General features: G+C 26.9%; 433 protein-coding genes, 1 tRNA gene, 9 pseudogenes, 1 CRISPR repeat array, 5 riboswitches and 3 other annotated features (2 of these 452 running past the window's edge). Of the genes and pseudogenes, 174 read left to right on the top strand and 269 right to left on the bottom strand.

Features of this window, described 5'->3' with window-relative positions:
* The 9 genes and pseudogenes from BN6774_RS11065 to BN6774_RS11030 form a co-directional block, all read left to right on the top strand.
* Positions 1-1852: the 3' portion of a KUP/HAK/KT family potassium transporter gene (locus BN6774_RS11065; RefSeq protein ID WP_066893580.1), read on the top strand. 86 nt of this gene lie to the left of the window's left edge; the window shows 1852 of its 1938 coding nt (coding positions 87-1938); its start codon lies off the left edge, out of view; its stop codon occupies positions 1850-1852.
* A 179-nt stretch (positions 1853-2031) separates the two neighbouring features.
* Positions 2032-3495, top strand: a complete 1464-nt coding sequence (locus BN6774_RS11060; protein WP_066893579.1) for a protein adenylyltransferase SelO — start codon at positions 2032-2034, stop codon at positions 3493-3495.
* A gap of 105 nt (positions 3496-3600) precedes the next feature.
* On the top strand, positions 3601-4605 hold the full coding sequence (locus tag BN6774_RS11055; protein ID WP_066893576.1) for a LacI family DNA-binding transcriptional regulator: 1005 nt from the start codon (positions 3601-3603) through the stop codon (positions 4603-4605).
* Positions 4606-4882: 277 nt separating this feature from the next.
* On the top strand, positions 4883-6313 hold the full coding sequence (locus tag BN6774_RS11050) for a PTS transporter subunit EIIC (RefSeq protein ID WP_066893574.1): 1431 nt from the start codon (positions 4883-4885) through the stop codon (positions 6311-6313).
* A gap of 14 nt (positions 6314-6327) precedes the next feature.
* Positions 6328-7809: a glycoside hydrolase family 32 protein gene (locus BN6774_RS11045; RefSeq protein WP_066893572.1), complete on the top strand. Its 1482-nt coding sequence runs from the start codon at positions 6328-6330 to the stop codon at positions 7807-7809.
* 17 nt (positions 7810-7826) lie between these two features.
* A complete protein-coding gene (locus BN6774_RS11040) occupies positions 7827-8750 on the top strand; it encodes a carbohydrate kinase family protein (protein WP_066893570.1) in 924 nt (307 codons plus the stop codon).
* 215 nt (positions 8751-8965) lie between these two features.
* Positions 8966-10663: an HD domain-containing phosphohydrolase gene (locus BN6774_RS11035; protein ID WP_066893569.1), complete on the top strand. Its 1698-nt coding sequence runs from the start codon at positions 8966-8968 to the stop codon at positions 10661-10663.
* Positions 10664-10793: 130 nt separating this feature from the next.
* Positions 10794-10994: pseudogene (locus BN6774_RS18175) on the top strand (EFR1 family ferrodoxin); the annotation flags it as partial.
* A 76-nt stretch (positions 10995-11070) separates the two neighbouring features.
* Positions 11071-11637, top strand: coding sequence for a FlxA-like family protein (locus BN6774_RS11030; RefSeq protein ID WP_066893566.1), 567 nt, complete (start codon positions 11071-11073; stop codon positions 11635-11637).
* Between the two features lie 86 nt (positions 11638-11723).
* Here the strand turns inward: BN6774_RS11030 and BN6774_RS11025 are convergent, their stop codons facing one another.
* Complete coding sequence (locus BN6774_RS11025) at positions 11724-12275, bottom strand: DUF6143 family protein (protein WP_066893564.1); 552 nt, start codon at positions 12273-12275, stop codon at positions 11724-11726.
* Between the two features lie 257 nt (positions 12276-12532).
* Here BN6774_RS11025 and BN6774_RS11020 point away from each other — a divergent pair, with 257 nt between their 5' ends.
* The 3 genes from BN6774_RS11020 (at position 12533) to BN6774_RS11010 (ending at position 14945) form a co-directional block, all read left to right on the top strand.
* A complete protein-coding gene (locus BN6774_RS11020) occupies positions 12533-13018 on the top strand; it encodes a GyrI-like domain-containing protein (RefSeq protein WP_066893562.1) in 486 nt (161 codons plus the stop codon).
* Positions 13019-13152: 134 nt separating this feature from the next.
* Positions 13153-13252: riboswitch (purine riboswitch) on the top strand.
* 67 nt (positions 13253-13319) lie between these two features.
* Positions 13320-14312: an adenosine deaminase gene (gene add / locus BN6774_RS11015; protein ID WP_066893560.1), complete on the top strand. Its 993-nt coding sequence runs from the start codon at positions 13320-13322 to the stop codon at positions 14310-14312.
* A gap of 75 nt (positions 14313-14387) precedes the next feature.
* Entirely contained in the window at positions 14388-14945 is a 558-nt protein-coding gene (locus tag BN6774_RS11010) for a DUF6512 family protein (protein WP_066893558.1), read from the top strand.
* 71 nt (positions 14946-15016) lie between these two features.
* On the opposite strand, the gene BN6774_RS11005 is transcribed toward BN6774_RS11010, so the two are convergent.
* Entirely contained in the window at positions 15017-15892 is an 876-nt protein-coding gene (locus BN6774_RS11005; protein WP_066893556.1) for an alpha/beta hydrolase fold domain-containing protein, read from the bottom strand.
* Positions 15889-17514 (bottom strand): PucR family transcriptional regulator, encoded by a 1626-nt coding sequence (locus BN6774_RS11000; protein WP_066893555.1) that lies wholly within the window; start codon positions 17512-17514, stop codon positions 15889-15891. Before BN6774_RS11000 ends, BN6774_RS11005 begins: the two co-directional genes overlap by 4 nt.
* A 166-nt stretch (positions 17515-17680) precedes the next feature.
* On the opposite strand from BN6774_RS11000, the gene fdrA reads away from it, so the two are divergent.
* The 24 genes and pseudogenes from fdrA (at position 17681) to BN6774_RS10880 (ending at position 42989) form a co-directional block, all read left to right on the top strand.
* Positions 17681-20677 carry a bifunctional FdrA/YlbE family protein gene (gene fdrA / locus BN6774_RS10995; protein ID WP_066893554.1) on the top strand — a complete coding sequence of 999 codons (2997 nt, stop codon included), beginning with the start codon at positions 17681-17683 and terminating at the stop codon, positions 20675-20677.
* Between the two features lie 5 nt (positions 20678-20682).
* Positions 20683-21531, top strand: a complete 849-nt coding sequence (locus BN6774_RS10990; protein ID WP_066893553.1) for an oxamate carbamoyltransferase subunit AllH family protein — start codon at positions 20683-20685, stop codon at positions 21529-21531.
* Between the two features lie 36 nt (positions 21532-21567).
* The gene (arcC, locus tag BN6774_RS10985; protein ID WP_066893552.1) at positions 21568-22509 is read left to right on the top strand and encodes a carbamate kinase; all 942 of its coding nucleotides are present in this window, start codon (positions 21568-21570) and stop codon (positions 22507-22509) included.
* 34 nt (positions 22510-22543) lie between these two features.
* Positions 22544-23764: a dicarboxylate/amino acid:cation symporter gene (locus BN6774_RS10980; RefSeq protein ID WP_066893551.1), complete on the top strand. Its 1221-nt coding sequence runs from the start codon at positions 22544-22546 to the stop codon at positions 23762-23764.
* 203 nt (positions 23765-23967) lie between these two features.
* Complete coding sequence (uvsE, locus tag BN6774_RS10975; RefSeq protein WP_066893550.1) at positions 23968-24945, top strand: UV DNA damage repair endonuclease UvsE; 978 nt, start codon at positions 23968-23970, stop codon at positions 24943-24945.
* Between the two features lie 196 nt (positions 24946-25141).
* On the top strand, positions 25142-26779 hold the full coding sequence (locus BN6774_RS10970) for a SulP family inorganic anion transporter (RefSeq protein WP_066893548.1): 1638 nt from the start codon (positions 25142-25144) through the stop codon (positions 26777-26779).
* 446 nt (positions 26780-27225) lie between these two features.
* Entirely contained in the window at positions 27226-28962 is a 1737-nt protein-coding gene (locus tag BN6774_RS10965) for an ABC transporter ATP-binding protein (protein WP_066893546.1), read from the top strand.
* A gap of 1 nt (position 28963) precedes the next feature.
* A complete protein-coding gene (locus BN6774_RS10960; protein WP_066893536.1) occupies positions 28964-30751 on the top strand; it encodes an ABC transporter ATP-binding protein in 1788 nt (595 codons plus the stop codon).
* A gap of 8 nt (positions 30752-30759) precedes the next feature.
* Positions 30760-30861, top strand: a pseudogene (locus BN6774_RS18865) (arsenate reductase ArsC); the annotation flags it as partial.
* A 327-nt stretch (positions 30862-31188) separates the two neighbouring features.
* Complete coding sequence (locus BN6774_RS10955) at positions 31189-31422, top strand: hypothetical protein (protein WP_066893535.1); 234 nt, start codon at positions 31189-31191, stop codon at positions 31420-31422.
* A 136-nt stretch (positions 31423-31558) separates the two neighbouring features.
* A complete protein-coding gene (locus BN6774_RS10950) occupies positions 31559-31744 on the top strand; it encodes a hypothetical protein (RefSeq protein ID WP_066893534.1) in 186 nt (61 codons plus the stop codon).
* Between the two features lie 638 nt (positions 31745-32382).
* On the top strand, positions 32383-33306 hold the full coding sequence (locus BN6774_RS10940) for a DMT family transporter (protein ID WP_066893532.1): 924 nt from the start codon (positions 32383-32385) through the stop codon (positions 33304-33306).
* A 93-nt stretch (positions 33307-33399) separates the two neighbouring features.
* On the top strand, positions 33400-34551 hold the full coding sequence (locus BN6774_RS10935) for a sensor histidine kinase (RefSeq protein WP_066893531.1): 1152 nt from the start codon (positions 33400-33402) through the stop codon (positions 34549-34551).
* A complete protein-coding gene (locus BN6774_RS10930; RefSeq protein ID WP_066893530.1) occupies positions 34552-35193 on the top strand; it encodes a response regulator transcription factor in 642 nt (213 codons plus the stop codon).
* Between the two features lie 85 nt (positions 35194-35278).
* Positions 35279-36214: an ABC transporter ATP-binding protein gene (locus BN6774_RS10925; RefSeq protein WP_066893529.1), complete on the top strand. Its 936-nt coding sequence runs from the start codon at positions 35279-35281 to the stop codon at positions 36212-36214.
* A gap of 11 nt (positions 36215-36225) precedes the next feature.
* The gene (locus BN6774_RS10920) at positions 36226-37320 is read left to right on the top strand and encodes an ABC transporter permease (protein WP_066893526.1); all 1095 of its coding nucleotides are present in this window, start codon (positions 36226-36228) and stop codon (positions 37318-37320) included.
* A complete protein-coding gene (locus BN6774_RS10915) occupies positions 37311-38381 on the top strand; it encodes an ABC transporter permease (RefSeq protein WP_066893525.1) in 1071 nt (356 codons plus the stop codon). The genes BN6774_RS10920 and BN6774_RS10915 overlap by 10 nt, the downstream gene beginning before the upstream one ends.
* Positions 38382-38521: 140 nt before the next feature.
* Positions 38522-38716 (top strand): DUF4177 domain-containing protein, encoded by a 195-nt coding sequence (locus tag BN6774_RS10910; RefSeq protein ID WP_066893524.1) that lies wholly within the window; start codon positions 38522-38524, stop codon positions 38714-38716.
* Positions 38716-39027 carry a hypothetical protein gene (locus BN6774_RS10905; protein WP_066893523.1) on the top strand — a complete coding sequence of 104 codons (312 nt, stop codon included), beginning with the start codon at positions 38716-38718 and terminating at the stop codon, positions 39025-39027. The genes BN6774_RS10910 and BN6774_RS10905 overlap by 1 nt, the downstream gene beginning before the upstream one ends.
* Before the next feature lie 101 nt (positions 39028-39128).
* Positions 39129-39323: a hypothetical protein gene (locus BN6774_RS10900; protein WP_066893510.1), complete on the top strand. Its 195-nt coding sequence runs from the start codon at positions 39129-39131 to the stop codon at positions 39321-39323.
* 170 nt (positions 39324-39493) lie between these two features.
* Complete coding sequence (locus BN6774_RS10895) at positions 39494-40066, top strand: class I SAM-dependent methyltransferase (protein WP_066893509.1); 573 nt, start codon at positions 39494-39496, stop codon at positions 40064-40066.
* Positions 40067-40086: 20 nt separating this feature from the next.
* Complete coding sequence (locus BN6774_RS10890; RefSeq protein WP_066893508.1) at positions 40087-40959, top strand: class I SAM-dependent methyltransferase; 873 nt, start codon at positions 40087-40089, stop codon at positions 40957-40959.
* The gene (locus tag BN6774_RS10885; RefSeq protein WP_066893507.1) at positions 40949-42172 is read left to right on the top strand and encodes a radical SAM/SPASM domain-containing protein; all 1224 of its coding nucleotides are present in this window, start codon (positions 40949-40951) and stop codon (positions 42170-42172) included. Before BN6774_RS10890 ends, BN6774_RS10885 begins: the two co-directional genes overlap by 11 nt.
* 298 nt (positions 42173-42470) lie before the next feature.
* Positions 42471-42989, top strand: coding sequence for a CarD family transcriptional regulator (locus tag BN6774_RS10880; protein WP_235829609.1), 519 nt, complete (start codon positions 42471-42473; stop codon positions 42987-42989).
* Between the two features lie 41 nt (positions 42990-43030).
* Here the strand turns inward: BN6774_RS10880 and asrC are convergent, their stop codons facing one another.
* The 4 genes from asrC to BN6774_RS10860 all read right to left on the bottom strand — a co-directional run bounded on the left by asrC (position 43031) and on the right by BN6774_RS10860 (position 46814).
* Positions 43031-44080: a sulfite reductase subunit C gene (asrC, locus tag BN6774_RS10875; protein ID WP_066893506.1), complete on the bottom strand. Its 1050-nt coding sequence runs from the start codon at positions 44078-44080 to the stop codon at positions 43031-43033.
* Positions 44081-44092: 12 nt separating this feature from the next.
* Positions 44093-44887, bottom strand: a complete 795-nt coding sequence (gene asrB / locus BN6774_RS10870) for an anaerobic sulfite reductase subunit AsrB (RefSeq protein WP_066893505.1) — start codon at positions 44885-44887, stop codon at positions 44093-44095.
* Between the two features lies 1 nt (position 44888).
* On the bottom strand, positions 44889-45920 hold the full coding sequence (gene asrA / locus BN6774_RS10865; RefSeq protein ID WP_066893503.1) for an anaerobic sulfite reductase subunit AsrA: 1032 nt from the start codon (positions 45918-45920) through the stop codon (positions 44889-44891).
* A gap of 189 nt (positions 45921-46109) precedes the next feature.
* Positions 46110-46814 (bottom strand): FadR/GntR family transcriptional regulator, encoded by a 705-nt coding sequence (locus BN6774_RS10860; RefSeq protein ID WP_066893498.1) that lies wholly within the window; start codon positions 46812-46814, stop codon positions 46110-46112.
* A 265-nt stretch (positions 46815-47079) separates the two neighbouring features.
* On the opposite strand from BN6774_RS10860, the gene hypB reads away from it, so the two are divergent.
* The 8 genes from hypB to BN6774_RS10820 all read left to right on the top strand — a co-directional run bounded on the left by hypB (position 47080) and on the right by BN6774_RS10820 (position 54874).
* Positions 47080-47751, top strand: a complete 672-nt coding sequence (gene hypB / locus BN6774_RS10855; RefSeq protein WP_066893497.1) for a hydrogenase nickel incorporation protein HypB — start codon at positions 47080-47082, stop codon at positions 47749-47751.
* Between the two features lie 24 nt (positions 47752-47775).
* Complete coding sequence (locus BN6774_RS10850; protein ID WP_066893496.1) at positions 47776-50454, top strand: FAD-dependent oxidoreductase; 2679 nt, start codon at positions 47776-47778, stop codon at positions 50452-50454.
* Between the two features lie 39 nt (positions 50455-50493).
* A complete protein-coding gene (locus BN6774_RS10845; RefSeq protein ID WP_066893495.1) occupies positions 50494-50835 on the top strand; it encodes a hydrogenase maturation nickel metallochaperone HypA/HybF in 342 nt (113 codons plus the stop codon).
* A 30-nt stretch (positions 50836-50865) separates the two neighbouring features.
* The gene (locus tag BN6774_RS10840) at positions 50866-51846 is read left to right on the top strand and encodes a DUF5692 family protein (RefSeq protein ID WP_066893494.1); all 981 of its coding nucleotides are present in this window, start codon (positions 50866-50868) and stop codon (positions 51844-51846) included.
* Between the two features lie 83 nt (positions 51847-51929).
* Positions 51930-52931, top strand: a complete 1002-nt coding sequence (locus BN6774_RS10835; protein WP_066893493.1) for an energy-coupling factor ABC transporter permease — start codon at positions 51930-51932, stop codon at positions 52929-52931.
* Positions 52928-53728, top strand: coding sequence for a cobalt ECF transporter T component CbiQ (cbiQ, locus tag BN6774_RS10830; protein WP_066893492.1), 801 nt, complete (start codon positions 52928-52930; stop codon positions 53726-53728). The genes BN6774_RS10835 and cbiQ overlap by 4 nt, the downstream gene beginning before the upstream one ends.
* An 8-nt stretch (positions 53729-53736) precedes the next feature.
* Positions 53737-54471 carry an energy-coupling factor ABC transporter ATP-binding protein gene (locus tag BN6774_RS10825; protein ID WP_066893491.1) on the top strand — a complete coding sequence of 245 codons (735 nt, stop codon included), beginning with the start codon at positions 53737-53739 and terminating at the stop codon, positions 54469-54471.
* A gap of 76 nt (positions 54472-54547) precedes the next feature.
* Complete coding sequence (locus tag BN6774_RS10820) at positions 54548-54874, top strand: DUF1904 family protein (protein ID WP_066893490.1); 327 nt, start codon at positions 54548-54550, stop codon at positions 54872-54874.
* A gap of 61 nt (positions 54875-54935) precedes the next feature.
* Here BN6774_RS10820 and BN6774_RS10815 read toward each other — a convergent pair whose 3' ends face one another.
* Together BN6774_RS10815 and BN6774_RS10810 are read right to left on the bottom strand one after the other, a co-directional pair.
* On the bottom strand, positions 54936-55514 hold the full coding sequence (locus tag BN6774_RS10815) for a 4Fe-4S binding protein (RefSeq protein ID WP_066893489.1): 579 nt from the start codon (positions 55512-55514) through the stop codon (positions 54936-54938).
* Entirely contained in the window at positions 55514-55726 is a 213-nt protein-coding gene (locus BN6774_RS10810; RefSeq protein WP_066893487.1) for a DUF362 domain-containing protein, read from the bottom strand. Before BN6774_RS10810 ends, BN6774_RS10815 begins: the two co-directional genes overlap by 1 nt.
* Before the next feature lie 138 nt (positions 55727-55864).
* Here BN6774_RS10810 and BN6774_RS10805 point away from each other — a divergent pair, with 138 nt between their 5' ends.
* From BN6774_RS10805 to pglZ, 13 genes and pseudogenes are all read left to right on the top strand, one after another.
* On the top strand, positions 55865-57013 hold the full coding sequence (locus BN6774_RS10805) for a DEAD/DEAH box helicase (RefSeq protein WP_328586427.1): 1149 nt from the start codon (positions 55865-55867) through the stop codon (positions 57011-57013).
* A gap of 200 nt (positions 57014-57213) precedes the next feature.
* Positions 57214-57783: a hypothetical protein gene (locus BN6774_RS10800; RefSeq protein ID WP_235829608.1), complete on the top strand. Its 570-nt coding sequence runs from the start codon at positions 57214-57216 to the stop codon at positions 57781-57783.
* A gap of 744 nt (positions 57784-58527) precedes the next feature.
* Positions 58528-58835: pseudogene (locus tag BN6774_RS10795) on the top strand (phosphoribosyl-ATP pyrophosphohydrolase).
* Between the two features lie 271 nt (positions 58836-59106).
* Positions 59107-59703 carry a DUF1819 family protein gene (locus BN6774_RS10790; RefSeq protein WP_066893483.1) on the top strand — a complete coding sequence of 199 codons (597 nt, stop codon included), beginning with the start codon at positions 59107-59109 and terminating at the stop codon, positions 59701-59703.
* Between the two features lie 16 nt (positions 59704-59719).
* Entirely contained in the window at positions 59720-60298 is a 579-nt protein-coding gene (locus tag BN6774_RS10785; protein ID WP_066893481.1) for a DUF1788 domain-containing protein, read from the top strand.
* 18 nt (positions 60299-60316) lie between these two features.
* Positions 60317-63964 (top strand): BREX system P-loop protein BrxC, encoded by a 3648-nt coding sequence (brxC, locus tag BN6774_RS10780; RefSeq protein ID WP_066893479.1) that lies wholly within the window; start codon positions 60317-60319, stop codon positions 63962-63964.
* Positions 63965-64058: 94 nt separating this feature from the next.
* A complete protein-coding gene (pglX, locus tag BN6774_RS10775; protein WP_066893476.1) occupies positions 64059-67712 on the top strand; it encodes a BREX-1 system adenine-specific DNA-methyltransferase PglX in 3654 nt (1217 codons plus the stop codon).
* A gap of 38 nt (positions 67713-67750) precedes the next feature.
* Positions 67751-68536 (top strand): SHOCT domain-containing protein, encoded by a 786-nt coding sequence (locus BN6774_RS10770; RefSeq protein ID WP_159426831.1) that lies wholly within the window; start codon positions 67751-67753, stop codon positions 68534-68536.
* 147 nt (positions 68537-68683) lie between these two features.
* Positions 68684-70744 carry a DUF262 domain-containing protein gene (locus BN6774_RS10765; RefSeq protein ID WP_066893472.1) on the top strand — a complete coding sequence of 687 codons (2061 nt, stop codon included), beginning with the start codon at positions 68684-68686 and terminating at the stop codon, positions 70742-70744.
* A gap of 86 nt (positions 70745-70830) precedes the next feature.
* Positions 70831-72909: a RecQ family ATP-dependent DNA helicase gene (locus tag BN6774_RS10760; protein WP_207644574.1), complete on the top strand. Its 2079-nt coding sequence runs from the start codon at positions 70831-70833 to the stop codon at positions 72907-72909.
* A 2-nt stretch (positions 72910-72911) separates the two neighbouring features.
* The gene (locus BN6774_RS10755) at positions 72912-73907 is read left to right on the top strand and encodes a DNA-processing protein DprA (RefSeq protein WP_066893470.1); all 996 of its coding nucleotides are present in this window, start codon (positions 72912-72914) and stop codon (positions 73905-73907) included.
* Positions 73908-74048: 141 nt separating this feature from the next.
* Positions 74049-75173, top strand: coding sequence for a Fic family protein (locus BN6774_RS10750; protein ID WP_066893465.1), 1125 nt, complete (start codon positions 74049-74051; stop codon positions 75171-75173).
* A gap of 16 nt (positions 75174-75189) precedes the next feature.
* Entirely contained in the window at positions 75190-77736 is a 2547-nt protein-coding gene (pglZ, locus tag BN6774_RS10745) for a BREX-1 system phosphatase PglZ type A (protein WP_066893463.1), read from the top strand.
* Positions 77737-77762: 26 nt separating this feature from the next.
* On the opposite strand, the gene BN6774_RS10740 is transcribed toward pglZ, so the two are convergent.
* Complete coding sequence (locus tag BN6774_RS10740) at positions 77763-78503, bottom strand: competence protein CoiA family protein (protein ID WP_066893458.1); 741 nt, start codon at positions 78501-78503, stop codon at positions 77763-77765.
* A gap of 76 nt (positions 78504-78579) precedes the next feature.
* On the opposite strand from BN6774_RS10740, the gene brxL reads away from it, so the two are divergent.
* The 10 genes from brxL (at position 78580) to BN6774_RS10695 (ending at position 95735) form a co-directional block, all read left to right on the top strand.
* The gene (gene brxL / locus BN6774_RS10735; protein ID WP_066893456.1) at positions 78580-80610 is read left to right on the top strand and encodes a protease Lon-related BREX system protein BrxL; all 2031 of its coding nucleotides are present in this window, start codon (positions 78580-78582) and stop codon (positions 80608-80610) included.
* A 29-nt stretch (positions 80611-80639) separates the two neighbouring features.
* Positions 80640-80837, top strand: a complete 198-nt coding sequence (locus tag BN6774_RS10730) for a hypothetical protein (RefSeq protein ID WP_066893454.1) — start codon at positions 80640-80642, stop codon at positions 80835-80837.
* Between the two features lie 210 nt (positions 80838-81047).
* Positions 81048-84242, top strand: coding sequence for a type II CRISPR RNA-guided endonuclease Cas9 (gene cas9, locus BN6774_RS10725; RefSeq protein WP_066893447.1), 3195 nt, complete (start codon positions 81048-81050; stop codon positions 84240-84242).
* The gene (cas1, locus tag BN6774_RS10720; protein WP_066893445.1) at positions 84243-85142 is read left to right on the top strand and encodes a type II CRISPR-associated endonuclease Cas1; all 900 of its coding nucleotides are present in this window, start codon (positions 84243-84245) and stop codon (positions 85140-85142) included. It abuts the gene before it with no gap.
* Entirely contained in the window at positions 85135-85458 is a 324-nt protein-coding gene (gene cas2 / locus BN6774_RS10715; protein ID WP_235829607.1) for a CRISPR-associated endonuclease Cas2, read from the top strand. Before cas1 ends, cas2 begins: the two co-directional genes overlap by 8 nt.
* A gap of 51 nt (positions 85459-85509) precedes the next feature.
* Positions 85510-91344: a CRISPR direct-repeat array (repeat unit 36 nt; unit sequence ATTATAGCATATCGAGAATTTACTAGGAACTATAAC).
* Positions 91345-91503: 159 nt separating this feature from the next.
* Entirely contained in the window at positions 91504-92067 is a 564-nt protein-coding gene (locus tag BN6774_RS10710; protein ID WP_066893438.1) for a hypothetical protein, read from the top strand.
* Positions 92068-92287: 220 nt separating this feature from the next.
* Positions 92288-94495, top strand: coding sequence for a DEAD/DEAH box helicase family protein (locus BN6774_RS10705; RefSeq protein WP_066893437.1), 2208 nt, complete (start codon positions 92288-92290; stop codon positions 94493-94495).
* A complete protein-coding gene (locus BN6774_RS18860) occupies positions 94488-94706 on the top strand; it encodes a hypothetical protein (protein ID WP_235829606.1) in 219 nt (72 codons plus the stop codon). Before BN6774_RS10705 ends, BN6774_RS18860 begins: the two co-directional genes overlap by 8 nt.
* Positions 94707-94745: 39 nt before the next feature.
* Complete coding sequence (locus tag BN6774_RS18855; protein ID WP_235829605.1) at positions 94746-95021, top strand: hypothetical protein; 276 nt, start codon at positions 94746-94748, stop codon at positions 95019-95021.
* A gap of 147 nt (positions 95022-95168) precedes the next feature.
* Complete coding sequence (locus tag BN6774_RS10695; protein WP_066893436.1) at positions 95169-95735, top strand: GNAT family N-acetyltransferase; 567 nt, start codon at positions 95169-95171, stop codon at positions 95733-95735.
* A gap of 121 nt (positions 95736-95856) precedes the next feature.
* Here the strand turns inward: BN6774_RS10695 and BN6774_RS18850 are convergent, their stop codons facing one another.
* Together BN6774_RS18850 and BN6774_RS10685 are read right to left on the bottom strand one after the other, a co-directional pair.
* Positions 95857-96672, bottom strand: coding sequence for a DUF5661 family protein (locus BN6774_RS18850; RefSeq protein ID WP_066893431.1), 816 nt, complete (start codon positions 96670-96672; stop codon positions 95857-95859).
* 294 nt (positions 96673-96966) lie between these two features.
* Positions 96967-97743: a DeoR/GlpR family DNA-binding transcription regulator gene (locus BN6774_RS10685; RefSeq protein WP_066893429.1), complete on the bottom strand. Its 777-nt coding sequence runs from the start codon at positions 97741-97743 to the stop codon at positions 96967-96969.
* Between the two features lie 459 nt (positions 97744-98202).
* On the opposite strand from BN6774_RS10685, the gene BN6774_RS10680 reads away from it, so the two are divergent.
* From BN6774_RS10680 to BN6774_RS10635, 10 genes are all read left to right on the top strand, one after another.
* Positions 98203-99198 carry a sugar ABC transporter substrate-binding protein gene (locus BN6774_RS10680; RefSeq protein ID WP_066893425.1) on the top strand — a complete coding sequence of 332 codons (996 nt, stop codon included), beginning with the start codon at positions 98203-98205 and terminating at the stop codon, positions 99196-99198.
* A 142-nt stretch (positions 99199-99340) separates the two neighbouring features.
* The gene (locus BN6774_RS10675; RefSeq protein WP_066893423.1) at positions 99341-100837 is read left to right on the top strand and encodes a sugar ABC transporter ATP-binding protein; all 1497 of its coding nucleotides are present in this window, start codon (positions 99341-99343) and stop codon (positions 100835-100837) included.
* Between the two features lies 1 nt (position 100838).
* A complete protein-coding gene (locus BN6774_RS10670; RefSeq protein ID WP_066893421.1) occupies positions 100839-101834 on the top strand; it encodes an ABC transporter permease in 996 nt (331 codons plus the stop codon).
* 31 nt (positions 101835-101865) lie between these two features.
* A complete protein-coding gene (locus tag BN6774_RS10665; protein WP_066893419.1) occupies positions 101866-102633 on the top strand; it encodes a 5-deoxy-glucuronate isomerase in 768 nt (255 codons plus the stop codon).
* A 20-nt stretch (positions 102634-102653) separates the two neighbouring features.
* A complete protein-coding gene (gene iolD / locus BN6774_RS10660; RefSeq protein ID WP_066893417.1) occupies positions 102654-104579 on the top strand; it encodes a 3D-(3,5/4)-trihydroxycyclohexane-1,2-dione acylhydrolase (decyclizing) in 1926 nt (641 codons plus the stop codon).
* A gap of 12 nt (positions 104580-104591) precedes the next feature.
* Complete coding sequence (gene iolE / locus BN6774_RS10655) at positions 104592-105485, top strand: myo-inosose-2 dehydratase (RefSeq protein WP_066893415.1); 894 nt, start codon at positions 104592-104594, stop codon at positions 105483-105485.
* A 30-nt stretch (positions 105486-105515) separates the two neighbouring features.
* Positions 105516-107021 (top strand): CoA-acylating methylmalonate-semialdehyde dehydrogenase, encoded by a 1506-nt coding sequence (locus BN6774_RS10650; RefSeq protein WP_066893413.1) that lies wholly within the window; start codon positions 105516-105518, stop codon positions 107019-107021.
* Positions 107022-107046: 25 nt separating this feature from the next.
* Entirely contained in the window at positions 107047-108114 is a 1068-nt protein-coding gene (locus BN6774_RS10645) for a transaldolase family protein (RefSeq protein WP_066893411.1), read from the top strand.
* A gap of 17 nt (positions 108115-108131) precedes the next feature.
* Entirely contained in the window at positions 108132-109145 is a 1014-nt protein-coding gene (iolG, locus tag BN6774_RS10640; protein ID WP_066893409.1) for an inositol 2-dehydrogenase, read from the top strand.
* Between the two features lie 471 nt (positions 109146-109616).
* On the top strand, positions 109617-110210 hold the full coding sequence (locus tag BN6774_RS10635) for a hypothetical protein (protein ID WP_235829604.1): 594 nt from the start codon (positions 109617-109619) through the stop codon (positions 110208-110210).
* 230 nt (positions 110211-110440) lie between these two features.
* On the opposite strand, the gene BN6774_RS10630 is transcribed toward BN6774_RS10635, so the two are convergent.
* Complete coding sequence (locus BN6774_RS10630) at positions 110441-111382, bottom strand: EcsC family protein (RefSeq protein WP_066893407.1); 942 nt, start codon at positions 111380-111382, stop codon at positions 110441-110443.
* 386 nt (positions 111383-111768) lie between these two features.
* Here BN6774_RS10630 and BN6774_RS19100 point away from each other — a divergent pair.
* From BN6774_RS19100 to BN6774_RS10510, 25 genes and pseudogenes are all read left to right on the top strand, one after another.
* Positions 111769-112919: pseudogene (locus BN6774_RS19100) on the top strand (hypothetical protein).
* A 274-nt stretch (positions 112920-113193) separates the two neighbouring features.
* Positions 113194-113709 (top strand): ferritin, encoded by a 516-nt coding sequence (locus BN6774_RS10620; RefSeq protein WP_066893402.1) that lies wholly within the window; start codon positions 113194-113196, stop codon positions 113707-113709.
* Positions 113710-113821: 112 nt separating this feature from the next.
* Positions 113822-114544 (top strand): DUF434 domain-containing protein, encoded by a 723-nt coding sequence (locus tag BN6774_RS10615; RefSeq protein WP_066893400.1) that lies wholly within the window; start codon positions 113822-113824, stop codon positions 114542-114544.
* A gap of 216 nt (positions 114545-114760) precedes the next feature.
* Positions 114761-115858, top strand: coding sequence for a S41 family peptidase (locus BN6774_RS10610; RefSeq protein ID WP_066893398.1), 1098 nt, complete (start codon positions 114761-114763; stop codon positions 115856-115858).
* 490 nt (positions 115859-116348) lie between these two features.
* Entirely contained in the window at positions 116349-117545 is a 1197-nt protein-coding gene (nhaA, locus tag BN6774_RS10605; RefSeq protein WP_066893396.1) for a Na+/H+ antiporter NhaA, read from the top strand.
* A 76-nt stretch (positions 117546-117621) separates the two neighbouring features.
* Positions 117622-118806, top strand: coding sequence for a serine hydrolase domain-containing protein (locus BN6774_RS10600; protein ID WP_066893393.1), 1185 nt, complete (start codon positions 117622-117624; stop codon positions 118804-118806).
* Between the two features lie 210 nt (positions 118807-119016).
* Positions 119017-119331 (top strand): hypothetical protein, encoded by a 315-nt coding sequence (locus tag BN6774_RS10595; protein WP_066893390.1) that lies wholly within the window; start codon positions 119017-119019, stop codon positions 119329-119331.
* Between the two features lie 183 nt (positions 119332-119514).
* A complete protein-coding gene (locus BN6774_RS10590) occupies positions 119515-120450 on the top strand; it encodes an NTP transferase domain-containing protein (protein ID WP_066893388.1) in 936 nt (311 codons plus the stop codon).
* A gap of 88 nt (positions 120451-120538) precedes the next feature.
* Complete coding sequence (locus BN6774_RS10585) at positions 120539-121783, top strand: ABC transporter substrate-binding protein (RefSeq protein ID WP_084766989.1); 1245 nt, start codon at positions 120539-120541, stop codon at positions 121781-121783.
* A 64-nt stretch (positions 121784-121847) separates the two neighbouring features.
* Positions 121848-122726, top strand: coding sequence for a carbohydrate ABC transporter permease (locus BN6774_RS10580; protein WP_235829603.1), 879 nt, complete (start codon positions 121848-121850; stop codon positions 122724-122726).
* Positions 122727-122730: 4 nt separating this feature from the next.
* Positions 122731-123570 (top strand): carbohydrate ABC transporter permease, encoded by an 840-nt coding sequence (locus BN6774_RS10575; RefSeq protein ID WP_066893386.1) that lies wholly within the window; start codon positions 122731-122733, stop codon positions 123568-123570.
* Between the two features lie 49 nt (positions 123571-123619).
* Positions 123620-125350 carry a DUF4091 domain-containing protein gene (locus BN6774_RS10570; RefSeq protein WP_066893385.1) on the top strand — a complete coding sequence of 577 codons (1731 nt, stop codon included), beginning with the start codon at positions 123620-123622 and terminating at the stop codon, positions 125348-125350.
* A 300-nt stretch (positions 125351-125650) separates the two neighbouring features.
* Positions 125651-132568 (top strand): NPCBM/NEW2 domain-containing protein, encoded by a 6918-nt coding sequence (locus tag BN6774_RS10565; protein ID WP_066893384.1) that lies wholly within the window; start codon positions 125651-125653, stop codon positions 132566-132568.
* 283 nt (positions 132569-132851) lie between these two features.
* Entirely contained in the window at positions 132852-133361 is a 510-nt protein-coding gene (locus BN6774_RS10560; protein ID WP_066893383.1) for a ferritin, read from the top strand.
* 89 nt (positions 133362-133450) lie between these two features.
* Complete coding sequence (locus BN6774_RS10555) at positions 133451-133756, top strand: hypothetical protein (RefSeq protein WP_066893382.1); 306 nt, start codon at positions 133451-133453, stop codon at positions 133754-133756.
* A 242-nt stretch (positions 133757-133998) separates the two neighbouring features.
* Positions 133999-134781: an AzlC family ABC transporter permease gene (locus BN6774_RS10550; RefSeq protein WP_235829602.1), complete on the top strand. Its 783-nt coding sequence runs from the start codon at positions 133999-134001 to the stop codon at positions 134779-134781.
* Complete coding sequence (locus tag BN6774_RS10545) at positions 134771-135076, top strand: AzlD domain-containing protein (protein WP_066893381.1); 306 nt, start codon at positions 134771-134773, stop codon at positions 135074-135076. The genes BN6774_RS10550 and BN6774_RS10545 overlap by 11 nt, the downstream gene beginning before the upstream one ends.
* A gap of 250 nt (positions 135077-135326) precedes the next feature.
* Positions 135327-136289, top strand: a complete 963-nt coding sequence (locus BN6774_RS10540; protein ID WP_066893380.1) for a metallophosphoesterase family protein — start codon at positions 135327-135329, stop codon at positions 136287-136289.
* Between the two features lie 169 nt (positions 136290-136458).
* The gene (gene uraA / locus BN6774_RS10535) at positions 136459-137754 is read left to right on the top strand and encodes a uracil permease (RefSeq protein ID WP_066893379.1); all 1296 of its coding nucleotides are present in this window, start codon (positions 136459-136461) and stop codon (positions 137752-137754) included.
* 230 nt (positions 137755-137984) lie between these two features.
* Complete coding sequence (locus tag BN6774_RS10530; RefSeq protein WP_066893378.1) at positions 137985-138986, top strand: ABC transporter ATP-binding protein; 1002 nt, start codon at positions 137985-137987, stop codon at positions 138984-138986.
* Between the two features lie 3 nt (positions 138987-138989).
* Positions 138990-139808 (top strand): ABC transporter permease, encoded by an 819-nt coding sequence (locus BN6774_RS10525; protein WP_066893377.1) that lies wholly within the window; start codon positions 138990-138992, stop codon positions 139806-139808.
* 4 nt (positions 139809-139812) lie between these two features.
* Complete coding sequence (locus tag BN6774_RS10520) at positions 139813-140604, top strand: ABC transporter permease (protein WP_066893375.1); 792 nt, start codon at positions 139813-139815, stop codon at positions 140602-140604.
* A 46-nt stretch (positions 140605-140650) separates the two neighbouring features.
* Positions 140651-140815: a hypothetical protein gene (locus BN6774_RS18635; RefSeq protein ID WP_167349599.1), complete on the top strand. Its 165-nt coding sequence runs from the start codon at positions 140651-140653 to the stop codon at positions 140813-140815.
* Between the two features lie 147 nt (positions 140816-140962).
* Positions 140963-141847: a DMT family transporter gene (locus BN6774_RS10515; RefSeq protein WP_066893373.1), complete on the top strand. Its 885-nt coding sequence runs from the start codon at positions 140963-140965 to the stop codon at positions 141845-141847.
* Positions 141848-141961: 114 nt separating this feature from the next.
* Positions 141962-142336: a hypothetical protein gene (locus BN6774_RS10510; protein ID WP_066893371.1), complete on the top strand. Its 375-nt coding sequence runs from the start codon at positions 141962-141964 to the stop codon at positions 142334-142336.
* Between the two features lie 66 nt (positions 142337-142402).
* Here the strand turns inward: BN6774_RS10510 and spoVAE are convergent, their stop codons facing one another.
* The 5 genes from spoVAE to BN6774_RS10485 are packed head-to-tail and all read right to left on the bottom strand — an operon-like array spanning position 142403 to position 145345.
* Positions 142403-142756: a stage V sporulation protein AE gene (spoVAE, locus tag BN6774_RS10505; protein ID WP_066893369.1), complete on the bottom strand. Its 354-nt coding sequence runs from the start codon at positions 142754-142756 to the stop codon at positions 142403-142405.
* A gap of 16 nt (positions 142757-142772) precedes the next feature.
* Positions 142773-143774, bottom strand: coding sequence for a stage V sporulation protein AD (gene spoVAD, locus BN6774_RS10500; RefSeq protein WP_066893367.1), 1002 nt, complete (start codon positions 143772-143774; stop codon positions 142773-142775).
* On the bottom strand, positions 143775-144254 hold the full coding sequence (gene spoVAC / locus BN6774_RS10495) for a stage V sporulation protein AC (RefSeq protein ID WP_066893365.1): 480 nt from the start codon (positions 144252-144254) through the stop codon (positions 143775-143777).
* Positions 144255-144265: 11 nt separating this feature from the next.
* Positions 144266-145126: a DUF421 domain-containing protein gene (locus BN6774_RS10490; RefSeq protein WP_066893363.1), complete on the bottom strand. Its 861-nt coding sequence runs from the start codon at positions 145124-145126 to the stop codon at positions 144266-144268.
* A gap of 12 nt (positions 145127-145138) precedes the next feature.
* On the bottom strand, positions 145139-145345 hold the full coding sequence (locus tag BN6774_RS10485; protein ID WP_066893361.1) for a DUF1657 domain-containing protein: 207 nt from the start codon (positions 145343-145345) through the stop codon (positions 145139-145141).
* A gap of 194 nt (positions 145346-145539) precedes the next feature.
* Here BN6774_RS10485 and BN6774_RS10480 point away from each other — a divergent pair, with 194 nt between their 5' ends.
* The 5 genes from BN6774_RS10480 to BN6774_RS10460 all read left to right on the top strand — a co-directional run bounded on the left by BN6774_RS10480 (position 145540) and on the right by BN6774_RS10460 (position 149483).
* A complete protein-coding gene (locus tag BN6774_RS10480; protein ID WP_066893359.1) occupies positions 145540-145743 on the top strand; it encodes a DUF1657 domain-containing protein in 204 nt (67 codons plus the stop codon).
* 129 nt (positions 145744-145872) lie between these two features.
* Entirely contained in the window at positions 145873-147378 is a 1506-nt protein-coding gene (locus BN6774_RS10475; RefSeq protein WP_066893357.1) for a carboxypeptidase M32, read from the top strand.
* Between the two features lie 118 nt (positions 147379-147496).
* A complete protein-coding gene (locus BN6774_RS10470) occupies positions 147497-147844 on the top strand; it encodes a hypothetical protein (RefSeq protein ID WP_066893355.1) in 348 nt (115 codons plus the stop codon).
* A gap of 18 nt (positions 147845-147862) precedes the next feature.
* A complete protein-coding gene (locus BN6774_RS10465) occupies positions 147863-148642 on the top strand; it encodes a nitroreductase family protein (protein WP_066893353.1) in 780 nt (259 codons plus the stop codon).
* A gap of 133 nt (positions 148643-148775) precedes the next feature.
* A complete protein-coding gene (locus tag BN6774_RS10460; protein WP_066893351.1) occupies positions 148776-149483 on the top strand; it encodes a hypothetical protein in 708 nt (235 codons plus the stop codon).
* A gap of 77 nt (positions 149484-149560) precedes the next feature.
* On the opposite strand, the gene BN6774_RS10455 is transcribed toward BN6774_RS10460, so the two are convergent.
* Positions 149561-151381: an LTA synthase family protein gene (locus BN6774_RS10455; protein WP_066893349.1), complete on the bottom strand. Its 1821-nt coding sequence runs from the start codon at positions 151379-151381 to the stop codon at positions 149561-149563.
* Between the two features lie 170 nt (positions 151382-151551).
* A riboswitch (SAM riboswitch) is annotated at positions 151552-151652 on the top strand.
* An 89-nt stretch (positions 151653-151741) separates the two neighbouring features.
* Between BN6774_RS10455 and BN6774_RS10450 the strand changes: the two genes are divergently transcribed.
* The 4 genes from BN6774_RS10450 (at position 151742) to BN6774_RS10430 (ending at position 158985) form a co-directional block, all read left to right on the top strand.
* On the top strand, positions 151742-152893 hold the full coding sequence (locus BN6774_RS10450; RefSeq protein WP_066893347.1) for a trans-sulfuration enzyme family protein: 1152 nt from the start codon (positions 151742-151744) through the stop codon (positions 152891-152893).
* Positions 152894-154054: 1161 nt separating this feature from the next.
* Positions 154055-154155: riboswitch (SAM riboswitch) on the top strand.
* 89 nt (positions 154156-154244) lie between these two features.
* Positions 154245-155396 carry a trans-sulfuration enzyme family protein gene (locus BN6774_RS10440; RefSeq protein ID WP_066893347.1) on the top strand — a complete coding sequence of 384 codons (1152 nt, stop codon included), beginning with the start codon at positions 154245-154247 and terminating at the stop codon, positions 155394-155396.
* Between the two features lies 1 nt (position 155397).
* Complete coding sequence (locus BN6774_RS10435; RefSeq protein WP_066893345.1) at positions 155398-156537, top strand: PLP-dependent transferase; 1140 nt, start codon at positions 155398-155400, stop codon at positions 156535-156537.
* Positions 156538-156648: 111 nt separating this feature from the next.
* Positions 156649-158985 (top strand): glycoside hydrolase family 31 protein, encoded by a 2337-nt coding sequence (locus BN6774_RS10430; RefSeq protein ID WP_066893343.1) that lies wholly within the window; start codon positions 156649-156651, stop codon positions 158983-158985.
* Positions 158986-159052: 67 nt separating this feature from the next.
* On the opposite strand, the gene BN6774_RS10425 is transcribed toward BN6774_RS10430, so the two are convergent.
* On the bottom strand, positions 159053-159709 hold the full coding sequence (locus tag BN6774_RS10425) for an NAD(P)H-dependent oxidoreductase (RefSeq protein ID WP_066893341.1): 657 nt from the start codon (positions 159707-159709) through the stop codon (positions 159053-159055).
* 173 nt (positions 159710-159882) lie between these two features.
* Between BN6774_RS10425 and BN6774_RS10420 the strand changes: the two genes are divergently transcribed.
* The 8 genes and pseudogenes from BN6774_RS10420 (at position 159883) to BN6774_RS10380 (ending at position 167796) form a co-directional block, all read left to right on the top strand.
* Positions 159883-160317 (top strand): MarR family winged helix-turn-helix transcriptional regulator, encoded by a 435-nt coding sequence (locus tag BN6774_RS10420; protein ID WP_066893339.1) that lies wholly within the window; start codon positions 159883-159885, stop codon positions 160315-160317.
* 151 nt (positions 160318-160468) lie between these two features.
* On the top strand, positions 160469-161197 hold the full coding sequence (locus BN6774_RS10415; protein WP_066893337.1) for a pseudouridine synthase: 729 nt from the start codon (positions 160469-160471) through the stop codon (positions 161195-161197).
* A gap of 8 nt (positions 161198-161205) precedes the next feature.
* Complete coding sequence (locus BN6774_RS10410; protein ID WP_066893335.1) at positions 161206-161748, top strand: tRNA 5-(aminomethyl)-2-thiouridylate-methyltransferase MnmM; 543 nt, start codon at positions 161206-161208, stop codon at positions 161746-161748.
* A gap of 135 nt (positions 161749-161883) precedes the next feature.
* Entirely contained in the window at positions 161884-162780 is an 897-nt protein-coding gene (locus tag BN6774_RS10405; RefSeq protein WP_066893333.1) for a MurR/RpiR family transcriptional regulator, read from the top strand.
* Positions 162781-162881: 101 nt separating this feature from the next.
* The gene (locus BN6774_RS10400; RefSeq protein ID WP_066893331.1) at positions 162882-164105 is read left to right on the top strand and encodes a BaiN/RdsA family NAD(P)/FAD-dependent oxidoreductase; all 1224 of its coding nucleotides are present in this window, start codon (positions 162882-162884) and stop codon (positions 164103-164105) included.
* Positions 164106-164149: 44 nt separating this feature from the next.
* On the top strand, positions 164150-164836 hold the full coding sequence (gene cmk, locus BN6774_RS10395) for a (d)CMP kinase (RefSeq protein ID WP_207644596.1): 687 nt from the start codon (positions 164150-164152) through the stop codon (positions 164834-164836).
* Positions 164837-164854: 18 nt separating this feature from the next.
* Positions 164855-166762: pseudogene (locus BN6774_RS18160) on the top strand (bifunctional 4-hydroxy-3-methylbut-2-enyl diphosphate reductase/30S ribosomal protein S1).
* A 122-nt stretch (positions 166763-166884) separates the two neighbouring features.
* Entirely contained in the window at positions 166885-167796 is a 912-nt protein-coding gene (locus tag BN6774_RS10380) for a GNAT family N-acetyltransferase (protein ID WP_066893323.1), read from the top strand.
* Positions 167797-167825: 29 nt separating this feature from the next.
* On the opposite strand, the gene BN6774_RS10375 is transcribed toward BN6774_RS10380, so the two are convergent.
* Entirely contained in the window at positions 167826-168191 is a 366-nt protein-coding gene (locus BN6774_RS10375; protein WP_066893321.1) for a hypothetical protein, read from the bottom strand.
* 167 nt (positions 168192-168358) lie between these two features.
* On the opposite strand from BN6774_RS10375, the gene miaB reads away from it, so the two are divergent.
* From miaB to pyrE, 9 genes are all read left to right on the top strand, one after another.
* Positions 168359-169693: a tRNA (N6-isopentenyl adenosine(37)-C2)-methylthiotransferase MiaB gene (miaB, locus tag BN6774_RS10370; protein WP_066893319.1), complete on the top strand. Its 1335-nt coding sequence runs from the start codon at positions 168359-168361 to the stop codon at positions 169691-169693.
* Between the two features lie 99 nt (positions 169694-169792).
* Positions 169793-170043, top strand: a binding site (T-box leader).
* A gap of 48 nt (positions 170044-170091) precedes the next feature.
* Positions 170092-170574, top strand: a complete 483-nt coding sequence (locus BN6774_RS10365) for an Lrp/AsnC family transcriptional regulator (protein WP_066893317.1) — start codon at positions 170092-170094, stop codon at positions 170572-170574.
* The gene (locus BN6774_RS10360) at positions 170571-171743 is read left to right on the top strand and encodes an aminotransferase class I/II-fold pyridoxal phosphate-dependent enzyme (protein ID WP_066893315.1); all 1173 of its coding nucleotides are present in this window, start codon (positions 170571-170573) and stop codon (positions 171741-171743) included. Before BN6774_RS10365 ends, BN6774_RS10360 begins: the two co-directional genes overlap by 4 nt.
* A gap of 192 nt (positions 171744-171935) precedes the next feature.
* A complete protein-coding gene (gene glnA, locus BN6774_RS10355) occupies positions 171936-173267 on the top strand; it encodes a type I glutamate--ammonia ligase (protein WP_066893313.1) in 1332 nt (443 codons plus the stop codon).
* 19 nt (positions 173268-173286) lie between these two features.
* The gene (locus BN6774_RS10350) at positions 173287-173850 is read left to right on the top strand and encodes an ANTAR domain-containing response regulator (RefSeq protein WP_066893312.1); all 564 of its coding nucleotides are present in this window, start codon (positions 173287-173289) and stop codon (positions 173848-173850) included.
* A 90-nt stretch (positions 173851-173940) separates the two neighbouring features.
* Positions 173941-178479, top strand: a complete 4539-nt coding sequence (gene gltB / locus BN6774_RS10345; RefSeq protein ID WP_066893310.1) for a glutamate synthase large subunit — start codon at positions 173941-173943, stop codon at positions 178477-178479.
* Complete coding sequence (locus BN6774_RS10340) at positions 178455-179927, top strand: glutamate synthase subunit beta (protein WP_066893308.1); 1473 nt, start codon at positions 178455-178457, stop codon at positions 179925-179927. Before gltB ends, BN6774_RS10340 begins: the two co-directional genes overlap by 25 nt.
* Before the next feature lie 111 nt (positions 179928-180038).
* On the top strand, positions 180039-180467 hold the full coding sequence (locus BN6774_RS10335; protein WP_066893305.1) for a hypothetical protein: 429 nt from the start codon (positions 180039-180041) through the stop codon (positions 180465-180467).
* A gap of 160 nt (positions 180468-180627) precedes the next feature.
* A complete protein-coding gene (pyrE, locus tag BN6774_RS10330; protein WP_066893303.1) occupies positions 180628-181311 on the top strand; it encodes an orotate phosphoribosyltransferase in 684 nt (227 codons plus the stop codon).
* A gap of 27 nt (positions 181312-181338) precedes the next feature.
* Here the strand turns inward: pyrE and BN6774_RS10325 are convergent, their stop codons facing one another.
* Positions 181339-182319: an alpha/beta hydrolase gene (locus BN6774_RS10325; RefSeq protein ID WP_066893301.1), complete on the bottom strand. Its 981-nt coding sequence runs from the start codon at positions 182317-182319 to the stop codon at positions 181339-181341.
* A gap of 154 nt (positions 182320-182473) precedes the next feature.
* On the opposite strand from BN6774_RS10325, the gene BN6774_RS10320 reads away from it, so the two are divergent.
* The 10 genes from BN6774_RS10320 to BN6774_RS10275 all read left to right on the top strand — a co-directional run bounded on the left by BN6774_RS10320 (position 182474) and on the right by BN6774_RS10275 (position 194462).
* Positions 182474-184462, top strand: a complete 1989-nt coding sequence (locus tag BN6774_RS10320) for a hypothetical protein (protein WP_066893300.1) — start codon at positions 182474-182476, stop codon at positions 184460-184462.
* Positions 184463-184723: 261 nt separating this feature from the next.
* Positions 184724-185224 (top strand): QueT transporter family protein, encoded by a 501-nt coding sequence (locus BN6774_RS10315; RefSeq protein WP_066893298.1) that lies wholly within the window; start codon positions 184724-184726, stop codon positions 185222-185224.
* A 95-nt stretch (positions 185225-185319) separates the two neighbouring features.
* A complete protein-coding gene (locus BN6774_RS10310) occupies positions 185320-187236 on the top strand; it encodes an ABC-F family ATP-binding cassette domain-containing protein (RefSeq protein WP_066893296.1) in 1917 nt (638 codons plus the stop codon).
* Between the two features lie 83 nt (positions 187237-187319).
* On the top strand, positions 187320-187793 hold the full coding sequence (locus BN6774_RS10305) for a DUF4358 domain-containing protein (protein ID WP_066893294.1): 474 nt from the start codon (positions 187320-187322) through the stop codon (positions 187791-187793).
* Between the two features lie 60 nt (positions 187794-187853).
* Positions 187854-189224 (top strand): MBOAT family O-acyltransferase, encoded by a 1371-nt coding sequence (locus BN6774_RS10300; protein WP_066893292.1) that lies wholly within the window; start codon positions 187854-187856, stop codon positions 189222-189224.
* A gap of 17 nt (positions 189225-189241) precedes the next feature.
* Positions 189242-190360 carry a DHHW family protein gene (locus BN6774_RS10295; RefSeq protein ID WP_084766980.1) on the top strand — a complete coding sequence of 373 codons (1119 nt, stop codon included), beginning with the start codon at positions 189242-189244 and terminating at the stop codon, positions 190358-190360.
* 75 nt (positions 190361-190435) lie between these two features.
* On the top strand, positions 190436-191044 hold the full coding sequence (locus tag BN6774_RS10290) for an acetate uptake transporter (RefSeq protein ID WP_066893290.1): 609 nt from the start codon (positions 190436-190438) through the stop codon (positions 191042-191044).
* Between the two features lie 84 nt (positions 191045-191128).
* Positions 191129-191308, top strand: coding sequence for a hypothetical protein (locus BN6774_RS10285; RefSeq protein ID WP_066893288.1), 180 nt, complete (start codon positions 191129-191131; stop codon positions 191306-191308).
* Positions 191309-191469: 161 nt separating this feature from the next.
* A complete protein-coding gene (locus tag BN6774_RS10280) occupies positions 191470-192888 on the top strand; it encodes a DUF2828 family protein (protein WP_066893286.1) in 1419 nt (472 codons plus the stop codon).
* A 578-nt stretch (positions 192889-193466) separates the two neighbouring features.
* Entirely contained in the window at positions 193467-194462 is a 996-nt protein-coding gene (locus BN6774_RS10275) for a tyrosine recombinase XerC (protein WP_066896603.1), read from the top strand.
* A gap of 50 nt (positions 194463-194512) precedes the next feature.
* Here BN6774_RS10275 and BN6774_RS10270 read toward each other — a convergent pair whose 3' ends face one another.
* Positions 194513-194887 carry a hypothetical protein gene (locus tag BN6774_RS10270; protein WP_207644595.1) on the bottom strand — a complete coding sequence of 125 codons (375 nt, stop codon included), beginning with the start codon at positions 194885-194887 and terminating at the stop codon, positions 194513-194515.
* 163 nt (positions 194888-195050) lie between these two features.
* Between BN6774_RS10270 and lexA the strand changes: the two genes are divergently transcribed.
* Positions 195051-195653: a transcriptional repressor LexA gene (lexA, locus tag BN6774_RS10265; protein ID WP_066893282.1), complete on the top strand. Its 603-nt coding sequence runs from the start codon at positions 195051-195053 to the stop codon at positions 195651-195653.
* Between the two features lie 64 nt (positions 195654-195717).
* Entirely contained in the window at positions 195718-196293 is a 576-nt protein-coding gene (locus tag BN6774_RS10260) for a metalloprotease family protein (RefSeq protein ID WP_066893280.1), read from the top strand.
* Between the two features lie 51 nt (positions 196294-196344).
* On the opposite strand, the gene BN6774_RS10255 is transcribed toward BN6774_RS10260, so the two are convergent.
* The 17 genes from BN6774_RS10255 to BN6774_RS10175 all read right to left on the bottom strand — a co-directional run bounded on the left by BN6774_RS10255 (position 196345) and on the right by BN6774_RS10175 (position 223450).
* A complete protein-coding gene (locus BN6774_RS10255) occupies positions 196345-197628 on the bottom strand; it encodes a methionine gamma-lyase family protein (protein WP_066893278.1) in 1284 nt (427 codons plus the stop codon).
* A 139-nt stretch (positions 197629-197767) separates the two neighbouring features.
* On the bottom strand, positions 197768-197998 hold the full coding sequence (hfq, locus tag BN6774_RS10250) for an RNA chaperone Hfq (protein ID WP_066893276.1): 231 nt from the start codon (positions 197996-197998) through the stop codon (positions 197768-197770).
* A gap of 30 nt (positions 197999-198028) precedes the next feature.
* Positions 198029-198955, bottom strand: coding sequence for a tRNA (adenosine(37)-N6)-dimethylallyltransferase MiaA (miaA, locus tag BN6774_RS10245; protein ID WP_066893274.1), 927 nt, complete (start codon positions 198953-198955; stop codon positions 198029-198031).
* A 9-nt stretch (positions 198956-198964) separates the two neighbouring features.
* A complete protein-coding gene (gene mutL / locus BN6774_RS10240; protein WP_066893272.1) occupies positions 198965-200848 on the bottom strand; it encodes a DNA mismatch repair endonuclease MutL in 1884 nt (627 codons plus the stop codon).
* Between the two features lie 16 nt (positions 200849-200864).
* The gene (mutS, locus tag BN6774_RS10235; protein ID WP_066893270.1) at positions 200865-203492 is read right to left on the bottom strand and encodes a DNA mismatch repair protein MutS; all 2628 of its coding nucleotides are present in this window, start codon (positions 203490-203492) and stop codon (positions 200865-200867) included.
* Positions 203493-203716: 224 nt separating this feature from the next.
* A complete protein-coding gene (fliB, locus tag BN6774_RS10230) occupies positions 203717-204874 on the bottom strand; it encodes a flagellin lysine-N-methylase (protein ID WP_066893268.1) in 1158 nt (385 codons plus the stop codon).
* A gap of 134 nt (positions 204875-205008) precedes the next feature.
* Complete coding sequence (locus BN6774_RS10225; RefSeq protein WP_066893266.1) at positions 205009-208257, bottom strand: DEAD/DEAH box helicase; 3249 nt, start codon at positions 208255-208257, stop codon at positions 205009-205011.
* Between the two features lie 75 nt (positions 208258-208332).
* Entirely contained in the window at positions 208333-209115 is a 783-nt protein-coding gene (locus tag BN6774_RS10220) for a class I SAM-dependent methyltransferase (RefSeq protein WP_066893264.1), read from the bottom strand.
* A 105-nt stretch (positions 209116-209220) separates the two neighbouring features.
* Positions 209221-212445 carry an FtsX-like permease family protein gene (locus tag BN6774_RS10215; RefSeq protein WP_066893262.1) on the bottom strand — a complete coding sequence of 1075 codons (3225 nt, stop codon included), beginning with the start codon at positions 212443-212445 and terminating at the stop codon, positions 209221-209223.
* A 1-nt stretch (position 212446) separates the two neighbouring features.
* Positions 212447-213151, bottom strand: coding sequence for an ABC transporter ATP-binding protein (locus BN6774_RS10210; protein WP_066893260.1), 705 nt, complete (start codon positions 213149-213151; stop codon positions 212447-212449).
* 23 nt (positions 213152-213174) lie between these two features.
* Complete coding sequence (locus BN6774_RS10205) at positions 213175-214104, bottom strand: diacylglycerol/lipid kinase family protein (RefSeq protein WP_066893258.1); 930 nt, start codon at positions 214102-214104, stop codon at positions 213175-213177.
* Positions 214105-214331: 227 nt separating this feature from the next.
* Positions 214332-215354, bottom strand: a complete 1023-nt coding sequence (locus BN6774_RS10200; RefSeq protein WP_268873139.1) for a LacI family DNA-binding transcriptional regulator — start codon at positions 215352-215354, stop codon at positions 214332-214334.
* A gap of 151 nt (positions 215355-215505) precedes the next feature.
* Positions 215506-217023 (bottom strand): UDP-glucose--hexose-1-phosphate uridylyltransferase, encoded by a 1518-nt coding sequence (galT, locus tag BN6774_RS10195; RefSeq protein ID WP_066893254.1) that lies wholly within the window; start codon positions 217021-217023, stop codon positions 215506-215508.
* Between the two features lie 8 nt (positions 217024-217031).
* Positions 217032-218018: a UDP-glucose 4-epimerase GalE gene (galE, locus tag BN6774_RS10190; RefSeq protein WP_066893251.1), complete on the bottom strand. Its 987-nt coding sequence runs from the start codon at positions 218016-218018 to the stop codon at positions 217032-217034.
* Between the two features lie 11 nt (positions 218019-218029).
* Complete coding sequence (locus tag BN6774_RS10185; RefSeq protein WP_084766979.1) at positions 218030-219193, bottom strand: galactokinase; 1164 nt, start codon at positions 219191-219193, stop codon at positions 218030-218032.
* Between the two features lie 172 nt (positions 219194-219365).
* Positions 219366-221225, bottom strand: coding sequence for an ABC transporter ATP-binding protein (locus BN6774_RS10180; protein ID WP_066893249.1), 1860 nt, complete (start codon positions 221223-221225; stop codon positions 219366-219368).
* Positions 221222-223450: an ABC transporter ATP-binding protein gene (locus BN6774_RS10175; RefSeq protein WP_066893247.1), complete on the bottom strand. Its 2229-nt coding sequence runs from the start codon at positions 223448-223450 to the stop codon at positions 221222-221224. Before BN6774_RS10175 ends, BN6774_RS10180 begins: the two co-directional genes overlap by 4 nt.
* Positions 223451-223607: 157 nt before the next feature.
* On the opposite strand from BN6774_RS10175, the gene BN6774_RS10170 reads away from it, so the two are divergent.
* Positions 223608-224051 (top strand): MarR family winged helix-turn-helix transcriptional regulator, encoded by a 444-nt coding sequence (locus tag BN6774_RS10170; protein ID WP_066893245.1) that lies wholly within the window; start codon positions 223608-223610, stop codon positions 224049-224051.
* A gap of 90 nt (positions 224052-224141) precedes the next feature.
* Here the strand turns inward: BN6774_RS10170 and BN6774_RS10165 are convergent, their stop codons facing one another.
* Positions 224142-224345, bottom strand: a complete 204-nt coding sequence (locus BN6774_RS10165; RefSeq protein WP_066893243.1) for a heavy-metal-associated domain-containing protein — start codon at positions 224343-224345, stop codon at positions 224142-224144.
* An 18-nt stretch (positions 224346-224363) separates the two neighbouring features.
* Complete coding sequence (locus tag BN6774_RS10160; protein WP_066893241.1) at positions 224364-224630, bottom strand: metal-sensing transcriptional repressor; 267 nt, start codon at positions 224628-224630, stop codon at positions 224364-224366.
* A 323-nt stretch (positions 224631-224953) separates the two neighbouring features.
* Between BN6774_RS10160 and BN6774_RS10155 the strand changes: the two genes are divergently transcribed.
* Positions 224954-226240: an NCS2 family permease gene (locus tag BN6774_RS10155; RefSeq protein WP_066893239.1), complete on the top strand. Its 1287-nt coding sequence runs from the start codon at positions 224954-224956 to the stop codon at positions 226238-226240.
* A 58-nt stretch (positions 226241-226298) separates the two neighbouring features.
* On the opposite strand, the gene BN6774_RS10150 is transcribed toward BN6774_RS10155, so the two are convergent.
* From BN6774_RS10150 to BN6774_RS10125, 6 genes are all read right to left on the bottom strand, one after another.
* Positions 226299-226919 (bottom strand): NUDIX hydrolase, encoded by a 621-nt coding sequence (locus BN6774_RS10150; protein WP_066893237.1) that lies wholly within the window; start codon positions 226917-226919, stop codon positions 226299-226301.
* Positions 226920-226982: 63 nt separating this feature from the next.
* The gene (locus BN6774_RS10145) at positions 226983-227210 is read right to left on the bottom strand and encodes a TIGR04540 family protein (protein WP_066893235.1); all 228 of its coding nucleotides are present in this window, start codon (positions 227208-227210) and stop codon (positions 226983-226985) included.
* Positions 227211-227308: 98 nt separating this feature from the next.
* Positions 227309-227998: a M48 family metallopeptidase gene (locus tag BN6774_RS10140; RefSeq protein WP_066896600.1), complete on the bottom strand. Its 690-nt coding sequence runs from the start codon at positions 227996-227998 to the stop codon at positions 227309-227311.
* 4 nt (positions 227999-228002) lie between these two features.
* Positions 228003-229154, bottom strand: a complete 1152-nt coding sequence (locus BN6774_RS10135) for an MFS transporter (RefSeq protein WP_066893233.1) — start codon at positions 229152-229154, stop codon at positions 228003-228005.
* An 87-nt stretch (positions 229155-229241) separates the two neighbouring features.
* Positions 229242-229622, bottom strand: a complete 381-nt coding sequence (locus BN6774_RS10130; RefSeq protein WP_066893231.1) for a desulfoferrodoxin — start codon at positions 229620-229622, stop codon at positions 229242-229244.
* 72 nt (positions 229623-229694) lie between these two features.
* A complete protein-coding gene (locus tag BN6774_RS10125) occupies positions 229695-230102 on the bottom strand; it encodes a reverse transcriptase-like protein (RefSeq protein WP_066893229.1) in 408 nt (135 codons plus the stop codon).
* Positions 230103-230257: 155 nt separating this feature from the next.
* On the opposite strand from BN6774_RS10125, the gene BN6774_RS10120 reads away from it, so the two are divergent.
* Together BN6774_RS10120 and BN6774_RS10115 are read left to right on the top strand one after the other, a co-directional pair.
* The gene (locus BN6774_RS10120) at positions 230258-231118 is read left to right on the top strand and encodes a S66 peptidase family protein (RefSeq protein WP_066893227.1); all 861 of its coding nucleotides are present in this window, start codon (positions 230258-230260) and stop codon (positions 231116-231118) included.
* 95 nt (positions 231119-231213) lie between these two features.
* Positions 231214-231651: a GatB/YqeY domain-containing protein gene (locus BN6774_RS10115; RefSeq protein ID WP_066893225.1), complete on the top strand. Its 438-nt coding sequence runs from the start codon at positions 231214-231216 to the stop codon at positions 231649-231651.
* Positions 231652-231683: 32 nt separating this feature from the next.
* On the opposite strand, the gene BN6774_RS10110 is transcribed toward BN6774_RS10115, so the two are convergent.
* The 4 genes from BN6774_RS10110 to BN6774_RS10095 all read right to left on the bottom strand — a co-directional run bounded on the left by BN6774_RS10110 (position 231684) and on the right by BN6774_RS10095 (position 234712).
* On the bottom strand, positions 231684-232076 hold the full coding sequence (locus tag BN6774_RS10110) for a PTS sugar transporter subunit IIA domain-containing protein (protein WP_066893223.1): 393 nt from the start codon (positions 232074-232076) through the stop codon (positions 231684-231686).
* 69 nt (positions 232077-232145) lie between these two features.
* The gene (locus BN6774_RS10105) at positions 232146-233021 is read right to left on the bottom strand and encodes a DMT family transporter (protein ID WP_066893220.1); all 876 of its coding nucleotides are present in this window, start codon (positions 233019-233021) and stop codon (positions 232146-232148) included.
* 82 nt (positions 233022-233103) lie between these two features.
* Complete coding sequence (locus tag BN6774_RS10100; protein WP_066893218.1) at positions 233104-233295, bottom strand: DUF1450 domain-containing protein; 192 nt, start codon at positions 233293-233295, stop codon at positions 233104-233106.
* A gap of 217 nt (positions 233296-233512) precedes the next feature.
* On the bottom strand, positions 233513-234712 hold the full coding sequence (locus BN6774_RS10095) for an acetate kinase (protein WP_066893216.1): 1200 nt from the start codon (positions 234710-234712) through the stop codon (positions 233513-233515).
* A gap of 277 nt (positions 234713-234989) precedes the next feature.
* Between BN6774_RS10095 and BN6774_RS10090 the strand changes: the two genes are divergently transcribed.
* A complete protein-coding gene (locus tag BN6774_RS10090; protein ID WP_066893214.1) occupies positions 234990-235706 on the top strand; it encodes an HAD family hydrolase in 717 nt (238 codons plus the stop codon).
* A gap of 38 nt (positions 235707-235744) precedes the next feature.
* On the opposite strand, the gene metH is transcribed toward BN6774_RS10090, so the two are convergent.
* From metH to ybaK, 4 genes are all read right to left on the bottom strand, one after another.
* Positions 235745-239395 carry a methionine synthase gene (metH, locus tag BN6774_RS10085; RefSeq protein WP_268873138.1) on the bottom strand — a complete coding sequence of 1217 codons (3651 nt, stop codon included), beginning with the start codon at positions 239393-239395 and terminating at the stop codon, positions 235745-235747.
* Between the two features lie 72 nt (positions 239396-239467).
* A riboswitch (SAM riboswitch) is annotated at positions 239468-239565 on the bottom strand.
* A gap of 54 nt (positions 239566-239619) precedes the next feature.
* Positions 239620-241011, bottom strand: a complete 1392-nt coding sequence (hydA, locus tag BN6774_RS10080) for a dihydropyrimidinase (protein WP_066893212.1) — start codon at positions 241009-241011, stop codon at positions 239620-239622.
* A gap of 132 nt (positions 241012-241143) precedes the next feature.
* Positions 241144-242091 carry a DUF7916 family protein gene (locus BN6774_RS10075; RefSeq protein ID WP_066893210.1) on the bottom strand — a complete coding sequence of 316 codons (948 nt, stop codon included), beginning with the start codon at positions 242089-242091 and terminating at the stop codon, positions 241144-241146.
* Positions 242092-242236: 145 nt separating this feature from the next.
* Positions 242237-242704, bottom strand: a complete 468-nt coding sequence (gene ybaK / locus BN6774_RS10070) for a Cys-tRNA(Pro) deacylase (protein ID WP_066893208.1) — start codon at positions 242702-242704, stop codon at positions 242237-242239.
* A 180-nt stretch (positions 242705-242884) separates the two neighbouring features.
* Here ybaK and BN6774_RS10065 point away from each other — a divergent pair, with 180 nt between their 5' ends.
* The gene (locus BN6774_RS10065; RefSeq protein ID WP_066893206.1) at positions 242885-244036 is read left to right on the top strand and encodes a double-cubane-cluster-containing anaerobic reductase; all 1152 of its coding nucleotides are present in this window, start codon (positions 242885-242887) and stop codon (positions 244034-244036) included.
* Positions 244037-244816 (top strand): acyl-CoA dehydratase activase, encoded by a 780-nt coding sequence (locus BN6774_RS10060; protein ID WP_066893202.1) that lies wholly within the window; start codon positions 244037-244039, stop codon positions 244814-244816.
* A 24-nt stretch (positions 244817-244840) separates the two neighbouring features.
* Here BN6774_RS10060 and BN6774_RS10055 read toward each other — a convergent pair whose 3' ends face one another.
* The 3 genes from BN6774_RS10055 to BN6774_RS18630 form a co-directional block, all read right to left on the bottom strand.
* Positions 244841-246220, bottom strand: a complete 1380-nt coding sequence (locus BN6774_RS10055; RefSeq protein WP_066893200.1) for a sensor histidine kinase — start codon at positions 246218-246220, stop codon at positions 244841-244843.
* A 145-nt stretch (positions 246221-246365) separates the two neighbouring features.
* Positions 246366-247229 carry an SDR family oxidoreductase gene (locus tag BN6774_RS10050; protein WP_066893198.1) on the bottom strand — a complete coding sequence of 288 codons (864 nt, stop codon included), beginning with the start codon at positions 247227-247229 and terminating at the stop codon, positions 246366-246368.
* Positions 247222-247383: a hypothetical protein gene (locus tag BN6774_RS18630; RefSeq protein WP_167349598.1), complete on the bottom strand. Its 162-nt coding sequence runs from the start codon at positions 247381-247383 to the stop codon at positions 247222-247224. Before BN6774_RS18630 ends, BN6774_RS10050 begins: the two co-directional genes overlap by 8 nt.
* Before the next feature lie 139 nt (positions 247384-247522).
* Here BN6774_RS18630 and ilvA point away from each other — a divergent pair, with 139 nt between their 5' ends.
* Positions 247523-248722, top strand: coding sequence for a threonine ammonia-lyase (ilvA, locus tag BN6774_RS10045; RefSeq protein WP_066893196.1), 1200 nt, complete (start codon positions 247523-247525; stop codon positions 248720-248722).
* A gap of 39 nt (positions 248723-248761) precedes the next feature.
* Here the strand turns inward: ilvA and BN6774_RS18520 are convergent, their stop codons facing one another.
* From BN6774_RS18520 to BN6774_RS10010, 8 genes are all read right to left on the bottom strand, one after another.
* The gene (locus BN6774_RS18520) at positions 248762-248917 is read right to left on the bottom strand and encodes a hypothetical protein (RefSeq protein WP_159426830.1); all 156 of its coding nucleotides are present in this window, start codon (positions 248915-248917) and stop codon (positions 248762-248764) included.
* A 61-nt stretch (positions 248918-248978) separates the two neighbouring features.
* The gene (locus BN6774_RS10040) at positions 248979-249488 is read right to left on the bottom strand and encodes a hypothetical protein (RefSeq protein WP_066893194.1); all 510 of its coding nucleotides are present in this window, start codon (positions 249486-249488) and stop codon (positions 248979-248981) included.
* A 74-nt stretch (positions 249489-249562) separates the two neighbouring features.
* Positions 249563-250291 (bottom strand): HAD-IB family hydrolase, encoded by a 729-nt coding sequence (locus BN6774_RS10035; RefSeq protein ID WP_066893192.1) that lies wholly within the window; start codon positions 250289-250291, stop codon positions 249563-249565.
* A 47-nt stretch (positions 250292-250338) separates the two neighbouring features.
* A complete protein-coding gene (locus BN6774_RS10030) occupies positions 250339-252003 on the bottom strand; it encodes a ribonuclease J (protein WP_066893190.1) in 1665 nt (554 codons plus the stop codon).
* A 105-nt stretch (positions 252004-252108) separates the two neighbouring features.
* Positions 252109-253617: a DUF1846 domain-containing protein gene (locus BN6774_RS10025; RefSeq protein ID WP_066893188.1), complete on the bottom strand. Its 1509-nt coding sequence runs from the start codon at positions 253615-253617 to the stop codon at positions 252109-252111.
* A 100-nt stretch (positions 253618-253717) separates the two neighbouring features.
* Complete coding sequence (locus tag BN6774_RS10020) at positions 253718-254653, bottom strand: hypothetical protein (protein WP_066893186.1); 936 nt, start codon at positions 254651-254653, stop codon at positions 253718-253720.
* Between the two features lie 68 nt (positions 254654-254721).
* Complete coding sequence (locus BN6774_RS10015; protein ID WP_066893185.1) at positions 254722-255057, bottom strand: hypothetical protein; 336 nt, start codon at positions 255055-255057, stop codon at positions 254722-254724.
* A gap of 89 nt (positions 255058-255146) precedes the next feature.
* Entirely contained in the window at positions 255147-255332 is a 186-nt protein-coding gene (locus BN6774_RS10010) for a hypothetical protein (protein ID WP_066893183.1), read from the bottom strand.
* A gap of 170 nt (positions 255333-255502) precedes the next feature.
* Between BN6774_RS10010 and BN6774_RS10005 the strand changes: the two genes are divergently transcribed.
* Positions 255503-255892, top strand: coding sequence for a PadR family transcriptional regulator (locus tag BN6774_RS10005; RefSeq protein ID WP_066893181.1), 390 nt, complete (start codon positions 255503-255505; stop codon positions 255890-255892).
* Between the two features lie 75 nt (positions 255893-255967).
* Complete coding sequence (locus tag BN6774_RS10000; RefSeq protein WP_066893179.1) at positions 255968-256444, top strand: hypothetical protein; 477 nt, start codon at positions 255968-255970, stop codon at positions 256442-256444.
* A 99-nt stretch (positions 256445-256543) separates the two neighbouring features.
* Here BN6774_RS10000 and BN6774_RS09995 read toward each other — a convergent pair whose 3' ends face one another.
* The 7 genes and pseudogenes from BN6774_RS09995 to BN6774_RS09965 all read right to left on the bottom strand — a co-directional run.
* Positions 256544-256741 carry a hypothetical protein gene (locus BN6774_RS09995; RefSeq protein WP_066893177.1) on the bottom strand — a complete coding sequence of 66 codons (198 nt, stop codon included), beginning with the start codon at positions 256739-256741 and terminating at the stop codon, positions 256544-256546.
* 64 nt (positions 256742-256805) lie between these two features.
* Positions 256806-257318: a hypothetical protein gene (locus BN6774_RS09990; RefSeq protein WP_066893175.1), complete on the bottom strand. Its 513-nt coding sequence runs from the start codon at positions 257316-257318 to the stop codon at positions 256806-256808.
* Positions 257319-257329: 11 nt separating this feature from the next.
* The gene (locus tag BN6774_RS09985) at positions 257330-257512 is read right to left on the bottom strand and encodes a hypothetical protein (RefSeq protein ID WP_066893173.1); all 183 of its coding nucleotides are present in this window, start codon (positions 257510-257512) and stop codon (positions 257330-257332) included.
* A gap of 17 nt (positions 257513-257529) precedes the next feature.
* A complete protein-coding gene (locus BN6774_RS09980; RefSeq protein ID WP_066893171.1) occupies positions 257530-258099 on the bottom strand; it encodes a hypothetical protein in 570 nt (189 codons plus the stop codon).
* Between the two features lie 138 nt (positions 258100-258237).
* Positions 258238-259515: an FAD-dependent oxidoreductase gene (locus tag BN6774_RS09975; RefSeq protein WP_066896595.1), complete on the bottom strand. Its 1278-nt coding sequence runs from the start codon at positions 259513-259515 to the stop codon at positions 258238-258240.
* Complete coding sequence (locus BN6774_RS09970) at positions 259515-260507, bottom strand: sulfide/dihydroorotate dehydrogenase-like FAD/NAD-binding protein (RefSeq protein WP_066893169.1); 993 nt, start codon at positions 260505-260507, stop codon at positions 259515-259517. Before BN6774_RS09970 ends, BN6774_RS09975 begins: the two co-directional genes overlap by 1 nt.
* Before the next feature lie 340 nt (positions 260508-260847).
* Positions 260848-261654, bottom strand: a pseudogene (locus BN6774_RS09965) (D-alanyl-D-alanine carboxypeptidase family protein); the annotation flags it as partial.
* Positions 261655-261896: 242 nt separating this feature from the next.
* Between BN6774_RS09965 and BN6774_RS09960 the strand changes: the two are divergent.
* The gene (locus BN6774_RS09960) at positions 261897-262457 is read left to right on the top strand and encodes a DUF2953 domain-containing protein (RefSeq protein WP_066893165.1); all 561 of its coding nucleotides are present in this window, start codon (positions 261897-261899) and stop codon (positions 262455-262457) included.
* A gap of 11 nt (positions 262458-262468) precedes the next feature.
* Complete coding sequence (gene ytfJ / locus BN6774_RS09955) at positions 262469-262939, top strand: GerW family sporulation protein (RefSeq protein WP_066893162.1); 471 nt, start codon at positions 262469-262471, stop codon at positions 262937-262939.
* Positions 262940-262976: 37 nt separating this feature from the next.
* On the opposite strand, the gene scpB is transcribed toward ytfJ, so the two are convergent.
* From scpB to dapF, 45 genes and pseudogenes are all read right to left on the bottom strand, one after another.
* The gene (gene scpB, locus BN6774_RS09950) at positions 262977-263585 is read right to left on the bottom strand and encodes an SMC-Scp complex subunit ScpB (RefSeq protein WP_066893160.1); all 609 of its coding nucleotides are present in this window, start codon (positions 263583-263585) and stop codon (positions 262977-262979) included.
* Positions 263578-264324: a segregation/condensation protein A gene (locus BN6774_RS09945; RefSeq protein ID WP_066893158.1), complete on the bottom strand. Its 747-nt coding sequence runs from the start codon at positions 264322-264324 to the stop codon at positions 263578-263580. The genes scpB and BN6774_RS09945 overlap by 8 nt, the downstream gene beginning before the upstream one ends.
* A 195-nt stretch (positions 264325-264519) precedes the next feature.
* Positions 264520-265737 carry a D-alanyl-D-alanine carboxypeptidase family protein gene (locus BN6774_RS09940; RefSeq protein WP_066893156.1) on the bottom strand — a complete coding sequence of 406 codons (1218 nt, stop codon included), beginning with the start codon at positions 265735-265737 and terminating at the stop codon, positions 264520-264522.
* Positions 265738-265825: 88 nt separating this feature from the next.
* Positions 265826-267130, bottom strand: a complete 1305-nt coding sequence (locus BN6774_RS09935) for a pyrimidine-nucleoside phosphorylase (protein WP_066893154.1) — start codon at positions 267128-267130, stop codon at positions 265826-265828.
* 17 nt (positions 267131-267147) lie between these two features.
* Positions 267148-268317: a phosphopentomutase gene (locus tag BN6774_RS09930; RefSeq protein WP_066893152.1), complete on the bottom strand. Its 1170-nt coding sequence runs from the start codon at positions 268315-268317 to the stop codon at positions 267148-267150.
* Between the two features lie 54 nt (positions 268318-268371).
* Complete coding sequence (locus BN6774_RS09925; protein WP_066893150.1) at positions 268372-269250, bottom strand: tyrosine-type recombinase/integrase; 879 nt, start codon at positions 269248-269250, stop codon at positions 268372-268374.
* A gap of 71 nt (positions 269251-269321) precedes the next feature.
* A complete protein-coding gene (spoIIM, locus tag BN6774_RS09920; RefSeq protein ID WP_066893148.1) occupies positions 269322-269957 on the bottom strand; it encodes a stage II sporulation protein M in 636 nt (211 codons plus the stop codon).
* A gap of 172 nt (positions 269958-270129) precedes the next feature.
* A complete protein-coding gene (locus BN6774_RS09915; RefSeq protein ID WP_066893146.1) occupies positions 270130-270648 on the bottom strand; it encodes an NUDIX domain-containing protein in 519 nt (172 codons plus the stop codon).
* A gap of 223 nt (positions 270649-270871) precedes the next feature.
* Positions 270872-271585 (bottom strand): annotated as a pseudogene (locus BN6774_RS09910) (tyrosine-type recombinase/integrase); the annotation flags it as partial.
* Positions 271586-271656: 71 nt separating this feature from the next.
* Positions 271657-272292 (bottom strand): stage II sporulation protein M, encoded by a 636-nt coding sequence (gene spoIIM / locus BN6774_RS09905; RefSeq protein WP_066893148.1) that lies wholly within the window; start codon positions 272290-272292, stop codon positions 271657-271659.
* Positions 272293-272464: 172 nt separating this feature from the next.
* Positions 272465-272983: an NUDIX domain-containing protein gene (locus BN6774_RS09900; RefSeq protein ID WP_066893146.1), complete on the bottom strand. Its 519-nt coding sequence runs from the start codon at positions 272981-272983 to the stop codon at positions 272465-272467.
* Between the two features lie 169 nt (positions 272984-273152).
* Positions 273153-273962 (bottom strand): annotated as a pseudogene (gene spo0A / locus BN6774_RS09895) (sporulation transcription factor Spo0A).
* Between the two features lie 243 nt (positions 273963-274205).
* Positions 274206-275390: a SpoIVB peptidase gene (gene spoIVB, locus BN6774_RS09890; protein ID WP_066893144.1), complete on the bottom strand. Its 1185-nt coding sequence runs from the start codon at positions 275388-275390 to the stop codon at positions 274206-274208.
* Positions 275391-275571: 181 nt separating this feature from the next.
* A complete protein-coding gene (gene recN, locus BN6774_RS09885; protein WP_066893142.1) occupies positions 275572-277266 on the bottom strand; it encodes a DNA repair protein RecN in 1695 nt (564 codons plus the stop codon).
* 17 nt (positions 277267-277283) lie between these two features.
* The gene (locus tag BN6774_RS09880) at positions 277284-277733 is read right to left on the bottom strand and encodes an arginine repressor (RefSeq protein ID WP_066893140.1); all 450 of its coding nucleotides are present in this window, start codon (positions 277731-277733) and stop codon (positions 277284-277286) included.
* 1 nt (position 277734) lies between these two features.
* Positions 277735-278586: an NAD(+)/NADH kinase gene (locus BN6774_RS09875; RefSeq protein WP_106404271.1), complete on the bottom strand. Its 852-nt coding sequence runs from the start codon at positions 278584-278586 to the stop codon at positions 277735-277737.
* A gap of 92 nt (positions 278587-278678) precedes the next feature.
* Positions 278679-279488, bottom strand: coding sequence for a TlyA family RNA methyltransferase (locus BN6774_RS09870; RefSeq protein ID WP_066893138.1), 810 nt, complete (start codon positions 279486-279488; stop codon positions 278679-278681).
* An 11-nt stretch (positions 279489-279499) separates the two neighbouring features.
* Positions 279500-281359, bottom strand: a complete 1860-nt coding sequence (gene dxs / locus BN6774_RS09865; RefSeq protein ID WP_066893136.1) for a 1-deoxy-D-xylulose-5-phosphate synthase — start codon at positions 281357-281359, stop codon at positions 279500-279502.
* Between the two features lie 19 nt (positions 281360-281378).
* The gene (locus tag BN6774_RS09860) at positions 281379-282254 is read right to left on the bottom strand and encodes a polyprenyl synthetase family protein (protein ID WP_066893134.1); all 876 of its coding nucleotides are present in this window, start codon (positions 282252-282254) and stop codon (positions 281379-281381) included.
* Positions 282247-282459, bottom strand: a complete 213-nt coding sequence (gene xseB, locus BN6774_RS09855) for an exodeoxyribonuclease VII small subunit (RefSeq protein WP_066893132.1) — start codon at positions 282457-282459, stop codon at positions 282247-282249. The genes BN6774_RS09860 and xseB overlap by 8 nt, the downstream gene beginning before the upstream one ends.
* A gap of 32 nt (positions 282460-282491) precedes the next feature.
* Positions 282492-283685 carry an exodeoxyribonuclease VII large subunit gene (xseA, locus tag BN6774_RS09850; RefSeq protein ID WP_066893130.1) on the bottom strand — a complete coding sequence of 398 codons (1194 nt, stop codon included), beginning with the start codon at positions 283683-283685 and terminating at the stop codon, positions 282492-282494.
* Positions 283660-284523, bottom strand: coding sequence for a tetrahydrofolate dehydrogenase/cyclohydrolase catalytic domain-containing protein (locus BN6774_RS09845; protein ID WP_066893128.1), 864 nt, complete (start codon positions 284521-284523; stop codon positions 283660-283662). Before BN6774_RS09845 ends, xseA begins: the two co-directional genes overlap by 26 nt.
* A 22-nt stretch (positions 284524-284545) precedes the next feature.
* On the bottom strand, positions 284546-284950 hold the full coding sequence (nusB, locus tag BN6774_RS09840) for a transcription antitermination factor NusB (protein WP_066893126.1): 405 nt from the start codon (positions 284948-284950) through the stop codon (positions 284546-284548).
* A gap of 123 nt (positions 284951-285073) precedes the next feature.
* Entirely contained in the window at positions 285074-285460 is a 387-nt protein-coding gene (locus tag BN6774_RS09835) for an Asp23/Gls24 family envelope stress response protein (protein WP_066893124.1), read from the bottom strand.
* Between the two features lie 80 nt (positions 285461-285540).
* Positions 285541-286062 carry a SpoIIIAH-like family protein gene (locus BN6774_RS09830; RefSeq protein WP_066893122.1) on the bottom strand — a complete coding sequence of 174 codons (522 nt, stop codon included), beginning with the start codon at positions 286060-286062 and terminating at the stop codon, positions 285541-285543.
* 39 nt (positions 286063-286101) lie between these two features.
* Positions 286102-286707, bottom strand: a complete 606-nt coding sequence (gene spoIIIAG / locus BN6774_RS09825) for a stage III sporulation protein AG (protein ID WP_066893120.1) — start codon at positions 286705-286707, stop codon at positions 286102-286104.
* 13 nt (positions 286708-286720) lie between these two features.
* Complete coding sequence (spoIIIAF, locus tag BN6774_RS09820; protein WP_066893118.1) at positions 286721-287302, bottom strand: stage III sporulation protein AF; 582 nt, start codon at positions 287300-287302, stop codon at positions 286721-286723.
* Positions 287303-287306: 4 nt separating this feature from the next.
* On the bottom strand, positions 287307-288527 hold the full coding sequence (gene spoIIIAE / locus BN6774_RS09815; protein ID WP_066893116.1) for a stage III sporulation protein AE: 1221 nt from the start codon (positions 288525-288527) through the stop codon (positions 287307-287309).
* Between the two features lie 8 nt (positions 288528-288535).
* Complete coding sequence (gene spoIIIAD, locus BN6774_RS09810) at positions 288536-288919, bottom strand: stage III sporulation protein AD (protein ID WP_066893114.1); 384 nt, start codon at positions 288917-288919, stop codon at positions 288536-288538.
* 9 nt (positions 288920-288928) lie between these two features.
* Positions 288929-289126 carry a stage III sporulation protein AC gene (spoIIIAC, locus tag BN6774_RS09805; protein ID WP_066893112.1) on the bottom strand — a complete coding sequence of 66 codons (198 nt, stop codon included), beginning with the start codon at positions 289124-289126 and terminating at the stop codon, positions 288929-288931.
* A 14-nt stretch (positions 289127-289140) separates the two neighbouring features.
* Positions 289141-289659: a stage III sporulation protein SpoIIIAB gene (gene spoIIIAB / locus BN6774_RS09800; protein WP_066893110.1), complete on the bottom strand. Its 519-nt coding sequence runs from the start codon at positions 289657-289659 to the stop codon at positions 289141-289143.
* Positions 289647-290567 carry a stage III sporulation protein AA gene (gene spoIIIAA, locus BN6774_RS09795; RefSeq protein ID WP_066896589.1) on the bottom strand — a complete coding sequence of 307 codons (921 nt, stop codon included), beginning with the start codon at positions 290565-290567 and terminating at the stop codon, positions 289647-289649. Before spoIIIAA ends, spoIIIAB begins: the two co-directional genes overlap by 13 nt.
* A gap of 173 nt (positions 290568-290740) precedes the next feature.
* Positions 290741-291103 (bottom strand): CD1247 N-terminal domain-containing protein, encoded by a 363-nt coding sequence (locus BN6774_RS09790; protein ID WP_066893108.1) that lies wholly within the window; start codon positions 291101-291103, stop codon positions 290741-290743.
* Positions 291104-291219: 116 nt separating this feature from the next.
* Positions 291220-291777: an elongation factor P gene (gene efp / locus BN6774_RS09785; RefSeq protein ID WP_066893106.1), complete on the bottom strand. Its 558-nt coding sequence runs from the start codon at positions 291775-291777 to the stop codon at positions 291220-291222.
* A 158-nt stretch (positions 291778-291935) separates the two neighbouring features.
* The gene (locus BN6774_RS09780; protein ID WP_066893104.1) at positions 291936-292307 is read right to left on the bottom strand and encodes a hypothetical protein; all 372 of its coding nucleotides are present in this window, start codon (positions 292305-292307) and stop codon (positions 291936-291938) included.
* Positions 292304-292711, bottom strand: a complete 408-nt coding sequence (locus BN6774_RS09775; RefSeq protein WP_066893102.1) for a hypothetical protein — start codon at positions 292709-292711, stop codon at positions 292304-292306. Before BN6774_RS09775 ends, BN6774_RS09780 begins: the two co-directional genes overlap by 4 nt.
* Positions 292695-293321: a hypothetical protein gene (locus BN6774_RS09770; RefSeq protein WP_066893100.1), complete on the bottom strand. Its 627-nt coding sequence runs from the start codon at positions 293319-293321 to the stop codon at positions 292695-292697. The genes BN6774_RS09775 and BN6774_RS09770 overlap by 17 nt, the downstream gene beginning before the upstream one ends.
* Positions 293314-293691 (bottom strand): hypothetical protein, encoded by a 378-nt coding sequence (locus BN6774_RS09765; protein WP_066893099.1) that lies wholly within the window; start codon positions 293689-293691, stop codon positions 293314-293316. Before BN6774_RS09765 ends, BN6774_RS09770 begins: the two co-directional genes overlap by 8 nt.
* Positions 293691-294122: a prepilin-type cleavage/methylation domain-containing protein gene (locus BN6774_RS09760; protein WP_235829601.1), complete on the bottom strand. Its 432-nt coding sequence runs from the start codon at positions 294120-294122 to the stop codon at positions 293691-293693. The genes BN6774_RS09765 and BN6774_RS09760 overlap by 1 nt, the downstream gene beginning before the upstream one ends.
* Positions 294123-294165: 43 nt before the next feature.
* Positions 294166-294597, bottom strand: coding sequence for a prepilin-type cleavage/methylation domain-containing protein (locus BN6774_RS09755; RefSeq protein WP_066893095.1), 432 nt, complete (start codon positions 294595-294597; stop codon positions 294166-294168).
* The gene (locus tag BN6774_RS09750) at positions 294594-295085 is read right to left on the bottom strand and encodes a prepilin-type N-terminal cleavage/methylation domain-containing protein (RefSeq protein ID WP_066893093.1); all 492 of its coding nucleotides are present in this window, start codon (positions 295083-295085) and stop codon (positions 294594-294596) included. The genes BN6774_RS09755 and BN6774_RS09750 overlap by 4 nt, the downstream gene beginning before the upstream one ends.
* On the bottom strand, positions 295085-296134 hold the full coding sequence (locus BN6774_RS09745) for a type II secretion system F family protein (RefSeq protein ID WP_066893091.1): 1050 nt from the start codon (positions 296132-296134) through the stop codon (positions 295085-295087). Before BN6774_RS09745 ends, BN6774_RS09750 begins: the two co-directional genes overlap by 1 nt.
* Positions 296109-297491 carry a GspE/PulE family protein gene (locus BN6774_RS09740; RefSeq protein WP_066893088.1) on the bottom strand — a complete coding sequence of 461 codons (1383 nt, stop codon included), beginning with the start codon at positions 297489-297491 and terminating at the stop codon, positions 296109-296111. Before BN6774_RS09740 ends, BN6774_RS09745 begins: the two co-directional genes overlap by 26 nt.
* 123 nt (positions 297492-297614) lie before the next feature.
* A complete protein-coding gene (locus tag BN6774_RS09735; RefSeq protein ID WP_066893086.1) occupies positions 297615-298613 on the bottom strand; it encodes a hypothetical protein in 999 nt (332 codons plus the stop codon).
* A gap of 10 nt (positions 298614-298623) precedes the next feature.
* Entirely contained in the window at positions 298624-299445 is an 822-nt protein-coding gene (gene dapF, locus BN6774_RS09730) for a diaminopimelate epimerase (RefSeq protein WP_066893084.1), read from the bottom strand.
* A gap of 94 nt (positions 299446-299539) precedes the next feature.
* Here dapF and BN6774_RS09725 point away from each other — a divergent pair, with 94 nt between their 5' ends.
* Positions 299540-301288, top strand: a complete 1749-nt coding sequence (locus tag BN6774_RS09725) for an Rqc2 family fibronectin-binding protein (protein ID WP_066893082.1) — start codon at positions 299540-299542, stop codon at positions 301286-301288.
* Positions 301289-301339: 51 nt separating this feature from the next.
* Here the strand turns inward: BN6774_RS09725 and BN6774_RS09720 are convergent, their stop codons facing one another.
* The 21 genes from BN6774_RS09720 to ychF form a co-directional block, all read right to left on the bottom strand.
* Positions 301340-302497 carry a THUMP domain-containing class I SAM-dependent RNA methyltransferase gene (locus BN6774_RS09720; RefSeq protein WP_066893080.1) on the bottom strand — a complete coding sequence of 386 codons (1158 nt, stop codon included), beginning with the start codon at positions 302495-302497 and terminating at the stop codon, positions 301340-301342.
* Positions 302498-302508: 11 nt separating this feature from the next.
* Positions 302509-303048, bottom strand: coding sequence for a bifunctional pyr operon transcriptional regulator/uracil phosphoribosyltransferase PyrR (pyrR, locus tag BN6774_RS09715; RefSeq protein WP_066893078.1), 540 nt, complete (start codon positions 303046-303048; stop codon positions 302509-302511).
* 11 nt (positions 303049-303059) lie between these two features.
* On the bottom strand, positions 303060-303974 hold the full coding sequence (locus BN6774_RS09710; RefSeq protein ID WP_066893076.1) for an RluA family pseudouridine synthase: 915 nt from the start codon (positions 303972-303974) through the stop codon (positions 303060-303062).
* 105 nt (positions 303975-304079) lie between these two features.
* Positions 304080-304679: a DivIVA domain-containing protein gene (locus tag BN6774_RS09705; protein ID WP_066893074.1), complete on the bottom strand. Its 600-nt coding sequence runs from the start codon at positions 304677-304679 to the stop codon at positions 304080-304082.
* A gap of 17 nt (positions 304680-304696) precedes the next feature.
* Complete coding sequence (locus BN6774_RS09700) at positions 304697-305467, bottom strand: YlmH/Sll1252 family protein (RefSeq protein ID WP_066893072.1); 771 nt, start codon at positions 305465-305467, stop codon at positions 304697-304699.
* A complete protein-coding gene (locus BN6774_RS19095; RefSeq protein ID WP_407922097.1) occupies positions 305467-305694 on the bottom strand; it encodes a YggT family protein in 228 nt (75 codons plus the stop codon). The genes BN6774_RS09700 and BN6774_RS19095 overlap by 1 nt, the downstream gene beginning before the upstream one ends.
* 33 nt (positions 305695-305727) lie before the next feature.
* On the bottom strand, positions 305728-306177 hold the full coding sequence (locus tag BN6774_RS09695; protein ID WP_066893070.1) for a cell division protein SepF: 450 nt from the start codon (positions 306175-306177) through the stop codon (positions 305728-305730).
* On the bottom strand, positions 306170-306844 hold the full coding sequence (locus BN6774_RS09690) for a YggS family pyridoxal phosphate-dependent enzyme (protein WP_066893068.1): 675 nt from the start codon (positions 306842-306844) through the stop codon (positions 306170-306172). The genes BN6774_RS09695 and BN6774_RS09690 overlap by 8 nt, the downstream gene beginning before the upstream one ends.
* Positions 306845-306938: 94 nt before the next feature.
* A complete protein-coding gene (locus BN6774_RS09685) occupies positions 306939-307676 on the bottom strand; it encodes a DUF881 domain-containing protein (RefSeq protein WP_066893066.1) in 738 nt (245 codons plus the stop codon).
* Complete coding sequence (locus BN6774_RS09680; protein ID WP_066893064.1) at positions 307677-308027, bottom strand: small basic family protein; 351 nt, start codon at positions 308025-308027, stop codon at positions 307677-307679.
* Between the two features lie 14 nt (positions 308028-308041).
* Positions 308042-308755 (bottom strand): DUF881 domain-containing protein, encoded by a 714-nt coding sequence (locus BN6774_RS09675; protein WP_066893062.1) that lies wholly within the window; start codon positions 308753-308755, stop codon positions 308042-308044.
* A gap of 17 nt (positions 308756-308772) precedes the next feature.
* Entirely contained in the window at positions 308773-309522 is a 750-nt protein-coding gene (locus tag BN6774_RS09670) for a cell division protein FtsQ/DivIB (RefSeq protein ID WP_066893060.1), read from the bottom strand.
* Between the two features lie 177 nt (positions 309523-309699).
* Positions 309700-310818, bottom strand: coding sequence for a stage V sporulation protein E (spoVE, locus tag BN6774_RS09665; protein ID WP_066893058.1), 1119 nt, complete (start codon positions 310816-310818; stop codon positions 309700-309702).
* 21 nt (positions 310819-310839) lie between these two features.
* Entirely contained in the window at positions 310840-311814 is a 975-nt protein-coding gene (gene mraY, locus BN6774_RS09660) for a phospho-N-acetylmuramoyl-pentapeptide-transferase (protein WP_066893056.1), read from the bottom strand.
* Between the two features lie 34 nt (positions 311815-311848).
* A complete protein-coding gene (locus BN6774_RS09655) occupies positions 311849-313210 on the bottom strand; it encodes a UDP-N-acetylmuramoyl-tripeptide--D-alanyl-D-alanine ligase (RefSeq protein ID WP_066893054.1) in 1362 nt (453 codons plus the stop codon).
* 11 nt (positions 313211-313221) lie between these two features.
* Positions 313222-314676, bottom strand: a complete 1455-nt coding sequence (locus BN6774_RS09650; protein WP_066893052.1) for a UDP-N-acetylmuramoyl-L-alanyl-D-glutamate--2,6-diaminopimelate ligase — start codon at positions 314674-314676, stop codon at positions 313222-313224.
* Positions 314677-314775: 99 nt separating this feature from the next.
* Complete coding sequence (locus tag BN6774_RS09645; protein WP_066893050.1) at positions 314776-316971, bottom strand: stage V sporulation protein D; 2196 nt, start codon at positions 316969-316971, stop codon at positions 314776-314778.
* An 84-nt stretch (positions 316972-317055) separates the two neighbouring features.
* Positions 317056-317493: a cell division protein FtsL gene (locus BN6774_RS09640; RefSeq protein WP_066893047.1), complete on the bottom strand. Its 438-nt coding sequence runs from the start codon at positions 317491-317493 to the stop codon at positions 317056-317058.
* A 38-nt stretch (positions 317494-317531) separates the two neighbouring features.
* Positions 317532-318464 (bottom strand): 16S rRNA (cytosine(1402)-N(4))-methyltransferase RsmH, encoded by a 933-nt coding sequence (gene rsmH / locus BN6774_RS09635; protein WP_066893045.1) that lies wholly within the window; start codon positions 318462-318464, stop codon positions 317532-317534.
* A gap of 11 nt (positions 318465-318475) precedes the next feature.
* On the bottom strand, positions 318476-318904 hold the full coding sequence (mraZ, locus tag BN6774_RS09630; RefSeq protein WP_066893044.1) for a division/cell wall cluster transcriptional repressor MraZ: 429 nt from the start codon (positions 318902-318904) through the stop codon (positions 318476-318478).
* 211 nt (positions 318905-319115) lie between these two features.
* Positions 319116-320213 carry a redox-regulated ATPase YchF gene (ychF, locus tag BN6774_RS09625; RefSeq protein ID WP_066893042.1) on the bottom strand — a complete coding sequence of 366 codons (1098 nt, stop codon included), beginning with the start codon at positions 320211-320213 and terminating at the stop codon, positions 319116-319118.
* 178 nt (positions 320214-320391) lie between these two features.
* On the opposite strand from ychF, the gene pdaA reads away from it, so the two are divergent.
* Positions 320392-321162 carry a delta-lactam-biosynthetic de-N-acetylase gene (pdaA, locus tag BN6774_RS09620; protein ID WP_167349613.1) on the top strand — a complete coding sequence of 257 codons (771 nt, stop codon included), beginning with the start codon at positions 320392-320394 and terminating at the stop codon, positions 321160-321162.
* Between the two features lie 12 nt (positions 321163-321174).
* On the opposite strand, the gene BN6774_RS09615 is transcribed toward pdaA, so the two are convergent.
* From BN6774_RS09615 to BN6774_RS09580, 8 genes are all read right to left on the bottom strand, one after another.
* Positions 321175-321831, bottom strand: coding sequence for a cyclodeaminase/cyclohydrolase family protein (locus BN6774_RS09615; RefSeq protein WP_066893038.1), 657 nt, complete (start codon positions 321829-321831; stop codon positions 321175-321177).
* 2 nt (positions 321832-321833) lie between these two features.
* Positions 321834-322982 (bottom strand): glycosyltransferase, encoded by a 1149-nt coding sequence (locus BN6774_RS09610; RefSeq protein WP_066893036.1) that lies wholly within the window; start codon positions 322980-322982, stop codon positions 321834-321836.
* Positions 322983-322984: 2 nt separating this feature from the next.
* Positions 322985-324265: a glycosyltransferase gene (locus BN6774_RS09605; RefSeq protein ID WP_066893033.1), complete on the bottom strand. Its 1281-nt coding sequence runs from the start codon at positions 324263-324265 to the stop codon at positions 322985-322987.
* A complete protein-coding gene (gene murJ / locus BN6774_RS09600) occupies positions 324266-325801 on the bottom strand; it encodes a murein biosynthesis integral membrane protein MurJ (protein ID WP_066893032.1) in 1536 nt (511 codons plus the stop codon).
* Positions 325798-326526 (bottom strand): WecB/TagA/CpsF family glycosyltransferase, encoded by a 729-nt coding sequence (locus BN6774_RS09595; protein ID WP_066893030.1) that lies wholly within the window; start codon positions 326524-326526, stop codon positions 325798-325800. The genes murJ and BN6774_RS09595 overlap by 4 nt, the downstream gene beginning before the upstream one ends.
* A gap of 111 nt (positions 326527-326637) precedes the next feature.
* A complete protein-coding gene (locus tag BN6774_RS09590; RefSeq protein WP_066893028.1) occupies positions 326638-327726 on the bottom strand; it encodes a tetratricopeptide repeat protein in 1089 nt (362 codons plus the stop codon).
* Positions 327727-327866: 140 nt separating this feature from the next.
* Positions 327867-329594: a phospho-sugar mutase gene (locus tag BN6774_RS09585; protein WP_066893026.1), complete on the bottom strand. Its 1728-nt coding sequence runs from the start codon at positions 329592-329594 to the stop codon at positions 327867-327869.
* A gap of 113 nt (positions 329595-329707) precedes the next feature.
* Positions 329708-330307 (bottom strand): 50S ribosomal protein L25, encoded by a 600-nt coding sequence (locus tag BN6774_RS09580; RefSeq protein ID WP_066893024.1) that lies wholly within the window; start codon positions 330305-330307, stop codon positions 329708-329710.
* Positions 330308-330500: 193 nt separating this feature from the next.
* On the opposite strand from BN6774_RS09580, the gene BN6774_RS09575 reads away from it, so the two are divergent.
* Positions 330501-331964 (top strand): aminotransferase class I/II-fold pyridoxal phosphate-dependent enzyme, encoded by a 1464-nt coding sequence (locus BN6774_RS09575; RefSeq protein ID WP_106404269.1) that lies wholly within the window; start codon positions 330501-330503, stop codon positions 331962-331964.
* Between the two features lie 28 nt (positions 331965-331992).
* Here the strand turns inward: BN6774_RS09575 and BN6774_RS09570 are convergent, their stop codons facing one another.
* The 16 genes from BN6774_RS09570 to ytxC all read right to left on the bottom strand — a co-directional run bounded on the left by BN6774_RS09570 (position 331993) and on the right by ytxC (position 350138).
* Positions 331993-333111, bottom strand: coding sequence for a M15 family metallopeptidase (locus BN6774_RS09570; protein ID WP_066893022.1), 1119 nt, complete (start codon positions 333109-333111; stop codon positions 331993-331995).
* A gap of 52 nt (positions 333112-333163) precedes the next feature.
* Entirely contained in the window at positions 333164-334189 is a 1026-nt protein-coding gene (locus tag BN6774_RS09565) for a hypothetical protein (RefSeq protein WP_066893019.1), read from the bottom strand.
* A gap of 1 nt (position 334190) precedes the next feature.
* On the bottom strand, positions 334191-334640 hold the full coding sequence (locus tag BN6774_RS09560; RefSeq protein ID WP_066893017.1) for a 2-thiouracil desulfurase family protein: 450 nt from the start codon (positions 334638-334640) through the stop codon (positions 334191-334193).
* An 84-nt stretch (positions 334641-334724) separates the two neighbouring features.
* Positions 334725-337082, bottom strand: a complete 2358-nt coding sequence (locus tag BN6774_RS09555; RefSeq protein WP_066893015.1) for an endonuclease MutS2 — start codon at positions 337080-337082, stop codon at positions 334725-334727.
* A 20-nt stretch (positions 337083-337102) separates the two neighbouring features.
* Complete coding sequence (locus BN6774_RS09550; protein ID WP_066893013.1) at positions 337103-337462, bottom strand: hypothetical protein; 360 nt, start codon at positions 337460-337462, stop codon at positions 337103-337105.
* A gap of 9 nt (positions 337463-337471) precedes the next feature.
* Entirely contained in the window at positions 337472-339823 is a 2352-nt protein-coding gene (locus BN6774_RS09545) for a U32 family peptidase (protein WP_066893011.1), read from the bottom strand.
* A 146-nt stretch (positions 339824-339969) separates the two neighbouring features.
* Positions 339970-340623: a cell division protein ZapA gene (locus BN6774_RS09540; protein WP_066893009.1), complete on the bottom strand. Its 654-nt coding sequence runs from the start codon at positions 340621-340623 to the stop codon at positions 339970-339972.
* A 168-nt stretch (positions 340624-340791) separates the two neighbouring features.
* Positions 340792-341601: a DUF368 domain-containing protein gene (locus BN6774_RS09535; protein WP_066893007.1), complete on the bottom strand. Its 810-nt coding sequence runs from the start codon at positions 341599-341601 to the stop codon at positions 340792-340794.
* Between the two features lie 70 nt (positions 341602-341671).
* Positions 341672-344047, bottom strand: a complete 2376-nt coding sequence (pheT, locus tag BN6774_RS09530) for a phenylalanine--tRNA ligase subunit beta (RefSeq protein ID WP_066893005.1) — start codon at positions 344045-344047, stop codon at positions 341672-341674.
* Between the two features lie 18 nt (positions 344048-344065).
* Positions 344066-345085 carry a phenylalanine--tRNA ligase subunit alpha gene (pheS, locus tag BN6774_RS09525; protein ID WP_066893003.1) on the bottom strand — a complete coding sequence of 340 codons (1020 nt, stop codon included), beginning with the start codon at positions 345083-345085 and terminating at the stop codon, positions 344066-344068.
* Between the two features lie 135 nt (positions 345086-345220).
* Positions 345221-345442: a binding site (T-box leader), on the bottom strand.
* Positions 345443-345510: 68 nt separating this feature from the next.
* Positions 345511-346293 carry a TrmH family RNA methyltransferase gene (locus BN6774_RS09520; RefSeq protein ID WP_066893001.1) on the bottom strand — a complete coding sequence of 261 codons (783 nt, stop codon included), beginning with the start codon at positions 346291-346293 and terminating at the stop codon, positions 345511-345513.
* A gap of 13 nt (positions 346294-346306) precedes the next feature.
* Positions 346307-346975 (bottom strand): potassium channel family protein, encoded by a 669-nt coding sequence (locus BN6774_RS09515; RefSeq protein WP_066892999.1) that lies wholly within the window; start codon positions 346973-346975, stop codon positions 346307-346309.
* A 13-nt stretch (positions 346976-346988) separates the two neighbouring features.
* Complete coding sequence (locus BN6774_RS09510) at positions 346989-348329, bottom strand: TrkH family potassium uptake protein (protein ID WP_066892997.1); 1341 nt, start codon at positions 348327-348329, stop codon at positions 346989-346991.
* 107 nt (positions 348330-348436) lie between these two features.
* The gene (gene rplT / locus BN6774_RS09505) at positions 348437-348796 is read right to left on the bottom strand and encodes a 50S ribosomal protein L20 (RefSeq protein ID WP_066892995.1); all 360 of its coding nucleotides are present in this window, start codon (positions 348794-348796) and stop codon (positions 348437-348439) included.
* 20 nt (positions 348797-348816) lie between these two features.
* The gene (rpmI, locus tag BN6774_RS09500; protein WP_016206790.1) at positions 348817-349014 is read right to left on the bottom strand and encodes a 50S ribosomal protein L35; all 198 of its coding nucleotides are present in this window, start codon (positions 349012-349014) and stop codon (positions 348817-348819) included.
* A gap of 233 nt (positions 349015-349247) precedes the next feature.
* A complete protein-coding gene (gene ytxC, locus BN6774_RS09495) occupies positions 349248-350138 on the bottom strand; it encodes a putative sporulation protein YtxC (protein ID WP_066892993.1) in 891 nt (296 codons plus the stop codon).
* Between the two features lie 130 nt (positions 350139-350268).
* Between ytxC and BN6774_RS09490 the strand changes: the two genes are divergently transcribed.
* Complete coding sequence (locus BN6774_RS09490) at positions 350269-350970, top strand: DUF6873 family GME fold protein (protein ID WP_066892991.1); 702 nt, start codon at positions 350269-350271, stop codon at positions 350968-350970.
* A 131-nt stretch (positions 350971-351101) separates the two neighbouring features.
* On the opposite strand, the gene BN6774_RS09485 is transcribed toward BN6774_RS09490, so the two are convergent.
* Positions 351102-351770, bottom strand: coding sequence for an HD domain-containing protein (locus BN6774_RS09485; protein ID WP_066892989.1), 669 nt, complete (start codon positions 351768-351770; stop codon positions 351102-351104).
* 96 nt (positions 351771-351866) lie between these two features.
* On the opposite strand from BN6774_RS09485, the gene BN6774_RS09480 reads away from it, so the two are divergent.
* Positions 351867-351941, top strand: a tRNA-Cys gene (locus BN6774_RS09480).
* Between the two features lie 112 nt (positions 351942-352053).
* Here BN6774_RS09480 and hslO read toward each other — a convergent pair.
* The 3 genes from hslO to BN6774_RS09465 all read right to left on the bottom strand — a co-directional run bounded on the left by hslO (position 352054) and on the right by BN6774_RS09465 (position 354072).
* Positions 352054-352938 (bottom strand): Hsp33 family molecular chaperone HslO, encoded by an 885-nt coding sequence (hslO, locus tag BN6774_RS09475; protein WP_066892987.1) that lies wholly within the window; start codon positions 352936-352938, stop codon positions 352054-352056.
* A gap of 16 nt (positions 352939-352954) precedes the next feature.
* Positions 352955-353695: a class I SAM-dependent DNA methyltransferase gene (locus BN6774_RS09470; RefSeq protein ID WP_066892985.1), complete on the bottom strand. Its 741-nt coding sequence runs from the start codon at positions 353693-353695 to the stop codon at positions 352955-352957.
* Between the two features lie 125 nt (positions 353696-353820).
* On the bottom strand, positions 353821-354072 hold the full coding sequence (locus BN6774_RS09465; RefSeq protein WP_066892983.1) for an alpha/beta-type small acid-soluble spore protein: 252 nt from the start codon (positions 354070-354072) through the stop codon (positions 353821-353823).
* 194 nt (positions 354073-354266) lie between these two features.
* On the opposite strand from BN6774_RS09465, the gene BN6774_RS09460 reads away from it, so the two are divergent.
* The 4 genes from BN6774_RS09460 to BN6774_RS18625 all read left to right on the top strand — a co-directional run bounded on the left by BN6774_RS09460 (position 354267) and on the right by BN6774_RS18625 (position 357264).
* The gene (locus BN6774_RS09460) at positions 354267-355259 is read left to right on the top strand and encodes an aspartate-semialdehyde dehydrogenase (protein ID WP_066892981.1); all 993 of its coding nucleotides are present in this window, start codon (positions 354267-354269) and stop codon (positions 355257-355259) included.
* Entirely contained in the window at positions 355259-356140 is an 882-nt protein-coding gene (dapA, locus tag BN6774_RS09455) for a 4-hydroxy-tetrahydrodipicolinate synthase (RefSeq protein WP_066892980.1), read from the top strand. The genes BN6774_RS09460 and dapA overlap by 1 nt, the downstream gene beginning before the upstream one ends.
* A gap of 10 nt (positions 356141-356150) precedes the next feature.
* Positions 356151-356906 (top strand): 4-hydroxy-tetrahydrodipicolinate reductase, encoded by a 756-nt coding sequence (gene dapB, locus BN6774_RS09450; RefSeq protein WP_066892978.1) that lies wholly within the window; start codon positions 356151-356153, stop codon positions 356904-356906.
* A 193-nt stretch (positions 356907-357099) separates the two neighbouring features.
* Positions 357100-357264: a hypothetical protein gene (locus BN6774_RS18625; protein WP_167349597.1), complete on the top strand. Its 165-nt coding sequence runs from the start codon at positions 357100-357102 to the stop codon at positions 357262-357264.
* Positions 357265-357326: 62 nt separating this feature from the next.
* Here the strand turns inward: BN6774_RS18625 and BN6774_RS09445 are convergent, their stop codons facing one another.
* The 7 genes from BN6774_RS09445 to BN6774_RS09415 all read right to left on the bottom strand — a co-directional run bounded on the left by BN6774_RS09445 (position 357327) and on the right by BN6774_RS09415 (position 365067).
* The gene (locus tag BN6774_RS09445; protein WP_066892976.1) at positions 357327-358967 is read right to left on the bottom strand and encodes a peptide ABC transporter substrate-binding protein; all 1641 of its coding nucleotides are present in this window, start codon (positions 358965-358967) and stop codon (positions 357327-357329) included.
* 72 nt (positions 358968-359039) lie between these two features.
* A complete protein-coding gene (locus BN6774_RS09440; RefSeq protein WP_066892974.1) occupies positions 359040-360023 on the bottom strand; it encodes an ABC transporter ATP-binding protein in 984 nt (327 codons plus the stop codon).
* Positions 360023-361030, bottom strand: a complete 1008-nt coding sequence (locus tag BN6774_RS09435) for an ABC transporter ATP-binding protein (RefSeq protein WP_066892972.1) — start codon at positions 361028-361030, stop codon at positions 360023-360025. Before BN6774_RS09435 ends, BN6774_RS09440 begins: the two co-directional genes overlap by 1 nt.
* A gap of 11 nt (positions 361031-361041) precedes the next feature.
* Entirely contained in the window at positions 361042-362001 is a 960-nt protein-coding gene (locus BN6774_RS09430; protein ID WP_084766965.1) for an ABC transporter permease, read from the bottom strand.
* 13 nt (positions 362002-362014) lie between these two features.
* Positions 362015-362935 carry an ABC transporter permease gene (locus tag BN6774_RS09425; protein ID WP_066892970.1) on the bottom strand — a complete coding sequence of 307 codons (921 nt, stop codon included), beginning with the start codon at positions 362933-362935 and terminating at the stop codon, positions 362015-362017.
* Positions 362936-363369: 434 nt separating this feature from the next.
* Positions 363370-364506, bottom strand: coding sequence for a pyridoxal phosphate-dependent aminotransferase (locus BN6774_RS09420; RefSeq protein ID WP_066892969.1), 1137 nt, complete (start codon positions 364504-364506; stop codon positions 363370-363372).
* A gap of 21 nt (positions 364507-364527) precedes the next feature.
* Positions 364528-365067 (bottom strand): cob(I)yrinic acid a,c-diamide adenosyltransferase, encoded by a 540-nt coding sequence (locus BN6774_RS09415; protein ID WP_066896580.1) that lies wholly within the window; start codon positions 365065-365067, stop codon positions 364528-364530.
* A 150-nt stretch (positions 365068-365217) separates the two neighbouring features.
* Between BN6774_RS09415 and dapD the strand changes: the two genes are divergently transcribed.
* Positions 365218-365931, top strand: coding sequence for a 2,3,4,5-tetrahydropyridine-2,6-dicarboxylate N-acetyltransferase (dapD, locus tag BN6774_RS09410; protein WP_066892967.1), 714 nt, complete (start codon positions 365218-365220; stop codon positions 365929-365931).
* A 36-nt stretch (positions 365932-365967) separates the two neighbouring features.
* On the opposite strand, the gene BN6774_RS09405 is transcribed toward dapD, so the two are convergent.
* The 35 genes and pseudogenes from BN6774_RS09405 to BN6774_RS09255 all read right to left on the bottom strand — a co-directional run bounded on the left by BN6774_RS09405 (position 365968) and on the right by BN6774_RS09255 (position 395250).
* Positions 365968-366633, bottom strand: coding sequence for a single-stranded DNA-binding protein (locus BN6774_RS09405; protein WP_066892965.1), 666 nt, complete (start codon positions 366631-366633; stop codon positions 365968-365970).
* 110 nt (positions 366634-366743) lie between these two features.
* Positions 366744-366983 (bottom strand): annotated as a pseudogene (locus BN6774_RS09400) (deacetylase); the annotation flags it as partial.
* Positions 366984-367015: 32 nt separating this feature from the next.
* Positions 367016-368527: a recombinase family protein gene (locus tag BN6774_RS09395; RefSeq protein WP_066892961.1), complete on the bottom strand. Its 1512-nt coding sequence runs from the start codon at positions 368525-368527 to the stop codon at positions 367016-367018.
* A gap of 255 nt (positions 368528-368782) precedes the next feature.
* Complete coding sequence (locus BN6774_RS09390) at positions 368783-368971, bottom strand: hypothetical protein (protein WP_066892959.1); 189 nt, start codon at positions 368969-368971, stop codon at positions 368783-368785.
* Complete coding sequence (locus tag BN6774_RS09385; RefSeq protein ID WP_066892957.1) at positions 368972-371497, bottom strand: phage tail spike protein; 2526 nt, start codon at positions 371495-371497, stop codon at positions 368972-368974.
* A complete protein-coding gene (locus BN6774_RS09380; RefSeq protein ID WP_066892955.1) occupies positions 371490-372272 on the bottom strand; it encodes a hypothetical protein in 783 nt (260 codons plus the stop codon). The genes BN6774_RS09385 and BN6774_RS09380 overlap by 8 nt, the downstream gene beginning before the upstream one ends.
* A 51-nt stretch (positions 372273-372323) precedes the next feature.
* Positions 372324-373106, bottom strand: coding sequence for a phage tail domain-containing protein (locus BN6774_RS09375; RefSeq protein ID WP_084766961.1), 783 nt, complete (start codon positions 373104-373106; stop codon positions 372324-372326).
* Between the two features lie 11 nt (positions 373107-373117).
* On the bottom strand, positions 373118-374818 hold the full coding sequence (locus BN6774_RS09370; protein WP_066892953.1) for a phage tail tape measure protein: 1701 nt from the start codon (positions 374816-374818) through the stop codon (positions 373118-373120).
* A 33-nt stretch (positions 374819-374851) separates the two neighbouring features.
* Positions 374852-375097, bottom strand: a complete 246-nt coding sequence (locus BN6774_RS09365) for a hypothetical protein (RefSeq protein WP_066892951.1) — start codon at positions 375095-375097, stop codon at positions 374852-374854.
* Positions 375098-375174: 77 nt separating this feature from the next.
* A complete protein-coding gene (locus tag BN6774_RS09360; protein ID WP_066892949.1) occupies positions 375175-375672 on the bottom strand; it encodes a hypothetical protein in 498 nt (165 codons plus the stop codon).
* Between the two features lie 131 nt (positions 375673-375803).
* Positions 375804-376364 carry a hypothetical protein gene (locus BN6774_RS09355; protein ID WP_066892947.1) on the bottom strand — a complete coding sequence of 187 codons (561 nt, stop codon included), beginning with the start codon at positions 376362-376364 and terminating at the stop codon, positions 375804-375806.
* 19 nt (positions 376365-376383) lie between these two features.
* A complete protein-coding gene (locus BN6774_RS09350; RefSeq protein ID WP_066892945.1) occupies positions 376384-376587 on the bottom strand; it encodes a hypothetical protein in 204 nt (67 codons plus the stop codon).
* A gap of 173 nt (positions 376588-376760) precedes the next feature.
* Positions 376761-377078 (bottom strand): HK97 gp10 family phage protein, encoded by a 318-nt coding sequence (locus tag BN6774_RS09345; protein ID WP_066892944.1) that lies wholly within the window; start codon positions 377076-377078, stop codon positions 376761-376763.
* Positions 377062-377388, bottom strand: a complete 327-nt coding sequence (locus tag BN6774_RS09340; RefSeq protein WP_066892942.1) for a hypothetical protein — start codon at positions 377386-377388, stop codon at positions 377062-377064. The genes BN6774_RS09345 and BN6774_RS09340 overlap by 17 nt, the downstream gene beginning before the upstream one ends.
* 1 nt (position 377389) lies before the next feature.
* Positions 377390-377665: a hypothetical protein gene (locus BN6774_RS09335; RefSeq protein ID WP_066892940.1), complete on the bottom strand. Its 276-nt coding sequence runs from the start codon at positions 377663-377665 to the stop codon at positions 377390-377392.
* Positions 377666-377723: 58 nt separating this feature from the next.
* Positions 377724-378536 (bottom strand): phage major capsid protein, encoded by an 813-nt coding sequence (locus tag BN6774_RS09330; protein ID WP_066892937.1) that lies wholly within the window; start codon positions 378534-378536, stop codon positions 377724-377726.
* A gap of 114 nt (positions 378537-378650) precedes the next feature.
* Positions 378651-379283, bottom strand: a complete 633-nt coding sequence (locus tag BN6774_RS09325) for a DUF4355 domain-containing protein (RefSeq protein WP_066892935.1) — start codon at positions 379281-379283, stop codon at positions 378651-378653.
* 69 nt (positions 379284-379352) lie between these two features.
* Positions 379353-380246, bottom strand: coding sequence for a minor capsid protein (locus tag BN6774_RS09320; protein ID WP_066896575.1), 894 nt, complete (start codon positions 380244-380246; stop codon positions 379353-379355).
* Positions 380209-381534 carry a phage portal protein gene (locus BN6774_RS09315; RefSeq protein WP_066892933.1) on the bottom strand — a complete coding sequence of 442 codons (1326 nt, stop codon included), beginning with the start codon at positions 381532-381534 and terminating at the stop codon, positions 380209-380211. The genes BN6774_RS09320 and BN6774_RS09315 overlap by 38 nt, the downstream gene beginning before the upstream one ends.
* A gap of 15 nt (positions 381535-381549) precedes the next feature.
* Positions 381550-383280, bottom strand: a complete 1731-nt coding sequence (locus BN6774_RS09310; protein ID WP_066892931.1) for a phage terminase large subunit family protein — start codon at positions 383278-383280, stop codon at positions 381550-381552.
* Positions 383281-383323: 43 nt separating this feature from the next.
* A complete protein-coding gene (locus BN6774_RS09305; protein ID WP_066892929.1) occupies positions 383324-383980 on the bottom strand; it encodes a recombinase family protein in 657 nt (218 codons plus the stop codon).
* Positions 383981-384239: 259 nt separating this feature from the next.
* Positions 384240-384671, bottom strand: a complete 432-nt coding sequence (locus BN6774_RS09300; RefSeq protein ID WP_084766958.1) for a helix-turn-helix domain-containing protein — start codon at positions 384669-384671, stop codon at positions 384240-384242.
* Between the two features lie 58 nt (positions 384672-384729).
* Positions 384730-384861: a hypothetical protein gene (locus BN6774_RS18980; RefSeq protein WP_268873137.1), complete on the bottom strand. Its 132-nt coding sequence runs from the start codon at positions 384859-384861 to the stop codon at positions 384730-384732.
* 65 nt (positions 384862-384926) lie between these two features.
* Complete coding sequence (locus BN6774_RS09295) at positions 384927-385193, bottom strand: hypothetical protein (RefSeq protein ID WP_066892925.1); 267 nt, start codon at positions 385191-385193, stop codon at positions 384927-384929.
* 60 nt (positions 385194-385253) lie between these two features.
* Entirely contained in the window at positions 385254-385694 is a 441-nt protein-coding gene (locus BN6774_RS09290) for a hypothetical protein (RefSeq protein WP_066892923.1), read from the bottom strand.
* Positions 385681-386574 carry a GIY-YIG nuclease family protein gene (locus BN6774_RS09285; protein ID WP_066892921.1) on the bottom strand — a complete coding sequence of 298 codons (894 nt, stop codon included), beginning with the start codon at positions 386572-386574 and terminating at the stop codon, positions 385681-385683. The genes BN6774_RS09290 and BN6774_RS09285 overlap by 14 nt, the downstream gene beginning before the upstream one ends.
* 15 nt (positions 386575-386589) lie before the next feature.
* Entirely contained in the window at positions 386590-386724 is a 135-nt protein-coding gene (locus tag BN6774_RS18975) for a hypothetical protein (protein WP_268873136.1), read from the bottom strand.
* Between the two features lie 429 nt (positions 386725-387153).
* A complete protein-coding gene (locus BN6774_RS09280) occupies positions 387154-387588 on the bottom strand; it encodes a hypothetical protein (RefSeq protein ID WP_159426829.1) in 435 nt (144 codons plus the stop codon).
* A gap of 82 nt (positions 387589-387670) precedes the next feature.
* Positions 387671-388168 (bottom strand): hypothetical protein, encoded by a 498-nt coding sequence (locus tag BN6774_RS09275; protein ID WP_066892917.1) that lies wholly within the window; start codon positions 388166-388168, stop codon positions 387671-387673.
* Positions 388169-388441: 273 nt separating this feature from the next.
* Positions 388442-390343 (bottom strand): hypothetical protein, encoded by a 1902-nt coding sequence (locus BN6774_RS09270; protein ID WP_159426828.1) that lies wholly within the window; start codon positions 390341-390343, stop codon positions 388442-388444.
* A 29-nt stretch (positions 390344-390372) separates the two neighbouring features.
* Positions 390373-390543, bottom strand: coding sequence for a hypothetical protein (locus BN6774_RS18515; protein ID WP_159426827.1), 171 nt, complete (start codon positions 390541-390543; stop codon positions 390373-390375).
* A 226-nt stretch (positions 390544-390769) separates the two neighbouring features.
* A complete protein-coding gene (locus BN6774_RS09265; protein ID WP_066892913.1) occupies positions 390770-393970 on the bottom strand; it encodes a hypothetical protein in 3201 nt (1066 codons plus the stop codon).
* Between the two features lie 545 nt (positions 393971-394515).
* Entirely contained in the window at positions 394516-394671 is a 156-nt protein-coding gene (locus tag BN6774_RS18510; RefSeq protein ID WP_159426826.1) for a hypothetical protein, read from the bottom strand.
* A gap of 14 nt (positions 394672-394685) precedes the next feature.
* Entirely contained in the window at positions 394686-395009 is a 324-nt protein-coding gene (locus BN6774_RS09260) for a hypothetical protein (protein ID WP_066892910.1), read from the bottom strand.
* Between the two features lie 16 nt (positions 395010-395025).
* Entirely contained in the window at positions 395026-395250 is a 225-nt protein-coding gene (locus BN6774_RS09255) for a hypothetical protein (protein WP_066892908.1), read from the bottom strand.
* Positions 395251-395416: 166 nt separating this feature from the next.
* On the opposite strand from BN6774_RS09255, the gene BN6774_RS09250 reads away from it, so the two are divergent.
* Positions 395417-395626: a helix-turn-helix domain-containing protein gene (locus tag BN6774_RS09250; RefSeq protein ID WP_066892906.1), complete on the top strand. Its 210-nt coding sequence runs from the start codon at positions 395417-395419 to the stop codon at positions 395624-395626.
* Positions 395627-395663: 37 nt separating this feature from the next.
* Here BN6774_RS09250 and BN6774_RS09245 read toward each other — a convergent pair whose 3' ends face one another.
* The 10 genes from BN6774_RS09245 to BN6774_RS09205 form a co-directional block, all read right to left on the bottom strand.
* Positions 395664-397100 carry a hypothetical protein gene (locus BN6774_RS09245; protein ID WP_066892904.1) on the bottom strand — a complete coding sequence of 479 codons (1437 nt, stop codon included), beginning with the start codon at positions 397098-397100 and terminating at the stop codon, positions 395664-395666.
* Positions 397101-397253: 153 nt separating this feature from the next.
* Complete coding sequence (locus tag BN6774_RS09240; RefSeq protein WP_066892902.1) at positions 397254-397658, bottom strand: hypothetical protein; 405 nt, start codon at positions 397656-397658, stop codon at positions 397254-397256.
* Between the two features lie 77 nt (positions 397659-397735).
* Positions 397736-400009 (bottom strand): type IV secretory system conjugative DNA transfer family protein, encoded by a 2274-nt coding sequence (locus BN6774_RS09235; protein WP_066892900.1) that lies wholly within the window; start codon positions 400007-400009, stop codon positions 397736-397738.
* Entirely contained in the window at positions 400006-400200 is a 195-nt protein-coding gene (locus BN6774_RS09230) for a hypothetical protein (RefSeq protein WP_066892898.1), read from the bottom strand. Before BN6774_RS09230 ends, BN6774_RS09235 begins: the two co-directional genes overlap by 4 nt.
* Before the next feature lie 10 nt (positions 400201-400210).
* Positions 400211-400681: a hypothetical protein gene (locus BN6774_RS09225; protein WP_066892896.1), complete on the bottom strand. Its 471-nt coding sequence runs from the start codon at positions 400679-400681 to the stop codon at positions 400211-400213.
* Positions 400682-400956: 275 nt separating this feature from the next.
* Positions 400957-401136, bottom strand: a complete 180-nt coding sequence (locus BN6774_RS09220) for a hypothetical protein (RefSeq protein WP_066892894.1) — start codon at positions 401134-401136, stop codon at positions 400957-400959.
* Positions 401133-401999 (bottom strand): ParM/StbA family protein, encoded by an 867-nt coding sequence (locus BN6774_RS09215; RefSeq protein WP_066892892.1) that lies wholly within the window; start codon positions 401997-401999, stop codon positions 401133-401135. Before BN6774_RS09215 ends, BN6774_RS09220 begins: the two co-directional genes overlap by 4 nt.
* Positions 402000-402104: 105 nt before the next feature.
* Positions 402105-402263 (bottom strand): hypothetical protein, encoded by a 159-nt coding sequence (locus BN6774_RS18505; RefSeq protein ID WP_159426825.1) that lies wholly within the window; start codon positions 402261-402263, stop codon positions 402105-402107.
* Positions 402264-402816: 553 nt separating this feature from the next.
* Positions 402817-403257, bottom strand: coding sequence for a helix-turn-helix domain-containing protein (locus tag BN6774_RS09210; RefSeq protein WP_066892890.1), 441 nt, complete (start codon positions 403255-403257; stop codon positions 402817-402819).
* A 46-nt stretch (positions 403258-403303) separates the two neighbouring features.
* Positions 403304-403855, bottom strand: coding sequence for a polysaccharide deacetylase family protein (locus BN6774_RS09205; RefSeq protein ID WP_066892888.1), 552 nt, complete (start codon positions 403853-403855; stop codon positions 403304-403306).
* A gap of 131 nt (positions 403856-403986) precedes the next feature.
* Here BN6774_RS09205 and BN6774_RS09200 point away from each other — a divergent pair, with 131 nt between their 5' ends.
* Positions 403987-404520, top strand: a complete 534-nt coding sequence (locus BN6774_RS09200) for a DUF4364 family protein (protein ID WP_066892886.1) — start codon at positions 403987-403989, stop codon at positions 404518-404520.
* Here the strand turns inward: BN6774_RS09200 and BN6774_RS09195 are convergent.
* Positions 404517-405410 carry a YncE family protein gene (locus BN6774_RS09195; RefSeq protein WP_066892884.1) on the bottom strand — a complete coding sequence of 298 codons (894 nt, stop codon included), beginning with the start codon at positions 405408-405410 and terminating at the stop codon, positions 404517-404519. The genes BN6774_RS09200 and BN6774_RS09195 overlap by 4 nt on opposite strands.
* A gap of 172 nt (positions 405411-405582) precedes the next feature.
* Here BN6774_RS09195 and BN6774_RS09190 point away from each other — a divergent pair, with 172 nt between their 5' ends.
* Positions 405583-405831, top strand: coding sequence for a TIGR03905 family TSCPD domain-containing protein (locus tag BN6774_RS09190; protein ID WP_066892882.1), 249 nt, complete (start codon positions 405583-405585; stop codon positions 405829-405831).
* Positions 405832-405877: 46 nt separating this feature from the next.
* On the opposite strand, the gene BN6774_RS09185 is transcribed toward BN6774_RS09190, so the two are convergent.
* Together BN6774_RS09185 and BN6774_RS09180 are read right to left on the bottom strand one after the other, a co-directional pair.
* Positions 405878-406516, bottom strand: coding sequence for a peptidoglycan recognition protein family protein (locus BN6774_RS09185; protein ID WP_235829600.1), 639 nt, complete (start codon positions 406514-406516; stop codon positions 405878-405880).
* 93 nt (positions 406517-406609) lie between these two features.
* The gene (locus BN6774_RS09180; protein ID WP_066892879.1) at positions 406610-406984 is read right to left on the bottom strand and encodes a hypothetical protein; all 375 of its coding nucleotides are present in this window, start codon (positions 406982-406984) and stop codon (positions 406610-406612) included.
* 402 nt (positions 406985-407386) lie between these two features.
* Between BN6774_RS09180 and BN6774_RS09175 the strand changes: the two genes are divergently transcribed.
* Positions 407387-408010, top strand: coding sequence for a biliverdin-producing heme oxygenase (locus BN6774_RS09175; RefSeq protein WP_066892874.1), 624 nt, complete (start codon positions 407387-407389; stop codon positions 408008-408010).
* Positions 408011-408068: 58 nt separating this feature from the next.
* On the opposite strand, the gene BN6774_RS09170 is transcribed toward BN6774_RS09175, so the two are convergent.
* From BN6774_RS09170 to BN6774_RS09070, 21 genes are all read right to left on the bottom strand, one after another.
* Positions 408069-408500 (bottom strand): RrF2 family transcriptional regulator, encoded by a 432-nt coding sequence (locus tag BN6774_RS09170; protein WP_066892872.1) that lies wholly within the window; start codon positions 408498-408500, stop codon positions 408069-408071.
* A gap of 75 nt (positions 408501-408575) precedes the next feature.
* Complete coding sequence (gene cysK / locus BN6774_RS09165) at positions 408576-409502, bottom strand: cysteine synthase A (RefSeq protein ID WP_066892870.1); 927 nt, start codon at positions 409500-409502, stop codon at positions 408576-408578.
* Between the two features lie 136 nt (positions 409503-409638).
* The gene (locus BN6774_RS09160) at positions 409639-410589 is read right to left on the bottom strand and encodes a TDT family transporter (protein ID WP_066892868.1); all 951 of its coding nucleotides are present in this window, start codon (positions 410587-410589) and stop codon (positions 409639-409641) included.
* Between the two features lie 224 nt (positions 410590-410813).
* The gene (locus BN6774_RS09155) at positions 410814-411764 is read right to left on the bottom strand and encodes a TDT family transporter (RefSeq protein ID WP_066892866.1); all 951 of its coding nucleotides are present in this window, start codon (positions 411762-411764) and stop codon (positions 410814-410816) included.
* A gap of 16 nt (positions 411765-411780) precedes the next feature.
* Positions 411781-413004: an NAD(P)/FAD-dependent oxidoreductase gene (locus BN6774_RS09150; RefSeq protein WP_066892864.1), complete on the bottom strand. Its 1224-nt coding sequence runs from the start codon at positions 413002-413004 to the stop codon at positions 411781-411783.
* Positions 413004-413417 (bottom strand): 4Fe-4S dicluster domain-containing protein, encoded by a 414-nt coding sequence (locus tag BN6774_RS09145; protein WP_066892862.1) that lies wholly within the window; start codon positions 413415-413417, stop codon positions 413004-413006. Before BN6774_RS09145 ends, BN6774_RS09150 begins: the two co-directional genes overlap by 1 nt.
* Positions 413404-415509, bottom strand: a complete 2106-nt coding sequence (locus BN6774_RS09140) for a molybdopterin oxidoreductase family protein (RefSeq protein ID WP_066892860.1) — start codon at positions 415507-415509, stop codon at positions 413404-413406. The genes BN6774_RS09145 and BN6774_RS09140 overlap by 14 nt, the downstream gene beginning before the upstream one ends.
* Before the next feature lie 132 nt (positions 415510-415641).
* Entirely contained in the window at positions 415642-416097 is a 456-nt protein-coding gene (locus tag BN6774_RS09135) for an MOSC domain-containing protein (RefSeq protein ID WP_066892858.1), read from the bottom strand.
* A gap of 4 nt (positions 416098-416101) precedes the next feature.
* Positions 416102-417073 carry a GTP 3',8-cyclase MoaA gene (gene moaA / locus BN6774_RS09130; RefSeq protein ID WP_066892856.1) on the bottom strand — a complete coding sequence of 324 codons (972 nt, stop codon included), beginning with the start codon at positions 417071-417073 and terminating at the stop codon, positions 416102-416104.
* Positions 417074-417078: 5 nt separating this feature from the next.
* Positions 417079-417570, bottom strand: a complete 492-nt coding sequence (moaC, locus tag BN6774_RS09125; RefSeq protein ID WP_066892854.1) for a cyclic pyranopterin monophosphate synthase MoaC — start codon at positions 417568-417570, stop codon at positions 417079-417081.
* A gap of 8 nt (positions 417571-417578) precedes the next feature.
* Positions 417579-418595: a molybdopterin-binding protein gene (locus BN6774_RS09120; RefSeq protein WP_066892852.1), complete on the bottom strand. Its 1017-nt coding sequence runs from the start codon at positions 418593-418595 to the stop codon at positions 417579-417581.
* Positions 418596-418619: 24 nt separating this feature from the next.
* Positions 418620-419111: a MogA/MoaB family molybdenum cofactor biosynthesis protein gene (locus BN6774_RS09115; protein WP_066892850.1), complete on the bottom strand. Its 492-nt coding sequence runs from the start codon at positions 419109-419111 to the stop codon at positions 418620-418622.
* A complete protein-coding gene (locus tag BN6774_RS09110; RefSeq protein ID WP_066892848.1) occupies positions 419111-419686 on the bottom strand; it encodes a molybdenum cofactor guanylyltransferase in 576 nt (191 codons plus the stop codon). Before BN6774_RS09110 ends, BN6774_RS09115 begins: the two co-directional genes overlap by 1 nt.
* Positions 419687-419695: 9 nt before the next feature.
* On the bottom strand, positions 419696-420898 hold the full coding sequence (locus BN6774_RS09105; RefSeq protein ID WP_066892847.1) for a molybdopterin molybdotransferase MoeA: 1203 nt from the start codon (positions 420896-420898) through the stop codon (positions 419696-419698).
* A 122-nt stretch (positions 420899-421020) separates the two neighbouring features.
* Positions 421021-421155: riboswitch (molybdenum cofactor riboswitch) on the bottom strand.
* 5 nt (positions 421156-421160) lie between these two features.
* A complete protein-coding gene (gene mobB, locus BN6774_RS09100; protein ID WP_066892845.1) occupies positions 421161-421658 on the bottom strand; it encodes a molybdopterin-guanine dinucleotide biosynthesis protein B in 498 nt (165 codons plus the stop codon).
* A 120-nt stretch (positions 421659-421778) separates the two neighbouring features.
* The gene (locus tag BN6774_RS09095; RefSeq protein WP_066892844.1) at positions 421779-423005 is read right to left on the bottom strand and encodes an NAD(P)/FAD-dependent oxidoreductase; all 1227 of its coding nucleotides are present in this window, start codon (positions 423003-423005) and stop codon (positions 421779-421781) included.
* On the bottom strand, positions 423005-423412 hold the full coding sequence (locus tag BN6774_RS09090; RefSeq protein WP_066892840.1) for a 4Fe-4S dicluster domain-containing protein: 408 nt from the start codon (positions 423410-423412) through the stop codon (positions 423005-423007). Before BN6774_RS09090 ends, BN6774_RS09095 begins: the two co-directional genes overlap by 1 nt.
* Positions 423413-423424: 12 nt before the next feature.
* Positions 423425-425509 carry a molybdopterin oxidoreductase family protein gene (locus BN6774_RS09085; RefSeq protein WP_066892838.1) on the bottom strand — a complete coding sequence of 695 codons (2085 nt, stop codon included), beginning with the start codon at positions 425507-425509 and terminating at the stop codon, positions 423425-423427.
* Positions 425510-425691: 182 nt separating this feature from the next.
* The gene (locus tag BN6774_RS09080; RefSeq protein WP_066892836.1) at positions 425692-426294 is read right to left on the bottom strand and encodes an ATP-binding cassette domain-containing protein; all 603 of its coding nucleotides are present in this window, start codon (positions 426292-426294) and stop codon (positions 425692-425694) included.
* Positions 426287-427054: an ABC transporter permease gene (locus tag BN6774_RS09075; RefSeq protein ID WP_066892834.1), complete on the bottom strand. Its 768-nt coding sequence runs from the start codon at positions 427052-427054 to the stop codon at positions 426287-426289. The genes BN6774_RS09080 and BN6774_RS09075 overlap by 8 nt, the downstream gene beginning before the upstream one ends.
* Positions 427029-428009 carry an MqnA/MqnD/SBP family protein gene (locus BN6774_RS09070; RefSeq protein WP_066892832.1) on the bottom strand — a complete coding sequence of 327 codons (981 nt, stop codon included), beginning with the start codon at positions 428007-428009 and terminating at the stop codon, positions 427029-427031. The genes BN6774_RS09075 and BN6774_RS09070 overlap by 26 nt, the downstream gene beginning before the upstream one ends.
* 172 nt (positions 428010-428181) lie before the next feature.
* Here BN6774_RS09070 and BN6774_RS09065 point away from each other — a divergent pair, with 172 nt between their 5' ends.
* Positions 428182-429168 (top strand): DUF4003 family protein, encoded by a 987-nt coding sequence (locus tag BN6774_RS09065; RefSeq protein ID WP_066892830.1) that lies wholly within the window; start codon positions 428182-428184, stop codon positions 429166-429168.
* A 17-nt stretch (positions 429169-429185) separates the two neighbouring features.
* Here the strand turns inward: BN6774_RS09065 and BN6774_RS09060 are convergent, their stop codons facing one another.
* The 5 genes from BN6774_RS09060 to BN6774_RS09040 all read right to left on the bottom strand — a co-directional run bounded on the left by BN6774_RS09060 (position 429186) and on the right by BN6774_RS09040 (position 434071).
* Positions 429186-430127, bottom strand: a complete 942-nt coding sequence (locus BN6774_RS09060; protein WP_066892828.1) for a ribonuclease Z — start codon at positions 430125-430127, stop codon at positions 429186-429188.
* 121 nt (positions 430128-430248) lie between these two features.
* Complete coding sequence (deoD, locus tag BN6774_RS09055) at positions 430249-430959, bottom strand: purine-nucleoside phosphorylase (protein WP_066892826.1); 711 nt, start codon at positions 430957-430959, stop codon at positions 430249-430251.
* 117 nt (positions 430960-431076) lie between these two features.
* A complete protein-coding gene (locus tag BN6774_RS09050) occupies positions 431077-432384 on the bottom strand; it encodes a bifunctional folylpolyglutamate synthase/dihydrofolate synthase (protein ID WP_066892824.1) in 1308 nt (435 codons plus the stop codon).
* Positions 432385-432389: 5 nt separating this feature from the next.
* On the bottom strand, positions 432390-433175 hold the full coding sequence (locus tag BN6774_RS09045) for an ATP-grasp domain-containing protein (RefSeq protein ID WP_066892822.1): 786 nt from the start codon (positions 433173-433175) through the stop codon (positions 432390-432392).
* Positions 433172-434071 (bottom strand): ATP-grasp domain-containing protein, encoded by a 900-nt coding sequence (locus BN6774_RS09040; RefSeq protein WP_235829599.1) that lies wholly within the window; start codon positions 434069-434071, stop codon positions 433172-433174. The genes BN6774_RS09045 and BN6774_RS09040 overlap by 4 nt, the downstream gene beginning before the upstream one ends.
* A 106-nt stretch (positions 434072-434177) precedes the next feature.
* Here BN6774_RS09040 and BN6774_RS09035 point away from each other — a divergent pair, with 106 nt between their 5' ends.
* A complete protein-coding gene (locus tag BN6774_RS09035; protein WP_066892820.1) occupies positions 434178-434609 on the top strand; it encodes a hypothetical protein in 432 nt (143 codons plus the stop codon).
* 283 nt (positions 434610-434892) lie between these two features.
* Here the strand turns inward: BN6774_RS09035 and BN6774_RS09030 are convergent, their stop codons facing one another.
* The 3 genes from BN6774_RS09030 to BN6774_RS09025 form a co-directional block, all read right to left on the bottom strand.
* Positions 434893-437535 carry a valine--tRNA ligase gene (locus BN6774_RS09030; RefSeq protein ID WP_066892818.1) on the bottom strand — a complete coding sequence of 881 codons (2643 nt, stop codon included), beginning with the start codon at positions 437533-437535 and terminating at the stop codon, positions 434893-434895.
* 116 nt (positions 437536-437651) lie between these two features.
* Positions 437652-437874 (bottom strand) — a binding site (T-box leader).
* Positions 437875-437994: 120 nt separating this feature from the next.
* Complete coding sequence (locus BN6774_RS18970) at positions 437995-438120, bottom strand: CPC_1213 family protein (RefSeq protein ID WP_268873135.1); 126 nt, start codon at positions 438118-438120, stop codon at positions 437995-437997.
* Positions 438121-438178: 58 nt separating this feature from the next.
* Positions 438179-439123 carry a carbohydrate kinase family protein gene (locus BN6774_RS09025; protein WP_066892815.1) on the bottom strand — a complete coding sequence of 315 codons (945 nt, stop codon included), beginning with the start codon at positions 439121-439123 and terminating at the stop codon, positions 438179-438181.
* A 223-nt stretch (positions 439124-439346) separates the two neighbouring features.
* Here BN6774_RS09025 and BN6774_RS09020 point away from each other — a divergent pair, with 223 nt between their 5' ends.
* On the top strand, positions 439347-439712 hold the full coding sequence (locus tag BN6774_RS09020; protein WP_066892813.1) for a tetratricopeptide repeat protein: 366 nt from the start codon (positions 439347-439349) through the stop codon (positions 439710-439712).
* 176 nt (positions 439713-439888) lie between these two features.
* Here the strand turns inward: BN6774_RS09020 and BN6774_RS09015 are convergent, their stop codons facing one another.
* The 3 genes from BN6774_RS09015 to BN6774_RS09005 are packed head-to-tail and all read right to left on the bottom strand — an operon-like array spanning position 439889 to position 442873.
* Positions 439889-440959, bottom strand: coding sequence for a transglutaminase-like domain-containing protein (locus BN6774_RS09015; protein WP_084766956.1), 1071 nt, complete (start codon positions 440957-440959; stop codon positions 439889-439891).
* Positions 440960-440982: 23 nt separating this feature from the next.
* Positions 440983-441618 carry a recombination regulator RecX gene (recX, locus tag BN6774_RS09010; protein WP_066892811.1) on the bottom strand — a complete coding sequence of 212 codons (636 nt, stop codon included), beginning with the start codon at positions 441616-441618 and terminating at the stop codon, positions 440983-440985.
* 13 nt (positions 441619-441631) lie between these two features.
* Positions 441632-442873 carry a M16 family metallopeptidase gene (locus BN6774_RS09005; protein ID WP_066892809.1) on the bottom strand — a complete coding sequence of 414 codons (1242 nt, stop codon included), beginning with the start codon at positions 442871-442873 and terminating at the stop codon, positions 441632-441634.
* A gap of 284 nt (positions 442874-443157) precedes the next feature.
* Between BN6774_RS09005 and BN6774_RS09000 the strand changes: the two genes are divergently transcribed.
* Both BN6774_RS09000 and BN6774_RS08995 read left to right on the top strand, forming a co-directional pair.
* Positions 443158-443832 carry a response regulator transcription factor gene (locus BN6774_RS09000; protein ID WP_066892807.1) on the top strand — a complete coding sequence of 225 codons (675 nt, stop codon included), beginning with the start codon at positions 443158-443160 and terminating at the stop codon, positions 443830-443832.
* Positions 443833-443956: 124 nt separating this feature from the next.
* Positions 443957-445336 carry a sensor histidine kinase gene (locus tag BN6774_RS08995; protein ID WP_235829651.1) on the top strand — a complete coding sequence of 460 codons (1380 nt, stop codon included), beginning with the start codon at positions 443957-443959 and terminating at the stop codon, positions 445334-445336.
* Positions 445337-445402: 66 nt separating this feature from the next.
* Here BN6774_RS08995 and BN6774_RS08990 read toward each other — a convergent pair whose 3' ends face one another.
* The 4 genes from BN6774_RS08990 to BN6774_RS08975 all read right to left on the bottom strand — a co-directional run bounded on the left by BN6774_RS08990 (position 445403) and on the right by BN6774_RS08975 (position 450076).
* Positions 445403-446689 (bottom strand): VanW family protein, encoded by a 1287-nt coding sequence (locus BN6774_RS08990; RefSeq protein ID WP_066892802.1) that lies wholly within the window; start codon positions 446687-446689, stop codon positions 445403-445405.
* Between the two features lie 100 nt (positions 446690-446789).
* Entirely contained in the window at positions 446790-447113 is a 324-nt protein-coding gene (locus BN6774_RS08985) for a hypothetical protein (RefSeq protein ID WP_066892800.1), read from the bottom strand.
* Complete coding sequence (locus BN6774_RS08980) at positions 447106-447723, bottom strand: hypothetical protein (protein WP_066892798.1); 618 nt, start codon at positions 447721-447723, stop codon at positions 447106-447108. The genes BN6774_RS08985 and BN6774_RS08980 overlap by 8 nt, the downstream gene beginning before the upstream one ends.
* Before the next feature lie 157 nt (positions 447724-447880).
* Entirely contained in the window at positions 447881-450076 is a 2196-nt protein-coding gene (locus tag BN6774_RS08975; protein WP_066892796.1) for a DNA topoisomerase III, read from the bottom strand.
* 201 nt (positions 450077-450277) lie between these two features.
* Here BN6774_RS08975 and BN6774_RS08970 point away from each other — a divergent pair, with 201 nt between their 5' ends.
* Positions 450278-450694: a hypothetical protein gene (locus tag BN6774_RS08970; RefSeq protein ID WP_066892794.1), complete on the top strand. Its 417-nt coding sequence runs from the start codon at positions 450278-450280 to the stop codon at positions 450692-450694.
* A 44-nt stretch (positions 450695-450738) separates the two neighbouring features.
* On the opposite strand, the gene ymfI is transcribed toward BN6774_RS08970, so the two are convergent.
* The 3 genes from ymfI to BN6774_RS08955 form a co-directional block, all read right to left on the bottom strand.
* On the bottom strand, positions 450739-451482 hold the full coding sequence (ymfI, locus tag BN6774_RS08965) for an elongation factor P 5-aminopentanone reductase (RefSeq protein WP_066892792.1): 744 nt from the start codon (positions 451480-451482) through the stop codon (positions 450739-450741).
* Positions 451483-451640: 158 nt separating this feature from the next.
* On the bottom strand, positions 451641-452573 hold the full coding sequence (locus BN6774_RS08960) for a dipeptidase (RefSeq protein ID WP_066892790.1): 933 nt from the start codon (positions 452571-452573) through the stop codon (positions 451641-451643).
* A 1-nt stretch (position 452574) separates the two neighbouring features.
* Complete coding sequence (locus BN6774_RS08955) at positions 452575-453531, bottom strand: metallophosphoesterase (RefSeq protein WP_066892788.1); 957 nt, start codon at positions 453529-453531, stop codon at positions 452575-452577.
* Between the two features lie 155 nt (positions 453532-453686).
* On the opposite strand from BN6774_RS08955, the gene BN6774_RS08950 reads away from it, so the two are divergent.
* Entirely contained in the window at positions 453687-454802 is a 1116-nt protein-coding gene (locus BN6774_RS08950; protein ID WP_066896566.1) for an amidase domain-containing protein, read from the top strand.
* Positions 454803-454978: 176 nt separating this feature from the next.
* On the opposite strand, the gene BN6774_RS08945 is transcribed toward BN6774_RS08950, so the two are convergent.
* The 3 genes from BN6774_RS08945 to modA are packed head-to-tail and all read right to left on the bottom strand — an operon-like array spanning position 454979 to position 457530.
* Complete coding sequence (locus BN6774_RS08945) at positions 454979-456037, bottom strand: sulfate/molybdate ABC transporter ATP-binding protein (RefSeq protein WP_066892786.1); 1059 nt, start codon at positions 456035-456037, stop codon at positions 454979-454981.
* Positions 456038-456048: 11 nt separating this feature from the next.
* Positions 456049-456720, bottom strand: coding sequence for a molybdate ABC transporter permease subunit (gene modB / locus BN6774_RS08940; RefSeq protein WP_066892784.1), 672 nt, complete (start codon positions 456718-456720; stop codon positions 456049-456051).
* A 9-nt stretch (positions 456721-456729) separates the two neighbouring features.
* Positions 456730-457530 (bottom strand): molybdate ABC transporter substrate-binding protein, encoded by an 801-nt coding sequence (gene modA / locus BN6774_RS08935; RefSeq protein ID WP_066892782.1) that lies wholly within the window; start codon positions 457528-457530, stop codon positions 456730-456732.
* 204 nt (positions 457531-457734) lie between these two features.
* Here modA and BN6774_RS08930 point away from each other — a divergent pair, with 204 nt between their 5' ends.
* On the top strand, positions 457735-458256 hold the full coding sequence (locus BN6774_RS08930) for an excisionase family DNA-binding protein (RefSeq protein WP_066892780.1): 522 nt from the start codon (positions 457735-457737) through the stop codon (positions 458254-458256).
* A gap of 46 nt (positions 458257-458302) precedes the next feature.
* Here BN6774_RS08930 and BN6774_RS08925 read toward each other — a convergent pair whose 3' ends face one another.
* The 4 genes from BN6774_RS08925 to BN6774_RS08910 form a co-directional block, all read right to left on the bottom strand.
* A complete protein-coding gene (locus BN6774_RS08925; protein ID WP_066892778.1) occupies positions 458303-459043 on the bottom strand; it encodes an N-acetylmuramoyl-L-alanine amidase in 741 nt (246 codons plus the stop codon).
* A gap of 55 nt (positions 459044-459098) precedes the next feature.
* Positions 459099-460058, bottom strand: a complete 960-nt coding sequence (locus BN6774_RS08920) for an RsmB/NOP family class I SAM-dependent RNA methyltransferase (RefSeq protein ID WP_066892776.1) — start codon at positions 460056-460058, stop codon at positions 459099-459101.
* Positions 460059-460151: 93 nt separating this feature from the next.
* Positions 460152-460907 (bottom strand): exodeoxyribonuclease III, encoded by a 756-nt coding sequence (locus tag BN6774_RS08915; RefSeq protein WP_066892774.1) that lies wholly within the window; start codon positions 460905-460907, stop codon positions 460152-460154.
* A gap of 68 nt (positions 460908-460975) precedes the next feature.
* Positions 460976-461373, bottom strand: the 3' portion of a protein-coding gene (locus BN6774_RS08910; RefSeq protein ID WP_066892772.1) for a methyl-accepting chemotaxis protein. It continues 1069 nt past the right edge of the window; the window shows 398 of its 1467 coding nt (coding positions 1070-1467); the start codon falls outside the window, past its right edge; it ends in the stop codon at positions 460976-460978.

Raw genomic sequence — 461373 nt, 5'->3', positions numbered from 1 at the left:
GAAATCAATGCTAGGAGTAAATAATGGTTATGTGTCTAAAGAATTAATATTAGGAGGGGTATCTTTAGTTTTTTGGACATTAACTCTACAAACAACTATAAAATATGTAATGATAACATTAGAAGCAGATAATAAGGGGGAAGGAGGAATATTTTCTCTATATACCTTAGTAAGAAAAAATGCTAAGTGGCTAATTATTCCTGCTGTCGTAGGAGGTGCATCTTTACTTGCAGACGGAATGATAACACCTCCAGTAACTGTAACATCTGCTATTGAAGGATTGACTTTAGTTTTTCCTATAGAAACAAAAGGAATAATTATAATTGTAATTAGTATATTAACAGTATTATTTTTACTTCAAAGGTTTGGAACAGATGTAATCGGAAAAATGTTTGGACCAATGATGGTAATATGGTTTTTAATGCTATTTGTACTTGGATTTACTCAAGTACTACAATATCCTGGAATAATAAAAGCCTTAAATCCTTATTATGGTATCCATTTGTTATTTACAAGTCCTAGAAGCGTGTATATATTAGGAGCTGTATTTTTATGTACGACTGGTGCTGAAGCTTTATATTCAGACTTAGGACATTGCGGAAAAAGAAATATACACTATACTTGGATATTTGTTAAAATATGTTTAGTAGTTAATTATTTAGGACAAGGAGCCTGGTTGTTATTAAGAGAAGGAAAAATAATTGAAGCAAATCCATTTTTCTTGATTATGCCAAATTGGTTCGTAGTTACAGGAACAATAGTTGCAACTATAGCAGCAATTATTGCTAGCCAAGCTTTAATTACAGGTTCATTTACTCTTGTATCTGAAGCAATAAAGTTGAATATGTTCCCAAAACTTCAAGTTAGATATCCAAATGATGATAAAGGAAAGATTTATATACCAGCAGTTAACTACTTACTATATATTGGTTGTGTATTGTTAGTTCTAAAATTTAAAAAATCTGAGAACATGGAAGCTGCATATGGTTTAGCAATAACAATAACTATGTTAATGACAACTATACTATTAAATCAATATTTAAGACATAATAAAAAGAAAAAGCTTATGTCAATAATTGTGCTTATAACATTTATAATTATTGAAGGAAGCTTTCTATATGCTAACTTGTTTAAATTTATACATGGTGGCTATGTAACTATTATAATTTCTGGAGCTCTTATTTTCTTAATGTATATATGGATATATGGTACAAAAATAAGAAAAAGATTTAGTGAATATGCTAGTATATTGGATTTTACAAATCATTTAAAATCATTAAAAGAAGATGAGGAACTTCCTTTATATGCAACTAACCTTGTATATTTAACTGAATCACAAAATTATAAGGAAATAGAAAGCAAGATTATTTACTCAATTTTTAATAAGCAACCGAAAAGAGCAAAATTCTATTGGTTTATAAATGTTAAGGTAACTGATGAACCTTATACAACAGAGTATAGTGTAAAAACAATAGTACCTAATGAAGCTTTTAGTGTTCAATTTAAACTTGGTTTTAGAGTTGATCAAAAAATAAATGTATTTTTGCATCAAATAATACAAGAGCTAGTAAGAAGTGGTGAAATAAAATATACGCCTAAAGACTATATGATTGGACATAACGGAAAATGTGTAGTTGGAGATTTTAAATTTGTATTATTAGAAGAAACACTTTCAAATGAAAGTGAACTATCTAGGTGGGACAACTTTATAACTAGCACTAAACTTTTAATTAAAAAAGTAACAGTATCTCCTGCAAAATGGTTCGGAATAGATACAAGTGTTGTTAAGATAGAGAAAGTCCCAATAATTATAGGTAATAAAGAAACAATAGTATTAACAAGGATAGATTAAATAGAACAATAGGACTACGAATATTATTTTGTAGTCCTATTGTTTTATTTATTTATAAAAATGTTATAATATAATTAATAATATTTATTATATAAAAATTAATGTTGATTATGGATTAGTATAATAAAGAATTTAAAGCTAAAAATATATAATAAAGCTTTGAAATGAAAGGAAAAGAAATGAAAGAAAAAGAAATAAAATTTAATTTTGATAATAGCTATTTAAATCTTTCAGACTCATTTTATAAAATTCAATATCCTAGTAAAGTGAAAGAGCCTAAATTAGTTATATTTAATAATAATTTATCAGAGGAAATAGGATTAAGTTCAAATGCATTAATAAGTGATTATGGAGCTAATATATTATCAGGAAATTTAATTTATGAAGAATCTACACCAATTTCTCAGGCTTATGCTGGGCATCAGTTTGGACATTTTACAATGCTTGGAGACGGTAGAGCTATATTATTAGGAGAACATATAACTCCTAATGGAAATCGAATAGATATTCAATTAAAGGGAGCAGGTAGGACTGCATATTCAAGAGGTGGAGACGGTAGAGCTGCCCTTGGGCCAATGATTAGAGAATATATTATAAGTGAAGCTATGAATGGACTTAGAATCCCAACTACTCGTAGTTTAGCTGTAGTCACTACTGGAGAATCAATAGTTAGAGAAAGGGTAGAGCAAGGAGCAATATTAACAAGAGTAGCATCTAGTCATATAAGAGTAGGAACATTTCAATATGCAGTAAGATTTACAAATTATGAGAATTTAAAAGCTTTAGCTGATTACACTATAAAAAGACATTATAGTGAAGGTGAAAAAAAAGAAAATCCGTATTTATATTTATTAGAAGAAGTGATAAAAAGACAAGCACATTTAGTATCTAAGTGGCTACAAGTAGGATTTATTCATGGAGTAATGAATACTGATAATGTTACTATAAGTGGAGAAACAATAGATTATGGACCATGTGCCTTTATGGATACTTATAATCCAGAAACTGTTTTTAGTTCTATAGATTATCAAGGTAGATATGCTTATGGAAATCAATCATATATTATGGCTTGGAACTTAGCGAGATTTGCAGAAACCTTAATTCCTTTACTTAGTGATAATGAAGAAGAAGCAATAGAATTAGCACAAAACTCAATTTCAAAATTTAATGATATATATAAAGAAAGTTATATTATGGGAATGAGAAAAAAGCTAGGACTATTTAATGAAGAAAAAGAGGATGATAATTTAATATACGATCTTTTAAATCTAATGCATAAATACGAAGCTGATTATACAAATACTTTCAGAAGTTTAACTCTAAATATAAAAGATAATATAATAATGTTTGAAACTACAGAATTTAATGAATGGAAATCTAGATGGCAAGAAAGACTTAAAAGGCAAAGAGAATCTGAAAAAGAAGCTATAGATCTTATGAAAAGTGTAAACCCTTCAGTTATACCAAGGAATCATCGTGTAGAAGAGGCAATAGAAGCAGCCGTGAAAAAGGATGATTATACTTTAATTAATAAGCTTTTAGACGTGTTATCTACTCCCTATGATTATACTAAAGATAAAGAAGAATATACAAAATTACCTAAGCCTTCAAAGATTCCTTATAGAACTTTTTGTGGAACATAAAATGTAAAAATATTTTAGTAGCAAAAGTATTTTACTAGTTAATTTCCTTTTAAAATGATAGAATAATTTTATACTTATATAAAAAGAAAAATTTGGAGTGTTTAAATGGAAAATAAGAATATTACTATTAAGGATATTGCCGAGATGGCTGGAGTAGCTAAAAGTACAGTATCAAGATATTTAAATGGTGGTAGAATTAGTGAAAGTACTAGTGAAAAAATCAAAGTGATAATAGAAAAATATAATTATGAGCCTAATGCTTTTGCTCAAAGTTTAAAAGCAAAGAAAACTAAATTTGTAGGTATTATAGCTCCTTGTCTAGATTCAGCAGTTACTTCTAAAACTATAATGGCTATGGATGAAGAACTTAGAAATAGGGGATATAATTCTTTAATTTTAAATACTAGTCTTAATAGGGATATTGAAGTTGATAATATTGAAAATCTATCAAGACTTAAGGTTGATGGTATAATACTTATTGCAACTGAAATTACTCAAAGGCATAAAGAGGCTATTAAAAAACTGAATGTTCCTATAATTATAGTAGGACAAAAGTATGATTCAGCAATTTCAATAATTAATGATGATTATAATGCAGGATACACTGTAGGAAAGTATATATTAAACAAGGGCCACAAAAATGTTTTATACCTAGGCGTAGAAGAAGATGATGAGGCAGTAGGTATATTTAGAAAAAAAGGTGTGTTGGAAGCATTAAAAGATAATTTAGATGTTAAAGTTTCTACAAATATAACTGATTTTACTTCTAAAAAAGCTGAAGAAACAATAGATAATTTAATCGGTGACATAGAAGCAACAGCAATAATATGTGCAACAGATAAAATAGCTTTAGGAGCATTAAAATCTATTAACAAACATAATAAAAGAGTACCTGAAGATATTTCTTTAGTAGGTTTTGGTGGATATGATATATTAAGATATATTAATCCGAGTTTAACAACTATTAAATTCGATAATATAGAGGCAGGAAGACTATCAGCAGATACAATTATTAATCTTATAGAAGAGAAAGAGGTTGAGAAACTTAAAATTATTGGATTTGAATTAATAGAAGGAACTAGTGTTAGGAGCATAAATAAATTAATATAGATAATTAAAATGTTTTTATTATTTAAGAGAATTTATGAATTATTAATTTTAGAGTTAATAATTATAAATTCTCTTAATTTTTTACTATTAAGAAAATAAATAGACTTTAACAAATAAGTTTATTGAAAAAGCTTCAAAAAGTTACAAATTAGATAAGAAAATTGAAAAAATTTCAAATGAAAAAGTTTTCTAAAAAAGTTGCATTAAGAAATAGAATATGATAATATCAAAATATAAATAATAGAACCGGTTCCACAAAATTAAAGGAGGAATAAAAATGTCTAGTAAATTTGAAAATTATAAAAGAATTTCAGAAGAATTATTAATTAATGTTGGAGGAGAAGATAATATCCAAGGAGTTGCTCATTGTGCAACTAGATTAAGAATAGTTTTTGATGATAAAAGTAAAATTAATCTAAAAGCTATTGAAGATTTAGATCTAGCAAAAGGAGTTTTTATTGTAGGAGATCAGCTACAAATTATATTTGGTGCTGGTACTGTAAATGATATTTATGATGTGTTTGCTAAATTATCAGGAAAAGAAAATATGTCCTTAGGAGATATTAAAGCAAAGTCAGCACAAAAACAAAACCTATTCCAAAAATCAATTAAATCTTTATCAGATGTGTTCGTTGATATTATACCAGGATTGTTAGCAGCAGCCTTATTAATGGGAATTACAGGATTACTAAGTCAACAAGGTATATTTGGGGATAAATCTATAATAGAAATGTATCCATCTTTAGCAGGTATTAATAGATTTATGCAAATAACTTCTACAGGAATATTTACAGTATTACCTTTATTAGTAGTATATTCTGCAACTAAAAGATATGGTGGGAACCCTGTTTTAGGTCTTGTAATCGGAGCTATAATGTTGCATCCAGATTTAGCAAATGCTTATGGAGTTGGTAACGGATCTGTAGATCCAGAGGTTATAAATATTTTTGGACTAAAAGTTCAACTTGTTGCTTTTCAAGGTGGAATAATAATAGCTTTAATGATGGGATTTATAACTGCTAAACTAGATAATTTCTTTAATAAAAAAATTCCTGATTTAATAAAATTATTTTTATCTCCTTTAGCAACAGTTACAGTAGCATCATTTTTATTATTTACTATTATTGGACCAGTTGGACGTGAACTAGCTAATATTATAACTAATTCATTATTATGGATAACAACTAACTTAGGTATATTTGGATATATGTTCTTTGCAGGAATTCAACAAATAGTTGTTATAACTGGATTACATCATGTAATAGGTGCAGTAGAAGCACAATTAATTGCAGATACAGGAAGAAATTTCATTATGCCATTAATGTCAGTAGCTTTAATTGGTCAAGGTGGCGCTGTATTAGGATATTTAATTATTAATTGGAAGAGTATGAAGGAAAGACAAATATGCATATCTTCTTTTGGATCAATTTTATTTGGTATATCTGAGCCAGCTATTTTTGGTGTAACTTTAAAAAATAAATATCCTTTAATAGCAGGATGTATTGCAGGGGCTATAGGTGGAGCTTATGTCTATTTAACTAAAGTAACAGCAATAGGATTTGGAGCTACAGCTATTCCAGGATTAGCAATAGTTGCAGCAGAAAATTCTGGTCACTTACATTACATTCTAGCTAGTTTAATAACTCTTGTATCTGGAATAGTATTAACAATTGTGTTTTCAAAGATAAGAAAAAAATCAACAGTTTAATAAAGGTGGTAGAGATGTCAAAATATAAAGAAGCAAAATATAGAACAATATATGAAGCAAGAGATGGGGAACTGCAAGAATTAGAGAATAAAGCTAAGAATGATTTTTGGAAACCCAATTATCATATACATCCAGAGTATGGATTATTAAATGATCCAAATGGACTAGCCTATTATAAGGGAAAATACAGATTGTTTCACCAGTGGTATCCATTTGGAACAATTCATGGTATGAAGCATTGGGCTCAACTTGAATCAACTGATTTAGTAAATTGGGAAAGAGTTGGTGTTGGAATTACTCCAACTGAAACTTATGAATCTCATGGAGCTTATTCAGGAACTTCAATTGAGATAGATGAAAAGCTATATCTTTACTATACTGGTAATATAAAGTTAGATAAAGTCAATAGAAGTGCAAATCAATGTTTAGCTATAATGAATAAAAATGGAGAAATTGAAAAATATAAAAACAACCCTATTATTTTAGGAACTCCAGATGGATATACTGGTCATGTTAGAGATCCTAAAGTGTTTAAAAAGGATAATGAATTTTATATGATTTTAGGAGCTCAAAGAATTGATGAAACAGGAGCCTTTATAATGTATAAATCTAAAGATGCATTAGAGTGGGAGTTTCTAGGTGAACTAGCTATTAAAGGTTTTATAGAAAAAAGCGGATATATGTGGGAATGTCCTGATTATATAAATATAGATGGAAGAGATATATTGATTTTTTCGCCTCAAGGTATAGATATAGAAGAAGAAAAATATAATAACTTATTTAATGTAGTTTATATGATAGGAGAATTGGATTTAGCTAATTTAGAATTTAAGGTAGAAAGCTATGATGAATTTGATGCTGGATTTGATTTTTATGCACCTCAAAGTTTTAAAGATAAAGAAGGTAGATCTTTATTATTTGCTTGGGCTGGAATGGGAGAGTTTAAATATCCAACAGATAAGAACTTGTGGGCTAATTGTTTAACATTCCCAAGGGAATTAACTATTAAAGATAATAGATTATATCAATTACCAGCTAAAGAATTAAGTCTCTTAAGAAAAGATGAAGAAATTATCAATGAAAAGGTTAATGGAATAAAGAAATTTGAAAATAATAATAATTCATATGAATTAGAATTAGATATTAAGACATTAAATTCAAAGAATTTTGGATTAAACTTATTAGTATCAGATAAAGAAAAACTTACTTTAAGTTTTGATAAAAAAAATAAAAAAGTAGTTTTAGATAGAAGTAATTTAATTCATAAGATTGCAGAAGAATTTGGACAACAAAGAAAAGTAAAATTAGATATTTCAGATGAAATAAATATTAAAATATTAGTAGATAATAGTATAGTAGAGATTTTTATAAACAATGGAGAAAAAGTATTTACATCAAGGGTTTTTCCATTAAATAATTCTAAAAATATTGAGATCTTTTCAGAGGATGATATAGAATATAGTTATAGAAAATATAATTTGAAAAAGAGTATATAGATTTGGAGGACATAATCTTGAAGAAGGTATTATGTATTGGAGAATTATTAATTGACTTAGTTTCAACAGATGGTGAAACTTATATAAGAAAACCAGGAGGAGCACCAGCAAATGTTGCTGTAGCAATTAGCAAACTTGGGGGAAAGTCATTCTTCTTAGGACAAGTTGGAAATGATAATTTTGGAAAATATTTAAAAAGTGTATTGATAGATAATAATGTAAATACAACTTATATGAAGGAAGAAGGACAAACTACCCTAGCTTTAGTTACATTAGATAAAAATGGTGAAAGAAGTTTTGATTTTTATAGAGGTAGTGATGAAAATTATAATTTAGAAGTAAATGAGTTAGATATAAATGATGAATGCATAATTCATTTTGGGTCTGCAATAGCCTTTTTAGATAAAAATAATACAGAAAATTACTATAAACTTTTAAAGAAAGGCAGGGAAAAAGAAGCTTTAATTTCTTTTGATCCTAATTATAGAGAAACTCTTATAACTAATGATTTAATTGAATCATACAAAGAAAATTGTTGGAATTTTATTAAAGAAGCTGATTTTATAAAATTAAGTGATGAAGAAGCTATGCTTTTAACAGGCAAAGATTCTTTAGAAGAGGCAGTTTTATTATTAAAATCATTAAACTTAAATTGTGTTGCCATAACTTTAGGAAAAGAAGGAACAATGGTAATTCAAAATTCTAATTCAACCATTGTAGAATCTATTAAAATAAAGCAAAAAGATTCAACTGGGGCAGGAGATGCATTTGTTGGTGGAGTTCTTTATAAATTATCAATTTATAGCGAAAATATAGATTATATTGATGTAGTAGGTTTTGCAAATGTTGTTGGAGCAATAACTTGTGAAGAATATGGAGCAATACCATCAATACCTACAATTGAAAAAGTTAATATGAGAATTAAATCAAGTAAAAATTAAAATAAAGTTATACCTTTAAAATAAAAGATTGAGCTAATTATATAGAAGCTCAATCTTTTTTTTATATAAATAATAAATTCTAATATGTTTTAATAATTAAAGGTGTTAGATATGAGCTAAAATAAGTATATTTAGACGAGGATTACTAAAACTAAAATAAGTTAACATAGAAATTATTACACCATTTAGCCATTTAAGAATAGAGAGGTGATACTATGATTAAATTAATAAATCAATTTATTAATTTAATTCCATTCCCTATTTGGATAAGTGAAAATAAAAAAATTATTAATATTAACATTTGTTTTAGTAGTATGTTAAATATAAACTTATCCAATATAGATTTTATAGATGAATATATTATTTTGAAAAGTGAGGATTTAGAATTATTTATTCAAAAGAAAAATAATTATTCCTTTATGTATGACGGTAAAACATATACTCATAAGATTATTAAAGAAACTATTAATAATAAAGAAATAGAATTAGGAATTCTTTTAAATGAAGCCTCTTTAAACAATTTAGAATTGAATAAGACTATAAGTATCTTACAAACGATTATTGATAATGTACCAGAAATTATATTTTATAAAGATAAGAACTGTAGATATATGGGAGCGAATAAACATTGTATAGAGTTTTATAAAGCCTTAGGTGTAACTGAGTTTATTGGTAAGAAAGACATTGACCTTAACCTAAATAGAGATTTCATCGAAACTTGTTCAAAACATGACACAATTGTATTAAATACAAAGAAGCAACTTTTCATAGAAGAAAAGTTAAAAAGTAGTGATAATAAAGAGTATATTTTTGAGACTATAAAAACACCTATTATAAATCATGATGATATATTAGGAATAGTTGGAGTTGCTCGAAATATTACTACAAGAAAAGAAGAAGAAAAGTTAAGATATTTAAGCTATACCGATATTTTAACAGGATTATATAATAGAACATTTTTTGATGAAAAAGTAGATTGTTTAATAAGAAACAAAAGGTTTCCTATTGGAATAATAATGGGTGATATTAATGGATTAAAAATTGTTAATGATACATTTGGGCATATTTTAGGGGATAAATTAATAAAAAAAATATCACAAATAATAAAAACTTCATGCAATAATAATGAGCTAATATTTAGATGGGGAGGAGATGAATTTATAATTTTAATTCCTAACGTATATGATAGGAATTGTGAAAAGTTAATAGAAGATATAAATTTAGGATTAAATAATAATAGTAGTGAAAAAATACCTTTAAGTATGGCAATGGGATATTCATTAATTAATGATGAAAAAAGTGTTGATAAAGCATTAATGGAAGCGGAAGAAAAGCTATATAGACAAAAAATTTTAAATGGTAAAAGTATGAGAAGTTCAATTTTATCAACTTTACAAGAAAGTTTAAATTTTAAAAACGTAGAAACTGCTAAGCATACTGAACGATTAGTAAATTATTGTGTAAAAATGGCAAAAGTTTTAAATTTGAAGCATGATACTGTAAATGAATTGATTTTGTTAGCTAAGCTACATGATATTGGCAAAATTGCAATACCAGAAAAAATCCTTTTAAAAGATTCAAGCTTAACACAGGATGAATATGAAATAATGAAAACACATGCAGAAAAAGGATATAGATTAGCAATGACTTTACCTGAAATTAGTCATGTTGCTAGAGGGATATTAACACATCATGAAAGATGGGATGGAAAAGGATATCCTCTAGGGTTAAAGGGAGAAGAAATTCCATTTATTGCAAGGATTGTATCTGTAGCAGATTCTTATGATGAAATGACAAGTAATAGAATATATAATAAAATAAAAACAAAGGAAGAAGCAATAGATGAGTTGAAAAGGTGTGCTGGACATCAATTTGATCCTAAAATAGTAGAAATATTTTGCAGTATAATATAATTATTTCAATATAAGAAAGTTATTGTGGGGATATTATGATTTATTTTATTTTAACCTGTGGACTTGATACAGGAAATGCAGTTTATTATATTAATAATCTTTGAAGAAAAAAAGGATTTAAACTAAAGGATTTTATTCTACTGAAAAATGTATTAGTTGTGGGAAATGCGTTAAACTATGTCCATTAAATAATATTGAGTTGGTTGAAAATAAACCTAAATGGGGAGAAAAGTGTACTCATTGTATGGAATGTATTTCTAGTTGTCCTACAAAGGCAATTGAATATAAAAATAAAACAAAGGGTAGAAATAGATATTTTTTAGAAAGTTAATTTTAAAATCAATTTATTATTTAAGATTAATTTAAGCTTCAAGTTATATAATAAAAAAGAATTTGGAGGTTAAATTATGAGTACAATAAGTGTAAATAATAATTATAGTAGTAACTCTACATATACTACAAGTAAAAATAACAACTCTAAGTTAAGTAGCTTGATAAAGGAAAGAGAATCTTTACAAGAAGAAATTCAAAGTTTGCAGAAAGAATTAACTTCAAAGGATGGCAATGAAAGTGAAACTTTGCAAGCTCAAATTGAATCATTGCAATCCGAGATAACAAATATTGATAGCCAAATAGCTAAAGTACAAGCGGAAAAAAATAATGATAGTTTAAATAATAATAGTTCTTCAGAAAGTGACAATAAGTTTAAGTATCCATCAGTAAAATTAGATAATTCTAGAGATTTAAATAACGCTTTAAGTAAGCTAGATGAAAATATTAAAATATTAGAAAATGAAATTACAATAAATAAGGCTAGAGGAATTAATACTGAAAATAAGGATAAGGTTTTATCTAATATAAAAAATAATATAAAAAATATTAATTCTAAGCTTGAAAAAGTTGGTGGAGATGAAAGTAAAGTAATAAGTGAAGATATTGAGCTAGTAGGAAATTTTGTAGATAGCGAAGCTTAAAAGGTAAATAATATATACAGAAAAATAAACACCAAAGTAAAAACTAAGTTACTTTGGTGTTTTATATTTGATTATTAAAAAGTTATTTAATCTTTACACATATCATTATTATAATGAAAATCTTCTTCCCACCAACCAAAAGCAATTATAATTCCATCGAAGGAAGTTGATAAAAATCCGCCAATATAAACAGCAATAGCTTCACCAGGAGCTAATATAATTTGTCCACCATCTATAACTAATGTAGAGTAAGGCGAGACAATTCTGCTAAATATAGAAACTCCATTAATGGGAGGCATATTGGCATTACCTAAATATTTAATTTTACCTTCAGGAATTGGCTTTGGAAAAATTGTTGTATTGGTACAACTAACTAATTTACTTGTAAGTCCATCATTAAAATTTGATCTTAAATAAAATTCAGAGGATAAACTTGAGGAAGAAATATTAGTTATGGTTATAGCATTTAAATATATTTTTTTGTTGGAGTTGATAGGGTTTTTTAGTACAACTATTGATTTGCTAGTTTCACTTGTTATAATCGGAGTTTGAGCAATAAAGTAGTTTCCTTTTTCTGATTGATATAAAGGATATTCTAATGAAACCTCTATCGGTAGTTTACTATTATAATAAGACATCTAAATCACCTACATTTATAAGATAAGAATAGTCCCTTAATCTATAATATTACATAATTAAAGAATATGTTACAAAAAGATTAATATGGTAATAGAATGTATATTAATGTAAAATATAAATATATAATATATATTTGAAACCGATAAAATATGGCATAAAATATCGAGTATATTTATCAAGTGTTAGAACTAATATAGTTCAATTGAAATCTTGTCCTAAACTTTCATTTCAAATAAATATAAAAGGAGAAAGTCATATGAATTATAAAATTGAAGAGTTTCCAGCCTTTAAAGTTATGGGAGTATCTCAAAAAATAAAAACATCAGATGCTTTTAATACAATCCCTTCTATATGGGATAAAGCATGGAAAAATGGAACTATGGAAAAATTTTTAAATAACTTTCCTAATTATAGACCATCAGGCTTTTTAGGAATTGCGCAAGGTGGACAATGGGGTGAATCAGAGTTTATGGAGTATATTATAGGTGTAACCAATTATATTGATAGCTTAGAATATAAAGAATTTCCACTAATTGATGGAATGGAGGAGTTTAGTTATCCATCGGCAAAGTGGGTAATAATAAATGCAAATGGCGAATTACCTGAAGCAATACAAAAAGTATATAAAGAATTTTATTCTGAATGGCTTCCAAATTCAAAATATAAGTTAGCAAATCTTCCTGTTATAGAATGCTATATGGAAAATAAAGAGCAAGAGGTTTGGATTGCTATAACTAATTGAGTATAAATAGAATTACAAAATAAATTAATAGAGAGTATTTTAAAATTATAAGAGAGTTTGTAGTATATAATAAATTAAATTTTAAAAAAATCTTGACTAAATTAATAAATATGCTAAAATAATTATTAATTTAAAGTAAAGTATATTAAATGCTTCGTATAACCCTAATAATACGGTTTAGGGGTTTCTACCAAGAACCATTAATTCTTGATTACGAGGAAATCATTTATTGTGATTTCTTCGTGATTAAGAATTTTTTTTATACAGATTTATAGAAATAAATTTAGATTGGAGTGATTAAATGGATATTAATAATTTACCTAAAATTGAACTTCATTGTCATTTAGATGGTAGCTTAAGAGTTGAAACAGTTATAGAACTTGCTCAAAAGGATAATATAGAGTTAGATAGCTATGATTATAAGGAAGTTAAAAAAATGTTATCTATAGATGAAAACTGTAGTTCATTAGATGAATATTTAGAAAAGTTCGATTTACCTAATAAAGTTTTGCAAAGTAAAGAAAATTTAAGAAGAGCAGCCTATGAATTACTTGAAGATGCTGCAAAAGAAAATATTAAATATATTGAAGTTAGATTTGCACCAATATTTCATGTAAAAGAAGGTTTAAGACTAAATGAGGTAATTCAAAGCGTAATTGACGGAATAAGAGATGCAGAAAAAAAATATGAAATTAAAGGAAATGTTATTATATCGTGTATACGAGGATTAGATCTAAAACATGTATTTGATTCTATAGAAGCAGGAGCACAATTTATTGGACAAGGTGTCGTAGCAATAGATTTAGCTGCCACAGAAAAGGAAGATTTTGCTTATGAGTACATTGAAGCAATGAAACTAGCTAAAGAAAAAGGATTTAGAGTTACAATACATGCGGGAGAAACTGGGTTTGGCAAGAATGTAAGAGATGCAATAAATTTATTAGGTGCAGAAAGAATTGGACATGGCGTTTTTATATATAATGATAAGGAAGCTTATGAACTAGTTAAAGAAAAAGGAATTACATTAGAAATGTGTCCAAAGAGTAATATTGATACTAAAGCAGTAAATATATATGATAATCATCCTATATATAAATACCATAAAGATAATATAAAGGTTAATATTAGTACGGATAACAGAATGGTTTCTAACATTAATTTAAATGAAGAAACTAGTAACGTAATTAAAACTTTTAATGTTACATTAGATGAATATAAGAAAATTTATATAAATAGTGTAAATGCAGCTTTTTGTAGTGAAGAAACAAAAAAAGAATTGCTAAGATTTATTTAATATTTCAGAAAGAAATGTATTTATTTTGCACTTTAACATAAAATAGGATATAAATTATTTTATGGGAGAAGAAATATGAAGTGTAAAAGATTGTTAAAGTATGAGGTTATAGGTGTTTTCCTGATTTTTATTTTAGGTTGTTTGTGGCATTTTATCTACGATATGTCTGGAGAAAATTATATTTTAGGGTTATTTGCGCCTGTAAATGAAAGTATGTGGGAGCATTGGAAAATAGGAATGTATCCTATATTAATATATTCAGCTTTTGAATATATTTTTGTGAAAGAGGAAGCAAAGAATTTTTTGTTTAGTAAATTCATTTCAATTATAGTCTTTGAGATTGTTTGTTTTTCCTTAACTGGACTTTGGCATGCATTTTTTAAAGATGCAACCTCTACAGCTAATTTAATTGTTGATATAGGTGGCTATTTTGTGGGAGTTCTAGCTGGACAAATAATTTCTTATATTATCGCTTGTAACAGTAAAGAAAATAAAAAATTAATATATATAGCTTTGGCAGGAATAATACTTCATATTATTATATTTATCATATTCACTATTAAACCACCTATGAATGATTATTTTAAAGATAATAATACAGGGGAATATGGGATATATAAAATAAAGGATTAGTTTATAAAAATTATATTAAATAAATATAAATAGTGGGTTGTTAATATCAACCCACTATTTACAATGAAAAATTATTTTATTATTTCTGTATGAAGCCAGTTTATTATTTTATTATATGTATCTATACCAGAATTATTATTTGTATCCCTGTCAAAGTCATGAACTTCATCGTAAATAGTAATAAGCTTTGAATTAGGAATAGTTTTACTAAGCTTTTTAGATATTCTATAAGGAACATCAGGATCAAAAGTAGCTGCGGCTAAAAATGTTGGAGGAAATTTTATTAAATTATTATCATTAATTGAATATTTACTTAAATCTTCTAAAGAGTCTTCATTTAATAAGACCTTTGTCCAATTTCCATCTTGTCTAACTTTTATATACAGTGAAAATCTTTCACTCATTGGTCCATATGTAATTGGATGGCTTGAAATAATATTACTAAAGTTTTCATCAGAAACTTTAGGCAGTTTTAAATAATATTTATTTGGAGTATTAAACTCAACTTCGTCAAGTCTTGAATACCCATATAAGCTTATTAAAGCAAGAGGCATTTTTTTATCATTATTAATTAGCATATTACACATCATGAGTGATAAATAAGCGCCAGCTGAACGTCCAAATAGTATAAAATCATTGCTAGATAAGTTAAAGAGTGTATTGTAGTTGTCTAAAAAATATTGTACTTCATCTATAGATGAGTTTAAAATTGTATCTATATTTGATTCTGGAGCTAAAGGATAATCTAGAAGCAATAAATCATAACCTGCATCTAAAAATTGATTAACATATATTTTAGGTAAGTCATCTCTTACTCCATATAATAAGCCACCACCATGAAAATATAGTATTGTTACATTTTTTCTATCTTTTTTAGATTTATATAAAGTCATATTAAGAGTAATGTTATCTTTGCTATTAAAAATTATATTAGTTTCTTCTATCATTTGTTATCCTCCTGATACTTAAGTTTAAATAATCTTGAAGCAACTTGGATTTGTAATATTTCTTCTTGATCCGTCAAGTCAGTTTTTAATATTTCTTTTATTTTATCAATTCTATATCTAACTGTTTTAGGATGTAAAAATAACTTTTCAGCCGTAGCTAAGTAGCTTTGACTTGAGTTTAAGAAAACATCTAAAGTTTCAAAAAGTTGAGGATGTTTTATTTTAAAAGCAGTTACTTTAGGAGAAATAAATTTTTCTATATTAGTTAAATTATCTGTTTCTAAGAATATTTTGTATATTCCAAGTTCCTCATAATGAAATGTTTTATTAGAATTATGAAATAAATTTAATACTTTTTGAGTATCTAATACTTCTTTATTTGCCTTTGGAAGATCATATCTTTTTACTATATTACTAATGCTTATTCTGTAATAAAAATCTTTAAAAATATGATTGGATGAAAGAGAATCCATAATTTTTTCAATGTGATTTAAGGTTGAATCATTATTTTCATCATTAAAATTGAAAATAAAAACAATTCTATCTGATCTTTCAAGAAAGGCTGTATGTTTAAATGCTAATTTAAATCTATTTCTTATTTGCATAAGAATGGGAAGCATAAGGTTTTTATCCAAGTTCGTATTCTTTTCTTTTTGGTATAGTTTTATTAAAATAATTTGATAATTGCTATACTTATCTAAATCAAAAGATTCCAAAACCTCATCAATATCTTTTTTTTCATAAATTCTATCGTTTAGTAAATCACCTATTATATTATTCTTTTGTTGGAAAAGATTTTGAGAGATAGAGTATCTCTTTAAAAGTTCCATTTGTAAAAATTTTACTGCGTTTTCTAATACCATAAAGTCTTCTGAATTTATCTCTTTATCTACTTCATGAATAATTAATTCGTAATCATTAAATCCAAGATAGGGAATAGGGACTCTGATTTGACTTCCTGTAATCTTAGGATTTGTATTGTTATAAATTACTTCATTACGCTCATATTTAAAATAAATATAGTTCTCATTTGGAATTTCTTTTTTATTAACTATTGTTACATCTGAAAGCAGATGGTTTGTACTTACCTCAGTTTTCTTTAAAGAGTTAATAAGACTAACATCCTTATTTATCATTTTTTTAAATTCAAAAAGAATTCCTTCTATAGAAGGAACAGTCATAGCTAAATTTGTAAGTTCACTATGAACATTATAATATTTATTTAATAAATATACATTTCTATTTATTATTGGTCCTAAAATTTCTAAAATTATAGATTCGTATTTTACATCTTTATTTATTTTAATTAAAGGAATAGAAAATTCGTTACAAAGGTGAATTATTTTATCAGGTATTTTTGTAACCAACCTATCAATTTTAATTATTATAGCACTAATACCTATATCCTTCATTTTCTTAAAGAATAAGTCTAATTGATTATCATCTAAATCCTTTAAAGCAAAAAAACTAGTTAAAATTACTTCTCCAAAACGTCCCCAATTTTCAATGTCTAAGGCCTCTAAAACATTTACGCTGATAATAGAATTATCCATTCCATTATTTCCCGCTAATAGCTTTGCATCTTTTAATGATGAAATTTTCATCATTTCGTTAATATTCAAAATATCACTCCTTTATCCTTTAGAGATAAAAAATACATTGTAATATAGAACTTTATGTCAATGAAAACGAAAATAAACGGTGATATATTTATAGTAACATAAGAAATGAAAATTTCAAGCAATTATTATTTCACATTAGTGTTTTGAAGATAAAGGAGGATATAAAATGTTATACACAGTAATTAAGAAGAATAGTTATCAAGATTCTATAAATCTTATGTTATTAACTAATTCAATTAACACTTTAAGCGGTGTAAAAAAATGTTCTATAATGATGGGAACTGAAGCAAATAAAGATATTTTTAGAAATAGTGGTCTTTTAACAAAAGAAGCTGAAGCTGCAGCTCCAAGTGACATGATAATAGTAGTTGATACAGATGATGAAAAGGTTGTTAGTGAGGTTTTAAAAGAGGCAGATAAATTCCTAGATGATTTAGCTGTTAAAAAAACTAAAACTTCAGTTGAAAGTGTAAATTCATTAGAAGCAGCATTAGAAGAAATGCCTGATGCGAATTTAGCATTATTTTCAATTCCAGGAGAGTATGCTGCAGATGAAATAGAAAAGGCTTTAGACAAAGGGTTAAACGTCTTTTCATTTACTGATAACATTTCTCTTGATGATGAAGTTAGACTTAAAAAGAAAGCACATGAAAAGGGACTATTATTAATGGGACCAGATTGTGGTACTGGAATTATATCAAGTATTCCTTTAGCATTTACAAATGTAGTTAGACCAGGAAACATTGGTATTGTTGGAGCTTCAGGAACTGGTATTCAAGAAGTAACAACTATAATAAATAGATTAGGTGGGGGCGTTGTCCATGCAATAGGTACTGGAGGAAGAGACTTAAATGAAGCAGTAAATGCCATTACTATGAGAGATGCAATTATTGGTCTTGAAAATCATGATCCTACAGATGTTATTGTAGTTATCTCAAAACCACCAGCAAAAAGAGTTAGGGATGAAATTGTAGAATTACTACAAAGTTTATCTAAACCAGTTGTTGCAATTTTCTTAGGTGAAAAGCCAGATCATCATGAAGGTAATGTGTATTTAGCACATACTCTTGAAGAAACAGCTAAAATTGCAATGGACCTTGCAAATAATTTACCAGTTAAAGAAAATTATTTAGATGATATAAATTATGAAGTAAAAACTCCTTTATCAAAAGAAAAAACTGTGAAAGGACTTTATTCTGGTGGAACTCTTGCTTCAGAAGCAGGAATGTTAATTTCAGAAGCATTAGAACTAGGCGGATTAATAAAAAAAGAAGGATATATATTAAAAGCAAATGGATATGAGGTAATAGATTTAGGGGATGATATGTATACTCAAGGAAAACCTCATCCAATGATAGATCCAGATGTAAGAATACAAAAAATAAGAGAATATGCTAAAGACGAAAATACAGGGGTAATCCTATTAGACTGCGTTTTAGGATATGGTTCACATCCAAATATGGCAGGAGCTTTAAGTGATGTAATAAAAGAATCAATTAGTGAATCAAAAGCAAACGGCAGAGAATTATACTTTGTTGGTACTGTTTGTGGTACTGATAATGACCCACAAAGCTATGATGAATCTATAAAAATTTTAAAAGAAGCAGGAGTACTAGTGGAAGACAGTAATGCTAAAGCTGTAAGACTTGCACTTAAATTAAAAGGAATTGAATTTACTGAAGCTGATAAGAAGGTAGTTAATAAAGAAGTTTCAAAAATAGAATTACCAATGGTTAGTGAAAATGTACATGAGTTATTAAATTCAAAACCAAGAGTAATAAATATAGGTGTCCAAAGCTTTACAGATTCTATTTCAGAATATGGTGGAAAATCAGTACAATATGATTGGAAACCAGTAGCTGGTGGAAATAAGAAGCTTATAAAAATATTAAATGCTTTAGCAAAGATAGAAGAAATTGAAAAAGCTAATGCGGAAGTAATAGAAAGAATGAAATCATCTCAACCATTCTTAATGGATGTTGTTCCTGCAAAATCAGTAATAGATATTTTAAATAATAAGGTATTACTTCATGCAGGTCCACCTATTGAATTTAAAAATATGACAGGTCCAATGCAAGGTTCATGTATAGGTGCTGTATTATTCGAAGGATGGGCAAATAATGAAGAAGATGCAAGAAAATTACTTGAAAGTGGAGAAGTTAAATTCTCACCTTGTCATCATGTAAATGCCGTAGGACCTATGGGAGGGATAACTTCTGGAAATATGCCAGTAGTTGTAGTAGAAAATAAACTTGATGGGTCAGTTGCATATTGTACAATGAATGAAGGAATAGGTAAGGTATTAAGATTTGGTGCTTATTCTGAAGAAGTTGTAAATAGATTAAAATGGATGAAAGATGTACTAGGTCCAGTATTATCAAAAGCTTTAAAATTAAAAGAAGGTGGTTTAAACTTAAATGTTATGATTGCAAAAGCTATAACAATGGGTGACGAATTCCACCAAAGAAATATTGCAGCTACACTTAACTTTGTAAAAGAAATTACACCTTTAATAGTTAAATTAGATATTGATGATAAAGAAAAATATGATGTAATTAAATTCCTTGCTGACACTGATCAATTCTTCTTAAATATTATGATGGCTACTGGAAAATCAATTGTAGAATGTGCTAGAAAAGTAACTAGCGGAACAGTAGTTACAACTATGACAAGAAACGGTCGCGAATTTGGAGTTAGAATAAGTGGAATGGGAGATGAATGGTTTACAGCTCCAGTAAATACTCCAAATGGTTTATATTTTACAGGCTTCTCAGAAGAAGATGCAAATCCTGATATAGGTGATAGTGCTATAACAGAAACTATTGGTGTTGGTGGAATGGCAATGGTAGCAGCACCAGGAGTTACAAGATTTGTAGGAGCAGGTGGATTTGATGATGCTCTTAGAGTATCAAATGAAATGCAACAAATTTCAATTTCAAATAATTCAAATTGGAGTATTCCAACTTGGGACTTTAAGGGAACTTGCCTTGGAATAGATGCTAGAAAAGTAGTGGAAACTGGAATAACACCACTTATAAACACAGGTATAGCTCATAAAAAGGCTGGTGTTGGACAAATTGGTGCTGGTACAGTAAGAGCTCCACTTGCTTGCTTTGAAAAAGCTATAATGGCTTATGCTAAGAAATTAGGAATAGAATTCTAAGAAAAATGAATTTAAAAAATAGTAGAGAGGTTCAAAGTAACTTAGTTCCTCTCTACTTAAAAAATAAAAGACTTGGCAAGGTTCATAGTAAGTTTAAAAATGGATTGAATATTCAATTTGAAGATGAATTAATTTATATAAGTCATATACAATCACCACTATCTGCTCATGGAATAAATATATTTAGAGATAAGTTGCAAAAGATAATGGAAAATGTAAATATAGGTGATATTGTTATTTTTAAAGAAAATAAACTTGTTTTTTATAGTACTTATAATAATATAGTTATTTCTTTAGAAGAGATAGATAAAGTAGATTTAAGAATTCCAGGAATACAAATCAATAGAAGAGAAATTAAAAATACAGTTTTATATGGTGTTTTAAGAGATTATGATTTTAAAAATAATATTGGTCTTGAATTAGATGATAAAAGCTATAGATATATAAATTTACTTATAGAATCTGATAAAAGAAATTCCAAGTTAAATAATGAAATAATAAAATTTTTTGCTGGAAGAGGTAAAGGATTAACTCCAAGTGGAGACGATATTTTAACAGGTTTTACAATTGCCTTACTTGCATTTAATGAAGAAAATTGTTTTAGTAATTGGATTAAAGACATTAGATTTATAGTTGATGAAAAATTAACAACAGAAATAAGTATTGCTTATTTAAAAGCTTTAACTAAAGGGTATTTAAGCTATAATTTTATAGAATTAATATATTCGATAAACTTTAAGGAAAAAAAAATTATTTATGAAGGTATAGATAAAATAAAAAAAATTGGTCATACATCAGGTAACGACACCTTATTTGGATTTTATCTAGGATTAGAATTTTTAATAAGAAACTAAACATTAATTTTAAATAACAGCGTAGGAGTGTTAAGGATGAGCAAAAAGAGAATAGTAGTTGCCCTTGGTGGAAATGCAATTTTAACAGATAATCCATCAGAAAAGGGACAAAGAACAGCTATAAAATCAACATGTGAAAAACTTATAAATTTAATTGAAGAGGGAAATGAATTAATTATATCTCATGGAAATGGACCTCAAGTAGGAAATTTATTATTACAACAAGAAGCAATAAACGATGAGAAAAATCCAGCTATGCCTTTAGATACTTGTGTGGCAATGACTCAAGGAAGTATAGGTTACTGGATGCAAAATGAAATGAGTAATGCTTTATATAAAAGAGGAATAAAGAGACAAGCAGTTTCTTTAATAACTCAAGTTTCTGTAGATGAAAATGATGATGCTTTTAAAAATCCTACTAAGCCAATTGGACCTTTTTTAAGCAAAGAAGAAGCAGAAGCAGCAAGGGAAAAAGATAATTGTGTTTATGTAGAAGATTCAGGACGTGGATATAGAAAGGTTGTTCCATCTCCAAAACCAATGGGAATCGTTGAATATGAATCTATTATTAAATTATTAGAAAATGACAATATTATTATTTCATGTGGTGGTGGCGGTGTTCCAGTAGTTCAAAAAGAAAATGGATACATTGGCGTAGAAGCTGTTATTGATAAAGATTTAGCTTCAGAAAAGTTAGCAGAATTAGTTGATGCAGATGAATTAATTATATTAACAGGTGTTGACAATGTATATGTTAACTTTAATAAACCAAATCAAGAAAAACTTACAAAAGTTACAGTAAGTAAGTTAAGGGAGTATATAAAAGAAGGCCAATTCCCTAAGGGTAGTATGCTACCTAAAATAGAAGCTGCTATTGAATTTGTTGAAAATTCAAAGAATGGTTCAGCAATAATTACATCTCTTGATAAATTAGGAGAAATTAATAAAGGTGAAGGTACAGTAATTACGAGAGATTAAAATTTATATATAAATTTCATAAGGAGGAGCAATTATGAAATTAAAAAAATTAAATATGACATATAAAATAATGATTGCTATGATACTTGGGGTAATAGTTGGTACCATAGGAAGAGAAAAAGTAGAAGGAATAAAGATATTGGGGGATGTTTTTTTAAGGCTTATACAAATGTCAATTATATTCTTAGTAATGGGACAAATTATAGAAGCAGTTGGAAACTTAAATCCAAAAGAATTAGGCAAACAAGGTATAAAAGTAATTTCTATATTTTTTGCAACATCAGTTTTAGCAGCCATAGTAGGAATAATCTTTGCATTTATTTTTAAGCCAGGAATGGGATTGAAAATAAGTTCTATAAGTAATATTGATGCCTTTAAGGATGCTAAAATAGGAACAATATCTGAGTTATTTCTAGGTTTCTTTTCAAGTAATATAGTAAAATCAATGTCAGATGGAGTTATTGTTCAAGTTATAATTTTTGCAATATTATTTGGACTAGCTTTGAGTTTTTATAGAAGTGAAAATACAGAAAGTAAATTAATTTCTATAATTTCAGAGTTCAACAACGTTATATTGAAAATGATTTCATTAATAATGAAGATTGCTCCTATAGGAATATTTTCTTTAATAACTTCTACAATTGGGCAAAATGGTATAGATGTAGTTATTCCACTTTCTAAATATATATTAATTTATGCTTTAGCAACTTTAATATATTTACTAATATTTTTTGTTATAAGTGCAAGCTATTGCAAAATAAATTTAATAAGTTTAATTAAAGGTATGTTTGGAATATCAGTAATGGCTTTAGCCACTACATCATCTGCTGTAACTTTGCCTACAGAAATGAAGGACGCAAAAGAAAAATTAGGAATAAGTGAAAATGTTAATAAATTAGTTTTACCTTTGGGAATGTCACTAAATAGCAATGGTTCAGCAATGCATATGGCATTTACAATTATTACGATATCACAAATCTATAACATAACTTACTCTCCATCACAATATGCATACATAGCTATATTAGCTACTTTAATATCCTTAGCAAATGCAGTAGTTCCAGGAGCTGGGCTAATATCATTAGCTATAATAGTTCCTCAACTAGGACTTCCACTAGAAGCTGTAGCTATATTTGCAGGAGTTGAATGGTTTGTAGGAATGCTAAGAACAATTTTAAATGTTGATTCAGACACTTTGACAGCATTAATAGTAGCCAAGGGAAGTAATGATATAGATTATAGTGTATATAGGTAAAAGTAATTTTATATAAATAGCTAAAATTTATTTTTAATAAAAATATTTAGAAAAAAAGACCCTTTTGTTAAAATTTGATATACAAATTATTAACGACCTCTCTCCAGCCTAGGGGTCTTTTTTTCATGTTTAAAAACTTATGTTTACATATAAAATTATTAGGATATAATACTCTTAAATAACTCTTTGATAGGAGAATATATATGAAAATAAGACTTGGATATGTTGCTATATCAAATACATTAGGAAAAAAAGTAACAAGTTCTAGTACTATTACTTTTGCTAATTATAAAAAAATAATATCTGAAGAAAAAAAATTAGAAAAATTAAAGACAGTTGCTTTATCAAACTTAGTAGCACTTGAAGAAATATTAAAATTTAATATAGAAAATGATATACATTTTTATAGAATAACATCAGCATTAATTCCTTTAGTTACTCATCCTGAAGTTGGATACTGGGGACATAGAGAAATATTAAAAAAGGATTTTCAATACATAGGAAAAATAATTAAAGAATCTAATATGAGAGTTGATACTCACCCAGATGAATTTAATGTTATTAATAGTAATAATCCTAAGGTGGTAGAAAATACTCTTATTAATTTGAATAGGCAAGCAGAATGGTTCGAAGATATGGATTATAAAGATGGAAAAATGGTAATTCATGTAGGTGGTGCGACCGGGGGAAAGGAAGGAGCTCTAAAGAGATTTATTATGAATTTTAATAGATTTCCCAAAAGTATAAAAGAAAAGATTATTATTGAAAATGATGATAAAACATATACAGCAAAGGAAACCTTAATGTTGTGTAAGAAACTTAATGTACCTATGGTCTTAGACATACATCATCATAATTGTAATAATAATGGAGAAGATATTAGAGAGATGTTAGATGATATAATAAATACTTGGGATAAAGAAAGTCTACCCCCTAAAATGCATTTTTCATCACCTAAGGATATAAGTTTAATTAATAAAATTGATAAAAAACATTCGGATTTTATAAATCCTGTAGATTTTATAAAATTTATAGAAGTCTTAAAAGAGTTTAATAGGGATATAGATATAATGCTAGAATGTAAAGAAAAGGATATAGCTTTATTTAAACTTACTCAAGATATAATAGAGCTTGAGCCTAGATACAAGTGGATTGATAAAACAACAATACTAGTAAAATAAATACAATTAACAATTAAAGAGCTGATGTAAACAGCTCTTTAATTGTTTATGTTCATTTTTATTGGAATAAAGAAAAATTTCTTATATACAATTACAAATTTACCTTATCTTGCTATAATAGATAATGTAATAAAAATGCTCGCATTTTTATACAAAGACAAACTCATAATTAAATCATAAAAAGGGGATGAATATAATGCTAAATAGCTTTATAAAAGACATTAAAAATGAGTTTAATGGGTATAATTTGCTAAGTTTTAAGCAAGATTTAATGGCAGGAATTACAGTGACAGCTGTAGCTTTACCATTAGCATTAGCTTTTGGAGTAAGTTCAGGAGCTACTGCAGCAGCTGGATTAATTACAGCTATAATATCAGGTCTAGTAATAGGTGCATTATCAGGGGGATCTTTTCAAATTTCAGGACCAACAGGTGCTATGAGTGCAATTTTAGTGGCTTTATTTCAAAGGTATGGATTAGAAGGTGTATGGATAGCTGGAGCATTAGCTGGATTAATACTTATAATTGCAGGAATTTTTAAGTTAGGTAAAGTAGTTTCTTACATACCAACACCAGTTATTACAGGTTTTACATCTGGAATAGCTTTAATAATAGCTATAGGGCAATTAGATAACTTTTTTGGAGTATCAACAAAATCAGCTGAGTCAGCAGCAATAAAGGTAATAAACTTTTTTAGTACACCATTAAGCGTAAATTGGTATGCTCTTGGAATAGGGCTATTAGTAGTTTTTATTATGATCCTATGGCCTAAGAAGCTTAATAATATAGTACCAGCATCACTTATAGGTTTAATAGTTGCACTTATTATAAATATGATTTTTAAATTACCATTAGATGTTATTGGTGATATACCACAAAAGTTAATTTTAGATGATAGGCTTAGTATAAATTCTATAAATATAGATATTATAAAAAGTGTTTTAGTTCCAGCTATTAGTATAGCTGCATTAGCAATGATAGAAAGTTTATTATGCGGTGAAGTTGGAAAGAAGATGAAGGGGGAATCCTTTGATGCTAATAGAGAATTAATAGCACAAGGAGTAGGAAACTTTATTATTCCATTCTTTGGAGGAGTTCCAGCAACTGCAGCTATTGCAAGAACAAGTGTAGCAATAAAATCTGGAGCAAAAACAAGACTAGTAAGCATGTTACATGCTATATTCTTAATGTTATCAATATTTTTATTATCTCCATTAATGTCAAATGTACCGCTTTCATCATTAGCGGGAGTATTAATGGTAACTGCCTGGAGAATGAATGAATGGGAAAATATAAAGTATATATTTTCTAAAAGGTTTAAGGGGTCTATATCTAAGTTTTTAATAACTATGTTAGCAACAATAGCCTTAGATTTGACACAAGCTATATTAATAGGGGTAATTTTCTCAAGTCTATTATTTATAGTTAAAATTTCTAACATGGATATTTCCATAAGTGAAGTAGATGAAAGTAAACTTGATAAGGAAGAATTTAAAGGGAAAAACTTAAACAATATTAAAGTTGTTTATTTTACAGGACCATTATTTTTTGCAACAGCAGAGAAATTTAAAAATGAAGTTTTATCTATAAAAGATGCGAAGGTAATAATACTATCAATGAGAGGGGTTCCTTTAATTGATACTTCAGCATTGCAAGCATTAACAGAAGTAATTGAAGAAGTTAGAATTAGAAATTGTGAAATTATGCTATGTGGATTACAACAGCAAGTAAAAGACTTACTTGATAAAGCTGATTTTGAAGAAAAATTAGGAAGTAGTAATATATTTTGGAGTGCAGATCAAGCTATAAAGAATGCAGAATCAATAGTAGCTTAAATTTAATTGAAAAAAAGTATTAAAATAACAAAAAGTATATTGACAAAATTTGTTCATAGGAATATACTGGTAAAAGAATAAAGTAAGAAAAGGAGGTAGGAACATGTTAAACATTATATTTAATCAAGAAATGTTAGTTAAAGATAATAAAAATAAATATAATATTGAAAATATTAGTAATCCTATCTCATTGTATAAATTTAAATGCTAAAAATTTATGCAAATATACTTTATAAAATTATATATCCTTTAAATTTATAGGATATAACTTTGAATTTATATAAAGATAATTAGGGCCAAGGGTTATTAACCTTGGCTTTTTATTTTTTTATTAAGGATAAAAGGCTAAGGATAACTTTGGCCTTTTTTCTTTTATGAAAGGGAGAGAAGGATGAGTAAAAAATAAGCAAAAAACAAAATTATTTATAACTTAAGGGGGAAAATTTATGACTAGAATACTTAAATATGTTTCAAAATATAAAGGGTTGCTGATACTTGGAACATTGTCCATGCTTATAGTAATTGGGGTTGACTTATTTATGCCTTATTTACAACAAATATTTGTAGATGAGGGAGTTATGGCAGGCAATGACAGTATAATAATTAAGGTTTTAATTGGTATTTTAATTATTACAGTAATAAAAGCAATTCTTGGATATGGAAAAGAGTTTCTTTATGATATTTTAAGTGTAAAAGTACACCAAGATATTAAAAATGATCTTTTTAACCATATTCAAAAACTAGAATTTAAATATTTTGATGATATGAATACTGGGGAACTTATGTCTAGAATAGGAGAAGATGCTGAGAATATATGGCAAACAATAGGATTTGGGCTTAGATTATTTATAGAAAATATAATATATTTTGTAGTTTCTACAGTTATTCTATTTAAACTAAATTTTGAGTTAGCTATTGCTTGTTTTATTATAATGATTCCAATAGGATTTATAGCGATAAAATTAGAAAGTAAATTTGTAAAATCCTATGAAGAAATAAGTGATCAAACAGCTAAAATAAATACTACGGCTCAAGAAAATATAGCAGGAGTAAGACTAGTAAAGGCATTTTCAAGAGAAAAATATGAAATAAATAAATTTTTAAAAATGAATAGAACTTATTATGATTTAAATATGAAGCAAGCAAAAATAATTGGTGACTATTTTCCACCAATAGAATTTTTAACAAACATATCATTAGTTATAATGATAGTTTTAGGTGGATTTCTCGTTATGAAAAATGAAATTACCATTGGTGTTTTAGTAGCCTTTGGTGGATATATTTGGAATTTAATATGGCCAATGAGAATGTTAGGTGAATTAATAGATTTGCTTTCAAGAAATAATGCTTCAGCTAAAAAAATATTTGAAATAATGGATAGAGAACCTGAAATTAAAAGTAAAAGAGAAAGCTATAAAAGTGATTCTATAAAAGGGGATATATCCTTTAATAATGTTAGTTTTAAATATAAGGATGAATATGTTTTGGAAAATATTAATTTAGATATTAAGGCTGGCAGTACTGTTGCAATAATGGGAACTACAGGTTCAGGTAAATCAACATTAATTAATTTAATAGGAAGATATTATGATGTAACTGATGGTAGTATAAAGATAGATAATGTAGACATAAAAGATTATGATTTAGACTTTTTAAGAAAAAATATGTCTATTGTGCCTCAAGACACCTTTCTATTTTCAGATTCAATAATAAACAATATAAAATTTAGTAATGAAAATGCAGATTATGAGGAAGTTAGAGAAGCAGCTTCATTAGCATGTGCATTAGATTTTATAGAAGAATTAGAAGATGGATTAAATACAGAAATAGGAGAAAGGGGTATGGGGCTATCAGGAGGACAAAAACAAAGAATATCAATTACTAGAGCTTTAGTAAGGAAATCAAAAATATTAATATTAGATGATTCTACATCTGCTTTAGATATGGAAACAGAGCACAAATTATTAAAAAATCTTTTAACAAGAGATGTGAAAAGTACAACATTTATTATTGCTCATAGAATTTCAGCTGTAAAAAATGCTGATATAATATTATATTTAGAAAATGGAGAAATAAGAGAAAAAGGAACTCATGAAGAATTACTAAAGCTTAAAGGCAAGTATTTTGATATTTATTGTAGTCAATTTAAAGATTTTAATGAAATAGTAGAGGAGGTAGTTTAATTTGGAGAATAATTCGATAAAAAAAGATGAAGAAGTAATAAGAAGAAGTAAAAGTGAAATAACATTTAAATTATTAGAATATCTTAAGCCTTATAAGTTAAAATCTTTTATAGTTATTTTATTAATGATACTTGTTATGATATCTGGAATAGTTAATCCTTTGCTTTTAGAAATAGCAATAGATAATTATGTAGTAAATAAAAATGTAAATGGTCTAATAATAATAGGTGTAGCTTTAATTGTATTAAATTTATTAGCATGGATTTTATCTAAAATCAGATGGACAATGATAACATCCATAACTAATAATATTTTAGTAAATATACGACATGAATTATATAGTCATATACAATATTTGTCTTTTGACTTTTTTGATGGAAGACCAGTTGGAAAAATACTTTCAAGGGTAGTTTCTGATGTGAATGCTTTAAAAAATTTATTTTCTCAAAGCATTCAATCACTTATACCACAATTATTAAATCTCTTATGTGTTGCTATTATTATGTTTATTATGAATTTCAAATTAGCATTAGCATCTGTAACTTTACTACCTCTACTAGGAATTGCTATGTTTTGCATAGAAATATATTCAAGAAGAAGATGGGAAGTTTATAGAAATAAAAGATCAAATCTAAATGGGTTTACTCATGAAGATTTCTCAGGAATAAAAATAGTACAAGGTTTTGCTAAGGAAGAGGGCACAGAAAAAAGCTTTAAATCAATGGTAAAGGAATTAAGTGATTCCTTCACTAAGGCTGTTATGCTAAATGATTTTTTCTGGCCTCTTATAGAATTATCTTGGGGAGCTGGTACTTTGGTAGTATTTGCAGTAGGATATAAACTAGTAATGAATAATGAAATAAAGATAGGAACATTAATAGCATTTTCAATGTATGTAGGAATGTTTTGGAGACCTATTATGAATCTTTCAAGCTTCTATAACACTTTGATAACAAATTTTTCAGCAGCAGATAGAATTTTTGATATTTTAGATAAGAAACCAATTATAAAAAATTCAGAAAATGCAAAGAAAATAGGGAAAATTAAAGGAGTTGTAGAATTCAAGGATGTAAGCTTTTCTTATGATGAAAGTACTAAGGTTCTTAAAAACGTAAATTTTAAGGTTAATAAGGGAGAAAAAATAGCTTTAGTTGGAGCAACTGGTGCAGGTAAGACAACAATTGTATCTTTGTTAAGTAGATTCTATGATCCAACTTCTGGGGAAGTTTTAGTGGACGGAAAAGATATTAAAAATGTTGAGTTGGAATCTTTAAGAAGTCAAATGGGAATAATGCTTCAAGATACATTTTTATTTTCAACTACTATAATGGAAAATATAAGATATGGTAGATTAGATGCAACTGATGAAGAAGTTATTAATGCTGCAAAAGCAGTTAACGCTCATGACTTTATTATGAAATTAGAAGAAGGTTATAATACTGAAGTAAATGAAAGAGGAACTAGATTATCATTAGGACAAAGACAGTTAGTATCATTTGCTAGAGCTCTTCTTGCAAATCCTAGAATACTAATATTAGATGAGGCTACTTCTAATATAGATACAGAAACAGAGAAATTGGTACAAGAGGGAATAGAAAAGTTACTTCATGGAAGAACATCATTTGTAGTGGCACATAGATTATCAACAATAAGAGATTGCGATAAAATTATGGTTATAAATGATGGACAAATTGAAGAGGTAGGAAGTCATAGTGAATTATTAAAGAATAAAGGTAGTTATTATGACTTATATATGGCTCAATATAATTTCCTAAGTGAAGGTGCTTAAATTAAAAATTAGGTGGATTATACGGAAGAGAAGTTTTTGAAAGCTACTCAGCTAGAACTGAAACTAAACAACAAATCAATCAAGATGCAGTAAGAATAATTAATGAAATATAAAATATTTGACCATGATTAATTGAGTTTTAATTCTATATTACAATCATGGTCTATTTTTATTTCTTTTATTAAACTCATCCAAAAAGAAGCTTTATCTTCTATGTATGGATTATAGTAAATCTTCTCAAAATAGATGGTTAATATGTATATTATTTTATTGGCATTTATATATGGAACTGCTAAGTGCGGTAAAGAGTAATTTGATTATATTACGCACTAAATAATAAAATTTGTTCTTTGAAAATTGAATAGTACGGTATTTACAGAATATGTTATAATTAACTCGTAATTGTATTTCAGTATGAATTATTAGGGGGATTTCAGATGGGTAAAAAAGTAGATAATGGCTTTCAATTAATCTATTGGAAATTAAGTTATAGAAGGAAGTTTATAAGAACTTTATGGACTATTCCTATATTTATTATATCGATTGGAATTATTATTTTTCTTGGTAATGGGATATTTGTTAGTAGAATCATGCCACTAATATTGATAATATTATTTATACTTCAAATAATATATAACTATATAAGATGGAAAAAAGAAGAACAAAAATAAATATGTTATGTATTTAAAATGCAGTGATATTCAAGCAAAATGTTGAATATTTTTAATAAACAATCTTAATCTATTACTTAATCTATTAAGAAAATGTATTATAAGACGAAGTAGTTTAATGGTAGGGGGATTTTGAATGAAGTTAATTGGATTATCAATACTATGTGGCATTATAGGTGTGTTAGCAATATTACCTTTTAGTATTAATGGAAGTAGAATAAGTGAAAGTTTTATAATTATTTTATGGATGATAGGTTTTTTTAGCCCAGGGCTTTATTACTTAGATAAGTTAATTAAAAAATTAAAAGATTTAGATAGTTAAATTCCAATTTAGCAGTTAGATTTCATGAACAATTTTAAAGTTTAGCGTAACAATGTGTTTTAAATAAGGAGGTTATAATAAAATGACTGTTAGTAACCAAGCGATACTTAGATACTCACTTGCTATTGTTATCCTCGTTGCATTTATTGCAATGATTGTTTATTTTTTGATTGGCTTAAAAAATAAAAACTATGCAAAAGCAAAAATATTTGCGATTATTTATGTATGTTCAAATGCATTGCGACTTCTATTAGAGCATTTTAATCTGTATTGATTTAATACTCCATTTTAATCTATTAAGAACTAAAGACTAGTGATTTTACACTAGTTTTTTTAGTTTCTCTTATATTATCAACATTATTTTAAAACAGAGCCTAATAAAAATAACTCCTAGTTATATTATAGGCAAGGAATGATTTTTTCTACAAATATTGGTTTAAGTAATATTTGTAGAACTATTAAAAAGGTCTATAATCATATATAATGTTATTAAGTTTAAATAAATTATTATTGCTAATACATCATTTCCTATAGGAAAAAATGATGAAGAATTTGTTAAGGTAGCAAAAACAATAGAAGAAAATATTAAGGATTTGGTAAGAAGGATTAAAATGAAGAGATATAGGAGATGACTACATTTGGATAAAAATAAAATATATACTAACAGAATAAATATAATTATAATTGCAATTATATGTACTTTTTTATGGGGAAGTGCATTTCCAGCAGTTAAAGTTGGATATGAAATTTTTAATATAGGTTCTAATGATATAGGGGGAAAACTATTATTTGCTGGATACAGATTTTTTTTAGCAGGAGTTTTTGTATTAATTCTACAAATAGTTATGAAGCAAAATATTTTTAATTTAACTATTAAAGATATAAAGGAAATTTCAGTATTAGGATTTGGACAAACTACTCTTCAATATATTTTCTTTTACTTGGGTATGACATATACAACAGGTGTAAGAGGATCTATAATGAATGGAACAAGCACCTTTTTTAGCATACTACTGGCACATTATATATATGTAAATGATAAATTAAACTTTAATAAGATTATAGGATGTATAGTTGGTTTCTTAGGAGTTATAATAGTTAATCTTGGTGGAACATCAGTCTTAGAAGGTAGTTTTTCTTTTAAGGGAGAAGGATTTATAATTATTGCAGCCCTTATGCTTTCTATTGGTTCCCTATATAGTAAAAAAATAAGTCAAAATAAAGATGCTTATACTGTAACTGGATACCAATTAGCAATAGGTGGATTATTACTAATAATAATTGGTTATATTTTAGGAGGCAAATTAACGAATTTTACTTTTAAATCAACAACATTATTAATATATATGGCATTACTATCATCAGTAGCCTTTGCACTATGGTCGCAGCTGTTAAAGTATAATAAAGTAGGTGTAATTTCAGTATTTAATTTCTTAATTCCTGTTTTTGGAACTATACTATCAGCTATAATATTAAAAGAAAATATTTTTGATGTAAAAATACTAATAGCTCTTTTATTGGTATGTACAGGAATTTACTTGGTTTATAAAAGAAAGGAATAACTGTGTATAAAAATTTATAATACTTTTTCTTTACAATTGCTAATACAAAGTATTATAAGATTTATATCCTTTAAATTAAAGGTAGGAAATGATATGAAAAAAAGTAAGGAACTATTACTAATAAGATATATATCTTTTATTATATTAATATCTGAAATCTTTATAAAAGGTAAAAATAGTGGGGTTTTTAGTATTATATTTATTTTATTATTTATAATTAATAATAATCTTAGAATATTTTTCTTTAAAAGTGATAAGGTTAATTTATTTTCTATAATTTTAGAAATGATAGTTTCTCCAATTGCATGCTTTTATTTTGGAGGAAATATAATATTTTATTTAATTGGATTAATCATAGATACTGTTTCATTAAATTATAGATATCTAAAAAATATGTTTTTATCTACTATATGTCTTATTGCTATATATTCAGAATTTAAGGAAGGTTTTGAGCAAGGTTTTATAAATTTAGTGATTATAGTTGTTTTTGTTACATTAATAAATTATATATCAAAACTTTACAACACAAAAAAAGAAGCACAAAGATTATATGATAAACTTAGGATATCGGAAGAAAGCTTAATTGAAGCTAATAGTAAGCTTGAAGAATGTTTATCATCTATAGAGGAATTAACAATATTAAAGGAAAGAAATAGGATATCTAGAGAAATTCATGATAGTGTTGGACATACTTTATCAACTTCAATAATTCAATTATCTGCTATGGAAGCATTAGCAACAGAAAAAGATAGCTTATTAAAAGATATGATTATTGGATTAAGAAGCTTTATTAGTGAAAACTTTCAAGATGTAAAAGAAGCTGTAAAGGAGCTTAAAGCAGATGATTATGGTAATTATAAAGGAATAATAAGAATTCAAGATTTATGCAAAAACTTCGAAAAGATGACTGGAGTAGAAGTAAATACCATAATATCAAAAGGAAGTTGGGCATTATCTACTAAACAAATAACACACTTATATAGAATCACTCAAGAAGTTTTATCTAATTCATTAAAACATGGTAAGGCTACTAAAATAAAAGTTATAATGAATTTTACAGAAGATGATTTTGTTATTTCTTTTAAGGATAATGGAATTGGAGTAAGTTACATAAAAAATAGTGGATTCGGTTTAAAAAATCTAAGAGAAAGAGTAGATGAATTACAAGGATTTATTGATATGACTTCAAAGCTAGGAGAAGGGTTTTTTGTAAAAATAGTATTGCCAAAAGAAAGGGAGATATAAGTGGGAAAGATAAAATTATTAATTGTAGATGATGAAAAGTTAATAAGAGAAGGATTAAAACTTATGCTTTCAACTTATGATGATATAGAAGTAGTTGATACAGCAGAAAATGGATATAAGGCTTTAGAGGTATGTAAATCTAAAGATGTAGATGTAGTGTTAATGGACGTAAGAATGAAAGAATGTGATGGTGTTATGGGGACAAGACTCATAAAAGATCAATTCACTAAAATAAAAGTTATAATATTAACCACTTTTAATGATAAGGAATATATACAAGATGCATTAAGCTATGGAGCTTTTGGATATATGCTAAAAGATAGTTCTCATAATGTTATTTATGAAGGAATAAAAACAGCATATATGGGAAACATGGTAGTTCACCCTGATGTTGCAAACAAAATTTTATATAGTAATAATTTAATTAAATCTAAGGAATTAGATAAATATAATTTTTCTGAAAAGGAAATTCAAATTATAAAATATATTGCAGAAGGTTTAACTAATAAAGAAATATCAGAAAAAATTTACTTATCTGAAGGAACAATTAAGAATAATATAACTAACATATTATCAAAGCTTAATCTAAGAGATAGAACACAAATTGCAATATTTGCATTTAAAAATAGAATAGTGACTTAAGTCATATATACAATGACTTAGAGTAATAGCAATCCCCCTAAATTTTTCTTAATATAGAATTAAGAAAAACTTAGGGGGAATTTTAATGTGTATAATAGAAGTTAAAAATGTTACTAAAAGATTCAATGATAAATTAGTTTTAGATAATGTTAGTTATGAAGTGGCTAAAGGGGAGATTTTTGGGTTTATAGGACCTAATGGAGCAGGAAAATCTACTTTAATTAATATAATGACAAGTCTCCTAATTCCTGATAATGGAACTATTAAAATTTGTGGATATGATATTTTAAAAGAGCCAATAAAAGCTAAAGAGTGTATAGGATATGTTCCACAGGATATTTCATTAATGGAGGATCTTACAGCCTATGACAATCTTGAATTTTTTGGAGCACTTTATGGATTAAAAGGTAAAGAATTAAAAGAGAGAATACAAGAAGCACTTGAAGTAACTGGCCTTTTAGAAAAGAAAAAAGATAAGGTTAAAAAATTTTCAGGTGGAATGAAGAGAAGATTAAATATAGCTGCAGCAATTATGCATCATCCTAAAGTTTTAATAATGGATGAGCCTACAGTTGGAGTAGATCCGCAATCAAGAAACCATATATTTAATTTTACTAAAAATATTTGTAAAGAGTGGGGAACTACAGTAATTTATACGTCTCATTATATGGAAGAGGTAGAAGAACTTTGTAAAAGAGTTTTTATAATTGATTTAGGAAAAGAAATTGCATATGGAAGCAAGGATGAAATTAAGGCATCAGTATTTCCTAATAATAAAGTTATTATAGAAGCTAATGACATGTGTGCAGAGTTGATTTTAAATATACAAAAAGTAAATGGGATATTAAATATTAAAGAAAAGGAAGATAAAATAACTCTAACAATAGATTCAAATTTTAAGCTTAATAGTGTGCTAAGTATTATTGAAGGATATCATATAAATATTAAGAGAATTAGTTATGAAGAAGCAAAGTTAGAAGATGTATTTTTAGCATTAACAGGCAAAACATTAAGGGATTAGAGGTGATATAAGTGAAATTATTTTATTATACAAAAGCTACTTTAAAGGGAATGGTTTCAAATGTTGCTATAACAGTAGTTTATTTTATACTATTTCCCGTATTATTAGCTGGACTTATGGGGTTCTTTCAAAATTCACTTCACGAAAATCCACTAAAGCTTAATACACTTAAACTATCAATAATAGATAATGATAGGAGTAATATGTCTGAAACTTTAATATCATTTTTAAAAAGTGAAGATATGAAGGAACTCATAGATATAAATGAAGAAGAAAAGCAGATAGAAATTGTTATACCAAAGGGATACGAAGAAAGCATTATATCTTTAAAACGAGATGAAATAAAAATAAATACATTAAAAGAGGGATTAATTAATTCTACCAATACTCTAAAAATAATTTTAGACAAGTATCATCAAGGTCTTTATTTAAGTATGTCTGGAAATTCTTCAGAAGAATTAGCTAATATTACAGGAAAAAATATAATTGAAAATATAAATATAAATGCAAAAAAAACTTCTAGTAGCTATGAAGTATTATCTTCCTCTATGATTGCCTTTGTAATAAGCATGTTGATTTTTTCCTTGATTCAAGGAAATTATGCTGAAATTAGCGTGAATTTAGATAAAAGGATATCTTCAACACCAATAAGTAAATGTAAATATTTTTATTATGACAGTTTTGCTTTATTAATTTATTCAATAATTATACTTTTAGGATATGTATTGTTTTTTAGGATTTTAGGAATAAGTTTTACAGGCAGGTTACTACCTTTAATTACATTAATATTAATTTCAGCTATACTAATTGTCTCTATAAGTAAATTCGTATATGAACTTTTTGGACCACTTTATGGGAAGGTTATAGGAGCTTTAGTATTTTCACTACCAATAATAGGAATGGAAGCTTTTACTGGAGAGGGAAATGCTTTAAAGATTTTAGCTCCAACACATTATATTACAAAATTATTTAATGTATATAACCTAAATGGAAACTTTAATAGCAATATAAAAGATTTAGTTTTTGTAGTTATTCTTTCAGCTGTACTGTTTAGTATTGCTAATATCAAGGTTATTTTATCAAAGGGGGGAAGAAGATGCGTTTAATAAGATTAACTATAATAAATTTAAAGAGAATATTAAAGAATCCTGCAATATTTTTTATGAGCTTACTTCTTCCTATGGTTGTTTTGTTTGGGGTAGTAGGCCCTATGTCTCAGGAAAATTCCTTGGGGAAAATAGGAATAATTAATAAGTCACCTGGCAAGTATTCAGAAAAAATAATAGATAATCTATCTGAGAAATACGAAGTTGAAAATTTAGAAGGAAATATAGAAGATAGTTATGATAGATTAAGAGATAAAAAGCTTGCTGTTATATATGTTTTAGATGAAAATTTTGAAGATAATATAAATATAGGAAGAACTCCTAAAATAAAAGCATATAGTGTTGAATCAGGAATGGGATCAATCATAGCTGAAAATATAATAACTGAAAGTATAAATAAATTTCTAGAGGAACATTTAAATATAGGACTTAGTAAAAATTCAGTAGAAGCAATTATAGTGGAGAACAATAAAAATAACACATCAGATTTTTATATGACAGTTCTTATGATATGCTATTTTATGCTTATAGGTGGATCTATATTAACTGATGACATAATTAAATTAAGAACACAAAAAGTATTAAAACGAACAATATCAACAGGAAATTCTGATAAAACTATTTTAGGATCTCTATATTTATCAGCATTTGTATTACAAAGCTTGATGAGCTCAATAACATTGTTTATATCTATTAAGCTTTTTAAGATAGAGAACTATAATTTCTTTAATGGAATTCTTACAATAATTTTATGTAGTTTAATGACTACAGCAACAATAGTTGCAGCTACTAGGTGGTTAAAAAACCAAACTATAGCAAGTTTAGCAGTGGTGATATTCGGTTTAGTATCCTTTGGACTTGGAATAATAGGGAATGTTTTAAGAGAGTTTGTTAATGTTCCAGATTATTTAGTTTATTTAAGCATTATATCCCCATTTTCATGGCTTGGAAAAATAATAAATAATGAGTCAATTGTTCTTCCTATTATAATAATAATTCTTATGTCAGCTGTCTTATTTACAGCAGGAAGCTTTAAATTAAGAGATTATGTAAAAGAGTAAATGTAATTGGTGTTATTTTTAATAGCACCAATTATTATTTTTATAATTAAACAAAAAAAATTAGGAATATTTTTAAAAGGAAAGTATATAAATTAAAGGTATAAATAATATAACTAATAAGTGTGGTTGGAGGGATAAAAATGAAAAAATATAAAATTCTTAGTCAAAAAGATAAGTGGTTTTCAGGAAAGTTTGATCCACAAAAATTAGAAGATGCTTTAAACGCATATGCAGATCAAGGATGGGAATTAAAAGCTGCTGCTACTGCAGATATTGCATCCTTTGGTGGTAGCAGACAAGAGTTTATTGCAATTATGGAAAGGGAAGAAGATTAATGGCCTATACTACTTTATATGATAATATAGTCTTTATTGAAGGAAGTAATAAAGAGGCAAGTATTTTAGGTGACGTTAAATGCGATTTAAGTTTTAAAGTTGGAGCTCAGTTAAAGAATTTAAATGATGTAAAAAGGGATATGGCTATTAAAGTAAAGGCCTTAGGAGGAAATTGTATTTTAAATTTTACTTATGGGCAAAAAAGTAGATGGCTTGCTATTGATGATGTTGCATTTTATGGCAATGGAAAAGCAGCAATATTACCACATAATATTTACGAAGAACTATTAAATAAGGTTAAAAATAGATAGGCAGATGCCTGTCTATTTTTTATATAATATACAATTTATAAATAGACATAATATAAAGTCTTTGCTAAAATATAGTGAAGAAATATTATGGAGGAAAATAAATGATTTCTAAAAAAGCACTTAAAGATGAAATTATAACTTATGATATAATAACCTATATAGACGAAGATGGAAAGCAAGTAGAATATGTAGAAGTTACTCTTGTAGATAGAATTATAGATGTTTATATGGACACTAGAGAAGTGAACATAGGAATTCTCGCTAATAAAATAATAGAAGATAATTTGTATGAATAGTGGAATTTATATTCCACTATTTTTTTGTGTATTAGTATATATATTTATTAAAAAATATAATGATATAAATAAGTAAAAAATAATATTTTAGAAAAATTTAAGAAATATATTTAAAATTTGTAAGAGTAATTTGATAAGATAGTATAAAGGTATAAATCTAAGGAGATAATATGAGCTATTTATTTAAATACTATAGTAAGCAATATGATAAGTTTATGAAAAAATTGAACTTAGATAAAAATGAAGCAATTATAAATAATTTGAAAAACATAGTAGACCATGAAGTTCTAGATATTGGAGGAGGAACAGGTACCTTAGCAATGAATTTAATATCCTTAGGAGCAAAAGTTACTGTATTAGATCCAGAGATAAATATGACTAATATAGCAAAAAGAAAATCTAAAGAGTTAAAAGTTATTAATGGATATTCTCACAATATTAATTTAGAGGATTCTTCTATAGACATTATTATAATGAGAGATTCTTTTCATCATATAATTAAAAAAGAAGAAACATTAAAAGAGTGTAAAAGAGTATTAAAAAAGGATGGGATGATATTAATTTATGACTTTGATAAAAAGAAGTTAATAAGTAAACTTATATTTATTTTTGAAACTCTTTGTTTTGAGAAGATACAAATGCTTTCAATAGATGAAATAAAAGAATTAACATCTAAATATTTTATAAATAGTCAAATAATAAGGATTTCAAAATATGAATATATATACTTAGGAGAAAAATAAGTATTTAATTAGGGGGAGCAATGGAAGGATTATATGGTATAGCAAAAATTTGCAAGCTGTTTTTAAGTAATAAATTTATTAATTTAAGTGATATAGCTAGTTCTTATAATAGGGTAAGCAAAAATTATGAGGAAGTATTTCTTAAGGAAATGCATAAATATAATGAAGAAATGTTACAGAATCTTATTATAAAGTCTTCTGATAATTACCTAGATAAAGACATGGATATTCTTGATTTAGCTTGCGGGACAGGCTTTAATAGTAGGTTTTTATATAAAACTTTTAAGAAAGCTACATTTACGCTAGTAGATATATCAGAAGGAATGCTAAATGAAGCAAAAAATAATTGTAGCTTTGATACTAAGTTTATTGAAGGTGATATGCTTTCTTTTTTAGAATCTTGTAATGACAATAGCTTTGATATAGTAATTTGTGCTTGGGCAATTAAATATCAAAATCCACGAAAAATCATAAAAGAAATATCTAGAGTATTAAGAAGAGATGGATACTTTGCAGTAATAGTAAATTTAAAAAGTACATTACCAGAGGTTAGAAAAGTTTATCCTAGTTTAGTATTAAAAAATTATAGAAATATAAATAAGATAATGAAAGAGTTACCTAATCCTAAGAATGAAAAAGCCTTTAAAAAGTGGTTTATAAAAAATAAGTTTTTGGTAGAAAAGATTAAATTAGGAGAGCATAAATTTACTTTTAATAGTGCAGAAGAGGCGACAGAGTTTGTCACATCTACAGGAGCTTTAGCAGGTTTTGATTCCATGGTAAATATGAAAATCAATAAGGTAAAAGATAATATGATATATTTACTTAATAGTAATGGTATAAAAACAATGACTCATAAATATATTTGGGGGGTTTTTAAAAATGATAAGTAATTTTAAACCTATTATAAAATCAATCTTAAATAAAGAGGTTAGAAGAAATGTATTTTATATACATAATAAATTTAAAGAAAGTAAGGCTTATAAACCTATAAATATTATTAGGTGTGCTAGTAATGTTATAAAAAATGATAGGTTAATAATTCATAATGGCAACTTTGTTGTTAATTCCTTTCTTCCTCCATTAAATAGTAGGGCTTATAGAAGTATTGTAGATGCAGTTCCTGGAAAAGGAGAAGAGTTTTTTGTTAATCATACTACTGGTGATAGATTAGCACCTATTTCAACTTATATTGCTGTTACTAGTAGGTGCATGTATAATTGTTGGCATTGTAGTGCAAAAAGATTTATAAAAGATAAAGATGATACTTCAAAAGAAATGACAACTGATGAAGTTAAAAAAATAGTAAAAGATCTTCAGAATTTAGGAGTGGGAATAATAGGTTTTACTGGGGGAGAGCCATTACTTAGAAAGGATTTAGAAGAAATAATATCTACTATAGATAGTAGAAGTATTTCTTTTATGTTTTCTAATGGGTATTCCTTAAGCTATGAAAAAGCAAAAGCTTTAAAGGAAGCAGGACTTTTTGGCGTAGGAATAAGTATTGATAGTTTATATAAAGAAAGTCATGATAAAAAAAGAGGTTATATAGGAGCATATGATAATTCAATAAATGCTATGAAAAATTCTAAAAAAGCTGGGCTTTATACAATGGCTCAAACTGTTTGTACAAAAGAAATGTTAAACTCTAAGGAAATACGTAAACTTGCTATGTATTTAAAAACTGTTGGAATAGATGAACTTAGAATTCTTGAACCAATTCCTTGTGGAGCATTACTAGTAAATAAGGATGAAATTTTTAATTTAGAAGATAAGAAAAAGCTAATTAACCTTCATATAGAATTTAATAAAAATAAAGACTATCCTAAAACTTCTGTATTTCCATATATAGAATCAAAAGAACAGTTTGGGTGTGGAGCAGGAGTACAGCATTCATATATAGATAATGAAGGGAACTTTATGCCCTGTGACTTTGTCCCTGAATCTTTTGGTAATGTATTAAATGAAGATATTAATGATATATGGAATAAGATGCACACAAAATTAGGAAAAGCAAAGACATACTGCTATGCAAAAAAATGTGATAAATGCAATGAAAATAAGCTTCCTAAATATTATAGATTGCTTAAGGGTGAGAGAATATAAAGAATGCATATATTAACTTAATAAATAATGAATTAATTTATTTTAATTGGTTATAATATAGTTAAGAAGAGGTTTATATATAATTTAATTGTATATGTTTTAAGTAGGGGGTAAGCGTTATTTAGAGAAAAGTTTTGCTTACATCCCTTAATTTTTTTATGAGAGAATGATATATATGGAAGATATTGTTAGGTTTATAATATATATTTTAGAAAACGTTTTCAAAAGTGTTGTGATGATTTCTCAAAATAAAAATTAAGAATGCAAAATTAAAGTGTAAAATAGGGAGGTAATAAAAGTGATTATTAATGAAGTAAATAAAATGTTTAAAAAAGGTGATTTAGTTCTTTATTCATCTCATGGAATTTGTAAAATAGATGATATATGTGAAAAAAATTTTTCAAATATCAAAAAAGATTACTATATACTACATCCTATGAATGATAAGAAATTAAGTATAAGTATACCTGTAGATAACGATAAAGTAGCAATTTTAGAACTATTAACTCAAGAGGAAGCTAAAGTTATATTAGAATCTTTTAAAGATGAGGGAATAGATTGGATAGATATAGATAGAGATAGGTCTGAAATCTATAATGAGATTATAAAAAATGGTAATCGTACAGAAATTGCAAAGGTAGCAAATACATTAATGAAAGAAAAAGCTTCTTTAGAAAGCAACGGTAAGAAGTTCCATGAGAAAGATAAGAAAATGCTATTAGGAATTCAAAACATACTCTTTTCTGAGTTAGCATTTTTATTAAATACTACTTGTGAGGAAATAGAACAAAAAGTATGCGGATATATAAATTATTAAAAAAGAAAATCTTCCTTATCTTTAGGAAGATTTTCTTTTATCTAATTTCTAATCTCTCTATTTGATTCTATAGTTTTATGTTTTTCAATTGGTTTAACATTAATATTTGATCTATATTCTGTTTCTGCCCAGTATATATTTTCAGCAACTAAAGCTTCAGGATTAAGTTCAACTCCATCTAAAATTATTTCTTTAAACTTATGATATCCAGCTCTATCTATTAAGTGGCCTCCATGTAAATATTCTGGCTTATAATCTAAGGCCCAAGCAGAGAATTTTTGCCAGTTTGCAAACATTCCTAATACTACATCTTCAGTAACAAAGTTTAGGAAGGTTTTACCCATTCTAGGTGTTTGTTTTCCTGTTCTGCCACCTATAACAACTCTATAGAATTTTTGAGGACTTCTTGTCCACGCACTTGCAGGGCAAGCTAGAACACATTCACCACAACCAACACAGCAACATGGATCTTTATCTACAAGTCCATTTTTATTTAAACTTAAAACTCTTGTTGCATGATGCTCACATGCTTTTACACAAGCACCACAACCAATACATCTTTCAGGATGATATATCATTCTAGATTGACCAATAATACCAAAGTCCTGGAAATGAGCCTTAGCACAATCATTTGGACAACCTGCTACTGAAACTTTAATATGGTAATGAGAAGGAAAAACTAGGCTTTCTATTTTATTTGCTAAATCTTTAGTGTTAGCATTTGCTTTTATACAATGAGAATTACCTATACATGCCATAACATTTCTAGCACCAATTGTTGGATATCCATTTGTATCTACTGTCATATTACAGTTACATTCATCAACTTCAACTTCTTTTAAATAATTAGAAATATACTCATTAACAGAAGGAATATTCTCATATTTAATTCCAGGGATACTGAAGGTTTGTCTCATTCCAATATGAAAAGTACCATTACCATAAGTTTCTGCAATATATTGAATATCACTTAAATACTTAGCATTAACAAGACCTCCTGGTACACGCATTTGAAGCATAAATTCTCCAGGAACCTTTGATTGACGAAAACAATTTAATCTAACCTTTTTAATATCTATATCGTGATTCATTAAAATATCCTCCTAGTCTAATAATGATTTAGCCTTAGTATAGTTAAATACAGGGCCTTCTAAACATACATAAGTTTCATCAATTCTGCAATGTCCACATTTACCAACGGCACAAGACATTTTTCTTTCAAAGGATACCCAAATTTTTTCCTCAGAAACACCCAGTTTTAGCATTTCAAGAGCTGTAAAGTGCATCATTATTGGTGGACCGACTATAATAACTTCATAGTTATCTTCAAAAGAGTTTAAAGGAAGTTTTGATAAGTGTTTAGTTACAAGACCTTGTTCCCAGCCTTCTTTTTCTCCATTATCTAGTGTATATATTGTATTAAATTTATCTTTCCATCTATCTAACTCAGGTTTAAATAATATACCATCTACATTTTTAAAACCTAGAATTAAATTTAAGGATTTTACATAATTTTCTTCAAGGTAAAATTTATTAATCATACTTCTTACAGGGGCAACTCCTGTACCACCAGCAACTATAACTAAATTTTTATCTTTAAATTTTTCAACTGGCCAACCTTTGCCATATGCTCCTCTTAAGAAAATTTTATCTCCAGGTTGTAATTTGAAAAGTTCATCAGTAACTTTTCCAACAGCTCTAATTGTAAAGTCCATATAACCTAGTCCAAATCCGCTTACGGAAATAGGAGCTTCACCAATCTTAGGAAGAGATAATTGTAAGAATTGTCCGTGTTCAGGAACTATATCCGTTGCAACTCTAAATGTGTATTCTAAATTAGTTTCATGAGTAACACTAATAATTTCATATGATTTAGGTGTTAATATATTGTTTTCCATATTACTTTCCCTCCATAATATCCTTTACTGCATCATTTACTTTGTTTATTGTAGCTGTAATTGAAATATGTTCAGGACATCTATCAGTACATCTACCACAACCAACACACATATGCTCATCTCCAAATTGAGCTTTATAATCATGAATCTTATGGAGAACTTTATATCTCATCTTATCTGCTTTAGTTGTTCTGAAATTATGCCCCCCAGCCATTTCATCAAAACCATCTACATGACAAGATGCTTGTATTCTTTTTCTTTCACCAATTTTACATAAAGGATCATATACAATATCACGCGTAGTATAGCAAGAACATGTACTACAAGCTATTGTACAACTTCCGCAACCAAGGCATCTTTTGTTGTATTCATCCCACATTGGATGATTTTTAAGCTTTATTAATATTTCCTTATCATTAATTTCAGGAATTGCTACCTTTGCTTCATTTTCTTCAATAAATTTTAATTCAAATTCTTCTTTTGTTTTATTGTTAAAGTATTTAGTAAATTCATTGTCTTTAACATCAAAAAGTAAAGATGTTTCGTTAAATCTTACTGCTAAAGAATAGTCATCTGTCTTATTACTATTCATTGATACACAAAAGCAAGTATCAAATCCTTCAGTACATTCAATACATATAAATTTAACACGTTCTCTTATTCTCTTATAGAAGGTATCTTCAAAATTACCATTGTGAAGATAAATCATATCTTGTCTTTTTTGTGCATTAATATCACAAGGTCTAGCAAAAATTAATATCTTTTTGTTATGACCTATGGAACTTTCTCTAAATTCATCCTCTGTAAAATAATAAAGAGTTTGAGTAATAGGGGTTATTACCTCCTTTACTGGATAGTCTGACTTTTCTTTAAATTCAATTTCTTCTACAGTAGAAACTTCATCGTATCTTATAATGTCTGTGTCTGAGTATCTACCTTGTTTCTTGAATCTCTTTGGTGCATAAATCTTGTATTCTTTTTTTAAGTCTTGAAATAAAGCGTTAACTTCTTGTAATGATAGATTATATCCCATAAAATACCTCCAAAAATTGTTTTGTTTTTAACAATATCTATGATTAAATTATAAAACTAATTTTTGGATAAATGAAATACAAAAACCATATATTAATCATAAGTAAAAACCTATATAAAAAATAAAGGCCCATGTAACTAAGATTATAATTATCTAATGTTAAATGGACTCTATTATAGTAAAATAATTTTAATAATATATTTGTCTATTTCCACTTATAGTATCATTAATGCTTGTCGTTAAGCATTCAATAGCTTTTTTTATATCTCTTTTCTCTATATAGTCACATAATTGTGTAGTATTACTTACTAAGGAATCTATACCATATAATATACAAAAACGTTCCCATAAAGATAAAATTGGAATCTTAAAAGATGAAAAAATTAGTGGAATAAGTGTATTTCGAGATAAAAAGGCTAATTCATGTTGAAAACAAAATGCTATTTTAGAAGCTTCTTCAACAGAATTGGTTTCTTTCATTTTGTTTACATATCCTCTTAAGATACTAATATCTTTATCAGTAATAATTGGAATACATAACTCTACAGCTAGTGAATCTAATGCTATACGAAGCTCTAGAATAGATCTAATTTCTGCATCTCTTAATCGACCACCATTATATTGCATAATAGAAATTAATGTTTCCATAGTACCATTTCTACGATAGTCAGCTACAAAGGTACCAACCCTTGGTTTTATATTTAAAAAACCTTTTCTAGATAACTCTGAAATTCCAGAATTAACTACAGCTCTACTTACTTGCATTGATTTAGCTATTTCTCTCTCTGAAGGAAGTTTTGAACCTATGGGAAGTTTTCCAGATAAAATCATTGTTTCTAATTCTTTAATAAATAACTCTTTAAGAGTGGGAGAGTTTAATTTTGTAAATTCCATATAATAATCACCCCTTTAAACTGATTCTGGTATAACCAAGTACCAATTATTAGTTTATTAAATAATATATCCAAAATCAATAGAAAATGTAAAAAAATACAATAAAAATTTAATAAACATTGTAAATTAAGTAATATATTGACTTGCAATAAAGATATATGTTAAAATTTTATCAAAAATATAAAACTGGTATAACCAGTTTTATAATAATCATCTAAGAGAAATCATATAAATAAGTAATTAAAATTAATAATGGAGGGAAAGTATGAATAGTTTTAAAATTCTTCAAATTAAACAAAGTGTTTTTGAAGACAATGATCATCAAGCTGACTTACTTAGAAAAGAGCTGAAAAAAGATAAAATTTTATTATTAAACTTAATGTCATCACCTGGTTCAGGAAAGACAACAACCCTTATAAAAACAATAAATACTTTAAAAGATGAAATTAAAATAGGAGTAATGGAAGCAGATATAGATTCAGATGTAGATGCTAATGCTATTTCTAAGACTGGAGTAAAAGTTATTCAGTTACACACAGGGGGAATGTGTCACTTAGATGCTGATATGACTAAACAAGGTTTAGAGGGATTAGGAAAGGAAAATATTGAAGTTGCAATATTAGAAAATGTAGGAAACTTAGTTTGTCCAGCAGAATTTGATACAGGTGCATCAAAAAATGTAATGATTTTAAGTGTTCCAGAGGGCGATGATAAGCCATTAAAATATCCATTAATGTTTTCAATTGTAGATCTTTTATTAATTAATAAAATTGATACTGTTGACTATTTTGATTTTGATTTACAAGCTTGTATTGAAAGAGTAAAAAAATTAAATCCTAATGTTGAAATTATCCCTATATCTGCAAAAACTGGAGAAGGAATTGATAAATTTGCAGATTGGATTCGTATATCAAAAAAACAATGGAATGGGAATTAATAAATTAAAGTAGGGGAGATAATAATGGTAAAGGAAAAGGTATTGGATCTTGCTAATCATATTAGTCGTAAAAAGAGAGGAACTAAAAATGAAATAAAACCTGAAGACCCAGAATATATGATTTTAGAGCCTGTTGTTACTGAAGAAATGGCAGAGGTTGCACTTTGCATGAATATAAGACAAAAAACTAATGCAAAAGAATTAGCACCTTTATGTGGCAAATCAGTAGAAGAAACAGAAAAGCTATTATGGGAGTTAGCTGTTGCTGGTGTTTGTTTTGTAAATAAAATTGATGGAGTAGATACCTATTGGTATGATACTTGGGTTCCAGGAATTATGGAGATGATGGTTAACAATAAGGAAAACGTTAACAAATTTCCGCAAATTGCTGAAGCCTTTGAAGCCTATGGAAGAGTTAGAGGTCCAAAGACTACAGGAGCCTTTCCAGTAGGAACAGGATTAATGCGTGTTATTCCTATAGAAAAAGCTATCGATGGAGAAACTAGAAGGGCATCTTATGAAGAAGTTTCTAAATATTTATATGATAATGATATTTTCACGGTTTCAGACTGCTCTTGTCGTATAACAAGAAAAGTAATGGGGGAAGGCTGTGGTCATTTAGCTGAAGACATGTGTATACAAATGGGACATGCTGCAGAGTATTATATTCGTACAGGAAGAGGTAGGCAAATTACTCGTGAAGAAGCTTTTGAAATAATTAAAAGAGCTGAAGAAAATGGTTTAATGCATCAAATACCAAATCTTGATGGATCAGGAAAAACTCATGCAATTTGCAATTGTTGTGGATGCTCCTGTCTTGCTTTAAGAACAGCTGAAATGTTTAAAAATGTTGATATGGTACGTTCTAATTATGTATCTAGTATAGATAAAGAAAAATGTGTAGCCTGTGGAGAATGTGTTGTAAATTGCCCAGTTAATGCATTGAAATTAGGACAAAAACTTTGTTCCATAAAACCACCTAAAATTAAAAAGATTGAAACTCCTCGTGATACAGAATGGGGACCAGAAAAATGGAATCCTAATTATAGAATTAATAGGGAAAACGTTGTAGAAAGTGGAACAAGTCCTTGTAAAACAGAATGTCCAGCTCATATTGCTATTCAAGGATATATAAAATTAGCATCTCAAGGAAGATACAAAGAAGCTCTTGAATTAATAAAACATGAAAATCCATTTCCAGCAGTATGTGGTCGTATATGTCCTAGAAAATGTGAATCAGCATGTACAAGAGGAGATATAGATGATCCAATTGCTATAGATGAAATTAAAAAGTTCATTGCAGAACAAGATTTAAATAAAGAAAATCGATATGTACCTAGAATTAAAAATCACTATAATAAAAAAATTGCAGTTGTAGGATCAGGTCCAGCAGGACTTTCATGTGCATTTTTCTTAGCTATTGAAGGATATAAAGTAACAGTATTTGAAAAAGAAAAAGCTCTTGGTGGTATGTTAACTCTTGGTATTCCATCCTTTAGATTAGAAAAAAATGTAGTAAATGCAGAAATAGATATATTAAAAGAGTTAGGTGTAGAATTTAAAAATGGAATTGAAGTTGGTAAAGATATAACTTTAAAAGAGCTTAGAGAAGAAGGATATGAGGCTTTTTATATTGCAATTGGAGCTCAATCAGGAAGAAAACTAGGAATTGAAGGAGAAAATGCTGAGGGAGTAATTACAGGAGTTGATTTCTTAAGAAGAGTTAATTTAGGAGAAGATGTGAAGCTTAAAGGAAAAGTAATTGTTATAGGTGGTGGTAATGTTGCTATAGATGTTGCAAGAACTGCTGAAAGAGTAGGGGCTGAAAAAGTAGATATATTCTGTCTTGAATCTAGAGATGAAATGCCAGCACTTAATGAAGAAATTGAAGAAACCTTAGAAGAAGGAATTGATATAAATAATTCTTGGGGACCAAAAAAAATTATTATAGAAGATAATAAAGTTATTGGAGTAGAATTTAAAAAATGTATATCTGTTTTTGATAAAAATGGAAAATTCAATCCTGCATATGATGAAGAAAATGTAATAGTAGTAAAAGCAGACACAGTATTACTTTCTATTGGTCAAGCTATTAATTGGGGAGATTTAATTAAAAATAGTAGTATAGAGCTTAATCCTAATAATACTATAAAAGCAGACTATTTCACTTACCAAACTGGAGAAGCTGATGTATTTGCTGGTGGTGATTCATTTACAGGACCAAGGTTTGCTATTGATGCAATTGCTCAAGGAAAAGAAGGTGCAACCTCTATTCATCGTTATGTTCAACCTGGACAAAGTTTAATTATTGGACGTGATAGAAAAGAATATCATGCATTTGATAAGCAAAATATTAATCTTGAAGGGTATGATAATTTACCAAGACAAAAACCAAATCATGTTAATAGTAAAAATGTAAAAGGTAGTTTCTTAGATTTAAGAGGAACATTAACAGAAGAGCAAATGAAAAAGGAAACAGAGCGTTGTCTTAGCTGCGGTGCTACTGAAGCAGATGAGTTTTTATGTGTAGGATGTGGAGCATGTGTAACTAAGTGTAAATTCGATGCTATAAAGCTAGTTAGAAAATATGATGGTGAAGGAGTTGCTTTTGAAGATTTAAAACCTGTAATAATGAAGCAAGTTCTTAAACGTAAAGGAAAAATAGCAATTAAAAAAGCCATAAATATATTTAAAAAAGATTAATAAATTATAATTTATAAGTTTTTATAGAGGAGAGTTTATATGCATGAAATAGGAGTTTTAATTGAAGTTGTTAAGAGTGTAGAAAAATTTGCAAAGATAAATAATGTACAAAAAATAGAAACTTTAGTTTTGCAAATTGGAGAACTCTCTTCAATGATTCCTAAATATATGAAAAATCTTTATCCTGCTTCAATTGAAGGTACTATATTAGAAGGTTCTGAATTGAAGATTGAAATATTGCCAGCCAATGCACTGTGCAAGGAGTGTAATAAGGTATTTAATATAGTTTCAAATAAAGGAATATGCCCCAATTGTAAGAGTGAAAAATGTGAAATATTAAGTGGAAAAGAATTCTATATAAAGGAAATTGCTTGTTATTAAAATATTTAAATAATAAATGGAGGTAATTTTATGTTTAGTTTTAATTATGATGGAGGTGCTTCCTTCATTTCTGTGTGGCTTGTTTGGATTTTAGTATTTTCACTTTTATTTGTATTAAATGAGGTATCAAGACGTTCTAAAATTGGTGGCTTTTTATCCTTTGTTGTATTACCTACTGTTCTCTCTATACTATGGATTACTGTATTAAAGGATACTACCTATACAGATTGGTTCCACTTAGCTAAGGTATATTCAGCAATAGCAGGATGTATTGGCTTTTGGTGTATTAGATATTTACATGGTAAAAATAAAAAAACAGGAAGAGAATGGAGATTAGCTGATAACAAAATAGCACTTTGCTTTCCACCATTAATTCTTGCAATTAATATTTTAGAAGCAGTTGTTAGAGATATACAAGTTGGGATTCAATATGCTGGAGGTGGAATTCTTGCAGATGGATCTATGAGAGTTATCGGTGGATCATGGAATTATATGAATGCACTTGCAGGTATTTTAAATATTATTACACTTACTGGATGGCTTGGAATATGTATTCGTAAAAAGACTAGCAAAGATAAAAGCCAAGATATGCTTTGGCCTGATATGTTATGGTTTTGGATTATAGCTTACGATTTATGGAACTTTGCTTATACTTATAATGCTTTACCAGGACATGCATGGTATTGTGGTTTTGCATTATTACTAGCACCTACAGTATGTGCATTTACTATAGGAAAAGGAGCATGGCTTCAACATCGTGCTCATACATTAGCATTTTGGTGTATGTTTGCACAAACTTTCCCAGCATTTATAGATAAGGGGAAATTTGCGGTTTCATCAACTTATAACGAAAGTTATTTATTTATATTTAGTTTAGTAGCACTATTATTCAATGTTGCTGTATTTGTATATATGATTTATAAAGCTAGAAAAACAAAACGTAATCCATATACAAGTGAACTTTATGTAGATTTAAATAAATATAAAGAAGTTAAAGCTTTAGCTGAATAATTATTTTTATAAGGATATCTATAGGATTTAAAATGGATATCCTTTTATTTTAAAATTTACTTTATAAAAAGGGAGGTTTTTTTATGCATATGGCGGATGCCCTTGTTAATCCCACAGTGGCTGGATTAATGTATGGAGGCTCTATAGTAGCTGCAGGTTATTCTATAAAAAAAATAAAAAATGAAGATGAAGATAAAAAAATTCCTGTAATGGGAGTTATGGGAGCTTTTGTATTTGCAACTCAAATGATTAATTTTACAGTTCCAGGAACAGGATCTTCAGGACATCTTTGTGGTGGACTTTTACTATCTGCTTTATTAGGACCCTTTTCAGGATTTATTACAATGATAGGGGTTTTAACTATACAATGTTTAATGTTTGCTGATGGAGGAATAATGGCTCTTGGATGCAATATATGGAATATAGCCTTTTATGGATGTTTTATTGGAGCTTTACTTATATGGAAACCTATAATGAAAAAAGGAGTATCCAAGAAGAAAATTATATTAGCCTCAATAATTGGATCTATAATAACACTTCAAATTGGGGCCTTTTCTGTTGCTATAGAAACATTAAGTTCCGGAATTACTGATTTACCATTTTTAACTTTTATCTCATTTATGCAACCAATACATTTAGCTATTGGTCTTGTAGAAGGAGGTATAACAGCTGCCATACTATGCTTTATATATGAAACAAAACCAGAATTGCTTTGGGGAATAGGAGTAAATAATGAAGAAAAAGTAAGTAAATTATCTTTCAAAAAGCTTATTATAATATTCTCAGTAATAACACTTTTAATTGGAGGAGGACTTTCACTTTTAGCTTCTGAGTATCCAGATGGATTAGAATGGTCTATTGAAAAAATTACAGCTTCTGCTGAAATAGATTCGGAGGGTGCAGTTTATGATAAGTTTAAAGAAACACAAGAAAATATTGCAGTTTTACCAGATTATAGCTTTAAAGATTCAGAATCAATACTTGGAACATCTTTATCAGGAATAGTTGGTAGTCTAGTAGTTACTGGTATTTGTATAGGAGGATGTTACTTTATTAAATTCTTTAGAAGAGATTTAGTAAAATGAATAAGATAGATAAAATACTTTATAAAATTTACGATATAGATGATTTAGCTAATAAAAACTGTTGGATAAATAAAATTAATCCTTTAATAAAGCTACTTTTAACAATTTTTTATATTTCTTTAATTATAACAATTGATAAGTACAATATAGCAATTATTATAGGGATGAGTGTATATCCAATAATTATGTTTATTATGACAGATATATCATTAAAAGAAGCTTTAAAGAGAATAAGCCTAGCATTACCCTTTATATTTTTTATGGGAATATTAAACCTATTCTTTGATAAAGAAGTAATGTTAAATATAAATAAAATTATAATTACTAAGGGTACAGTTTCTATGATAAATTTAATTTTAAAAGGAACTTTAACTTTATTAGCATCCTATTTATTAATAGCTACTACTACAATGGAAAAAATATGTTATGCTATGTATAAACTTCATATACCATATATATTTATAGTAGAGGTTATGTTTATTTATAGATACATAACAGTATTACTTAAAGAAATAAGCAAAATTACAGATGCATATAGTTTGCGTGCTCCAAGGCAAAAAGGTATAAACTATAAAGCATGGGGGCCTCTTGTTGGACAATTATTACTTAGAAGTATGGATAAAGCAAGTAACATATATGCAAGTATGTGTTTACGAGGATACTCTGGAAAGTTTTATTATTATAATGAAAATAAATACAACAAAAAAGATTTTATGTATTTAATTATATGGTTAGTTATACTTATTACAATTAGATTTTCAGTATTATTGCAGAGTATAGGAGAAGCATTTATTTAGGAGGAAATATGAGTGATATTCATATAAATGTAGAAAATTTAACTTTTTCTTATGAAAAGAATAATAAAATACTTAATAATATTAATTTTAATGCTAAAGAAAATGAAGCTATAGGAATAATTGGAGCAAACGGAGTAGGAAAATCAACTTTATTAAAGCTATTAGTAGGGTTAGATTTAAATTATGAAGGCAAAATAAACATAGGTAATACTATATTAAATAAGAAAAACCTAAATAAGATTAGAGAAAATATTGGGTATGTATTTCAAGATTCTGATAATCAATTATTTATGTCAAATGTTTATGATGATATTGCCTTTGGACCTCGTAATTATGGATTATTAGAAGAGGAAGTTAAAAGTAGGGTAGAAAATGCTTTAAGTATGGTCCATATTGAAGGGCTTAAAAATAAAAAGACTTATAAACTTTCTGGAGGAGAAAAGAAACTTGTAGCAATAGCAACAATATTCTCTATGAAACCTAATATTATTTTAATGGACGAACCTTCAATTGCATTAGATCCAAGGAATAGAAGGAATTTAATTAATATATTAAATGAGTTTCAGCATCTTAAAATTATTGCATCCCACGATTTAGATATGATTTTAGATACCTGCAATCGTACAATTCTTATAGCAGATGGAAAAATTATTAAAGACGGCAATACAAGAGAGATTCTGATGGATAAAGAATTACTTGAAGCTAATAATTTAGAGCTTCCTCTATGTTTTCAAAGAAAATAAAAGTTATCATAATTTTATAAAAATTCTTATTATGGTATAATAATTTTGAAATTAAATATAAGGGGAGGGCTTTAAAATGCCAATGTTAAGATTTAAAGCTATAGAAACTAAGGATGTTTGTACAATAAGCAAAGAATTAATAGATGAATTACAAGAGCTTATTCAATGTCCAAGAGATTACTTTAGTCTATCAGTTGATAAAGCTGAATATGTAAGAGATGGAAAAATTGTTAAAGGTGAGCCTATAGTAGAGGTCTCATGGTTTGATAGAGGTCAAGAAATACAAGATAAAGCAGCAAAAGTAATTACTAAATACGTTAATTCAGTAGGATATACTAGTTTAGATGTTATATTTTTTGTTCTAGACGAAAGTAAGTACTATGAAAATGGAGAACATTTTTAAATAAAATAAATTAAGCCTATATTATTACTTTAAATGTTATAGTATAGGCTTTTATATATGTCTATTTAATTTTATCTTTTATAATGCATATACCTTGGGTCATAGTTCCCATAGGACAATAAACACACCAAGATTTAGGTTTATATAAAAACATAGTAATAAAGCCTAATATTGTAGAGGTAAGCATCATACTATAAAATCCAAAAGCAAATTGAGCAACCCATGGAGTAACATTAGTTAAATCAGTAAAATTCCAAGGTAATTTAAAAGTCCACATAAGAGTTATAACTTCTTTTAATTCAGTAGTACCACTAAATACTAGTTTAGTAATATATAGCATATTAACAAACATAGCTAAAAAGAATATTAAAAATCCATATCTAAACCACTTTGTTTTTAAAAATTTAGGAATCGACTTATTTCTTGAAAATTTAGAACCTACAATTTCTAAGAGTTGCCCTCGTCCACAGTATATATTGCAATAAGCCTTATCCTTTTTAGTTAAACTTATTATTAACGGTATAGAAAAACAAAGTAACCCAAGCCAAGCAAATAATATATTAAATAATCCTAATGTAAAATATAGAATAGTTGCAATCCAAAGATAATCGTACCAATTCTTTTTCTTATTTTTCTTCATTATTGTGTTACCTCTTCTTTTATTTCAATAACTGATGCAGGGCAAACTTTTGCACATTTAGAACATCCTACACATTTATTAAGATTAACATCTGCATAAATTCCTTTATATACAGAAATTGCTCCAAAAGGACAAGTTTTTTGACATACTCCACATGCCACACAATACTTTGTAACAACATAAGCCGTTCTTCTAATTATTTGTTTATCCATTATAATCCCCCTAATATCATAAGATTTCATAGATTATTCTATTATAGATTTAAAGATTTAACTGTAACAAAATCACAAACATACAAATACTTTGACAAAGCTTCCTACTACTGATAAAGTTGAATAAGCATTAGTTAAGTGAAAGAGGTAGATACACAAATGAAATTTGAAGATCTTAAAATAAATGAAAAAATTATCAGTGGTTTAAAAGCTATGGAGATAACAGAGCCAACTGATATACAAGAGAAAATTATTCCTTTAGCTGTTAATGGAGAAAATTTAATTGGACAATCTGAAACAGGTACAGGTAAAACATTAGCTTATCTTTTACCTACAATAGAAAAAATCGATACAACTAAAAAGGAAATGCAATGTATAATATTAGCTCCAACTCATGAGTTAGCTATTCAAATAAATAATACTATTAATGAATTAAAAAAAGCAGGAACTTTAGATATTACTTCTACATCATTAATAGGAAGTGCAAATATAAAAAGACAAATAGATGCCTTAAAAGCAAAACCTCATATTATAGTTGGTTCTGCTGGAAGAATATTAGAGTTAATAGGTAAAAAGAAGGTTTCAGCTCATACTATAAAAACTATTATAATTGATGAGGTAGATAAGCTTTTAGATAAAAACAATCTTCCTGTTATAAAAAACATAATAAAATCAACTCAAAAGCAAACACAAGTTATGATGTTTTCAGCTACTTTAAATAGTAAAACCTTAGACATAGCTAAGACTTTAAAAGAAAACATAAATGTTATTTCTGTTAAAAATAATAAGGTTAATGAAAATATAAATCATAATTATATAAAAACTGATAGCAGAAAGAAAATTGAAACTTTAAGAAAGCTTATATATGCAACAAATGCAGAAAGAGTTTTAGTATTTAATAATGATGTTTACACTACAAATACTGCTATTGAAAACTTAACAGCTAGTAAGATAAAGGTAGCGGCTATTGGTGGCAATAACAAAATGGAAGATAGAAAAAAAGCCTTAGAAGACTTCAGAAAAGGTAATATTAAAGTATTAATTGCTTCAGATGTAGCAGCAAGGGGATTAGATATAAAGGGCGTAACTCATGTTATTAATTTAGATATACCTGAAGATCCTAATGATTATTTACATAGAGCAGGAAGAGTTGGAAGGGCAGGAGAAACTGGAGATGTATTTTCTATAGTTGATGAAAGAGAAGAGAAAATAATCAAGTCTCACGAAAAAAACTTTAAAATTAATATTAAAGAAAAGCATCTTTATAAGGGAAATATAGAAGAATAAAAATTTTAAAAGGCTTTTGTCATTAACAATGAAGTGACATAAGCTTTTTATTTATATTTTAATTATAATATTATTAAAAACTTTAATAATAAATAAAAGTGTAAAGTATTATATAAATACTAATAAAATAGATAAAAAATATAAAGAAGTAGTTTAATTGAAGATTAGCTACAAGTTAATAGATAAGGAGAATAGAATTTATGAGGAAAATATTATTTTGCAATATTGCTTGGATGAAAAATTATAGAGGTATTAATGAAGAAGATAAACCAATAAATGGTGGGAAATGGGTAGAGGAAAATAATAAGGCTCATGAAGAGTATAATTTTGACCCTATTAATATTATTGGAGAAGATGATATGTATTGTCTAGGATTTGTAGAAACAAAATCAACTAATAGAAAAGACTCTAACCAACTCCACATTGAAAAAATTAATAACAGCAATTTAATTAGTAGTGAGGAGTCAGTTGACGATGTTTTAGTAATTTGGTGTGCGAAATCTGATTATAGTGATTTCACGTCAATAGTTGGATGGTATAATAATGCAACAGTTTTTAGAAATTACAATACTATGAAGTTTGAAAATGGTTATGAGCAATATTATAATATCTATGCTAAGGCTAAGGATTGTGTATTATTACCAGTTAATTTAAGAGCTAGAAGAACCTTATGGTATGTTCCTAGAACTGGCAAAAAGAACTCACCTTCATATGGATTTGGACAATCTAATGTATGGTTCGCAAATGATTCATCAAAAAATATTATTTAGAAAAAATTATTTCTCAAATAGATAGTTATAGTGGTGAAAATTTAGTTAGTAGGTAATAAAGTATATAATTATTATAAATTAAAAGATATTTTGTAAGCTATATATGGTATGTTAAATTAAAACATGTGGTTTAATAAAAAAGAATACTAAGAATTATAACAGCTCAAGTTCTTTATATAAGAGGCTTTGAGCTGTTTAAACTTTATAGCTTTTAATTGTAAAGCTTTAATTATTTGATGTTTAAATGCTTTTCTGGTGGCAATCAACAAATTTTAAAATTAATAAATTAGTCCTAAATTCAGTTAAAGAAAATAAAGATATTGAATTATATTTTCTTATAACAAATAATTACGACAAAATAGAAAGAGATATTATAAATCATTATAATCTACCTTAATAATGATTCATTTAGAACAGATAAATATAAACGCAATAAAAATAATTTAAAAATTAATTCGAAAAAAGTAAAATTAAATAATTAAATAGAAAATAATAAAAATAGGTGGTTCAGAAGTGAAGAAATATTTTAAAAAAAGCCAAAGAAAATGGAGAAAAAGAAATACCTTTAATTTCAGGATAATTACATAAAAATCTTAATTTAGAAAATAGAATACCAACAGTATGTGATGCTATGAGATGTATTATAATTATACCTACGATGAAATATTAGAATCTCCTCCAAAAGAAAGAGGATCCAGATTAATAATAAAATATAACTTAAAAGAGAAATAATAGTAGAAAAAAATGAAAGGTTATAACAAATTAGTAAGAGATAAAATACCAGCAATAATAGAAGCTGATAATAAAAAATGTGAAATAGAAATAGTACAAGAAAATAAAAACAAGATTTATTAGAAAAGAAACTATTAGAAGAGGTAAATGAATACTTAGAAGATAAAAATCTAGAAGAATTAGCTGACGTAATGGAAGTTTTATTTTGTCTAGCAAATGAACTAGGCTATAGTGAAGAAGATTTACTAAATAAAAGAAATGAAAAATTAAAAGCCAGGGGTGAATTTAAAGAAGGAATAGTATTAAAGAGTGTACGTTAAGTTATAGGAATAGTATTAAAATAATGAAAAGATTTTGAGTAAAAGTGTTAGTATAAAAGAATATGATAACACTTTTATTTTGTATGCAATGAAACTTAGTTAATGTCGATAGATAAGAATAAATGTCGAATTTATTTAATGAAAATAAAATAATGTTATAATTAAGCTTAGAATAAAAATAATAAAAAATAGTTAATAAATATAAATAAAAAAGGATGTATTGTGGTATAATTCTAAAGAGAAAAAGTGGACCATAAAGGAGAGTTTTGAAATGAAATATAAGTCTACTATAAAATCAAGACCTTATTTATACAAAGAAACTAAAAAGGCTATAACCTTTATAAATAAAGGATTTAGCCTAAGTGATATTAAAAGATTATCTTTAGAAGAAAATATATTTCAATTAGAAAGTGAAACTAGAAAAGTTGAAATTGCATCAATAATAACAACAAGATTAAAAGATATAAACCCATATATTTTAGATAAAATTGAAAATGGAAATATAGAAACATCAAAAGTATTGGTTTTATATTTAATAATAAAGAATGATAGATTATTTTTTGAATTTATTAATGAGGTATATAAGGAAAAAATATTATTAAAGGATTTATACATAAGAGATAAAGATTTTGGTGTGTTTTTTCAAAGTAAAAGAGAACAAAGTGAAAAGGTTGCATCTTGGTCGGAATATACGTTTAAGAAATTAAAGCAAGTATACATAAGAATACTTTTTGAAAGTGGTCTTATTTCAAATCAAAAAGGTGATAAGGAAATAAAATTACCTATTATAGATAGTGATGTTAAAGAATATCTATATAGAATTGGCGATAAAGTGTATATTAACGCGATTTTAGGAATAGTAGATTAGATGGTAGGTGATAAAAATGAAAAGTATATATGAAAGAATTGATCAAATATTACCTAAAATAGTTGAGCCTAACTTTAGACAAAATAAGGGATTAGGTAACGAAATTGGATTTTATGTTTTTGATTATAATCCAGAAGAAGAGTTATTAGTTAGAGATAGAATTAAATTTATAAAAGAAAAAGCTAAGAATGCTTATGGATTAAATATAATGGAATTTGATCTTTATGAAATCATTTTAGAACTTTTAAATTCTAAAGGATATCTTCAAAAGAATTTTCAAATAGAAGAAAAAAGAGGTAGTGAACAAGTATTTACTGCTACTAAAAAAGCTTTAAGACTTACATTAGATAATGATTTAGTAGTTCAATATATTAAAGATAAATTAGATTGTAGTGATATTGTATTTTTAACAGGAGTAGGTAAAGCATGGCCTATAATTAGATCACACACAATTTTAAATAATCTTCATAGAATTGTTGAAAAACAACCACTCGTAATGTTCTTTCCAGGAAATTATGATGGTGGATCACTTATGTTATTTAATTATTTAAAAGATGATAATTACTATAGAGCATTTCAATTAATTGATAAATAATGACTAGGGGGAACTATAATGGATATTAAACTAAAATCAATGTTTTATAAACCTATTGATAGAGATATTAAAGGGGTTATTAAGGTTGGGCAAGCAGATGATGAAAATATAAAGCAAGAATTAGAAGAATATGTTGTAACAGGTGAATTAAACAAACATATAGATAGATTTTTTGAAGCATATAAGGCTGGAATAATAGGTAATACTGATAAAAATGCCGTATGGATATCTGGATTCTTTGGAAGTGGTAAATCTCACTTTTTAAAGATTCTTTCTTATCTTTTAGAAAACAGAAGTATTGAAGGTAAAAATGCTATTAATTACTTTGATGATAAGGGGTTAGATAGTTTTATATTAGCAAATATGAAGCAAGCAGGAGATGTATCTAGTGATGTTATCCTATTTAATATAGATTCTAAATCAGATTCAGATAGTAAGAGCAATAAAGATGCAATAGTAAATGTATTTAATAAAGTATTTAATGAAATGCAAGGATTTTGTGGTTCAATGCCTTGGATTGCTGATTTAGAAAGACAAATGGTTAAAGATGGAGTTTATGATAACTTCAAATCTGTTTTTGAAGAGGTTTCAGGAAATTCATGGATAGAAGCTAGAGAAGATTTTTATTATGAAGAGGATGCTATTATTGAAACATTATCTAAAACAACAAAAATGAGTGAAGAAGCAGCAAAAAATTGGTATGAAAAATGTCAAGATAACTATTCACTTAGTATAGAAAAATTTGCAAATAGAGTGAAAGAATATTGTGATTCAAAAGGAAAAAATCATCATGTTATTTTCTTAGTAGATGAAATTGGACAATATATTGGAGACAGTAGAGATCTAATGCTTAACTTACAAACAGTAGTAGAAGATTTAGGTACTGCTTGTGGTGGTAAGTGTTTTGTTATAGTAACATCTCAAGAAGGTTTAGATGAATTTGCAGTTGTAAAAGGAAGCGATTTCTCTAAAATTCAAGGTAGATTTGATACAAGATTATCTCTATCATCTGCTAATGTTGATGAAGTTATAAAGAAGCGTATACTTAGAAAAACAGAAGGTGCTACAAGTCATTTAAAAGCATTATATGAACAAAAGGAATCTATAATAAAGAATCTTTTAACATTTACATCAGATACAGCTGAAATGAAATTATATAAAAATGCTGAAGATTTTGCAGATGTATATCCATTTATACCATATCAATTTAATTTACTTCAATCAGCATTTAATGGAGTAAGAGAACATGGAGCATCAGGTAAGAGTTTATCTAAGGGAGAAAGATCACTTTTAGGAGCCTATCAACAAGTTGCTATAGATTATATGGATAGTGAATCTAATATATTAGTTCCTTTTTCAGCGTTCTATAAAACAATAGAAACATTCCTAGATTCATCAATTAGATCAGTTATTATTAATGCAGAGAAAAATGATAGATTAGATGAGTTTGATATAGAAGTATTAAAATTATTATTCTTAGTAAAATACGTTAAAGAAATTACTGCAAATATAAATAACTTAGCAACTTTATTGGTAGATAATATAGATGCATCACAAAAAGAATTAAAAGACAAAGTCAATGAATCATTAAAGAAATTAATCAGAGAAACTTTAGTTCAAAAAAATGGTGATGAATATATATTTCTTACAAATGATGAGCAAGATGTAAATAAAGAAATTAAAAATATGACTGTAGATAATGGTGAGGTAATACAAAAAGTCGGGGAAATAATTTTTGATGATATATACGGAGAATCTAAATTTAACTATTCAAGAAAGTACATGTTTACTTTTAATAAAATAATTGATGATAGAACTAGAGGTCCTCAAAATAATGAAATTGGAGTTAAAGTAGTAACTGCAAACTTTGATTTAATAGGGGGAACATCTCAAGGTGAATTAAAACAATTATCAATTAGAGAAAATAATGTAATTGTTAATATAGCTAAGGATGTTAATTATTTAGAAGAAATAGAAAATGCATTAAAGATAGATGCCTACTTAAGATTAAAAGGTGGAGCAAAATCTACTACTGCAATTGAAGATATAAAAAGTAAAAAAGGTAGAGAAAGAGAAGATAGAATAAAAAGAGCAAAATTCTTAATCGAAGAAGCTTTAAGAAGTGCGGAAGTTTATGTAAATGGAAGTTTACTTGATATAAAAGAAAAATCAGGTGTAGATAGAATTAACGAAGGTTTAAGAGCTTTAGTAGATTCAAAATATAATAAATTAAATTATGTAAAAGAATTTAAAGATAATACTAAGGATTTATTTGATATTATGGAAACTAAATTAAATCAAATGTCTTTAGTAGATAATGATCCAAATAGACTTGCTGTAGATGAAATAAAAAATCATATAGAAATAAGTACATCAAGAAATCTACAAGTTACAGTTAAAAGTGTTTTAAATAAATTTTCTAATGCTCCATATGGATGGAAGGAAATTGATATACAGGCTATTATAGTTGTTTTATTTAAGAAACAAGATATAAAGGTAGTATTAAATAATGAAGTGTTAGCTCCTAATAATAAAGAAATAGTAAATTATATTACAAAGAAAGATTATGTAGATAGAGTAATATTAAAAAACAGAGAAAAAGTTGCTACTAAATATATAGATGCTTTAAAGGACTTAAATAAAGATTTATTTGGATTCTCATCAATGCCTAGTGATGAAGATGGAATGATGAGTATTTTTAAAGAGTATAGTAGAACTGAACTTTATAAAATTGAATTAATGTTAAATAACTTTACTATAATAAATAAATATCCAGGTGAAGATACACTTAAAGAAGGTAAAAAGTTATTTAGTAAAATCGTAGATATAAAAGATACCTTAGAATTCTTCAAAACTGTATATGATTTAGAAGAGGATTTCTTAGATTATGTAGATAAAATTGACAATATTAAAGGGTTCTTCTTTAAAAAAGAAAATGGTGTTATTGATACTAACTCAAAAGGAGAACAAAGACAAATATTTGATAATGCAATAGAGACCTTAAAAAACTATGATGAGAATAAAGAATATATAGTAAATGATGAGATAAAAGAAATAATTGAAGAAATAAAGAATATTTTAAGAATGTCAACGCCATATAGTAAAATACCTACAATCCCTCTACTTATAGAGAAGTATAATAATAAAATTTTATCTTTACTAGAAGAAGAAAGTATACCAGTTTTAGCATTTATTCAAACTTGTAAAAATCAAGTTATTGAAACCGTAGAACTTTATGATTTTAAAGATAAATATATAAATAGAATAATTGAAGAGTTTGGAAACTTAACGAATAGAACAGAATCAGCAAATAGTTTTGTAGTTCTTTCATCAATGTCAGATCTAGCAGAAAAGCTGAAAGTTAGATTAATAAACGAAATAGTTACAGAAGATGAAAATTTAAGAAGAATAAAAGAAAAAGAAATAGAAGATAAAAGGAAATCTGAAGAAACAGCAGTAAGTGAAGGTACTGACAAAGAATATAAGGCAGATACAGTTAAATTAGAACCAAAAGTTGTAATAAAAACTAAAACTTTAAGTATGAGAGAATTAGTTAAAGGACAAAGAGTTATAAAAAATGAAGAAGATATTGATGCTGTATTAGAGAGTTTGAGAGCGAAGCTTAAAGAAGAACTAAAAAAAGATACTATTATTAGTTTAGTTTAGTTAAAAATAGGTAGTAAGTATTTAGTAGGTAGTGAGTAGTTATGATATAAAATACTACTTACTAACCGCTAACAATTAAAAGAAGGAGATTAAAATGGATAAAAATAAAATAAAATCCTTTGCTATATGGGCAAGAAGAAATTTAATTGCACAGGTAAGTCAAAAGGCTAATAGAATAGGGATATTTGAAGATAAAATTGAAGAAGCAATAGTAGTACAAGGTGGGTTTAAATTAGAAAGTAAGGATGAAATATTTGCACTACCTAAAAGTGATAGAGATGCATTGGTAAATCAAGTAAAAGAAAAAGGCTTTGAGCAAGTAATGGAAGAAGTAGCTTATACTTGGTTTAATAGATTTATGGGGCTTAGATATATGGAAGTTAATGATTATCTTCCATCAGGAATTAGAATACTTTCATCAGAAATTGAAGAAAAAAAAGAACCTGATGTATTAACTAAGATATCTGAAGTTATAGATGAATTAGATTTAAATACTAAAGCTAATGAAATATATGATTTATTAGATACAGGAGATACTTTAGATAGAGAAAAAGCATATAGAATTATTTTAGTTAAACAATGTAATGAACTAGGTAAGATAATACCTCAAATGTTTGAAAAAATAAGCGATTATACAGAACTTTTATTACCTGATAATTTATTAGAAGATGGTTCTGTTATAAGAAAAATGGTTGAAGATATTGAAGAGGAAGATTGGAAAGAAGAAGTTGAAATAATAGGATGGATGTATCAATATTATAATACAGAAAATAATGAATTAGTTTATGATGGTACTATGCAAAGAAATAAAATACCTAAAGAATTATTACCAGCAGCAACTCAAATATTTACACCAGATTGGGTAGTAGAGTATATGATAGAAAATTCATTAGGAAATCTTATTTATAGTAACTCTGAAAAAGGAGAAAAAATAACTTCTAAATGGGATTATTTTATTAAGCAAGAAAAAGAGGAAAGTAAAAAGTTAATAAATATAGAAGAAATTAAAATAATTGATCCAGCAATGGGATCAGGTCATATTTTAGTTTGCGCTTTTGATTTGTTGATGGAAGTCTATGAAGCATATGGATATAGTGAACGACAAGCAACGAAATTAATATTAAGTAATAATTTATACGGACTTGATATTGATGATAGAGCAAGTCAGATAGCAAATTTTGCTGTTATAATGAGAGCAAGAAAATATAATAGAAGAATTTTAAGAGAAAAAATAGAAACTAAATTATATAGTATAAAGGAAAGCAATAAAATAGATGAATCTTTAATAGATTTTGTTTCAAATAAAAATGAACATATAAGATCTGATATAGAATACTTAATTAATATTTATCAGGATGCTAAAGAATATGGAAGTATTATAAATTTGAAAAATATAGATTTTGATAATTTAAACAACACAATAAAATCTATAATTAATAATCCGGATTTAGATTTAATTTCATTAGATAAAGTAAATCAAGTAAAAATGTTATTAGTCCCATTAGTTAATCAAGCAATAGCAATGACAAATAAATATGATATAGTTGTAACTAATCCACCATATTTAAATAGTTCTAGAATGAGTGAAAAATTATCTAGGTATGTAAATGATAATTATCCACAAAGTAAATCGGATTTTTCAATGATTTTTTATGAAAAAGCAATAAAAGACTTATGTAAGGCTAATGGATATATATCTTTTATAACAACTACATCATGGATGTATCTTAAAAGTTTTGAAAATATAAGGAAATATATTATTGAAAATCTAGAATTTGAATCTTTGGTTGATTTTGGAACAGAATTGTTTGAAGGTAAAGTAGGTCATAATCCAATAGTTGCATGGGTTAATAAAAATTGTAAACCTAGTAAAAAAATGAGTGCAATTAAATTATCAGATTTTTGTTTTAGCAGAAAAGATGAGAAAAAAGTAGAGTTTTTTAATGAGAAAAATAGATATATTACAGATCAAAAGGAATATAGAAAGATTCCAGGAATGCCTATTGCATATTGGATTAGTAAAAATATAACTGATATATTTGATAAATCAAAAATGTTAGAAGAAATTGCAAATCCTAAACAAGGATTAGCAACTGGTGAAAATGATAGATTTTTAAGAAGATGGAATGAGGTTGAGATCGATAAGATAGTATTTAATGCTAAAAACAGTATAGAATTTATTAATAGCAAATGTAAATGGGCTCCATACAATAAGGGTGGAGAATATAGGAAATGGTTTGGTAATAACGAATATATTGTTATGTGGGAAAATGATGGATATGAAATAAAGAACTTTAAGAATGATAAGGGTAAACTTAGGTCAAGACCTCAGAACGTTCAGTTTTATTTTAATAAATGTCTAACTTGGTCTAAAGTGACAAGCGGAGGTTTTTCGGTTAGATTTATTCCAGATGGATTTATATTTGATGTTGCTGGATGCTCTATATTTACAGAGACTAATTATATTAAAAATTTACTAGGTTTTTTAAATAGTAATACGAATATTTTAATGTTATCTTCAATGAGTAAAACATTAAATTTTGAAGTAGGTCAAATTTGTAATTTACCAATAAAAGATATATTTAATAATTATAGAATTGGTGACTTAGTTGATAGATGTATCAACTTATCTAAAAATGATTGGAATAATTTTGAAAATTCTTGGGAGTTTAGTATACACCCGTTATTAGAAGGTTTAGATAAAGGAAAAAGTTATAAATTAGATGATATATTTAGGAATTGGAGTATACAGTGTAATGCAAATTTTGAAGAGTTAAAAAATAATGAAGAAGAATTAAATAAAATTTTTATAAATATATATGGATTACAAACAGAATTATGTGAAAAGGTTAATGAGAAAGAGATTACTATCAGAAAGGCAGAAAGAGAAAGAGATATTAAGTCATTTATTTCTTATTTTGTTGGATGTATGTTTGGGAGATATTCTATTGATGTAGAAGGACTTATCTATGCTGGTGGATACTGGAGAGAGAAGTGGTTATTAAGTAGTGAACAGCATGAAGATGAAAAAGTAACTACTACAAAGGTTAGAAAAGTAGAGAAGGATCAAGTGGGTAATATAATATCTGATTCATGGATTAATAGTAGATTTTCACCTGATATTGATAATATTATTCCTATTACAGAAGATGAATATTTTGTAGATGATATAGTTTCAAGATTTATTGATTTTGTAAGAGTTGTTTATGGTAATGATACATTAGAAGAGAATTTAGATTTTATTGTTGATTCTATAGGAAGAAAGTCATCTGAAACTGCTAGACAGGCAATTAGAAGATACTTTATTAAAGATTTCTACAAAGATCATTTAAAAGTTTATCAAAAGAGACCTATTTATTGGATGTTCGATTCAGGTAAAAATGATGGATTTAAGTGTTTAATATATATGCATAGATACAATGATCAAACAGTTGCTAAAGTTAGAACTGATTATCTGCATACATTACAAAGAAAATACGAAGCAGAAATTAATAGACTTCAATTAATAGTAGATTCAGAAGAGTATACTGCAAAAGATAGAACTGCGGCTAAGAAAAAGATAGATAGAATTACAAAGCAAATAGAAGAATGTAAAGAATACGATCAGGTGGTAGCTCACTTAGCAAATGAAAAAATATTTATTGATTTAGATGATGGAGTAAAAGTAAACTATGCTAAATTCCAAGATATTAAAGTAATTAACTCAAAAGATAAAGAAGTAAAATTGAATTTACTAGCAAAGATATAACTTATTAAATAAAAAGGGAATTGAATAGAATGGATATAATGAATTTAAAAATAATAATGAGTGGTGGAAACGTAGAAATAAACAATAGAAAAATGAGTATTATTACAAAAATATTCAAAGAAAAGGTTGATATTTATGATTTAGATTTAGATAAGATAATAATAACAAAGAATAAATTTAATAAAATTTTAGGTGGTAATTTAAATATTGAGTGTATAAAAGATAAAAAAATTTCAAGATATCAATTTGTTTACCAGAAAAGAAACTATGAAGATGTTAAAAAAATGATAAATTTAATAGAACAATCAAATTTACCAAAGGGAATAATAGCAAGAGCTCAAGGGAAATATGGTATTTTGGATTTGTTAGAAAATAAAATAGTAATTAGACGCCCTAATAAATTTTTATCTATACATGGAAATGTTGGAGATAAGGAAATTTTATTATCATCTATAACAGCAGTTCAATTGTGGGAGCATAATGTTACGTCTGATGGCTATATACAATTTTCTATATTAGGAGCGGTTGAATCTGCGAAAAAAGGAATAATGGATATGTTTAAAGATTCGCATATGGATGCTTTTTATGATGAAAATACTATTGTTTTTAATGCTAAAGAAGCAGAAGAATTTAAAAAAATTAAAGAGTTAATATTAAATAAAATAGAAAATAGAGATAATAAAAATTTTGAAAGTTGTAATATTAAAGAGAAAAATAATATAAATGATATTGAATATTTACAAAAGTTAGCGGAGTTAAGAGATAATAATATAATAACTAAAGAGGAGTTTGAATTAAAAAAGAAAGAAATTTTAGGATTGTAGTAATATTTAATATAAATAACCATTAGTTATATATTTTTGGTTAATAAATTTATTAAAAAAAGATATGGTTTTTAATTATTATGTAATGGCTAGAACCTTGTGGTTTTAGTCATTGCTTTATAATAGTTTATTTTAGGGAGAGGTTTTATGAAGGCAAATGAAAAATATTTAATAAGGTTTTTAGAGTCTTCTGATACGAATTTTGTTATACCAGTTTATCAGAGGAATTATGATTGGAAAAAGGAACAATGTAAGCAACTTTATGATGATTTAGTTAGTATGATTAAGAATAACTATAAGACTCACTTCTTTGGAACTATAGTTTCTATATATAATGATAGTGCAAGAAGTAGAGAATACTTAATTATAGATGGACAACAAAGAATTACTACAATATCATTACTTTTACTTGCTATATATAATTTAATAGAAAGCGGAAGATTAAAATCAGATAGTATAATTAAAGAAAAGATACTAAATCAGTATTTAATAAATCAATATTCTAATGAAGAGTGTAAAATAAAGTTAAAACCAATAAAGGAAGATAGAAACGCATTTGAAAAACTATTTAGTAAAGATGAGTTAATAGAAGAATCTAATATAACTTTGAATTATAATTATTTTTATGAAAGAATAATTTTAGGAGAGATTACTATTGATGAACTTTACTCTGTTGTTGAAAGATTAATGATAGTAGAAATTGAACTGAAAAATGGTGAAGATGATCCACAACTTATCTTTGAAAGTCTTAATTCAACAGGATTAGACTTGACTGATGCAGATAAGGTAAGAAACTTTATTTTAATGAATAAGCCTTCTAAAAAACAAGAGGAACTTTACAATAATTATTGGAATAAGGTAGAGAAAAATACTAATTATTTAGTAACTCAATTTATAAGAGATTATTTAACTATGAAGGAAAATAAAATTCCTAATATTAACAAAATATATGTTAGCTTCAAAAAATATATTGAAGACAATGATATAGATATAGAAGTTTGTCTAAAAGATATGTTGAAATTTTCTACATATTATAAATCGCTTATAACAAGTAACACTGGCATGAAAGATGCAGATATAATAATTAAAAATATTAATAAATTAGAGGTTACAGTATCATATCCATTTTTATTAGAAGTTTTTGATGATTATAAAAATAATGAAATTAATGAAGAAGAGTTAGTAGAAGTACTAAAAATAATAGAATCATATATTTTTAGAAGAATAATATGTAAGGCACCTACAAATGCATTAAACAAAGTCTTTATGAATTTAAGTAAAGAAATTAAAAGAATTGAGAATTATAAAGAAAACTATTTAGAAATATTCAAATATATTTTAACTAATAAAAAGTCATCTCAAAGATTTCCTAGTGAAGATGAATTTAAATTGAAATTTTTAGAATGTGATGTGTATAGCTGGAAAAGTAAAAATAAGATTTATTTATTAGAGCAATTAGAAAATTATGATAATAATGAAAAAGTAGATATAGAAAATTTAATTAATGAGAAAAAGTTAAGTATTGAACATATAATGCCTCAAACTCTAACATTATCATGGAAAAATGCTTTGGGTGAAGGATATAATGAAGTTTATGCAAAATATATTGGAACTATAGGTAATTTAACTTTAACAGGTTATAATTCAAGTTTAAGCAATAAATCTTTTATTGAAAAAAGGGATATGGAAAAAGGGTTTAAAGATAGTAGATTAAAGTTAAATAAATATTTAAGCGAAATAGATGAATGGAATGAAGAGAAAATAATAGAAAGAGCAAATAAATTATATGAAATAGCATCTAATATATGGAGATATCCTACAAGTAATTACTCTATTGAAGATGAAAATAATAATATATTTAGCTTAGAAGATGAAGATGATTTTACAAATGCAAAGGTTGAAAAATTTATATTTAAAGAAGAAATTATAAAAGTTAAAAATTGGACTGATTTATATGAAAATATTTGCTCTATTTTATATGAGATAAATCCAATACCGTTTATAAGATTAACTAAAAAAGAATTTGATCAAGATTATTTAAATAAAAGATTTTCTACAGAAGAAGATTCAATTAGACGATCATATAAAATAGGAAACAATGTTTATATAGAAAAAAACTTAAGTACAGAAGCAAAGCTTCAAACCTTAAGAATTATTTTTGATGAATATGGAATAGATTATAGTGAATTATTATTTGGCATTAAATAAACAAATGATTATTATAAAGATTTTAAATTAAATATACAGATACTTAAGATAAAGATAAGAGGATTTATTAATAAGGAGAGGTTATATTGAATAAAAATAATATTTTAAGTATCTTATGGAAATATTATGGTGAAGGATCAGATTTTAGAGAGGGGCAAGATGAGTCAATATTATCTGCTTTAAATAATAAAAGAACACTAGTTGTTCAAAAGACAGGCTGGGGAAAAAGTCTTGTTTATTTTTTAACTACAAGGATATTAAGAGATAAAGGTGAAGGACCAACAATTTTAATAAGTCCATTATTATCTTTAATGAACAATCAACTTGAATCAGCAGCTAAGTTTAACTTAATAGCTGACTCAATAAATTCAAACAATAAAGATGAATGGGATAGAGTTGTTTTTAATTTGTTAAATGATAGTGTAGATATATTATTTATATCCCCAGAAAGACTCGGTAATAAAGATTTTATAGATAATGTTTTATCTAAAATAGAGAAAAATATTGGATTATTAGTTATTGATGAAGCGCATTGTATATCAGATTGGGGTCATGACTTTAGACCTGACTATAGAAGAATAGTAAATATAACAAAAAGATTACCTAAAAATATACCATTAATTGCAACAACAGCAACTGCAAATGATAGGGTTATAAAAGATATCAAAAAACAATTAGGTGATGATTTGGAGATTATTAGAGGACCATTAACAAGAGAAAGTATATCTATTGATATAATTAAATTAGGTAATCAAGCAGAAAGATTAGCATGGATATCAGAAAATTTGAAAAACATTAATGGAACAGGTATTATATATACTTTAACTGTAGATGATACGAAATTAATAACTTCTTATCTAAAAAACAAAGGATATGAAGTTGAAGATTATTATGGTGGATTAACAGCTGAAGAAAGATCGATAAAGGAATCAAAATTATTAAATAATGAAATAAAAGCACTAGTAGCAACAGTTGCTTTAGGAATGGGATATGATAAAGCGGATATATCTTTTGTAATTCATTATCAAAAACCTGGTAATGTAGTAGCGTATTATCAACAAATTGGTAGAGCGGGAAGAGCACTAAAAGATTCAAATGCAATACTTTTATGTGGTGAAGAAGATGATGAAATTTCAAATTATTTTATTAATTCTGCTTTTCCTACAGAAGATGAAATGGTTCAGGTAGTTAATACAGTTAATAATTATGAAGGATTAAGTCAAAAAAGTATTTTATCACATGTAAATATGAAAAGTGGAAGATTAGAAAAATGTTTAAAATATTTAGAAGTTGAAGGAGCAATATATAAAGAAAAATCAAAGTATTATCCTACATTAAATAATTGGAAGCCTAATATGGAGTATTCGAAACAAATATCAGATATAAGAAGATATGAATTAAAAAGAATGAACGATTATATTAATAGTGAAACTTGTTTAATGGAGTTTATAGCGAAAGAGTTAGATGATAATACAGCTCATAGATGTGGAAAATGCAAAAATTGTACTGATAGTAGATTTAAAAGTAATGTTGAATTTAAAAATGTCTTAGATGCAATTGAATTCTTAAAAAGAAATCATTTAACAATAGAACCAAGAAAACAATGGCCAACTGGCTTAGATTTAAATGGTAATGGAAAAGTAAATATTCTTTCCGAATACAGAATGGAAGAGGGGCTTGTACTTTGTTCATATGGAGATGCTGGATGGGGTACTATTGTTAGAAAAGGAAAGTACTTAGAAAATAAATTTAATAAAGATTTAATTAATGCAAGTGTTAATTTACTTAAAGAAAAAGTAAAGGAGTGGGATATTGATAATATATTATATGTTCCATCACTTAAAAGAGTAAATTTAGTAAAAGATTTTTCTTATAGTATAGCAGAGATATTAAAGATTCCTTGCCATGATGCAATTATAAAAATAAAAGATACAGTTGAACAAAAGACTTTAGAAAATAGTTTTTATCAATGTCAAAATGTAATAGATGGTTTTGATATTAATGATAATATTAAATATTTAGGAAATGTTTTAATCATAGATGATATGGTAGATTCAAAATGGACATTTACTTATTGCACGTATTTATTGAGAAAGAAGGGGATAGCAGATAAAGTTTATCCATATGCATTAGCAAAAACATCAGGAAATGAGGGGAGAGAATAAAAATGGTTTTAAATGACAATCAATTAGTTACATTATTATTAACTACTTCATTAGGAATAAGTGATAAAAGTGTAAAACCATTAAGTTTAGGTAAATGGAATAAATTAGTAAAAAAAATTGTTTCTTCTAATTTAAAAGAACCTGGAGCTTTATTAAATTTAGAAGCTAATGAAATAAAAGAAAAATTGTCACTATCACAAGAAGAGACAGATCAAATATATAATTTATTAAAAAAAGGAGCATATTTAGCTATTCAATTAGAAGAACTTAATAGAAGAGGAATATATACTTTATGTAGAAGTGATAAGGAATATCCAAATTTAATTAAAAAAAAATTGAAGGAATATGCTCCTGCGGTAATATTTTATTCGGGGAATTTAGATATTCTTAATAGAATAGGAATCGGAATGGTTGGATCTAGAAAAATAGATATAGATATATTAGACAATACAAAGTTTATTTGTGAAAAGGCTGTAAATGAGGGGTTAACAATTATTTCTGGTGGAGCAAAGGGAGTAGATAGTTCTTCTGAAACAGCTGCTTTTGAGTGTGGAGGAGAATATATATCATTTATATGTGATTCTTTAGTTTCAAGAATTAAGAAAAAAGATGTTAGAGATAGAATCTCAACGGGAAGAGCATTATATATGACTATGGATGGGCCCAATTATCCATTTTCTCCAGCTAGAGCAATGAATAGAAATAAATATATATATAGTTTATCTAAAGCTACTATTATTATGAATAGTGATTATAATCATGGTGGAACTTGGGCTGGTGCAATTGAAAATTTAAAGAAGGATTTAAGTATACCTTTTGTAATTAATAATAATTCAAAGGGTAATATTGAATTAATTAAACTAGGTTGTAATAGCATTGAATTAAAATCAGATTTTTCAATAAAAAAATTATGTGAAAATATTAAGACTAAGAATAATAGTGCTAGTGTTGAAAAAAATGAAGAAATTGTACAAATGAATTTATTTTCGGGGTTGTAAATTTAAAATTATAATTCTTTAAAGAGGTATTAGAAATAATATCTCTTTTTTATAACAAAAAGTGTCTATTTTTTGGTGTAAGTGATATAATAATAATATAATAAACAAAAATGAAAGGTATTTTACAATAAGGTGAATAAAATGAAAAAACCATATATACCATTTAGACTACCGCTTGAAGATATTATTAATATAAATGAGTTTATAAATGAATTATTAGAAGCAAATAAACTAATTGCAATTTATGAAGTTTTATTAAGTAAATCAAAGTTAGATCCCAATTTACTATTAGCACCAATAACGTTAAAAGAAGCTATTCAATCAACTAGAATAGAGGGAACTCAAATAACTTTAGATGATATGCTTGAATATGGAGTTGATGAAACTAACAGTACAGTAGATATTAGAGAGGTATTGAATTATTCAAGAGCTCTTAGTGAAGGAGAGAATTTAATAAAAAGATTACCCATATCTTCAAGAGTAATTAAGGAGTTGCATAGGATTTTATTGGAAGGTGATGTAAGAGGAAATAGTAGAAACCCTGGGGAATTTCGTGCAATTCAAAATTTCATAGGGCCACCAGGATGTACTATTCAAACGGCATCATTTATCCCTCCTGAACCACAGCTTGTACCAGAATATATGAGTAATCTAGAAAAATATATAAATGAACCTACTGACAATTTAAATGATATAGTTAGAATTGCTATAATACATGCTCAATTTGAAACTATACACCCATTTTTAGATGGGAACGGTAGAATAGGAAGAATACTTGTTCCTTTATATCTTTATGATAAAGGTGTTATAAGCTCACCAAACTTTTTTGTCAGTGAAAGCTTAGAAAAAGATAAATTTAAATATTATAAGTTATTAAATGATATTAGAGTTGAATATTCAGATGATACAAAAGAATTAGCTATTCAAAGATGGAACGAATGGATTAAATTCTTTATTAACGCAACAATAATACAATCAAAAAAGAATATTAAATTAATTGAAGATATAGATAATTTATATAATAATACAGTTAATAAAAGTAGAGAGCTTATTAATTCAAACAAATTAATAGATATAATTAAAATAATGTTTAAAAAACCTATATTTATAAAAAAGAGTATACTAGAATGCGTTGATATTCCTAGCAGTACATTAGGTGTATATTTGAATAGATTAGAGGAAGCACATATAATTTATTCGGATGGTAGAGTAAGGAATAAGAAATATTATTTTTATGATTTAATAAATATATTAAGACAACAATAGATAATGAGGTGTACAAGTGAATTTACAGGAAATAAGAAACTTTTTAAAAGAGTTATTTTCAAAGCCATTAGGTGATGGAAAAACTCGTCATATTGTATTTTGGTATGATGAAAATGAAGATTTTATTGAAGATATAGATACTTTTGATTTAGAAGGTATTAAAGTAATTAAATCAACAGAAAATAATGCCTTTTGGACAAAATATTATATAGAAAAAGAAGATATTAAAAGTAATATATTGGTTTATTCTAATATGAAAAAGCCTATTCCACAGGAAGATTGGCTATATGATATTTTTTGTTACAGTGAGGAATTCTCTACAGATAGAGCAACTGTAATAATGAGAGAATTAAAGATTCAAGATTCTTCATTAAAAGAAGAATTTACTCTTTATAATACTTTCTTTAAAAATAAGGATAGAATTAATAACTTTAAAAATCTTAATATTCAAGGATATACAAAGGAAAAGGTTCATTTAGGTGTTCTTGCTGTTTTAACTAAGGTTAAGATAATGGATATGGAAGAAATAATAAAGGCCATAATTCGTGATTATTTAGATGGAAGTAATAAAGTATATGAAGATATAAAAAAATTTGGTAATGTGGATGCATTATGGAGTTTAGTAGAGAAATATTATGGATATTCTTTTGAAGAGAGAAGTTTAGAAAGATTTATGGCTATGCTTCTTGTAACTAATATGAATGAAACTATCAAGTTTGAATTACCGAAATCTTATTCACCTTTTATATCTAAAAAGGATACAAATTGTATTGTATTTATAAATCACTTCATGAATAATGAAAAAGATAATGAAATTTATGATAAGATGCAAGAATTAGTTGCTGAGAAGTTAAAGTTAGAACAGTTATTAGAAAAACGTGATTCAGAAACTTTTATACATTGTGATGAATTTGAAATTATGGATAGATTAATTTTATCAAGAGTAATTAATTTATTAAAAGATGGAGTAGAGGAATATGATAAATACTTAAATCTTTTATCATCACGTAGAACATTACATTATTATAAGAAATATATAAGTGAATACAAAGCTGTAAAATGGGCTATTAATCTTTTAAGTAAAAAGAAGGAATTATTAAATACTATTAAAACAGAAAACTCTTACAATATGGTTAAGTCTTATACAAAAAATTATTTCTATATAGATAAAGCTTATAGAAAGTTCTATTATCACTATGATAATTGTGAGTTAAAAGAAGAACTTAACGAGTTAAAAGATGTTATTGAAAATGTGTATAATAATTGGTATTTACAAGAATTATCTATTAAGTGGAATGATGCCATATTAAGTCAAAATTCCTGGAGAATAGATGGATTAAAATATCAGGATAGATTTTATATGGAGAATATTAAATTTAAGAGTAAGGAAAGAGTATTTGTAATAATATCTGATGGTTTAAGATATGAAAGTGCTGAAGAATTAAAGACATTACTTACAAATGAAAGAAAAGGTAAAGTAGAATTAGATTATATGCAAGGGGTATTACCTTCTTATACAAAGTTAGGTATGGCTGCTTTATTACCTAATGATAAAATAGAAATTAATGATAAATATGATGTATTAGTTAATGGAGTTAATAGTAGTGGTACTGATAATAGAAATTCTATATTAAAGATGCAAAATGAAAAATCTTTAGCAATCACTTATGATGATGTTATGGATATGAAAGATGCTGAGATAAGAAAAGCTTTTGTTGGATTAGATGTAGTTTATATTTATCATAATACAATAGATGCTAGAGGAGATCATTCTAGCACTGAAAGAGAAGTGTTTAAAGCAACAGAAGAGGCATTTAAAGAAATAATACTTTTAGTAAATAAACTTGTTAATAGAGTTAGTGCTGCAAGTATTATAATTACAGCAGATCATGGATATCTTTATAAGAGAAGCTATATGGAAGAAAGTGGTAAGTTATCTGGTATAAAACTTGAAGATGGTGAAGATAATAGAAGATTCCTATTAACTTCAGATCAAAAAGAAGTAGAAGGAACTATTACATTTAGTATGGATTACTTATTAGGCAATGAAGCTAATAAATATGTAATTACACCAAAAGGAGCATCAAGATTTAAAGTACAAGGAGCAGGCGCTAATTATGTTCATGGTGGAGCAATGCCACAAGAAATTATAGTTCCATTAATAAGATTTAAAAATGATAGAAGTACATCATCAAATAATGAAATTAGAAAAGTTAAGATATCATTAACAAGTATTAATAGAAAAATAACTAATATAATAACTTATTTAGAGTTCTTCCAAGATGAAAAAATTCAAGATAAAGTTATTGTACAAAAAATTAAATGCTATTTTGAAGATGAAGAAGGAAAGAGAATATCTAACGAGAATATTATTATTGGAGATTCTAGATCTGAAAATCCACTTGAAAGAACGTATAGAGAGAAATTTGTTCTAAAGAGCATGCAATATGATAAAACAAAACAATATTTCTTAGTAATGCAAGATGAAGAAGATACAAATGGATTCTATGAAAGAATACCATTTAATATAGATATAGCAATAGTAAATGACTTTGGGTTTTAAATTTAAGTAGGAGTATATTTATACCCCTACTTACAAACATTTAATAGTTCTTTAAGTATTAATTCAGATTTTTCAGAAGATATTGAAAAAATATCAAATATCTTAAGCGAAGTAATCTCGCTTAAAAACTTATAAGAATATTCAAAATTGTAATCTAGAAAATTCAAATCTATGGGAATTATGGTACGAGATATTGTATTATCTTTATTTTCTTGTGCAATTATAATAATATCTTTTTTTTCAGTTATATTCCAAAGATAAGGTATTTTATATTTCAATTTATTTAAATCAAGTTTTCCAGAATTAGTATATAAATAAACTTGATTATCAAATTTTCCAAGTTCATTTAACCATATATAAGGGATATGATTACAATTTAAATTTCTTAGTTTTAAAATTTTAGGATTTGATACTTTCTTTAATATTTTTAAGAATAAAGTGGTATCTAGTGAATAAATAAAGTCAGATTGCAATTTTAAAAAAATTTGATATAAATTTTTTATAATACATTCTTTAAAGATTTCAATTTCTTCGGATGTTTTTGTATGACCAGCAGAATTAAAAAATTCAGTATAAGATTTAAATGAACAAGATTGATTACGTTTATGAGAAAAGTGTGTTTTCTCATTAGAATTTTTAGCTCTAACAAATAACTCTTTGCCACAAAAAGGGCAAAAAGTAGGACTGTAGACTCCTTTATTTTCAGATTCTAAGCGATAATCGTTAATATGAATAATACGATTATTATCAGTTATACTGTAAAACATATAATTACCTTAAAATTAATATCAAAATATAATATTCTAAATAGTATTTAAATAGAACTAGAGATGGAGGGATAGTGTGGAAGAATTAAGCATAAAACTTAATCAACATTTTGCTGGTAAAGTTGTTAGAAAAGATTTAACGCAAAAATTAAAACAAGGTGCAAATGTACCTATATATGTACTTGAATATTTACTTGGAATGTATTGTGCTACTGATGATGAAGATAGTATTAATGAAGGGGTAGAAAGAGTAAAAAATATTCTAGCTGATAATTTTGTTAGACCAGATGAAGCAGAGAAGATTAAATCTAAAATTAGAGAAATGACAAGATATACTGTTATAGATAAAATAAAAGTTAAACTTAATGAAAAAAAGGATATATATGTAGCTGAATTTTCTAACTTAGGTTTAAAGGAAGTTGAAATATCAGCTAATTATGTTAAAGAGTTTGAAAAGTTATTAGGTGGAGGAATATGGTGTATTACTAAAATACAGTATTATTATGAGGAAGGTGCAAAAAATCAAAATCCTTTTATAATAGATTCAGTAACGCCAATACAAATGCCTAATATGGACATGGATGAACTTATTGAAGGTAGAAAACAATTTACAAAAGAGGAATGGATTGATATTCTTATTAGAAGTATAGGTATGGAACCAACTCAACTTGATTATAAAGTTAAGTGGCATATGCTTTTAAGGATGGTACCATTATGTGAAAATAATTATAATATGTGTGAACTTGGCCCAAGAGGAACAGGGAAATCTCATTTATATAAAGAAATTTCACCTAATTCAATATTAGTATCAGGTGGTCAAACTACAGTAGCAAATCTTTTCTATAATATGTCCCAAAGAAAAATAGGATTAGTTGGCATGTGGGACACAGTAGCTTTTGATGAAGTGGCTGGTATAACTTTTAAAGATAAAGATGGAATTCAGATAATGAAGGATTATATGGCTTCTGGATCTTTTGCAAGAGGTAAAGAAGAAAAAGCTGCATCTGCATCAATGGTTTTCGTAGGAAATATAAATCAAAGTGTAGATGTACTTTTAAAAACATCACATCTTTTTGAACCATTTCCAGAAGCAATGGCTTACGATAGTGCATTTTTTGATAGAATGCATTTTTATCTTCCAGGTTGGGAAATTCCTAAAATGAGACCAGAACTAATAACAAATAATTTTGGGTTTATTACAGATTATTTGGCAGAATTCTTAAGACATATGAGAAAAACAACCTTTGGCGATGCTTTTGACAAGTATTTCAAGTTAGGAAACAATTTAAATCAAAGAGATGTAATTGCTGTTAGAAAAACAGTATCGGGTTTAGTTAAATTATTATATCCTAATGGAGAATTTGAAAAAGAAGATATTGAAGAAATTTTAAGATATGCTTTAATAGGACGAAGAAGAGTAAAAGAGCAGCTTAAGAAAATAGGTGGAATGGAATTTTATGATGTACATTTCTCTTATATAGATAATGAAACTATGCAGGAAGAATTTATTTCAGTACCAGAACAAGGATCAGGTTCACTAATACCAGAAGGACTATTAAAATCAGGTCAAGTTTATACAATTGGAGTTGGAAATTCTGGTATGATAGGTGTTTATAAAATAGAAACAGAGGTTATATCAGGATCAGGAAAGTTTGAAAAAACTGGTTTGGGTTCAGATAGAGAAGCAAAAGAAAGTATAGAAACAGCATTTAGATATTTTAAAGCAAATAGTAGAAATATTAGTGCATCTATATCTACGACAAGTAAAGATTATTTAATGCATATCCAAGATGTTAATGGTGTTGGTATGACATCAGAATTATCTTTAGCAGCAATAATTGCAATGTGTTCAGGGGCTTTAATGAAACCAGTACAAAGCCAATTAGCTGTATTAGGTTCAGTGAGCATAGGTGGAACAATAAATAAAGTAGAAGATTTAGCTAATACTTTACAAGTATGTTTTGATGCTGGAGCAAAGAAAATACTATTACCAATGATAAATGCAGCAGATATATCAGTAGTTCCACCAGAATTATTTGCTAAATTCCAAATAATGTTTTATAGTGGAGCAGAAGATGCAGTTTTTAAAGCTTTAGGTGTTCAATAATATAATTTTTATAATAAAAGGAGAGGCTTATGGCAAAATCAAAATTTGTTGAAGTTAAAACAATACAAGGAGAAGTATATCAGTATAATAGTGTTTCTGAAGCAATAGATAAATCTCCATTTGCATTATGGTATATACTACGAAAAAGAGAATGTAAAAAATATGAGAATCAAATAAATAAAGTTAAAAGAGTAAAAGTAAATGATATAGTAGTATATGAACGTTAAAAAAAGAATTTTTATTTTATAAAAACAATTAAAAATAAAATTGACATAATATGCAAATAATGGTATAATTCATTTAGAAACTAGGTAAATATATAGCATATCGAGAGTTTAACTAGTTACTATAACAAGGCAGTAAGCCGTGAAGTATCCCCTAGGTTCAGCAGAGCTTAGGGGTATCTTTTTATATAAAATAATGAGAGGTGTATATATTTGAAGGAAAGCATAAATTATAGGTTAGGACTTGATATTGGAATAACATCAGTTGGTTGGGCAGTAATAAATTTAGATAAAGAAAGAATAGAAGATTTAGGAGTTAGAATATTTAATGCAGCTGAAGATCCAAAGGATGGTTCATCATTAGCCTTACCTAGAAGATTAGCAAGAGGAAGAAGACGATTACTAAGAAGAAAAGCTTATAGAGTTAATAGGGTAAGAAATTTAATATTAAATGAAAAGATATTGACTAAGGAAGAATTAGATAATTTATTTACTAAAAATTATAGTGATGTTTGGAAGTCAAGAGTAGAAGGATTAGATAGAGGATTAAGTAATGAGGATTTTTCAAAGGTTTTAATTAATTTATGCAAAAGAAGAGGCTTTAAATCTAATAGAAAAGTAGATAAAAGTGATAAAGAATCAGGAGAAATATTAACAAGTATAAAACAAAATGAAGGAAAAATGAAAGAGCTTGGATATAGAACTATTGGAGAATATATTTATAAAGAAGCTATGTTTGAAGAAGATACTTATACACCACTTAGAAATAAATTTGGTAAATATAAAAATTGTGTTTCAAGAGATATGATAAGAGAAGAAATACATAAAATATTTGAAGCTCAAAGAAGCTTTGGTAATAATTTTGCAAGTGATGAAATTGAAGATAAATATTTAGATATTTTTAATTCACAAAGACCTTTTTCTAAATTTGATGATTTAGAAAAGATGGTTGGACTATGTACTTTTGAAAAAGATAAAAAGTATAAAAGAGCTCCAAAAAATTCAATATCAGCAGAAGAATTTGTTTTATATGATAATTTAAATAGAGTATCTATAATTAATAACGGAGATAAAAGAAAATTAACAGATGATGAAAGAAATTTAATTGTTGAGGAAGCTTATAAGAAAAAAGAAATTAAATATTCTTCAGTACGAAAATTGTTGAATTTAAAAGAAGAAGATAAGTTCTCAACTTTAACATATAATGGTGATAACCAAAAAACTGAAAATACAAAGTTTATTTCTATGAATGGATATCATGAAATTAGAAAAGCTGTAGAGCATGGTATAGGAAAAGATTATTTTGAAAATATAAAAGATAATAGAGAATTGTTAAATAATATAGCTTACGTTTTAAGTATAGCTAAAACTGATGAAGATATAATAAAACAATTAAATAAAAGAAATGTTCCGGATGAAATAATCGATGTTGTAAGTGACATAACTTTTAGTAAGTTTAGCAATTTGTCTATAGAAGCTTTAGAAAAAATACTGCCATTTATAAAGCAAGGCTATATGTATAATGAAGCTTGTGAAAAAGCTGGATATGATTTTAAAGCTATATATAATGGTGAAAAATTATATAAGTTACCAGTTATAGATATTGATGAAATAGTTAATCCAGTAGTAAATAGAGCATTATCACAAACAAGAAAGGTAATAAATGCTGTTATAGATAGATATGGGTCACCTATAGGAATAAATATAGAGCTAGCTAGAGAATTAGCTAAAAATTTTAAAGATAGAAAGCAAATAGAAAAAGAACAAAAAGAAAATAGAGATAAAAATGATAAAATAAGAACTGAGTTGAAATCATTAACAGGAAAAGAACCTACTGGTAGTGAAGTTTTAAAATATAAACTATGGGTAGATCAAAATAATGAATGTGCATATACTCAAGAAAAGATATATATAGAAAAGTTATTTGAACCAGGGTATTGTGAGATAGACCATATTATACCATTTAGTAGAAGTTTTGATGATAGTCTAAATAATAAAGTTTTAGTTATTGGATGTGAAAATCAACATAAGGGTAATAGAACACCATACGAGTATTTTGGAGCAGATGAAGAAAGATGGAATAAATTTGAGATTTGGGTTAATTCAAGTAGATTAAATTATAAAAAGAAAAATAATTTACTTAAAAAGAAGTTCTCGGAAGAAGAGCAAAGAGAATGGAAAGAAAGAAATCTACAAGACACTAAATATATTTGTAGATATATATCTAACTTTATAAGTAATAGATTATTATTTAAAGAAAGTGAATCAAAAAGAAAAGTGATAAATATAAATGGTAGAGCAACTGCATATTTAAGAGCAAAATGGGGTCTTATTAAAGTAAGAGAAGATGGAGATAAGCATCATGCCTTAGATGCAGCAGTAGTTGCAGTAGCAACTCAAGGTATGGTAAATGAAATATCTAAATATAGTAAAGCTAATGAATTAAAATATATAAGAAATAATGATGAATTCATTGATATAGAGACAGGTGAAATTGTTGAATTAGAATCATATAGATATTTACTTAAAGATAAGTTACCAAGACCATGGCTTGGGTTTAGTGAAGAATTAATTATGAGATTAAGTAATGATCCAATAGAAGAATTGAAGAAGTCTCCAATAAAATCATATGATGATGAATTTACAAAGAATACAGTTAGGCCAATATTTGTATCAAGAATGCCATTTAGAAAAATTGGTGGAAGATTATTTAAAGAAACTATTTATTCAAAGAAAAACTTTACTGAAGATGGATTCATAACAAAGAAAAACTTGAATGAATTAACTAAAAAAGATTTTGAAAATATATATAATTATAATAGTGATAGAAAACTATATGATGCTATTAAAGAAAGATTAGAAGAATTTGATTGGAATGCTAAAAAGGCATTTGAATCTGAATTTAGAAAACCAACTAAAGATGGTAAATTAGGACCAATTGTTAGAAGTATAAAGATTAAATCTAAAGAACCATTTAAGGTAAAGGATGCTATAAGTTTAAATCAAGGTACAGCAGCTAAAGAAGGAATGGTAAGAATAGATATATATGAAAAAGATGAAAAATTTTATTCGGTACCAGTATATAGATACCAATTATTAAATAGAGAGATTCCTAAGAAAGCAGCAGTAGCAGCAAAAACAGAAGATGAATGGATTTATATGGATGAAAGCTATAAATTTAAGTTTTCTATTTATAAAAATGATTTAATTGAAATTAAATACAAGAAAAAAGCAGGATACTTTGGATATTATGATTCATTTGATAGATCTACAGCATTATTGACTATTGAAGTACATGATAATTCAGAAAGATATAGAGGAATTGGCATAAAAGCAGGGGTTTCGGAGTTTAATAAATATGAAGTAGATATTTTAGGTAGATATTATAAGGTTAAAGATGGTAAATAAATGAGTTTTAGAAGTGTAATAATTTCAAATCCAGCCAATTTAGCATTAAAAAATAATAATTTAATAATAACAAATGAAGATGAATTTCAAATTCCAGTTGAAGATATATCAGTATTATTAATTGAATCACCTGCTGTTAAAGTTACAGCAAGACTTATTAGTAAATTATCTGAATATAGTGTGGCAACAATAGTATGCGATGATAAACATTTACCATCATCAATAGTTTTACCATTAAACCTTCATTATAAAACATTTAAAGTTCTTAAAGATCAACTTTCACAAAGTGCTGCTTTTAGTAAAAGAATTTGGCAAAGTATAATAAAACAAAAACTTAAAAATCAAGGATTATGTTTAGAGATTTCTAACAATGATGGATATAAATTTTTATATAAATTATCTCAAGATGTAGAAAGTGGAGATAAAGGAAATAGAGAAGCTATAGGGGCAAAGTATTATTTCAAATCATTGTTTGGAGAAAAATTTAATAGAAATGATATAAATGGAATAAATTCTGCATTAAATTATGGTTATACAATAATTAGAAGTGCAGTAGCAAGATCTTTAGTAATGTATGGTTTTAATACATCTCTAGGAGTATTTCATTGCAATGAGCTTAATTCATATAATTTAGTAGATGATTTTATGGAGCCATTTAGACCTATAGTAGATTTATGGGTTTATAAGAATATAAGTATAGATGAAGATTTAACAAAAGAAAACAGAATAGCATTAGTTGATTTAATAAACTGTGATTGTATTATAGAAGGAAAAAATCATTCAGTATTAAATGCAATAGATAAAATGGTAGCTTCTTATACAACAGCTTGTAATAAAAAAGATTATAGATTAATAAAATTACCAGAAATAAAAGATATAGAATACCACTATTATGAGTAATAGATATATGAGATTATTAGTTTTCTTTGATTTACCTGTTGTTAAAAAAGAAGATAGAAAAGAATATCAAAATTTTAGAAGATTTTTATTAAATGATGGATATATAATGCTACAATATTCAGTTTATTCAAGAATATGTAATGGAATAGATGGAACAAATAAGCACATTAATAGGCTTCAAAAGAATATTCCACCTAAGGGATCGGTTAGATATTTACAAATAACAGAAAAGCAATATACAGAAATGAAATTTCTTGTAGGTTCACCAAAAAAGCAAGAAAAACAAATAAATTCAGGACAATTAAATGTTTTTTAAATAGTAAAAACCCCTTAAAACTTAGTGTTTTCAAGGGGTTTAAGCATGTGTATTATAGCATATCGAGAATTTACTAGGAACTATAACTAAACTTCCTAATCCTATAACTTTAGAAAATTATAGCATATCGAGAATTTACTAGGAACTATAACACTTCAAAAACTCAATTGGATGGTGGCTTAATTATAGCATATCGAGAATTTACTAGGAACTATAACTGGAAGAGTAAGAAGTGTTGAAGATGGTAAATTATAGCATATCGAGAATTTACTAGGAACTATAACATGAAATAAATGCTAAAAAAATAGGGATAAATTATAGCATATCGAGAATTTACTAGGAACTATAACTATTTGTATATAACTTATAAGACGAAATGAATTATAGCATATCGAGAATTTACTAGGAACTATAACATCTGGTGTAATATTATCTTCTGGACTAAAATTATAGCATATCGAGAATTTACTAGGAACTATAACACAAATGGATGTTGTGAAAAAGCTATAGGAATTATAGCATATCGAGAATTTACTAGGAACTATAACACAAATGGATGTTGTGAAAAAGCTATAGGAATTATAGCATATCGAGAATTTACTAGGAACTATAACATGCCATGTTGTAGTAATAACATCCTTCCTATTATAGCATATCGAGAATTTACTAGGAACTATAACAGTTTGGAGGTTCTTTATTTGAAGAGAAAAATTATAGCATATCGAGAATTTACTAGGAACTATAACAGCAGGAGCAGCAATAGCAGGAGCTGGATAATTATAGCATATCGAGAATTTACTAGGAACTATAACAGATTAGATAGAATAAGTAGAAATGTTGCTATTATAGCATATCGAGAATTTACTAGGAACTATAACTATCTTACTATAGTTGATATTAGATTTAAAATTATAGCATATCGAGAATTTACTAGGAACTATAACTATTACATCAACTTCATATATAATTCTTGTATTATAGCATATCGAGAATTTACTAGGAACTATAACATAAAGGAGAAGGGAAAATATGCCGTTAGTATTATAGCATATCGAGAATTTACTAGGAACTATAACTTCTTGCGTAAGAAGATAAATCACTTGTTTATTATAGCATATCGAGAATTTACTAGGAACTATAACCTTATAGGTGCTGCATAAGACGGATTTTTTATTATAGCATATCGAGAATTTACTAGGAACTATAACACCACTATATAAAGATATGCAAAGTTGTGGATTATAGCATATCGAGAATTTACTAGGAACTATAACTAAAAAAACACGCTTACCGTGGGACGAATTATTATAGCATATCGAGAATTTACTAGGAACTATAACCATTTCAAAGAAATAACCATCTATTGTTAATTATAGCATATCGAGAATTTACTAGGAACTATAACAAGATACATTTAATAGATTTTCAACCAATTATTATAGCATATCGAGAATTTACTAGGAACTATAACGGATTGCGTAGAAGCTAAAGAAGGATTAAATTATAGCATATCGAGAATTTACTAGGAACTATAACATTACAAGTTCCCCCTCTTCAACATCATCAATTATAGCATATCGAGAATTTACTAGGAACTATAACTCGTTATTATCTTCATATTTCCATACTACAATTATAGCATATCGAGAATTTACTAGGAACTATAACAATAAACTTAGTACTAGATATTGAGGTTTCATTATAGCATATCGAGAATTTACTAGGAACTATAACCCATCTGATAATGTTATATAACATCTGCAAATTATAGCATATCGAGAATTTACTAGGAACTATAACCTTATAAGGGATTAATTGGAAATATAGGTAATTATAGCATATCGAGAATTTACTAGGAACTATAACTTCATCAGCGTAACACCCATAATAAGCATTATTATAGCATATCGAGAATTTACTAGGAACTATAACTAAAAATGCTATCTTACCAAGTGGAGTATATTATAGCATATCGAGAATTTACTAGGAACTATAACGAAAAAACACAAGACGATTCTAAAAAGTATATTATAGCATATCGAGAATTTACTAGGAACTATAACATACAATATACCTAAAAAGGTTAGAGACCTATTATAGCATATCGAGAATTTACTAGGAACTATAACAAGCTCCAGCTAATATAGCAACGGCTCCCGATTATAGCATATCGAGAATTTACTAGGAACTATAACCCACCTTTGCGTATAATGAATCATCACCATATTATAGCATATCGAGAATTTACTAGGAACTATAACAAGATATAAGGATGAATTAAAAGACATTGAATTATAGCATATCGAGAATTTACTAGGAACTATAACGAGAAGGAACTGATAAAAAGGTATTTGGGGATTATAGCATATCGAGAATTTACTAGGAACTATAACGTAACTAAGTGTGCTACATCCCTAACTAATATTATAGCATATCGAGAATTTACTAGGAACTATAACACAAAATACTGATATAACTAGGGATAAAAAATTATAGCATATCGAGAATTTACTAGGAACTATAACCTGGGAATATATTAATAGACGATCTATATATTATAGCATATCGAGAATTTACTAGGAACTATAACCTGGTGTATTTACAAATGTAGTTGATGGTTATTATAGCATATCGAGAATTTACTAGGAACTATAACATAGGATCATTAGTAGCTTTGGGATTTATAATTATAGCATATCGAGAATTTACTAGGAACTATAACTAAGCAAGAACTCACTAATAAGAAGGGGAGATTATAGCATATCGAGAATTTACTAGGAACTATAACTAGTTACTTGCAGCTTTAATTTTTTCTTGTATTATAGCATATCGAGAATTTACTAGGAACTATAACTCTCGAATTTAACTTTTGACATTTAAACCAATTATAGCATATCGAGAATTTACTAGGAACTATAACCTAAAGGTAGATTACCATTATTATATTCATATTATAGCATATCGAGAATTTACTAGGAACTATAACACCTTCATTTGTAGAAGTTGGTAACATCATATTATAGCATATCGAGAATTTACTAGGAACTATAACAGTTGTTGACGGAGATGTTAAAGTTGTAGAATTATAGCATATCGAGAATTTACTAGGAACTATAACTTTGTAAAAATGCTTTTTCGCCCTTCTTTAATTATAGCATATCGAGAATTTACTAGGAACTATAACAGTTAAGTAATAACTACATAAGGAGGTAATATTATAGCATATCGAGAATTTACTAGGAACTATAACATTAGCTGAAAGTGATGTTGAACATAGTTAATTATAGCATATCGAGAATTTACTAGGAACTATAACAATAATCGGTGTAGATAGTACAAATACAAAATTATAGCATATCGAGAATTTACTAGGAACTATAACTAACATCTCCGGATATTACATCAGGGAGAATTATAGCATATCGAGAATTTACTAGGAACTATAACTCTATATCTTGGACTAAATATTTAGATTCTATTATAGCATATCGAGAATTTACTAGGAACTATAACTAACGTGCAATAGTAGATATAAGGTTAAGATTATAGCATATCGAGAATTTACTAGGAACTATAACAATATAAGAAAGGGGTGATTAAATGTTTGATTATAGCATATCGAGAATTTACTAGGAACTATAACGTATTTATAGTGTGGTTATGTTCTATATTGATTATAGCATATCGAGAATTTACTAGGAACTATAACCTAGAAGAAGATGACTGTCCACATCAGGTAGATTATAGCATATCGAGAATTTACTAGGAACTATAACGTGGGTGGCTCAATGGAATACAGAATTAAATTATAGCATATCGAGAATTTACTAGGAACTATAACGGTAGACAAAAGCCTACCTTTTTAAACTATATTATAGCATATCGAGAATTTACTAGGAACTATAACAGAAGGTATTGATGCTTACAATAGTGCATTAATTATAGCATATCGAGAATTTACTAGGAACTATAACTGACTTAACTATAGGTAATATAGCTTTAAAATTATAGCATATCGAGAATTTACTAGGAACTATAACATAGGCGAATATGTAGACATAATATAAATATTATAGCATATCGAGAATTTACTAGGAACTATAACAAAAGAATGTAGTTTAGTTTCTCAAATGAAATTATAGCATATCGAGAATTTACTAGGAACTATAACAGAAATGAGAGAGTTGTGTACTGAAAAAGAATTATAGCATATCGAGAATTTACTAGGAACTATAACGTTGGTATTTAGTTTATTGTCTATATCCTAATTATAGCATATCGAGAATTTACTAGGAACTATAACTGACAGAGCAATACAACGGACAGGGTTTATATTATAGCATATCGAGAATTTACTAGGAACTATAACTGTAACTATGAAGTATCAACTATAATAGAAATTATAGCATATCGAGAATTTACTAGGAACTATAACTTGCATTATCTCTTGTATGCTCTCTCTTCCATTATAGCATATCGAGAATTTACTAGGAACTATAACAGTAGAGAGTATATCAACTGAAATATATAATTATAGCATATCGAGAATTTACTAGGAACTATAACTAAATAAACTAAAGATATAAGAAAAGGAGAATTATAGCATATCGAGAATTTACTAGGAACTATAACTTCTTGTGCTGATACAGCATTAAGTATCTTATTATAGCATATCGAGAATTTACTAGGAACTATAACCCATTTTTATTACTTTCAAATGCATATGAAATTATAGCATATCGAGAATTTACTAGGAACTATAACCTAAAGATACTCCTTTTGGTAGGGGTGAAGATTATAGCATATCGAGAATTTACTAGGAACTATAACAGCTTTAGGTTTATATACATTTATGAATTAATTATAGCATATCGAGAATTTACTAGGAACTATAACAAAGTGGAGATTATACTTTAATAAATCTAAATTATAGCATATCGAGAATTTACTAGGAACTATAACAAAAGCCTTGAAACTATCTATTGAGTAAGCATTATAGCATATCGAGAATTTACTAGGAACTATAACGTTACGCTACTAATAGAATTAAAGTGCCTAATTATAGCATATCGAGAATTTACTAGGAACTATAACTTGAAGAGCATTACTACTATATCAATGAAAATTATAGCATATCGAGAATTTACTAGGAACTATAACTACTGCTCCTATGCTATCTATTGATGGGAAATTATAGCATATCGAGAATTTACTAGGAACTATAACCTTAATCATACCCTCTGGTGTTAGCCTTTTATTATAGCATATCGAGAATTTACTAGGAACTATAACACCTCCAACGGTCCTAGGAGAGTGATAAAAATTATAGCATATCGAGAATTTACTAGGAACTATAACTTAAATAAGCTTTAAATTACATTTAAACACATTATAGCATATCGAGAATTTACTAGGAACTATAACAAAGTGGAGATTATACTTTAATAAATCTAAATTATAGCATATCGAGAATTTACTAGGAACTATAACCAAAACAACTCTTTTAAAAACCTTCTTAATATTATAGCATATCGAGAATTTACTAGGAACTATAACAATTACTTAACTGGATTTAGATATTTAGCGATTATAGCATATCGAGAATTTACTAGGAACTATAACGCTATGTGCATTACACTATAAAAATAATTTATTATAGCATATCGAGAATTTACTAGGAACTATAACAACAAATTGAATTAATAAAAGAAAGTGGTTATTATAGCATATCGAGAATTTACTAGGAACTATAACACATGAACATCTACAAAGAATAATGGTTCAATTATAGCATATCGAGAATTTACTAGGAACTATAACAGCAGGAGCAGCAATAGCAGGAACTGGATAATTATAGCATATCGGGAATTTACTAGGAACTATAAAAATTATAGATATTCAATACATTAATTAATATTAAAATAAATTTCTGAAAGTTGATGAATTTTTCAATGTTATAAAATATGAAAAACAAATATATATTGAATAAAGAGAAAATTTTATTAATATATTTAAATATTAATGGGGTGAGAGGAGAAGTAATGTATGGGAGCAGTTAATAGAACAGCTCAGTGTAAAAAATGTGGGAGTGTTAATTTGAAAATAAAACAAAACATAGGATCTGTATTTTATTATTGCGCGGAATGTGGTAGTAGTATTGAACAGGTTATGTATGAGAAATATCAAACGGCACTTTCTACCTGTGAAAAATGTGGGAAAGATATTTTTAAGGGATGGATTACAGTTGATAAGGGAAATGAGCTTCATGAATATTGGGACGCTAAATGTATTAATTGTAATAGTATGCCTAAAACAGTATATGTAGATAATGAAGGTAATTTAATTAGCAATGTGGAACGTGAACTATTGATCAGGATAGATAAGATTGAAGAGTTAGAAGAAGAGGATGAAAATAATAAGTCAATAATCAGTAGTTTAAAATACGAAAAAGAAGATTTGAGTTATGAAATAGAAGAAAAAGATAGTAAAATATATGATCTAGAAAGAGAGTTATATTCAGCTAATAAAGAAATAGAGAATTTAAAGAGAAAAGTATCACAATTAGAGGATGAAGTATATTATTTAGAATATGAAATAAATAGATATTAATAATCGAGTAGGAGGAAAATAAAATAATTATTTTCCTCCTACTCGATTATTATATAAAACTTTAATATTGGGGTGTCGATAAATTAGAAAAAATATCGAAAACATTTCCTTTAATAATATTGATGGTATAATTATTTAGTATGAATATAATGTAAAATATGTTTAATTATTATATTATATAAAGTGTAATATTAGGGGATTAAGATAAGGAGATTTAATTATGAAAGATATAGTAAAATTAAATTATGCAGGAACTAAAAAAGTAAATGAAGGTAAGAATCCAAGGGTTTTATATGAACATCAAATAGAAGCTATTTCTAGATTAAATGAAATTAATAAGAAAGATTCTTTTAGTTCTTTATTAGTTTTACCAACTGGTGGTGGAAAGACAGCAACAGCAGTTTACTGGCTTTTAAAGGAAGCTGTAAATAATAAAAAGAAAATTTTATGGGTAGCCCATAGACATTTATTATTAGAGCAAGCAGCTGAAACCTTTAAAAATAATGCATATTCTAATTTACTTTATAACATAACAGAATTTAGTTACAGAATAGTTTCTGGAAAGCATGATAGAGCAATACATATAAAACCATCTGATGATATTCTTATAATTAGCAAAGATAGTGCTATTAAGAACCTAGAATATATAAATAAATGGATAGGTAAAGATGAAGAAGTATATTTAGTAATAGATGAAGCACATCATTCAATTGCAAAGTCTTATAGAAAATTAATAGATAATGTCTATGATAAAGTGAATAATGTTAAATTACTTGGTTTAACAGCAACTCCTTTTAGAACAGCAGATAATGAGGAAGGTCTATTAGCTAAGATATATAAAGATGGAATAGTATTTAAAATAGATTTAAAGGATTTAATAAAGAAAGAGATATTAGCTAGACCAAATTTTGAAGAGTGTGAAACAGAAATAAACTTTGGAGATAATTTAGGACTAAAGGCTATTAAAAGTATTGAAAATTTAGATATACTTCCAGAAGATGTAGCACAAAAAATAGCAGAAAATAAAGAACGTAATAGGTTAATAGTAAATAAGTATTTAGAAAAGAAGAATATATATGGACAAACTATTATTTTTGCAGTAAATAGGGTACATGCATTTGCTTTAAGAAAATTATTTGAAGAATCAGGAGTAAAAGCAGAAGTAATAGTTTCAGGAACTTTTTTAGAGTTTACAGGTGTTGATATATCTAATGAAGAAAATATAAGAAAATACAGAGATGGTAAAATTCAAGTACTTATAAATGTAAATATATTAACTGAAGGTATTGATTTACCACAAACTAAAACTGTATTTTTAACTAGACCAACTATTTCTACTATATTAATGACTCAAATGATTGGTAGAGCCTTAAGAGGGGAAAAAGCTGGTGGAACTAAGGAAGCACATGTAGTTAGCTTTATTGATGATTGGAAAGATCGTATAGCTTGGGTAAATCCAGAACTTAGTCAAGAAAATAACGAGTTTACAGATAATAATTATGATAATGAAAAGAAACTATTAAGGCTTATTTCAATAAAAAAGATAGAAGAATTTGCTATGTTAATGGATGAAACTGTTGATACTAGTGAGTTAGAAAAGATTGAGTTTATGAAAAGAGTGCCTTTAGGTATGTATGCCTTTACTTTTATAGATGATAATAGTATGGAGAAAAATTATCAGGTATTAGTTTATGATAGTACAAAACCTATGTATGAAGAATTTATAAATGATTTACCAATAATTTTTGAAGCTCATAATATTAATGAAGAGTATATAGAAAATGATGTAATGGATAAATTATTAGAAGAAGTAGAAGAGATATATTTCAATGAAAACATGTTACCTAAATACGATAAAGAAGATATAAAGAATATACTTAAATACTATGCAGAAAAAGAATGTAAGCCTAAATTTATAACATTTGAAGATGTGGATAGACAAGCTTTAGATTTAAAAACGATAGCTTTAAATATAATAGATAAAGATATGAGACGTTCAGAAATAAATGATTATATTGAATCTCTTTGGAATGATGAAAATCAAATTATAAAAATATACTTTAATAAAAAACTTTACTTTAAACAACAATTACAAAAGCAAATAGATATTTTAGAAAATCCAGAAGATTATCCTATTGAAGATTCAGAATTTATAGAAGAAACTAGGGAATTAGAAAAACTATCTATTAATGAAATAGAAAGAATATCTCCTAAAAAAGCAAAGAAAATAAAGGATAAGGTATATTATAAATTTACAAATAAAGATGGAACTCATTATTGTAAAAATTGTGGATATAAATCTAACTATAAAGGATTGTTTCAAATAGATCACATAAAACCTATGGCTAAAGGTGGACTGACTATTGTATCTAATTTACAACTTTTATGTAAAAATTGTAACAAGGTAAAAGGAGATAAATATGAGTAAATATTTGTACACTCCTAAAGATATAGTAGTTTTCTTTGATTATAGTGATTTTAGAAAATCAGATGAAAAAATGGTAAGAGAAGATTTATGGGAAAATAGAGATATTGTTTTAGATCCTAAATACAGAAAAGATAAAAAGAAATTTATAAATGAAATATCAAAATATATGGTTATATTAAGTTTAAAAGAGCATAAAAAGGAATTAGAGTAAATAAACACAATCTTTGAAGAATTAGGAAGCGAATATGAAATGAATTTATTAGAAAGAGAAGAATATTATGTAGAAGCTTTCTTTAGATTTATAAAGCTTAGATTAATATATATAGAAAACTATAATTTTATAAAAATAAAACTAAGAACACTATTAAGAAACTTTGGTTATAAAAGAAGAAGTGAAAATATAGTTAATAATGTAAAAAGAACAATAAAAGCTTTAAGATTAGAGTCTTACCTAAGAGATTATCAAGTTTGTGATATAAATGAAATAGATATAGATGATACTATAATAATAAGATTAAAAGAATAAAACAAAAGTTAGGTATTTTATACCCTACTAACACCATGGGTATTTAAAAGTGTATGTTCGCTTTTGCTTATTCAAATTATGTTTATAAATTGTGAGTGAGCTGTAATATTGTACTTAATGTGTTTTCTCATGATAAGGAGTTATAATATGATAAATTTAACAAATAAGCCAACTATAATAGGGAATAAAGTAATTCTTAGCCCTTTTCGTTATGAAGATATTGAATTTATGGAAGAGTGTTTAAAGGATCCTGAAGTGCTTAAATTTACAGGAAGTACAGCTGATTTTAATAGAGATGAAATTATAAAGTGGTATAATTCAAGAAATGAACAAAGTGATCGTCTTGATCTTGCAATTGTAGACAAACTAAATGATGTTGTTGTGGGAGAAGTAGTAATAAATGAATATGACGAAGTAAATCATAGCATGAATTATAGGATTCTTATTGGCCCAAGGGGGAGAGATAGCGGATTTGGATCAGAAGCAACATCTCTTCTTGTAGATTATGTATTTACAAATACAGATTTGAATCAATTAACATTAGGGGTATATGCCTTTAATCCAAGAGGAAAAAGAATTTATGAAAAGTGTGGCTTTGTTTTAGAAAGTATTGATGAAGGTGATTTAGAGTTTCAAGGTCAAATGATTGATTTAATTAATATGATATTAAAACGAGAGGATTGGGAAAAAATAAAGAAGCTAGATAAAGAATAACCTTTATGGAATTGATATTAAATTTAAGATGACATTTGTATTTGAATAGAAGAATATATACCGGCTGAGAAGAAAACATCAACTTGGCCGGCTCAAGTTCATTTAAAGTAAATTATTTTATCTATTTATAGAAATACCTTTGAGTTGACCAATAAGCTTTTGCTTCTTCTTCTAGTTTTTTTAGTCTAGTATAATAGTCAGGAAACTCACTTAGATGGGCAAGTGCTATTTTACCAGTTAAAAGAGGATTATCCTCAGTTACATTTGTAGGATTGTATTTTCTGCCATGTTCTAATTCTGTATCTAGGCCCATTCTAAATTGTTCAATATCAAACTTTTCTTTGCTAAAATCAATACCAAGTTTATTAGCAATTTCAATAGCTTCAGCAGTAGTAAAGCTACCTTTAGGAGCAGAAACTATTATTCTTGGTTTTATATTGTTGGTTTGGATATTATTTTCTAGGCTTAGATAAAGAATATAGTCATATTTATGTGCATGCTTTAATTCATCTGTAATGATTTCGAATAGCATATCTCTATGATATTTATCTGGAATTCCTGCTCTTATATCTCTATATCTTTCTACAGCACCAAGTTCACCAAATTTAGCTTTTCTTATTCCGCCTATATAGGATTCTGGTTTTTCAAAAGCAACATTATTTAGTAAAGGTGCATTATTACCTGTATAAAAAGAATATATTTCTCTAAAATATTTATTATGTTTTTTTTCATCATCTCGTATGCTGATAATAATATCTTTTTCTTCTTTAGTTGGAGCTAAAGAAAGTAGGTAATCATAAAAAAGTTCATCTTCTTTTTCACCCTGAATAGCATCCTTTACTAAAGCCAATGCTTCGTCTAAGGTTTTATATGATTTCTCTGCCTCATGAATTCTAAAATAATTCTGAGGAACAAAGTCTGGTAGAGAATAATACATTAGCATCCTCCTGAAAATATTGATTACATGAATATTATATGATAAGTTTAATGACCTGCTACATACTTAAATAAAGAAATAGAAATATAGATAATAAAGATATACAATAGAGTTATTTACAGAAAAAAATGAGAAGGTTGGATAAAAATGTATTTAAAAGATATATAGAGTATAATCAGATGGTATTTATCCAGTATAAGAGTAGATTACTCCTATACTGGATTTATTATTTTAGAAGATATTTATACTAAAAGTAAAATGAAGTTAGTTAATAAAAGTGTCAATAATTTGCATTTATAAATTTTTAGCAACTACTAAAGTTGCTTTATTTTCCTCAAAATATTCTATATATTCATTTGAAGGTACTGAATCCATAATTATATAATCTAAATCTGAAGCTTGACAGTATGTTAATAAGGCAGTTTTTCCAAGTTTAGTTTTATCTAATAATAAAAAATTACATTGACTTTTTTCAATAATAGCTTTTTTTATTTTAAATTCTTCATGGGTTGAATTAGTAATTCCTACTTTTGTAGACATTCCTGTGCAAGCCATAAAAGCTTTATTTATATTATAGTCTTTAATATATTGTAAAGCACTACTTCCAACTATAGAAGCGGTTACTCTTTTTAGAACTCCAGGAAGTGAAACAACATTTATATTAGGATAAAAAAGTGATTTGTATAAAACTATCACACTATTAGTTATAATAGTTAAATCTTTAATACCTTCTAAATAATCAATTATGTTTGCTGTAGTAGTTCCTGTATCAATAAAAATAATATCACCATCATTAATATATTTTGAAGCTTCTTTTGCAACCATAATTTTAAGATCCTCATTTATAATTTGACGTTCTTGAAAACTACTTAAAGTTAGAGGATCAGGTAGGATATTATTTATAGTAACGCCACCGTAAACTTTTTTTACTGTTCCTATTTTAGTCAAAAAATCAATATCTCTTCTAACGGTATTTTTAGAAATATTAAATTCTTCGCAAAGTTCATTTATTGTTACAAATTTGTTTCTAATTATAAAATCTTCTATTTGATCTATTCTTTTTACTCTCATAATTTATCACCCCTAAATATATTTTACAATAAATAACAAAAAAATCAATATATTACTCATAACTTACTCAAAATCTTTTCAAAATGTTGCCAATAGTAAATAGAAATGTTATAAAAAATCACCAAGAATTTATTGACATTACAGGTAATTATTGGTAATGTTTAATTAGGAACTCTAAATAATTTGGTCAATACTATAAGGGTAGTAATTAATGTGTTTAGAGAAATAAATAATATAAAAATAGTTTTATAAGTAAGAAAAAAATGATTTTGGTCTTACTAATAAATGATATTGATAAATTATGTTTATATAAAGGAGGTGAATTTATATTTTTTGTAGCTATAGTTAGAATAAACAGTAAATAATCATTCTACTTAACAACAGAAAAGCCCTTTAGTTATGAAGGAGAGAAGAATTATTAGCTTGTATATTTAATTATTTTTTGAGGGGGAAATATTCATGAAGTGTAAACGATTAAGGAAGTGTTTAGCTACATCTGTATTATCATTAATGGTGTTATCTTTAGCAGGATGTGGAGGTTCAAAAACTACTCAAGGTGAAGGCCCTAAAGAAACAAATGGAAGCAATGAGATAGAAGTTTCTGTTGTTTTAAAAGCAATAAATAGTGATTATTGGAAAATAGTAAAGGCTGGTGCAGATGATGCTGCTAAAGAACTAGGTGTAAAGGTTAATGTATTAGGACCTAATGCAGAAACAGACATTGCAGGACAAACTTCATTAATGGAAGATCAAATAGTTAAAAAAGTAGATGCTCTTGTTGTTGCTCCATCTCAACCAAGTGCTGCTATAGCAATTTTTGATAAGGCAGATAAAGCGGAAATTCCTGTATTGTTAATTGACACTAATGCTGAATGGGATAAGAAAAAATCATTTATTGGAACGGGAAACTTTGCAGGTGGTGAATTAGCTGGAAAATATATTGCAGAAAAATTAAAGGCAGGAGATGAGGTAGCTATAATTAGAGGAGCTTTAGGTGACAATACTCACGATGAACGTGTTAATGGTGCAAAAAAAGCTTTAGAAGAAAGGGGCATAAAAGTTCTAACTCCTCAACCTGCAGATAGTGATAGAAATAAAGGTATGAGCGTAATGGAAAATATTTTACAAACTAATCCTAATGTTAAAGCAGTGTATGCTTCTAACGATGAAATGATATTAGGCGCTGTAAGAGCATTACAACAAGCTGGTAAAGGAGATGTAGTAACTGTTGGATTTGATGGTTCTCCAGATGCTTTAGCAGCTATACAAAAGGGAGAACTAACAGCCTCTGTTGCACAAAGTGCTTATAATATAGGTAAATATGGTGTTGAAGCTGCAGTGAAATTTGTAAAAGGCGAAAAAATTGATTCTGTTATTGATACAGGCACAGAAATAATTGATAAAAATAATGCAAAAGCAAAAGAAGATGAAATCAACAAAATATTAGGTAAATAGAAATTAATTAAGATTACCTTATTTGATTTATGAATAAGGTAATCTACATTCCAAAATACTTCAGAAAAGATATTGTAGACAATAAGGAAGTATGTAACAAAAAAGACTAACCATACTTTTATCAATAAAATGGAGGTCAAAAATGAAAAAGCTATTAGAATTAAAAAAAATATCGAAATATTTTCCAGGTGTTAAAGCTTTGGAAGCTATTGATTTAGATATTTATCCGGGAGAGGTTCACGGAATTATAGGTGAAAATGGTGCAGGTAAATCAACTTTAATTAAAATTTTAACTGGTGCGCACAGTAATGATGAAGGAAAAATCTTTATTGAAGGAGAAGAGGTTAAAATAAATGGACCAAGAGATGCAATGCAATATGGTATTACTGCAATATATCAAGAACTTAATACTATTCCACATTTAACTGTAGCAGAGAATGTTTTTTTAGGTAGAGAACTCAAGACTTCTGAAAAAAGGGGTTTTTTAAAAATAAAAGAAATGAGAGAAAAATCAAAAGCTCTCTTAAATGATTTAGGCCAAAATATTGACACAGCTTCAAATATTTCAAAGTTGGGAATTGGGAAACAACAAATGGTTGAAATTGCAAAGGCTTTAAGTATTAATACTAAAATACTAATTATGGACGAGCCAACTGCAAGTTTAACAGATAGAGAAGTAAAAGAACTATTGCGAACTGTAAAAGAACTTAAGGCTAAGGGGATTTCAGTAATTTATATATCTCATAGACTTGAAGAAGTTATGGAAATATGTGACACAATAACTGTAATGAGAGATGGTAAAAAGATTGAAACAAGAAATAGAAGTGAAGTTGATTCAATAGATACATTAATTAAATTAATGGTTGGAAGAAGCTTAGAACAACAATATCCTAAAATAAAAGTTCAAATAGGAGAAGAAGCTTTAAGGGTTGAAAATTTAACAAAAGAAGGAGTTTTCAAAAATATAAGTTTTAATGTTAGAAAAGGGGAAATAGTTGCAGTTGCAGGTTTAGTAGGAGCAGGAAGAACAGAAGTTATGAGGACTATTTTTGGAGTAGATAGTTACGACTCTGGAGATATCTACATTAGCGGTAATAAAGTAAATATAAAATGTCCTAGAGATGCAATGAATTTAGGAATTGCCTTTTTAACAGAGGATAGAAAAGGACAAGGATTAATACTAGATCAAGATATTAATTACAATGTTAATATTTCATCTCTAGATAAAATGAAAAAGAGAGTTTTATTAAATATTACAAATATGAAAGATAGAGCTATTAATAATATAAAGCAATTAAATATAAAACCACAAAAACAAGATTTTATTGTTGGACAGCTAAGTGGAGGTAATCAACAAAAAGTCGTAATAGGAAAGTGGCTAAATACTAATGCTAGCATATTTATTATTGATGAACCAACAAGGGGAATTGATGTAGGTTCGAAGGTTGAAGTTTATAACGTGTTAAATGAATTAATTAAGAAAGGTGCTGCCGTAATTATGGTATCCTCTGAGCTACCTGAAGTATTAGGAATTAGCGATAGGATATTTGTAATGCATGAAGGGGAAATGAAAGCAGAAATAAATATAGAAGAGGCAAATCAAGAAAATATTATGCATGCCGCAACAGGAGGTAAATAGAATGGGAGAGAAAAGTGTAAATGGCTTAATTAAGAAGATATCAAATAAAGAAACGGTATATAAGTTTGGATCTTTGTTAGGACTAGTAATAATATGTGTAATTTTATCAGTAACGTCACCAGAATTTTTGACAAGCAGAAATTTAATGAATGTTCTTAGACAGTGTACAATTAATGCATTAATTGCAGTTGGTATGTTATTACCAATACTTACTGCTGGTATTGATTTATCAGTTGGATCAATGTTAGCACTTTCAACTTGCTTTACAGGAATTGCATTAAATTCATGGGGAGTAAATCCTCTTGTTGGAATATTATTAGGATTACTAATGGGAGGTTTTTTAGGACTACTTAATGGTTTAATGCTAACTAAGATGCATTTGCCACATCCATTTATATCTACACTTGGTATGAAAAATATTGCTAGAGGAATAGCATTAATAATTACAGCAGCTTCTCCAATTTCAGGCTTTTCAAGTTCAGTACAATTTCTTGGCTCAGCAAACCTATTTGGTATGCCTGTAAGTTTTATATTAGTTATTTTCGTATTTATAATTTTCTCAATTTTTCTTAATAGAACAGCACAAGGCAAGTATATCTATGCAGTAGGAAGTAATAAAGAAGCTGCTAGACTATCAGGTATAAATGTAGATAAAACCCTAATTCTTGTTTACACAATTTGTGGCTTTATGGCTGCATTAGCTGGTATTGTTCTTATTGGTAGAGTAAATTCAGCAGCACCACTTTCAGGTTTAGATTACGATTTAGATGCCATAGCAGCATGTATAATAGGCGGAGCTTCATTTATGGGAGGTAAGGGTAATGTTTCAGGTGTAATGATAGGGGTATTAATAATGGCGGTATTAAGAAATGGTCTAAATCTTTTAGGGGTATCTCCTGATGTGCAAAATGTTGCAGTAGGTTCAGTAATAATAATAGCTGTATATGTTGATGTTTTAAGGGCAAGAGCTTCTAAAAAAGCTAAACTAGTATCTTAAAAATTCTAAACACAAAAGGAGTTGATAATTAGTGTTAAAGAATTCCATATATAATGAGGATAAAATAAAGACTATTTCAGAAATTAATGGTGAAAATAAAAATATGATGATGGATATATATTCTAAAATTATGTCAAAAGATGAATATTTTAGAGTAGTATCAGATGATAAAGAAATTGCCATATTACTTATACAAGGAAGTGTAAATTTAGAGTGGAAAGGTAATTCTTATATTGCTAAAAGAGAAAGCTTTTTTGATGATTTGCCAATTTGTTTACATGTTCCTAAAAATGTAGAAATTATTGTTAAAGCATTAGAGGAAAGTGAAATATTAATTCAAAAAACAATAAATAATAATACTTTTGAATGTAAATTATATAAGAAAAGTGATATAGAAGTAACTAATTCAAGTTATGAGCTTTGGGATGGAACTGCAAAAAGAGATATTATAACAATATTTGATTATGATAATGCACCTTACTCTAATATGGTTATGGGGGAAGTACGAAATTACCCTGGAAAATGGTCAAGTTTTGTACCACATAGTCATCCACATCCCGAAGTTTATTATTATAGATTTGATAAATCACAAGGTTTTGGAGCATGCTTTATAGGAGATAATGCGTATAAAATAACTGATGGTAGTTATGCAGCAATTTCAGGTGGAATGAGTCACCCACAAGTTTGTGCACCTGGGTATAGAATGGCATATGTTTGGATGATTAGACATTTAGATGGAAATCCGTGGAATAAGACTAGAATAGATGATGAAGAGCATGTATGGCTGTTAAATAATTGATAATTATAGGAGGCGGAGAAATGAATACTATTAGAATGACTATGGGACAAGCTATAGTAAAGTTCTTAGATAATCAATATGTATCCTTCGATGGAATAGAAACCAAGTTTGTTGATGGTATTTTTACTGTATTTGGACATGGAATAGTATGCGGACTTGGTCAAGCCTTAGATGAGAATAGAGGAAACTTAAAAGTATATCAAGGTAAAAATGAACAAGGAATGGCACATGTAGCAACCTCTTTTGCAAAGCAAAATAATAGAAGAAAAATAATAGCCTGTGCATCCTCTATTGGACCAGGTGCTGCTAATATGGTTACAGCAGCAGCAACTGCAACTGTGAATAATATTCCATTATTATTGTTACCAGGAGATTCATTTGCTTCTAGACAACCAGATCCTGTATTACAACAAATTGAACAATGGAATAATCCAAGTGTAACAACAAATGATGCATTTAAAGCAGTATGTAAGTACTGGGATAGAATTTCAAGACCAGAGCAAGTTATGTCATCCCTTATTAGTGCAATGAGAGTATTAACAGATCCAAGTGAAACAGGAGCATGTTGTTTGGCTATACCTCAAGATGTTCAAGGTGAAAGTTATGATTATCCTGAAGACTTTTTTAAAAAGAGAGTTTATGAAATAAGAAGATTTTATCCTTGTAAAGAAGAAATACAATTAGCCGTTGAAGTAATAAAAGAAAGCAAATATCCTATGCTAATTTGTGGTGGGGGAGTTAGATATTCTGAAGCAGGAGAAGTTTTAGAAAAATTTTCAAAAGAGTTAAATATTCCAATTGGAGAAACACAAGCTGGTAAAAGTGCATGTAGGGGTAACTTTGAAAATAATCTTGGTGGTGTTGGTGTTACTGGTAATTTAGCCGCTAATACAATTGCAGAAAATGCTGATTTGGTTATAGGTGTAGGAACTAGATTTAGCGATTTTACAACAGCTTCAAAGTCATTATTTAAAAATAGAAATGTAAAGTTTATTAATATAAATACCTCTAGATTTCATGCTTTTAAGCTTGATAGTGTAAGTGTTGTTGGAGATGCTAAAATTTCATTAGAAATTATATTAGAAGAACTAAAGGGTAAATATTTAAGTAGCTATGGAAATGAAATTATGGAAGTTAAAAAACAATGGGATGAAGAAATGAAAAAATTAACTAGTTATCATTATAATGATAATTTTGAGCCACTAATTAAGGCTAGAAATGAATCAAGCATAAATGAATTTATTGAGTTATTTGGAAGTTCATTAACACAAACAGAAGTAATAGGTAAAATACGTGAAATTATTGATGATGATGCAATAATTGTTGGAGCATCAGGAAGTTTACCAGGTTGTTTACAAAGAATGTGGGAGACGAATTCCAGATACAGCTACAATATGGAATATGGATATTCATGTATGGGATATGAAATAGCAGGTGCACTAGGCTCTAAGATGGCAGATAAAGATAAAGAAGTATATGCTATGGTTGGAGATGGTAGTTTTCTAATGCTTCATAGTGAGATGGTAACTGCTTTACAAGAAAATAAGAAAATCAATATATTACTATTTGATAATTGTGGATTTGGCTGTATAAATAATCTTCAAATGTCAAATGGAATAGGTAATTTAGCAACTGAATTTAGATATAGAAGTGATGATATTAATGAAAATGGTTCATTAATATCAATAGATTATGCAAAAGTAGCAAGTGGTTATGGATATAAGACTTATAGAGTAAGAACTATAGAAGAGTTAGAAGAAGCTTTAATAGATAGCAAAAAACAAAATATAGGTACTTTATTGGACATTAAAATTTTACCTAAGACAATGACTGATGGATATAAGGCGTGGTGGCATGTAGGAATAGCTGAAACATCATTGAATGAAAAGGTAAATGAAGCTTATAAAAATAAAGAAAAAAATAGACTAAATGCAAGAAGATATTAGGAGGGAGAATTTATGTTAGATTCAAAAAAAGTAAAATTAGGTATTGCACCAATAGCTTGGACAAATGATGACTTACCTGACTTAGGAAAAGAAAATACATTTGAACAATGCGTTAGTGAAATGGCCTTAGCAGGATTTACTGGATCAGAAGTTGGAAATAAATATCCCAAAAATGTTGAGGAATTAAAAAAGGCTTTGGAATTAAGAGGAATTAAGATATGTAATGCATGGTTCTCAACATTTTTAACAACTAAACCATACGAAGAAACCGAAAGAGAATTTATAAAGCATATAACTTTTCTTAAAGAAATGGGAGCTACTGTTGTTGGGGTATCAGAACAAGGACACAGTATTCAAGGAACTGATTTAGCAGTTTTTGATAATAAATATATTTTAAATGATGAAGAATGGGATATGCTATGTAAAGGCTTAAATAAATTAGGAAAGGTTGCTAGTGATATTGGCATAACCTTAACCTTCCATCATCATATGGGAACTTCAGTACAATTTTTATCAGAAATAGATAGATTAATGGAAGGTACTGATGAGAGATATGTAAATTTATTATTCGATTCTGGACATTTGTCATACTGTGGTGAAGATCCATTAGAAGTTGCTAGAAAATATAAGGATAGAATAAAGCATGTCCATTTAAAAGATATTAGAAGAGAAGTTGTTGATAGCGTAAAAGAAAATAAAGAAAGCTTTTTAACTGGAGTAAGGAAAGGAACATTTACAGTACCAGGAGATGGTTATATAGATTTTGAACCAATATTTAAAGTTTTTGAAGAATCTAATTATGAAGGCTGGATGGTAGTTGAAGCAGAACAAGATCCATCTATAGCAAATCCTCTTGAATATGCAATAAAAGCAAGAAAGTATATAAAAGAAAAGGCTGGAATTTAATTAGTATAAGTTATAAGGAGGGATTTTGAAATGGCAGAGAAATTAAAATATTTTATACATGGAGAATATGTTGAATCAAAAACAACAAAATATACAGAGCTATATAATCCAAGTACAGGAGAAATTACTGGATATGCACCATGCTGTACTAAAGAAGAAGTAGAAGAGGCAATAAAGGCTGCTAAAAATGCTTATCCAGCATGGGCTAATACTCCTGTTATAAAGCGTTCACAAATACTTTATAAGCTTCGTCAATTAATTGAAGAAAACTTAGAAGAACTTACAGAGCTAGTTGCAACTGAGCATGGAAAGGTTTTGGAAGAAGCAGAGGGAGATGTGTTAAAGGCAAAAGAGGGAACAGAACTTGCTTGTCAAGTTCCAACTCAAATGATGGGTGATTCCTTAATGAATGTAAGTTCAGGAATAGACACAGTACTTTATAGAGAACCAATAGGTGTATTTGCTGGAATAGTACCATTTAATTTTCCAGCTATGATTCCTATGGGATGGATGGCTCCAATGTGCATTGCTTCTGGAAATACAATGGTTTTAAAGGTTGCTAGTATGACACCTAGAACAGCATTAAGAATGGCTCAATTATATAAAGAAGCAGGACTTCCTGATGGGGTATTAAATATTGTAACTTGTTCAAGAAATGAAGCAGAAATATTCTTAACTCATGAAGATGTTAAAGGTATAACTTTTGTTGGTTCCACTGCTGTAGGTAAGCATATATATCAAACAGCGGCATCACATGGAAAGAGAGTTCAAGCATTATGTGAAGCTAAAAATCATGCTTTAGTTTTAAAGGATGCAGCATTAGAAAGAACTGCAGCAGGAATAGTAAATGCTGGTTTTGGTTGTGCAGGAGAAAGATGTATGGCATTGCCAGTAGTAGTTGTAGAGGAAGAAATTGCAGATGAATTAGTAGCACATTTAGTAAGATTATCTAAAAACTTAAAAGTTGGACCAGCTTATCATAAGGATAGTAATTTAGGACCTTTAGTAACAGAAAAGCATAAAGAGTCTGTTGTAAAATGGATTGAAAAAGGAATAGAAGAGGGAGCAAGTTTAGTTTTAGATGGTAGAAATATTGTTGTTGAAGGATTTGAAAATGGATTTTATTTAGGTCCAACAATATTTGATAATGTAACTCCTGAGATGACAATTGGAGATATTGAAATTTTTGGTCCAGTTTTATGTATAAAACGAGTTAAGAATTTTGAAGAAGGATTAGAGTTAATGAATAAAAATCCTTTTGCAAATGGATCAGTAATTTATACTCAAAATGGATATTATGCAAGAGAATTTACTAGACGAACAGATGGTGGAATGGTAGGAGTAAATGTAGGAATACCAGTACCAGTAGGTTTTTTCCCATTCTCAGGACATAAAAATTCATTCTTTGGAGACTTACACTGCTTAGGAAAAGATTCCATAAGGTTCTTTACAGAAAGCAAGTGTGTTACTACAAAATGGTTTGATGAAGAAGAAAAGAAAAGTACAGTTGTATCAACTTGGGATGGAACAATTTAATAAATGTATTAGGGGGGAAGTTATTATGGGAGAAGGATTTAAAAGCAAGTTATATGAAACTACAATAAAATTTCCACAAACAGAGATATGGAATGATTCATGTGCTATTAACGAGCTTAAATATAGTATTGAAAATGGAAGCGTTGGAGCAACTACTAATCCAGTTATAGTAAATCAAGTACTAAAACAAGAATTTTCAGCTTGGAAACCATTAATAAAAGAATTAAGTATAGATAATCCAACAGCTACTGAAGATGAAATAGCATGGTTATTAATGGATTATATAGGTAAAGAAAGTTCAAAACTTTTACTACAAATATTTCAAAAGAATAGTGGTAGAAACGGAAGACTTTCAATGCAAACTAATCCAAAGTATTATTTAAATGCTGAAAAAATGTTAAGTCAAGCAAAACATTTTAATACTTTGGCACCTAATATACAAGTTAAAATTCCAGCTAGTGGAGCAGGAATAAAAGCTATAGAAGAAGCTATTTATAATGGTGTTAGTATAAATGCAACAGTATCATTTACAGTATCACAAGCCATTGCAGTAGCAGAAGCTGTTGAAAGAGGCTTAAATAGAAGAGAAAATGAAGGCTTATCAAATGATAATATATCTGCAATTTGTACTATTATGCTTGGAAGAGTTGATGATTATTTAAAAAATCATTGCTCAGAAAATAATATAGTTGTAGACCCTGATATATTAGAATGGGCTGGAGTTGCAGTAGTAAAAAATGCATACAAAGTATTTAATGAAAGAAATTATAGAACAGGATTATTAACTGCAGCATATAGAAACCACTATCATTGGTCACAATTTATTGGTGGGAATATTTCTATGACAATACCTTATAAATGGCAAGTGAAATTGAATAATTCTTCTGTAGAAGTAATTGAGCGAATTAACGAGCCTGTTAATGAAGAGATATTAAATAAATTAATGAGCTTAGATGAATTTAGAAAAGCATATGATATTAATGCACTTACTATTGAAGAATTCCAAAACTATGGTGCCTTTAAGGCTACCATAAAGCAATTTCTAAATGGCTATGATGAATTAATAAAACAAATTCGTTCAGTTATTATATAATTAAAGGGGAGAGGTATATGTTAAATATAGGCATAATTGGTGCTGGTAGAATAGGAAAGGTCCATACAAAAAGTATAAGTAATTTTGTTAATGGCGCAAAGGTTAAATCTATAGCAGATGTTAATATGAATGATGAAATAGTACAATGGGCAAAAGAGTTTGGTATTGAAGAGTGTTACACTGATTATAAAAAAATACTTGAGGATTCTCAAATAGATGCTGTGTTAATTTGCTCTTCAACAGATACACATTCAACAATATCTATTGAAGCAATAAAAGCAGGGAAAAATGTTTTTTGTGAAAAGCCAATAGATCACAGTATAGAAAAAATAAAAGGTGTAATAAAGGCTTTAGAAGAAAATCCTGTTAAATTCCAAGTTGGTTTTAATAGAAGATTTGACCATAACTTTGAAGCAGTTAGAAATGAAGTTTTAAAAGGTACTATAGGAGATCCACATATAATTAAAGTAACTTCAAGAGACCCTGAAGCTCCTCCGATAAGTTATGTTAAAGTATCAGGAGGAATGTTCCTTGATATGACAATACATGATTTTGATATGGTTAGATATTTATCAGGAAGTGATGTAGAAGAAGTTTATGTTCAATCTGCCATTTTAGTAGATAAAGCTATAGGAGAAGCTGGTGACGTTGATACAGCAATAATAACATTAAAGCTTTCTAATGGAGCATTAGCTGTAATAGACAATTCAAGAAGGGCAGCATATGGATATGATCAAAGAGCAGAAGTATTTGGATCATTAGGAATGGTAGCAACATCAAATGATACAAATTCAACAGCAGTAATAAGTACAGCAAATGGAGTTACTGGTGAAAAACCACTATACTTCTTCTTAGAAAGATATATGAAATCTTTTGCTAAGGAAATGCAATGTTTTGTCGATGCTATAGTAAATGATACAGAAACACCAGTAAATGTATATGATGGATTAAAACCAGTTATCATTGGATTAGCAGCAAAAAAATCTGTTGAATTAGGTAGACCAGTTAAAATTAATGAAATAGAGTTTTAAATAAATTGGGTAAAGAATATTCCATAATTTATTATGGAAGGTCTTTACCCATATATCTTTTAACTTTCATTATAAAAATATAGAATTAAACATTAATTTTATTCATAATTTTAAAGAGGCAAAAATATGAATATCACTACATTTATAAGGGGGTATATGTCAATGAATATGGATAGAAAGGATTTTTAAGATAAGGTCTTAGATATATTATCTATGGCATTTGAAATTAGTTATTCATTCAAAGAAGTAAATAATAACTTTTTAATTAACCTCGGAGAATAAAATTTTAAAAAAGTAGCAATATATGTGAGATAGAAATAGTAAATGGAGAAGAAAAACAAGAACTTCTTGAGAAAAAACTTATAGAGGAAGTTAATGAATATATTTTAGATTTATTTACTGATGAAGTAGCGAATAAAATAGATAAAAAATGGAGAACTTTTGGAATAGATAAATAGAAGGGAATATGAGATGGCAGAAATTAAATATGAAATTTTCTTAAATAATCAAATTATAAATAAAGATGAATATTTTTCAGGGAAAGCGGTGGATATAAATGAAGTTCCAGATTTTCCTATATATATGGGAGTTGGATATGATAGTAAAAAGGCAGAACTATTTTTGAAAGCTTTTAATATTATTTCTAAGAGTTATCTTATTACTGATAGGGATATACATTTTAATGAAGTATTTTGGCATTCGTTACTATGTGTGTATAAAAGAAACTTTTTAATAAAAGAGTACCCACAAATAATAGAAAGTCAATCAAATTTTAATAATATTGTAATTAAAAAATTTGATTGGGAAAACTATATTTATAAATGCATTCTAGGAGCTCAATACATAAACGATAATATAAAAGATGAATCTGAAAAATTAAGATATTATAATCTGATAATTGAAAATCTTGATTTATATAATTATATTATAAAGTATGAAATATTTAGAAATGATAAGTTCTTACTTAATATATTAGATATAATAGATGATCTTAATCTATCAAAAACACTAAAGGCAAAAATTAAAGATAGAGATGGTTTAGGAAAAGATGAGTGTATTGGCTGAAGAGTAATTTTTGAGCTTAATAAGATTTACCCTGTTATAATGTCCTCAATGATGGAGAAAGATGAATTAGAAAAAGTATTTTTAAAATTTCTAAGTTATTATGATGATAGTTTAACTCAATAATTACAATCCAAATATTGAATAATTAAATAATATTTTTAATTATTGGGATAGTAGTTAGTTTTGTGTAAATACAGAACTAACTACTTTAACTTAGATATATTTTAGTATTATTCAATATAATCTATATTAATGATATTTTCATCTTCAACAATGTGATGATTTGGATTACTTAATAATGTATCTTGTAAAGTAGATTTTAATTTATTACAACATGGTTTAAATGCTACATAAGTGATTCCACCACCTATTACACCACCAAGAACAGGAATTGCTTTTTTAAAGAATCCAGCAAATATTTTCTTTGTCATATTAACTCCAAACCATTTTGCCACATTTTTTACAATTGGATAAATAGTACCTTTTGTTAGAGCGGCTTTTAATAGTTTTTTCTCAACTCCATTTGCTAGAGCCATTGCCAATGTTTTTAAAGCTTTATTTGCACCTGAGACTCCATACATGGCTCCTAAACAAAGAATTAGAATATTCATTGTTTCAGAATCAAATTTATGATCTTTTTCGGTTGTATCAATCTCTGGAAATCCGTATAAATATAAAAGCTTTTGAGTGGCTCTTAACATATATCCATAATATTGTGTAATATCAGCAGGGATTGTAACAGCCATAGCAAACCCTCCAGGTGCACCAAGTGCAGCAGAAATACCTGATACACAATTTCTTTCATACTGGATTACTTGATCAGCAATTTTATTTATTATTTCAGACGGTATTTTAGCATGTGCAGGATTATATGATATAGCATCGTCAATAACCTCCTGAGGATACCTTTTCAGCAATTCCTTTTGGAGAAAATCTTTTCTATTAACTTTAATACCAGGAACTCTTAATCCAATAATTATAATATCTTCAATATCTATTGCTCCATTTCCATTTGCATCAATTGTATTGATGAATGATTCTTTGGATTTTATTACTGCATCCTTTGCTTTAGCCGAAACATCTGAAGTAATTTTACTAACGCCATTTGCAATTTCCTCTAAAGTTTCACTTATCGGTTTACTTCCACCATCTTTTTTACCGTATTTTTCCATAACATTTCATAATACCCCCTTTTATATATTTTTAATACATTTTAATTATAACATTATTTCTATGTATAGTCATTTATTCATTGATTTAGCCAATAAATTTATTAAACTATGTTTACTCAAGAAAGCTAAAGCATCAATGACACAATAAACTTTTACAATTACTAATAAATACAGTATCTATCTTGAAAATTAATACTTATAGTCATTTTAAGAAAATTATATATTATACATGAAAACTGTTTTTTATTGGGGAAAGTTCAGTAACTAAACAATAATAAGCATCATAATTTATATTAGAGTAATTTATAAAGTAGAGAAATACATCATTAACTTAACATTAACACCACTACACTTATCTTGTTTTGATAATAATTATTATAGTGGCTATGGTAAAGAAAAAAGATATATCTCTTATTTGTATAGCTGGTATATTTATCTTAGGTTTAATTGGAACAGGATCTATTTCTAAGGCATCCATGGGGATTTTCAATAGTTTTGTTTAGCCAACAAATGAACTAATGCCAACTATATTTATTTTTTCAGTTATAACGGCTATGAATAGTATTTTAGTTTATTCTGGTATCAATCATGAATTTCTCCTTTTAAGGGAGTAATTAAGAATTATTGGATTGCTTATTGCTTATCGATTAATTGGTTTAGTTATGATGATTTTCTCTTGGTTTTTCTGGCCATCACCAGTAGTAGCACTTGTAGGGATTTTATTTTTACTTCTAGCTAAGAAAGCAGTATTTCCAGACATAGGAGTAGCTATGGCTATGAATTTATTTGGACATGGAATTGCTTTATCAAGTGATTATATTATTAAAGTAGCACAAAGCTTACTGCTGATATCTTCAAAAAAATTAAGAAGAGTATTGGATTGATTAATTTTAGTACTATTTACTTTAGATATAGTTATAATGTTTAAGGCAAATCTCCAAGGCGGTGATACAAAAACTCTTATTGGAGGGAATACAGTATTTATATTATGCTTAATATCTGTAATATCCTATAAAAAGCGAGCTCTTGAGAAGGTAACTGATGATCTTGTAAAAGGCTTGCAATTTGGATTTAAGATATTTGGTATTGTAATATCTGTTGCTGCTTTTTTCTACTTAGGCGATTCAGCTTTTAATGAAATTTTTACTAATATACTTCCAGAAACTTCTCATGGAATAGTAAATGATTTAGGTCTTGCCCTTGCAAATATAGTACCTTTAAATTCAGCAATATCATCAAGTGCACTTACAATTGTAGGTGCTATAACAGGATTAGATGGCTCTGGTTTTTCAGGTATATCTTTAATTGGATCAGTTGCAAAAATATTTTCAACTACATTAGGTGGTGGAATAGCAACTCTTACAGCTTTAGGACAATTAGCAGGAATTTGGGTAGGTGGAGGAACTTTAGTTACTTGGCTGTAATCCCAGTTGCTGCAATATGTTGAGTAGATCCCTTTGAACTTACTAAGAAAAATTTGAAACCTATTGTTATTGGACTAGTTATTACTACTTTAGTAGCTATATTTTTAATTTAGATTGATAAAAAAGTTGTATCAAAATTAATTTTTATTTGATATAACTTTTCTATTCGTAATATCGAATTATTCTTTATGGTTTTATAGTATATAATAAAACTTCTAGGTGTTTAAGTAAGGAAGTGTTTATTTGGGTAATTTTAGAGAAAATAATATATATCAAAATAAGCATAGGTAGAAATTTTAGCTTTATTATCATATTATTGGTAAAAAACATAAAAAAGGTATAAAATATAAGTGAGATATAGTTTATGTAAAGGAGGGTACATATTTTATGTTAAGTAAAAACTTATTAGAAGGATTAAATAATCAAATTAATTTTGAATTTTATTCTTCATACACATACCTAGCAATGGCAGGATATTGTGAATCTATTGATTTAAGTGGTTTTGCTAATTTCTTTAGAGTTCAAGCAAAGGAAGAGTTAGATCATGCAATGAAATTATATGATTATGTATATCAAAAGAATGGTACAGTTATATTAGAGCAAGTAGATAAACCTCAAGCAAACTTTGACGGAGTAATTGATGTTTTTGAAAAAGGCTATGAGCATGAACAATTAGTTACTAGAAAAATATATGAATTAGCTGATATAGCTTACGAAGAAAGAGAACATTCAACAATAAGCCTATTAAAATGGTTTATAGATGAACAAGTTGAAGAGGAAAATAACTTTAATTCATTAGTAAAGAGAGTAAGAAGAGTTGAAGATAATCCAGCAGGGCTTTACCTAATGGATGATGAATTAGCTACAAGAGTGTATACTCCAATTACAAATACAAATAATTAATTATTTAGAGAAGTCCTATATGGACTTCTTTTTTAGTGTTAATTAATACATTATTTTATCTTTTTTAGAAATACTAACATATAAATTACTTAGATATAATGAAGGATTAATTATGAGCAAAACAACTAGAAGAGGATATGTTCCAACAGATGAAAAAGAATTTAAAGGTGATAATTTAATTAAAGTATATAATGCCGCAGAGGACTTATTATATCTTTTAAATAAAGGATATAAAATTAAAGGAGCTTCCACTTTTATAGGCAATCATTATCTTCTATCTGAAAGGCAAAGGCTTGCCTTAGTAAGAGGAATTTCAAAATATGATAGTATTTTAAGAAGAAAATCTAAAGAAATTATTGAGCCTTCAGATATTGAAGAAGTTCATATAGATGGATTTAACACCATTATAACTTTAGAAGTAGCTTTATCTAATTCTTTAATTCTAAAATCTATGGATGGAACTATTAGGGACTTAGCTGGGCTAAGAGGGACTTATTCAGTTATAGATAAAACAGAAGTAGCTATTAAGTTAATAGGTGAATTCCTTTTAGAAAATAAGATACTAAAAGCTATCTTTTATTTAGATAAACCAGTTTCAAATTCTGGTAAGCTAAAAATGAAAATTTTAGAGATACTTGAAAGTTTAGATCTTCAAATAGAAGTAAAAAATTTAGAAAATGTAGATAGTATCTTAAAAACTAAGGGAAATGTAATATCTAGTGATGCAATAATTCTTGATAATTGCGTTAGTTGGATTAATTTAAACAAATATATTATAGAAGAAAAGATATCAAATAATAATTGTGTAGACTTTAGTAAATCTAATAAATTATAGATATTAAAATAAACAGTATCCATAGGCAGTAGAAGGATTTTATTTATATAAATTCTTCTACTGTCTATGTTTTTACAAATTAATGTTTAGCTATATAACAAGAATCTTCTTTTAAACTTTCTGCTTCTTTAGTACAGATAGAAATATCTATACTAGAGAAATAAAAGAATATATAATAAAATTGATATTAATTTCGAGAATGAAAGGGACGTTAACATGGAAAGTATATGGAATAAAAAGTGGATAGAAGATATTGATTATTTAAAAGATGAACTTATAAATAATCATATTAATTTATTTGCCTATACAAAAGAAGATGAGTTTAATAAAAAAATAGAAGAATTAAAGAAAATAATAGATAAATTAGATTATGAAGAAATGAAAGTGGAAATATCAAGAATTGTTGCTTCTATTAGGGATGCACATACAAGTCTTATTTTTCCTGCTAGAAGATTTATTCCACTAAGGTTTTATTATTTTAATGATGGAGTATATATTATAAATACTACAAAGGATTATGAAAATCTATTGTTTAAGAAGGTTATAGCTATTGAGAATATAAATATAGAGGAGGTATTACAAGAACTTTCTAATATAATTTCCTTTGAAAATGAGTATTTTTTTAAGTCTCAAAGTATGAAATATCTTCAGATAGTTGAAGTTTTGTATGGTCTTTTAATAGTTGATGATATGAATAAAATAAAAGTAACTTTAGATGATGGAGAACATGAAATTTTACCTGTGTCCATTGAAGATTTAATTTATACAAATAATAAGCTACCACTATATGCTAAGAAATCATCTGAAAATCTTTGGTTTACATATTTAGAGAATAAAGAAATTTACATAAAATATAATAGCTGTAGAGAAAATGAAAGTGAAAGCATATATAATAAAATAAAAAAGATAATTCTATTTATTGAGGCTAATAATGTAAAAAAAGTAACTATAGATTTAAGAAATAACCTAGGAGGAGATTCAACTTTATTTGAACCTTTTATTGATTATATAAAGGAAAATAAGGTCATAAATAATAAGGAAAATTTAAAGGTTATAATAGGAAGAGAAACATTTTCTTCTGCTCTTTTAAATGCTTACAATTTTAAAAATAATACTAATGCAAAAATTATTGGAGAGCCAAGTGGAGGAAAACCAAATTGTTATGGAGAAATTTTAAAGCTTAGTCTTCCAAATAGTAAACTTATAGTTACATATTCAACAAAATATTATAAGCTTATTGATGATGACTCAATTGATTCTCTTTATCCAGATGAGCTTTGTTTTGAGACAATTGAGGATTATAGGAAACTATAGTCCTTTTTTATATTTTTAAGTAATGCAATATATCAACCTTAAAAATATAGTTTTATATATGATTATTATTAACTTATTAAATAGGTTTAAAGTTTATATATAAGAATATAATTTCCATATATACTGGTTTAATAATATTGTATTTAAAGGTAAATAAACTGATGAAATAAATTTAACAATTATGAAAAGTAAAGTATTAGAATATCATAAGATAAAGTAGTTTTAAATGAAAAAACATTAATAAAAATAACATTTTTATATGATTAAAGTAAAAGACAAATAGAAAATTATGAACAAAGTTTGAAATTAAATAAAAAAAGAGTTAAAAAAATAACTTTTATTGTAAAGTGTTACATTGTTGCTATAATAGAAATTGCGTTAAATAGCTATGCCTTTTGGAAGTATACAGAAATGTGTTTTGCCAAAAGGTATAATTATTTGTTAGTAAAAAAACTGGAACTTATATAAGTATCAGTAGACGGAGGAGACAATGTATATTACAAATGAAAAAAGAAGTTATTTAAGTGATTTGAAAAAAGTTACAGAATGGGAGGCACTACCAGGATTGTTGCTATTAATAGCAACTATTTTTGCATTAGTCATTGCAAACAGCCCTTTAATGGAATTATATGAAAATGTATTTCATCATACTGAAATATTGCCTGGTTTCAATTTGCACAAGTTTATAAATGATTTTTTAATGGCAATTTTCTTTTTAGTTGTTGGCTGTGAAATTAAAATGGAGGTAATAAGAGGACATTTATCAGATATAAAAAGAGCTTCTTTTCCAATTATTGCAGCTATTGGAGGAGTTATTGTTCCAGCTATTATATTTTTTGTTTTTAATAGAAATACACAATTTATTAGTGGGGTAGGTGTCCCAATATCAACAGATATAGCTTTTGCTATTGGAGCATTTATGATATTTAAGAATAAACTTAGTAAATCCTTAAAAATATTTTTATTAACATTAGCAGTTGTTGATGATTTGATTTCTATTGTAGTTATAGGAATATTTTATTCGTCAGGAATAAAGTTAATTCCACTAGTTTTAGGAGCTATAACCTTTATTGCTTTACTATTATTGAAAAAAATAGATAAAAAAGAAAGACTTACTCCTTACTTTATATTAGGGTTTGTTTTATGGCTATGTATATTTTCAAGTGGAATACATGCAACTATAAGTGGAGTTTTATTAGCAATTACATTACCAATTACTAAATGTAATAAAGATACACTTGAATGTACATTAATTAGAATAGAGCATGTATTAGCTCCATATGCTAATTTGATAATTCTTCCTTTATTTGCATTTTCTAACACTGCAATAAATATGAATATTACTTCTATGCCAGAAGGTTCAATAAAGGTGGTTTTAGGTATAATAATTGGGCTAGTAGTAGGAAAGCCTTTAGGTATAATGGTATTTACAACTCTTTTATCTAAATTTAAAATTATAGAGAAACCTAAAGACGTTAAATGGTATGATATATTATGCGTTGGTATGCTTGCTGGTATAGGTTTTACTATGTCTATATTTGTATCTGAAATAGCATTTGAAGGTAATGAAAATATATTAAATATAGTGAAAATATCTATATTGTTAGCAGCTATAATTACATGTTTAATAGCTTCTATTGCAATTAATCTAGGTAAAAAAATTAATATAAGAAATATTAATGTCTAGTATTTATTTTAACTACTACTCAATTTTTATAATAAATGTTAATATAAATTTGTGATAAAAATGTAGTGGGGGAATTATGAAAAGAAAGAGTTTAATATTAATGGTATTAAGTATTTATATTTCTACGCTATCACTTACTTCATGTGGTAAAAATAATGTAGATGGTAATAGTAATACAAATATAAATGAAAATACAATTAAAAGAGACGAAATTAATGAAAATGTTGAGAAAATTGTAAAACAAGGATATGAAAATTTAGAAAAGTTATTAGATGATGAATCCTCAAATAGAAAACTTCAAGGCGCAGTTCTGGTTGCAGAGGGAGATGAAATTGTCTTTGCAAAAGCATATGGATATGCAGATGTTGAAGATAAAATAGAAAATAAATTAAATACTCGTTTTGCAATTGCATCAAATACAAAACAATTTACTGCAACAGCTATAATGCAATTAGTTGAACAAAATAAAATTAGTCTTGATGAAACTATAGATAAGTATTTTCCAGGTTATAAGTATGGTAATAAGATTACAATAAAAAATTTATTACAAATGAGATCTGGGATTCCTGATTATCTTAATGAAATAGATTTATTTATGTTAGATAAAGATACTATAAATATTCTTAAAGAATATGAAAATAGTGCTTATTATGATAAATATGTTGAAGATTATAGATGGTCATCAGAAATGATATTAAAAAATTTGTATTTGACAGATTTAATTTTTGAACCAAATGAGGAGTATGATTATTGTAATACAAATTATTATTTGCTTGGTTTAATAATTGAAGAAGTAAGTGGTATGTCTTTTGAAAATTATTTAAAAGAATATATATTTAAACCATCTAAAATGGATAGTAGCAGTATAATTCCATTGAATTTTGATGCTAAGGGACATGGAAGTGATGAATCAGGAATTATAGTTGCAAATCCTAAATTTACTTATGCTGCAGGTGCAATTTATTCAAATATTTTTGATATGTTTCGTTGGAGTAGAGCATTACATAAAGGTAATATTATAACTAATGAATCTTATGAGGAAATGATAACTCCTGTTGATGATTATGGATATGGACTTTTTATAAAAGACAATATTATAAGTCATAGTGGTTTAATAGATGGATTTAGCTCAAATACGCAATATGATATTGAAAAAGACCGAATTATAATAGTATTAGAAAATATTGATCCAGAAACGGATAATTTAGATGCCAAATATCATACAAACTTAATAAGAGAATATTTAGACCAATATGAGTAAAAGCATTTTAAGGAAAATTACAAAATTTCTTTAAGTAGTATATAACCCTCTACAATACTGATAGGTGTTGTAGAGGGTTAATTTTTATATTCTAAAATATAAAAATTTATATAGTTTAAATTAATATGCAACAGAGTTATTTACTTCTTTAACTATTTATATTAAAATATAACAGTAAAGTAATATTATGTAAAATAATGGAGGTATGAAATGAAATTTGCAAAAAAAACTATATTAAGCGTTTTAACAATAATAATGCTTATATCTTATCCGTTAAAAAATGTTTCTGCTATAACTGATTTTAGTGACACTAACAACGAGGTTGAAACTTATTGTATGCATCCAACTACTAGAAATAACTGTTACGGGAATGTAGAATATTGGCTTTATGGGGCAGTGGCAGTTCACTATTATTGTTATACAGCAGTTGAATGTGATGTTTGTGGTAAATATTTAAGAACACAAGGCAGCCATTTTTGCTATGATATGCTTGGCTCCTATAGAGTTAACGTATGTCCTTATTAATTAAAAATTGAATATTTGTATAAGGTCAACTAGTTTAAAACTTGTTGACCTTATTTTTATTTATTAAATATTGAAACTAATTATATTAAAATTAATTAATCTTTATTAGCATTGAGATAGGAAGTTAGTTTATGTAAAATATATATAGTTAAATAAAGTATATTATGGGTAGGAAGTGTACATATGATAAATAATAACAAGAAATTAACAGGCGGAGTAATTGCTGCTGTTAAAAAAATATTTGAAAAAGATAAGGTTGAACCTTTATTAAAGGTAGGATCTATTTCTGTAATAAAGAGGATAGTTTTAACTTTTCAAAGAGCAGGTATATATCCTATTGTAGTTGTGACTGGGTATGAATCTTATGAAATTGAACGTGATCTTGCAAGCTTTGGAGTAATATTTTTAAAAAATCAAAATTATGAAACCTCTCAAATGTTTGATTATGCAAAAATAGGATTAGATTATTTAAAGGATAAATGTGATCAGGTTATTTTTAATCCAGCTAATATTCCTATGTTTACTCCAGAAACTATTGGAAGTATGTTAAATTATAATGAAAAAGTGGTTTCTCCATCTTATAACGGAAAATCTGGACATCCTATTTTAATAGCTTCTGAAATTATTCCTGAAATTCTTAAGTATGATGGTGACATGGGGATGAGGGGAGCTATTCAACAAACTGGTATTGAAAGAAAATGGGTAGATGTTGAAGATGAGGGTATTTTACATAATACAGATGATATTCATAGATTAGATAATCTTTTGGAAAAGCATAATAATGATATAATGCATTCCTTTGTTAAAATTAGCATTGAGAAGGAAACTTTATTTTTTGATTCAAGGACAAAATTACTTTTACTTTTAATTCAAGACACTCATTCTGTAAGAAATGCATGTAGACAAATGGCATTATCCTATAGCAAGGCTTGGAATATGATAAATTATATGGAAAAGGAATTAGGGTATGAGGTAGTAGAAAGAAAACATGGTGGAAAAAATGGAGGTAAGACATATTTAACAAAAGAAGGAATAGAATTTTTAGAGAAATATGAAGTTTTTGAAGAAAATGTACGCCTTTTTGCAAAGGCTGAATTTGATAGGCTCTTTAGCAAGTAAAAGCAAGTTCTTTTTAGAAAGAATTTGCTGGGAATTATGCTCTCTTTTATAATAAAATAGACAATTTTATAAAAGATGGGGGATACTTATGAAAAATAAATTTAAAAATATTTATTTAGTTTTAGTGTTTATGCTTACTTTAAGCCTTTCTATTACAATGATTGGATGTAGTGGAGAAAAAACTAAGAAAGATAACAATGAAAAACAGATTTTAAAGATTTTTATTCCAGGTTATGAAGATGAAATGTGGAAGAAACTTTATGATGCAAGTATAAATGATTTTAAAAAGGAAAATTCAAATGTAGATGTTGAGGTAATACCTGCTGGTTGGGATGAAGCTAATACTAAGTTGGTTTCATTAATACAAGCTAATGATGCTCCAGATGTAATAATTACAGGTTCAAGATCATTAAGACAATTTGCTGAAATGGGGGCAATCGAAAAATTAGATACATATATGTCAGATAGTTTTAAGTCAGGTCGTGTTGAAAATGTTTTAAAGACTGCTAATATTAATGGAAATCAATATGGAATTCCATTAGCATTTTCTTCAAGAGCATTATATTATAGAACTGATCTTATTAAGACAGTACCAAAAACTTGGGATGATCTAATAGCTACAGCTGAAGAAGTTACAAAAGCTAATCCAGGAGTTTATGGATTTGCAATACCAACTGATATTACATCAGGAACAGATGAACTTTTTAATTTTATTTATCAAAATGGTGGCTCAGCAACGGATAAAGACGGAAATATTAAATTAGTAACTACGGAAAATATAGAAACATTAGAATTTTTAAAAGAATTTAATGATAAAAAAATAATACCTGATCCTGTAGCAACATCAAGAAGTGATCAAGCTAAGATGTTCCAAAATGGTACCTTAGCAATGTTTATATCAGGACCATGGGATAAATCTACCTTAGATTCTAGTGCTAATACTGCACCATATGCAGTAGCTTTATTACCAGCAGGAAAGCAAATGGCTGAAACTTTAGTAACTGATTCATTTTCAATATCATCTCAAAGTAAAAATAAAGAGCTAGCATGGAGACTTATTGAGTATATGGGACAGTTTAAGTATCAAAATTCTTATGATGAAGCAATTGGATTCTTCCCAATCTTAAAGGAAGAAGAGCAAGAAGAAAGATATAAGTCGGAATTTTTAAATCCATTTAAAGAAATGATTCAATATGGTGTAGCTGAACCTCAAGTGCCTGTATGGGATACTTTTAATAGTGAATTTGTAAAAGCTGTACAAAAGGTTATGACTGGAAATGCAACAGCTGAGGAAGCTTTAAAAATTGCTGAAAAAGAATTAACAGAAAAATAATTATGAAAAGGTAGCTGATTTCAGTTACCTTTTCATAATATAGCTATATTTGGAGAGATATAATATGTTTAGAATAAGTAATAAAAAAAAGTTAGGTCCTTACGGGCTTATAGCTCCTGTAATAATATTTATGATTATTGTTTATGGATATCCACTTTTATTAACATTTAAGTATTCTTTTCAAGAGGTATCACTAATTGGAAGTGAAAATACTTTTGTGGGCTTTAGAAATTATATAAAAGTTCTAACTGATCCTAAGTTCTACAATACTTTAGTTTTAACTTTTAAATGGGCAGCTTTAACAATAACAATAAAAGTAGTTGTTGGATTTATAATGGCATTATTATTAAACGGTGAATTATATTTTAAAAAGACTTTAAGATTTTTAACATTAATTCCATGGGCTATACCTCAAATTGTTGTTGCTATATTATGGTCTTGGATCCTTGATGGACAGTACGGATATTTAAATTATTATCTGCAAAAGCTAGGCTTTATAGAAGAAGCTATAAGATGGTTATCTGATCCTAATCTTGCTTTTATATCAACATCTATAGTTGATGCATGGATAGGTATTCCTTTAATAACCATGATTTTTTTATCAGGTCTTAGTGGAATTTCAGATTATTTATACGAAGCAGCAAAAGTTGATGGTGCCAATGTTTTTCAAAGGTTTATATATATAACCTTGCCAACTATGAAAAAGGTTTTACTTATAGCAATTACACTTACTACGATTTGGACTTTTAACACCTTTAATGTTATTTATGTCCTTACAGGTGGTGGACCCATGGATGCAACTGAAACAATGATGATAAGGATTTATCATGAGGCTTTTGGTAAATATAATTTAGGTATAAGTTCAACCTTAGCTGTAACTGTATTTATAATTTTAAGTATTTTAAGTGTTCTATACTGGAAACAAATAAATAGGGATGAGTAAGATTATGAAGATTAATAAAAAAATTATAATAAAAATAATAAATACTTTAATAACTGTAACAATAATTGGACTTATGATAGCACCATTTTTTATAATGGTGTCAAATTCATTTAAGTCTTATGAAGAGGTAACTAAGTGGCCTCCTAATTGGATACCAGAGGTTTTTAAGTGGGAAAATTTTCAAGATGTATGGAATGGGGAAGGAAATATAAAGAAAGCTTTTATAAATAGCCTTATAGTTTCCTTAAGTACTATGCTTTTATCTACTGTATTAGGTACTTTTGCAGCATATGGGGTATCTAGATTTAGATTTAAGGGGAAAAAATTGTTTATGTTTTTAGTGTTAATTACACAAATGTTTTCTGCGGTAATTTTAATTGCTCCTATGTATAAAATAATTACAAAGCTTGGACTTTTAAATACATACACTTCACTTATAATTCCTAATACAGCTTTTGCTTTACCTATGTCTGTATGGCTTTTATATGGATATATTGATGGAATATCTAAAAATTTAGAAGAAGCTGCAATGATAGATGGTTGCACCAGACTACAGTCAATAAAGAAGATTATAATGCCAATAATAGCGCCAGGTATTATAACATCAGCTCTTTTTGCTTTTATAGTATCTTGGAATGATCTTTTATTTGCTCAAACCTTTATAACGAAACCAGAAATGAGGACATTATCAGTAGCATTAACATCCTATAAATCAATTTTCCAAACCTACTGGCATAAGATGATGGCAGCTTCTTTATTTTCAGTAATACCTGTTTTTATATTATTTTTATTAATACAGAAATACCTTGTTAAAGGTCTTACTGCGGGTGGATTAAAGGAATAATTTAATACGTTATTAATTGGTTAAAATATATTTAGTAAGGAGAAATAGTATGAATATAGATTTAAAAATTTTAGATTCTTCTTTAAAACATATAAAAGGTAAAGAGAATTTAATTAATTATGAAAATATAAACTTAGAAGTATTAAAAGAAGAAATTTTTGCTTTTCAAATACTAATAAAAGGAGATATGCCTTTCTTTTGTACTCTTGAAAAAAATAGAAATATACATTGGAAAGGACTTAATGAAAAAATTCGTATAGATATTTCAGGATACGAAGAAATATTAGATATGAGCTTTTTGGGATATGTTAAAAATGATGATGGAAGCTTAGTTGGAGATCCTATTTTAAGGGACAAATCTTTATTTATTGAAGAAGGATATCAAATGATTTGGGTTTCTTTAAAGGTTCCAAAGGAATTTTTAAAGAAGGAGCTTAATTTGAAAATAAGAGCTTATTATACAAAGGGGTATGATAAGGAAAAGTTAATTGCTACAGAAAATATTAATATTAAGGTTATTGATTATGTAATGAAGCCAATTAAAGAAGGATCTTTCTACTTAGATTTATGGCAACATTTAAGTAGTTGGGCCAGAGCTTATGAAGTAGAATATTTTTCTAATGAGCACTTTAAGATTATAGATAATTACATAAAAGAGTTAGCTGGTTTAGGGCAAAAAGTAATAAATCTTATTATTTCAGATTATCCATGGGCAGGTCAAAGATGTTATCAATTTGAAGAAAATGCTTCAAATCTTTATGAATTTAATATTGTTAAAGTATCAAAAGATAAATGTGGAAATATAAAATGTGACTTTTCATCCTTTGATAGGTATATAGATATATGCTTGAAGCATGGAATAAGCGAAGAAATAAATATATTTGGTATTATAGGTAACTGGGATGCTTTTTCTTTTGGTAATCCCATAGATGATTATTATGATCCAATAAGAATAAGTTATTATGATGAAAAAGAAGAATGTTTTGATTATATAAGATCAAAGGATGAATTTATTGATTACCTTTCAATAGTATTTAATCATTTAGTAGAAATAGGATTATGGGATAAAGTTAAAATAATAAGTGATGAACCTAATAACCCTGAATTATTTAAGGAGTCTGTAAAATTAATAGAATCAGCTATAGAAGGATATAAAGTTAATTTCAAATGTGCTATTCATGATGAAGGCTTTTTTGAAAACTTTGGAGAAAACATACAAGGTCTTTCACTTAATACATGTGAAGCTATTAAAACAATCGATAAATTATCTGAAATAAGAGAAAAAGCAAATAAAAAAGGTGGAAGATTTACTTGGTATTCATGTTGCTTCCCTGAAGATTTAAATATATTTATTAAATCTGAACTAATTGAAAGTAGACTTAAGGGATGGTTTACGTATTATTTAGATTTTGATGGTTTTTTAAGATGGGCATATGCAATATGGCCAACTAACCCTTTAAAGGATATTAGGTTTAAATATCCTAGATGGAATGCAGGAGATATGTTTTTTGTATATCCAGGAAAGGATCTTAAACCAATGACTTCAGTAAGATGGGAGAACTTTAGATTTGGAATACAAGATTTTAATTTATTTAAAGATATACAAAATAGTGGTGTCTCAAAGCAGGATATAATGAATGAAATGGAGAAGTTACTTGGTAAGAAAGAAGATATGAAATATATCAAAGAGAGAAAGATAAAATTAATATACTCTAAAGAATATATTAAATATATTGATATAAGAAATTCTTTAATAAAAAAATTATTGTTAAATAATTAAAAATGAAGCTCATGAAATAAGACTTTTAAAGTATTATTTTATGAGTTTTTTTAATGTAATGATAAATTAAATCGATATTTTTTTGAATTTAATTAAAAATTAAATTCAATTTTAATATTGACAAAATAAGGGGCATTTATTATCATAAAACATATAAAATGTCAAAATTATCCTAGGGGAAGATATTTTAGATTAAATTTAGTATAAATAATATTTTGGTTTTTAAGTTTTATTGATTATAATTTAATACTTTTTATAGGGGATATATATTAAAAATTTGTATTATACAAGGAGGATAAAATGAACAAGAGAAAAATAGCGGCTATAATAGTTGCTGCACTAACAATCAATACTGCAGTGCCAAATATAAAGGCATTTGCAGCTGTAAACAATGTAAAGTATTCAGAAGTAATACAATCTAACGAAGCTAAGGTTTCAAGATTTGAAACTTACTATTCAAAATATAAAGATGCTTATGATAAAGTATTTAAAATGGATAATTCTAATATAAAAAATATAACAAGTAGTGGTGGAATTTTAAGAGATAATGTATCTACTGCTAATATAACAGATGGAAATTTAGATACATACTGGGAAACTGGTAAGCATACATCAAATGATTTTGAAAATGAATTAACATTTACATTACAAGAAGAAACCACATTAAATAGAATAGCATATAGATCAGCATGGAATACTGTTGGATTCGCGGAAGATTTTGAAATATTATCATCTGAAACAGAGGATGGAGACGATTTTGAATTAGTAGCAGAAGCAACAGCAACTAAAACAGCTGATGTTGTAGAAATTAAATTTAATCCAACAAAATTTAAGAGAATTAAATTTAGATTTAAAAATAATGGAACTGCAACAGCATCAGAAATGATGTTCTATGAAGAAGATACGGTTTTAGATAAAGCAAATAGATTATTTACTGATAATTCAATGTCAAAAGTTTCAGATGAGTTTAATAATAAAGAAGCTATAGACAACCTAGAATTAGAATTAAAAGAACATCCATTATATGAAGAATATAAAGAAAATATTGAAAATGCAAGAAGTTTATTAAATCAAATAGAAATAGAATCTAGTGAAGCAACAGTTTCAAAGTTTGATACGTACTACTCGTCAAATAGAGAAGCGTATGATAAAGAATTTAAAATGGATAATTCAAATATACAAACTTTAACTAGTACAGGTGGCTCATTAAGAGACAGTGTATCTGTTAGCAAAATTATAGATGGAAAATTAGATACATATTGGGAAACTGGTAAGCATACGACAAATGATTTTAAAAATGAATTAATATTTACATTAAGAGATGAAACAGTTTTAAATAGAATAGCATACAGATCTGCATGGAATACAGTTGGGTTTGCAGAAAATTTCGAAATCTGGGCATCGAGCACAACTAAAGGAGATACATTCCAATTAGTAACAAGTGCTACAGCAAGCAAAACAGCAGATATGGTAGAAATTAAATTTAATCCAACGAAATTCAAGAGAATTAAATTTGTATTTAAAAATTCAGGTACAGCAACAGTATCAGAAATGATGTTCTACAAAGAAGATTCAGCTTCAGATAAAGTAAAGACAATATTTACAGATAATACATTTACTAAAGTAAGTGAAGAGTTTAATAGCTTAGAAAGTTTAAATACTTTTGAAGAAAGTGTTAAAAACCATCCATTATATAATGAATTTAAACAAATAATAGAAGATGCTAAAGCAGTAGTTTCAAGCAAAGAAATAGTAGCTACAGAAGCTACTATGAGACAAGCTTCATATGTAGCTAATGAAAAATATAATGATCTATATAGAATGTCTTATGAAAATATACAATCAATAAGCAATAATGGTGGACATTATGCAAGTCAAAAAATAGAATATGCTGTAGATGGGGACTTAAGTAGCTACTGGGAAACTTCAAAAGGAAATAATAGTACTTTTAATAATGAAGTTGAAGTTACATTTAAAAACTCAGTAAAATTAGACAGAATAGTATATGCACCAAGACAAAGTGACTTAAAAGGATTTGCAACAAAAGTTGAAATATATGCATCAACAACAAGTAAGGGTGATACATACCAATTAGTTGCAACAGGAGCATATAACAAGGTTTCAGGATTTGTAGAAGCTAAATTTAATGAAACAGAGTTTAAGAGAGTTAAATTTAAGTTTGTAAACTCAGATCAAAACTGGGCAAGCTTAAGTGAAATAATGTTCTATACAAAGGATGATGTACAAGATGCTGTAGATAGATTATTTACAGACAAGACTTTAAGCAAAGTAAGTGAAGAATTTAATACTATAGAAAAATTAAATGAACTTGAAGAAAAAGCTAAAACTCATCCTTTATATAGTCAACTTAAGGAATCAATCGAAAATGCTAAAATAGTATTAGAAAACAAGAAAATAGAAGCAACAGAAGCTAGTATGAGAAAAGCTTCTTATGTTGAAAATGAAGATTATAATAACTTATTTAAAGTATCAAGAGATAAAATAGAATCAATAAGCAACAATGGCGGAAAGTATTGGGATCAAGTAATTGGAAATGCTATAGATGGTAACTTAAGCACTTACTGGGAAACAGCAACTGGAAATAGCAATACTTTCAAGAACGAAGTTGAAATTACATTTAAAGATACAATAAAATTAGATAGAGTAGTATATGCACCAAGACAAAGTGACTTAAAAGGATTTGCAACAAAAGTTGAAATATATGCATCAACAACAAGTAAGGGAGATACATATCAATTAGTTGCAACAGGAACATATAACAAGGTTTCAGGCTTTGTAGAAGCTAAATTTAATGAAACAGAATTTAAGAGAGTTAAATTCAAGTTTGTAAACTCAGATCAAAACTGGGCAAGCTTAAGTGAAATAATGTTCTATACAAAAGATGATGTGCAAGATGCTGTTGATAGATTATTTACAGACAATACTTTAAGCAAAGTAAGTGAAGAGTTTAATACTACAGAAAAATTAAATGCACTTGAAGAAAAAGCTAAAGAACATCCTTTATATAATGAATTAAAGGAATCAATCGACAATGCTAAAATAGTAGTAGAAAATAAAACAATAGAAGCTACAAAAGCAAATATGTCAAAAGTAGATTATAACGAAAATGATGATTATAACAAATTATATAGAATATCATCAGATAAAATAAAATCCATAAAAACTAATGGTGGACAATATGCAAGCCAAAAAATAGAAAATGCTATAGATGGTGATTTATCTACTTACTGGGAAACAGGAAGTTTAAATGGCGGTAGCTTTACAAATGAAGTTGAAGTTGAATTTAATGATATAGTAAAATTTGATAGAGTAGTTTATGGTTCAAGACAAAGTGATTTAAAAGGTTTTGCAACAGAAGTTGAAATATATGGAACTACAACAAGCAAAGGTGATACATATCAATTAATTGCAACAGGATCATATAACAAAGTTTCAGGACTTGTAGAAGCTAAATTTAATGAAACAGAATTTAAGAGAATTAAATTTAAATTCAAAAAGTCAGATCAAAACTCAGCAACATTAAATGAAATAATGTTCTATAAATCTGATGAAGTATGGAATTCTGTAGATTCATTATTTACAGATGGAACAATGAGTGCTATATCAGATAAGGTTAATGGCTTAAATGAAATAAATGCTTTAGAACAAACAGCAAAAACTCATCCATTATATGAAAGTAAATTTAAAGAAATAATAGATTTAGCTAAAGAAGTATTAAATAATCCAGTACAACAAGATGTAATGGAATTAGAAATGAGAGGAAACTCTGTAGCTGAAACTAATAATAGAAAAATGTGGGGATTCCAAGATTGGCAGGTAACAGGTATGTCAGCTGTAGCTGGAGATGTTATCACAGTATATGTTGATGTAGAAGATGGAGAACCAACTCCAACATTATTATATAGACAAGCTGCTACACAACATGGTGGAGCAACTACTTTCCAATTAAAGAAAGGTAAAAATGTAATAACTATACCAACAATAGATGCAACGTCAAATGGAATTTTATCTGGAACTATCCAAGGTGGAGAACTATTCTTTACAAATTATAATAGCGATAGTCAAACAAGAGCACCAAAGGTAAGAATAGAAGGAGCTAAGAAATATCCTGTATTCGTACTTGGTAAATCAGATGAAAATGAAGTAATGAAAGAGTTAGAAGCTTATGTAGCTAAAATAAAAGAAAATCCTTCAACTACACCAAATGTATTTGCAGTTAGTGGAGAAAAATCATTAGGTTTAGTACAAGCTACTTATGCTTTAGATTGGTACACAAAAAATAATAAAACTCCTAAATACACAGCTGAAAGATGGGATCAAATAGTTAGAGAGGCAATGGGCTTCTGGGGATTTGATGGATCAAGTGAAATAAACTCAGATTATAACTTTAGAATAATGCCAATGATGAAAAATCTTACTGGTGGAGTATTTATGAATGCTCATGCTGGTATAATTGGAATAAGACCTGGTAACCAAAACTGTATAGTTGGAGCTGATGTAGGCTGGGGAACAATGCATGAACTTGGTCATAACTTTGATACAACTGGAAGAGCAATAGCTGAAGTTACAAATAATATTATGCCATTATTCTTTGGAGCAAAATACGAAGGTACTACAAGATTAACAAAATTTGATGTTTGGAGTAGAATTTATCCAAAGGTTGGATTAGATGATTATTCTAATAATGCATTATATAATGTAGATGATTCAACAGATTTAGCACAAATAACTCCATTATGGCAATTATACCTATATGACAATACTTTCTATGGTAAGTTTGAACAACAATTCAGAGCAAATAACTATGGAAATAAGACAAGAGAAGATATCTATAAGTCATGGGTTGTAGCAGCATCTGATGCAATGCAATTAGATTTAACTGAGTTCTTCGAAAGACATGGTATAAGATTAAGCGATGAAGCTAAAGCAGAAATATCAGCTAAATATGAAAAACCAGATAAGAAAATTTACTATATAAATGATAAAGCAATTAATTATACAGGTAATGGATTTACAGAAGATGTAAATGTATCAGTAAAAACAGTTGGTTCAAATGGAAATGTAAAACTTGTATTCTCAATAGATGAAGCTAATAAAAATAATCTATTAGGATATGAAATACGTAAAGATGGAAAATATATAGGATTTGCTTATAATGATAGCTTTGTTGATACAAGTTCTAACCTAGATGATGATGCAGTATATACTGTAACTCCATATGATATAAAATTAAATGCAATAGATGAAATAGAAGTTGGAGCTCTTCAGCCAACAATTTCAGTAAATCCAGTAATAACTATAGGATTAGGTGAAGAATTTAATGCTAAATCTTATATTGTAGCTAAGGATATGAAAGGAAATTCAATTGTAGATTCAGTAAAAGTAGAATCTAATGTTAACACATCTAGAACTGGAGAATATGAAGTAGTTTACTTTGTAGAAGGATCAGGTGGAATAGTATACAGTGCTAAAACTAAAGTTAATGTAGTAGCTAATAAAACATACTTAAGTGATATGACTGCAACATCAACAAAGAATGGTTGGGGAACAGTTAGAAAAGATAAGAGTATAAGTGGAGGAACAATATCTTTAAAAAGAGGAGAAGATACTGTTACTTATGCTAAGGGATTAGGTTTACATGCATATTCAGAATATGTATATGATCTAGAAGGAAAAGACTATGAATACTTTGAATCATATATAGGTGGAGATAGAAACTCAAATTCTAGCTTAACATCAATTGAATTTAAAGTTTATGTAGATGGTGTAGAAAAATATAATAGTGGAGTTATGACAAGAGATACAGATCAAAAGTACGTTAAAGTAGATGTTAAAGGTGCTAAAGAGTTAAAATTAGTAATAACAGATGCTGGTAACGGAACAGATGCTGACCATGGTGATTGGGCAGGTGCAAAATTATTCACTATGGAATCTAAACCAACAATAACTGGAGATAACTTAGTATACTCAATGGATGAAGAAGTAGATTTAATGAATGGATTAAAAGCTACTGACTTTGAAGATGGAGATATAACTAAAAATATTACAGTAAAATCTTCAGACTTTGTAAAAGGAAAATCAGGAGTATTTACAATTGTTTATACTGTAACTGATAGTGATGGATTAACTTCAGACTTTACAAGATTTGTGGCAGTTGTTGAAGATGAAGTTCAATTATCAAGTTTAAATTGGAACTCAGCAAGCATAGGATCAGGTAGCATAGGAAAAAATAAAGCTGTAAGCGGTAATGCAATAAGATTATTAGATGAAAATAATGAGGTTAAAACTTTCAAAACAGGTATAGGTACTCACTCATATTCACAAATTGTTTATAATTCAGAAGGATATGATGTATTTGACACATGGGTAGGTATAGATCAACAAGTTGCAGGAAATACTAGCTCAAGTGTTATATTCAAAGTATATGTTGATGGAGTATTAAAAGCTCAAACAGATGTTATGAAGTCAAATACACCAATGGAACGTTTAACAGTAGATGTTAGAAACTCAAAACAATTAAAACTTGTAGTTGAAACATCTACTAACGGAAACACTTGGGACCATGCAGACTGGGCAAATGCTAGATTCTTAAAAGTAGCTAATTATGATAGAACAGAATTAGTAAAAGCTTTAGAAGAAGCAAAAGCTTTAGATTTAACTGATTACACAGAAGAAACTATTAATGTATTAAAAGAAGCAATAGCTAAAGGTGAAGAAACATTAACTTCAAAAGATCAAACTGTAATAGATGAAGCTGTAAAAGCTATAAAAGATGCAGTAAGTGCTTTAACTAAAAAAACAGACTTTACAAGCCTTGAAGAAGCTATAAACCAAAATAGTGATTTAAATGAATTACATTACTTCAAAGATGCTATTACTTCACATAAAGCATTAATAGAAGAAGGTAAAAAAGTTTTAGCTAACAAAGAAGCTACACAAGAAGAAGTAGATTCTATATTAAACAAAATAAATGAATCATCTAAAAACTTAGTTGTTAGAGAAAACAAAGTAGAGCTTGAAAAGAAAATTAACGAAGCTAAAGCAATAGAAAAAGGAAGCTATCAAGATGTAAGATGGAATAACTTCTTATATGGAATAGAGTATGCAAGTGCTATATACAATAATCAAGATGAAACAGATCAAGAAGTTAGTACAGCATTATTCATGCTTGATTACTTTAAGAGTGAATTAAAGTAATTAGAAGTTTACAATATTAGCAAAAAAGGATTGCAATGATTGATTTGCAGTCTCTTTTTTCTTTTAAAAATAAAAAAAATTATTTATTAAAAAATTTATTAGATAATTAAATAGGTTGTTTTGTGAAGTAATTTTTATAATTTTAAGATATCTGAATAAAGTTTATTATTATATTTATATTTAATTAATGTGTGAATTTTATTTAATAAATTATTGTAAAAAGTATAAAAAATGGTATAAAATATTAGAGAGATATGATTTATATAAGGAGGGTACATATTTTATGTTAAGTGAAAAGTTATCTAAAGCATTAAATGATCAAGTTAATTTTGAATTCTATTCTTCATACACTTATCTTGCTATGGCCGGATATTGTGAATCTATCGATTTAAGTGGATTTGCTAATTTCTTTAGAGTTCAAGCAAAGGAAGAATTAGATCATGCTATGAAGATATATGATTATGTATATCAAAAAAATGGATCAGTTATATTAGAGAAAATAGAGAAACCTAAAGCAGATTACGATGGAATAATTGATGTTTTTGAAAAGGGTTATGAACATGAACAATTAGTTACTAAAAAAATATATGAATTAACTGATATTGCTTATGAAGAAAGAGAACATTCAACTATTAGTTTATTACAATGGTTTATAGATGAACAAGTTGAAGAAGAAAATAGCTTTAATTCATTAGTAAAGAGAGTAAGAAGAATTGAAGATAATCCAGCAGGGCTTTATTTAATGGATGATGAATTAGCTGCAAGAGTTTATACATCAGATGCAAGTAAGTAATTATATAAAAAGAAGTCAGTTATTGACTTCTTTTTATATATATTTTATTATCTAACTAATATTAAAATATATGTTAAGGAGAGTAATTAATGGATAATAACTTAATTATTATAATTGGAATTATAGTTATAATTGGATTTATATTTGCAGTAATAAAAAAAGTTGCTAAATTAGCTATTGTTATAGCTATAGTAGGAATACTTTTATCAGGAAACTTAGCTGTAGGAAAGATAATGGAAGAAAAAATTAATAATATCAACATTTCAAGATTAGATGATATAAAGAAAGAAATCCCTAGTTTCTTAAATAACTTTGTCAATATAGAAAAAGATGATAATGTAACAAGAGTAAATATAGATTTATTTCTATATGAAAAAACAATAGAAATAAAATAATTAAGAGAAATGGTGCTGTTGGTGACAGCACCAATTTTTATAAAATAAAATCTTTTGAAGTTATTACTTTTATATTTAGTTAATAATTTTATAAATTCATCTAAAATAATTGTTATAATTGAGACTAGGTTTTTATTAGATGAAATAAGTAGAATAGAAAAGGAGAACAAATCATTCATCTTAGTATAAAAAATATATAGTGAAATTGGTATTATTTTCAGGGAAAGAGGGGGAATATTAATATGGAAAGAAAGATGAACTATTTAAATGATAGTCTCGAAAAGTTAACTTTAGAAGAAAATTTAAAACAAAAAGATAAAAGTACTTATTTTAAAAAAGGATTTAGGGATGGTATTCCTATTGCGCTTGGATATATTGCTGTATCCTTTACTTTTGGTATTGCAGCTAAAAACTCAGGACTTACTGTTTTCCAATCAGTTTTAATGTCTATCACTAATCTTACATCAGCAGGGCAATTTGCAGGGGTTGGACTTATTGCTGTATCTTCCAGCTATATAGAAATGGCTATTACTCAACTTGTTATTAATTTAAGATATTGTCTTATGTCATGTTCTTTATCTCAAAAGTTAGATAAGAATACTTCATTAATACATAGGTTTCTAATTGCGACAGGTATAACAGATGAAATATTTGCAGTTTCAATTTGTATAGAAGGAAAATTAAATCCATTTTACAATTATGGAGTTTTTAGTGCTGCTATACCAGGGTGGGCCATAGGAACATTATTAGGTGGGTTATCGGGAAGTATTTTTCCGCCTAGAATTCTAAGTGCATTAAGTGTAGCTTTATATGGGATGTTTATTGCAATAATAATTCCACCGGCAAAAAAAGATAAAATAATATTAGCAGTAGTAATTATTTCTATGGCCCTTAGCTTTTTATTTACAAAGCTTCCAATACTAAATGAAATATCATCAGGTTTTAGAATTATTATATTAACTACTGTTATTGCAGGGGGAGCAGCTATATTATTCCCGTTAAAGGAGGATATTAATGAATCATGATATTTACATATATATTTTAGTTATGGCACTTGTAACTTATTTAATTAGATTACTTCCTATAACTTTAATACAAAAAGAAATTAAAAATAAAACAATACGGTCTTTTTTATATTATGTACCATTTGTAACTTTAGCAGTCATGACTTTTCCGGAAATTTTTAATTCAACTGATAGTGTATTGTCAGGAATTGGAGGATTAATAGTAGCAATAGTTGTGGCTTATAGGGGAAAAAGCTTAGTTAGAGTTTCATTATCATCTTGTATTTCTATTTTTATAATAGAACTTTTTATATAGATATGTTATTTACATATATTTTAAATTATTGTGAATTAAAAGGATGTCTACTGGACATCCTTTATACTATATTAATTTATATATCATAAAAAATACAATAAAATTTATATTCAAATTTCTTGACTTAAAGTTAACTTTAAGTGCTACTATAGATTTGTATAGAATTATAATTATACTTTAATTTTATACTATAGTAGAAATATTAGTAATCTGTAGTTTAATATGAACTAATTAATAAAGGGTGATAAAAATGAAGAAAATAAAATTTATGGTCATTACAACTATTACAATTATTATAGGAGCAATATTGGTTATATACATGAATAAACCTAAACCAATACCTAAGAACACAACAGTAATATCGACTTCAAATTCAGATCTTTCTTTTGCTGTATTAGGAGATATTCATGAAAATATTGATCATTTTCAAGAGGCAATTAATGATTTATTTACAATAAACTCAGGTATGGATGCTTTAGTGCTAAATGGTGACGTTGTAGATCAAGGTTTAGATGAACAATATGAATCGGTAGAAGAGACTTTACATACAAATATGGATTTATTGCCGAAAACAATAATTAAAAATATTGGTAACCATGAATTTTTTAATTATGATATTGAAGTTAATACACAAGAACAAGTTAAAGAGTTTATAAATAAATATATTAAGTTTTCTGGAGAGGAAAGGGTTTATCATGATATATGGATAAAAGATTATCATTTTATATCTTTAGGGTCTGAAGATGGTAATTCTGAAACCTTAAACTCAATAACTGCATTCATTTCTGATGAGCAACTAGAGTGGTTTAAGGAAAAGTTAGCTGAAAATTATCAAAAAGGAAGGCCTATATTTGTATTTTTACATCAGCCTTTAGACTATGGAAATAGTTCTTGGATTGGTGTTGAACAAAGTGAAGAAATAAAAATAATATTATCACAATATCCAGAAGTAGTAATGTTTGCATCTCATACTCATAGGAATTTAACTGAAGATAGTGTATTATTAAATAACACTTTTACAATAGTAAATACAGGGGCAGTTCATTATACAATTATACCTGATTCTAATGCAAAAGGTGGGTATATTAGAGAGTCCAATTATATAAAAGGAGTTTATATAGAAGTAAATGATAGTAATGTTACTATTAAAGGAAGAGATTTTAAAGAAAAGCAATGGATATTTACTAAAGAAATCATTAATAGTAACAGATAAATAGCTTAAGGAGCTATTGCATTAGCGAATAAAACTTCGTTAGCAATAGCTCCTTAATTATTTAGTGATTTTATATTTAGAAATATGTTGTATTTTATCGAAAAAAGTGATATATTTTATAAAAATACTTTTAATTTAGTTCAGAGAAACTAAGAAGGGAGATAATATTATGTCAAAAAAATCTGAAAATGAAATTCTAATGGTTGATGTCACAGAAAAAGTTCCTATGAAGAGGGCAATTCCATTAAGTATCCAACATTTATTTGCAATGTTCGGATCATCTGTTTTAGTTCCAATTTTATTTAATATTGATCCAACAACGGTATTATTTTTCAATGGAATAGGTACACTGCTTTATGCGTTTATAACAAAGAAAAGAATACCAGCGTACTTAGGATCTAGTTTTGCTTTTCTAGCGCCAACATTCCTATTATTTAGTGAAGGTTATAGTTTCCAAACTGTACAAAGTGGATTTGTAATTTCTGGACTAGTCTTTTCAATTGTTGCAATTATAGTAGGTTATACTGGGACAGGCTGGATTAACAAATTATTTCCACCAGCAGCAATGGGAGCAATAGTTACTATAATAGGATTAGAACTTGCGACTACAGCAGCTGACATGGCAGGTTTTCCAGTTGGGGGTTCGAATTCACCAGAGCTTAATACAACTTGGGTAATAGTTTCTATGGTTACGCTTTTAACAGTAATATTAAGTAGCGTATTATTAAGAGGATTCTTAAAAGTAATTCCAATATTAATAGGTGTTGTTGTTGGTTACATAACAGCTTGTTTTATGGGGCTTGTAGATTTCAACTCTATAGCTAATGCAGGATTCTTTACAGTACCTAAAATAAAATTAGCTCATTTTGATATGACAGCTATATTAACTATACTTCCTGCTACTTTCGTAGTGATAGCAGAACATATAGGACACTTAAAGGTTACTAGTAGTATAGTAGGTAAAGATTTAGCAAAGGATCCAGGACTTCATAGATCACTTTTAGGTGATGGATTATCAACTATGATTTCAGGTATGTTTGGTTCAGTACCAACTACTACGTATGGTGAAAACATAGGGGTTATGGCACTAACAAAGGTATATAGTGTATATGTAATATGTGGTGCAGGAATATTTTCAATAATATTAGGATTTTCAGGTAAGCTTTCAGCCATAATAAGTACAATTCCTACTCCTGTAATAGGTGGAGTTAGTATATTATTATTTGGTACAATTGCTACATCAGGTCTTAGAACTTTTATAGAGGAAAAAGTAGATTTCTCAAAATCAAGAAATCTAATACTTACATCAGTTATCTTTATGATAGGCTTAAGTGGAATTAAATTAAGTATAGGTGTAGTAGAATTAAAAGGTATGGGACTTGCAACTGTAGTTGGAATAGCTTTAAACTTAGCTTTTATAATATTTGATAAGCTTGGAATCATGAACGAAGAAGCTGAAAATTAATATTATAAAATGAATAGAACCTAAAGAATAGATTATGTTAAAAATCTATTCTTTAGGTTTTTTTGCATTTATACAATACTTTTTTATATTTATACAAAGATTATTTAAATTCAATTAAAATATATAATTAATTTTATCTTTATAGTATAATCAGTGGGTAATAATAGATTTAAAGTAATAAAATGTATTTCCTTGGATCTATATTAAGAAAATTAAAGAGGAGAACAAGGATGATAAAAGTAGAGAATTTATGTAAAAGCTTTAAAACTAAGAAAAAATATCCTGGATTTAAAGGGGCTATAAAATCATTTTTTTCTAAGGAATATATTATAAAAAAAGCAGTTGACGATATTAGCTTTAATATTAAGGATGGAGAAATTGTTGGATATATTGGTGCAAATGGAGCAGGAAAATCAACAACCATAAAAATGATGACTGGTATTATGACTCCAAGTAGTGGAAGTGTTATTGTTGATGGAATCATTCCTTATGAAAATAGAGAAAAGAATGCTAAAGATATTGGTGTAGTATTTGGTCAAAGAACTCAACTATGGTGGGACTTGCCTTTGTCTGAAACATTTTCTTTGCTAAAGGATATTTATGAGGTTTCTGATAAAGATTATGAAGAAAGAATGAGTTTTTTTTATGAAACTTTAGAATTAAAGGATTTTTTATTAAGTCCCGTGCGAACCTTATCATTAGGGCAAAGAATGAGAGCTGATTTAGCAGCTGCATTGATTCATAATCCTAAAATTATTTATCTAGATGAACCAACTATAGGACTTGATGTAGTTGTAAAAGAAAATGTAAGAAAGGCTATTAAAAGGATTAATGAAATTTATGGCACTACAATAATATTAACGACCCATGATTTAAATGATATTGAAGAATTGTGCAAAAGAATAATAATTATTGATAACGGCAAAAAGCTATATGATGGTAGCTTGGAAGATATTAAAAACAAATATGGATATATGACTACACTAGAAATTCAAATAAAAAAACAATTTGATTTATCTAAAATTAACTTAAATAAAATTTTAAAGTTAAATACTGAAGATTTAAACTTTATAAAGGAAGATATGAAACTTGTTGTTAATTTCAATAAAAATAAGGTCTCTTCTTCAGACATTATGTTTCATATAATGAAAGAACATAGGGTGATAGATTTTTTAGTAAAAGAGACAAGTGTAGAAGACATAATAAAAAGAATTTATAGAAATGAGGTGTAGCAAATGAATTTTATAAGAGAGCTTAAACTTTATAAACCATTTGCTATAAATGTATTTCAAAAAAATTTATCATATAAAGCTAATGTTGTTGTATTCGTTATTGGCGATTCAATTATGCTTGTAGTAACATATTTTCTTTGGAATGCAATATTTAAAAGCTCTTCAAATAGTGTATTAAATGGGTTTTCATTTAATGAAATGGTAGTATATGTTTTAATATCCTTTTTAACCGATTCATTAATTAGGACAGATACTAGTTATGGAGTAGCATCAGAAGTAAAGGATGGATCTATAGCTATAAATCTTATAAGACCAATAAATTATCAAAAAAGAATGTTATTTCAAGCTTTGGGTGATGTACTTTTTAATTTTGTTCTTATATTTATTATTGGGTTTATGGGAGTCAGCGTTTATTGTTATTTAAATGAAATATCATTATCTATATTTAGTTTAATTGGATACTTTGTAAGTATTATAATGGGGATATTATTAAATTTCTATTATAGCTATTCTTTTGGCTTATTGTCTTTTAAGCTTACAAATATGTGGGGACTTACTCAGATAATGGGGGCCATAATGCAATTATTATCTGGAATGTTAATACCAATTATATTTTTTCCAATATGGGCGCAAGGAATATTTAAATTTTTACCTTTTAGTTCAATGATATATACTCCTACAATGATATACCTTGGAAAAATAACAGGTAAGGAATTATTTAATGCTTTAATGCTTCAATTTATATGGATAGTTATTTTAGCTTTTATTTCTAAAGTGATTTGGAAGAAATTAATTAAGCATTTAGTCATTTTAGGAGGATAGAATTATGAAAAGATATATAAAGTTATATATAAAGTTTATGAAACAATATATTAAATCCTTAATTGAATATAAAGGTGATTGTATCCTTGGAATTATTGGCTTTTTATTAGTTCAAATAACAGGGGTAGTGTTCATTAAATTGATATTTAATAATATACCTAACTTAGAAGGATGGAGCTTTTATGAAATATTATTTATTTATGGGTATGCTCAGATACCTAGGGGAATAGATCATGTTTTTACAGATTATTTATGGATTTTTAGTTGGAAAACTATAGTTAGAGGAGAATTTGATAGATATTTATTAAGGCCTCTAAATCCATTATTTCAAGTAATAGCAGAAAGATTTCAACCCGATGGTATAGGCGAAATTATAGTAGGCATTATTCTAGTTACTTTATCTATTTCTAAGCTTAACTTAAGTTTCAACTTTTTTAATATAGTAATTTTTATATTTATTATTTTGTGTTCTACCTTAATTTATACAGCCATAAAGCTTGCAGTAACATCTATTGCATTTTGGGTAAAATTTGCACAAAGTTATTTATTTATGGTTTATCAACTAAGTAGTTTTGCAAAGTATCCTATAAGTATATATCCTAATGCAATTAAGGGTTTATTAACATTTATTATCCCATTTGCATTTACAGGTTTTTATCCAGGTGCTTATTTTTTAGGGAAGGGAAGCTTTAGTACTGGAATATTACTAACCTTCATAATATCTATACTATCAATAATTATTGCATATATGATATGGTTAAGAGGGATAAGTGCTTATGAAAGTTCAGGCAATTGATTATACTATTATTAATAAGCTTATGTAGCAAAAAGAAGGTGATAAAATGAAGAAATGCATGTATTGTAAAAAAGGGCTAAATGAAAAATACTTTGAAAATAAAATAGGATTATTTTGTAGTGAAGAGCACTATATAAAGTATTTAGATAGCTTAAGTAATGAAGAATATGTAGAACTTCAAAATAAGTTTTGTGTTTGTAGTGATGAATAGTTAATGAAAAAATAAGGATTATAAAATATTATAGTCCTTATTTTTATATAAAATAATAAATTATATCCATAAAGGATGAAATTTATATAATAATATAGTAAAATATACAAGGAATTAGTAGAAAATTTAATAATAGAAGGCGATGAAATGAAAATTAAAGGTATTTTATTTACAATTCTATCTGCAGTAATATTTGGATTTACACCTGCTTTAGCTAGTATAACCTATGGATTGGGGAATAACTCACTATCCATGACTTTTTATAGGAATTTATTTGCTATTCCTTTTCTATTTTTAATATTAAAGTATAAGAAAATCCCCTTAAAAGCAAATAAGAAAGAGTTAAAGGATATTTTTGTTTTAAGTTTAATAGGAGTTGCAATTACTACTGCTTTGCTTTATAGTTCTTATTCATATATTGGAATAGGAGCTGCAACAACGCTACATTTTTTATATCCAATGTTTGTTGCTTTAGCTTGCAAGTTTATTTTTAATGAAAAATTAGGTAAAGGAAAAGTGATTTCTTTAATATTAGCTTTTATTGGAGTAGCACTTTTTATGGATACAAAAAGTAGTGGTAATATAGTAGGAGCTTTAATGGCTTTAATATCTGGAGTAACCTATGCTTTTTACATATTATGGCTTGATAAAAAAGGGTTAGTAAAAATGAATCCTTATAAATTATCTTTTTACATAGTTACCTTTGCTTCTTTAGAAATGCTAGTAGGTAATATTTTAGGAGGTTATATTGAAGTCAATCTTCCATTAAAAGCTTATATTTTAATGATACTTTGTTCGGTATTAGCCTCTATAGTTGGAATAGTTTCATTCCAAATAGGAGTATCTATTATTGGCTCCACATCAGCAGCTATATTTTCTTTATTTGAGCCAATTACTAGTGTAATTAGTGGAATAATAATTTTTAATGAAGCTCTTAATTTACCGAAACTTTTAGGATGTTTAATTATTTTTATAGCTATTACATATTTAGCAGTAGAATCAGGTGCAAAGGAAAAACATATTACTCAATAAATAATAAAGTGCGATAAATTGCGCACTTTTTATTTTTAAACTTATTATATTGAAAATTATCCTCAATAACATTAAAATTATATTAAAAGTAATTTAATAGAAAAGGAGACTTCTTTGGATAGAAAACTAATTGAAAAAATAATAGGTAAAAAGAACTACGTTGATTTAAATGATGAAATATATATTTTAAGAGATACAACATCAAAAATGAGAGAAAATATATTATTTAAAGTTGAGTTTACTGAAGATTTGCTTAGGTATATAAATGATAAAACAATTAAATCAAGATCTATAATAGATAATATAATTGAAGGTCTTGAAAATGATAAGTTTATATTAGGATATACTAATAGCAAAATTTATCTACTAAAATATTTAAAGGATATTAAGAGTAATTTAGATGGGATTTTAATTTCATTAAATCCGCTAAAGTATGAAAATTTAATTATATATACTAATAGATTAATAGACCTTATATTATTATTTTAAAGAAGTAACCACCATAGAAGGTGAATTTATCACCTTTAATGGTGGTTAGTTATGTATTTTAAATTATTATCCTTTAGGTTTAAAAATCATAGCAGTAAGAAATCCAAAAACTATGGCAGAAGATACACCAGCGCTTACTGTTTTTAAAAGTCCATTAAATAATCCTATAAATCCTGTTTGTTCAGCCTCAGTAATTGCTGCTGTTACAAGGGTATTTCCAAAACTACTGATAGGAACAAAGGCTCCTGCACCTGCAAATTTAACTAAAGGATCATATAAACCAAATCCTCCTAAAATTGCGCCAATTACCACTAATGTACATGTCGTATGCGCTGGGGTTATTTTTAATGTATCCATTATAAGTTGACCAATTACACATATTATACCGCCTACTATAAAGGCAAAAATAAACTTTTCCATAATATATCACACCTTTTTACATTTCTATAGAAACAGCATGAGCAACACAAGGAATACTTTCTTTTTGCTGAAAAGATATAGGCGAAAATAATGCTCCAGTTGCAACTACTAATATCTTTTTTAATTCTCCCTTGCGCATACGATTAAGTAAATGCCCATAAGTCACAGTGGCAGAACAAGCACATCCACTTCCACCAGCAAAGCTAGGTTGTTCTTTTTTATATATTAATAAACCGCAATCTGTAAAAATATCTATAGGCATACTTATATTATGCTTTTTAAATAAAGCATTTGCCATTTCATGACCAATTTTCCCTAAATCTCCTGTTGCAATAAGATCATAGTTTGTAGCATTGATATTTAAATCTCTAAAATGTGCTTCAATAGTATCCACAGCTGCAGGAGCCATTGCTGCACCTACGTTATAAGGATCTGATATACCCATATCTATAACCTTGCCAATTGTAGCAGAAGTTACTTTAGGGCCATTACCATTTTGTGTAAGTACTGCTGACCCAGCACCTGTTACTGTCCATTGAGCAGTTGGAGGTCTTTGAACTCCGTAATCTGTTGGATATCTAAATTGCTTTTCGGCTGCAGCATTATGACTACTAGCAGATGTAAGAACATATTTTGCAGCATTACTATCTATTAATTGTGCTGCCAAGGCTAGCCCTTCCATGGAACTAGAACAAGCCCCAAATACACCTAAATAGGGGATTCCTAAAGTTCTTGCAGCAAAACTACTTGAAATTATTTGATTCATTAAATCTCCACTAAATAAAAAGTTAATATCTTCTTTCTTTAAATTTGCTTTTTGAATTGCTCTTTGACAAGCATGTTCTAAAAATGCTTTTTCTGCTTTTTCATAACTATCTTGGCCAAGCCATAAGTCTTCCGTAATAATATCGAAGTCATTAGCTAAAGCTCCATTTCCCTCAAAAGGTCCTACAACAGCAGCTGATGATATTATTGTAGGTTTAGACTCAAAAATCCAAGACTGATGTCCTTTAAGCATTTACATTACCCCCAACCATGTTATAATCATTTTTATTAAAGCTACTATGAAAGCAGAAACAACACCATATACAACAATTGCTCCAGCAAGTCTAAACATATTCCCAGCAACTCCAAGAACAAGTCCTTCACTTTTATGTTCCATTGAAGCAGAGGCTATAGAGTTTGCAAAACCTGTAATTGGAACTGCAGTTCCACATCCTGCCCATTGGCTTAGGTGATCAAAGACACCAAAGCCAGTAAATAGCGCTGCTAGAAATATTAATAAAACCAAAGTAGGAGATACTGAAGTCTTTTCATCAAAATTAAAAAAGTTAATAAATATCCATTGGAAGCCTTGCCCTATTGTACAAATCCCGCCACCAACTAAAAATGCTCTAATACAATTTTTAAAAATAGGCCTTTTAGGTTCTATGCTTTTTACTAATGAATCATATTGTTGTTGTATAGGAGTCATCTTTTTCTTCTTCATATTTGACATATTTTCACCTTCTAACGTAATAAGTATGGTTCTAATTTCTTTAGTATTTCATCTAATTTTTTTGAATTTTTATAGTACATATCTTTAGCTTCTAAATTATCAGTATCTAATGAATATGACATAAGATCTGATTGACATTTTTCAATACTTGCATATAACATTTCTTTAACCTCAGCTTTAGGAACTTGTATCATATCATCATAAAGATCTAAATATAAATCTCCAGAAGAGTCTACTTGAGCAAGAAAAACATTTTCAAGAGTAACTCCTTGAACTTCTAATTGGGTTGTAAGCCATCCTTGGCTCAATCCAGCATTTGTAAGGCCTTCATTTAGAATATTTCCATCTAAGATAACTGTTTGTGGTTCAGTTTTAGGAGCTACTTTTTTTCCTAAATCATAAGAAGTAACAGGCTTTTTATCAGCCTTTAGGCTTATATTTATATCACCATTTGATTCCATTAGGGCAAATTCAACATCAGCTAAATTAAATGCACTTTTAGAACGCATTTGCTGTAAGAATTCTTGTCCTGTTATTCTTTCTTTAGATAAGTTATCTTCCATAATTTTACCGTTTTTTATTAGAACACGTTCTTTTCCGTGTAAGATATTATATATAGTTTTACTTTTCATTTCTGCATAATCTAAAATTAGAGGCATAAATGTCCAAATAGCTAATGATATTAATCCAAAATAAAAGTTATTTATTAAATTTAAAGACATTAAAGAAATTATTATTGCAATTATTGTGTATGAAATAAAATCAAAGGGCGTAAATCTAGAGATTGTCTTCCTTTTCATATATTTTGTAATAACTAATGCTATAAAAAATAAAACTATTGATTTAAAGAATATAATTAACCAAGTATTCATAGTTCACCTCACTTAGTTACCTTTGTATTGTGGTTCTTCAAATTCCATAAAGCTAATTCTTTTTTCTAAATCTTTTTTAATTTTATTAATTTCTTTTGATGTTTCAGCATAGATATTTTTTGCTTCTTCATTTCTCTCTTGAATAGAGTATATTTCCAAAGTAGATTCAGCTCCTTTAAGAATAGCTAAGGTTTGTTTTACTTTTGCAATAGTAGTCATATATAAATCTCCTTTATATTAATAAAATTCCTTACTAGCTTACTTTAACCTTTATGAGTAATTTTAATTCATTACTTACTAGAAATAATTATTAATGTTTTAAAAGGAAGATATTTCATAGTAGTAATATAGAATATTTAAAAATTTAATGAAGAAAAATATATAAGTAAATAAATTTATAGGGAGTGAATATAATGCCAACAGGAACTAAACTTGAAACAGCTTTAGCAAGTGCAAAAGGATTAGCAGCTGATATGAAGACTTTTTCTTTAGATACAGATAATGAAGAGGCAAAGCAAATGTTTAATCAACTGGCTAGTACAATGGATGGAGTTGAAAAATCCCTTCAAGCAAGACTTGATTTTGTAAAGCAACAAGAACCCCAATATAATAAATAAAATAAAGACATCATGTAGTTTTAAACTATATGATGTCTTTATTTATATATAAAACTATATAAATAATTTTCATATAAATATAAAATATGGTATATTTATAATAAATTAAAGTTATATAGGAGGAATAATATGGAGTTAAAGTATAAAATAGATGAGTTAAAATCTTATTTAGGCCAACACGAAAAACTAGTACAAGCTATAGGATTAATTTATTGGGATATGAGAACTAATATTCCTAGTAAAGCTGGTGAATCAAGAGCTAAGGTACTTGAGTATTTATCAGGTGAAAGCTTTAAAATGATTACTAGTCCTAAAATAGAAGAATTTATTAAGGATTTAACACCTTATAAGAATGAAATGAGTTTAATTGAAAAGAGAATGCTTGAAGAGTTAGAAAGAAACTATAATGAAACTAAAAAGATACCAGAAGATAAATACGTTGCTTATGTTGGACTTTGCAGTAATTCAGAATTAGCTTGGGAAAAAGCAAAAGATGCCAATGATTTTGAAATATTTAAGCCTTATTTAGAAAAGGTAGTTGAATTCCAAAAGGAGTTTATAGAATACTGGGGATATAAAGATGATAAATATGATACTTTATTAGATAAATATGAATTAGGACTTACTACTGAAAAATTAGATAAAATATTCTCTGAGTTAAGAGATGGAATACTAGAAGTATTAAATAAGATTAAGGAAAGTAAAAAGAAATTAAATCGTGATTTCTTATATGGACATTTTGATGCTAATAAGCAAAAAGATTTATCACTATATATATTAGAGAAAATAGGCTTTGATATGGAAGCTGGTAGATTAGATGTTAGTGTTCACCCATTTACAACTAACTTTGGTAATAAGGATGTTAGATTAACTACTAACTACCATGAAGATGAATTTACATCAGCTTTATTTAGCACAATTCATGAAGGTGGGCATGGTATTTATGAACAAAATATTAGTGATGATCTAGAGTGTACAGGCTTGCAAACTGGAGCTTCAATGGCTATCCATGAATCTCAATCTAGATTTTATGAAAATATATTAGGAAGAAGTAAAGGATTTTGTTCATATCTTTTACCTGTAGCTAAAAAATATTTTGAAGATTTTAAAGATGTTACTTTAGATGAATTCTATGAAGCTATGAACTATGTTGAAACATCTTTAATAAGAACAGAAGCAGATGAATTAACCTATGGTCTTCATATTATTATTAGATATGAAATTGAAAAAGAGTTGATAAACGGAAGAATTTCAGTAAGTGAGCTTAAAGACTTATGGAATAAGAAGTATAAGGAATATTTAGGAGTAGAACCTAAAAATGATGCTGAAGGTATTCTTCAGGATATGCATTGGTCAGATGGTTCCTTTGGATATTTTCCAAGTTATGCTTTAGGTAATTTATATGGGGCGCAAATGTTTAATACATTACTAAAGGAAAATCCAAATATAATGGAAGAAGTTAAAAATGGTAATCTTACTGAGATAACTAAATGGTTAAATGAAAAGGTGCATTTTCACGGTGCAATTTATACTCCAGAAGAACTAATAAAAAGAGTTACTGGAGAAGAACTTAATCCTAAGTATTTCATAGATTATTTAAAGAATAAGTATTATAAAATTTATGATGTAGAATAAATTTCAGATACTGCAATCAAAATCTTTTGTATTGCAGTATCTTTTTTATACTTGATAAAGAAATAATAATAAAATAGTGGTATAATAACTATAAGCAATATATTTATGGAGTATTTAAATGGGAAAGTTTAAGGATATATATATTAATTATTCAAACTTAGATAATTATTTAAGAGATATAATTAAGGGTTATTCCAAGGAGTTTATTTATGATAAAAATAATAGACGCTTACTAATATCTCAATATATATTAATGTCTAATAATTATATATATGAAATAAAAGCAATAGAGGGAACAGTTCACCTTTGGACTTGGAGTGATTTTAAATATGAGTCAAATGGTAAGATACTAAGTTATAAAACAGAAGGAAATATAATTTTAAGTCAGCTAATGGAGTTTAAAAAGGAGTTAGATTTAGAGTTATTAAATAAATATGGATTAGAAGTAGTCTATAGACTAAAATAAATATTGGGGGGAACTTATATGAATGAAACAATAAGTACAATATTAAAAAGGGGTTCATTAAGAAAGTATGCTGAAAAAGATATTTCAAAAGAAGATCTAGAGGTTATTTTAAGATCTTCTATGAGGGCGCCTACAGCAGGAAATATGATGTCTTATTCTATAATAGTTATAAGGAAGAAAGAAACTAAGGAAAAATTATCAATTAGTTGTGATAATCAACCATTTATTAAAAATGCACCTGTTTTGCTTATTTTTTTAGCTGATTTTAGTAAATGGTATAAATACTACCAGTATAATGATACTAAAGAATTTATGGCTGAAAAGGGTGAATATTTTGAAGGCCCAAGTGAGGGGAATTTTATACTAGCAACTCAAGATGCATTAATAGCAGCGGAAAATGCAGTTATAGCAGCAGAAAGTCTAGGGGTAGGATCTTGTTATATTGGTGATATTATGGAAAACTATGAATATCATAAAAAATTATTGAATTTACCTAAATATGTTTATCCAGTGACTATGTTAACTTTAGGGTATTATCCTGAAGGATATCATATTCCATTAAAAGATAGGTTTAAAAAGAATTATGTTATATTTGATGAAGAATATAAAGAATTGAGTAAAGATGATATTAAAGATATGTTTAAGGAAAGAGATAAGTTATTTGTAAATGCAAATAAATATAATGCTAAAAACTATGCTCAGTACCATTATAATATGAAAGTAAAATCAGAATTCTCTAAGGAAATGACAAGATCAGTTAAATTAGCCTTAGATGAATGGTGTGGAAATAAAATTTAAAAAGTTATATAGACTTAAAGATTAGATTATAATTTTTAAGTTTATATTATTTTCTGGGAAATAATGTAAATTTGATAAGTGTTTAAGTTCTAATTTAAGTGTCAATACTCTTAATAAATAAGGGGGTGCTTAAATGAAAAAAAGTAAAATAATATTATTTATTATATTAGGTATTTTTATATTCCTTATTTGTGATAAGATACGTATTTCATATAATTTTGCTATATCATCAAAAATAGAAAACATAAACACTAATATAGATATTAAAAATTTAATTGATTATATTAATAATTTAGATTTGACAGAGGAAGACATAGAAGAAATTTCTGAGAAGAGCAAAAGTATTTCTGAAGATATAAAGGGAAAGACATCCTTTAAAGAGTATAAATTAAAGGAAATATTAAAGATATATAAAAATTTTAGTGTAATTGCAAATAGCTTAAATTTAAAAATAGACTTTAGTATTAAAAATGGAGATTTTACTCTTAAAGAAAAGGCTAATGGAACTAATATATTCAGCGGTAATGTAAGTGATATAAAAAAGTATTTTCAAGCTATTAAAGATAATACTAATATTTCAACTTTGGAAGTTTTGGCTAGTATAGATAGTGAGGAAATATTAGATAATATAGATAGTAATATTAATAATACTGACAAAGAAAAGTTAAACAATGAAGATTTAAATAACAATAAAAATGATATAGTTGAAAATGAAACAAATAGTGAAAATATAAATAAAGATTTATTAAGTAGTAAAAACAGTATAAATATGGTTATACCAATAAGTATTTTAGTTATTGCATTTTGTGTAATAGTAATCTCTTATATAAAATTTAAATAATGTAAGTAGATTTTTACTAATAGATCTCCTAAAAATAAAAAGCACTACCATATTCTTTAATGGTAGTGCTTTTATGTCTAATTAGTTTTAATTTTAAAATAATCTCCTTGAATAATCATATCTGCTATTTTAAAAACATCTTTTAAATGTTTTTCTTCATTTTCGTCTTTTGGAGAACCTTTAATTTCACCGTCATTTAATATAGTTGAATTTCTATTGGTGTTAACTAAAATACGTCCCATAGATGTGTCTTGAAATTTTTCTTTTTCAACCCCTAATAGATATGAGATAGTTGGTAAAAAGTCAACTTGTCCGCCAACATTAGAAATTATTTCTCCTTTTATATCTTTGTTATATATGATAAAAGGTATTTCTTTATGATTATCTTTCCACCAATCTCCTTCTAGAGGCGCATCTGTTATTAAGTCTTCATAAAATTTATGAACTCCACAATGATCTCCATAAATCATTAAAACTGTGTTATCAAGTTGTCCATTTTTATCAAGTTCTTCTATAAATAATTTAATAGCTTCATCTGTATATCTAATACTTTGGAAATAAGCTCCTAACATATTTTCATCTAATTCTTTTGGTAAATCTAATAATTTTTTATCTTGAGGAATTTCAAAAGGCCCATGGCTAGTTAAGGTTGCTACAAAGGTATAAAATGGATTCTCTTCATTTTTTAACTTATTAGCAAGTTGCTTTAAATAAGATTCATCAGATAATCCAAGTCCTATAACTTCATCTAAATTGAACTCTTTTATGTCCCAAATCTTATTTGTTTCAAATGCTTTATGAGGCTCAGCCCAATTCCAACTTCCTGGGAGTTCTGCATGAGTAGAAATTGTTGTATAACCTTCTTCATTTAAAAGCTGTTGTAGACTATTATATTTAGTCCATGGGTATGTTGGGAAGGTACTATGATTTCTAACAGGAAAAATGGAGGTATTAACCATCAAGTCAGCATCTGAACTAGTTCCAGAGTTATTTTGCTCATAAATATTATCAAAATATAAGCTGTTTGATAGTAGTTTATTTAATGTTGGTGTTATTTCTTGTCCATTAACTTTTTGATTAATTACAAAGTTTTCTAGTGACTCAACTTGTATTGCAATTAAATTTTTTCCTTTTAAATAACCAGCATATTTATTATCTTCAATATTTTCTTTGTTATTTTCAAACCAACTTTTAACTTCATTTACTTCTTCAGCAGTTAATTCTTTACTAACACCAGTATAATAGGATAAATCAAAGCCATGGTATCCTAAAGGACTCATATCACTATATGTTTGGAAAGGAGCCCAAGATAATCTAAAAAATGATTGATTAGGTACTAAACCTTTAATATCTATACAATAATGAGAAAGATAAACTATACCACCACTTAAGATAAAAATAGATAAGGTCTTTATTAATCTTATTGTGAATTTAGAATTATCTTTAAAGTCTCTAACTTTGTTAAACTTAAACAATATGTAGAAAATCAGAAAATCAATAAAGAAAAATAAATCTACTAATTTAAAGTTAAGTAAACTCTTACCAATAGGATTGAAAATTTCAGGATGTAATAAATGTCTTATTGATAAAAATGTACCATTAGCTCTGTAATACCAAATATCAAATAAAAACAATAGGCTAATTATAAGATCTAAGTATATAGCTGTTCTTATTTTTCCTTTGTATTTAAATAAATAAATAATACTAAATATAAGGCATATAATTAATATATGAGCTCCAATAGCTGGAACTCCAAAATACATAGTTTTAAAATCAATTCCTGATGAATTTGTAGCTCTAAGCATAGAAAGCAATAACATAGATTTTCCTTGTATAATTAAAACCATTGCTACAAATAGCCAATTATTATATATAAGCTTTTTAAAAAAATCTTTCATTTCATTTCCTCCAAAAATAAAGTCTTACTTTACTTATTTTATATTAAATAAATAAGTATTTCTATAAGAATAATTTTTAATCAGGAAAAATTAATAATTTTAAAATTAATATGGAAAAATATTCTTGATTATAAAATAATTATACTATATAATTATTTTAATTAAATATTATCTTATTAAGAGTGGTGGAGGGACTGGCCCTATGAAACCCAGCAACCTATTTATATCTAAATGTGGTGCTAAGTCCAACAGATTATCTGAGAAATAAGAGAAAAATATAAAATTTAATAATTTTTATATAAGAATTCTTTCTATTTGGAGGAATTCTTTTTTTATATCTATAAAAAGGGGGATTGTATAATGATAGGAAAAAAATTAGATTTTGAAACTGTATCTGTAAGAGGATATAGTGGAGGGGATAAGTTAACAGGAGCAATAAGCTATCCAATTTATCAAAGTGCCACATTTAAGCACCCAGAGTTAAATAAGAGTACAGGGTATGATTATTCAAGAACTAATAACCCTACAAGAGAAGAAGTTGAAAGAACTTTATGTTTGTTAGAAGATGGTATTGGGGCAGTAGCATTTTCTACAGGAGTTGCAGCTATATCAGCTTGTATTCATCTATTTAAACCAAATGATCATATTATAATTTCAGAAGATTTATATGGTGGAACTTTTAGATTATTTAAAGATATATATAGTGTTTTTGGAATAAAAGCTTCTTTTGTAGACACTTCAAAATTAGACGAAATTAAAAATTCCATCTATGAAAACACAAAAGCTATATTTATAGAAACTCCGTCTAATCCATTAATGAGGGTTAGTGATATTAAAGAAATATCTTATATATGTAAGGCTTCAAATCTTATTTTAATTGTAGATAATACATTTTTAACGCCTTACTTTCAAAAGCCATTATCTCTTGGAGCTGACATAGTAATTCATAGTGGTACTAAATTCTTAGGTGGACATAATGATGTTTTAGCAGGTTTTTTAGTAACTAATAATAATGATATTTTAAGTAAAATAAAGCTAATTCAAAATTCTATAGGAGCAACATTATCTTCTTTTGATTCTTGGCTTATTTTAAGAGGAATAAAAACTTTGCATATTAGAGTAGAAAAAGCCCAAGAAAATGCATTAATAATATCAAAATATCTTAATTTAAATTTAAAAGTTGAAAAAGTATATTATGTAGGCTTAGAAGATCATATAGGTCATGAGATAAATTCAAAACAATCCACTGGTTCTGGGTCAATGATATCTTTTAGAGTTAAAGATAAAAGCTTAATTCCATATATATTAAAAAATTTAAGTATAATATCCTTTGCAGAAAGTTTAGGGGGAGTAGAAACTTTAATTACTTATCCATTTACTCAAACTCACTCGGAAATTCCAAAGGAATTAAAAGATAAATTAGGAATAGATGAAAACTTACTTAGACTATCTGTTGGAATAGAAAGTATTAATGATTTATTAAATGATTTAAAATCAGTTTTGGAGGATTAGTATGAGATTTGGAACTAAGTTGCTACATGGTGAAAAAACTATTGATAAAAATAATGGTGCAGTTACTTTACCAATATATCAAAGTTCAACCTTTCATCAATTTGATATANAAGCTGTTTGATAGTAGTTTATTTAATGTTGGTGTTATTTCTTGTCCATTAACTTTTTGATTAATTACAAAGTTTTCTAGTGACTCAACTTGTATTGCAATTAAATTTTTTCCTTTTAAATAACCAGCATATTTATTATCTTCAATATTTTCTTTGTTATTTTCAAACCAACTTTTAACTTCATTTACTTCTTCAGCAGTTAATTCTTTACTAACACCAGTATAATAGGATAAATCAAAGCCATGGTATCCTAAAGGACTCATATCACTATATGTTTGGAAAGGAGCCCAAGATAATCTAAAAAATGATTGATTAGGTACTAAACCTTTAATATCTATACAATAATGAGAAAGATAAACTATACCACCACTTAAGATAAAAATAGATAAGGTCTTTATTAATCTTATTGTGAATTTAGAATTATCTTTAAAGTCTCTAACTTTGTTAAACTTAAACAATATGTAGAAAATCAGAAAATCAATAAAGAAAAATAAATCTACTAATTTAAAGTTAAGTAAACTCTTACCAATAGGATTGAAAATTTCAGGATGTAATAAATGTCTTATTGATAAAAATGTACCATTAGCTCTGTAATACCAAATATCAAATAAAAACAATAGGCTAATTATAAGATCTAAGTATATAGCTGTTCTTATTTTTCCTTTGTATTTAAATAAATAAATAATACTAAATATAAGGCATATAATTAATATATGAGCTCCAATAGCTGGAACTCCAAAATACATAGTTTTAAAATCAATTCCTGATGAATTTGTAGCTCTAAGCATAGAAAGCAATAACATAGATTTTCCTTGTATAATTAAAACCATTGCTACAAATAGCCAATTATTATATATAAGCTTTTTAAAAAAATCTTTCATTTCATTTCCTCCAAAAATAAAGTCTTACTTTACTTATTTTATATTAAATAAATAAGTATTTCTATAAGAATAATTTTTAATCAGGAAAAATTAATAATTTTAAAATTAATATGGAAAAATATTCTTGATTATAAAATAATTATACTATATAATTATTTTAATTAAATATTATCTTATTAAGAGTGGTGGAGGGACTGGCCCTATGAAACCCAGCAACCTATTTATATCTAAATGTGGTGCTAAGTCCAACAGATTATCTGAGAAATAAGAGAAAAATATAAAATTTAATAATTTTTATATAAGAATTCTTTCTATTTGGAGGAATTCTTTTTTTATATCTATAAAAAGGGGGATTGTATAATGATAGGAAAAAAATTAGATTTTGAAACTGTATCTGTAAGAGGATATAGTGGAGGGGATAAGTTAACAGGAGCAATAAGCTATCCAATTTATCAAAGTGCCACATTTAAGCACCCAGAGTTAAATAAGAGTACAGGGTATGATTATTCAAGAACTAATAACCCTACAAGAGAAGAAGTTGAAAGAACTTTATGTTTGTTAGAAGATGGTATTGGGGCAGTAGCATTTTCTACAGGAGTTGCAGCTATATCAGCTTGTATTCATCTATTTAAACCAAATGATCATATTATAATTTCAGAAGATTTATATGGTGGAACTTTTAGATTATTTAAAGATATATATAGTGTTTTTGGAATAAAAGCTTCTTTTGTAGACACTTCAAAATTAGACGAAATTAAAAATTCCATCTATGAAAACACAAAAGCTATATTTATAGAAACTCCGTCTAATCCATTAATGAGGGTTAGTGATATTAAAGAAATATCTTATATATGTAAGGCTTCAAATCTTATTTTAATTGTAGATAATACATTTTTAACGCCTTACTTTCAAAAGCCATTATCTCTTGGAGCTGACATAGTAATTCATAGTGGTACTAAATTCTTAGGTGGACATAATGATGTTTTAGCAGGTTTTTTAGTAACTAATAATAATGATATTTTAAGTAAAATAAAGCTAATTCAAAATTCTATAGGAGCAACATTATCTTCTTTTGATTCTTGGCTTATTTTAAGAGGAATAAAAACTTTGCATATTAGAGTAGAAAAAGCCCAAGAAAATGCATTAATAATATCAAAATATCTTAATTTAAATTTAAAAGTTGAAAAAGTATATTATGTAGGCTTAGAAGATCATATAGGTCATGAGATAAATTCAAAACAATCCACTGGTTCTGGGTCAATGATATCTTTTAGAGTTAAAGATAAAAGCTTAATTCCATATATATTAAAAAATTTAAGTATAATATCCTTTGCAGAAAGTTTAGGGGGAGTAGAAACTTTAATTACTTATCCATTTACTCAAACTCACTCGGAAATTCCAAAGGAATTAAAAGATAAATTAGGAATAGATGAAAACTTACTTAGACTATCTGTTGGAATAGAAAGTATTAATGATTTATTAAATGATTTAAAATCAGTTTTGGAGGATTAGTATGAGATTTGGAACTAAGTTGCTACATGGTGAAAAAACTATTGATAAAAATAATGGTGCAGTTACTTTACCAATATATCAAAGTTCAACCTTTCATCAATTTGATATAGAGAATTTTGGAGAATTTGATTATGGAAGATCTGGTAACCCAACAAGAAATATTTTAGAGGAAGAATTTGCAAAACTAGAAGGAGGAAAATATGCTTTTGCCTTTTCATCTGGTATAGCAGCAATTTCTTCAATAATAAGTATATTTTCTTCTGGAGATCATTTAATAGTTGCAGAAGATGTATATGGGGGGACATATAGGGCAATAACTAAATTGTTTAATAGGTTTAATATAGCTTTTACCTTTGTAAATACAGAGGATGTTAATAATATTAAAAAAGCAATAAAAAGTAATACAAAAGCTATATACTTAGAAACACCTTCAAACCCATTATTGAAAATAACTGATTTAAAAAGCTCCATAAAATTAGCAAAGGATAATAATTTACTAACTATAGTAGATAATACATTCATGTCACCTTATTTACAAAATCCTTTAATCCTTGGGGCTGATATTGTAGTTCATAGTGCAACAAAATTTATAGGTGGACATAGTGACGTTATAGCGGGATTAGCTGTCACAAATAATAAACAAATTGCAGAAGAAATTTATAAAATTCAAAATGGATTTGGTGCTATACTATCACCTCAGGATTGTTATCTTGTATCTAGAGGTTTAAAAACGTTAAAAATAAGAATGGATGAATCGGAGAGAAATGCAATTAAACTTGCTAATTGGTTAGAAAGTCAGGAAGTAATAGAAAAAGTCTATTATCCAGGACTCTCTTATCATAAAGGATATGATATTCATAAAAGTCAGTCCTTTGGACCAGGGGCAGTATTATCATTTAAATTCAAAAATATAGATCAAACAAAATATTTCTTAAATAATGTAAAAAATGTTGTGGTAGCAGTAAGTTTAGGAGCTGTTGAAACTATTGTTTCATATCCTGTAAAAATGAGTCATGCTGCAATCCCAAAAGATGAAAGAGAAAAACTAGAAATTACAGATACTTTGATTAGAGTTTCTCTTGGAATAGAGGACATAGAGGATATTGTTGAAGGGTTTAAAACTGGTTTTTTAAATAAATAAAATTTAATAATAGCAATATTGTCATATTTTATGCCGATATTAGACAAGACTTAAAATATACCATCATTTATAATTATATTAAGATTTTTAATTATAAAAGGTGGTATATTTATGTTTGGAAAAATATTAGATTATAAGATTAATAAAAATGTAATTAAAGTTCAGTTTGAAGAAATTGAAGCTTTAATAAGTATAATAAATGAGAATGTAGTAAATTTCTTTGTACCTTTATATAAAAACGAAAGAAATTCAAAAGCTGTAGAAAACTTAGAGTATAGAGATGTGAATTTTTCAGCTCAATTAAAAGATAGTAAATTACTAATAAAGATGAATAAGTTAAATATAGAAGTAAACGATAACTTTAAAATAGATATTTACGATAAAAATGGAGAAGTTTTATGTAGAGATTATAGAGGTGAAAGAGAAGCATTTGAAAGAAGAGGATACAATTTACACTTAGCTAAACAAGAAGGCCATAATATTAATGGACATAAAGATTACAAAGTTTTTGTATCAAAGGTAATGGAAAATGATATGTATTTTTACGGATTAGGTGAAAGAACTGGTTCATTGAATAAAAAAGGGTACCATTACAAAAATTGGAATACTGACGATCCTAGTCCGCATGGTGAAACTTTTCAACAATTATATAAATCTATACCATTTTTAATATCCATAAAAAATAAAGATGCCTTTGGAATATTTTTTGATAATCATTTTGAAAGTCATTTTGATATGGGAAAAGAAAATTCAAGCTATTATTACTTTGGAGCAGTAGATGGAAATATAGATTATTATTTCATGTATGGACCTGAGGTTAAAGAAGTTGTAAATCAATATACAAACCTTACAGGAAAGACTCCTCTTCCTCAACTTTGGACATTAGGCTATCAACAATGTAGATGGTCATATGCTCCAGAGGAGAGAGTATTAGAAATAGCAAAAGCATTTAGGGAAAAAGAAATCCCATGCGATACTTTATATTTAGATATAGATTACATGGATGGATATAGGGTATTTACTTGGGATAAAGAAAAATTTAATAATCCAAAGGATTTTACAAATAAATTAAAGGAAATGGGATTTAAGGTTGTAACCATAATAGATCCTGGAGTAAAAGTAGATAGAGAATATGGGATTTATTCAGAGGGAATTAAGAATAATTATTTTGCTAAAGACAAAGATGGAATAGTATATAAGAATGTAGTTTGGCCGGGAGAATCAGTATATCCTGATTTTATGAATTCTAAAGTAAGAAAATGGTGGGCAAATAACCAAAAAATAATGATGGATTCTGGTGTATCAGGGATTTGGAATGACATGAATGAACCTGCAAGCTTTAATGGTCCATTACCAGAAGATGTTGTTTTTAATGAGGATGGGAATGAAGTTACCCATAAAGAAATTCATAATATATATGGGCATATGATGACTAAAGCTACTTATGAAGGGATAAAAGAATATACTAAAAAGAGACCTTTTGTTATTACAAGAGCGTGTTATTCAGGTACTCAAAAATATTCTACCGTTTGGACTGGAGACAACGTAAGCACATGGGAACATTTAAGGATGTCATTACCAATGCTTATGAATTTAGGGTTAAGTGGATTAAGTTTTTCAGGAACAGATGTTGGTGGATTTGGTCATGATTGTACTGGGGAGCTTTTAAGTAGATGGGTTCAAGTTGGAGCATTTACACCATTATTTAGAAATCATTCTTCCTTAGGAACTAGGGATCAAGAGCCTTGGACCTTTGATAAGGAAACAGAAGAAATAAATAAAAAATATATAAAGTTAAGATATAAAATACTTCCTTACTTGTATGATTCAATGTGGGAAGGAGAAAAAACGGGTGCACCTATTATAAGACCACTTTTATTTAATTACCAAGATGATAAAAAAACTTATGAAATAAATGATGAATTCTTATGTGGAGATAATATTTTAGTAGCTCCTATTGTTGAACAAGGATCAAAACAAAGATTAGTTTACTTACCTAAAGGTAATAAATGGATAGATTTTTGGACTAATGAAATATATGATGGAGGTGAATATATTATAAAGGAAGCACCTCTTGATATATGTCCTATTTTTATTAAAGCATCATCAATTATTCCTATGGCATTAGAGCAAAACTTTATAGGAGAAAAAGAACAGGACACATTAATACTTAGCATTTATTTAAGTGATGAAGATGAAAAGTTCACTTATACTCATTATTTAGATGATGGAGAAAGTTTTAATTATAGGAATGGAATATATAATGAATATGAAATTTCTATTGAAAATAAAGAAAACTTAAATATAAGCTTTATTACTAAAAATAATAAGTACTTTAAAAATTATAGAAAAGTTAGATTTATATTAAATAATTTTAATGGGAAAGATATAATAGTAAATGGAATAAAAGCAGATGTAAAAGATAACTTAATAGAAATTAATATTTAGTTTGACCTTATACCTTTTTTGGTGTTGCAAAATAATAAAATTATTTGCAGCACCTATTTTATTTGTATTATTCTACAAATTGAACAACATCTTTAAAATTTCTTCTAGTTTTAATTGGAGCTTCTTCATTTCTATAGCCTAAAGCTAACATACAACATACGTTGAAATGCTCAGTATCTAGTAAATTATTATCAACTAATATTTTAGTTAAAGCTTCAGAATCAAAGCCTCCAATAGCACAAGAATCTATTCCTAACAAAGAAGATGTAGCTAACATTGTTCCAAGAGCTAAATATACTTGTTCTCTAGAATAACCATTCATCTTTTCAGAGCTACCACCATATCTATTTTCATTAACGATTTTAATAGCACGTAGCATATTATTAGCTAATTCATCAGGAAATTCTTTATCTTTTGAAAAAAGTTCCTTTAGATAATTAGAATCAGATTTTAAATCCTTAGGAGTTCTATTTAATAGTATAATCAAATGACTACATGATGGTATTTGTTTTTTTCCACCAGGGCATACAGGCAATAAAGCTTCTTTTAACTTTTCATTAGTAACAACTAAAAACTTCCATGGTTCTATTCCAATAGAACTTGGTGATAATCTGCCACTTTCTAAAATAATATTTAAATTTTCAGCATCAATTTTTTTGTTTTTATCAAACTCTTTACAAGCATATCTAAAGTTTAATGCATCTAATATTTCTTTTTTGTTCATATTAAATCCTCCTTTTGAAAATTTATGAAGTAATTATAAAACAAAAGAAATTAAAAATCAATATCATTGGTTATATATGGGGATTGACAATATAAATTAAAAGATATAATATTAAAATTAATATATTAGTTGCATAAAATTATATTTAATAAATACGTTATAAAGGTGATTGCATGATAAAATACAATAATTTAAAATTAGAAAATCAATTATGTTTTTCTTTATATGCTTTATCTAGAGAAATAATTAAATTGTATAAACCAATACTTGATGAACTAAATTTAACATATACACAATACTTAGTAATGCTGGTTTTATGGGAAGAAGGAAAATCAACAGTTAAGAACTTAGGAAATAGACTTCATTTAGATTCTGGAACTTTAACACCTTTGTTAAAGAAACTTGAAACTGCTGGATTTTTAAATAGATATCGTTCTACAGATGATGATAGAGTTGTTATAGCAGAATTAACGAAGAAAGGTGAAGAACTTCAAGATAAGGCTAAGGATATTCCTACACAAATATTATGTAGCATGAATACTAATAATGATAAGGTTATAAAATTAAAAAAAGATTTAGACGATGTTTTAATAAATTTAAAATTATAAATTATGAGGTGTTAGAAAATTATTAATGTATTTTTAACGCCTCATTTTTATATACAATAAGTTTAATAAAATATTAAACTTATTGTATATTGCAGAATCTAATAGAGTAGAGTACTATATTAATTGTTTATTATATAAGTGGAGTGATATTATGGAAGAAAGATTACAGAAATATATGGCTAGATGTGGAGTAGCATCTAGAAGAAAATGTGAAGAAATAATATTAAATGGGAAAGTCTTAGTAAATGGAAAAGTAATAAATGAACTTGGAGTTAAAATAAATCCAGAAACTGATAAGGTATATTATGAGGGTAATTTAATTAAACCAGAAGAAAATAAATTATACATTATGCTTAATAAACCAGAAGGCTACATAACATCTGTAAAGGATGAAAAAGGAAGAAAAACTATTTTAGATTTAGTTAAGGTAGAAGAAAGAATATATCCAATTGGTAGATTGGATTATGATAGTTCTGGATTAATATTATTAACTAATGATGGAGAAATATATAATAAAATAATACATCCTAGGGTACAGATAGATAAAAAATATATAGTTTTATGTAGAGGAGATTTTACAATAGAAGAACTAAAAAGATTTGAAAATGGTATAGATATTGGAGGATATATTACAGCTAAGTGTAAAATAAAAGTAATTGATAAAGAAGTAGATAAAAAAACAAAAAAAATTAACACTTTAGTTGAAATATCAATTCATGAAGGGAAAAATAGACAGATAAGAAGAATGTGTGAAGCTTTAGGCCATGAAGTTATATCTTTAAATAGAATATCTGTTGGAGATATTAAGTTAGGCTATTTAAAAAAAGGTGAATGGAGAAATTTAACTAAAACTGAGTTAGAGTATATAAATTCATTATAGGAGAAAATATGTATAAATATGTTGGAAATATAAGTGACTTGTCTCATTATATAATTAAAAATTTTGTTTTAAATAAGCACATTGCAATAGATGCAACATTGGGTAACGGGTATGATACAGATTTTTTATCTTCAATATTTAATAAAGTTTATGCTTTTGATATTCAAGAAGATGCATGTAGAAATTATATATATAAGAAAAAAGACAATGTTGAAGTAATAAATGCCTCTCATCATTTATTTAAAAAATACATAAATGAAAAAGTTGATTGCATAATGTATAATCTAGGATTTTTGCCTGGAGGAAACAAAGAAATAACAACTTTACATGAAACTTCTCTTGAAAGTATTAAAGAAGGACTAGATATATTAGAAAATGGCGGGATAATGACAATTTGTATTTATAGAGGTCATTATGAAGGTAAAATTGAAGAAACTTGCATTTTAGAGTATTTAAAGAAACTACCTAAAAATCAATTTGGAGTAATGGTTCAATCCTATCTAAATAGGCAAGATATCTCTCCTTTGCTTGTAGTTATCGAGAAAAAATAAAATTGACAACTTTGAAATAAGTCACAAGTTTTTATTGAAATTATATGATAAAATGAAATAAATATTGATGAATTATTCAAAAAATGATACTATATAATTAATAATTGTTAGTTTAAATGAAAAGAAGGGATACAGATGGATAATAATCTTAATGATAATTCAAAGGACTTAATGCGATTAATACAATCAAGATTCCCAAGACTAAGCAAAGGACAAAAATTAATTGCAGAATATATTTTAAAAAGTTATGACAAAGCTGCATTTATGACAGCAGCAAAGCTTGGAGTCTCAGTAGGAGTTTCAGAGTCTACAGTTGTTAGATTTGCAAATGAACTAGGTTTTTCTGGTTATCCTAAACTTCAAAAGGCATTACAAGAGTTAATTAAAAATAAACTTACGACAGTTCAAAGATTAGAATTATCAAATGATTATGTAAGTGAAGGATATGCTCTTAAAGGAGTTCTAAAGGCAGATATGGAGAACATAAGAGCAACTCTTGAAAAAATAAATTACAATACCTTTGAAGAAGTAGTAAATAAAATATTTGAGGCTAAAAGAATATATATTATAGGATTAAGAAGTTCAACAGCATTAGCAGAATTTTTAGGTTTCTACTTAAATATAATTTTGCAAAATGTTAAAACAGTAGGATACGGAATTTCTGATATATTTGAGCAAATGATTAATCTAGAAGAAGGAGATTTAGTTATAGGAATTGGGTTCCCAAGATATGCATCCAGAACAATAGATGCATTGGCTTTTGCACAGGATAGAGGGGCAGATGTTGTAGCTATAACAGATAGTCTTTTATCTCCATTAGCAGCAAAAGCAGATTATTCATTAATAGCTCAAAGCAATATGGCTTCTTTCGTTGATTCTTTAGTTGCTCCTTTATCAGTTATTAATGCATTAATAATAGCTGTTGGTATGAGGGAGAAATCAAGTATTACAAGTACATTCAATAACCTTGAGTCAATCTGGAGAGAATATAATGTATATTCCTACAATAATAGGAATGTTGGTGAAGATTAAGACGACCATTAGGTCGTCAATTTTTTTGCCCTATAAAAGTTGAATTAAGAGTGCTAAAATGATATATTTATTAAGATAAAATAATGCATTGGAGGATTATAATGAAAAAAGTTGTAGTTATAGGAGCAGGCCCAGCTGGAATGATGGCAGCTATAACAGCTGCTAAAAAAGAGTGCAAAGTCATATTACTTGAAAGTAATGAGAAGGTTGGGAAGAAACTATTTATTACAGGAAAAGGAAGATGTAATGTAACGAATAGCAAGGATATATCAGAATTCTTTGATTATATTCCAGGAAATCCTCACTTTTTATATAGCGCATTATATTCGTATACTAATGAAGATACTATTAATTTTTTTGAATCCCAAGGAATTAAACTTAAAAGTGAAAGAGGGGGAAGAGTCTTTCCTGCTTCCGATAAATCTTCAGATATAATTAAGGGGTTACAAAAGGAATTAATTAAAAATAATGTGGAAATTAAGTTAAATAGTAAAGTTACTAATTTAAGGTTTACTAGAGGGATTATTGAAGGAATTGAAGTGAATAATTCATATTGGATTAAAGGTGATCACTTTATAATAGCAACAGGTGGAGTATCTTATCCTTTAACTGGTTCTACTGGAGATGGAATAAAATTTTCTAAAGCTTTAGGACATAATATAATAAATTTAAAGCCATCGCTAGTACCTATTGAAATTTCAAGCCCTTGGATAAAGGACTTAACTGGATTAAATTTAAAGAATATTGAAGTGTCAATACTTAAAGAAAATATTAAAAAGCCATTATATAGAAATCAGGGGGAAATGTTATTTACAAGCTATGGAGTTTCAGGACCTTTAATATTAAAGGCCTCTAGATATATAGATGATAATAATAAGTATGATTTAATTATAGACTTAAAGCCGGCTCTATCTTATGATGAACTTGATAAGAGAATCCAAAAAGATTTTAAAAAATTTATAAATAAAGATTTTAAAAATTCTTTAGATGAATTACTTCCTCAAAAATTAATACCAGCTATTATTAAGCTTTCAAATATAGAAGACAATAAAAAGGTAAATGAAATAACAAAGGAAGAAAGAAAATCCTTAGTTAATTTAATTAAAGGCATTAAATTAAATATAAAGGGATTAAGACCTATAGAAGAGGCAATTGTGACTTCAGGTGGAGTAGATACTATAGAAATTGATCCATCTACAATGAAGTCTAAAATAATAAATAATTTATCTTTTGCTGGAGAAGTTATAGATGTAGATGCTTTTACAGGTGGTTACAATGTTCAAATAGCATTATCTACTGGATATTTAGCAGGAAGTAATATATAAATCACTTGTTAAAAATTTATATTAATAATATAATTTATATGAAAATGTTTTTCAAAGATGAAAGGTGGAATACTATTTTGAGAATATCAGTTGCTATAGATGGACCAGCGGGGGCTGGTAAAAGTACGATTGCAAAGTTAGTTGCTAAAAATTTTGACTTAATGTATATAAATACAGGAGCAATGTACAGAGCTGTAGCTTTAGTTGCTAAAGAAAATAATGTAGGGGATACAGATGTAGATGCTTTATGCAAATTAATTGATTCATTAAATATGAAATTTGTAAATGATGATTTATATCTTAATGATGAAAATATTCAAGATAAGATAACTATGCCAGAAATTAGTGCAATAGTATCTAAATATGCATCTATTAAAGAAGTAAGAAGTAAATTAGTTGATTTACAAAGAGAGATGTCAAAAAGATATGATGTTATAATGGATGGAAGAGATATTGGAACTGTGGTATTAAAGGATTCAAAGTTTAAGTTTTTCTTAACAGCAACTCCAGAAGCAAGAGCTGAAAGAAGATATAAGGAGTTAAAAAATAGGGGGTTAGAAGTAGATTATTCTACTATTTTAGAAGATATAATTAAAAGGGATTATATTGATAGCAATAGAGAAGTTGACCCACTAAGGAAGGATGAAGATGCTATTGAGATAGATACTACAAATTTATCAATAGAAGAAGTTGTAGAAAAAATATCCCTAAGTATAAAAAATAATAAATAATTTCTTAGGAGAATTGATATGAGTAAAGTTATATTAGCAGAAAATGCTGGATTTTGTTTTGGTGTACAAAGAGCAGTAGAAGAGGCTCTTAAAGTAAAAAAACAGTATAGTAAAAAGATTTATACATTAGGACCGTTAATACATAATAATGATGTTGTTATGTATTTAGAGAAAAATGATATATATGCTATTGATTATAGCGAAATTGATAAATTAAATGAAGGTGACGTAATTTTAATAAGGTCTCATGGAGTATCTAAAGAAGTTACTGAAAACCTTGAGAAACATGGACTTATAGTCGTAAATGCAACATGTCCATATGTAACTAATATACACAAAAAAGTTAATAAGTATTCAGATTTAGGTTATAATATTGTTATATTAGGTGATGATAAGCATCCGGAAGTGGTAGGCATAAATGGATGGTGTAACAATAGTGCTGTTATAACAAAGGATGGTACATTTAATGATAAATTACCAAAGAAAATATGTGTTGTATCACAAACTACAGAAAAAGAAGAAACATGGAAAAAGACAGTAAGCAATTTATCTTCTATTTCCAAGGAGTTATTGGCCTTTAATACTATTTGCTCTGCTACAGAAGTAAGACAAAAAAGTGCTAATGAATTATCTCAAACTGTAGATACTATGATTGTAATTGGAGGAAGAAATAGCTCTAATACAACTAAGCTTTACCAAATAGCAAAGGCAAATTGTCCAAATACAATCCATATTGAAAATTCTAAGGAACTTACAAAGGAGTTTATAGAAGAAAATAAAGATAAAACTGTTGGGATTACTGCAGGTGCATCTACTCCTGACTGGATAATAAAAGAAGTAATTGATATTATGGAGGGAAAAAACTAAATGGAAGATCAATTAAAGCTAATGGAAGAAATGGATAGAAGATTTAGAATTGGAGACGAAATCAAAGGTGAGATTTTATCTATAGGAAGAGATGAGATAACTATTTCCTTAGTAGGATATAAATCTGATGGTGTAATACCTTTTAAAGAGTTAACTTCTGAGGAAAAACTAGATTCTTGCCTTCAAACTATTAATATAGGTGATGAAATAACTGCAAAAGTAATAAAATTAAAAAATGAAGATGGAAATGTAGTTCTTTCAAGACTTGAATATGAAAAGAAAGAAACTTTAAATTACTTAGAAGAAAAATATAATAATAAGGAAATAATTAAAGTTAAGGTTAAAGATGCAATTGAAAAAGGATTAATTTGTTATTACAATGGAGTAAGAATTTTTGTTCCTGCATCTCAAGTAGATATAAGATATTCAAATGATAGAAGTAATTTAATAGGAACTGAATTAGAAGTTAGAATAATAGATTTTTCAATAGAAAATACATTAAGAATAGTAGCATCTAGAAGAGTAATTCTTGAAGAAGAAAAGAAAAAGGTAGAAGATGCTGCTTGGGAAAATATTAAGGTTGGTGAAGTTGTTAAGGCTGAAATTAAAAGATTTACTAACTTTGGAGCATTCGCTGATATTGATGGTGTTGATGGTTTAATTCATTTATCACAAATTTCATGGAATCATGTTAAATCTGCAGAGAGTGTTCTTAAGAAAGGTCAAATTGTAGATGTTAAGATAATTGAAGCTGATAGAGAAAGTAATAGAATTTCCCTAAGTATGAAAGCATTAACACCTGAACCATGGAGTAATATCGAAGAAAAATATCCAGAGGGCTCTGCTGTCTTAGGAAAAGTTGTTAGAATTAACGATTTTGGTGCTTTTGTAGAATTAGAGCCAGGGGTTGATGGATTAGTTCATATTTCTAAAATATCTAATGAAAGAATTAATAATCCTGCTGATGTTTTAAGTATTGGAGAAGAAGTAAAGGCTATAATCCTTTCAGTAGATGCTGAAAATAAGAAAATTGCCCTTAGTATAAGAGATGCTAAGTAATATATAACTCAAAACACACATATATTTTATATGTGTGTTTTATTTTACCATTAATGCCTTGACCAAGGTATTAAAGAACAATTATACTTATTTATATAGAGAATAAAAGGGGTTTTATGGTAATGTTGGAAAAGTTGACATTAAATAATATGAATACTTTTAAAGAAATATATTATAAAAATTTAAAAGAAATTAGCTATAATAAAGATTTTTTTCGTTGTTATGACAACCAAAACTTTTTATTTAAATTCTTATATAGAAAGTTTATTAGGTTAATAAAAGTAAAAGATCAATATATAGGTTATTTATGGTTTGATAATACTGATGGTAAATATATTAAGGTTTGGGCACTTTATATTGATAACAATTATAGTGAATTAATAAATGAATTCACGCTATCTTATTTTAATAATAATATTTTATCATATGAAGAAATAGATAATATACAAAACTCTATAACTTTATCTAAATTAGGCTTTAAAAAAATTAATTATACGTTGCTTTTAAAACTGGATATAAGTAATTATATTGATATAAATTTAAAAGATAGTATTTTAAGTAAATCAAAATATAAATTAGAAGAGAAAATTAAGTCTAATAATAATTTTGAATTTTATATTAGAAAACTACAAATTGGTAAAGATGAAATACTAAGATGTAATATTCAAAATGATATATTTGCTCAATGGAATAGAAGACCTTTATCACTAGATGATATACATGCAGATATGAGTCAAGATTACTTTTTGGAGGATCTTTGTTTTTGGGGATTAGTTAATAATGAGTACGTAGGATATGGCCAAATTATATTTAATAGAAATATGTACACAATAGTTAATTTTGGAATAGTATCAAAATATAGAGGTCTTGGTTTAAGTAAGCTTCTATTAAATGAGATCATTATAGCAGCTAAAAATTATGGAATTAAAGATTTATATATAAGAGTAGATTCAGATAATGTAAAAGCCATTAATTTATATAGATGGATTGGATTTAAGGAAACTAATAAAATAGTAGTATGGGAAAGAAAATAAAAAAAGTAGTTAAACAACTACTTTTTATTTTATTTAGTGAAAAGTATTTCAAATTCGCCTTTCCCAATTATTACAACAGTATCATCTTTAGTTAGAGACCCTATTTCAACATCAGGATTATCAACAGTACACTTCTTAAATAGTCTTTCTGTATTATCAGCATTTATAACAATAATTACTCCACTTGTATTTGGAGTTAAGTATTTTGCTGTTGCTACGCATTTAGTACAAGTAATATCAAATCTATAAATTCCTTCTTTATATACATCTGAAGTAGGTATAGCACAATCATTTTTTATACATTTTTCACTTGCATCATCTGCAAAGATTGGTGTACTACTTAAAAATAAAAATAAAATAAGTACTAAAGAAGTAGCTTTAATAAAATTTTTCATATTATAACCTCCTTTTGTAATAGTTTTACCTTTATATCTAATATTATTATACAAAATAACATGTAAAAAATTCATATTAATATCTATTTTCATTATAGGTATTTAAAAAAGTTAATATTTTTATTATAATGTTACTGGAGAAATATATTTCTAAGAAGGAGAATACTATGAAGGAAGAAATTAAAGAATTAAAGTATTATATTGAAACATGGGGATGTCAAATGAATGAGGAAGACTCTGAAAAGCTATCCGGTATGCTTAAGAGTATAGGTTATAGCAAAACTGATGACCTTAAAGAAGCTGGAATTATCATATATAATACTTGCTGTGTTAGAGAAAATGCAGAAAATAAGGTATTTGGTAACTTAGGAGAGTTAAAACATTTAAAAAAGAAAAATCCTGACTTAATTATTGCTGTTTGTGGCTGTATGATGCAACAAGAAGGAATGGCAGATAAGATACTTAGTAAATTTCCACATGTTAACATAATATTTGGTACACATAATGCATATAAATTCCCAGAATATTTAAATAGAGTAAGAACTGAAGGTGTTCAAGTTAAAGAAATATTTAATAAAGAAACTGAAATTATAGAAGGTGTACCTATAGACAGAGAAAGTTCAGTTAAAGCTTTTGTTACAATAATGTATGGATGTAATAATTTCTGTACTTACTGTATAGTTCCTTATGTTAGAGGAAGAGAAAGAAGCAGAAAATCTGAAGACATAATTAACGAAATTAAGGATTTAGTATCAAAAGGATATAAAGAAATAACTTTATTAGGACAAAATGTTAATTCTTATGGTAAGGGATTAGAAGAAGATATTGATTTTGCCAAACTTTTAAGAAAAATTAATGAAGTAGAAGGATTAGAAAGAGTTAGATTTATGACATCACATCCTAAAGATTTAAATAAGGATGTTATCTACGCAATAAAAGAATGTGGTAAGCTTTGTGAGCAAATACATTTACCAGTACAAAGTGGATCTAATAGAATTTTAAAGAAAATGAATAGACATTATACTAAGGAATCCTATTTAGAATTAGTTGAATTAATAAAGAAGGAGATACCTGGAGTATCCTTAACAACTGATATAATAGTTGGTTTCCCAGGGGAAACTGAGGAAGACTTCTTAGATACACTAGATTTAGTGAATAAGGTACAATATGATTCAGCCTTTACTTTCATTTATTCAAGAAGAAATAATACTCCAGCTGATATGATGTTAAACCAAGTTTCAGATGATGATAAACACAATAGGTTTGATAGATTAATAAAAGCTGTAAATGATAGTGTTATAAGAAAAAACAAAGAGTTTGAAGGAAAAACTGTTGAAGTACTAGTTGAAGGACCAAGCAAAAATGATGAAAGTAAGTTTACTGGAAGAACTAGAAATGGAAAGCTAGTTAACTTCTCAGGTGAAAACATAAATGCTGGTGATTTAGTAAATGTTAAAATAGTTAGAGCGCAGCCATTTTCTCTTGTAGGAGAAGTAGAATAATTTTATTATTAACTATTTATTAAAAATAAAATAAGTTTTATATTAAAATCTATTGAATAAATCTTATTTTATTATTATAATAGTAAAAAAGTAATATTTGTAAAGATTGTGATAAGGAAGAGTAATTTAACTAAACATTAAAGAGAGCTAATGATAGGTGAAAGTTTAGTATGGTAGGTTAAATAAAAGCAGCCTTTGAATCTCGTATTGAAAAATAAGATTTATCTTAATTAGGTATTGACGGTTTTCTCCCGTTAAAGAGAAATGAATATATTTATTATATTCATACTGAGTGAGTAATTTATTACTTATTAGGGTGGTACCGCGGAAGCATGTCCTTCGTCCCTTTATATGGGATGAAGGACTTTTTTTATTTCAAATTATAGGAGGTATATGGAATGGATGATATTTTGGAAGTATTAGAGAAAAATAGTAGGTATAAGGATGAAGAAATAGCTGCAATGGCTGGAAAGACAGTTGAAGAAGTTAGAGAAGCTATAAGAGATTATGAAGAAAAAAACATTATAGCAGGATATACAACTTTAATTAATTGGGAAAATACAGGAAAAGAAACTGTAACTGCTTTAATTGAAGTTAAGATAACTCCTCAAAGAGGCGTTGGATTTGATAAGGTTGCAGAAAGAATTTATAAATTTAATGAAGTAAAAGCTTGTTATTTAATGTCTTCAGGTGGATTTGATTTAACTGTAATAGTAGAAGGAAAAACAATGAAGGAAGTTGCTTTATTTGTTTCAGAAAAATTAGCGGTTCAAGAGTATGTAACAGGAACTGCAACTCATTTTGTATTAAAGAAATACAAAGATCATGGAAGGATATTTAAAGAGAAGAAAAGTGAAAGCAGGGAGGCTATATTCATATGATGCTAGAAGAAATGATATTAGATAATGTAAGGAATATGCCACCTTCAGGAATAAGAAAGTATTTTGACTTAATTAATGAAATGGAAGATGTTATATCACTTGGAGTAGGTGAACCTGATTTTGTTACTCCTTGGAATGTAATTGAAGCTGGAATATATTCTTTAGAAAAAGGACATACTCATTATTCATCTAATGCCGGTTTCATAGAGTTAAGAAAGGAAATATCTAAATATTTAAATAGAAGATTTAATTTAAAGTATAATCCTGATGATGAGATATTAGTTACAGTAGGTGGAAGTGAAGGGATAGATTTAGCTTTAAGAGCTCTTGTAGGGCCTGGGGATGAAGTTATTATACCTGAACCAAGCTTCGTTGCTTATAAAGGGTGTGCTACATTTTGTGGGGCAACACCTGTAACAATAAACTTAAGACAAGAAGACGAATTTAAACTTACAGCAAAGCTATTAGAAGAAGCAATAACACCTAAAACTAAAGTAGTTATAATTCCATTTCCTAATAATCCTACTGGAGCTATTATGACTAAGGATGAATTAAAGGAAATAGTTGAAGTTTTAAAAGATCGAGATATTATAATATTATCTGATGAAATATATGCTGAACTTTCCTATGATAAGGATCATTATTCAATTGCAAACTTTGAAGAAGTAAAAGATAAAACTTTAGTTATTAATGGTTTTTCTAAGGCCTATGCTATGACTGGCTGGAGATTAGGATACGTTTGTGGACATCCTATTTTAATTGATTCATTAAAGAAGATTCATCAATATGCAATAATGTGCTCTCCTACAACAGCACAATATGCAGCAATAGAAGCTCTAAAACATGGTGATAATAGTGTTAGGGAAATGGCAAGAGAATATAATAGAAGAAGAAGGATTTTAGTTAATGGATTTAGGGAAATGGGCTTAGAATGCTTTGAACCATTAGGTGCACTTTATGTATTTCCATGTATTAAATCAACAGGATTAACTTCAGATGAATTCTGCGAGAAGTTATTGATGGAGGAAAAAGTGCTAGCAGTACCTGGTAATGCCTTTGGAGAATGTGGAGAAGGATATATTAGAGCTTGCTATGCCTCTTCTACTGAAGACTTAATGGAAGCTGTTAAACGAATAAAAAAATTTGTGAAAAATCACAAAGCTAATTAGTAGTTTAATAATAAACCTTTATAAAGTATGTGGTTTTGATATTGAAATAAATATTTTTATGGGAAACTCAAAAAATATTGTTGCAATATTAATAATTTAATAATATAATGATAAAAAGTAGTTTTTGAACAAAGGCGTTCAATAGATGTATTTCTATTGTGCGCTTTTTTTATTAAAAAGGGGGAGTTTATAATGACAAAATATTCAAAGGAAGACATTCTAAAATTAGTAGAGGAAAATGGTGTTAAATTTATTAGATTGCAATTTACTGATATATTTGGGGCTCTAAAAAATGTTGCAATTACTGATAAACAATTAAACAAAGCATTGAATAATGAAATGATGTTTGATGGTTCTTCTATATCAGGATTTGTAAGAATAGAAGAATCTGATATGTTTTTAAGGCCAAATTTAGATAGCTTTGTTATTTTTCCTTGGAGACCTCAACAAGGTAAAGTTGCTAGATTAATTTGTGATATTTATAGGCCAGAAGGAACTCCTTTTGAGGGAGATCCAAGAAATATATTGAAAAGAGTTTTAAAAGAAGCAGAGAAGTTAGGATATTCTATGAATGTAGGACCTGAATGTGAATTTTTCCTTTTAAACACAGATGAATATGGACAACCTATATTGAAAACTCAAGATAATGCTGGTTACTTTGATTTAAGCCCTGTTGATGCAGGAGAAAACATTAGGAGAGATATAACACTAGTATTAGAAGATATGGGATTTGAAATTGAAGCTTCACATCATGAGGTAGCAGCAGGTCAAAATGAGATAGATTTTAAATATGAAGATGCCTTAACTACAGCTGATAATATAATGACTTTTAAACTAGTTGTTAAATCAATAGCACAAAGACATGGGGTATATGCTACATTTATGCCAAAGCCTTTTTTTGGAATTAATGGATCAGGAATGCATATAAACATGTCTCTAAATAAAGATGGAAAAAATGCTTTTGTAGATGAAAATGATAGATTAGGTTTAAGTAAGACTGCATATAGTTTTATTGCAGGGTTGATTAAAAATATAAAAGGAATATCTGCAATTACTAATCCACTAGTTAATTCATATAAAAGATTAGTTCCTGGATATGAAGCGCCTGTTTATATAGCTTGGTCTGCTAAAAATAGAAGTCCTTTAATTAGGGTACCTGCTACAAGGGGAAATGGAACAAGAGTAGAACTTAGATGTCCTGATCCAAGTGCAAATCCATATTTAGTATTAGCATGCTTATTAGCAGCTGGTCTAGATGGAATAAAAAACAATTTACTTCCACCTGAAAGCGTAGAAAAAAATATATTTAAAATGAGTATTGATGAAAGAGATGCTGAAGGCATTGAAAGCTTACCAGGAAGTCTAGAAGAAGCTATAAGATATATGGAAGAAAGTGAATTAGTAAAAGAAACTCTAGGAGAACACACTTTTAATAATTATATTAAGGCTAAAAAAGCTGAATGGGATGAGTATAGAAGTAAAGTGCATAAATGGGAAATAGATAATTATTTAAATCAATTTTAATTGTAAGGGAGCAATTTAAATGGCAGTAGATGTTATTATTGCACTAAATAATGACGATATATCTCAAAAGATAAAAGTTATCATAACATCGAATGGCTTTAATGTAGTAACGATGTGTACCTATGGCAGTGAGCTTATAAGAGCCATAAAACAATTTTCTCCATCTATTGTTATTAGCGGATATAAATTTAAAGATATGAACTTAATTAACATTTATGAAAGTGTTGGAGATGAATGTAGTTTTCTTGCTATAGTAAAGGAACCTTATAAAGCTTTTGTTCAAGAAGAAACAGATATATATTGTATATCAAGTCCAATCAATCCTTCTGTATTAATAAATTCATTGGAAATTATATGCCAAGGTGAAAAGCGTGTTAAAAAATTAAAGGAAAAAGTATCATCATTAGAAACTAAAATTAACGAGAGAATTTTTATAGAAAAAGCTAAGGGAATATTAATGAATAAATTTATGTTATCAGAAGAGGATGCTTATAAATATATACAAAAAAATTGTATGAATAAGGGTATTAAAATTATAGATTTTTCAAAAAAAATAATAAATGAAAAAGAGGGTTTATTTTAATTGCCTAATATAAAGATTTCATAAGTACTATATTTATATATTACTTATGAAGGTAAAATAAACTTTCTATTTCATGAAAGGGGGATATTTATGCACAATGATATAGGGTTATACAGAAGTTCCTTTGAGCATGATGCTTGTGGAATTGGTGCTATAGCAAATATTGATGGAAGAAAAACTCATAAATCCATAGATGATGCTCTTAATATTTTAATTAATTTAGAGCATAGAGGGGGAACAGGAGCAGATGGAAAAACTGGTGATGGATCAGGAATATTATTTCAAATACCCCATAGATTTTTTAGGGAAGAAGCACAAAAACTAGGTGTTATTCTTCCTAAAGAGGAGAATTATGCTATAGGTATGTTTTTTTTACCACAGGATCCTATAGATAAGAAAGTTTGCATAGACATATTTGAAAAGTTATGCAAAGATGAGAAACTTAAAATTCTAGCTTGGAGATCCGTACCTATTAATAAATCGGTTTTAGGTGACTTAGCTATTTCTTCAATGCCTTGCTTTAAACAAGTAATTATAGAGAAACCCGTAGATATTAAAGATATAAAAGATTTTGAAAGAAAATTATATATAATAAGAAGAAGATTTGAAAAAGAATTAGTTACTGAAAAAGCATATATAGTTTCCCTTTCATCTAAAACTATAGTATATAAGGGATTATTATTGGCTAGTCAACTTAAAAATTTTTATATTGATTTATCTAATGCTAAGGTTGAATCTTCAATAACTATGGTACATTCAAGGTATAGTACAAATACTGTTCCTAGTTGGAAAAGAGCACATCCTAATAGATATATAATTCATAATGGCGAAATTAATACTTTAAGAGGGAATATAAATAGTTTAGTAGCTATGGAAGGAAATTTATCATCAAGGGCTTTAAAAAATGATTTAAGAAAAGTATTACCCATTATTAATGCTGAGGGATCTGATTCTGCAATTTTAGATAATACTTTAGAATTCTTAATTATGAATGGAAAAAATATTGAAGAAGCAATTATGATGTTAATACCTGAACCCTTTGAAAAAAATCCATATATATCAAAAGAAGAAAAGGCTTTTTTTGAATATAATTCGACTTTAATAGATCCTTGGGATGGTCCTGCTGCTATAGTTTTTTCAGATGGAGATATAATGGGAGCAAGCTTAGATAGAAATGGATTAAGACCTGCACGATATTATATAACTAAGGATAATAATTTGATTTTATCTTCTGAAGTTGGTGCATTAGACATAAAAAATGAAGAAATAGCTTACAAAGGCAGGTTAAAACCAGGGAAAATATTATTAGTTGATACTATTAATAAAAAAATTAAAAGCAATGAAAATGTTAAAAAGGAATATTACTTAAGAAATGATTATTTATCATGGATTAAAGAAAATATTTTAAATATAGAGAGCTTACCTTTAGAATCAAATCTTAAAAATAATAACTTAGATACAAGCAAATTGCTTAAGATATTTAATTATTCTTATGAAGATATTAATAATACTATATTACCTATGTGTATTAGTGGTGAAGAGCCGCTAAGTTCAATGGGAGTTGATACACCTCTAGCAATATTATCAAAAGAACCTCAATTACTATTTAATTATTTTAAACAATTATTTGCTCAAGTGACAAACCCACCTATAGATGCTATAAGAGAAGATATTGTTATATCTACAACTACTTATATAGGAGCATCGGGAAATATTTTAGGTGAATTAAGTGAAAATAAACCTAAAATTAAATTATCTTCACCAATTATTACAAATGAAGATTTGGAAAAAATTAAGAATATAAAAAATCCTAATTTTAAATTAAAAACTATTTTTATTTCCTACAGTAAAAAAAATGATGAATATGATTTAGAAAATGCAATTGATTGTCTTTGTAAAGAAGTTGAAATAGCTATTAGCCACGGATTTAATCTTATTATATTAAGTGATAGAAATGTTAATGAAAAAATAATACCTATACCATCTTTATTAGCAGTGTCTGCTGTTAATCATTATTTAATTAAAAAGGGATTAAGAAAAAAAATAGATTTAATCATTGAATCTGGAGAGCCAAGAGAAGTTCATCATTTTGCGACGTTAATAGGTTTTGGAGCCTCTGCAATTAATCCCTATTTAGCATATGAAGCAGTTTATAAACTAATTAATGATAATTTATTAAGAGAAAGTTATGAAAAAGCAATAAATAAATACAATAAAGCAATATTAAAAGGATTAGTTAAGATAATTTCTAAAATGGGGATTTCTACTATTCAATCCTATAGAGGAGCGCAGATTTTTGAAGCTGTTGGAATAAATAATCATGTTATAAGCAAATATTTTACTAACACTATAAGTAGAATTGAAGGAATATCATTAAAGGAAATTCAAGATGAAGTTATAAAGAGATATAGAAATATTAATGAAACATCACTAGATTCTTTTGGAAAAGATAGATATAGATCGAATAAAGAAGAGCATTTATACAATCCATTAAGTATATATAAATTACAACAATCAACTAGAAATAGTAATTATGAAACCTTTAAAGAATTTACTAAATTAATAGATAATGATGAAAGTTTTATTACTTTGAGAAGTTTATTAGATTTTAAATTTATAAGTGATCCTATTGATTTGAATGAAGTGGAAAGTGTTGAGTCTATAGTAAAAAGATTTAAAACCGGTGCTATGTCATATGGTTCTATTTCAAAGGAAGCTCATGAAACTTTAGCAATTGCAATGAATAGAATTGGTGGAAAATCTAATACTGGAGAAGGCGGAGAGGATAGGGAGAGATTTATACTTGATTCTAATGGTGATTCAAAAAAGTCAGCTATAAAACAAATTGCATCAGGAAGATTCGGAGTAACATCTGAATATTTAGTAAATGCTACTGAACTACAAATAAAAATGGCTCAAGGTGCAAAACCAGGAGAGGGAGGTCAGCTTCCTGGAAGTAAAGTTTATCCATGGATAGCTAAAACTAGAGGTGCTACACCAGGAGTTGGTTTAATATCTCCACCACCACATCATGATATATACTCTATTGAAGATTTAGCACAACTTATTTATGACTTAAAACAAGCAAATGATGAAGCAGATATATCAGTAAAATTAGTTTCAGAAGCTGGAGTAGGAACCGTTGCTACTGGAGTGGCTAAAGCAGGAGCTAAAGTAATTTTAATATCTGGTCATGATGGAGGCACCGGAGCATCACCTAAAACATCAATTCAAAATGCTGGATTACCTTGGGAAATTGGTCTTGCTGAGGCTCATCAAACATTAATATTAAATGAGCTAAGAGATAGAGTGAGACTAGAAGTTGATGGAAAATTAATGACAGGTAGAGATGTTGCCATAGCCGCATTACTTGGAGCTGAAGAGTTTGGTTTTGCTACTGCACCATTAGTATCATTGGGATGTGTAATGATGAGGGTATGTAATTTAGATACTTGTCCAGTTGGAATTGCAACTCAAAATAAAGAACTTAGAAAAAGATTTAAAGGAAAACCTGAATATGTAATTAACTTTATGTATTTTATAGCACAAGATTTAAGAGAATATATGTCTAAATTAGGATTTAGAACATTAGATGAAATGATAGGAAGATTTGATAGACTTAAAGAAAAAGAAAGTAAAAAAGGATTTAAAAGAAGTAAAGTTAATTTATCATCTATATTAGTTAATGATTCTAGGTTTTTTATATCAAAAAATAAATTCAACAAAAACTATATTGAGGAAAAAGAGATTACTTTAGATAGAGCTCTTATAATACCGATGGTAGATAAGCATTTTAAAATTAATGAAAAGTTAGCTATTAATATTGATATTACTAATACCGATAGAGCTTTAGGAACTCTTTTAGGATCTAAAATAACAAAAAAATTTGGATATAACAAATTAGAAGATGATTCTATTGTTTTAAATTGTACAGGTTCAGGTGGTCAAAGTATAGGAGCTTTTATTCCAAAAGGAATAACAATTAATATAGACGGTGATTGTAATGATTATTTAGGGAAAGGATTATCAGGTGGAAAAATAATTGTTAAAAAACCAACAAATTGTATCTTAAATACTAAAGACAATATTATAATTGGTAATGTTGCCTTATATGGAGCTACATCAGGTAAAGCGTTTATTAATGGTATTGCAGGTGAAAGATTTGCTGTTAGAAATTCAGGGGCAATTGCAGTAGCTGAGGGCGTTGGTGATCATGGTTGTGAATATATGACTGGTGGAATAGTTTTAGTATTAGGTGAAGTCGGTGTTAATTTTGCTGCAGGTATGAGTGGTGGAATTGCATATGTTTTAGATAAAAAACAATCCTTAGAATCTAATTTGAATAAAGAACTTGTTGAAACTGAAAGTGTAAATGAAGAGGATATTAATACTATTAAAGAATTGATAATTGAGCATATAGAATTAACTAATTCAACTTATGCTAAAGAAATAATGAAAGACTTTGATAATTATATAAAATACTTTAAAAAAGTATTACCAACAGATTATAAAAATATTATAAGCTTAATAAATGAAAATAGAGATAAAGGGTTATCTCAGGATGATGCTCTATTAGCTGCATTTTATGAAAGGAGTGGGATTAAATGGGGAAACCAACAGGATTTTTAGAGTTCCAAAGAAAAGTAGGAAGTAATGAAAGTATAGTAGAAAGAGTAAAAAATTTCAATGAATTTCATAAGTTACTTTCTAAAGAAGAGCAAACTAATCAAGGCGCAAGATGCATGGATTGTGGAGTTCCATTTTGTCAGTCTGGAATAATAATTAATGGTATGGTATCTGGTTGTCCTTTAAATAATTTAATCCCCGAATTTAATGATTTACTATATAAAGGTAACTTGATTTTAGCTTTAGATAGATTATTAAAAACAAATCCTTTCCCTGAATTTACAGGAAGAGTCTGTCCTGCTCCTTGTGAATCTGCGTGTACAGTTTCAATAAATTGTCCAGCAGTAACAATTAAAGAAAATGAAAGGTTTATAATTGATTTTGCCTTTGAAAATCAATATATTAAGCCCAATCCGCCTAAAAATAGGAAAAGTAAAAATATAGCAGTAATAGGATCTGGTCCGGCAGGACTTTCATGTAGTTATTATTTAAATCAATATGGATATAATGTTGATGTATTTGAAAGAGAAGATAAAATTGGTGGATTACTTACTTATGGTATTCCAAATATGAAGCTAGATAAAGCTATTGTTGATAGAAGAATTAATATTTTAAAAGAAGAAGGTATTAGTTTTTTTACAAATTCAGATGTCTGTATAAATGAAAATTTAAAAGCAAAAATTTTTACAGATTATGATGCAATAGTTCTTGCAACAGGAGCTACTAAACCTAGAGACTTAAATGTTAGTGGCAGGGAGTCAAAAGGTATTTATTTTGCAGTAGATTATTTAAAAGAAAACACTAGGAGAGTATTAAATAAATGTACAAGCAAAGATTACATTAGCTGTAAAGATAAACGAGTATTAATTATAGGAGGCGGAGATACTGGTACTGATTGTTTAGCTACTTCCATAAGGCAAGGTTGTAAATCACTCTTGCAAATAGAAATAACAAATCCTCTTCCAGAAGATAGATTGGAGAATAATCCATGGCCAGAATGGAAAAAAACTTTTAAAATAGATTATGGTCAAGAAGAAGCAATTGAATTGTTTGATAAAGATCCTAGAAGATATTGTACTAGTGTAAAAGAATTTTTATATGATAATTCTAATAATGTAGTAGGAGCTAAATTAATAAAAGTAAATTGGTATAATGATGATTTTGGAAATTTAAAATGTAGAGAAATTGAAGATAGCGAAGAAGTAATAGATGTAGATATAGTTCTCTTAGCAATGGGTTTTTTAGGTACAGAAGATTATATAGCTAGTTTTTTTGGAGTAAATTTAGATAATAGAAATAATATAAAAGCTAGTTATGATGATTTTAAAACTAATAAAGAAAAAATTTTTGCTTGTGGTGATGCAAGGAGAGGTCAATCTTTAGTTGTATGGGCAATAAGAGAAGGATTAGATGCTGCAAAAAGCATTAATGAATATTTAAATTTAAAATAAAAAATTCTATTTAGATATAATGTAAAGTTATTATAGTAAAAATTACTTTCTTTAATTATTAGAAAACTTCATATAATAATAATGTGAATATCTATAAAGGAGGCACAAAAGATGTTTAAAAATTTAACTTTACTTTGCATGATTTCAACTAGTATAATTACATCTTCTATTAGTCTAGGTAAATCAGATGAGATTAGATATAAAAATAATGCATATAGAGTATTTAATAACTATTCCATATGTATAAGTAAAGAGGATAAATTTGATGACTTTTGGACTCCTAAAAATGAAGGTTATTTAAATGAAGTTCAAAAAGAAAAGGTAAAAAGCTTAAGAGAAAAAGCTGAAAATGGAGAAGTTCTAACAATTACAGAAAAAAATGAACTAAAATTAATGAAGTCTGAAGTTATTAAAGCTAAACTAGGTGAAGAAAAATTTAAAGAGTTAGAAAAATTAATTAAAAAAAGAGAGGGTACTACAGAACTAACATTACCAGAAAGACAAAGACTTTATCAGCTTAATAAAGAAGCTAGAGAATAATTATTTTTTAGATATTCATAATTTATAAAAGCATTAATGTATTTTAATGCTTTTTTCTTTAAAAAATATTAGTAATTTATACAAATAAATGATAAAATTATTAGGATGTATATTTAAATAATATATATATTTAATATTTATATTGGAAGGAATGTTTATTATGGAAAGATATAAAGAAGAATTTATTGAATTTATGGTAGAAAGTAATGTATTAAGATTTGGTGATTTTGTTACTAAAAGTGGTAGAAAAACTCCATTCTTTATAAATACAGGAAATTACACTACAGGAAAACAATTAAAAAAATTAGGAGAATTTTACGCAAAGGCTATTAATAAACATTTTGGAAAAGATTTTGACGTTTTATTTGGACCAGCTTATAAAGGAATTCCTTTAACTGTAACTACAGCTATTTCTCTTAATGATTTATATGATATAGATGTAGAGTATTGCTCAAATAGAAAAGAAGTTAAGGATCATGGTGAAGGTGGAATACTTTTAGGAGGAAATTTAAAAGATTCTACAAGAGTTGTTATAGTGGAAGATGTTATGACTGCTGGAACTTCAATTTATGAAACTGCTCCTATATTAAAGGCTCAAGGAGAAGTGGATATTAAAGGTCTTATAATTTCTGTTGATAGAATGGAAAAGGGTAAATCAGATAGATCTGCTCAAGAAGAAATTAAAGAAAATTTTGGAATAACTACATATTCAATTGTTACAATGAAAGAAGTTGTAGAATACTTATATAATAAAGAATTAAACGGAAAAGTATATATTGATGATAAAATGAAAGCGGCTATAGAAGCTTATTATGATATGTATGGTGTAACATATCATAAATAATATAAAGAAGGCTAATATTTAAAAATATTAGCCTTCTTTATTTATTTCTATAAATTTTAATACTTCAAAAATTAAAGCTATTATCTCATTGCTATTATATCCATTAAAAAAATGTGATCCTGAATTTAATGTAAGTAATTTGGGATTTAAATTTTTATTTTCTAAAGAATCATATAATGTTGTAGCATTTTTATATGGTACAATTTCATCTGTTTTACTATGTATTATCAGAGTACTAGGAGAAGAATTTGAAATATAATTAATAGGGCTATAATTATTAATTATATTCGGTGAATTAATTAGAGTTTCTATTTCTGATTTATACTCATCTTCAACAGAAGAAGTATCTAAAGTAGATAAATCAGTAGGTCCAAACACATCTATTATGTAATTAACCTTTGATGGATAATTTGATAGATCAGTATCTCCTATAAACTCATTATCCTTTGAATAAGAAGCCATTAAAGCTAAATGAGCTCCTGATGAAATTCCTAAAACTCCAATATTATTAGTATCAAAATTATATTTATCTTTATTTTTATAAATCCATCTAATTGAATCTTTTACATCCTTAATAGGATTTTCAATTGGAGTATTTTCTTTTAGTAGTTCATAAGAAAGACTGATAATTGTAAAACCACTATCATTAAAAGCTTTTATTATAGGTTCTAGACCAATGGGAATACCATTATCTCCATATATCCAGCTTCCACCATGGACATATAAAATTACTGGTGATGGAGTATTATTATTCTTAGAAGTATAAATATCTAAAAATACTTCTTTAGAATCAGATTTTTTATATTTTAAACCTTTAATATCCATATCCTCAGTTACTTTATAATCTGTTAATTGACCTAAAGTTGCTATTGAATCATTATTATTATTAAGTTGTTCATAAACTCTATATATAATTATTAAAGAATTTTTAAAATAAAGAAATATACTACAGGTAGTTAATATTAGCGAGGCAAAAAATACAGCTAAAAATCTAGAAAGCTTCTTCAAATTATCAACTCCTTACATTTATTATTTATATTATTGACATAAATTTAAAATATAAATTGAAATTTATTATATATTTTTTACTATATGAATATATTGTATTAATATTTAAATTTTAAAATATAATGAGGAGGTTGTTTTTACAACAAATAAACTTATGGAGAATAATATTAACTTATTAAGTCTTAATTATATTGCAAATATGATTCTAAATAATACTGATGACAATTTATTAATTACAAACATAGATGATAATTCAGTATTAGAAATAATAAATGAAATAGCATCTTATTATCTAATTGATAAAGAACAACTTATGATTTTTTCAGACTTATTAAAATTTAATTTGTTAAATGAAGAGTTATTTAAAAATCTTAATATTAGACTTATAGATTTACAAAGTTCTTATAATATTAAGGATAGAATAAATAAATTATTATTAGACTTAGATGATAAAACAGGTAAAACTATTATTAGTAAGGTGAAACTAATAAATAGAGGTATCCTAAAAAGGTTAGATAACTTAATGAAAATAAATTCTTTATTTTGTAAATGTAAAACAGATGAACTTTCTTTATTACAAAAATATATTGAAACAGAAAGCATAAAAAATTATGATATATCTTTTGATAAGTCTTATAAAAGATTTAGAATTAAAAAACCTTTAAATAATTATATATATGATGACTTAAGAAATGCTTGTAATAGTATTTTATCTTCAGATACTAGTTTATATTATATTAAATATAGAAGATTTATTGATAATGATATATTTAATTGCATAAAAAAACCTTTTAATTATGATAAATTAAGAGATGGTATAAATAAATTAGAGGAAATAATATTAAATGATATAGATAAATATAAATTAATTCACAGTAAATATACTGAAGATTTCTTTGACGAGATTACTAATAAGAATGACATTAATGAAGAGCATATAATGACATTAGCTAATATAATTAATTTCAAATATAATTATATACTACTAAATAAAAATAAAAAGAAAAGATGGTTTAACTTTTTTTGTAAATATGAAAATTTGGATGAAGAGCATAATTTGACTCTTTACTCAATTAATCAAAAAGAAATCTATGAAGAATATATTCATAATTTTAATATTATTAGGGATTTAAAAGATAAATTATTATTCTTAAAAGAAATTATAAAAGAAGAAAATTACAATGAAATAATTAATTCAATAATAAGAGAAGATAATATAAAAGAATATCTTTCTTTTAATAAAAAAATATTAAATACAGCTTATAATACTGAGGAAATATTTAAACTTATAGGTGAGTTATCTAATATTGAAATGGATATTTTAGATTATTGCTATAATGATTTGGAGACAAAAAGTGATATAAATTTATTAATTAGTTTAATACCTACTTTTAAATTATATTTAGAAATAGAAGAAGAGGAAGCTAAATATTCGGATATTTTAAATATTTATAAAAACTATGATGATATAATAAGTAGTATTTGTGATGACATAACAAAAAGAAATTCTTTAATATTAAACAGTATAAACAATATATGGGATAATCAACTAAGGGAAGGGGCACCTATATTAAAAGAGAATATAAATAATATAGGTGATGAAGCTTTAAAAAAGTTTTTCCCTTGTGTAATATCAAGTTACACTGGAGAAAATATAAAGAAATTAATAAATGAAAATTTCTTTTTTAAAAGGACAATATTCATAATTAATAATCCTAATGATTTATTACATTTAGAAGATTTAAATAAAATCTCTGAAAAAATTATTATTTTATCTACTTTAGATAATGATTTAATTGGTTTTAAAAAAATCAATCTATTAAATCTAAGTAGAAGAGATAAGATATCTACTGATTATAACTTGATATATAAAGATATAGAAGGGTATTTAATCAATAAATTTCCCTCTGAGAAAATATACGTTAATGATGATCATATAGAAATGATTAGTAGAAATCAAAAGATATTCATCAGAATTTCTCCTGTAACAATATATGAAGATAATTATGAAGTAATTCAAGATATATTTTTATATAATAATTACAAGAGTAATAATATTAGATTTTATAGAATTTGGTATAGGGATTGGTGGATTGATAAATTTAAAGAATTAAATAAACTTGAGAATTTCATTAAAGAATAGAAAATATTTGACATTATAAAGGTTATAACCTATAATAATAAAGTAAATTGAATAAGACAGTTCGGAAGCCTCCTGTCTATAAACAAAACTACGGTAATTAATTGCAATTTATATTAAGTGTGATTTTATTTCTGGAGGGTTTAGTTATTATAAATCCTCTATTAATTTTTTCATACAATTTTGCATTTATTAAGTTCGTAAATTTGAGGTATCTATATTATAGGTACCTCTATTTTTTTAATAAATTGGAGGGGATTTAAATTGAAAGAAAACTTAACAAAAAGATTAGTAAAAACAGCACTGATAGCTGCTATATATGCAGTATTAACTGTAATACTTGCTCCTATAAGCTATGGGCCTATACAATTTAGGTTATCAGAAATTTTAGTTTTATTTGCTTTTATAGATCCAATATACATAATAGGACTAACATTAGGGTGTTTTTTAGCAAATTTATTTGGTGGTCTTGGAATAATGGACTTGATTTTTGGTACTCTTGCCACATTCTTAAGTGTTAGTGCTATTTCACTTACAGCTAAGATTGTAAGTGGTAGGATTATCTCATTAATTATATCATCATTATGGCCAACTATATTTAATGGAATTATAATTGGTTGGATGTTAAGTTACGTACTTGAATTACCACTTATTTTAACAATGCTACAAGTTGGAATAGGAGAGTTTGTAGTAGTTAGTTTAATAGGTGTTCCTGTTTTTAAAATAATCACTGATAGATATAGGAATAGATTAGCACTTGAATAAAAAAGTAAGCTTAGATACTTTATAGTTGTCTAAGCTTACTTTTTTATTTAAAATATACTTATACTCAAATAGATAAAATTAATAAGGAGAAAAATATGAACTTAATAACTTTAGAAAATATAAATAAAACTTATAGCGAAAAAGTTTTATTAAAAGATGTAAACTTAAATATAAATGATGGAGATAAAATAGGTTTAATTGGATTAAATGGTGCAGGAAAATCTACCTTACTTAAAGTTTTAACTGGAAGAGATGAATTTTATGATGGAAAGGTAATTAAGGGAAAAAATATTAGGATAGAGTATTTAGCTCAGGATACTCCATATGATGATAATTCAACTGTTCTAGAACAAATATTTAAGGGTGATACTCCAGAAATGAAGCTTTTAATGGAGTATGAGGATTTATTAGATAGGGTTTCTACAGATTCTTCATTAAATAATAAGCTAATAAAAGTTCAAAGTAAGATAGATACAATGAACTTATGGGATTTAGAAAGCGATGCTAAAACTATATTAACAAAGCTAGGAATTAAAGACTTCAATCAAAAAATGTCTCAGTTATCAGGTGGGCAAAAGAAAAGAGTTTTCTTGGCATCATCCTTAATTACACCATGTGAATTGTTAGTTTTAGATGAGCCTACTAACCATTTAGATTCAGATTCTATTGAGTGGTTAGAAGATTATTTAAACTCTAGGAAAGGTGCATTAATTATGATAACCCATGATAGATATTTTTTAGATAGGGTTACTAATAAAATTCTAGAATTAGATAGGGGAGCCTTGTATCAATACGAAGGTAACTATAGTGAGTTTTTAGAAAAGAAGGCTGAAAGGTTACAAGTTGAAGCTACTAAGGAAGAAAAAAGGCAAAAATTAATAGTAAAAGAACTAAAATGGGTAAGAAGAGGTGCAAAAGCTAGAACAACTAAGCAGAAGGCTAGACTCCAAAGATTTGATGATTTAGTCAATACTGAATATACATTAGTAAATACTGATATTGAAATACCTTTTATAGGTAGAAGATTAGGAAAAAAAATTATAGAAATTAATAATATATCAAAAGCTTATGATAATAAAATTTTAATTAATAATTTAAACTATATCTTTTCTAAAAATGATAGAATCGGTATAGTTGGAAAGAATGGTGCAGGTAAAACAACATTAATTAACATGATTATTGGTACTATAAAACCCGATGCTGGTAATATTGAGGTTGGAGATACAGTTAGTATAGGAGCCTTCTCTCAAGATAACACTCACATGGATTTAAATCAAAGAGCTATAGATTATATTAAAGATGGTGGAGAAAATATACCCACTGAAAATGGATATACTATAACAGCTTCGCAATTAGCTGAAAGATTTCTTTTTGATGGGATTTTACAATATACTCCTATAGAAAAGCTGTCAGGTGGTGAAAGAAGAAGGCTCCAATTACTAAGAGTTTTAATGGAATCACCTAACGTGCTTATATTAGATGAGCCTACTAATGACCTAGATATTGAGACTTTGAAAATTTTAGAAGATTTTTTAGATGAGTTCATAGGAGTTGTAATTATTGTTTCTCATGATAGATATTTCTTAGATAGGTTATGTAATAAGATATTTTCTTATGAAGATAATGGGGTTATAAAACAATATGTAGGTAACTACAGTGATTATTTAATTTATAAAGAATATGAAAAACCTAATGAGAGTATAAGTAAAAATAGTAAAATTGAAAAGAAGCAAGTAGATAATAATTATAAGACTAAGGATAATAGACCTAAATTTACCTTTAAAGAGCAAAAAGAATTTGAAGAAATATATGATATTATTGAGCATTTAGAAAGTAATATTTCTGGTGTAGAAAATAAAATGGCTAAAAACGCTTCAAATTATGGTGCATTAAATGAATTAATACAAGAAAAAGAGAAGTTAGAAGAAGAACTCTTATTTAGGTATGAAAGGCTTGAGTATTTAGAAGATATAGATATAAAAATTAAGGAATATAAAAATAATCAAATATAATAAATACTTCTTTTTAAAAATGAAATAATATAGTATAATTTTGGTGTATAAAATCTTTTAAAAAGATAAAAAGGAGAATAAGGATGAAAAAAATTATTAAAAGCTTAAGTATTTTACTACTATGTACATTGTTTGTTTCATGTGGTGGAAGTAAAAGTAAGGGAGCAGAGCTTAAGGATGGATTAACTGCTAAAGACGTAGTTGCTAAAGTTGAAGAAAAAGCTCCTATGCAAATGCCTATGGAATTAGATGAGCAAATGGCAAAAGACTTAGCAAAATTAAACTTAGATGATGTTGAAGATTTTGCAATTACTAAAGCTATGATAATGAATTCAGCAGATGTTACAGCTATAGTTAAAGCTAAGGAAGGTAAAGTTGAATCTATAAAAGCAGCATTACAAGAAATGTTAGATACTGAAAAGAATAATGCATATTTACCAGATCAAAAAGAAAAAACTGAAAATGCTATTTTAACTGAAAAAGGTAACTATGTAATTTTGTTAATTAATGAAGATGTAAAAGCAGCAGAGAGCGCTGTAAATGAATGCTTTAAATAGTAGAGAATTTTAGCTAGATAAGAAGTTATTCTTATCTAGCTTTTTTAGAAAGGATTAATTATGGTATTTAGTAGTTTAATTTTTATATTTAGATTTATACCTATATTTTTTTTGATATATTTTATAACTCCAAAAAAATATAAAAATTTGATCTTACTTTTATTTAGTTTAATATTTTATACCTTTGGAGAGCTAAGGTACTTTCCGCTAATGATAGCTTCAATATTAGTTGATTTTTTTGTATCTATAGCAATAGAAAATAATTTTAATAATAGAGTTAAGTGTGTGTTTTTACTACTTATCTCAATATTTTTTAATATTGGAATGTTATTTTTCTTTAAGTACTATAATTTTTTCGCTGAAAACATAAATATGATTTTTTCTATTTCTTTAAAAGAAATAGAATTGACTTTACCACTAGGAATAAGCTTTTATACCTTTCAAACATTATCTTATACTATAGATGTTTTTATGGGGAAATTTAAGGCTGAAAGAAATTTAATAGATTTTGGAGCTTATGTATCATTATTCCCTCAGCTTATAGCAGGACCCATAGTAAAATATACAGATATAAGAAATGAAATTAAAGAACGTAAAGTGGATTTAAACAGATTTGAACTAGGGTTAGAAGAGTTTATAATTGGGTTAGGTAAAAAGGTGTTAATAGCAAATAATATAGGCATACTTTGGACAGAAATATATAATAAAAATATTTTTGACATATCTATGCCTTTAGCTTGGCTTGGTATATTAGCTTTTGCTTTTCAAGTGTACTTTGATTTTAGTGGCTATTCTTCTATGGCTATAGGACTTGGAAAAATGTTAGGCTTTAATTTTCCTAAGAATTTTAATTTTCCATATATATCAAGAAGTATAAGTGAATTTTGGAGAAGATGGCATATAACTTTAAGTTCATGGTTAAAAGAATATGTATATATACCTCTAGGTGGGAATAGAGTAGGTAAATTAAGATTATTTTTAAATTTATTAATTCTATGGTTTCTTACCGGATTCTGGCATGGAGCAGAATATACTTTCATAATATGGGGGTTATATTTCTTTGGATTAATTTACATAGAAAAATTATTTCTAAAGAAATACCTTGATAAACATAAAATAACATCTCATATATATACTATATTTTTATTATTAATTGGATGGAGTATATTTGCAATAGAAGATATTAATTTGTTAGTTACATTTATAAAGAGGATGTTTTCCTTTAATTTTTCTTTAGATTGGATTTATTATATTAATAATTATTTCTTAGTATTTATAATATGTTTTATATGCTCAACACCTATAATTTTAAATATATATACAAAATTGAATAAAAATATAAAATCTATAGTAATTATTACGATTTTTATATTATCAGTAGCTTATTTAGTTGATAGTACTTATAATCCGTTTTTATATTTTAGATTTTGATAGGAGCTAAAGTTTTTATGAAAAAGATAAAAGAAAATTCTATAACATTTATATTAATACCATTAATCATTTTAATTACAATAATTGATATCTTTAATAAAGATATTTCTTTTTCAAATTATGAAAATAGATCTTTAGCGATGAAGCCTAAGTTTTATTATAGCGATTTAAAAAGTGGAAGATTTTTTAAAAACTATGAGCGCTATATTAACGATCAATTCTTATTAAGGAATAGATGGATAAATTTAAAATCAATTTCAGAAAACCTTTTAGGTAAGAAGGAGAACAATGGTATTATTTATGGTAAAAACCATTATTTATTTGATAAGTTTGAAAAACTTGATGAAAATAATTTATATAAGAATATTAATACATTAAAAAGTTTTATTAATAATTCCAACTCTAAATTTAATATAATGATAATACCAGAGTCCTTTACAATATATAAAGAATACTTACCTTATGGAGTAGATTTGGTTGATGAAGAAAACTATATAAATAATATTAATTTGATATTTGATGAATTAGAGAATACTACATCTATAGATATTGTAAATACATTTAAAAACAGCAAAGATCAATATATATATTATAAAACAGATCATCATTGGACATCTTTAGGAGCTTATTTAGCTTATAAGGAGTTTGCTATAGTTAATAATATTGCTCCTATAGAGATAACTGATTTAAGAGAAAACAGAGTAGATGGTTTTCTTGGGACATACTTTTCAAAAAGTAAAAAAATTAATGCAAAAGAAGATTATATTTTATATTATGATAATTTGAATATAGATGTAAAAATAGATGGAGTAAAAGTTTCAGGACTTAATAATGATGATAAGTGGGAAAGTAGTGACAAATATTCAGCCTTTTTAAATGGAAATAATGGGTTAACGGTAATAAAAAATGATAGTATAAAAAATAATTCGAAAATATTAGTAATAAAAGATTCTTATGCTAATTCTTTTATACAATTCTTAATAAATAATTATAATGAAATCTATGTAGTTGATTTAAGGAGTTATTCCACAGGATTTAATAATTTTTTTAAAGAAAATAGATTTAATAACGTATTAATAATGTACAGTTTAAAGAACCTATCTGAAGATGTTAATCTTTCAAAATTAAAATATTAAGTAGAAATTTTATTGACAAGACCACAATAATTTGATACTCTTTTTAAGGCTATTTTTTATACATAGGAGGAAATTATGGAAGGAACAAAAGAAGTAAAAATCTTAGTTGCTGATCCTTCAGCATTGGGATTATTTGGATTAGCAGTAATTACATTAGTAGCATCATCTCAAAAATTAGGATTAACAAATGGTGTTTCTCTAGTATTGCCTTGGGCTATATTTTTAGGTGCAACAGCTCAATTAGTTGCATGTTTAAATGATTTTAAACATAATAATACTTTTGGAGCCACTGCCTTTGGTGCATATGCATTCTTTTGGTATGCCATGGGAATGACTTGGTTAATACAAAATGGTGTTTTTGGAGAGAAGTTAGCAGCTGCTGCAGATAGTAAGCAATTAGGTTTTGCATTTTTATCTTATTTAATATTTACTATATTTATGACAATTGGATCTATGGAAACTAATAAAGTATTATTTATAATATTTGTATTAATAGATTTCCTATTTATAGGGTTAACTTTAAACTCATTTAATATAATGCCACATTTAACTCATAATATTGCAGCTTATTCTGAATTAGGAATAGCCTTAGTTTCGTTTTATGGTTGTGGAGCAAATGTATTAAATAAGCATTTTGGTAAAGTATTCTTACCAGTGGGTAAGCCTTTTAATATTTTTAAGTAAATAATATACAATATTATTTAAAATAGTGTTATAGTGATAGTATACTATAACACTATTTTTATTTTAAAAAGGAGTAATAAACATATGAAGATATCTATATTTTTAAAGGGAAAAAAAGAACCTATAGTATATGAAGGGGAAAGAGTAGATGTATTAGACTTTAATTTTAATGGTATAGATTATAAACAAGTAAGATATTTTAAAAATGGAATATCTAAATCCGAATTAATCTTAAATGAATTAATAAGTAAAATTACAAAATAATTAAGAAGTGTATTAAGGTGTTCTAAAATAAAAATGTTTACAATAAAATAGTATTGCAAAGATACTTACAGCGCATAAATATAGTATCTTGAATAAGACACTAACAGCTTTTATTATATAATAATTTTCTATGTGTCTTGGTAATAATTAAGGAGGTAACTATGTCTGGAGTTTTAAGTAAAATTAGAGAAGGATTATTTAAACTTTCTGAGATAGAGTTGGAATATAAAGAAACAAACTCCGTTTTGGCTATGGAAGAGTTTATTGATAATATTAGTTACTTAAGAAAAGCTCCTGATGATGATATTATAAATTCTTTTAGGAAAATACTATTTATAGATAAATATGAAAGTATAAGATTTTTATTTTTTATTAGAAGCATAAAAAGTGGGTTAGGAGAGCGTAGGATATTTAGAGTAATATTAAAGTATTTAGGAAGAGATTATCCAGAACTATTAATAAATAATTTAAATATAATTCCTAAATATGGACGGTGGGATGATTTATATTCTTTATTTGATACACCATTAGAAAAGGATGTTATTTCTCTTTTTAAATATCAAATCCAGGAAGACCTACTTTCTAAGAATCCATCAACTTTAGGAAAGTGGTTAAAGTCAGAAAATGCATCATCTAAAGAGAGTAGAGTGTTGGGACTTAAAACAAGGGTACTATTAGATTACACGCCTAAAGAATATAGAAAGTTATTATCAACATTAAGAAGAAAATTAAATTTAATTGAGGTTAATCTTAGTTCAAAAGAATATTCAAAAATTGATTATGAAAAAATATCTAAACTAAGTTTAAACAAATATAAAAAAGCATTGTATAGAAATGATAATGAAAACTATACAATTTATTGTAGCAAAAATATTAAAGGAAGTAATCTATGTCCAAATAAGATTATACATTATATCTTAAATAAGAATAAGTTGAAAAATATAAATAACAATTTAGAAAAATTAATATTTAATATTACAATTAAGGAGTCCAAGAGTATAGAAGACACTTTTATAATAAATGGATTGGATGAAAATCAAAGTGATGAAGTTTTCAGTATATTAATTTTCTCAATCCTTTTATACAAAAAAATAAATTTGAACGCATTTAAAAATTACTATATATCATATAAAAGAAATCCTAAATTTAATAAATTAATAGAATCAAGTTTAATAAAAAATATTGAGCTTATATATAATAACTATATTAATTTCAATATTGACCTAGAAGCTGCTTTGGATTTGTTATTATTCACAATATTGAAAAAGAATTTAAATGATGAATCAAAGCCAAAATCCGTGCTCTTCATTTATAATTCTACAGAAAATATTAACTTTAATATATCTGAAGATCTAGTTATGAAGTGGCTAAAAGCTGGATTAGAATTACCTAGAATAAAATTATGGAATTTAAAAAATATGTATTCTAATTTTTCTATAGTTAATATTAATAATGTTATTAATATTACAGGCTACAATAATAAAATATGGCCATATTTAATAGAATCTAAAGAAATTAGTAATTCACAAATTATTTTAGATAAATATAAGAAATCTAATTTTGAAGATATAATTATTTAAGCAATGCAAATAGCATTGCAATTTTTATTTACTTTACATAATATTTAATATGTATTAAATATTATGTAAATATTATAACAAAAAACCTCAAATATTATTTCGCTAAATATACATTTAGTGTATTTCGTAGTATTGAAAGTAAAAAATAGCTGTGATATAATAAAATCAAGGCTTAAGAAGGATTAAAATGAGGTGAAAAAATGTCTACAATGCGAAAAATAACATATAAATATAAAGATTTTAATTACAGTGATGATATTAAAGGACTTTTAAGTATTGAATTATCTAATAAAGATAAGAAAAAACTACATTTAGTTTATTCTAATTATTATAGTTTAGGTGTTGAACGTGGTTATGAATATATAATTGAAGATTTATATAAACTTGTTGAAATACATAAGCTCTCTACTTCACAACTTTCTGAGATATATAATATAGGTGTTCGCAATATACAAATTTGGTTAAAGGAATTAGGTATTAATAGAACCATTAAGAAAGGTCAAAAACTTCAAAAGAAAAATTCTGTCTCAAATATACAATTGAAATCTGACGAAAAAATAAATTCAACTTTTGATACAATAAGAAATAAGTACGGAATTGAAAAAGTTGAAATTAGAAATTTACCACAATCAATTATAGATTTTTTGAATTATTTAGAAACTATTAAAGGTAAATCCATTAATACTATTAAAGGATATGAAGTAGATTTAGCTATGTTTTTTAAATTTCTAAAGATATATAAAGGTTTGGTATTTGATGATTCTTTGGAATTTCATGAAATAGATATAAAAGACATAGATAATAACTTTTTAAGAAACATACAATTAACAGATATTTATGCTTTCTTAAATTTTGCAGAAAAGCAAAGAAATAATGGAAATTATGCTAGAGCTAGAAAGGTTGCAGCTTTAAAATCTTATTTTAAATTCCTTCAAGGTAAAGCTAAGATTATTGAAGATAATCCAACATTAGAATTAGAATCTCCTAAAATAAATAAAAGACATCCAATTTATTTAACATTAGATGAAAGTGTTAATTTATTAAGTTCTTTAGATGAAAATAATAAAAATTACTTTAGAGATTATTGTATACTAACTTTATTTCTAAATTGTGGAATGCGTTTGTCAGAACTTTGTGGAATAAAAATAGATAAAATAAAGGGAGATACACTAACTATTATAGGTAAAGGAAATAAAGAAAGAACTGTTTATTTAAACGAAGCATGTGTTAAGGCTATTAATAATTATTTAAAGGTTAGAGATGATTCAAAGTGCCTTCCTGAGGATAAAGATTATCTACTACTCTCCTCCCGCTTTAAACCTATAAATAAAAGAACCGTAGAATTATTAGTAAAAAAACATATTACAAACTCCGGTTTAAGTGATGAGAAATATACCCCTCATAAACTAAGGCATACAGCAGCTACATTGATGTACAAGCATGGTAATGTTGATATAAGGAGTTTACAAAGTATATTAGGCCATGAAAATATAGCTACTACTCAAATATATACCCACGTTGATGATGAGATCTTAAGGGATGCAGTTAAATCTAATCCTCTTTCAAAATTATAAGAAAAAGATATGTGTAAAACTACACATATCTTTTTCTTTCACTAATATTATTAATAAAGCTTTTTCTTTAATTTTCTAAAACCAGGAAATACTTCTTCAGTAGCTTCATCAAAATCTTCTTCCAAGTAATCTAAGTCATCTATATATTCTATATGATCAAAAGCATCTATATAATCTAAAGAACTATTTTCTTCATAATTGTTGTTTAACTCTAATTTAGTAGCTTCTTCTTCTTTTAATGCCTCAAGCATAGTTTTATATTCTGCTTCTAGAAACTCATTTTCCTCAATATTCTTTGCTATGTCTTCTATTTTTATTGCTCTAACATCTATTCCTTCTTCTTTTAAACAATCACCACAGTTATCACAGATTCTATTAGGATATATATCACAAATATCATCATCAGTATATTTATTAATATTCACCAAAGCACACCTACCATTCATTTAGATTTTAACGTAAGACATATTATATCAAAGTTATTTAAAATAATCAAATGAATAAATCAATATTCAACTAAAGAACATAAGTTTGATATTACGAGCGTTTTATGATATAATATTTCCAATAAAGTGAGGTGTTTTATTAATGGAAGTAAGAGATAAACAACTGGAAATATATGAGTTTTTAAAAATATATACAGAAAATAAAGGATATCCCCCATCAGTAAGAGAGATTTGTGAAGCTGTAAATTTAAGATCAACTTCAACTGTTCATGGACATTTAAAAAGGCTTGAGAAAAAGGGGTTAATTAAAAGAGATCCTACAAAACCTAGAGCACTTGAAATTATAGAAATGTCGAATAGTAAAAAAGAGATGTTAAACATACCTATAATTGGTAAAGTAACTGCAGGAGCACCGATCTTAGCAACTGAAAATATTGAAGATACCTTCCCTATTCCTATAGATTATATAAAACATAATGATGAACTTTTCATATTAAGAGTTACTGGTAATAGTATGATTAATGCAGGAATAAATGATGGCGACTATGCAATCATTGAAAAAGCACCAACTGCTCAAAATGGTGAAATAGTTGTAGCATTAATAGAAAACGAAGCAACCATAAAAACTTTCTATAAAGAAAAGAATCATATCAGGCTTCAACCAGAGAATGATAGTTTATCTCCTATTATTGTTGAAGATTGTAGTATATTAGGAAAATTAGTCGGTCTATTTAGAGCATATTAATAATTATGAGTCATACAATATTGTGTATGGCTCTTATTTTTTTACATTTTTAAGGAGGGATAATTTGAAAATTTCTATTTTAAAATCTAATAAGAATCTTGAAGAATATTCAGTTGAAGAAAATTTTACAATTAATAAAAAAACTTTTTCTTCTATAATATTACTTTTTAAGGTTATAATTGCAGCACTTTATGCATTTGGATTAGGATATAGCTTATTTTTCTTTGGTGATGATTATATAAAAACTGGTATTAAAGTTTTATGTATACTAATTATAACTTATATATTTATTGACTTTCCATATTCTTTTTTTAAAGCTTTATTTCTACCAAAAGTTTTTAATAAAGATAATATAAGTTTAAAAGTAAATCCCTATACTTTATCAATAGATATATCTTCTAATACAAAAATATCTAAAATCAGAGTGATTATATCCTTAATACTTCCATTTATTATTTTAGCTATTATCCCAACAATTGTAAGCTATATACTAGAATTTAATGTTTACCTATATGTAATAGCATCAGCAAGTGCTATTATAGCTTCAAAAGATTTAATTTGCTTAATACTTATTTTAAAAAATTATTCTAAAGGAAATAGTATAAAATTAGATACTGATGAATTGATTTTTTATCCTTAAAAATTAGAAGAAATTAAGAGCTCATCTTAATTTCTTCTTTCATATTTTATATTAACTATTAAGTATATTGTTTAGAGAAATCATTATACCTATCTTAGCATGATCAAAGGTTAATCCTCCTTGAAGATAAGCTATATATGGTTCCCTAATAGGCGCATCAGCAGATAATTCGATTGATGAACCTTGTATAAATGCCCCAGCCGCCATTATAACCTCATCATTATACCCTGGCATAGCCCATGGTTCACATTCAACAAAGGAATCAATAGGAGACCCCTTTTGAATTCCCTTACAGAATTTTATTAACTTTTCTTTATCTCCAAACTTAATAGCTTGAATTATATCACTTCTTTTTTCATTATACTTAGGAAGAACTTCAAATCCTGCAAGTTCCATTATTCTTGAGCAGAAAACTGCTCCTTTCACAGCTTCCATAGCTACATGAGGCGCTAAAAATAATCCTTGATAAAATTGACGCATAACACCGAAAGTTGAACCACACTCTCCTCCTATTCCAGGAGTTGTTAATCTATAGGCAGCTTGTTCTACAAATTGAGCTTTACCAGCTACATATCCTCCTGTAGGTGCAATTCCTCCTCCAATGTTTTTAATTAATGACCCAGCAATTAAATCAGCCCCTACATCTGTGGGTTCAATTGTATCTATAAACTCTCCATAACAATTATCTACAAACACAATTACATCTTCCTTGATTTCTTTAACAAATTTAATTACTTCACCTATTTCACTTACTAAGAAGGAATTTCTCCATCCATATCCTGTACTTCTTTGTATGTGTATTAATTTTATCGTATTATCATTAGTTAATACTTCTTTAATTTTCTCATAATCAAACTTTCCATTTTTTAAGTCTACTTGCTTATAATTAACTCCATACTCTTTAAGAGAACCTATATTTTTCTTTCCACTTATTCCAATAATATTATGAAGAGTATCATAAGGAGCGCCTGAAATACATACCATTGTATCCCCTGTTCTTAAATTACCCATTAAAGCACAACCTATAGCATGTGTACCATTAACAAAATGAGGTCTAACTAAAGCACTTTCTGTATTAAATACTCTTGCATAAACTTTATCTAAAGACTCTCTACCTATATCATCATATCCATATCCGGATGAATTAGTAAAGTGTGACTCACTAATTCTTTCTTCCTGAAAAGCCTTTAATACTTTTAATTGATTATACTCTCTAATATCATCATAAGAATTAAATACCTCTTCTACATCTTTTAGAGCCTTATTATATAGCTCAAATGTATTCTCTTTAAATCTTAAAGTTTTTATCATTAAATCTTCAGTTTGTTTTAGCATAATATCGTTAGCATATTAATTTAATATGCTGCTCTCCCTTCTTATTTGTAAATTTTACTGCCATAAAAATAATATTAACATATTTCATATTCTTTTTAAATACTTCAATTTTATAAATAGAAAGAGTAGACAAATATGTCTACTCTTCATCATTATTAAATAATATTGGTTTTGAAGGTGTTATAGTAGTAATTGCATGCTTATAAACTAGCATTTGTTTACCATCACTATCAAGTACTACAGTAAAACTGTCAAAGCCCTTTACGTATCCTTTTAATTGAAATCCATTTGTTAAATAAATAATTACAGATATTCTATTTTTTCTAGCTCCATTTAAAAAAATATCTTGTAAATTGTTAGGTTGCTTCATACATATTACCTCCCAAAAATATTAAATCTATTATAAATTTAGTTCTTTAACTACTTTGTCAAATATCTCATCTTCAGTTAATTCATCTTTATTTAGAAAGGTTACCCTTGGATCTCTTCTAAACCAAGTTAGTTGTCTCTTAGCATAATTTCTAGATCCCTGCTTAATCATTTCCACTGCGTTTTCATATGAAATTTTATTTTCTAAGTAGTAAAATATTTCTTTATACCCTATTCCCTGCATTGATTGCATAAGAGAATTATACCCCATATTTTTAAGTTTTATGCACTCTTCAACTAAACCATTCTTAAGCATTATATCAACTCTTAAATTAATTCTTTCATATAGCTTTTCTCTATCCATATTAAGAACATAATAGCTAACATCATAAGGTCCATTATAAAATTCATTACCAGCATTAAAAGAGCTAAATGGCTTTTTAGTTAGTTTATAAACTTCTAATGCTCTTATTACTCTTTTTCTATTATTAAAGTGAATTTCATGAAAACTTATAGGATCTATATCCTTAAGCATATTATGGATATACTCATTTCCATATTTATTGGCTAGAGTTTCTAACTCTTTTCTATATTCTTCATCACTTTCTGATTCTGTAAAATTCATATTACAAGTTATAGAATTTATATATAATCCCGTACCACCAACTAATATAGGTAATTTTTTTCTAGATAATATATCTTCAATACAATTTGTAGCCATTATTTTATATTCTGCTACTGAAAAAGGTACATCAGGTTCTATAACATCTATCATATGATGGATTACTCCATTCATTTCTTCTTTAGTTACTTTAGCCGAGCCTATATCCATATACTTATATATTTGCATAGAATCAGTTGATACTATTTCACCATTTAATTCTTTTGCTAGCTTTATAGATAAATCAGTCTTTCCTACAGCTGTTGGGCCAGCTATAATTAAAAGTTTATTATTCATTGTTTCTCCCTATACTATTCTTCTAAATTTCTTATCTAATTCATAATTGCTAAACTTGATAATTACTGGTCTACCATGCGGACAATGGAAGGGGTCGTCGATATATCTTAAATCATTCACTAACTTATCCATTTCATGTTCATTTAAATAATCATTAGCTTTTACTGCAGCTTTGCATGCTAAAGTTGCTATTCTGTTATATTTAACCTCTGTAGTTTTTCCACTACCTAAACCTTTAATATTGTCTAATATATTTATAAATAAGTTTCTAGCATCAAGTTTACCTAAAAAATAAGGAACTTCTTTTATAGCTATAGTATTTCCACCAAAACTTTCTATCATAAACCCTGCTTTAGTAAATATATTCAAATTCTCTTCATAATAACAATAATCATCTGTTGTTAAATCAATTAGGATTGGTACTAAAAGCTGTTGTACTACAATATCCCCCTCTTCAATACTATTTAGATATTTTTCAAATAGTATTTTTTCATGTGCTGCATGCTGATCTATAATATATAAAATATCTTCATACTCAGCTAATATATACATTTTATTAAATTGGCCTATAACCTTTAAATTAGGAAACTTAGGAATTTTTTCTTTTTCATTTTTGATATTTATATAATTTAAATTTTTTTCTTCCTTAATAGTAGGTTTTTCAATATTATATACTTTTTCTGTATTGATAATACTATTTAAATTCTTTAAGTTATTATATAATTCCTCTTCCTTTTTTATCTCTTCATAAGATACATTTTCTATATCTCTAGAAATTAGTTTTTCTTCCTGAAGTTCTCTTGATTCATAAGAAGTATCATTAATATTAAACTCAATTTCTTCGATTTCAGCTTTATTATTTTCTTCATTCTTTTCTTCTTCAGGAATATAAAAATCTTCAAAAACTTCATTTTTAAAAGCTTTGTGAACTGAATCAAAAACTTTTTTAAATATACCTCTATCTTCTTTGAATTTAATCTCTGCTTTAGTAGGATGTATATTCACATCTACAAATTCAGGATATAATTCTAAAAATAAAACGAAGAAAGGAAATTTATTAACTGTTGCAAAAGATTTAAAAGCATTTTCTACAGCAGCTACAATAGTTTTATTCTTTATATATCTACCATTAACAAATATACTTTGATTGTTTCTAGAACCTCTCGATATTTCTTCTTTGCCTATATAACCATATAAAGATATAGCTTCTTCTTTACTCTCAAAGTAAATTAAATTTTCACTAATATTTTTACCATATATTGTTCTAATTACATCTATTAAGTTACCTGTTCCATAAGTATGTAATGTCTTTTTACCGTTATTATAAAACTTTATAGATATATCTGGATGAGATAAAGCTACTCTATTAACTATATCTCCAATTAAAGCCCCTTCCCTAGAAATAGATTTTAAAAATTTTTTTCTTGCAGGAACATTAAAAAATAAATCTTTGACTTCAATTATTGTACCTTTATTTGTACCTATACTATTTATAGATAAGATTTCTCCACCCTCTATAATAATTTCAGAACCAAACTCTTCTTTTTCTATTCTGCTTTTTAAACTTACTTTTGATATAGATGCTATAGAAGCTAATGCTTCTCCTCTAAATCCAAGAGTCATTATTGAATAAATATCATCAACATCCTTTATCTTTGATGTTGCATGAGGTAAGAATGCCTTTTTTATGTCATCCCTATGTATACCATGACCGTCATCTATTATCCTAATTAAGGATATTCCACCCTCTTCTATTTCTATCGTTATATTCTTTGAACCTGCATCTATAGAGTTCTCCATTAATTCTTTTACAACTGAAGAAGGTCTTTCTACAACTTCTCCTGCTGCTATTTTATTAGAGGTATGTTCATCTAGAATATTTATTCTCTTCATATTCTCACCCCTTAAATTACTTTAATTTTTTAGCTTCTATCGTTAGTTTGTATAATTCATTCATAGCTTCCATTGGAGTTAATGACATAATATCTAGTTCTGCTATAGTATTAATTAGATTATCTTTTTCTATAGCGCCAAAATCTAATTGATAATTTTCTTCTTTAACTATTTTTTTATTTTTTTTAGGCTTTTCCTCTTTCTCTATAGCTATTTCTTTAATTACTTCAATATGGTTATCATTATTGTTATTCTCAAGAGAAGATAAAATTTCTTTTGCTCTTTCAATAACTTCACTTGGTAACCCTGCAAGTTTTGCAACTTCTATTCCGTAAGATTGATCTGCACCACCTTCTACTATTTTCCTTAAAAAGATTATATTATCTTCAACTTCGGAAACTGCAACTGAATAATTCTTTACTCCATCTATATTACCTTCTAATCTTGTAAGTTCATGATAGTGAGTAGCAAATAAAGTCTTGCATTTAAGGTTTTTATTGTTAGATATATATTCTATAACAGACCAAGCTATACTAAGACCATCATAAGTTGAAGTACCTCTACCAACTTCATCTAATAAAACTAAACTTTTTGAAGTAGCATTCTTTAAGATATTTGATACTTCCCACATTTCAACCATAAAAGTAGACTTACCACCAGCTAAATCATCTGAAGCACCTATTCTAGTAAATATCTTATCACAAACAGATATATTAGCTTCTTTAGCTGGGACAAAGGATCCTATTTGGGCCATTAATGTAATTAATGCAACTTGCCTCATATAAGTAGATTTTCCAGCCATATTTGGTCCTGTAATTAATAGAAGTCTATTATCTTTAGTATTAAGATTTGTATCATTAGCTACAAACTCACCATTACCTATAACTTTTTCAACTACTGGATGTCTACCTTCTTTTATATCTATAATTCCACTTTCGTTTATCAATGGTTTTGTATAATCATTTTCTAAAGCTATTAAAGCTAGAGTTGATAATGCATCTAAATTTCCTATTATTCTAGCACTTTGTTTAAGCCTTGGAATTTCTCTTTCAATAGCCTCTCTAATTTCAACGAATAAATTATATTCTAAAGAGATTAACTTTTCTTCAGCGCCTAAAATTTTATCTTCCATTTCTTTTAACTCTTGAGTAATAAATCTTTCAGCGTTTGCTAAAGTTTGTTTCCTTATATACCTTCCTTCTGGTATAGAAGAATAATTTGCTTTAGAGATTTCAATATAATAACCAAATACTTTATTGTAACCTACTTTAAGTGATTTAATTCCTGTAAATTCTCTTTCTCTATTTTCTAAAGCTGCAATCCATTCCTTCCCGTGAAGCTTAGCAGTTCTTAAACTGTCTACTTCTTCATTATATCCATCCTTTATTATATTTCCTTCCTTAACAGATATAGATGGATCATCAAGTATAGAATTTGATAAAAGATTTTTAACATCAATTAATTCGTCTAATTCCTTAAACCATTCTTTTAAAATATTAGAATTAGCTTTAGATAGGTGTTTTTTTATTCCAGGTAATTTATCTATTGAATTTCTTAAAGAAATTAAATCTTTAGCATTTACATTTTTATTAGAAACTTTACCAACTATTCTTTCTATGTCATAAATTTCTTTTAGTAACAATCTTAGATCTTCATTAAAATAGCCGTTATTAAATAATTCTTCTACCCCTTCTAATCTTTTTTCAATTTCCTTTTTTATTATAAGAGGTTCTTCTATCCATTTTCTAATAGCTCTTCCTCCCATAGATGTTTCTGTTTTATCTAAAACCCAAATTAAGCTACCTTTTTTAGATTTTTCTTTTAAACTTTCAGTAAGCTCTAAATTTCTTCTTGAGTTTCCATCTATAGTCATATAGTTTACTATATCGTAATACTCTAAAAGGTTTATATTAGTTAAAGTGATTTTTTGAGTATCATAAATATACTTAAGCAGAGCTCCAGAAACTTTTTTAGATAAATCATTTAAGTTCACTATACAAACTTCTGAAAACTGATTAATAAGTTCTTCTTCACTACAAATTTCTTTTGATAAATTTCTTTTAGTAATTAAAGCTTGTGAAACAGTTGATATTTCATCTAAAATACTATCAGTAATCTTTACATCAACTAATATTTCTTTAGGATTAACCTTTGTTATTTCATCTAATAAAGTTGATTTCATAGAATTAAAAGATGTAACTTTAAATTCACCTGTTGATATATCTGATATTGCAATACCAAAGCTGCTATTTTCTTCAATAATGCACATTAAGTATGTATTTTTATACTCACTATCTTCAGAAGATTCAATAAAAGTACCTGGAGTAATTACTTTTATAACATCTCTCTTTACAATTCCTTTTGCTACAGATGGATCTTCTACTTGCTCACCTATAGCTACCTTATATCCTTTATTAACTAACCTTGCTATATATGAAGAAGCTGCATGAAAAGGAATACCGCACATAGGGGCTCTTTCCTCTAGACCACAATCTCTTCCTGTAAGAACAAGTTCTAATTCTCTTGAAGCTATTTTAGCATCTTCAAAGAACATTTCATAAAAATCACCTAATCTGAAAAATAGAATACAATCTTTATAATTTTCTTTTATCTCAAAATATTGTCTCATCATTGGAGTTAACATATTTTTTATACCTCACAAATTAAATTTAAGTATAAACCTTGAAAACATAAGGTTTTATGACTATTATACTATAAAGTTAGAACAATAAAAAGCGATAACTTAAAGTAGAAAAAGGATATATTTTATATTTCATACTACCTTTAAAGAATCAAGTCGTAGTCATATAATATATAGCCTTTTAAATATAAATTCTATAAGATTTTATTGTTCTGTAAAATATATTATTAGTTAATTAAAGTTATCATAAAGTTTTCAAAACTAAATTCACTATTAGTTTCAAATAATTCTTGTAAAACTTCTACATTTTCTTCTAAATGTTCTATATCTTTAGAATATGTATGTGCAATATCTACTATATCTGAATCTAAAAACTCCTTACTTTCAAAATAACGTATTACTGATAGTTCTTTAATTATAATAAAACTTATTAAAGAAAATTTAACTTTAGCTAATACATCATAATCAAAAACAGCTTTCATAAAATATCTAAATATATAGTACAAAATAATTTGCTCAAATTGATATTCTTTTTCTATATAATATTTATTAAAACTATTATGAATGGATGAGTAAATATTAATATCATCTTCATTTTGCCAAAAGTACCTCAAGTAATTTTCTAATCCTAATATATCATTTGGCTTTATATGTTTTAAGTTTTTAAATGTATCAATTACTTCATAGATATTTAAGTATTTATCTTTTAGGTTATTACTAAACTTTTGGAAAGACTCTATCTTTTCACATATGTAATCTTTGTTTAAATATTTTTCCTTAATATCTTTAATTGAATTTATATCATTAATATCTATCTTTTTTTGTATTTCATCTGTAAAAGCTAGCACTAAAGCACATCTATATTTTAATTCTACTTCTCTATCTTGTAATAGATCAAAAATAACTTTTCTGCATTGCATAAGGTTAATATAAATATTAGGGGTTATATCATTGTATTTTGTAACTTCTTCATTTGTTTCTGTAATCTCAAATCTTACTTTATCTTTTTTTCTTAGTATAATTCTAGCAGCCTCAGGACATGACAGAGAAATTCCAATTTCACGTAAATTCCCAAACTCCTCTAAATAGCGTGGATACTGCTTACAAGTGTAACACAGTCCCTCTGAACCTAGTTCGCTATATATATCACATAAATTATCTTGGTTTAAAAAAGAGCATCTATCACCTTTTAAAAGAAATAGATTTTCTCCATTCTCACTTATTATTTTGCTCCTTAGTTTATCTCCAAATTTTCCTTTTACAGATAAATACTTTTGATAACTTTCGTTATCTATTACAATTCCCCATCCAGCACAACAAGTATCTTCACACTTATCAGCTATACATTGAAATTCATTAAAATAATCTGGTGTTCTTATTTTCATTTTCATCCTCACATCTATTAGTAAAATATATTATAATTTTAATACTGAGTTAAAATCTATTCAAGAATATTATTTATAATATATAAATAGAAATGTAGTTTAAAATTAATTTACTTAATTTTAAACTACACTTTTTAAATTGAAAATAAATTTAAAATATCTTCATCACTTAAGGAATTAATATTAGATGATTCCATACTATTATCCAGTATCTTTTCGATAAGTTTTCTTTTTTCATCTTGAAGTTCTACTATTTTTTCTTCTATGGTGTTTTTTGATATTAGTTTTATAACTTCTACTATATTTTTTTGTCCAAATCTATGGGCTCTATCTGTAGCTTGATCTTCTACAGCAGGATTCCACCAAGGATCAAAGTGAATTACTATATCAGCAGAGGTTAAGTTTAAACCTGTTCCACCAGCTTTTAAGCTTATTAAGAAAACCGAATTACTTCCATTATTAAATTCATCTATCAATTGAATTCTTTTTTCAGAAGGAATACTACCATCTAAATAACTATAAGAGATATCTTCATTTATTAATCTTTTTGAAATATTTCTTAGCACTGATGTAAATTGAGAAAATACAAGTATTTTATGACCCTCTTCTATCCCTTGATTTAACAACTCTATTAATGAGTCTATTTTTCCGCTACTTCCTATATAATCATTGACTAACACTGATGGATCTAAGCATATTTGTCTAAGCTTTGTTATATATGACAATATTTCAATTTTACTATTCTTTAATTCATCATCTTTGACTTTCTTCTCTATTAAACTCTTTGCATAATCAGAATATACATTATAAATTTTTTCTTGTTCTTTAGACATAGAGACTAGAAGCTTTTTCTCTATTTTTAAAGGTAACTCTTTTATAACATCCTTTTTATATCGTCTTAAAATAAAAGGCTTTATTAAATTATTTAATTCTTCTAAAACTTCATTAGACTCATGTAGTTTTTTATAATATCTAACACTAAAACTATTTTCATCAAATAAATATCCAGGCATAATAAAATCAAATATAGACCATAACTCCATAACAGAATTTTCAATTGGAGTACCAGTTAAAGCAAATTTCCTTTTTGCTTTAATATTTTTTACTGATATAGCATTTTGGGAGCTACTATTTTTTATATACTGAGCCTCATCTATAAAACAGTAATCAAAATTTAGATGTTCATACAAATCTAAATCCCTTTTTAATATATTATACGTTGTTATAAGAACATCGTAATCTTTTATGTTCTCTAATATATTAACTCTTTCTTCCTTTCCTCCATTAACTACTGATAACTTAATGCTTGGGGCAAACTTTTCAATTTCACTACTCCAGTTATAAATTAAAGATGTAGGAGCAACTATTAAAGTTTTAGATGGTAAATTTGATAAAATAAAAGTAATTGCCTGTATAGTTTTACCTAATCCCATCTCATCACCTAATATTCCACCAAAACCTAAATAATCCATTGTTTTAAGCCAATTGTAGCCTTCTTTTTGGTATTCTCTTAAACTAGCATTTAAAGTTAATGGTTCTTTAAAATTAATCTTTTTAACTTCTTTTATCTTTTTTTGTATTTTTGTTAACTCATTTTTACCCTTAATATATCTAATATTTTTTTCTTTAATAAAATCATCAATGAATATAGCCTTATTATTATTAAAAATTAGTTTATTGTCTTCAAAATCACTATTAACAGATAATACATCTAATAGATTTAAAAAATTCTTAAGTTCTATTTCTTCTAAATCTATAAATTCACCTGTTTTTAATTTATAATATTTTAGATTATCCTTAAATGCAATCAATATATCTTTAACCTCTTCTTTAGAAAGGCTATCAATATTAAAATTTAATTCAAAATAATCATATTTACCAGCTTCTATTTGCCCAGTTATATTTTTACTATTAATTTTCCTAATAATTTTAAAGTTTTCAGAATAAAACACATCACCTATATTTTGAAGTTTAGTTATATCATACTTAAAGAAATTAAATAGATAGTCATCTCCTAGTAATAAATAAAACTTATCTCCTGATGCCTCAAAACCTAATGACCGTAAAGTAGATAAAACTTCCCCTTCTTTATTTAAGTCTCTATAAATGATCTTATCTTTGTATTCATGAAAAATATTGAATTCATGTCTTCCATATTTTACTTTTAGAACCAAGGTTATATCTTTATTAATTTTATCAAAATAAAAACAAAAGTTTACATTTTCTTTTACAATCTTATCTTTAATAGATTTATTTATATTTACATAATCAGATAACGTATATAACTTAGGTAGCAAGCTAGATAAAATTCTAAATTCATCACTTTTATTCAATTCTATATAATTATTATCTTTAAAAACCTCAAAATAATTTGAAATCTCATGACAATAATTAAAACCTGGAAGATAAATACTACTTCCATATAAAAATACTGTATTATTTTTATCAAGTATTTCTGGTAAGCCATCATCTATAGATAATAAATACTCACTACTTAGTTCCTTTAGAGTAAATTGTAAATTGGGCTTGTTATAAATTATTTCAGTTTCTACAGGTCTATAGAAAAAGCCTTCATTTAAATAAACTCTATTTTTAGAAACTGTGTCGAAGAATTCCCTTATTAGAAAATCTGGTATTGTAATACTTTTTCCATCTATAAATTTATCTTGACGTCTTACAAAATTTAGATGTAAATCTTCTATAGATTTTACTTTTTCTATAAAATTAATAATTTTGTTTTCTTTTATACCAAGCCTTTGTTCTCTTAAGTTTAAGATAAAATCTTTTCCATATTTAATAGGTATTTTATTATATATAGCAATTAAAAGTTGATTTATATCCTTAACAACGTAGAGTTTGTTTGATGATAATCCTTTTAAACCAATCTTAAATTCTGCAGTTAACTTATTCTTAATACCTCTCCTATTTATGTAAATTTCCATTTTTATTTCATCTTTATTTTCTTCTTGCAGTAATAAGTCCAGTATATTATCCTTAGTTTTAAAAATAGGTTTATTTTCTAAAGGATCTCCAAACTTTTTTAAAATATCATTATTATTTTCAATTTCATTTATAAATTTATAATATGTAGCAATAAGATGCTTGCAACAATAACTTTCTTTACGGAATTCATTTTTTTCAAAATCATCACATGTACAATAGGTAGATATTACAGACTTACTTTTTGTATCTAGTTCTAATTTATTAATATATTCATTATAGAAATCCTCTGATAGAATAGTAGATTTTATATATAGTAATCCTTCATCAAAGTTAAAGTTAAATGAAGAAATTGCATCTTCTTTTAAAATTTTTTTAGCTGCTAAATCATTTTTCACTGATATATTTTTTTTGAACTTTTCAAATAATTCTTTTTTTAACATACTACCACCTTAAAAAACAATATTCTTTTATTATAACAAAAAGAAGTGGTTTTAGCCACTTCATAAATTTAAAGATTAAATTGGTTTCTCTCCATAAAAGAAAAGTTTTAAAATCATTATTGACGAATAGTTTAAGTTGAAAAAGTCATTATATTCTTTTAATATATTACCAAACCTCGGATCCTTTTCTAATTCTTTATCAAGATTATATTTAAAGTTTTCTTTTCCTAAAATATCACTATGATTAATTACGGCTTCAATGTTTAAATTTTTAAATTTAAGTAATTTCATTAAAGTTAACAAACTACGACCTATTTCTCTGTTTCCATTTAAAGAAGATTGAAATTTAGATAAACTAGAATTTAATTGATTAATTAAATTATTCTTAGGATATGTTAGACCCCATAATTCACTATCTACATCTATTATTATAACCTTCCCACCTGGTTTTAAAATCCTATAGATTTCTTTTAAAGCCTTTATTGGATCTTGTAAATGCTGAAATACAAATCTAGCTACCACTATGTCAAAATAATCATTTGGCATAGAACTATTCGTAATATCATCATTCATAAAGCTAACTCTATTACTATAGTCTTTATTTAGCATTTTAAGGGCAAAATTCAGTAAAGTTTCATCATTATCTAATGAGACAACTTCAGAGTTATTAAAATTATCTAATAATATTTTAGTGTAAAAACCTGGCCCACTTCCTACTTCAAGAATCAAATTTTCATCTTCAACTCCCAAATTTCTAAGCATTTTTATTTCTCTATCATAACCAAAATACGCTTGTTTTTGTAGCCTATTTAATTCTCTTTGAAATCCAATTTTTTTATAAATTTCACTATATGCCATTTATTTTCTCCTAGGATTATTTACTCCATATATTATATACTTTAAAAGCTTTTTTGTTCTAAATATAAAAATAGACTAAAACAATTGTCTTAGTCTATTCCTATTCTAATCAACAGATTTTAAAGATTCAACCATCTTAACCTTTTTAAGCTTATAGAACATAACACTATTAACTAATACTGCAAACACAATAGTTAAAATTGCTGAAAGTATAAAACTAGGGAAATCTATATTTCTACCAAACATCATATTATCTATTTCAACTGTAAGCATTATAAATCTATGAAGTAATATCCCTAAAACTTCCCCAAATAATATTCCAAATATAGTTAAGAAAATATTCTCCCTATAAATATACGCAGAAACTTCCTTGTCATAAAAACCTAAAACTTTAATTGTTGCAATTTCTCTAATTCTTTCACTGATATTAACATTTGTTAAATTATATAGTACAACAAATGCTAGAGTTCCAGCTGAAACAATTATTACTATAATAACATAGTTTAAGCTCTTAATCATATTATCAAAATTTTCTCTTATACTACTATTAAATGATACTCCCTTGACTATTGATTTTTCCATTATCCTTAGTGAAAAATCATTTTCATTTTCTACATTTTCTGTATTAGCTATAATAGAATTATATATTGGTTCTTTATTAAAGATTTCCTTATAATATTTAGGAGATATATATGCATAATTAAATGTATAATTTTCTGTAATTCCAGAAACTTTTAATGAATACTCTTTATTATTTAATTTTATTTTCACTTCATCTCCTATTTTAGTTTTAGATTGTTTCGCTGCCTTTTCCGATAAAATTATTCCACTGTCGCTTAGCTTATATTTTTCTTTGCTTGTTCTATTGGTAAAATTAACAAACTCTCCTATTTTAGATGTATCCTGAGGAATAATTAAATTAATATCTTTATCAGTATCTTCAGTTTTAATTTTAGCATTTTCAGAAGATATCATAAGTAATTTATCTATTTCTGATAAGGTGCTTAATTCTTTTTCAAAATCTTTCTTTTCAAGATTGCTTATATCCTTATCTATATTTATAGTTAAATCATATTTAAAAATTTCTCCAAATTGCTTATCAACTATAGTTTTTATTGAATCCTTAATACCAAATCCAGTAACAATTAATGCTGTACATCCGGCAATTCCAAATACAGTCATGAAAAATCTTTTCTTATATCTAAATATATTTCTAACTGTTACCTTACCTATAAAGCCTAATCTATTCCATATAAAGTTAATTCTCTCTAAAAGAATCCTTTTTCCTTCTTTAGGAGCTTTAGGTCGCATAAGTGTTGCTGGTGTTTCTAATAGCTCTTTATAGCAAGCTAATACTGATGATAATGTAGTAACAGCTACTGATACTAAAGTGATTAATAAGGCTATAGGAATATTAAATTCAAGTTCTACTTTTGGTAAAGAATACATTATTCCATAGGCATCAAAGATAACTATTGGAAATACTGTGTATCCTATAATGAGACCAAAAAGACTTCCTAAAAAGCTTGCGGAAAATGAATATACTATATATTTAGAAGCAATCTTATACTTAGAATAACCTAGTCCCTTTAATGTTCCGATATTAATTCTTTGTTCATCTACCATTCTAGTCATTGTAGTTAAACATACTAAAGCAGCAACTAAGAAAAAGAATACAGGGAAAACCTTGGCTAGTTTATCAATACTATCTGCATTATTTTTATAGTCTACATATGAATATTGACTATTTCTATCTAATACATACCAACTTGGTTCTTCAATAGATTTAATGTCATTTTCAGCTTTAATTAATTTTGCTTCAGCAGATGCTATTTCTTTGTCAAACTGATCTTTAGATTCTTCATATTCTTTTTTACCTTTTTCTAATTCTATTTTTCCATTTTCTAAATCAAGTTTAGCACTTGCAAATTGATTTTCTGCATCTTTTTTACTAGTTTCTAATTTTTTCTTGTTTTCATTTAATAAATTTTGCCCCTCAGCTAATTCTTTTTCTTTATTAGCTATTTCTTCTTCAGCAGTTCTAATTTTATCTTCAGTAGTCTTAATTTGCTGATTTATATATGTAATTCCATTATTTATTTCATCTCTTGTCTTATATAATCCATTTAATTCATTCTTAATCTTATTCTTTTCTACTTCAGTTAAATTAGGATTTTTAAGTTCATTTTCTTTTTGATTTATCTGAATGTTTATTTCTTCCTTACTCTTTTCTAAGGTTACTAAAGATTCCTTTGCAGTGTTTATCATTGATTCAGCGTTAGCTTTTTCTTGAGTTAATGTTGCCTTAGCTGATTCTATTGCAGCCTTACCACTATCTATTTTATATTGACCTAATAATATTTCATTTTCTGCTTGAATTATTGTAAGTTTATAGTCAGTTTCTTTTTTAAATAATTCATCCTCACCGTTTTTTATAGTTTTTTCTGAGTCCTCTATTTGTTTTTGAGCATCTTTAAGTTTTTTTTCTCCAATTTCTTTTTGTTTATTTAATTCAGATTTACTTTCATTAAGTTTTTTATTTGCTTCATTCAAAATTTCTTCATATCTTAAACCAGCTCTTTCATTTCCTAATGATTCTAAAGACAATTGTATATCTTCAACAACGTCAAAATACTTCTTTGAATAACTATTAAGAGATTTTGCACCATTAATAGTTACATAAACTTCCGTATAAGCAGGAATCTTAAAATTATCTATTGGAATTACTACATAACTTGAAACTTTACCATTTCCTATAGTTGATGTTCCTTTTTCATAAGATAAATAATATGGTGTTTGGACCTTACCAACTATTTCATACTCAGTGTTTTCTAAGCTTTCATTTATTTCTTCATTTGTTCCTGATTCCAACTTTATTTTATCACCAATAGATAAATTTAAATTTTCTATTTTTCCAGCTTCAATTACACATTCATTTGATTTTTCAGGTAATCTACCTTCAATTAACTTATATTTATTAACATAATTATCGCTATTTAAGGGTATTCCCATAACTTTAATTACTAGTTCTGATGATCCTATCTTAGTAACTGTATCTAATGAATAAGTTGGAAAAACATCTTCTATGTTTTCAACTTTTCTTATTTCATCTATATCTTCATCAATGAATCCCAATGTAGAATATAATGTTAAATCCATAAAATTATAATCATCATAATATTTATCCGCAGTTCTTTTCATATCTATAGGAGCAACTTTTATTCCTGAAAAAAATGCAACTCCTAAAGCAATAATTGCAAATATCGAGAAAAATCTTCCTTTTGATTTTTTAATATCTCTTATAACATCTTTAAAAAAAGCAGTTTTCATATTACCATTCAATCCTTTCTATTGGAAGAGGATTTTCATTTAAAGTAATACTTTCAATCATACCATTTTTCACTTTAATTACTTTATCTCCCATAGGAGTTATTGCAAGATTATGAGTAATAATAACTACTGTCATATTATATTTTCTAGCTGTATCTTGCAATAACTTAAGTATTGATTTTCCCGTATTATAATCTAAGGCCCCAGTTGGTTCATCACAAAGAAGTAATTTAGGATTTTTAGCAAGAGCTCTTGCTATTGCAACTCTCTGTTGTTCTCCGCCTGATAATTGAGCTGGAAAATTATATTTTCTATCTTCTAATCCTACTGCATTTAATACATCAGATGGATTTAGAGGATTCTTACAAATTTGAGTTGCTAATTCAACATTCTCTAAAGCAGTTAAGTTTTGTACCAAGTTATAAAATTGAAAAACAAATCCAATATCAAAACGTCTGTATGAAATTAAGTCTTTTTCAGAATAATTACTAATAACATTATTATCTACAACAATTTTTCCACTAGTCGAGGTATCCATTCCCCCTAAAATATTTAAAATAGTACTTTTCCCAGCTCCACTAGCTCCAGCAACAATAACTATTTCTCCTTTTTCTATATTAAATGATACACCTCTTAGAGCATCAATATCTACTTCTCCCATCTTATAAGTTTTTTTAACATCCTTAAATTCTATAAAGCTACTCATAATTATCCTCTCTTTTCTTTAAATTAGTAAACTATATCTTTATGTGGAACTAAAAAATTCACAGCTTGTGGATCTATTGATATATCTATATTATTCTCATTTATTATTTCACCATCTATACAAGTAGTAAAATTATTCTTAGAACTAATGGTTATATTTTTACACTTTTTATAAATAAAATACTCTTTTATCTGATCATTATCTAAATGATTTCCAATTTTATAGATATTAATTAGTTTAATTAATTTCAATCTCGAAACTTTCTTAATTAAACATACATCAATTAATCCATCATCTATTTTAGCTAAAGGTGCTCCTTTATATCCACCACCATAGGCTACCCCATTAGCAATTACACATAATAAAAAATCACCATGAATTAACTCATTATTATCTATTGTTATATCTAACTTACTATACATTTTTTGAAATAAAGAGTAAAATACAGAAAGTGTATAGGCACCTTGTCCATTAATTAAAGGAAACCTTTTAAACTTGTTCATATTTTCAGCAACTTTAGCATCAAAGCCTACATTACATAAGTTAACAGAATATTTATCGTTAACCTTTAATAAATCTATTTTGGTCTCTTCTGAAACTATTTGTTTTTTTAAATCATAAAAGCCTGAAATAGAATTAAAATTTTTTATAAAATCATTTCCTGTACCATAAGGTATTACAGAAACACTAGCGTTTTTATAACCTATTAAACCATTTATTACTTCATTTAAAGTTCCATCTCCCCCACAAGCATAAAACCTTAGATTTCCTTTTTCAGATTCACATATAGATCTTGTATAAGCTGTAGCATCATATTTTTCTTTAGTAATATGAATTTTATATTCCTCATTTAATTTTTTGAAAGCATTATCTATTTCTTTAGTTATTTTAGTAGATATATTAATTTTACCTGCCTCAGGATTTATAATAAAAAAATGTTTTTTTATAGTCATAAGATTCACGTTCTCTTTCTAAATAGTTTATTTAGAAATAGTATACTATAACAAGAATATTTTATCATTAATTTCCTTATAATACTAAAAAATAATGCTATATCTCTAATAATAACTTATATATTTATACTATTTGTAAATAGTATTTTAAATATAAGTAAATATTTAATTTTAAATCTAAAAATAATAAAAAACCCTATAAGCTAAATTTACTCATAGGGCTAAAATTATAATAATTTACAACTATCTCTTATTATTAATTTAACTGGTAGAACAACCTTCTTACTCAATAATCTCTCATCTTTTATTCTTTCCATAAGAACATCAAGGGCAGTTTCTCCCATGAAATCAGTATAAACTTTCACTGTGGTTAATGATGGTGATAAATATTGAGCAGTTGGTATATCATCAAATCCCACTATACTTATATCATTTGGGATATTATATCCTTTCTCCTGAATAGCTTTATAAGCTCCAACAGCCATAGGATCACTTGCTATAAAAAATGCTGAAGGAATCTCTTTTAAATTTAATGCTTTTTTCATTAATATATATCCATCTTCTGGTGTGAAGTTACCTTTAAATATCCATTCTTCTTTAAAATTATTTATTCCATTCATAAACTCTATATAAGTTAATTCTCTATAATTCACTAGCTCTACTCCATCATTACTGCTATGAGGAGTTACTTTTGCACCAATATAACCTATGTTTTTATGACCTAAACTATATAAATATTCTAGTGATTTTTTTGCTCCATATTTTAAATCTACCACTATAGAATCGAACTCCCACTCTTCCGGTGAAGAATCTATAAATACAATATTTGAAGATAATTCTTTAAGTTTTAAAATTTCATCTTTTTGAAAAATTCCAATAGCAATTATTCCACTTAAGTCTTTATAATTATAGGAATCATCATTAAAAATTTTACTAAAATATAAGGATTTAAATCCTATATTTTCTTCTAAACATTTTTTTTCAATTGCCATTCGTATAGATAAAAAATAAGGGTCACTTAATTCTTTTGTTTCTGTAAAAGAACAAACTATCCCAATAGTATAATTATTAAGCTTACTTTTTCTTTCTCTTATTGTAACATAGTTCATTTCTTCTGCAATGCTTAATACACGTTTTCTAGTATCCTCTGAAACATTCAATGTCTTATCTAAATTAAGTATTCTAGAAACTGTAGAAATAGAAACTTCAGCTGCTTTAGCTATATCCTTAATTGTTGCCAATTTAAGCACCTCCTTTAATGAATTTTAGTATCTAGTTTTATTGAGAATAAAAGTTAATAAAGAAAATATCAATATGAGTTTCCAACGTAATATTACCCTTAATAAGTAAAGATAATAATATAATTTCTATATTATTATCTTTAACATAAATTATAAATAACTATACTATTGATGATTTTAAGCTATCAATATATTTTTTCATTGCCTTCTTTCCATCATCATCCCATTTAAACACACCACAATGTTCTAGAACCTTTTTAAAAACATTTCCTACTTCATCTTCTATTATTTTGTCAATATTTTCTTCATTAATTTCTTTATTATTACTTAATATATCTTTATACCAATTTGCATGAATGTTAATATCAGTGTAGTTATCAATACTTTCTTCCTTATTTAATAGTGCTTTTTTTATAGATTCTAACTCTTCTTTAAGTCTAGCTGGTAATACAGCTAATCCTAAAACTTCTATTAATCCTATATTTTCTTTTTTAATGTTATGAAGCTCCTTATGAGGATGGAATATCCCATCAGGATATTTTGAGTTAGTTCTATTATTTCTAAGAACTAAGTCTAATACATAGTTATCATTAACTTTCCTAGCAATAGGAGTTATAGTATTGTGAGGTGTTTCATTGCTAAATGCATATACTTCTACTTCAGAATCAGTGTAATTTCTCCAATGATTTAATATTTTTTCAGCTAATTCACTTATTGAAAATCTATTTTTACCTTTTAATCTTACTACTGTTAAAGGCCACTTTACAATTGATAAATCAATATCTTTATATTTTTCTATTGTAAAATTTAAATAGTCACTTGCCTTATCCATAGCAAATTTATAATTTCCTCCTTGATAGTGGTCATGAGTTAATATAGACCCTCCAACTATAGGTAAATCTGCATTAGATCCAACAAAATAATGTGGAAACTTTTCAACAAATTCTAAATTTCTATCAAAAGTATCTTTAGTTATTTTCATTGGAACATGTTCTCCAGCAAATACTATACAATGTTCATTATAATACGCATAAGGTGAGTACTGTAAAAACCATTCTTCATTTTTTAATTTCATTGGAATTATTCTTAAATTTTGCCTTGCAGGATGATTCAACCTACCTCTATATCCTTCATTTTCCTTACATAAAAGACATTTTGGATATTTAGCAGGAGGTAAAGTTTTTGCAGCTGCAATAGCTTTAGGATCTTTTTCAGGTTTAGATAAATTAATAGTTATATCTAAATCACCATATTCAGTTGGTGTTTTCCATACTAAATTTTGTGCAATTCTATCAGTTCTTACATAATCACAAGCTTTGCTAATATTATAAAAATAATTAGTAGCTTCCTCTTTAGAATACTCATATTTATTATAGAAATTTTTTATAACTTCAGAAGGTCTTGGCATTAATGAATCCATTATCTTAGTATCTAATAAATCACGATATATTGGAGAGTTAGATTCTAAAACTTTATTCTTATATGCGTAGTTTAATAGATTATTTAAAATCTCTGTTGGAGTACTTAAAATTTCATCTTCTATTTCAACATCTTCATATTCGTCTATATTTAAAATATCTAATATTTTATTTCTAACATAAATTTCATCTTCTTTTTCAAAGAGATTGTTTTGTAATCCATATTTTATTAATCTTTTGATATCCCTATAAATTCTCATAATTTCACCTACTTGTTAAACCCATTTGGATTATTTTCATGCCATTTCCAAGCTGAAGCTATTATATCTTCAACATTATCATACTTAGGTTCCCAGTTTAAAGTTTTTCTAGCTTTTTCAGCAGATGCTATTAATCTAGCGGGGTCACCGGCTCTTCTATCACAAATCTTAGCTGGTATCTCATGACCTGTTACTTTTCTTGCAGCTTCTATCATTTCTTTTACAGAAAAACCATTTCCATTTCCTAAATTAAATATGTCACTATTATTGCCTTTTCTTAAATAATCTATTGCTAAAATATGAGCATTAGCTAAGTCTATTACATGAATATAATCTCTAATACATGTACCATCTTCTGTATCATAATCTTCACCAAATATTGATATAAATTCTCTCTTTCCTAGAGGAACTTGAAGTATTAATGGTATTAAATGAGTTTCTGGACTGTGATCTTCACCAATACTTCCACTAACATGTGCACCTGCAACATTAAAATATCTTAATGAAACATATTTTACTCCATGAGCAATATCAGCCCATTTCATCATTTTTTCCATGGCAAGCTTTGTTTCTCCATAAGCATTTGTTGGTTCAGTTCTATCTGTTTCTACTATTGGCATTTTAGTAGCTTCTCCATAAGTTGCAGCTGTAGAAGAAAATACTATTTTCTTTACATCATTTGCTACCATAACTTTTAATAGTACTTCTGTACCATGCACATTATTATTATAATATTTTAACGGATTAGTCATACTTTCTCCAACTAACGAATTAGCTGCAAAATGTATTACTTCAGTAATATTATTTTCTTTAAATACCTTATCAAGTTCTTTTTCATTTCTGATATCTACATTATAGAATTTAGCTCTAGGATTAACTGCTTCTTTATGACCAGTTTCTAGATTGTCTACAACAACAACTTCCTCTCCTCTTTCTATTAATTGATATACAGCATGACTTCCAATGTATCCTGCTCCACCACAAACTAATATCATATTAATACCTCCTAAATTTCTCTAGTTCCGTTTCCAATATTGGCAATATAGAAACTAGCTTCATATCCTATTTTTTCTTTATATCCTTGTCCAACATTTTTTATAAAATCATCAGCATTATCTTTCTTTACTAAAGCTACTGTACAACCACCAAAGCCTGCACCAGTCATTCTAGCACCTAGAACACCTTCTTGACTCCAAGATAATTCTACTAGAGTATCTAGCTCTATACCAGTAACTTCATAATCATCCCTAAGTGAAATATGTGATTCATTCATAAGTTTACCAAAAGTAGTTAAATCATTTTGTTCTAAAGCATCTTTAGCCATTAAAGTTCTTTGGTTCTCATATACAGCATGTTTTGCTCTTTTTATTCTTATATCATTTTTTATTAAATTTTTATTTTCTTCAAATTCATTTATTGAAAGTTCTCCTAAAGCCTTAATATTTAAATTTGCTTTAAGTTCCTCTAAAGCTTTTTCACATTCACTTCTACGTTCATTATATTTAGAATCAGCTAATCCTCTTCTTTTATTAGTATTAGCTATTATTAATACTTCATCTTTTAATGCTACTGGACAATAATTATATTTTAGAGTATTACAGTCTAATAAAATAGCATTGTTTTCTCTTCCCATACCAATTGCAAATTGATCCATAATTCCACAATTTACACCAACAAACTTATTTTCAGCTTCTTGAGAAAATTTTACTAAATCAACTCTGTCTATATTGAAATCAAATAAACTATCCATCATAACTGCAATTAATAATTCTAATGACGCTGAAGAAGATAAACCAGCTCCATTTGGTATATTTCCATAAACAGCTACATCAAAACCTCTGTTTATATTATAACCATGTTTTTTCATTACATCAATTACGCCTTTAGGATAATTCACCCAATTATCTTGTTCTTTATATTTAATATCATCTAAAGAAAACTCTATAATACCTATTTCTTCAAAATTTCCTGAGTACATTTTAACTTTATTGTCATCTCTTAATCTTATTACGCCATAAGTTCCAAAACTTAAAGCACATGGAAAAACATTTCCTCCATTATAATCGGTATGTTCTCCAATTAAATTAACTCTTCCTGGAGAAAAAAAAGTTCTTGTTTCATTGTTATCACCAAAAGCATTTTTAAAAATAGAATTAATTTTATCTCTCATAATATCACTCCCAGTAAATATTTTGTAATTATTTTCAATTAAATAATATCATATAGGTAAAATAAATTCAATGATTTTTACTTAAATTTTACTAATTATTTTACTAAAAGTTTTACTGTAAGAATAAAAAAGGACAGGTAGCATATATTTACTACCTATCCTTTTAAAATTACTAAGATACTTGAGAACTTTCAAATTGACTGTTATATAAATTTGCGTAGAAACCATTTTTATTTAACAGTTCATTATGAGTACCTTGTTCAACTATATCTCCATCCTTCATAACAAGTATCAAATCAGCATCCCTGATTGTTGATAATCTATGAGCAATTATGAAACTTGTTCTTCCCTTCATTAAATTATCCATAGCTTTTTGAATTAGAACTTCAGTTCTTGTATCTACAGAACTTGTTGCTTCATCTAATATTAATATTTTTGGATCAGCTAATATAGCACGTGCTATTGTTAGTAATTGTTTTTGTCCTTGTGATACATTACTTGCGTCTTCATTTAATTCCATATTATATCCATCAGGAAGAGTTTTAACAAAATGATGAACATGTGCAGCTTTTGCCGCTTCAATAACTTCTTCATCCTTTGAATTAAGGTTACCATATCTTATATTTTCCATAATAGATCCATTAAATAGCCATGTATCTTGAAGAACCATACCAAATATTTTTCTTAAATCACTTCTTTTAAAATCATTTATATTATAATTATCTAATAAAATTTCTCCACCATTTAACTCATAGAATCTCATTAGAAGTTTTACAATTGTAGTTTTACCAGCACCAGTAGGTCCTACAATAGCTATTCTTTGACCAGGTTTTATTTTACTTGAAAAATCATTAATTATAATTTTATCTTCATTATATCCAAAGTGAACATTCTTGAATGTAACTTCACCTTTTATTTCTTCAACATTTATTGGATTAACAGCATCATCTAATTCTTCTTCTTCTTCTAAGAATTCAAAAACTCTTTCAGCAGCTGCTGCTGTTGATTGAAGAACATTAGCTATTTGAGCAGCTTGTGCTATAGGTTGATTAAAAGATCTTATATATTGAATAAAAGATTGAATATCTCCAACTTCAATATAATTTTTAACAGTTAAATATCCACCTAATATCGTTACAATAACATAACCAATATTTCCTATGAAAGTCATTATTGGCATCATCATTCCAGATAAGAATTGAGATTTCCATGCTGAATTGTATAAAGTATCATTCAATTCATTAAACTCTTCAACAGCTTTATTTTCTCCATTGAAGGCCTTCATTATATTATGACCACTATATATTTCTTCCACGTGTCCATTAACATGACCTAAAAAAGTTTGTTGTTCTTTAAAATACTTTTGTGATTTTTTAACTACTAGAGATATAAGCAATCCTGATAAAGGAACTACTATAATAGCAGCTAAGGTCATTGTTACACTTATAGATAACATCATTATTAGTACACCAACTAATGTGGTAATTGATGTAAATACTTGTGATAAACTTTGATTTAAAGTATTACTTACAGTATCTACGTCATTAGTAACTCTAGATAGAACTTCACCATGTGTCATTTTATCAAAATATTTTAATGGCATTTTATTAATTTTTATAGATATTTCTTTTCTTAAATTATATGAAACTTTTTGTGCAACACCAGACATAATAAATCCTTGGATAAATGAAAATACTGCACTAATTACATATAATACTACTAATAAAGCTATAATTTTACCTATATAAGTAAAATCTATTCCAGTGCCCGATGTTCCAGATATTTTACTTATTAGTCCTTCAAATAACTTAGTAGTTGCTTTACCTAAAATTTTAGGACCAATTATTGAAAAAGCTGCACTACCAATTGCAAAAATTAGTACAATAATTATAGACAATCTATATGGTTTTAAGTAATTTAGTAATTTTTTTAATGTTCCTTTAAAATCCTTGGCCTTTCCACCGGCAAGATGCATTCCTCCCATTGGACCACCAAAGCCACCATGTCTTTTTCCTTTTACTTCGTTACTCATGACATTAGTTCCTCCTTTGAAAGTTGTGATAAAGCTATTTGCTTATAAACTTCGCAGTTTTCTAGAAGCTCTTTATGAGTTCCAATCCCTACAATTTTTCCTTCATCTAAAACTAAAATTTGATTAGCATCTTTAATTGTACTAATTCTTTGAGCTACAATTATCATTGTGGCATCTTTTATATTGCTTTTAATTGCTTTTCTTAATGCAGAATCTGTTTTAAAGTCTAAAGCAGAGAAACTGTCATCAAATATATATATTTCAGGTTTTTTAACTAATGCTCTAGCAATTGATAATCTTTGTTTTTGACCACCAGAAACATTTGATCCACCTTGAGATATTTCTGTATTATATTTATCTGGTTTTGCTTCAATAAATTCTGTTGCTTGTGCAATTTCTGAAGCTAACTTTAACTCTTCAATATCTGCATTTGGTGACCCATATTTTAAATTGCTTTCAATAGTTCCTGAGAATAACACTCCCTTTTGAGGAATGTATCCTATTTTACTTCTTAATTCTTTTTGATTAACTTCTCTTATATCTACTCCATCAACAGTTATACTACCTTTAGATACATCGTAAAATCTTGGCATTAAGTTTATTAAAGTGGATTTTCCACTACCTGTACTACCTATTATTGCTGTTGTTTCACCAGGCTTGGCAGTAAAACTAATATTTTCAATTACGTAGTCTTCAGCACCTGGATATTTAAAGCTTACATTTTTATATTCAACTAATCCTTTTTTAGAATTATTGAATTTTTTAGTTTCTTTATTATCTTTTATAGATATATCAGTATAAAGTACTTCGCTTATACGTTGAGCAGATACTGATGCACGTGGAAGCATTATTGAAATCATTGAAATCATTAAGAATGACATTATTATTTGCATAGCGTATTGCATAAATGCCATCATATCTCCTACTTGCATTGTTCCTAAATCTACTTGATGAGCTCCAACCCATACTATTAATAATGTTAATCCATTCATAATAAGCATCATAATAGGCATCATAGAGGACATTAATCTATTTACAAAGAGATTTGTTTTTGTTAAATCTATATTTGCTTTATTAAATCTTTCTTCCTCATGTTTTTCTGTACTAAAAGCTCTTATAACTAGCATTCCAGTTAAGCTTTCTCTAGTTACTAAGTTAAGCTTATCAATAAGCTTTTGAACTGACTTAAATTTAGGCATTGCAAAAGTAAATAATATACTTACTAAAATAGTTATTAAAATAACTCCTATTGCAATAATCCAAGTCATGTTTGTATCAGTTCTTAAAACTTTTATTACACCACCTATTCCTAAAATAGGAGCATAGAATACTATTCTAAATAACATAACCATTAGCATTTGTATTTGTTGTATATCATTAGTACTTCTTGTAATTAAAGATGCAGTAGAAAATTTATCAAATTCAGCATTTGAAAATTTAGTAACTTTCTTAAAAACATCCCCTCTTAATGTTTTGCCTAGACCAGCTGCTATTCTTGCTGAAAGTAATCCAACAATAACAGTTGCAACCATGCTTATTAATGCTATTCCTAACATTTTTAATCCAGCTAAAGCTATATAATTTGTTTGTAATTTATCAGTATTTACTCCAATAGCTTTATATTCATCTTTTACAAAAGATACTGATGATTGCTGAATTATACTATCCGGCATTTCATTAAACTTTTCATTAATTCCATTTAGAATTTGATTAAATTGTTCTTTAGGTAAGTTTTTTAAAACTAGAAATATATCAGTATTTTGTGGTAAATTCATTTGGCTTTTAAACTCTTCTCCACCGAAATCACCAGAGTTAAGTCCAGAAACTATAAGTTCTGGTTTAGCTAAAATAGAATTTATTTTTTCTATAATAGTCTTATCCTTTGTATTTAGTACGTATATATCCTCATTTTCTATAATAGGATATTTTTTCAAGTAATCATTATACTCATTTTCGGATAAAATATCTTTATTGATTAATTTATAATTATCCTCTATTAATTTTGTATTATTATCCTCTATAAATAATAGTAACTTATCAAATTCACTTTTTCTTATGGCTTCTGGAGCTGAGTTTTTAATTCCACCTTGTTGTATTCCTACATTTACTATATTGGACATATAATCCGGTAGCGACAACTCACTAACAGCTTGCACAAATAATAGTATTATTACAGCAATGATAGAACCTATAAATGGTTTTAAGTACTTTGATAGCTTCATCATTTTATTTTGTCTCCTTTCAAAATAAGCATTTATATTTTTTATTATAAATATATATTAATTATATTTTCATAACTATTATATGTCAATAACAATTATACTTGTATAACTAAAAAAAATAGTTTATAATAAAATTAACAAATGATTAGGAGGAACATTTATGAATAATAATGATATGAATACTTTAACTAGTGAATTGTTAGATTTATTAGTGCAAATACATAACAAGCTTTTAAATCCAAGTGAAATGATTAAGGGAAGTATTTTGCCTCCATCACATATAAAAGTAATTTTTTATCTTTCACATAAAAAATCAATGTCAGTATCCCAAATGGCTAAATGTTTAGATATATCAAAACCTAATATGACTCCTATTATAGATAAGTTAATTAGTGACGGATACGTTGATAGATATCAAGATCCAAATGATAGAAGAAAAATAAATGTTGAATTAACTGAGAAAGCACATAATTTTTTAAAAGAGAAGAAAATAGAGATAAAAAATAATTTAATAGATAAACTTTCTTCTTTAGAAGAAGAGGACTTAATAGAACTTAGTTTTATAATAAAAGATATGCATAAAATAATATTAAAGTTAAAATAAAAAAATCGACGACTTTGGAGTCGTCGATTTTTAGCGTATATAACCTTTCTAAGTTTACCGTGGAAAAACTGGCAGGCGAAATTATTCTCTTTAATCTATAGAAATAACATCATACCCTTCTTCTTCTATAGCATTTTTTAATATATTATTATCTACTTCTGTTTCAACAAGAGCATTTTTATTCTCTAAATTAACTTCTAAAACATTAACATCTTTAATATTTTCTAAAGCTTCTTTAACATGTGAAACACAATGATTACAACTCATACCTTCAATTTTAATTATTTTTTTCATATAAATTCCTCCTTAATATTATTTTGTTATTACTTTATCTAATATTTTCATTATCTCTTTTATTTTTTCATCACCATCTCCACTAATACACGCATCTTTAACACAATGAGATAAATGATTTTCTAAAATTATCAAATTAGCTTTTTTCAATAATGATTGAGCTGCAAATATCTGATTTGATATATCAATACAATACCTATCATCTTCAATCATTTTTATAATACCCTCTATTTGCCCCCTAGCAGTTTTTAAAGATTGTAAAGCTTTTTTTCTTTCATTATTCATATCAACACCTCCCCACCCCATAGGGGTGTATATATAAATTATAATCTTTATATTATTTTTGTCAACATAGTTTCTAGTCCTATTATTTTCTTTAATATAAAACTATATTCAAACTACAAAAATAATAAATCATTACTCTAATGAATATTTTTTTATAATTTGCTTAAAATTAAATAATATGACGATATTTTGACTTTTTTGTTGATTTTAATGATTTGTTTTAAAATTATTATTTTTAAAATAAATTTAGATGTTATAATAATTAAGCATCTAATAAAGATGTGGGTGGGAGAGGGAAAAAGAAAAGAGGTTTTACAGAAAGGATGGACAAAATATTTAAACTAAAAGAACATAATACAAATTTTAAAACCGAGCTAATAGCAGGTTTAACTTCTTTTTTTGCCGCAGTATACATTATTGTGGTTAATGCAAGTATACTAAGTGATGGAGGTATATCTCAAGAGCCACTTATAATAGCAACAGTTTTAGCTTCATTTATAGGATGTTTATTAGTTGCATTTATAATTAATACTCCCCTTATAATAATGCCTGGTATGGGGATTAATGCCTTATTTACTTATACTATTGTTTTAGGTATGGGGCTAACTTTTAATCAAGCATTAGGTAGCGTATTTATATCTGGATTATTATTTTTAATAATTGCTATTACACCTTTATCTAAGATTTTAGATAAATCAATACCAAGTTCATTAAAAGAGTCAATTACAATTGGTATAGGTCTTTTTATAACATTTTTAGGATTCCAAAAAAGTGGCCTAATTATATCAGATCCTTCAACTTTGGTAAAAATCGGAGATATATCAAATCCAAAGATAATATTTTTTATATTTATTTTTATACTAACAATTATACTTTTTGCTAAAAATATTCCAGGTAACTTTTTAATAAGTATAATAGTTGGAACTATAATAGCAATTTTATTTAAATTTGTTGATTTATCAAGCTTGAATTTTGAATTACCAAATTTTAATCAATATAGAGAAATATTTTTTAACATTGATTTAAGTGAATTTTTTAATTCAAAGTTTTGGATTTCAACATTTTCATTAACTTTAGTTTTAGTTTTTGAAAATATAGGACTGCTTCACGGTCAAATAAATGGACTTTTAAAAAGTCCTAAAAAGCAAAGCAAAGCATTAAACTCCATAGCCTTATCAACAATAGCTTGTAGTCTTCTTGGAACGAGCCCTTCTGTTTCAACCGTTGAAGGAACTGCTGGTATAGCTGCTGGAGGTAAAACTGGTTTAACTTCATGTATAACAGGAATACTATTATTAGTCTCATTATTATTTATTCCTTTTATAAACATAATTCCAAACGAAGTTATAGCTCCAATATTAATTGTAATTGGAAGTTTAATGATTAAAGGAATCGTTCATATTGATTTTAACGATATTTCAGAAGCAATTCCTTGTTTTTTAATTATAGTATTAATTCCATTAACATTTAGTATCATAGACGGAATAGCATTTGGATTTATATCATATACAATAATGAAACTAGCAACTAAAAAAGATAAAGAAATATCAGTAACTATGTATATAATATCATTTATATTCATTTTTTATTTTATTTTAAATTCAATATAATTATAATATATAATTTTAAAGTTAAAGGGCTGTTTTAAGCAGCCCTAAATATATATTTTCAATTGTTTTTCTTTATAAAGTTTATAAAATTTTCTACTATTAAAGCTGTCATTCCCCAAATAGTATAGTTTTTATAAATATAAAACAAAGACTTATAAGTACCTTTTTTAAAATTATAATTTTCTCCACCATTAATTAAATTGTAGGGGAAAATTTCACTTCTACTTACATTTATTTCACTTAATATTTGTAAAGGTTCTATATTAATTAAATTTTCAATTGGCACAAAAAATATATGATCAACCTCATCTTTATTAATTTTTATATTATTTAAATTTTTTATATATCCTAAAAATGGATGGACTATTAATCCATAATGGGTTACAAGTAAATCTAATTCTTGAGCTATATGAAAATCACTTTTTATTAATCCTAACTCTTCACAAACTTCTCTTATTACAGTTTTTTTTGGATTCTCATTTTCTTCAATTTTTCCGCCAGGTAATGATATGTCACCTGGTTGATTTCTCATGTGTAGTGCTCTAACTTGAAAAACTATATTGGTTTTATTATCTATATCAACCATTAGTATAGCTACTGAAGCTCTTTTCATACTTTCCCATCCATTAATATATGGATTATAATTTTCAAATAATTTTAATATCTCTTCTCTCATCATAGTTACCCCTTTATAAGATTATAAAACCTCCTTAAAGAATACTAATCTTTAAGGAGGTTTATTTTAATTTTTAATAATTTTGTTAATAATTTCTACTCTTTCATCACCTAAGTATGGATATAACTTTGAAGAAAATATTCCATCCCTATAAACTCTATCTCCATTTGCTGAAACTATCTTTTTCACTTTTTCCTCTAGTTCATCATAACTTATTAAAAACTCCAAATAATTATCTACTAAGTCCTTTAAACATGTTGCTAATTCTTTTGGATTTCTATAAACTGCTCTCATTTTAATCTCCTTATATTATCTAATGTAATTACATATATTATAAAGCTATTTATTAGCTTTTTCTAGTATAATTTATTCATCTTTGTCAAAAAACTATATTATTCTATCATAATAATTAATCTTCCATTTTCTTTAAGCCATTTCTCTAATTCTTTATAATTAGGAACAATACTTTCTACTAGATTCCAAAACTCTTTAGAATGATTCATTTGTTTTAAATGACATAATTCATGTATTATGATGTAATCTATTATATCATATGGCATTAAAATAAGCCGCCAATTTAATCGTATTTCTTTTTTACTATTACAGCTTCCCCACCTTGATTTCTGGTTTTTTATTATAATTTTAGAAGGTAACAAATTATTTTTTATTGATAACTTATTTACTCTATTAATAAGAAGGCTTTCAGCTTGTTCTATATACCAATCTCTTAATACTTTATTTATATATTTACTATTAATTTCTTTAGTTTTTATATAAACAAAATCACCTTTTATATATACTTTATCCTTATTTGCTTGTTCTATTTTTCTTATATATTCAATTCCTAAGAAAATAACCTTATCATCCTTATTATAACAGCTGTTTTTTAGATTATTTACATTATTAATTATCCAATTTTGCTTTTTTCTTAATAGAGTTTCAATATATGAATAACTAATCCCTATAGGAGCATAAACAATAATTTCCCCATCTTTATTTATTTTTATAGAAATATTTTTTTTATCTTTTAGCACCAAATTATAATAGATATCCTTTTCTTTTAACTTAATACATCTTCTCATAACTTTACCTAGATATTTTTTTGGGATTGGGTAAGAAAATAAAGAAAATAACAACAGATATAATTATCAATATAAATCCTAAAAGGTACATCCCAAAGTAACCAAACATATCTTGAACTAGGCTATATATAGATGGATAAATAAAGTTAGATCCACCAGTACTTAGTACTGACAAAACTGCAAAGGAAGTAGCAATTGAATCATGACTTAAAATATCCCTTAGATATTTAAATAAAAAGCTTAAATATAATCCATACATAATGCCATGTAATTGATCCCCTATAACTATTAAAAATACATTTCCAGTAGAAAACAGTAATATTTTTATTGCTGCTATAGATAAGGCTATTGTTAAGCATTTTTTACTATTAGAATTAATTAAATATTTAGATATTATCATAAAAGAAAAAAACTCAATAACAACTCTAAAACTTATAGAACTACTATATATTTCATTTGCTTTATTTACATCTCCTACTATATCAACTAAATAAGATGAATAAGCAAAATCTAATCCCATATAACTACCCATTCCTAAAAAAACAACTACTATAAGTAAGATAATATTCCTATTCTTAAATAAGTCTATGAATTTAATCTTACTATTATTTTTTCTAATCTGTATAGTATCTTTAAATTTAAATAAAATAACTGCCATCATTGAAACTATCATTATTAGAGCAATTATATGGAGAATTTTGTATCCAAATTTATTTATAACAATTCCAGAAATAAATACTATTATTGCATATCCAATAGATCCCCATTTTCTTATATCTGAGAATTCATACTTACTTTTTATACAGAGTTCTTCAATATATACTTCAAAAATACCAGCTAAAGATCCTAAAATACCTCCATAAATAGGTGCAAATAAAATTGTTAAATCTTTATTTATAACCATAAGTCCTATTATAGCTGTAAAAACTAAAACTAAATAGAAAAGAATAAATCTATTTTTATTATCTGATTTAGAAAACTTATTTGAAAGTATTGGCTGAAAAATTAAAGTAAACAATGCTCCTACTGAAACTACTCTCCCAACTTCGCTAAGGGTTAACCCTATTTCTTGATTTAAATATGGGAAATAAAAAGTTGTTAAAATACTAAAAACCCCAAAGGTAAGAAAAGTAGTTAAACCGTAATACTTTTTCATTTGTAGACCTCCATTTATATTATTTCTTATATATTATAATAATTTCAAGAAATATAAAAGGCTATCTATAAAAGATAGCCTAACTTTTTACTTATTACTCCATAATCCATGTAGATTACAGTATTCTCTAACTCTATCTACATCACCTTTAAATTTGAATGTAGCAACTGGTTTTTCACCTGGATTTAAGTGTTGTCTTAGAACCTGTCCATCCTTAGTTATTACCTCTACCCATTGAATAAAGTGTTCATCTACCATAGGATGTTCAACTTCGCCAACTTTAACTAGCAATTCTCCGTCTTTTTCCTCTGCTACTGGTATATGTTTTTCTACTGCTGCATCAACAGTATTTTCATTCAATAATGTCATTGGCTTACCACAGCAAACTAAAGTTCCACCAGCGTCATTTAATATTTCCACCATGTTACCACAAATTTCACATTTGTACACTTGTAATTTTTTTACCATTAAAATCACTCCTTATTAATAATAATTATTATATATAGTTTACTACTTTTCATCAAACTTTACAAATTTTTCTTATATCCTTAAAGCCTCTTCAGCTAAGTTTCTCACATATTTGTAGTCATTTACTTCTAAATACTCATAATTTATGCTTAATTTTAATTTTTCTGTAAATTCCATCAAATTTCTGATAATTGGTTTAATCCTTATAGGTATATCTATAATTTTATTATTCATATAGTTTATTATCATTAAATTTGTACTATAGACCTCTATACTACTTACATCACCATTATTAATTATTTCTTCAATTCCATATAAAATTGCATGTACATGAGCTTCTATCACAGTTCCCTTTCCGACATCTTTAGAAAAAATAACTTCTTTACAATTGTCATTTAAAATTACTCCACCAATCCCCATATCGCTGTCTAAATTTCGAGTGTTATTACAACATCCACTTACATAAAGTTTGTATTTCATATATCCTCCAACAATAAACTTATACCTTATAGACTATTCCCTATTTATTTTTATTATTCTTAAATACTTTAAATTTGAAATATAATTCATATAAATGTAGAATAGTTATTATATTTTATATAATTTAAGAAACCATACTCAATAGGAGGGGCAAAATGAGCATTTTAAAAGAAAATGATACTATTGGATTAATTTCATGTTCTAATGGGCTAAGCAATGATACAAAAGAAAAAGTAAATACTTTGACTGATTTATTATACTCTTTAAATTTAAATGTAGTTATTTCAAAGGCTTTATATAAAAATAGTAATAACAATACTGAGGATGAAAAATTCAGGGCTAATGAACTTATGAATTTATATAATAATAAAAATATTAAAGCTATATTTGATTTATCTGGTGGAGATTTATGTAATGAAATTTTAGATTATTTAAACTATGATATAATTTTAAACTCTAATATTCCCTTTATTGGTTATAGTGATTTAACTGTTATTTTAAATTCACTATATACTAAAACAAATTCAATTAATTTTAATTATCAACTTAGAAACCTAATAAGAGAAGATAGCGAAAATCAAATTAAATATTTTAAAGAAGTTTTTTTTAAAGATACTGACATGTTAAGAGAAGTTAATTATAAATTTATAAGAGGAAATTATATGGAAGGTACTTTAATAGGAGGAAATATACGCTGTTTCTTAAAGCTAGCAGGAACTGAATATATGCCATCATTTGAAAACAAAATTTTATTTTTAGAAGCTTTAAGTGGTGATATTAATAAAATTTCAACTTTCATTACACAGTACAAACAGATTGGAGCATTTTCTAAAATTAAAGGACTAATTTTAGGAACCTTTACTGAATTCGAGAAAACTTATGATGAATTGGAGTTAGAAAAGTTAATATTAAATAAATTGAAAGATTATGATTTTTCTATTATAAAAACTTCTGATTTAGGTCATGGTCCTAATTCAAAAGCAGTTCCTATTGGAAAAAGAATTATATTAAAATAGTTAAGCTTTCCATTGTTGAAATAATATTTTAATAAAGTTATAATTTATACTATGATAAACTTAGTTTATTATAATTAATATTTTGAGGTGAAGTTATGTTAAAAGAAGAACTGAAAAAAAATGAAATAGCTGCAATGAAAGCTAGAGATAAACAAACAGTAAGTGTATTGAGATTAGTTAATGCTGAAATTAAAGCATATGAAGTAAATGAAAGAAAAGATGCTACTGATGAAATAGTTATTAAAATTATAGAAAAGCAACTTAAACAGGTAAAAGAAACTCTTCAATATGCTATCCAATTAAATGATGAATCTAAGATAGACGAAGGTAATTTTGCAATTACTTTACTTACTCCTTATCTTCCTGCACAATTAAGCGAAGATGAAGTTAAAGAAATGCTTAAAGAAATAATTTCAAATGGAAATTATGGTCCTTCTGATATGGGAAAAATAATGAAAGAAATAATGCCAAAGGTTAATGGTAAATTTGATAGATCTAAAATTAACCCAATGGTAAAAGATATTCTTAAATAAAATAATCCTCCAAATGGAGGATTATTTTATTACTAACTAATATTTAAATATAAAGTTTCAGGAAATTGTTTTTTTAAAATTTTAACTAAATTGTATGCATCACATTTTTTATATTGCCCTATTGTAATACCTTCCAATACTATTGGTAAATTTACACCAGATAAAACTATATATTTATTATTATAATTTAAATTGGTAATAATACTCTTAAATGGACTTCCTTCGTATAAATCACAAAATACTACTATGCTATCATATCTATCTAGTTCATTAAAAGCTTCTTTAATACTATTGTCTAATTTAAGTATATCATTACCAGGAAAATCAATTACTCTGACATTACAATAATTATTCTTATAGGATCTACAAGCACTATATATTCCAGAAGCAAACTTTCCATGACCAATAATAATAAATCCTATCAATTTTATACACCTAATAAACATTGATATATTTCATTATATGAAATTTGTCAATAAATGTTTAAATATAAATTACTTTCCTTCTACTTTATCTAATTTTTTATTATATATAAACATATATAGTGAAGCTATAAAAATTACTCCATATCCAATAAAGCTTAATGTATCTGGTAAAGCACCAAAAACAATAAAGCTAATTACAGCAGAAAATATTATATTAGAATAATCAAAAATTGATATTTCCTTAGCTGGAGCATATTTATATGCTATAGTAATACCAAATTGCCCTACACTAGCAAAAACTCCTGCCATTAATAGATAGAATAACTGTAATGATGTCATAGGTCTATATACTGCCATCATAAAAGGGAAAATTACTATTAATGAAAATAATGAAAAATAAAATACTATTGTATAATGCTTTTCTTTAGAACCTAAGGTTCTTAAACAAGTATATGCACCTGCTGCAAAAACGGCACCTAAGATTCCAATAATAAATGGAAACATATCTAAATTGAAGCTTGGCTTAATTATAAACAATGCTCCTATAAAAGCAATTATTATAGCTATAATCTGTTTCAAGTTAATTTTTTCTCCTAAAAATAAGGCTGAAAAAATTATTACAAAAAATGGGCTTAGTTTATTAAGCATATTAGCATCTGATAGTATCAATTTATCAATTGAATAATAATTAAGAACTATTCCTATTGTACCTAAAGTAGATCTTAATATTAATAACTTTTGACTTTCCTTTTTACCAAAGAAACTCTCCTTATTTTTTATAATGAATATTAGAGCAATTATACAAGAAACTAAATTTCTAAAAAAAGTTTTTTGGAAGGAAGGTAATTCCCCTGCAAGTTTAACAAAAGCTGACATTCCTGCAAATCCAAAGGCTGAAAAAGTTATAAATATTATTCCTTTAACTCTGTTACTTAAATCATTCATTTTATCACTCCTTACCAAACTATAATACATTTAAATTTTAAAAAAATCAAAAACCCTAGGAATTCTCGCTAGGGTTTTAAATTTACTCTTCAATTTCACTAATAAATTGTTCTTCTGTTTCAGCTTCAATATACTTACCATTAGCATAGCCTATGGTTAAACCATCTCTACCACCACATTCTCCTATACATCCTACTTCAACATTTTCAGATCCAAATTTTAATTCTAATTTATTTACATCAATTCCTGAACAAATGGGACAAACAGATATCATATTTTTCTCCTTTTTCATTACAATTACCTTTTTCTTTATTATATTAATAATAATTATCATTTACAAATTTAAATAAATCTAATAGCTTTATTTTATCTTTTGTTTGCTTTAATTTACTTACTTTTATTTTAAATTTTACAATATTTAATTTTATTCAATTTAATTTCATATCTTGTTTTATAGAAAAATAAGGCAGGTTATTTACCTGCCTTATTTATTAAAGTTTAGAAACTAATTTAACTGTGTCTCTAGCAATCATAAGTTCTTCATTTGTAGGAATTTCATATACTTTAACTTTTGAAGTATCAGTTGATATTTCTTGGATCTTACCTCTAATCGAGTTTCTTTCATCATCAATTTCAAATCCAAGGAATTCTAATCCTCTTAGACATTCTTTTCTTGTAATAGCGGAATTTTCACCTATTCCAGCAGTAAATACTATTACATCTACCCCTCCCATTATTCCAGCATAAGCAGCTATTTGCGCTCTCACTTTATAATGGAATATATCTAAAGCAAGTTTTGCTCTTTTATTTCCTTTTTCAGATTCCGCTAAGACATCTCTAAAGTCAGAAGATACTCCTGATATTCCCAAAACCCCTGATTTCTTATTTAATATTTCATCAATATCATTAATTGTATAGTCATATTGCTCCATTAAGAAACTAATAACTGAAGGATCTATACTTCCTGATCTAGTCCCCATCATAACTCCAGCAAGGGGTGTAAATCCCATAGAAGTATCTATTGATTTACCACCTTTTACAGCAGCCAAAGAACATCCATTTCCTAAATGGCAAGTAACAATTTTTAAATCCTTAATATCTTTTCCCATAACTTCTGCTATTTTTTGTGAAACGTACATATGTGAAGTTCCATGGAAACCATATTTTCTAATACCATATTTTTCATATAATTCATATGGTAATGGACATATATAAGCTTCTTTTGGCATAGTTTGATGGAAAGCAGTATCAAATACAGCTACCATAGGAGTATTAGGCATAAGTTCTCTACATGCCTCAATACCTATTATATTAGGAGGATTATGTAGTGGTGCTAAAGATATACAATCTCTAATAGATTCTAAAACTTCGTTATCAATTATTACTGAATGAGAATATTTTTCACCACCATGAACTACTCTATGTCCTACAGCACCTATCTCATCCATAGATTCAATAATATTATGTTCTTTATTTACTAAAGCATTTAATACATGCTTAATAGCAGTTTTATGATTTGGCATATTTTCTTCAATTACATACTTATTTTTTCCTTCAACTTTTTGAGTTAAAATTGATCCATCAATACCAATTCTTTCAACTAATCCTTGCACTAAGGATTCTTCTGTTTCCATATCAATTAATTGATATTTTAAAGATGAGCTTCCACAGTTAATTACTAATGTCTTCATTTATCTTCTCCTTTTTTATTTATATTATTAATTATATAATACACTAAAAATCTATATATTCAAATTGATAGATTATTCAATATGTTAGAAAAAACATAAAAATCTAATTAATCTATTAATATTAGTCTATTTAACTAAGTTTTACTAAAATTTATATACATATGTCCAATATAACTACAAATATTTTTGTACAAAAATACAACTTTTATACAATTTAAATTTAAGAGAAGGACTTAAGATTTTATTTTAGAATTTAATAGTAAAAGGAGGATTATAAATGTATTCAAACTATATATTTGACTTATATGGAACTTTAGTTAATATTAATACAAATGAAGAATTTTCATTTCTATGGGAAAAGCTTAGATTATTCTATTCATTTAATAGAGCAATTTATACAAGAGATGAATTAAAGTCTAAATATTTTACGTTAGTTAATAAAAAATTAGATTCAAATCTTTGTGCAAGCTATCCTGATTTTGATATAGAAGAGGTATTTAAGGAACTATATATTTATAAAAACATTTATCCATCAAAAGATTTAATAAAAGACACAGCACATTTTTTTAGAATTTTATCTATTGAAAAGTTAGAACTATATGAAGGTGTAGCTAATTTATTGGATAAATTAAAAAATAAAAATAAAAGAATTTTTCTATTGACTAATGCACAAAAGATTTTTACGTCTTATGAATTGGAACTCTTAGGGATAAAAAAATATTTTGATGGAATTCTTTATTCTTCTGATTATAAAGTAAGTAAACCAAGTAAAGAATTCTATAATATTCTATTAAATAAATATAATTTAAAAGTAAAGGAAACTATAATGATAGGGAACGATTATTTTTGTGACATAACTCCAGCTAAAAATCTCAAACTTGATACATTATATATTCATTCTAACATATCCCCTCAATTAAATTATGAAGTTAATAGTACTTATAAAATATTAGATGGTAACGTTGAGAAAATTAATGAACTTATTATTAAATAAAATTAAGGAGATGCTTTATAACATCTCCTTAATTTTATTTAATTTAGAATATATGGAAGTCTTATTTTTAATTCTTCTAAAGTTGATCCATTTCTTTTAGAATAATCCTTCATCTGATTTTCATCTATTTTATATACATCAAAGTATTTTGCATTTTCATTAGCAAAATATAATCCACATACTGATGATGGTGGGTCCATCATATAGCCTGTCGTAACTTTTGAACCTGTATTATTTTCTCCATCTAAAATTTTAAATATCTTCTCAATTTCTTTTTGATCTTTTATAGATGGATAACCTACTGCTGGTCTAATTCCTGTGTATTTTCCTTTTAATAACTCATCTAAAGTTAAATTTTCATTTTCAGAATATCCCCAATATTTTTTTCTAATATCTAAATGAAGTTTTTCAGCAAAAGCTTCAGCTAGTCTGTCGCATACAAAGCTTAATAGCATAGAATTATACTCATCACCATTGTCTCTTAATTCATTTGCATATATTCTTGCTTCTTTTCCACTTGTAGTTATAAAAGCCCCAATATAATCATTAATTTTTAATTTTTCTGGTGCAATATAATCGCTTAATGATAAGTACACATTTTTATTGTTTTTCTTTTGTTGTCTAAACATATTGAAAGTTTCAATTAAGTTATTATCCTTATCATAAACATTTATGTCATCATTATTAGAGTTTGCCTTAAACAATCCAAATACTCCTCTAGGCTTTACTATATTATTCAATTCTAGTTGATCTAATAATCTATTAGCATCAGTAAATAATTTTTTAGCCTCATCACCATATTTATCATCTTTTAAAACTTCTGGATACTTTTTCTTCATTCCCCATGCAATGAAAAAAAAGCTCCAATCTATAAATGGGCGTATATCTTTTATACTATATTCTTCTATTACTTTTACACCTAAAAAGTTGGGAGTTTTAATATATTGCTTTTCCCAATCTAAATTTAGACTTTTTTCTCTAGCTTCCTCTAGTGAAATATATTCAAGTTTCTCTTTACCATAATTCTCTCTTTGCTTTTTATATTCTTCTTTAGTTTTCTTAATAAAACTAATCTTTTCATTAGACACTAGTGTTTTACATATCTCAACAGTTTTAGAAGCATCATATCCGTATATAACAGGTCCACTATAGTTAGGATCAATCTTCAATGCAGTATGGATTTTAGAAGTTGTAGCACCTCCAATTATAAGAGGTATGTTAAGGCCCCTTTTTTCCATCTCTGTAGCTACAGTAATCATTTCATTTAGTGATGGTGTAATTAATCCGCTTAATCCAATAATATCAACATTCTCTTTAATAGCTCTTTCTATTATCTCTTCGCAGGGAACCATTACTCCTAGATCAATCACCTCAAAATTATTACATGATAACACTACCCCGACTATATTTTTTCCAATGTCATGTACATCTCCCTTTACTGTAGCAATTAATATCTTCCCATCTTTTGAAAATTCACCTTTTCCATCTTTATCTATATAAGGAGTTAAAAAAGATACTCCTTTTTTCATAACCCTAGCTGATTTAACTACTTGAGGTAAAAACATCTTTCCTTCTCCAAATAAAGAACCAACTTTTTTCATTCCATCCATTAAAGGTCCTTCTATAATATTTAGAGCTCTATCATATAATTGTAATGCCTCTTTTAAATCTTCTTCGATGAAATCAGTAATTCCTTTAACTAATGAGTATTCAAGCCTTTCTTTACAACTAATATCTCTCCAATCATTTTTATTTACTTCTTCTCTTTTATTATCAGATTTATAGTAATTAGCAGCTTCTAATAATTTTTCACTAGCTTCTTCATTTACATTAAATATAACATCTTCTACTAACTTTAATAACTTTTTGGGAATATCATCATATATTTGAATCATTCCAGGATTTACTATACCCATATCCATTCCATTTTTAATTGCATGATATAAAAATACTGAGTGCATAGCTTCTCTTATTATATTATTACCTCTAAAGGAAAATGAGAGATTACTAACCCCACCTGATACCTTAGCATATGGAAGATTCTCCTTAATCCATTTTGTTGCTTTTATAAAATCAACTGCATAATTATTATGCTCTTCAATTCCTGTTGCAATAGCCAAAATATTAGGATCAAAAATAATATCTTCCGGAGGAAAATTAATTTCATTTACTAACAAATCGTAAGCTCTTTTACATATTTTAATCTTTTTATCATAGCTATCTGCTTGGCCATTTTCATCAAAAGCCATTACAACTACAGCTGCTCCAAAGTCTTTAATTATTTTAGCTTTATCTATAAAATCATCTTTTCCATTTTTTAATGAAATGGAATTTACTATATGTTTACCTTGAATTACTTTTAATCCTCTTTCAATAACTTCCCATCTTGAAGAATCTATCATAATAGGCTTTGAAGATATATCTGGTTCCGAAGCTATTAACTTCAAAAAGTTTTCCATTTCATATTCACTGTCTAAAAGACCATCGTCAAAATTAATATCTATAATTTGAGCTCCATTTTCCACTTGATTCTTAGCTATATTCAAAGCTTCTTCATATTTTTTTTCCTTAATTAATCTTGCAAATTTAGCTGATCCTGCTACATTAGTTCTTTCTCCAATATTTATAAAATTAGAATTTTTATTAGCTTTAGTTATTTCTAATCCACAATATATACTTTCTACTTTTTTTTCTTTAATTGATCTTGGTTTATATTTTTTAGATATTTTTGATATAGCTTCAATATGCTTGAAAGTAGTTCCACAACACCCACCAACCATATTTAAATATCCTTCCTTTAGCATTTCTTCAATATAACTGGCTGTTATATTAGGTGATTCATCGTAAAAGCCTAATTCATTTGGAAGTCCTGCATTAGGATATATAGAAATAAACAATTCTTGTGTATCAGATAACTCTTTTATAAATGGAATTAAATCCTTTGCTCCAAAAGAACAATTTAAACCAATCGAAATAACATTCTCATTTTTCATTGAGTTAGCAAAAGCTAATATATCTTGACCTGATAATATTCTCCCTGATTTATCTGCAATAGTTCCAGATATCATTATTGGTAAAGTTTTATTTTTAAATCTAAATACTTCATTGGCTGCTATAATTGCTGCTCTTGCATTGAGTGAATCAAAAATAGTTTCAATTAATACTAAATCTATCCCCCCATCTATAAGAGCACCTATCTGTTCTATATAAGCATCTTTCAATTCATCGAATGTTATACTCCTTAAAGACGGATCTTCCACATCTGGAGATAAAGAAGCCATTTTAGTAGTTGGTCCTATTGAACCTGCTACATATCTTTTTCTACCATCTTTTATTGTAAACTCATTACATAAACAACGAGCTATTTTAGCACTTTTATAATTCAAATCATAAACTAAATTCTCTAGACCAAAATCACTTTGAGAAATTTTATTGGAATTTAAAGTGTTTGTTTCTATAATATCAGCACCTGCTTCTAGAAAACCCTTATGGATAGATTTTATTATTTCTGTTTGTGTTATGCTTAATAAGTCATTATTACCTTTTTGATCAATATGAAAATTTTTTAATAGTTTCCCTCTATAGTCCTCTTCATTTAGCATATAGTTTTGAATATTAGTCCCCATTGCCCCATCTATAACTAATATTCTATCTTGTAAATCATTAATAATTTCAAAATTTAAATTCAATTTATTGCCCCCTTTCAAAAATAAAAAATCTCTTCTAAAAAAGAAGAGATTCACTAAGTTCATAATAATTTTCTCTTATTTTTCAGATTTCTCTGTAGGATTTAGCACCACACTTTAAAGTAGGTTGCTGGGCTTCATAGGGCCAGTCCCTCCACCACTCTTAATAAGATCTTTTAATTTATATAATTATATATTCTTTAGATAATTATGTCAATTTTTATTAACTATTTATATTCTTTGTCATTAGATTTTCTCTTTATAAATTGTCCATAACCCTTTTTACCAATAAATTTATTATCTTTAGCAATTATTTCTCCTCTTAAAATAGTATAAATAGGATAACCTTTTACTTTTATTCCTTCATATGGAGTATAATCTACATTTGAATGTAACTCTTCAACATTTAATTTCTTTTCTATAGTTGGATCAATAATAACTATATCTCCGTCAGATCCTACTTGAATTGATCCTTTTTTCGGATACATACCAAATATCTTTGCTGGATTTGTGCAGCATACTTCTACAAATTTATTAGCACTTATTCTATTTTTCATTACTCCCTCTGAAAAAATCAAAGGAATTCTTTCCTCAATTCCTGGAGCACCGTTAGGGCATTTTGTAAAATCATCTTTTCCAAGTTGTTTATCCTTATTAAATGCAAAGGGACAATGATCTGTTGCAATTGTTTTTATATGTCCATCATTTATCCCTTTCCATAAAGCATCTATATCACTTTGCTTTCTTAAAGGTGGACTCATAATATATTTTAATCCTTCATTTTTTTCAAGCTCATATTTGCTATCATCTAAAACTAAATATTGAGGACAAGTTTCTGCATAAACATTTTCACCTTTTTCATGTGCCATTTTTATGTAACTTAATCCTATTTCAGAAGATAAATGCACTATATATAATGGTGCATCCTCTGCTATTTTAGCTAGATTAATCATTCTATTTACAGCTTCACCTTCTGCTTCAACAGGTCTACTTAAAGGATGATATTTAGGCGTTTTTAAATTATTGCTAACATAATATTCTTTTAATAATTTTATGCTACCATGATTTTCACAGTGAACAGTAGTAATTCCTCCAAGTTCCTTTAGTCTTTTTAGAACTTTTAATACATCTTCATCTTCTAATTTATAATCATATGTTAAGTATACTTTAAAACTTGGTATTCCCTCTTCTTTTACTATGCTTTCCATCTCATTTAAAATTTCATCATTTATATGCTGAATTACTCCATGAAATCCATAATCAACTACTGCATTTTCTTTAGCATAACCATGATAAACATCAACTTGATGCTTCAAGTTGCATCCTTTTGGTCCAAATCCCATATGATCAACAATTGTTGTTGTTCCACCACAAGCTGCTGCTACTGTACCTGTATAAAAATCATCATTAGCAATAGCAATTCCTACATCTAAATTTAAGTGAGTATGTACGTCTACCCCTCCTGGAATAACATATTTACCTTTAGCGTCTATGGTTTCATCGCAGTTTTTATTTAGGTTATAGCCTATTTCTTTAATAATCCCATCTTCAATATAAATATCTCCAATATAAGTATCACTAGCTGTAATAACATTACCATTTTTAATTAGTAAAGACATTTTATCACTTCTTTCTCTAATTCTTTTTTATAACTAAATGAAGCAACCATTATGCCAATTTAGAATTGCCATGAAATCAAATAAAGCACCCAAATTTATTTATCATAATGATAATAATTATTAAAATAATAATTATCTTAATATAGATTGAGCCATTCTTCTATAAGTATGTCTTATTCCTCTAATGGCAACTGATAATGTCATAATATTTTCTGGAATAGCCATACCAAAAGTACCGCAGTCTCCAATATGCTGAATATCTGCTCCAGCCATCTTAGAATTTAAAGCAATTTGTTCAATTATAGACTTACTTGATCCTTCTTGAGATGTACCAATAGTAGTCATTGCTAAAGCATTTTCTTTATGAATCATTGATATAATATTCCTAGCTAAGTTAGTATCAAAACCAGGTACTGTTCCAGGTGCTGGTATTAATATTACATCTGCTCCAGCATTTATAAAGCTTTTAATAGTTTCTTCATCATAAATATTTCCACTACCTGCTCCATGCATTTTACCTGCAATTATTAATGTATCGTCACCTAATATTTCTTTTGCTAGCTTTATACCATTGCATATAGTTTCTCCACTAACCCCAGTATTAGGATTACCTGTTAATACAACATAATCAAAACCATACTGCTTAACCCTCTCTAAATTTTCTTTATTTAATGTATATCCTCTTTCATAATTACTACCATCTGGTACAGGCTCCAAATTTACACCAATTAATCTTCCAACTAATTTTTTAATATTTTTTATATAATCCTTATCATTAATATTCTTTTGAACCTTATCTTCATATTCTTTAGAAATTCTACTTAAGTCTGTAAATAAAGTATTTCCACCATCTATACCAAAAATAAAAGGTTTCTCAAAGTTAAATGTATTTAATGTGATCATATCAGCACCAAAGCTAGCAGATAATTCTAAATTAGACACTTCTCTTATGTAAGGTGTATAACTTATTATGTTTTCAGACATAACAGTTCTTCCTTCTGACTTTTCAATTATCTCTTTTAAAGTATTTTTATTAATACTCTCAATATCACTTGTAGTTAATTCAAATATTCTTTTCATATGATTTCCTCCTACAAACTATATGTTTATATATAATTCTTTTTGTTTAGTTTCTTTTATTCAAGTATAATTTTATCAAATATTTCTATTTATAGCAAAAGTTCTAAGCCTTAAGAAGTGTTTATTCCCTTAATTTAATTTTTATTTATACTACATCTGCTAACTGAAATTTTATTATTTTTCTTAAATCATCTAATGACAATTCTACTTGATATCCTATTTTACCAGCACTAAATATAAAAGTTTTAAACCCATTCGCTGATAAATCAATTGTAGTTGTAAAATTTTTTTTCATCCCAATAGGGGAACATCCACCATGTATATATCCTGTAAGTGGTAGTAAATCCTTTGACTTTATCATTTCTATAGATTTCTCACCAACACTTTTAGCTGCTTTCTTTAAATCTAGTTCTTTTTCTACTGGTATCACAAACACATAATACTTTTTTGATTTTCCTACTGTAACAAGAGTTTTAAATACTTGTCTAGGATCTTGCTTTAAAACATTTGCTACTTCTATTCCACTTATTGCATCAGTATCTATATAAGAATAACTTTTATACTCTATTTTTTTCTTTTCTAATATTCTCATAACATTTGTTTTTTCATCCATATTTATTACCTCAAAACTTTATATTATTTAAATATATTTTATAAAACAATTCTTGTTATATCAATAAGACCTAGTATCAATTTTCAGAATTTACTACCAACTGAATATGTTTTCATGATAAAATATTAATGTAAATCTATTTATAATAATTATTTACATAAAATTTAAAGGAGAAAAAATATGAAATTACAAAAGGAATTACCTGAAATTTTTGAAACTTTCGGTGAAATTAGAAGAAATTCTTTTATGGTTGCTAAAGAACAAAAAGAAAAGGACATACCTCTTATTGGTGTATTTTGCACCTATTTCCCTCAAGAACTTGCTTTAGCTATGGGAGCTTCTACAGTTTCTTTATGTGCCTCTTCCGACGAAACTATAGGAGATGCAGAACAAGACTTACCTCGTAATCTTTGTCCCCTTATCAAATCTAGTTATGGATTTGCTAAAACTGATAAATGTCCATTTTTTTATTTTTCAGACTTAGTTGTTGGAGAAACTACCTGTGATGGCAAAAAGAAAATGTATGAATATCTTTCTGAGTTTAAGCCTGTTCATGTTATGGAATTACCAAACTCTCAAAGTGAAGATGGTTTTAAACTTTGGAAAAATGAAATTATAAAGCTTAAAGAAGTTTTAGAAGAAAAGTTTAATACATCTATATCTGAAGATGATATAAGAAAAGCTATATTAATTAAAAATAATGAAAGGAAAGCCTTAAAAGAATTTTATGAACTAGGTAAGTTAAATCCAGTACCTATTACTGGTCTAGATATTTTTAAAGTTTTAAATGGTACAACCTTTGAGTTCAATAAAGAAATTATACCTAATAAAATTAATGACTTAATTAATAAAATAAAAGAAAACTATAATGTTAATAAAAATTATGATGAAAAACCAAGAATATTAATAACTGGATGTCCATTAGGAACAGCTACTGAAAAAGTGATAAAAGCAATTGAAGAAAATGGAGCATATGTTGTAGCTTTTGAAAATTGTAGTGGGGCTAAGGCTGTAGATGAATTAGTTGATGAAACTAATCCTGATATTTATGATGCTTTAGCAAGAAAATACCTTTCCATTGGTTGCTCATGTATGACACCTAATCCAAATAGAATAAAACTTCTTGATGAAATGATAGACGATTACAAGGTTGATGCAGTAATCGATGTTATTTTAACTGCATGTCATACTTATAATGTTGAAACTTTATCCATAAAAAGATTTGTAAATGACCAAAAAAATATACCTTATATGAGTGTTGAAACTGATTTTTCTACAAGTGATATAGGTCAATTAAATACTAGAATGGCTGCATTTATTGAGATGCTATAAATGAATAAAGAAATAGAATATTATACTTTAGGAATTGATTCAGGATCAACATATACTAAAGGTGCCCTTTTTAATGGAAAAGAAATTATTAGAACATTCAAAATAAGAACATCAGCTAAACCAAAAGAAACATTATATAAGGTGTACAATACTTTATATAATGAAAAAGTAAAATTCATAGTTACTACTGGATATGGAAGAGCTTTACTAGAAGAATCTAATAAACAAGTTACAGAAATTACTTGTCATGCCCAAGGTGCTGCTTTTTTAAATCCGAGAACTAGAACAATTATAGATTTAGGTGGACAAGACTGTAAGGCTATAAAGCTTGATAACTCTCTTAACGTAGTAGATTTTATTATGAATGACAAATGTGCTGCAGGAACTGGAAGATTTATTGAAGTTATGATGAGGATACTAGAAGAAGATATAAGTAATATAGATAACTTTGTTAAAAATAAAAATAAAGTAAATATTTCAAGTATGTGTACTGTTTTTGCAGAAAGTGAAATAATTAGTCTTTTAGCTAAAGACATAGATAGAGGCGATATTGCTTTAGGGGTATTGCATTCAATTGGTAAAAGAACAGCTAGCTTCAGTAAAAAATTAAGTACTGATGATGTAGTATTTTTCACCGGTGGACTTGCTAACTCTAAATCATTTAAAGAAATATTAAGCTTGTATTTAAATCATACTGTTTTTACTCATGATTTAAGTCAATATGCTGGAGCTATAGGTGCCGCTATCATAGGATATAGGAAATATATTAAAATAAAATAGTAAAGATAGAAATATCTATCTTTACTATTCAAAATATATGTTTGAAAATTCCATATTCAACGTTTGGACAAGTCTATTATCCATAAGATTCATATCTACGTTTTTGTTTTCCATTCTTTTATTAGGTAATTCTATAATGAAAGTACTTCCTTTTCCAACTGTACTTTTAAGATTTATTTTTCCACCTATAGCCTCAACAAGTAATTTAACTAAACACAAACCAATGCCTGTACCTTCAGATTTTCTTGTTAAATCATTGTTTACTTGCACAAATCTGTGAAAAATTTCTTCTTGTTTATTTTTAGGAATGCCAACACCTTCATCTTTAACATAAATATTAATAAATGTATCCTTATCTTCTATAATAACCTTTACAGATTTATTCTGTGGGGTAAATTTGATAGCATTAGATAATAAGTTAAGTAATATTCTTTCATACTTCTCATCATCTATTGCTATTATTTTTTCTTTAATATCACATATGAATTCTAAATTAACATTTTTTCTTAAAGCAAAGCTTTTTACTGATTCACTAATTAATCTTGTTACACTTATAATATCATAATTTCTAAAATTAATATTTAAATATCCTGAACTTGCTCTAGATATATCTAACAAGTTATTTACTAATCTTAATTGTTGTAACGTACTTATATTTATTTTGTCTATATACTTTTTTACGTTATTAGACAATTCTGATGAATATATGCTCTCTAATAATTGTATAGATGAATTTATTATAGTTAATGGTGTTTTAAATTCATGAGCGATAAAGGAAAAAAACTCTTCTTGATTTTTTAATTTAAGTTCTAATTCACTTTGCACTTTTATTAAATAATCCATTATTTCTAAATTATTCTTTTTATATAAACTAGAATGTAAATTGTTATCCATGAAATAATTATCTAAAGTATTTACATATCCATTATTTCTTTCTAAGTCCTTAATTTTAGCTTTTAACAATTTATTTTCTCTATCTAATTTTATATTTTCTGTATTATCTACGAAAGAAACTATTATATATTGTAAAGTATTCTTTTCATAAATTGGTGTTATGGTACATTTATAATATTTTTTTTCCCCATCTATAGATATATTATCAAATATTTGTTTATCTTTAATATCTGTAAATTTTAATAAAATTGACAAAAAAGATTCATTTTTGCTATCTTTTCTTTTTATTTCTAAAATACAACTATCATTGAACTTCTTTATATTCACTTCTACATTCTTTAATAGGTTATAATAATATTTATTATATTTAATCAGATTTAAACTTGGAAAATTATAAATACCTATTGCTATATTCTTATCTGATATTAAATTTTCGTACTCTAAGAAATCACTTATATTATCTAATATATAAGATGATTTTTTTAAACAACAATTTGTTAAAATATTCATTTTTACCCCCTATAAACATAAAATTAAAAAACCCGTAGAAAATATCTATATTTTACCATATATTTGTAAATTTTACTATATTATTTATTAATTTAGCAAAATAACTATATCTTTTAAAAGATTCAACAATAATATATTATTGTTTCTATGAATTAACTAACTCTCCACCATTAATATGTATTGTTTCTCCAGTAATAAAACTAGCTCCATCACTTGCTAGAAAAACATAAGCATCTGCTATCTCCACTGGTTGAGCTGCCCTTTTCATAGGGTTACTTTGCCCAAAAATAGAAACCTTAGTTGCATCAAAAGAAGCAGGTATAAGTGGTGTCCATACTGGCCCAGGAGCTACTGAATTTACCCTAATCCCCTTAGTAATTAAACTTAATGCTAATGAACGAGTAAAAGTTGTAAGAGCTCCTTTAGTCATTGAATAATCTATAAGTGTTTCATTACCATTATAAGCTGTTATAGAAGTTGTATTAATAATAGAATCTCCTTGTGATAAATGTTTTAATGCTTCTTTAGTTATAAAAACTGCACCAAAAACATTAGTTCTAAATGTCTTTTCTAACTGCTGTTCTGTTATATCTGTTAGATTATTACAAACATGTTGTTCAGCTGAATTATTTACTATTATGTTTATTTTATTAAACTTACTTTTTATAGAGTTAATTGATGAAATGCAAAATTCTTCATTTCCAATATCTCCACTTATTAAAATACATTCTCCACCTATAGATTCAATTTCTTTTTTTGTAGTTTCTGCATCCTCATGCTCATTCAAATAAATAATTGCTATTTTAGCTCCTTCTTTTGCAAAAGCTATAGCAACAGCTCTTCCAATTCCACTATCTCCACCGGTTATTACTGCAACTTTATCTTTAAGTTTCTTTCCACTAATATTATCATCATTTTTATAAATAGGTTTTGGGGTCATATTTTCTTCTATTCCAGGTTGTACATTTTGATGTTGAACAGGAAAAGTTTTAGGAAAATTATTATTCATATTTATCCTCCTTAAAATCATATTCATTTCCAAGTTTATTTCTTTTTACACTTTCTAAATAATCAGTTTTATTAACTATGTTGTTTTCAAAATTTTTAACTGCAATTTTAGTAAAGTTACCAATATTGCTTAAATCAATTAATGATTTATCCATTTTATCTCTCCTTTCTTACTTATATAGTTATTGTTGTATTATTTAAAATAAATTATACTTTTTTAAAATTTAAAATCTTCACATATTTATTAAGCAGTGATATAATATTAACTACAAAAATTACTAGGAGTGGAAACATATGCATTTAAATGAAATTAAAAGAACAAGAGAAAATATAAAAGATATTATTAATAAAACTCCAATTTTACATAGTCCAATTTTTTCTAAAATGAACAATTGCTCTGTATATATGAAATGTGAAAATTTACAAATTACAGGAGCATATAAAATTAGAGGGGCTCTTAATAAAATTAGAACATTAACTGATGAAGAGAAGTTAAAAGGGGTTGTTTGTTCTTCAGCAGGTAATCATGCACAAGGAGTTGCATATGCAGCTACTCTTTTTGGTGTTAATTCAACTATAGTTATGCCAAAAAACACCCCTTATTTAAAAATCCAATCAACAAAAGAATTTGGAGGAAGTGTTGTTTTACATGGTACATGTTATGATGATGCTTTTCTAAAAGCTAAATCAATTGAAAGTGAATATAATTCTGTGTTTATTCATCCTTTTAATGATATAAATGTCATTTATGGACAAGGTACTATCGCACTTGAAATTTTAGAGGAAATTACTGATGTAGATGTTATAATTTGCCCTATTGGTGGCGGGGGATTAATTAGTGGTATATCCTTAGCTGCTAAAGAATTAAATCCTAATATAAAAATAATAGGTGTACAAGCTGAAGGCGCTAATGCTATGGAAAAAAGTTTTAAAAACAAAAAATTAATATCTCTAAATTCAGTAAATACAATAGCTGATGGAATTGCAGTAAAATGTCCAGGAGAATTAACTTATAATATAATAAGAGAATATGTTGATGATATAGTAACTGTTTCAGATAAAGAAATAGCTGAAGCTTTTTTAATTCTTTGCGAAAAGCATAAGTTATTAGCTGAGGCTTCTGGTGCTGCTTCCTTAGCAGCCTTAAAAAAATTAAACCTTTATGGTAAAAAAGTAGTTTCTATTATAAGTGGTGGAAATATCGATATGTTAACTATTTCATCATTAATAAGTGATGGATTAGTTGAAAGAGGAAGATTATTTTGCTTTTCAGTTGAATTGCCTGATACCCCAGGCCAATTACAAGAAATCTCTAAAATATTATCTGAAGTCAATGCAAATGTGGTTCAACTTGAACATAATCAGTTTAAAGCGGCAAATAGATTAAAAAATGTTTTGTTAGAAGTAACAGTTGAAACTAATGGAACTGAGCATATAGATTTAATTAAATCAACATTTAATAAAAAAGGTTTCAAAATTATTCAAATGTATTAAAAAACTGGCTTAAGCCATTAGCTTAAGCCAGTTTTACTATTATCTTAGTCTTTTTCTTTTTTTATTCATCTTTTTATATATTTTGGCATTTTGAATAATATCCATGAAATCATCAGCCATTTCAAATAAAAGCATACCTTTTGCTTTATTCTTTTTAAAAGTTCTTTTCATTTTCCTCATTAATTTATTTTTCATATTACTACCTCCTAAGGTTGTACTTCAATATTATTTTTCCCTTAAGAGATTATTTTATTATCTAAACTATATTACATATTATAGAATTTATAAAATCTTCTTTTTTTGATTTTAAATATTCTCCATATATATTTTCATTACATAAATTATTAGTATTTATTTTATATAGTAAAAATGAATTTATATCTTTAGAATACCTTAAATTTATTTCTTCTTTTATACTTCTAAACTCTTCAACGCCACCATTTTTCCTATATTTTCTAATTAAAGAATCTAAGTAAGTATTATATTCCTTAATTTTATATGTGATCTTTTCTATATATATTTTTTTATTTTTAATATAATTCTTTTCATAATCTAATTTTATCTTCATTAAGTCTTCAATTGAATATTCATTATCCATTATTTCAAATATTATTTTATCACCTTTAAAAGAATTCTTTAGAATATAGTTAGCTAAATCTTCAATATTTTTAAATTCATCAAGGAAACTTTTTCCTCCTACTATTTCAATTGCTTTTTTTAACTGCTTAATTTTTTCTTCTAGTATTTTATCCTCTATAGTTAACATAATCTTCTCCTTAAAATAATATTAAATCTAATATTTCTTTAATATTATATAACCTAAGAAGTATATTGTCTATTTTAAATTAAATCTATACAATCAACATTTAAACTATATGTTACATCTTTACGTTCAACTATAACCTTTATTTTTTCTCTTATGTCCTTATCTTTCATGACTTTATCTAATAATTCCTTAGTTGGATTGATAGCGTAAGGTATTCCGACTGATTGAAACATACTTATATCCCCTGAGGTATCACCATATGCATAGCTTTTGCTTAAATCTATATTATATTTACTTTCAAATTCTTTAATTGCAGATAATTTACTTTCATGATCCCACATTGGAATTACTTCTCCGCTATATTTATTTTCTTCATCTAACTTATATACTGTACCTTTAAAGTCATCCATATTATATTTTTTAGACATTTCATTAACTAATTCACTAGGAGAACCTGAAATTGCAATAACTATATGTCCTTGTTCTTTATGCCATTTAATTCTTTCTCTACTAAAAGTATAAACTCGATCTCCCTTTTGCTCTATTACTTTTTTAGCTATATAATCTATATGGAACTTATCAAGACCTTTTATAGCTTCTGTATAAATATCAACCATTTTAAGTAAATAAGTATCATAATCTCCTTGCCTCTTATCCCATTTTAGATAGGCCGGTCTAACATCTCTATACCATTTATTCTCGCTTACTAATTCATATTTTATAATCTTTTTAAAAACTTCGGTAATTAGACCTTCTCTATATATTGTTCCATCAATATCAAAAAATGCTGCTACGTTTTTCATAAAACCCCTCCATTTTCTTTTTTAATATATATTATATAACATTTTAGTTAAATTTCCATAATTATTGGTATAATTGTTGGTCGCCTTTTTGTTTTATCATAAATATATCTTTCTAAAGCCTTTTTAATATTAGCTTTTATTAAATACCATTCAAGTATTTTGTTATCTAAACAATTTTGTAATTCTTCTTCCGCAATTTCTTTTAATTCGTTTATTAGTTCTTCCGATTCTTTTACATAAACAAAACCTCTTGTTATAATATCTGGTCCAGCTATTATACTATAACTTTCTTTTTCAATAGTTACTACAATATTTACTAATCCATCCTGTGCCAAATGCTTTCTATCTCTTAGGACTAAGGTTCCGACATCCCCTACACCTAAACCATCTACTAAAACAGTTCCTGATTGAACTTTACCATTAACTTTAGCTTCATCGGTATTTATTTCTAAAATATCTCCTCTATCTAATATAAAAATATCTTTTTGCTCCATTCCAAGTTCAATAGCTAAATCTTTATGATGTTTTAAATGTCTATATTCACCATGTACAGGCATAAAATATATAGGGTTTATTAATCTATGCATTAATTTTAATTCTTCTCTATATGCATGACCTGAAACATGAACTTCCTCTAAATCTTCGTATATTACGTCTACCCCTTTTTTAAACAACTCATTAATTACCTTTGATATTAGTTTATCATTTCCTGGAATTGGAGATGCTGAAATTATGAACAAATCATCTTTTTCAATTTTAATTTTTCGATGATTACCAAAAGCGATCCTAGCTAAGGCTGCCATTGGCTCACCTTGGCTGCCAGTTGTTACTATTGTTATATTTTCATTTCTGTAATTATTTATATCATCAATTTCTACTATCATATCTTCTGGAATATGCAAGTATCCCAACTCTAAAGATAGCTTAGAAATACTCTCCATACTTCTCCCTGAAAAAGATACCTTCCTATTATTTTCTAATGATGCATTTACAATTTGTTGCATTCTATGAATATTAGATGCAAAGGTAGCTACTATAATTCTTCCTTTAGCTTTCCTAAATATCCTATTAAATGTATTTCCTATAGATTTTTCCGACATTGTGTATCCATTTCTTTCAACATTAGTACTATCCGCCATAAGTAATAGTACTCCCTCTTTACCAATAGTTGAAATCCTATCTATATCAATCACTTTGTTATCTATAGGCGTTAAATCTATTTTAAAATCTCCTGTATGAAAAATTGTTCCTAAAGGCGTTTTTATTGATAAACAACAAGATTCTGCTATACTATGGGTACTTTGAATAAACTCAACACTATTTTCTAGAAAGTCTACCTTGGAGCCTGGATTAACACTAATTAATTTAGTTGTATCTTCTAATCCATGTTCTTTGAGTTTATTTTCTATTATAGCTAAAGCTAACTTAGTTCCATATATAGGAACATTTATCTGTTTTAATATATAAGGTATAGCTCCTATATGATCTTCATGACCATGAGTTATAAAGAAACCTTTAACCTTTTCACTATTCTCTTTTAAATATGATATATCTGGAATTATTAGATCTACACCATACATTTCTTCGTCTGGGAAAGCAATTCCACAATCTATAACTAAAATTTCTTTTTTAGTTTCAATAGCCGTAATATTTTTCCCTATTTCTCCAACTCCACCTAAAGGAATAACTTTTACAAATATATCTTTCTCCATCGAAAAACCTCCTCTTTTCTTAAGAGTAGTATTTCCAAAAAAACAATTTTAAATTAAAAAAGTTAAAATAATAATCTCCTAGTGAAAACTAGGAGATTTCATAAACTAATTATTGTAATATAAATTTTCGCTTTGATATTCTGGATCGCAGGTAATATCTATTTCTAATCTTCTAAAAGTTTGTTCATCATTATGAGATATTATGGTTGTTGAGTGAGCTTGGCATCCTTTTAATTGTGATAACTTATTTAATGCAACTTGAGCTGTAGGGTTTGTAGCTGCACATATACTTAATGCAATTAATATTTCTTCACAATTTAAAACTGTATTTTTTATCCCTAATGTTTTAAATTTTAAATTTTGTATTGGTTCTAATATGACAGGAGATATTAAATGTATATCATCTGATATATTAGCAAAATGCTTAATAGAATTTAAAATTACAGCAGCTGGAGCATCCATAATATCAGATCCTCTTCCAGTAATTATTGTACCATCTTCAAGTTGTAATGCTACTACTGAAGGAATTTCACTCTTGTTATTTTCATTTTTTTTCTTTAAAGAATATTCTCTTGCAGGAAGTACAACACTTCTATCGCTTTCCTTAAGATTTAATTCCTCCATTATTAACTTGGCTCTATCTGCCACTTCTTTATCTACATATCCTTTTTTATACTCACATATTGTTTTAAAATATCTTCTTATTATTTCTTGATTAGAAGCTTCTTTAACAACACTATCATTAACTATTCCAAATCCAACTCTATTAACCCCCATATCTGTAGGTGATTTATAAATGGATTCTTTACCTGTAATTTTCTCAATTATTCTTTTTAAAACAGGAAAGCTTTCTATATCTCTATTATAATTAACAGCAACCTTATTATATGCATCAAAGTGGAATGAATCTATCATATTTACGTCTTTTAAGTCCACTGTAGCTGCTTCATATGCTATGTTTAATGGATGTTTTAATGGAACATTCCATACAGGGAAGGTCTCAAATTTAGAATAACCTGCTATATTTCCTCTTTTATTTTCATGATATAATTGGCTTAAGCATGTAGCTAATTTACCACTACCTGGACCAGGTGCTGTAACTACAACTATTGGTTTAGAAGTTTCAATATATGGATTTTGACCATATCCTTTATCACTAACAATTGTATCAACATCTGTTGGATATCCCATAGTTGCTTTATGTTTATAAACCTTAATTCCTCTTCTTTCTAGTTTATTAATAAAAACAGTAGTAGCCGGTTGTCCATCATATCTAGTAATAACAACACTATTAACATCTAATTCATAAGATCTTAAATCATCAATTAACCTTAATACTTCTAAATCATATGTAATACCAAAATCGCCTCTTATTTTATTTCTTTCTATGTCACCTGCATATACACATATAACAACTTCAACTTTTTCCTTTAATTTTTGAAGTAATTTTATTTTTGCATTCTCATCAAATCCTGGTAGAACTCTTTTTGCATGTAAATCAAACATTAATTTTCCACCGAATTCTAAATACAATTTGTCATAATTATTTACTCTCTCTAAAATATATTTAGATTGTTCCTCTAAGTATTTCTTATGATCGAATCCAATTTCCATATCTTTGCCTCTTTTCTCTATTCTTAAAGTTAACTCATTAAATATTAATTATACAACAATACGAAGATTCTTTCTATAAAAAATTAAAGCATATGTAAATTTATATACATATGCTAATTGGCAATATCATTATCATTTTTCCTTTTATATTACATTCTGGTTTTTTAGGTAATATAATATTATTTTTTCTTAATAATTCTAAATATGGATCTATAGATTCTAAAACTTTTTGATAATAATCTTCTTGTGAAGATTTTCTTAAAAGACTTATACAATTTTCATTATCTTTCTTTATCATCATAACCTTACCAAATATTTTACAAGAACATTGTACAAAATCAAAAGTATTGTATCCATTATTAATAAAGTTGTTTTCATTTATAGCTAATAATAATGATGTATCCTTAGTCTTTAAAACTAAATCACCAGTTCCATTCCTAGTAATTTTACTTCTTAAACCTTCTAAAAGTCTTGAAATTATACCAAAATCTAGTCCTTTAAATTTTCCTTTATCTAAAAAAGTGTTTAAAAAATCAATACCATAACAATTAATACTTTCAATTAAAGTATCAATATATAATGGAATTGATGTTTCTTGAACACAACCACTTATTTCTACATAATCTCCTACTTTTATATTATGTTCTTCTATTGATTTAAAATCAATAGCATTTATAACATTATTATTTGTGTACATATTACTTATCAAATCATTGTGAAGTGTAAAAACTGTTCTAATTTTTTTTATTTCTTGTTCTCTTCTGTCAAAATCTCTTCCTTCAAATCCTAAACTTCTTTCTCCACCATTTTGATAATGCTCTTCACATGTATTATGTTTGCTTTTATATCCTGAAATCTTATCCTTTTGATTTTTATAATCTAATCCATTTGAACTTCTATCACTTACTCTAGCATTTCCACCTATTGTAGTATCTCTTATCCTTCTATATGTTCTTATATCAATATATCCATTTAAAGCTAACGAACTTAAATTCTTTATTAGTAACTCGTCTAAATAAACAAGTAAATCTAACACTATTTTCCTCCTAGGAATTCATGCTATATAACATATTATATTAATATCTTCATATTTTAATAACCTATTTATTTATCTTTATTTTTATTAAGTATGATATTTTCAAGTTCTTTTAAAAATTCCTCATCTCCTTGTTTTATCTTCAAACTACCTGATTTACTATCTTCAATAATTTTTAATATAGTCATTTCCTCTTCTAATTCTTTTATTTTTTTACCTATTTCAATCTTGTTTCTTTTAGAAAGTTCTATAGAATACACTTCGTCTCCACAAATTAAACAATTCCCTATTAATTTATTATAAGATATTTTGCCAATATTAAATTCTTTACTATCTATAGAACTACTAACTTTTATAGGTTGTATCTTATTACATTTTTCACAAAAGCATTTATTCTCAAGCATATTCTCACCTCTTAACTATTTTACCATATAGATTCATTATTTTATATAATACAAAAGGATGCATTTAAATGCATCCTTTTATTACTTTACTACCAACAACCACCTAGTAAAAATAACCATAATAGTGGCCATCCAAAACCGCCGCCACAGCCAGCGCCGAAGCCACAACCTCCACCGAAGCCACAGCCTCCACCAAAGCCACCACAACCACAATTATTTCTGCAACAACAATTATTTCTACAACAGCAATTATTGTATGATGATCTCCTTGACATGTTTATCAACTCCTACTCTTTTGTATAGTATATAGTATTCTATATGTATCTTTTTTGTTCTGTTTATATTTAAAATTTATTATCATTTACGAGTATATTATTTAAGAATATTTTATTTAATTGTATATATAATATTTTTATGTTAAAATATTGTGTGAGGAGGTTTTATTATGGAAAAAAGAAATCGATTAGTAGCTCCAAGAAATGTTGTAAATACAAAAATGCTTTATAGATTTTATATACTTAAAGAACTATCTAAAGGTAATACTATTTTTGGTAATAAGGTATTAGAAGAATTTAGGAATCGTTTTTCTTCTACTTCTTTACCATTTCCAGTTTCATCTAGTACTATATATGAGACACTTTACGATTTAGAATTAAATGGTTATGTTCAAAGTACTTGGTCTGGTGATGAATATTTAAATAAAAGAAGTAAAAAAATTTATTCTATAACTGACAGTGGTATAAATTATTATAAGAATCATATTGCTGATTATATTTCTAATTTAAATAAAACAAAGGCTACTCTTGATGTTATGATTGAACTTTTAAAAAAATAATATTTTTTATTATTTATCATCTTTTCATAGTTTTTTTAATATTATATTTTATATATAATTTCCAAGGAGGAGACTATGAAAAAAACAAACCATAATTTTAATAAACTTAACTCCAATTATTTAAATTCAATAGAAAAAGATATAAACTTTTACTTACTACAAAATGATTCTTTAATACTTTATTTTAAGGATATTAACTTTAAGAAATATAGTATAATTAATGTCTATTTAAAAAATATTAAAACTCGAGAAGTATTGAAATGCATATCGAAAGTAGAAGATAATCGTATATTAATTGATTTATCAAATTTAAAATATTTATGTACTGACTATGAATATAGTATAATTGTTGTTATGGAAACTTTGAACTCCTATAATATAATGTATCCAAAGTTTAATAATAAAGATAAAGAAAAATCAATTATTTCTCATTCAAACACTGATAATATACAATGGTACCTTAGAATTTTAGAAAACGGTAAATTAAGGCTATCCACTATATATTTATTTTCAAATATAAGTAACAATTTTAAAAATGAAATATCATTATAAAAAAATCGTAAAGATGAATAATCTATCATCTTTACGATTTTACACTTTAATATTATAAAATATCACATATTAAAAACTTGGATATAATATTTTTTTCTCTTAGTAATATTTAGAGTTTAATTGTTTTAAATAACATTCCTTAGAGCAAAATATTTTAAAATCTTCATCTTTAATGTAAGCTTCTCTTACAGTTATATATTTTCCACAAATGCTACATATTATTTCTTCACTATTATCAGATTCATCATTATATTTTTCTTCAATAAACTTATAAAAAACTTTTTTCAAACTACTCATAAATTTCACCTACTATTTATAATAATATTATTATGATATCTTAGTAAAATTTATGAGTTAATAATTAAATTAGCTTATTAGTTTTTAAAATATTAAGGTATTGGTCTATCTTACTATTTTCATTATAAAATAGAGGAAATTTGAGATTATAATTTCCCCATAAGGTTGCTGGATATTTATAAAAATAAAAGGTAATAAAAAACAACTCTCTTGTACATAATTTTGTAAGTAAACTTATACACTTTTTATCTTTTATTTTATAATAAATATTTTCATTATCTAAAACATTTATTAATTCATCAAAATATTTAATATCCTTTAGATCTAATTTACTTTTAATAAAATTAATGCTATCAATAGTTAAATTTCTTTTATAAAAATCTATTATAAGATTACCTTCATTTAATTCATAAAAATCTTCTATACTTTTAATATAATCTAACTCAATTTCATCTTTTTTATTTTTCAAAGAATAAATATCAACATAATTATAGTTATTTAAACCTTCTAAAATATTTTTAAATTTAATCTTTATAATTTCATCAAAATCTATTTTAGCTATAATTTCAATACACATTTATATTCTCCCTAACTAATATCATTCCATTTATTAATTTGCTCCCTAACTTCTTTTAATAAATCATTTAAATTTTCCGTTTCTATTTCCTTTAGCTCATTCAATTTATTATTTTTTATTATTTGTCTATATTTAATTACCTTATTATGTTCTGTATTCCAAAACTCATATATCTTGCTTTTTGTAATATTCATATTATTTCCCCTATAAATTAATGAATTTTAAAATTTGCTATTAAATTTTCTTCTTTATCACTTGAAGATAATCCAATTTTATTTTTTATAATTTCATTTCCCTTAAATAAATAAGAATTAAAGTAGGTTATATTTTTAATTACATCTCTAGTAATATATATTATTAAGTATTCAGATGTACATGACACTATTGAAGTTTTAACTATATTATTTAAGAAATCTACCCTATTATTAGATGATGTTTCTAAAATTTGAATATAACCTCTATTAGGATTTTCCTTAATATTATTTAACAAGTTATGGATAGCTAATAAATCTTTTGTTAAATCTATTTCTCTAAACATTTGAAATTTTATTAAGGATTCACTGACTGTATCAAGTTCATATTCATTCCAGCATATTTCAATATTAATATCATTATAATTTTTTTTGTTAACAACTGAAAAACCTAATAATTTACCTATTGTAGAAAAATATTTATTTTCTTGTTTTATTATCTCTATATTATTACTATTCTTATTTAATCCTAAATTAACATAATTTCTTATAAATCCATTAAATAATATCATTAAATCTATATCTAACATATTAACTCCTTTGTAAAATAATATATTTTATTTTACCATTAATATTATTATTCTTCCAGTTTATATTATTTATTCATTTATCATTTACGAGTATATTGTTTAAGATATAATAAAAGGGTGATAAAAATCACCCTTTTATTATATAAGCTTTTGATTAAATACATTATCTAAATTAACTTTCCTAATTCTTTCTTTAATTTCTTGCTTGTTAGTAGTGTATAATCCTAAATCTTTCATCCTTTTAAAATACTCTGCACCAGCAAAGGTATATCTATTCTTTCTTCCTTCCCTTGTAGCAGCTTTCTCATTTGCATAAGAAATTATATCTCCTATAGCAATAGAAGAAGGTAATATTAGTAGTGGTATTCCCATAGCTAATCTTACAGCATTGTGTCCTGCTAATGATCCAGTAATAATAGCTTCAGTATGACCTACAAATAATCCTGATTTTTCCCCAGCACAGAACAAATTATCTACTCCTTGGACTTTTAAATCATTAGTTCTTGGAGCAACAGATAAATATCTTATTGAATTCCCCTTACTTCCTGCATATGGATCAACATATTTAGCATCTTCAAGGCCTTTAATTTTCCTTAATTTTTTAAGTGGATAATATGTGGTCATAAGCTTAGCATGTCCAGTGTCTAATAAAATTATATTTTCTGCAAACTCCTTTAATGCATATTGCTGACAAACCTTTGAGCTAAGTTTATCATAATTAATATCTTCCTTTGGAACCTCTAAAACCACACATCCCTTTTCATCTAATTCCTTAACTATTTCTTTAGATAAGCTTTCCTTAACTAACTTACAAGATCCTGAAAATGCACCTAAATTATCTTCATCTCTTTCTCCTTGAATATCTGAAACACCACATCTTTCACTAATGCTTATTCTAGGTCCAAAAGCTGGACATCTCAATATACACATAGAACATCCATTACCGTATCTTAAACAATTCCCCATTGGTCCTGTAGTTCCTGTTGTTTCTATAAATACATCTCCCTCTTCATAAGTACCGTCACTTAAAAATATTCCTTTTATTTTTTTATCTTCTATATTTATATCTGTTACTCTACTTTCTATATGAATATTTATTCCTAAAGATTCTAAATATTTACTTACTCTACCTTCAATTAAATTAACATCATATAAAGTAGCGTGTTTATGTCCTGGAAACTCTATATCTTTGTGTCTAGCAGTATTATCAGCTATTTGAATAAGATCTCCAGCACCAAGTTCTATTAACTCTTCGGAGGCTGTCCATCTCCCATTATTTCTCATTATTCCTCCAACATTACCAAGACCTAATAGTAAATCAGTTTTTTCATAAAGGTGAACTTCTGCTCCTGCTTTTTTTGCTGTAATTGCAGCTGAAGCTCCTGCCCATCCTCCACCTACTACAATAACCTTAATCATATAAATCTTCTCCCTTCAAATACCTTTCTTGGATCTGTTTGAACTTTACAAAATCTCTTAACTCTATGTCCTGAAAATCTTGCTGTACAACTACCACATATGCCTTCACCACAGCACATTTTAATATTGTTACAACAGGAAAGTTTTATATCCTTTCTATTTAAACTATTTAAAAACTCAATTAATTTAACTGTCAATATATCTGCCCCAGCTATATGAACATATTTAATATTTTTCTCCTTTATAAGTGATTTAATTTTAACCTTCGCTTCATCGCTTAACTCTCCCTTATCTAATAAAACTTCATTTATAATATTGCTACCATATCCCTTTAAATAATCTTTTACGTAACACTCCTTATAAGGTGAATTATCTAATATTAAATTTATATTGTTATTATTTTGATGAAGCTTTCTAATAACAGGCACCATTGGAGCCATACCAATTCCTCTAGCTAAAACTAAAACCTCATTATTCATTTGTGAATTTAAATCATTAAGACCAAATACTCCATTCCAATATGGCCCTCTTATTATTATTTTATTTCCAGCTTTTACTTCTAATAAATTTTTAGTTTTTACTCCTCTAATCTCTATCATAATAGAAATTATATTTGTATCTATATTAGATTCCAATATAGATATAGGAACATCAAAATAAATATTATCTTCGTCAGGTCTTATAAAAATAAAACTTCCAGCTTTAACTAAATCTATTGCTAACTTATGAGGTACTTCAAATTTAATTAAAAGTAAATCTTTCTCATATATTTCCGTTTCTCTAACTAAGCAACTATATGTTTTTCTTCCTTCTTTTGCCTTAGATCCATTATTAGTATATTCGTGATATATACAGACCCCTTTCCAATTTAAACAGTCACAAAAACAACTACCTTGTAATTGTGAACAAATTATACATTCACCAGCCTCAGCAAGTTTACATGGACAAAATTCTGTTCCAGAATCTATACATTCTACAATTTCCCTCATTTACTATGTCCCCCAAATATTTCTTATACAATATTAACTTATTTTTTATAATATTATTTGTTACAATATTTAAAAATAAAAAGTAGAGGCAAAACCTCTACTCTTCTCCTAAAATTATTTTTTCTAATTTTTCTTTACTTAAATTTATGTTACTTATAAGTGGAAATTTATCTTTTTCATATAAGCTATCCTTTATAGATATTTTACCAAGTATATCTCCAACCTCTATTCCTAAATTAGGATTAAACACTTCTACTTCTATAACATCACTTTCCTTGTATCCATAAGTTATGTCCTCTTCATTAATAATATTTCCTAATCCTGCAACTTTTTCTTCACTTAATAGATCCTTATTACTTTTATTCATAAAATTATTAGTCTTAATAACATAATTATAAATCTTCTCTGTTACATTCCATCTATCTACACAATTTAAAACAACTATAATAATATTTCTACCTTCATAATTGATTGAGGAAACTAAACATTTACCTGCACCGCCTGTATAACCAGTTTTAACACCATTTGCACCAGGAATCTTATATAATATTTTATTAATATTTTGATAATCTCTAGTGAAATTATATTTTTCTTTATATATTATTTTTTCTCCAACAAGCTCTTTAAAAACATCAAATTCCATAGCTTTAGATGTTAAAATCGCTAAATCATAGGCAGATGAATAATGCTTTTCACTATCTAATCCATGCGGAGATTCAAAATGTGAATTAATTATACCTAAACTCTTTGCGTAGTCATTCATTATATTAGCAAATCCTTCAATAGATCCTCCTATTTCTTCAGCTATTGCAATAGCTGCATCATTTCCAGATCTAAACATCAATCCAAATAATAATTCTCTCATAGATATTTCTTCACCAGCTCTATATCCTACTGTTGAGCCTCTAATAGAAGAGGCATTTTTACTGATGGTTACTTTTTTTTCTAAATTACCATAATTTATTGCTATTAGAGCTGTTAAAATTTTAGTAGTACTAGCCATTGGAACTATTTCATATCCATTTTGGCTCCATAAAACTGTATTGTTTTTACTATCTATAGCTATAGCATTTCTTGCAGATACTCTTAATGGAGTATTTATATTTACTTCTTCTGATGAAATATCTATAGAATCTTCTTCAAGCATTTCAATTGACTCATAATCACTATCAATATTTTCATCAGTAATTGCTTTAACTGAATAAATATTCCATGTAAATGTCAATAATACTAATAAAACAGTTGATAAAACTTTTTTAATAATATTCATATTATCACCCTCTATACTAACCATCTAAAAATAGTTTGTTCTAAAAGATAAATTTTAAACATTTATTTTACATTTTTCTATAAATAGAACATTCTTTATTACTTGAAAGGATTTTAGGAATGATTTTATTTATTGTATTTTCAATAGCTATATTAATTTTATTTTTACCAATACCATTAAAAATTAAAATAGAATATTTAGATAAAAATCTTAATTTTAAGATTTACAAATATACAATTTTTTCATCAAAAAATGGTATAGAAAATAAATATATAAAGAAAATTATAGATAAAAATTTAAAAAATAATAAAAGTAATGCTCCAGATACACATAATATTAAGAAAAAAAAACTTTCCTTAAGAAAGCTATATAAAAATATAAATTCTAATAAGATAAAACCCACAATTAAATTTAGTGGTGATATTAATTATGGATTAGAAGATGCTGCTCTTTGTGCTATGTTATACGGAATCTTATGTAATATTCCTAGCATTTTATACTTTTTCTTAAATATTATTTTTAAAGTTAAAGCTTTAGATCTTAATATTAAGCCAAATTTTAATACTTTAACTTTCTCATTTGGAATAACTAGTATATTTTACTTTAATATTGCAAATATTATATATATGTTATTTTTAATAATTAAATCTATGGAAATAAAGGAGGTGGCTCCCAATTAAGGGAGAAACATATGACTACTCAACATCCGGTTGAAAATTTAATGAAAAGCACAATGGAAAATCTTAAGGATATGATAGATGTCAATACAGTAATAGGTGATGCTGTAGAAACAAAAGATGGTAGCTACATCATTCCAATATCTAAAGTTACCTTTGGATTTGTATCTGGTGGAAGTGAATTTGGTAACTTATGCAAAGCGCCTATGGAAGATACTTATAAACATCCATTTGGTGGTGGATCTGGAGCTGGTATAACTGTAAAACCAGTAGCCTTCTTAGTTTTAAGAAAAGATGTAGTTCGATTATTACCAGTAGAGCAAAATAATACTTATGATAGAATTGTAGACTCTGTCCCTCAAATTATAGATATAGTAAAAGGATTTTTTAACGAAGATAAGAAAAATAAAAATAATTGTTGTCAAGATTCTGTTTCTGATACCAATTGTGATAATACAGATTCCTCATCTAATAATTTATATTAATTTATATAAGATATATTTTAGTGTTCTAAAATATATCTTATATCTCTTTTAAGATTTCTTCCATATTTTCAACTATTTCATTAGATTTATCTTCATAAAGGTCTAATGAAGGTAGATCTTTTAATTCTTTTAGTCCAAATTGTCTTAGAAATTCATCAGTTGTTCCATATAATATAGGTCTTCCTGGAACTTCTAATCTACCAACTTCTTTTATTAAATCTTTTTCTAATAATCTCTGCATAGCGCTTTCTGATTTTACCCCTCTTATTTCATCAATATCTACCCTGGTTATAGGCTGTTTATATGCGATTATAGCCAAGCTTTCTAAAGATGCTTGAGATAAAGACTGTCTTTTATTCTTTTTTAATAATTTTTGAATATAACTACTATTTTCAGCTTTTGTAACTAATTGATATTCACCATTGATTGATATTAACTTGATTCCTCTCTTTTCATCCTCGTATTCACTTATCATTTCTTCTAATATGTTTTTGATAGTTTTATTAGAAATTTCTAATGCATTACTTAAATCTTTTATAGTTAAAGGGTCTCCACTTACAAATAATAATGATTCTATAGTTGATTTTATTTTAGGCTTTGATGATATTTCTTCAAATTCATATTGAGCCGCTTCCACTTTATTCATTTATTAATCTCCTTTCCATAATTATATCTTCAAAATTATCATCTTGATAAGCTTTAATGATTCTTAGTTTAATAAGCTCTAGTAAAGCTAAAAAGGATACAACAGCTTCTAACTTACACTCGCTATCTTTTATTATCTCCTTAAACTTTATTATTCTATTTTTATCTATAATTGCTAGTAAATCATTCATCTTATCTTCGATTTTATATTTATCCACATATATTTTTCTTTGAATAATATTTTCTTTATTTTGTTTCATTAAGAAGTTCTCAATTAAATTATTATAAATATTATATAAATCTAATAATGTTGTATTTTTAAATATATCTTCTTCTTTGTTATTAATATTTATGTCTTCAATAATCTCTGGTTTTTTAGTATATATATCACCAGAACTTACATACCTCTCTCTAAAAAACAAAGCAGCTCCCTTAATTTTTTTATATTCAATAAGCTTTTCCATTAAGTTTTTCTCTATGTCTTCCTCATTTTCATCTGTATTCTTAATTACAGGTAGTAATTTTTTAGACTTAATTTCTATTAATGTTGCAGCAACTACTATAAATTCAGATGTAATATCTAAATCCATAATTTTCATATCATCCAAATATTTCAAATACTGATTTGTAATTTTATATATTTCAACATTATATATATCCATTTCATTCTTTTTAATTAAATGTAGCAATAAATCAAAGGGTCCTTCAAAATTTGCTACCTTAACCTTTGGCATTTCCATATATCTCATCCGCCTTTAATTATACATTTTCCTTCGAATATATAATATCAATTTTATTTGTAAAGGACAACCTTTTTAAGTTAATTAAGATTTATTGTAATAGTCTAAAAATAAAATACGGAATTGTTTTCAATAATATATATTCATTACTGAAATAATTCCGCACTTTAATTAGAACTATCAAAAAAGATACTTCTATATTCCTTTTCTAAACATATTTTTCATATTAAACTTAAAGTTTTCAAATATTCCACCTAATTTTATATCTCTATCAGAATATAATTCTACTTCTCCAATCTTATCTTCTCCAAGGTAAATTTCACACTTACCTACTATTTCTCCTGCTTTATATTCTTTTTTAACTTCATTTATATTGATTTTTTTCTCAATTTCTTTATTTTCACCCTTTGGAATAATTGCGATTAAATCATCTTTCGCCTTAGCTATGAAGAATTTATCTGTATTTTTGCTTAAATAAATATTTTCTACATCTTCATCTTTTACTAATACTTTTCTACCTTCAAACTTAGAAAATCCAAAATTCATAAGCATTCCAGCATCACGATTTCTTACCTTATAAGTAGGTGCACCCATAATTACTGAAAGCATTCTTACTCCATTCCTTGTTGAAGTTGCAGAAATGCAATATTTTGCTTCTTCCGTATAACCAGTTTTTAAGCCATCACAACCTTCAAAAAACCTTACAAGTTTATTATGATTTACAAGCTCAATTGGTGATAATCTTCCCTCAGATATAGTTTCCATATATGTGCCTGTATACTTTAAGATAGTAGGATGCTTTAATAATTCTAAAGACATAATTGCTATATCTCTTGCAGTTGATAAATGACCTTCCTTTGGTAGACCATTACAGTTTCTAAAAGTTGTATTTGTCATACCTAATTCTTGTGCTCTTTTATTCATCATATCTACAAAAGCTTCTTCTGTTCCTCCTAGATATTCAGCTAAAGCAACTGCCGCATCATTTCCAGATGCAATTGCTACACCCTTTAATAATTCTTCTACAGTTCTTACTTCTCCTGTATCAAGAAGCATAGTGCTTCCACCCATTTTCTTTGCATTTTCACTACATGTTACTTTATCACTTAATGATATTTTGCCACTATCTATAGCTTCCATAGTTAATAGCATAGTCATTATTTTAGTAACAGATGCTGGTGCAAACTTTTCATCAGGATTTTTTTCATATAATACTTTACCTGAAACAGGCTCTATTAATAATGCAGACTTTGCATCTACATTTATACCTTCATCAGTAAAAGTTTCCACACTCCACTCTCCATAAGTTTCAGCATCATCATATGGTTCTACATCAGCTTTTACAGGTAAAATATTTAAAGATAATAAACTTAAAGTTATAACCATAACTTTACTTAAAATTTTTTTATTCATAATATTTCCTCCCTTCAAGCTTATTATTACCAATAAAAATAAAAATATGATAAAAAGAATTAAATTCTTCTTATCATATTTCCATTACTTATTTAACTATATCATATATCAATGGTATTTCTTTATTTAACTCATTAGATATAACTATATTGTTTAAAATTTTATGTTTAGCCTTTTCTATATTATTTATATCATTACTATGAATGTAAGCTAGTACTTCCCCCTCTTTAACTTTATCTTCTCTTTTTTTATTAAGCACTATCCCTACAGCTAAATCTATATCGCTCTCTTTTGTTTCTCTTCCAGCTCCAAGTTCCATAGCTATTAATCCAAAAGCTTCTGCATTAATTTTAGTTACTATTCCACTTCTATTTGCTCTAACTTCTTCAATATACTTAGCTTTTGGAAGTTTATTTGTATCATCAATAAATGAGGAATCTCCTCCCTGTGCCTTAACAAATTCTTTAAGTTTTTCTAATCCCTTACCATTATTTATATTTTCTAATAATAGTGCCTTTGCCTCATCAAAAGTTTCAGCTTTATTAGCACATATAATCATATAACTTCCTAGAGTTAAAGTTAATTCTAATAAATCCTTTGGTCCATTTCCCTTTAATAAATCAATAGCTTCTTTTACTTCTAAGGCATTTCCAATTGCATATCCTAATGGCTGATCCATATCAGAAATTACACCAATCGTTTTTCTTCCGACAGACTTACCTATATTAACCATTTCTAATGCTAAAGCCTTAGCATCCTCTGGAGTTTTCATAAAGGCTCCATCTCCAACTTTAACATCTAGTACAATAGCATCTGCACCTGAAGCTATCTTTTTACTCATAATACTTGAAGCTATTAAAGACATATTATCTACAGTTCCAGTTACATCTCTTAAAGCATATAGCTTTTTGTCTGCCGGAGCTATATTTCCTGTTTGACCTGTTAATGCTATACCAATAGTATTGGAATTATTAATAAACTCTTCCTCTGTTAATTCCACAGAAAATCCACTAAATGACTCTAATTTATCAATAGTTCCACCAGTATGACCTAATCCTCTTCCTGACATTTTTGATACAGGAACTCCCAATGAAGCTACTAAAGGAGTTAAACATATGCTTGTTTTATCTCCAACTCCACCAGTTGAATGTTTATCTACCTTTACACCATCAATTGAAGATAAGTCAATAACATCACCTGAATTTACCATTGCCATAGTTAAATCTGCTGTTTCTTTAGTATTCATTTTATTAAAAAATATAGCCATAAGTAGAGCTGATACTTGATAATCTGGTATCTCTCCCTTTGTAAAACCATCTACGAAAAAATCAATTTCTTCTTTAGACAATTCTTGGCCTTTTCTCTTTTTAACTATTATGTCATACATTCTCATTGAAATATGACCTCCTATTATTTTAGTATTTTGTTTAAAAAGCTTTTCCCATCAATATTATTTTCAATATTAAAATATTCTAAAATAGTCTTACTTATATCAGTAAAGCTTTCTCTAGTTCCTATGTTAATAGGATTAATTTTATTACCGTATACTAATAGAGGTATATATTCTCTTGAGTGATCAGTACTTTCAGTAGTTGGATCACAACCATGATCAGCAGTTAACATTAAAATATCATCTTCTGTCATTTTATTATAAATTTCTTCTAATCTATTATCTAAATCTTCAATTGCCTTACCATATCCTTTAGGATCATTTCTATGTCCATATAACATATCGAAATCAACTAAATTAGTAAATATTAACCCTTCTTTTACCTCATCCATATATTTTAAAGTAGCATCAACACCATCCATATTATCCTTTGTATGGACTGCTTTAGTGACGCCCTTTTTATTATATATATCTTCTATCTTTCCTACTGCTGCTACTTCTTTTCCGTCTTCTTTTAAGTACTCAAGCATTGTTTTTGAGAATGGATCTAAGGCATAATCTCTTCTATTTGAAGTTCTTTTATATTTACCATTTTCCCCCATAAATGGTCTTGCAATAACTCTTCCTACTACATTTTCCCCTATAAGCATTTCTCTTGCTACTTTACACATATTGTATAGTTCATCTAGAGGAATTACCTCTTCATGTGCTGCTATCTGAAAAACGCTATCTGCAGAAGTGTATACTATTGGATAACCGGTTTTCACATGTTCATCTCCAAGTCTTTCAATGATCTCTGTACCAGATGCAACACAATTACCTAATACTCCTTTTTTATTTACTTTTTGTAAGAATTCATTTATTATTTCTTCCGAAAATCCATTTGGATAAGTATTTAATGGAGTATCAAGAATTACACCTCCAATTTCCCAATGTCCTGTTACTGTATCTTTTCCTTTTGATTTTTCTGCAAGTTTTCCATAAGCTCCAATATTATCACTTACTTTATTTAAATATTTAACCCCTTCAATATTCCCAAATCCTAATTTTTCAAGATTATCTATCTTAAGTCCCCCACAGGCTTTATAAGTGTTGTCTAAAGTATGACTACCAACATCTCCATAAAGGTTTGAATCTGGTAGTTCACCTACTCCTAGACTATCCATAACTATTAAAATTACTCTTTTCATTTTACCTACTCCTTTCAAACTATAAAGCCTAGAATTATCTATTCTATGATCTTATTATGCTCTAGGATGGGAGTTTTTATAAACGATATTTATTTTATCGTTATTTATTATTTCATAATATGTGTCCATATAAGTTAGCACTTGATTTCCTAAAAGTTTTTGTACTGCTCGTACATTTGCTCCATTTTGTAATAAATGTACTGCAAAAGAATGTCTAAATGTATTTAAATTGACTTCCTTCTTTATTCCTGCTTTATGTGAATACTCTTTAACAATTCTCCAAACACCTTGTCTAGTCAACTGATTACCATTTAAATTTACAAATAAATTTTCTACTCCTGCGCAAGCAATTCTATCTCTAATTTTAAAATATTCTTTTATAGCTTCTACAGCACTTCTTCCAATTGGAATAAGTCTTTCAAAACGCTTATTATCTAAACATTTTACAAAACTTAATTCTAAATTAACATCATGAACTTTTAAGTTTATAATTTCAGAAACTTTCATTCCTGTTGCATACATTAGTTCTAAAAGCGCATTATCTCTAATTCCTTTATTACAGTCTTTATCTACAATTTTAATTATTCTGTCTACTTCATCAATAGTCAAAATTTCAGGCAATTTTCTAGTAGTGGTTGTATTTTTATAGTAAATTTTAGGAATTTCTTTAACAACTTCTTGATCTTTTAAATAATTATAAAAACTTCTTAGGCTTATTACTATCCTATTTATAGATCGTTCAGATTTACCTTGACTAAGTAAATGTTGTATATATCCTAAAACTGATAAATTGTCGGTTTTCTCTATTGTTATATCCTTACTGTTTAAATATTTAACATATAAATTAACATCCGTTACATAAGCATAAACAGTATTTTCACTTTTATGACTCTTTAATAAAGCTTCCTTATAATTATTCACAATTTCTTTCATAATACTTCCCCTATCCTAATATATATTTTATTCGACAAAAATCTTATAATCCCTTCTTTATTTTCATTAGATTAGGTTATTTTATAAACATTAGTAACTACCAATCTTATTAATCCTGGACTTAAATAGCACTCAATTAAAACTCCTACTATAAATAATATAAAGAAAAAAGATAATTTCATAATTAATCCATTAAAAATGTTCTTACTAAACCTTACACCACCAAAGAATCTTTCTTTTATTTTTGCTGATGATAACTCTAGTGAGATTATACTTATCCCCACAAAAAAAGGAACATAAAGTAAATTTTGTGGAACTGTAGAAGTTAGCGCGATCCAAATTCCCTTTCCCTCGAAAGTAGTCAATAAAAAACTAAAGGTATATCCTAAGGTAAATCCTTTTATTAAATCAATTATTAATATTAAAGGTGCCCCAAAAACAGTAAACCCCAGTGCTATTATAAGTATAATAGTTAAAATATTATTTTTTATAATACTCAAAAGTAATTCATTAGTTTTTACTTCTTGGTTATTAATACTTTTAATAAACCCTGTGAAATAGTCAGATAAATCCTTTGCATCTACTCCATCCATATATTTTATGGTATATGCCCCTAGTAATATACCAACAAAGAAAAATGTTAACACCATTAAATAAAATATTTTATTTTCTTTAAAATTAGAGTTCATCTTCTCTACAAAATTCATAATACTCCCCCTAGAAAGTTGCTATAAAACATAATATGAAAGAATTTATTATAATATTCATAATTGAATATATGTAAATAAAAAAAGTGCATATATATAATTTTAATAATTCCTTATATAAACTAAGGATTATTTCAAATTACACATATCCACTTAAAATTTAAATATAAAATTATAAATATGTAAAAATACTTATAGTTTTCCCATCAATAATTTCACCTTTTTTTATCATTTCCTTAACTTTATTTATATTAATAATTTTGACATTAGTAAATTCATCATCATCTTCATCTTTATTTCCTAACGTTAGGTTCGTAGCCTTATATAAATATATTATTTCATCACAAAATCCTGGTGCCGTAGCAATACATCCTAGATATTCTAAGTTATTTGCTATATATCCAGTTTCTTCTTGCAATTCTCTTTTTGCACATGCTATAGGCTCTTCATTTTTATTAAGCTTACCTGCAGGAATCTCTAATAAATTTCTATTTAATGGTAATCTAAATTGTTCAACTAAAATTATATTGTCTTCATCTAAAAAAGCAATTATTGCAGTGGCCCCAGGATGTTTTACCACATCTCTTGATGTGCCTTTTCCATTTGGTAATATAACATCAACATTTAATATATCTATAAAATTTCCTTCATATATTAATTTTTCATTTAATATTTTTTCTTTTAAATCCATATTCTCTCCCTTTAATTTATAAAAACACTCTTAATTAAGATAAAATCTTAACTAAAAGTGTTTTTAGGAATTATTTTGTTATGCAAATTTAATTTAGTATTTTATATAAATTATTATATTTATAATACAATAATTTTATTCTTTTATCAATGCAAAACTATTTTAATAATTAACTTACTTTATTCTTAAGTCTTAGTTTATCAGCAATTATAGCAATAAATTCACTATTAGTTGGTTTACCCTTTTCNATTCCTGCTTTATGTGAATACTCTTTAACAATTCTCCAAACACCTTGTCTAGTCAACTGATTACCATTTAAATTTACAAATAAATTTTCTACTCCTGCGCAAGCAATTCTATCTCTAATTTTAAAATATTCTTTTATAGCTTCTACAGCACTTCTTCCAATTGGAATAAGTCTTTCAAAACGCTTATTATCTAAACATTTTACAAAACTTAATTCTAAATTAACATCATGAACTTTTAAGTTTATAATTTCAGAAACTTTCATTCCTGTTGCATACATTAGTTCTAAAAGCGCATTATCTCTAATTCCTTTATTACAGTCTTTATCTACAATTTTAATTATTCTGTCTACTTCATCAATAGTCAAAATTTCAGGCAATTTTCTAGTAGTGGTTGTATTTTTATAGTAAATTTTAGGAATTTCTTTAACAACTTCTTGATCTTTTAAATAATTATAAAAACTTCTTAGGCTTATTACTATCCTATTTATAGATCGTTCAGATTTACCTTGACTAAGTAAATGTTGTATATATCCTAAAACTGATAAATTGTCGGTTTTCTCTATTGTTATATCCTTACTGTTTAAATATTTAACATATAAATTAACATCCGTTACATAAGCATAAACAGTATTTTCACTTTTATGACTCTTTAATAAAGCTTCCTTATAATTATTCACAATTTCTTTCATAATACTTCCCCTATCCTAATATATATTTTATTCGACAAAAATCTTATAATCCCTTCTTTATTTTCATTAGATTAGGTTATTTTATAAACATTAGTAACTACCAATCTTATTAATCCTGGACTTAAATAGCACTCAATTAAAACTCCTACTATAAATAATATAAAGAAAAAAGATAATTTCATAATTAATCCATTAAAAATGTTCTTACTAAACCTTACACCACCAAAGAATCTTTCTTTTATTTTTGCTGATGATAACTCTAGTGAGATTATACTTATCCCCACAAAAAAAGGAACATAAAGTAAATTTTGTGGAACTGTAGAAGTTAGCGCGATCCAAATTCCCTTTCCCTCGAAAGTAGTCAATAAAAAACTAAAGGTATATCCTAAGGTAAATCCTTTTATTAAATCAATTATTAATATTAAAGGTGCCCCAAAAACAGTAAACCCCAGTGCTATTATAAGTATAATAGTTAAAATATTATTTTTTATAATACTCAAAAGTAATTCATTAGTTTTTACTTCTTGGTTATTAATACTTTTAATAAACCCTGTGAAATAGTCAGATAAATCCTTTGCATCTACTCCATCCATATATTTTATGGTATATGCCCCTAGTAATATACCAACAAAGAAAAATGTTAACACCATTAAATAAAATATTTTATTTTCTTTAAAATTAGAGTTCATCTTCTCTACAAAATTCATAATACTCCCCCTAGAAAGTTGCTATAAAACATAATATGAAAGAATTTATTATAATATTCATAATTGAATATATGTAAATAAAAAAAGTGCATATATATAATTTTAATAATTCCTTATATAAACTAAGGATTATTTCAAATTACACATATCCACTTAAAATTTAAATATAAAATTATAAATATGTAAAAATACTTATAGTTTTCCCATCAATAATTTCACCTTTTTTTATCATTTCCTTAACTTTATTTATATTAATAATTTTGACATTAGTAAATTCATCATCATCTTCATCTTTATTTCCTAACGTTAGGTTCGTAGCCTTATATAAATATATTATTTCATCACAAAATCCTGGTGCCGTAGCAATACATCCTAGATATTCTAAGTTATTTGCTATATATCCAGTTTCTTCTTGCAATTCTCTTTTTGCACATGCTATAGGCTCTTCATTTTTATTAAGCTTACCTGCAGGAATCTCTAATAAATTTCTATTTAATGGTAATCTAAATTGTTCAACTAAAATTATATTGTCTTCATCTAAAAAAGCAATTATTGCAGTGGCCCCAGGATGTTTTACCACATCTCTTGATGTGCCTTTTCCATTTGGTAATATAACATCAACATTTAATATATCTATAAAATTTCCTTCATATATTAATTTTTCATTTAATATTTTTTCTTTTAAATCCATATTCTCTCCCTTTAATTTATAAAAACACTCTTAATTAAGATAAAATCTTAACTAAAAGTGTTTTTAGGAATTATTTTGTTATGCAAATTTAATTTAGTATTTTATATAAATTATTATATTTATAATACAATAATTTTATTCTTTTATCAATGCAAAACTATTTTAATAATTAACTTACTTTATTCTTAAGTCTTAGTTTATCAGCAATTATAGCAATAAATTCACTATTAGTTGGTTTACCCTTTTCATTGTGGATTGTGTATCCAAACAGCTTATTAATAGCATCTACTTGTCCTCTACCCCAAGCAACTTCTATTGCATGCCTTATCGCTCTTTCAACTCTTGAAGCAGTTGTATTATACTTTTTCGCTATTTAAGGATATAGTTCCTTAGTAACAGCTGATAATAGCTCCATATCGTTTACCACCATTGTTATTGCTTCTCTTAAATACATATATCCCTTAATATGAGCCGGAACACCTATTTCATGAATTATATTAGTTATTTCTGTTTCTAAATCAATCGGTCCCTTTGATACTGGTTTCATTTCATTTTCTAAAACTGTATTAGATTGTTTCTTTACAGTTTCATTAGAATTGTTATTAAATAACTCTCTAATCCTCTTTGTAAAAACATCCATATCAAAAGGTTTAACTACATAGTAATCAGCTCCAAGGGTAATAGCTTTTTGGGTTATTTTATCTTGACCTACTGCAGAAAGTACTATTATTCTTGGCATTTTTTCTAAATGCATAGAATTTAACTTCTCTAGCACTCCTAAGCCGTCTAAATGTGGCATAATTATATCTAATACCACTAAATCTGGTTGTTTTTCTTCAATTAAAGCTAAAGCTTCCCTTCCATCTTTAGCTACTGCAGTAACTATAATATCCCTTTGATTTAATAAATAATCATTTAAGATACTGCAAAACTCCTTGTTATCATCAGCTATTAAAACTGATATTTTTGAATCATTCATACTTTTCTCCCCCATCTTCCCGAATACTCCACATAAAATGAGTAATTAATAGTTCTTTAAATTTTTATCTTTATAAATCTTCTATAAATATTATTTATAGACATACTATTAAATAACTTATCCTTTATCTTGGATATGCTATCATTATATCACAAATTATTTAAATAAAATAGTTTTTTTACAATTTTTTCAAAATTTTATACTCAAATTACATATTGAAATTAATAATATGTAATTATAATTTTACTCTATTATACCTGCATCCTTTAACATCCATTCAATATATATTCCATATCCCACATCAGGCTTATTTATTAAAACATGAGTTACAGCACCGATAATTTTATTATTTTGGATTATTGGACTACCACTCATTCCTTGAACTATTCCGCCTGTTTTTTCTAATAATTCTTCATCTACTACTTTTATTACCATACTTTTAGCGCCTGGCTCTTCTTGAGGTAGAAGCTTAATTATTTCAATATCATAAGCTTTTGGTCCCTCTTCATCGATAGTAGTAATTATTTTAGCTGGCCCTTCTTTTATTTCACTTCTAAATCCTACTTTTAATGGCTCATTAAATATAGGATTTATTAGCTTATTAGACCCATTACCAAAAATACCTGCTTCAGTATTTTTATCAATATTTCCAATACTTTCTCTTTCATTTACGAATAATCCTTTTAATTCTCCTGGAGATCCTTTCTCTCCCTTTCTTACACTTATTATTGATGAATTTAGTAAATTTCCTTCTTTTATTATAAATGGTCTATTAGTATCACCATCTGTTATTGGATGACCTAAAGCACCAAATAAGTTAGTATTTTTATCATAAAATGTTAATGTTCCTATTCCTGCTGTAGAATCTCTAACCCAGAGACCTAATTTGTACTCATTATTTTCTTTTTCTAATTTCACATCTTTTATTTCATTGATACCATTTCTCATATATTCTATGGACACTTTATTTTTTTCTAAATCTCTTATTTTTTTAGATAAATCTGTAGAGTTTTCTATTTCTTTTCCATCAAGTTTTGTAATTATATCTCCTAATTCTATTCCTGAAGTCTTAGCTGGGCTTTCAACCTTTCCTTCTAGAGATTCAATATCAGAATGACCAACTACTAAAACACCCTTTGTTGAAATTTTTATACCAACATTTACTCCTCCTGGATAAACCTCTAAATCTTTTATTTTAGATACTGATACTGATTTTATAGGAATTAATCCTAATAATTTTAGTTCTAGTTTATCTTTTATTATTTTGCTATCTTTTATAAATATATTATTTGAAACCTTAATATCATGAGCATCTTCATTTACATATATTTTTTCTGGCACATTAAACAGATAGAAATAAGTAAATAAACTCAGAATCAACATTGGAGTTATTATCATAACTATATATTTAAATTTTTCCTTTTTCATATTATCTCCTCCTTTGCTTCTGTATTTAACTTTCCCTCATGTCCATTCATATATGCTGTATTAAGATTGTTAAAATCGTTAAAAATTTTAAAGATATAACTTTAAAAAATAAAAAACTAAAATCATGGCAAATAACCATGATTTTAGTTTGTTCAAAATTTTATATACTTATGTATTTATACTATAAGTCTTTTAATATTTCTTTCTTTTTAATTTCTGCAAAAGCAACCATTTCTGATGCATTTTCTAAAGTTACATCACTCACTTCATCTCCACTAGTCATTTTTGCAATTTCCTTAATTTTTTCGTATTTATCTAAAGTTCTAATCTCTGTAAAGGTCTTTCCATCCTCAACCTTTTTAGAAACAAAATAATGACAATCAGATAAAGCCGCTATTTGTGGTAAATGTGTAATACATAAAACTTGATGTTTTGCTGATACTTCATACATTTTTTCTCCAACTCGCTTTGCAATAGTTCCACTAATTCCTGTGTCTATTTCATCAAAGATTAAAGTAGGTATTTGATCTTTGTCCACAAATACACATTTCATAGCAAGCATAATTCTTGAAAGTTCACCACCAGAAACTACTTTTTCTAAAACTTTTAATGGTTCTCCTGGGTTTGTTGAAATTAAGAAAATAACATCATCTAAGCCTCTAGAATTAAAATTATTACTTTTTTCTATTTCTATTTTTATTTCTGACTTTTCCATTCCAATATAATTCAATTCTTCTTTAATTTCTTTTTCAAGACTTATTGCATATGATTTTCTAATATTATGCATTACTTCACATATATTTTTCATTTCTTCTTCTATTTTAATTTTCTTTGAATTTAACTCATTAATTATTTCTTCAGAATTAACTAACTCATCATATTGCACTTTTAAATTTTTTAAATAATTTAAAATATCATCAATAGACTCTCCATATTTTTTCTTATATAAACTAATTTCATATATTCTTGAATTTATTTTTTCAAGTTCAAATTCATCAAAATAAATTTCAGAAGATATATCTCTTATTTCTCTTGAGATATCTTCTAAAATATATAGAGAATCTTCTATTCTTTCTCTTTTATCTTTTATTTTTTCGAAATGTTTTTCAACTAAGGAAAGCTCATTTACTACCTTAGAAAGACCTTCTATTACTGAAACTCCTTCCGATGGACTATCTAATATAGAATAACTCTTACTTAGAGCTAAAGAAATTTTTTCTGCATTAGAAAGTAAGTTAAACTCATCCTTTAAATCTTCCTCTTCATTTACTTTAAGATTAGCTTTTTCAATATCATCTATTTGAAACTTTATATAATCTAAAAGTTTCTCCCTATCAGTATTTCCATTTAATTCATTAATTTTTTCAACAATTAAATTTTGTTCTTTTCTCAAGTCTTCATATGTATTTAAATAGGATAAAATTTCTTCTCCTATGTAATCATCTAAATAAATTATATGAAAGGCCTTATTTAATAAATTTTGATTTTGATGTTGACCATGTATGTCTAATAATTTTTCTCTTATTTTCTTTAAATATGATAAAACTACCGACTTCCCATTTACCTTTATTATACTTTTACCTAATAAAGTTGTTTCTCTAGAAATTATCAAAATTTCATCTTCAATATCTAATTCATTTAAAATATTAACTAATTCAGGATTGTCTATTGAAAAAACTGCTTCAACAAAGGTTTTATTCTCACCATATCTTATTAATTCTTTAGAAAACTTTCCACCTAAAACATAATCTATAGTATCTATTAATATAGATTTACCGGCTCCAGTTTCTCCTGATAAAATATTAAATCCTTTTCCAAACTCAACACATAATTCTCTAATTAGAGCAAAATTCTTAATATTTAATTGTAATAACATTTAATATCACCTTTAATTTATAATATCATTCTTCTAACTTTTTCAACTAAATCTTCAGCCTTATCTAAGCTTCTAGCCAAAATAAATATAGTATTATCACCTGCAATGGTACCTGCAACTTCAGTGTCAAACAAAGTATCAATAGCTTCAGCTACAGCCATTGCTGAACCAGTCAAAGTTTTTACAACAACAAAATTATCAACATTTTCTACTGATACTGCTGCATTTATTAATATACTTGATAATTTATCATTTATATCTTTAGTTTCTTTAGAAGAAGCTGCATATTTATAATTTCCTGAAACACCTTGCATTTTTATAAGCTTTAGTATTTTTATATCTCTTGATACTGTAGCCTGAGTAACATCAAATCCAGCTCTTTTAAGTTCCTCTGCTAGCTCTTCTTGTGTTTCTACATCTTTTTCACTAATTATCTCTAGTATCTTATTATGCCTTCTTGACTTCAAATTAATCACCTTCACAATCTTTCCAATTATTTATAATCTTTGCCCGTAATACTTTAAAATAATCATAATCATCAAACAAAATTATCTTAGCATACTCTTTTGCTTTTTTTATATTTATTATAGCTTCTTCATTATGAGTAACTGTTTTTTGACCATCAAAAATAATATTAAATTCCTCATTATTATTTACTATTTTAACTTGAATATTACTATTACTATTTAGTACGATAGGTTGAACACCTGTAGTATGGGCACATATTGGTGTCAATGTAATTGCATCAACAGTAGGATAAACAAATGGTCCTCCAGCTGAAAATGAATATGCAGTAGATCCTGTAGGAGTTGCAATAATTAATCCATCTCCTTTAAAATTATAATACCTTTTTCCATCAATAAATATTTCAAATTTTATCATTCTAGACAAGCTGCCTCTAGCAATTACTATATCATTTAATGCTAATGATTCATTAATCTTCTTTTCTAAAGGTAAATTGCAAGTTAATAACATTCTCTTTTCAGAAGAATAATTTCCATCCTTTAGTTTCTTAAAAGCTTTATCTATATCTGAAAATTCAATACTTGATAAAAATCCTAAATTCCCTATGTTTATTCCTAGAATAGGAACATCTAATTTCCCATTAATACCTCTAGCTACACTTAATATAGTTCCATCTCCGCCTAAGACTATTATAAGATCAAGTAATTCCTTAAACTTATAATTTATTATATCATAACTATTAAGCATAATTATCTCTACATTGTCGAAATATTCATATAGCTTTTTTTCTACTATTAAAGCCAATTCTTTATTTTTATCTTTTGATAGATTAATTGCAATTGCAACCTTTTTCACAATAATGCCCCCCATAGTGTACTTATAGCCATATATTTTATTAAAGACTTCAAGCTTAATCAAGAAGTCTTTAATAAAATTAACTTTAAACATTATAATAAATCATGAGATTCATTTACGACCTTTTCTACATCTTCTACATTAAAAGTACTTTCTTTATTTTTATCTTTACTAAAATATACTAAATACTCTATATTTCCTTCTGGTCCTTTAATAGGTGAATAACTTAAAGATAGAATATTTAAATTTTCACTTTGTAAATATTCAACAATGCCCATCACGACCTCTTTATGAACATTTATATCTCTAACAACACCTTTTTTGCCAACCTTTTCCTTCCCTGCTTCAAACTGAGGTTTTATCAGCGCAACCACTTCTCCAATGTCACTTAATAAATTTAATGTTGCAGGCATAATTTTCTTTAATGAAATAAAGGAAACATCAATCGATGCAAAATCTAATTTTTCTCCTATATCTTCTGGGGTTACATACCTAATATTAGTTCGCTCCATGCAAACTACCCTAGGATCTGTTCTTAGCTTCCATGCAAACTGTCCATATCCTACATCAACAGAAAAAACCTTAACAGCTCCATTTTGCAACATACAATCCGTAAATCCACCTGTTGAAGCCCCTATATCCATACATACTTTATTATTTAAAGATAAATTAAACTCCTTCATTGCTTTCTCAAGCTTTAGTCCACCTCTACTTACATATGGCATTTCTTGGCCTTTGAAAATGATATCTGCATCTACATTAACTTTTTCTCCAGCTTTATCCACTCTTTGCCCATCAACAAATATTTTTCCTGCCATAATGTTTGTCTTTGCTCTTTCTCTTGAAGTAAATATTCCCTTTTCAACTAAAAGTATATCAAGTCTTTCTTTTTTTCCAGACATTTTTATCTCCTTTATTCATTAAGTTCTATAATAGATTCTGCAATTCCTTCTGGATCTAAATTATTTTCTTTATATAATATCTTCACATCTCCCTGAGGAACAAATGTATTATTAAATCCTAAAGCTTTAAATTTCTTTTTAAAGCCTAACTCGCTTAATTTCATTAATACATAACTGCCAAAGCCTCCATTAATCATGTTATCTTCAATAGTTACAATATTATAATTATCTTTTATTAATTCCATTAACATACCGTCATCTAAAGGTTTCACAAAAGTAGCATTAATTATCATTGGATTAATACCTTTGTTTATTAATATTTCTCTTGCTAACAAAGCATGTTGCAACATCTTTCCTACAGCTACAATTGCCACTTTTTCTCCTAATACTATCTTTTCCCATTTCCCGAATTCAACTGTATTAAGTGGAATAATTTCCTTACAAATATCAGCTCCTCTTGGATATCTTATAGCAACGGGACCATTATGATCTAAAGCCCATTTTAGCATTACCTTAACTTCATCTAAATGCTTAGGTGCTAACACAGTCATATTGGGAATTTCTGAAAGGTAAGATAAATCAAAAATTCCTTGATGAGTTTCTCCATCTTCTCCAACTAATCCAGCTCTATCTATTGCAAATACCACTGGCATGTTTTGAATACATACATCATGAATCACTTGATCGAAAGCCCTTTGTAAAAATGTTGAATATACTGCAAAAACAGGCTTTAGATTTGCTGCTGCAAAACCTGCTGCTAATGTAGTAGCATGCCCCTCTGCTATTCCAACATCAAAAAATCTATTAGGATACTCTTTAGCAAAATCTTTAAGTCCTGTTCCATCAGGCATTGCTGCTGTAATAGCTACTATCTTTTCATCCTCTTTAGCTAATTCAATCATTGCATCTCCAAAGGCTTTAGAATAAGTTCGCTTACTAGGTATATTAGTTTCTCCACTTTCTAAATCAAATGGGCTTACACCATGATATTTATTAGGATTCTTCTCAGCAAGTTCATAGCCTTTTCCCTTATTTGTAACAACATGAATTATTACAGGATCCTCAATATTTTTTGCCATTTCAAGCACTTCTGTTAAAGTTTCTATGTCATGTCCATTTATAGGACCTATATATTTCAAACCCATATCTTCAAAAAGCATGGAAGGAACAATAAATTGCTTTAAACTATCCTTAAATCTTGATATGCAACTTGCTACCTTTTCTCCTGTTTTTGATGTTTTTAAAGTTTCATTTATATTTGACTTTAGTTTATTATATTTCGGTTCCATTCTTAATTTATTTAAATGCATTGATAAACCACCAACATTAGGTGAAATAGACATTTGATTATCATTCAAAATAACTATCATTTTTGTTTTATTAAATCCAACATCATTTAAAGCTTCTAAAGCCATCCCTCCAGTTAAGGCACCGTCACCTATAACTGCTATAACTTCATTTTTTTCTTTTTTAATATCTCTAGCTCTCGCCATTCCTAAAGCCGCAGATATAGAAGTACTACTATGCCCTGTATCAAAGGCATCATATTTACTTTCACACCTTTTAGGGAACCCGCTTAATCCATTGTATTGTCGCAATTTATCAAATTGTTCTTTTCTACCTGTCAATATTTTATGAACATAACATTGATGTCCAACATCCCATACTATTTTATCTTTTTCTAAATTAAAGCTCTTAAATAAGCTTATAGTAAGTTCTACTACGCCTAAATTAGAAGCTAAATGTCCTCCTGTTTTAGATACACTATCTATTAAGAATTCTCTTATTTCATTAGCTAAAACTTCTAATTCAACATTAGTTAACTCTTTTACTCCTTCAGGAGAGGTAATTTTATCTAATATTCTACCCATAATTAAACCTTTCTTTCTATTAAAATTCCCTATTTAATAACTCTAAAGTTAAATCTTCTAATTCTATAGCATTTACAGAAAGGCCCTTCAGCAATTCAACACATTCTTTTGTTAATTTTATACATTCATTTTCACAATACTCTAATCCAAATAAGGATATAAAGTTTGATTTATGATTATTTTCATCGCTTTTTGTATTTTTACCAAGTTTCGAAACATCTCCAACAATATCTAAAATATCATCTTTTATTTGAAAGGCTAACCCAAGTTTTAAACCAAAATCATTTAGTATCTTTATATCTTCTTTAGGAGCATTTGCTAATATAGCTGCTGCTACTATAGATACTCGTATAAGTTCACCAGTTTTCTTATTATGCATATAAATAAGCTCATCTTTTGATATTTGTTTGTTTTCATTGATAATATCTACTATCTGACCACCAATCATACCTTCCGGTCCAGCTGCTTCTGCTATTTCTTTTGAAGCTAGTAAAGCTTTATCACCATTTTTTATAGAAAACTTCATAAGCATACTCATTGCCTCATTTAATAGCATATCTCCCGCTAAAACAGCTATACTTTCCCCAAACTTTTTATGATTAGTTGGCATTCCTCTTCTTAAATCATCATTATCCATACATGGCAGATCATCATGAACAAGTGAATAAGTATGAATCATTTCTATTGCTGAGGCCATTTCTATTACGTCTTCATAATTATCTTTATATAATCCATAAGTTAATAAAAATAATATAGGTCTAATTCTTTTTCCCCCTATATTAATACTATAGCTTGCTGAATCATATATAATTCTATTATAACTTCCTTTGCCCTTAAAATACAAATTTAAATAATTATTTATATAATCCCTATAATAATTAATTTTATTACTCATTCTTTAGCTCCATTTCCATATTTTCTTTAATTACAGTTAATTTACCCTCTAAAGAATTTATAGTTTTATATAATTTATTTATTAGCTTTACTCCATTTTCATATTCTTTCATTAATTCTTCAAGCGGAAGTTCATTATTTTCCATCTTACTTAAAATATCTTGAAGATTAAGCATCATATCTTCATAGGATTCTTTTTTAGCCATAAACTTTCTACTCCCTTTTACTTTTTGAAATTTTATTTTAAAATTTTAGTCTTAACTTTTCCATCATTAAATATTATATTAATTTCCTCAATACCTTCTAATTGTTTTTTAGAAGATATTATATTATTATTTGTATCTTCAACAATTGTAAATCCCTTCTTAAGTACATTAATTGGATTATGTGCTTCAATTAAATCATTTAATGATTTAATTCTTATTTTTTCTTTTTCCATCCTATTTATAAATATATTACTTATCCTTTCATAGACTCTATCTATTTCTATATAAGAATTAGATAAAATAACTTCAGGACTATTTGAGTATAGTAATCTTTTATAATTATCTAGCCTTCCTTTTTCGTATTTTATTGTATCTAAAATTATTTTATTAATTTTACTTTCGTAATCCTTTATTGTATTTATTATATCACTTTCCAAGGGAACTGCTATTTCTGCTGCTTGAGATGGTGTTGAAGCCCTATAATCACTAACAAAATCTGAAATTGTAAAATCAACTTCGTGTCCAACTGCAGATATAATAGGTATTTTAGACTTAAATATTTCTATTGCTAGTTCTTCTTCATTAAAATTCCATAACTCTTCTAAAGAACCACCACCTCTACCTATAATAATTGTATCCACATTCTTTTTTTCATTGAAATATTTAATTCCTTTTATTATAGATTTGTAAGCTCCTTCTCCTTGAACTAAGGCTGGATATAATACAATATCTACTAACGAAGTTCTTCTTCTAGTTACATTTATTATATCTCTAATTACTGCTCCAGTTTCTGATGTTACTACTCCTATTCTTTTAGGCATTTTAGGAATGGATTTTTTATGTTCCTCATTAAAATAACCTTCCTCTTGTAGTTTCTTCTTAAGTTCTTCAAATTTAATATGAAGTTCTCCAAGTCCCTCTTTTTGTAATTTCTCTACATATAGTTGAAGAGCACCTGTTCCTTGATAAATAGAACATCTTGCATTAGCTATAACTTGCATACCATCTTCTAATTTAAAATCAAGACCCATGCTACTATTTTTAAACATTACACAATTGATTTTGCTTACTGAATCCTTTAAGGAAAAATATATATGTCCACTACTATGATACTTTAGGTTAGATATTTCTCCTCTTGCTATTAAATTATTTAGTATAAAATCATTATCTAATATTTTTTTTATATAATTATTAACCTCACTAACTGTTAAAGTTTTCATTCTCATTGTATTCTAACGCCTCACATGAATTCCTAATTAATAAAGTAGTAGTTAAGGCTCCAACTCCTCCTGGAACTGGGGTTATCATTTTTATTTCATTGATAACATTATCAAAATCAACATCACCAGTAATTTTTCCATTATATGAAGATGTACCTACATCTAATATTATAGAATCTTTATTCACATATTCCTTATTAATATATTTTGCTTTTCCAATTGCTACTACTAGTATATCTGCATTTTTACATATATCTTTTAAGTTCTTTGTTTTAGAATGACATATAGTTACAGTTGCATTTTTATTAAGTAATAGCTGCGCTACTGGTTTGCCTACAATATTACTTCTTCCAACAACCACTACATTTTTACCTTCTAATTCAATATTATATCTTTCTAATAATGTTATTACTGAATTTGGTGTGCAAGGTAAAAATACTTTATCTCCACAATAAAGCTTTCCTTGATTATTAAAGGTTAAGCAGTCTATATCTTTACTTGGCGAAATAGTATTTATTATTTTCTTTTCATTTAAACCATTAGGTAAAGGAAGCTGAACTATTATTCCATCAACATTTTTATCTCTGTTTAAATCTTCTATTAAGTTTATAAGTTTATCTTCTTTTATTTTTTCATCTAATAATAATTTATTAAAACTAACCCCAAGAGAAGTAGCTAACTTCTCTTGACTGTTTATATAATAAATTGATCCTCCATCATTCCCAACTAAAAGTGAAACTATTTTAGGAGCTCTAAGACCTCTATTTTTTCTATTTTCCACAAAATTTTTTATCTCATCTTTTATATCTTGAGAAATCATTTTACCATCTATTATCTTCCCCATTATAAAACAGCCCCCATTTTCATTATAAATTTTTAAATGCTTTATCTAGTACTCCATTTATAAAAGAAACACTCTTTTCATCAGAATACTTTTTAGTCATTTCAATAGCTTCGTTAATAGCAACTTTCTCTGGAACATCATCTATATATAGCATCTCTCCTATTGCAAGCCTTAATATTGATAAATTTACTTTCGAAACTCTATCTATCTTCCAATTAGTTAAAGCTTCTTCTATTTTAGTATCAATTACTACTTTATTTTCTTCTAGTTTATTAAGAATTTTTTTTATGTATTCTAAATCTATAGTGTTTAATTTCATTTCATAATCTTCTAGAAAAGTTTCAATTGTTTCCTCTAATGTGTTTTTGCTTAAAGTCATCCCAAATAGTAATTCCATTGCTATTTCTCTCGATCTTTTTCTATTCATAATATCCTCCTAAGTATTGTTAATAATATTATTAACCTTATATAACTTTCTAATCATAAATATACTACAACAAAATTATTTAAAGCACAAGAAAAACACCCTCTGAAAAATCAGAGGGTGAGATTAATTTTCTTTATTTTCTTCTTTTTCAGTTTTTGGAACATAAATGCTTTGAACATTAATATTAACTGCAGTTACATTTAACCCTGTCATAGTTTCAACAGTTTTCTTAACATTTTCTTGAACAGCATTTACAACTTCAGGTATCTTAACACCATACTCAACTGCTAGATTTAACTCTATTATTGCATAATCTTCATTTAATGTTACTCTAACGTTTTTGCCAGCGTTTTTCTTACCCTTTAACAATTGTGATATGTTATTACCTACTAGATGTTGTAGATCCTCTACTCCATTTATTTCTTCTGCAGCTATTCCAGCTATTACACTTACAACTTCATCAGAAATTTTTACTATGCCTAAATTTTCTTCGTAATTCTTATTATCCATTTGATTACCTCCTAAGCGTTTTGAATTCAAAACTCTTTCATATGTTAATTATATCAAAGCTAAGTTTATATTACAACGAATTATTTCTTTGGTTCAATAATTACATCACTTATACCAGTTACATTTTCTACTATTTCTTGAATTGAAACTGTATCTGCTTCTGTTAGTTCCTCTGCTTTTACAACTACTCTTACATTATTATCTCCCTCTATTGAACATAATACATCTTCAAATCCTTTATTTTTTATACTTACTTCCACACTTCCTTCTTTATCCTTTAGCATAGTCTTAACTCTTAATTCATTTGATGCTAAATCCTTTTCTTCTTGAGATGTTTGCTCGTTAGCTATAAGTTCAGTTAATTGTTGTATGGTAACTGCATCCTTTTTATCTTTTTCACTTCTTAGAGCATAAAAATACTCTTGACTTCCTAAAGTTTCTTCATCTTTATCTTTTTCATTATCTGTTCCTTGTTGTGATATTACTTGGCTAAAATCTGTTGGATCATTTAAACCAGTTTTATTTATCCTGGCTGCTATAACTCCTACGCACACTATAAGAGCCATAAGTGTGAAAATAATACCAAATTGTTTTTTTGTCATTTAAACTTCCCTCCATCTATTTTTCATATTATTTATATGCTAATATTTCATAGGATATACATTAACCTTATCTATTGAAATGCCATATAATGTAGATACTGCAACTTGTATATCATACTTAACTTTAGCACTAGTAGCTCCCTCCGCTACTATTAAAACTCCATTTATCTCAGGCTTATTCACTTGTAGTATATATGGCTCATTCTTGCTACCATCGCCAGACATTACTACCTTGCTTCCACCTGTTTGTTGCGTAGTTGCTCTCTTACCACCTTGACTATCTGTTTCTTCTGTTACTGCTTCTTGGGTAGTTTTCTCTGTTGCAGGTACCTTGACTTCACCAGTTTTAAAATAAATCATAACCTCTACTTGTCCAACATTTTCTATTTTACCTAACAACTTTGTTAACTCTTGCTTCTCATTTTCTTCATAATTATCTACAGTTGTTTTAGCCTCTTCTTCTAAATTGCTTGAACTTACTAAATTAGAGTTCAATGACTCTTTTTCATTCTTTTTTCTTGTGTTACTTAAAAAACTTATGGCAAGTAATACAAAAGCTAATATTAGTGCTATTACTACGACGTTTAAAAACTTTTTATCATTAATTATATTTGCCAAATCACCTTTAATTTTACTTTTTCCCATTTTCTCACTCCCATTAATTCATTTTATATACCATTATCTTATCTTTAGTTATATTAAAAGTTTGTGATAAATAATTTATAATTTCCTCTTGATTACTTACTTCTTCATTTGACGAAGATACTTCTGTACTTTTCTCTTCACGACTTATAACTATTTTTTCTATTTTAGAAACTCCTTTATCCTTAACTTTAATTTTGATTCCATTGATTGAATAAGATATATTACCCATATTAACTTCACATTCTATTGCTGACTCAAACTCTAAATTCTCAAATTTCTCCTTTAATAATCTGTTACAGTTTTTTTCTAAGTTTTCTCTAAAAGCAATTTCATTTGTATTTTCCTTATATACTTCATTTGCTTCAAAAGATTTATTATCTACTAATTGTATATATTCCTCCACTTTTTTTGATAATCCATCTTCTCCTTTACTAATAAATGAAAATATAGGACTTATCATAACTGCTATTAAAATTGTACCTAAAACAAATTTCAAATATTTTTTCATACTATTATCTGGTGATATCAATTCTATTGCAGTAATTAAAATAAGCATACTTACTAAGGTTATAATAAACCCTTTTATTTCATCCATCCATCTATCCCCCTATAACAAATTTGCCAGCTGATGCCATTATAGCTAACAAAACAAAAAACATTAAACTTACTGATAATACACAAGACATTAGTAATATTAAGGAATCCCCTGCTGAAGCAATAGAGCTAGTTATTCTTTTATCGCTTATTGGTTCTATAACAGCTGCAGTAAGCTTATAAACAAATGAGATTAATATAAGTTTAATTATTGGATAAATCATCATGAAGATAATAACAATTAGCCCAATAGAACTAACAGCATTCTTTATTACTAATGAATATCCTGCAACAGAAGCAATAGCATCGGAAAAAGCTTTTCCTACTATAGGTATAAAATTATCAATTGCAAACTTTGCTGTTTTTAAAGTAACTGCATCTATAGTTGAAGAAGTTATCCCTCTTACGGTTAGTAATCCTATAAATACAGTTAATATTATTCCCTGTATCCATATAGTTGTTTGTTTTGTCAGCTTACACAAATTGCCTATTTTATGTTCAGATGATATATTATTTGTAAATTCTAAAACAAAGGTTATAAGTATTAATGGTATTATTACAGTTGTATAAATTCTTGGTATTATTAATGTTGCTCCCATAATTATTGGATCCATAGTTGCTGCTTGGGTAAATCCTCCAATAGAACCTAGCATTATTACTAGTACAGGCAATATTGCTGCCATAAAGTCTGATAAATCTTTAATAATATCTAGAGCTATATTAATAGATACAATAAAGCTTTTAGATAAAATTATTATTAAAATTGCATAGCATGCAAAAAAAGCAATATTAGAAATCCCTTCATTAGAAAATGCTGATTGCAAATTTTTTAGTAAAGAGCACATAATGGCAATTATAATAATACTAATTGACAAAGTAAGTACAGTTTTCACCTCTTTAAATAAGAAACTTACTATAGCATTACTTATTGTTTTTAATGATAAATTTCCTTCTCCATTTTTAATATACCCTTTTATATATTCTACCGGATCCAAATCATTTAAAATTTCAATTTCAGATTTTACATTATTTATATAACTGTATAGAGAATTTAATTTATTATTTACCTCTGGGTTTTCAAGGATACTTCCGGCTTCAGTTATTTCATTATTAATATTTATGTCATTTTCATTTGCTAGTACATTTTTAGAACTATAACCTATAAAAATAATAATTACTATGGTTATTATTTTTATAAGTTTCTTAGTTAATAATCTTTTAAACATATAAACACCTACAATATTTGCAAAATAGATTGTAATACAGCCATAAGTATAGGTATTGCTAAAGTTAAAATTAATATCTTAGCTGAAAACTCAACTTTACTTGCTATACTTGAAGCTCCAGCATCCTTGCATATTTCACTACAAAATGTTGCTAAATAGGATATGGCAAGTATCTTTAAAACAACCCCAATATAAACTGTATCTATATTAGCCTTAGAAGAAATTTCTTTAATAAAAAATATTATATCTGTTAAACTTGAAATAACTAATAAGAAAAGTATAACTCCAGCTGCTAATGAAATTAATACTGCCACGTCACTCCTTCTATCTTTGAAAATTAAATATATAAATAATGCTACAAAAGTAAAGGCTACTATTTTTATAATTTCCATATCCTTCACCTATAGCATAAACATTGTTCTAACAGTATTAAACAAATTACTGATTAAACCAATAACTGTTATAAGTATAATTACTATTCCTGCAATATTTATAATTACTGCAACATCATCTTTTCCACTAGCCTTTAAAACCTTATCAATTACTATTAGTAAAACTCCCATAGCCCCAATTTTAAACAAAATACTTATATCTAGCATTTATTCCCCTCCTACTAAAATAAAAAAATTGCAATCATAGCACCAAAACATATACCTATTGCTCTATACATTTTTGAATTTTTCTTTGCTAATTCATCTGCTGATTTACAGTTAATCTTCATATTTTCAATAGTTAAATTAAATAGCTTATCTTGTCCATATACTCCTGACTCCCCTAATCCTTTTAGGAAATCTTTAATTATGACTTTATCCTCTTCACATAAATTAAAACCTGATTTTTTCTTTACATATTCATCTTTAAAAGCTTCATATACACTTTCTGTACTTCCACTTCGAAGCTTTGAACCAACACTTGATAAAATATTGCTTACTGGATCTTCTACCTTTATTGACACATAGTTTAAAGCATCTGGTAAAGGAGTATTAGAATACATAACCTCATTATTTAAAAACATAATTGCTTTTAATATAGATTTAAGCTGTTTAGTTCTTTTTTTAAATGTTTCTCCATAGTAAAATCCTAGATAGGTACTTGATAAAAATATTATTGTAATTGATATTATTTTAAGCATTTAAATTCCCCCCCAGTTCCTATGGAATATATATTTTCTATTGTACCTGGTCCTTTTCTATTACTTAAAACAACAATTCTTTCTAAAATAGAATTTTCTAGCAAATCATTAAGTACTTTCCTTTTATAAACATCTTCTATACTGTATCCATGAATAGTGATTATTATATTAACTCCTGAATTAAAAGCCATATTAAGAGCCTCTATATCCCCCTTTGTTCCAATTTCATCACAAACTAATATTTCTGGTGATAAGCTCCTTATAGCCATTATCATTCCATCCTTTTTAAAACAATTATCTAAGATATCACTCCTAAGACCAACATCTAGTTGAGGAACTCCATTAAAGCATGAAGCTATTTCACTTCTTTCATCAATTATAGATACTTTTTTACCTACCAAATTATTAATTGGCATTCCATTTGAAATATTTCTAGCTATATCTCTTAAAATTGTTGTTTTTCCACACTTAGGTGGAGAAATAATTAAAGTATTATAAACTTTATCATTAAAAACTATATATTTCATAATTTCATTAGAACAGCCCTTAACTTCTCTACATATTCTTATATTTATAGAAGATATATTCCTTATTGTTCTAACTTCACCTTTTGATATTACACATTCCCCAGCTATACCAACTCTATGTCCACCCTTAATTGTAATGTATCCTTGTTTTAATTCTTCTTCATAAGCATATAAAGAATAATTAGATATTCTTACCAATATTTGTTTTATATCATTTACTGTTGCTACTCTTCTTAATATAGTTTCTTTATTAGATAAAATGATTATTATAGGCTTATTTGCTTTTATCCTTATTTCTTGCAAAGATTCATTTGCTAAATAATTCTTAATTTCATTACTTATATCTATTGGTAATACCCTTAAAATTTCATCCTCATTCATTAACTTCTCACTTCCTTTTCCATAGTTATATTTAAGATTATTTCTATCTATCAAATAATATTCATACTAATAATTAAATATGTAAAATATTTAAAAATAACTATAAAAAAAAGTTGTAAAGAATGATTAAATCATTTTTACAACTTTTATTTTTATAAATAGAATTATATTTATTAAATTGCATCTTTATTACAAAATGGACACGGTAAATTCTTGTTCTTGTTTATAGATTCTTTTTCAACAAATAAAGGCTTATCGCAGTGCTTACAATTTATTTCTACATATTCTTCTTCTATTTCCATTAAGTCCTCAATAGAAACCTCTTCAAAAAGCTCATCTTGTAATCCTATAATATCTTCGTCAATATACTTAACACTTTCCTCTAAGGATTCTTGTTTATCGTTCATCTCTTCTATAGAATAAGTAATGTCTTCAATTATGGATAATAAACTTCCAAATAAATTTTTATATTTATCATCTTCAATACACGATAATTCATCTTTAATGTTTTCAATTTTATCTTTAAATTCTTTCATATTTTCACTTCCTTAAAAAATAAAACTAAGCCATTTACATTATTCCCTAATATTATAACAAAAAATTCAAAAGCATAATAGAATAAAAAGCTAAGTAAAAACTTAGCTTTTGATTATTATACTCTTTCCATGTATTCACCAGTTCTAGTGTCTACTCTAATTACATCTCCTTCATTAACAAACATAGGAACATTTACTACTGCTCCTGTTTCTAATGTTGCAGGCTTCATAGCATTAGTAGCTGTATTTCCTTTTACTCCTGGATCTGCTTGAGTTATTAATAATTCAACAAAGTTTGGAGCTTCTACTGAGAAAGCTTCTCCCTTATAGAATTTAATTACTGCAAACATGTTTTCTTTTATAAACTTTATAGCATCTTCAACTTTCTCATAGTTTAATGGTATTTGTTCAAAAGTTTCTTGATCCATGAAGTAATATAATTCTCCATCTGAATAAAGGTATTGCATTTCTTTTCTTTCTATTACTGCTTCTTGAAGCTTAGTTGTAGGGTTGAAAGTAGTATCAGTAACTCCGCCTGAAATAACGTTTCTAAGCTTAGTTCTTACGAAAGCTGCACCTTTTCCAGGTTTAACGTGTAAGAAGTCTATTACTGTATAAACTTGTCCTTCATACTCGAAAGTAGTACCTTTTCTTAAATCTCCTGCTGATATCATTAAATATCCCTCCAAAAACTTTATTACATATTTAGTATAACTCCCTGGTTACCTAAATAGTCATAACTTCAACAATGTTTATGACATAACAAAAATATTTTATCAAAATTCACAAATAAATGCAATTATTTATATTAATATCTAGTAATTTTCTGTATTTATTTGCTTAGTAGGTCTACTTCTAATAATATATTACTGTTTTCATAATTTAAACTATAACTAATTATATTATAGTAATTTAGTTTTCCTATATCCTTAAGAACTTCTTCTTTGCTTCCTTCTAATAAACACTTTAATTTCCAATTACCATCTTCAATCTTATTATAGCTTAAAATTGTTAAAGTATTATAATCATTAAAATCCCTCATTATTTCTTTAATATATTTTGCATTTTTTTCTTTAGTTATACCATAACTATCGTTGAAATTCGAATCTTTATTTATATCTATTTTTTTAAAATTTATTAATATAAAACACTGGATTAATGTTAATAAAATAACTAATAAATACAAAATACTCTTTTTAATCATAATTCTACCTCAGCAGTAAAATTTGTTTCATTATTAAAATTTAAAATATTAATTTTAATAATTTCTTCCTTTTCCATATTATATATTTCTTCAATAGATTTAACTTCAATAAGTCCATGGTTATTTTGAATCTTCATACTACTAATATTATTATTAATTATATTAAGAGCTTTCTTTATCTTTTCTTTATTAATATCTATATCATCATTATTAATATTAACTACTGGAATAACTTTATTATTTATTATATTATTTTTTATCTTTGAAACTGAAGTTGGAATTATAAAAATATTAATTATTAACAAAATAGTAAGTAATCTATTATTATTTCTATTAGCTTTACTGTTTATTTTATTTATAAAATCTAAAGGTATAAAGTTTTTATTTTTAACATATATCCTCATCTGTTCCTACTCCTAAATTAATAAAATAATCAATTTCTATATCTTTAATTTCTTTACTTTCTTTTATATATTTATCAACTACTAAAATAGTATCCTTTCTTCTTTTATCATTTATATATCCTTCTAATTCACTAAAACTTTTATTCATTATTAAATCAGTAATTAAACAATTTTCTATGGTTAATACATTATAAAGATTTTTCACCTTATATATAATCAAAAAATCTTTATTCCCCCTATACTTTTTTACTATAAGATTTTTCACTTTAAACTGTATTGGTTCAATGCTTAATTCTATTGCATCTTCATATAATATTCTGAATTTGTCATTCCTTAAAGAATATAAATAAATTACTTTATTCTCCTTATCTAATTCATAATGAAATAAAAGATTATTCTTATTTGTAAAATCTTCATTTATCTTTTCCTCTATATATTTCTCAACTTTATTTCCAAGATAAATATATTTCTTTATAAATATATTTTCACAATACAATATTACTTTCCTCTTTTTACCTAATTTATTTATTAAAACATCTACTGTATTTTCATTATATTCTATTTTTTTATAATAATATTTATCATTATAAACATTAATTTTACTAATCATAATTAATATCTCCCATTATATTCTTAGTTTTATAATAAGTTGGTACCAAAATATTTTCTCCATTACGACTTTTAATATCAAGCCTTAAATATATATTAGAATTATATTCTTTCCTTACAAGGTAATAGCCATCACTTTTTTTAATTAGCTTAAATTTACTATCTTCGTAAGTATAATTTTTTTCTTTATTAATATTCTTTAAGATAATTTCCTCTTCAATATTCAATGTCTTTTTATCACTAAAAGAATTAAAAGTTTGAGATTTTAAATAATTATAGCTAATTAAATTAATTGAAATGCTTACCAATAAAACAATTAGCATTAATACTACTAATGTTTCTAAAAGAGCAAAGGCCTTCTTTCTATTCATTATAAACAAATTATCCTTTCATCATTATTTAAATTAGTTATTTTTAAATAATATATATTACTTTTCTTTATTATTTCAAAACTAGAAACATCTATCATAATAGTGTTAACACCTATCCTAAAATCATTTTTATTATAAGTTTCTAATATTATCTTTTTCTTATTAGAATCTAAAAAAATCTTCTTTTTCTTAATATCTGCTTTATTATTATCAATTTTATAATTAATTAATATTTCTCCCTTACTATTTAACATATCTTCATTAATTTCTATTGATTTAATCATATATCCCTTTAAAAGTCTTTCGATATTAAGGATAGAGTCATCAAAAGGATCTTCAAACTTTGAATTATTAAATAATACTGAATATCCTTTAAATGCTATAATTACTCCATTAAGAGCTAATGTAAGTACTATTATTTGTATTAACATAGATATATTTAGCTCTATTAGAGAAAACCCATATTTCTTTTTCCTATATATCCATCCAATAAGATTTAATAAATTCTCTCTCAGTTAAAACTCCTCCCCCGGAATCTAATATTTCTATTTTAAGTGTATATATTTCATAATTAACTTCTGTAGAGTTAATTCTTATTTTTTTAACTAATATCCCATTTCCACTTTCTAAATAAAAAAGTGAAGTATCCAATAACTTTTCTAAAATATTATCTGTATATTTATAAGATAAATTTCCCTGTTCTAATCTTTCTTTTAAATCACTAAAACTAATATTATATTTTATTTCATTTTCTATTGCATAAGCTACTCTATTTGCCTTTTCCTTATTTTTTCTTAAAATTATAGACTTTGATGAAATTATAGAAATTTGAACTGAAAGAGTTAATGCTATTAATAAAATTGACAAGGATACTATAGATTCAACTACTGTACTTCCTTTCTTCATTGTATAATATCTCCTTCTTCATTATCATTTTGTTTATTTCTGATAATATCATTTCCTACACTTATAGTTATTTCTATTTTTTTGTTACTTTTATGAGTTAAGACAATAGTTCCTGCTGATTTTATAAACCCCTCATCTGTGATATTATTGTTGTTGCTTGTAATACTAGAAGATATTATAAAATTGCTTCCTACCTCAATATTTTTACTTAGTATCATTGTTTTTGTAATTGGATGTTCTTGATTTGTTACCTCAAAAGTTATGGTTTTTCTATCTAAACCTATTAGTATTTGCCCTGGAACCTTATTTCTTCTACAATAGGCTTTACCAAAGCTTAATAAGGCTTTTATTTCATTAGATACATTATTAAACTCAATCATCTCCATTTTTTCTTTAACCTTAACTACATTTATAATAGTGATTGAAGAAATAACTGATATTATAGATATTACTATTATTAGTTCAATCAAAGTATAACCTTTCTTCATTACATTGCTACCTCATACATAGAGGAGAATAATGGAACTACAAATATCATTAAAAAAGAAATAACAATTCCACCAATAATTAATATTGCTGTTGGTTGAAGAATAGCTATTTTTTTACTAATTCCATTAATTAATTTTTTCTCTAAGTAAGATGTTAAAGAATCTAACCTTTCATCTATTGATCCACCTTCTTCTCCTAATTTAATAATGGAAATAGTATAATTTGAATAATATCCTTTCTTTATGAGACTCTCTGATATTCCCCGCCCCTCTAAAATACTATTGTTCAAACTTATAAATCTATCTTTCAAATCATTCTTTTTAAAACTTTTTGCTGCATATACAAGTCCTTCTGATAAGTTAACACCACTTTTTATAATTATTCCTAAGATTGAAACAAATAAAAATTCATTAAATTCTCTGTATAATGTAATTCTATTAAGTAAATTTATAAAATTACTCTTTAAATAATTTTTATATAAAAACCATAGTAATAAAACTATATTAATAACATAAATAGAGAGTTTAATTGGGTTTTCTCGTATAGTAACAGAAAATTTATAACTTAATTCACAAATAAAAGGTGCATCAATATTTAAACTAATATAAAAATCATATAAATTGGGAATTACAAAAATAATAAGAAAAATTAACAAAAAAATAGTAGAAATTAATACTAGGAAAGGATAAGATAAAGCATTTGTAACTGTATCTTTAAAAAAGATAATAAAGTTATAATATTCTTCTAAGCCTTTTAAAACTTTAAAAAGATTTCCACTTTTTTCACCCATAGCTATCATTCCAATAAAAAATTCTGGATATAAATCTGAATAAGCTTTAAAAGAAGTTTCTAATGATTCACCATTCAAAATATAATTTTTAATTCCTCTAATACTTTCTTTATAAGCTTTATTTAGTGGCAATTCTTTAAGTAAATCTGTAATCATAACCATAGAAATGCCTTCTTTATAAAGTATAGCTATATTCCCAGCAATTAAAGATAAATTATTATAATTTTCTTTTCTATATAATAATTCTATTTTTTTCATAGTTCAAACCCTCTTCTATTAAAAATCTATTATAGTCATCTACTGTAATAAATCCATTTTCAATTAAATATCTTAAATTTAGTATCATTTCTTCATTACTTAGTTCCTTTATTTCCTGGAAAATATTTGAAATTAATATTTTAATTTTTTCATCAATATATACAACTGCACTTACTGATTTTCTCCCTCTATATCCTGTATAATTACAGTAAATACAACCATTAGCCTTATATGATGTTATAAATTTATCATTTATCTTTACTTCTTTATATATTCCCTTACATTTATTGCATAAAGTTTTTATTAATCTTTGAGAAATAATTCCTATTAATGAATCCTTAATTAAATAAGATTTAACCCCCATATCCTCTAATCTAAAAAAAACTTCCTTAGGAGTCTTAGTATGGATTGTAGAATAAACCTTATGTCCAGTTAGTGATGCAGTAACTGCCATACTTGCCGTTTCTTCATCTCTTATCTCACCAATCATTAAAATATCTGGGTCTTGTCTTAATATGCTACGCAATCCAGTTGCAAAGGTAATGTTAGCCTTTTTGTTTAAACTTACTTGATTAATTCCTTTTATTAAAACTTCAACTGGGTCTTCTAAAGTGGTAATATTAACATCATTTTTATTGATTTCTTTCAAAATTGAATATAACGTGGTAGATTTACCACTACCAGTGGGTCCATTTATTAAAATAAGACCATTTTTCATAGAAATCATTTTATTTAATTTTTCTCTTTGAAATGTACTTAAATTTAAATTATTAATGTCATGATTAAATATCTCACCATATAAAATTCTGATGACTAATTTTTCTCCATAAACAATTGGTATAGTAGATAATCTTAAGTCGTAATCCTTATCACCTAATTTTATATAGGCTTTTCCATCTTGAGGTTTTCTTCTTTCAGTAATGTCCATATTTCCTAAAACTTTAATTTGTGAAAGTATTTTTTGATATTCTTGATTTTTAATTTTAGCAAAAGGTACTAATATACCATCAATTCGTATTCTTATGATAATATCTTCTCTTTGTGGTTCAAAATGTATATCTGAAGCAATTTCATAAATAGATTTTGATAGTATTATTTCAACAAGGTTTTCCTGTTCTCCCAAAAAAGATTTATATATTAAATCTTCTATCTCTTCCTCGCTTACTTTAAAAATTTCTACTTTTTTATTAAAAATAAATTCTATTTCTTCCTTGTTATCTGTTATATCTTTAGATGCAAATACTATCACCTTATTACTTTCTTCTTTTATTGGTAAAATACAATATTTTTTCACCTTATTAATACCTAATTTTCTAGCTACATTTAAATCAATATCAAGAATTTTTAATTTGTTCATTTTAAATCACCATTTTAATTAATGTCCATATTCAATATTTTTATACATAAAATTACATTCATTTAGAGTTTCTTTGATTTTAATAATAAAAAAAGGATATTTATAACTATGTTATAAATATCCTTAATTATAATCTATAAAATAATGATCTCCATTTTCTGTATCCAGCAAGCTAATTACTCCATCATTGCATACATATATTTGTTCATTGCTTAAGTCATCGCCTCCAACAAATAAAATGTTTCCATTAGAATCTTTAGATAATCCCTTTTCTAAATTTATTATTTTAGGAAAATCGTAAACGAGTCTTTTTATTTTTCCATCAGTAAATTCGTACAACGAATAGTTGTTGTTTTCCATTTTCCCCAAAATAAATATCCCTTCTGGCGTTACTTCAACACCACTTGCTTCTACAATATTTTCTATTGAATCTCTTATTTCACCATTTTCATTAATGAATTTTAAAGACTTTTGTTTACCTTCTTTTTCTTGAAGAAATACTAATCCATTATCCAAAACCTTTAAATATTCAATATACCCAGAATCTAATTTATATAATAATTCTTCCTTATCTTCAGATAAATTATATATAAATAAACCATTATTTTTATTATCATCAACACCATAGTAAACTAATGTGTCTTCGTTTAACCAATCTATTAATTCACCTGATATAGAAACTTTACTATCAATATTTATATTTCTATTTTTATCTATATCCTTAACTATTAAATCTAAATATCCATCCTTAACAAAATAACTTACATATATTCCACCTTTTGATAACTTAGGTGATAAAACATTTTTACTTTCTTCAATAGAAATTACTTTTCCTAAATTATTTATTTTAAATTTTTCATCTTCGTAAAAAATATAATTATTACTTTTAGAATCAAAAGACTTGATTACATAATCAATATCCATTTTTTCATATTTACCATTATTTAAATTATATATTTCATACTCACCTAAATTTTCAATTGCTATTGCACCACTTTTTAATTGAATTTTATTAACCTCTTCCGTTTCTTTATTACATCCATAAAACATAGTAAGTAATAGAAAAGTTGAAGTTATAAGGCTGAATTTAATTCTACTTATTTTTTTCCCTTTAATATTCATGTTTACCTCTTTAAAATAATAATTGACCTTTGCAAATAAAGTTTGCTTCACCAATCATATAAACTTCTCCATCTAAAATATTTACTTCTAAAGTTCCACCTAGAGTTTTTACCTTAACCAAATTAGAGCTAAGTCCTAATTTATTTAATGCAACTACTGATGCACAACATCCAGTACCACATGCTAATGTAGCTCCAGCACCCCTTTCCCAAGTTTTTACTTCTATATTGCTTCTATTTAATATATTCACTATATTAACATTAGTTCCTTCATTAAATTCATCATACTTTTCTATTATTTTTCCATCTTCTATAGAATATTCATCATTATTATTAATTAATATTGTATGAGGAACACCCATTAAAAGGCTAGTTAACTTATACATCTTATTATTAATTAATATTTCTTCATCTATTAATATTTTTCTTGAATTTAGTGATAAATCTTCTCCTTTAAAGCTTGCTTTCCCCATATTTACTTTAACTAACTTTACCTTTTCATTTTTTATTATCAATTCTACTTCTTTAACTCCATCACCGGTTTCAATTAATATTTTATCTTCTTTTATTAATTTTGTTTCATATAAATACTTAGAAAAACATCTAATAGCATTTCCACACATATTTGCTCTGGAACCATCACTATTTATAATTATCATCTTACCATGAGCCACTTCAGATTTTCTAAGTATAACTAAACCATCAGCTCCAACACCAAATTTCCTATGACAAACTTTTTTAGCAAGTTCTATTTCATTTTCAATTAATTTTTCTTCACAATCTTCAATTAATATAAAATCGTTTCCCAAACCTTCCATTTTAACAAAATTCATAAAACCCCTCCTTTTCCCCTTATATCCCATTGATAAAATTAACTATTAGATGTTATACTATGCTTATGTTATTACCAAAGAAAGGATGATACTTATGGCTTTGGACGGAATCTACTTATATAGTTTAGTACATGATTTAAAAAAATCAATATTAAATTGTAAAATAGATAAAATTAATCAACCAGAAAAAGATGAAGTAATTTTAACACTTAGAAAAGATAGAGGAAATATTAAATTATTAATATCTGCTTCTTCAAAATTTCCAAGAATACATTTAACTAATATAAGTAAACCAAATCCTCTACAAGCACCAATGTTTACCATGGTAATGAGGAAATATTTAATTGGTGGAAAAATAACCAATATAACTCAATTAAACGGTGATAGAATAATTCAATTACATATTGAATCTACTGATGAACTTGGTTTTGATAGTAAATATGTTTTAATAGTTGAAATCATGGGTAGACATAGTAATATTACCCTTGTTAGAGAAAGAGATAATAAAATTATGGAGTGTATTAAGCATATATCAGCTGATATAAATACTTATAGAGTTCTATATCCTGGCATAAATTATGTGTATCCTCCTAAATCTAACAAATTAAACCCTTTTAATTTCTCTATTGATGATTATAATACGTTTTTAGATAATAAAGAAATACAAATAAATGAAGATTTCTTTACAAATGTTTTTACTGGCATCGGAAAACCTTTATCTAGAAACTTATATATAAATTTCCTACAAGATAATAATACCATAAATAAAGATATTATTTTTAATTTGTTTAAAAATTTTGTAGAAAATTTAAATGATAATTTAAATTACTATATCTACAAAGAAGGAGAAGTTTTTAAAGATTTTCATTGTATTGAATTAAATACTCTCAATGAAAGATATTCAAATATTAAATTCTCTGATCCTAGTTCACTATTAGATGAGTTTTTTACTATAAAAGATAAGCAAGATAGATTATTTAGTAGAAGTATGGACTTACAAAAATTAATCATTACTAATATCGATAGATGTAATAATAAAAGAAAAAAACTAAATGATATATTAAAAGAATGTAAAGAAAAAGAAAAATATAGAATTTATGGTGATTTATTGACATCATATATTTATATGATTAATAAAGGTGCAAAAGAAATAACTTTATTAAACTTTTATAATGAAAATGAAGAAGAATATATAACTATTAAATTAGATGAAAATAAAACACCTTCTGAAAATATTCAAAAATTATATAAAAAATATAACAAATTGAAGAAATCTGAGGAATCAGCTATTTATCAACTTCATAAAAACGAAGAAGAATTAGAATATTTAAATTCAGTATTAACAAATATTTTAAATTGTGAAAGTTATATAGAAATAGATGATATAAAAAAAGAATTAATAGAAACTGGTTATTTAAAATTTAAAGGTAACACTAAAAAGAATAAAAAAGATAAAAGTTCTAAACCAATTCATATAATTTCTTCAGATGGAATTGATATATATATCGGTAAAAATAATATCCAAAATGATTATTTAACATTAAAATTTGCAAACAAAAATTATTTATGGCTTCATACTAAAAATATTCCTGGTTCCCATGTAATTCTTTGTAGCACAACACCTTCTGATATATCAATAGAAGAAGCTGCTATCCTTGCATCTTATTATAGTAAAGCAAAGAATTCTACTAAGGTGCCAGTAGATTATACTTTAGTTAAAAATATAAAAAAACCAAATGGCGCTAAGCCAGGAATGGTTATATATAATACTAATTATACTATCTATACAGAACCAACTGAATTTCATAATTTGAAATTTGAAGATAATAAAATAGTAAAATAAAAAAATGGGGTTGTTGAAAACATCCCCATTTTTCATGATTATAGCCTTACTTTAAATATGATTAATAAGCATATCTCCTGGATTTTTTATTAATTCATTATCAAAATATTGATAGTAATAACACTTTAGTTTACCGTTATAAAGCTTTCTATTTTTACTGGACTTTACTCCAAATGGAAGTTCAAATTTCTCATAAGAAGTTAAAATATTATAATCCCAATTTATAAACTTTTTCTTATAACTTCCAAAGATTTTATATAATTCTTCTACTTCTTTTTTTTCACCTAATCTTTCACCATATGGAGGATTAGATATTATAAAACCATATTTTTCACCACTTGAAAAGTCTTTAAAGTCTCTTCTATGAAATTCTATATATTTAGCTACACCAGCTTTTTCTGCATTACTTCTAGCTACCTTTAATATTCTTCCATCTATATCATATCCTAATAGTTTAATATCTTTATTTTTTATTGCTCTTTCAGCACCTTCTCTTACTTGCTCAAAAATATCTTCCTCCATTGTTGGCCATGTTTCACAAGTAAAAGATCTACATAACCCAGGTGCAATATTTTGCATAATCATAGCTGCTTCAATTAATATAGTTCCTGATCCACAAAAAGGATCTACCAAAGTAAAATTTTCTTTCCATCTTGATATTAATACCATAGCAGCTGCTAAAGTTTCTTTTAATGGTGCAGCACCTGCTTCTTCTCTATATCCTCTTTTATGAAGTCCTGGTCCTGAGGTATCTATAGTTAATGTAACAATATCTTTTAGAATAGATACTTCTATTTTATATAATGGCCCATCTTCAGCAAATTGGGTTACTCCATATGAATTGCTCATACTATCAACTATAGCTTTTTTTACTATAGATTGGCAATCTGGTACACTATGTAAGGTAGATTTTACTGATTTACCATTAACATGCATAAATCCATCTATTGGAATCAACTCACTCCATTTTATATTTTTAGTACCTTGAAATAACTCTTCAAAACTTCTTGCTTCAAATTCTCCCATTTTTATTAAAATTCTATCTGCAGTTCTTAAATGAATATTAGCAATAGCTATATCCATTTCATCCCCTTTAAAATGAACTTTACCATTTTCAGTCTTTAAATCCTCATAACCTAAGTTCTTTAATTCTTTTGCAGTAATTCCCTCTAATCCAAAGGTTGTTGTTGCAATTAAATCATATTCCATATTTTTCTCCTTTATTTTCCTTCGTAAATTTTAACAGAATCTTCTCCATCTATTTCTTCAATTTCTACAGCTATAATTTCACTTTTAGAAGTAGGAATATTCTTTCCAACGTAATCAGCTCTTATAGGTAATTCTTTATGACCTCTATCTATCAAAACAGCCAATTGTATTTGATCTGGCCTCCCTGAATCCATAATAGCATCAATACCAGCTCTTACAGTTCTACATGTATATAAAACATCATCTACTAATATTACTTTCTTTCCAATTACTTCAACACCTAAATTGGAATTATTAACCTTTGGTGTATCCTTAATTTCTGTTATATCATCTCTATATAATGTTATATCCACTGAGCCAACTGGAATCTTAATTCCTTCAATATTCTCAATATTCTTTGCAATTCTCTCTGCTATAGGATAGCCTCTCCTTTTTATACCTATTAAAACAACATCTTCAACGCCTTTGTTTTTTTCAATTATTTCATGAGATATTCTAACTAAAGTTCTTTTAATAGCTTTATCATCTAATAAATTTGCCTTTAAATTCATTTTTTTCACCTCTATTTTCTTAAAGTATTTAATAAATCTAAATAATAACCTGGTAAGTCAGAATCAAATTCCATATACTCTTTTTTAGTAGGATGTATAAATCCTAAGGTTTTTGCATGTAAAACTTGACCTTTTAATTTAAATTTCTGTTTCTTAAGTCCATATAAGGGATCCCCTACTAAAGGATGCCCAATAGAAGCCATATGAACTCTAATTTGATGGGTTCTTCCAGTTTCTAAAACACATTTAACTAATGATGTATTATTATTGTATTGCTCTAATACTTCATAGTGAGTAACTGCTCTTTTTCCATCCTCAACTATTGCCATCTTTAATCTATCTTTTTTATTTCTTCCTATAGGTTTATCAATTTTTCCTTCTATCTTATTAAATTTTCCTTCTACTAAAGCATAATATTCTCTTTTTATACTATGCTCTTTAAATTGCTTAGCTAATATATTATGAGCTTCATCATTTTTAGCTATAACTAATATACCTGAAGTATCTTTATCAATTCTATGTACAATCCCAGGTCTTATTACTCCGTTTATTCCTGATAAATCTTTACAATGATATAATAGTCCATTTACTAAGGTTCCTGAATAATTTCCTGGAGCAGGATGAACTACTACCCCTTGTGGCTTATTTAATACGATTAAATCCTTGTCTTCATAAACAATATTAAGTTCAATATTCTCTGGCTTAACATCAAGTTCTATTGGTTCTGGCATTATAACTAATATTTCATCTTCTTTTTTTAATTTATAATTACTTTTAACTTGTTTTTCATTTACAAAGATAGAATTGGAATCTATTAATCCTTGAATAAAAGATCTTGATTTTCCTTCAATTACATTTGATAGGTATTTATCTATACGCATATTTATATGATTTTCATTAGTTATTTTAAAAAATAATTTATCCATTAATAATTCTCCATTTTTTTAATTCTTAACACATTATAATATATGAAAACTTTTCTCTCAATAGATAAATTTTAATAAAAACAAAAAATCCGTATTAAACGGATTTTATTCTTCTGTTTGAGCAAAAAAGCTTTTTATTTCATCCATATTTTCAGTATAAACTTCATCTATTTCTTCAATATTCTTGCTTGATAGCTGAATACTTTTTTCTTCAATAAACTTTTCTACTGGTTCAGAAATATTATAATTCTTAGTTAAATCTTTCTCTAATTCATCAAAAGTTTCAGTTTGAGCATTCATAAAGTTTCTAAATTTTGCTCTAAATTTTATAAATTCTTGTCTTACCTTTTCATATTCATCATTAATAGATACAACATCATTATGAGCTTTATCTAAAATTTTCTTAGCTGCATCATTAGCATTTTTAAGAATCATATCAGCTTCCTTTTGACTTGTTTCTCTAGCTTGTTCAGCAGCATTTTGAGCTAATAATAAAGTGTTTTGAATTGTATTTTCTATTTTTACATAATGCTCTAATTTTTCATTAACTCTTGATAAATTTTCTTTAAGCCTTGAATTTTCTTTAAATAATTCTTCGTAGTTATCTATAATTTCATTTATAAATTCATCGACCTCATCACTGTCGTATCCTCTAAACCCCTTTTTAAATTCCTTATTACTTATATCCATTGGAGTAAGCTTCATAAAATCACCTCTACACATCATATATATTTTTTTATTATAATTCTCTGTTTACCACTTCTTGTTTCGCCAACAATATCTCCAATTATATATTTTCCAATTCCTCTAATAGTTAATCTTGAACCCTTTAAAAGTTCTTGGCTTTTATCCTTTGCTTTTACATAATCTATTAAAACTTTACCACTATCTAAAAGTTCTATGGATTTTGCTCTAGATATATTGGCTATTTTAGCAACTACACTATCTACCCTTAATGAAGCGACATTAATAATTAATTCTTGGAAATCAACAGATGGTATTTCATCTAAATCATATAAAATCTTTGCCTCAACTGGAGATTTACCAATATAATTTAAGTTAGATAAAACATAACTACTTATTTCATCAATAATAGGTAAATAAGCTTTATTGTCTTTTACAACAATGTCACCTATTTTATTTCTTTCAATTCCTAAAGATAAAACTGCTCCTAAATAGTCCTTATGTCTTAATATTGAAAAATTAGACTTATTAGTAATTTCTATAATATCAATAGGATAATTTAGATTGTAACAATTATTAAAAGATATCATTCGCCTGTCAGCTTCTTGAAAAATTCCAATACTTTCAACTGAGAAATCGCCTTTATTACAATGTCTTTCAAAAAAGCTCCATATATTAGGAGAATAAAAACTATTCGTAAATATTGTTATGTCTTTTTCATAAGCTAACTTATAATTTTCGTATATTTTTACAGCTTCTTTTGCATCTTCTTCAGTAAAGTTCTTAATTAGAAATTCTTTTGTTATCACTAAAATAACATCCTAATATAAGATAATAACATTATTGCAAATAATGGTGAAAAATCTATTATATTATTCTTAAAAACTTTACTTTGAATAACCCTAAATGGTTGCAATATTGGATAATTAAAAGATGCAATAATATTATAAAATGAATTTTCCCTAATAGAAGGAAAAATTGATAATATAATTTCTAAAAAAATAGTTATTTCTAAGGCCCTAGTTAATAATCTGATCGCTAAAAAAACTATTTCTATTTAAATCTCCTCCTATTTATTCCAATTAAATAATGCTTTTGAACTCAATTCATTTTTCAACTCATTTGTTACTTCTACATTTGAAGGTGATAATAAATAAACCCTCTGTTCAATTTCTTGTAAAGTTGCACCTAGTACATAACAAGAACCACTAATAAAATCTACTAATCTTTGTGCTACTTTTGTTTCTAAAGTAGTAGCGTTAACTAAAACTATCTTTCTTGCTTTTATAGCATCTGCAATTTCTCTTGCATCATCATAATTCATAGGTTTAGTCACCATTACCTTTGCTGTAGAAGCAGTATGTATGTTAACTACTTTATTTCCTTTTTGTTTTGATATTATTGGTTCAATTTCTTCTTGAATTTCTTCTTCTACTTCTGTTTCCTCTAAATCATCAAATTCATCCTCATATTCCCCAAGACCTATTATTTCTTTAAATTTTCCAAACATATTACCCATTTGTCAATCCTCCCACTATATTTCTTTTGCCGAAGATACCTTCACCAACTCTTATTAAATTGGATCCTTCCTCTATAGCTATTTTATAATCATGAGTCATACCCATTGATAAAATTTCCATTGTAATATTCTTAAATGATCTATTACTTAAATCATCGTATATGTTTTTAATTTTTCTAAAATAATATCTATTTTCTTCATTGCTACCTTTAGGAATTATAGACATAATTCCTTTTACCTTGCAACTATTACACTTTTCAATTTCAATAATAAAATTCTCCAAATCCTCTTCAAAAATCCCCCCCTTTGTTTCTTCCTTTCCAATATTAATTTGAATTAGAAGGTTAGCAACAGAATTTTTTTTTGAAAATTCATCTTCAATTTTTCTTAATAACTTTATACTTGATAAAGAATGTATTAAAAATACCTTTCCAACTAAATATTTAACTTTATTTGTTTGTAAATTTCCTATAAAATGCCACCTTATATCTTTAGGCAAAGCTTCCACTTTATCAATAAGCTCTTGTACCTTGTTTTCACCAAAATCTTTTTGCCCTAAATCATAAGCTACTTTTAAATCTTCTATAGGTTTAGTCTTAGATACTGCAACTAGTGTAACATTTGATATATTTTCTCTAATCTTATTTAAATTTTCTTCAATGCTCAAGATATTTCCTCCTAAAGAAGCTTATTTACATATTGTAATTATTCTACAAAAAGCCTTAAAATCCTTCAATATTTAAAGATTTTTTTACAAGAATTTATTTTTCATCATATCTTTTCATATACTTTGCTTCAGTATTTTGCTTTGTTATTGGAATTATTATTTCGTCTTTTTCCTCAATTTCTATTTTTATCTTTCTAAGTAATAATCCTTGAATTACACTATCATCTGATAATAAAATCGCCTTCATTTCTTCAGGATTTCCTATAATACTAATATAAAAGGGAACGAAAATTCTAGATTCATCGTCAAATCCTATAAAAGCCCAATAACATTTTACAGCTGTATTTGGTAGTATCCTATGATCATTGATGGATATTGCTTCTGCACCAGCACTTCTTATATCATTTAAAAGTAAAGCCATGTCATCTTCATGAAGCATCTTTCTAGCTATTTCAAATTCTGTGTCAAGTTTTTTATCTATATTAGCATCTTCTAATTTTATAACTAATCCAGGCCCCTTTATTGAAGTAGTTCCATTTAAAGTACTATAATCACCTAATTGATTTTTCATATCTTCAATAAGCTTTTTATTTTTTTCAGGATCATCATTATCATACTTACTTATTTGATATCTATAATCAATATTTTGACTTCTAATATTTTCTATATCCTTATATAATTGATTTCTTTCTTCTATAGCTTTTTTATAATCCATAGCATTAAGAGAAGTTATCTTGCTACTTACTCCATTCAAATTAATACTATTTACAATTAAAAATCCCGTAATAATTGATGCAGCTAAAATAAAAACTCTTGCTTTTATATTTTTCATTTATTCACCTCTTTTACGAGATTTTAACCTTTCTATTACTAACCTTCTTATTACTGCAAAGTTATCAAAAACTCTACCACCAAACACAATAACAGCAGCAATATACATTGGTATCCCAAGCTTATCTCCCAAATAAGCAAGACCTGCTGCTAAAGCTGCATTACCAAAGAAACCAGAGATAAATATATCTGCTTTAAAATTTTTAGATAATGATGCTCTTACTGCTCCAAATACTGAATCTAGACAAGCAAGAATTGCAACAGACAAATAGGGAGATAAAGTTTCTGGAATATTAACATCTAATAATAAGCCTAAAAGTACACCTAATAAAAGTCCTATGAATGCTATCATTTCAATCCCCCTTTTTAATTTATTGGCTTAACGTACTCATTTTTTAAAGATTGAGTAGTTTTATTTATTATAATTTCATCACTATCATTAACATCACAAGTATAATTACGTAAAGCTCCATAATCTAAAACTCCTATAAAATTAGCAGCCACCTTTAATGCTTGTTTATCTCCGATTGCTTTAATAACAATCTTACTCTTAGGATCTACTTTTCCTGATGTACCAATCCATATGGAGTTTCCTGAAACTTTAATACCACTTTGAGGTGTTAGTCTATAGTCATTTACTGATATCGCTTCCGCTTTTACATATCTTAATGAATTAACCACATGAACTATTTCATCTTCTGTTATACTTCTATTATCGTTATTAGATCCAAATATATTAGACTTTGGAGTAATTGTTATAGTAATTCCTGGACCTTTTACATCTACTAATCCTAAATTCATTCTTGCATTATCTAATTGTTTCTTAATTTCTGCTTCAACAGCTCCATTACTTGATGCTTTTTCTTCCAATTCTTTAAGTTGTTCAGATAAAGAGCTATTAGTTTTTGTTAACTCTTCTTTTTCCTTTTTTAACGCTTCAATTTCAGATATAATATCTAAATTTTGAATAGAAGAATTTATTTTATTCTTTTCATTAAGCAACTTAAATTGATGAGCTAATAAGAATCCTAAAAAGGCACAAACAATTGCTACAAAAATTTGCGACGTTACTTTTTTCATACTACTTTTCCCCCTTCCTATTGGCTTTGCTTAATTACAGGTGCTCCATCAAAACTCATATCTATATATCCTTTTGTTATGATTCCCTGTTCTATAATATTTAAAGCTATGTTCATTTTATCAAGTAAGTTAGAACTATCTCCTAATATTATTTCCACATTCCCTATATAACAGCTGATATTATTTAGATCTAAAATATTTATTTCTGAAAATTTTAATTCCTCTGGAATAACTTCTATCATTTTATAAAAAGTATCTAAAACAAAAGTTATTTGAGTATCTTCTGAAATTTTATCTCCTATTTTTTTCTCTGAAACATCTATCCCTGTTAACTTAGTTAAACTTCTGTCATCTAAACTGTTTATTTCCTCTACAACTATACCTTCATTATTTATAGCCTTAAAACTTTCATTACTATTTAAATAGTAAGCAATTTTGTTTTCAACTACATTAATATTAATTTTATTGATACCTTTTTTACTTATTTTTATTTCCTTTATGTATGGATTTTCTTTTAAATCTTTTTCTATCTTATTATAATCTACGGTAAAGATATTCTGACCTATATTATATTTTAACTTTTCCTGTAAGCTTTCATTACTTAAAGTAACTAATCCAGAAATATTTATTTTTTTTAAGTTAAATATAGGTGCTTTATATATAAAAATTATAATTCCAATAATAAAAATAAATAGACCTAATATAACTTTTTTTATTGTTTTTTTCCTTCTTTTCTTTATAACAAATTTATTTACATTAGTATTCATAGTTCCCCTACTTTTACATAATATTATATATTATAATAATATCACTTTTTGGTTATTTTTTCATTATAAATTTTACTAAATTTAAAATTTTATAATAATTTAATATTTTATTTATAACTATTTTTAAAGACAACCTAAAAAGAGTGAATTTAAATAATTAAATCACTCTTTTTAAAATTATATTTCTTTCCCTTGAATTTGCCTAGATATGTTTAAAAGTATTCCCATAGCCATCATGTTAATAACTAAAGAAGTTCCTCCGTAACTTATAAATGGCATTGGTACACCTGTAACTGGCATAGAACCTGTTACAACAGCAATATTAATAATTGCTTGAACAGCTATTATAGAGGTTATTCCTATAGCTAGTAAAGTTCCATAAGTATCTTTAGCTTTCATAGCAACTTTTATTCCTCTCCAAACAAAAAACACAAATAACAAAACAATAAATAAACATCCAATTAGCCCTAATTCTTCACCAATTATTGAAAAAATAAAATCGTTATGAGGCTCAGGCATATATAATGTTTTTTGTCTTGATTGACCAAGTCCAAGTCCAGTTATCCCTCCTGCTCCTAGTGCATAGAAAGACTGAATTAATTGATATCCATCTCCTGCCGGATCTTGCCAAGGATTTAAAAAGTTTAACATTCTTGCTCTTCTATAGTCTTCACCAAAAATAAAAATCATTACTGCCACTAATAAAACAGGTGCAACCTTCCCAAATAAATCTTGTAATCTCCCACCTGAAATAAATAGCATAATAAATGTTACAATCATTATTATAGCTGCTATACTTAAATTTTTCTCAGCTAAAATCATAGCTGCAAAAAATCCCGATACTCCTAAATAAGGAACTATTCCACTCCAAAACTTTTTTACACCATCTCCCTTTGAATCTAAGCTCATAGCTAAAAACATTACAACTGCATACTTAGTAAGCTCCGACGGTTGAAATGATAGTGGTCCTAATTGGATCCACCTTTTTGCTCCATTTACAGCTGGAAAGAAAAAAACTGCAATTAATAAAGGAACAGTAGTAATTAAAATATGAGGAGTAATCTTTCTTATTTTGTGATAATCAAAGCTAGATATAAAAATCATAGCAATTAATCCTGTTATAGCCCAAATTAATTGTTTTTTTAAATACATCATACTATCGCCTTCTTTAAACATTGCATAGTATGAACTAGCTGAGTAAATCATAATTACTCCTATAGCAAGTAAAATAATAACAGCATAAAAAATACCATAGTCCATTTCGCCCATTTTACTATTTTGTTTTGCTGTTCTCATAAAAACTCCTCCAATCGATGATTAAAGGGCTAAAAATCCTATAAAGCATAATACTACAGTAGTAATTGCAAAAATTGTTACTATCTTTGTTTCACTCCATCCTTCTTGTTCAAAATGATGATGTATTGGTGCCATTTTAAATAACCTTTTACCTCTTAGCTTATATGATGAAACTTGTAAAATAACTGATATAGTTTCAAATACATATATTCCACCAACTATAAATAATATAAGAGGCATTTCTAATATTAATGCAATAGTTGCTATAGCACCACCTATTGCTAAGGAACCTGTATCTCCCATAAATACCTTTGCTGGATATGCATTAAATTTTAAGAATCCAAGTAATCCGCCAGCTAAAACTATAGAAAATACAGCTATAGATTCATGACCCATCATAAATGCTACGACTCCAAAAAAGGTTAAAACTAAAACACTAACAGTAGAAGCTAATCCATCTAACCCGTCTGTTAAATTAACTGCATTGGTTGCTCCTGCATAATATACAATAACAAAAGGTACATATAATATTCCTAAAGGTATTTTAGTTCCTATAAATGGTATTCTTAAACTAGTTCCTAAATAAACATAGCCATAAACTGCAATTGCAGTAGAAAAAATAACTAATAGCAACATTTTCTGCCAAGCTTTTAGACCTTCATTTTCTTTTTTAATAATTTTTAGTATATCATCTAAAAATCCAATAAATCCAAAAGCTAACAATGAATATAAAGCAATCATGCCCTCATCAGTAGGACTATATCTCATTACCACCATAACTATTAATGTTGAAATTATAAAAATCAACCCACCAATAGTTGGAGTTCCTGCTTTTTTCAGATGGCTTTGAGGCCCTTCTTTCCTAATATTTTGACCAAATTTTAATTTGGTTAGCATAGGTATTATTATAGGACCTAATATAATCGAAATTATAAAAGATACTACTAATCCTATTGCTACCTTAGATGTTATAATGTCTATTAATTTATCCCCCATTATTCCTGCCTAAATAGGCAGTTCACCTCCTTTGTTAAATTTCCGCCTCTTCTAATGAATTTACTATTTCTTCAAATTTCATACCTCTTGAAGCTTTAACTAAAATTACATCATTTTCTTTAATAATAGCTTTTAAATTGCTTAAAAAGTCTTTTTTATTACTAAAAACCACTATATTATCTAGGTTAAATCCTTTTTTAAAGCAATCCTTATAATCACCGATGGCTATTAATAAATCTACTTTATCTTTAGCATAATCACCAACCTCGGTATGTGCATTTATAGCTTCATCTCCCAGTTCATTCATAGTTCCAAGTATAGCTACTTTTCTTCCTTTTTTATAAGTATTAAGGACATCAATAGAAGATTTCATAGAATCAGGACTTGCATTATAGCAATCATTTATTATTGTAATTTTATCTTTTTTAATTACCTCCAACCTCATTGATGTAGCCTCTAAGTTCTTTATTCCTTTTTCCATTTCCTCAAAAGAAACTTTTAACTTTTTAGCTACTTCTATTGCTAGCATGGAATTTAAAACATTATGCTTTCCAGCCATAGGTATTGTAAATGTATATTCCTGATTGTTATCTTTAATTGAGAAGGTTGTATTATCCTCCTTTAGTATAATATTAAAAGCATAAACATCATATTCATGATTATAGCCAATTCTTAAAATTTCAAAACATTTATCAGTTATTTTTAATAAATTTTTATCTTCTCCATTGATGATTAATGTATTACTCTCATTGAAATAATTAAATATTTCACATTTAGCTTTTAAAATATTATCTTGAGTTTTTAAATTTTCAATATGAGATAATCCTATATTTGTTATTACTGCTATATCTGGTCTTGCGCAATTAGCTAGTACATCTATTTCACCAAGATTACTCATACCCATTTCTAAAACTGCCACATCATAAGTACTATCAAGTTCTAATATCATAAGAGGAAGACCTATTTGATTATTAAAGTTTCCTTTTGTTTTAAAGACTTTATATTTCTCACTTAAAAAAGCAGCAATTAAATCCTTTGTAGATGTCTTACCGCATGATCCAGTAACTCCAACTATCTTTAATCCAAGTTTTTTCCTATAAAAGCTTGCTAAATCTAATAAAGCTTTTTCTGAATTATCAACTTTAATAATAGTCCCTAAATTTTTGCATTTATCAATGTCAAATAAAACTTCATCTACTATTGCAATAGAAGCTCCCTTTGAAAAAGCTTCCATTACAAATTTATTTCCATTGAATCTTTCACCATTAATAGCTAAGTATATATTGTTTCTTTGTATTTTTCTTGTATCTATACAAATATTATTAAAATCATTTTTTCCTTCTACTATTACTTTCCCAGAAGTAGCTTCTAGTATTTCATTTAAAGATAATTCCACTTTATCCACCTCTATTTTTTTCTTTTATTAGCTAGAATTTCATCAACAACTTCTCTTTCATCAAAATGAATGACACCTTCGTTTGTTATTTGATAATTTTCGTGACCCTTTCCAGCAAGAACTACTACATCTCCTTCTTCAGCCATATTTAATGCAAGTTTTATAGCTTCAGATCTATTTTCAATAGCAATATAATTTGACTTAGTTATACCAGCTAATATTTCTTTTATAATAGCCATAGGATCTTCTTCTCTTGGGTTATCAGAAGTTATTACTGCCAAATCCGCAAGTTCAGTTCCAATCCTACCAAGTTCCGCTCTTTTCACTTTATCTCTATCTCCACCACAACCATACACTGCAATTAATCTGTTTTTAGTATAATCTTTTAATGTTTCTAATATATTTTTTAATCCATCAGGAGTGTGGGCAAAGTCAATTATTATATCATATGGAATATTATATTTATATCCAATTCTTTCACATCTACCAGGAACAACTACATCTAAAAGTCCTTTTTTAATAAAATCATTATCTATATCTAAAATATTCATAGCTCCTATTGCACCTAATGCATTATACACATTGTATTCACCTGGTAAAATAGAATTATAATTTTCATCATTAACTTTAAAGTGTATATCCCCTTCTTTTAACATAACTTCATAAGCTTTAAAATCACTTTCATCTTTAATTGAATATGTTTTAACTTCTTTGTTACCCAAACTTTCTATATCTCTTACAATTCTATATCCATAATCATCATCAATATTTATAACACATGCTTTGCTTCTTTCAAACAACTTAAATTTCGCATTATAATAATTTTCAAAGGATTTATGAAAATCTAAGTGATCTCTCGTTAAATTAGTAAAAATTCCAACCTCAAATTCACAACCATAAACTCTATCTAAATATAATGAGTGGGACGAAACCTCCATAACACAATACTCACAATTAGAATCAACCATATCCTTAAATAATTTTTGAAGTTCTAAAGATTCAGGAGTCGTTCTTTCTGATTTAACTTTAATATCACCAATATAATTAGCAATTGTACCTACTAATCCAACCTTTTTACCAGCTTTCTCTAGCATTGATTTTAATAAATAAACTGTTGTTGTCTTTCCATTAGTTCCAGTTACACCTATTAGTTTTAATTTGCTCGCTGGATGACCATAATAATTTGCTGCCATAGTCGCTAGAGCTTTTCTACCTTCTTTAACTAATATTACTGTTACATCTTCACTATTAATATTTATATCTTTCTCGCATAAAACAACTTTTGCACCTGCTTCTATTGCTTTTCCTGCATAATTATGACCGTCAACTTCAAATCCAGTAAGGCATACAAAAAGATCACCTTTTTCTATTTTTCTACTATCATATTGTATATGACTTACTTCTACATCTAAGTTTCCACTTAATATTTCATAATTTACTCCATTTAATAAATCTAATAACTTCATTTCACCATCTCCTTAATATTCTAAACGAACTCCCTATGTCTTTTGTATATAATTTTAGCATGTGAGTGTCCCACATGCTAATGTAAAGGGATATTCTAATTAATCTCCATATTCTTCATTTAATATCAGCTTAACATTTGTACCTTTAGTTATTATTTCTCCTTTAGGTACACTTTGTTTAACTACTGATCCTTCTCCTTCATAAGTAGACGTAATTCCAAGATCATTTAATATTTTAGTTGCTGAATCTAAAGAGTAACCCCTTAAATCAGGCATAACAACATTTTTATTATAAGACTCATTTTCTCCTGTGTCTATATTAATCTTAGAATTTTCTTTAATAGTATATCCTGGATAAGGTTTTACATCTGTAATTATAGACCCATTTCCATTAATATTATACTCTATATTATATTCTTTTAATATTTTTTTCCCTTCACTTACTGAAAGACCTCTTATTTCAGGTATAACTACGTCTTTAACAATACTCTCAATATCATCCTTTGGCATATATTCACTCATATAATTAAATATATCTGTAAACAAAATATTAGCTAATGGCGCTACTATTTGTCCTGCATAGTAAGTTCCTGTCCCTGGCTCATCTATTGAAATAAAGACTGTAACTTGAGGATTGTCTGCAGGCGCAAACCCAGCTAATGATGAGATATATTTACCTGATTCATATCCTCCCCCTCTAGGGTTTACCTTTTGTGCAGTTCCTGTTTTAGCTCCTATATGATAACCTTCAACATAAGCTTTACTAGAGCCACCATAAGATACAGTCCTTTCCAAATAGTCCCTTAATATAGCTGTATTGCTCTCACTTAAAACTTCTGTAATTTTAGGTTCAAAAGTTTCATCCACTACTGACTGTCCATTTTCATTAGTTGACGTAATTTCTTTCATTATATGAGGTTGAATTAATTTACCTCCATTTATAATACTGTTAAATGCCGTCATATATTGCACTGCATTTACAGTATTAGTTTGTCCAAATGAAATTGTAGCTAAATCTGCTTCATTAATATCTTCAGTTTTTTTAGTTATTCCTTTAGCTTCTCCAGGTAAATCTATTCCACTCACTTGACCAAACCCTAATTTTTTAATATAGTCATTTAAGCCTTCCTTGCCAATTCTTTTTCCTATTTCCATAAATCCTACATTACATGAGTTTTGCAATATTTCTGGAAGTGTTAGCGTTCCATGACCTGATGTTTTCCAGCACTTAATTGTATGAGGACCTATCTTTAGACTACCACTGCAATTGAACGTGTCACTTTCCTTAACTAATCCTTCTTCTAAATTACCTATCATAGTAACAACTTTAAAAATGGAACCTGGTTCAAAGGTATCATTAACTAAATGGTTTCTCCACATCTTTTGAACCTTTTCTGCTAAGTTTGCACCCTCATAATTTTCTGCTCCCTCATAAGGGGCATTAGGATCAAAATCTGGTTTATTTACCATAGCCAAAATTTCACCATTATTAGGATTCATAATTATTATAGATACTTGTTTTGCTTGATTATCTTTGTACCCTTTTTCTGCTATCTTTTCGGCAAAAGCTTGTAAATTTGAATCTATAGTAAGAATAACATCTTTTCCATTTACAGGTGCTGTAAATTTTGAAATAGTATATGGTAATTCATCATTATATTTACTTAATTCTGATATTCTAAGTCCTGGAGTCCCAGATAAATAACTATTGTATTGTAATTCTACTCCTGTTAGTCCTTGACCATCTATATTCGTACTCCCTAATACATGGGCTAAAAAATTCCCATTTGGATAATATCTTTTTGTATCTGGAGATACTATGACACCCGGAATATTTAACTCTTTAACCTTATCTACAAGGTCCTTTTCAATTCTTCTAACTAAAATTGCTGCACCAGCATCAGCTCCACTAGGAAGTTTTGTATTTAGCTTATCTAAAACCTTTTTTTCATCAATACTTAATGCTTCTGCTATTTTAGGAGCTATATCATTATTAGTTAAATTTTCTTTTCTTAAATGTGCTCTTATAGAGTTCAAATCAAAATCTATTCTATACACATTTGCAGATACAGCTAATTCAACTCCATTTCTATCTAATATTCTTCCTCGTCTAGCATCAATCTTAACTTCACTAGTCCATTGTTCTTCAGCTTTTGCTGAATATTCTTCCCTTTTAACTATCATTATGTAAGATAATCTAATTGCTAAAAGAGCAAATAAACATATTAATGTTGTAAGCGCTAATGATATTCTTTTTTTCATTAGCGCTTTATCTCTGTAATTCCTTCTATTCACATCAATGCCTCCATGTAATTAATAAAAACATGCAGAGTATAAAAATACTCTTTATCCGGCAAGTGTACTATTTTATTACTTATGTTACTCTCTAATATTGGCAAAAAAATCCTTTGTTATATCTACAGTAATAGAATCATCCTTTTGTGGCATTTTCATGCCATTTGTACTAGCAATTTCTTTTATTTCACCTAAAGAAGAATATTTTAATAAATTTGCTCTTAAGGCTTCGCCTTCTGCTGTTACAGTTTTTATTTCTTTTTTAACATTGGTTAAATCATTTTGCATCTTATAAACTTTACCATCTCTTGCAATTGTTAATACTCCTAGAACTAAAGCAATAGATGCAACATTTAATATATTTTTAACTACAGCTTTTTTAGCATTTCTCTCTCTTTTTTGTTGCTCTCTTCTTTGTCTTTCAAGATTTTCTCTTTCTTCTCTTCTTTTTACTTCATCATATTTTCTCTTTGGACTTAAAGCTGTATTTCCTCTTATATATTCATATTCCTTATTAACCATTTTATTACATCCCCCATATAATTTTACTTAATTTTTTTCTAAAGTTTCTCTACTACCCTTAATTTAGCACTTCTACTTCTTGGATTTTCCTCTACTTCTTCTTTAGATGGTTCTATAGCTTTTCTAGTAATTACTTTTACCTTAGCTTCTCCACCACAAACGCATATAGGAAACTCTTTTGGACAAGTGCAAGCAGTAGCTAGCTCTTTAAATTTAAGTTTTACTATTCTGTCTTCTAAGGAATGGAAGGTTATTATAGCCATTCTTCCACCTTTATTTAATCGATTAACCCCATCTTCAATAGCTTTATTTAATATAGATAATTCACTATTTACTTCTATTCTAATTGCTTGAAAGGTTCTTTTTGCTGGATGAGGTCCTTCCCTTCTTGCCTTTGCTGGTATAGCTGCCTTAATTATCTCAACTAATTCTAGAGTGGTTTCTATTGGTTTTTTTTCTCTATTTTCCACAATAAATCTAGCTATTCTTTTAGCAAACTTTTCTTCACCATAATCTCTAATTATTCTATAAATTTCTTCTTCGTCATAATTATTAACAACTTCATAAGCAGATAAAGAATTTTCCCTATTCATCCTCATATCTAAAGGTGCATCCTGCATATAACTAAATCCTCTATCACCAGTATCTAACTGATAAGAAGAAACACCTAAATCCATCAACATTCCATCTATTTTTTCAATTTCTAAGTTATTTAGTATAGCATCTATATTATAGAAATTACTATGTACATATTTAACATTTTCATAGTTATGTAATCTCTCACCTGCTGCTTTTAAGGCATCCTTATCCTGATCAACACCTATCAAAAGTCCATTATTTGATAATTTCTTAAGTATCTCAGAAGAGTGTCCTCCACCACCTAAGGTACCATCTACATAAATTCCATCTTCTCTTATATTCAATCCCTCTATACACTCATTTAAAAGTACAGAAACATGTTTAAATTCCATAATAATTCTCCTTATATTCCTAAATCACTCATTTTTTCAGCAATAGAGTCAAAATCTATATCAGATTCATTATATTCTTCCCATTTTTCCTTACTCCATATCTCAACTCTAGTTAGTACTCCTATACTTACTATTTCCTTTTCCATACCTGCATATTCTTTTAAGTTCTGAGGAATTAAACCTCTTCCCTGTTTATCGACTTCTATTTCACAAGCACCTGAAAAAAAGAATCTAACAAATGCTCTTGCATCTCTATTAGTAAGTGGTAAAGATTTTAACTTTACTTCTAAAGCTTTCCATTCTTCCATAGGGTAAGCATAAAGACATCCATCTAAGCCTTTAGTAATAACAAACTTATTACCTAAACCTTCTCTTAACTTTGAAGGAACTATCATTCTATTTTTTGCATCTATTGCATGTTGATATTCTCCAATAAACATCTTTAACCCTACCTTAAAATGAATTCTTCACCACTTTTAACCACTTTAAACCACTTTATACTATTATTTTATAGGTTTTCTATAAATACTTCAAGGATTATTTCATTTTTTGGTATTATTTATTTTAAAATTGAAGTAAAATATAAATTTTATTTAAACTTTTTATAAAAAATAAAAAAGGTTGATAAAAACATCAACCTTTTAAAAATTCTTATACATTGAATCTGAAGTTTACTACATCTCCATCTTTCATAATATAATCTTTTCCTTCTAATCTATAAAGACCTTTTTCCTTAGCTGCAGCTTCTGATCCACATTCAACTAAATCATCATATGAAACAATTTCAGCTCTTATAAATCCTCTTTCAATATCTGAGTGTATTTTACCAGCAGCTTGAGGAGCCTTTGTGCCTTCTTTGATTGTCCAAGCTCTAACTTCTTGAACTCCAGCTGTTAAATAACTAATTAATCCTAATAATTTATAACTTGCTCTAATAAGTTTATCTAACCCTGATTCTGTTAATCCATATTCACTTAACATTTCAAGTTTTTCTTCATCTTCAAGTCCTGATAATTCTTCTTCAAGTTTAGCACATACTACAACTACTTCTGAACTTTCACTTTCAGCATAAGATTTTACCTTTTGAACATATTCATTATTTGTATTCCCTTCCATCATATCATCTTCTGATATGTTACAAGCATATAATACAGGTTTTGAAGTTATTAAAAATAATCCTCTTATAATTTCTTCTTCCTCTTCAGTAACTTCTAATGTTCTTATTGGTAAGTTTTTTTCTAAATGAGCTTTAACTTTTTCCATTAAAGCATATTCTTCTTTTGCTTTCTTATCTCCAGATCTAACTTGCTTCATTGATCTTTCCATTCTTCTTTCAAGAACTTCTAAATCTGCAAAAATAAGTTCTAAATTTATTGTTTCTATATCTCTAATAGGATCTACTGAACCTTCTACATGCACTACATTTCCATCATCAAAACATCTAACAACATGTACTATTGCAGATACTTCTCTTATATGAGATAAAAACTTATTACCTAATCCTTCACCTTTTGAAGCACCTTTAACTAATCCAGCTATATCATAAAACTCCACAGCAGTATATACTTTTTTCTTAGTATTATACATTTTTTCTAAAACATCTAACCTTTTATCAGGTACACTAACTACTCCTACATTTGGTTCTATAGTACAAAAAGGATAGTTTGCAGATTCTGCTCCCGCTTTTGTAATTGCATTAAATAAAGTACTTTTACCAACATTAGGTAAACCAACTATTCCTAAATTCATCTATGTACATTCCTTTCATCTCTTATTCACATTGTTACATCTTTAAAATTATACTCTACTATAAAAATTATTTCAATATATAAAGCTTCATAGATAATTATAGGTATTTGTATTCTATTTCCAGTGTAAAAGATATATTTTAGATAAAAATATTATTAAGGAGGCGATTTTTTTGAAAATAATAAAAAAGACTACATTATTATTATTAACTTTATTTTCTATTTTAAATTTATTGGTTAATAAAGCCATTGCATCTGATGATTTAGAATTGAATTGGTATTTTGTAAAAAGAGAAAATGAAAAAACCCCTGAACCTCCTAAAGAGTCAGCAAGTTTTTTTTCAGAATATGGCGCTTATTATGTTGGAGATACAAATTCTAAAGTTCTTTATCTAACCTTTGATGAAGGGTATGAAAATGGTAATACTCCTAAAATCTTAGATATACTTAAAGAAGAACAAGTTCCTGCTGCCTTTTTTGTTGTTAAACCATATATAAAACAAGAAGGTGATATTGTTAAAAGAATGGTTGAAGAAGGGCATTTAGTTTGTAATCATACTTCTCACCATCCCTCAATGGCTACTATAAAAGATAATGAAAAATTCAAGTTAGAATTTACTGAAGTTGAGGATGAATTCAAGAAATTAACTGGAACAGATATGCCTAAGTTTTTCAGACCACCTATGGGAAAATACTCTAAAAACTCATTAAAGAAAACTCAAGCCTTAGGATATAAAACAATTTTTTGGAGTTTTGCATACAAAGATTGGCTAGTAGATAATCAACCTAATGAAACTACCGCAATAAAGAAAATAGTAAATGGGGCTCATCCTGGAGCAATTATATTATTACATGCAGTATCTAATACTAATGCCAAAGTATTAAAAAATGTTATTCAAGAACTTAAATCTCAAGGTTATGAATTTAAGTCACTAAATGAATTACCCTAAGAAAAGTCTCTTTTAGAGACTTTTCTTAGGGTATATAATCTTTTCAACTTCATTTATCAAATTGCATTTTTTCACATATGAATTATTCAATAAACTATTACATTTGTTCTCTATGTCTTTAACAAAGTCTTCTCCAATTAAAAAACTTAAATTAACTTTTACATTAATAATGGCACTTTCAATAGCTGAATGTAATAATATAGTAGCTACTCCAGCATCTGAAATTAAATTTTTATTCCCATACTTTATAGCAAAATCTATATTCTCATAAAACTTTATACATTCTTCTGCTAAACTTAAAGGAGTTTTCATTGCCTTAATAGTATTCTCTTTAATTTTTTCTTTTCTAAATTTAATTTCTTCATCAGTATTTTTTGGTAGTTTATAGCAATTCATTAATCCTAAAAAATCTTCTCTATCATTTTCCATAAACTCTTGAGATTTTTTTATAAATTCCTTTGCTTCTTTTTGTAAAATTAGCATTTTTTTCTTATCTTCATTTTCTAGATTTTCATAAGATTTCTTCCCAACAGTTAGTGAATAAACCATAGAATTTAAACTTGCAGAAAGAGCAGCAACTAAAGCAGCTGTACTTCCACCTCCTGGAGATGGTGCTTCAGAGGATAACTCAATTAAAAAATCATCTACTTTATATTCCTTAAATAACATTATTATTTCCTTTCAGTTAATAGTATATTATAAACTTCTAATATTTCATTTATTATTTTTTTCTTAGAAAATCTTTTTATACATTCTTCTCTTATTTCCTCTGGTTTATAGGAGTCTATATTCTTTATTATACTTTTCATTGCAAGACCTAAATCATCTACATCATTAACCTTAACTATTAATCCATTTTCCTTATTTATAATATCTTCTGCTCCTCCATTAAAAGCTCCAATTACCGGCTTTCCAGAAGCCAATGCCTCAATATAAACAACTCCAAAGGTTTCATATTTAGACGGAAGTACAAAAACATCGCATAAACTCATTTGTTCTGAGACCTCTTCTCTTGATAGTCCCCCTAAAAATTTTATTTGCTTTTCAATGTTAAGCTCTTTAGTTAAATTAATTAATGCTTCTTTTTGACTACCTTCTCCACCAATAACCAACTTTGTGTTTGTATTCTTAAAATATTTACTAAAAGCTTTTATTAAAATATCTATCCCCTTTTCTCCTTCTAAAAAGGCTAATGAAAAAAATGTAAATTCACTATTTCTTTTTCTAGAAATATAAAAATTCTCCACAGGTATTAAATTATGTATTACCTTTATATCTTTTCTTCCAGAAAACTCATTCATTTCTTGCCTAAGTCCATTTCCTACTGCAATTAATACATCAGCACTTAAATAGGAATCTCTAATAAAGGGTTTATAGCTATCTTTAATATATACTGCTGTTTTTAAAGAAGAGTGCTCAGTTATAACTAATGGAATATTATACTTTTTTGCAATATATGCAGCACTTATACCAGCCCAAAAAGATGATTGACAATGAATTAAATCAATTTTTCCTTCTTTTTCTACTATTTCTTTATATAATTTTTCTAACCTTTTATTAAAAACACTAAACATCTTTGAGTTTTTAGGTAAAAAATTATAATTCTTATATCTATAAGTTCTAAGTCCATCTTCCACCTTAAAATTAAGACCAATTTTTTCCTTAATTTTAAAAAATAATGTTAATGGCCAAACTTCGTTATATGCTACTGTAACTTTAACTCCACTTTCTTGAATAGCTAAAGCCTGCTCCTTAAAGAAACTCCCATGAACAGGGTTCCTACTATTATGATACCATGATGGTATAAACATAATATGCATTTCTAAGCCTCCCTTAAAATACAATCTAACCTTTTTGATATATTTTCCCATTCATATTCTTTTATCTCATTAGATTTTTCACCTTTTGTTATTTTATCACATAACTCTGTAATAGAAGTCTTTACTTCTTCACTATAATTTTTAGTAACATTACATTTATCTAAATTGCTAACTACATCAATTATAGGATCATTTTCATCTCCTAAAATCACTAGTATATATCCATTACACCCAAAATAATCATATATTTTAGCAGGAATTTGTTTAGACCTCTTATTTCCAAACAACAATAATATATCAGCATTTATCATATATCCTAAAGCTTCATTATAGGGTATTCTATTTGAAACTCTTACATTATCAAGAGTTAATAGATCTCTTTTTATTTCCTCATTATCTATATTTCCAAAAAACAAAATATTCAACTTATTATATAGTTGCATATCTTCTTTTTCTATCCTCTTAATCGCTTCAATAAATGGTCTTATATCTCTAAGTTTCGAAAATATTTCTCCAGCATAAACCATATTAATTTTACTATTATCAATGTATTTAGGGTTATGACTTTCCTTTATCTCATTATAAGTTTTAGCATCATAGCCCCTAGTAATAAGGGCTGTTTTTTCCTCTTTCAATTGATAAGTTTTTATATAATCATCTCTATTTGCTTTAGTTACAAAAATATGTTTATTAGCTAAATTAATAATTCGTTTTTCATAATATCCTTCAAAACATCTTCTTATTGGACTTGATCCCTCTCTAGTAGAGTCCTTAAGCCAAGGATCACTCCAATACGCTATCCATTTAAGATTTGAAAATTTTCTTTTAATTATATAAGCACATATATGACTGGAAGGAGGTTCATGCATAGAAAACATAATATCAAAATTTTCTCTTTTCATTAAATCTATTCCATATTTGCTAGCTTTAAAAGCCCAATAAAGATACATATCAGGAATAGCAAATAATCTCTTTGTCTTCCTTAATATAGCCTTAGCTTTTACTTTTACATTACTGTTTTCATTAGTGCTTTTAGTATTTCTTTTCTTAGGCATTATTTTTTCAAAAACTCTACCTCCAGATATTATGTGAAGTTTAATTTTTTTATCCAACATATTAAAAATATATTCATCATAATAAATTGAATTAGGAGGAAAATTTACAGTTAACAAATGAATTTCATTATCTTCAAATTTCGCTAAATTATTCAAATATTGAAGAGTTTCTATTGAAGCAGAATTATTTATTAATGGCGAATAACATGCAATAAATAAAATTTTCATTTACCTACTCCCCCTATAAAATTTATTTAAAATAATCTCCAAACCTTCATTAAATTCCTCTATCTTAAATACCATACACATAATAAAGAAAACCACAGCTCCTACAGTTCCACATAATATAATTTTAACAAAAGAATTGTTTAACTCTATTAATTTATTTAAAGCAAATAAAGCAACTATCATTATACATGAACTTATTAAAATCTTTGTAAGCTTATATATAAGTGCTTTAATATTAAAATCTCCAACTATTTTCCATGTAGATTTAAGTAAAAGTATAGCTATTACTAAGGCAGAAATAGATGTTGCAATTGCGATTCCTAGTACTCCAAAGTATTTTGATAATGTAATACTTAAAATTATATTTACTACTACTCCAACAATTCCATTTAAAGTAGTAACCTTTGTTTTTTTCATTGAAAATAAAGATGAATTTAAAATATCTCTTATTCCCGCGAAAGGCAGCTGAATAGAATATCCAAGTAAGGCCATTGATGTTAATGCAACAGCATTTGAATTAAATCTTCCTCTTTCATATATTAATTTAATAATATCATTACTTAAAAACATTATTCCCAATGTAATTGGTATTAAAAATAAACAAATTATTACTATTGATTTACTTAAGTACTTTAAAAATCCTTCTTTATCACCTTCATTAAGTCTATTAGCCATAATTGGATATACTACCGAAACTAATGAAGTTGTTATAGCAGTACTAACAAACTGTATTAATCTTTGAGAATACTCTAAAGCTGCCATAGACCCCGTTATTAATCCTGAAGCAACACTTTTATCTACAAGCATATTAATAGAGTTAGCACCTGCTCCTATTATTACAGGAATAATTAAAATAAGCATAGCTTTTAATTTTTCATCTCTTAAATTAACATGTAAATCTATCTTATATCCTTGTTTATATAAAGAAGGTAATTGCACTAAAACTCTTATTAAATTTCCTAAAACGTTAGCCACAGTTAATCCCACAACATTAACATTATTAAAAAATAATAGGTATATAATTATAGGAAGATTAAAAAATATCCCTAATAAAGCTGGTACAATAAAATCTTCGCAAACTTGTAATATTGATATAAAGCAAGCATTAATGCAAAGTAAAAAAACATTAAACAATGTTATCCTTGTAAGAAAAATAGTTAATTCAATTTCATCACTTGAAAAGTTAGGTACAAAAATATTAACGATTTCTTTAGTAAAAATTAATCCTAAAATTATTATTACTATCGAAATAACAGATAAAATATTTATTACATTACTTGAAAATTTAAACATTTCTTCTTTACCCTTATTATGCTTAACTTCACTTAGCATAGGGATAAAGGTTGTTGAAATTGCAAGACCAACTATCATAAATACTGATTCAGGTATAGCTACTGAAGCCACATAAATATCATATGAACTTTCTACACCAAAATGAAAGGCTGCTAAAATATCTCTTCCAAAACCTATAGCTCTGCTTAAAATAGTCATTACCATGACTATAAATGTTGCTTTAAATACTTTATTTTTACTCATACCTTATCATTTCCTCTTATGACAAGTAATAAAAACTTTGGAATACTTCCTAGTCTTTTTATTCTCCATGGTTCTTTCAAAACTCTATATAGCCATTCTAATCCTAATTTTATCATCCACCTAGGAGCTCTGTTAACTTTCTCAGCAATTACATCAAAGCTACCACCAACCCCCATAAAAATCTTACATGGCAATTCACCCATATATCTAACAATAAATTCTTCTTGCCTTGGACACCCCATAGCTACAAATAAGGCATAAGGTTTTTTCTCTTTAATGTCCTGTAATATTTCCTCCGCATTATTTATATCAAAATATCCATTTTTATACCCTAATATATTTATCTTTGGATAATTTGCTACTAAATTTGCAACACAGGCCTTTAAGTTCTCATTTGTTGTTCCAATTAAATATATTCCCTTATTTTCTACAGAAGATTTTTTTATTATTTCTTTCATCAAATCTATACCTGCTATTTTTTCTTCAACAGGAGTTTTTATATACTTTGCTGCTATTTGTATTCCCACTCCATCAGGTATAATAAATGAATTATCTGATGTAAAATTTTCTAATAACTTCTTATTATTTAAACCACTATAAAGAACTTCAGGATTACCTGATATAATATGAATTTTGTTAAATTCATCAATATAGTTAATTGCATCATTTATACTTTTCCTAAATATTTTGTATCCCAATATATTAATAAAATTATTATCTTCCATTTTTTCTCCTCAACAATACGCAAGTAAAATTATCCATAATTATAATACCATAAATTTTAATTTTACACTATATAGTTTACATTAAGGGGCTGTTTTAAACAGCCCCTCCATCTACTTATTGAGTATTTTTTCTAAATCCTTCACTATTTCATCATCAGGATTTAATTTCTTAGCAATTTCTAAGTGAAGTTTAGCTTCATCGTAATTATTTAAGTTCATATAGCACATTACTATATTAGTGCATATTTCTACTTCCTTTGTTGCTTCAAAAGCTTTTTTGAAATATTTAATTGCACTTTCAAAATCATTTATGCAAGCATAATTAATACCTAGCTCTACTACTACTTCATAAATCCCACTTTCTCTCTCTAAACTTTCTTTTAGATAATAAATTGCTTTTTCATAGTTTTCCAACTTTCTATAAGCAACACCTAAATAGTAATAAATTAAAGGATTCTTATCAAAATTGTTAAGTAAATCTAACAGCATCTTTATAGTTTTAACTGGATCATCATTTAAATGCTCAATAGCTATTTCATAATTTGACACATTATTTATGTCATCAATTATACCTTTTATTTCATCTGTAATCTTACCACCTTTATTGGTATATTCGTTAATAGCTACCTTGGCTCCTTTGAAATCTCCATTATCTTTTAATATTAGTGCTTTATATAAATACACTTCTGAAATATTTAATAAATTCTCCTCACAATACTGTATATCACTTAATAAAATATCCTTAAATCCACTATCCTTTTCCCTTATGCTTTCCCCTACTAATAAAAGTTTCTTCATAACTTCATTATCTTTAGAAACTCTATAATATCCCTTTAAAAGTAGATATCCATCTATAAGATTATTTTCTTTTATCTTCTTAGATATTACACTTCGTATGCAAGTATCACTATCTTTTATATATGATAATATAATTTCATAATCATCATTAAATCTTAAGTTTTCATCTGCTCCTATAGCCAAAAACATCCCCTCAATAAAATAAAATATGGGTAAATTCTTTATTTTAATTTCATCTTGAATGTTTTTAGTTATATATTCAGAAGATATTGGTAAATATAAATCTTTATTATTAAAAGAAACATAACTAGGAATTCCAACGCTCTTTTTGAACCCTTCCTTATCTAGTTCTAAAAATAATAATTTACCTAGTTTTTCTTTAAAAGCTGAATTATAATCCAAATATACTCCTCCCTTATCTTAGCTTTAATATAAATAATACTATATATTTAAAAAGCTTTCAAATCTCGTTTTTTATTTATTTCTGATAATAGTTAAAAAGTGGATAGGTACATTACCTTCCACTTTTAATAATGATTATATTAATTTAATTTCTCATTTATTAAGCTAACTACTTCTGATTTAAAACTTTCTAGTTTTTCCTCAGCATCCTTTAATCCATTTCCTTGTACCGCAACATAGGCCTTCATTTTAGGCTCTGTTCCAGAAGGTCTAACTACAAACCAATAACCGTTTTCTAAAACAAATTTAAGAACGTTTGATTTAGGAAGATTTATTTCTTTTTTATCTCCATTAATCAAGTTTTCTTCTAAGCTTAACTTATAGTCATACTTAGTATATACCTTATCACCATTAATTTCTACAAGCTTTTCATTCCTTAAAGAATCTATGCATTGTGCTATTTTCTCTGCACCTTCTTTACCCTTTAACTCAAAGGAAACCAAAGTTTCTTTAAAGTATCCATACTTTTCATATAAGTCAATTAATCCATCATAAAGACTCTTTCCTTTTTCCTTATAATATAAAGTCATTTCTGCAATTAGCATAGATGCAATTACAGCATCTTTATCTCTTACAAAATCTCCAGCTAAATATCCATAGCTTTCTTCAAATCCAAAAAGATAAGCCTTATCATTATTTTCTTTAAATCCTTGAATTTTTTCACCTATATATTTAAATCCAGTTAAAACTTCTATAAGTTCTATATTATACTCCCTTGCTATATTCTTAGCCCCATCTGAAGTTACTATAGTTTTAATCACTGTTCCATTTTCAGGCAGTTTATTTTCTTCCTTAAGTGAGTTTAAAATATATTCAGTAAGTAATAATCCTGTTTGATTACCTGTTAAAACTCTATATTCTCCTTCACTATCCTTAACAACAACTCCTATTCTGTCGCAATCAGGATCAGTTGCAAATATAACATCTGGATTTTCTTTCTTAGCCATATCTAATGCTAACTTAAATACAGCTGGTTCCTCTGGATTTGGGTAAGAAGCTGTTGGAAAATTACCATCTGGTAATTCTTGTTCCTTAACTACTGATACTCCTGTATAACCAAGTTCTTTTAAAACCCTTCTTACTGGCATGTTTCCTGATCCATGAATAGGTGTATATATTACCTTTAAATCTTTAGCCTTTTCATTTACTAACTCTTTTCTAATTGTTAAGGACTTTACAGATTCTATATATGCCTTATCAACATCTTCTCCAATATATACTAATAAATTATTTTTAATAGCTTCTTCTTCAGAAATAGATTTAATCATATCAAAGTTATCAATATTATTAACTTCAGTAATTATAATATTTGCTTTTTCATCTGTTACTTGACCACCAAATTCATCATAAACCTTATAACCATTATATTCTTTAGGATTATGAGATGCTGTTACTACAATACCTCCAGTACAGTTTAAATATCTAACTGCAAAAGAAAGCATTGGTGTAGGTCTTAAACTATCATACAAGTAAACTTTTATGTTATTTGCACAAAGTGTTAATGCTGCAGCTTTAGAAAACTCCTTTGACATGTTTCTTGAATCATAAGCAATAGCAACAGCTGGATTTTTAAATCTTTTGTTTAAGTAATTAGCAAAACCTTGAGTTGCCTTTGACACTGTATAAATGTTCATTCTATTGCTTCCAGCTCCAATTATACCTCTAAGACCACCTGTACCAAAGTCAAGTTCTTTATAGAATCTATCTTCAATTTCTTTTTCATCTTCTATATTTCTCAATTCATCCTTCATTTTATCATCAATAATTTCAGATAATAACCAATCATTATATTTTTCCTTATATAACATCTTATACCTCCCAAACTTAATAATCAGGTAATATTATACACTAAATAAGTTGTTTTTGGAATAAAAAAATGTAAAGAGAACAAATATTGTATCTCCTTACATTTTTAACTATGTTATTTGTTGTTTTCGCTTAATTCTTCTGCTAATTCCATATCATCACTTACAGTTTTTCTTTCATAGGTTACTGATGCTATGACAGTATTCAAATCATCAATTATAGATAATTCAGAAGCTATTTCTAAATCACCAGCTCTATAAACATATCCATTATTACTTCCGTTAATATTTATTTTAATATATTTAGGTAGTTTATCAGCCTTACATTCAACTTTAATTGAGTCCTTTTCTTTTTGAAGTACCATTCCATTCTTATTTAAAAGTTTTTCACCTTCAAAATAAATAGGAACAGTAGATATAATTTTTTCATTATGATCTAATTCTTCTAAATCTAAATGAATAATTTTATGAGTTACTGGATCTCTTTGAACATCTTTTATAAGGGCTTGATAGCTTTCTCCATTTAAATCTAAATTAACTATCCCATGTTGACCATTTTGAGATATTTCTCTACATAATTCTAATTCTCCAACTTCAAATAGAAATTCATTAATTTTTTTCCCATAAAGCACTCCAGGTACCTTACCATTTTTTCTTAATTTTTTTGCATTATTAGGTACACTAGTATCCCTCTTATTTAAATTTAAACTATTCACGCATAACTCCTCCTATAATATACTTTCTCTTCAAATATTGTTAGCATAATTACTATTTTCTATTCAAAATTTACTAATTTTAAATAAATTTAAGGATTATATTGCATAGTTTTTATTATTAAAATATAATATTTATGTTTGTATAAAACTTTTAAAATAACCAATAATATTCTAAAGAAAGAGGGTGCTTTGAGTGTATAAAATGAATCAAAACGAAACTCCACTATTTAACGCTTTAATGGAATATGTGAATAGGGAAACATTACCTTTTCATGTACCTGGGCATAAAAAAGGAGTTGGTATTGATAAAGAATTTAAAGAATTTATAGGAGATAATCCATTTAAAATAGATGTTACGGTATTTAAATTAGTAGATAGCTTACATCACCCAACTGGACCAATAAAAGCGGCCCAAGAATTAGCTTCAGATGCTTATGGTTCTGATGCTTCATTTTTCTCAATCCACGGAACATCTGGAGCAATACAAGCTATGATACTTTCAGTAGTTAATGATGGAGATAAAATTATTGTCCCAAGAAATGTTCATAAATCTGTTACATCTGGGATAATTTTAAGTGGTGCAAAACCAATATTTATGGAACCTGAAATTGATAAAAAACTTGGAATAGCTCATGGAGTTACTCCTGATACAGTTGCTAAAACATTAAAAGAAAATCCAGACGCTAAAGCAGTATTAATAATAAATCCTACTTATTACGGAGTTGCAACAGACATAAAAAAAATTGCAGATATAGTGCATAGCTATAACATACCTTTAATTGTAGATGAAGCCCATGGCCCTCATTTAGCTTTTTCAGGGAAGCTTCCAATGTCTGCTTTAGAAGCTGGTGCTGATATATGTGCTCAAAGCACACATAAAATAATTGGATCTTTAACACAAGGTTCATTACTACATGTTAAAAGCAAATATGTTAGTCCTAAAAGAGTTCAACAAATATTAAATCTTTTACATACAACTTCACCATCTTATATATTAATGGCTTCATTAGATTGTGCAAGAAGACAAATTGCTTTAGAAGGTGAAAAACTATTAAATGATACTATCGAGTTATGTAAGTACACTAGAAATGAAATAAATAAAATACCAGGTTTCTATTGCTTTGGTGAAGAAGTTTTAGGAAAACCAGGATCTTATTCATTTGATCCTACAAAACTTACTATTTCATCAAAAGAACTAGGAATTACAGGATTTGAACTAGACATGATCTTAGCTGATAAATATCATATACAAATGGAACTTTCAGACTTCTATAATGTACTTGCAGTTGGTTCTTTTGGTGATACAAAAGAAGGAATGGATAAATTAATTTCTGCTCTTAAAGAAATATCAGAAGAATTCTATGGAAAACGAAATCCTGTACCGGACTTTTTAGATATTCCTAATATCCCTAAAAAGATATTAGAGCCAAGAGAAGCTTTTTATAATGATAAGGTGTCTATTCCGCTAAAAGAAAGTATAGGAGAAATTTCAGGAGAATTTTTACTTGCTTATCCACCTGGAATACCAGTGCTTTGTCCTGGAGAAATAATAACTAAAGAAGTTGTAGATTATGTTTATGATTTAAAAAGGGCAAATTTATACGTACAAGGAACTGAAGATTCCACTGTAGAAAATATAAAAATAGTTAAAAAATAAAAATGAAGCTGTTAATACAGCTTCATTTTTATAATCCTAAATATTCCTCTAAAGTTAAATCACTGTTCTCAAAGTTCTTACTATCTTTAACACCTATATATCTAAAGTGCCAAGATTCATGCATATATCCTGTAATCCATTCCTTACCTTCAGGATATCTTAATATAAATCCATATTTTGTACAGTTATTTTTAAGCCACTCTGCTTCAGCAGTATATTTAAAATCTTCTTCTGCCCATAAGGATCTATCAACTCCACCTATATCAAAAGCAAGTCCTGTTTGATGTTCACTAAATCCTGCTTTAGCTGAAAATGTATCTGTTGGATCTTGTCCATAATTTGATACATAGTTCCAATAAAGTCTATCTTGGCTCCAATAATTTCTATATGTTGAAAATGCATTTAAATATATTCCTTCCTTTGCTGCATCTGATTTCATTCTTTCAAAAGCTTCTCTTGCTTCAGTACTTTCTCCTGGAGCAAAAGTATCTGGAAGTCCAAATTCTTTATTTACTATTAATATGCCATTTATATATTTAGGTTCTCTTAAACTTGCATCTTCATTTGACTTTTCTTCATAAGTTTCATTTATTTTTCTTTTATTTGCCACTTTCTTAGTATCTGTTATATATTGATTTAAATCATCTAGTTTTTCTTTTGCTAAGTTATATTTTTTTTCAGAAAATAAACTATTATACTCATTAATAAGCCTATTTACTTCATTTGATTCATCCTCATTAAAATTCTTTATACTGCCTTCAGTTATACTATTAAAATATTCTTCTAATTCTCTTTCATTAGAAGCACTTAAATCATTTACCTTAGATTTTAACTCTAAAATTAAATTTTCAACTTCATTTGTTACTTCACTACTTAATTTACTTTCAATGGTGTCAATTAAAGTTTTTATTTCAGCTAATTTCTCTTCATCTCCATATAAATTACTGTAACTAATTTTCATATTTTTAAAGTATTGAATAGTTTCTAAATTTTCATTAAATCTTTCTCCTGCTTTTACTTCACTTCTTATTAAAGTAAAATGTTTAACTTTTATAGGTATATATAAAACTATCCAAAGAACAAATAAAAATAATACTATTCTTATAAACTTGAATTTCTTTTTATGACTATTTATTTTTTTATTCAAATTTTAACTAACCTCCATTACAATATGCTTTAATACTAAACTTATTAAATACTTATTCATTAAGAAGTAGCTTAAGATTTTCTCTTAGCTTTTTATCTAATGAATATTCACTTAGGTAATAAAGCTTACTATTTATATCATCATCATTTTTATCCAATGTATAATAAGTTATAGCTGCCTCTATACTTAGATTTTCTTCTATTTTACAAGAACTTATTATCTTTTCATCTCCATCTTCTAAAGTCATAATTTCTTCTAAATTAATTGTTCCTTTATTCATAGCTATTTCTTTTAGAAATTTTAAATGCCCCTTAGTGAACCTTTCAGCTGCATTTATAAGATGATTTAAAGTTCTATAAGCAAATTCTATTTCTCCATTTTTAGCAAAGGATTTATAAAAATGTTGTATTAAACCAATAACTTGATTATTATTCTTTATTTGAGACATAAAACCTAATATTTTAATTTTATTTTCATCGTTAAAGGCAATTAAATTGTTCATAATCCAAGTTATTATTTTATCAGTTTCCACTCCTTCACTAGCCAACTTACATAATAAATTAGTTGCTTTTAAATTTAGATTAGAGTTCTTTTGTGAAATTCTTTGTAAAGCATCTATTGCATCTTCACCATAGCTATATATAATCATTAATATAGAATTTTCAACGACTACTGACCAATAGCTATCATCCATATATTTATTAATATATTTTGTAGGCCTATGAATTTTACCATTTAAAAACTTTGGAATTTCCATTAAGTTTTCTTTTCCTATCTTTATTGCTGCTTCTCTTGCAGCTAATTTCACATCATTAAAATCATCATATAAATCTATAATTCTTAGTATTTCATTAGATATTAATTCATCTACCTCTTCTTTAGTTAACTTAACTTCTTCCTTAATTTCTTCATTTTCTTCTACTATTTCCTTTTCTTCTACTTTGAAGTTTAATTCAATATCTTCATTTTTTTTATTTTCTGTATCTTCTATATCTTCATCATAATTTTCTTCATCAAATTCATCATAATAATTATTATTTTTATCTTTTATTCTCTTAAAAAAATTAAAAATCCCCATTCTATTTTCCTCCAAAGTTAACTTCGCTTACAACCTCTATTCCATTTTCCTCTAAAATAGTAGTTGTAATACCTTTACCATTTATTTTTCTTCCTGTAAAACTACCATCATATACAAAATTTACGCCACAAGAAGGACTTCCCTCTTTTAATATTGCTTTTTTTGCATTACTTAATATTGCTATATGTAAAGTTTCATGTGCTCCCTTTAAAAAAGCTTCAGTAATATCCATATTATCTTTCGTAATTACTTTACCTTCATTATTTATGACATCCCTAGCTGTACCTTTTATTTCTGCCGGTAATCTAGGTGTTGAAAGGCCTCCTAGTTCTTCTGGACAAATCAATATAGCCTTACCTTCATTAAAAAGTTCTAAACATCTTTCATTCAAATTATTACCACCATTATATTTACAATTAACACCACATAAGCAACTACTTATTAGATACATACCAGCACCTCTTTTCCTTATACAATTATATCATAAAAAGAGACTCTTAAAAACGAGTCTCTTTATCTTAATATTATTTTAATATTATTTTAATATTGCTATAGTAACACCATCTCCACCTTCACCATATGCACCAAGTCTATAGCTTTTTACATGTGGATGTCTTTTTAACATATCGTTAATTGCTTTTCTAAGAACTCCCGTTCCTTTGCCATGCACTATAGTAACTTCTCCCAAGTTTGCCATATATGCCTCGTCTAAATATTTGTCTACTTTATAGCAAGCTTCTTCCGAATCCATCCCTCTTAAGTCTATTCTACTATCTATAGATTTTAAGTTTAAATTTAATTCTCTCTTTTTCTTTTCTTTTTTTGTTGTTTTATTATTTAATTTTCTTAAATCTTTAAGTTTAACGTTTATTTTCATAATACCTGCTTCAACTTGAACTTCACCTCTTGAATCTGGCATAGAAATTATAATAACATTTTGATTTAAAGAAGGTAAATAAGCATCCATTCCTAAAGTTACCTTCTCTATTATTTCGCCATTATTTTCCCTTTCCTTATAAATTGAAGCTTCTTTTTGCTCTAAACTATCCTTTAGTTTTTTTCTTTCTTCCTCTAATCTTGCTCTTCCACCTTGTTCAATTCCTAATTTTTCAAGTTCTCTCATTGCTTTAAGAATTTCATCAGCTTCATCTTTTGCTTTTGAAATTATATCTCTCGCTTCTCTTCTTGCTTCACCATAAGCTTTGTCTCTTATTTCATCTAATCTCTTAAGCTTTTCATCATATTTCTTCTTTAATTCTTCTGCTTCTATTTTTATTTTTTTAGCTTCTCTAGCATCTCTATTAGCTAATATACTCTTTTCTTGTAAATCCCTAATTAAATCTTCGAATTTTAGATTTTCTGAAGCTATATTTTCTTTTGCTTTAATTATTACAGCATCTTTTAATCCCAGCCTCTTAGATATTTCAAAAGCATTAGATTTTCCAGGGACACCTATTAATAATCTATATGTTGGTTTTAAGGTTTCTACATCAAACTCTACAGAAGCATTTTCAATTCCAGTTGTTCTAAGCGCATATCCCTTTAACTCACTATAGTGAGTAGTTGCAATTATTCTTGCTCCTTGCTCCCTTAAAGTTTCAAGTATTGCTACTGCAAGAGCTGCTCCCTCAACTGGATCAGTACCTGAACCAATTTCATCAAATAGCACTAAGGAATTATTATCGGCCTTTTCCATTATTTTAACAATATTAGTCATATGAGATGAAAAAGTTGATAAGGATTGTTCTATACTTTGCTCATCTCCTATATCAGCAAAAATATTAGTAAAAAAGCTAATACTTGAATTATCTTTTGCAGGAATTAATAAGCCACTTAATGCCATTAAATGTAGTAATCCAACTGTTTTTAAAGTAACAGTTTTACCACCAGTATTAGGACCAGTAATCATCAAAGTATTAAATTCTTTTCCAAGATATACGTCTGATGGTACTACAAAACTAGCATCAATAAGTGGATGCCTACCTTGGATTATATCAAAGCTTTTATCTTCATTAACCTCAGGACAAATACCATTTAAACTTGATCCGTATTTTCCCTTAGCAAAGATGAAATCTAATTCAGTAAGAATCTTATAGTTACTTTCAACCGTATCTATTACTTCATATACTCTATTAGATAGATCCATAAGTATTTTTTCTATTTCTGCTTTTTCTTTAAGCTTTAACTCTTTTATTTCATTGTTTAAATTAACTAAACTTATAGGTTCAATAAAAAGAGTTGCACCAGTTGAACTTTGATCATGAACTAACCCTGGAACTGAGGATTTATGTTCTGCTTTAACAGGTAAAACATACCTATCCCCTCTCATTGTATACAGTGCATCTTGTAAATACTTTGCATTTGATCTAACTATTGAATTTATTTTATCTCTTACCGAAGAGTTCTTTTCCTTTAAGCTTCTTCTTATAGAACTTAAAGTATTACTTGCCCTATCACTTATTTCTTCCTCAGAAATTATTGATATTTCAATAATTTCTTCTAAAGATTTTACTGGAGTTAAAATATAAGCTAAATCTTCTAAAACAATATGTGCTGTTTCATCATCTCTTCTTGATATATAATCCTTAAATCTTCTAGAACATTTAAGCATTCCCCCAATTTTAAGTAGTTGCCCCGCTGATAATACCCCACCTTTTTTAGCTCTTTCCACTCCATCTTTAACATCATGTAATCCCTCGAAGGGTGGATTTCCTTTTGTTATTAGTAAATTTAATGCTTCTTCTGTTTCTTTTAATTTATTTTTCACTTCAAATATCGTGTCATATGGTTCTAATTTATCAATTAGCTCCTTACCACCTTTAGTAATAGCATATTCCTTAATTTTTTCTTTTATTTTATTAAATTCTAATATTTTAAGAGTTCTCTTTTCCATAAAATCACCTCTCTAATCAGCTAATTATTAATATTATTTATTAAATTAGCAACATCCCTATTAAATTTATTATAATTATAACTTCCTAATAAAACTGAAATAAAAATATAAAAGTTACATAGAATTTTCAAAGTGTTTACTGCTATCTCATTAATGCTTTCCTTTATAAATATTGATATGAATAATAATGTTACTCCTATGGAGACTAAAATAATTTCCTTAATCCAAAGCTTTCTTAGCAATATAAATAACTCTCTTTTGTAAATGATACTGCTATTTATATTATTTTTATCTTCCTTAAATTTTCTGGTTCCTAAAATAATTATCAAATTTAATATAATAGATCCTAAAATCAATAGCTTAATAATAACTAAACTCATATTATTCTCCTATTCAATACCTCTTCTATAATGACCTTTGGTATAATCTTTAGAATTAATTTTTTCCTCACCTTTTAACATTCTAAAAACCTTTTTAACCTCATTATAATTTTCATCTCTAAATTCAATTCTAAAAGAATTTATTCCTAAAGATAATAAATCCTCTTTCTCGTCTATAAGATTTAATGGATTAGGATTTAAAATATAGCTTCTACAAAAAACATCAGTCATAACTCTAAACTTCTCGTTCATTCTATCAACTAAAGTAAATTTATCTCTAGTACAAGCTAAGTTGCACTCTTTACATGAAGATTTTTCTCCAAATGTACTTCCAATTGGGCAATATTCACTTATCATAAGTTCAGTTTTCCCATATATTATACTTTGAATATTTCCATTACTTCCTTTTAACATACTTTTAATTTCTTTTCTATTTAGTTCTAAGCTAAGAGTTGGAACATCAATTTCATTTTGATAAAACTTTAAAGCCTGGGAATTTATTATATTAAGTTTATAGTCTCCAATTATTGTTAATTCTTTTTGATATTTTCTTATTATACCTGCATTAACTGTTACTATACCCTGTATATAGTTTTTTAATTTTTCTATTAAATTTACTACAGTGTCAAATTCATTTTTTATTATATTTGGTATTTTTAAATAAATATTTATATTTTTATCTTTATATAAATTAATTATGTCTTGAATTTTTAAGGCATCCTTATCCCTATTAAAGACATCTATAATTATATCCTTAGCATCCTCTTCTAAAATAGCTCTTAGCTGTTCTTTTGTTATACATTGATACATGATATCTAACTTAATTTTTTTATTTAATTCTTCATTGTTTTTTTCAATCTTCTCTGGTCTTTTTCTTCTATAAGCTTTCGTAATAGACTTTTGTATAGACTCTACAGCTTCCCTTCTTAAGTTATTTAGGTCACTTATTCTTAAAAATCCATTTTCAAAATCTAAAAATTCTATTTCATTTAATTTAAATACACTATCTGAAGATTTGCTTAATGCTTCTATTATTCTTTCCTTGCTTAAAGGTTTTTTTTCAGCTTTCTCAACTATCTCACCTAAAAAAACATATTCCTTATTATTATAAGTAATATTTAATTTTAAAGGCTCCGAAATTTTAAAACTAACTTTTGCACTTAAATCTATTTTTCTATTATAAGGTTTTAAAGAGCTTTCTAGAGAATCAAAAAGTTTTTTATCTAAAGATTTAAAAATTTCATCTCCAGGCTTATATGCTGTTGGAAAAATCTTAACTTTTTCTCCTCTTTTAGCTTCCTTAACTTCTAAGCCATCTTTAATTATTTTATTTATATTAAAACCTGTATCTCTAAATCTAAAACCATCGCCTATTGAAATACTTTCTTTTAAAATTATTTCACCATTCTTTTCTATTTTTCCTAAAGGTACTCCAGTATTTCTAGGATGATTAAAACTCATCATATCTTTCCCTAAATTCTTATGTAAATAAGCCGTAGAAAAGCCACCTCTATTAAATAATTGAAGTAGTTCTCTTTTTCCTTTGCTTATATTATATTCAGTATTATATAATTCCTTATCAACAGCTTTTTTATAATTATCAACCACTCCCGCAACATATTCTGCTCTCTTCATTCTTCCTTCAATCTTCAATGAATATGTTCCTGAATCAATTATATCTTTTACATTTTCTATAGTACAGGTATCTTTAGGACTTAATAAATATGCTTTTCTCTCTCCTAAGTTTTCACCTTTTAATGTATATTCCATTCTACAAGGCTGAGCACATCGTCCTCTATTTCCACTTCTTCCACCAATCATTGAACTCATAAGACATTGACCAGAATAAGAAATGCATAAAGCACCATGAACAAAAATTTCTGTTTCTATTCCTAAATCCTTAGAAATATATTTTACCTCATCTATAGATAATTCTCTTGATAAAACTATTCTTTGAAAACCTCTTTCCTTAAAAAACAAAGCTCCTTCTCCATTATGTATAGTCATTTGAGTTGAAGCATGAATTTCAAAGTCAGGATATTCTTCCTTTATTCTTTTTAATAATCCTAGATCCTGTAATATTATTGCATCTACACCTATTTCGTATAAAAACCCTACATATCTTACAGCTTCTTCAATTTCATTTTCCTTTAAAATAGTATTTAATGTTACATAAACTTTAGCTCCATAGCTATGAACATAATCAACTGCTTTTATCATATTATCATTATCAAAATTAGAGGCATATGCCCTTGCTGAAAACTTATTGCCTCCTAAATAAACAGCGTCAGCGCCCTTATTCATTGCTGCAATAAGACTTTCCATGCTCCCAGCAGGAGCTAAAATCTCAATTCTATTCATAAATATTTCTCCTAAACTTTTGTTTACTTATATTTATCTAAATCTTTCTTATTATATATAACACAATTCTTATTTTTTTTCTATCATCACTTTACTTTCCTTTAATAAAATTTAAAAGGAGATGCTAAAATCATCTCCATAAATTACTATTTTAATAAAGCATTGCCTTTTTTCTTTTCACTTGCAAGGTTAACTTGTGCATCTAACAATTTTTTTTCTAAATCTAAAACTTTATATTTTAAATTTTGTAAATTAAACTTAGTTTCCTTATTTATCTCCTTTAGCTTGTCCTTCTGTAACTTTATCTTTTTATAATCCTCTTCCATGATTATATATTCTTCGTTTAACTTAATAAATTTATCTTTATATAATTTTTCATTTTCATTTAGAATTGTACTACTTTCTTTAGCTATTTTCACTTCATTATAACAATTTTCTAACTCAAGTCTAAGAGAAGTATTCTCAGTTTTTAATTCATTTATAATTTTATTTAGTTCATCTACACTTGTTGAATCTTCCCTAATTTCCTTTATTCTTTCTTTAAGTGTCGTGTTTCTTTCTTCTAACGAAGTGTTTTTCTTAAATAAATTTTCTATTTCCTCATCAGCTTTATATAATTCATCTGCTATATTTATAGCTGCTAAAGTCGCTGCTGCTGTAGTACTTAGTTTTCTATTATTTTCACTTATATCTTTTATTTTACCTTCTACGTAATTAGCAATTTCTAGTAAATATTCTTCAGTTTCTCTTCCCTTTAAGTTATACTCCATTCCATTTATATTTATAGTAACAGTACTCATAACACACCTCATAACATAATAATTATATTAATTCAATTTTAACATAAAATTTTCTATTTATATATTAAAATATAATTTAATTATAAAGAAAACAATAAAAAAGTCATATATATTATAAAACAATTAATAAGTTTTATAAATATATATGACTATAATACAATTTTTTATTTATAATTCATTTTTGCCTATTGTATATGCTATTAAGTATCCTAGTATGAGAGCTAAAATAGATATAATTCCCATAAAGCCAAAAGTAAATCCTGGAAAAATAACAAAAATAGATCCAATAACTAATCCAAATATTATACAGTATGCAGTTTGAGGATATTTATTAAAAATTTTCTCAATTAACTTTGTCATTAATAAAAATCCACCTACTACCCCCACTCCTATTACTGCCATATTTAATATATCGAAATTTTTTACTACCTCTATAATAGGTTCATATAAACCTATTAATAATAATACAAATGATCCACTTATTCCTGGTAATATCATAGTTGCTGCTGCAATAAATCCAGCTACAAAAAAGCCTAAGTAGTTTGGTTTAAATATGGTACTTAAGAATGCTGCTTCCGGGTTTACCTTTTCTAATATTCCAAGTCCAGCAACTATTATGAATCCGATAACTAACCCTATTAAATTGCCCCCTTTTATTTTGCTTTGTGTTGCTTTTTTATATAATAAAGGAGCTGTTCCAAGTATTAATCCAATAAAGAAAAAATTAGTTTGCTCATTATAGTTCTTTAATAAAAAATCAATTATATTTGTAAATAATAAAATACCTGCTACTGCACCAATTCCTAATGTCCCTAAAAATAATATATTTTTCTTTATATCCTTAAAAAAATTATTTACAGAATAAATTATTTTATCGTATATCCCCATAACTACAGCCATGGTTCCTCCACTAACCCCCGGAATAACGTTAGATATACCAATTACCATTCCTTTTAATAAATCAATTATATATTTCATTGTTATCTCCTTTAGTTACGTTTGTTTTTTAAAGAATAAAGCTGCACTTACATACAGCTTTATTTCTTATTTATCTTAATGTAGCTCCAAGTTTATGCTCTAAACTTCTTAAAATCTTATCATGTACTTTATTTACATCATTATCAGTTAATGTTTTTCTTTCATCTCTATAAGCTATTGCATAAGCTATACTCTTCTTACCTTCTGGAATTTGAGTTCCCTTATAAACATCAAATAATTCAACTTTTTCTACTAAGTTTCCACCAGCTCGTTTAATTGTATCTTCTATTTCTTGAACTAATACTTCATCATCTACAAGTAAAGCAATATCTCTTGTAACTGCTGGGAATTTAGGTAAAGCTTTATATTTTTTATTTATTTTAGAGTATTCAAATAATAAATCTAAGTTTAGCTCAGCTAAATAACAGTTTACATCCACTCCATAGTTTTCTGATACATCTGGATGTACTTCCCCTACTACACCTACTTTAGTATTTCCAATCATTAAGGCTGCTGTTTTACCTGGATGATAACTTGGATTATCACTTTCTCTAGCAAACATTACCTTATTTAATCCTAAAGCTTCAAGTGAATTTTCAACTATTCCCTTTAAATCTAAGTAATCACAATTACCATACATTCCAATAGTTAAAATATTCTTTTCAGTTGGAATAACTGTTTCATCTTCATTTGGAATGTATATTTTTCCTATTTCAAATAATCTTGCATATCCATTATTTCTTGAGTAATTTCTACCTAAGCATTCCATCATAGAATGGATAGTTGTAGTTCTCATTACTGAATAATCTTCCCCTAATGGATTTTTTATTTTAATTACTTTTCTTAAATCACTATCTTCTGGTAAGTTAATTTTATCAAAAACCTTTGGTGATATAAATGAATAACTTATAGATTGATTTAATCCACTAGATACCATAGTACTAACCATTAAATCTCTTAATAATTCATTCTTGTATTTAGGCTCTCTTCCAGTAGAAATATTAAATATAGTTGTAGGTATTTTATCATACCCATATATTCTAGCTACTTCTTCAGCTATATCTTCTTTAATGGCAATATCTATTCTAAAAGTAGGTATTGTTATGTTTAAATTATCTCCATTTATTTCTGTTTTTAGTTCTAATGAATCAAGATATTTTTTCATATCCTCAGTGGAAATTTCTGTTCCTAAAAAAGTATTTATCCATTTAGAATCTACAGTTATATGTCCTTCTTCCTTTTTAGAAGTATATATATCTATAGTTCCTTCCATAATTTCACCGCAACCAAGTTCGCATACTAATGCACAAGCTCTATTTATAGCCACTTCTGCAAGATTTGGATCGATATCTTTTTCAAATCTAGCTGAACTTTCACTTCTTAAATTAAGTTTTTTAGAGTTAACTCTAATATTAGTTCCATCAAAATTAGCTGCCTCAAATATTACTTCTGTAGTATCTTCTTGTATTTCAGAGTTTAGTCCACCCATTATTCCAGCTAAAGCAATTGATCTATTATCATCTTTTATGCAAAGGAATGATGAATCTAAAGTTCTTTCAACTTCATCAAGAGTAACAAATTTTTCATTATCATTAGCTCTTTCAACTACTATTTTGCCGCTCTTAATTTCTCTAGCATCAAAAGCATGCATAGGTTCACCAATTTCTAACATAACAAAGTTAGTAATATCAACTATATTATTAATAGGTCTAACCCCTGCTTCTAATAATCTTTCTTGCATCCAACCTGGAGAAGGCATTATTTTAACATTCTTAACGCCTTTTGCCATATATCTTCTGCATAAAGAATCTCTAACTTCTACTTTAATTTTATCGCTTATATTTTCATTAGATTTTACTTCATAATTTAAGTTTGGCATTTTATAATTAGTTCTAAGAGTTGCAGCTGTCTCTCTAGCCATTCCAACTATACTTAAACAATCAGGTCTATTTGAAGTAATATCAAAATCTAAAATTGATTTATTAAGATTTAAATATTCCTTTATATCCATTCCTAAAGGTGCATCTTCTGGTAATATCATAAGACCATGTACTGGCTCATCTCCAGCTATTCCAAGTTCCTCTTCTGAACAGAACATACCATTTGATACTACTCCTCTAAGTTTACCTTTTTTAATTTCTGTTCCATCAGCTAGTATTGATTTATGTAGTGCAACAGGAACTACATCTTGTTCTTTCATATTAGTCGCTGCTGTAACTATTTGAATTGTTTCATTTCCAATATTAACTTGACAAACTTTTAATTTATCAGCATCTGGATGTTGCGTTATTTCAACTATTTTACCAGTAACTATATTTTTAATCTCATCCCCTTGAGTGATAACTTCTTCTAAGGCTGATCCAGATAAAGTTAATCTATCTCCAAGTTCTTTTGCATCTATATTTACTTCAACATAATCTTTTAACCAATTAAATGGTACTTTCATATCCTTACCTCCTGTTAATTAAAATTGATTTAAAAATCTCATATCACTTTCATATAATAATCTGATGTCATCTATACCATATTTAAGCATAACCATTCTATCAACACCAAATCCGAAGGCAAATCCACTATAAACTTCTGGATCTATACCACAATTTCTAAGTACTTGTGGATGAACCATTCCACATCCTAAAAGTTCTATCCAACCGCTTCCTTTACAAACTCTACATCCTTTTCCTTCGCATACAAAGCAAGTTGCATCCATTTCTGCTGATGGCTCTGTAAATGGGAAGTGATGTGGTCTAAATTTAGTTTTAACATTTTCACCAAACATTTTTTTTGCAAATAACTCCAATGTTCCTTTTAAATCAGCAAAAGTTACTCCCTTATCTATTACTAATCCTTCCATTTGATAAAATATTGGTGAATGTGTTGCATCAACAGCATCTGATCTATAAACTTTACCTGGCGCAATCATCTTTATAGGTGGTTTTTGCTCTTCCATAACTCTTATTTGGACAGGTGATGTTTGAGTTCTAAGAACTAAATTATCATTTATATAAAATGTATCTTGTTCACTTCTAGCAGGATGATTTTTAGGAATATTTAAAGCCTCAAAATTATAATAATCTAATTCAACTTCTGGTCCCTCTTCAATAGTGAATCCCATTGAAATAAAAATATCCTTCATACTTTCTAAAGTTAAATCAAGAGGATGTCTCTTGCCAATTACATTTTTCTTACCTGGCATGGATATATCAATTACCTCTGATGCTAATTTAGCATTTTTTTCTTTTTCTTTAATTGAAGTAAGCATTTCTTCTATCTTATCTTCAACTTCCTTCTTAACTTCATTAACAAGCTTACCAACTACTGGTCTTTCTTCTTTAGATAATCCACCCATACTTCTTAGTATAGTTGTTAATTCTCCTTTTTTTCCCAAATACTTTACTCTAATCTCTTCTAACTTTGCACTATTAACAGCATCTTTTAATTCATTAAATGCATTTTCTTTAATAGACATTAATTGTTCTTGCATATTACTTCCTCCCTTACTGATATAAACAAAACAGTATTTATAACTGTCCTTTAAGATTAAAATCAATTTATTTTAAATAAAAATTATTGACAATATATTATATAACATAAAAATATAAAAAAACTTCGTCCCCATACAAGGGACGAAGTATCGCGTTACCACCCTAATTGGTTAAAAAATAATTTTTTCAACCCAACTTAATTTAATTAACGGCAAAACCGCTAGAAACTACTATTATTTCACTTCTAGGACTCCTGAGGGAACTTCAATATAAATTTCCATTAAAGTGGCTTTCAGTCTAGGACCACTTCTCCCTGAAAAGTCCTTTATATCTACTTTCTCATTCACAGTCTTTATATATTCAATTTACAATTTATTATACAAACAAAACTAATATATTTCAATAGTAAACTTTTTATTTTCAATTAAATCAAATTTTGCCTTACCTTTTCAAATAAAATAATAGATGTTGCAATAGATACATTCAAGGATTCAGCTCCTCCTGGCATAGGAATTTTTACTTTTTTATCTGCAAGCTCAAATAATTCCTGTGTTATTCCATTGCCTTCATTTCCAACAGCTAATATTATTTTACTTTTTAAATTCTCATCAAAAAAATTCTTTGATTCCTTTAAAGAAGTTGCCACCAAACTAAATCCATCTTTCTTAAGATCTTTTATCATACTAAAATTAGTATCATCATAAAATATTGGAATATAAAATATAGAACCCATAGTTGATCTTATTGTTTTATCATTATATATATCAACAGTTCCCTTAGTTAAAATAATTCCATTTACTCCTGCAGCATGTGCTGTTCTAATAATTGTTCCTAAATTACCTGGATCTTGAACCTTATCACAAACTAGATAGAAATCACCATCTAGATTATATTCATATTCTTTCTTTTTTGTAATAGCTATAATACCTTGAGAGTTTTCTGTTGAAGAAATCTGCGAAAATAAAACATTTGAAAAAATATTAATTTTATTTTCAAATTCTACATTAGTCAAAAAGAATTTTTCAAATTTTTCTTCATATTCTTTTGAAACAATAATATATTCTATTACCATATTAGCTTTAATAGCTTCTTCTATTAATCGAAGACCTTCTAAGATAAACATTCCTTCTTTATCTCTAGTTCTTCTTTCCTTTAATTTTTTTACAAGTTTAAATAGATTATTATCCTTACTTTCTATATAAATCAAAAATGCCACCTCATTAGTTTGATTTAACTATCATACCTTCTAATCTGCTTAGATCTTCTGCTGAACCAATAGCAACTATAATATCATTTTCTTCAATAATATCTTCTGCAGATGGAGATAAATTAACATCGTCACCTCTTTTAATTGCCATAACGTTAATTCCATATTTACTTCTAAGTCTTAGTTCGTTTAAGGTTCTTCCAGTCCAATCTTCTAAAACTTGAATTTCCATAATGCTATAGTCTTCTGAAAGCTCAATATAATCTAAAATATTTGCAGACACTAAATTATGAGCTACCCTTACTCCCATATCTTTTTCTGGAAGTATAACTCTATCTGCCCCTATTTTATATAATACTTTTGCATGTAAATCACTATGACCTTTTGCAATTATATACTTAACTCCAAGTTCCTTTACTAATAATGTTGCCATAACACTTGATTGAATATTGTCACCTATAGTTACAACTGCAACATCAAAATTTCTAATACCTAGTGATCTTAACGCATTTTCATCTGTTGCATCTAATTGCACAGCATGAGTTACACTATCTGATATTTCTTGAACTACATCCTCATCTCTATCTATTGCTAAGACATCATTACCTAAAGAATATAAAGTTTTTGCAATAGAAGAACCAAATCTTCCAAGACCTATAATTACAAATTGCTTATTTCCCAATCTATTCATCTCCCTAACCAATTAAAATTTTCCCTTCCGGATATTTATATCCTGACTTCTTACGTTTTCTAGTTAATGATAAAACTACAGTAAGAGGACCTACTCTACCAAAATACATCATTAAAATAATTAATACCTTCCCTATTGAGCTTAAATTAGGAGTTAGTCCTAAAGTTAATCCAACTGTTCCAAAGGCTGAGGTTACTTCATATAACAAATCTATAAAGCTTGCTCCAACTTCGGTATATGATAATATCATCGTGGATAGCATTACTAAAGATACTCCAATAAATAATAAAGTAAATGCTTTATATACTAATTCTTTAGTAAACCTTCTTCCAAATACCTCAGTATCTTCTCTTCCCTTAATAACAGATATTACTGTCAATACTAATAAACCAAATGTTACAGTTTTTAGTCCACCTGCAGTTGATCCTGGAGAACCTCCAATAAACATAAGAATAATAGTTAAAAACTTACTTGCTAAAGTCATTCCATTTGTTGGTACACTATTAAATCCAGCTGTCCTTGGACTTACTGATGCAAAAAAAGAATTTAATAATTTATCTTTTAAATTCATATTTCCAATACTTTCAGGATTGTTAAATTCAAATAAAAGCATTAAAATAGTACCACCAAATACTAATATAGCTGTTGTTATTATTACTAGTTTAGAATGAATAGAAAGTTTTTTAATCCCCTTAAATTCATATATTTCTAATAATACAGTAAAACCTAAACCACCAATTATTATTAATGCACTTATAACTAAAATAATAACACTATTACTATAATAATTTTCAAGGCTGGTTCCAAATAAATCAAAGCCAGCATTACAAAATGCAGAAATTGAATGAAAAACACTATAGAAAACCCCTCTACCCATTCCATATTCCGGAACAAACTGAGTAGAAAGCAATAATGCTCCAAAAAATTGCACAGAAACTGTAAAAATAAGTACATATTTAACCATTTTTACAAGACCTTGAATAGAATATGTATTCATCGCTTCTTGCATTACTAATCTTTCTCTTAAGGTTATCTTTTTACCTAGAATTAAAGAAATTAATACTGCAAAAGACAGAAATCCTAAACCACCAATTTCTATTAAAGTCATTATAACAGTTTGACCAAATGTACTCCAATGTGCACTAGTATTTAATGTTATTAATCCTGTTACACAAACTGCAGAAGTTGATGTAAATATAGCATCTAAGAAATTAGTTGGTTCACCACTTTTAGATGATATTGGTAATGATAATATAACTCCTCCTATAAAAATTACAACTAAAAATCCTAATGCTAATATTTGAACCCCTTTTAATTTTATTTTTCCTTTTAAACTAAACTGCATATCTTCACCTCTTAGATACACTAAATTTTATACTACCTATTATACACTATTTTCTATTTATTATTTATATTTATCTATAAAAAATGCGACCTAAAGGTCGCAATATGTTATTTGTTTAATTGACTTTTTGCTAATTCTACTAAATCAGCAAATGCCTTTGGATCATTTATAGCTATTTCAGATAACATTTTTCTGTTCATATCTATTCCTGCTAATTTGATTCCATTTATGAATTTTGAATAAGAAAGTCCGTTCATTCTTGTAGCTGCATTAATTCTAGCTATCCAAAGTCTTCTAAAATCTCTCTTCTTTAATCTTCTTCCAACATAAGCATTTCTTAAAGCTCTTATTACTGATTCATTAGCAGTTTTAAATAATCTGCTCTTTCCACCATAGTAACCTTTTGCAAGCTTTAATACTTTTTTATGATTTTTACGTGAATTTACCGCTCTTTTAACTCTTGCCATGCTTCAAACCTCCTACAATTTTATAAATATGGTAATAACTTCTTCATTGCTTTTTCTTGAGTAGTTGAAACATAAGCTGCTTTTCTTAAGTTTCTCTTTCTCTTAGAGCTTTTTTTAGTTAATATATGGCTCTTAAAAGCTTTAGCTCTCTTTAATTTTCCAGTTCCAGTCTTCTTAAATCTTTTTGCTGCACCTCTGTGTGTTTTCATTTTTGGCATAATAAAATCCTCCTCTCAAATTATGCTTAATAATAAACTTTAAATAATATATTTAAAAGTTTATAAAATAAAAAAGACAGCATTATGCCGTCCTCATAATATCCATTGTTTAATTATAATAAATTAAAACAGAATATATTACCTTACTAAGCTATGCCGTAAGGTGAGAAACGGCTTTGTTCCTTCTTGACAATAGTATTATAGTATTTGGTAAAAAACTTGTCAATATTATTTTAAAATTTAACCTGTTTTTCAACGCATAAATTACATCCATTACAAAAGCTCACCTTATTTTCAAAGACATTTTCAATTGTATCCATAAATTCTTTATTAAGACAATTTTTTTTACCATGTATAATTACACTTTTAGGAGCATTAGTTATTAAGCCACTAATAATAATATCTTCCATTTTCACATCGCTATCAACTTTACATTCTATTAATTCTTTCATAAATTCATTGAATATATTTTTTTTATTTTTATCTACTATTGAATAATTTCCACTTTCATCTATTACTATATTTATTTCTTCTATTTTACTTTCTTGAATTTCTACAAAATACTTTAAAAGTTTAATAAATTCTTTATATTCTTTTTCAACCATATAACTTTCAATTACTTTATCTATTATATTTTCAATATCTTCTCTAAGTTCCTTCATTCTAAATCTAATAAATCCATTTATGTTTATCTCTGAATTTTCCTCTAAACAAATCTTAATTTTTTCAATTATGTTATTAATTTTATTCATACAATAAATTAGATTATCAAAATTTAATGAGTCATTATCTAATAAAACTCTCATAATTTGTTCCTCTACTTCAATAACTTCATCTTGTTTCAAAAAGAAGTAATTTTCAGTTAAATAATCAAACATTTCTTTATCTTTATATTCTTCTAAAACAACTTTGTATAATACATTACTTATATATAAATTAATAATATCCTTAACTCTTTCATTATAACTATTATCATCACATAAAATTTTAATTATATGATTTTCTAATTCCACACTTTCTACTATTCCTATTGTGATGTTTTTTTTCTTTAGAACAGATCTTAATTCTTGAATTTCTTTTACAAAATCCAAGTTATTATTGTAAACGAGTCTTAAAACAAGCATGGATTCCACTCCCTTTCTAATAATAGTATGTATAAAAAATTCAACTATATTCAAAAATTATTTCTTACTAATCGACAAAGAAAAGTAAATATTTTATAATAAAAAATAAAAGTTAAATTAGGAGATTAGTATGTTTTGTTTCGTTGATTATAGAACAACTCTATTTGAAAAAGAGGCTTTAAATTCTTTAAATTTAAAAATTATTGAGATTCCATTATGTCCTGATGTATATGAAGCTATTAATGGACATGTTGATATTCAATTAAATGTATTAGACAAAAAGTCAAAAAAAATTATAATAAATAGAAATATAGACAATAGTTTTAAGAATAATTTAAAAAATCTAAATATATCTTATTCAGAAAGTAAAAATTCTATTAAATCAAACTATCCTAATAATATATCCTTGAATGCATTAATCCTTGATAATTATTTTATACATAACTTAAAATACACAGATGAAAATTTATTACAAAGCCAAAAGAACAAGATATTAATTAATGTAAAACAAGGTTACACAAAATGTTCATGCTTACCTGTTTCTGATAAAGCTATAATAACTAGTGATATTGGAATTTATAAAACACTATCTACGTACGGTTTCGACATTTTATTACTTCCACCTGGAGACATAATTTTAAAAGGTTTAAATTATGGGTTTATCGGAGGTACAGGGGGATTAATATCAAATGATAAAATGGCTTTTTACGGAAATTTGAATTATTACAAATACGGCTTAGAAGTAAAAGCATTTTTAAAAAAATATAACGTAGAGCCTATTTATTTAAATAATAGTAAATTATATGATAGAGGTAGCCTTTTTGTAATTTAGCCTTTTATATAATACGTTTTTTATATCTAAATGTTTCTGAATTTATATATTCCTAAAGAAAAAAGTATGTTACATAATAGCATACTTTTTCCACTTCCCTACAGGTTAATAAAATAGGAGGAACAAACCTCCTATTTTATTATAATCTCCTTAATATTATTTATTTTTGTTTTAATATCATTGTTTGATTTACCAGTTATTCCTTCTAGCTTGTCTAAAATAACAACAACATCATTTACGGTATTTATCTTTTCTTCTAAGCTTTGATTTCCTCTCCCTAATTTATCACAAATAAAAAGTAATATTATATCTTGATAATTACTACTTTTTATTAATTTATCAATATTTGAAAAAGGTAGATCCTTCAAAATATAAATATGATGCATATGAAATCTTACCATTTCAGAAATACTTTCTGCTTTATCTTCATTCATATATTTTTTCAATATATTGTATGTAACCTTTTCTCCTTCTAAATCATGATTATAAGATCTATATCTTCCTTTAATAAATTTTGTAGTTTTAATTTTTCCTATATCATGAAAAATGGAAGACCACATAAATATTTCACTATTTATAGAGTACTTTTTAATTTTTGAAGCTAAATCTACTACCATTTTGGTATGATTCCATACATTCCCTTCTGGATGAAATTTTTTATCTTGGGGTACATTAACTAATTTATTAAATATATTAAAATCACTATCTATAAACTCTTGTTCCTTCATTAATATTTCTATTTTATTTGATGGTTTTTCATCTAGTAATAGAATGTCATCGATTGTTTTAAAAACATCCATGCATATCACCTCCTAAAATTATTATTTCAATTAATAAAATTTTTATTTAATTTGTATCAAATTTAATTTAAACGCATAATCTATAATTATAAACTAGGCACTATAGCCAAGCGGTAAGGCAGAGGTCTGCAAAACCTTTATTCCCCAGTTCAAATCTGGGTGGTGCCTCCAGGTTATTTCGCAATTAAATAAATAGTTAATAAAAAAAACTCCCATAGGAGTTTTTTTTATTAACTTATTTCTATTATCTATTTTTAAATTTCTTATAATTAAAACAACCAATTTATTTACTTCTAGCCTTATTAAGAATTTCTCCAATTTCCTCATGAGAGAAGTTATAAGCTGCATTACAGAAATTACATCTTACCTCTTCTTCTTTTTTATCATTATATATTTCTTCTAGATCTTTTTCTCCAATAGAAACTAAAACTGATTCAACTTTTTCTCTTGTGCAATTACACTTAAATTCTGGTTTTACTTCCTCTAATATATTTAAGTCCATACCATCAAATACATATTCTATTACTTTTTCAATGCTTCCATGTTCTAATAACATAGCTGTTATAGATGGTATTTCCTCTAATCTATATGTAAGTAAATCTGATAGTAATTCATCAGCATCTGGCATCATTTGAATAATGAACCCTCCAGCTACTTTAATTGAATAATCCTTATCAACTAAAACACCTAAGGAAACTGCTGAAGGAGTTTGTTCTGAAACAGTAAAGTAATATGCTAAATCTTCTGCTATTTCTCCTGTATATATTGTAACTTGACCAACATATGGATCCTTCATTCCTAAATCCTTAATTACAGTAAACTCTCCATTTATTCCAACATATCCACCAACATCTAACTTACCTTTAGAATTTAAAGGTAAGTCACCATATGGATTACCAATATACCCTTTAACTATACCACCTTCATATGCAGTTACTGTTACTCCCTTAGCTTCTCCGCCTCCATTAATTTTTAATGTTAATACTTCTTTATCTGACTTTAATGTAACTCCCATTAAAGATCCTGCTGTTAGCATTCTTCCTAATGTAGCGGCAGCTACTGGAGTACACTCGTGTACACTTGTACCAGTATTAACTAAATCAGTTGTTTCTCCAGCAATTATTCTAATCATACCGTCTTTTGCTGTTGCTCTTATAATTTTATCCATTAAAATTCCTCCATAATTAAATTACTTTTTTAACTACATATACTATTCTTTCTGTATTTGAAGTTACTTTTTTTTCTGTGTATCCATCAAATTTGCCTATAATCTTTAAGCCAACTTTATTTAAATTTTCTTCTATAAATTCTTCAGTATAAGCTCTTTCTAAATGTTCTTCTTCAAATCTTTCATATAGATGCCCTCTTTTAACAAAGAAAGTTAGATACATACTTAATAGTTCATTTTCAAAAACATTTTCCCAAGTATAAAATACATCTTCTTCATTATAAGTATATATATTATTACCTAGTATATTAGAAAGCTTAAAATATGAATTTATATCAAAAATAAATAACCCATTATCATCCAAATGTTCACTTACACCTTTAAAATAATTTAATAAGTTATCTTCATCAATTATATAATTAGTTGAATCTAGAACTGAAGTAATTAAATTAAATTTTCTATTTAAACTTAACTCACTCATATCTTGGCAAACTATTTTGCATTTGATTTTTTCTTTTTTTAACTTTTCAAAAGCTTTTCTTAACATATCTTCAGATAAATCAACAGCAAAGGACTCTTTAAAACTTTTTGCAAGTCTTAAGGTAACATTTCCTGTTCCACATGCTATATCTAAATAATTATTAAAACTTACTTTTTCTTCTTTACAAATTTCTATTACCCTAGAACACATAGAATCATAATCAATGTCTTCATATATTAATTCATCGTAAATTTCAGCAAAATCTCCATATGCCAAAGTAATACCCCCCACTTTTTAATTTCCTAAAATGTAATTATTCATAAAATTAATTGAAACATATATATATTAAATGTAAATTTTATTTTAGTCAATGCTACCTAATAAAACCAGTATAAAAATATCTATTTTCTTCCTAAAATTTCATCATTAGTAGGAATTTTAAGCATTCTCTTTCTTTTAGTCATTATTCCTCCAATTCTTCCTGTTTCTTCAGCAGTCAATCCTCCCCATCCATATGCATCTACTTTATCCTTTAACCCTAATTCGTCTGCTATTTCATATTTTATTTTTTCTCTTAATATTTCTGCATCAGTAAGTTCTTTGTTAGATTTAATTTTAGATTTTATAATTTTTTTTAGCGGTGTTTTACTCATTGTTATTACCCCCTATAAATTTAATATTTATATTTTCCCCAAATTTATTTTCAATATACTATTAAATTTATTAATCACGATATATTAGAAATTTTTATATATTGTAATAAACTATTGAATTTTTTCAATTATTTAACTATAGTTATTAGTAAGTATATTTTTATATTTACTATAATAAAAAGGGGGAAAAGTTTATGTACAATGTTGCTATAGTTGGGGCTACTGGTAACGTAGGTCGAAAGTTTTTAGAAATTTTAGAAGAAAGGAATTTTCCAATTAAAAATCTATATCTTTTTGCATCAAAAAGATCTGCTGGATTGAAGCTATCATTTAAAGGCAATGAGTATTTAGTTGAAGAAACATCTGAAGAAAATATTAAAAATAAAAGAATTAATTTTGCTTTATTCTCAGCTGGTGGAGATGTTAGTTTGAAATTCTCACCAATATTTTCATCTTACGGTGCTGTTGTTATAGATAATTCTAGTGCTTTTAGAATGGATAAAAACGTTCCTTTAGTGGTTCCAGAAGTTAACCCTGAGGATATTAAGTGGCATAAGGGAATTATAGCTAACCCAAATTGTTCTACAATACAAGCAATGATTCCATTAAAGGTCCTACTGGATAATTACGGAATTAAAAGGATAGTATATTCTACTTACCAAGCAGTCTCAGGTGCAGGTGTCCAAGGTATATCGGATTTAGAAGAAGGTTTGAAGGGAAATGCACCTAAAAAATTTCCTTATCCAATAGCAGGAAATTGTCTGCCTCACATAGACGTATTTTTAGAAAATGGTTATACAAAGGAAGAGATTAAAATGATTGAAGAAACAAAAAAAATTCTTCATAATTCTAACTTAAAGATTACAGCAACTGCTGTTAGAGTACCTGTGCTAAACAGCCATAGTGAAAGTATTAATGTTGAACTCGAAAAACCATTTGAATTAAATGATATCTTTAATTTATTTAATAATACAAAAGGAATAACTCTTTGCGACGACACTAGTAATGTAAAATACCCTACACCTTTAATGACAAGTGGAAAAGATGGTGTTTTTGTAGGACGTATTAGACGAGATTTTAGCATAGATAACGGACTAAACCTATGGGTAGTTGCTGATAATATTAGAAAAGGAGCTGCACTTAATGCAGTTCAAATAGCTGAACTATTAATAGGGAGTGATATGTAATGTCAATATTTAAAGGCTCCGCAGTAGCAATAGTAACACCTTTTGATGATAATAATGAAGTTAATTATGAAAAGTTAAAAGAATTAATTGAATGGCATATTGAAGAAAAGACTGATGCCATTGTAATTTGTGGTACTACTGGTGAAGCTAGTACTATGACAAAAGAAGAAAAAGAGAAAGCTATTAAATTTACTGTAGACACTGTTAATAAAAGAGTACCTGTTATTGCAGGTACTGGAACTAATGATACTAATATATCTATAGAGATGAGTAGATATGCTGAATCAGTTGGTGTAGATGGATTACTACTAATAACACCTTATTATAATAAAACCTCTACAAAAGGTCTGTACAAGCATTATGAAGCTATTAATAACGCTGTAAATACTCCTATTATATTATATAATGTTCCAAGCCGAACTGGGGTTAATATATCTCCAAAACAGCTATTAGATTTGACTACACTAAAAAATATAGTTGCAATTAAGGAAGCTAGTGGAAACATTAGTCAAATAGCTGAAATGAAATCTCTTTGCCAAGATAAAATAGATATTTACTCAGGAAATGATGATCAAATTGTTCCTATCTTATCTTTAGGTGGTATAGGAGTAATATCTGTATTGGCTAATATAATGCCAAAAGAAGTTCACGATATGACTTATGCTTATTTAAATGGAGATTTCAATAAAGCTTTGAAATTACAATTGTATACTATAGATTTAATTAGTAAATTATTTATAGAAACTAATCCAATTCCAGTAAAAACAGCTTTAAATTTAATTGGAAAAGATGTTGGTAATTTTAGGCTTCCACTATGTGAAATGGATAATAATAATCTTAATTTATTGATAGAAGGTCTAAGAAAATATAATTTATTATAAGGAGTAATATATGGTAAAAATTTTATTAAATGGATGCTCAGGAAAAATGGGAGAAGTAATAGTTAATGCTTCAAAAAATTTTCCAAACATTATAATTGTTGCTGGAATAGATAAATATCCTACTGAAAAATATAATTTTAAAGTTTTTAAAAGCACTCTAGATGTGGATATAGAATATGATGTAATAATTGATTTTTCAAGACCTGAGGCCCTAAATGACTTATTAGATTTGTCTATTAAAAATAATAAACCAATTATATTATGCTCTACTGGTTACAATGAAGATGATTTGAAACTTATAAAAGAAAAAAGTAATATTATTCCTATATTTAAATCTGCCAATATGTCTTTAGGAATTAATCTAATAAACTCATTATTAAAAAAGATAGTTCCAAATATATATGAGAATTATGATATAGAAATAATAGAAAAACATCATAATCAAAAAATAGATTCTCCAAGTGGTACTGCACTACTATTAGCTGATACTATAAAAAATTCTTTACCTGTTAAATCAAAATATGTTTTTGGTAGAGACGGTAATTCTAAGCGTGAAAAAAATGAAATTGGTATTCATGCAATAAGAGGTGGATCTATAGTTGGTGATCATGATATAATTTTTGCAGGTTCTGGAGAAATTATAGAACTTTCTCACACTGCCCTATCTCGAGAAGTCTTTGCAGTAGGAGCTTTAAAAGCTGCCGAATATATGGCTGATATGTTTTATCCTAGAATTTATAATATGGAAGATTTACTAGGAATATAAAATTTTTTTATTATATTTAATTTTAATATAAAACAATTTAATAATTTATAAGTCAGTTTAATAAAAACTCCTCTGGGAGTTTTTATTTTTTATTAATATTCTATTTTATATAACAGTATTCACCATGTTTTTCTAGTTTAATTATAAATGTATGTGGAATAATAAAATATACTAATTAATAAGGAGGAATACTATGCCTAAGGATAGTCAACCTGATAACAAGAAATCTAGAATGGAAAAATGTAATTACCAAACACCAATAACAGAGGAAGGTCTTAATCATAATCCAAATGCAAAGCATAAGTCAGTTAAAAGACAAGGAGTTTCTAGCGAACATTATAATAGAGCTGGAAATTAAAAGAGGGCTGTAAAATACAGCCCTCTTAATATAAATCTAAATGTATAATATCATACTTTAGATTATTCTTCTATATATGCACCATCAAAGAATACATGTCCTAAAGTAGAAACTCTAACACCCTTAACTTCTGGTTTAGCTCCCTTAACTTTAGTGTAGTAATATAATGGGATAATTGGCATATCAGCCATTAATATGTCTTCAGCCTTCTTCATTGTTTCCCATCTCTTTTCTACATCTGCTTCTTTTTTAGCTTCAGCAACTAGCTTATCATATTCTGGATTTGAATATCCAGCATCGTTGTTTCCTCCACCAGTTACCCATAAATCTAAGAATGTCATTGGGTCAACATAGTCTCCAGACCAACCGTGTCTTGCTATTTCGTATTGACCGTCTTGTCTAGTGTTTAAGAATACTTTCCACTCTTGGTTAGTTAATTCAACTTTTACACCTATTTTTGCCCAGTCTTGTTGTATAGCTTGAGCTATTAATTTATGATCTCCTTCAGTGTTATACATAAACTCTAAAGTTGGAAGACCTTCTCCATTTGGATATCCAGCTTCAGCTAATAATTTCTTAGCTTCTTCGATATTTGGAGTGTTTGCATCATAGTATTCTCTATCTGCAAAATCTTCACCCTTCTCATTTAATATTCCCTTTGGAACAAAGCTATAAGCAGGAACTTGACCTGATTTAGTAACATTCTCTGTAAGAGACTTTCTGTCTATAGATATTGCTAAAGCTCTTCTAACTTTTTCATTACTTAAAGCTTTTTTAACATCTTCAGGTAATGTTGATTGCTTACCAACATTCATTACTAACATATAAGTTGCAAGATTTGGATAGATTTTAACTAATCCTTCTTCTTGTCCTCCTGCAATTTCTGCAGGTGGAACTGTATCAACCATATCAAATTCACCTGATTTTAATGATGCATACGCAGTATTTTGATCAGTAACTAATTTATAAACAACTCCAGGAAGCTTAATTTCCTTAACATTCCAATATTCTTCATTTCTTTCAAATACCAATTGATCTTTCATATCCCATTGAACTAGCTTGAAAGGCCCATTTGAAACATAAGTTTCTGGTTCTGTAGCCCATCCTTCAGGATTAGCAGAAACTATATCCTCTCTTAAAGGCATATATGTTGTAAATGCAGTAAGTTCTAAAAAGTAAGCTGTTGGTGCTTCTAAAGTTACTTTTAAAGTATAGTCATCTACAACTTCAATTCCTAATTCTTCTCTAGTAGCTTGTCCGTTATAGAATTTTTCTGCATTTTTTATATAGTATAATTGATAGCTATATTCAGCGGCAGTATCTTTTGTTAAAGCTCTAACCCATGAATATTCAAAGTCTTTTGCAGTAACAGGCTGTCCATCTGACCACTTAGCATCTTTTCTTAAATGGAAAGTGTATACTAATTGATCATCTGAAACTTCATACTTTTCAGCTACACCTGGTTTTGCTTTTTCATTTTCATCAAGTCTCATTAATCCTTCAAAAGCATTGTCAATTATTGAACCAGCTCCTGATGAAGTGTTTAGTGTCGGATCAATTGTATCTGGATCTTCTCCTAAATTGTAAATTAACTTTCTTCCACTATCTCCAGAATTACTGTTTCCACAACCTGCAAAAACAGACATTCCAAGAGCAAGTGTTAGTGCTACAGCACAAATTTTTCTAAGCTTATTGCTCTTCATTATGTTTCCCCCTTAATATAATTAATTTTAAACTTTAGTTTTTTATACTAATTGCTTTTATGCAATTTGTAACTATTCGTTAAATAAGTGGCATGCTACAAAATGTCCTGGTTCAACTTCCTTTAGTTCAGGATCCTTTTCTCCACAAATCGGCATTGCATACTTACATCTTCCCTTAAATCTACATCCAGGTGGTGGATCTATAGGTGAAGGAATGTCACCCTCTAATACTATTCTCTTATTAGACTTAGCCTCCCTAGGATCTGGAATTGGTACCGCTGAAAGTAAAGCTTGTGTATATGGGTGCTTTGGTTTTAAATAAACATCATCAGCTGGTCCCTTCTCTACCATTTTACCTAAGTACATAACTCCAATATGAGTAGATATATGTTTAACCATTGATAAATCATGAGCTATGAAAAGATAAGTTAAACCAAATTCTTCTTGTAACTCTTCAAGCATATTGATAACTTGCGCTTGAATAGATACATCTAGTGCTGAAATAGGCTCATCACATACAATAAAATCTGGTTGAACCGCAAGAGCTCTTGCAATACCTATTCTTTGTCTTTGGCCACCTGAGAACTCATGAGCATATCTATTTATATGACTTCCATTAAGTCCTACTCTATCTAAAAGATATCTAATTCTTTTAGTTCTTTCTTCACCTTTATACAATCCATGAATGTCTATAGCTTCTCCTATAATATCTCCAACAGTCATTCTAGGATTTAATGAAGCATATGGATCTTGGAATATCATTTGCATATTCTTTCTTAAAGAAACCATTTTCTTTTCGCTAAAATTAGTAATGTCTTCCCCATTAAAAATTATTTGACCAGAAGTTGGCTCATATAATTTTAATATAGTTCTTCCTGTTGTAGTTTTACCACAACCTGATTCCCCTACTAATCCTAATGTTTCTCCTCTTTTTATTGTAAAAGAAACATCATCCACAGCTTTAACAAAACTTGGTTTCGCAAAAAGACCTTTATTTACAGGGAAGTATTTACAAAGATTCTTAACTTCTAATATTACATCATTTTTCTTATCCATTAATCTTCCCTCCTGATTGGTGATTCTACTTTTGGTGCATTTTCATGACATAACCAGCATGCTGCTTTATGCCCTTCTGAAATTTCAAATAAAGGTGGTTGTTTATCTAAACAAACCTTCATTGCATATTTACATCTTGCTGCAAAAGGACATCCAGCTGGTGGTTTTAATAAATCAGGTGGTTGACCTTCAATTGGAACTAATTTTTCTTTTAGTTCGCTTTTAGGGTTTGGAACACTATTTAAAAGTCCCCATGTATATGGATGTTTAGGATTATAGAATATATCTTCATCAGTTCCTTCTTCTACTATTAATCCACCATACATAACATTTATTCTTGTACAAAGATCAGCAACTACACCTAAATCATGTGTTATTAGTATAATAGAAGTATTTATTTTTTCTTTTAAATCCTTCATTAAATCTAATATTTGAGCCTGAATTGTAACGTCTAAAGCAGTTGTAGGTTCATCAGCTATAATTAGTTTAGGCTCACAAATTAAGCTCATAGCTATCATTACTCTTTGTCTCATACCACCTGAAAATTCATGTGGATATTGATCTAATCTCTTTTCAGGACTTGGTATTCCAACCATATCAAGCATTTTTATTGCCATTTCCTTAGCTTCTTTCTTAGAAACCTTTTTATGCTTTATTAAATGCTCTGTTAATTGATCTCCAACAGTAAATAACGGATTTAATGATGTCATAGGATCTTGGAAGATCATTGCCATATCATTTCCTCTTATTTCTTGCATTTCTTTTTCTGTTGGGTTAGTTATATCTTTTCCATCAAAAAGTATAGCATCTGATTCAATTACAGCGTTATCTGCCAATAATCTCATTAAAGACATCATAGTTACTGATTTACCACAACCTGATTCTCCAACTATACCTAAAGCTTCTCCTTTATCTAAATGTAAGGATACTCCCCTTACTGATTTTACATCACCTATATGAGTTCTAAAGGAGGTTTTTAAATTTTTTACTTCTAATAACTTACTCATTTGTCATCCTCCTATTTCTTATTCTTAGGATCTAAAGCTTCTGTTAATCCATCACCAAATAAGTTAAATGCTAAAATAATTATACAAATTGCTCCTGCTGGGAATAATAATTGGTAAGCAGCAGTACTTAATAATCCACTTGCATCATTTGCTAAAGTTCCAAGAGATGCTAGAGGTGCATTTATACCTAAACCTATAAAGCTTAAGAAAGCTTCAGTAAATATAGCTTGAGGTACAAATAAAGTTAAAGTTACTAATATAGATCCCATACAGTTAGGAATTAAATGTCTAAATAATATTCTTACTTTTGAAGCACCAAGAGCTTTAGCAGCAAGTACGAATTCTCTTTGCTTTAATTCAAGAATTTCCCCTCTAACTATTCTAGCCATACCAACCCAATATGAAATTGCCATTGCTAAAATAATAGTAGTTAATCCTGTAGATCCTTCCTTCTTAAAAGCAGCCATTAATATAATTACATATATTTGAGTAGGAATAGAATATAAAACGTCAACTATTCTCATCATTATATTGTCCACTTTTCCACCAAAGAAGCCAGCTATTCCTCCATATAAAACACCTATAACTAAATTAATAGCTGCTGCAGAAATTGCAATTATAAGTGAATATCTAGCACCATACATAACTCTTACAAATAAATCTCTACCTAAGTTATCAGTTCCAAACCAATGTTGTGCACTTGGTCTTAAATCTGTAGCTTGTAAATTTGTATCATAATATGTGTAACCAAGTACTTTTTCCATTAATATTGGTCCTAAGAATGCAAAAAGTACAACTATAACAATCATAATTAATGAAAATAATGCAACTTTATTATTTTTTAATCTTCTCCAAGCATCTGCCCAATATCCTACACTTGGTCTAACTATTTCTTCAAACTTTTTTTCCTCTTCATTTAAAGGAGTAAATAATTCTTTATCTATATCTAAGTCATATTTCAAATTTTCCATTTTTTACCCCCTATTAACCTTCTAGCTTAATTCTTGGATCTATTAATACATATACAATATCAACTAAAAGATTACATATTACTATTAATGTACAGTAGAATGCTGTTACCCCTAATAATGAAGTATAATCTCTATTAGTTATAGATAAAGTAAATTCATTTCCAAGACCTGGTATTGCAAATATTTTTTCTACTACAAAGGATCCTGTTAATACTCCAGCCACTAGTGGTCCTAAGTATGTAACTACTGGAATTAAAGAATTCCTTAATGCATGTTTAAATATTATTGATTTTCCACTTAACCCTTTAGCCTTTGCTGTTCTTATATAATCTGATTTAAGTACATCAATTAATTTACTTCTTGTTAATCTTGTTATAAATGCCATTGAACTTCCTGATAAAGCTATAACAGGCATTATATAATTTTTAGGTTTACTCAAACCTGTAGCAGGTAAAAATCCTTTCATCTCTACTGTGAATATATAAATCAAGAAAGTACCCATTACAAAACTTGGTATTGTTATTCCTAAGGTGGCTAGTATCATACATATTCTATCCGGCCACTTATCAGCCTTTAATGCAGCTATTATACCAAGGGCAACCCCCACCGCTACTGAAAATACTATTGATACTGTTCCTACTTTAGCTGAGTTAGGAAAACTCTTCTTAATTGTTGTTAAAACTTCTCTTCCTTTATATTTCATCGACTTACCAAAGTCACCTTTTAAAAGGTTTTTCATATAAAGTGTGTATTGTTCACCAACCGGCTTGTCCAATCCATACTTTTCATTTAATTGAGCTTTCATTTCAGGCGTAATTTTTTCTCCATCAAATGGACCGCCTGGCATCATTCTTACTAGAAAGAAAACTATAGTAATTACTGCCCAAACTGTAACTATACTAGTTAAAAGTCTCTTTCCTATATACTTTACCATTTGTTTTCAACCCCCATTCATTATTCTACGAACATTCCAAATTGTAGATATTAATAATTATATTATATTCTTAGAATTTGTCAATTAACATTTTAAATTTATCTATTCTATTTTAATAATGTATCAATAATGCCCCTCTTTTTTTTATAATTCATAAAACATTGCTCTACATTCTAGAAAACGCTTACACTTGCATTTTATCAGCATTTATGCAAGTATAATTATTAATCCTTCATTTTTCTAATTTTTATTAAATTATTAATTTTTTATATTATTCTATTTATATATTACTAGAAATATACGGACATATGCTCCCATTTGTTCGTTATAAGTGAACATCTAATGATATATTTTGAGTTTCTCTACATACATTAAGAATATTTATTCATAAAAAAGCTTATTAATATAAAACCTCTATATTAATAAGCTTTTCTTTACCTTATTTTATTTATAAACTTTTCAATTCTATCAAAAGCATTCTTTAATTCTTCTATTGAGTAACAATATGAAATACGTATATAGCCTTCACCTGCCTTACCAAAAGCACTCCCTGGAACACAAGCTACTTTCTCTTCATATAGTAATCTTTCACAAAACTCTTCTGAAGTTAAATTATACTTTTTTATAGAAGGAAATACATAGAATGCTCCTTTTGGTGATATAAAATCAATTTTAACATCTTCTAACCTCTTCTCTACATATATTTTTCTTCTTAAAAACTCATTTTTCATTTTTTCTACATTATAAAGTCCATGTTTTAATCCCTCTAAAACTCCATATTGACCTATTGAGTTTGCACAAGACACATTATATTGATGTACCTTACCTATTTCATTAAAAGTCTTTCCCTTAGCTGCAATAAACCCTAATCTAATTCCTGTAATAGAAAACATTTTAGAAAAGCCACCAATATAAATTATATTTTCTATAACATCACTATCCATGGCCAAGCTATAATACTTTTCATAGCAAAAAGACTCATAGATTTCATCACTAATAACAAATAAATTATTTTCTTTTATTAACTCTATTAACTTGTGATATTCTTTCTCATTTAAAATTGTTCCTGTTGGGTTTGATGGATATGATAAAATTATATACTTAATATTAGATTCCTTTATTACTCTTTCTAGTTCGATGAAATTAAGAGAAAAATCTTCATTTAAATAATAATTTACAACTTCACCGCCTAGTATTCTTACTATGTTCTCGTAAGCAGGATAAGCTGGTGTAGGTACAAGTACTTTATCTCCTTTATTTATTAATGTAGCTAAAGATGAAAACAAAGCCTCGCTACCACCTACAGTTATACATATATCTTCATAGGAATAATTAATACCTTTATTTCTTAAGTACTTAGATATTTCTTTTCTTAATCCTAAAATACCAAAATTATCGGTATAAACTGTTTTATCTTCTTCAATAGCTTTAATCATTCCATATTTAATTTCCATAGGTGCTTTAAAATCTGGTTCTCCTAAAGTTAAAGATATTGCCCCATCTACATTATTAACTTTATTGAAAAATTTTCTTATACCAGACATTTCTATATCACTTAAGTTTCTATTCATATATTAGCCCCCTTTATTATTTTAATATTCTATACCCTCTCTTGCAGGAACCCCTTCTTCAAAATAATGTTTTATACATTTCATTTCAGTAACTAAATTACTTTTTTCTAATATTTCCTTAGGAACATTTCTACCCGTTAAGATAAGTTCCATGGTTTTAGGTTTATTATCAATAATATGTAGTACTTCTTCAACAGATAGAAAATTATTTGATAGGACAGCCATTATTTCATCTATTATTAATACATCGCATTTATTTCCTTTGACAGTTTCTAATGCAAAATTATACCCATCTCTAATTTCTAATCTCAACTCTTCTTTTTCTTCATCTGTTAAATTCCATGTAAAATCCTTTGGTTTCTCAAACCTAAATATTTTAAAATTATCACCTAATTCATCTATAGTCTTTAGTTCACCAGTTCTACCACCTTTTAAAAATTGCAACATATAAACCTTTAAACCATTACCATATGCTCTAATTCCTTGCCCTATAGCAGCAGTTGTTTTACCTTTTCCTTCGCCAGTATAAACTTGAACTAATCCTTGTTCTAGTTTCAAAATCATCAACTCCTTTTTTAATAAATTTTACATTAAGTACAACTTCCTTGTAAATAATAATATTTTTCTCTCTTTTCACTTCCTTACTCTTGCTATCCTTATAATATATTGATATAATTTCCTCAACTTATTTTTATTTGGGGAGGATTTTTTATGGATTATAACGATTTGACTGATCCTTATGAAATTGCAAGATTTATTAAAAACTCTAGAAAGACCACACCTACTAAAGTTTATATAAACGGCGACTTAAGTAGTGCTGATTTTAAGGAATTAGAATGGTATGGAAGTAATAATTTCTATGTTATATTTGGTGAATATAATCTAATTAGGGAATTTATCGATACCAATATACCTTTAATAAATCATTTTAGAATTGAAAATGATAGAAAAAATTCGGCTATTCCTATGCTTAGCCTTTTGGATATTAATGCTAGAATAGAACCTGGGGCTATAATTAGAGATAGAGTAAAAATAGAAAAAAATGCTGTTATCATGATGGGAGCAGTAATAAATATAGGCTCTGAAATCGGCGAAGATACCATGATAGATATGAATGCTGTTATTGGTGCTAGAGCTAAGATTGGTAAAAGATCTCATATAGGTGCTGGTGCAGTTATTGCAGGTGTACTAGAACCTCCTAGTAATTCACCTTGTGAAATAGGTAATGATGTTTTGGTTGGTGCAAATGCTGTTATTTTAGAAGGAATTAAAATCGGAAATTCTTCAGTTGTTGCAGCTGGTTCAGTAGTAACTAAGGATGTTCCTTCAGGGGTTGTTGTAGCAGGAAGTCCTGCAAAAATAATTAAATCTGTTGATGAAAAAACCAAGAATAAAACCAGACTATTAGAGGATCTACGAAAATAAAGGGTGAAAAGCTAAACTTTTCACCCTAATTTATTTCTACATTACTTCTTGTTCATCAATTTCATTTACAGGTTCAGACTCTTCATTTTGAACTTTTTCCATTTTAGAAACAGATACTTCATAAGCAATCTTCTTAATTACTTCTGTATCGCTTACTTTCTTTTGATATTCTCTACTTTGTAGCCTTCCCCAAACTCTAATATTATCTCCTACTTCTAAGCTTTGACAGAATCTAGAGTTTCTTCCCCAAGCAATTGTAGGAATATAATCTGATTTATTATAAGCTCTATTTACTGCTAATAATACATCGGCAATTTCTCTTCCAAATGGTGTTGTTCTATAAACAGGTTCCTTACAAATAAATCCATCCAAGAAAATTTCATTAGGATTTTTACTTCTTTCTATGCAAGGTTCTATGTTTCTAGCAAAAACTGTTAATATAAGCTTATTAGATCCATCTACAAACTTATTATAGGATCTTAATTGACCATCTACTATTATATCTTTCCCTATAGATAAATCCATATTCGCTATAAGTCTCTCAGAAACCGTTATATTTAAAATATCCACTGAATCACTAAGCCTCATAACTTCCATTGAAAACGTATAAAACCCTTCCCCATACATTTCATGGCTAAATTCTAATTCTGATACTACACTTCCCTCTAAATAAATCTTGTTATTTAACATCAAGTTGTCCATCACTAACCCCTCTCTCCCTTAGTAATATTTTTTATTCCTTTGCTATTTTAACCCCACTGGATATATTTCCATTATAATACATTATATCATCATTTTTCAATATTTTTTAATTAATTTTTTATTTGTTCACCTTTTTCATTAATTATATAGTCATTATAGTAAATCATTTCTCCTACTGTCACAAACTTATATCCACCCTCTTGAAGTTCTTTTATAATTCTATCTAAATTGCCCGGAGTATATTTAGCATTGTTATGAAACAATAATATAGAACCAGGAGAGACCTTTTTCATAACTCTATTATATTCGACCTCCGCCCCTGCTTGCTTCCAATCAACAGAGTCAACATCCAATGCATTTGTAAATAGAAAATTATAAAAAATTAAACCTTCCATTCGATAGTTATATCCTCATCTACAATTAAGATTTTGTTAATTAAAGTTTTGCATATATCTTTTTTAAGTTCAAAATCTAAATTTTCAAAATTTAAACCTTTCTTAATTATATTTTCAACAGAATCAATACTATCTTGTTTTATTGTTTCTTCTTGAATCTTATTAAATATCAACTTCTTTTGATCGTCTAATTTCTTAATTTCGATATTAATATATTCCATTAAAATGTCATTAGCAGTTAATACTTTAGACATTAGATTATTAATATCTTCATCTATTTTTGAAAGCTCCATTTTGAGTTTATTAATATTAGTAGTTTGTTTAGTTTCTAAACTTAATTTAACCTTACTTAATTCCTCAATTTTATTTATAATCTTATTTTGAATTAACAATTCTAACTCTTCTGCTAAAATAGCTTTAGAATGTCCTTCGCAACCATTATGATTAGCCCTTCCTTTGCAGACCATATAGCGTTTTCCTAAATAATTTTTAACCGCACTCATACTATAAGAACACTTGCCACATTTTACAATTCCTGTTAACCAAGATAACTTACCGTAGCCACCATTGTTATTAATTTGTTTATTGTTATCTAACCTATGTTGAACTTTTAGGAATGTTTTAGAATCAATTATTCCTTCGTGGTAGCTAAGAGATGCTGTTTGTCCTTTTACGTCCTCATTTTTCCTTTTAGAACTGTTATTATCTCCATATATAAACAGACCATTAACTCCCTCAAAATCACCAATATCGTTTGTTATTATAGCACCTTTAGATTTATAATAATTGTATATATCTACATCCGCTTTAACATACAAAGAACTTCTGAGCAATCTTCCAACAGTGCTAGTACTCCATGTTCTTCCTTGAGCCGTTTTAATCCCTTCTTTGTTTAAATTTTTAACGATATCTCCTAAGGTCCTAATAGAATTTGAATATTCCTCAAACAATCTTTTAATAACTTCTAGTTGTTCTTCATTTGGTTCTAGAATGGAAGTTTTCTTACCATTAATAATTTCTGTACCTTTTTTATATCCATAAGGAACCGTCCCTCCTAAAAATGCTCCTGTTGTTCCTCTTTTATAATAATTATCTTTTATTCTCATTGATATAGTTTCACGTTCAAGTTGTGCAAATGTAGCAATGATATTAATCATAGCTCTTCCCATAGGATTAGAAGTATCTAAACTTTCTGTACACGAAATAAATTCAACTTTATATTTCTGAAACAATACAAATAAATTATTAAAATCTAATATACTTCTACTTATTCTATCTAATTTATAACAAATAACTTTGGAAATTAATCCAGCTTCAATATCTTCAACTAATTTAGTCATGGCAGGTCTGTTTATATTCTTACCACTAAAACCACTATCAGAATATACTTCAAAAGTTTCACATTCTAATAATTGTTTTTTACATAAATCTTCCTGTCCTTCTAAACTTAAACTATCTTTTTTTTCTAAAGATTGTCTTACATATATTGCAGTTTTCATGTTTATCACCCTTTGTATATTATTTATATCTTTATTTTAACTCTATTCCTACTTTAATAAATTGTAAAGTTTTTTTGCTATCTCCTCCTTGCTTTCATTATTATTTTTTACAATTTCTTCTTTTACTCTTAACATAAATTACTCCTTTCAATTAATTCTTTATATTTTATGTACTATCTTTTAATACTAGAACTTAAAAAATCACTAAAAAATAAGGCTAGACACTTATAATGCCTAACCTTTTATATGTATATTTTATAATCTCTCTGATATCTTATCTTCTAATTTACCTATTAATCCTTTAACTTCATCATCCATAACTATGAAGCTTTCTTTATTATTACTACTTATAATAGTTCCTTTTTCATCTACTTCGCTATGGGTATATGTAATTCTATGACCTATCGCATCTTTTATTATTGCAAAACCTGTTAATATTTTCATTTATACCACCTCCATTAAGACTTCTTCTAAATTAAATTCCAACTCTTGTATTAATATATCCTCACTTGTTTTAGGATTTAAATCTTCTTCAGTAAAAATAGGTATATCTTCAACACTTCCTATTTCTGGAGAATCTAATCTTACATTTTCATAACCTTTTCTTTTTGCCTTCAATTCCCATCCAAAGTTTGTACCAGCTTTTCCATATACAATAAAATAGTCTTCAAATCTTTCTATACTTGTTATTGAACCATCATACACTTGTGTAAATACATGGTACTCACAGTTAGTATTAATACATTCTTTTAAAATTTCATCAATCCATATAATGCACTCACCATTATTATTTATCACTCCCGAACCAATATCTGCAAAGTAGTATTCAGCTGTTTCATAAGCATTGATTAAACGTTCACCATAATTCATTGTATCTTGTATAGAATTTTTACTTCCAGATACACTAAAACTACCTAACACTTGTGTGTTTTGATTTAAATTAATTGGGTAACTTCTTCCCCCTTTAATACTTATTGGTACTCCTCCAGACTTGCTCTGAATCTGAAAACCGTTATCCTCATTAGATGTATCTATATCTAACACTAAAACATTGCCATTGATACCTCTAAAGATACTAGGATTGTTTGTATTTTTAGTTGAACCTAAAATAACTTGATTTGGGAAATAAGCATTCGCATAAAATTCACTATTTTCTGTTACATTTATAGGAACATTATATTTTCCTACCTTATTATACTTATCAAAAACTATATAAGAATTCTTAGTTCCATTGCTTATTTCATAACCTAACATTAAATAAGCTGTCATTGAATTAGACATATTAATGCTTTTAATAGATGAATTACTAGTATCTTCCCCACTGTAAATTGTTCCAACAGTTCTACCACTTGTGTTCCATTCGTAAAAATGCATTTTAACCTTTTCGATTTTTATTGCATTGCTACCATTAGAATTATGAGTTTCGAAAGTTCCATCTAAAGATACTGTATCACCATCGTATATTAATTTATTTCCGAAGTTAAAAGTACCATTCTCCATGTTAATCCATGACTTTCCATTAAAACTACCTAATATACCAGTCTTTATTAAGTTTGCATTTAATAGTCCTGTAGTTATAAAATCAGCAACTATTTTCCCATCCCTAGTTATTGCAGTTCCGAACTCACCATAATATCCTGTAGAAGAAAAACCAAGTCCACCATTATTCCATCTCCAAACATTTTTAGCAGTATTAATGTCTTGTGTATCCATTATTAATATTTCATTTTTTCTTACTATTACATAGCTATCTTTTAGCCCTAAATTTATCAAATCAGTTGCATTCTTCTTAGCTTCACTTAAAATAGAGTCACTAGAAGGAATTGAATCAAGCTGATTTTTAATATCTATAATAGAAGGTACTTTGTATTTATTTAAATCACTATTAGTTAATTCTATTTCAATAACTTCTTGTGAAAGTATGTCATACTTAATTTTATTAACCCTTACATTTATATTGATACCTAGTTTTTCCTCATAGACATTTACTGTATCGCCTATATAACATCTTTCTAAAATTGCATAATCTTTATATTCTTCTGTTTTGGATAAATCTAAAAAACTAATTGTATAAGTAGCTTGAATCTCATCTATGTGATTTTCTGTATATTCTTCTGTAGCTCGTCTGATTAATTCAGTTTGTGCTTCTGCAAGTGTATCGTATCCTTCATCACTATTTTCACCTTTAACTTTTATGTCTTCATATTTTATTTCTCTTGTATAAATTCTAGAATAATTCTTTATTAAAGGTGAATCTACATAGCCATCTATAGTAATTCCATCAAATCCCTTTGGTTTGATTCTAGTAACAACAGAATCAACATTGGTTTCAACTTCAAAACCTAATAGATTCTTATTAGACCTAACCTGAAATCCTCTATTAGTTCCAATTCTATTATTAATATTAATTCTATATCCACGTCTTTGAACTTCACCACCCCAACGATTTTTAAAACTTTGTTCTGTATCATGTAAAGCTCGATATAAATTCATATCTTGATAATATGCTGTATTTGTCTTTGTAATATCAGAAAATAATTCTAATTCTCTCGCATATTGTTTATTATTTATATATTCATTTGTACCATGTAACATATACTCCAAAGAAGCTTGCCCATTCAATGATGTAGGTCTTACATCTCCTAACCAACATCCTAAAGAACTATCTATGGTAATCTGTCTACCATAAACCATTACTTCATTCATGTCTTTACGAACCTTGCAAATTTTAAAGATTTCATCTCCGTATTGTTCTTTTACTTTTAAAATACCTTCTTCTACTATATGTTTATATTTCCCTGCTTTATCTACTAAAAATACCGCCTCAAAATCATAATTTAAGTTCGCCAATTCTTCGGTTGAATATATGTCTAAACATATATCATCTAATATATATTCTCCATTCGAAGTTAAAACCTTACTCTTTGGTGTCTTAGGTGAAAATAAAGCAACTTTTATCGATTTACTCAAGATTCCACACCCCCTCTATATTAAATTCTTGCTGGAAAGAAATATTTATTTTACAATAGCCATTAGATTTTAATTTAATTGCATTTAAACCTTCTTTAAGCTTTATATATTCACCAGTTTTATCTATATATCTCTTTTTATTACTCTCTATATAATCATTTTTCCCATTAATATATAACTTTTCATTTTCAACTAGGTTTATAGTTAATTTATTATTACTAATAGAAGTGTTTTCTATTACTATAGTAGTAGCAGAATCGAATCCCCTTCTTGGAATATTAGATATTATAAAATTAGGATGTAATATTAATCCTTCTATATTGCTTTTATTGCTAATATCCATTAGCTTTTCATTCTCATCTACACCATCTACTATTCTATTAGTAAGCACTCTTTCGGATGTGTATATGTTACTAAGGGCATTCTTATATAACCTAACCTTTAAGTCTATATAGCCCTTATCAGCATCTTTAGTATATAAATCGTTAGCTGGAAAAAATAATGCTTTATAAACATATCCATCTATTTCTAATACTTCATAATCTTTATTATTAAGTAGCCAACTATTTAAATAATCTAAATCTATCTTTTTAAACGCTACAGCTTTATTAGTAATTTTATTAAGTTTTTTAATCCTAATTGGTTTATAAAGATACGTTCTACCACTTGTTAGATTTTCATCTTCATAAAGCTCACGTTCTTCTATCATAAATTTATCTCTAACAGTCGAATATAATTCCTTAGAAGAAAATCCTTTATATTTAAAATCCTTCACATTTCTATCTCCTTTCTATAAAAATAAAAGATAGAAAGTAAAAGATACTCTCTATCTATAATAATTTATAAATTTTATTGATGTTTTAATTACATTGCTAGAAACTATAATCTCATTATCTCCTTTTTTTAACACTGGAAAACCACCATTCATATCAAGTAATTTGTTCTCTTTATTCTTTCCATAACACAACATTAATTCAGAATTGATAGTAACTTCTTCTATTACATTATTTATAGTAAATGTATCATCGTTAACAGTTACTTGGATATTACCATCTCCATAGAATTTTAATTCTGGAGGTGCTTCAAAGTCACCTTGATTGGTAATTATATATTCATTCTCTAACCATGACCTAGAAAATACTGATAAATCTTGAAGAAAAGGCTCAACTATAAAAGTAACTTCAAATTCACCATATAGTCTTAACTCTTTTGAAATATCTCCAAAAACTACACGCTTTACAATATAACACTTATCCTTTCTATCATATAGTAATCTATTATCACTTATTTCGCTTAACCATACTTCTGCTTTTTTGAATCTACTCCAAAAAAAATCACTATCTAACATCTTAAATCTAATGCTGATTTCTCTATTTTTATATGTACCTTTCTTAATTATTAAGCTTCCATTTCTACCTTCTATCTCTACTTCTTCAACATCTTCGTTTAAGCAAGGTATGGTTGGGTAGGATGAAACTAATAGACCATAATAGCTTGACTTTTTTCCATTAAACATTATTTCAAACTCTTTTAAATCAACGGTTTGATACGGATTCATATATTGAGGTATAGTTCCAGTTGTGCTTAATTTCCCGTATTTACTTAACATCTAATCCCCCCTTAGTACACAAATCTAACATCTTTCATTTCTAATTTATTCAACTCATTTTTCATTTCACTTGCTGTTGCTCTTGCCAACTCTCTAGCTGTTATAAATATTTGAATTGGTCTACTAGCTATCTTATCCATCTTATCCCATAGAATATCTAAAGGTATTATTCCTTCAGCGTTATTTCCTTGACCTTTATTTGCATCACCAACACCAATTCCGTTTCCTAACACTGTCTTTTTAGTAAATATAGCACCTTCGGAATACCAGTCTACATTTAATCTTGGAACAGATGGTGGTTTTAAGCTAAATGAACCAGTTAAATTAAAGTGAGGTAGTTTTATATGTGGTATCTTTATTTCTGGCAATCTTAAATTAGTAAAGAATCCTTTTATAGACCCTATTACATCAGACACCTTTTCCTTCATACTGTTAAATTTATTTGTTACACTATTAACCGCTGATTCTATAGCCCCAGTTATAGATGTTTTTATACCTTCAAAGGTAGATGATAACCACTCACCCAATTGCCCAGCTTTTTCTTTAACTGTATCCCAATTTTTCCAAAGTAAAACGCCAATTGCTATCAATGCTGTTATAGCGATAATGACTAACCCAATTGGACTTGTTAAAAAAGTAAATACTCCAGCTAATGCACCTATCGCAGGAGTTGCCGCTGTTGCACCAGTCGCTACTACTCCAATTGCTCCGCTAACTGTAGAAAAAACTGTTGAAACCCCTCCAATAACTTTAGCTATATTTCCACCTACCGTTAATAATGGTCCCAATACTGCAACAAATCCAAGTATTTTTAATATAGTATCCTGTGTTCCTTTATCCATATTTAAAAATGCATCTGTAATCTTAGTACCAAATTCAGTTATTTGTGTTAATACTGGTGTTATTTTTGCCCCAAGTTCTGCAAACTTCATCTGTAATTCTTGTTGAGCTTCAGCATTTTTAATTGTTTCTTCATTATTTTTCCTATACTCTTCATTTAAACCCGCCATGCCATTTTTAGCAAGAATATCTAAAGCATATTGTTGAGCAGTTCCATTTTTAGTTGCGTCTTGAAGTCCTGCATTAAAAACATCTAGATTAATTCCTAGCCTTTCTAACAATTCTCCATATTGTCCTGTTGCTTGTCCCGTTGCTAAAGTTTCTTGTAAACTATCTGCCAAAGATTCTATTTTTAATGTATCTGGAAATTTAATTATTGCTCCACTTAAGTTATCTACGGCTTGTTGCATTTGCGTTTCTGTAAGTCCACTACTTAATAAGTTAGATAAAGCCTCAATACTACTATCTGCTTCTCCCGTTATTGCACTTAAATATTTAAATTGTGAGTTAGTTTTTTCAACACTTGCTCCAGCACTATTTACATTCGCTTCTAGTTTAGATAAATCCATTCTTAACTCTTCAGTTCCCTTTGTAAGCAATCCAAAGGCTACCCCTATTGGAGCAGTCACTTTTGTTGTTAAATTTCCACCTATATTGGTTAACTTGCTACCAAAATCACCAATCTTTTTGCCAACATTACCTAAAGTTTTACTTACATCTCCTAATCCTTTAGAAAACTTACTAAATCTACTTTCTGCCTTTTCTGCTGAATCCGATGTTTCCTCGAATTGGCTATCCAACTTTTTTAATTGTTCTAGAACATCTTTAGAATCAAGCTTTATACTACTTTCCAACTGAAAAACATCTGCCATTATAAAACCTCCTTTCTAAAAAATAAAAGAAATCTACCCGAAAATACTGGATAAAATCTCTTCTACATCATTTCTTATTTTCTCTTTATTAATTTCTTTGTTTTTAGTAATATTATTTCTATTGGAATAACCTAATTCTTTCTTGTATTCCATATAGTCCATTGGAGTACCATTAAACTGTAATAACAGATTATCTAGTATGTATCTTGAATATGTTCGCTCTTCAAAGTAATCATTTATAGCTTCTTCTATTATTTCTAAACTATATTCTAAATCCATATTTTCTATGTAGTTAAAGCAACCAGATTTAAATAAGATAATCCTTAAACTAACGTCTAACTCTTCTAACTGGTTGCTTAATTGAAAAAACCAAATAAATATCTAACTGTTTTAGATTTTCCTATCTCTTTTAACATATCAACAGTTTCTTCCAATCCTTGATTTTCTATCTCTTTTATTTGTTTATCAAAGATTTTAGCTAGAGTTCTATTTATTTCTTTTTCTGCTAAAGGCATTTTAGAAACGAAATCAAACAGTAAATCTGCACCATGTTTCATTGTGGTAGATTGTATTTCTATTAAATTACTACGAATTTCTTCGTGCTCAACTAATACATCATCACTAATTTTCGTCTTTTCGTCATCAGATAAATTTAAGTAATTTTCTTTTCCTCCTACTTTTTCTATGATTAAAGTTTGTAGTTTTAAAGTTTCCTTTTGCTTTCTTTGTTCAACATTCATATACATTTCTATTAAAGAAATCACACTATCTTTCATTCCCATTTTATTTATAATTCTTATTATTTCAAATCCTTCTAATGTGTTAATTCTTACTTCATTATTTTTATCTATCATATAAATACATCCTTTCTCTTAAAAAAATCATTTTAACTTTTATTTAAATCTACAAATTACACCTTATAATTAAAAGTTAAAATCATTTTTTGTGTAATTTGCATTAAAAAAGGATAGAAATTAATCTATCCTTAAACTGTCTTCTTAGGCATATAAATTTTAAAAGGTTTTTCAGTATCATCCTCAAAGCTATAAGCTCCAATAAACTTCATAGATGCCGAAGCCTCATCTTTATCTTTCATTTCAAAAGAAATTCCTTCTGGGTTATAACTATTAAATATATGGATTACAATAGGTTCATTACTTTTATGTTTTTTACCTACTATTAATAAATCTTTATAATCACCATCTAAAATATCATTGCTAGGGGAATAAACATCAAACTTAGTGCTTTCGTTACTTTCTTTTTTAATTAAAGATGCAGTAAGAACTTTTTCATTAAAATCTAATATGTCAGCTTCAGCGGAAACATCCCACTTTAATACTCTCTGCATTCCTTTAACTTTTCTTTCTAAACTGCCAGCATATTCAATATCTCTAATTTCAGGTTTGGCTTCAAACTTTAAACTAGATTTAATAAGTCCCAATTCTTGCCCTTTAATACTAGCCATTAAATTATCTAATGTGGATATATCAAACTCTCCATAGTAAATAACTCCGGTATCTACAACTATATTCATTTCATCAGCCATTTTCATCATTCCTTTCTTTTTAATAATTTAAAATATAAAATTGTAAAACAATATTTAATTTATCTCCATCTAAATATGAAATATAAAAAGCATTTTGCTTAACAATCCTCGCATTAGCACTTTTAAAATAATGTTTGTTAAACACGACCTCAAAATTTTTCGCTAATTTTTGCATTTCAATTTTATTGTCTTTTAATCCAACTAATCTTAATTCTAGTGTCATATCATCTCTATAAGCATTATCTTGAATTGAATCTCCAATCTTTGCGACAATACCTATAAAACTTTTAAAATTAAAATCTGATGGAAGTTCATCTAAAAAATAATTATCATTATTTATTAAATTCTTTACTTCTTCTTGTATAATTTCTAAATCTATTATTATAAAGCACCTCCTTAACTATCTGTCTTTTCAAGATGCTTCTTTAATATTTCTACAACTTCATCATGATTATCTCTTAATGTTTGTCTCAGATAACTTGTGTTTTCAAATTCAACTTTTGGAGCATAAATTAAATCACTTCCCCAAACTATGGTTGTATTCGAGCCCTCACCTTGAACTTCTGTTCCTATACTCTTTTTTAAATTTCCTGTTTTAACTGGTGTATTAGCTTGTATATTAGCTAACTCCGTAATGGATATTTCCTTTGATGCATGGGCTATTAAATCCTTATATTTATTCATTGTTTTTTTAATATTATTTACTTTTTTCATTTAACACCTCAACATCAACTTCTAATAACGCATATATTTTATAGTCAATCCAATTGATTTTCTTTTCTATTTTATAAGCTTTATTATCATATACGAGTATATTATTTACTAGTATATTTTCATCTGTAAATAATTGAAGATTAGATTTTACATCTTCTCCCCAAGTATATTTTAAAGCTTTTTCATCAATAGGTTGAATATCTCCATAGAACACCTTGTTCTTCTTATACACTTCAATAAGCTGACCTATTTTATTCTTAACCTTAGTCTTTATTGTTAGATATAATTCTTTATCATAAAAGAAGTTCATATTACCACTTCCTTAAATATGGCTTAGGCAATAACATTTTTATGTTATCTGATAACGAACCTATTCCAACATCTTTATATGTAACGCTTCTTGCCCCTTGAGTCATTGAAGTAATATTTGAAGGTTGATTCATTCTTTCCTTAAATTCTTCTGTAGCAATTATTATCGCTTCAGCAAAATTACTGATTATATAAGAATAATCAAATTTATCATTATTTAAATAAAGCTGTATAGATTTCACTACAATACTATTTATTTGTTCATCGGTTAACTTCATAAAATCATTCTCTCCTTAAAAATAAGGATAGGAGAAATCTCCCACCCTTTAGATAATTCTAAGCTTGAGCAAACTCAACGTAAGCCATAGATATAGCTTCAGTTCTTAATGCAACTTGTCCATAAACAGTTAATCCTTTTACGAAGTCACCAAAATTAGCTTCTCTTCTACCAGCTTCGACCTTATCTATTTCTAAACCATGTCCTAAAGCTGATTTATGTAAACATAAAATTACGTTAGCTGGTACATCTTCGCTTTGTATAACAGTCATACCATTAACAGAAGCCCCTTGGACTACTCCATTTTCTAACACAGTATAATTTCTTGCAAATCTATCATCTTTTGCTAGTTCTTGTACGTATTCTGATGAAGCTATAACAAATCTATTTGCAACTGGTACTTTCTTCTTAGATAATTTAACTCCTAAATCTACTATTAAGTCATAAACCGGCTTAGTTTTTAAGTCAATCTTAGCTGATGTTGAACCTATTTTATTTCCTGCAACACATTTAGCAACCGCTTCTGCAAAGATATCCTTATCAATTGTTTCTTTCATTTCGTAACCTTTTTCTTTAGCTAAAGTTGTTAAAACTTCCCCTCTAGCTTGTGCTTTATCTACATCATTCAATTGAATTGCAAAATATTTCTTCTTATCATAAGTTAAGTCTATTGGAGTAGTTGTAGCATCATCAAAAGAAATATCTCCTCCTGTATAATCCTTTAAAGTTCCTCCTGAAACTCTATTAAATATTGCCTTTCCCCCTGAAACTTCTGTTGGAGGTGTAGTAATTAAATTTGCTACTGAAACCCCTCTAAACTCTGTAATTAATGCTTGTTCCCATACCGATGGGATAAAACTTGCTATTGACATAAAAAAATTCCTCCTTGATTTTAAAATATAGTAGGTATAATCTTGTTCTTTAAAGTCTTTAAAACATCAACCTTATGGAAAAAAAGACATAAAAAAAGACCAAATAAAAAACTCTTATTTAGCTTCTATATATTTTTGATAATTTTCTGGAGTAGGATTATTTAAATAATCATCCCAAGTTACTCCAGTTACTTTATTATTAGCAGGTGGTGTATAAGTATTATCACCTATTCTTTCTTTTACTTTTGTTTCAACAGAACCTTGTAATATCTTTTCTAACTTACTTATATTAGATTCAATTACTTGCTCATCATCATTTAGAACGAAGTCTACCAAATCTGATGATAATCCTTTTTCACTCAAATATTTAGTGTATTTATTAGATAATTCTGCTCTTGCCTTTTCTTTTTCTAGTGCATTAAACTTTGCTTGTAATTCCTCAAGTGCAATTTGCTCTGGTGTTTTATCCTTGTTGCTTGCCTTTTTTAGTTCCTCCTCTATAATAGAAGGTAAACTATTTTCTTTAAAAGTATTAATCCCCTTAGAAACTTTCGCATCCAACGTAGATGTATAATATCCCTTTATTTCTTTATTGTTAGCTAACAAATTTTTAAAATCTTCTAATGTTACTTTACTAACATCAAACTCAGAAGACTTTGCAAAATCTTCAATTCCTAATATAGTTTCGTTTATATCTCTATTATCCTCTATATCCTTTAATAATTCTAACAGTTCACTTTTCTTCATTTATTTATCTCCTTCCACCTTCCTAGTGTTCTACCTAAGAAGTATTAAATTTTACATAAAAAATAGACCTTATAGGTCTTGTTCTACTTTCCAATCTTGGTATGTTTTATAATTTATTCTTTCTTTAGTTATATTATTTAATCTTGTCTTCGGTCTATAATCTTTAGAAGGTAAACTAATTAATGTACTTCTACAGTTTGGATGAAGTGGCGTTACTGGTTTATTGGTGTCATCATATTTAAAAACCTTACCATCTAATCCACTGCAAACTTTACTAGTTCTATCATCTAGTGTGGCTGAAAATAATTGATACTCTATATTATTCTCTTTAGCGAAAACTTCATTAGCTTGCTCCATAACTCTAGCAGTTTCTGTTCTAACTAATCTCTTAGTGTTAAAAGCATTTGAATTATATTTATCTTTTATAATCTTCTCAATATTATTTAAATTAGTTTCGCCATTTAAAAACTTCTTAACTTCTAGTTTTAATGTTTTTGCTACTTTATTTTTATTATCCCAGATTCTATCACTAAAGATTTTCCCCTCAATAGTATTATTAATTATCCTATCAAGTTGTTTATCTGAGACTTTTTTCAAAGTAAAATCTAATCCTAAAGACATGACATATGAATTAGAATAATATTTATCCAATGTAACTTCTTTTAATACTTTAGTAACTTTATCCATCTCAGCCTTAGCTTCATTTTTAAATATATCATTAATCTTATCTTGTAACTTTTTATTTAGCTTAAGCTTTTCAGTAGATGTAAGATTTAAGCTATCATTTTCTACATTATAAGATAGTATTACTTTAGCCACTTCATTTAAGATTTTATCTCTATTATCTTTATGCAGTTTTAATATTTTATTTATTTCAGAATCACTTAAGTTGTATAATTCTTCATTTAGTTTTTCTGTAATTTCTTTAGCTAATTTTTGATTCTGTGTTAACTTCATCTTCATCACCTAGCTTATCTAAATCTACTGTTCCTTCAAAATCCTCTTGCAACTCTTTCTTTATTTTATTCCCTTCAGAGATTGGATTTTCTATGAAAGGTAATAATGAGCGTTTAGTTTCTCTACTTACTACATTATCAGGAATCTTAGAAATTATATCAGCAATCTGAGTAGTGTCAACTGGAATATTAGGAGTAAATTGAATTTTAATATTGTTGCAATCAAATATCTTTCCTTCGAGAATTTCAACAAATCTAAATAGACATTTTAATCTAGTTTTAATTAAATTACTCATAGCCTTTTCATTCAACTTGCACTTCGCTTCCAACTGAAATAATCTACTTCTAAGTGCTATTCCAGATAAATTTGATACCATTTGCTCATTATTGTTTATATGATTAGTTAAGCTATAAATCATATCTACTTGTCTGTCCATCGTATTTTTAACGAAGGTGTCGTTTATATTCTTTATTAACCACTCTGCACCTTGCTTTGACTTATCATCAAAACTAAATATTACATTATCTCTTGTTATTGGTTGAGTTTTATTTCCCTTATCATCAGTTTCTTCTAAATTTACACCCCATAATTGAAGGATAGCATTTCTAAAATCGCTTATCTCACAACTAATGTCTGAAAAGTTAGTCTCATATGCGTCCTGAAGTGTTTTTATAGTTTTATATATTGTCTTTTTACCATCTAAAGTCCCTACAAAAGCTACTCCAACTGGTACAAATCCAAAGATATTTAGCGTTGGCTCTGCAACTTTATTAAAACCTTCATTAAAATGATATATAGCTTCTTTAGAATAAACATCTATATATGTTTTTTGATTTACTCCTAAACCTCTAGTAAAAATATGTAAGAAATATTCAACATCTCCCTCTTCATCAAAATACACATAGCCATTTTTAGGAGTTACTATTCTTTGCTTTATTATATGGTCTTTTATATAGTTAATTTCAAAAACTGCTCCAAACTTAACAAGCTCAATTCCTAAATTCACGTCATGGTCAATTTTCTTATTACTTAAAAACTTATCTATGTAACTAATAGGCTCTTTGTCTCCATCTTTAGCAGTATAAGTTATATCGTTAGCAAAGGAATAGCTAGTTTCTTCATCCACTAATTTCTGAACATAATTAATATTAATTTTAAGGTTACTTCTACCTTCCATTGGTTTGAAATTTTTTAAAGAATCAGTTTCACCGTAGTAATAATCTTCTATTTTATTAAATATATGTACTCTATTTAAAAAGTCATCGTAACACTCTTTAACGATGTTTAAATCCATTTTTATTCCTCCTTTCTATCTATAAAGTTTTCTTATATCATAGACTTTTAATTTCCCTATAACCTTAATTTCCTTCAACCTATTTACACATTCAGCAACAATGTCAGGAAAGTCATCATGTACACTATAACTTTGTCCTTGGAAATCTAATAACTGTTGGACGGCTTCTTTACTATCTTCACAATCTTTATTAAATATAACTTGTCCATTATTTACAGAGTCTACAATAGTAGAAATCTTTTCATCTTTATTTTTCCTTTGCATTTCATTTATCCATATAAATCTTCTATTTCTTAATTTAATATTTTGTGCTATTAATTCTTTGATTTTAACTATATCAGCACCTTGATATGTATTCTTTTCTACGTATATATAAACTACATCTTCATAAGCCTCCAAAAGTTCTATAACCTTTTTACAGTAACTATTAAACTCTAGTTTTTGCATTACTATATATCTTATATAAGTAAAATTATTAGAATTATTAGAACCTACTACCATTGCAGTATAATCAGACTTTTTATTAGTTGTTGAAGCTGGATCTATACAAAGCATTGTTTTAGAGTAATTTATGTCATCAAAGAATTCTTTATGTTCTTCTCTTACAGATTTAAACCACTTCTCACCTATAGAAGTTGCATCATTCATAAGCTCACTCATAAAGGATATTCTATTTTCCCAGTATGGAATAGCTAAATCATTAAAACAATCCCATTTTTCATCCCATAATGTTGGGAATTTCATATTTTCTTTATTCTTTATATAGAAATCTCTAGCAGTTTCTTTAGAGTCTTCATCTTTATCATTAAAGTAAATCTTTTTGCATTGAATCCACAAATCTGACTCAAATATATCTTCTACAGTTTCATCATCTTTTAATATAATTGCTTTCTTTAATACTGTTTTATATTCCTTGTTTCTACTTAATTTACTCATTAAGCAATCTATATGTAAAACTGTACCTATAGCTATTATTTTTGTTGCAGCCTTAATTTTTTCACCATTTCTATATACTGCTTTATCTCCAACTTGCTCTATTTCTTTAGTCCATCTATTGTATTTTTTAGTCCTTGCATCATCCGTTAATATATCTTTTTCGTCTTGGTAATCATCAGCTATAACCACACTAGGTCTTACCCCTTTAAAATTAGCACCTCTTACTGAACTAGCAGAACCTACGGCTCTAATATACATTCCATTAGTAAACTCTATTTCATTAGCATTTACTTTAAATTTTTTATTATTTATAAATTGACCGAAACTTTCTATTATAAGTTGATTTTCTTTAAATACCTTCTTTATAGAATCTACAAATTGAACTGCATCATCATCTTTCTTAGCTCCTATTAATGTAAATTTTGATTTTCCATAGCATATCAGCCACACGGACACAGCTAAATCAAAGATTGTAGTCTTGGCAAATCCTCTCGGACATATTATATTTAATTTATCATGCCTATCTCTTATAAAAGTGTCATTTGCTAAATCCCACATTTCATAATGCGTTGCAGATAATTGTCTAGCTTCATTACTATCTTTAACAACAAATGTATCACTCATGAAATATAAGCAGAAAAATCCAATATCCTTTTTACCCAATGATTTAGCAATTGTATTTAAATCTTTACTGTTTTTCTTAAGCGTCTTTGATGCGATTTCTTTATTATAATGTTTCGTAAGATATTTATTTAAAATATAAATTTTGAATTCTATATACGTAAATTCTTTATTATCATAGTAAATTATTTATACCACCTCCTATTTTATACAAAAAAAGAACTAGTAAAACCTAGCTCTCCAATTGATTAATATATTTATAAAATGTACTTCTCCCTATTCCTAACATCTTAGAAAAATTAGTAGCAGACATCTTTCCATAATCGCCATTTTTGAATTTCCTATATTCCTTAATAAACTCTTCTGGTACATCCGAAGTAGGTCTTCCAATTGCATTACCAGTTTTAGTAGATACTTTTTTACCTTCTTTATTTATCGGCATTGCTTCAATTCCTTGATTTATTCTTGCTACTGTCTTCTCCCTCTCTTGTTCTGCTATATGTGCTTTTAATGTAATAAATATATCAGCAATCATATTATAAATACCGCCATCATTAACTTTATTCCACTCGTTTAAATGTGGGGTATCTAATGCAATAACTCTAATACCTTTAGATTTTAATTGCTTAAATTCCATTATAACATCATCTGCATTTCTTCCTAGCCTATCTATATCTGTTATTATCAAAATATCGTCTTCTCTTAATTTAGCCTTAAGTTCGCTGTATTTAGGTCTATTATCTGCTTTAATAGTACCACTAATTCTTTCTTCTATTATTTCATCATATTTAAAATTGTTTTCCTTTGAATAGTTCTCTAAAGTTAGTTTTTGTCTGTCAGTGGTTTGTTTTTCTTTCTGTGTGGAAATTCTCATATAACCAAATATCATTCAATACACCTCAACTTAAAAAAATATTAAGAAATTTTATAGGAGTTATCGCCAGTAAATTCAACATTCCTATTTTAGAACCCACCCCTATTTATTTCTTAATATAATTATATACTATCTTTAGATGTATGTCTATAAAAACTATAATTTATTTCGTAGACAAAAATATTTTTATAAACCCTTTATTTATCGTATATATAAATGATATATGTCTATCAAATAATTGTCTATTAAATCAATTGTTTTTTTAGACAGTAAACTAAGCTATATTATCCTTATCTTCATCATTTATAACCTCTGCTATTATATCATCTATATCAATATCATTATTATTTTTATTATCGGTTATAGATTGTTCTATTTTACTTGTAGGCTTACCTATAATATGCTCTACTAAAAACTCTAAAGCATTTAATTTAACGTTGTCCGAAGATGAATTCATAGCTAAAGTATGTATCTTATCTAAATATGTCTCAAACTTATTTAATATCTTATCTTGTCCTCGTTTTTTTATTTCTTGTCTTTGTTTGTCAAGTTCTGCCTTAAACTCTTTATCATCCAACCAATTATATATAGCCTGTCTACTTGCTGGTAACATCTTAGCAATCTCTGTTATTTTATTACCTTCTATTAATAAATTTATACACTTATAATGTTTTTCTCCTAGTACCATTTCTATATTCACCTCCATTTACATACTTTACAACAAGCGGGATATATTTCACCCCACCTATATAGGTTTAATATCATTAGAACTTCAGTTCATTATCTATATTTTTTGCTAGTTTTTTTGAATTTATCTTAACCTTAATAGCAGTTTTCTTCATCATTTTTTCTATTTTGCTCCAAAATCTTTCTAAAGATACTATATTTTCTTTCATTCTTTATTCACCTACCCTTTAACAAATCTATCTAAAAAAGGGTGTAAAATATCTTACACCCAATCTCATCTCTTTAAACTATTAAAATAATCATTTATTTTAGCTTTTCTTTTAGCTTTGAGTTCATAAAAACCTTCTATTTTAACACCTTCGTATGATCCAGTCTTACAATTATTTATACATTTAACAGCATCTTTATTATCAACTTCAAATTCGTATGTAATTGCTTCTCTATCTTCTTTATTGTCTTTTTTAATGTTAATTATATTTACTCCATTAACGCCCATAAGCATTACTTGTATAAAAAAGTTTTTTGTTGTGTATTTTTTCATTATTCTAACCTCTCTTAATTCAATATTTTCTTTATCTCTAAATAGTTCATTAAACTTTTATTAATCAACCAATTCACATAATTTCTTAAAAATTCTATATTCAATTTCATTATTTATAAACATCCTAATTTCATCTTCTTCCATATCACTACTTAAATATGTAAATAAAATATCGGAAAAAGCATATATTAAATAAGTTCTTACTGCCTTAGAATCCTTCATTACCAATACTTTTTCTATCATTAATTCATCTTCATCAGTTGTTCCAATTTCTTTAGAATAATTAACATAGTCTGCTAAATATCTTCTTATATAATTGTATTCGTTATAAGAAAAATCCATATTTAAAATATCTTCTATATAACTTTTTTCGTGCCTTGTAAACTTAATTTCATTTGCAGTAAAAATATATCTCTCAAATTCAACAGTCTCTTTTGTTATTGGATTAACTCCTGTTATAGTTTCTTTTTCTATTTTAAAAATATCATTAATTTTTATCATCTTCATCTACCCCTTTTATTTTCTTATATAAACTCATTTCTTTTTTATCTAAAATTTCTTTTAATTCATAATCAGTATAATCTTTTAGCAAACTATAATAATAATTAATTGCCTGTCCTTTTTCCTCTAAACTTATATTATTAGAATGTTTAAGATTATATATAATTTTTCTTAGTGGAAAGTTAATAGCATTATCCCAATCTTTATAATTATCTTTAACTCTTTTAGCCATCATTTCATATTCTTCATCTGAAATATTTAAATTTATATATCTATTTACTTCTTTTATAGTAGAAATAAATAGAACATCTTTAGCTTTAAATAACTGCTTATCTTCCGTCTTAGATAAAACCGTAGGTATAATTCTATCTTCTATATCGTATAATTCTCCTGCTTTAATTTTGTTATTCTTAACTGTCTTGAACTCGTTAAAAACTAAATCATTATCTATCTTAAACGCTATATTAGTATCATAGTCGCCACAATAATCATTTAAATCTAATTTGTATAATTCTATAAAATACTTTTCTGCATCTGCTAACTCTTCTTCGCTTAATTTATCGCTAAAATCTAAATATATAACTCTATCTGTTTTAGGATTATATTTAGCTAATTCATATTTATGAAGTGCAAATCTTTTATAAATATTGCAAGTCTTTCCTATATACTTCATATTATTAAATTCATTTAAAATAAAATATATAAACTTACCTTGATACTTCTTAGAAAACTCTTCATAATACTCTTTGTTTTTCTTAGTAAGCTCCTCTTTATTTTCTTGAAAATAAGCTTTATGATATTCCTTATACTTATCTCTAGAATTGTATTCCTTCCATTTTTCTTTATTATTCTTATAGTAATTCTTCATATACTCACTCATCTTTTATTCACCTCACTACCCTCTAAAAATATAATCTAGTGCTTTTAAGAATAAATTAACAAAGTAAACTAATGCAATATAATATACTCCTACTACACCAACTACAAATAAATTTCTCAATAACGTTAATACAAATTCCCTAATATCCATTAACCCAACACCCTTTCTTTAATATTTTTTTATTATTTATAACAGCCTAATAATTACTATTAAGCTCTATTTAAATAATAAAGAGAAGGCTAGATTTACAAAACAAAACCTAGCCAAAATGAATTATATATGGAAAAGAATCAAAATAACCTTATATAAGGTCAAGTAAAGCTTTATAATAATAAAACCTTAATTTACATTATATAAGTAATAAGCAGTTTTTACTCTTGCTTAGGAGCGTAGCTTAATAATTAATTAAAGAAGTCATATTTAAATGACTATTACGATTTAGTAAAAATATAACTTTTAAGTGGAGTTATTAACCACAAAATAAGAAATAAATCCTATTCACCTACACCATATCAAGGGTATGGAATACCCGAAGATATAAAAAAAGATGTAGCTATTACACTACATCTTAATATATTTTTATTTTTCTATTTCATTTACTATCATTGACTCTTTTTCTCTTATATCTTTATCATACACCAACGCTTTATTAAGCCATTCTTTAGCAGAGTTTATTTTCCCTATTTTATTAAGAACTTCAGCTTTTATCATATATAAGTTTGCTAAATATTTTTCATCATTTATATCTGCAAATTCTATTGCTTTTTCTAAATTCTCCATACCTTCCTTAAAGTTATCTAATATAAATTCTTTTTTTGCCATTTCAGCAAATATAATAGACAATTCATCAGTATTTTTGCTATTATCCTTAAGATTAAGTAATAACGAATCAATAGTAATATTTTTTATTTCTTTTAATAATATAATTAATATTTTCGCTTTATCTAAATCTTCAGTAGCATTTATATATGCATTCATAATCTTTATTACATCTACATCGAGCTTTTTATTCATATCCATCATACCCCCTTTTATAGATATATAATTCTACAAAAATTGGTAAAACCCTTTATTAAATAATACTTATTTATGTAATTTACTTTAAATATTTTAAAAGAAGAGTATATTTCCATTTCAAACTTTCTTCTTCATATATATGTTCAATATTAATTAATTCCATTTCTATTCTAGCTTTTTTTTCATTGCTGCTAAGATAATCAGATATTATAAACTCTTGTAAATCTTTCATAATATTTAAATACTTAGATTTAATAAAAACCTCTTTATTTTCAATTTCACTAACTTTATCATTTATTGTATCTAAAATAAATTTCTCTTTAAATTCAACGTATAATTTACACAACTCTAAATATGTTTTTAATGCTAATATCATATCTTTTTCCGTATCTAACGTATTTTTATTAAACATAAATATTAATCCCTGATAAAAGACTACTCCAGTAAAAAATCTTTCTATAGCTTCATAGTATGTCTCAATACGAGTAATATAATTAGTTCCTATCACAAAAAAAAATGAAATAATCGTAACTTCCATGAAATAAACTAAAAATTGCTTAACATATTTACTCTTCATTCATTAATCCCCCTTTACCTAATTCTTATAATTCTATAGTCTATTAAATTTTCCTTCTTTAATATAGCGTTCTTTTACCTTTTACCACCATCTAGGAATAATAAGTTTCATTAGCTCGTAAACTTCGCTATTCAACTAAATCATTCCTACCTAGCCGAAAAGGTAAGCCACTAAGGCAAACCAAACGTCTAAATTAAAACAACATTGAATTAATTATATACCCCTTTTTTCTAATAATATATTATATTAGATAATTAGGGTATAACTTCTGAATCAGCAAATTTTATATGTACCTTTTTTTATTGTATTATTAGCAAACCAATCAGAAACAATTTTATTTTCCCTAGCTTTATTAAATTCTTTAGTAGATAATCCAGTATGTTCATATATATCTTTAGTTCTTATTATGACTCCTTTTTCAAGACTATCAATGTATTTCATTATCTTTTGAGGGTTAGTCATTTCTTTTCCATTCATAGCTTTTCTATCCATAGTTTTTGCTTCTGCAAATATATTAGGTAAGTATTCCTTTCTTTTAGCTCCAGTAACCTTTTCAATCTTTTTCACCACAGCATTATAATTGTTAGAACATAATAAAAATACATTGCATATATCTTTATTGTTAAAATGCCTACACTTTATTCTCATTATATTTTGAATCGTATCTATTACTAAATCACTTTCCATTATTAATTGCATTGTTTCATTTTTAAATCTACCCTTACTATTTTCTAGTATTTTTTCTATATCTGAATAAATTTTATCTGTATCCTGTACAACATTCCATTTCTCTTCAGCACCTGTTAATGCTATATATGTTGCTAAATAAACATCATTTGACTTTCTGTTTAATCCTAAGTGAACCATATCAGAATAGCTATTCCAGTTATTTTTACCTTTTATATCTCCAAAATAAGCAATTTCTTTACTATTTATACGCATCTTAAATTGCTGAAATAAACCACTTTTCTTACCATATGTAGCTATAAATAAGTCATTTCCTAAAGTATTAATATAATTACATATATTCTCCAAATGTTTTATATTTGTTTTTAAATAATTTTGACTTGTAGAAATTGGTATGTGATGTAAATTAATATCATTTTCTTTACTATCGTCTAGTTTAAAAATATTATATGTATCTGATATAGTATAATGTTTGTCATACATAGCAGTTGCATCAAAAATTACAGTTTTACATTTATCTTTATCGAATTTATTTGTGTTATTTTTTATTAAAATAAATTTTCTACTATTATCTTGAGTCTTATCTCCATTGCTAATGAAAAGACAACCATTTTTATTTATATCTTTTAATTTATATATAGAATCATACAACCTAGTTGGTGCTAATTCACTTAATTTATTAAAGAATTTCTTATCTGTTGCATGTGATAATAGACAATCATTACCTGAACCACATACCCAATTTATATTATATTCTGTATAACTATCCCTAACTCCATCTAACCAATTATAAAACCTTTTCCAATAACTTATTAAATATGCCCTATCCTCACCTTTAGGAAGTGCTTCTAATTCAATCCTAATGTTACTTAAATATTTTTCATCAATAATTTCAGTAGATATTATAGGTGGTTTCTCATCGCATATTAATATTTTTCTTTGCCCATCTTTCCACTTATATAATAATTCCCTTTCACATTCCTTCATCTTAAAATACTTTTGAGTAGACAATAACACTATTGGATATCTATACTGTTCATTTAACTGCTTCAAAAATTCTTTTCTATTATTCTTATATAGCTGTCCTTCATCTTCTTTATTGTATTTCATTAAATAACATCTATCATGTAGTCCATTATAATTTTCTATTTCTTCTAATCTCTCAAGCCTGTCCGTAATGACTATTGCTCCATGACCATAATTATCTAATTGTGCTTCTCTAGGAACTTCTCCCCAAAATCCATAATTATTAACAAGTTGATTTAATACTGCTTTTATAATAGTCGATTTACCCATACCACACCTATTATGATTCACTTCGATTTTACCATCCATTTCCAAGTTGAATATTTTATTAGCTAAGTTCTTAGCAAATTCTATCTGTTTATCCGACACATTTGGTATATTTTCTTTATATTCAGCTACCGCCATATTAATTTTAAACTCTTTTGTTCCTTTTATACCATAACCATAAACTTTCTTTCCCATAACCTCTATCACCATACCCCTTTACCTTGTTAATTAAGTTCATATTTACACCATTTATCATACACTTCTCTAGTCTCATCTCTATTGAATATAAAAACTAAAGTATCTGTATAATATAAATCTATTGGTTTTATTCCATACTTTATATACATGCTTGCCTGTTTATAATTAACTATTTTTATTATATTTTTCTCTTTCATTGTTCCCCCTACTTCTCAGTTGATTCAATCAACCCATTTTTAAAACTCGGTCTTTCAACGGACTCAAACTATACTATTCAACACTTCCAAATTAGTTGGGAAAGATTTTATTTAAAACCATCATACGGTGGTTTGAATCCGTTTAAAGTCGCCACTTATGGCTAAATTTAGCCAATCCTTTTAACGGATTCAAAATCTCAAGAGGAGGGAAAAATCCCCACCATTATTACACTTCTATAAAAAGAGTTAAACTTTTAGCTTCTTTATAATCAGTTACTTTTTTAGGCGAAAACTCTCTCTTTACTACCTTATAATCACCATCTTCAAAATCCATAAAATTAGGATATAAAGTACCTAGCTTGTCTTTATTCGCTAAAATATCTTCATCTTTTTTAGTAATTGTATCTCCTTCTTTTATAGGAGCATAAGTTAACTCATTTATCCTTATTTTTTTAACTTCCCCTAGTTTTTCTCTTTTCTTTAAATTGTCTTCTTTAGATAAATTGATATCAGTCATTTCTTTTAATTCCTTTTTATAATCCTTATATAGATAGTGAATAGTTCCCTCATTATCTAAAACATAAGAATTTATTAGTCCTTTGGCTCTTTCTAGTAAAACACTCTTAAATTCTTCAAAGAAAAACTCAAAGATATAATATGGCTTAATTCTATTATTAAACTCATCCCTATATTTAGCTAAAGCTAATAGAATTTCTTTAGGCTTGTACTTACTACGTATATCACTATCTATTTTTTCATTAACCTTTAAAGAAAGCTTCAAAAGTTTATTATTTCTCTCCTTTTCCGATAAAGCTATCTTATTATTTATAGTTGTTAATTCAGGTTCATCTTTTATATTCTTTTTTTCTTCATATAGTTTTTTAGTTGGCTCTTTTATTAAATCAGCAACTTTAAGATAGTTTTTATATATCTCACCTAGGCTAATTAATAAATCATCATTTAAAGTATATCCTTCTTTTTCTACACTTCTCATCACCGTATAAATATGGTCGTTCTTACCTTGTTTTAATTCCTTTTCCCTTGCTTTAAAGCCTAACTCATTAATAATTCTACGACAAAATTCATTAAGTACAGTATTGCTATATTTCACATCTTTATAATTAACAGAACGATTTATTTCCCTATACTTGGCATGATATATATATAGTGGCTTACGTTCTTTTATAAAATCCAAACTAAATAAAGGCTCTTTTAATTCATCATCGACTTTTATATTGGTCTTTACTTGGTCAATAGCTACCATCTGAAGATATAAAGTATAATAAGAATATTTCTTATATTTTTGAAACTGCTTTCTAGTAAATATTTTTTGTTCTTCATAAGTCGGCTCAAAATATCTTTCTTTTATATACTTTTCAAAATCTTCATTTAAATTTTTATAAGCATCTTTTCCCTTTTCTTTTATATATTTTTTATAATACCAACTATAAAATTCAACTTTACTTGCAAATTCATTAAACTCATTTTTTATGGCAATTGCACCTATTCTATTAGAAATTCTTGCACCATAGTTACTAAGCTGTCCTATTGTATTTCCGGATGTCTCAAGGATACACTCATACATATTTTTCTTTTCTTTATCGTAAATTCTCTTATCTGCCTTTCCATCAAACTGATTTCTAAAACACCATCTAACCCCTTCTTCATCGACATCTTCAATTACAGAATTATAAATTGTTTCATTATCTATAACTAAACTTATATCTGTGTCTTCATCTTCACCACTTTGCCTCATCATGAAATCATCAAAAGCATAAAATATGATATCTTTGCTGAAATCTTTGAAATATTTAGCATACATTTCATTTTTTACTAATGTAGTTTTAATTAATTCTGTTGCAGAGTTTAAAGGACACCTAGCTAAAACTCTATTTCCTTCTTCATTTGGAACATAGTTTGTTTCAGGCTTAAGTCCATTTTCACTTATATACCCTTTAATTCCTTTTATTTTTCCGTCCTCAATTATATAATCGCTCTTATTTAAACTTATCAAGCTATCGAAGTAAGAGAATACATCTTTTATAACTACTTTATAGTTTCCTTTAATATGAAATCTACCTCCAGCCATTAAGTTAATTTTTTTATTTATCATTTTATCGATTAAATATTTGCAATTTCCTGCTTTAACTAAGTCACCATCTAATTGCAAGGCTTGATGTATTTTAGTATAAGGAGTTAAATCTAACCCCTCTAATTCTTCATCATTCTTTGCCCAATCGCCGAGCATAATTCTTAGCGTATCAATCATCTTTTCTTTATCTTCATTTCTATATAACAAGTTAGTATATACTTCTATATCTTCTGTTGCTAAGTTATAAAGTTCACTATAAGTTAATGCTAAATTGCTCAAAATTTGATAATTACTTAAAGAATATTCTTTAGGTTCTTCCTTATTAAATTTAGTTATACATAAACTATTAAAAAGTTTATTGTACTTTGGGTACTCTTTTCTTGATTTAACCATCTCATCATAACTATTAAATAACTTACCCCATTTAACTAAAGATTCATTGAGCACTAAATCGACTTCAAATAAATCAACATCGTTACTCCACATATCTTTAACTATAAGCTTGTCTAAGCCTTTTTCTTCTTTAAGATACTTCTTCCAATCGAACTTAACTAAAAGACCTTTTGACGCATTACCTAACATTCTAAATCCAACCCAATCTATTCTATAGCCTTTATTTAACTGCCTAGTAATCTCACCTGCCACAGAAGGCATCATAAATCCTGAGCCATCCATAGCTATATGATCTACTTCTAAGTCAGGATATTTTTCTAGTCTTAAATTATCTTTATCTATAACCTTTGTTTCTTTTCCATCCTTATCTACAACTTTCTTTTCTGCAAATTGTAAATAATTATTTATATATGTGAATGTCATTTCTGGTAAAACTGCAAACTTTAAAGGCTTTCGAAAATAAACCATAGTTCCAGACGATAGTAATAAGCTTAACCTTGATACTATATCTTTATTTATACAGATTTCTTTACCTTCTAAAGTCTTCAATTTTCCACATGATGCTACGTTTTCTAATTCATCTATAAAACCTTCATCTTCCTTATTAATAAAGAAATAATCACATTTAGTTTCAAGTTCCATATTTTCATGCTTCATTGCTCCAACTGTAGTTAAAAGAGCAACATATTCTATGTCTTTATACTTAAAACCATTCATTAACAAATCTCTAGCTTGTATTTTATCATAAGGAAGATTTACTTTTATTATATTTTCAGCTATATCTTTAATAGCCCTACTTTTATATGTACTATAAATTTCAAACAGATAATTATTATCCATTGTTATTTCATTTTCTTTATATGTCTTCTCTATTACTGTTCCTTCTTCTGTTTCATTAGTTTTTACGTTAATTAATAATTCCTTAATCTTAATACCTTTCATACCCTTTAACCCCTTTTAATATTATTTTTTGATAAAGATTAACCTTACCACACACACTAAAGCACGTGAGGACGGTAGTCCTTACTGCTTTTTAACTTTTAATATATCTTTTTTACAAGCTTACAACTGGCTTAAATTTTATTTTTACACCTCCTAATCTATCTAAACATAAATAATTACACTTATCATACATATGTTTGATTTATTTTTAAAATACTATTGACAATCTAAATATCAATCTGTATAATGTAAAATATAAACACAGTATTTGATATAATGCTATATTAATACCCAAAACACTATACTTTTATATATTAGCATGTTTTATAATTATTATCTAATCTCATATGCACTAATTATTGTCAATATAAGTTGATTATATTAATTTAGATTAACTTATCTTTTGTTTTCTTCAAATTCCTATTTTCATCTTTTAAATAAATTTCTAATTTTATACGTTTAGTATATTTTTATCTAAGCGTTTATTTGTGTTTTTAGCCTTATTCTAGCTTTGTATTTTACAACGATAGTTTCTACCTAATTAGCTATGAAACCATTCCTATATCCTTAGATTGACATACAGGCTCATTATCTAACGCATAATACTCTAAATACTTTCTTTCTAAATCTTCTATTTCTTTTGGTGCACTCCATTCTTCTTCACAAAATTGAATTCCTTTATTCTCTTTACTCATACTCATTTTCTAATCTCCTGTTATTCTATTTTTAGAATCTTATTAAGTCTTTTTTTCATTTCTTCATCTATAGTACACTTCCTATTTGTAAAATGAGGAAAAACATTTATTATTTTATATTTGTTAACATGTAAAACTAAATGCCCATACTTACGAAAATATTTATTTTGACTGCAACCTAGAACAAAATCTCTTTTTATCTTTTTTCTTGCAAGTTCATCACTTATATTTTTATTATTTACAGTACATTCTTTATAACTTTTTATCGCTTGGTCGGACACTCTTATCTTTTTTAATCTTTTCAAGATATTTTCATCATCTAAAACGAGCAAGAATTTTTTCATATTAACGCCCTCTCTTTCAATAAACCGCTACTATTTCTATATATTTATCATCACCAATAATCAATTCAAGTGATTCGTAATATTCAGCTACAATTTCTTTTATACCTAATTCCCTTATCCTATCAAGTAATCCATCTAAGCTTATCAATTCTGATTCATTATCACTACACACTTCTGATACAGCCACCATTTCAAATTCCAAATTCCTTAAACCTTTGATAAAATTTCTTAATTCTTTCATTTTCCATTCCCCCTCATATTTTATAATAAATTCATTTACAATCTTTACCTTATGTATTAAGTTTACAACCGTTTAATGGTATTGTCAACCATTAAATTTATTTTTTTTATATTTGATTGTTAATATTAACGTTTGATGTTATAATCAGTTTATGGAGGTGAGTTATTTGTTAAAGACTAGATTGCATATACTAATGGCAGAAAAAAGAATTAACCAACAAGAGCTTTCTGACGCAACTGGAATTGGTAAAAATACGATAAGTAGATATTTTAATGATACTTATGAAAAAATAAATAAAAAGGATATTGATATTCTTTGTAACTTTTTTAAATGTACACCTAATGACTTATTTGAAGTTGAAATCGAAAAAAAATAAGAGAGTATTCATTTACCCTCTTATTTTTAACCATTGTCTACCAGCCTTTCTTATTGTATGCTTTCAATTTTGAAATATCATAACAATTCAATTTTAAAACTTCTTCCATTTGTTCAAATTCTTTTAACTTATTTAGTATTTTATTATTAACTTTAATTAACTCTGTAATTTCATCTTTTTGTTCATTTATTTTAATTTCACAATTTTTTATATATTCTTTCATACCCATTATATCTTCTTTTATTAATTTAATATTTTCCTTAATCTCTTTATCATTTTTATAGTAATCATGCTTATCATCAAAATGTGTTTCTATATTTTTTAAAAAATAATTATTTACATCTATTTTCATACTTTTTTCATCATAATATAGTAATAATTTTATATAATTTTGATTAAAGGATATAAATATTTCTTCATCTCCATAAATTAAATTATATGAATTATTATATAATTTAATGTCATTGTCTATATTTATTGATTCATAATGTTTTTTATCTGACTCTGAATTTATATTATATATGTATTTATTCATTATTGGTCTATTATTTAAAATAAATCTAAATAAATGATTTTTATCTAACTTAATACTTTTATATATAACTTTTTTATCTATCATTTCATTAAAAATTTCAACTCTTTTTTTAGAATCATCTATTTTTCTTAGCTCTGAAACTAGATCCTCATTACTCTTTATATCTAACGAAAGAAATTTTTTTAAATCTTCTCCTATTTCATCTCTATTATTTATCCAATCATAAAACATTTCTTTATCTGAAATATTAACAATAATTTCTTTCTTTAATTTAATTTCAATATCATCAATTATTTTTATTATCAAATTATTTAAATTTTTATTTAAAACCTTATAAAATCTATCAACCTTATCTCTACACACTATACATTCACAATTAAATATAAAAAATTCCCTCTGATTTTCTGTTTTTTTAACAGTATGTTTACAGTTGTTGCATATAAAATCAGGATTAAAACATTTTCCATACTCATTTATTTTTAATTTTCCCTGTGATTTGCAGGAATAACAAACTTCATTTATTTCTATTTCTTTTCTGTATTTTGAATTTACTTTCAATATATTTTTTAAATCTGTCAAATTTATCTTTTTCTTATCCTTGTACTCCTGATTAGTGTACTTCCAGTAGGCATAATTAGCTATATTTTTCCTAACCTTATAGTCAATATTATTTATGTATTCATCATTTAATTTTTCATTATTCATTATTCTATCTAAGATATATTTTTCTTCTCTTGTTGCTTGTTGTTCAATATAGTCAAAATTATCATATACTTTCTCATGTAACTCTTTATTAGATATTTTCCTATAATTAAACTCTCCCCACTCCATAATTTCGCATATTATACTTCTAATTTTACAGAATTCATTGTATAGATTTAAATCTAACTTAAGATCAATTTTTATTTCACTAATTTTATCATCTTTAATGTAATCCACCTACTTTCCACTAATTATTATAAATCATATTTTTAATCATATTAATCTAAATTTATTTAATTTAGTTTATAAAAAATAGATATAGAATCTACTAGTTATTAAAATAACTATCCTATATCTACCTTTAGCAACTTAAATCAATCTACTTTATTATTAAAATAACTCAGCTAGTTTCATTTTTTCCACTTTAGAAAATACGTCCTCTCTTATTGTTTTTAGAGTATCTTTAAGTTCGTCATGCATTATTGGAGGATAACATATATTAAAACTATTAAATGAAACTTCTACTTGTATCTCTCGCGCGCTCTCTCTACCCTTTTTAAAAAAGCCAAAAATATCACACATTTTCAATTCAAATTCTGCTACCATTCTATCTATATAATTTAAAAATTTTATATCCCTATTTATATTAATTGATCTATCATTTATTATAATATATAATCTGTCACAATAATATTTTCCTACATGTAAATGGAACTCTATCGCTTTTGAGTCCTTTGCCCAAGAATATACATATGATTCGTCAGAAACGAACTGTAAGTTTAAACCTTCATCCATTTTATAAACCTCCTTATATTTAATTATTATTACCATAAAGAGAAATATTATTATTAACATCTTCCATTCTATAATATCTATATAGGTTTAGGTAATTTAGTAATAAAACTAGCATATCCCTCTGAATAACTTATAAGATTCATACTATGATATTTTTTCATATCTTTTAAATCTTCATACTCTAAATTTTCAATTTTATTTTTTAAATAATTGAAATCATCATCAGTACAACCTTTCATTAACATAAAACTTCCATTAGAAGTAACTAGTGCTTCAAATATATTTGTTATCTGTCTAATATAATGAATACTTAAAACTGGTTTCAATGCAAATTTTCTAGCTTGAACTAATATATATTCTAAAATGGTTAAGCTAGTTGGAGCTTGAAATACTTCATCTATTATAAAATTACATCTGTTAGGTTTCTCTTGTTCACTACCACGTAGTTGACTAGCTAACCACACCTTAGTAATCCAAAATGTTACTAATATATTTTTTTGCATTTTAGTAGGGAAATCATTATCCCTCATTTGTATCAATATAACTTTATTCTCATCTATACATTTTTTAAGATCTATATTATTATTTGGATTTGCCTTATACATATATTTCAACTTAAAATTACTTCTTAATAAGTCAACTCTATCTAATATAAAAGATATTTTAGATGATTTAGTACCTACTACATTCCCCTGCTTATCATAATCATCTATTTCTTTCAATGTATTAATCTCATCTTCCAACTCATCTTTTAACTCCAAACTTAAACTATCTATATAAATCTTTCTTTTTTTATAACTTTCTAAACAATCTATAACATTCTTAAGTGAACTTCCACCTTGTACTCCAACAATAATACATGCTGAATTAAATAATCTTCTCATAGAACTTGACAATGGATCTCCTATTGAAATAGCATCTATTAAAGACATTAACTGTTCACTTTGCATACTTGCTATATCTAACTTTTTATAAATACTCATATTTTCATCTATTTTTATTTCACTATAACTAAATGCTTGTATATCTTTTTCTTCAGCTAGATTTATTTTAACCAACCTATCTTTAGGTGTTACCTTTGCTATATCTTCACTCAGTTCACAATTCTTAATAAAATCTAATACAATTACTGATTCATTAGCTTTAATACAGTCAGCTGAATAATTACATAAGAAAGTAGTTTTTCCTGCTCCTTGACCTCCAACACACGTTAAGGATGTATTAGCGCTATTCCATTCTGTATCTAAAAATGTAGATATTTTATTACCTTTATAAGTTGCTTCACCTAGTCTCTTTGTACCACTTTGAAGTTTTACAGGAATATTGTTTTCTTCAATCTTGATATGATTTATTCCATGTTGCATCAATAATGCACGTCCCGGTATTTTAATAAAATTAGAAACTTCATCGACACTAAATATATTCTTACTTATATTAAAGCAATAATCTAATATATTTATCTTTTTCTTTATTAGCCTATAAGTAATTTCATTATCTTCATCCAAAACTTTTAATGATTGGCTCATACTATTGCATAGTTCTTCTTTATTACTTAATACAGCTATTTCTGTAGGTATTATTAGTGCCTGTTTCTTATTCTTTGTATTGTTAGATAATTCTCTTTGTTGCTCCAAAACTCCTATTATAGCACTATATAAGCTTTGTTTATCATCATTTTCACTTCCAGTAAAATCACAAAGTATCTCACAAACTTTATCCAGTATACTTATTGCACCTAGTAAAGTCATTTTCAAAATATATGCTGGTGTCATTATAGCCTTTTCTAAGCTTTTGTTTTGCTTTACCTTCTCCATAGTTTCGTTGTACTCTTCAATCCATCCAAATTGACTCCTAGGCATAAAATTAGTTATCATCGTAACTCTGTCTTCAGACTTCATTACATCCATTGCAGAAAGAATATAATTTAAAGGGTCATTAGATTTCTTATCATAAGTCAAGCTTAAAGCATCACCTTTAGTAGTTCTTACTTCATAGATATAATCTTGTTTAATATCAACAAATGGATTTTCAACTTCTTCTACAGTTGCCTTACTCCATATTTCATTAATCTTTTCTAGTAATTGATTTTTAAGCAGCTTAGGAATTATAAAATAGAAATTTGCATTATTTTCAACTATATCTATAACGTAACTTATCTTAAAATTACACTCTATTATAAATTTCTTTTGTTCCCTATATAGTTTTCTATTAAGTGTTTTATAAGTCAAAGCTATCATCTTTGCTATTTGTGTGCTGTTAAAATTTCTTATACTCTTATGACTAGTTATTTTAATAAATATATAAGTTGGTTTTCTGATCTCAATATAATTACTAAACTTTAAAGATTTCAACTTAAAGCCCCCTTTAAAGCTTGGATTAATATATAAGTTACGATAGAGATACTTACATATTTACCTGCCTTTTTACAACCGCATACATAAAGTATTATAGATATCATTGCGACAGTTAAACATATAATATAGCTACTACTCACTAAACCCTCTAAAATGGCTTTTAAAAGCTCTCCTAACATCTTCTTCATATCTATTCACCTAGAATGCAGAAGCCACTACATCAAAGAAATAAGGCAATAAATACATGGTTGCAAACACGATTACATACTTAAAAATAATTCCAAATATTTCGCTTGTATTAGTGCTACCCTTCATAATGCTCTTAACTATCTCAATAAAAGCCATTATTAAAGCTACCCACCTACCTAATCCTTGGAATATTCCTAAGAAAGTGTTACCTAACGTATCTATCGCACCTACAGGATTTGATACTTGCACTGTTAATGTATTCTTGTAAACTTCAATTCCTCCTACTACTCCTGCAACCATAAAAGCTAATAAGTTATATGCAGTTTTATTCAGCTTCCCTATTTCTTTATCTACTCTATTAATTTTATAAACATCTTCTAGTGTTAATATACCTTTTTTATAAGCTTTCCATTGTTCCTTATTAAATGTTATTTCTTTATTAGTTAAAGTTAGTAAATTATCTATAAAATTCTTTTTCATAATTCCTCCATACATAAATTATTTAAAACAGGTTAAACTAAAAGTAGATTAAGAAAGGATGTGCTCAAAATGACTTTTACATTTGGAATTGCAGTTGGAGTACTTGTAAGTTATATAGTAGCTGAAATAGTAGTAAAATTTGTTTTATAATATTAAAAATAGGAACAATTCAATATATTAATACATAAACTACTAGCGTAACGTAGTTAGCGTTGTAGTTGTCCTAGCCCAAGTCTTACCTCAAAGATTTAGGGCTTATTTTTATGTCTTTATACCTAATCCTGCCAAGAAATGCTCATTGAATTTTTAACTTCTTCTTTTTTAGTTGGCTTACAATTATATTTTTTCATATCATCTATAATTAATTGCTTTATATATATACTCATTGATAATTGACTTTTTAAATAATTATAGATTTCCATTTCTGATTCCTTAAAACTAACACTAATCTTCATAACCACAAACTCTCCCCATATTTTTTAAACCCATTTGCATTACTCATTAATCCATCACTTTTGACATGTGAATAAGGTAATAAACTTCTTATTATTCCTTCTAATAAAATACTTCCTCCACCTGTAAAACATATATCGTAAGTATCTAAACTATACTCCACCCTCAACTTAGATATAAGATCTTTAATAAAATCTATAAATATATCTTTTCCAAATTTAATATCCCTTTTTTCACCCTTTATTTTTAACCCGCCTTTTAGCAATCTTTCTGTATCATCAATTTTCAAATCTAAACTATACTTACCATTTATAGCATTTATAAAGTCCGAATATAAATTTAATGTTCCTATTGGTATCGATACTGGATGTTCTATTATTCTTTTATTATTTTTTACACTTAATAAAGTACAATCAGTCGTCCTACCACCAATATCAACTACTATTCCCTTAAAATTATCTTCAACACTTGCTATTCCTTCCGGATAAACATCTACATTAGTTATATATACGTTGTATTGCTTGTTATTTAAGCTACCTTGTAAGTGGTAGTGTTCTTCTACCTTTTCAATTAATTCTTCTCTATCAGCCTTATATTGACTTATAGGAAGACCTAAAACTAACTGCACCTCATTACCTACATCGCTAAGTGCCAACGATCCAAATAATAATTTTAAATAATTCTCCTTGTTTATTTTTCTAAACTCCGTATCAAAGTTACCTTCTCCTATCTTATATTCTTCGTCATTTAATACAAGATTGTATTTACTCCCTAGTAAACTACCTACTTTGGATACTTTTGACTCAAAAATCACTCCTTTTGAACTTTTAGTATTAAAATTACCTATATCTATGCCAATTATCATGCTTCTTTTTGCTCCTTTATTATTCTTTATAGTATATCCTATGGATAATTCCGTAAAAGTTTCCTAAAATATTTCCGTAATTTTATAGACAAAAAAATAAGACTATTATCTAGTCTTATTTATATCTTTTCTAATTAAATTTTTTAACCATTTTGCTTTACCTATATCTTTAGATTTTTCTAATATATAGTTGTATATCTCCATCTCATCTTCATTCGCTGTATTAAAAGTTATTTCTACTCTCTCATATTTCTTTTTCACCATAACACCACCCTTTTATATATTACCATATTATGTAAACATTATAAATAAGGTGTTTTTTATTGATATATTTTTACTATATTGCGTTAAGAATTTTATTGAGGTGATTTTTAATTGAAAAGTAAACAATCTTATATAACTATAGATTTAAGTATTTATTTATTATTATTTTTAATTCTTATATATTTTATTTCTTACTGCATTAATGTTGTCATATAATTTACGAATTAAATGTCTTATCAAGAAGTATTAGAATTGTCATAACTGATACGACATAAATTTCATAAATGGTATATCGAAAAAAAATAGCTTATAAAATCAACTTAATATATTAAAAAATATACTAAATTCATCTTATAAGCTTTACTTTATTATATAAAATCTTAATTTTAAATACGACTAATAAACTTCCCAATCTCCTTTTTTAAAAAATATTATAAACAGTTGCTTTTTAAATTTTATTTGTTTATAATGTAATTAACGTCTTGTTAATGGAGTTAGCAAGTTGAATGCTCTTAGAATTCGCAGTTCTAAGGGTATTTTTTTATACTTTTTATCATTCCCAACCTAGTAATTTATTTTCTAATTTATCCCACTCTTCTTTACTATAGTTTCTACCAGTAAAGTTATTAAATTTAAGTTTCTTTCTAGTAGTAGTTTTAGGAAAAGATTTTTTAAAATTAGTTGTTAATTCCTCTTTCTTTTCTTTAACTTTTTCAACTATTCCAACTAAACACTTCATTAAATTTGTTTTATTGAAGCCCCTGCGTTCCTTTGTAATAAAATTCATGGAACACAATTCTTTTAAATGTCTTTGCAAGCTACGAACAGAAATTCCTAAGCCATCTGCTAATTTTCTTTGCGAATGCCAAATCCCTCCTCTTTTAAAATCTAGTGAATTTATATATAAATATGTTTTTAATAGATGGGGCTTTAAACTTAAAACCTTATTTTCTATACTAAAATATCCTTGTTCATAATTGTTAATTTTTTTCATATTTAATACTCTCCTTATAAAATAAAAAACCTTTATTATAAAGGTTTTAGTTTACTATTGTATTAAATATATCAACATCCCACTGAATACTCATCATTCCTTCATTTGCTATAAACTTACAAGCCTTTTCATTATAATCCCCACTAGGAAATCTAAATAGTTTAACTTTTTCTCCAACAGTATCTTCAATAATTTTATTTGTTTTTTCCACCTCTGCTTTCATCCTTTCTTCAGAAATCTTACTGAACATAGGATGTATATAGCTATGGTTTCCTATCTCATGCCCCCCTTCTTTTATTTTTATAAGTTTATCTTTATTTTCTTCACTATAATTTACCCAACCCCCCATTATAAAAAAGGTTGCCTTTACATTATATTTATCTAGTATTTGTAATATGTTATAAAGTTCTTCTTTTTCAGCCCAATTTATATCAAAAGTTAAGGATAGTTTTTTTTCATCTGTACTAACTCTAAAAATTGGTTTATCGTTATAGACTTCCGTAAAGCTATATTTTGCTTTTTCAGTAGACACTATGGATATAATTACAGTAAATATCAATAATAATAAACTTAAGCCAACTCTATATCTTCTTTTCATTTAATCTCCTAAAAATTGCTTTAGTTAATTTATATTCCTTAAATTTTATAATAATGACTATAATATGTAGTTATGAAATTTTTAAATATTATGTTATAATAAACTTATACTTTCTAAAATGGAGGTTTAATATGTACGAAAATTCAGCTGAACTAGCAGAAAATAAATTATTAGTTTTATACGTTATGGAATCATTAAAACATCCAATAACTAATACTCAACTTACAGAAATTATTTTAGAAAATAATTTTATAAATTACTTTACTTTACAACAGTATATAAGTGAGTTAATATCATCAGATTTCTTAAGATATGAAAAAGTAAATGATAAAAATCTTGTTCATATAACAGAAAAGGGCAGTAATACCCTCTCCTTTTTTTCTGATAGGATTTCCTCAATAAAAAAGAAGATAATCGATGACTATCTTCTTTCAATGATTGAATCTATAAAAAAGGAGCTAACTATTCACAGCGACTACACTATAGGTAAAGATAATTCCTTTATTGTAGATTTGCAAGCCTTAGAAAATGATAACTTATTAATTTCTTTAAAAGTATCCGTACCAACAAAAAAACAAGCAACCTCACTATGCAATAGGTGGAAGTCTAACCCCTCAGACATATATAATAAAATTATGAACTCTTTATTTAGTGATGATAATTAATATAAAGTCATAGCATTAGGTTCTTTTCCTACTGTTATGGCTTTTATACTATCGTTAACTAAATCTAAACAAACTACTCTTCCATTTAAGTAATCTCCTATATATAATATATTGTTATGCTTAAGTAAAGTTCTAGGCATACCATTTATATTTATTTCTTTTATATTACTTAAAGTTGTCTTATTTATTAAATCAATACTATTATCCATTAAATTACAAACATATAATGTATTTTCATCTTCAAAAATATCAATAGGAACTTTTCCTACCTCTATTTTTCCCTGTGATTCCAATGTAATTAAATCAAATATTTCAATATATCCATTTTTTTCATCACCCATATAACTTTCACAAACATATAGTAACTTTCCATCATTAGATACCTTAACCTTTGTTGGATACTCTAATGTAATCAACTCACCTATAACTTTATTTATTTTAATATCTATAACTGATATATTATGACTTTGAAAATTAGTTATAAATAATAACTTTAGTTTCCTACTAATCTCAATGTTATAAGGCCAATTATTAGTTTTTATTTCTACTATAATTTTATTTTCTTCTAAATCATATATGACAACATCATTAGATTCTGAACATACTATATATAAATACTTATCATATCCAGTTAAATCATTTGGATGAGCCCCTACATATATTATACTTTCTTCCTTTAATGTATCCATATTTAATATAGATATAGAATTACTATAATTATTTGCTATATAGGCTATATTGTTATTAATATAAATTCCATTTGGGCCAAGAGGTTTTTCACCTTCAGTTAGTAATATTTCTTCACATACTATATCAGTATTAAGGGATGTAACTAAAGGTATTTTACTAATAGAGTCACTACCTGTATTACATACAATTAAAGAGTTCATACTACACCACCTTTATATTTAGCTTTTATTTATAGATACATTTATAATATATGTAGATTTTATTAATTTGGAACAAACTTTTATCTTTTACTTCAAAATTCTACATATAGCCTTTATTTTTTTTTAATATGAAGATATAATATTGTTGCAATAAAATTTGGAGGTATTACATATGTTCGTTTATAAAACTAAGGGAGTTTGTTCAACAGAAATTCATTTAGAAATTGAAAATGATATTATAAAAACAGTAGAGTTTGTAAGAGGTTGTCCTGGAAATTTAGTAGGAATATCAGCTTTAGTTTCTGGAATGAATGTTAATGATGCCATTACTAAATTAAAGGGAATAACTTGTGGAAATAAGGATACTTCTTGTCCGGATCAATTATCAAAGGCTCTAGAAGAATATAATAAAATTGCATAAAAATATTAATCATTTCTATAAAAAATAGGCTGTTATCTAACACAGCCTATTTTTTATAATTTTTCATTCCTTTTATTACTTGAGTTTTTATGTCCTTTAAAGGAAAGTTTTTACCTGGGCATAAAGTTTCATAAACATCTTTATGTCCTACAATTTTATAAATATCATATTTTAATGAAATATATATAGATAAATTTATTAAACTTTCAATTTGCTCTTTTGTTAATTTATCTTCCTCAAAATTTCCTTCTAAACAAATCCCAATAGATTTACTATTTTCACCTTTTGTATGAGCTCCTTCTGAATTTTCAGGTCTTCCTGAATAAATATCTCCATCTTTCCTTATATAAAAATTATATCCTATCCCCTTCCATCCTTTAGCTTTGTGATACTCATTTATGTCTTCTGGGCTCCAATAACTTCTTGCACAATGATGATAAATTATTTTATTAGGATTATTATTAAAAGTTAAATTTTCATTCCAATCATAATTTAAATCTATTATACTTAATTTTTTTTTCAACTCTTCAATATCTTCATTTAAAACTTTAACATTATAATATCTTTTGTAATCTATTCTTAAACCTTCTCTTATATAATCTCTTAAAATCACTACTAATAATATAATTATGATTACTACAGATAATAATAAATACTTTCTATTAATTTTTAAAATAATAAACAAACTAAATTCTCCTGACATTAATAACTTATTAATAAGATATTATAAAAAAAAGCAAATATTCTAAATTATAGAATATTTGCTTCCATAGTTAACCTATATTATAAAGCTACTAATTAAAGTTATAGTTGCACCTAATACTATAGCCATACTTATTAAGTCAATATTAATTTTCACATTAGAAATTTCAATTAAACCTTTACCTTCTCTAACTTTTGTTTCTAAAATTATATTAGCAAAGTATTGTGGATTTATTTGGCCAAATTCTTGAAGTGATAATCCTTGAGGGCTGCCATCTATTGAAGAAAAAATTACTCCCATTAAAACAATTATTCCTTCAACAAAAATTACATCTCTAAAATTGAATCCCTTTAAGTTAGAAATAATACTCCCAAGGAAATAGAAAACTACTAAACTAACCATAAAAATAAGAATAAAACTTTTAAAGCTTTTTAAATTATTTTTTATCATAAGAATCACCAACCACATTTCTTTGATATCAATTACATATTAGCATTTGTAAGACTTTATTACAATGATTACACAATTATAAAAATTATATCCAATTAATGATTATTCAAAAAACCCTTATTTTTTTACTATAAATATAAGTTAATCTCTTACTGATTTTTCTATATTCAATAAAAATAAATACCTATTATTAAATTACTAAATTTTAAAAATATAGTAATTTAATAGTTAAATTTTCAGCTATAATGAACTTTGTTCAGTATGATTATGAAAAACTATATAAAATCAAGTTTTTTGATGATAATATTAAAAATTTCAACCTATTTAAGGTTTGATGTTTTTTAATATTAGTAGTATTCTTTTAATATAATAAATGATAATCATTATCAGAGGAGTGTTAATATGAATAATTTAATGATGGAAATTAGAAATAAAAGTAATGTGTTACATAAAGCTGCTGAAAGTTCAGGCTTTACTTATAGATTACTTAATAAAAATGCTACTGTAGAAAGCTACTCTGAATACATTTACAATTTAGCTTATGTTTATGAATCTATTGAATATAACTTAGACAAATTTAAGGACCTAGAGGATATAAAACCTTTTGTAACACCTGAAATTTATAGATCTTCTTCTATAAGAAAAGATGTCAAAGTACTTTCTAATAATAAAGATATAGATATCCTTCCTTCTACATTAGCATACGTAAATAGAATAAATTCTATAGTGGAAATAAATCCCAAATTCATTATAGCCCATGCTTATACAAGATTTTTAGCAGATTTATTTGGTGGAAGAATATTTTATTCTTTATTAAAAGAACATTATAAAATTAGCGATGACGCTTTAAATTATTATGTTTATGAAAACTTAGATGATATGAGGGAATACGTTATGAAATATCATAATATGCTAAATTCCTTAAACCTTAATGAAAACGAAAAAGAAGAATTCATTTTAGAAATATGTAATTCTTATATTTATAATCTTGCTATATCAAGTGAATTGGATGCAAAATTATTTTAAACTAATAACGGCTGCCTATAGGTAGCCGTATAAAATATCTCTCATAGAATTTTGTATTTTAAATATAATATATAATAGTATCTTTAGATTTTTTATAATTATCAACTAAATCTTCTAAAGTTATATTTGTAAAATAATCATTTATTATTGTATTTATATCTTTCCATAAATTTTTATTTACAAAGTCTTCTAGTTCATTTTCTTCTTTATCATTCAAATCTATAAAAATACTATCTCCTTCTAGAACTTTTAATATTTCCATTATAGTTAATTCGCTTATATTTTTCCCTAAGCTATACCCACCTTGAGCTCCTTTTCTCCCTACTATTATTCCAGCTTTTCTAAGCAATGAGAATATTTGCTCTAAATATCTTTCCGAAATATTTTGTCTTTCTGAAATAGCCTTAATACTCACATTTTCAGAATCCATATTAATAGCTAGGTCAATTAAAGCCCTTAATCCATATCTCCCTTTGGTTGAAATTTTCACTTAATCACCTTTTTCTATTTATTATATATTTAATAATAAAAGTCATCACTAGAAATAGCAATGACTTCTTAAAATTTATTTATACAAATCAGTTGATAAATATCTTTCTCCTGTATCAGGTAATATTACAATTATATTTTTCCCTTTATTTTCTTCCCTATTTGCTAATTCTGTTGCTGCAACTATTGCCGCTCCTGATGATATTCCTACCAATAAACCCTCTGTTCTTGCTAAATCCTTTGAAGCTTTAAAAGCATCTTCATTTTCAACTTTTATTACTTCATCAATAATTGAAATATTTAAATTCTTCGGTATAAATCCTGCTCCAATTCCTTGAAGTTTATGAGGTCCAGGTTTTCCTCCTGAAATAACTGGTGAATTAGTTGGCTCTACTGCTACAACCTTAACATCACTTTTTCTTGATTTTAAAACTTCTCCTATACCTGTTAAAGTTCCTCCTGTTCCAACTCCAGCTACTACTATATCAACTTCACCATCGGTATCATTCCATATTTCTTCTGCAGTTGTTACTCTATGAATTTCAGGATTTGCTGGATTTTCAAATTGTTGAAGTATAATAGAATTTTCTATTGATGCCTTTAACTCATTAGCCTTTGCAATAGCACCCTTCATTCCTTCTGCTCCTGGAGTTAAAACTAATTCAGCTCCTAAAGCTTTTAAAAGATTTCTTCTTTCTATGCTCATAGTTTCTGGCATAGTCAAAATTAATCTATATCCTTTTGCTGCTGATATATATGCTAATGCAATTCCAGTATTACCACTAGTAGGTTCAATAATAACTGAATCCTTATTTAATAATCCATCTCTTTCTGCAGCTTCTATCATCCCAAAACCAATTCTATCTTTTACGCTTCCACCTGGATTAAAGTATTCAAGTTTTGCAATTATAGTACCTAAAGTATTTTTTTCTTTATTATAATTTGATAATTCTAATAATGGCGTCTTTCCTATTAATTGAACTAAACTATTTGCTATTTTCATATTAACCTCTCCTTTTATTCCTACTATTCCGATATGTTTATTTCTTAATAATATAATACTCTATTATTAACCATTTGTGAATACCTTTTTTTAAAATAATAAAAAAACTTGCATCATTAGATACAAGTTTTTTCTACTAATTTTCATCCTTAACTGCACTTAAAAATAATTTGAAAAAGTTAAACAATACAAAAGCTATTATTCCTGTTGTTATATAAAGCTGCAATCCTGATATTTCTTTTATTAAATTACCTATTACCTCATATCCCATATCAGATAAATAAGCTGACATTCTTATAGATGCTAAAGTGCCTATTGCCATTGGGAAGGTTAAAGCTGCAAAACTTGGCGAAAATTTAAAGGAAAAAAATCTAGGTAGCTTGTACAATATAAATAAAAACGTAATTATTACTAAAAAGTATAAAGTATATAATAAAAACTTATTAGGATTCTTAGTAACACTTAAATAGCAAACAACACACAAGCTAGAAGGCGCTAATAAAATAGCTTGGGAATGATAAAAAGCATCCTTTAATGGTAATTTTATTAATCTAATTACCATAAATGGTAAAATCAATATTAAAACCAATATACCATAATATAACACTATTTTATTTATTATTGGCTCTTTCATAGCTGATCCTACTACTACGGAAACCATTATACCATTGTATGTAACAAACCATGTAGGGATAAATGTTTCTTTGTTAACTCCGTTTATAACATTTTTATATGTAAATATTATTATATGTATAGTATGTAAAGCTAAACCAATGCTCCATAATGCTTTCCCAATTAAATTATTATAGTCAAAATAATAAGATCCTAAAATCATCGTTACCATAGTAAATCCTGCATATAGACTTGCCGGTACTGTATTATAATATTCTTTTTTACAAGTTTCTGTAAATGCTAAAATTTTAACCAAGTAAATTAATAAAATAGAAGTAGCTAACCACATTGTTAAATGTCTTATTAGTCCATATCCTAAGTTAGAGTAAATATTAGATAATGTTGCTGCTCCAACCATAGTAGGCAATAATGGAACTGGTATATTTTCTGTCTTTCTTAATAAATTGTTATTCATTTTTCCTCCCGACTCAATTTAGTAACTTAAACTTTAATTTAATCTTATGATTGCTTGTTAATTTTTTCACTTAAGTTGATATTATAATTTCTCCAAATAAGATTGCACTTTAATTATACTCCTTAAAAATATAAATTCTGTGATAATAATCACAGAATTTATATTTTATATTAATATTTAAACAAAAAACTATAATTATGAATAACATTCATATAATAAATTTATTAAACCTCTTTATAACTTTTAAATAATAAATATACAAACTTATATAAAACATAAGCTATAATTGTAGTGGTTATATATATTTGAAATCCACTAATCTCTTTTATAATATAAGCTATAGTGCTATGACCTATACTGTCAAAATATGAAGATGCTTTTATTGATGCTACTATTGCTATAGCCATGGGGAATGTTAATCCAGCAAATCCCGGAGTAAAGGTATAAGAAAAAAATCTAGGTAACATATATAAAATAAATATCAAAGTCAAAAAAATAATTGTATAGAAAATATAAATAATTATCTTATTTGGATTCTCAATAAAATTTAAATAAGTTACTAAACAAAGACTAGATGGTGCTATTAATATGGCTTGAGTATGAAATAAAGCATCATTTAGACTTTCTTTTCTTAATCTTTTAATCATGAAAGGTAAAATTAATATAAAAGCTACTATACCATAATACACTACTATTTTCCCTATAAAAGGTTCATTCATAGGTTTTCCTACTACAGCAGAAACCATTATTCCGTTATATGTAACAAACCAACTTGGTACAAAGGTTTCTTTCTTAATCCCTGGAACTACATTTCTATAAGTAAAGACTACTATATGAATTGCATGTAATACTAAACCTATATACCATAATGCTTTTCCAATAAAATTATTATATGTAAAATAATACGAACCTAGAATCATTAATATCATTGTAAATCCAGCATATAAACTTGCTGGAACTGTATTGCTATATTCACTTTTACAAGTATCAAAATATAAAGTGATTTTAATTATATATGCTATTAATATAATTGTTGCTACCCACATAGTTATATGCCTTATCCAATCATACCCTAGTATTTGGTATACATTTGACAATGTAGCTGCTCCTACCATAGTTGGCAAAATTGGTACAGGCATATTCTTAATTTTTTTTAAAATAGATTTTGACTCCATAAGCTCACCTACTTTATTAATAAACAAATTCTAAGTTTTGAGTTTCATTAAAGAAATCAGAATAATCTATATCAAATAATGGTTTTTTCACCCTATTAACATTTATTTTTTCTTTTATTAGTTGGGTTAATACACCTACATAAGATAGATCACCTTGAATTATTGCTCCATATATTGCTCCATCCTTATAAATAATTTTCTTATAATCCTTCCCATCAATATCAATAATTTCTTCATATGTATCATCAGGTTTTGTAACTATTCCAAGAGACATAGTTGCTAAGCCACAAAAATTCATTGTATTTTTACTTCCAAAAAAATCTTCCATATATGTTTCCTTACCAATCATATTATTAGCTGCTATTATCCCTTCTTTAACTGCTGTTGGCCAAATTGGATTTCTTCCTGTTATATCACCAGCTCCATATACATCCTTAACGTTTGTTTCTCCTTTCTCATTTATGATTAATCCAAATTTATCACATTCTATTCCACTATCCTTTAAAAAGCCTATATTAGATCTTACTCCTGCGCATGCAATTATCAGTTCACAAGGAATTTCTTCCTCAGTATTTAACTTTATAGATATTGGATTATTATTATCATCTACTATAACTTTTTCAGCTCTTACTCCAAATTTCAAATTTACCCCTTCTTTTATTAGTCTTTCTTCATATGCACTTGCTGCATATTTATCTAATTGCAACGGAAGCAATCTATCTCCCATTTCTATTAATGTTATATTAACATCGTAATCCAATAAACCTGCTAAGGCATCTACCCCAACAAGGCCTGCTCCCAGGATTGCTATATTTTTTACCTTTGTTGCCATTTCCTTTATTTTTATTACATCATCTAAATTTCTAAGCCCAATAACATTATTGGCACTTCTTAAATTTTCTATTGGAGGTAAAAATGATGATGATCCCGCTGCAAGTAAAACTTTGTCATAGCTTACATTTTCACTATTATCTAAAGTAAGCCTTTTTTCTTTTACATCTATTCCAACTACTTCTCTTCCCTTAATCCAATTTATTTTATACATCTCAAAAAAATTGTCAGGTGTAAAGTCTAAATCATCTATTTCTCTTCGTCCATCTAGAAAATGATGCAAAATACATCTTGAATAAACATATGTATCTTTTGAAACTAATGTTATCTCACATTCTTTATTAAATTGTCTAAGAGTTCTTGCTGCATTTATACCTGAAGCTGATGCTCCAACAATAACATACTTCATTATTCCTTTACCTCCTCTAATGTTAAAGCTCCCATAGGACATTTATCTACACATTGAGGATATTTACTTTCTGTAGATAAACACATGTCACATTTCATTACTTCTCTATTGGTTTGATAATCCATCTTTAGCACGCCATATGGACATGCCATTATACACATATAACAAGTTGCACATCTACTTTTATCATAAATAACATATCCGCTTTCATCATCTCTTCTCATAGCTCCAGTTGGACATGCATATACACATTCAGGCCTTGTGCAATGTCTACAATATATAGGGGCATATCTTCCTTCACTGTTTATTACTATTCTTCCTCTTGTATCTCTACATCCATGAGAAACCTTACAAGCAGTAGTACAAGTTAAACACCCAATACATTTTTTTCTATCAATTTTAATTCTTTTCATGATTATCACCTTTTATCTTTTCTATTTTAACTGGAGTGTACTTATAATTAGGTTCTTTTGAATATGTATCAAAAACAGAAGGTAATATTGAGTTTGCCTCAATATAGTGCATAGGAGCATAAAGATGATTCTTTTTAACAGTTCTACTTAACTTAACTAAAAAACTATTTTTAATTCCATTAGGTGAGCTTACTCTAACTACATCATTTTCTTTTATGTCAAGCTCCTCTGCTAAGTCAGTATTTAAATTTATATATCCTCCCTTTACAATTATTGCTTCTACATCAGAAATTTCTCTTGTTCTTGTTTGTGTATGCCATTGTCCTACAGTGGCTCTACCAGTATTAAGAATATATGGATACTCTTCATTTATTTCATATGGTGGATTCATAATTTCTTCATATATGAACTTAGCCTTTTTGTTAGGAGTAAAGAATTTTTTGTCTTCGAATAATCTTCTTTGCTCTTCATTAATTTTTTCCCCTTCTCTACATGGCCATTGTATTCCCTTTGAACCATTCAAAGCATCATAGTCAACTCCTGTAATATCACAAGGCATTCCTTTAGAACATTCTTTTAATATTTCAAAAGCATCTTTAGGTGTTTTCCATTTGTCTAATAATTCTCCCATTCCTAAAGCTTTTCCTATCCCAAGCATAATATCATAATCAGTTAATTCATCTTTTTTCTTTTCTAAAACAGGTTGAACCTTAGATAATCTTCTTTCAGTATTAATAATAACTCCTTGTTTTTTTAGCCCATTTGTTGAAGGTAATATTAAGTGAGCATATCTTGCAGTTTCTGTATCTGAATAAATATCTTGAACAGCTAAAAATTCAAGTTTTTTAGCAGCCTCTTTAAATTCTAAATCATTAATCCAAGAAACTAATGGATTAGTGGCTAAAACCCATAAAGCTTTAATTTTTCCCTTGTTAATCCCTTCAACTATTTCGTTATATGGTATAGTTGGCTTTTTAGGCAATAGAGATTCCTCTATATTTAAAGCATCTGCTACTGCTTTTCTTCTGTTCACATCACTATATTCACCACCACCATATAAGCCAGTTGTATTACTAAAAAGTCTTGAACCCATTGCATTACATTGACCTGTTATAGAATTGGCACCTGTACCAGGTTTCCCTATATTTCCTGTCATTAAGGCTAAATTAATTACTGCTTGTGCCGTTCTTACAGCTTGAAAGCCTTGATTTACTCCCATTGTCCACCAAAAAGAAACCCTTTCTCCATTATGAATTATTTCTGCAAGTTCCAAAACTCTCCCCTTAGATATTCCTGTATATTCTTCTACATCATTAATATCATATTTTTTTACATGATTTTTAAAACCTTCAAAATCCTCTGTACTACTATTTATAAATTCTTCATCAATCCAACCTTTTTCAATTAATACATTAGCTAAAGTATATAATAATCTTATATCTGACTTTGGCTTAATATCTATCCACATATCAGATCTTGCAACAGTTTCGCTTTTCCTTGGATCTATTACTATTACTTTTTTATTCTTATTCTTATTTTTTGTAACCCTACTCCACAATATAGGATGAGCAACTATAGGATTACACCCTATAAAAATCATAACATCTGAATGTTCTAAATCATCTAGTGTATATGGTGGTGCATCAAAACCAAAACTTTGTTTATATGCTACTACCGCTGTAGCCATACATAATCTAGTATTACCATCACCGTTTCCACCTAAAAATGTTCTTCCTATATGCCCAGCTAACGCCATTTCTTCACTTAGAAGCTGACCAGTACTTAAAAAAGCAAAACTTTCTTTTCCATACTTATTTTGAATGTTTTTTACTTTTTCTGCAAAAATATTAAAAGCCTTATCCCAAGAAATATGCTCTAATTCCCCATCTGCTCTTCTTAACAATGGTAATACAGGATTCTCATATAATGTATTTTGTTTATCTAAATTTAGTCCCTTTACACAACAAAAACCTTTATTAACTGGATAATCTTCTGATGGTTTAACTCTTTCAATAAAACCATTATCATCAACATGAAAATCAAAATTACAAGCTATAGAACAGTAATTACAAGTAGATCGCACAACCTTCATAATTATATCTCCTTTATTTTCTTATGCTTTTTATAATTAGTATTACTAGTATTTACTTTCTATATTCATTTATCCCCTAATAAAAAATGCTAGCAATACTTTTAAGTACTGCTAGCATTTTTTATAATAATTTTATAACGTAAATACTTTCTTATCATTTTCTAATAAAATACATTGATCTCCAACTTTTACTTTTCCACCTCTTAGAACTTTCGTAAATATTCCATTTTTAGGCATTATACATTCTCCAACTTGATAGTAAATCGCACACTTATCATGGCATTCTTTACCAATTTGGGTTACTTCTAATAAAGTTTCACCAACTTCTAATCTTTGGCCCACAGGTAATTTGTTTAATTCAATACCTTCAATTACTAAATTTTCTCCAAAAGCACCAAAATCAACATTTCCACCTTTTTTTCTAAATTCATCTATTTTTTCGAAGGCTAATAAGCTAACTTGTCTATGCCATTTTCCTGCATGAGCATCTCCCTCGATTCCAAAGTCTTCAATAAAATTTGCTTCATTAACTTCTTTCTTTAAAGTTCCCTTATGCTTACTTGTACAAACAGCTAATACCTTACACATACCTTTATCCTCCAATTTGATTCATAAACTTTAATTCTTTATCTTCACTCTTTTTCATAAACAAATGTTTTTCCGGTTTATTATAAATATTATTCTTAATAACATTTAAAATTTCTTCTTCTGAAGCTCCATTTCTAAGTATTTTCTTTAAATCAATACCATAATTAAAATGAAGACATTGCTTTAAAAAACCTTCTGAAGTAAGTCTAATCCTATTACAATCTTCACAAAAACAATTGCTAATTGCACTTATAAAACCTATTTTTCCTTTTCCATTCTTTAACCTAATATAAGAGGCTGGTCCCCCATCTTTATCTCTTCTTATCTCTTCTAAATCACCATAGTTACTTTTTATTAAACTTAATATATCTTCGTTGCTAATCCCTTTAAATTTACTCCCAACTCCAATTGGCATAAGTTCTATAAATCTTACATCTATATTTTTACTGCGAGTAAGATTTACAAAATCTAATATTTCATTATCATTTTTGTCCTTTATCATAACTGTATTTAATTTAACTTTGATTCCAAGTTCTAAACATTTGTCTATGGCAGATAGAACCTTTTTTAAAATTCCTAGTCTAGTTAGACTCTGGAACATTTCTTCTTTCAAAGAATCTAAACTAATATTTACACCCTTTAATCCAGCCTTTTTTAAAGCTTCCACTTTTTCTTCTAACAAAATACCATTTGTTGTTAAATAAATTCCCTCTATACCTTTGATATCATTTATTCCTTCCATTAGCTCTACAATATCTTTTCTAACTAAAGGTTCTCCACCAGTAAGTCTTATTTTTTTAACTCCAAGTTTTGCAGATGCAGACACTATTTTCAAAATTTCTTCCTTTGTTAGCTTATCTTCTTCTTGAAAGAAAGTATTTCCTTCTTCCTCCATACAATATATACATCTTAAGTTACATCTATCTGTAATGGAAATTCTTAAATAGTCTATTTCTCTTCCATATTTATCCTTCATATTATTTATAGAGTTTTCTCATGAAAGTTAAACTCTCCACTCTTACCTCCTGTTTTTTTAAGTAAATGTGTTCCTTCTATTACCATTCTCTTATCTACAGCCTTGCACATATCATATATAGTTAAAGCTGCTACAGTTGCTGCAGTTAAAGCTTCCATTTCAACTCCAGTTTTATCAACTATCTTAACAGTTGATTTAATTTCAATACAGCATTCTTTATCATTTATTTCAAAATCTATATTACAACTAGAAATCATGAGAGGATGACACATTGGTATAAGATTCGATGTTTGTTTACTAGCCATTATACCAGCCACTCTTGCAACTCCTAAAACATCTCCCTTTCCTATCTTTCCAAGTCTTATAAGCTCTAATGTTTCTTTACTTACTTTTATTCTAGAAACTGCAATAGCAACTCTTTCTGTTTTATTTTTCTCAGAAACATCTACCATTCTTGCATTTCCACTATTATCGAAATGAGTTAATTTATTATCCATAATACCTCCTATTTTCCAAAAGAACAATGTGGGAATGTACAAACTTTACAATCTAAGCATAACCCGCCATGTCCATATTCTGCTATATCTGCTAAGCTTAATCTCTCATCTGCTAAAACCCTAGGTAAAACTAAATCTAAAACAGTTCTTTTTGAATACATAGCACAGCTTGGCACTCCAAGAATCGGTATATTATTATAATATGCTAATAAAAACATAGCTCCTGGTAAAACTGGTGAACCATAAGTAACTAACTCTCCGCCACATTCTTTAATTGCAGTTGGTGTTACATCATCTGGATCAACAGACATTCCTCCAGTACAAATTATCATATCTACTTTTTCATCAAAGCCCTTTCTTATTTCTTCAATAATTTTTTCCTTTGAATCTGGTAAAATTACTTGTCTAACAACTTCACTTCCATAATAACCAAGCTTTGATTTAATTACAGGTAAAAAAGCATCTTTAATTCTACCACTATATACTTCATTTCCTGTAGTTATTAGTAAACATTTTTTTTGCTTAATTTCTTCAATATAAATAATCTTGTTTTTTATAAGCTCTTCTGCTTTAATAATTTTTTCTTCTTCTATTATCAATGGAATAACTCTTGTAGCCCCTATTTTTTCACCTTTTCTTATAGGAGTATTATTATGTAATGTTGATACTATAATTTCACCTAAGGTGTTTAACTTAAATAATTCATCCTTATCTACTTTTAAGACACCATCTCTATCCGCAAAAAAATCTACTTTTCCTTCTTTTATTTCTTCAGACCTAGCTATACCTTCTCCAGTAACTAAATTAGCTAACCTAATTGCTGCATCATTTTCATGTAATTGCCCTTCCTCTGGCTCCCATACATAGATGTGCTCTTTTCCTATAGATAAAAACTTTTCTATATCTTCATCTTTAATTATATGACCCTTTTTAAATAATCTTCCTTTAAATTCCCCTGGAATTATTTGAGTAACATCATGAGATAAAATGCATCCTACTGAATCATATACACTTATCATCTTCATATATAAACATCTCCTAAATCTTTATTATTTTCTTGCACATTCCTTTTGTTCACCTAACAAAATCCCAATACCATGCTTTAATTCTTCTAATACAAAGTCTAAAGCTTCTTCACAGGCCTTAGGACTTCCAGGCAAATTCACTATTAATGTATTTCCTCTAATTCCAGATACAGCCCTAGATAACATTGCTCTTTTAGTAATCTGCATACTAAGCATTCTTATAGCCTCACATATTCCTGGAGCTTCTCTCTCAATTACTTCCTTAGTAGCTTCTGGTGTTATATCTCTTTTTGAAAATCCAGTCCCACCTGTGCTTAAAATTAAGTTTACCTTTAATTCATCACTCATATAAATAAATTCTTTCTTTAACATTTCCTTTTCATCTGGCAATACCACTTGCCTTTTAACTTCAAAACCTACTTCTTCTAATATCTTCTTAATAACAGCTCCACTTTTATCTTCTCTTTCTCCTGAGTATCCCTTGTCACTACTAGTAACTATTCCAACAGTATACATTAAATCTCCTCCAAAAGTTCATATTCTTTTCTAGTATTTATATTTGAAAATTTATCTTCTCTTAAGGCTTCATAAGCTTTATTATCTATAACTTTATAATTCGTAGATAATATAAATTTTTGTAATTTATTTTCCTCATTAATTAATGCCTTTTCAATTTTAGGTATTAAGCATTTAGAATAAATTGCACACATAGGTTGTAATCTACCATTAATTTTAGGTATTAAAACCTCATAATCCTCTTTAAAACTTCCAATAATATTTAAAACATCATTTGAAATTAAAGGCATATCACAAGCAATACAAAGAACTTTATCATACTTTGAATTTTTTAAGGCTGAATGTATTCCCCCTAAAGGTCCTTTATCTAAATAAATATCACTGTAAATCTTTAACCTAAGGTCTTTATATCCTTCATTACTATTAGCAATTATTATTTTTTCACGGAAATTACCTCCAGCATTTATTATATTTTCAATAAAAGTTTTTTCTTTATATATCAGTAAAGCCTTATTATTATAATTCATTCTACTACTTTTACCACCTGCTAAAATCGCCAATGTTTTATCAATCATAGTAAACTCCTAAAGTTTTATAATCTTAACTAAATCTCCTTGAACTTTTTCTTCATTATTTGCAGTAATCTCAATTATACAATTAGAGTTTACTGCTGAACTAAGTATTCCATTACCAGACTTTTTTTGAGTTATATAAACGTATTGCTTTGAGTTTTCTATTTTATAGTAACCTCTTAAAAATCTATGTTTAAATGCTTTCTTTATTAATCCCTCTGCTAATATTGCTTCCTCTCTTCTTATTTTTATTTCACTTAACCCTGAAAGTTTTTCAAGGGAAGTCTTTACTAATAATTCAAAGGTGGTTAATGCAGCTGTAGGATTTCCTGATAAGCTTATTACTATAGAGTTATTAACCTTACTAAATAAAACGGCTGATCCAGGCTTAATCATAATTTTCCAAAAAAAGCTTTCTCCAGTAGTAACATTAATAGCAGCCTTTAATAAATCTTTTTCTCCAACTGAAACTCCACCTGTTGTAATTATTAAATCTAAATCTTTTGAAAATTCTTCTATAAACTTACCTATTTCATTATAATCATCATTTACATGATGAATTTTATTTACTTCATAACCAAGTTCTAATAGTCTTGATATTATTGAATACTTATTGCTATTATATATTTTTCCTTCACTTAATTCATTACCTAAGTCCATTACTTCATCACCGGTACTTATAAATCCTATCTTAGGTTTTTTAAATACCTTTATTTTACTAATACCAGCACTAGCTAATATTCCTATATCTGCATAATCTAATTTTTTATTAGAATTAATAAGCAAATCTCCTAAAGTAATGTCTTCTCCTTTAATGCAAATGTTTTCTTTTTCTTTTATTTCTTTTCTAATAATTATATGATTGCCCTCTTGAATTATATCTTCTTGCTTTATTACAGCATTTGCTCCTTCAGGTATTGGAGCTCCTGTCATAATTTTAATAGCTGTATTTTTACTAATAAAATTACTACTAATTCCACCAGCAAAGACCTTATCAATAACTTTTACCTTATTATTAATAAATGAATCTTCAGCCCTTAATGCATATCCATCCATAGCAGACTTATTAAAAGGAGGATTATTAATTGGTGAATAAATACTTTCACTTGTAATTCTATTTAATCCCTTTAATAAATCTACTTCTTCAACTTCTAAGGATTTTACTTTTTCATTTAAAATATCTATAGCTTCATCTAAAGAAACAAAGGATCTCATTATTTCCTCCTAAAGAAAAAAGCTTATTATTAACACATTGGTAAATAATAAGCTTAAATTTAAATATATTAATTGCTATGCAGCATTAAATAAGTCTAAGAAATTTATATCTCAAACATATATTCAAACCAACTTATTTTCCTTCCCAAAACGTGGAGATATTATCTTTTCAGATATATACCCTGTGAATTTAAAATTCAGGTATAAGTGTCATAGATTACCCTTAGATCACCTATACTCCAGAAAATTTTATTGATTATTATTAAATTTTATATTCCTCTTCTTTCAAAATTAAATCTACTATTTTTTTAAAATCATTCTTTTTTATAACTATAATATCTTCAAAAAATAACTCCTCATCACTAACTATAGCAATTAAATTTTCTTTTGATGAAATTAATTTTTTGCTAAAGTCTTTTCTATATATTTCAAATTTTCTTAAGTTGCTATTTTTATAACCTTCAACTAAAATTACATCCTTATCTTTAGCAAAACTAAGAAGTTCATTCAAAGGAACTTCTTCCTTTACTTCTTTAATTAAAGCCATTCTTTTATTTGAAGATATTATAACAGTCTCTGAACCTGCTTTCCTATGTCTATAAGTATCTTTACCTTCTTTATCAATATCAAATCCATGCACGTCATGCTTAATTGTTGCAACACTAAGCCCTCTTTTTTTAAGCTCTTTTATTACACCTTCCATAACAATGGTCTTACCTACATTTGATTTTTCTCCAATTATATTTACTACTATCGACATAATCCTTATCCTTTAGCTTTAATATAAATACTATATGAAATATTTTCTATATTTATATTATAATACTTTTTTATATTTTAACAATTAAAATTAATTTAATACAAAAATTTATTTTGATTGTTATTTATAGCTAAATTCAAAATTCTTTTCTAAATTAAAGAAATCAGCATAATCTATATCAAAAATATTTTTAGTTACTTTGGATATATCAATCTTTTCCTTTATTAATTGTGTTAATACACCTGTGTAAGATAAATCCCCTTGAATTATAGCACCGTATATCTTGCCATCTTTATGAATTATCTTCTTATAATTATTTTCTTCAACCTTTATCTCAACTTTGTAGCTTTCATCCTTTGGTTCTATATCTCCTAATGACATAGTTGCAACTCCCACAAAGTTCATTGTATTTTTGCTACCAAAGAAATCTGTCATTACCATTTCTTTATCTAACATATTATGAGCTGCTATTATACCTTCTTTTACTGCTGTTGGCCATATTGGATTTCTACCAGTAACATCACCAGCTCCATATATATCTTCAATATTAGTTTTTCCCTTTTCATCTATTATTAAACCAAATCTATCACATTCAACATTACTATCGGCTAAGAATGCAATATTAGATCTAACACCAGTTGCTACTATTACTAATTCGCACGGTACTTCTTCTCCTGTGTTTAATAATAAAGACTTAGGATTTTTTTCTTCATCAAGTATTAATTTTTCTGCTTTAACTCCAAGCTTTAAATTAACTCCATTTTCTTTGAATTTATTTTCATATATTGAAGATGCATATTTATCTAGTTGTATAGGAAGTACTTTGTCTCCCATTTCTACTAATGAAATATTTACTCCAGTACCTATAAGTCCACTTACAGCATCTATTCCAACAAGTCCAGCCCCTAAAACAACGACATTTTTCACTTTAGCAGCCTCTTCTTTTATTAAAATTGCATCCTCTAAATTTCTAAGTCCTACTACATTTTTACCTTCTCTCAATCCCTCAACTGGAGGTATGAAAGCCGATGCTCCACTACAAATCATTACTTTATCATATTTTATATCTTCACCATTTGAAAGATTTAATAATTTTTCTTCATCATTTAAAGAAATAACTTCTACGCCTTTTATCCAATTAATATTATATTCTTCAAAGAAATTTTTAGATGTAAAATCTAATTTTTCAATATTTCTATGTCCTGATATATAATGGTGCAAGATACATCTTGAATATACTTCTGTATCCTTTGAAACTAATATAATTTCAGCATCCTTATCTAGCTCTCTTAAAGTTTTTACACCGCTAATTCCAGCAGCAGATGCTCCTATAACTACATATCTCATTAATTAAGCACCTCCTCTAAAGTAATAGCTCCCATAGGACATTTTTCAACACATTGTGGAGTACCTACATCTTTACATCCATCACATTTCATTATCTCAGTTTGAGTTTTGCTATCTGGCTTTAATACTCCATAAGGACAAGCCATTACACACATATAACAGCTTGCACAACGATTTTTATCATAAGTAACTAGGCCTGTGTTTTTATCCTTAGACATTGCCCCTGACATACAAGTATAAACACACTCTGGTCTATCACAATGTCTACAAAATATTGGAGCATATTTCCCATTGCTATCTATAGTTATTCTACTCCTTGTATCATCTGAATTATGAGAAACTATACAAGCTGTAGTACATGTTAAACAACCAACACATTTAGATCTATCTATCTTAATTCTATTCATTTATCAAGTCTCCTACATTTTAGAAATATTTACTGCAACAGTTTTAAAAGATGGTTCCTTAGAATAAGGGTCATAAACTGATGGAGTAAGTGAATTTGTTTCAATATAGTGCATAGGTGCATATATTTGATCTTTCTTTACATTTTCTGAATACATAATATTAAATTCGCTGGTATTTCCATTTTGTGAAGTTATTTTTACTCTTTCATTTTCTTCTATATTTAATTCCTTAGCTAGTTCTGGATTCATTAGAACATATGATACTTGACTATAAATCTTGTTATGCTCTATTTCTCTAGATCTAACTTGTGTATGCCATTGGCCAACACTACCTCTACCTGTATTAAGTATATATGGATAATCATTTGAAGTCTTAGTTGGGTTTTCTCTTACATCTTCAAATAATATCTTTGCCTTTTTCGATGGAGTGTAGTAGTTACCATCTTCGAATAATCTTCTTTCATCATCTTCTAGTGCTTCACCTTCTCTAAATGGCCATTGAATTCCTTTTGAACCACTTATATCTTCACCTTCTAACATTTCGTAAGTAACACCAGTTATATCACAAGGCATCCCTTTAGAGCACTTCTTTAATAACTCAAATGCATCTTTTGGAGTTTTCCAATTATCTAGTAGACTTCCCATACCTAGTCCTTCTCCAATTTTATAGAATATTTCATAATCTGAAAGTTCTCCTTCTTCTTTTTCTATAACTGGATTAACCTTTGATAATCTACGTTCAGTATTTATAAGTACTCCTTCTTTTTTAATTCCTGGAACAGAAGGTAAATATAAATCGCAAAGCTTAGCAGTGTCTGTATCTTCATATATATCTTGTACTACTAAGAAGTCTAAATTATCTACAGCTTTCTTAAACTCTTCATTATTACTGAAAGAATGTCTTGGATTTGTACATATTACCCATAACCCTTTAATTTCACCTGAAATAGCCTTTTCTATTATTTCGTTATAAGGAATTGTTGCTTTAGTTGCAAGAACTTCTTCTTTTACCCCTAATGCTTCTGATACAGCTTTTCTTCTTACAGGGTTATCAAAATCTCCACCACCATAAAGTCCAGCAGTATTACTAAAGGCTCTTGATCCCATAGCATTACATTGTCCTGTTAATGAGTTAGCTCCTGTCCCTGGTCTTCCAATATTTCCAGTAATTAAAGCTAAGTTTATAATAGATTGAGCTGTTCTAACTGCCTCATATCCTTGGTTTACACCCATAGTCCACCAAAATGATACTCTTTTACCATTATGTATTATTTTTGCTAATTCAAGAACTCTTTCTTTAGAAATTCCTGTTTTTTCTTCAACATCTTCTAAAGTAAATTTAGATACATGAGACTTAAATTCTTCAAAGCCTTCTGTATGCTCTTCAATATATTTTTCATCAATCCAGTTATTTTTAATTAACACATTTGCTAAAGTGTATAATAAAACTAAGTCAGCCTTTGGTTTTATATCTATCCATACATGAGAATTTATTGCTGTTTCTGATTTTCTTGGATCTATAGTTATAATTTTAGCTTCTTTATTTTTTCTAACTCTTCCCCAGAAAACAGGATGAGCAATTACAGGATTTGCTCCAATAAAAATTATTGTATCAGATAACTCAGCATCCTTTAATGTATATGGAGGAGCATCAAATCCAAAACTTTGTTTATGTGCTACTACTGATGTAGCCATACACAATCTTGTATTTCCGTCTCCAGGCATTCCAAGATAATTTCTTCCCACATGCCCAAGCAAAGCCATTTCTTCAGTTGTCATTTGTCCAGTACTAATATATGCAACACTTTCTTTTCCATATTTATTTTGTATATTAGTTATTTTTTCTACAAAAGTTTTTATTCCAACTTCCCAAGATACCTCTTTCATTTCTCCATTTTCATCTCTTAACAAAGGAGATTTTCTTGCTTTTATTTTAGTTTGCTGCTTATCTAAATTTAATCCCTTTATACAACAAAAACCTTGATTAACTGGGTAATCCTTATTAGGAAGTACTTTTTTAATTTCTCCACCTTCCACATAAAAATCTAAATTACATGCTAAAGCACATATATTACAAGTTGATTGAATTTTTTTCATATAATTTACATCTCCACTTCTAGTATTAGAAATTATTTCACATTATCTTTATTTTAACACTTATTAAAATTGTAAACTGTGATAATAATCACAATTTAATTAAATTGTTAATTAAATAACAAAAGGAGTTATTATAAACAACTCCTTTTATAAACTCTTCAATTTTTATTATCTAGTAGAATCTAATCTATATTTACTATTTTCTTTTCAACAGGTTCATTTTTCAATAAAATAAATTCATTTACAAATTCTTTTACTTCATTTATATCATGACTAATTATTATGGCTGTTTTATTATTTTCTTCAAAGTATGTTTTTAAATACTTTATTAAATTCTCTTTATTATCCTTGTCTAGACCTTTGAAAGGCTCATCCATTATAAATATATCACCACTGTATAGTATAGCTCTTGCTATACTAACTCTTTGTTTCATTCCACCACTTAATTCACTTGGAAATAAATTTTCAATACCATTTAAATTTACCTTATCCAATATTTCTTTTATATATTTTTTTCTTTCTTCTTTATCATATTTATTCTTTATAACTAAATCTAAATTTTTATAAACATTCTTCCAAGGTATAAGCCTACTTTCCTGATAAGTTACACTTATTTTATAACCCTTTAACAAAAGCTCATCCTTTATATGTTTAATTAATGTAGTTTTTCCTACTCCTGATTCTCCCATTATAAAATTAATAGAATTTTTTTTAAACTCTATAGAAAAATCTTTATATAATTCTTTTTCATCGAAGGATATATTTATATTATCAAAATTAATCAACTATATATCTCCCGCCTTTTAAAATTTTATTTGTTAATAATAAAATTATTTTATCAGTTATAAAGCATAAGATTGCAACAATAATTATCCAAGAAAATAGTCCTGCTGTATTAAAATTAATTTTTTCCCCTTGTATGGCTGTTCCAATTCCATAGCTTGGCTGTCCAAATACTTCCCCAGCTATAACAACTTTAAAAACTAATGAAAATGTTGATGTTGCAATTTGAGAAATACTTATTAAAATAGATTGAATATATAGATTTAATAGTATTCCAATAAAATTTACATTAAAAGAATTCATCATCTCATATAAATCCTTATTAGAATTTAAAATTGAATTCACAGTACTTTCATATAAAATTGGAAATGCAATTACTATTCCTATTAAATAAGGTGCATAGTTTTTATTTAACCAAATTAATGCAATAAGAATAAAAGCAATAGTTGGTATAGATTTTAAAATTGAATTTATAGGATAAAAAAAGTTGTAAAATATCTTATTAAAACTTGAAGCAATTCCTAACAAAACTGCTATTAGTAAAGAAATAAAAAAACTAATTATTCCTCTTAATAATGAATAACCTATATTTTTAATAAAATCACTTTTAGCCACTATATATATTAATTCTTTTAAGACTTCACTTAATTTAGGTAAATAAATAGAATTATTTATATAAGTAGATAATACTCCCCATGTGATAATAATTGTAAGTATGGATATAAAAATAAGTTTTTTATCCTTCATAGAAGAATTTTTCATCTGGTAATTTCTCTCCTATTGATTTTTGATTTTCTTTTTCTAAAACTTTATAATAGTCCATATAATCTTCTTTATTTTCTCTTGCCTTTATAAAAGTTATATTACTACTTTTTATGGACTTTTCTAATATAGTTTCTTCTACCTGTGAGCCATTTTCTATAGAAAACTTTGAAGCCTCACTATTATTTTCATTTACCCAATTAATTGAATTAGAAATTTCTTCAACTAACTTATTTATAAAATCTTTATTATCTTTTATAAGATCTTCTTTAACAATTAAACTAGCTTGAGGAAATCCATTATCACTGTTAAAGCTTTCTTTCCATAAATTATTTAAACTAGATATTATTTTTATATTAGGATTTTTGTTTAATATTGTTGTTAATGCCGGTTCTGGAACTACTGCATACTTTGCTTTCCCACCTAAAATAGCTGGTGCTAATTCTGTAGCGCCTCCAACATAGCTTAATGTAACATCTTCTATATTATTTTCCTTTAAAAGCGCTTTAAATACTATATCTGGAGTTAATCCACTTCCAATATTATATACTTCTTTTCCTCTTAAATCTTCAAATGCTATTTCTCCTTCAGTTGATACTAGATATAAAGCTCCTAATCCTGTTGTTCCTACTAACTTGTATCCTAATCCCTTATTATAAGCTTGAAGAGCTAAATTAGATGGAACTATTGCAATATCTGGTTCGCCCTTCATTACAGCTGTAGCTAAAGTATCTGATGTATTTTCAATAGAATAATTAATATTATATTTATTATCAACTTGAACATTTTCCTTTATCATTTTAGATATTGCCGTAGCTGGAACACCATTTGGAGCAATAAAAGATACTTCTGTTTTTACAACATTGCCTTCTTCTTTCTTATCACATCCTACAATAGCTAATGTCATAAAAATTGATAAAAATAAACTTAATACAATTTTACTATTCTTTTTCATATTATCCCCTCCTATTTATTCCATTATATCATCTTTATAATATTTATAAAATAATTTAAGAAAAACCAAACAACATTATAGGTTATTAAATAACTTATAATAAGTTATTTATATTGACTTTACTTAAGGTTGTATTTATAATATATTTATAGTAAATGAAAGGATTGAGAATATGATAGAAAGTAAATTAGATTTATTAATAAGAAATAGCAATGCTTTGGAGCATGCTAAGTCGAGTTTAGGAATGGGGACCTTTAAAAAATGTAATGCATTAAATTTAACATTACGAGATATTGTAGCTGATATAGATAATATTAATAAATGCATTGATTTAATAAAATTCAATTCAAGTATTTTTTCTAACTTTAGAGGAAATAATTTATTAACTACTGCTGTTAATTTATCAATTCAAGATAATCCTGAAGAAAGCTTTAAAGAATTAATGATAATATATGAAAAACTAAAAAATCGTTTCTTTACAAATCAATTTTTAGTGTTAGCTGCTCAAATAATTTATAGCTACAGGGGAAGTAATGATATTGATACCTTAGTTAAAAATACTAGAATATCTTACGACTTTATGAAGGAAAATCATATTTTTTTAACTAGTCAAGAAGATATATGCTCCGCTGCTTTAATTGCAACAACTTCAAATAACTTAACAAAAACCTTTGATGATATGGAGAGATGTTATACTATTTTAAAAAATAATGGTTTTTGGGCTGGTAATAACCTTCAATCTTTAACTCATATACTTTCACTTTTTGAAGGTTCTTCTGATGAAAAATGTAATAAAGTAATTGATTTAGATAAAACATTAAGAAAGTATTCAATTCCTTTAAAAGGATACTCATTACCAATATTGGGTGCTGCAGCTCTAACAAATAATAACTATGAGAACTTTGCTAAAGAACTAATTTCAGTTAATAACTTATTAAAAAAGCAACGTGGTTTTGGAATTTTTTCTTTAAGCTCAGTTGTAAGAAATATGATATGTGCCTCCTTAATTTCATTAGAAGAAATAGAAGCTAGTAATTCTTCTATTAAAGATAAGGTCATTGAAACAACAAATAGTATATCTTTAAATGTAGTTCTTATTATGCAAATAGCAGCTGCTACTGCTGCAAGTGCTGCCGCGGCCTCTGCTGCTAGCAATTAAATTTAAAGCCTTAAAGTTTAATTTATAAATTTTAAGGCTTTTGTCATTCCATCTTCTCCTATTAATGTGTTTTCAAATACACATTTTGCATTTTCTATAAAATCCTTTGGTTCGTTTATTGATGGACTAAAATGGGTCAGTATTAATTCAGTTACATTTCCTTTATAAGCTAAAGTTGCTGCTTCTTTAAAGGTCATATGTTTATTTTTAATTGCTTTATTTATATCTTCATCCCTTCCATAAGTTCCTTCACATACAAACAAATCACTATTTTTTATCAAATCTACTATTTCATCCTTTGGTCTTGTATCTGTAATATAACTTAGTTTTATCCCTTTTCTTTCATCTCCTAAAACCATAGAACTATCATAAATTATCCCATTAAGTTCAACCGTCTCTTCCCTTTGAAATTTACTCCATAGTTCTTTTGGAACCTTCATTTCTAAAGCTTTTTCTAAATTAAACTTTCTTCTTCTTTTAAAATATAAGCTATATCCTAAACAAGGAGATGAATGATCAAGTTCTTCAGTGTCTAAAATAAAATCACATCTATCATTATTACTTAATTCTATTAGCTCTTTATTTATTACAAACTCTAATTTTTTTGGATTTTCTATTACTTTTAATTCATAAGGCAAATATTTAAATAAAACACTAAGACCTTTTATAACTTCAGTTATTCCACTAGGACCAATAAGGATTAAAGGAGTTTTTCTTTCACTATTTCCTATCGTAGAAAGTAGACCTGTTAATCCAACAATATGATCTCCATGAGCATGAGTTATTAGTATTATATCTATGGATTTAAAACCAAGTTTATTTTTTCTTATTGCTACTTGTGTTCCTTCTCCCGCATCTATTAATATCTTTCTCCCATTAACATTAATAAAAAGGGATGATAGATGTCTATTGGGCATAGGCATTCCACCACCACATCCAAGTAAAGTTAAATCTATCATAGTTCACCCCTATCTGTACTAAAGCACAATTTATAATTCATAATGCGTAATTATATAAGGAGCTGTCGCAACAGCTCCTTATTAAAATGTAGAATATAAACTCTAAATTTTACATTTTTCATTATTTTGCTAGTTCTAAGGCAATTTCCATCATATCTGTAAAGCTTTCTTGTCTTTCTTCTGGAGTAGTTTCTATACCTTTGAAAATATGATCAGAAATAGTTAATATTGATAATGCTTCAACATTATATTTAGCTGCAAGAGTATATAACTCTGCACTTTCCATTTCTATTGCTAAGCAACCATATTCAGCCCAAAGTTTTGCGCCTCCAACATTAGTATCATCATAAAATAAATCTGAAGATAATATATTACCAACTTTTATATTTAAACCTTTTTCTTTTCCTTTATTATATGCTTCTAATAAAAGATCAAAGTTTGCTGTAGGAGCATAATCCATTCCCATAAATCTTCTCTTATTTATTCCTGAATTAGTAGATGCACTTTGTGCTAAAACTATATCTCTTACATTAACATTGTCATTAATTGATCCAGCTGATCCAATTCTTATAAGTCTCTTTACTCCATAAAATCTTATTAATTCATTTACATAAATTGAATGTGATGGTAATCCCATTCCTGTTCCTTGTACTGATATTCTCTTTCCCTTGTATGTACCAGTATAACCATACATTCCTCTTACATTATTATAACAAACTGGATTTTCTAAATAAGTTTCAGCTATAAATTTAGCTCTTAATGGATCTCCAGGTAATAAAACTGTTTCTGCCACATCTCCTTCATTGGCCATTATGTGTAAATGCTTTGACATATTAAAAGCCTCCTAACTTATATTTATATAATGCTTTATAAGCATTAATTTTATTATATACTTATATTAAAATTTAAAAAAGAGTATAACTAAAAGTACTTTCTTTATCTTTTAAAATTATAATTTAATTGATTTATTAAATATTCTTCTTATTTTTCCAATCATATATAAGGACCCACATGCTAAAATTAAATCTCCATTATCAGCCTTGTCTATTGCATAGTTAACGGCTTCTTTATAATCATCAAATCCTAAAGAATTTTTATTATATTTCTCTGATAATACTCTTAACTCTTCAAAACTTGTAGCTCTAATTGAATTAGATGTAACTGTATAAACTTCTTTTGCCAATGGAACTATTATCTCTAGCATTTTTTCCACTTCTTTATCAGCTAATATTCCAAGAATTAAATATAAATCTTTATATTTAAAATAATCTTTAAGATTATCCTTTAAATATTTAATTCCATCTACATTGTGAGCTCCATCAATTACTATATAAGGACTTTTATTTAATATTTCAAGCCTACCCTTCCATTTAACCTTTTTAGTAGCAGTTTTAATCTTGTTGGTATCTATTTCTATATAATTTAATCTTTCTAACTCCTTTAAAGCCTCTAAGGCTAAAGATAAATTAATAATTTGATGACTTCCTAATAAAGAGAAATTTAAGATTTCTTCTTTATCTTTTAATTTTACTAATACCTTTTGATTTACGATTTCTTCATTATCTATACTTAAAAACTTATAGTTATTAGGATTAACAATTATTAAGTCAGACCCTTTTTTAATAGACTCTTCAGTAAGTACTTTCATTGCTTCATCTTTTTGCATACAGGTTATTATTGGTATATTGTTTTTAATAATACCTGCCTTTTCTTTAGTTATTTCTTCAATAGTATTTCCTAAAATATTTGTATGATCTAAACTTATTGATGTAATTATAGATAATATTGGAGTTAAAACATTAGTTGAATCAAGCCTTCCACCAAGTCCAACTTCAATAATTCCAAAATCAACTTCTTCTCTATATAAATACAAAAACATAATACAAGTTAAAACTTCAAATTCAGTAGGATGATTAAACCCTTCTTCTACAACTTGACTTACAAATGGCTTTATTTCCTTTATTAAACTTACAAAATCCTCTTCCTTTATATTTTCATCATTTATTCTTATAGTTTCTTCTATTTCTTCTAAATGTGGTGAATTAAAAAAGCCAATCTTATATCCATGTTCAATTAATATTTTACCCAGTATTGCAGAAGTTGATCCCTTTCCATTTGTTCCTGCTATATGTATCAACTTTATTTTTTTATGAGGATTTCCTATAAGTTCTAATAATCTTTCTGTACGCTCAAGACCATAATTTGATCCTAAAGTCCTTAGCCTTTCTAAATATTCTAAAGTACTTTTATCTCTCATCTTCCTTACCCCCTCTTTATTTCATTAACTATGTGATTTAAAAATTTATCCATAGTATCATTTATACCTAAATGACTTAACATTCTACTTCCAACAGCATCTTCAAATTCATTAAATAAAATTTTCCTATCCTTTGATAATAGAAAATCTATTCCGCCAAAATCTATTTTTATATCCTTTAAAATCTTATTAATTATTTCTTTTTCTTCATTAGAGTAATTATAGATTTCTACACTTCCACCCTTTGTAAAATTAGAAACTAAAGAATCTCTCTTAGGTATTCTTATAACTGCATGTTCAATTTTATTATTTATTATATAAAATCTTATATCACCTATATAATCTTCAATAAAATCTTGATATACATTTTTATTAAAATCTAAATTATCAAAATCCTCTACTATTCTTATATTATTCCCACCATGACCATTTTTAGGCTTTTCTATTATCTTTTTTTCTTTATAAATTTCATTTAAAGACCTATATACTTTAGGATAATTAATACTCTTTGATTCTATATAATCATAAGCTTTTAGTTTATCATTACCTAAAACTGCAAATTTATATTTATTAAAAACTCTAATTTCCTTTTCTTCTAATCTATAAGTTAAATCAAAATTTCTAGATCTATTTATAGCAAATTTATAATCATAATTTAATTCGTCTATATCTTTATCTAATACAAGTTTAATATTAAGATTTTTAGACTTCCCCTCAACTATAAGCCAATTTATATAAGCTTTATTTTTTTCTACATCTTCTTCATTATAAATAACTATTCCATTTATCATTTTATTTCACCTAATATATATTCTAATATTTTTTTCCCAAAGCTTTTTCCCCATATTTTTTCAAAGCTTAAAAAGTTTAAATTAGAATTAACTTCACAAAGTAATGGTTCATCATTTTCTCCAAATAACAAGTCAACTCCTGAAAAATCTAAGCATAATACTTTATGAGCCTTTAATGCTAACTCTTCTTGTTCCTTAGTAAGCTCTATTAATTTACCTTTTCCACCTTGAGTAATATTAGCTCTAAAATCAACTTCAGACTCCCTAAGCATTGCCCCTATTACCTTATCTCCAATTATATTAACCCTTATATCCCTTCCAAAGCTACTTCTAATATTTTCTTGAATTATAAAATCCGAATTTTTATTATTTAATTCATTAACCTTACTAATAAAGTCTTCTCTATTATTTATTAAATAAACTTGCATTCCAAAGGAACCCATAGCTTCCTTTACTATTACACTTTCACCAAAAGTTTCATAACACTTTATTAAGTAATCTTTATTGTTTAAAGATGAATCAAATATCATCGGGGAAAGAATAGTTCTTGGCATATTTATTTTATTGTTAGAAAGAGTTAAATGCATCAACCCTTTATGATCACAATATTTAATTGCACTGCTAGAATTAAAAACTCTATATCCCATTTTTTCTAAATGCCTTGCTAAAAGTACATCCTTATCCCAAAAAATTATAAAGTCTGGCTTTTCTAATTTTCTTAAATAAAATAGTTCTGCCTTTCCATCCCTAGAAAACATAGGAATTATTTCAGTATTTTTTACATCAATTAAATTTATATTTAATTCCTTAGCATCATTAACTAAAGAATTTACTAACTCTTTAATTTTAGGAACATTTAAGGTCCCATTATAAATTATCCAACCTATCATATTCATCCTACCTTCTTATTATGTAGTATTAATTAACCTATTTTTATCACTTTTAATTTTCTTTGTCAACCTTTATACTATTATTATCTTATGTTTATTAAAGGAGTAAATTATGAATGATTTAAATGAAGTTTTAAAATTAAATTTAGATAAAATATCTATTTATGAAATAAATGAAGAAACCTTAATAGAATTAAAAAACAGTGATTACTATTTAAAAAACAATTTCTATTTTTGGCTTATAAATAAAATTTATGAACTTGAAGAAAATAATAAGCTTAAAGAATTATCCTATGCTCATTATCTAATGTCATACTATATTTTTATAGTACTAACACCTTTATCCTATGAATCACTATCCTTTAGTCATATAAAAAAAGCTATACAATATGAAAACAACATTAAATATAAAGAATGGCTACTTATATTCGCAACCCTACCTACTGCTTACTTAAAACAATACGATGCTATTAAAATAGCAGAAGAAGTAATTAAAGAATATCCAAATAGTACTATAGCAAATACTATTTTACAAATCTTTTAACCTACAAAAAGAGATAAACATTATATTCCTTGCTCCGTCGCATGCGCTCCAAGTCAACCTCATACAATGTTTATCTCTTTGTAAAGTGAAGGTTGAAAGTATAAATAATAATGTGTAATATATAAAGGGATATTGCTAATAAATTTATATTAACAATACCCCCTTAAAATAAATTCAATGTAATTTTTACAAATCTACACTCTTAATTATTAAAAATTCTATTTGGGTAATTTGGAACAAATTACTTCCACAATTCTAAATTTTTAATTCTTAATTTTTCATTCTACTTAAGTGCTTCTATTCTTACTAAAACTGCATTAAGCATTTCTTGATATTTTTCTCTCTTTTCTTTTTCTCCATCAATTACAGCTTGTGGAGCTTTAGAAACGAAGCCTTGGTTAGAAAGCTTTTTATCAATTCTTTCTACTTCACCTTCTAATTTTTTCTTTTCTTTATTTAATCTTTCAAGTTCCTTTTCCTTATCTACTAAGTCAAGTAAAGGCATAAATAATTCTCCACCCTTAACAACTAAAGATACTGCATTTTCTGGAACTTCATTTTTATCAGCTATAAATGCTACTTCAGAAGCAGATGCTAATTTTTCTATATAATTAACTCCTGATTCAAAGGCTTCTTTTGCTTCACTTGTAGTGTAAGCTATAACCTTAGCCTTTCTTGATGGTGGAACATTCATTTCTGCTCTAACATTTCTTAATCCCTTAATTGCTTCAATTATAAAGTCCATATCTTTTTCAGCTTTATCATCTCTTAATGCTTCATTATATTCTGGCCAATTTGAAACAACTATTGATTCACCATCTGTTAATGTAGTAAATATTTCTTCAGTTATAAATGGCATTACTGGGTGTAATAATTTAAGTCCTGTTTGTAGAACTGTATTTAGAACGTTATAAACTATTCCCTTTGCCTTTTCATCGTCACTGTATAATACACCCTTAACTAATTCTATATACCAATCACAGAATTCAGTCCACATAAAGTCATATACTTTTTGAAGAGCAATTCCTAGTTCGTATTTTTCCATATTTTCAGTTACTTCACTAACTAAATTATTCATTCTTGAAAGAATCCATTTGTCAGCTAAGCTATATTCTTTGCAATCTTCATACTTTTTCATTATTTCAGTATCTAAGTTCATCATAACGAATCTAGATGCATTCCACATTTTATTTGCAAAGTTTCTAGCAGCTTCAACTCTTTCAGGGATGTATCTTATATCATTTCCAGGAGAGTTACCTGTAACTAGCATAAATCTTAGGGCGTCAGCACCATATTCATCTATTACTTCAAGCGGATCTACTCCATTCCCTAAAGACTTACTCATTTTTCTTCCTTCTGAATCTCTTATAATTCCATGAATTAATACAGTATCAAAAGGAGTTTTATCCATGTTGTGTATTCCTGAGAATATCATTCTTGCAACCCAGAAGAAGATAATATCATATCCAGTAACTAATACATTAGTTGGATAGAAATATTCTAAATCCTCTGTTTTATTTGGCCAACCTAAAGTTGAGAAAGGCCATAATGCTGATGAGAACCAAGTATCTAATACATCTTCATCTTGATGCATGTGTTTTGATCCACACTTAGGACAAACTTCTGGTGCATCTACTTCAACTATAATTTCTCTACAATCATCGCAGTACCAAACTGGAATTCTATGTCCCCACCACAATTGTCTTGATATACACCAATCTTGAATGTTTTCCATCCAGTTAAAGTATATTTTATCAAATCTTTCAGGAACAAATTTAGTTTCTTTACTCTTTACTGCTTCTATTGCAGGTTTTGCTAAAGATTCCATCTTAACATACCATTGTTTAGATATTATTGGTTCTATAACAGTATTACATCTGTCATGAGTTCCAACATTGTGAGTATGAGGTTTAACTTTTACTAATAAACCTAATTCCTCTAAATCTTTAACCATTTGTTTTCTTGCTTCATATCTATCTAACCCTTGATATTTTCCACCTAATTCATTAATAACTCCATGGTCATCCATAACTCTAATTTGTGGTAAGTTATGTCTAACTCCTACTTGGAAGTCATTTGGATCATGTGCTGGTGTTATTTTAACAGCTCCAGTTCCAAATTCAATATCTACATAATCATCAGCAACTATAGGAATTTCTCTATCAGTTAATGGTAATTTAATCATTTTACCTACTAGAGCTTTAAATCTTTCATCATTTGGATTTACAGCAACTGCAGTATCACCAAGTAATGTTTCTGGTCTTGTAGTTGCTATTTCTAAATATCCACTACCATCAGCTAATGGATAATTTATATGCCAGAAGAAGCCATCTTGTTCTTCATATTCTATTTCTGCATCTGAAAGTGCTGTTGAACACTTTGGACACCAGTTAGTTATTCTATTTCCTTGATAAATTAAACCTTCGTTATATAACTTAACAAAAACAGTTCTAACTGCTTTATTTAAGTTTTCATCCATAGTAAAGGCTTCTCTTGAAAAGTCACAAGAAACTCCCATTTTCTTAAGCTGATTTCTTATAGTTCCTCTATATTCATCTGCCCATTCCCAAACTTTTTCAAGGAAGGCTTCTCTTCCCATTTCTTTTTTAACTAAACCTTCTTTAAGAAGTTCATTTTCAACCTTAACTTCTGTTGCAATTGAAGCATGGTCCTGTCCTGGTAACCATAAAGTTGAATATCCTTGCATTCTCTTAAATCTTATAAGCATATCTTGAAGAGTATTATCAAGAGCATGACCTAAGTGAAGCTTTCCAGTTATATTTGGTGGTGGCATAACAATTGAAAATGGCTTTTTATTTTTATCTACTACAGGTGTGAAATATTTTTTATCTTCCCAATTTTTATATATTCTTTCTTCAAAGTCTTTTGGGCTATAAGTTGTGGCTAAATTTTTCTTTTCAGACATATGTGTTCCTCCTTTATTTTCCTAGTATTTAAAATCTAATGATATTTAATTTCTTATAATTAAAATTTAAAATAACATTAAAACTATTTTTTTGAATAAAAAAAGAGCCTTCATCACAAAAGGACGAAGTCTCGCGGTACCACCTTTTTTCTTAACATAAAAAATTATATTAAGCTCTTTATTTATTAACGACTAAGACCGCCGCCTTTACCTACTTTAGTTCAGTAAAGATGCTCAAAAGCTACCTTCAGGATACTTTAATATAGAAGGCTTTCAGCCAGTGACCTTCATTCTCTTTAATATGCAGTATTCCCTACTCCTCTTTCTCATTGCTTTTAATATATGATTTTGTAAGGTTATCTTATAATATATTATTCTGTTTGTCAATATTCTACTATACAATTAAATATAAAAGTAGAAAAGCTACCTTTAAGGTAGCTTAATTAAAATATTTTTATCTTAAATTTTAAAATCCTTTGGATCGTGTTCCTTTGCCTTTGGTTCTCCAAAAGCTGCTTTTACACTCTCTACTTGTGGATTGTGATTAATATGTTTTTTATGACTATTCTTAGGCTTCTTACTCATCTCTTTCACCTCCGTGCTTGTATCATTAGCTTATGTAAAAGAGATATATTTTATGTAATTAACCTTCAATCCAGCTCATTTCTTTTATAAATTCATTTATAAAATCTTCACTCATACTTGGATTTATAGTTTCTTCATGTATTATTGTTGCTATAGACATAGCTATAGCGTATTTTACTGTGTCTTTTATAGAAAGATTATTCATATACCCATATCCAACACCAGCTACAAAAGAATCTCCAGCTCCTGTAACATTCTTGACTTCAACACAAGTAGTTTTAATCTTACCTTCTTCGGTATAATTTTTATAGTATATTCCATCTGCATCTAAGCTTATAAATACATTCTCTACGCCTAATGATATAAAGTGATTTGCAGCTTTAAGTAAATCTTCATCATTTTCAATTTTAAATCCACATAAAAATTCTGTTTCTAACCTATTTGGTTTTACTGTATGAAAATATTTAATTAAGTGACTCACTTTTTTAGCTTTAGTTGCAGATACTGGGTCCAAAATAAATTTAGTCTTTCCATAAAACTTAGTTAAAATGTATTCCAACAATTCAGGATTATCAGCATCTAAAATTACATATTCCGCATTTTCAATTACATCTGCTTTAGAGTCGATAAAAGCCCTATCCATTTTGTTTAAACATTCCATATCTACAATAGCAGATTCCATTTCTCCATTTTCATTTAAAATAGCCATATAAGTTGGTGTATATTCATTCTCTAATATTAATGAATGTTTCATACTATATCCTATTTTTTTAGAATTATCTATAATGTTTTTTCCTTGATCGTCTCCGCCCAAAATTGATATAAATTCTGTATTTACATTAACTCTTGCTAAATTTTCAGCAATATTTCTGCAAACTCCACCTAAAGATATTTTTATTTGCCCTGGTATAGAATCTCTTTGATTATATTTTTTTCTACTAAAACCTATAATATCTACTATTGATGCCCCTAATACTAAAATATAAGAATCATTATTATACATACCATCTCTCCCGCTCTATAAAGTCCACTAAAAAAATATAAATACATTATATTAAAGAAACATAAAAAAATAAAGTAATTTTTAAAAACTTTGTCGAATTATATTATTTATATAAAAGTCACTGTTTCATTCTCAAATTTTCTATTAACTTCATATATTGAATATTAACTTATAAATATGGAAATAATTTTAATAACATAATAATTAAATCTAGGAGGACTATATGAATTTCTTTAATGAAGGAAATAAATATTATAATCTTAAAGAATATGAAAAAGCTATTGAATTTTATAAAACAGCTATAGATAATAATGAAAATACTGCTTGTTCTTATTATAATTCAGGAGTTTGTTATATAAAAACTAAAGATTTTGATAAAGCAATTGAGATGATAAAAACAGCTTTATCCATGCAACAAGAAAGTAAGTACTATTTCAATTTAGCTTATTGCTATGCTATGAAAGAAGATGTAAAAAAGGCTTTGATTTATTTTAATATTGCTTGGTCTCTAGACTCTAGCGATACAGATTGTGAAAAAGCAATTAATTTAATTATGGCGAAAAATAAAAAGTGGGATATTTCGAACTAAAAAATCCAATAATATAAGTTTTCTATTCTAATTAATAAAATAGATTAACTCATATTATTGGATTATTTTTACTTAAACTTTCTATTAAATAATAATCATATATTAAAAATTTTAGTAATCCTAAAGAATTCTGTCCTTTATTTTCCATTATTAATTTTTAATTAGTAGCTTGGCTCCTACCTCCATTCCCCTGCAATTTCGGCATTTAAATGATCTTTATTAAAATCTATATTATCAAAATAATCTCCTGATAAATAAAAAGTAGGATCAACATTAACCCATAGTCCTTCATCTTCTAAGAAAACTTCATTCCAAGCATGTGGTCCATAATTTTGCCCATCGTATGCTTCGCCGGTTATTATTCTAGTTCCTAGTCCAACACTTTTTGCCATTGCAACATAAAGGCAGGCGTAATCAAAGCATATTCCACTTCTAGTATTCCAAGCTTCTATTGCACCACTATTGCTTACTCCTTCTGGTCCAAGAGCCTTTTCTGCCTTATTAAAGTCATATTTTATATTAGACCCAATCCAAGCATATAATCTTTTAGCTTTTTCTCTATCGCTTTTAGCACTACTTACTATTTCTTTTGCTTTTTCATCTATTTCAGGTAATGACTTTATTCCATCTTCTAAAGTAACTCCATTATAATATACTATAACATTTGAATTAGAAGGTAAATACTCCTTAAAATCACTATATGATAAAATAGGCTTATTTATATTAACTATATTTTCTAAGGTATTATATCCTTTTATGTTTTTAAAAAGATTTATTTTCATTTCTCTACCAAAAGTAGAGTTGTATGTAATAATCCCCATAAACATTATTAATATAACTACTAAACCTTTTATAAAACCAAATATAGTAGAAAATATAACTATTCTTATTTTCCCATTATTAAGAAGTATATTATATGCCTTTGTTAGAGGTTCATTTAGCCACTTTAGCAATAAATAAATTATAGATTGAATTAAAAGAAATACAGTTCCCAAAATTAATGCCTTAAATAAATTATTATTTAAAATCATTAAATTAGGGTTATTACTTATAAATTGTAAAATTGATAAATATATTTTTTCTAAATTTAAAAGCATAATTAAAAATGTTACGAATATGGAGAAATAATATATTAACCTATTTAATGAATATTTTGCACTTTCGTCTTCTAAAGAACCCTTAATACTATCTTTCATTGAAAAAATCATTAATAAGGCACATATGATATGTGGTAAGTATGCAATCATTAATGTCTCTCCTTTAAAATAATTTAAATATCATCTATAGTTGTAACTTTTTTTACAGCATATGAAACTGTATCATAATCATAGCCCTTAGTTAAAAGGTATCTATATAGCTTTTGTGATAATTTAAACTTATCATCTTCTCTCTTGGCTATTGTATTATATTTTTTTATTGCTAAATTATATGCTGTTTCTCTTTCATCATCTCTATCAATATTAGAAATTTCTTCCTCTATTATATTTTCACTTATTCCCTTTTTCATTAAGTCATATTTAATCTTTTTTTTGCCTTGAAGTCTACTCTTATCCTTAACATACATTTTTGTATAATTATCATCAGATATAAAACTATATTTTTTTAAAAATTTTATAGTTTTATCTATTTCTTCATTTTCGTATCCCTTTAAAATAAGTTTATCCCTTAACTCTTTTTCACTCTTAAAGGTTTTTTCAACTATCCTTAATGCAGTATTTTTACATTTTAAATAATTATCTTCCTTTGCAATAACCTGTATCTCTTCAATATTAATTTTTTCATTAGTCTTAAGTCCTTCCTTATAAACTAATTCGTTACTTAAGGAAAAAGCATACTCATTATCAATATAAATATTTGCTCTATCTTTATTTCTCTTTTGTACTTCAATTTTAGTAATTATATTCATATTTATCCTCTTTTTAATTAGATTTCAGTATATGAATTGTAGGATCATTTAAAACACTATTTGCAACATCATGAATCTTTTTAATGTCTAAACTATTTAATTTTTCCATATCATCTACAAATTCATAAATATCTTCACCATCTAACCCTTGATGAAGCATATAGTTACATAGTTCTGATGGATCTTCTAAAGTTGAAATAACTGCTGTCTTATGAACTTTTTTCATAAGCTCTAAGTCCTTTTCTCCTATAGAAAGTTTTCCATTCTTAATTTGTGTAATAGTCTCATCAATTGCCTCAATTGCAGAATCTAAATCATCTTCACCTACAGCTGTATAGATATATAAAGTCTTAACATTATTAGTCATATCTATACTAGTATATATATCATAGGCAAGTCCCCTTTTTTCTCTTACTTCTCTAAATAAAAGAGAGTTGGAGCTTTCTCCAAGTCTATGATTTAAAATTCTAAGAGGTAATTCTAGCTCTTTATTTAAATTGTAGAATGTATATAAATATACTATTGTGTTTTGCTCTATATTTTCTTTTATTGTTGTAACAAGTTTAGGAATATTATTTTCTTCTATAACTTTTTTATTTACTTTTTCTCCAGGTTCCCAAGACGAAAAAACTTTTTTTATTTCTTTTAATGCATCCTCATGGTCATAAGAGGATACAATTGTAACTAAAGAATTATTTGAAGTATAATATTTTTTATAGTATTTTAATAAATCTTCTCTTTTATAAGTTTTAACATTCTCCTCTAATCCAGCTACATCAAACCTTAATGGATTTTCCTTAAAAGCAATTTCATTAGTTCTTTTAAAACTTAAATCCTCTATATCATCTTTACTTGCTCTAATTTCAGCAAGTATAACTCCTCTTTCTTTTTCTAATTCCCCTTTATTAAATTCTGGATTTATTATCATATCCCCTAATATCCCTATAGCATTTTTAAGTTCTTCCTCTAAACAGCTAATGGTATAAACCGTTGATGTATAATCAGTATATGCATTATACTCCCCACCTAAAAACTCCAAAGCATCATTTAATTCTTCGTAATTTCTTGTTTTAGTCCCTTTAAAAAGCATATGTTCTATAAAATGAGATATACCCTTCTCATGCATTTCTTCATAAAGAGAGCCAACTCTAACACCAACATTAATTGACGTAATCTTAGTATCCTTCTTTATAGTTATTACTTCTAATCCATTATCTAAAAAATGTCTTTTAACATCAAAATTCAATTTAAACATTCAAGTCCACCTATCCCTCATATTATTTAAGCTTATTTTAAGTATAATATGATTATCTTTAAAATATAACAATATAAATATTATATCTATGTTTTCACTAATAATCTACATCATTAGTTCTTTTAATTTAAATTATTGATAATAATGCTTTACCAGATTTTTATTGACACTTATAATTAGTGTATAAGTTAATTAAATGTTTTACATTTATACTACTTTAAATTTAATATAAATTAATAAGTTTTACATTTGAAAAATTATATAAGAATATAAGGAGGGCTTTTATGAAAAAGAATATCTTAATAATTGAAGATGAAACTCGCATAAGATTTTTACTTCGTGATTATTTTGCAAGGGAAGGATTTAATATAATAGAAGCTTGTGATGGTGATGAGGGAATTAATTACTTTATAAATAATAAAATAGATTTAGTTATCCTAGATATAATGATGCCTAAGGTTGACGGAATAACAGTTTTAGAAACTATTAGAAAAGTTTCATCAGTTCCTGTTATCTTACTTACTGCTAAAGGTCAAGAGGAAGATAAATTATTTGGTTATGAAATGGGTGCTGATGATTATATGACTAAACCATTTTCTCCTAAAGTTTTAATTGCTAAAGTTAAAGCTCTATTAAAAAGAACCTCTGAGGAAACCTTTTCCAGCTTAAATGAATATGATGGTCTTACTATAAACAAGTTATCTCATGAGGTTAAGATAAATAATGAAATAATTAACCTTTCTCCAAAAGAATTTGAGCTTTTAGCTTATTTAGCAGATAATGAAGGAATAGCATTATCAAGGGATACCATATTAGATAATGTTTGGGGATTAGATTATTATGGTGACTTAAGAACAGTAGATACAAATATAAAAAGATTAAGAGAAAAACTTGGAGAAAAGGCTTCATATATAATTACAGTTAGAGGAAGTGGATATAGATTTGAAGCAAAGAAGTAAATTTAGTATATCAAAAAAGTTATTTTTAATAACCTTTGGATTAATTTTTACTGTTTTAATTTTTAGTATGTTATTTCAAAATCTTTTTTTCGAAGAATTTTATCTAAGCAAAAAGATAAAAGATATGACTAGAGAAATAAATAAATTTAGTGAATTATACTCTTATAATATAACTGATGATAAGAATTTAATAGAAGAATTATTTAGAATCGAGCAACAAAATAACTCTAAGGTTGCTATATTTTCTAAAGATGGTCAACTTAAGTATTTGACTAATTATGTTAATAATACTGATGATTTTAAAACCCTTACTGCCTTTTGCACAGAACTTTTAAACGATAAATATCTTATTAATAAAGTTATTACTACTGGAAAAACAGAAACAACAGTTTTTGAAAATAAATATTCCAATACTACTAAAATTGGAACTGTTGGCGCTATGTCTTTAAACTCAAAAAATGATTCTCTTATAGTTGCAGTATCTTCTATGCAACCTATTAACGAGGCTACTGATGTAATTAAAGAATTCTATTTTTACTTATTTTTAGGCTTTAGTATAATTGGCATATTTTTATCTTCTGTCTATGCAAACTTAATATCTAAGCCATTAGTAAATATAAATAAAGTAGCAAAAAGAATGTCTGCTATGGACTTTACAGTAAAGTGTGAAGAAAGTTCTGATGATGAAATAGGAAATTTAGCTACAACACTAAACTTCTTATCTTCAACTTTAAAAAATGCTTTAGATGATTTAAAACTTAAAAATAAAAAACTAGAAGAAGATATTGAAAAAGAGCGTAAATTAGAAGAAATGAGAAAAGACTTCGTAGCAAGTGTATCTCACGACTTAAAAACTCCTATCGGTATAATTGAAGGCTATGCTGAAGGATTAAAAGATGGCATAGCTACTGGAGAAGATGCATTATTTTATCTTGAAACTATAATCGATGAATCCCATAAAATGAATAAACTAGTAACTAATATGTTAGAACTTTCGAAATTGGAATCAGGCAACCTAGAATTAGTTATTGATAGGTTTAATATCTTAAGATTAGTAAGAAAGCTTTTAAAAAGCTTTAAATTAGAATTTGATTTAAAAAATATAAAACTAGAACTTAAAACAGATTTAGAATATTGCTATGTTATGGGAGATGTTTTTCAATTAGAACAAGTATTAACTAATCTAATTAGCAATGCACTTAAATATACTCCAAAGGGGAATGACGTAATAATTGAGGTAAATAATATAAATGATATCATTATTATTGCAATAGAAAATAAAGGTATTCATATTCCAGAAGAAGAAATTGATAATTTGTATAATAAATTCTATAGAATAGATAAAGCAAGAAACTCTTCTAATAATAGTAATGGCTTAGGTCTTGCTATTGTAAAAAGAATTCTAAACTTACATGAAAGCTCCTACTCCTTATTTAATACAGAAGATGGAGTTAAATTTACATTTACTTTAAAAAAGGCAAATGATGAAGAAATATATGAATAAGAGGATGTCCTAGGACATCCTCTTATTTTTAATCTATAGTAAAATGTTCAAAACTTAACCTTATCTTTAACTGAAAGGCTTATAAACACTACTATCTAAATATACTTCTGAAATGCACTCTCCAGCTGAATTATAACCATACAAATAGGTATCAGCTGATAAAGCACCTGTTTGATAAGATTTTGGTTCATAAGTTATTCCACCTTTTGCTTGGCTATTAGACCAAAACTCTGCTGTGATAGAACCATTACCTGCATATACATTTACTACTATAGGATAATCATATGGATTTTCAAAAATTAAATCTGGCCATTCATCCCCAATAGTTGCATCTAAGCCTTGTGGTACATAAGAAACTGTCATTTCATGATTCATTCTATATGTTGGAATTATTCCTGCTCTTAACTCTGCATTATAGATAGTACTAGATATTTGACATACACCTCCACCAAAGCCTGGCACTACTTTACCATTAAGATAAGTATTAGCCGATACAAATCCATAATCTGCTGTTGTAGGTCCTATAGCTTCAACTGTTGAAAATTCATCTCCAGGCATAAGAACTCTGCTACCTATCATTCCAGCTCCTCTAATTATATTAGTCCCACTTGGTCCTGCTGGAAAGTGAGTTGTATAAGATGAAATTTTAGTATCTACTGACTGTAATGCCTCTGCTGTTATATAAGGTTGTACCTCATTAAGTTCCCCGGCTAATGCTACTATTTCTTCACCTTTTACATCTAATAAAACATTTTCTATTTTTGTCTTTAAATCTTCTTTATTTAATTCATACCCAATTTCTCCAGGTATTACACTTATAGAGCCACCATAAATATTAACTGTTGCATCAATGGGATTAACTAGTACTTCCTCATTTATAGAATCTAAAAAACTTATAACTTTTTCATCACTATATATTACATTAAACTCATAAGTTTTATTTTCTGGCTCTTTTATTATATTAAGTTTTTCAAAAAAGCCTCTATCTTTACCGTAAGATAACAATTCGTTTTCAAAGCTTTCATAGTCTATAGTAATATCAAAGTTACTATAGCTTTCTTCAAATTTTTTATCATTTATAGATATGTCTATCTTCCTTGAGGAAATATTACTTACCATTTCTTCTAAGACATTGTGTAATTCTTCCTTAGTTAATCCTGAAACATCCTTATCGAATATAAAAACACCTGGGTATACTTTATTTGCATAACTATCTATAATCTTTATATTTTTAGATACTATATACAAAGTAATAGACCCAACTAATAATATAATAGCTAATACAGTAAATAATACTATTTTTTTCTCCCTAGTAATCCTTTCATTTGTTTGTGGCGTAACGTTATTATCCATTCTACTCTCCTCTCAGCCCAAATAAACTGTAACTTTTTTTGTGAATTTATAATTATATTATATCTTCATTGAAATTTTTTTACAATTACATTTTACTATATTATACAAAGAAGCTTAATATTAGCAAGATAACTAATATAATATTAGAAACTAATACTAACTTATTATTAAAAGCAATATTTTTCAAATTATTTTCCTCTCTGCTCTCAATCATATCTATCATAACTAATAGCTGATCTAATTTGTTTATTACTTCCTTATTGAACTTTTTCTTTTCACTACTGTCGTTTATATTTTGTAAAACTTCTTCCTTGCTCTTTATTAACTCTTCTTTAATGTCATCTATTACTATATCTTTATATAAAGATTTAAGTTTTTCCTTAACGTTATCTTTTATTAATTCATCCCTTAAATAATTATCCACCTATCAATTCCTCCTGAATTAATATTATTTTTTTAGTTATTAATAAAAAATACTCATGATTTAAAACTAGCTCTGATTCATTTAAATTACTAAAATTTAAAACTTCAACTACCTTTTTTCTCTCTCTTAAAAACTCCCGCTTTATATACTTAAAGAAAATCTTAACATCTCTTTCATCTTCAAAAGATGCATTATTAAAATTTTCATAGTCTCTTTTTAACTCATTTAGCTTTCTGTTTTCATATGAAATTATTCTCTTATTTTCATTAATTGCATCTATTATGTCATCTAATTTTTCCTTGTAAGAATTATTATTCCTATAAGTTTTCATTTCTTCATACCTTAGATTTTTTTCAACTTCTAATTCTTTAAAGGTTTTATTTAATAAGTTTATATTATTTTCTATTATCTTAATTTTATTTTCATATTCTTTCCTCTTTGATTTTATATAAGATATCGTATTTCTTTTCAAATCATAATACCTTTTAAAATATATTTTTTCATTTGTACTATTTTTTTCTTTTTTATATTCATTAATAAAATTCTTTATTCCTTCTACTAAAAATAGATCATCATCTATAATTAGCTTTTCTTCTAGATCTTTTAGCACCTTTTTTCCTCCCTTCTATTAAAATTACCCTTTGATACTTATGTTATTTTTATTAAATTCTATGCTAATAGTACCTATATTATTATTTAAAAATATATAATACATAAAAAAAGAGCTAATAGAATTAACTTTGAAACTCTATAAGCTCTTATATATATTATTTATTATTAAAATCCTTATTAAGAAGTGCTGCAAAAGGATTATTATTAAATTCCTCTGCTTCCTTTTTCATCTTCTTCATAATGTTATTTACTTCTTTTTTATCTACCTTTCCCTTTTTATCAAATCTCTTTTCAAATTGTGAAGCCTTTTCTCTAAAGTTGCAGTTTGTTCCTGTACAAACATATATCTTTCCTTCTCCTTGACCTCTAACTTCGAGTTTTTTCTTACATTCAGGGCATCTTGCATTAGTTGTTCTACTTATACTTTCTCTATATCCACATTCTCTATCTTGACAAACATTCATTGTTCCATTTTTACCTTTTACTTCTAGAAGATACTTTCCGCAATTAGGGCATTTTTTACCTGTTTTATTATCATGAATAAATTTGCTGTTATCACCTTTAACCGCTTCCACTAATGCAATTGCATAGTTTTTCATTTCCTTTATAAAATCATTTGGGTTATGTTTGCCCTTACTAATTTCATCTAATCTCTTTTCCCATTTAGCTGTAAGTAATGGTGACTTCAATTCATTAGGTACTAAATCTATAAGTTGCTTTCCTTTCGATGTTGGAACTATTTCCTTTCCTCTTTTTTCAATTACAAAGGAATTAAACAACTTTTCTATTATATCTGCTCTTGTTGCTACTGTACCAAGCCCCCCTGTTTCATTTAATGTTTTAGCTGCTTCCTTATTTACACTTACATACTTTTGAGGGTTCTCCATTGCAGATAAAAGCGTTCCTTCATTAAATCTTGCAGGTGCTTTAGTCTCTCCTGTATTCAGTTCAATTTTAATTATTTTTAATATATCTTTTTCACTAAGTTTCGGAAGAGTTTGTTCTCTTACATCATTTTCGTTTGAATCTTCTTCTGCATAATCTTTATCATATAAAGACTTCCACCCTTTAGACTTAACTACTTTACCTTTAGCAATAAAGATTTCTCCATTAATTTCTGCTTTTATATTAGTTTGAATATACTCAAAAGGTGGCATAAGCACACTTAAAAACCTTTTAACAACAAGATCATATATATGTCTTTCTTCACTACTTAAATTACTTAAATTAGGTTTTTGCTCTGTTGGAATTATAGCATGGTGATCGCTAACCTTACTATTATCTACAAAGCTTTTGTTTGTATTAATTTTTTTCTTTAGTATATCAGATGCTGCCATTCTATATTCTCCAATGGATATTGCTTTTAACCTATCTGGTAAAGTTGAAACAATATCAGTTGAGATATATCTTGAATCCGTTCTTGGATAAGTTAATATCTTATGATTTTCATAAAGCCTTTGCATTATCGATAAAGTTTGCTTTGCTGAATATCCCCATATCTTGTTAGCATCTCTTTGAAGCTCAGTTAAATCATATAAAGCTGGTGAGAACTTCTTCTTTGGACTTTCTGTTATTGAAGTTATTTTTGCATCATTACCTTGTATTTTATTTATTATTTTATTAGCATAATCTTCATCAAATATTCTTAAGTTATTATCCTTATTAACCCACTCTAAACTTATGTCCTTGCTTTTTGCCTTTATAGTATAAAATTTTTTAGGTTTAAAGTTTTTAATCTCCTCTTCTCTGTTTACTATCATAGCTAATGTAGGAGATTGTACTCTACCTGCAGAAAGCTGTGCATTATACTTACACGTTAATGCTCTTGTAGCATTAAGTCCCACTATCCAATCAGCCTCAGCTCTACAAACTGCTGCCTTATATAAATTTTCATACTCACTTCCTGGCTTTAAGTTTCTAAATCCATCCAAAATAGCTTTATCTGTTTGAGAAGAAATCCAAAGTCTTTTTATAGGTTTCTTTACTCCTGCCTTTTCTATTATCCATCTTGCAACAAGTTCTCCTTCTCTACCTGCATCAGTTGCAATAACTATTTCATCAATATCATTTCTATTTAAAAGTTTTTTTACTTCATAAAACTGTTTTGATGTTTTCTTTAAAACTGAAAGCTTCATATTTTTAGGTAACATTGGAAGTGTTTCCATACTCCAAGTTTTATATTTTTCATCATAGCTTTCTGGATCTTGAAGCCCAACTAAATGTCCTAAAGCCCATGTAATAACATATTTATTTCCTTCAATATAGGCTCCCTTATTTACATTAGATTTTAAGACTTTTGCTATATCTCTACCTACAGAAGGTTTTTCTGCTAATACTAGTATTTTTCCCATATTCATATCCTTTCTAGTTCAATTAACGATTAACCATTTACAATTAATAATTAATGATGTAATTTATTTAAATTACTAAAAACAATTTAATTTAAAATACTGCTTCAAACAGTCTTTTAACATAACATATTATACCACAGAGTTAGAATTATTGTTATTTTATGATATAATAAGCATAAACATATTATGGGGGACAAGTTTATGGTAGAAATATTAAAATTAACAGCAAGTTTTATAAATGATTTACATGACAAAGTACTAGATATTGTAAGTATTGCAGGATATCCATTAAATGATAAACAGCTTCATTTTATTTTTATGGCTTTAATCGGAATTATTATATTTGCATTTACTCAGCTTATTTTTAAACAATTAGCTAAATACAGTATTACAGCAATTTCTTTTATATATACCTTAACAGTAATGATAGTTATAGTTTTTGCTATAGAAATTCAACAAAAGCTTACAAATAGAGGTAATATGGAGTTCTCAGACATAGCCTACGGTTTATACGGTTTTATATACATATTCCTAGTTTATCTACTAATTAAACTAATTATATTAGCAATAAAAACACTTTATAAAAAATACTATAAAAAAATTAAAAAAGGAAGATAGATGGGATATTACAAAAAACCATCTATCTTCCTTTTTTAATATACTTAAAGCATTGCACCATCTATTTTTATAATTTGCCCTGTTAAATACTCACATTTATCACTACATAAAAAAGTTATCATTTTAGCTACTTCTACAGGATTTCCAAATCTTCCAAGTGGAATCTCCTCCTCTAATTCTTCTCTTTCTTCCTTTGATAGGAAAGAATTCATTTCTGTATCTATTACTCCTGGTGCTATAGCATTTACTCTTATGCCCATAGGTGCTAATTCCTTTGCTAAAGATTTTGTGAATAAATTAATTGCTCCCTTAGTACTTGAATAAAGAACTTCGCAAGATGCTCCGGTATCTCCCCATATTGATGAAATATTAATTATATTTCCTTTTCCCTTATTAATCATATGTGGTATAGCTTCTTTACTTAGATACATAGCTCCTAATACATTTATTCCAAATATATCATTTATGTTCTTTTCTAAGAAATCCATGAATAATCCCCTAAAGGATACTGCTGCATTATTTATTAGTATATCTATCTTTCCAAAGGTGCTTATTATAAAATCTATCATCTTCTTACAAGTATCGTAATTTGATATATCACCTTTATAAAGCTTTGAATATCCACCTAATTCCTGAATTTCTTTAAGTGTTTCTTCTGCTGATAAATCATCCTTAGAATAATTTAAAATCACTGTAGCTCCTTCTTTTGCGAGTTCTAATGCTATTGCTTTTCCTATTCCTCTAGTTCCACCAGTAACTAATGCTATCTTCCCTTGTAAGTTTTCCATTTTCTACTCCCTACTTCTTTATTTTTTTGGAAATTATAAAAATTTTACCCTTTTTATAAATGTTTATAATTTCCTTCCTTTCTTTTTTAATGAGATAAATCCTATATGACGTCGACTTTGAGCTTGCGACGGAGAAAGTAATATAAGATTTATCTCATTTACATCCATTCTTTTAATACTCTTTTTACATTTCCATAAAATATTTTATCAATTTCTGTATTTGTAAAACCTTCCTTAGTTAAGGCTTCTCTTAAATTTCCTATTTCACCTATATTCTTAATTTCAACTTCATTTTCAATACCATCAAAATCAGTTCCTAAGCCTAAAACATCCACTCCACCAACTTTTTTTATATGTTTAAGATGAGTAATCATAGAATTAATTGAAGGTACCTTTTCACTTCCCAAAAATGGCGCACAAAAATTTAATCCCATAACTCCGCCCTTATTTGCAAGTTTAACTATCATATCATCAGTTAAATTTCTTGAATGATTTGTAATTGCTCTTGAATTTGAGTGAGTAGCTATAAATGGCTTTTTACAAATATCAACTAAATCGTAAAATCCTCCATCTGATAAATGAGAACAATCCGGAATAATTCCCACTCTTTCCATTTCTAATACTATTTCTTTTCCTTTATCTGTTAGTCCATAATCCTTATATTTATATCCTGAATTAGGATAACCTATACTATTTTTAAAGTTCCATGTTAAAGTTATAAATCTAATTCCCATATCGTAAATTTCTTTTACTCTTTCAACTTTCCCTTCTAAAACCTCACCTTCTTCAATTGATAAAAAGGCGCCTATCTTTCCTTTATCATTTACTTCTTCTAACTCTTTTAAGTTTCTAACTATCTCTATGTCATTTTTATTTTCTTCTAACTCTTTCATAAAGGAATTATACATTTTAATAAACTCTTTATAAGGATTATCTACGATGTTTAATTCTATAAAATGAGCAAAAACTTGAGCTTTAGCATTAGAATTTTTCAGCTTATTTATATCAACCTTACATTTACTTTCCTTTAATTTTAAATTTTCATACAAAAGTCTACTTGCAGTGTCACAATGTAAATCAATTGAATACATATTATGTCCTCCTTAATACTTCTTCTTTTTCTTCCTTTATAATTCTTATTCTTTCATCTCTTGCCCATAATAAATAACTCTCTAAATTATTAGGTCCAGTTATTACTTTTCTTCTTACCCACAAAATTCCTGACTCTTGGGCTTCTATATTCCATTTAACTAAGGAAATTCTTCCTTTTTCTATTTCAATTGCTGTTATTGCATAAGGTAATACACAGCATCCATCATTAAAATAAGGTGGTTCCTTATATTCTGGCATCCTACTATTATGAGTATGTCCACATATAATCATTTTCCCACTATCTTTAGCCCATTTTTCAAGCTTCCTATCAACCTTACTTCCTTTTTTATTATTTTTTGCTGGACTTGTAGGATCATGAAACCCAGCTAGTCCATTTAAAAACTTCCATACATATCTTACAAGAAACCTAGATAATAACCAGTAAGTAGAGTTCATATAATCAGCTTGATGTCCATGAGTTACTAAAAATTTTTCATTAATTGGAGTATACTTAAAATTAATTCCTTCATAAAAGACAATATCTTTTATAAATTCTAAAAAATTTTTCCCGTAATTTTCTCCTACTTTTTTTAAACTTTTATATTGAGAATTATAAAAACTTTCCCTATTTTTTATTATATCATGATTACCATAAATAATATAAACTCTATTATCTTCTTTAAATTTATTTAATAATTTAAAAATATCATTATAAATATATGCTATGTCATTATAATTTCTATTTTTCCAAAGTTCATCACCATCTCCTACTTCCACGTAAGTAAATCCTTTTCTATAATAATAAGATAATGCAGTTTTATATATATTTTTATTAGGCAGAAGAGAATCATAATATGTTCCATCTCCTCTATGGACATCAGATATAAACACTATATTATCTCCATCATCAAATTTTAATTCTTTTGCATTTTCATATAAATAATTTAACCTCTTCATATATACCCTAAAAAAATTATTATTTTTAGTATATGTTTCTACTTACTTATTTGCTAAAAACATCCTATTTAAATAATCATAACTTATAGATAAATTTAATTGATTTAGTACAAACTACATATAAAGTTTAAGGAAAGGGGAAAAAATTTGTGAAGTTGAAATTTATAAATATATTTTTAATTACTTTACTTACCTTTAAACTCCTACCATCTTCTGTTTGCTTTGCTTTTGAAGATGGGGCTAATTCTAACAAAATAGATTATTCCTCTGATGAAACAAAAAGCGAGTTTAAGAATTTACTAGAAAATTTATTTTCTCAAAGAAATGCTGCTATAGTTTCAGCAGATACAGAACTCTTAAAGGGATTTTATGATTTAAATGTAAAGGTAAGCCTTTGGGCTTATCAAAGCGAAGCAAAAAAGACACAATATTTAATTAATTGGTCTGAAAAACAATCTGTTAAGTTTAAAGATATAAATTCTATAGTAAGAATAAGAAAAGTAGCAGAAAAAGAGCCTAATCTATATGGCGTTATTTGTGATGTTGCAACAGACTTTAATTATTATTATATAGATACCCCTGACGTTATAAATAAATTTAGATTAGGTACTAATCACTATTTAAACTTAAAAAAACAAGATGATAGATACATAATAACTAAGGAATGGTACACTGATCCCTTTGCTGACTCCTTAGATTTAAATAATATAAAATCCGATGAAATTAAAGAATATATACTAAATCAAACTGCTCCTGAATATACACCTAGTGAAAGAGTTAAAAGTGCAATAGAATATGCTCATAAGTATTGCGGTGTATCTGAAGAAGAGGATTTTATATTTAAATATAATAATAAATATAAAGACCATAATCCTGATGGTGGAGATTGTGCAAATTTTGCATCACAAATCTTATTTGAAGGCGGTGGATTTAAGAAAAACTCTGCTTGGAACTATGCTGGAAAAGAAGGAACAAAAGCATGGCTAAATGCTCAAGGATTTAAAAACTATATGATAAGTAGTGGTAGAGCTTCTTATGTTGCTAAAGGTTCTTATCAACAAATATATAAAGCAGCTTTTAGCTTAAGACCTGGAGACTTTGTTGCATATGAAAAAAAAGGAAGAATAACTCATATCTCAACAGTTACAGGCTTTGATTCCAAGGGCTATCCATTAGTTACATGTCATAATACTAATAGGCTACTGGTTCCTTATGATTTAGGCTGGAGTAATGATAATATAAAATTCCATCTTGTTCACGTACACTACTAACAATATATAATGCATAATTAATAATTGATAATTTAGGATGTAATTTGTTACAAATTATTAAAACACAAAAATTTAGAGGCTGAAAAACAGCCTCTAAATTTTTAATCTTACAAAACTAATTTAATAGTCTTTTCTTAAATTATACATTATACAATGTACATTCTTAATTATTAAATTTATTTTAAAAACAATAATTTATCTTCTGATATTTTTAAATATAAATTTTCTTTATTATCTATTTTATTCCATTCATCTTTTTTTACTTTATATAAAATAGTCTTGTTTTCACCTTGCAGTTTAGAGCTTTTATTTTCAAATATAATGTTATATTCAAATACATCTTCTACTATTTTATTTATTTTACACTCTATTATATTTTGTTCATCACCATTCTTAACAATTTCAAAATTATGAGCTCTAATACCTATATATTTAATATCTTCTTCTATTTCTTTCTCTAATTCTAAAGTAATATCCCAATCTAATATATAAACTTTATTTTTTGATATAACTCTACATTTTGAAATATTTTTACATCCTGTCAAAATTGCAACTTTTTTTAACTTAGGATTTTTAAAAGTTTCCTTAGTATTACCTATCAATATAGAACTACCCTTTTCTATAACAACTATATTTTCACAAAATCTATAGGCTTCATCTCTACTATGAGTAACCATTAATACTTCACCTTTGTATAATCGTAAAAGTTCTAAAACCTCTGTTTGAAGTTTTTCTTTTAAATATGTATCTAATGCAGAAAAAGGCTCATCTAGCATTAATACATCCGGTTTGTATATTATGCATCTTGCTAAAGCAACTCTCTGTTGTTGCCCTCCTGAAAGCTGTCTTGGATATTTTTTTTCAAGTCCTTGCAAATGGAATGCTTCAATAATTTCATTTATTTTTCTGTTTTTTTCATATTTAGAACCCTTTAAGCCTATACCTATGTTTTTCTCTACAGTCATATTAGGAAATAGGGCATAATTCTGAAATAAATATCCTATATTTCTTTCTTGTGGTTTTAAGTTTATTTTCTTTTTAGAATCAAATAGAACCTTTCCATTAAGAATTATAAGCCCTTCATCAGGAGTTTCTATTCCTGCAATACACTTAAGAGTCATACTTTTCCCACTTCCTGAAGATCCTAATACTCCAAGATAATCACCATTTGTTTCGAAGGAAACATTTAAGGAAAATCCCTTTAGTTTTTTTCTTATATCTACAAATAAGCTCATTTACCTCTTCCTTACTTTAAATACTTTCTCTCTTTTATAGTAAAATAATTAGTTAAAATTACAATTATAAAGGATATTACAGTTACTATTAATACATAATACAGAGCTGAATCCATGTTTCCTGCTGCCACTTCTGCATAAATTGCTAATGGTAAGGTTCTTGTTTTATTTGCTATGTTACCAGCAATCATTGCTGTAGCTCCAAACTCTCCTAAGCCTCTTGCAAAGGATAATATTCCTCCTGAGGCTATTCCTGGTAATGCCATTGGAATAATGACACGAAAGAAAATTGCTTTTTCAGACATACCTAGTGTTCTAGCAGCCATTATTAAACTTTCGTCTACTTGTTCAAAAGCTCCTCTAGCTGATCGATACATAAGAGGAAATGCTATTACTACTGATGCTATTACAGTTGCTGACCAAGAAAAAACTATTTTAACCCCTAAGAAATTCAGTAAAAACTTTCCTATTGGTCTATTAACTCCAAATATTAATAATAAGAAAAATCCCATTACAGTTGGCGGCAAAACTAATGGTAAGGTAAATATTCCGTCTAGAATCATTTTTATTTTTTCATTTTTCATACCTACTATGATTTTAGCTATAAAAATCCCTAATATAAATGTTATTACCATAGAGATTGCTGCTGTTTTTAAAGAAATTATTATTGGTGATATGTCCATTATCTTCTCCTATTTATTATCTGAAAATCCATAAGACTCAAATACTTTAATTGCTTCATCTGACTTTAAAAAATCAACAAAACTCTTTGCTGATTCTTTATTTTTACTATTTCTTATTATTCCAACAGGATATATAACTTTAGAGACACTTCCTTCTGGAGCTTCTAATACAACTTTGACTTTATCATTTGAAGAAGCATCTGTTGAGTAAACAACTCCAGCATCTGCGCTAGCTTCAGCAACCCAATTTAAAACTTCTGTTACATTGGTACCTAAGCTTGCTTTTAAAGATACTTCATCCCAAATTTTAAGATTTTCAAATAACTCTTTTGCATATTGACCAGCTGGTACACTTGCTGGATCTCCTATAGCTATTTTATCAGATTTTACTATATCTTCAAAAGTTTTTATTTCTTTATCACTATTTTTAGGAACAATTAAAACAACCTTATTCTCAAGAAGTTCATTAATTGAGTCTTCTTCAATTAACCCTTTTTCATTTAATGCATTCATTTGCTTTTTAGCTGCAGACATAAATACATCTATATCTGCGCCTTCTTCAATTTGACTCTGTAGTTTTCCTGAACTATCATAAGTTGCTTGTACTTTAATATTAGGATATTTTTCATTAAACATTGGAATTAACTTATCATCCATACAGTTCTTTAAGCTTGCAGCTGCTGCAAGCGTAATAGTAATATCTTTAGCCTTATTTTTCCCTTCATTTTCCGAAAAATTATTATTAGTACATCCACTTAAAATAAATATTAATAAACTCATGATTAAAATTAGACTAGTTTTCTTTTTCATCTCTTTTTCCCCTTTTTTTATAAAACAATAATTAAAACAGTTCAAAACTGAACAAAACAGAACTAAACTAAACATTACTAATTATAATGTAAGGATTATCCAATGTCAATTAATATGAAAACTCTAAAATAAAAATTTTTATTTGTTATATTTTAAATATTATGTTAAATTATTTTTAGAATAATTTATGAAAAGGTGAATAAAATGAGTGAAGATATTTTATATACTCCAGATGAAATTGCTCAAAAATTAAAGATAACTAAAAGTACAGTGTATGAAATGATTAAACGTGGCGATTTAGATGCTCATCGTATGGGAAAACATCTTCGTATATCTAAAAATCAATTGGAAATTTATCTTTTAAAAGCTAAAGGATATGAAAATAGCTATGAAGCTAATTTAATTTTAGAAAATGAAGAAATTTTTGCAGAAATTAACTCTGTCAAAATACAAGTTAATACTAGCCTTGAAGGGAAAATTAAAATTTCTATTCGTCCAGAAGATATTATATTGAGCAAAGATTTATTTATAAGTAGTGCAAGAAATATTCATAAGGGAATTGTTTCAGATATTATTGTAGAAGGAAGTAGTGCTAAAGTTATATTAGATATTGGAATTCCTATAGTTTCTTTAATAACAACAAAATCTTTAAATGAATTATCTATTGAAAAAGGCACTGAATTATATGCTATATTTAAAACTATGTCTGTAAAAGTATATAAATAATAAAAAAATTAATGATAAAGCTTCATATGAAGCTTTATCATTAATTTTACATTTTTAACTCTTCATTTTCTTTGTATTTGTCTATTGACTCTGCTACTATATTCATAAGTTTCTTCTGATAATTCTCGTCACAAAGCATCTTATCTTCATTATAATTACTCATAAAACCCATTTCCAATATAACTACAGGAACTTTTGACCAATTAAATCCAGTAATATCGCTTCTTTCAAAAATTCCATTAACCTTTATTCCTTCCTTTTTCAAATTATCTTTTAGTATATTAGCAAATTTATTGCTTGCTTCATATATACTTTTTGTATTATTACTTTTGCTAGAAGGGATTAATATGGTAGCTCCAGTTTTAATACTATCTCTTATACTGTCACAGTGGATTCTAATAGTCATATCTGCCTTTGCCTTATTAGCAATTTCTGCTCTTTCTATATTGCTAATATTAACATCATGACTTTCCCTAGTCATTACTACATTATATCCTTTATTATATAAAACTTCTCTTAGAAAAAATGCAGCTTCTAAGTTAACAATATATTCAGCTTTTTTTGTTCCTACTCCTTCTGTCCCTTGGGAGACTCTTGGCTTCTTGCTATCTGAATTGGGTGAAACAGCCTCTAATTTACTATCCGCCTTTTTTTGATGTCCGGCATCAATACAAATGGTAAATAAATTACTGTTTTTTTCTTCTTCAAAAGCCTTAACTATACTAATATTAAAGTTAATTAAAATAAATAATAATATAACAACAGAAATTAATTTTAATTTCTTCATTTATAACCTCCAAAACTATTAAATTTATTATTATAGTTTCCAAGGTATATTTTAATTATTCCTCTGCTTTTATTAGCTTTGCTATAAAAAAACCTTCCATATATTCATTTGGAATTATTCTAATTGTTTTATATAAATCTTTGCTATATTCTTTGTTATCAAAGCTTATTTTTCCTCTTATTATATTAGGAAGATTTAAATCTATAAACTCTAACTTAAGATCCTTGTATTTTTCTATAGCATAATTTATTACTTCCTCATTTTCTAAAGGATTTAATGTACAAGTAGAATAAACCATAGTACCGCCTGGCTTTAAAGCATGATATGCACTATCAATTAATTTTTTTTGCAACCTTGAAGCCAGATCTATTTTTCTTTTGTTCCAGCTATTAAAAGATTTCTGCGAATTTATCTTTATAATTCCTTCTCCTGAACAAGGTGCATCTAATAAAATTCTATCAAAATATTTATTTAAACGTTTTCCTATGGTGCAACCATCTGAACTCAATGAAATTATTGAAGTAGCACCTTGTTTTTCTATATTGTAATTTAATCTCTCTCTTCTTATTTCATTTAAATCATTAGCCAGTATAGTAGCCTTATTTTTAGTCAAATCCGCCATATAAAGACTTTTTCCTCCCGGTGCAGCACACATATCTAATATAACTATATCTTCCCTTAAATCTAAAAATAATGGTGGTAACATTGATGATATGTTTTGTAGATATATTTTTCCATATTTATAAGCTTCTAATTTTCTTAATACACTTTCCTTTTTATCCTTAACTATAAAAGCATTCTTTATTATTGGATGATTAATAGCCTTTATTTTATTTATTCTTAGTTCTTCCATTACTTCTCTTGAGTTACCCTTTAAATTATTAATCCTAAAGCTTGTACTTCTCCCCCTATAAAAACTTTTATAAATATCGTCTAGTTGTCCTGTTGTATATATTTCCTCTAAAATTTCTATTAGGTCCTTTGGTAAATAATTCTTAACTTCTTTAATTGACACTCAATCACCCCACTCAATCTTATTATACTATATTTTCCATAAATATAAAAAGTTACTTTATCAATTTTATATTGATAAAGTAACTTTTATAAATTACATATTAATTGTTAATTCAACTGGACAATGATCTGAACCAAATACTTCTGAATGTATTTTAGCATCTACTAATTTATCCTTCAAAGAATCAGAAACTACAAAGTAATCAATTCTCCATCCGGCATTTTTCTCTCTTGCCTTAAATCTATAAGACCACCAAGAATAAGCCCCTGTAGCATCTGGATGAAAATATCTAAAGGTATCTGTAAAACCTGAATTAAGTAATTCAGTAAATTTACCTCTCTCTTCTTCTGTAAATCCTGCATTTCTTAAATTAGTCTTGGGGTTTTTTAAATCTATTTCTTTATGAGCAACATTTAAATCACCACAAACAATTACAGGTTTCATGCTATTAAGCTTTAATAAATAATCTTTAAAGGCATCTTCCCAAATCATTCTATAATCAAGTCTAGCTAACTCATTTTTAGAATTAGGCGTATATACTGTAACCATATAAAAATTATCAAATTCTAAAGTGATAACTCTTCCTTCTTTATCATGTTCTTCTATTCCAATGCCATAAAAAACATTTAAAGGTTCTTCTTTAGTAAATATAGCTGTTCCTGAATAACCTTTCTTTTCAGCATAATTCCAATATTGATGATATCCTTGTAAATCTAAATCTATTTGACCTGCTTGAAGCTTACTTTCTTGAATACAAAAAATATCTGCATCTACTTCATTAAAAAAATCTAAAAAGCCCTTTGTTACACAAGCTCTTATTCCATTAACATTCCATGATATTAACTTCATATTTAAATTCTCCTTTTCTATGTTATAAATCTAAATTTATTATAACATATTTTGACTTTAATATCATGTTAAGAATATTCCTTCATCCTTTTAGAAAGCTCTACTAATTCATCTAGAGAACCCTTTGCTTCTGTTACCTCATTAAATAATAATTCAACTGTTGCAGCAGTACTTTGAGAATTCGCTAAGGTTTCTTCTGATATAGATGCAACATTAGTAATTCCATCTGTTATTTTCGAATTATCTACATCTATAGCTACAATTTTATTAGTAACGTTCTTAACAAGCTCTTCCATATTATTTAGTCCATCTGTTAAAGAATGAAGTCCATTAGTTGTATTTTTAACTATTTTTTCTTCTTCATTTATTATATCTGTAACATCATTTATTGATTTTGAAACATTTATAACTTCGTTTTCTAAATCCTTTATAATATTATTTATTTCATTTGAAGATTCCTTACTTT

This window comes from Clostridium nigeriense (genome assembly GCF_900086595.1).
In the GTDB taxonomy this organism is placed as follows: Bacteria; Bacillota; Clostridia; order Clostridiales; family Clostridiaceae; genus Clostridium; species Clostridium nigeriense.
Note: the sequence above shows the minus strand (reverse complement) of the source record. Positions and strands in the feature narration are given on the sequence as shown.

What these genes read in the sequence shown, in the direction of transcription:
- BN6774_RS11060 (WP_066893579.1), top strand. Translation starts at nt 2,032, where the DNA reads ATGAAAGAAAAAGAAATAAAATTTAATTTTGATAATAGCTATTTAAAT.
- BN6774_RS11055 (WP_066893576.1), top strand. Translation starts at nt 3,601, where the DNA reads ATGGAAAATAAGAATATTACTATTAAGGATATTGCCGAGATGGCTGGA.
- BN6774_RS11050 (WP_066893574.1), top strand. Translation starts at nt 4,883, where the DNA reads ATGTCTAGTAAATTTGAAAATTATAAAAGAATTTCAGAAGAATTATTA.
- BN6774_RS11045 (WP_066893572.1), top strand. Translation starts at nt 6,328, where the DNA reads ATGTCAAAATATAAAGAAGCAAAATATAGAACAATATATGAAGCAAGA.
- BN6774_RS11035 (WP_066893569.1), top strand. Translation starts at nt 8,966, where the DNA reads ATGATTAAATTAATAAATCAATTTATTAATTTAATTCCATTCCCTATT.
- BN6774_RS11030 (WP_066893566.1), top strand. Translation starts at nt 11,071, where the DNA reads ATGAGTACAATAAGTGTAAATAATAATTATAGTAGTAACTCTACATAT.
- BN6774_RS11025 (WP_066893564.1), bottom strand. Translation starts at nt 12,275, where the DNA reads ATGTCTTATTATAATAGTAAACTACCGATAGAGGTTTCATTAGAATAT.
- BN6774_RS11020 (WP_066893562.1), top strand. Translation starts at nt 12,533, where the DNA reads ATGAATTATAAAATTGAAGAGTTTCCAGCCTTTAAAGTTATGGGAGTA.
- add (WP_066893560.1), top strand. Translation starts at nt 13,320, where the DNA reads ATGGATATTAATAATTTACCTAAAATTGAACTTCATTGTCATTTAGAT.
- BN6774_RS11010 (WP_066893558.1), top strand. Translation starts at nt 14,388, where the DNA reads ATGAAGTGTAAAAGATTGTTAAAGTATGAGGTTATAGGTGTTTTCCTG.
- BN6774_RS11005 (WP_066893556.1), bottom strand. Translation starts at nt 15,892, where the DNA reads ATGATAGAAGAAACTAATATAATTTTTAATAGCAAAGATAACATTACT.
- fdrA (WP_066893554.1), top strand. Translation starts at nt 17,681, where the DNA reads ATGTTATACACAGTAATTAAGAAGAATAGTTATCAAGATTCTATAAAT.
- BN6774_RS10990 (WP_066893553.1), top strand. Translation starts at nt 20,683, where the DNA reads ATGAATTTAAAAAATAGTAGAGAGGTTCAAAGTAACTTAGTTCCTCTC.
- arcC (WP_066893552.1), top strand. Translation starts at nt 21,568, where the DNA reads ATGAGCAAAAAGAGAATAGTAGTTGCCCTTGGTGGAAATGCAATTTTA.
- BN6774_RS10980 (WP_066893551.1), top strand. Translation starts at nt 22,544, where the DNA reads ATGAAATTAAAAAAATTAAATATGACATATAAAATAATGATTGCTATG.
- uvsE (WP_066893550.1), top strand. Translation starts at nt 23,968, where the DNA reads ATGAAAATAAGACTTGGATATGTTGCTATATCAAATACATTAGGAAAA.
- BN6774_RS10970 (WP_066893548.1), top strand. Translation starts at nt 25,142, where the DNA reads ATGCTAAATAGCTTTATAAAAGACATTAAAAATGAGTTTAATGGGTAT.
- BN6774_RS10965 (WP_066893546.1), top strand. Translation starts at nt 27,226, where the DNA reads ATGACTAGAATACTTAAATATGTTTCAAAATATAAAGGGTTGCTGATA.
- BN6774_RS10955 (WP_066893535.1), top strand. Translation starts at nt 31,189, where the DNA reads ATGGGTAAAAAAGTAGATAATGGCTTTCAATTAATCTATTGGAAATTA.
- BN6774_RS10950 (WP_066893534.1), top strand. Translation starts at nt 31,559, where the DNA reads ATGAAGTTAATTGGATTATCAATACTATGTGGCATTATAGGTGTGTTA.
- BN6774_RS10935 (WP_066893531.1), top strand. Translation starts at nt 33,400, where the DNA reads ATGAAAAAAAGTAAGGAACTATTACTAATAAGATATATATCTTTTATT.
- BN6774_RS10925 (WP_066893529.1), top strand. Translation starts at nt 35,279, where the DNA reads ATGTGTATAATAGAAGTTAAAAATGTTACTAAAAGATTCAATGATAAA.
- BN6774_RS10915 (WP_066893525.1), top strand. Translation starts at nt 37,311, where the DNA reads ATGCGTTTAATAAGATTAACTATAATAAATTTAAAGAGAATATTAAAG.
- BN6774_RS10910 (WP_066893524.1), top strand. Translation starts at nt 38,522, where the DNA reads ATGAAAAAATATAAAATTCTTAGTCAAAAAGATAAGTGGTTTTCAGGA.
- BN6774_RS10905 (WP_066893523.1), top strand. Translation starts at nt 38,716, where the DNA reads ATGGCCTATACTACTTTATATGATAATATAGTCTTTATTGAAGGAAGT.
- BN6774_RS10900 (WP_066893510.1), top strand. Translation starts at nt 39,129, where the DNA reads ATGATTTCTAAAAAAGCACTTAAAGATGAAATTATAACTTATGATATA.
- BN6774_RS10895 (WP_066893509.1), top strand. Translation starts at nt 39,494, where the DNA reads ATGAGCTATTTATTTAAATACTATAGTAAGCAATATGATAAGTTTATG.
- BN6774_RS10890 (WP_066893508.1), top strand. Translation starts at nt 40,087, where the DNA reads ATGGAAGGATTATATGGTATAGCAAAAATTTGCAAGCTGTTTTTAAGT.
- BN6774_RS10885 (WP_066893507.1), top strand. Translation starts at nt 40,949, where the DNA reads ATGATAAGTAATTTTAAACCTATTATAAAATCAATCTTAAATAAAGAG.
- asrC (WP_066893506.1), bottom strand. Translation starts at nt 44,080, where the DNA reads ATGAATCACGATATAGATATTAAAAAGGTTAGATTAAATTGTTTTCGT.
- asrB (WP_066893505.1), bottom strand. Translation starts at nt 44,887, where the DNA reads ATGGAAAACAATATATTAACACCTAAATCATATGAAATTATTAGTGTT.
- asrA (WP_066893503.1), bottom strand. Translation starts at nt 45,920, where the DNA reads ATGGGATATAATCTATCATTACAAGAAGTTAACGCTTTATTTCAAGAC.
- BN6774_RS10860 (WP_066893498.1), bottom strand. Translation starts at nt 46,814, where the DNA reads ATGGAATTTACAAAATTAAACTCTCCCACTCTTAAAGAGTTATTTATT.
- hypB (WP_066893497.1), top strand. Translation starts at nt 47,080, where the DNA reads ATGAATAGTTTTAAAATTCTTCAAATTAAACAAAGTGTTTTTGAAGAC.
- BN6774_RS10850 (WP_066893496.1), top strand. Translation starts at nt 47,776, where the DNA reads ATGGTAAAGGAAAAGGTATTGGATCTTGCTAATCATATTAGTCGTAAA.
- BN6774_RS10845 (WP_066893495.1), top strand. Translation starts at nt 50,494, where the DNA reads ATGCATGAAATAGGAGTTTTAATTGAAGTTGTTAAGAGTGTAGAAAAA.
- BN6774_RS10840 (WP_066893494.1), top strand. Translation starts at nt 50,866, where the DNA reads ATGTTTAGTTTTAATTATGATGGAGGTGCTTCCTTCATTTCTGTGTGG.
- BN6774_RS10835 (WP_066893493.1), top strand. Translation starts at nt 51,930, where the DNA reads ATGCATATGGCGGATGCCCTTGTTAATCCCACAGTGGCTGGATTAATG.
- cbiQ (WP_066893492.1), top strand. Translation starts at nt 52,928, where the DNA reads ATGAATAAGATAGATAAAATACTTTATAAAATTTACGATATAGATGAT.
- BN6774_RS10825 (WP_066893491.1), top strand. Translation starts at nt 53,737, where the DNA reads ATGAGTGATATTCATATAAATGTAGAAAATTTAACTTTTTCTTATGAA.
- BN6774_RS10820 (WP_066893490.1), top strand. Translation starts at nt 54,548, where the DNA reads ATGCCAATGTTAAGATTTAAAGCTATAGAAACTAAGGATGTTTGTACA.
- BN6774_RS10815 (WP_066893489.1), bottom strand. Translation starts at nt 55,514, where the DNA reads ATGAAGAAAAATAAGAAAAAGAATTGGTACGATTATCTTTGGATTGCA.
- BN6774_RS10810 (WP_066893487.1), bottom strand. Translation starts at nt 55,726, where the DNA reads ATGGATAAACAAATAATTAGAAGAACGGCTTATGTTGTTACAAAGTAT.
- BN6774_RS10800 (WP_235829608.1), top strand. Translation starts at nt 57,214, where the DNA reads ATGAGGAAAATATTATTTTGCAATATTGCTTGGATGAAAAATTATAGA.
- BN6774_RS10790 (WP_066893483.1), top strand. Translation starts at nt 59,107, where the DNA reads ATGAAATATAAGTCTACTATAAAATCAAGACCTTATTTATACAAAGAA.
- BN6774_RS10785 (WP_066893481.1), top strand. Translation starts at nt 59,720, where the DNA reads ATGAAAAGTATATATGAAAGAATTGATCAAATATTACCTAAAATAGTT.
- brxC (WP_066893479.1), top strand. Translation starts at nt 60,317, where the DNA reads ATGGATATTAAACTAAAATCAATGTTTTATAAACCTATTGATAGAGAT.
- pglX (WP_066893476.1), top strand. Translation starts at nt 64,059, where the DNA reads ATGGATAAAAATAAAATAAAATCCTTTGCTATATGGGCAAGAAGAAAT.
- BN6774_RS10770 (WP_159426831.1), top strand. Translation starts at nt 67,751, where the DNA reads ATGAATTTAAAAATAATAATGAGTGGTGGAAACGTAGAAATAAACAAT.
- BN6774_RS10765 (WP_066893472.1), top strand. Translation starts at nt 68,684, where the DNA reads ATGAAGGCAAATGAAAAATATTTAATAAGGTTTTTAGAGTCTTCTGAT.
- BN6774_RS10755 (WP_066893470.1), top strand. Translation starts at nt 72,912, where the DNA reads ATGGTTTTAAATGACAATCAATTAGTTACATTATTATTAACTACTTCA.
- BN6774_RS10750 (WP_066893465.1), top strand. Translation starts at nt 74,049, where the DNA reads ATGAAAAAACCATATATACCATTTAGACTACCGCTTGAAGATATTATT.
- BN6774_RS10740 (WP_066893458.1), bottom strand. Translation starts at nt 78,503, where the DNA reads ATGTTTTACAGTATAACTGATAATAATCGTATTATTCATATTAACGAT.
- BN6774_RS10730 (WP_066893454.1), top strand. Translation starts at nt 80,640, where the DNA reads ATGGCAAAATCAAAATTTGTTGAAGTTAAAACAATACAAGGAGAAGTA.
- cas1 (WP_066893445.1), top strand. Translation starts at nt 84,243, where the DNA reads ATGAGTTTTAGAAGTGTAATAATTTCAAATCCAGCCAATTTAGCATTA.
- cas2 (WP_235829607.1), top strand. Translation starts at nt 85,135, where the DNA reads ATGAGTAATAGATATATGAGATTATTAGTTTTCTTTGATTTACCTGTT.
- BN6774_RS10710 (WP_066893438.1), top strand. Translation starts at nt 91,504, where the DNA reads ATGGGAGCAGTTAATAGAACAGCTCAGTGTAAAAAATGTGGGAGTGTT.
- BN6774_RS10705 (WP_066893437.1), top strand. Translation starts at nt 92,288, where the DNA reads ATGAAAGATATAGTAAAATTAAATTATGCAGGAACTAAAAAAGTAAAT.
- BN6774_RS18860 (WP_235829606.1), top strand. Translation starts at nt 94,488, where the DNA reads ATGAGTAAATATTTGTACACTCCTAAAGATATAGTAGTTTTCTTTGAT.
- BN6774_RS18855 (WP_235829605.1), top strand. Translation starts at nt 94,746, where the DNA reads ATGAATTTATTAGAAAGAGAAGAATATTATGTAGAAGCTTTCTTTAGA.
- BN6774_RS10695 (WP_066893436.1), top strand. Translation starts at nt 95,169, where the DNA reads ATGATAAATTTAACAAATAAGCCAACTATAATAGGGAATAAAGTAATT.
- BN6774_RS18850 (WP_066893431.1), bottom strand. Translation starts at nt 96,672, where the DNA reads ATGTATTATTCTCTACCAGACTTTGTTCCTCAGAATTATTTTAGAATT.
- BN6774_RS10685 (WP_066893429.1), bottom strand. Translation starts at nt 97,743, where the DNA reads ATGAGAGTAAAAAGAATAGATCAAATAGAAGATTTTATAATTAGAAAC.
- BN6774_RS10680 (WP_066893425.1), top strand. Translation starts at nt 98,203, where the DNA reads ATGAAGTGTAAACGATTAAGGAAGTGTTTAGCTACATCTGTATTATCA.
- BN6774_RS10675 (WP_066893423.1), top strand. Translation starts at nt 99,341, where the DNA reads ATGAAAAAGCTATTAGAATTAAAAAAAATATCGAAATATTTTCCAGGT.
- BN6774_RS10670 (WP_066893421.1), top strand. Translation starts at nt 100,839, where the DNA reads ATGGGAGAGAAAAGTGTAAATGGCTTAATTAAGAAGATATCAAATAAA.
- iolD (WP_066893417.1), top strand. Translation starts at nt 102,654, where the DNA reads ATGAATACTATTAGAATGACTATGGGACAAGCTATAGTAAAGTTCTTA.
- iolE (WP_066893415.1), top strand. Translation starts at nt 104,592, where the DNA reads ATGTTAGATTCAAAAAAAGTAAAATTAGGTATTGCACCAATAGCTTGG.
- BN6774_RS10650 (WP_066893413.1), top strand. Translation starts at nt 105,516, where the DNA reads ATGGCAGAGAAATTAAAATATTTTATACATGGAGAATATGTTGAATCA.
- BN6774_RS10645 (WP_066893411.1), top strand. Translation starts at nt 107,047, where the DNA reads ATGGGAGAAGGATTTAAAAGCAAGTTATATGAAACTACAATAAAATTT.
- iolG (WP_066893409.1), top strand. Translation starts at nt 108,132, where the DNA reads ATGTTAAATATAGGCATAATTGGTGCTGGTAGAATAGGAAAGGTCCAT.
- BN6774_RS10635 (WP_235829604.1), top strand. Translation starts at nt 109,617, where the DNA reads ATGGCAGAAATTAAATATGAAATTTTCTTAAATAATCAAATTATAAAT.
- BN6774_RS10630 (WP_066893407.1), bottom strand. Translation starts at nt 111,382, where the DNA reads ATGGAAAAATACGGTAAAAAAGATGGTGGAAGTAAACCGATAAGTGAA.
- BN6774_RS10620 (WP_066893402.1), top strand. Translation starts at nt 113,194, where the DNA reads ATGTTAAGTAAAAACTTATTAGAAGGATTAAATAATCAAATTAATTTT.
- BN6774_RS10615 (WP_066893400.1), top strand. Translation starts at nt 113,822, where the DNA reads ATGAGCAAAACAACTAGAAGAGGATATGTTCCAACAGATGAAAAAGAA.
- BN6774_RS10610 (WP_066893398.1), top strand. Translation starts at nt 114,761, where the DNA reads ATGGAAAGTATATGGAATAAAAAGTGGATAGAAGATATTGATTATTTA.
- nhaA (WP_066893396.1), top strand. Translation starts at nt 116,349, where the DNA reads ATGTATATTACAAATGAAAAAAGAAGTTATTTAAGTGATTTGAAAAAA.
- BN6774_RS10600 (WP_066893393.1), top strand. Translation starts at nt 117,622, where the DNA reads ATGAAAAGAAAGAGTTTAATATTAATGGTATTAAGTATTTATATTTCT.
- BN6774_RS10595 (WP_066893390.1), top strand. Translation starts at nt 119,017, where the DNA reads ATGAAATTTGCAAAAAAAACTATATTAAGCGTTTTAACAATAATAATG.
- BN6774_RS10590 (WP_066893388.1), top strand. Translation starts at nt 119,515, where the DNA reads ATGATAAATAATAACAAGAAATTAACAGGCGGAGTAATTGCTGCTGTT.
- BN6774_RS10585 (WP_084766989.1), top strand. Translation starts at nt 120,539, where the DNA reads ATGAAAAATAAATTTAAAAATATTTATTTAGTTTTAGTGTTTATGCTT.
- BN6774_RS10580 (WP_235829603.1), top strand. Translation starts at nt 121,848, where the DNA reads ATGTTTAGAATAAGTAATAAAAAAAAGTTAGGTCCTTACGGGCTTATA.
- BN6774_RS10575 (WP_066893386.1), top strand. Translation starts at nt 122,731, where the DNA reads ATGAAGATTAATAAAAAAATTATAATAAAAATAATAAATACTTTAATA.
- BN6774_RS10570 (WP_066893385.1), top strand. Translation starts at nt 123,620, where the DNA reads ATGAATATAGATTTAAAAATTTTAGATTCTTCTTTAAAACATATAAAA.
- BN6774_RS10565 (WP_066893384.1), top strand. Translation starts at nt 125,651, where the DNA reads ATGAACAAGAGAAAAATAGCGGCTATAATAGTTGCTGCACTAACAATC.
- BN6774_RS10560 (WP_066893383.1), top strand. Translation starts at nt 132,852, where the DNA reads ATGTTAAGTGAAAAGTTATCTAAAGCATTAAATGATCAAGTTAATTTT.
- BN6774_RS10555 (WP_066893382.1), top strand. Translation starts at nt 133,451, where the DNA reads ATGGATAATAACTTAATTATTATAATTGGAATTATAGTTATAATTGGA.
- BN6774_RS10550 (WP_235829602.1), top strand. Translation starts at nt 133,999, where the DNA reads ATGGAAAGAAAGATGAACTATTTAAATGATAGTCTCGAAAAGTTAACT.
- BN6774_RS10545 (WP_066893381.1), top strand. Translation starts at nt 134,771, where the DNA reads ATGAATCATGATATTTACATATATATTTTAGTTATGGCACTTGTAACT.
- BN6774_RS10540 (WP_066893380.1), top strand. Translation starts at nt 135,327, where the DNA reads ATGAAGAAAATAAAATTTATGGTCATTACAACTATTACAATTATTATA.
- uraA (WP_066893379.1), top strand. Translation starts at nt 136,459, where the DNA reads ATGTCAAAAAAATCTGAAAATGAAATTCTAATGGTTGATGTCACAGAA.
- BN6774_RS10530 (WP_066893378.1), top strand. Translation starts at nt 137,985, where the DNA reads ATGATAAAAGTAGAGAATTTATGTAAAAGCTTTAAAACTAAGAAAAAA.
- BN6774_RS10525 (WP_066893377.1), top strand. Translation starts at nt 138,990, where the DNA reads ATGAATTTTATAAGAGAGCTTAAACTTTATAAACCATTTGCTATAAAT.
- BN6774_RS10520 (WP_066893375.1), top strand. Translation starts at nt 139,813, where the DNA reads ATGAAAAGATATATAAAGTTATATATAAAGTTTATGAAACAATATATT.
- BN6774_RS18635 (WP_167349599.1), top strand. Translation starts at nt 140,651, where the DNA reads ATGAAGAAATGCATGTATTGTAAAAAAGGGCTAAATGAAAAATACTTT.
- BN6774_RS10515 (WP_066893373.1), top strand. Translation starts at nt 140,963, where the DNA reads ATGAAAATTAAAGGTATTTTATTTACAATTCTATCTGCAGTAATATTT.
- spoVAE (WP_066893369.1), bottom strand. Translation starts at nt 142,756, where the DNA reads ATGGAAAAGTTTATTTTTGCCTTTATAGTAGGCGGTATAATATGTGTA.
- spoVAD (WP_066893367.1), bottom strand. Translation starts at nt 143,774, where the DNA reads ATGCTTAAAGGACATCAGTCTTGGATTTTTGAGTCTAAACCTACAATA.
- spoVAC (WP_066893365.1), bottom strand. Translation starts at nt 144,254, where the DNA reads ATGTCAAATATGAAGAAGAAAAAGATGACTCCTATACAACAACAATAT.
- BN6774_RS10490 (WP_066893363.1), bottom strand. Translation starts at nt 145,126, where the DNA reads ATGAATACTTGGTTAATTATATTCTTTAAATCAATAGTTTTATTTTTT.
- BN6774_RS10485 (WP_066893361.1), bottom strand. Translation starts at nt 145,345, where the DNA reads ATGACTACTATTGCAAAAGTAAAACAAACCTTAGCTATTCTTAAAGGA.
- BN6774_RS10480 (WP_066893359.1), top strand. Translation starts at nt 145,540, where the DNA reads ATGCCAACAGGAACTAAACTTGAAACAGCTTTAGCAAGTGCAAAAGGA.
- BN6774_RS10475 (WP_066893357.1), top strand. Translation starts at nt 145,873, where the DNA reads ATGGAGTTAAAGTATAAAATAGATGAGTTAAAATCTTATTTAGGCCAA.
- BN6774_RS10470 (WP_066893355.1), top strand. Translation starts at nt 147,497, where the DNA reads ATGGGAAAGTTTAAGGATATATATATTAATTATTCAAACTTAGATAAT.
- BN6774_RS10465 (WP_066893353.1), top strand. Translation starts at nt 147,863, where the DNA reads ATGAATGAAACAATAAGTACAATATTAAAAAGGGGTTCATTAAGAAAG.
- BN6774_RS10460 (WP_066893351.1), top strand. Translation starts at nt 148,776, where the DNA reads ATGAAAAAAAGTAAAATAATATTATTTATTATATTAGGTATTTTTATA.
- BN6774_RS10455 (WP_066893349.1), bottom strand. Translation starts at nt 151,381, where the DNA reads ATGAAAGATTTTTTTAAAAAGCTTATATATAATAATTGGCTATTTGTA.
- BN6774_RS10450 (WP_066893347.1), top strand. Translation starts at nt 151,742, where the DNA reads ATGATAGGAAAAAAATTAGATTTTGAAACTGTATCTGTAAGAGGATAT.
- BN6774_RS10440 (WP_066893347.1), top strand. Translation starts at nt 154,245, where the DNA reads ATGATAGGAAAAAAATTAGATTTTGAAACTGTATCTGTAAGAGGATAT.
- BN6774_RS10435 (WP_066893345.1), top strand. Translation starts at nt 155,398, where the DNA reads ATGAGATTTGGAACTAAGTTGCTACATGGTGAAAAAACTATTGATAAA.
- BN6774_RS10430 (WP_066893343.1), top strand. Translation starts at nt 156,649, where the DNA reads ATGTTTGGAAAAATATTAGATTATAAGATTAATAAAAATGTAATTAAA.
- BN6774_RS10425 (WP_066893341.1), bottom strand. Translation starts at nt 159,709, where the DNA reads ATGAACAAAAAAGAAATATTAGATGCATTAAACTTTAGATATGCTTGT.
- BN6774_RS10420 (WP_066893339.1), top strand. Translation starts at nt 159,883, where the DNA reads ATGATAAAATACAATAATTTAAAATTAGAAAATCAATTATGTTTTTCT.
- BN6774_RS10415 (WP_066893337.1), top strand. Translation starts at nt 160,469, where the DNA reads ATGGAAGAAAGATTACAGAAATATATGGCTAGATGTGGAGTAGCATCT.
- BN6774_RS10410 (WP_066893335.1), top strand. Translation starts at nt 161,206, where the DNA reads ATGTATAAATATGTTGGAAATATAAGTGACTTGTCTCATTATATAATT.
- BN6774_RS10405 (WP_066893333.1), top strand. Translation starts at nt 161,884, where the DNA reads ATGGATAATAATCTTAATGATAATTCAAAGGACTTAATGCGATTAATA.
- BN6774_RS10400 (WP_066893331.1), top strand. Translation starts at nt 162,882, where the DNA reads ATGAAAAAAGTTGTAGTTATAGGAGCAGGCCCAGCTGGAATGATGGCA.
- cmk (WP_207644596.1), top strand. Translation starts at nt 164,150, where the DNA reads ATGTTTTTCAAAGATGAAAGGTGGAATACTATTTTGAGAATATCAGTT.
- BN6774_RS10380 (WP_066893323.1), top strand. Translation starts at nt 166,885, where the DNA reads ATGTTGGAAAAGTTGACATTAAATAATATGAATACTTTTAAAGAAATA.
- BN6774_RS10375 (WP_066893321.1), bottom strand. Translation starts at nt 168,191, where the DNA reads ATGAAAAATTTTATTAAAGCTACTTCTTTAGTACTTATTTTATTTTTA.
- miaB (WP_066893319.1), top strand. Translation starts at nt 168,359, where the DNA reads ATGAAGGAAGAAATTAAAGAATTAAAGTATTATATTGAAACATGGGGA.
- BN6774_RS10365 (WP_066893317.1), top strand. Translation starts at nt 170,092, where the DNA reads ATGGATGATATTTTGGAAGTATTAGAGAAAAATAGTAGGTATAAGGAT.
- BN6774_RS10360 (WP_066893315.1), top strand. Translation starts at nt 170,571, where the DNA reads ATGATGCTAGAAGAAATGATATTAGATAATGTAAGGAATATGCCACCT.
- glnA (WP_066893313.1), top strand. Translation starts at nt 171,936, where the DNA reads ATGACAAAATATTCAAAGGAAGACATTCTAAAATTAGTAGAGGAAAAT.
- BN6774_RS10350 (WP_066893312.1), top strand. Translation starts at nt 173,287, where the DNA reads ATGGCAGTAGATGTTATTATTGCACTAAATAATGACGATATATCTCAA.
- gltB (WP_066893310.1), top strand. Translation starts at nt 173,941, where the DNA reads ATGCACAATGATATAGGGTTATACAGAAGTTCCTTTGAGCATGATGCT.
- BN6774_RS10340 (WP_066893308.1), top strand. Translation starts at nt 178,455, where the DNA reads ATGGGGAAACCAACAGGATTTTTAGAGTTCCAAAGAAAAGTAGGAAGT.
- BN6774_RS10335 (WP_066893305.1), top strand. Translation starts at nt 180,039, where the DNA reads ATGTTTAAAAATTTAACTTTACTTTGCATGATTTCAACTAGTATAATT.
- pyrE (WP_066893303.1), top strand. Translation starts at nt 180,628, where the DNA reads ATGGAAAGATATAAAGAAGAATTTATTGAATTTATGGTAGAAAGTAAT.
- BN6774_RS10320 (WP_066893300.1), top strand. Translation starts at nt 182,474, where the DNA reads ATGGAGAATAATATTAACTTATTAAGTCTTAATTATATTGCAAATATG.
- BN6774_RS10310 (WP_066893296.1), top strand. Translation starts at nt 185,320, where the DNA reads ATGAACTTAATAACTTTAGAAAATATAAATAAAACTTATAGCGAAAAA.
- BN6774_RS10305 (WP_066893294.1), top strand. Translation starts at nt 187,320, where the DNA reads ATGAAAAAAATTATTAAAAGCTTAAGTATTTTACTACTATGTACATTG.
- BN6774_RS10300 (WP_066893292.1), top strand. Translation starts at nt 187,854, where the DNA reads ATGGTATTTAGTAGTTTAATTTTTATATTTAGATTTATACCTATATTT.
- BN6774_RS10295 (WP_084766980.1), top strand. Translation starts at nt 189,242, where the DNA reads ATGAAAAAGATAAAAGAAAATTCTATAACATTTATATTAATACCATTA.
- BN6774_RS10290 (WP_066893290.1), top strand. Translation starts at nt 190,436, where the DNA reads ATGGAAGGAACAAAAGAAGTAAAAATCTTAGTTGCTGATCCTTCAGCA.
- BN6774_RS10285 (WP_066893288.1), top strand. Translation starts at nt 191,129, where the DNA reads ATGAAGATATCTATATTTTTAAAGGGAAAAAAAGAACCTATAGTATAT.
- BN6774_RS10280 (WP_066893286.1), top strand. Translation starts at nt 191,470, where the DNA reads ATGTCTGGAGTTTTAAGTAAAATTAGAGAAGGATTATTTAAACTTTCT.
- lexA (WP_066893282.1), top strand. Translation starts at nt 195,051, where the DNA reads ATGGAAGTAAGAGATAAACAACTGGAAATATATGAGTTTTTAAAAATA.
- BN6774_RS10255 (WP_066893278.1), bottom strand. Translation starts at nt 197,628, where the DNA reads ATGCTAAAACAAACTGAAGATTTAATGATAAAAACTTTAAGATTTAAA.
- hfq (WP_066893276.1), bottom strand. Translation starts at nt 197,998, where the DNA reads ATGAAGCAACCTAACAATTTACAAGATATTTTTTTAAATGGAGCTAGA.
- miaA (WP_066893274.1), bottom strand. Translation starts at nt 198,955, where the DNA reads ATGAATAATAAACTTTTAATTATAGCTGGCCCAACAGCTGTAGGAAAG.
- mutL (WP_066893272.1), bottom strand. Translation starts at nt 200,848, where the DNA reads ATGAAGAGAATAAATATTCTAGATGAACATACCTCTAATAAAATAGCA.
- mutS (WP_066893270.1), bottom strand. Translation starts at nt 203,492, where the DNA reads ATGTTAACTCCAATGATGAGACAATATTTTGAGATAAAAGAAAATTAT.
- fliB (WP_066893268.1), bottom strand. Translation starts at nt 204,874, where the DNA reads ATGAAAATAAGAACACCAGATTATTTTAATGAATTTCAATGTATAGCT.
- BN6774_RS10225 (WP_066893266.1), bottom strand. Translation starts at nt 208,257, where the DNA reads ATGTTAAAAAAAGAATTATTTGAAAAGTTCAAAAAAAATATATCAGTG.
- BN6774_RS10220 (WP_066893264.1), bottom strand. Translation starts at nt 209,115, where the DNA reads ATGGCATATAGTGAAATTTATAAAAAAATTGGATTTCAAAGAGAATTA.
- BN6774_RS10215 (WP_066893262.1), bottom strand. Translation starts at nt 212,445, where the DNA reads ATGAAAACTGCTTTTTTTAAAGATGTTATAAGAGATATTAAAAAATCA.
- BN6774_RS10210 (WP_066893260.1), bottom strand. Translation starts at nt 213,151, where the DNA reads ATGAGTAGCTTTATAGAATTTAAGGATGTTAAAAAAACTTATAAGATG.
- BN6774_RS10205 (WP_066893258.1), bottom strand. Translation starts at nt 214,104, where the DNA reads ATGACTATAAAAAAACATTTTTTTATTATAAATCCTGAGGCAGGTAAA.
- galT (WP_066893254.1), bottom strand. Translation starts at nt 217,023, where the DNA reads ATGAGAATTTATAGGGATATCAAAAGATTAATAAAATATGGATTACAA.
- galE (WP_066893251.1), bottom strand. Translation starts at nt 218,018, where the DNA reads ATGATATTAGTTTGTGGTGGAGCAGGATACATTGGAAGTCATGCTGTA.
- BN6774_RS10185 (WP_084766979.1), bottom strand. Translation starts at nt 219,193, where the DNA reads ATGAGAGATAAAATTAATTCTATTTTTAAAAATGCTTTTGGTGATAAC.
- BN6774_RS10180 (WP_066893249.1), bottom strand. Translation starts at nt 221,225, where the DNA reads ATGAGTAACGAAGTAAAAGGAAAAAGACATGGTGGCTTTGGTGGTCCA.
- BN6774_RS10175 (WP_066893247.1), bottom strand. Translation starts at nt 223,450, where the DNA reads ATGATGAAGCTATCAAAGTACTTAAAACCATTTATAGGTTCTATCATT.
- BN6774_RS10170 (WP_066893245.1), top strand. Translation starts at nt 223,608, where the DNA reads ATGAATAATAATGATATGAATACTTTAACTAGTGAATTGTTAGATTTA.
- BN6774_RS10165 (WP_066893243.1), bottom strand. Translation starts at nt 224,345, where the DNA reads ATGAAAAAAATAATTAAAATTGAAGGTATGAGTTGTAATCATTGTGTT.
- BN6774_RS10160 (WP_066893241.1), bottom strand. Translation starts at nt 224,630, where the DNA reads ATGAATAATGAAAGAAAAAAAGCTTTACAATCTTTAAAAACTGCTAGG.
- BN6774_RS10155 (WP_066893239.1), top strand. Translation starts at nt 224,954, where the DNA reads ATGGACAAAATATTTAAACTAAAAGAACATAATACAAATTTTAAAACC.
- BN6774_RS10150 (WP_066893237.1), bottom strand. Translation starts at nt 226,919, where the DNA reads ATGATGAGAGAAGAGATATTAAAATTATTTGAAAATTATAATCCATAT.
- BN6774_RS10145 (WP_066893235.1), bottom strand. Translation starts at nt 227,210, where the DNA reads ATGAGAGCAGTTTATAGAAATCCAAAAGAATTAGCAACATGTTTAAAG.
- BN6774_RS10140 (WP_066896600.1), bottom strand. Translation starts at nt 227,998, where the DNA reads ATGAGAAGATGTATTAAGTTAAAAGAAAAGGATATCTATTATAATTTG.
- BN6774_RS10135 (WP_066893233.1), bottom strand. Translation starts at nt 229,154, where the DNA reads ATGAAAAAGTATTACGGTTTAACTACTTTTCTTACCTTTGGGGTTTTT.
- BN6774_RS10130 (WP_066893231.1), bottom strand. Translation starts at nt 229,622, where the DNA reads ATGGTAAAAAAATTACAAGTGTACAAATGTGAAATTTGTGGTAACATG.
- BN6774_RS10125 (WP_066893229.1), bottom strand. Translation starts at nt 230,102, where the DNA reads ATGAAATACAAACTTTATGTAAGTGGATGTTGTAATAACACTCGAAAT.
- BN6774_RS10120 (WP_066893227.1), top strand. Translation starts at nt 230,258, where the DNA reads ATGAGCATTTTAAAAGAAAATGATACTATTGGATTAATTTCATGTTCT.
- BN6774_RS10115 (WP_066893225.1), top strand. Translation starts at nt 231,214, where the DNA reads ATGTTAAAAGAAGAACTGAAAAAAAATGAAATAGCTGCAATGAAAGCT.
- BN6774_RS10105 (WP_066893220.1), bottom strand. Translation starts at nt 233,021, where the DNA reads ATGAATGATTTAAGTAACAGAGTTAAAGGAATAATATTTATAACTTTT.
- BN6774_RS10100 (WP_066893218.1), bottom strand. Translation starts at nt 233,295, where the DNA reads ATGATATCTGTTTGTCCCATTTGTTCAGGAATTGATGTAAATAAATTA.
- BN6774_RS10095 (WP_066893216.1), bottom strand. Translation starts at nt 234,712, where the DNA reads ATGAAGACATTAGTAATTAACTGTGGAAGCTCATCTTTAAAATATCAA.
- BN6774_RS10090 (WP_066893214.1), top strand. Translation starts at nt 234,990, where the DNA reads ATGTATTCAAACTATATATTTGACTTATATGGAACTTTAGTTAATATT.
- hydA (WP_066893212.1), bottom strand. Translation starts at nt 241,011, where the DNA reads ATGTCTTTACTAATTAAAAATGGTAATGTTATTACAGCTAGTGATACT.
- BN6774_RS10075 (WP_066893210.1), bottom strand. Translation starts at nt 242,091, where the DNA reads ATGAAAAGAATATTTGAATTAACTACAAGTGATATTGAGAGTATTAAT.
- ybaK (WP_066893208.1), bottom strand. Translation starts at nt 242,704, where the DNA reads ATGGATGAAAAAACAAATGTTATGAGAATATTAGAAAAGAAAAAAATA.
- BN6774_RS10065 (WP_066893206.1), top strand. Translation starts at nt 242,885, where the DNA reads ATGAAATTACAAAAGGAATTACCTGAAATTTTTGAAACTTTCGGTGAA.
- BN6774_RS10060 (WP_066893202.1), top strand. Translation starts at nt 244,037, where the DNA reads ATGAATAAAGAAATAGAATATTATACTTTAGGAATTGATTCAGGATCA.
- BN6774_RS10055 (WP_066893200.1), bottom strand. Translation starts at nt 246,220, where the DNA reads ATGAATATTTTAACAAATTGTTGTTTAAAAAAATCATCTTATATATTA.
- BN6774_RS10050 (WP_066893198.1), bottom strand. Translation starts at nt 247,229, where the DNA reads ATGAATAATAATTTTCCTAAAACTTTTCCTGTTCAACATCAAAATGTA.
- BN6774_RS18630 (WP_167349598.1), bottom strand. Translation starts at nt 247,383, where the DNA reads ATGGATAAATCATTAATTGATTTAAGCAATATTGGTAACTTTACTAAA.
- ilvA (WP_066893196.1), top strand. Translation starts at nt 247,523, where the DNA reads ATGCATTTAAATGAAATTAAAAGAACAAGAGAAAATATAAAAGATATT.
- BN6774_RS18520 (WP_159426830.1), bottom strand. Translation starts at nt 248,917, where the DNA reads ATGAAAAATAAATTAATGAGGAAAATGAAAAGAACTTTTAAAAAGAAT.
- BN6774_RS10040 (WP_066893194.1), bottom strand. Translation starts at nt 249,488, where the DNA reads ATGTTAACTATAGAGGATAAAATACTAGAAGAAAAAATTAAGCAGTTA.
- BN6774_RS10035 (WP_066893192.1), bottom strand. Translation starts at nt 250,291, where the DNA reads ATGAAAAACGTAGCAGCATTTTTTGATATTGATGGAACAATATATAGA.
- BN6774_RS10030 (WP_066893190.1), bottom strand. Translation starts at nt 252,003, where the DNA reads ATGGAGAAAGATATATTTGTAAAAGTTATTCCTTTAGGTGGAGTTGGA.
- BN6774_RS10025 (WP_066893188.1), bottom strand. Translation starts at nt 253,617, where the DNA reads ATGGAAATTGGATTCGATCATAAGAAATACTTAGAGGAACAATCTAAA.
- BN6774_RS10015 (WP_066893185.1), bottom strand. Translation starts at nt 255,057, where the DNA reads ATGCTTGAGAATAAATGCTTTTGTGAAAAATGTAATAAGATACAACCT.
- BN6774_RS10010 (WP_066893183.1), bottom strand. Translation starts at nt 255,332, where the DNA reads ATGTCAAGGAGATCATCATACAATAATTGCTGTTGTAGAAATAATTGT.
- BN6774_RS10005 (WP_066893181.1), top strand. Translation starts at nt 255,503, where the DNA reads ATGGAAAAAAGAAATCGATTAGTAGCTCCAAGAAATGTTGTAAATACA.
- BN6774_RS10000 (WP_066893179.1), top strand. Translation starts at nt 255,968, where the DNA reads ATGAAAAAAACAAACCATAATTTTAATAAACTTAACTCCAATTATTTA.
- BN6774_RS09995 (WP_066893177.1), bottom strand. Translation starts at nt 256,741, where the DNA reads ATGAGTAGTTTGAAAAAAGTTTTTTATAAGTTTATTGAAGAAAAATAT.
- BN6774_RS09990 (WP_066893175.1), bottom strand. Translation starts at nt 257,318, where the DNA reads ATGTGTATTGAAATTATAGCTAAAATAGATTTTGATGAAATTATAAAG.
- BN6774_RS09985 (WP_066893173.1), bottom strand. Translation starts at nt 257,512, where the DNA reads ATGAATATTACAAAAAGCAAGATATATGAGTTTTGGAATACAGAACAT.
- BN6774_RS09980 (WP_066893171.1), bottom strand. Translation starts at nt 258,099, where the DNA reads ATGTTAGATATAGATTTAATGATATTATTTAATGGATTTATAAGAAAT.
- BN6774_RS09970 (WP_066893169.1), bottom strand. Translation starts at nt 260,507, where the DNA reads ATGAGGGAAATTGTAGAATGTATAGATTCTGGAACAGAATTTTGTCCA.
- BN6774_RS09960 (WP_066893165.1), top strand. Translation starts at nt 261,897, where the DNA reads ATGATTTTATTTATTGTATTTTCAATAGCTATATTAATTTTATTTTTA.
- ytfJ (WP_066893162.1), top strand. Translation starts at nt 262,469, where the DNA reads ATGACTACTCAACATCCGGTTGAAAATTTAATGAAAAGCACAATGGAA.
- scpB (WP_066893160.1), bottom strand. Translation starts at nt 263,585, where the DNA reads ATGAATAAAGTGGAAGCGGCTCAATATGAATTTGAAGAAATATCATCA.
- BN6774_RS09945 (WP_066893158.1), bottom strand. Translation starts at nt 264,324, where the DNA reads ATGGAAATGCCAAAGGTTAAGGTAGCAAATTTTGAAGGACCCTTTGAT.
- BN6774_RS09940 (WP_066893156.1), bottom strand. Translation starts at nt 265,737, where the DNA reads ATGAATAAAAAAATTTTAAGTAAAGTTATGGTTATAACTTTAAGTTTA.
- BN6774_RS09935 (WP_066893154.1), bottom strand. Translation starts at nt 267,130, where the DNA reads ATGAGAATGTATGACATAATAGTTAAAAAGAGAAAAGGCCAAGAATTG.
- BN6774_RS09930 (WP_066893152.1), bottom strand. Translation starts at nt 268,317, where the DNA reads ATGAAAAGAGTAATTTTAATAGTTATGGATAGTCTAGGAGTAGGTGAA.
- BN6774_RS09925 (WP_066893150.1), bottom strand. Translation starts at nt 269,250, where the DNA reads ATGAAAGAAATTGTGAATAATTATAAGGAAGCTTTATTAAAGAGTCAT.
- spoIIM (WP_066893148.1), bottom strand. Translation starts at nt 269,957, where the DNA reads ATGAATTTTGTAGAGAAGATGAACTCTAATTTTAAAGAAAATAAAATA.
- BN6774_RS09915 (WP_066893146.1), bottom strand. Translation starts at nt 270,648, where the DNA reads ATGGATTTAAAAGAAAAAATATTAAATGAAAAATTAATATATGAAGGA.
- spoIIM (WP_066893148.1), bottom strand. Translation starts at nt 272,292, where the DNA reads ATGAATTTTGTAGAGAAGATGAACTCTAATTTTAAAGAAAATAAAATA.
- BN6774_RS09900 (WP_066893146.1), bottom strand. Translation starts at nt 272,983, where the DNA reads ATGGATTTAAAAGAAAAAATATTAAATGAAAAATTAATATATGAAGGA.
- spoIVB (WP_066893144.1), bottom strand. Translation starts at nt 275,390, where the DNA reads ATGAAAAAGGAAAAATTTAAATATATAGTTATGATAATAACTCCAATG.
- recN (WP_066893142.1), bottom strand. Translation starts at nt 277,266, where the DNA reads ATGTTATTACAATTAAATATTAAGAATTTTGCTCTAATTAGAGAATTA.
- BN6774_RS09870 (WP_066893138.1), bottom strand. Translation starts at nt 279,488, where the DNA reads ATGTCTGGAAAAAAAGAAAGACTTGATATACTTTTAGTTGAAAAGGGA.
- dxs (WP_066893136.1), bottom strand. Translation starts at nt 281,359, where the DNA reads ATGGGTAGAATATTAGATAAAATTACCTCTCCTGAAGGAGTAAAAGAG.
- BN6774_RS09860 (WP_066893134.1), bottom strand. Translation starts at nt 282,254, where the DNA reads ATGAGTAATAAAATTAATTATTATAGGGATTATATAAATAATTATTTA.
- xseB (WP_066893132.1), bottom strand. Translation starts at nt 282,459, where the DNA reads ATGGCTAAAAAAGAATCCTATGAAGATATGATGCTTAATCTTCAAGAT.
- xseA (WP_066893130.1), bottom strand. Translation starts at nt 283,685, where the DNA reads ATGAGAATGAAAACTTTAACAGTTAGTGAGGTTAATAATTATATAAAA.
- BN6774_RS09845 (WP_066893128.1), bottom strand. Translation starts at nt 284,523, where the DNA reads ATGGGGAAGATAATAGATGGTAAAATGATTTCTCAAGATATAAAAGAT.
- nusB (WP_066893126.1), bottom strand. Translation starts at nt 284,950, where the DNA reads ATGAATAGAAAAAGATCGAGAGAAATAGCAATGGAATTACTATTTGGG.
- BN6774_RS09835 (WP_066893124.1), bottom strand. Translation starts at nt 285,460, where the DNA reads ATGGATAATAAGAATTACGAAGAAAATTTAGGCATAGTAAAAATTTCT.
- BN6774_RS09830 (WP_066893122.1), bottom strand. Translation starts at nt 286,062, where the DNA reads ATGACAAAAAAACAATTTGGTATTATTTTCACACTTATGGCTCTTATA.
- spoIIIAG (WP_066893120.1), bottom strand. Translation starts at nt 286,707, where the DNA reads ATGGGAAAAAGTAAAATTAAAGGTGATTTGGCAAATATAATTAATGAT.
- spoIIIAF (WP_066893118.1), bottom strand. Translation starts at nt 287,302, where the DNA reads ATGGATGAAATAAAAGGGTTTATTATAACCTTAGTAAGTATGCTTATT.
- spoIIIAE (WP_066893116.1), bottom strand. Translation starts at nt 288,527, where the DNA reads ATGTTTAAAAGATTATTAACTAAGAAACTTATAAAAATAATAACCATA.
- spoIIIAD (WP_066893114.1), bottom strand. Translation starts at nt 288,919, where the DNA reads ATGGAAATTATAAAAATAGTAGCCTTTACTTTTGTAGCATTATTTATA.
- spoIIIAC (WP_066893112.1), bottom strand. Translation starts at nt 289,126, where the DNA reads ATGCTAGATATAAGTATTTTGTTTAAAATTGGGGCTATGGGAGTTTTA.
- spoIIIAB (WP_066893110.1), bottom strand. Translation starts at nt 289,659, where the DNA reads ATGCTTAAAATAATATCAATTACAATAATATTTTTATCAAGTACCTAT.
- spoIIIAA (WP_066896589.1), bottom strand. Translation starts at nt 290,567, where the DNA reads ATGAATGAGGATGAAATTTTAAGGGTATTACCAATAGATATAAGTAAT.
- BN6774_RS09790 (WP_066893108.1), bottom strand. Translation starts at nt 291,103, where the DNA reads ATGAAAGAATTTAAAGATAAAATTGAAAACATTAAAGATGAATTATCG.
- efp (WP_066893106.1), bottom strand. Translation starts at nt 291,777, where the DNA reads ATGATATCAGCAGGAGATTTAAGAAAAGGTACTACTTTCGAGTATGAA.
- BN6774_RS09780 (WP_066893104.1), bottom strand. Translation starts at nt 292,307, where the DNA reads ATGATTAAAAAGAGTATTTTGTATTTATTAGTTATTTTATTAACATTA.
- BN6774_RS09775 (WP_066893102.1), bottom strand. Translation starts at nt 292,711, where the DNA reads ATGAGGATATATGTTAAAAATAAAAACTTTATACCTTTAGATTTTATA.
- BN6774_RS09770 (WP_066893100.1), bottom strand. Translation starts at nt 293,321, where the DNA reads ATGATTAGTAAAATTAATGTTTATAATGATAAATATTATTATAAAAAA.
- BN6774_RS09765 (WP_066893099.1), bottom strand. Translation starts at nt 293,691, where the DNA reads ATGAATAGAAAGAAGGCCTTTGCTCTTTTAGAAACATTAGTAGTATTA.
- BN6774_RS09760 (WP_235829601.1), bottom strand. Translation starts at nt 294,122, where the DNA reads ATGTTAATACAAATAATAGTACTTACATTAGCTCTTAATGGAGTAATT.
- BN6774_RS09755 (WP_066893095.1), bottom strand. Translation starts at nt 294,597, where the DNA reads ATGAAGAAAGGAAGTACAGTAGTTGAATCTATAGTATCCTTGTCAATT.
- BN6774_RS09750 (WP_066893093.1), bottom strand. Translation starts at nt 295,085, where the DNA reads ATGAAGAAAGGTTATACTTTGATTGAACTAATAATAGTAATATCTATA.
- BN6774_RS09745 (WP_066893091.1), bottom strand. Translation starts at nt 296,134, where the DNA reads ATGAAAAAAATAGAATTATTATATAGAAAAGAAAATTATAATAATTTA.
- BN6774_RS09740 (WP_066893088.1), bottom strand. Translation starts at nt 297,491, where the DNA reads ATGAACAAATTAAAAATTCTTGATATTGATTTAAATGTAGCTAGAAAA.
- BN6774_RS09735 (WP_066893086.1), bottom strand. Translation starts at nt 298,613, where the DNA reads ATGAATATTAAAGGGAAAAAAATAAGTAGAATTAAATTCAGCCTTATA.
- dapF (WP_066893084.1), bottom strand. Translation starts at nt 299,445, where the DNA reads ATGAATTTTGTTAAAATGGAAGGTTTGGGAAACGATTTTATATTAATT.
- BN6774_RS09725 (WP_066893082.1), top strand. Translation starts at nt 299,540, where the DNA reads ATGGCTTTGGACGGAATCTACTTATATAGTTTAGTACATGATTTAAAA.
- BN6774_RS09720 (WP_066893080.1), bottom strand. Translation starts at nt 302,497, where the DNA reads ATGGAATATGATTTAATTGCAACAACAACCTTTGGATTAGAGGGAATT.
- pyrR (WP_066893078.1), bottom strand. Translation starts at nt 303,048, where the DNA reads ATGAATTTAAAGGCAAATTTATTAGATGATAAAGCTATTAAAAGAACT.
- BN6774_RS09710 (WP_066893076.1), bottom strand. Translation starts at nt 303,974, where the DNA reads ATGGATAAATTATTTTTTAAAATAACTAATGAAAATCATATAAATATG.
- BN6774_RS09705 (WP_066893074.1), bottom strand. Translation starts at nt 304,679, where the DNA reads ATGAAGCTTACTCCAATGGATATAAGTAATAAGGAATTTAAAAAGGGG.
- BN6774_RS09695 (WP_066893070.1), bottom strand. Translation starts at nt 306,177, where the DNA reads ATGGGTAATATGTTTGGAAAATTTAAAGAAATAATAGGTCTTGGGGAA.
- BN6774_RS09685 (WP_066893066.1), bottom strand. Translation starts at nt 307,676, where the DNA reads ATGAAAAATATAAAAGCAAGAGTTTTTATTTTAGCTGCATCAATTATT.
- BN6774_RS09680 (WP_066893064.1), bottom strand. Translation starts at nt 308,027, where the DNA reads ATGATAGCATTCATAGGACTTTTATTAGGTGTACTTTTAGGCTTATTA.
- BN6774_RS09675 (WP_066893062.1), bottom strand. Translation starts at nt 308,755, where the DNA reads ATGAAAAAAGTAACGTCGCAAATTTTTGTAGCAATTGTTTGTGCCTTT.
- BN6774_RS09670 (WP_066893060.1), bottom strand. Translation starts at nt 309,522, where the DNA reads ATGAATACTAATGTAAATAAATTTGTTATAAAGAAAAGAAGGAAAAAA.
- spoVE (WP_066893058.1), bottom strand. Translation starts at nt 310,818, where the DNA reads ATGAGAACAGCAAAACAAAATAGTAAAATGGGCGAAATGGACTATGGT.
- mraY (WP_066893056.1), bottom strand. Translation starts at nt 311,814, where the DNA reads ATGGGGGATAAATTAATAGACATTATAACATCTAAGGTAGCAATAGGA.
- BN6774_RS09650 (WP_066893052.1), bottom strand. Translation starts at nt 314,676, where the DNA reads ATGAAGTTATTAGATTTATTAAATGGAGTAAATTATGAAATATTAAGT.
- BN6774_RS09640 (WP_066893047.1), bottom strand. Translation starts at nt 317,493, where the DNA reads ATGGTTAATAAGGAATATGAATATATAAGAGGAAATACAGCTTTAAGT.
- rsmH (WP_066893045.1), bottom strand. Translation starts at nt 318,464, where the DNA reads ATGGAATTTAAACATGTTTCTGTACTTTTAAATGAGTGTATAGAGGGA.
- mraZ (WP_066893044.1), bottom strand. Translation starts at nt 318,904, where the DNA reads ATGTTTATTGGAGAATATCAACATGCAATAGATGCAAAAAATAGAATG.
- ychF (WP_066893042.1), bottom strand. Translation starts at nt 320,213, where the DNA reads ATGAATTTAGGAATAGTTGGTTTACCTAATGTTGGTAAAAGTACTTTA.
- BN6774_RS09615 (WP_066893038.1), bottom strand. Translation starts at nt 321,831, where the DNA reads ATGTTATTTAAGGAATATAAAGTAGATGATTTTTTAATTGAGTTATCC.
- BN6774_RS09610 (WP_066893036.1), bottom strand. Translation starts at nt 322,982, where the DNA reads ATGCATATTATGTTTATACCATCATGGTATCATAATAGTAGGAACCCT.
- BN6774_RS09605 (WP_066893033.1), bottom strand. Translation starts at nt 324,265, where the DNA reads ATGAAAATTTTATTTATTGCATGTTATTCGCCATTAATAAATAATTCT.
- murJ (WP_066893032.1), bottom strand. Translation starts at nt 325,801, where the DNA reads ATGAGTAAAAATAAAGTATTTAAAGCAACATTTATAGTCATGGTAATG.
- BN6774_RS09595 (WP_066893030.1), bottom strand. Translation starts at nt 326,526, where the DNA reads ATGGAAGATAATAATTTTATTAATATATTGGGATACAAAATATTTAGG.
- BN6774_RS09585 (WP_066893026.1), bottom strand. Translation starts at nt 329,594, where the DNA reads ATGTTATATAAGGAAAAATATAATGATTGGTTATTATCTGAAATTATT.
- BN6774_RS09565 (WP_066893019.1), bottom strand. Translation starts at nt 334,189, where the DNA reads ATGGGGATTTTTAATTTTTTTAAGAGAATAAAAGATAAAAATAATAAT.
- BN6774_RS09560 (WP_066893017.1), bottom strand. Translation starts at nt 334,640, where the DNA reads ATGTATCTAATAAGTAGTTGCTTATGTGGTGTTAATTGTAAATATAAT.
- BN6774_RS09555 (WP_066893015.1), bottom strand. Translation starts at nt 337,082, where the DNA reads ATGGAAAAGAGAACTCTTAAAATATTAGAATTTAATAAAATAAAAGAA.
- BN6774_RS09550 (WP_066893013.1), bottom strand. Translation starts at nt 337,462, where the DNA reads ATGAGTTTAGTTATTATTAAGCTATTGATTTTAGGATCTATTATATTA.
- BN6774_RS09545 (WP_066893011.1), bottom strand. Translation starts at nt 339,823, where the DNA reads ATGAATAGAATTGAGATTTTAGCTCCTGCTGGGAGCATGGAAAGTCTT.
- BN6774_RS09540 (WP_066893009.1), bottom strand. Translation starts at nt 340,623, where the DNA reads ATGAGTACTGTTACTATAAATATAAATGGAATGGAGTATAACTTAAAG.
- BN6774_RS09535 (WP_066893007.1), bottom strand. Translation starts at nt 341,601, where the DNA reads ATGAAATATATAATTGATTTATTAAAAGGAATGGTAATTGGTATATCT.
- pheT (WP_066893005.1), bottom strand. Translation starts at nt 344,047, where the DNA reads ATGAAAGTACCATTTAATTGGTTAAAAGATTATGTTGAAGTAAATATA.
- pheS (WP_066893003.1), bottom strand. Translation starts at nt 345,085, where the DNA reads ATGCAAGAACAATTAATGTCTATTAAAGAAAATGCATTTAATGAATTA.
- BN6774_RS09510 (WP_066892997.1), bottom strand. Translation starts at nt 348,329, where the DNA reads ATGCAGTTTAGTTTAAAAGGAAAAATAAAATTAAAAGGGGTTCAAATA.
- rplT (WP_066892995.1), bottom strand. Translation starts at nt 348,796, where the DNA reads ATGGCAAGAGTTAAAAGAGCGGTAAATTCACGTAAAAATCATAAAAAA.
- rpmI (WP_016206790.1), bottom strand. Translation starts at nt 349,014, where the DNA reads ATGCCAAAAATGAAAACACACAGAGGTGCAGCAAAAAGATTTAAGAAG.
- ytxC (WP_066892993.1), bottom strand. Translation starts at nt 350,138, where the DNA reads ATGCTTGTTTTAAGACTCGTTTACAATAATAACTTGGATTTTGTAAAA.
- BN6774_RS09490 (WP_066892991.1), top strand. Translation starts at nt 350,269, where the DNA reads ATGTTTTGTTTCGTTGATTATAGAACAACTCTATTTGAAAAAGAGGCT.
- BN6774_RS09485 (WP_066892989.1), bottom strand. Translation starts at nt 351,770, where the DNA reads ATGGATGTTTTTAAAACAATCGATGACATTCTATTACTAGATGAAAAA.
- hslO (WP_066892987.1), bottom strand. Translation starts at nt 352,938, where the DNA reads ATGGATAAAATTATAAGAGCAACAGCAAAAGACGGTATGATTAGAATA.
- BN6774_RS09465 (WP_066892983.1), bottom strand. Translation starts at nt 354,072, where the DNA reads ATGAGTAAAACACCGCTAAAAAAAATTATAAAATCTAAAATTAAATCT.
- BN6774_RS09460 (WP_066892981.1), top strand. Translation starts at nt 354,267, where the DNA reads ATGTACAATGTTGCTATAGTTGGGGCTACTGGTAACGTAGGTCGAAAG.
- dapA (WP_066892980.1), top strand. Translation starts at nt 355,259, where the DNA reads ATGTCAATATTTAAAGGCTCCGCAGTAGCAATAGTAACACCTTTTGAT.
- dapB (WP_066892978.1), top strand. Translation starts at nt 356,151, where the DNA reads ATGGTAAAAATTTTATTAAATGGATGCTCAGGAAAAATGGGAGAAGTA.
- BN6774_RS18625 (WP_167349597.1), top strand. Translation starts at nt 357,100, where the DNA reads ATGCCTAAGGATAGTCAACCTGATAACAAGAAATCTAGAATGGAAAAA.
- BN6774_RS09445 (WP_066892976.1), bottom strand. Translation starts at nt 358,967, where the DNA reads ATGAAGAGCAATAAGCTTAGAAAAATTTGTGCTGTAGCACTAACACTT.
- BN6774_RS09440 (WP_066892974.1), bottom strand. Translation starts at nt 360,023, where the DNA reads ATGGATAAGAAAAATGATGTAATATTAGAAGTTAAGAATCTTTGTAAA.
- BN6774_RS09435 (WP_066892972.1), bottom strand. Translation starts at nt 361,030, where the DNA reads ATGAGTAAGTTATTAGAAGTAAAAAATTTAAAAACCTCCTTTAGAACT.
- BN6774_RS09430 (WP_084766965.1), bottom strand. Translation starts at nt 362,001, where the DNA reads ATGGAAAATTTGAAATATGACTTAGATATAGATAAAGAATTATTTACT.
- BN6774_RS09425 (WP_066892970.1), bottom strand. Translation starts at nt 362,935, where the DNA reads ATGGTAAAGTATATAGGAAAGAGACTTTTAACTAGTATAGTTACAGTT.
- BN6774_RS09420 (WP_066892969.1), bottom strand. Translation starts at nt 364,506, where the DNA reads ATGAATAGAAACTTAAGTGATATAGAAATGTCTGGTATAAGAAAATTT.
- dapD (WP_066892967.1), top strand. Translation starts at nt 365,218, where the DNA reads ATGGATTATAACGATTTGACTGATCCTTATGAAATTGCAAGATTTATT.
- BN6774_RS09405 (WP_066892965.1), bottom strand. Translation starts at nt 366,633, where the DNA reads ATGGACAACTTGATGTTAAATAACAAGATTTATTTAGAGGGAAGTGTA.
- BN6774_RS09395 (WP_066892961.1), bottom strand. Translation starts at nt 368,527, where the DNA reads ATGAAAACTGCAATATATGTAAGACAATCTTTAGAAAAAAAAGATAGT.
- BN6774_RS09390 (WP_066892959.1), bottom strand. Translation starts at nt 368,971, where the DNA reads ATGAAAATATTAACAGGTTTTGCAATAATAAAAGATGCGATAGGTCAT.
- BN6774_RS09375 (WP_084766961.1), bottom strand. Translation starts at nt 373,106, where the DNA reads ATGTTAAGTAAATACGGGAAATTAAGCACAACTGGAACTATACCTCAA.
- BN6774_RS09370 (WP_066892953.1), bottom strand. Translation starts at nt 374,818, where the DNA reads ATGGCAGATGTTTTTCAGTTGGAAAGTAGTATAAAGCTTGATTCTAAA.
- BN6774_RS09365 (WP_066892951.1), bottom strand. Translation starts at nt 375,097, where the DNA reads ATGGATTTAGAATATAGTTTAGAAATAATAGAAGAAGCTATAAATGAT.
- BN6774_RS09360 (WP_066892949.1), bottom strand. Translation starts at nt 375,672, where the DNA reads ATGATAGATAAAAATAATGAAGTAAGAATTAACACATTAGAAGGATTT.
- BN6774_RS09355 (WP_066892947.1), bottom strand. Translation starts at nt 376,364, where the DNA reads ATGGCTGATGAAATGAATATAGTTGTAGATACCGGAGTTATTTACTAT.
- BN6774_RS09350 (WP_066892945.1), bottom strand. Translation starts at nt 376,587, where the DNA reads ATGACACTAGAATTAAGATTAGTTGGATTAAAAGACAATAAAATTGAA.
- BN6774_RS09345 (WP_066892944.1), bottom strand. Translation starts at nt 377,078, where the DNA reads ATGAAAAAAGTAAATAATATTAAAAAAACAATGAATAAATATAAGGAT.
- BN6774_RS09340 (WP_066892942.1), bottom strand. Translation starts at nt 377,388, where the DNA reads ATGAACTTCTTTTATGATAAAGAATTATATCTAACAATAAAGACTAAG.
- BN6774_RS09335 (WP_066892940.1), bottom strand. Translation starts at nt 377,665, where the DNA reads ATGAAGTTAACCGATGAACAAATAAATAGTATTGTAGTGAAATCTATA.
- BN6774_RS09330 (WP_066892937.1), bottom strand. Translation starts at nt 378,536, where the DNA reads ATGTCAATAGCAAGTTTTATCCCATCGGTATGGGAACAAGCATTAATT.
- BN6774_RS09325 (WP_066892935.1), bottom strand. Translation starts at nt 379,283, where the DNA reads ATGAAGAAAAGTGAACTGTTAGAATTATTAAAGGATATAGAGGATAAT.
- BN6774_RS09320 (WP_066896575.1), bottom strand. Translation starts at nt 380,246, where the DNA reads ATGAAGATGAAGTTAACACAGAATCAAAAATTAGCTAAAGAAATTACA.
- BN6774_RS09315 (WP_066892933.1), bottom strand. Translation starts at nt 381,534, where the DNA reads ATGGATTTAAACATCGTTAAAGAGTGTTACGATGACTTTTTAAATAGA.
- BN6774_RS09305 (WP_066892929.1), bottom strand. Translation starts at nt 383,980, where the DNA reads ATGATATTTGGTTATATGAGAATTTCCACACAGAAAGAAAAACAAACC.
- BN6774_RS09300 (WP_084766958.1), bottom strand. Translation starts at nt 384,671, where the DNA reads ATGGAGGTGAATATAGAAATGGTACTAGGAGAAAAACATTATAAGTGT.
- BN6774_RS18980 (WP_268873137.1), bottom strand. Translation starts at nt 384,861, where the DNA reads ATGAAAGAAAATATAGTATCTTTAGAAAGATTTTGGAGCAAAATAGAA.
- BN6774_RS09295 (WP_066892925.1), bottom strand. Translation starts at nt 385,193, where the DNA reads ATGAAAAAATACACAACAAAAAACTTTTTTATACAAGTAATGCTTATG.
- BN6774_RS09290 (WP_066892923.1), bottom strand. Translation starts at nt 385,694, where the DNA reads ATGATAAAAATTAATGATATTTTTAAAATAGAAAAAGAAACTATAACA.
- BN6774_RS09285 (WP_066892921.1), bottom strand. Translation starts at nt 386,574, where the DNA reads ATGAGTGAGTATATGAAGAATTACTATAAGAATAATAAAGAAAAATGG.
- BN6774_RS18975 (WP_268873136.1), bottom strand. Translation starts at nt 386,724, where the DNA reads ATGGATATTAGGGAATTTGTATTAACGTTATTGAGAAATTTATTTGTA.
- BN6774_RS09280 (WP_159426829.1), bottom strand. Translation starts at nt 387,588, where the DNA reads ATGAATAAAAAGCTCGATGTAGATGTAATAAAGATTATGAATGCATAT.
- BN6774_RS09275 (WP_066892917.1), bottom strand. Translation starts at nt 388,168, where the DNA reads ATGAAGAGTAAATATGTTAAGCAATTTTTAGTTTATTTCATGGAAGTT.
- BN6774_RS09270 (WP_159426828.1), bottom strand. Translation starts at nt 390,343, where the DNA reads ATGGGAAAGAAAGTTTATGGTTATGGTATAAAAGGAACAAAAGAGTTT.
- BN6774_RS18515 (WP_159426827.1), bottom strand. Translation starts at nt 390,543, where the DNA reads ATGAAAGAGAAAAATATAATAAAAATAGTTAATTATAAACAGGCAAGC.
- BN6774_RS09265 (WP_066892913.1), bottom strand. Translation starts at nt 393,970, where the DNA reads ATGAAAGGTATTAAGATTAAGGAATTATTAATTAACGTAAAAACTAAT.
- BN6774_RS18510 (WP_159426826.1), bottom strand. Translation starts at nt 394,671, where the DNA reads ATGAGTATGAGTAAAGAGAATAAAGGAATTCAATTTTGTGAAGAAGAA.
- BN6774_RS09260 (WP_066892910.1), bottom strand. Translation starts at nt 395,009, where the DNA reads ATGAAAAAATTCTTGCTCGTTTTAGATGATGAAAATATCTTGAAAAGA.
- BN6774_RS09255 (WP_066892908.1), bottom strand. Translation starts at nt 395,250, where the DNA reads ATGAAAGAATTAAGAAATTTTATCAAAGGTTTAAGGAATTTGGAATTT.
- BN6774_RS09240 (WP_066892902.1), bottom strand. Translation starts at nt 397,658, where the DNA reads ATGGATGAAGGTTTAAACTTACAGTTCGTTTCTGACGAATCATATGTA.
- BN6774_RS09230 (WP_066892898.1), bottom strand. Translation starts at nt 400,200, where the DNA reads ATGAAGAAGATGTTAGGAGAGCTTTTAAAAGCCATTTTAGAGGGTTTA.
- BN6774_RS09225 (WP_066892896.1), bottom strand. Translation starts at nt 400,681, where the DNA reads ATGAAAAAGAATTTTATAGATAATTTACTAACTTTAACTAATAAAGAA.
- BN6774_RS09220 (WP_066892894.1), bottom strand. Translation starts at nt 401,136, where the DNA reads ATGAAGATTAGTGTTAGTTTTAAGGAATCAGAAATGGAAATCTATAAT.
- BN6774_RS09215 (WP_066892892.1), bottom strand. Translation starts at nt 401,999, where the DNA reads ATGATAATTGGCATAGATATAGGTAATTTTAATACTAAAAGTTCAAAA.
- BN6774_RS18505 (WP_159426825.1), bottom strand. Translation starts at nt 402,263, where the DNA reads ATGGTGAAAAAGAAATATGAGAGAGTAGAAATAACTTTTAATACAGCG.
- BN6774_RS09210 (WP_066892890.1), bottom strand. Translation starts at nt 403,257, where the DNA reads ATGAAAAAAATTAACAATTATGAACAAGGATATTTTAGTATAGAAAAT.
- BN6774_RS09205 (WP_066892888.1), bottom strand. Translation starts at nt 403,855, where the DNA reads ATGAAAAGAAGATATAGAGTTGGCTTAAGTTTATTATTATTGATATTT.
- BN6774_RS09200 (WP_066892886.1), top strand. Translation starts at nt 403,987, where the DNA reads ATGTACGAAAATTCAGCTGAACTAGCAGAAAATAAATTATTAGTTTTA.
- BN6774_RS09195 (WP_066892884.1), bottom strand. Translation starts at nt 405,410, where the DNA reads ATGAACTCTTTAATTGTATGTAATACAGGTAGTGACTCTATTAGTAAA.
- BN6774_RS09190 (WP_066892882.1), top strand. Translation starts at nt 405,583, where the DNA reads ATGTTCGTTTATAAAACTAAGGGAGTTTGTTCAACAGAAATTCATTTA.
- BN6774_RS09180 (WP_066892879.1), bottom strand. Translation starts at nt 406,984, where the DNA reads ATGATAAAAAATAATTTAAAAAGCTTTAAAAGTTTTATTCTTATTTTT.
- BN6774_RS09175 (WP_066892874.1), top strand. Translation starts at nt 407,387, where the DNA reads ATGAATAATTTAATGATGGAAATTAGAAATAAAAGTAATGTGTTACAT.
- cysK (WP_066892870.1), bottom strand. Translation starts at nt 409,502, where the DNA reads ATGAAAATAGCAAATAGTTTAGTTCAATTAATAGGAAAGACGCCATTA.
- BN6774_RS09160 (WP_066892868.1), bottom strand. Translation starts at nt 410,589, where the DNA reads ATGAATAACAATTTATTAAGAAAGACAGAAAATATACCAGTTCCATTA.
- BN6774_RS09155 (WP_066892866.1), bottom strand. Translation starts at nt 411,764, where the DNA reads ATGGAGTCAAAATCTATTTTAAAAAAAATTAAGAATATGCCTGTACCA.
- BN6774_RS09150 (WP_066892864.1), bottom strand. Translation starts at nt 413,004, where the DNA reads ATGAAGTATGTTATTGTTGGAGCATCAGCTTCAGGTATAAATGCAGCA.
- BN6774_RS09145 (WP_066892862.1), bottom strand. Translation starts at nt 413,417, where the DNA reads ATGAAAAGAATTAAAATTGATAGAAAAAAATGTATTGGGTGTTTAACT.
- BN6774_RS09140 (WP_066892860.1), bottom strand. Translation starts at nt 415,509, where the DNA reads ATGAAGGTTGTGCGATCTACTTGTAATTACTGTTCTATAGCTTGTAAT.
- BN6774_RS09135 (WP_066892858.1), bottom strand. Translation starts at nt 416,097, where the DNA reads ATGTGTAAGGTATTAGCTGTTTGTACAAGTAAGCATAAGGGAACTTTA.
- moaA (WP_066892856.1), bottom strand. Translation starts at nt 417,073, where the DNA reads ATGAAGGATAAATATGGAAGAGAAATAGACTATTTAAGAATTTCCATT.
- moaC (WP_066892854.1), bottom strand. Translation starts at nt 417,570, where the DNA reads ATGGATAATAAATTAACTCATTTCGATAATAGTGGAAATGCAAGAATG.
- BN6774_RS09120 (WP_066892852.1), bottom strand. Translation starts at nt 418,595, where the DNA reads ATGAAGATGATAAGTGTATATGATTCAGTAGGATGCATTTTATCTCAT.
- BN6774_RS09115 (WP_066892850.1), bottom strand. Translation starts at nt 419,111, where the DNA reads ATGTATACTGTTGGAATAGTTACTAGTAGTGACAAGGGATACTCAGGA.
- BN6774_RS09110 (WP_066892848.1), bottom strand. Translation starts at nt 419,686, where the DNA reads ATGATTGATAAAACATTGGCGATTTTAGCAGGTGGTAAAAGTAGTAGA.
- BN6774_RS09105 (WP_066892847.1), bottom strand. Translation starts at nt 420,898, where the DNA reads ATGAGATCCTTTGTTTCTTTAGATGAAGCTATAGATATTTTAAATGAA.
- mobB (WP_066892845.1), bottom strand. Translation starts at nt 421,658, where the DNA reads ATGTCGATAGTAGTAAATATAATTGGAGAAAAATCAAATGTAGGTAAG.
- BN6774_RS09095 (WP_066892844.1), bottom strand. Translation starts at nt 423,005, where the DNA reads ATGAGATATGTAGTTATAGGAGCATCTGCTGCTGGAATTAGCGGTGTA.
- BN6774_RS09090 (WP_066892840.1), bottom strand. Translation starts at nt 423,412, where the DNA reads ATGAATAGAATTAAGATAGATAGATCTAAATGTGTTGGTTGTTTAACA.
- BN6774_RS09085 (WP_066892838.1), bottom strand. Translation starts at nt 425,509, where the DNA reads ATGAAAAAAATTCAATCAACTTGTAATATATGTGCTTTAGCATGTAAT.
- BN6774_RS09075 (WP_066892834.1), bottom strand. Translation starts at nt 427,054, where the DNA reads ATGAAAAATTCTTCTATGAAGGATAAAAAACTTATTTTTATATCCATA.
- BN6774_RS09070 (WP_066892832.1), bottom strand. Translation starts at nt 428,009, where the DNA reads ATGAAAAAGAATAGTAAAATTGTATTAAGTTTATTTTTATCAATTTTT.
- BN6774_RS09065 (WP_066892830.1), top strand. Translation starts at nt 428,182, where the DNA reads ATGATAGAAAGTAAATTAGATTTATTAATAAGAAATAGCAATGCTTTG.
- BN6774_RS09060 (WP_066892828.1), bottom strand. Translation starts at nt 430,127, where the DNA reads ATGATAGATTTAACTTTACTTGGATGTGGTGGTGGAATGCCTATGCCC.
- deoD (WP_066892826.1), bottom strand. Translation starts at nt 430,959, where the DNA reads ATGTCAAAGCATTTACACATAATGGCCAATGAAGGAGATGTGGCAGAA.
- BN6774_RS09050 (WP_066892824.1), bottom strand. Translation starts at nt 432,384, where the DNA reads ATGAGAGATAAAAGTACTTTAGAATATTTAGAAAGGCTAAGGACTTTA.
- BN6774_RS09045 (WP_066892822.1), bottom strand. Translation starts at nt 433,175, where the DNA reads ATGATAAATGGAATAGTTATTTATAATGAAGAAGATGTAGAAAAAAAT.
- BN6774_RS09040 (WP_235829599.1), bottom strand. Translation starts at nt 434,071, where the DNA reads ATGAATATGATAGGTTGGATAATTTATAATGGGACCTTAAATGTTCCT.
- BN6774_RS09035 (WP_066892820.1), top strand. Translation starts at nt 434,178, where the DNA reads ATGAATGATTTAAATGAAGTTTTAAAATTAAATTTAGATAAAATATCT.
- BN6774_RS09030 (WP_066892818.1), bottom strand. Translation starts at nt 437,535, where the DNA reads ATGTCTGAAAAGAAAAATTTAGCCACAACTTATAGCCCAAAAGACTTT.
- BN6774_RS18970 (WP_268873135.1), bottom strand. Translation starts at nt 438,120, where the DNA reads ATGAGTAAGAAGCCTAAGAATAGTCATAAAAAACATATTAATCACAAT.
- BN6774_RS09025 (WP_066892815.1), bottom strand. Translation starts at nt 439,123, where the DNA reads ATGTATAATAATGATTCTTATATTTTAGTATTAGGGGCATCAATAGTA.
- BN6774_RS09020 (WP_066892813.1), top strand. Translation starts at nt 439,347, where the DNA reads ATGAATTTCTTTAATGAAGGAAATAAATATTATAATCTTAAAGAATAT.
- BN6774_RS09015 (WP_084766956.1), bottom strand. Translation starts at nt 440,959, where the DNA reads ATGATTGCATACTTACCACATATCATATGTGCCTTATTAATGATTTTT.
- recX (WP_066892811.1), bottom strand. Translation starts at nt 441,618, where the DNA reads ATGAATATAATTACTAAAATTGAAGTACAAAAGAGAAATAAAGATAGA.
- BN6774_RS09005 (WP_066892809.1), bottom strand. Translation starts at nt 442,873, where the DNA reads ATGTTTAAATTGAATTTTGATGTTAAAAGACATTTTTTAGATAATGGA.
- BN6774_RS09000 (WP_066892807.1), top strand. Translation starts at nt 443,158, where the DNA reads ATGAAAAAGAATATCTTAATAATTGAAGATGAAACTCGCATAAGATTT.
- BN6774_RS08995 (WP_235829651.1), top strand. Translation starts at nt 443,957, where the DNA reads ATGACTAGAGAAATAAATAAATTTAGTGAATTATACTCTTATAATATA.
- BN6774_RS08990 (WP_066892802.1), bottom strand. Translation starts at nt 446,689, where the DNA reads ATGGATAATAACGTTACGCCACAAACAAATGAAAGGATTACTAGGGAG.
- BN6774_RS08975 (WP_066892796.1), bottom strand. Translation starts at nt 450,076, where the DNA reads ATGGGAAAAATACTAGTATTAGCAGAAAAACCTTCTGTAGGTAGAGAT.
- BN6774_RS08970 (WP_066892794.1), top strand. Translation starts at nt 450,278, where the DNA reads ATGGTAGAAATATTAAAATTAACAGCAAGTTTTATAAATGATTTACAT.
- ymfI (WP_066892792.1), bottom strand. Translation starts at nt 451,482, where the DNA reads ATGGAAAACTTACAAGGGAAGATAGCATTAGTTACTGGTGGAACTAGA.
- BN6774_RS08960 (WP_066892790.1), bottom strand. Translation starts at nt 452,573, where the DNA reads ATGTATTCAATTGATTTACATTGTGACACTGCAAGTAGACTTTTGTAT.
- BN6774_RS08955 (WP_066892788.1), bottom strand. Translation starts at nt 453,531, where the DNA reads ATGAAGAGGTTAAATTATTTATATGAAAATGCAAAAGAATTAAAATTT.
- BN6774_RS08945 (WP_066892786.1), bottom strand. Translation starts at nt 456,037, where the DNA reads ATGAGCTTATTTGTAGATATAAGAAAAAAACTAAAGGGATTTTCCTTA.
- modB (WP_066892784.1), bottom strand. Translation starts at nt 456,720, where the DNA reads ATGGACATATCACCAATAATAATTTCTTTAAAAACAGCAGCAATCTCT.
- modA (WP_066892782.1), bottom strand. Translation starts at nt 457,530, where the DNA reads ATGAAAAAGAAAACTAGTCTAATTTTAATCATGAGTTTATTAATATTT.
- BN6774_RS08930 (WP_066892780.1), top strand. Translation starts at nt 457,735, where the DNA reads ATGAGTGAAGATATTTTATATACTCCAGATGAAATTGCTCAAAAATTA.
- BN6774_RS08925 (WP_066892778.1), bottom strand. Translation starts at nt 459,043, where the DNA reads ATGAAGAAATTAAAATTAATTTCTGTTGTTATATTATTATTTATTTTA.
- BN6774_RS08915 (WP_066892774.1), bottom strand. Translation starts at nt 460,907, where the DNA reads ATGAAGTTAATATCATGGAATGTTAATGGAATAAGAGCTTGTGTAACA.